At 62.4% G+C, this 461,373-nt stretch carries 390 protein-coding genes, 2 tRNA genes, 1 other RNA gene, 6 pseudogenes and 2 riboswitches (2 of these 401 cut by a window edge); of the genes and pseudogenes, 236 read left to right on the top strand and 163 right to left on the bottom strand.

The genetic code is table 11. The features are described from left to right. A protein-coding gene (locus QCL51_RS24475) for an FAD-binding oxidoreductase (protein WP_101196333.1) crosses the window boundary here: on the top strand, positions 1 to 142 show its 3' portion. It extends 1,145 nt beyond the left edge of the window; the window shows 142 of its 1,287 coding nt (coding positions 1,146-1,287); its start codon lies beyond the left edge, outside the window; it ends in the stop codon at positions 140 to 142. Between the two features lie 298 nt (positions 143 to 440). Here QCL51_RS24475 and QCL51_RS24470 read toward each other — a convergent pair. Next, positions 441 to 642: pseudogene (locus tag QCL51_RS24470) on the bottom strand (mechanosensitive ion channel protein MscS); the annotation flags it as partial. A gap of 148 nt (positions 643 to 790) precedes the next feature. On the opposite strand from QCL51_RS24470, the gene ycaC (QCL51_RS24465) reads away from it, so the two are divergent. The 4 genes from ycaC (QCL51_RS24465) (at position 791) to QCL51_RS24450 (ending at position 4,886) form a co-directional block, all read left to right on the top strand. Continuing rightward, positions 791 to 1,420, top strand: a complete 630-nt coding sequence (ycaC, locus tag QCL51_RS24465) for an isochorismate family cysteine hydrolase YcaC (RefSeq protein WP_323600861.1) — start codon at positions 791 to 793, stop codon at positions 1,418 to 1,420. Between the two features lie 117 nt (positions 1,421 to 1,537). Beyond that, the gene (locus QCL51_RS24460) at positions 1,538 to 1,846 is read left to right on the top strand and encodes a hypothetical protein (protein WP_003253554.1); all 309 of its coding nucleotides are present in this window, start codon (positions 1,538 to 1,540) and stop codon (positions 1,844 to 1,846) included. A gap of 40 nt (positions 1,847 to 1,886) precedes the next feature. Beyond that, positions 1,887 to 2,705, top strand: coding sequence for an alpha/beta hydrolase (locus QCL51_RS24455; protein ID WP_003253555.1), 819 nt, complete (start codon positions 1,887 to 1,889; stop codon positions 2,703 to 2,705). A 198-nt stretch (positions 2,706 to 2,903) separates the two neighbouring features. After that, positions 2,904 to 4,886: an amidohydrolase gene (locus QCL51_RS24450; protein ID WP_021785219.1), complete on the top strand. Its 1,983-nt coding sequence runs from the start codon at positions 2,904 to 2,906 to the stop codon at positions 4,884 to 4,886. 72 nt (positions 4,887 to 4,958) lie between these two features. On the opposite strand, the gene QCL51_RS24445 is transcribed toward QCL51_RS24450, so the two are convergent. The 3 genes from QCL51_RS24445 to QCL51_RS24435 form a co-directional block, all read right to left on the bottom strand. Beyond that, entirely contained in the window at positions 4,959 to 6,557 is a 1,599-nt protein-coding gene (locus QCL51_RS24445) for an MFS transporter (protein ID WP_031322763.1), read from the bottom strand. A gap of 1 nt (position 6,558) precedes the next feature. Next, positions 6,559 to 7,821, bottom strand: coding sequence for an OprD family porin (locus QCL51_RS24440; protein WP_103469575.1), 1,263 nt, complete (start codon positions 7,819 to 7,821; stop codon positions 6,559 to 6,561). 207 nt (positions 7,822 to 8,028) lie between these two features. Continuing rightward, positions 8,029 to 8,940, bottom strand: a complete 912-nt coding sequence (locus QCL51_RS24435) for a LysR substrate-binding domain-containing protein (protein ID WP_021785216.1) — start codon at positions 8,938 to 8,940, stop codon at positions 8,029 to 8,031. Between the two features lie 277 nt (positions 8,941 to 9,217). Here QCL51_RS24435 and ycaC (QCL51_RS24430) point away from each other — a divergent pair, with 277 nt between their 5' ends. Then, positions 9,218 to 9,847, top strand: a complete 630-nt coding sequence (gene ycaC / locus QCL51_RS24430; protein ID WP_021785215.1) for an isochorismate family cysteine hydrolase YcaC — start codon at positions 9,218 to 9,220, stop codon at positions 9,845 to 9,847. Positions 9,848 to 10,021: 174 nt separating this feature from the next. On the opposite strand, the gene QCL51_RS24425 is transcribed toward ycaC (QCL51_RS24430), so the two are convergent. The 3 genes from QCL51_RS24425 to QCL51_RS24415 form a co-directional block, all read right to left on the bottom strand. Then, entirely contained in the window at positions 10,022 to 10,315 is a 294-nt protein-coding gene (locus QCL51_RS24425; RefSeq protein WP_021785214.1) for a DUF3077 domain-containing protein, read from the bottom strand. 999 nt (positions 10,316 to 11,314) lie between these two features. Continuing rightward, positions 11,315 to 13,102, bottom strand: a complete 1,788-nt coding sequence (locus tag QCL51_RS24420) for a monovalent cation:proton antiporter-2 (CPA2) family protein (RefSeq protein WP_021784864.1) — start codon at positions 13,100 to 13,102, stop codon at positions 11,315 to 11,317. A gap of 198 nt (positions 13,103 to 13,300) precedes the next feature. After that, positions 13,301 to 14,287, bottom strand: coding sequence for a GlxA family transcriptional regulator (locus tag QCL51_RS24415; protein WP_338444423.1), 987 nt, complete (start codon positions 14,285 to 14,287; stop codon positions 13,301 to 13,303). Positions 14,288 to 14,467: 180 nt separating this feature from the next. Here QCL51_RS24415 and QCL51_RS24410 point away from each other — a divergent pair, with 180 nt between their 5' ends. Continuing rightward, the gene (locus tag QCL51_RS24410) at positions 14,468 to 14,830 is read left to right on the top strand and encodes an AraC family transcriptional regulator (RefSeq protein ID WP_012054076.1); all 363 of its coding nucleotides are present in this window, start codon (positions 14,468 to 14,470) and stop codon (positions 14,828 to 14,830) included. A gap of 72 nt (positions 14,831 to 14,902) precedes the next feature. Then, positions 14,903 to 15,529: an isochorismate family cysteine hydrolase YcaC gene (gene ycaC, locus QCL51_RS24405; RefSeq protein WP_003253573.1), complete on the top strand. Its 627-nt coding sequence runs from the start codon at positions 14,903 to 14,905 to the stop codon at positions 15,527 to 15,529. Between the two features lie 96 nt (positions 15,530 to 15,625). Here ycaC (QCL51_RS24405) and QCL51_RS24400 read toward each other — a convergent pair whose 3' ends face one another. Next, positions 15,626 to 20,674 (bottom strand): AAA family ATPase, encoded by a 5,049-nt coding sequence (locus QCL51_RS24400; protein ID WP_338444421.1) that lies wholly within the window; start codon positions 20,672 to 20,674, stop codon positions 15,626 to 15,628. Between the two features lie 238 nt (positions 20,675 to 20,912). On the opposite strand from QCL51_RS24400, the gene QCL51_RS24395 reads away from it, so the two are divergent. From QCL51_RS24395 to QCL51_RS24385, 3 genes are all read left to right on the top strand, one after another. Then, a complete protein-coding gene (locus QCL51_RS24395) occupies positions 20,913 to 21,905 on the top strand; it encodes a response regulator (protein ID WP_021784861.1) in 993 nt (330 codons plus the stop codon). Further along, positions 21,902 to 22,270, top strand: coding sequence for a response regulator (locus tag QCL51_RS24390; RefSeq protein WP_031322660.1), 369 nt, complete (start codon positions 21,902 to 21,904; stop codon positions 22,268 to 22,270). The genes QCL51_RS24395 and QCL51_RS24390 overlap by 4 nt, the downstream gene beginning before the upstream one ends. Before the next feature lie 116 nt (positions 22,271 to 22,386). Next, positions 22,387 to 22,815 (top strand): DoxX family protein, encoded by a 429-nt coding sequence (locus QCL51_RS24385; RefSeq protein WP_021784859.1) that lies wholly within the window; start codon positions 22,387 to 22,389, stop codon positions 22,813 to 22,815. 32 nt (positions 22,816 to 22,847) lie between these two features. Here the strand turns inward: QCL51_RS24385 and QCL51_RS24380 are convergent, their stop codons facing one another. Beyond that, a complete protein-coding gene (locus QCL51_RS24380) occupies positions 22,848 to 24,338 on the bottom strand; it encodes a YifB family Mg chelatase-like AAA ATPase (RefSeq protein ID WP_021784858.1) in 1,491 nt (496 codons plus the stop codon). A 1,321-nt stretch (positions 24,339 to 25,659) separates the two neighbouring features. Continuing rightward, the gene (locus QCL51_RS24375) at positions 25,660 to 25,800 is read right to left on the bottom strand and encodes a hypothetical protein (RefSeq protein WP_257645135.1); all 141 of its coding nucleotides are present in this window, start codon (positions 25,798 to 25,800) and stop codon (positions 25,660 to 25,662) included. A gap of 256 nt (positions 25,801 to 26,056) precedes the next feature. Between QCL51_RS24375 and QCL51_RS24370 the strand changes: the two genes are divergently transcribed. After that, positions 26,057 to 28,132, top strand: coding sequence for a DUF4034 domain-containing protein (locus QCL51_RS24370; RefSeq protein ID WP_338444418.1), 2,076 nt, complete (start codon positions 26,057 to 26,059; stop codon positions 28,130 to 28,132). On the opposite strand, the gene QCL51_RS24365 is transcribed toward QCL51_RS24370, so the two are convergent. Next, positions 28,086 to 28,439 carry a gamma-glutamylcyclotransferase family protein gene (locus QCL51_RS24365; RefSeq protein ID WP_021783507.1) on the bottom strand — a complete coding sequence of 118 codons (354 nt, stop codon included), beginning with the start codon at positions 28,437 to 28,439 and terminating at the stop codon, positions 28,086 to 28,088. The two genes, QCL51_RS24370 and QCL51_RS24365, sit on opposite strands and share 47 nt — an antisense overlap. Continuing rightward, a complete protein-coding gene (locus QCL51_RS24360; protein ID WP_003253640.1) occupies positions 28,440 to 28,706 on the bottom strand; it encodes an accessory factor UbiK family protein in 267 nt (88 codons plus the stop codon). Between the two features lie 533 nt (positions 28,707 to 29,239). On the opposite strand from QCL51_RS24360, the gene glnK reads away from it, so the two are divergent. The 3 genes from glnK (at position 29,240) to sutA (ending at position 31,715) form a co-directional block, all read left to right on the top strand. Next, positions 29,240 to 29,578, top strand: coding sequence for a P-II family nitrogen regulator (glnK, locus tag QCL51_RS24355; RefSeq protein WP_002555808.1), 339 nt, complete (start codon positions 29,240 to 29,242; stop codon positions 29,576 to 29,578). A 46-nt stretch (positions 29,579 to 29,624) separates the two neighbouring features. Further along, positions 29,625 to 30,956: an ammonium transporter gene (locus QCL51_RS24350; RefSeq protein WP_021783508.1), complete on the top strand. Its 1,332-nt coding sequence runs from the start codon at positions 29,625 to 29,627 to the stop codon at positions 30,954 to 30,956. 429 nt (positions 30,957 to 31,385) lie between these two features. Next, on the top strand, positions 31,386 to 31,715 hold the full coding sequence (sutA, locus tag QCL51_RS24345; RefSeq protein ID WP_021783509.1) for a transcriptional regulator SutA: 330 nt from the start codon (positions 31,386 to 31,388) through the stop codon (positions 31,713 to 31,715). 180 nt (positions 31,716 to 31,895) lie between these two features. Here the strand turns inward: sutA and QCL51_RS24340 are convergent, their stop codons facing one another. The 6 genes from QCL51_RS24340 to QCL51_RS24315 are packed head-to-tail and all read right to left on the bottom strand — an operon-like array spanning position 31,896 to position 36,515. Continuing rightward, a complete protein-coding gene (locus QCL51_RS24340) occupies positions 31,896 to 32,591 on the bottom strand; it encodes an HAD-IA family hydrolase (RefSeq protein ID WP_021783510.1) in 696 nt (231 codons plus the stop codon). Continuing rightward, positions 32,588 to 33,487 (bottom strand): tyrosine recombinase XerC, encoded by a 900-nt coding sequence (gene xerC / locus QCL51_RS24335; RefSeq protein WP_338444415.1) that lies wholly within the window; start codon positions 33,485 to 33,487, stop codon positions 32,588 to 32,590. Before xerC ends, QCL51_RS24340 begins: the two co-directional genes overlap by 4 nt. After that, positions 33,487 to 34,197, bottom strand: a complete 711-nt coding sequence (locus QCL51_RS24330) for a DUF484 family protein (protein ID WP_021783512.1) — start codon at positions 34,195 to 34,197, stop codon at positions 33,487 to 33,489. The genes xerC and QCL51_RS24330 overlap by 1 nt, the downstream gene beginning before the upstream one ends. Positions 34,198 to 34,210: 13 nt before the next feature. After that, positions 34,211 to 35,041 (bottom strand): diaminopimelate epimerase, encoded by an 831-nt coding sequence (dapF, locus tag QCL51_RS24325; protein ID WP_021783513.1) that lies wholly within the window; start codon positions 35,039 to 35,041, stop codon positions 34,211 to 34,213. Between the two features lie 4 nt (positions 35,042 to 35,045). Next, entirely contained in the window at positions 35,046 to 36,293 is a 1,248-nt protein-coding gene (lysA, locus tag QCL51_RS24320) for a diaminopimelate decarboxylase (RefSeq protein ID WP_010955746.1), read from the bottom strand. A 9-nt stretch (positions 36,294 to 36,302) separates the two neighbouring features. Beyond that, complete coding sequence (locus QCL51_RS24315; RefSeq protein ID WP_021783515.1) at positions 36,303 to 36,515, bottom strand: lipoprotein; 213 nt, start codon at positions 36,513 to 36,515, stop codon at positions 36,303 to 36,305. Positions 36,516 to 36,754: 239 nt separating this feature from the next. Here QCL51_RS24315 and cyaY point away from each other — a divergent pair, with 239 nt between their 5' ends. From cyaY to rnk, 3 genes are all read left to right on the top strand, one after another. Then, positions 36,755 to 37,087 carry an iron donor protein CyaY gene (cyaY, locus tag QCL51_RS24310; RefSeq protein WP_004575827.1) on the top strand — a complete coding sequence of 111 codons (333 nt, stop codon included), beginning with the start codon at positions 36,755 to 36,757 and terminating at the stop codon, positions 37,085 to 37,087. A 1-nt stretch (position 37,088) separates the two neighbouring features. Next, positions 37,089 to 37,313, top strand: a complete 225-nt coding sequence (locus QCL51_RS24305; RefSeq protein WP_021783516.1) for a DUF1289 domain-containing protein — start codon at positions 37,089 to 37,091, stop codon at positions 37,311 to 37,313. A gap of 146 nt (positions 37,314 to 37,459) precedes the next feature. Continuing rightward, positions 37,460 to 37,870, top strand: a complete 411-nt coding sequence (gene rnk, locus QCL51_RS24300; protein WP_016712630.1) for a nucleoside diphosphate kinase regulator — start codon at positions 37,460 to 37,462, stop codon at positions 37,868 to 37,870. Between the two features lie 62 nt (positions 37,871 to 37,932). Here rnk and QCL51_RS24295 read toward each other — a convergent pair whose 3' ends face one another. Beyond that, positions 37,933 to 40,788, bottom strand: coding sequence for a class I adenylate cyclase (locus tag QCL51_RS24295; protein WP_338444412.1), 2,856 nt, complete (start codon positions 40,786 to 40,788; stop codon positions 37,933 to 37,935). A gap of 166 nt (positions 40,789 to 40,954) precedes the next feature. On the opposite strand from QCL51_RS24295, the gene QCL51_RS24290 reads away from it, so the two are divergent. Further along, complete coding sequence (locus tag QCL51_RS24290; RefSeq protein WP_003253654.1) at positions 40,955 to 41,407, top strand: YaiI/YqxD family protein; 453 nt, start codon at positions 40,955 to 40,957, stop codon at positions 41,405 to 41,407. A 201-nt stretch (positions 41,408 to 41,608) separates the two neighbouring features. On the opposite strand, the gene elbB is transcribed toward QCL51_RS24290, so the two are convergent. Continuing rightward, on the bottom strand, positions 41,609 to 42,268 hold the full coding sequence (gene elbB / locus QCL51_RS24285) for an isoprenoid biosynthesis glyoxalase ElbB (protein ID WP_021783518.1): 660 nt from the start codon (positions 42,266 to 42,268) through the stop codon (positions 41,609 to 41,611). Positions 42,269 to 42,380: 112 nt separating this feature from the next. Here elbB and QCL51_RS24280 point away from each other — a divergent pair. Next, positions 42,381 to 43,007 (top strand): annotated as a pseudogene (locus QCL51_RS24280) (sterol desaturase family protein); the annotation flags it as partial. A 501-nt stretch (positions 43,008 to 43,508) separates the two neighbouring features. Here the strand turns inward: QCL51_RS24280 and QCL51_RS24275 are convergent. Beyond that, the gene (locus QCL51_RS24275) at positions 43,509 to 44,153 is read right to left on the bottom strand and encodes a DedA family protein (protein WP_162149597.1); all 645 of its coding nucleotides are present in this window, start codon (positions 44,151 to 44,153) and stop codon (positions 43,509 to 43,511) included. A gap of 213 nt (positions 44,154 to 44,366) precedes the next feature. Here QCL51_RS24275 and ppk1 point away from each other — a divergent pair, with 213 nt between their 5' ends. Then, a complete protein-coding gene (gene ppk1, locus QCL51_RS24270) occupies positions 44,367 to 46,610 on the top strand; it encodes a polyphosphate kinase 1 (RefSeq protein ID WP_274118877.1) in 2,244 nt (747 codons plus the stop codon). Here the strand turns inward: ppk1 and ppx are convergent. Continuing rightward, entirely contained in the window at positions 46,597 to 48,099 is a 1,503-nt protein-coding gene (gene ppx, locus QCL51_RS24265; RefSeq protein ID WP_021783522.1) for an exopolyphosphatase, read from the bottom strand. The genes ppk1 and ppx overlap by 14 nt on opposite strands. A gap of 253 nt (positions 48,100 to 48,352) precedes the next feature. On the opposite strand from ppx, the gene trxA reads away from it, so the two are divergent. The 5 genes from trxA to QCL51_RS24240 all read left to right on the top strand — a co-directional run bounded on the left by trxA (position 48,353) and on the right by QCL51_RS24240 (position 53,718). Continuing rightward, positions 48,353 to 48,682 carry a thioredoxin TrxA gene (gene trxA, locus QCL51_RS24260; RefSeq protein WP_021783523.1) on the top strand — a complete coding sequence of 110 codons (330 nt, stop codon included), beginning with the start codon at positions 48,353 to 48,355 and terminating at the stop codon, positions 48,680 to 48,682. A 227-nt stretch (positions 48,683 to 48,909) separates the two neighbouring features. Beyond that, positions 48,910 to 50,169, top strand: a complete 1,260-nt coding sequence (gene rho / locus QCL51_RS24255; RefSeq protein WP_003253661.1) for a transcription termination factor Rho — start codon at positions 48,910 to 48,912, stop codon at positions 50,167 to 50,169. 203 nt (positions 50,170 to 50,372) lie between these two features. Next, positions 50,373 to 51,839 (top strand): 4-hydroxy-3-polyprenylbenzoate decarboxylase, encoded by a 1,467-nt coding sequence (gene ubiD / locus QCL51_RS24250; RefSeq protein WP_020192776.1) that lies wholly within the window; start codon positions 50,373 to 50,375, stop codon positions 51,837 to 51,839. Further along, positions 51,839 to 52,807, top strand: coding sequence for a CDP-6-deoxy-delta-3,4-glucoseen reductase (locus QCL51_RS24245; protein WP_021783524.1), 969 nt, complete (start codon positions 51,839 to 51,841; stop codon positions 52,805 to 52,807). The genes ubiD and QCL51_RS24245 overlap by 1 nt, the downstream gene beginning before the upstream one ends. A 260-nt stretch (positions 52,808 to 53,067) precedes the next feature. Then, positions 53,068 to 53,718: a gamma-glutamylcyclotransferase gene (locus QCL51_RS24240; protein ID WP_021783525.1), complete on the top strand. Its 651-nt coding sequence runs from the start codon at positions 53,068 to 53,070 to the stop codon at positions 53,716 to 53,718. A 140-nt stretch (positions 53,719 to 53,858) separates the two neighbouring features. Here the strand turns inward: QCL51_RS24240 and QCL51_RS24235 are convergent, their stop codons facing one another. Continuing rightward, positions 53,859 to 54,836 (bottom strand): NADPH:quinone oxidoreductase family protein, encoded by a 978-nt coding sequence (locus QCL51_RS24235; protein WP_021783526.1) that lies wholly within the window; start codon positions 54,834 to 54,836, stop codon positions 53,859 to 53,861. 157 nt (positions 54,837 to 54,993) lie between these two features. Here QCL51_RS24235 and QCL51_RS24230 point away from each other — a divergent pair, with 157 nt between their 5' ends. Both QCL51_RS24230 and QCL51_RS24225 read left to right on the top strand, forming a co-directional pair. Next, positions 54,994 to 55,398, top strand: coding sequence for a flagellar basal body-associated protein FliL (locus QCL51_RS24230; protein WP_021783527.1), 405 nt, complete (start codon positions 54,994 to 54,996; stop codon positions 55,396 to 55,398). Between the two features lie 163 nt (positions 55,399 to 55,561). Continuing rightward, positions 55,562 to 55,996 carry a type II toxin-antitoxin system PemK/MazF family toxin gene (locus tag QCL51_RS24225; protein ID WP_060489058.1) on the top strand — a complete coding sequence of 145 codons (435 nt, stop codon included), beginning with the start codon at positions 55,562 to 55,564 and terminating at the stop codon, positions 55,994 to 55,996. Between the two features lie 180 nt (positions 55,997 to 56,176). Here the strand turns inward: QCL51_RS24225 and QCL51_RS24220 are convergent, their stop codons facing one another. From QCL51_RS24220 to QCL51_RS24205, 4 genes are all read right to left on the bottom strand, one after another. Beyond that, positions 56,177 to 57,289 (bottom strand): ABC transporter permease, encoded by a 1,113-nt coding sequence (locus QCL51_RS24220; protein WP_101196396.1) that lies wholly within the window; start codon positions 57,287 to 57,289, stop codon positions 56,177 to 56,179. A 1-nt stretch (position 57,290) separates the two neighbouring features. Next, positions 57,291 to 60,011 carry a ribosome-associated ATPase/putative transporter RbbA gene (gene rbbA / locus QCL51_RS24215; RefSeq protein WP_101196395.1) on the bottom strand — a complete coding sequence of 907 codons (2,721 nt, stop codon included), beginning with the start codon at positions 60,009 to 60,011 and terminating at the stop codon, positions 57,291 to 57,293. Beyond that, a complete protein-coding gene (locus QCL51_RS24210; protein WP_021783530.1) occupies positions 60,008 to 60,967 on the bottom strand; it encodes an HlyD family efflux transporter periplasmic adaptor subunit in 960 nt (319 codons plus the stop codon). Before QCL51_RS24210 ends, rbbA begins: the two co-directional genes overlap by 4 nt. A 95-nt stretch (positions 60,968 to 61,062) precedes the next feature. Beyond that, the gene (locus QCL51_RS24205) at positions 61,063 to 61,512 is read right to left on the bottom strand and encodes an EVE domain-containing protein (protein ID WP_103469582.1); all 450 of its coding nucleotides are present in this window, start codon (positions 61,510 to 61,512) and stop codon (positions 61,063 to 61,065) included. 178 nt (positions 61,513 to 61,690) lie between these two features. On the opposite strand from QCL51_RS24205, the gene QCL51_RS24200 reads away from it, so the two are divergent. Then, positions 61,691 to 61,843, top strand: coding sequence for a hypothetical protein (locus QCL51_RS24200; RefSeq protein ID WP_021783531.1), 153 nt, complete (start codon positions 61,691 to 61,693; stop codon positions 61,841 to 61,843). Between the two features lie 19 nt (positions 61,844 to 61,862). Here the strand turns inward: QCL51_RS24200 and QCL51_RS24195 are convergent, their stop codons facing one another. From QCL51_RS24195 to QCL51_RS24180, 4 genes are all read right to left on the bottom strand, one after another. Then, positions 61,863 to 62,471 (bottom strand): 5-formyltetrahydrofolate cyclo-ligase, encoded by a 609-nt coding sequence (locus QCL51_RS24195; protein ID WP_021783532.1) that lies wholly within the window; start codon positions 62,469 to 62,471, stop codon positions 61,863 to 61,865. A gap of 124 nt (positions 62,472 to 62,595) precedes the next feature. Further along, a non-coding RNA gene (ssrS, locus tag QCL51_RS24190) (6S RNA) lies at positions 62,596 to 62,775 on the bottom strand. Between the two features lie 17 nt (positions 62,776 to 62,792). Continuing rightward, entirely contained in the window at positions 62,793 to 63,113 is a 321-nt protein-coding gene (locus QCL51_RS24185) for a cell division protein ZapA (RefSeq protein ID WP_003253687.1), read from the bottom strand. Further along, the gene (locus QCL51_RS24180) at positions 63,110 to 63,292 is read right to left on the bottom strand and encodes a TIGR02449 family protein (RefSeq protein ID WP_031322377.1); all 183 of its coding nucleotides are present in this window, start codon (positions 63,290 to 63,292) and stop codon (positions 63,110 to 63,112) included. The genes QCL51_RS24185 and QCL51_RS24180 overlap by 4 nt, the downstream gene beginning before the upstream one ends. 181 nt (positions 63,293 to 63,473) lie before the next feature. Here QCL51_RS24180 and QCL51_RS24175 point away from each other — a divergent pair, with 181 nt between their 5' ends. From QCL51_RS24175 to gcvP, 10 genes are all read left to right on the top strand, one after another. Beyond that, a complete protein-coding gene (locus QCL51_RS24175; RefSeq protein WP_021783534.1) occupies positions 63,474 to 64,028 on the top strand; it encodes a YecA family protein in 555 nt (184 codons plus the stop codon). 21 nt (positions 64,029 to 64,049) lie between these two features. Next, the gene (gene pepP / locus QCL51_RS24170) at positions 64,050 to 65,384 is read left to right on the top strand and encodes a Xaa-Pro aminopeptidase (RefSeq protein ID WP_003253692.1); all 1,335 of its coding nucleotides are present in this window, start codon (positions 64,050 to 64,052) and stop codon (positions 65,382 to 65,384) included. Next, positions 65,381 to 66,580, top strand: a complete 1,200-nt coding sequence (gene ubiH / locus QCL51_RS24165) for a 2-octaprenyl-6-methoxyphenyl hydroxylase (protein ID WP_135192597.1) — start codon at positions 65,381 to 65,383, stop codon at positions 66,578 to 66,580. The genes pepP and ubiH overlap by 4 nt, the downstream gene beginning before the upstream one ends. Beyond that, positions 66,577 to 67,059 carry a DUF4442 domain-containing protein gene (locus QCL51_RS24160; protein WP_021783537.1) on the top strand — a complete coding sequence of 161 codons (483 nt, stop codon included), beginning with the start codon at positions 66,577 to 66,579 and terminating at the stop codon, positions 67,057 to 67,059. The genes ubiH and QCL51_RS24160 overlap by 4 nt, the downstream gene beginning before the upstream one ends. Positions 67,060 to 67,068: 9 nt before the next feature. Beyond that, positions 67,069 to 68,286: a 2-octaprenyl-3-methyl-6-methoxy-1,4-benzoquinol hydroxylase gene (locus QCL51_RS24155; protein WP_338444399.1), complete on the top strand. Its 1,218-nt coding sequence runs from the start codon at positions 67,069 to 67,071 to the stop codon at positions 68,284 to 68,286. A gap of 116 nt (positions 68,287 to 68,402) precedes the next feature. Next, positions 68,403 to 69,404 carry an extracellular solute-binding protein gene (locus QCL51_RS24150; RefSeq protein WP_012054051.1) on the top strand — a complete coding sequence of 334 codons (1,002 nt, stop codon included), beginning with the start codon at positions 68,403 to 68,405 and terminating at the stop codon, positions 69,402 to 69,404. 160 nt (positions 69,405 to 69,564) lie between these two features. Then, positions 69,565 to 71,187, top strand: a complete 1,623-nt coding sequence (locus QCL51_RS24145) for an iron ABC transporter permease (RefSeq protein WP_338444397.1) — start codon at positions 69,565 to 69,567, stop codon at positions 71,185 to 71,187. Between the two features lie 127 nt (positions 71,188 to 71,314). After that, positions 71,315 to 72,397, top strand: a complete 1,083-nt coding sequence (gcvT, locus tag QCL51_RS24140; protein WP_101196391.1) for a glycine cleavage system aminomethyltransferase GcvT — start codon at positions 71,315 to 71,317, stop codon at positions 72,395 to 72,397. 51 nt (positions 72,398 to 72,448) lie between these two features. Then, the gene (gcvH, locus tag QCL51_RS24135; protein WP_003253706.1) at positions 72,449 to 72,832 is read left to right on the top strand and encodes a glycine cleavage system protein GcvH; all 384 of its coding nucleotides are present in this window, start codon (positions 72,449 to 72,451) and stop codon (positions 72,830 to 72,832) included. 196 nt (positions 72,833 to 73,028) lie between these two features. Next, positions 73,029 to 75,902, top strand: coding sequence for an aminomethyl-transferring glycine dehydrogenase (gcvP, locus tag QCL51_RS24130; RefSeq protein ID WP_101196390.1), 2,874 nt, complete (start codon positions 73,029 to 73,031; stop codon positions 75,900 to 75,902). Between the two features lie 49 nt (positions 75,903 to 75,951). Here the strand turns inward: gcvP and QCL51_RS24125 are convergent, their stop codons facing one another. From QCL51_RS24125 to QCL51_RS24115, 3 genes are all read right to left on the bottom strand, one after another. After that, positions 75,952 to 76,266: a DUF2388 domain-containing protein gene (locus tag QCL51_RS24125; protein WP_003253711.1), complete on the bottom strand. Its 315-nt coding sequence runs from the start codon at positions 76,264 to 76,266 to the stop codon at positions 75,952 to 75,954. An 88-nt stretch (positions 76,267 to 76,354) separates the two neighbouring features. Then, positions 76,355 to 78,028 (bottom strand): ATPase, T2SS/T4P/T4SS family, encoded by a 1,674-nt coding sequence (locus QCL51_RS24120; protein WP_338444395.1) that lies wholly within the window; start codon positions 78,026 to 78,028, stop codon positions 76,355 to 76,357. A gap of 183 nt (positions 78,029 to 78,211) precedes the next feature. Further along, positions 78,212 to 78,517, bottom strand: coding sequence for a hypothetical protein (locus tag QCL51_RS24115; protein ID WP_021783545.1), 306 nt, complete (start codon positions 78,515 to 78,517; stop codon positions 78,212 to 78,214). 126 nt (positions 78,518 to 78,643) lie between these two features. On the opposite strand from QCL51_RS24115, the gene QCL51_RS24110 reads away from it, so the two are divergent. Next, positions 78,644 to 79,114, top strand: coding sequence for an Lrp/AsnC family transcriptional regulator (locus QCL51_RS24110; protein ID WP_003253717.1), 471 nt, complete (start codon positions 78,644 to 78,646; stop codon positions 79,112 to 79,114). 95 nt (positions 79,115 to 79,209) lie between these two features. Here QCL51_RS24110 and QCL51_RS24105 read toward each other — a convergent pair whose 3' ends face one another. Next, entirely contained in the window at positions 79,210 to 80,577 is a 1,368-nt protein-coding gene (locus QCL51_RS24105) for a CYTH domain-containing protein (RefSeq protein WP_338444393.1), read from the bottom strand. 227 nt (positions 80,578 to 80,804) lie between these two features. Here QCL51_RS24105 and argE point away from each other — a divergent pair, with 227 nt between their 5' ends. Continuing rightward, positions 80,805 to 81,947: an acetylornithine deacetylase gene (argE, locus tag QCL51_RS24100; RefSeq protein WP_021783547.1), complete on the top strand. Its 1,143-nt coding sequence runs from the start codon at positions 80,805 to 80,807 to the stop codon at positions 81,945 to 81,947. A 124-nt stretch (positions 81,948 to 82,071) separates the two neighbouring features. Continuing rightward, positions 82,072 to 83,370, top strand: coding sequence for an amino-acid N-acetyltransferase (argA, locus tag QCL51_RS24095; RefSeq protein ID WP_003253723.1), 1,299 nt, complete (start codon positions 82,072 to 82,074; stop codon positions 83,368 to 83,370). Positions 83,371 to 83,461: 91 nt separating this feature from the next. On the opposite strand, the gene QCL51_RS24090 is transcribed toward argA, so the two are convergent. Then, positions 83,462 to 84,838 (bottom strand): glutamine synthetase family protein, encoded by a 1,377-nt coding sequence (locus QCL51_RS24090; protein WP_021783548.1) that lies wholly within the window; start codon positions 84,836 to 84,838, stop codon positions 83,462 to 83,464. Positions 84,839 to 85,412: 574 nt separating this feature from the next. Between QCL51_RS24090 and QCL51_RS24085 the strand changes: the two genes are divergently transcribed. From QCL51_RS24085 to QCL51_RS24055, 7 genes are all read left to right on the top strand, one after another. Then, the gene (locus QCL51_RS24085) at positions 85,413 to 86,771 is read left to right on the top strand and encodes a glutamine synthetase family protein (protein ID WP_003253727.1); all 1,359 of its coding nucleotides are present in this window, start codon (positions 85,413 to 85,415) and stop codon (positions 86,769 to 86,771) included. Positions 86,772 to 86,819: 48 nt separating this feature from the next. Further along, the gene (locus tag QCL51_RS24080) at positions 86,820 to 88,181 is read left to right on the top strand and encodes an aspartate aminotransferase family protein (RefSeq protein WP_021783549.1); all 1,362 of its coding nucleotides are present in this window, start codon (positions 86,820 to 86,822) and stop codon (positions 88,179 to 88,181) included. Between the two features lie 168 nt (positions 88,182 to 88,349). Then, a complete protein-coding gene (locus tag QCL51_RS24075) occupies positions 88,350 to 89,447 on the top strand; it encodes a polyamine ABC transporter substrate-binding protein (RefSeq protein WP_021783550.1) in 1,098 nt (365 codons plus the stop codon). A 156-nt stretch (positions 89,448 to 89,603) separates the two neighbouring features. Next, on the top strand, positions 89,604 to 90,698 hold the full coding sequence (locus QCL51_RS24070) for a polyamine ABC transporter substrate-binding protein (RefSeq protein ID WP_021783551.1): 1,095 nt from the start codon (positions 89,604 to 89,606) through the stop codon (positions 90,696 to 90,698). A gap of 72 nt (positions 90,699 to 90,770) precedes the next feature. Beyond that, positions 90,771 to 91,913 (top strand): polyamine ABC transporter ATP-binding protein, encoded by a 1,143-nt coding sequence (potA, locus tag QCL51_RS24065; protein ID WP_021783552.1) that lies wholly within the window; start codon positions 90,771 to 90,773, stop codon positions 91,911 to 91,913. Further along, entirely contained in the window at positions 91,910 to 92,830 is a 921-nt protein-coding gene (locus tag QCL51_RS24060) for an ABC transporter permease subunit (RefSeq protein ID WP_021783553.1), read from the top strand. Before potA ends, QCL51_RS24060 begins: the two co-directional genes overlap by 4 nt. After that, a complete protein-coding gene (locus QCL51_RS24055; protein ID WP_021783554.1) occupies positions 92,827 to 93,720 on the top strand; it encodes an ABC transporter permease subunit in 894 nt (297 codons plus the stop codon). The genes QCL51_RS24060 and QCL51_RS24055 overlap by 4 nt, the downstream gene beginning before the upstream one ends. A 109-nt stretch (positions 93,721 to 93,829) precedes the next feature. Here the strand turns inward: QCL51_RS24055 and QCL51_RS24050 are convergent, their stop codons facing one another. Next, complete coding sequence (locus QCL51_RS24050) at positions 93,830 to 94,285, bottom strand: transposase (RefSeq protein WP_021783555.1); 456 nt, start codon at positions 94,283 to 94,285, stop codon at positions 93,830 to 93,832. A gap of 313 nt (positions 94,286 to 94,598) precedes the next feature. On the opposite strand from QCL51_RS24050, the gene QCL51_RS24045 reads away from it, so the two are divergent. From QCL51_RS24045 to QCL51_RS23995, 11 genes are all read left to right on the top strand, one after another. Further along, complete coding sequence (locus QCL51_RS24045) at positions 94,599 to 95,687, top strand: efflux RND transporter periplasmic adaptor subunit (RefSeq protein WP_021783556.1); 1,089 nt, start codon at positions 94,599 to 94,601, stop codon at positions 95,685 to 95,687. After that, positions 95,684 to 96,751: an efflux RND transporter periplasmic adaptor subunit gene (locus tag QCL51_RS24040; protein ID WP_021783557.1), complete on the top strand. Its 1,068-nt coding sequence runs from the start codon at positions 95,684 to 95,686 to the stop codon at positions 96,749 to 96,751. The genes QCL51_RS24045 and QCL51_RS24040 overlap by 4 nt, the downstream gene beginning before the upstream one ends. After that, entirely contained in the window at positions 96,748 to 99,813 is a 3,066-nt protein-coding gene (locus QCL51_RS24035) for an efflux RND transporter permease subunit (protein ID WP_053870421.1), read from the top strand. The genes QCL51_RS24040 and QCL51_RS24035 overlap by 4 nt, the downstream gene beginning before the upstream one ends. A gap of 238 nt (positions 99,814 to 100,051) precedes the next feature. Further along, positions 100,052 to 100,234, top strand: coding sequence for a sulfur starvation response protein OscA (oscA, locus tag QCL51_RS24030; RefSeq protein WP_021783559.1), 183 nt, complete (start codon positions 100,052 to 100,054; stop codon positions 100,232 to 100,234). A gap of 50 nt (positions 100,235 to 100,284) precedes the next feature. Continuing rightward, positions 100,285 to 101,292 carry a sulfate ABC transporter substrate-binding protein gene (locus QCL51_RS24025; protein ID WP_338444387.1) on the top strand — a complete coding sequence of 336 codons (1,008 nt, stop codon included), beginning with the start codon at positions 100,285 to 100,287 and terminating at the stop codon, positions 101,290 to 101,292. A gap of 72 nt (positions 101,293 to 101,364) precedes the next feature. Continuing rightward, on the top strand, positions 101,365 to 102,183 hold the full coding sequence (gene cysT, locus QCL51_RS24020; protein ID WP_009683704.1) for a sulfate ABC transporter permease subunit CysT: 819 nt from the start codon (positions 101,365 to 101,367) through the stop codon (positions 102,181 to 102,183). A gap of 11 nt (positions 102,184 to 102,194) precedes the next feature. Next, positions 102,195 to 103,067, top strand: a complete 873-nt coding sequence (gene cysW / locus QCL51_RS24015) for a sulfate ABC transporter permease subunit CysW (protein WP_325949446.1) — start codon at positions 102,195 to 102,197, stop codon at positions 103,065 to 103,067. 3 nt (positions 103,068 to 103,070) lie between these two features. Further along, a complete protein-coding gene (locus tag QCL51_RS24010) occupies positions 103,071 to 104,060 on the top strand; it encodes a sulfate ABC transporter ATP-binding protein (protein ID WP_003248965.1) in 990 nt (329 codons plus the stop codon). A 209-nt stretch (positions 104,061 to 104,269) separates the two neighbouring features. After that, on the top strand, positions 104,270 to 104,851 hold the full coding sequence (locus QCL51_RS24005) for an alpha/beta hydrolase (RefSeq protein WP_021783563.1): 582 nt from the start codon (positions 104,270 to 104,272) through the stop codon (positions 104,849 to 104,851). A 64-nt stretch (positions 104,852 to 104,915) separates the two neighbouring features. Next, positions 104,916 to 105,746: a sigma 54-interacting transcriptional regulator gene (locus QCL51_RS24000; protein WP_338444383.1), complete on the top strand. Its 831-nt coding sequence runs from the start codon at positions 104,916 to 104,918 to the stop codon at positions 105,744 to 105,746. Positions 105,747 to 105,921: 175 nt separating this feature from the next. Next, on the top strand, positions 105,922 to 106,707 hold the full coding sequence (locus tag QCL51_RS23995; RefSeq protein WP_021783565.1) for a MetQ/NlpA family ABC transporter substrate-binding protein: 786 nt from the start codon (positions 105,922 to 105,924) through the stop codon (positions 106,705 to 106,707). A 209-nt stretch (positions 106,708 to 106,916) separates the two neighbouring features. On the opposite strand, the gene QCL51_RS23990 is transcribed toward QCL51_RS23995, so the two are convergent. Next, entirely contained in the window at positions 106,917 to 109,280 is a 2,364-nt protein-coding gene (locus tag QCL51_RS23990; protein WP_338444381.1) for a penicillin acylase family protein, read from the bottom strand. A gap of 86 nt (positions 109,281 to 109,366) precedes the next feature. On the opposite strand from QCL51_RS23990, the gene QCL51_RS23985 reads away from it, so the two are divergent. After that, positions 109,367 to 109,933: a sugar O-acetyltransferase gene (locus tag QCL51_RS23985; RefSeq protein ID WP_084850185.1), complete on the top strand. Its 567-nt coding sequence runs from the start codon at positions 109,367 to 109,369 to the stop codon at positions 109,931 to 109,933. Here the strand turns inward: QCL51_RS23985 and QCL51_RS23980 are convergent. Continuing rightward, positions 109,912 to 110,481, bottom strand: coding sequence for a DUF6436 domain-containing protein (locus QCL51_RS23980; protein WP_103469591.1), 570 nt, complete (start codon positions 110,479 to 110,481; stop codon positions 109,912 to 109,914). The genes QCL51_RS23985 and QCL51_RS23980 overlap by 22 nt on opposite strands. Before the next feature lie 142 nt (positions 110,482 to 110,623). Between QCL51_RS23980 and QCL51_RS23975 the strand changes: the two genes are divergently transcribed. Next, complete coding sequence (locus QCL51_RS23975) at positions 110,624 to 111,550, top strand: alpha/beta hydrolase (RefSeq protein ID WP_338444379.1); 927 nt, start codon at positions 110,624 to 110,626, stop codon at positions 111,548 to 111,550. Here the strand turns inward: QCL51_RS23975 and QCL51_RS23970 are convergent, their stop codons facing one another. Next, positions 111,551 to 112,303: a DUF2059 domain-containing protein gene (locus tag QCL51_RS23970; protein ID WP_021783570.1), complete on the bottom strand. Its 753-nt coding sequence runs from the start codon at positions 112,301 to 112,303 to the stop codon at positions 111,551 to 111,553. Between the two features lie 113 nt (positions 112,304 to 112,416). Here QCL51_RS23970 and QCL51_RS23965 point away from each other — a divergent pair, with 113 nt between their 5' ends. After that, entirely contained in the window at positions 112,417 to 113,049 is a 633-nt protein-coding gene (locus tag QCL51_RS23965) for a 2OG-Fe(II) oxygenase (protein ID WP_028697547.1), read from the top strand. Beyond that, a complete protein-coding gene (locus tag QCL51_RS23960) occupies positions 113,036 to 113,539 on the top strand; it encodes a DUF523 domain-containing protein (RefSeq protein ID WP_084850188.1) in 504 nt (167 codons plus the stop codon). The genes QCL51_RS23965 and QCL51_RS23960 overlap by 14 nt, the downstream gene beginning before the upstream one ends. Positions 113,540 to 113,643: 104 nt before the next feature. Here QCL51_RS23960 and QCL51_RS23955 read toward each other — a convergent pair whose 3' ends face one another. Further along, entirely contained in the window at positions 113,644 to 114,132 is a 489-nt protein-coding gene (locus QCL51_RS23955) for a transporter substrate-binding domain-containing protein (protein WP_021783573.1), read from the bottom strand. Positions 114,133 to 114,355: 223 nt separating this feature from the next. Between QCL51_RS23955 and QCL51_RS23950 the strand changes: the two genes are divergently transcribed. Next, positions 114,356 to 114,832, top strand: a complete 477-nt coding sequence (locus QCL51_RS23950; protein WP_103469592.1) for a DUF4399 domain-containing protein — start codon at positions 114,356 to 114,358, stop codon at positions 114,830 to 114,832. Between the two features lie 46 nt (positions 114,833 to 114,878). On the opposite strand, the gene serA is transcribed toward QCL51_RS23950, so the two are convergent. Continuing rightward, a complete protein-coding gene (serA, locus tag QCL51_RS23945; protein WP_014592761.1) occupies positions 114,879 to 116,108 on the bottom strand; it encodes a phosphoglycerate dehydrogenase in 1,230 nt (409 codons plus the stop codon). 171 nt (positions 116,109 to 116,279) lie between these two features. On the opposite strand from serA, the gene QCL51_RS23940 reads away from it, so the two are divergent. The 4 genes from QCL51_RS23940 (at position 116,280) to QCL51_RS23925 (ending at position 120,444) form a co-directional block, all read left to right on the top strand. Beyond that, positions 116,280 to 117,677 (top strand): FAD-binding oxidoreductase, encoded by a 1,398-nt coding sequence (locus QCL51_RS23940; RefSeq protein ID WP_021783574.1) that lies wholly within the window; start codon positions 116,280 to 116,282, stop codon positions 117,675 to 117,677. Between the two features lie 26 nt (positions 117,678 to 117,703). Further along, positions 117,704 to 118,369 carry a fumarylacetoacetate hydrolase family protein gene (locus QCL51_RS23935; RefSeq protein WP_012054022.1) on the top strand — a complete coding sequence of 222 codons (666 nt, stop codon included), beginning with the start codon at positions 117,704 to 117,706 and terminating at the stop codon, positions 118,367 to 118,369. 161 nt (positions 118,370 to 118,530) lie between these two features. Continuing rightward, the gene (locus QCL51_RS23930) at positions 118,531 to 119,451 is read left to right on the top strand and encodes an SdiA-regulated domain-containing protein (protein ID WP_021783575.1); all 921 of its coding nucleotides are present in this window, start codon (positions 118,531 to 118,533) and stop codon (positions 119,449 to 119,451) included. Between the two features lie 90 nt (positions 119,452 to 119,541). Continuing rightward, entirely contained in the window at positions 119,542 to 120,444 is a 903-nt protein-coding gene (locus QCL51_RS23925; RefSeq protein ID WP_103443665.1) for an SdiA-regulated domain-containing protein, read from the top strand. 103 nt (positions 120,445 to 120,547) lie between these two features. Here the strand turns inward: QCL51_RS23925 and rpiA are convergent, their stop codons facing one another. Further along, positions 120,548 to 121,222, bottom strand: coding sequence for a ribose-5-phosphate isomerase RpiA (rpiA, locus tag QCL51_RS23920; protein ID WP_003249004.1), 675 nt, complete (start codon positions 121,220 to 121,222; stop codon positions 120,548 to 120,550). 133 nt (positions 121,223 to 121,355) lie between these two features. Here rpiA and ilvA point away from each other — a divergent pair, with 133 nt between their 5' ends. After that, positions 121,356 to 122,870 (top strand): threonine ammonia-lyase, biosynthetic, encoded by a 1,515-nt coding sequence (gene ilvA, locus QCL51_RS23915; RefSeq protein ID WP_003249006.1) that lies wholly within the window; start codon positions 121,356 to 121,358, stop codon positions 122,868 to 122,870. 147 nt (positions 122,871 to 123,017) lie between these two features. Beyond that, positions 123,018 to 123,443: a DUF2269 domain-containing protein gene (locus QCL51_RS23910; protein WP_021783577.1), complete on the top strand. Its 426-nt coding sequence runs from the start codon at positions 123,018 to 123,020 to the stop codon at positions 123,441 to 123,443. Between the two features lie 129 nt (positions 123,444 to 123,572). On the opposite strand, the gene QCL51_RS23905 is transcribed toward QCL51_RS23910, so the two are convergent. Next, positions 123,573 to 124,229, bottom strand: coding sequence for an HAD family hydrolase (locus QCL51_RS23905; RefSeq protein WP_028697544.1), 657 nt, complete (start codon positions 124,227 to 124,229; stop codon positions 123,573 to 123,575). 141 nt (positions 124,230 to 124,370) lie between these two features. Between QCL51_RS23905 and QCL51_RS23900 the strand changes: the two genes are divergently transcribed. Further along, the gene (locus tag QCL51_RS23900) at positions 124,371 to 124,850 is read left to right on the top strand and encodes an RNA pyrophosphohydrolase (protein WP_003249017.1); all 480 of its coding nucleotides are present in this window, start codon (positions 124,371 to 124,373) and stop codon (positions 124,848 to 124,850) included. 22 nt (positions 124,851 to 124,872) lie between these two features. Beyond that, positions 124,873 to 127,152 (top strand): phosphoenolpyruvate--protein phosphotransferase, encoded by a 2,280-nt coding sequence (gene ptsP, locus QCL51_RS23895; RefSeq protein WP_021783579.1) that lies wholly within the window; start codon positions 124,873 to 124,875, stop codon positions 127,150 to 127,152. A 141-nt stretch (positions 127,153 to 127,293) separates the two neighbouring features. Here ptsP and QCL51_RS23890 read toward each other — a convergent pair whose 3' ends face one another. Beyond that, on the bottom strand, positions 127,294 to 128,040 hold the full coding sequence (locus tag QCL51_RS23890) for an NRDE family protein (protein WP_021783580.1): 747 nt from the start codon (positions 128,038 to 128,040) through the stop codon (positions 127,294 to 127,296). Positions 128,041 to 128,171: 131 nt separating this feature from the next. Here QCL51_RS23890 and QCL51_RS23885 point away from each other — a divergent pair, with 131 nt between their 5' ends. The 3 genes from QCL51_RS23885 to QCL51_RS23875 are packed head-to-tail and all read left to right on the top strand — an operon-like array spanning position 128,172 to position 130,800. After that, positions 128,172 to 128,954, top strand: a complete 783-nt coding sequence (locus tag QCL51_RS23885) for a sulfite exporter TauE/SafE family protein (protein WP_021783581.1) — start codon at positions 128,172 to 128,174, stop codon at positions 128,952 to 128,954. A gap of 16 nt (positions 128,955 to 128,970) precedes the next feature. After that, the gene (lgt, locus tag QCL51_RS23880) at positions 128,971 to 129,777 is read left to right on the top strand and encodes a prolipoprotein diacylglyceryl transferase (RefSeq protein ID WP_010955678.1); all 807 of its coding nucleotides are present in this window, start codon (positions 128,971 to 128,973) and stop codon (positions 129,775 to 129,777) included. Between the two features lie 51 nt (positions 129,778 to 129,828). Beyond that, positions 129,829 to 130,800 carry a thymidylate synthase gene (locus QCL51_RS23875; RefSeq protein ID WP_028697543.1) on the top strand — a complete coding sequence of 324 codons (972 nt, stop codon included), beginning with the start codon at positions 129,829 to 129,831 and terminating at the stop codon, positions 130,798 to 130,800. A gap of 117 nt (positions 130,801 to 130,917) precedes the next feature. Here the strand turns inward: QCL51_RS23875 and cadR are convergent, their stop codons facing one another. Further along, positions 130,918 to 131,361: a cadmium resistance transcriptional regulator CadR gene (gene cadR / locus QCL51_RS23870; RefSeq protein ID WP_021783632.1), complete on the bottom strand. Its 444-nt coding sequence runs from the start codon at positions 131,359 to 131,361 to the stop codon at positions 130,918 to 130,920. A gap of 83 nt (positions 131,362 to 131,444) precedes the next feature. On the opposite strand from cadR, the gene QCL51_RS23865 reads away from it, so the two are divergent. From QCL51_RS23865 to QCL51_RS23845, 5 genes are all read left to right on the top strand, one after another. Next, a complete protein-coding gene (locus tag QCL51_RS23865) occupies positions 131,445 to 133,709 on the top strand; it encodes a heavy metal translocating P-type ATPase (protein WP_021783633.1) in 2,265 nt (754 codons plus the stop codon). 9 nt (positions 133,710 to 133,718) lie between these two features. Further along, positions 133,719 to 134,588 carry a LysR family transcriptional regulator gene (locus tag QCL51_RS23860; protein ID WP_021783634.1) on the top strand — a complete coding sequence of 290 codons (870 nt, stop codon included), beginning with the start codon at positions 133,719 to 133,721 and terminating at the stop codon, positions 134,586 to 134,588. Positions 134,589 to 134,707: 119 nt separating this feature from the next. Next, positions 134,708 to 135,766 carry a putative 2-aminoethylphosphonate ABC transporter ATP-binding protein gene (locus tag QCL51_RS23855; RefSeq protein WP_021783635.1) on the top strand — a complete coding sequence of 353 codons (1,059 nt, stop codon included), beginning with the start codon at positions 134,708 to 134,710 and terminating at the stop codon, positions 135,764 to 135,766. A 1-nt stretch (position 135,767) separates the two neighbouring features. Beyond that, a complete protein-coding gene (locus QCL51_RS23850) occupies positions 135,768 to 137,492 on the top strand; it encodes a putative 2-aminoethylphosphonate ABC transporter permease subunit (protein WP_021783636.1) in 1,725 nt (574 codons plus the stop codon). A gap of 18 nt (positions 137,493 to 137,510) precedes the next feature. After that, a complete protein-coding gene (locus tag QCL51_RS23845) occupies positions 137,511 to 138,536 on the top strand; it encodes a putative 2-aminoethylphosphonate ABC transporter substrate-binding protein (protein WP_021783637.1) in 1,026 nt (341 codons plus the stop codon). Between the two features lie 315 nt (positions 138,537 to 138,851). Here QCL51_RS23845 and QCL51_RS23840 read toward each other — a convergent pair whose 3' ends face one another. Both QCL51_RS23840 and QCL51_RS23835 read right to left on the bottom strand, forming a co-directional pair. Further along, complete coding sequence (locus tag QCL51_RS23840; RefSeq protein ID WP_274101969.1) at positions 138,852 to 140,216, bottom strand: GTPase/DUF3482 domain-containing protein; 1,365 nt, start codon at positions 140,214 to 140,216, stop codon at positions 138,852 to 138,854. After that, positions 140,209 to 141,600: a DUF2868 domain-containing protein gene (locus QCL51_RS23835; RefSeq protein WP_274118885.1), complete on the bottom strand. Its 1,392-nt coding sequence runs from the start codon at positions 141,598 to 141,600 to the stop codon at positions 140,209 to 140,211. Before QCL51_RS23835 ends, QCL51_RS23840 begins: the two co-directional genes overlap by 8 nt. A 54-nt stretch (positions 141,601 to 141,654) precedes the next feature. Between QCL51_RS23835 and QCL51_RS23830 the strand changes: the two genes are divergently transcribed. Further along, complete coding sequence (locus QCL51_RS23830; RefSeq protein ID WP_274101973.1) at positions 141,655 to 142,170, top strand: dihydrofolate reductase; 516 nt, start codon at positions 141,655 to 141,657, stop codon at positions 142,168 to 142,170. Between the two features lie 133 nt (positions 142,171 to 142,303). Here QCL51_RS23830 and QCL51_RS23825 read toward each other — a convergent pair whose 3' ends face one another. Next, positions 142,304 to 143,695 carry an L-cystine transporter gene (locus QCL51_RS23825; RefSeq protein WP_021783641.1) on the bottom strand — a complete coding sequence of 464 codons (1,392 nt, stop codon included), beginning with the start codon at positions 143,693 to 143,695 and terminating at the stop codon, positions 142,304 to 142,306. Positions 143,696 to 143,939: 244 nt separating this feature from the next. Between QCL51_RS23825 and QCL51_RS23820 the strand changes: the two genes are divergently transcribed. Then, positions 143,940 to 144,995, top strand: a complete 1,056-nt coding sequence (locus tag QCL51_RS23820; RefSeq protein WP_135192885.1) for a haloacid dehalogenase-like hydrolase — start codon at positions 143,940 to 143,942, stop codon at positions 144,993 to 144,995. Positions 144,996 to 145,110: 115 nt separating this feature from the next. Here QCL51_RS23820 and ilvD read toward each other — a convergent pair whose 3' ends face one another. Together ilvD and QCL51_RS23810 are read right to left on the bottom strand one after the other, a co-directional pair. After that, on the bottom strand, positions 145,111 to 146,952 hold the full coding sequence (gene ilvD, locus QCL51_RS23815; RefSeq protein WP_003249056.1) for a dihydroxy-acid dehydratase: 1,842 nt from the start codon (positions 146,950 to 146,952) through the stop codon (positions 145,111 to 145,113). Between the two features lie 270 nt (positions 146,953 to 147,222). After that, on the bottom strand, positions 147,223 to 148,419 hold the full coding sequence (locus tag QCL51_RS23810; protein ID WP_004575470.1) for a class I SAM-dependent rRNA methyltransferase: 1,197 nt from the start codon (positions 148,417 to 148,419) through the stop codon (positions 147,223 to 147,225). A 175-nt stretch (positions 148,420 to 148,594) separates the two neighbouring features. On the opposite strand from QCL51_RS23810, the gene QCL51_RS23805 reads away from it, so the two are divergent. Together QCL51_RS23805 and mutM are read left to right on the top strand one after the other, a co-directional pair. Continuing rightward, on the top strand, positions 148,595 to 149,413 hold the full coding sequence (locus QCL51_RS23805) for an HDOD domain-containing protein (protein ID WP_172402782.1): 819 nt from the start codon (positions 148,595 to 148,597) through the stop codon (positions 149,411 to 149,413). Between the two features lie 3 nt (positions 149,414 to 149,416). Next, positions 149,417 to 150,229, top strand: coding sequence for a bifunctional DNA-formamidopyrimidine glycosylase/DNA-(apurinic or apyrimidinic site) lyase (gene mutM, locus QCL51_RS23800; protein ID WP_004575471.1), 813 nt, complete (start codon positions 149,417 to 149,419; stop codon positions 150,227 to 150,229). 161 nt (positions 150,230 to 150,390) lie between these two features. On the opposite strand, the gene QCL51_RS23795 is transcribed toward mutM, so the two are convergent. The 5 genes from QCL51_RS23795 to QCL51_RS23775 all read right to left on the bottom strand — a co-directional run bounded on the left by QCL51_RS23795 (position 150,391) and on the right by QCL51_RS23775 (position 154,887). Beyond that, positions 150,391 to 150,642, bottom strand: coding sequence for a YfhL family 4Fe-4S dicluster ferredoxin (locus tag QCL51_RS23795; protein WP_003249063.1), 252 nt, complete (start codon positions 150,640 to 150,642; stop codon positions 150,391 to 150,393). Between the two features lie 101 nt (positions 150,643 to 150,743). Beyond that, positions 150,744 to 151,229 (bottom strand): pantetheine-phosphate adenylyltransferase, encoded by a 486-nt coding sequence (gene coaD / locus QCL51_RS23790; RefSeq protein ID WP_010955660.1) that lies wholly within the window; start codon positions 151,227 to 151,229, stop codon positions 150,744 to 150,746. Between the two features lie 112 nt (positions 151,230 to 151,341). Beyond that, on the bottom strand, positions 151,342 to 152,940 hold the full coding sequence (locus QCL51_RS23785) for a GMC family oxidoreductase (RefSeq protein ID WP_274102012.1): 1,599 nt from the start codon (positions 152,938 to 152,940) through the stop codon (positions 151,342 to 151,344). 20 nt (positions 152,941 to 152,960) lie between these two features. Then, positions 152,961 to 153,446, bottom strand: coding sequence for a hypothetical protein (locus QCL51_RS23780; RefSeq protein ID WP_021783646.1), 486 nt, complete (start codon positions 153,444 to 153,446; stop codon positions 152,961 to 152,963). Positions 153,447 to 153,456: 10 nt separating this feature from the next. Continuing rightward, complete coding sequence (locus tag QCL51_RS23775; protein WP_028697542.1) at positions 153,457 to 154,887, bottom strand: coniferyl aldehyde dehydrogenase; 1,431 nt, start codon at positions 154,885 to 154,887, stop codon at positions 153,457 to 153,459. 151 nt (positions 154,888 to 155,038) lie between these two features. Here QCL51_RS23775 and QCL51_RS23770 point away from each other — a divergent pair, with 151 nt between their 5' ends. Both QCL51_RS23770 and QCL51_RS23765 read left to right on the top strand, forming a co-directional pair. Beyond that, positions 155,039 to 155,704, top strand: coding sequence for a TetR/AcrR family transcriptional regulator (locus tag QCL51_RS23770; RefSeq protein ID WP_021783648.1), 666 nt, complete (start codon positions 155,039 to 155,041; stop codon positions 155,702 to 155,704). A gap of 35 nt (positions 155,705 to 155,739) precedes the next feature. Then, a complete protein-coding gene (locus tag QCL51_RS23765; protein ID WP_021783649.1) occupies positions 155,740 to 156,594 on the top strand; it encodes a sulfurtransferase in 855 nt (284 codons plus the stop codon). 102 nt (positions 156,595 to 156,696) lie between these two features. On the opposite strand, the gene QCL51_RS23760 is transcribed toward QCL51_RS23765, so the two are convergent. The 6 genes from QCL51_RS23760 to QCL51_RS23735 all read right to left on the bottom strand — a co-directional run bounded on the left by QCL51_RS23760 (position 156,697) and on the right by QCL51_RS23735 (position 163,945). After that, positions 156,697 to 157,689, bottom strand: coding sequence for a hydrolase (locus tag QCL51_RS23760; RefSeq protein WP_021783650.1), 993 nt, complete (start codon positions 157,687 to 157,689; stop codon positions 156,697 to 156,699). A gap of 60 nt (positions 157,690 to 157,749) precedes the next feature. Further along, on the bottom strand, positions 157,750 to 159,120 hold the full coding sequence (locus QCL51_RS23755) for a pitrilysin family protein (protein WP_021783651.1): 1,371 nt from the start codon (positions 159,118 to 159,120) through the stop codon (positions 157,750 to 157,752). Continuing rightward, complete coding sequence (locus QCL51_RS23750) at positions 159,113 to 160,414, bottom strand: pitrilysin family protein (protein ID WP_021783652.1); 1,302 nt, start codon at positions 160,412 to 160,414, stop codon at positions 159,113 to 159,115. Before QCL51_RS23750 ends, QCL51_RS23755 begins: the two co-directional genes overlap by 8 nt. 90 nt (positions 160,415 to 160,504) lie before the next feature. Continuing rightward, on the bottom strand, positions 160,505 to 161,107 hold the full coding sequence (rsmD, locus tag QCL51_RS23745; protein WP_021783653.1) for a 16S rRNA (guanine(966)-N(2))-methyltransferase RsmD: 603 nt from the start codon (positions 161,105 to 161,107) through the stop codon (positions 160,505 to 160,507). After that, positions 161,107 to 162,597, bottom strand: coding sequence for a pitrilysin family protein (locus tag QCL51_RS23740; protein ID WP_028697541.1), 1,491 nt, complete (start codon positions 162,595 to 162,597; stop codon positions 161,107 to 161,109). The genes rsmD and QCL51_RS23740 overlap by 1 nt, the downstream gene beginning before the upstream one ends. Next, on the bottom strand, positions 162,590 to 163,945 hold the full coding sequence (locus QCL51_RS23735; RefSeq protein WP_021783655.1) for a pitrilysin family protein: 1,356 nt from the start codon (positions 163,943 to 163,945) through the stop codon (positions 162,590 to 162,592). The genes QCL51_RS23740 and QCL51_RS23735 overlap by 8 nt, the downstream gene beginning before the upstream one ends. 231 nt (positions 163,946 to 164,176) lie before the next feature. On the opposite strand from QCL51_RS23735, the gene ftsY reads away from it, so the two are divergent. From ftsY to rpoH, 4 genes are all read left to right on the top strand, one after another. Continuing rightward, positions 164,177 to 165,670: a signal recognition particle-docking protein FtsY gene (gene ftsY, locus QCL51_RS23730; RefSeq protein WP_021783656.1), complete on the top strand. Its 1,494-nt coding sequence runs from the start codon at positions 164,177 to 164,179 to the stop codon at positions 165,668 to 165,670. Positions 165,671 to 165,672: 2 nt separating this feature from the next. Then, positions 165,673 to 166,344: a cell division ATP-binding protein FtsE gene (gene ftsE / locus QCL51_RS23725; protein ID WP_003249079.1), complete on the top strand. Its 672-nt coding sequence runs from the start codon at positions 165,673 to 165,675 to the stop codon at positions 166,342 to 166,344. Next, positions 166,341 to 167,366: a permease-like cell division protein FtsX gene (ftsX, locus tag QCL51_RS23720; protein WP_021783657.1), complete on the top strand. Its 1,026-nt coding sequence runs from the start codon at positions 166,341 to 166,343 to the stop codon at positions 167,364 to 167,366. The genes ftsE and ftsX overlap by 4 nt, the downstream gene beginning before the upstream one ends. Before the next feature lie 111 nt (positions 167,367 to 167,477). Further along, a complete protein-coding gene (gene rpoH / locus QCL51_RS23715) occupies positions 167,478 to 168,332 on the top strand; it encodes an RNA polymerase sigma factor RpoH (RefSeq protein ID WP_003249083.1) in 855 nt (284 codons plus the stop codon). Between the two features lie 328 nt (positions 168,333 to 168,660). Here the strand turns inward: rpoH and mtgA are convergent. Further along, positions 168,661 to 169,409: pseudogene (mtgA, locus tag QCL51_RS23710) on the bottom strand (monofunctional biosynthetic peptidoglycan transglycosylase). Positions 169,410 to 169,438: 29 nt separating this feature from the next. Between mtgA and QCL51_RS23705 the strand changes: the two are divergent. From QCL51_RS23705 to trmB, 4 genes are all read left to right on the top strand, one after another. After that, positions 169,439 to 169,810: a DUF423 domain-containing protein gene (locus tag QCL51_RS23705; RefSeq protein WP_021783659.1), complete on the top strand. Its 372-nt coding sequence runs from the start codon at positions 169,439 to 169,441 to the stop codon at positions 169,808 to 169,810. Positions 169,811 to 169,912: 102 nt separating this feature from the next. Next, positions 169,913 to 170,113: a sulfur carrier protein ThiS gene (gene thiS / locus QCL51_RS23700; protein WP_003249090.1), complete on the top strand. Its 201-nt coding sequence runs from the start codon at positions 169,913 to 169,915 to the stop codon at positions 170,111 to 170,113. 54 nt (positions 170,114 to 170,167) lie between these two features. Then, positions 170,168 to 170,980 (top strand): thiazole synthase, encoded by an 813-nt coding sequence (locus QCL51_RS23695; protein WP_003249091.1) that lies wholly within the window; start codon positions 170,168 to 170,170, stop codon positions 170,978 to 170,980. A gap of 9 nt (positions 170,981 to 170,989) precedes the next feature. Continuing rightward, complete coding sequence (gene trmB, locus QCL51_RS23690) at positions 170,990 to 171,712, top strand: tRNA (guanosine(46)-N7)-methyltransferase TrmB (RefSeq protein WP_019097204.1); 723 nt, start codon at positions 170,990 to 170,992, stop codon at positions 171,710 to 171,712. Positions 171,713 to 171,919: 207 nt separating this feature from the next. Here the strand turns inward: trmB and QCL51_RS23685 are convergent, their stop codons facing one another. The 9 genes from QCL51_RS23685 to QCL51_RS23645 all read right to left on the bottom strand — a co-directional run bounded on the left by QCL51_RS23685 (position 171,920) and on the right by QCL51_RS23645 (position 178,489). After that, a complete protein-coding gene (locus QCL51_RS23685; RefSeq protein WP_003249095.1) occupies positions 171,920 to 172,246 on the bottom strand; it encodes a DUF3392 domain-containing protein in 327 nt (108 codons plus the stop codon). 9 nt (positions 172,247 to 172,255) lie between these two features. Continuing rightward, complete coding sequence (gene hemW / locus QCL51_RS23680; protein WP_021783661.1) at positions 172,256 to 173,431, bottom strand: radical SAM family heme chaperone HemW; 1,176 nt, start codon at positions 173,429 to 173,431, stop codon at positions 172,256 to 172,258. Beyond that, positions 173,428 to 174,024 (bottom strand): RdgB/HAM1 family non-canonical purine NTP pyrophosphatase, encoded by a 597-nt coding sequence (gene rdgB, locus QCL51_RS23675; protein WP_021783662.1) that lies wholly within the window; start codon positions 174,022 to 174,024, stop codon positions 173,428 to 173,430. The genes hemW and rdgB overlap by 4 nt, the downstream gene beginning before the upstream one ends. Then, a complete protein-coding gene (locus tag QCL51_RS23670) occupies positions 174,021 to 174,455 on the bottom strand; it encodes a DUF4426 domain-containing protein (protein ID WP_021783663.1) in 435 nt (144 codons plus the stop codon). Before QCL51_RS23670 ends, rdgB begins: the two co-directional genes overlap by 4 nt. Positions 174,456 to 174,477: 22 nt before the next feature. Then, on the bottom strand, positions 174,478 to 175,098 hold the full coding sequence (gene metW, locus QCL51_RS23665; RefSeq protein ID WP_021783664.1) for a methionine biosynthesis protein MetW: 621 nt from the start codon (positions 175,096 to 175,098) through the stop codon (positions 174,478 to 174,480). Between the two features lie 7 nt (positions 175,099 to 175,105). Next, positions 175,106 to 176,245 (bottom strand): homoserine O-acetyltransferase, encoded by a 1,140-nt coding sequence (locus tag QCL51_RS23660; RefSeq protein WP_021783665.1) that lies wholly within the window; start codon positions 176,243 to 176,245, stop codon positions 175,106 to 175,108. A gap of 99 nt (positions 176,246 to 176,344) precedes the next feature. Then, positions 176,345 to 176,935, bottom strand: a complete 591-nt coding sequence (locus tag QCL51_RS23655) for a YggT family protein (protein WP_012053960.1) — start codon at positions 176,933 to 176,935, stop codon at positions 176,345 to 176,347. A 10-nt stretch (positions 176,936 to 176,945) separates the two neighbouring features. Then, positions 176,946 to 177,764, bottom strand: coding sequence for a pyrroline-5-carboxylate reductase (gene proC, locus QCL51_RS23650; protein ID WP_338444360.1), 819 nt, complete (start codon positions 177,762 to 177,764; stop codon positions 176,946 to 176,948). A gap of 38 nt (positions 177,765 to 177,802) precedes the next feature. Continuing rightward, positions 177,803 to 178,489, bottom strand: a complete 687-nt coding sequence (locus tag QCL51_RS23645; RefSeq protein ID WP_021783666.1) for a YggS family pyridoxal phosphate-dependent enzyme — start codon at positions 178,487 to 178,489, stop codon at positions 177,803 to 177,805. Positions 178,490 to 178,554: 65 nt separating this feature from the next. Between QCL51_RS23645 and QCL51_RS23640 the strand changes: the two genes are divergently transcribed. Beyond that, the gene (locus QCL51_RS23640; RefSeq protein ID WP_338444358.1) at positions 178,555 to 179,553 is read left to right on the top strand and encodes a PilT/PilU family type 4a pilus ATPase; all 999 of its coding nucleotides are present in this window, start codon (positions 178,555 to 178,557) and stop codon (positions 179,551 to 179,553) included. A 109-nt stretch (positions 179,554 to 179,662) separates the two neighbouring features. Here the strand turns inward: QCL51_RS23640 and QCL51_RS23635 are convergent, their stop codons facing one another. Continuing rightward, positions 179,663 to 180,289, bottom strand: a complete 627-nt coding sequence (locus QCL51_RS23635) for a C40 family peptidase (protein WP_028697536.1) — start codon at positions 180,287 to 180,289, stop codon at positions 179,663 to 179,665. Between the two features lie 166 nt (positions 180,290 to 180,455). Between QCL51_RS23635 and QCL51_RS23630 the strand changes: the two genes are divergently transcribed. After that, positions 180,456 to 180,875, top strand: coding sequence for a TM2 domain-containing protein (locus tag QCL51_RS23630; protein WP_028697535.1), 420 nt, complete (start codon positions 180,456 to 180,458; stop codon positions 180,873 to 180,875). A gap of 90 nt (positions 180,876 to 180,965) precedes the next feature. Here QCL51_RS23630 and QCL51_RS23625 read toward each other — a convergent pair whose 3' ends face one another. From QCL51_RS23625 to QCL51_RS23615, 3 genes are all read right to left on the bottom strand, one after another. Then, positions 180,966 to 181,664, bottom strand: coding sequence for an SPOR domain-containing protein (locus tag QCL51_RS23625; RefSeq protein WP_053870424.1), 699 nt, complete (start codon positions 181,662 to 181,664; stop codon positions 180,966 to 180,968). 1 nt (position 181,665) lies between these two features. Continuing rightward, positions 181,666 to 183,402: an arginine--tRNA ligase gene (gene argS, locus QCL51_RS23620; RefSeq protein ID WP_021783671.1), complete on the bottom strand. Its 1,737-nt coding sequence runs from the start codon at positions 183,400 to 183,402 to the stop codon at positions 181,666 to 181,668. A 187-nt stretch (positions 183,403 to 183,589) separates the two neighbouring features. After that, positions 183,590 to 185,809 (bottom strand): primosomal protein N', encoded by a 2,220-nt coding sequence (locus QCL51_RS23615; RefSeq protein ID WP_053870425.1) that lies wholly within the window; start codon positions 185,807 to 185,809, stop codon positions 183,590 to 183,592. A 167-nt stretch (positions 185,810 to 185,976) separates the two neighbouring features. Between QCL51_RS23615 and rpmE the strand changes: the two genes are divergently transcribed. The 3 genes from rpmE (at position 185,977) to QCL51_RS23600 (ending at position 188,463) form a co-directional block, all read left to right on the top strand. After that, positions 185,977 to 186,192, top strand: coding sequence for a 50S ribosomal protein L31 (gene rpmE, locus QCL51_RS23610; RefSeq protein ID WP_003249127.1), 216 nt, complete (start codon positions 185,977 to 185,979; stop codon positions 186,190 to 186,192). A 2-nt stretch (positions 186,193 to 186,194) separates the two neighbouring features. After that, on the top strand, positions 186,195 to 187,016 hold the full coding sequence (locus QCL51_RS23605; RefSeq protein ID WP_330508635.1) for a thermonuclease family protein: 822 nt from the start codon (positions 186,195 to 186,197) through the stop codon (positions 187,014 to 187,016). A gap of 178 nt (positions 187,017 to 187,194) precedes the next feature. Next, on the top strand, positions 187,195 to 188,463 hold the full coding sequence (locus QCL51_RS23600; protein ID WP_003249133.1) for a malic enzyme-like NAD(P)-binding protein: 1,269 nt from the start codon (positions 187,195 to 187,197) through the stop codon (positions 188,461 to 188,463). Between the two features lie 182 nt (positions 188,464 to 188,645). Here QCL51_RS23600 and QCL51_RS23595 read toward each other — a convergent pair whose 3' ends face one another. Continuing rightward, positions 188,646 to 191,099 (bottom strand): penicillin-binding protein 1A, encoded by a 2,454-nt coding sequence (locus QCL51_RS23595; protein ID WP_053870426.1) that lies wholly within the window; start codon positions 191,097 to 191,099, stop codon positions 188,646 to 188,648. Between the two features lie 203 nt (positions 191,100 to 191,302). On the opposite strand from QCL51_RS23595, the gene pilM reads away from it, so the two are divergent. From pilM to gspM, 24 genes are all read left to right on the top strand, one after another. Further along, positions 191,303 to 192,184: a pilus assembly protein PilM gene (gene pilM, locus QCL51_RS23590; RefSeq protein WP_101196374.1), complete on the top strand. Its 882-nt coding sequence runs from the start codon at positions 191,303 to 191,305 to the stop codon at positions 192,182 to 192,184. Then, complete coding sequence (locus tag QCL51_RS23585) at positions 192,181 to 192,717, top strand: PilN domain-containing protein (protein ID WP_021783676.1); 537 nt, start codon at positions 192,181 to 192,183, stop codon at positions 192,715 to 192,717. The genes pilM and QCL51_RS23585 overlap by 4 nt, the downstream gene beginning before the upstream one ends. Before the next feature lie 11 nt (positions 192,718 to 192,728). Next, a complete protein-coding gene (locus tag QCL51_RS23580) occupies positions 192,729 to 193,730 on the top strand; it encodes a pilus assembly protein PilP (protein WP_275966802.1) in 1,002 nt (333 codons plus the stop codon). Next, on the top strand, positions 193,654 to 194,916 hold the full coding sequence (locus tag QCL51_RS23575) for a type IV pilus secretin PilQ family protein (RefSeq protein ID WP_135192480.1): 1,263 nt from the start codon (positions 193,654 to 193,656) through the stop codon (positions 194,914 to 194,916). Before QCL51_RS23580 ends, QCL51_RS23575 begins: the two co-directional genes overlap by 77 nt. Positions 194,917 to 194,920: 4 nt before the next feature. Further along, complete coding sequence (gene aroK / locus QCL51_RS23570; RefSeq protein WP_010955625.1) at positions 194,921 to 195,439, top strand: shikimate kinase AroK; 519 nt, start codon at positions 194,921 to 194,923, stop codon at positions 195,437 to 195,439. A gap of 96 nt (positions 195,440 to 195,535) precedes the next feature. Continuing rightward, on the top strand, positions 195,536 to 196,633 hold the full coding sequence (aroB, locus tag QCL51_RS23565) for a 3-dehydroquinate synthase (RefSeq protein ID WP_003249149.1): 1,098 nt from the start codon (positions 195,536 to 195,538) through the stop codon (positions 196,631 to 196,633). Between the two features lie 15 nt (positions 196,634 to 196,648). Further along, positions 196,649 to 198,232, top strand: coding sequence for an AAA family ATPase (locus QCL51_RS23560; protein ID WP_021783679.1), 1,584 nt, complete (start codon positions 196,649 to 196,651; stop codon positions 198,230 to 198,232). A gap of 373 nt (positions 198,233 to 198,605) precedes the next feature. After that, positions 198,606 to 203,051, top strand: coding sequence for a glutamate synthase large subunit (gene gltB / locus QCL51_RS23555; protein WP_021783680.1), 4,446 nt, complete (start codon positions 198,606 to 198,608; stop codon positions 203,049 to 203,051). A 123-nt stretch (positions 203,052 to 203,174) separates the two neighbouring features. Next, positions 203,175 to 204,593, top strand: coding sequence for an FAD-dependent oxidoreductase (locus QCL51_RS23550; protein WP_003249156.1), 1,419 nt, complete (start codon positions 203,175 to 203,177; stop codon positions 204,591 to 204,593). Between the two features lie 194 nt (positions 204,594 to 204,787). Continuing rightward, the gene (hemE, locus tag QCL51_RS23545; protein ID WP_021783681.1) at positions 204,788 to 205,852 is read left to right on the top strand and encodes a uroporphyrinogen decarboxylase; all 1,065 of its coding nucleotides are present in this window, start codon (positions 204,788 to 204,790) and stop codon (positions 205,850 to 205,852) included. A 116-nt stretch (positions 205,853 to 205,968) separates the two neighbouring features. Then, the gene (locus QCL51_RS23540; RefSeq protein ID WP_021783682.1) at positions 205,969 to 206,328 is read left to right on the top strand and encodes a NirD/YgiW/YdeI family stress tolerance protein; all 360 of its coding nucleotides are present in this window, start codon (positions 205,969 to 205,971) and stop codon (positions 206,326 to 206,328) included. A 106-nt stretch (positions 206,329 to 206,434) separates the two neighbouring features. Next, positions 206,435 to 207,904 (top strand): N-acetylglucosamine-binding protein GbpA, encoded by a 1,470-nt coding sequence (gene gbpA / locus QCL51_RS23535; protein ID WP_103443679.1) that lies wholly within the window; start codon positions 206,435 to 206,437, stop codon positions 207,902 to 207,904. A 56-nt stretch (positions 207,905 to 207,960) separates the two neighbouring features. Beyond that, positions 207,961 to 208,473 carry a cytochrome b/b6 domain-containing protein gene (locus tag QCL51_RS23530; protein ID WP_021783684.1) on the top strand — a complete coding sequence of 171 codons (513 nt, stop codon included), beginning with the start codon at positions 207,961 to 207,963 and terminating at the stop codon, positions 208,471 to 208,473. A 46-nt stretch (positions 208,474 to 208,519) separates the two neighbouring features. After that, entirely contained in the window at positions 208,520 to 208,972 is a 453-nt protein-coding gene (locus QCL51_RS23525) for a hypothetical protein (RefSeq protein ID WP_274118722.1), read from the top strand. Continuing rightward, positions 208,969 to 210,807: a type II secretion system secretin GspD gene (gspD, locus tag QCL51_RS23520; protein WP_021783686.1), complete on the top strand. Its 1,839-nt coding sequence runs from the start codon at positions 208,969 to 208,971 to the stop codon at positions 210,805 to 210,807. Before QCL51_RS23525 ends, gspD begins: the two co-directional genes overlap by 4 nt. Then, positions 210,804 to 212,267: a type II secretion system ATPase GspE gene (gspE, locus tag QCL51_RS23515; RefSeq protein ID WP_021783687.1), complete on the top strand. Its 1,464-nt coding sequence runs from the start codon at positions 210,804 to 210,806 to the stop codon at positions 212,265 to 212,267. The genes gspD and gspE overlap by 4 nt, the downstream gene beginning before the upstream one ends. Positions 212,268 to 212,269: 2 nt before the next feature. Continuing rightward, a complete protein-coding gene (gene gspF, locus QCL51_RS23510; protein ID WP_103443681.1) occupies positions 212,270 to 213,475 on the top strand; it encodes a type II secretion system inner membrane protein GspF in 1,206 nt (401 codons plus the stop codon). A gap of 1 nt (position 213,476) precedes the next feature. Next, positions 213,477 to 213,923: a type II secretion system major pseudopilin GspG gene (gspG, locus tag QCL51_RS23505; RefSeq protein ID WP_021783689.1), complete on the top strand. Its 447-nt coding sequence runs from the start codon at positions 213,477 to 213,479 to the stop codon at positions 213,921 to 213,923. Next, positions 213,920 to 214,384 (top strand): type II secretion system minor pseudopilin GspH, encoded by a 465-nt coding sequence (gspH, locus tag QCL51_RS23500; protein ID WP_021783690.1) that lies wholly within the window; start codon positions 213,920 to 213,922, stop codon positions 214,382 to 214,384. Before gspG ends, gspH begins: the two co-directional genes overlap by 4 nt. Next, positions 214,362 to 214,745 (top strand): type II secretion system minor pseudopilin GspI, encoded by a 384-nt coding sequence (gene gspI, locus QCL51_RS23495; protein ID WP_021783691.1) that lies wholly within the window; start codon positions 214,362 to 214,364, stop codon positions 214,743 to 214,745. Before gspH ends, gspI begins: the two co-directional genes overlap by 23 nt. Next, entirely contained in the window at positions 214,732 to 215,325 is a 594-nt protein-coding gene (gene gspJ, locus QCL51_RS23490) for a type II secretion system minor pseudopilin GspJ (protein WP_021783692.1), read from the top strand. The genes gspI and gspJ overlap by 14 nt, the downstream gene beginning before the upstream one ends. 47 nt (positions 215,326 to 215,372) lie before the next feature. Further along, positions 215,373 to 216,179: a type II secretion system protein GspK gene (locus QCL51_RS23485; RefSeq protein ID WP_155249908.1), complete on the top strand. Its 807-nt coding sequence runs from the start codon at positions 215,373 to 215,375 to the stop codon at positions 216,177 to 216,179. Continuing rightward, the gene (gene gspL / locus QCL51_RS23480; RefSeq protein WP_021783694.1) at positions 216,172 to 217,284 is read left to right on the top strand and encodes a type II secretion system protein GspL; all 1,113 of its coding nucleotides are present in this window, start codon (positions 216,172 to 216,174) and stop codon (positions 217,282 to 217,284) included. Before QCL51_RS23485 ends, gspL begins: the two co-directional genes overlap by 8 nt. Then, on the top strand, positions 217,281 to 217,751 hold the full coding sequence (gene gspM, locus QCL51_RS23475; protein WP_021783695.1) for a type II secretion system protein GspM: 471 nt from the start codon (positions 217,281 to 217,283) through the stop codon (positions 217,749 to 217,751). The genes gspL and gspM overlap by 4 nt, the downstream gene beginning before the upstream one ends. A gap of 20 nt (positions 217,752 to 217,771) precedes the next feature. On the opposite strand, the gene QCL51_RS23470 is transcribed toward gspM, so the two are convergent. Continuing rightward, a complete protein-coding gene (locus tag QCL51_RS23470; protein WP_223271109.1) occupies positions 217,772 to 218,959 on the bottom strand; it encodes an MFS transporter in 1,188 nt (395 codons plus the stop codon). Positions 218,960 to 219,124: 165 nt separating this feature from the next. Between QCL51_RS23470 and QCL51_RS23465 the strand changes: the two genes are divergently transcribed. Both QCL51_RS23465 and QCL51_RS23460 read left to right on the top strand, forming a co-directional pair. Beyond that, positions 219,125 to 220,024 carry a LysR family transcriptional regulator gene (locus QCL51_RS23465; protein ID WP_010955618.1) on the top strand — a complete coding sequence of 300 codons (900 nt, stop codon included), beginning with the start codon at positions 219,125 to 219,127 and terminating at the stop codon, positions 220,022 to 220,024. A gap of 76 nt (positions 220,025 to 220,100) precedes the next feature. Further along, positions 220,101 to 220,874, top strand: a complete 774-nt coding sequence (locus QCL51_RS23460; protein WP_021783698.1) for a ParA family protein — start codon at positions 220,101 to 220,103, stop codon at positions 220,872 to 220,874. Between the two features lie 352 nt (positions 220,875 to 221,226). Here QCL51_RS23460 and QCL51_RS23455 read toward each other — a convergent pair whose 3' ends face one another. From QCL51_RS23455 to betI, 6 genes are all read right to left on the bottom strand, one after another. Beyond that, positions 221,227 to 222,687: a YdiU family protein gene (locus QCL51_RS23455; RefSeq protein ID WP_021783699.1), complete on the bottom strand. Its 1,461-nt coding sequence runs from the start codon at positions 222,685 to 222,687 to the stop codon at positions 221,227 to 221,229. A gap of 182 nt (positions 222,688 to 222,869) precedes the next feature. Beyond that, positions 222,870 to 226,178: a mechanosensitive channel MscK gene (gene mscK, locus QCL51_RS23450; protein ID WP_021783700.1), complete on the bottom strand. Its 3,309-nt coding sequence runs from the start codon at positions 226,176 to 226,178 to the stop codon at positions 222,870 to 222,872. 35 nt (positions 226,179 to 226,213) lie between these two features. Then, entirely contained in the window at positions 226,214 to 227,956 is a 1,743-nt protein-coding gene (locus tag QCL51_RS23445) for a potassium/proton antiporter (RefSeq protein ID WP_021783701.1), read from the bottom strand. A 415-nt stretch (positions 227,957 to 228,371) separates the two neighbouring features. Continuing rightward, a complete protein-coding gene (gene betA / locus QCL51_RS23440; RefSeq protein WP_021783703.1) occupies positions 228,372 to 230,069 on the bottom strand; it encodes a choline dehydrogenase in 1,698 nt (565 codons plus the stop codon). Positions 230,070 to 230,146: 77 nt separating this feature from the next. Next, positions 230,147 to 231,619, bottom strand: a complete 1,473-nt coding sequence (gene betB / locus QCL51_RS23435) for a betaine-aldehyde dehydrogenase (protein WP_021783704.1) — start codon at positions 231,617 to 231,619, stop codon at positions 230,147 to 230,149. Positions 231,620 to 231,658: 39 nt separating this feature from the next. After that, on the bottom strand, positions 231,659 to 232,315 hold the full coding sequence (gene betI, locus QCL51_RS23430; protein WP_084850219.1) for a transcriptional regulator BetI: 657 nt from the start codon (positions 232,313 to 232,315) through the stop codon (positions 231,659 to 231,661). 532 nt (positions 232,316 to 232,847) lie between these two features. On the opposite strand from betI, the gene QCL51_RS23425 reads away from it, so the two are divergent. Further along, positions 232,848 to 234,794 (top strand): BCCT family transporter, encoded by a 1,947-nt coding sequence (locus QCL51_RS23425; RefSeq protein WP_232786958.1) that lies wholly within the window; start codon positions 232,848 to 232,850, stop codon positions 234,792 to 234,794. Positions 234,795 to 234,911: 117 nt separating this feature from the next. Then, positions 234,912 to 239,597 carry a DUF6543 domain-containing protein gene (locus QCL51_RS23420; protein WP_319298820.1) on the top strand — a complete coding sequence of 1,562 codons (4,686 nt, stop codon included), beginning with the start codon at positions 234,912 to 234,914 and terminating at the stop codon, positions 239,595 to 239,597. Between the two features lie 43 nt (positions 239,598 to 239,640). On the opposite strand, the gene QCL51_RS23415 is transcribed toward QCL51_RS23420, so the two are convergent. From QCL51_RS23415 to gpmI, 4 genes are all read right to left on the bottom strand, one after another. Further along, the gene (locus QCL51_RS23415; protein ID WP_274118724.1) at positions 239,641 to 240,408 is read right to left on the bottom strand and encodes a divergent polysaccharide deacetylase family protein; all 768 of its coding nucleotides are present in this window, start codon (positions 240,406 to 240,408) and stop codon (positions 239,641 to 239,643) included. Between the two features lie 8 nt (positions 240,409 to 240,416). Next, positions 240,417 to 241,733, bottom strand: coding sequence for a S41 family peptidase (locus QCL51_RS23410; RefSeq protein WP_021783709.1), 1,317 nt, complete (start codon positions 241,731 to 241,733; stop codon positions 240,417 to 240,419). 78 nt (positions 241,734 to 241,811) lie between these two features. Further along, positions 241,812 to 243,119, bottom strand: a complete 1,308-nt coding sequence (locus tag QCL51_RS23405; protein WP_021783710.1) for a peptidoglycan DD-metalloendopeptidase family protein — start codon at positions 243,117 to 243,119, stop codon at positions 241,812 to 241,814. Positions 243,120 to 243,259: 140 nt separating this feature from the next. Continuing rightward, on the bottom strand, positions 243,260 to 244,795 hold the full coding sequence (gene gpmI, locus QCL51_RS23400; RefSeq protein WP_084850222.1) for a 2,3-bisphosphoglycerate-independent phosphoglycerate mutase: 1,536 nt from the start codon (positions 244,793 to 244,795) through the stop codon (positions 243,260 to 243,262). Between the two features lie 207 nt (positions 244,796 to 245,002). On the opposite strand from gpmI, the gene QCL51_RS23395 reads away from it, so the two are divergent. Genes QCL51_RS23395 through secB form a run of 3 tightly spaced genes read left to right on the top strand, consistent with a single transcriptional unit; the run spans position 245,003 to position 246,197 of the window. Then, positions 245,003 to 245,416, top strand: coding sequence for a rhodanese-like domain-containing protein (locus QCL51_RS23395; RefSeq protein WP_010955605.1), 414 nt, complete (start codon positions 245,003 to 245,005; stop codon positions 245,414 to 245,416). A 1-nt stretch (position 245,417) separates the two neighbouring features. Then, entirely contained in the window at positions 245,418 to 245,672 is a 255-nt protein-coding gene (grxC, locus tag QCL51_RS23390) for a glutaredoxin 3 (protein WP_003249204.1), read from the top strand. 39 nt (positions 245,673 to 245,711) lie between these two features. Continuing rightward, a complete protein-coding gene (gene secB, locus QCL51_RS23385; RefSeq protein ID WP_003249206.1) occupies positions 245,712 to 246,197 on the top strand; it encodes a protein-export chaperone SecB in 486 nt (161 codons plus the stop codon). Positions 246,198 to 246,352: 155 nt separating this feature from the next. On the opposite strand, the gene trmL is transcribed toward secB, so the two are convergent. Further along, positions 246,353 to 246,814 carry a tRNA (uridine(34)/cytosine(34)/5-carboxymethylaminomethyluridine(34)-2'-O)-methyltransferase TrmL gene (gene trmL / locus QCL51_RS23380; protein WP_003249209.1) on the bottom strand — a complete coding sequence of 154 codons (462 nt, stop codon included), beginning with the start codon at positions 246,812 to 246,814 and terminating at the stop codon, positions 246,353 to 246,355. On the opposite strand from trmL, the gene QCL51_RS23375 reads away from it, so the two are divergent. After that, the gene (locus QCL51_RS23375) at positions 246,813 to 247,250 is read left to right on the top strand and encodes a hypothetical protein (protein ID WP_021783713.1); all 438 of its coding nucleotides are present in this window, start codon (positions 246,813 to 246,815) and stop codon (positions 247,248 to 247,250) included. The two genes, trmL and QCL51_RS23375, sit on opposite strands and share 2 nt — an antisense overlap. Positions 247,251 to 247,609: 359 nt before the next feature. On the opposite strand, the gene ntrC is transcribed toward QCL51_RS23375, so the two are convergent. The 3 genes from ntrC to glnA all read right to left on the bottom strand — a co-directional run bounded on the left by ntrC (position 247,610) and on the right by glnA (position 251,900). Next, positions 247,610 to 249,046 carry a nitrogen regulation protein NR(I) gene (gene ntrC / locus QCL51_RS23370; RefSeq protein WP_135192483.1) on the bottom strand — a complete coding sequence of 479 codons (1,437 nt, stop codon included), beginning with the start codon at positions 249,044 to 249,046 and terminating at the stop codon, positions 247,610 to 247,612. Further along, complete coding sequence (gene glnL / locus QCL51_RS23365) at positions 249,043 to 250,128, bottom strand: nitrogen regulation protein NR(II) (RefSeq protein WP_003249215.1); 1,086 nt, start codon at positions 250,126 to 250,128, stop codon at positions 249,043 to 249,045. The genes ntrC and glnL overlap by 4 nt, the downstream gene beginning before the upstream one ends. 365 nt (positions 250,129 to 250,493) lie before the next feature. Further along, positions 250,494 to 251,900: a type I glutamate--ammonia ligase gene (glnA, locus tag QCL51_RS23360; protein ID WP_021783715.1), complete on the bottom strand. Its 1,407-nt coding sequence runs from the start codon at positions 251,898 to 251,900 to the stop codon at positions 250,494 to 250,496. Between the two features lie 616 nt (positions 251,901 to 252,516). Between glnA and thiI the strand changes: the two genes are divergently transcribed. Together thiI and typA are read left to right on the top strand one after the other, a co-directional pair. Further along, positions 252,517 to 253,971, top strand: a complete 1,455-nt coding sequence (thiI, locus tag QCL51_RS23355; protein ID WP_003249221.1) for a tRNA uracil 4-sulfurtransferase ThiI — start codon at positions 252,517 to 252,519, stop codon at positions 253,969 to 253,971. Positions 253,972 to 254,099: 128 nt separating this feature from the next. Next, positions 254,100 to 255,920: a translational GTPase TypA gene (gene typA / locus QCL51_RS23350; protein WP_021783717.1), complete on the top strand. Its 1,821-nt coding sequence runs from the start codon at positions 254,100 to 254,102 to the stop codon at positions 255,918 to 255,920. A 120-nt stretch (positions 255,921 to 256,040) separates the two neighbouring features. On the opposite strand, the gene QCL51_RS23345 is transcribed toward typA, so the two are convergent. After that, positions 256,041 to 256,445: a YkgJ family cysteine cluster protein gene (locus tag QCL51_RS23345; protein WP_049870388.1), complete on the bottom strand. Its 405-nt coding sequence runs from the start codon at positions 256,443 to 256,445 to the stop codon at positions 256,041 to 256,043. A gap of 184 nt (positions 256,446 to 256,629) precedes the next feature. On the opposite strand from QCL51_RS23345, the gene QCL51_RS23340 reads away from it, so the two are divergent. The 5 genes from QCL51_RS23340 to QCL51_RS23320 all read left to right on the top strand — a co-directional run bounded on the left by QCL51_RS23340 (position 256,630) and on the right by QCL51_RS23320 (position 261,978). After that, on the top strand, positions 256,630 to 259,080 hold the full coding sequence (locus QCL51_RS23340) for a glycogen/starch/alpha-glucan phosphorylase (RefSeq protein WP_021783719.1): 2,451 nt from the start codon (positions 256,630 to 256,632) through the stop codon (positions 259,078 to 259,080). Positions 259,081 to 259,316: 236 nt separating this feature from the next. Further along, a complete protein-coding gene (locus QCL51_RS23335) occupies positions 259,317 to 260,327 on the top strand; it encodes a class 1 fructose-bisphosphatase (RefSeq protein WP_003249230.1) in 1,011 nt (336 codons plus the stop codon). Positions 260,328 to 260,330: 3 nt separating this feature from the next. After that, a complete protein-coding gene (locus QCL51_RS23330) occupies positions 260,331 to 260,927 on the top strand; it encodes a DUF924 family protein (RefSeq protein WP_021783720.1) in 597 nt (198 codons plus the stop codon). A gap of 227 nt (positions 260,928 to 261,154) precedes the next feature. Beyond that, on the top strand, positions 261,155 to 261,409 hold the full coding sequence (gene bamE / locus QCL51_RS23325) for an outer membrane protein assembly factor BamE (RefSeq protein ID WP_009681214.1): 255 nt from the start codon (positions 261,155 to 261,157) through the stop codon (positions 261,407 to 261,409). Beyond that, complete coding sequence (locus tag QCL51_RS23320; protein WP_021783721.1) at positions 261,406 to 261,978, top strand: lipocalin family protein; 573 nt, start codon at positions 261,406 to 261,408, stop codon at positions 261,976 to 261,978. The genes bamE and QCL51_RS23320 overlap by 4 nt, the downstream gene beginning before the upstream one ends. Positions 261,979 to 262,134: 156 nt before the next feature. Here QCL51_RS23320 and QCL51_RS23315 read toward each other — a convergent pair whose 3' ends face one another. Beyond that, positions 262,135 to 263,499 (bottom strand): formimidoylglutamate deiminase, encoded by a 1,365-nt coding sequence (locus QCL51_RS23315; RefSeq protein ID WP_021783722.1) that lies wholly within the window; start codon positions 263,497 to 263,499, stop codon positions 262,135 to 262,137. Between the two features lie 144 nt (positions 263,500 to 263,643). Here QCL51_RS23315 and hutC point away from each other — a divergent pair, with 144 nt between their 5' ends. From hutC to QCL51_RS23245, 14 genes are all read left to right on the top strand, one after another. Next, complete coding sequence (hutC, locus tag QCL51_RS23310; RefSeq protein WP_172402783.1) at positions 263,644 to 264,354, top strand: histidine utilization repressor; 711 nt, start codon at positions 263,644 to 263,646, stop codon at positions 264,352 to 264,354. Next, positions 264,351 to 264,923 carry a HutD family protein gene (locus QCL51_RS23305; RefSeq protein WP_021783724.1) on the top strand — a complete coding sequence of 191 codons (573 nt, stop codon included), beginning with the start codon at positions 264,351 to 264,353 and terminating at the stop codon, positions 264,921 to 264,923. Before hutC ends, QCL51_RS23305 begins: the two co-directional genes overlap by 4 nt. Positions 264,924 to 265,317: 394 nt before the next feature. Then, a complete protein-coding gene (gene hutU, locus QCL51_RS23300) occupies positions 265,318 to 266,991 on the top strand; it encodes a urocanate hydratase (RefSeq protein ID WP_021783725.1) in 1,674 nt (557 codons plus the stop codon). A gap of 107 nt (positions 266,992 to 267,098) precedes the next feature. Next, complete coding sequence (gene hutH / locus QCL51_RS23295; RefSeq protein WP_010955589.1) at positions 267,099 to 268,631, top strand: histidine ammonia-lyase; 1,533 nt, start codon at positions 267,099 to 267,101, stop codon at positions 268,629 to 268,631. 156 nt (positions 268,632 to 268,787) lie between these two features. Continuing rightward, on the top strand, positions 268,788 to 270,191 hold the full coding sequence (locus QCL51_RS23290) for an amino acid permease (protein ID WP_135192485.1): 1,404 nt from the start codon (positions 268,788 to 268,790) through the stop codon (positions 270,189 to 270,191). 15 nt (positions 270,192 to 270,206) lie between these two features. After that, positions 270,207 to 271,412, top strand: a complete 1,206-nt coding sequence (gene hutI, locus QCL51_RS23285; protein WP_103443685.1) for an imidazolonepropionase — start codon at positions 270,207 to 270,209, stop codon at positions 271,410 to 271,412. Between the two features lie 10 nt (positions 271,413 to 271,422). After that, positions 271,423 to 272,226, top strand: coding sequence for an N-formylglutamate deformylase (gene hutG / locus QCL51_RS23280; RefSeq protein ID WP_021783728.1), 804 nt, complete (start codon positions 271,423 to 271,425; stop codon positions 272,224 to 272,226). 168 nt (positions 272,227 to 272,394) lie between these two features. After that, positions 272,395 to 273,366, top strand: a complete 972-nt coding sequence (gene pip, locus QCL51_RS23275) for a prolyl aminopeptidase (RefSeq protein WP_021783729.1) — start codon at positions 272,395 to 272,397, stop codon at positions 273,364 to 273,366. Beyond that, a complete protein-coding gene (gene dtd, locus QCL51_RS23270; protein WP_021783730.1) occupies positions 273,363 to 273,800 on the top strand; it encodes a D-aminoacyl-tRNA deacylase in 438 nt (145 codons plus the stop codon). Before pip ends, dtd begins: the two co-directional genes overlap by 4 nt. A 263-nt stretch (positions 273,801 to 274,063) precedes the next feature. Then, the gene (locus QCL51_RS23265) at positions 274,064 to 275,803 is read left to right on the top strand and encodes a glucan biosynthesis protein G (protein ID WP_338444347.1); all 1,740 of its coding nucleotides are present in this window, start codon (positions 274,064 to 274,066) and stop codon (positions 275,801 to 275,803) included. Then, entirely contained in the window at positions 275,796 to 278,369 is a 2,574-nt protein-coding gene (gene mdoH / locus QCL51_RS23260; RefSeq protein WP_021783732.1) for a glucans biosynthesis glucosyltransferase MdoH, read from the top strand. Before QCL51_RS23265 ends, mdoH begins: the two co-directional genes overlap by 8 nt. A gap of 295 nt (positions 278,370 to 278,664) precedes the next feature. Continuing rightward, the gene (locus tag QCL51_RS23255; protein ID WP_033730273.1) at positions 278,665 to 279,462 is read left to right on the top strand and encodes a transporter substrate-binding domain-containing protein; all 798 of its coding nucleotides are present in this window, start codon (positions 278,665 to 278,667) and stop codon (positions 279,460 to 279,462) included. Between the two features lie 79 nt (positions 279,463 to 279,541). Continuing rightward, a complete protein-coding gene (locus tag QCL51_RS23250) occupies positions 279,542 to 280,504 on the top strand; it encodes an amino acid ABC transporter permease (protein ID WP_021783734.1) in 963 nt (320 codons plus the stop codon). Then, the gene (locus QCL51_RS23245) at positions 280,497 to 281,231 is read left to right on the top strand and encodes an amino acid ABC transporter ATP-binding protein (RefSeq protein ID WP_003249271.1); all 735 of its coding nucleotides are present in this window, start codon (positions 280,497 to 280,499) and stop codon (positions 281,229 to 281,231) included. The genes QCL51_RS23250 and QCL51_RS23245 overlap by 8 nt, the downstream gene beginning before the upstream one ends. A gap of 109 nt (positions 281,232 to 281,340) precedes the next feature. Here QCL51_RS23245 and QCL51_RS23240 read toward each other — a convergent pair whose 3' ends face one another. The 11 genes from QCL51_RS23240 to ubiE all read right to left on the bottom strand — a co-directional run bounded on the left by QCL51_RS23240 (position 281,341) and on the right by ubiE (position 291,543). Then, positions 281,341 to 283,284 (bottom strand): methyl-accepting chemotaxis protein, encoded by a 1,944-nt coding sequence (locus tag QCL51_RS23240; RefSeq protein WP_021783735.1) that lies wholly within the window; start codon positions 283,282 to 283,284, stop codon positions 281,341 to 281,343. 202 nt (positions 283,285 to 283,486) lie between these two features. Then, positions 283,487 to 285,403, bottom strand: a complete 1,917-nt coding sequence (locus QCL51_RS23235; protein ID WP_084850229.1) for a methyl-accepting chemotaxis protein — start codon at positions 285,401 to 285,403, stop codon at positions 283,487 to 283,489. 101 nt (positions 285,404 to 285,504) lie between these two features. Then, positions 285,505 to 286,212 (bottom strand): 16S rRNA (uracil(1498)-N(3))-methyltransferase, encoded by a 708-nt coding sequence (locus QCL51_RS23230; RefSeq protein ID WP_021783737.1) that lies wholly within the window; start codon positions 286,210 to 286,212, stop codon positions 285,505 to 285,507. Further along, positions 286,209 to 286,997 (bottom strand): twin-arginine translocase subunit TatC, encoded by a 789-nt coding sequence (gene tatC / locus QCL51_RS23225; protein ID WP_103469607.1) that lies wholly within the window; start codon positions 286,995 to 286,997, stop codon positions 286,209 to 286,211. The genes QCL51_RS23230 and tatC overlap by 4 nt, the downstream gene beginning before the upstream one ends. Then, complete coding sequence (gene tatB, locus QCL51_RS23220) at positions 286,994 to 287,371, bottom strand: Sec-independent protein translocase protein TatB (RefSeq protein ID WP_010955576.1); 378 nt, start codon at positions 287,369 to 287,371, stop codon at positions 286,994 to 286,996. The genes tatC and tatB overlap by 4 nt, the downstream gene beginning before the upstream one ends. Before the next feature lie 3 nt (positions 287,372 to 287,374). Further along, entirely contained in the window at positions 287,375 to 287,647 is a 273-nt protein-coding gene (locus QCL51_RS23215; RefSeq protein WP_016489564.1) for a twin-arginine translocase TatA/TatE family subunit, read from the bottom strand. An 81-nt stretch (positions 287,648 to 287,728) separates the two neighbouring features. Further along, positions 287,729 to 288,064: a phosphoribosyl-ATP diphosphatase gene (locus QCL51_RS23210; RefSeq protein ID WP_003249283.1), complete on the bottom strand. Its 336-nt coding sequence runs from the start codon at positions 288,062 to 288,064 to the stop codon at positions 287,729 to 287,731. A gap of 1 nt (position 288,065) precedes the next feature. Next, the gene (hisI, locus tag QCL51_RS23205) at positions 288,066 to 288,458 is read right to left on the bottom strand and encodes a phosphoribosyl-AMP cyclohydrolase (protein WP_021783739.1); all 393 of its coding nucleotides are present in this window, start codon (positions 288,456 to 288,458) and stop codon (positions 288,066 to 288,068) included. A gap of 72 nt (positions 288,459 to 288,530) precedes the next feature. Continuing rightward, positions 288,531 to 290,153 carry a ubiquinone biosynthesis regulatory protein kinase UbiB gene (ubiB, locus tag QCL51_RS23200; RefSeq protein ID WP_021783740.1) on the bottom strand — a complete coding sequence of 541 codons (1,623 nt, stop codon included), beginning with the start codon at positions 290,151 to 290,153 and terminating at the stop codon, positions 288,531 to 288,533. Then, a complete protein-coding gene (locus QCL51_RS23195) occupies positions 290,150 to 290,773 on the bottom strand; it encodes an SCP2 sterol-binding domain-containing protein (RefSeq protein WP_021783741.1) in 624 nt (207 codons plus the stop codon). The genes ubiB and QCL51_RS23195 overlap by 4 nt, the downstream gene beginning before the upstream one ends. Then, complete coding sequence (gene ubiE, locus QCL51_RS23190) at positions 290,773 to 291,543, bottom strand: bifunctional demethylmenaquinone methyltransferase/2-methoxy-6-polyprenyl-1,4-benzoquinol methylase UbiE (protein ID WP_009682367.1); 771 nt, start codon at positions 291,541 to 291,543, stop codon at positions 290,773 to 290,775. Before ubiE ends, QCL51_RS23195 begins: the two co-directional genes overlap by 1 nt. A gap of 124 nt (positions 291,544 to 291,667) precedes the next feature. Between ubiE and QCL51_RS23185 the strand changes: the two genes are divergently transcribed. Then, complete coding sequence (locus tag QCL51_RS23185; protein ID WP_003249289.1) at positions 291,668 to 291,943, top strand: polyhydroxyalkanoic acid system family protein; 276 nt, start codon at positions 291,668 to 291,670, stop codon at positions 291,941 to 291,943. 18 nt (positions 291,944 to 291,961) lie between these two features. Here QCL51_RS23185 and QCL51_RS23180 read toward each other — a convergent pair whose 3' ends face one another. After that, on the bottom strand, positions 291,962 to 296,722 hold the full coding sequence (locus QCL51_RS23180; protein ID WP_274102046.1) for a DUF6543 domain-containing protein: 4,761 nt from the start codon (positions 296,720 to 296,722) through the stop codon (positions 291,962 to 291,964). 179 nt (positions 296,723 to 296,901) lie between these two features. On the opposite strand from QCL51_RS23180, the gene QCL51_RS23175 reads away from it, so the two are divergent. Together QCL51_RS23175 and QCL51_RS23170 are read left to right on the top strand one after the other, a co-directional pair. After that, positions 296,902 to 297,321, top strand: a complete 420-nt coding sequence (locus QCL51_RS23175; protein WP_014592667.1) for a phasin family protein — start codon at positions 296,902 to 296,904, stop codon at positions 297,319 to 297,321. Between the two features lie 10 nt (positions 297,322 to 297,331). Beyond that, the gene (locus QCL51_RS23170; RefSeq protein ID WP_101196370.1) at positions 297,332 to 298,123 is read left to right on the top strand and encodes a phasin family protein; all 792 of its coding nucleotides are present in this window, start codon (positions 297,332 to 297,334) and stop codon (positions 298,121 to 298,123) included. 111 nt (positions 298,124 to 298,234) lie between these two features. Here QCL51_RS23170 and QCL51_RS23165 read toward each other — a convergent pair whose 3' ends face one another. The 14 genes from QCL51_RS23165 to gshB all read right to left on the bottom strand — a co-directional run bounded on the left by QCL51_RS23165 (position 298,235) and on the right by gshB (position 313,044). Then, positions 298,235 to 298,849, bottom strand: a complete 615-nt coding sequence (locus QCL51_RS23165; protein ID WP_021783744.1) for a TetR/AcrR family transcriptional regulator — start codon at positions 298,847 to 298,849, stop codon at positions 298,235 to 298,237. Positions 298,850 to 298,861: 12 nt separating this feature from the next. Beyond that, entirely contained in the window at positions 298,862 to 300,544 is a 1,683-nt protein-coding gene (phaC, locus tag QCL51_RS23160; RefSeq protein WP_031322405.1) for a class II poly(R)-hydroxyalkanoic acid synthase, read from the bottom strand. A 48-nt stretch (positions 300,545 to 300,592) separates the two neighbouring features. Continuing rightward, positions 300,593 to 301,444, bottom strand: a complete 852-nt coding sequence (gene phaZ, locus QCL51_RS23155) for a poly(3-hydroxyalkanoate) depolymerase (protein WP_021783746.1) — start codon at positions 301,442 to 301,444, stop codon at positions 300,593 to 300,595. A 62-nt stretch (positions 301,445 to 301,506) separates the two neighbouring features. After that, on the bottom strand, positions 301,507 to 303,186 hold the full coding sequence (phaC, locus tag QCL51_RS23150) for a class II poly(R)-hydroxyalkanoic acid synthase (RefSeq protein ID WP_084850236.1): 1,680 nt from the start codon (positions 303,184 to 303,186) through the stop codon (positions 301,507 to 301,509). A gap of 268 nt (positions 303,187 to 303,454) precedes the next feature. Beyond that, positions 303,455 to 303,832 (bottom strand): DUF971 domain-containing protein, encoded by a 378-nt coding sequence (locus QCL51_RS23145; RefSeq protein WP_003249306.1) that lies wholly within the window; start codon positions 303,830 to 303,832, stop codon positions 303,455 to 303,457. 166 nt (positions 303,833 to 303,998) lie between these two features. After that, entirely contained in the window at positions 303,999 to 305,342 is a 1,344-nt protein-coding gene (gene hslU / locus QCL51_RS23140; RefSeq protein ID WP_003249308.1) for an ATP-dependent protease ATPase subunit HslU, read from the bottom strand. Between the two features lie 76 nt (positions 305,343 to 305,418). Further along, positions 305,419 to 305,949 carry an ATP-dependent protease subunit HslV gene (gene hslV, locus QCL51_RS23135; RefSeq protein ID WP_003249309.1) on the bottom strand — a complete coding sequence of 177 codons (531 nt, stop codon included), beginning with the start codon at positions 305,947 to 305,949 and terminating at the stop codon, positions 305,419 to 305,421. Positions 305,950 to 306,160: 211 nt separating this feature from the next. After that, positions 306,161 to 307,432 (bottom strand): dihydroorotase, encoded by a 1,272-nt coding sequence (locus tag QCL51_RS23130; RefSeq protein ID WP_274118727.1) that lies wholly within the window; start codon positions 307,430 to 307,432, stop codon positions 306,161 to 306,163. Beyond that, positions 307,429 to 308,433, bottom strand: coding sequence for an aspartate carbamoyltransferase catalytic subunit (locus QCL51_RS23125; protein ID WP_021783749.1), 1,005 nt, complete (start codon positions 308,431 to 308,433; stop codon positions 307,429 to 307,431). The genes QCL51_RS23130 and QCL51_RS23125 overlap by 4 nt, the downstream gene beginning before the upstream one ends. 12 nt (positions 308,434 to 308,445) lie before the next feature. Continuing rightward, the gene (gene pyrR, locus QCL51_RS23120; protein WP_021783750.1) at positions 308,446 to 308,964 is read right to left on the bottom strand and encodes a bifunctional pyr operon transcriptional regulator/uracil phosphoribosyltransferase PyrR; all 519 of its coding nucleotides are present in this window, start codon (positions 308,962 to 308,964) and stop codon (positions 308,446 to 308,448) included. Between the two features lie 49 nt (positions 308,965 to 309,013). After that, positions 309,014 to 309,439 (bottom strand): Holliday junction resolvase RuvX, encoded by a 426-nt coding sequence (ruvX, locus tag QCL51_RS23115; protein ID WP_003249316.1) that lies wholly within the window; start codon positions 309,437 to 309,439, stop codon positions 309,014 to 309,016. Then, positions 309,439 to 310,008: a YqgE/AlgH family protein gene (locus QCL51_RS23110; RefSeq protein WP_021783751.1), complete on the bottom strand. Its 570-nt coding sequence runs from the start codon at positions 310,006 to 310,008 to the stop codon at positions 309,439 to 309,441. Before QCL51_RS23110 ends, ruvX begins: the two co-directional genes overlap by 1 nt. Before the next feature lie 1,085 nt (positions 310,009 to 311,093). Continuing rightward, complete coding sequence (locus tag QCL51_RS23105; RefSeq protein ID WP_021783752.1) at positions 311,094 to 311,999, bottom strand: energy transducer TonB; 906 nt, start codon at positions 311,997 to 311,999, stop codon at positions 311,094 to 311,096. A gap of 91 nt (positions 312,000 to 312,090) precedes the next feature. After that, entirely contained in the window at positions 312,091 to 313,044 is a 954-nt protein-coding gene (gene gshB / locus QCL51_RS23100) for a glutathione synthase (RefSeq protein WP_103443688.1), read from the bottom strand. Positions 313,045 to 313,282: 238 nt separating this feature from the next. Here gshB and QCL51_RS23095 point away from each other — a divergent pair, with 238 nt between their 5' ends. The 7 genes from QCL51_RS23095 (at position 313,283) to QCL51_RS23065 (ending at position 322,895) form a co-directional block, all read left to right on the top strand. Next, entirely contained in the window at positions 313,283 to 313,684 is a 402-nt protein-coding gene (locus QCL51_RS23095) for a response regulator (protein WP_021783754.1), read from the top strand. A 47-nt stretch (positions 313,685 to 313,731) separates the two neighbouring features. Further along, positions 313,732 to 314,097, top strand: a complete 366-nt coding sequence (pilH, locus tag QCL51_RS23090; protein ID WP_014592657.1) for a twitching motility response regulator PilH — start codon at positions 313,732 to 313,734, stop codon at positions 314,095 to 314,097. Beyond that, the gene (locus QCL51_RS23085) at positions 314,094 to 314,648 is read left to right on the top strand and encodes a chemotaxis protein CheW (protein WP_021783755.1); all 555 of its coding nucleotides are present in this window, start codon (positions 314,094 to 314,096) and stop codon (positions 314,646 to 314,648) included. Before pilH ends, QCL51_RS23085 begins: the two co-directional genes overlap by 4 nt. Positions 314,649 to 314,695: 47 nt before the next feature. Next, positions 314,696 to 316,720 carry a methyl-accepting chemotaxis protein gene (locus QCL51_RS23080; RefSeq protein ID WP_223271165.1) on the top strand — a complete coding sequence of 675 codons (2,025 nt, stop codon included), beginning with the start codon at positions 314,696 to 314,698 and terminating at the stop codon, positions 316,718 to 316,720. Between the two features lie 12 nt (positions 316,721 to 316,732). Continuing rightward, a complete protein-coding gene (locus QCL51_RS23075) occupies positions 316,733 to 321,673 on the top strand; it encodes an Hpt domain-containing protein (protein WP_338444337.1) in 4,941 nt (1,646 codons plus the stop codon). After that, positions 321,666 to 322,139, top strand: coding sequence for a chemotaxis protein CheW (locus tag QCL51_RS23070; RefSeq protein ID WP_021783758.1), 474 nt, complete (start codon positions 321,666 to 321,668; stop codon positions 322,137 to 322,139). Before QCL51_RS23075 ends, QCL51_RS23070 begins: the two co-directional genes overlap by 8 nt. Before the next feature lie 138 nt (positions 322,140 to 322,277). Continuing rightward, positions 322,278 to 322,895: a hemolysin III family protein gene (locus QCL51_RS23065; RefSeq protein WP_021783759.1), complete on the top strand. Its 618-nt coding sequence runs from the start codon at positions 322,278 to 322,280 to the stop codon at positions 322,893 to 322,895. On the opposite strand, the gene QCL51_RS23060 is transcribed toward QCL51_RS23065, so the two are convergent. The 3 genes from QCL51_RS23060 to QCL51_RS23050 form a co-directional block, all read right to left on the bottom strand. After that, a complete protein-coding gene (locus tag QCL51_RS23060; RefSeq protein WP_003249340.1) occupies positions 322,896 to 323,615 on the bottom strand; it encodes a 16S rRNA (uracil(1498)-N(3))-methyltransferase in 720 nt (239 codons plus the stop codon). It lies immediately after the preceding gene. Positions 323,616 to 323,762: 147 nt separating this feature from the next. Continuing rightward, positions 323,763 to 325,169 (bottom strand): adenosylmethionine--8-amino-7-oxononanoate transaminase, encoded by a 1,407-nt coding sequence (locus QCL51_RS23055; protein WP_101196366.1) that lies wholly within the window; start codon positions 325,167 to 325,169, stop codon positions 323,763 to 323,765. A 79-nt stretch (positions 325,170 to 325,248) separates the two neighbouring features. Next, complete coding sequence (locus QCL51_RS23050) at positions 325,249 to 325,740, bottom strand: hypothetical protein (RefSeq protein ID WP_021783761.1); 492 nt, start codon at positions 325,738 to 325,740, stop codon at positions 325,249 to 325,251. 209 nt (positions 325,741 to 325,949) lie between these two features. Here QCL51_RS23050 and QCL51_RS23045 point away from each other — a divergent pair. The 3 genes and pseudogenes from QCL51_RS23045 to QCL51_RS23035 all read left to right on the top strand — a co-directional run. Continuing rightward, positions 325,950 to 327,560, top strand: a pseudogene (locus tag QCL51_RS23045) (flavin monoamine oxidase family protein); the annotation flags it as partial. A 229-nt stretch (positions 327,561 to 327,789) separates the two neighbouring features. Then, positions 327,790 to 328,341, top strand: coding sequence for a cytochrome b (locus QCL51_RS23040; protein ID WP_103469610.1), 552 nt, complete (start codon positions 327,790 to 327,792; stop codon positions 328,339 to 328,341). Positions 328,342 to 328,373: 32 nt separating this feature from the next. After that, the gene (locus tag QCL51_RS23035) at positions 328,374 to 328,952 is read left to right on the top strand and encodes a YceI family protein (protein WP_003249350.1); all 579 of its coding nucleotides are present in this window, start codon (positions 328,374 to 328,376) and stop codon (positions 328,950 to 328,952) included. A gap of 140 nt (positions 328,953 to 329,092) precedes the next feature. Here QCL51_RS23035 and QCL51_RS23030 read toward each other — a convergent pair whose 3' ends face one another. The 5 genes from QCL51_RS23030 to ahcY all read right to left on the bottom strand — a co-directional run bounded on the left by QCL51_RS23030 (position 329,093) and on the right by ahcY (position 335,752). Further along, positions 329,093 to 330,985, bottom strand: a complete 1,893-nt coding sequence (locus QCL51_RS23030) for a DEAD/DEAH box helicase (protein WP_101196365.1) — start codon at positions 330,983 to 330,985, stop codon at positions 329,093 to 329,095. 218 nt (positions 330,986 to 331,203) lie between these two features. Beyond that, positions 331,204 to 331,992 carry a transporter substrate-binding domain-containing protein gene (locus QCL51_RS23025; RefSeq protein ID WP_274118730.1) on the bottom strand — a complete coding sequence of 263 codons (789 nt, stop codon included), beginning with the start codon at positions 331,990 to 331,992 and terminating at the stop codon, positions 331,204 to 331,206. A gap of 169 nt (positions 331,993 to 332,161) precedes the next feature. Continuing rightward, a complete protein-coding gene (locus tag QCL51_RS23020) occupies positions 332,162 to 333,238 on the bottom strand; it encodes a hypothetical protein (RefSeq protein ID WP_101196363.1) in 1,077 nt (358 codons plus the stop codon). 93 nt (positions 333,239 to 333,331) lie between these two features. After that, positions 333,332 to 334,177 carry a methylenetetrahydrofolate reductase [NAD(P)H] gene (gene metF / locus QCL51_RS23015; RefSeq protein WP_021783767.1) on the bottom strand — a complete coding sequence of 282 codons (846 nt, stop codon included), beginning with the start codon at positions 334,175 to 334,177 and terminating at the stop codon, positions 333,332 to 333,334. 165 nt (positions 334,178 to 334,342) lie between these two features. Continuing rightward, positions 334,343 to 335,752 (bottom strand): adenosylhomocysteinase, encoded by a 1,410-nt coding sequence (ahcY, locus tag QCL51_RS23010; RefSeq protein WP_021783768.1) that lies wholly within the window; start codon positions 335,750 to 335,752, stop codon positions 334,343 to 334,345. Positions 335,753 to 335,772: 20 nt separating this feature from the next. After that, a riboswitch (S-adenosyl-L-homocysteine riboswitch) is annotated at positions 335,773 to 335,869 on the bottom strand. Positions 335,870 to 336,047: 178 nt separating this feature from the next. Here ahcY and QCL51_RS23005 point away from each other — a divergent pair. Next, the gene (locus QCL51_RS23005; RefSeq protein ID WP_021783769.1) at positions 336,048 to 336,449 is read left to right on the top strand and encodes a hotdog domain-containing protein; all 402 of its coding nucleotides are present in this window, start codon (positions 336,048 to 336,050) and stop codon (positions 336,447 to 336,449) included. A gap of 111 nt (positions 336,450 to 336,560) precedes the next feature. On the opposite strand, the gene QCL51_RS23000 is transcribed toward QCL51_RS23005, so the two are convergent. Next, complete coding sequence (locus QCL51_RS23000; protein WP_135192825.1) at positions 336,561 to 337,796, bottom strand: sodium:proton antiporter; 1,236 nt, start codon at positions 337,794 to 337,796, stop codon at positions 336,561 to 336,563. 192 nt (positions 337,797 to 337,988) lie between these two features. On the opposite strand from QCL51_RS23000, the gene QCL51_RS22995 reads away from it, so the two are divergent. Both QCL51_RS22995 and QCL51_RS22990 read left to right on the top strand, forming a co-directional pair. Further along, positions 337,989 to 338,822, top strand: a complete 834-nt coding sequence (locus QCL51_RS22995; protein WP_084850243.1) for an EamA family transporter — start codon at positions 337,989 to 337,991, stop codon at positions 338,820 to 338,822. 28 nt (positions 338,823 to 338,850) lie between these two features. After that, a complete protein-coding gene (locus QCL51_RS22990; RefSeq protein WP_338444330.1) occupies positions 338,851 to 339,237 on the top strand; it encodes an MAPEG family protein in 387 nt (128 codons plus the stop codon). Positions 339,238 to 339,347: 110 nt separating this feature from the next. On the opposite strand, the gene QCL51_RS22985 is transcribed toward QCL51_RS22990, so the two are convergent. Further along, positions 339,348 to 340,499, bottom strand: a complete 1,152-nt coding sequence (locus QCL51_RS22985; RefSeq protein ID WP_021783773.1) for a murein transglycosylase A — start codon at positions 340,497 to 340,499, stop codon at positions 339,348 to 339,350. Positions 340,500 to 340,618: 119 nt separating this feature from the next. Between QCL51_RS22985 and QCL51_RS22980 the strand changes: the two genes are divergently transcribed. Continuing rightward, a complete protein-coding gene (locus QCL51_RS22980) occupies positions 340,619 to 341,077 on the top strand; it encodes a cytochrome c (RefSeq protein WP_021783774.1) in 459 nt (152 codons plus the stop codon). Positions 341,078 to 341,202: 125 nt separating this feature from the next. Here the strand turns inward: QCL51_RS22980 and QCL51_RS22975 are convergent, their stop codons facing one another. From QCL51_RS22975 to QCL51_RS22960, 4 genes are all read right to left on the bottom strand, one after another. Beyond that, positions 341,203 to 341,595 (bottom strand): DUF1090 domain-containing protein, encoded by a 393-nt coding sequence (locus QCL51_RS22975; RefSeq protein WP_084850245.1) that lies wholly within the window; start codon positions 341,593 to 341,595, stop codon positions 341,203 to 341,205. A 132-nt stretch (positions 341,596 to 341,727) separates the two neighbouring features. After that, positions 341,728 to 343,428, bottom strand: a complete 1,701-nt coding sequence (ligB, locus tag QCL51_RS22970; protein WP_338444327.1) for an NAD-dependent DNA ligase LigB — start codon at positions 343,426 to 343,428, stop codon at positions 341,728 to 341,730. A 238-nt stretch (positions 343,429 to 343,666) separates the two neighbouring features. Next, on the bottom strand, positions 343,667 to 344,857 hold the full coding sequence (metK, locus tag QCL51_RS22965) for a methionine adenosyltransferase (RefSeq protein ID WP_003249375.1): 1,191 nt from the start codon (positions 344,855 to 344,857) through the stop codon (positions 343,667 to 343,669). 18 nt (positions 344,858 to 344,875) lie between these two features. Further along, positions 344,876 to 345,868: a metalloregulator ArsR/SmtB family transcription factor gene (locus QCL51_RS22960; RefSeq protein WP_338444324.1), complete on the bottom strand. Its 993-nt coding sequence runs from the start codon at positions 345,866 to 345,868 to the stop codon at positions 344,876 to 344,878. 252 nt (positions 345,869 to 346,120) lie between these two features. Between QCL51_RS22960 and tkt the strand changes: the two genes are divergently transcribed. The 9 genes from tkt (at position 346,121) to QCL51_RS22915 (ending at position 355,518) form a co-directional block, all read left to right on the top strand. Then, entirely contained in the window at positions 346,121 to 348,118 is a 1,998-nt protein-coding gene (gene tkt, locus QCL51_RS22955; protein WP_338444322.1) for a transketolase, read from the top strand. Between the two features lie 151 nt (positions 348,119 to 348,269). Further along, complete coding sequence (gene epd / locus QCL51_RS22950) at positions 348,270 to 349,331, top strand: erythrose-4-phosphate dehydrogenase (RefSeq protein WP_021783779.1); 1,062 nt, start codon at positions 348,270 to 348,272, stop codon at positions 349,329 to 349,331. 12 nt (positions 349,332 to 349,343) lie between these two features. Next, positions 349,344 to 350,507: a phosphoglycerate kinase gene (locus QCL51_RS22945; protein WP_103443695.1), complete on the top strand. Its 1,164-nt coding sequence runs from the start codon at positions 349,344 to 349,346 to the stop codon at positions 350,505 to 350,507. Next, positions 350,507 to 350,758, top strand: coding sequence for a hypothetical protein (locus tag QCL51_RS22940; protein WP_021783781.1), 252 nt, complete (start codon positions 350,507 to 350,509; stop codon positions 350,756 to 350,758). Before QCL51_RS22945 ends, QCL51_RS22940 begins: the two co-directional genes overlap by 1 nt. A gap of 78 nt (positions 350,759 to 350,836) precedes the next feature. Beyond that, positions 350,837 to 351,166 (top strand): MliC family protein, encoded by a 330-nt coding sequence (locus QCL51_RS22935; RefSeq protein ID WP_021783782.1) that lies wholly within the window; start codon positions 350,837 to 350,839, stop codon positions 351,164 to 351,166. Positions 351,167 to 351,266: 100 nt separating this feature from the next. Further along, on the top strand, positions 351,267 to 352,331 hold the full coding sequence (gene fba / locus QCL51_RS22930) for a class II fructose-bisphosphate aldolase (RefSeq protein ID WP_021783783.1): 1,065 nt from the start codon (positions 351,267 to 351,269) through the stop codon (positions 352,329 to 352,331). Positions 352,332 to 352,542: 211 nt separating this feature from the next. Continuing rightward, on the top strand, positions 352,543 to 354,669 hold the full coding sequence (locus tag QCL51_RS22925; protein ID WP_021783784.1) for an EAL domain-containing protein: 2,127 nt from the start codon (positions 352,543 to 352,545) through the stop codon (positions 354,667 to 354,669). Positions 354,670 to 354,708: 39 nt separating this feature from the next. Beyond that, positions 354,709 to 355,209 (top strand): M48 family metallopeptidase, encoded by a 501-nt coding sequence (locus QCL51_RS22920; protein WP_003249394.1) that lies wholly within the window; start codon positions 354,709 to 354,711, stop codon positions 355,207 to 355,209. Between the two features lie 12 nt (positions 355,210 to 355,221). Next, positions 355,222 to 355,518, top strand: coding sequence for a winged helix-turn-helix domain-containing protein (locus tag QCL51_RS22915; RefSeq protein WP_003249396.1), 297 nt, complete (start codon positions 355,222 to 355,224; stop codon positions 355,516 to 355,518). Positions 355,519 to 355,551: 33 nt separating this feature from the next. Here the strand turns inward: QCL51_RS22915 and QCL51_RS22910 are convergent, their stop codons facing one another. After that, positions 355,552 to 356,004: a GNAT family N-acetyltransferase gene (locus QCL51_RS22910; RefSeq protein WP_338444320.1), complete on the bottom strand. Its 453-nt coding sequence runs from the start codon at positions 356,002 to 356,004 to the stop codon at positions 355,552 to 355,554. 154 nt (positions 356,005 to 356,158) lie between these two features. Between QCL51_RS22910 and QCL51_RS22905 the strand changes: the two genes are divergently transcribed. Beyond that, positions 356,159 to 356,896, top strand: coding sequence for a transporter substrate-binding domain-containing protein (locus QCL51_RS22905; protein WP_338444319.1), 738 nt, complete (start codon positions 356,159 to 356,161; stop codon positions 356,894 to 356,896). 30 nt (positions 356,897 to 356,926) lie between these two features. Here QCL51_RS22905 and yccS read toward each other — a convergent pair whose 3' ends face one another. The 9 genes from yccS to QCL51_RS22860 form a co-directional block, all read right to left on the bottom strand. Continuing rightward, entirely contained in the window at positions 356,927 to 359,110 is a 2,184-nt protein-coding gene (gene yccS / locus QCL51_RS22900) for a YccS family putative transporter (RefSeq protein WP_338444317.1), read from the bottom strand. A gap of 211 nt (positions 359,111 to 359,321) precedes the next feature. Then, positions 359,322 to 360,503 (bottom strand): NAD(P)/FAD-dependent oxidoreductase, encoded by a 1,182-nt coding sequence (locus QCL51_RS22895; protein ID WP_274147872.1) that lies wholly within the window; start codon positions 360,501 to 360,503, stop codon positions 359,322 to 359,324. A gap of 122 nt (positions 360,504 to 360,625) precedes the next feature. Further along, the gene (dbpA, locus tag QCL51_RS22890) at positions 360,626 to 361,963 is read right to left on the bottom strand and encodes an ATP-dependent RNA helicase DbpA (protein WP_235776642.1); all 1,338 of its coding nucleotides are present in this window, start codon (positions 361,961 to 361,963) and stop codon (positions 360,626 to 360,628) included. A 112-nt stretch (positions 361,964 to 362,075) separates the two neighbouring features. Next, entirely contained in the window at positions 362,076 to 363,503 is a 1,428-nt protein-coding gene (gene mdtD, locus QCL51_RS22885) for a multidrug transporter subunit MdtD (RefSeq protein WP_021783790.1), read from the bottom strand. Between the two features lie 107 nt (positions 363,504 to 363,610). After that, positions 363,611 to 364,930 carry a TldD/PmbA family protein gene (locus tag QCL51_RS22880; protein ID WP_103463113.1) on the bottom strand — a complete coding sequence of 440 codons (1,320 nt, stop codon included), beginning with the start codon at positions 364,928 to 364,930 and terminating at the stop codon, positions 363,611 to 363,613. Then, positions 364,930 to 366,372: a TldD/PmbA family protein gene (locus tag QCL51_RS22875; RefSeq protein ID WP_338444314.1), complete on the bottom strand. Its 1,443-nt coding sequence runs from the start codon at positions 366,370 to 366,372 to the stop codon at positions 364,930 to 364,932. The genes QCL51_RS22880 and QCL51_RS22875 overlap by 1 nt, the downstream gene beginning before the upstream one ends. A gap of 31 nt (positions 366,373 to 366,403) precedes the next feature. Beyond that, a complete protein-coding gene (locus QCL51_RS22870) occupies positions 366,404 to 368,206 on the bottom strand; it encodes an acyl-CoA dehydrogenase (RefSeq protein WP_338444313.1) in 1,803 nt (600 codons plus the stop codon). A gap of 820 nt (positions 368,207 to 369,026) precedes the next feature. Further along, positions 369,027 to 372,980: a trifunctional transcriptional regulator/proline dehydrogenase/L-glutamate gamma-semialdehyde dehydrogenase gene (gene putA, locus QCL51_RS22865; RefSeq protein WP_084850252.1), complete on the bottom strand. Its 3,954-nt coding sequence runs from the start codon at positions 372,978 to 372,980 to the stop codon at positions 369,027 to 369,029. A 31-nt stretch (positions 372,981 to 373,011) separates the two neighbouring features. After that, positions 373,012 to 373,308 (bottom strand): hypothetical protein, encoded by a 297-nt coding sequence (locus QCL51_RS22860; protein WP_338444311.1) that lies wholly within the window; start codon positions 373,306 to 373,308, stop codon positions 373,012 to 373,014. Between the two features lie 27 nt (positions 373,309 to 373,335). On the opposite strand from QCL51_RS22860, the gene putP reads away from it, so the two are divergent. The 9 genes from putP (at position 373,336) to QCL51_RS22815 (ending at position 384,085) form a co-directional block, all read left to right on the top strand. Next, positions 373,336 to 374,814, top strand: a complete 1,479-nt coding sequence (putP, locus tag QCL51_RS22855; RefSeq protein ID WP_028697041.1) for a sodium/proline symporter PutP — start codon at positions 373,336 to 373,338, stop codon at positions 374,812 to 374,814. Between the two features lie 106 nt (positions 374,815 to 374,920). Then, entirely contained in the window at positions 374,921 to 375,757 is an 837-nt protein-coding gene (rlmJ, locus tag QCL51_RS22850; RefSeq protein WP_003249430.1) for a 23S rRNA (adenine(2030)-N(6))-methyltransferase RlmJ, read from the top strand. A gap of 187 nt (positions 375,758 to 375,944) precedes the next feature. Further along, positions 375,945 to 377,702 (top strand): carbamoyltransferase, encoded by a 1,758-nt coding sequence (locus QCL51_RS22845; protein WP_003249431.1) that lies wholly within the window; start codon positions 375,945 to 375,947, stop codon positions 377,700 to 377,702. After that, positions 377,686 to 378,816 carry a glycosyltransferase gene (locus QCL51_RS22840; protein ID WP_330508600.1) on the top strand — a complete coding sequence of 377 codons (1,131 nt, stop codon included), beginning with the start codon at positions 377,686 to 377,688 and terminating at the stop codon, positions 378,814 to 378,816. The genes QCL51_RS22845 and QCL51_RS22840 overlap by 17 nt, the downstream gene beginning before the upstream one ends. Continuing rightward, positions 378,816 to 379,712, top strand: coding sequence for an antimicrobial resistance protein Mig-14 (locus QCL51_RS22835; protein ID WP_338444308.1), 897 nt, complete (start codon positions 378,816 to 378,818; stop codon positions 379,710 to 379,712). Before QCL51_RS22840 ends, QCL51_RS22835 begins: the two co-directional genes overlap by 1 nt. Beyond that, positions 379,709 to 381,112, top strand: a complete 1,404-nt coding sequence (locus tag QCL51_RS22830) for a PIG-L family deacetylase (RefSeq protein ID WP_338444307.1) — start codon at positions 379,709 to 379,711, stop codon at positions 381,110 to 381,112. The genes QCL51_RS22835 and QCL51_RS22830 overlap by 4 nt, the downstream gene beginning before the upstream one ends. Positions 381,113 to 381,160: 48 nt before the next feature. Continuing rightward, entirely contained in the window at positions 381,161 to 382,117 is a 957-nt protein-coding gene (locus tag QCL51_RS22825; protein ID WP_103469620.1) for a glycosyltransferase, read from the top strand. A 65-nt stretch (positions 382,118 to 382,182) separates the two neighbouring features. After that, positions 382,183 to 382,956, top strand: coding sequence for a hypothetical protein (locus tag QCL51_RS22820; protein ID WP_028697038.1), 774 nt, complete (start codon positions 382,183 to 382,185; stop codon positions 382,954 to 382,956). A gap of 37 nt (positions 382,957 to 382,993) precedes the next feature. Then, positions 382,994 to 384,085: a glycosyltransferase gene (locus tag QCL51_RS22815; protein ID WP_031322437.1), complete on the top strand. Its 1,092-nt coding sequence runs from the start codon at positions 382,994 to 382,996 to the stop codon at positions 384,083 to 384,085. Between the two features lie 3 nt (positions 384,086 to 384,088). Here the strand turns inward: QCL51_RS22815 and QCL51_RS22810 are convergent, their stop codons facing one another. Further along, positions 384,089 to 384,694, bottom strand: a complete 606-nt coding sequence (locus QCL51_RS22810) for a hypothetical protein (protein WP_021783837.1) — start codon at positions 384,692 to 384,694, stop codon at positions 384,089 to 384,091. A gap of 100 nt (positions 384,695 to 384,794) precedes the next feature. On the opposite strand from QCL51_RS22810, the gene QCL51_RS22805 reads away from it, so the two are divergent. From QCL51_RS22805 to hldE, 3 genes are all read left to right on the top strand, one after another. Next, positions 384,795 to 385,970 (top strand): O-antigen ligase family protein, encoded by a 1,176-nt coding sequence (locus tag QCL51_RS22805; protein ID WP_338444305.1) that lies wholly within the window; start codon positions 384,795 to 384,797, stop codon positions 385,968 to 385,970. 15 nt (positions 385,971 to 385,985) lie between these two features. Beyond that, positions 385,986 to 387,794, top strand: a complete 1,809-nt coding sequence (gene msbA, locus QCL51_RS22800) for a lipid A export permease/ATP-binding protein MsbA (protein ID WP_084850259.1) — start codon at positions 385,986 to 385,988, stop codon at positions 387,792 to 387,794. Positions 387,795 to 387,924: 130 nt separating this feature from the next. After that, entirely contained in the window at positions 387,925 to 389,346 is a 1,422-nt protein-coding gene (gene hldE, locus QCL51_RS22795; RefSeq protein WP_021783834.1) for a bifunctional D-glycero-beta-D-manno-heptose-7-phosphate kinase/D-glycero-beta-D-manno-heptose 1-phosphate adenylyltransferase HldE, read from the top strand. Positions 389,347 to 389,427: 81 nt separating this feature from the next. Here hldE and QCL51_RS22790 read toward each other — a convergent pair whose 3' ends face one another. The 5 genes from QCL51_RS22790 to QCL51_RS22770 all read right to left on the bottom strand — a co-directional run bounded on the left by QCL51_RS22790 (position 389,428) and on the right by QCL51_RS22770 (position 393,865). After that, positions 389,428 to 390,396: a hypothetical protein gene (locus tag QCL51_RS22790; RefSeq protein WP_021783833.1), complete on the bottom strand. Its 969-nt coding sequence runs from the start codon at positions 390,394 to 390,396 to the stop codon at positions 389,428 to 389,430. Positions 390,397 to 390,454: 58 nt separating this feature from the next. Next, positions 390,455 to 391,267, bottom strand: coding sequence for an aldo/keto reductase (locus QCL51_RS22785; protein ID WP_084850260.1), 813 nt, complete (start codon positions 391,265 to 391,267; stop codon positions 390,455 to 390,457). Next, positions 391,264 to 392,439 carry an FAD-dependent oxidoreductase gene (locus tag QCL51_RS22780; RefSeq protein ID WP_021783831.1) on the bottom strand — a complete coding sequence of 392 codons (1,176 nt, stop codon included), beginning with the start codon at positions 392,437 to 392,439 and terminating at the stop codon, positions 391,264 to 391,266. Before QCL51_RS22780 ends, QCL51_RS22785 begins: the two co-directional genes overlap by 4 nt. A 171-nt stretch (positions 392,440 to 392,610) precedes the next feature. Next, positions 392,611 to 392,844, bottom strand: coding sequence for a hypothetical protein (locus tag QCL51_RS22775; RefSeq protein WP_146048235.1), 234 nt, complete (start codon positions 392,842 to 392,844; stop codon positions 392,611 to 392,613). A 688-nt stretch (positions 392,845 to 393,532) separates the two neighbouring features. Beyond that, positions 393,533 to 393,865: a multidrug efflux SMR transporter gene (locus tag QCL51_RS22770; protein ID WP_004577390.1), complete on the bottom strand. Its 333-nt coding sequence runs from the start codon at positions 393,863 to 393,865 to the stop codon at positions 393,533 to 393,535. 86 nt (positions 393,866 to 393,951) lie between these two features. On the opposite strand from QCL51_RS22770, the gene QCL51_RS22765 reads away from it, so the two are divergent. From QCL51_RS22765 to QCL51_RS22740, 6 genes are all read left to right on the top strand, one after another. Beyond that, positions 393,952 to 394,842: a LysR family transcriptional regulator gene (locus tag QCL51_RS22765; protein WP_021783849.1), complete on the top strand. Its 891-nt coding sequence runs from the start codon at positions 393,952 to 393,954 to the stop codon at positions 394,840 to 394,842. A gap of 11 nt (positions 394,843 to 394,853) precedes the next feature. After that, a complete protein-coding gene (gene waaA, locus QCL51_RS22760) occupies positions 394,854 to 396,125 on the top strand; it encodes a lipid IV(A) 3-deoxy-D-manno-octulosonic acid transferase (RefSeq protein ID WP_021783850.1) in 1,272 nt (423 codons plus the stop codon). 238 nt (positions 396,126 to 396,363) lie between these two features. Further along, positions 396,364 to 398,508 (top strand): type I secretion system permease/ATPase, encoded by a 2,145-nt coding sequence (locus tag QCL51_RS22755; RefSeq protein ID WP_021783851.1) that lies wholly within the window; start codon positions 396,364 to 396,366, stop codon positions 398,506 to 398,508. After that, entirely contained in the window at positions 398,505 to 399,923 is a 1,419-nt protein-coding gene (locus QCL51_RS22750; RefSeq protein ID WP_028698119.1) for an HlyD family type I secretion periplasmic adaptor subunit, read from the top strand. Before QCL51_RS22755 ends, QCL51_RS22750 begins: the two co-directional genes overlap by 4 nt. A gap of 26 nt (positions 399,924 to 399,949) precedes the next feature. Then, complete coding sequence (locus QCL51_RS22745) at positions 399,950 to 400,723, top strand: hypothetical protein (RefSeq protein WP_135192559.1); 774 nt, start codon at positions 399,950 to 399,952, stop codon at positions 400,721 to 400,723. A 5-nt stretch (positions 400,724 to 400,728) separates the two neighbouring features. Further along, complete coding sequence (locus tag QCL51_RS22740; RefSeq protein WP_223271116.1) at positions 400,729 to 406,140, top strand: S8 family serine peptidase; 5,412 nt, start codon at positions 400,729 to 400,731, stop codon at positions 406,138 to 406,140. 130 nt (positions 406,141 to 406,270) lie between these two features. Here the strand turns inward: QCL51_RS22740 and QCL51_RS22735 are convergent, their stop codons facing one another. Next, positions 406,271 to 407,704 (bottom strand): TolC family outer membrane protein, encoded by a 1,434-nt coding sequence (locus QCL51_RS22735; RefSeq protein ID WP_021783855.1) that lies wholly within the window; start codon positions 407,702 to 407,704, stop codon positions 406,271 to 406,273. Positions 407,705 to 407,864: 160 nt separating this feature from the next. Then, a riboswitch (TPP riboswitch) is annotated at positions 407,865 to 407,971 on the top strand. Between the two features lie 153 nt (positions 407,972 to 408,124). Between QCL51_RS22735 and thiC the strand changes: the two genes are divergently transcribed. Both thiC and cytX read left to right on the top strand, forming a co-directional pair. After that, positions 408,125 to 410,005 (top strand): phosphomethylpyrimidine synthase ThiC, encoded by a 1,881-nt coding sequence (gene thiC / locus QCL51_RS22730; protein ID WP_003249473.1) that lies wholly within the window; start codon positions 408,125 to 408,127, stop codon positions 410,003 to 410,005. A gap of 165 nt (positions 410,006 to 410,170) precedes the next feature. Continuing rightward, positions 410,171 to 411,454, top strand: a complete 1,284-nt coding sequence (gene cytX / locus QCL51_RS22725) for a putative hydroxymethylpyrimidine transporter CytX (protein WP_021783857.1) — start codon at positions 410,171 to 410,173, stop codon at positions 411,452 to 411,454. Here cytX and QCL51_RS22720 read toward each other — a convergent pair. Next, complete coding sequence (locus QCL51_RS22720; RefSeq protein WP_003249476.1) at positions 411,423 to 412,169, bottom strand: RsiV family protein; 747 nt, start codon at positions 412,167 to 412,169, stop codon at positions 411,423 to 411,425. The genes cytX and QCL51_RS22720 overlap by 32 nt on opposite strands. Positions 412,170 to 412,354: 185 nt before the next feature. Here QCL51_RS22720 and QCL51_RS22715 point away from each other — a divergent pair, with 185 nt between their 5' ends. The 9 genes from QCL51_RS22715 (at position 412,355) to QCL51_RS22675 (ending at position 421,634) form a co-directional block, all read left to right on the top strand. Continuing rightward, on the top strand, positions 412,355 to 412,972 hold the full coding sequence (locus tag QCL51_RS22715) for an NUDIX domain-containing protein (RefSeq protein WP_021783858.1): 618 nt from the start codon (positions 412,355 to 412,357) through the stop codon (positions 412,970 to 412,972). After that, the gene (locus QCL51_RS22710) at positions 412,963 to 413,415 is read left to right on the top strand and encodes a DUF1249 domain-containing protein (protein ID WP_003249480.1); all 453 of its coding nucleotides are present in this window, start codon (positions 412,963 to 412,965) and stop codon (positions 413,413 to 413,415) included. Before QCL51_RS22715 ends, QCL51_RS22710 begins: the two co-directional genes overlap by 10 nt. A gap of 85 nt (positions 413,416 to 413,500) precedes the next feature. Next, entirely contained in the window at positions 413,501 to 414,301 is an 801-nt protein-coding gene (cpdA, locus tag QCL51_RS22705) for a 3',5'-cyclic-AMP phosphodiesterase (RefSeq protein ID WP_275966534.1), read from the top strand. A gap of 131 nt (positions 414,302 to 414,432) precedes the next feature. Beyond that, positions 414,433 to 415,041 carry a YqiA/YcfP family alpha/beta fold hydrolase gene (locus tag QCL51_RS22700; RefSeq protein WP_084851068.1) on the top strand — a complete coding sequence of 203 codons (609 nt, stop codon included), beginning with the start codon at positions 414,433 to 414,435 and terminating at the stop codon, positions 415,039 to 415,041. Positions 415,042 to 415,076: 35 nt separating this feature from the next. Continuing rightward, positions 415,077 to 416,981: a DNA topoisomerase IV subunit B gene (gene parE, locus QCL51_RS22695; protein ID WP_003249486.1), complete on the top strand. Its 1,905-nt coding sequence runs from the start codon at positions 415,077 to 415,079 to the stop codon at positions 416,979 to 416,981. Next, positions 416,978 to 417,964: an esterase-like activity of phytase family protein gene (locus QCL51_RS22690; protein ID WP_101196352.1), complete on the top strand. Its 987-nt coding sequence runs from the start codon at positions 416,978 to 416,980 to the stop codon at positions 417,962 to 417,964. Before parE ends, QCL51_RS22690 begins: the two co-directional genes overlap by 4 nt. Next, the gene (locus QCL51_RS22685; RefSeq protein WP_021783862.1) at positions 417,961 to 418,479 is read left to right on the top strand and encodes a TIGR02281 family clan AA aspartic protease; all 519 of its coding nucleotides are present in this window, start codon (positions 417,961 to 417,963) and stop codon (positions 418,477 to 418,479) included. Before QCL51_RS22690 ends, QCL51_RS22685 begins: the two co-directional genes overlap by 4 nt. A gap of 13 nt (positions 418,480 to 418,492) precedes the next feature. Next, positions 418,493 to 420,751, top strand: a complete 2,259-nt coding sequence (parC, locus tag QCL51_RS22680; RefSeq protein ID WP_014859646.1) for a DNA topoisomerase IV subunit A — start codon at positions 418,493 to 418,495, stop codon at positions 420,749 to 420,751. A 172-nt stretch (positions 420,752 to 420,923) separates the two neighbouring features. After that, entirely contained in the window at positions 420,924 to 421,634 is a 711-nt protein-coding gene (locus QCL51_RS22675) for an ABC-type transport auxiliary lipoprotein family protein (protein WP_021783863.1), read from the top strand. 253 nt (positions 421,635 to 421,887) lie between these two features. Here the strand turns inward: QCL51_RS22675 and QCL51_RS22670 are convergent, their stop codons facing one another. Continuing rightward, positions 421,888 to 423,342 carry a hypothetical protein gene (locus tag QCL51_RS22670; RefSeq protein ID WP_021783864.1) on the bottom strand — a complete coding sequence of 485 codons (1,455 nt, stop codon included), beginning with the start codon at positions 423,340 to 423,342 and terminating at the stop codon, positions 421,888 to 421,890. 134 nt (positions 423,343 to 423,476) lie between these two features. Here QCL51_RS22670 and serB point away from each other — a divergent pair, with 134 nt between their 5' ends. Further along, a complete protein-coding gene (gene serB, locus QCL51_RS22665; protein ID WP_053870517.1) occupies positions 423,477 to 424,691 on the top strand; it encodes a phosphoserine phosphatase SerB in 1,215 nt (404 codons plus the stop codon). A 301-nt stretch (positions 424,692 to 424,992) separates the two neighbouring features. Here serB and asd read toward each other — a convergent pair whose 3' ends face one another. Genes asd through QCL51_RS22650 form a run of 3 tightly spaced genes read right to left on the bottom strand, consistent with a single transcriptional unit; the run spans position 424,993 to position 428,255 of the window. Then, a complete protein-coding gene (asd, locus tag QCL51_RS22660) occupies positions 424,993 to 425,856 on the bottom strand; it encodes an archaetidylserine decarboxylase (RefSeq protein ID WP_101196350.1) in 864 nt (287 codons plus the stop codon). Positions 425,857 to 425,865: 9 nt separating this feature from the next. After that, positions 425,866 to 426,675: a rhodanese-like domain-containing protein gene (locus QCL51_RS22655; protein ID WP_021783867.1), complete on the bottom strand. Its 810-nt coding sequence runs from the start codon at positions 426,673 to 426,675 to the stop codon at positions 425,866 to 425,868. 44 nt (positions 426,676 to 426,719) lie between these two features. Next, on the bottom strand, positions 426,720 to 428,255 hold the full coding sequence (locus QCL51_RS22650) for an HDOD domain-containing protein (protein WP_021783868.1): 1,536 nt from the start codon (positions 428,253 to 428,255) through the stop codon (positions 426,720 to 426,722). A 130-nt stretch (positions 428,256 to 428,385) separates the two neighbouring features. Between QCL51_RS22650 and motA the strand changes: the two genes are divergently transcribed. Further along, positions 428,386 to 429,237: a flagellar motor stator protein MotA gene (gene motA, locus QCL51_RS22645; protein ID WP_003249507.1), complete on the top strand. Its 852-nt coding sequence runs from the start codon at positions 428,386 to 428,388 to the stop codon at positions 429,235 to 429,237. A gap of 3 nt (positions 429,238 to 429,240) precedes the next feature. Next, on the top strand, positions 429,241 to 430,269 hold the full coding sequence (motB, locus tag QCL51_RS22640; RefSeq protein ID WP_021783869.1) for a flagellar motor protein MotB: 1,029 nt from the start codon (positions 429,241 to 429,243) through the stop codon (positions 430,267 to 430,269). A 315-nt stretch (positions 430,270 to 430,584) separates the two neighbouring features. Here the strand turns inward: motB and rsgA are convergent, their stop codons facing one another. Continuing rightward, entirely contained in the window at positions 430,585 to 431,604 is a 1,020-nt protein-coding gene (gene rsgA, locus QCL51_RS22635; protein ID WP_031322455.1) for a small ribosomal subunit biogenesis GTPase RsgA, read from the bottom strand. Positions 431,605 to 431,755: 151 nt separating this feature from the next. Here rsgA and orn point away from each other — a divergent pair, with 151 nt between their 5' ends. After that, positions 431,756 to 432,298 (top strand): oligoribonuclease, encoded by a 543-nt coding sequence (orn, locus tag QCL51_RS22630; RefSeq protein ID WP_021783870.1) that lies wholly within the window; start codon positions 431,756 to 431,758, stop codon positions 432,296 to 432,298. Between the two features lie 91 nt (positions 432,299 to 432,389). Continuing rightward, entirely contained in the window at positions 432,390 to 433,001 is a 612-nt protein-coding gene (locus tag QCL51_RS22625; protein WP_021783871.1) for a trimeric intracellular cation channel family protein, read from the top strand. Positions 433,002 to 433,141: 140 nt separating this feature from the next. Here the strand turns inward: QCL51_RS22625 and queG are convergent, their stop codons facing one another. Beyond that, the gene (gene queG, locus QCL51_RS22620; RefSeq protein ID WP_084851633.1) at positions 433,142 to 434,206 is read right to left on the bottom strand and encodes a tRNA epoxyqueuosine(34) reductase QueG; all 1,065 of its coding nucleotides are present in this window, start codon (positions 434,204 to 434,206) and stop codon (positions 433,142 to 433,144) included. Between the two features lie 65 nt (positions 434,207 to 434,271). On the opposite strand from queG, the gene QCL51_RS22615 reads away from it, so the two are divergent. The 14 genes and pseudogenes from QCL51_RS22615 (at position 434,272) to QCL51_RS22550 (ending at position 450,292) form a co-directional block, all read left to right on the top strand. Then, the gene (locus tag QCL51_RS22615) at positions 434,272 to 435,132 is read left to right on the top strand and encodes an NAD(P)H-hydrate dehydratase (RefSeq protein ID WP_028698113.1); all 861 of its coding nucleotides are present in this window, start codon (positions 434,272 to 434,274) and stop codon (positions 435,130 to 435,132) included. Further along, positions 435,120 to 435,593, top strand: coding sequence for a tRNA (adenosine(37)-N6)-threonylcarbamoyltransferase complex ATPase subunit type 1 TsaE (gene tsaE / locus QCL51_RS22610; RefSeq protein WP_003249523.1), 474 nt, complete (start codon positions 435,120 to 435,122; stop codon positions 435,591 to 435,593). Before QCL51_RS22615 ends, tsaE begins: the two co-directional genes overlap by 13 nt. An 11-nt stretch (positions 435,594 to 435,604) precedes the next feature. Next, positions 435,605 to 437,035 carry an N-acetylmuramoyl-L-alanine amidase gene (locus tag QCL51_RS22605; protein ID WP_021783874.1) on the top strand — a complete coding sequence of 477 codons (1,431 nt, stop codon included), beginning with the start codon at positions 435,605 to 435,607 and terminating at the stop codon, positions 437,033 to 437,035. After that, positions 437,035 to 438,933: a DNA mismatch repair endonuclease MutL gene (mutL, locus tag QCL51_RS22600; protein ID WP_021783875.1), complete on the top strand. Its 1,899-nt coding sequence runs from the start codon at positions 437,035 to 437,037 to the stop codon at positions 438,931 to 438,933. Before QCL51_RS22605 ends, mutL begins: the two co-directional genes overlap by 1 nt. 1 nt (position 438,934) lies before the next feature. Continuing rightward, positions 438,935 to 439,906 (top strand): tRNA (adenosine(37)-N6)-dimethylallyltransferase MiaA, encoded by a 972-nt coding sequence (gene miaA, locus QCL51_RS22595; RefSeq protein WP_021783876.1) that lies wholly within the window; start codon positions 438,935 to 438,937, stop codon positions 439,904 to 439,906. Between the two features lie 94 nt (positions 439,907 to 440,000). After that, complete coding sequence (gene hfq, locus QCL51_RS22590) at positions 440,001 to 440,261, top strand: RNA chaperone Hfq (protein ID WP_003258160.1); 261 nt, start codon at positions 440,001 to 440,003, stop codon at positions 440,259 to 440,261. 12 nt (positions 440,262 to 440,273) lie between these two features. Further along, positions 440,274 to 441,575 carry a ribosome rescue GTPase HflX gene (gene hflX, locus QCL51_RS22585; protein WP_012274456.1) on the top strand — a complete coding sequence of 434 codons (1,302 nt, stop codon included), beginning with the start codon at positions 440,274 to 440,276 and terminating at the stop codon, positions 441,573 to 441,575. A gap of 96 nt (positions 441,576 to 441,671) precedes the next feature. Next, positions 441,672 to 442,853 (top strand): FtsH protease activity modulator HflK, encoded by a 1,182-nt coding sequence (gene hflK, locus QCL51_RS22580; RefSeq protein ID WP_021783877.1) that lies wholly within the window; start codon positions 441,672 to 441,674, stop codon positions 442,851 to 442,853. After that, complete coding sequence (gene hflC / locus QCL51_RS22575; protein WP_014592592.1) at positions 442,853 to 443,722, top strand: protease modulator HflC; 870 nt, start codon at positions 442,853 to 442,855, stop codon at positions 443,720 to 443,722. Before hflK ends, hflC begins: the two co-directional genes overlap by 1 nt. Before the next feature lie 301 nt (positions 443,723 to 444,023). Continuing rightward, positions 444,024 to 445,211, top strand: a complete 1,188-nt coding sequence (locus QCL51_RS22570) for an ATP phosphoribosyltransferase regulatory subunit (protein WP_021783878.1) — start codon at positions 444,024 to 444,026, stop codon at positions 445,209 to 445,211. A 56-nt stretch (positions 445,212 to 445,267) separates the two neighbouring features. Then, positions 445,268 to 446,560, top strand: a complete 1,293-nt coding sequence (locus tag QCL51_RS22565; RefSeq protein ID WP_021783879.1) for an adenylosuccinate synthase — start codon at positions 445,268 to 445,270, stop codon at positions 446,558 to 446,560. A 339-nt stretch (positions 446,561 to 446,899) separates the two neighbouring features. After that, on the top strand, positions 446,900 to 448,834 hold the full coding sequence (locus QCL51_RS22560; protein WP_021783880.1) for a methyl-accepting chemotaxis protein: 1,935 nt from the start codon (positions 446,900 to 446,902) through the stop codon (positions 448,832 to 448,834). A gap of 686 nt (positions 448,835 to 449,520) precedes the next feature. Further along, positions 449,521 to 449,778: pseudogene (locus QCL51_RS22555) on the top strand (type VI secretion system tube protein Hcp); the annotation flags it as partial. 139 nt (positions 449,779 to 449,917) lie between these two features. Further along, positions 449,918 to 450,292, top strand: coding sequence for a hypothetical protein (locus QCL51_RS22550; RefSeq protein WP_028698112.1), 375 nt, complete (start codon positions 449,918 to 449,920; stop codon positions 450,290 to 450,292). A 41-nt stretch (positions 450,293 to 450,333) separates the two neighbouring features. Here QCL51_RS22550 and QCL51_RS22545 read toward each other — a convergent pair. Beyond that, positions 450,334 to 450,488 (bottom strand): annotated as a pseudogene (locus tag QCL51_RS22545) (IS110 family transposase); the annotation flags it as partial. 19 nt (positions 450,489 to 450,507) lie between these two features. Here QCL51_RS22545 and QCL51_RS22540 point away from each other — a divergent pair. Then, positions 450,508 to 450,882, top strand: coding sequence for a hypothetical protein (locus QCL51_RS22540; protein WP_135192562.1), 375 nt, complete (start codon positions 450,508 to 450,510; stop codon positions 450,880 to 450,882). Positions 450,883 to 450,945: 63 nt separating this feature from the next. On the opposite strand, the gene QCL51_RS22535 is transcribed toward QCL51_RS22540, so the two are convergent. The 4 genes from QCL51_RS22535 to QCL51_RS22520 all read right to left on the bottom strand — a co-directional run bounded on the left by QCL51_RS22535 (position 450,946) and on the right by QCL51_RS22520 (position 454,024). After that, positions 450,946 to 452,511 carry an iron ABC transporter permease gene (locus tag QCL51_RS22535; protein WP_003249548.1) on the bottom strand — a complete coding sequence of 522 codons (1,566 nt, stop codon included), beginning with the start codon at positions 452,509 to 452,511 and terminating at the stop codon, positions 450,946 to 450,948. Next, positions 452,511 to 453,524: an extracellular solute-binding protein gene (locus QCL51_RS22530; RefSeq protein ID WP_101196349.1), complete on the bottom strand. Its 1,014-nt coding sequence runs from the start codon at positions 453,522 to 453,524 to the stop codon at positions 452,511 to 452,513. Before QCL51_RS22530 ends, QCL51_RS22535 begins: the two co-directional genes overlap by 1 nt. A 238-nt stretch (positions 453,525 to 453,762) precedes the next feature. Then, positions 453,763 to 453,849 (bottom strand) — tRNA-Leu (locus QCL51_RS22525). Positions 453,850 to 453,937: 88 nt separating this feature from the next. Beyond that, positions 453,938 to 454,024: transfer RNA gene (locus tag QCL51_RS22520), tRNA-Leu, on the bottom strand. 272 nt (positions 454,025 to 454,296) lie between these two features. On the opposite strand from QCL51_RS22520, the gene rnr reads away from it, so the two are divergent. From rnr to dnaB, 7 genes are all read left to right on the top strand, one after another. Beyond that, positions 454,297 to 456,870, top strand: coding sequence for a ribonuclease R (rnr, locus tag QCL51_RS22515; protein WP_021783884.1), 2,574 nt, complete (start codon positions 454,297 to 454,299; stop codon positions 456,868 to 456,870). Then, positions 456,867 to 457,613, top strand: a complete 747-nt coding sequence (gene rlmB / locus QCL51_RS22510; protein ID WP_003249554.1) for a 23S rRNA (guanosine(2251)-2'-O)-methyltransferase RlmB — start codon at positions 456,867 to 456,869, stop codon at positions 457,611 to 457,613. The genes rnr and rlmB overlap by 4 nt, the downstream gene beginning before the upstream one ends. Positions 457,614 to 457,857: 244 nt before the next feature. Continuing rightward, positions 457,858 to 458,283 (top strand): 30S ribosomal protein S6, encoded by a 426-nt coding sequence (gene rpsF / locus QCL51_RS22505; protein ID WP_021783885.1) that lies wholly within the window; start codon positions 457,858 to 457,860, stop codon positions 458,281 to 458,283. 28 nt (positions 458,284 to 458,311) lie between these two features. Continuing rightward, entirely contained in the window at positions 458,312 to 458,542 is a 231-nt protein-coding gene (gene rpsR, locus QCL51_RS22500; protein WP_003249563.1) for a 30S ribosomal protein S18, read from the top strand. A 33-nt stretch (positions 458,543 to 458,575) separates the two neighbouring features. Beyond that, complete coding sequence (locus QCL51_RS22495; protein ID WP_021783886.1) at positions 458,576 to 459,439, top strand: hypothetical protein; 864 nt, start codon at positions 458,576 to 458,578, stop codon at positions 459,437 to 459,439. Between the two features lie 20 nt (positions 459,440 to 459,459). Then, a complete protein-coding gene (rplI, locus tag QCL51_RS22490; protein WP_003249568.1) occupies positions 459,460 to 459,906 on the top strand; it encodes a 50S ribosomal protein L9 in 447 nt (148 codons plus the stop codon). Positions 459,907 to 460,019: 113 nt separating this feature from the next. Then, on the top strand, positions 460,020 to 461,373 hold the 5' portion of the coding sequence (dnaB, locus tag QCL51_RS22485) for a replicative DNA helicase (protein ID WP_021783887.1). 44 nt of this gene lie beyond the right edge of the window; only the first 1,354 of its 1,398 coding nucleotides appear in the window; the start codon lies at positions 460,020 to 460,022; its stop codon lies beyond the right edge, outside the window.

Raw genomic sequence — 461,373 nt, 5'->3', positions numbered from 1 at the left:
CCTGCTCAAGGGCGAGGCGGACAGCCTGCCCATTCCGTTCTCGCCGATGAGCGGTGTGAGCGCGCCTTCGCTGCGCACCGCGTTCTACGAGTCTGGCTTCTCGCTGTACCACGCGGGGCAGTGCCTGAGGGTTGTGTTGTAGCTGCTGGCCTCTTCGCGGGTAAACCCGCTCCTACGCGCGGAGCGGGGGGCACACATCGGTGGCTCGGCGCAGGCCATTGTGTAGGAGCGGGTTCACCCGTGAAAGGGCCGGGCCTGCTGGCCAACTTCCAAAGGCCGATCACCGTTGCCGCCGCTACCGTCTTCGCGGGTAAACCCGCTCCTACAGGCGACTGTGCAGGTTGTTCAAATTTTGAGCAAGACAGTTGCGCCTGTTTACCGCCTGAGAGGTCTGTGGTGAACATGTGAGCGGGGTTACCCGCGAAGAAGCCAGCACAGGCTCACGTGTGCGACCAATCATGGAAGCCGCCCATCTTGATTGAAGCCGGCTTCTGCAGCGACAACGACTCCCGGCTCTGTCGCCGAACCGCTGCAACTTGCTCACGCCGTCGGCAGCTCTTCACGCTGCTGCAAACAACTCTTCATCTGCTCCTTGTCGATCCGTTACAGCACGCAGTTGGTCAGCGTGTGGAATTCGGCCAGTCAACCCATTACGCTCTTCATCGTTCCTAAAACAGAACGCTAAAGCCAAAAACCGCTATCTACCGCTCCAAAGGTGATGGTTTTAATCTTCTCCCATCAACGCGAAACACCCAACTGACTGAACATGAAAACCTTAGGAGCAACGACCATGACCAACTTCAAATACAACCGCCTGAACAAAGACGACGCCGCTGTGCTGTTGGTCGATCACCAGGCTGGCCTGTTGTCGCTGGTGCGCGACATCGAGCCGGATGCGTTCAAGAACAACGTGCTGGCCCTGGCCGACCTGGCCAAGTTCTTCAAGCTGCCGACCATTCTTACCACCAGCTTCGAGCAAGGCCCCAACGGCCCACTGGTACCGGAGCTGAAAGCCCTGTTCCCGGACGCTCCGTACATTGCCCGCCCTGGCCAGATCAACGCCTGGGACAACGAAGACTTCGTCAAGGCCGTGAAAGCCACTGGCAAGAAGCAGCTGATCATTGCCGGTGTGGTGACTGAGGTCTGTGTAGCTTTCCCGGCCCTGTCGGCCCTGGAAGAAGAGTTCGACGTGTTCGTGGTCACTGATGCCTCCGGCACCTTCAACGCCATGACCCGCGACGCTGCCCACGACCGCATGAGCCAGGCGGGTGCCCAGCTGATGACTTGGTTCGGCGTGGCCTGTGAGCTGCACCGCGACTGGCGCAACGACATCGAAGGCCTGGCCGCGCTGTGCTCCAACCACATCCCGGACTACCGCAACCTGATGACCAGCTACAACGCTTTCAACGCCGGCAAGTAAGCCGACCCGCCCCGGGCGCCGTGAGTCGGTGCCCGCGTAGGGCAGCACACCCATCCAATCCTCCGCCCGTTCGCCGTTGCACAGTGAATGCGGGCAAGCTCATCCCAAGGAACGCCGATGAACACCGCACTCCATGACAACCGCGAAGTGGTGACCGTATGCCTGCAACACAAGGTGCTTGATAGCTCGCCGGGCACCCCGGCAGCGCAACCGCCGCGTTGGAAGCAGGCACTGCTGACCTACCTGGTGATCTGCCCGATGACCATGGTCATCCCGCAACTGCTGGCGCCGCTGTTTGCACGCTTCCCGCAGCTGGGCGGCGTCATCACCGGCAACCTGATCGTCAACCTGTTCGTCATCCTGCCCGTGGTGTTCTACATCATGCCTTGGGTAACCCGCCGCTGCGCCAACTGGCTGCGCGGCTGAGCCGACGCCTTCACCTGGAAACTTTCAAGGAGATACCGCTATGAGCACGTTCGTTACCCGCGATGGCACTTCGATCTACTTCAAGGACTGGGGCAGCGGCAAGCCTGTGCTGTTCAGCCACGGCTGGCCGCTGGACGCCGACATGTGGGATTCGCAGATGGAGTTCCTGGCCAGCCGCGGTTACCGCGCCATCGCCTTCGACCGCCGGGGTTTCGGGCGCTCGAGCCAGCCGTGGAACGGTTACGACTACGACACCTTCGCCGATGACATTGCCCAGCTGATCGAGCACCTCGACCTGCGCGACGTCACCCTGGTGGGCTTCTCGATGGGGGGCGGTGATGTCAGCCGCTACATCGCCCGCCACGGCAGCGAGCGGGTGGCCGGGCTGGTGTTGCTGGGCGCGGTGACGCCAGTGTTCGGCAAGCGTGAGGACAACCCTGACGGTGTCGACCTGTCGGTGTTCGAGGGCATCCAGGCCGGCCTGCGTGCCGACCGCGCGCAGTTCATCGCCGATTTCGCTACGCCGTTCTACGGCCTGAACCATGGGCAGCAGGTGTCCCAGGGTGTGCAGACGCAGACCCTGAACATTGCGCTGATGGCGTCAATCAAAGGCACCCTGGACTGTGTGACGGCATTCTCGGAGACCGATTTCCGTCCCGACATGGCCAAGGTCGATGTGCCGACGTTGGTGATCCATGGCGATGACGACCAGATCGTGCCGTTCGAGACCACTGGCAAGCAGGCGGCGGAGCTGATTCGCGGCGCCGAGCTGAAGGTGTATGCCGGGGCGCCGCACGGTTTTGCAGTGACCCATGCGCAGCAGCTGAATGAGGACTTGCTGGCGTTCCTTCAGCGGTAATTGTGGGAAACATTCGCGGGTAAACCCGCTCCTACAGACGTTGTAGGAGCGGGTTTACCCGCGAAGAGGCCGGCCCAGGCAGCAAAAAGCTTGACCAGGACTAACCTTCTTCAACCCACCGCACATCCATCCAAGCACAGGCCTTGCATCAACCGGCATGCTTCGCAGTCCCCCTGCCGGCCCTAGTCGGAGAAGCCTATGTCCCAGGATCGCAACGACAAGACCCGTCGCCAGTTCCTCGCCACCAGCACTGTGCTCGGTGCTGCCGGCGCGCTCTGGTCCGCATTGCCTTTTACCGGCCAAGCCGGTTTCGCTCACGCATCCACGCAAGGAGGTTCCATGACCGCCGACCTGATTCTGTTCAACGGCAAACTGCACACCGTTGACCGCGAAAAGCCCACCGCGACTGCTGTCGCCATCAAGGACGGCCGCTTCATCGCCGTGGGCAGCGACGCCGAGGCCATGGCCCACAAGGGTGCCGCCTCGCAGATCATCGACCTCAAGCAGCGCACGGTGATCCCCGGCCTCAATGACTCGCACCTGCACCTGATCCGGGGCGGTCTGAACTACAACCTCGAGCTGCGCTGGGAAGGGGTGCCGTCGGTGGCCGATGCCCTGCGTATGCTCAAGGACCAGGCGGCGCGCACGCCTACCCCGCAATGGGTGCGCGTGGTCGGCGGCTGGAATGAATTCCAGTTCGCCGAAAAGCGCATGCCCACCCTTGAGGAAATCAACCAGGCCGCCCCTGACACTCCGGTGTTCCTGCTGCACCTGTACGACCGCGCGCTGCTCAACCGCGCTGCGCTCAAGGCTGTCGGATACACCAAGGACACGCCGAACCCGCCGGGTGGCGAGATCCAGCGCGACAAGTTCGGCAACCCGACCGGCATGCTGATCGCCCGCCCGAACGCGATGATTCTCTACGCCACGCTGGCCAAGGGGCCTAAGCTGCCGCTGGAGTATCAGGTCAACTCCACTCGCCAGTTCATGCGTGAGCTCAACCGCCTGGGCCTGACCAGCGCCATCGACGCCGGTGGCGGCTACCAGAACTTCCCCGATGACTACTCGGTTATCCAGGAACTGGCCGACAATAACCAGCTGACCGTGCGCATCGCCTACAACCTGTTCACCCAGAAGCCCAAGGAAGAGCTGGACGACTTCAAGAAGTGGACGGCCAGCGTCAAGCTGCACAGTGGCACCGACTTCCTGCGCCACAACGGCGCCGGTGAGATGCTGGTGTTCTCCGCCGCCGACTTCGAGGACTTCCTCGAGCCGCGCCCGGACCTGCCGCAGACCATGGAAGAAGAGCTGGAGCCGGTGGTGCGCCACCTGGTCGAGCAGCGCTGGCCGTTCCGCCTGCACGCCACCTACAACGAATCGATCACGCGCATGCTCGACGTGTTCGAGAAGGTCAACCGCGACATCCCGTTCAATGGCCTGCCGTGGTTCTTCGATCACGCCGAAACCATCACCCCGCAGAACATCGAGCGCGTGCGTGCGCTGGGCGGTGGTATCGCCATCCAGGACCGCATGGCCTTCCAGGGTGAATACTTCGTCGACCGCTACGGCGCCAAGGCCGCCGAGCAAACCCCGCCGATCAAGCGCATGCTCGAAATGGGCGTGCCGGTGGGCGCGGGTACCGATGCCACTCGGGTGTCTAGCTACAACCCATGGACCTCACTGTACTGGCTGGTCAGCGGCAAGACGGTCGGTGGCATGGAGCTGTACCCGGAAGGCTTGAGCCGTGACACCGCGCTGCAACTGTTCACCCAGGGCAGCGCCTGGTTTTCCAGCGAGCAAGGCAAGAAAGGCCAGATCAAGGTGGGCCAGCTGGCTGACCTGGCAGCATTGTCGCTGGACTTCTTCAGTGTCGATGAAGAAGCGATCAAGGGCATCGAGTCGGTGCTGACCATCGTTGATGGCAAGGTGGTGTATGGTGCTGGCGAGTTCGACAAGCTAGGCCCGCCGCAGGTGCCGGTGCTGCCGGAGTGGTCGCCGGTGACCAAGGTACCTGGGCACTGGCGTGTCGGTACGCCATCGTTGGCAGCGGCTGTGCACCAGTGCAGCGGGCCTTGCGGTGTGCATGCACACAGCCATGAAAAGGCGCGGCATTCGAGCGTACCGGTAAATGACTTCCAAGGTTTCTGGGGAGCGTTAGGCTGTTCGTGCTTCGCGTTCTAAGCTGAGCTGATGTGAAGAACGGGGCCAATATCTGGCCCCTTTCTTGTGCCTCAAGGGCCGCCAAGGCCAGCATCAATGGTGAGCCTTATGCTCCCCGCCAGCCAACAAATGCCGAATTCGCACTTCAATCCCATCGGTCTGCAGCATCCTGACCCGCGCCTCGATCTTCAGCTCACCACGGGTCACCCGGTGGTGATGCCGCAGATGCTCCAGCCACGATTCCTCGAAGAAGAACTCCAGCCACAACGCCGGATCAGCACTGTCCCGCATCAACCCCCACGACAATGCGCCATTGCGCTTGCGCATCGCTTCCAGCTCCCGCGCCGCCTGCTGGAAGGCCTCGGCCTTGGTGGGGGCGATGTGGTACTCGACGGTGACCATCACCGGTCCGACTTCCTTGTCCATGTCATCGCTCAATACCGGCACCGGCCAATGCAGCGACGGCGTCAGCTCTTCTGCCTCGGTTTCCGGCAGCGCCACCTTGCAGGTCAGCAAGGTACCCAGCGCCAGGCCGCCTGCGGCCAGCAGCAGGCTGAAGGTGATCGTTGCATGGCTGGCCAGCGTGCCCCACAGCAGGCCGCCACAGGCCATGGCGCCGAAGAAGATCAGAATGTATACCGACAAAGCCCGCGCCCGTACCCAGGCGGGCACCGAAGTCTGTGCAGCCACCTGCAGGTTGGACAGCACCGCGATCCACGCCGCGCCGCTGAGCAGCATCGCTGGCAGCAGCACATAGAAGTTGCGCACCAGCGCCAGGGCCAGCAGGAACAGGGCATACAGCAGGCTGGCCAGAAACACCAGGCGGTCACGGCTGATGCGTTCACGCAGGCGCGGCAGCAAGGTGGCACCCGCCACTGCGCCAATACCGATGGCCGCCAGCAGCAGGCCGAAGTCCGCTGCGGTGCCGCGCATCTCGCCACGCACGATCAGCGGCAGCAGCGAAGTGCCGGCGCTGGCGCAGAAAAAGAACGCCAACGCGCGTAGCATCACGGCCTGCAAAGGCTTGGCGCTGCGGGCAAAGCGCAACCCGGTGCGCATGGCGCCAACGAAGCGTTCGGCCGGCAGCAGTGGTTCCTTCACCTCGCGCTTCCACAGGAACAGCACCAGGATCACCCCCGCGAACGAGATGGCATTCAGGGCGAAGGTCAGCCACGGGCCGACCATGCTCACCACCACCCCCGCCAGTGCCGGGCCGATGGCCCGTGACACGTTGATGCCAACACTGGAAAGCGCCACCGCGTTGGCCAGGTCCTCCTTGCCCACCAGTTCTGGTGTCAGTGCGCTCCACGCTGGCATCATCAGCGCTGTACCAATGCCCAGTGCCAGGGTCAGCACCAGCAGCAAGGTGACGTTCATCATCCCGAGCAACGTCAGGGCCGCCAGCACAACCGCTACACAAGACATCCACAGTTGCACCAGCAACAGGTAGCGGCGTTTGTCGACGATGTCCGCCGCTGCGCCCGCCGGCAGGGCCAGGAAGAACATCGGCAACGAGCCGGCTACCTGGATCAACGCCACGTGCAGCGGGCTGGCCGACAGCGTGGTCATCAGCCAGCCGGCGCCCACCTCGTGCATCCAGGTGCCGATGTTGGAGGCGATGGTGGCGATCCACAGCATGCGGAAGGTGGTGTTACGCAACGGGCTCCAGGCACCTGAAGGGGATGTACTCATGTCAGAAGCTGCCTTTGAGTGGGTATTCGATAATCAGGTAGATGCGGTCGATATCACCGCCCGCCTGGGCCTGGTTGGCGCGGTGGCTGACGTGGGAGAACGACAGGCTCAGGTCCTTGGCAGCCCCCGACTGCACCACGTATTTCAGGTCGATGTCGCGCTCCCAGTGCTTGCCGCCGTCACCGTACTGGTTCACATAGGCGCCGCCCGCAGGCGCATGGCTGCCGTCGATGCCGCGGCCGCTGACATAGCGGCCCATCAGGCTCAGGCCAGGTACGCCAAGGGTGGCGAAGTCCAGGTCGTAGCGCAGTTGCCACGAGTGCTCGCCCGGGCCGTTGAAGTCGGCGTACTTGATCGCGTTGGCCAGGTAGATGGAGTCGCCGCCGACGAAGTCGAACGGGGTGTCGCCCTCGACCTTCTGGTAGGCCAGGCTCAGCGCCTGGGCGCCGAAGCTGTACCTGGCCAGCAGGCTGTAGGCGAGGGTGTCGATCGCCCCTGCGCTGGCGTTACCGGTGTCGCGGGTTTTGTACAGGTTGCCGTCCAGGCGCCAGTTGCCCTCGGCCAGGTTCAGGTTGAGGTAGGCCTGGCGCCAGGTGTTTTCCAGCTGCCCGGCATACAGTGCGGCGCCGAACGGCCCGTTGGGTGCGAAGGTGGCACCGGCCAGGCTGATGGCCCGGTTGTGGGTGCTGGCGCCGTAGCCGCTGAAGTCGTCGTGGGTGGAACTGTTGTCCTGGTTGTTGAAGGCAGTGAAACGCCCGGCCTGCAGGCGCCAGTCGGGCAGGTCGGTGTTTTCCACCAGCCAGCCGGTGGCGTATTCCGGGTGCAGGCGTTTGTCACCGGTGTCGAACACCGGGGTTTCCACCATCATCTCGCCATAGCGCAGCCGGGTGTTGCCCAGGTGCAGTTTGAGCGCGGCACCGGCGCTGGAGTACTCGGACGCGGCGCGGCCATCGCTGTCGCGTGGCAGCAGGCCGGTGCCGCTATGGCCGCGGCCGCCGTCGAGCTTGAAACCAAGAAAGCCATGGGCATCGATGCCGACGCCGACAGTGCCCTCGGTGAAGCCGGAACGGACCTCGCCGATGAAGCCTTGGGCCCATTCCTGGCGGTAGTTCTGGCCGCTGCCGGAGGGCGAGCGGAAGTCACTGTGCAGGAAATAGTTGCGGCTGAGCAGCGACCAGCCGGGCGCTTCGGCGTGGCTCAGCGCCGGCCAGAGGGCGAGGGTGGCGAGCAGGGCGCGGCCTGGTCCGTGGGTGGCGCGGATCATGAGGGGCTCCGGGGGATGATCCGGGAGTGTGGAAGAAGAGTAGACCCAAGGTCTTGTAAGGGTGTGCTGGGTGGGGATTTGCATTGCCTGTACCGGCCCTTTCGCGGCTAAAGCCGCTCCTACAGGGCCACCACCGGCCCCGAGCCTTGTGCAATACCTGTGGGAGCGGGCATGCCCGCGAAGAGGCCGGCTCAGCCAGTCAGGCACTCAAGCCATGTCGCTGATGGCGAACTCCTCAGCCAGATGATCGATCAGCGCTCGCACCGAAGGCAGCAACCCACGTCGCGATGGGAAGATCGCATGCACGATACCGCAACGCGGGTGCCAGTCCGGAATCAGCTCAACCAGGCGTCCTGCCGCCAGGTCCTCACGCACCGCCACCCGCGGCAAGTGGGCGATCCCCACTCCGGCTACCACGAAGTGGCGCAAGGCAAACAGGTCATCAGTCACCATGCGTGGTGTATGCGGGATGACGATGCTGCGGCTGTTGTCCTCACCCTGGAACAGTTCCCACTGGTACTCGCGCTGGGCACTGCCCCAATGCACGCTGGGTAGTGTGCCCAGCAGCTGCGGGTCAAACCCGTTGGGCAGTTGTGCCAGATATTGAGGTTGGCCAACCAGGCACTGGGTGCTGTTACTCAGCACCTTCATCACCATGTCAGTGTTCTCCAGCGGCGGAAAGCGCACCCGCAGGGCGATGTCGAAGCCCTCATGCAGCAGGTCGACACGGCGGTTGGTACTTTCGATGAACAGCTCCACCTGCGGGTACTTGAGCATGTAGCGGGTCAGCATCGGCCCGACCCAGGAGTTGAGCAGGGTGGTCGGGCAGCTGATGCGCACCAGGCCGCGCGGTTCGCTGCGGTTGCGCTCGATGATTTCCGCCGCGCCCTCGGCCTCCACGCGCATGGCCAGGCAACGGTTGTAGTAGGCCTGGCCGATCTCGGTCAGCGAGCAGTGCCGGCTGGTGCGGTTCAGCAGCCGCACGCCCAGACGGTCTTCAAGGTCGGCGATTCGCCGGCTGAGCTTTGACTTGGGCATGTCCAGCGCCCGGCCGGCCGGGGCGAAGCCGCCATGTTCGACGACCTGGGTGAAGTAGTAGAGGGAGTTGAGGTCTTCCAATGATCGGTCTCCGGGTATTTGGTTGCCTTTGCCGGCCTCTTCGCGGCTAAAGCCGCTCCTACAGGACACCACAGGCCCGAGGCCTGCGCGGTCCCTGTAGGAGCGGCTTTAGCCGCGAAGAGGCCAGCACAGCCCTTACAAATCCATCGTTCCTAAATCAGAACGCTAAAGCCAGATTCTGCTAACTACCGCCGCAAAGGTGATGATTTTAATCTGTGCCCATCAACGCGAAACACCCCGGATTGCTGAAAAATTCATAACCTTAGGAGCACAGACCATGAGCAAATTCACCTACAACCGCCTGAACAAAGACGACGCTGCCGTACTGCTGGTCGACCACCAGGCTGGCCTGCTGTCCCTGGTGCGCGATATCGAGCCGGACAAGTTCAAGAACAACGTGCTGGCGCTGGCTGACCTGGCCAAGTTCTTCAACCTGCCGACCATCCTCACCACCAGCTTCGAGCAAGGCCCCAACGGCCCATTGGTGCCGGAACTGAAAGCCCTATTCCCGGATGCGCCGTACATTGCCCGCCCTGGCCAGATCAACGCCTGGGACAACGAGGATTTCGTCAAGGCGGTGAAGGCGACCGGCAAGAAGCAGCTGATCATTGCAGGTGTTGTGACCGAGGTTTGCGTGGCGTTCCCGGCGCTGTCGGCCTTGGAGGAAGACTTTGACGTGTTCGTGGTGACCGATGCTTCCGGCACCTTCAATGAAATGACCCGTGATGCCGCGCATGACCGCATGAGCCAGGCGGGTGCCCAACTGATGACCTGGTTCGGCGTGGCCTGCGAGCTGCACCGCGACTGGCGCAACGATGTCGAAGGGCTGGCTGCACTATGCTCCAACCACATTCCGGATTATCGCAACCTGATGACCAGCTATAACGCGCTGACTGCGGGTAAGTAATCAACCATCAGCAACGCGCACAAAGGCCGGCTCTCTCTATAGGGAGCCGGCCTTTTTTGTTTGCTGTACCGGCCTTTTCGCGGGCAAGCCCGCTCCCACAGGGATCGCGCAAGATTCAACGCCAGTCCAACCTGTGGGAGCGGGCGTGCCCGCGAAAGGGCCGGTACAGGCGACTCAGTTCATGGGCTGTGACTCAATCCCATCCAGCAACGCCTCAACCAAACCTTCTGCCATTTCGAGTGCGTTCAGGTTGCTCCAGAACAGGCTCTTGCCTGTGTCATCCAGATGTTCCAAGGCTTTGTAGCCACAGTCGTAGGCACCGCGCAGGTATTGGGCGACATGCACCAGGGCATCGTGGGCGGAAACGCCTGGGTTTACGGTGAACAATGGGCGATGGCCGGCATCGCAGCGGCTGAAAGAGCGTTGGGTGGTGTTGGGGAGGGGTGGATCGGGGACGATTCTTTTCATGGCAATTCCTTCTCCAGGATTGAACTGCAACCACCCGTTTCCACGCAGAAGGCGGCAGTTGTGCGCGGGGTGGAAAACCGGGGAGAAGGCAAGCCGGTAGGCCAAACGGCCTCACGCGCACAACTGCCATAACGGCAGCCCTTCATCACATCCGGGTTTCCACACCCGATCGCTGAACCGACAGCGACCCGGTTAGCCTAGAGAGCAGGCCTTCCCTGGACAATCAGACGGGCGTCGACACGGTGTGTAGGATAATTCCTTGGGATTGGCGTGAACGTAGGAAATGGTTCGCGGGGAAGTAGGACCCAGCTGATAATTAGGCGATTTGTGATGGTTTTTGTGAGTTCGCGTAATGGCGGCGAGGTGATCGTCAGGAAATTGCAGGATGGCTTCCAGGTGCCTGGCGATAGTTTTTTGGCGCCCATGAGATCGAGCGCCGCCCGCGCGGCGCATCGCGAGCAAGCTCGCTCCTACATTTGTTTCGGGCCAATTATTCCTGGGGCAGACGCGCGCGTCCCCTTGGCGCTCACCTCGATATCGTGGGGGACAAACAGGGCGGTCGCGCGCGCAGGCACAGGCGATACTGGCCCGAAACAGATGTAGGAGCGAGCTTGCTCGCGATGCGCCGCGCGGGCGGCGCTCGATCTCACAGGCACTACAACCCTCAAGGCATGCTCGCTCCTACATTTGTTTCGGGCCAATTATTCCTGGGGCAGACGCGCGCGTCCCCTTGGCGCTCACCTCGATATCGTGGGGGACAAACAGGGCGGTCGCGCGCGCAGGCACAGGCGATACTGGCCCGAAACAGATGTAGGAGCGAGCTTGCTCGCGATGCGCCGCGCGGGCGGCGCTCGATCTCACAGGCACTACAACCCTCAAGGCATGCTCGCTCCTACATTTGTTTCGGGCCAATTATTCCTGGGGCAGACGCGCACGTCCCCTTAGCGCTCACCTCGATCTCACAGGCACTACAACCCTCAAGGCATGCGCCAAAAGGCCTCAACCCGCATCCGATTCAAACAACCGTTCCAGCTCCACCCGCGCCTCCTTGCCCGTCTGCATCACCTTGGCCCGGTCATCACGTACCTGCCCCTGGGCCTCCAGCACCTCTTCGTCATGCTGGGTAAACCGTGCAATGCGGTCCGCCGCCTGTTCATCGCTCAGGCCCAACCCCACCAGTGCCCGGCGGGCCATTTCCAGGCTGGAGTGGTATGTCTCGCGAATCGGCTCGGCGCCCACATCCGCCAGTTTGTGCACGTGCTGGCGGTTACGCGCGCGGGCCAGCACTTTCAGGTGCGGGTACAGGCGTTTCACCCGTTCAGCGCTACGAATGGCGGCCTCCGGGTCATCGATGGTGATGATGAAGTACTCCGCCTCACCCACCTTGGCCGCATGCAGTACTTCGGGGCGCAGCGGGTTACCGTAGAACACCGGCACCTGTTCGAACATACGGGTCATCTCGATGGCATCCACCGAGGTTTCCAGGGCAACGAACGGTATCTTCTGTGCCCGCAGGATACGCGCGACGATCTGGCCCATGCGGCCCATGCCGGCGATTACCACCCGCGGCGTGCCGGCGTCGATGGCCTTGTAATGGTCGGGCACTTCACGCACTGGCTGCGCGCGTTTGAGGGCACGGGCGCAGCCAATCATGAGCAGTGGGGTGATGGCCATCGACAGGGTAATGGTCATCAGCAGCAGGTCGTAGGTCTGGGTATCGAACAGGCCCTGGTCCTTGCCCAGCTTGAACACCACAAAGGCAAACTCGCCGCCGGCGGCCAGCACCATGCCCAGTTGCAGCGCGCTGGCGCCGCTCAGGCCGCCGGCCAGGCGACCGGTGCCGACCAGCAGCACCAGCTTCACGGCCACCAGCAACAGGGTCAGGCCCAGCACCACCAGCGGCATCTCCAGCAGCAGGTGCAGGTTTGCACCCATCCCGACGCTGATGAAGAACAGCCCCAGCAGCAGGCCCTTGAAGGGTTCGATCTGTGATTCCAGCTCGTGGCGGTATTCCGAGTCTGCCAGCAGCAGGCCGGCGAGGAAGGCGCCCAGGGCCATGGAAATACCGGCTTGTTCCATGAGCCAGGCGGTGCCGATCACCACCAGCAGGGCGGTGGCAGTGGACACTTCCGGCAGGCCGGTGCGAGCCACGGTGCGGAACACCGGGCGCAACAGGTAGCGGCCGCCGATGATGACCACGGCGATGCTGGCGAATACCTTCAGCCCATTCTCCAGGCTGTCGCCACTGCTGGTGTCCGGGCCAGTGGCGGCCAGCAGTGGTACCAGGGCGATCAGCGGGATCGCGGCGATGTCCTGGAACAACAGGATGGCGAACGCCAGACGGCCGTGCGGGGCATTGAGTTGTTTGTTCTCGGCCAGGCTCTGCAGGCCAAGGGCGGTTGACGAAAGCGCCAGGCCCAGACCGAGCACGATGGCCGCGGGCAGCGTCTGGCTGAAGCCGAACAGGGCGATGGCGCCGATAACCGCGCCGGTCAGCAACACTTGGGCAGTGCCGACACCAAACACCGACTTGCGCATCAGCCACAAGCGTTTGGGCGACAGCTCCAGGCCGATGATGAACAGCAGCAAGACCACACCCAGTTCGGAAATGTGCGCCACCCTTTCTGTGTCGTGGACCAGGCCAAGTGCTTGCGGGCCGATGACCACACCGGCGAGCAGGTAGCCGAGCATGGCACCCAGTTGCAAGCGCTTGGCCAGGGGGACGGCGAGGACGGCGGCAAGCAGGAAGATCACCGCAGTTTGCAGAAGGCTGCCTTCGTGTGGCATTGGCTCTTACTCCATGAGCTGCCGGGGCAGCGTTCGAACAGTTTGACGGACAATTCTGAGGGGTAGGTTGGCGTCAGACAATCATCTAATGGGAAGAAAAATTGTCCTGATCAGGGTGACAATCGGTGCCAGCGCTTACCTGGGCTCAAGGCCTGTGCTATCTCTGTGGGAGCGGACGCGCCCGCGAAGAAGGCAGCGCTAATCCGACTGTCCACCGCCACCAAACTGTGCCCGATACTGCGCCGGCGTCATGCCAATTCGCTCAAAGAATACCTTGCGCATGTGTCGGTCACTGCCAAACCCGCACTGCGCCGCCACCACCTTCATCGGCAGGTCACCGCATTCGAGCAGCTTGCGCGCACGATCGATGCGCGCATTCTGCAGGTACTGCAGCGGCGTAATGCCCACCTCACGCAGAAACGTCCGGGCAAAGTTACGCCCGCTCATGGCCACCAGTTCGGCCATTTTCTGCACGGTGAACGCCTGCTCGATGTGGTCGACTATATAGGCCTGCACCCGGGCAATCGGCGAGTCGTCGCGTGGTACCGCAGCCAGCAACGGCCCGTAAGGTGTCTGCCCGCCCTGACGATGACGGGCAACCAGCAGCACCTTGGCCACTTCCAGGGCCAGCGCCTTGCCATGGTCCTCGGCAACCACCGCCAGTGCCAGGTCGATCCCTGCAGTGATACCGCCCGAGGTGATCAGGCAGCGGTCCATCACATAAATCTGCTCGGTCTCCACCTTGGCCTCGGGAAACGCTTCTGCCAGGCGCTCCACGTAATTCCAGTGGGTGGTGCAGCGATAGCCATTGAGTAACCCGGCCCGCCCCAGCAGGAACACCCCGGTGCAGATGGCACCGAAGCGTTTGGCCTGGCGCACGGCCTTGGGTAGCCAGCGCTCGATCCCTGGCAATGCGACGGCATAGGCTCCTGGGCCGCCGGGCACCAGCAACAGGTCGACGGCTTCCGGCAAGTCTTCCAGGCGCCGGTCTGCCAATACCTTCAGGCCGCATGAGCCGCGTACCACCGCTTGTCCCTCGGCCAAGGTCAGCAGCCGATATTGCCGTTCTGCTGGCAAGAATCGGTTGGCGATGGCGAATGCATCCATGGGGCCGGTGACATCCAGCAGTAGCACATCGTTGAACAGCACCATGGCCACGGTGCGGTGGGCGGGTTTTTCCTGCATACCTCTTTCGCCTTGAATGCCGGCCGCTGGTAGCGGCCAAAAGCTGAATACGAAACGCATCTTAAGGTATCGGCAAAACGCTCAGGGCCAGCAGCGCACAATTAACAATAATTCAGGTTTGGCTCAGGACTTCGTCATGTGCCGGGGGCGAGACTTTCTGCATTGAACAGGAGAGTCGCCATGTACCCTGGGACGCCCGAAGCGCCGCTGCAAACCCCCGGCGCACTCACGCCCGCGCGGCTGCGCCGGGCCAAGGAGCTGATGTTGCACAGCCCGTTGTCGATCATTGAGATCGCCGCGGTATGCAACCTTACCCGCAGCCATTTTTCTCGCGCTTTCAAAGTCAACACCGGCCTTTCGCCGCAAGCCTGGCGCCTGCTGGCGCGCATGGAAAAGGCCAAGCGCTTGCTCGCCACTGAGGCACCTATCACCCATGTGAGCCTGGAATGCGGCTTTTGTGACCAGGCCCATTTCACCCGCGCGTTCAGCCGCCTGGTCGGCCAGCCACCCAAGGCCTGGCGGCAGGCGCAGGTACTTTCTTAAGCCGAAGCTATCCACCGGTATAACCCCTGCGGACAGTGCCGGCCCGTTATCCCAACCCAAGGAGTCACCCCCATGAGCCAACCCGATTACAAGCGCCTGAACAAAGACGACGCCGTGGTGCTGCTGGTCGACCACCAGACTGGCCTGATCTCGCTGGTGCAGGATTTTTCGCCCAACGAATTCAAGAACAACGTGCTGGCTTTGGGCGACCTGGCCAAGTTCTTTGGCCTGCCGACCATCCTCACCACCAGCTTCGAGCAAGGCCCGAATGGCCCGTTGGTGCCCGAGCTGAAAGAAATGTTTCCAGATGCGCCGTACATTGCCCGTCCGGGCCAGATCAACGCCTGGGACAACGAAGATTTCGTCAAGGCAATCAAGGCCACGGGCCGCAAGCAACTGATCATCGCTGGTGTGGTGACCGATGTGTGCGTGGCTTTCCCGACTCTGTCGGCTCTGGCGGAAGGCTTTGAAGTGTTCGTGGTGACCGATGCCTCGGGCACCTTCAACGAAACCGTGCAGCAAGCGGCTTGGGTGCGCATGACCCAGGCGGGTGCGCAGATGATGAACTGGTTCTCGGTGGCCTGCGAACTGCACCGCGACTGGCGCAACGATATCGAAGGGCTGGGCAACCTGCTGTCGCAGCGTATTCCCAACTACCGCAACCTGATGAACAGCTACGCAGCGCTCGCCTCGCGATGATGTAAACCTGTATCGGCCTCTTCGCGGGTAAACCCGCCCCTACCATGGCTGCGCCGACTGTAGGAGCGGGTTTACCCGCGAAGAGGCCGGCACAGGTTATGAGTGACTCACAGGCAGAAAGAAGCGAATCCGGCATCCACCCAACTGCGACACCAGCGCCTGCAACTGCCCGCCATGGGCCTGAGCCACCGAACTGCAGATCGCCAAGCCCATCCCCATGCCACCGGTCTTGGTGGTATGAAACGCATCGAATACACGCTCCCGCTCGTCCGCTACGATCCCCGGTCCGTTGTCGTCCACGCAGATTTCCACCCCATCCTTGACCACCGCCGATCCAATCTTCAGCACCCCGTCACTGCGATACCCAGCCAATGCTTCCAGAGCATTGGTAATCAGGTTGAACACCAGCTGCTGCAACTGCACCGGGTCGGCTGTCACGCAGACCCCGGCCTGTAGCTGCGTCTGCACATTCACCTTGCCCTTGGCGGCATCGGCCGAGGTCAGGCGCACCACCTCGCGGATCAATTCGTCCAGCTTCACTGCCTTGAGTTGCATCGGCGACTGCTTGGCCAAGGACCGTAGCGCCCGCACGATGTTGCCGGCCCGTTCGCTGTCGTTGCGGATATCTTCCAGGCCGGCAATCGCTTCTTCCAGGTCGGGTTTGGCGCGTTTCAGCCAGCGCAGGCTGGCCGCGGCATTGGAGGCGATGCCCAGGAGCGGCTGGCTGATCTCGTGAGCGATGGACGCTGACAGCTCATTCATCGCCTGCAAGTGCGCACTGCGCGCCAGTTCCGCACGCGAGCGGCGCAACTCAGCCTCCATCTGTGCGCGGATCTGGTTCTCCTCGGCCAGGCGCGTGTAGAACTTGGCCGTTTGTAGCGACACCGCCGCCTGAGAGGCGAGGATCTCCAGCATGGCCAGGCGCTGACTGCCGAACAGGTTCGGCACAAGACGGTTTTCCAGGTACACCAGGCCGATCAGCACGCCCTGGATCACCAGCGGCAGGCACAGCACCGAGCGGGCGTTGCGTGCCTGCAGTTGTTGGCGGAAGGCCTCAGGGCACTCATCAAGGGCATCGTTGAGCACCAGCGGTTTGCGGGTGCGCATGGTGGCGTTGATGACTGACAGCGGTGCCTGGGTCATGAACTTCTGGCAGTTGTCCATGCTCACGTGCAGCCCGGCGTCGTCGATGTGGGCCAGGGCAGCCATCTGGAATTCGGCGCCGCTTACAATCAGCAACACGCCGCGATCGGCACCGGAGTGCTGGGTCAGATGGCCCATCAGGGTTTCGATCAGGCCTTCGAGCAGCACTTCCTCGGACAGTGCCCGCGCAGCTTCTATGCCGGCTTCGAGGTCCAGCTTGGCCTGGTGGGTGGCGCGATAGGTCTCCTGAATCGGTTGGGTGCGTAGAAACGGATGCAATGTCTCAAGCTGGTGCACCTTGCCGGTCGCGCCCCAGATATGGAAGCAGTCGCGGGCGATGCGCAGGTGCAGGTTGGCGCCGGAGATCAGGCCGTTGGGGATGCACACCTCGGCCAGCTGTTCATGGGCCAGTGCCTGCTCGTGGATGAAACCGGCAGCGGTGGCGGCAATTTGCGCCTGGTCGAAGCAGCGGATCGCGCCCAGGCCGTCGCCTTCGAGCTTGGCGATGACGCCTTCGATCAGCAACTGCTTGCTGCGGAAGGTGGCCGGGTTGAAGCCGGCCCAGCGGCTGAAGCGCTCGCGCAGGGCCTGTAGCTCGCGCAGCTTGTCGGCAAGGCTGCCGTGGGCTTCGGGGCTGCCCAAGGCCAGGCCGCGGAACAGATGATAGTCGGCCAGGTTGATGTGCGCCGGTGCCGCCCAGCTGTTGTCACCGACCAATGCCAGGTCGCGCATGGCCTTCGGGATATTGCCCATGTAAAATGCGCACATGGCGGCGAACAGGTGTTGGAAGAACCGCGTGGTGGGCGACCTGGAGGGGGCGGCCGGGGCCGGGCAGGGCAGGCCACTCAGGTTGGCGACGAACGCTTGCTGGGCCTGCAGGATCTGCTCGACATCGCGGTAGCCGTGGTGACGCACAGTGGCCAGGCCTTGCGCCACTTCCTCGACCACGTCCGGCAGGTAGCGGCCCATGAACAGCGAATCTGATACCAGATGGTTGCAGGCGTAGCAGCTCATCGCCAGGTCGCCGCTCAGGCGCGCCGAGTCGATGGCATCCAACGTGGTACGTCGGGCGAATTCCATGGGTGAGGTCCAGGCGCTGACCTGGTCCAGGGCCAGCAGCGCACTGGTCAAATCAGCTTCGAAACCGTGTCGCTCGATCAGCTTGAGCGCGGCCAGGCAACAGGCATGGCCATCATGGTAAGCGCCGAAACGTTCGGCAATCATCACCCCGTACCAGGCCATGCCGTAGGTGCTACCTGGGGCAACGCCGTGCAGCAGCGACATTTCCATCAGCTTGGCCAGGTGCAGGAAGCAGATGTCATCCTTCACGAAGAACGATGATGACAGGGTGGCCAGCAGGCTGATGGCAACCGTCACTTCCTCCGATTCGGTGCGCGGTAGCGACTCCAGGCAATGCCGACCTTTCTGTTCGACCAACGCCTGTACATGGGCGTGACTGGCCTCGACCTGTTGCCAGTCGACGCCCCGCACCGGGCTTATACCCAGTAAGTCCAGGCCGCTCAGGGCGCTGTCGATGGCTGCCTGATAGTCACCGCGCAAGGTATACAGCAGTGCCTGCAGCCGGCACGCTCGCGCCTGCTCCAACGCCGAGCGGGCACGCTGTCTGCATTCAGTGAGGCGTGCCTCGGCCGCGATCGTTCGTGACAGTTGCATGTCGCACTCCGTCGCCATGCAGGCGATGGCAAAGCCATGCGTGGCGCGGCTTTCAAGCGTGGCGCCGTGGTGCAGCAGCTGCTCGGCGGTGTGCAGGTAGCCTGCGGCCTGCTCGAAGGCGCCGGCGTCGCGTGCGCGTGATGCGGCCTCGCGTAAAAGCTGCAGGAACGCTTCGCAGTCATCCGCTGTAAACCCGCAGGGGGCGGCACGTTGCAGCTGGCTGGCGAGCTCGAACAGCCCCTCCTGCATGTAGTCTGGCCAAGCCTGGCGCATGGCCAGGGCGATGCGTGCATGCAGCGAGGCGCGCTCGTGCTCGGGCGTTAGTGCATAAGCGGCCTCCATCACCCGGTCATGAGTAAAGCCCAAGCCGTTCTGGCCCGGTTGCACGAAACCGGCGCCAATCAAGGTTTTCAACGGTTCGCCTGGCGGCTGGGCGAGCAGCTGGCGAAGCAGGCGCTCATCGCAGTGGCTGCCCGCCGCGCTGACGACCCGCACAAGGTCGCGTTGCGGTGCCGGCAGGCGCCCCAGGCGGTGGACCATCAGGTCGGCCACATTGTCGGAATAGCAGTGCCGGGCCACAGCCTGCAGGCACCACGACCAGCGCATGGCCTGGGTGTCGAAGATGAACAGCTGGTCCTCGACCATGGCCCTGAGGATCTGGTTGATGAAAAACGGGTTGCCCGCCGTTTTGTCGTGCACCAGTTCGGCTAGCTGAAATGCCTCCTCGGGGGCAACGTGGTAGCGCTCGCCAATCAGCTCGGCCACCGCTCCAACGGCCAGCGGCCGCAGGTTCAGCGTGGTGCTGCGCACCGTTGCAGGTATGGCCAGCGGTGCGCTGGTGGTGGGCGTATCGTTGCACCGGGTAAAAATCAGCAGCAGGTTGGCCGGCGCTTCAGCCAGCAGTTGGGCCAACAGTTGTCGGGTGGCGTCGTCGGCCCATTGCAGGTCGTCAAAGAACAGCACCAGCGGTTGGCCAGGCCGGGTGAAAACCTGCAGGAATTCAATGATCGCGTGCAGTTCCTTCTGCAGCGCAAGGCGCGTGGGCTTGGCGGGTAATTGGGGCAGTGGGCCGAGAATCAGTTGCAGGTCCGGGGCCAGCTTGCCGAGCAGGCGGCCATGACCTTTGATGCGGCGCAGGATTTCGCGGCGCAGGGTGTCGAGGTCCTGACTGTTCTTGGCCAGCAACTGGGTGGTCAGGGCGCCGAGTACTTCGATCCAGGGCGTGTAGGGCACAGCTTGGGCTTGGCTGTTGCACTTGCCGACGGCCCAGTAACCTTCAGCGTTGACCTTGAGCGCTGCTTCGACAAGGCTCGACTTGCCCATGCCAGCAGCGCCGTTGATGACCAGGGCTTGTGGTTTGCTGTGGCGATGCAAGGCCCTGAGCAGCAGGGTAATGGCCTTTTGCTCGGCGCCGCGGCCGTACAGGCGTGCGCGGCCAGGCGCTACCGGGTCGGCGCAACCTGGCGTGAAGGGTGCCAGGGTTTTGTGGGCGGCCCACTGCCGCTGGCAGTGAGCCAAGTCCACTGCAAGGGCGCGCGCGCTCTGGTAGCGGGCGTCCGGCTCTTTGGCCAAGGCCTTTGCCAGGATGAGGCTGAGGGGTGGCGGCACGTTGCTGTCCACTTCGCAGGCCGCACGCGGCTGCACACCCGCATGCAGCTGTCGCCAGTGCTGGGTGTCACGCCCGGCCAGTGGCAGCTCGCCCAGCAATAACTGGTAGAGGATCGCGCCCAGGGCATAGATGTCACTGCGTCGGTCGCTGCTGCTACCGTGCGGGCAAACCTGTTCCGGTGCCAGGTAGGCCCAATTGCCGAGCGGGGTGCCCTGTTCGCTGATCCGCTCTGCCGGGTCGGCGCGAAAGAAGCCCAGTCGCACCCGCTGGTGGGCGCCCAGGCACACATGCCCGGGCTGCAGTGTACCGTGCAGCACATTGGCTTCGTGCGCTTGCGCCAACGCGAGGGAGGCGTTCACCGCGATGTCGAGAAACGGCTCCAGCGCCGCAGGGCCTTCCGCGATCAGGTCGGCGACTGAGCGCACGGCCGGGTACACCAGCAATGGGCCTTCAGCCGAGCGCACGAACGCAGAGGGGATCACAGCCCATTGCGGGTCCAGTTGCAGGCGGTAGTCACGTTCCAGGCGCTGACAGGCGGTAGGGGCCTCGAGCGGGGCGCGCACGGCAATCCAAGCCTGATTTGTGGCTGGGTCGCGCAGGCGGAAATAGCTGAGTTCACCTTCCTGGCCCAGCGCGCTGATCTCGCACTGGTTCAGCCAGCCTTCGTCGATTGACTGATCGTAATCGATGGGCCTGTGGGCAAGGCGTTCATCGAGCATAAAGCACCCCCGCTAGCGACATCCTGAGGCGCGAGTATACGCAGCGGGCCCAGCATGAATGCGGGATACAGCCTGCTTGGCAGGAACGGGCACGCTGTTGTCCGTTATCGTCCCCTGAGGGCCGGCGGGCTTTTGTATAGTCCTCAGGCCAACCTATCCCTCGGGATAATTGTCTGAATGCGTATGCTGGCTTAGGCTGCCCATGCAGCGAAAACGCCCGTGCCCGCGCGAGGAAGCCATGATCCGAATAGGCAATGCCCTGGTGTCGCTGGAGCGGCGCGAAGTCTATGTCGACGGCAAGCCGATCCTGTTGGGGGGGCGTGCTTTCGAAGTGCTGGCCACGCTGATCAGGGCCAGGGGCCGCGTGGTCGGCAAGGACGAGCTGTTCAGTCAGGTGTGGGCTGGTACGGTGGTTGAGGACAATAACTTGCAGGTGCAGGTGTCCTTGCTGCGCAAGGCCTTTGGCGACCGCGGCCTGATCCAGACCGTGCCGCGCCGGGGCTACCGTCTGGCCGCGCAGATCAGCCTCGAGGTGCCGGGTCAGGCACTGGGTGGGTCGTTGCTGCACACCATGGCCGAGGCTGTCGAGCCGCTCGATGAGCGCGTGAACGTGCCGGTGCTGGTCGTGGATGACGACCCGTCGGTGCGCACCGCTTTGGGCCGGCTGTTGCGCTCGCAGGACATCCCGCATCACTTGTTTGCCAGCGCCGAGGCCCTGTTCGAGGCCCGCCTGGAAACCCCCTGTGCCTGCCTGCTGCTGGACATGCACTTGCCGGGTACAAGCGGCCTGGAGGTACAGGATGCGCTGTGCCGGCTGGCGCTGCCCTGGCCGATCGTGTTCATGACCGGCTTCGGCACCATCCCGATGACAGTCCAGGCCATGCGCGCCGGAGCGGTGGAGTTCCTGACCAAGCCGTTCGATGAAGACCAGTTGCTGACCTTGTTGCAGACAGTGCGCGCCCGTGCCGTGGCCGAAGGCCGCAAGTGGCTCCATGCGCGGCAGGTCGAGGAAAAGTACCAGCGCCTGACTCAGCGTGAGCGCCAGGTCTTCTCGCTGGTGGTAGGCGGCTTGTCGCACAAGCAGATTGCCAGGCAGATCGGCACCAGTGAGGTGACGACCAAGGTGCACAAGAAGAACATCATGAACAAGATGCAGTCCCGCTCGTTGCTGGAGCTTGCGGCCATGCACAACCTTCTCGGCGCGCGGTCTGAGAGCCTGGGCAGCGCATGAGCAGAGTGGTGTGCATCGTCGACGACGATGCCTCGGTGCGCAAAAGCCTGGCCAACCTGCTGCGCTCGGCGGGGTTCGAGACCTTGTCGTTTTCCGCCGCGGACGCCTTCCTGGCCTCGCCACTGGCGGGCGAGGCGGGCTGTGTGTTGCTTGACCTGAAGATGCCGGGGATGAGCGGGCTAGAGGTACAGCGTGAGCTGGCACAGCGGGGGTGGCGCTTGCCGGTGATCTGCATGTCGGCACATTGGGACGATGGCTCGGTACGGGCAGCGATGGGCCTTGGGGCACTGGCCTGCCTGGGCAAGCCGTTTTCTGAAGAGGTGCTGCTGAAGGTGGTTGAAGAGGCTTTGGCCGGCGGTCAGTGAGGTTAAGCCCGCGAAGAGGCCTTACGCTTTAAGACCCCTCACAGCACACCTGCGCAATCAATCTCTGGATAAATGCGCAATGCTCCGCAGGTTGATCGATTAGCGAGCCCCTTGCCATGCCACGCTTGAAACCCTTTCTCGACCCCCATCCCCCAACCCTGACCGCCATCGGCCTGCTGTTCATGCGGGTAACGGCTGCCTTGCTGTTGCTGTTCATTCACGGCCTGCCCAAGCTGTTGGACTGGAGCGAGGAATTGCAGCGCATCGAAGACCCCTTCGGCCTGGGCGCGACACTGACCTTGGCCTTGGCTGTGTTTGCCGAGGTGGTTTGCCCACTGCTGCTGCTACTGGGGATCGCTGCACGTCTGGCTTGCCTGCCCGTGCTGGCGGTGTTGCTGGTGGCGCTGGTGGTGGTGCACCCGGACTGGACACTGGAGCAGGGCCAGTTTGCCTGGTTACTGGTGGCGCTTTATGGCGGCCTGGCCTTGACAGGGCCTGGGGTTTACTCAGTTGCCGGATGCATCTGGCGGAACAGGGTTACCTGACCGGTTTCGGGAGTGCAAAGCAGCCCGGCAATCTAACTGCTCCCTGGCCGGTACTGCAGGGCCTCGGCCAGGTGCGTCCGGCCAATCGTCTCGCATCCCTCCAGGTCCGCCAACGTCCGCGCCACCTTCAACAACCGGTGCGCCGCCCGTAGCGACAAGGTCAGCCGCTCGCAGGCCCCTTCCAGCCAGACTTGGTCCGCCGCTACCAACCCACAGTGGTGCCTTAAACCTTCAAGGTCTAGAAATGCATTTGCACACCCTTGTCGGCTGTGCTGCAGCTCCCGCGCTTCAGCCACCCTGACGGCGACATCGGCACTGGTTTCACCGCAGGGCTGGTTGTTCAATGTAGTGCTCTCGCGAGCTACGGTCAGGTGCAGGTCGATGCGGTCCAGCAGTGGCCCGGACAGCTTGTTGCGATAGCGCGCGATCTGCTCGGTGCTGCAACGGCAGCGGCCAGTGGGGTCGCCCAGGTAGCCGCAAGGGCAGGGGTTCATCGCCGCCACCAGCTGGAAGCGCGCGGGGAAACGCACTTTGTCGCGGGCACGGGCAATCACGATTTCACCTGACTCCAGTGGCTCGCGAAGCACTTCCAGTACGCGCCGCTCAAACTCCGGAAGTTCGTCGAGAAACAACACGCCGTGATGGGCGAGCGTGATTTCACCTGGTTGCGGTCGGCTACCGCCACCGACCAGCGCCGGGCCGGACGCAGAGTGATGGGGATGGCGAAAGGGGCGCTGTGGCCAGCTGTTCAGCGGCGCTTTCCCGCTGACCGACTGGATTGCCGCCACTTCCAGCGCTTCGTGCTCGTCCAGCGGTGGCAGCAGCCCGGGCAGGCGGCTGGCGAGCAAGGTCTTGCCGGTGCCGGGCGGCCCGGTGAACAACAGGTTGTGCGCCCCGGCCGCAGCCAGCAGCAAGGCACGCTTGGCTGCCAGTTGGCCCTGCACTTCGCTCAGGTCCGGGTAGGGGCGTTGCTGCAGGATCAGGCCGTTGGCTGCGTAGGGCGGCAGCGGCACCTGGCCGTTCAGGTGGGCGACCAACTCCAGCAGGTGGCCCACCGCATACACCACCAACCCGCCGGCCAGGCTGGCTTCCTCGGCATTTTCCCGTGGTACCACCAGCGCCCGGCCTGCCTCGCGTGCCGCCAGTGCCGCAGGCAGCACGCCCTGCACCGGCCGCAATTTCCCCGACAGCGCCAGTTCGCCCAGGCATTCCATATCGGCCAGGGTGGCAATCGGCACCTGGCCGTCGGCGGCAAGGATGCCCAGGGCAATGGCCAGGTCATATCGGCCGCCATCCTTGGGCAGGTCGGCGGGGGCGAGGTTCTGGGTAATGCGCCGCTGCGGGTACTTCAGCCCGGAGTTGACGATGGCGCTGCGCACCCGGTCCTTGCTTTCCTTGACTGTGGTTTCCGGCAGGCCGACCAGGGTGAGATGAGGCAGGCCGTTGGTCAGGTGGGTTTCGACGCTGACCGCCGGTGCCTGCACGCCTACCTGGGCGCGGCTGTGGACGAGGGCTAGGGACATGAACACTCCGTTGTTGCTGGTAATGCCGCTTCCTGCGGCTGGGCAAAGAATAGCCAGTGCTGCCACGGCAGGCGCAACAAGTGTGCATCGTGGTTTTTCAGGGCAGGGGTTTTCCCTGCGTTTTCATGGGCTTCGGCAAAAATTGATCCAATAGGTTTCGCGCAGGTACCAGCTATGGCTTAGTTTTATGGGCAAATTGCCTTGCGCCGGAGCTTGCGGTGTTCGGCACACCTGTAGCGGTTGAGAAAGGAAATCTGGAACATGATCTGCTTGATGATATACGCCGTTGTGCCCCGGCCATTTCATCGTGTTAGCGCCGGAGGTTGACGAACGAATGAGCTCATTACGGCTTGGCCGCACCGAACACCGCGCTTATCTGGTTAATGCGTTTCGGTACCGGAGCACAGTTCCATCAGTCGCAAGCTAGCTTCTGCTATGGAACTCGTGCGTGAGTCTGATGATTAAAACTCGGCCATTTTCTGTATAGAGCCACACCGAGACACTTAACTGCAAACTATCTTATAGATGTTTTGCAAGTCTTCGTATGGCCCCTTAGCCGAAAGGGGGTATGGTGAAATGACGCAAATAAACCGTGAAAAGGCATAGTTTCGTTTCCAGCATGTTCGCTGCGTCCCACGGATACTGTTCTATAGGTTCCAAATAAAATGTCGCAGTTTAGATTCCCTCATAGCCGCCCTGTTTCTAATTTTGCGCACTGTCGACCCGACCAGTGAACCTAACTTTCGCAGCTACCTAATTATTATCCACGCATGCAGACAAAGATTAAAAACGAGGCTAGCATAAGATTCCACAACACAACCAATAGACACCGCATCGCCATCGGGAACCTATCTACCTCCCTTGAATCAACCAGCCCTCTATACACGAATACCTTTGGCATAGTCAGCAATATCGACACCGTGCAGATCCGCATGACACGCCCAATCAAGCCCGCCCGCGAATACAGGTTTTTATTGCCCGTCACAAAGCTGGAGTTGGAAAGCATGGTTTCTATAAGCTCTAGATAACGATACGATAAATACACTAACACCAAGAGCGATAGTGTCGCCAAAACAAAGCAGCTCAATACAACTAGTTCTACAGTAGTGATTGTCATAGATTTACACTGCGATAAAGTATGTCACCAAAACATTCCCCGCCTTGTCCACCCTTGTCCCCACCAATCTTGCCACCTAAAGTCCCACCCAATACAGCACAAGCTAACGCACCACTGCCATTTTTAAAATGGTCAGGGTGGTATTCAGCTTGATGTGGATGTCGCAGCGTTCTAACGAGTCGTATCTAGTCCGAATCCTCGCAGCTATTTCGAAAACCTGCTGCCGCCGCCGCTTTGCACCGGGCGCAATTTCCCCGACAGGCCGTTGGCCAGGTGGGTTTCGACGCTGACCGCCGGTGCCTGCACGCCTACCTGGGCGCGGCTGTGGACGAGGGCTAGGGACATGAACACTCCGTTGTTGCTGGAAAATGCCGCTTCCTGCGGCTGGGCAAAGAATAGCCAGTGCTGCCACGGCAGGCGCAACAAGTGTGCGTCGTGGTTTTTCAGGGCAGGGGTTCTCCCTGCGTTTTCATGGGTTTCGGCAAAAATGGATCCAATTGGCTTTGCGCAGTCGTCAGGTATGACTTAGTGTTGTTGGGCAACCGCAGTTGCCATGGGATGGCACTGCTTCTTCTTTCAAATGGATTTGAGGTATTGCTCCGTGCAAACGCTCACCCGCACGCACAAGGTAATTCGCGAACTGGTGCAGGCCAGTGCATTCATTGAGCTCAACCGCTTTTTCGACAGGCTTGAGGCTCAGTGGCGCCAAGCCCCGCCCGGCGAGTTCCCGGCCTACCTGGCGGCCATTGAAGGGCACATGCTGCTCGATCAGGAAAACAAGAGTGACAGGGCGCTGAGCCAAGTGCTCAGAGCCTGGATTGACGCCTGCCCCAGGGCTTACCACCCACAAGTGGTAATGGGCATGCACTGCTTCCACCGCGCCTGCCAGGTGCAGGTTGATGGCCCACGCAACGCTGCACGCTTGCTGGCTGTTGCGCAAATTTGTGAATCCGCCACCGCGCACCTGTTGCGTGCAATGGACCGTGCTGCGCGCCCCGTGGCAGCGGCCATTGGCATGCTGCGCATCAGTGCGCAGTTCCATGAGCCTGGTTGGTTGCTGCAACTGTTTCATGGGGAGCCTGCACGCTTCAGGCCCAGTGCCCATGCCGATGTAGAGGTGCAGGAAGCTGCAGCGCCGTTGCTGGTGAGGCATGGGCTGTTGGCCTTGGCCGAGCTGCCACAGGCGCTGCCGCTCTACCTGGGCAAGCGGATCGTTCATGAAAACGAAGACCCTCGCTATTACTGGCTGCGCCATGCGCTGATCGCCCGCCCCGGTTGCTTCGAAGCGATCCAGGCCCTTGCTGTGTACCTGCTGCCCCACTGGGGCGGCAGCCTCGATGCGTTCGAGCTGTTGATCAGTGGCCCCTTATGCGCAACCTGGGACGAGCGCTTGCGTAATGCGCTGCGCTGGATGGCCGTCGAAGGCCGCCTGATGCTGCCACACGCTGCCCCGTTGCAGACCGTCACCGACTGGCAGCAGGTGGTCGAAGACTGGTCAGAGCGCCCGTTAAGGCCCAGAGAGCGTACCGTCGTTTTGGCATGGCGGGGGGCGCTGCGCAGCAGGGTATCGGGAGACCATGCTGGCGCTATGCGCGACTTTGCCGCGAGCTTGGCGTGCAATGCCGATCTCGGCGCCATCCGCGCCATGGGCGTGCCTTTTCGCTGTTTGGTCGAGCTGATACTGCGTGATGGTATGGCAGATGAGAAGCAACTGTTACACGGCGCCATTGAGCGCCTGTGTGACGGCCGTTCACATGCTGCTGCCTGTGCATTGCGCGCGGCCGGGCACCGTTTCGGGCTGTGGGCGCTGCCACGCTCGGCCGAGCAGGCAAGGCTATGGTTGCAACGGGCGGTGAATCGCCAGTGCGCGGGTCAGGCACCGGGGTTCGAAGTGCTTGAAGTGGCACGGTTGCTGTGGGCAGCCAACCGCCATGAAGTGGCCTGCTACCTGTATGAACGCTGCGCCGAACTGAACCTGCCGGGTGCTGCCTTAGCCTTGTATGAACTGCACCGTGGCGGCCTGGCCAACACCCCGGCGCATTACCTGGATGACGAGGCAGCCGGGTATTGGCTGCAGCGTGCGGTGGAGGCGGGCAGCAGGCAGGCCAAGTACAACCTCGCCTGCCTGCGCATGGATGGCGATGAGGATTTGAACGAGCGCAGTGCCATGCTGGCGGTCAGGCGACTGCTTGTCGACGCGCTGGGCAACCCGCAGATCAACGCGCGTGCGCGTTTGCATCTGGGGATTCTGTTACGCCGGTTTGGTGAAGTGCAGGAGCGGACCGAGGCGGTTGCTTACCTGCTGAGCCTGGTCGAGCACCCGGACCCGTGGCTTGCCGGGCGTGCCTGCGCCGAACTGGGGCTGGCCTGGATGCAGGGGCGTGGCACCCGCAAGCAAAGCCGCTTTGCCGCCATCGAATGGGTCAACCGAGCGGTCAGCTTGCAGCCACGGGATACGGCCATTGGTGATATCCAGGCCGAGATCCTCAATTCGCACAACCGGGTGAAGACGCTGTTTACTCAGTGCGGGGCGGCGTTGTTCCGCGGCACACTGCATGCAAGTGAGCTACCACCGAAACAGGCCTTCCCCCACACCGGGTCGTTGCGGGTTCAGCCTGCATCGAACCGTCTCAGGCACGTACATAGACCCAGGCTGTCAGGCCCGATGCAAGGGTGACGGCAACGCGCTTGTAGTCGGCAACTTCATAGCGGTCCGCCGCTGCCAGTTCGTCTTCGCTGATCTGGAAGACCATGCCGGCCACGCTGTCGTTGGCCTGGCCGCTGGGGGAAACGATGGGATGATGGGACTTGCCGCTGGTCGCCAGTACGCCAGGGTCGGTGATCTCGACCCAGTCCAGGCGGTAGCCCGGCATACGGTCGGCCTGGCCGTTCAGCTCACGGCCAAAGTTGGCCAGTTGCACGGCTTTATCCTGCAAGGTTCCGTAGGAAAACAACAGTACCGGGTATGCGCTTGAGGGCTGCATTCACTCATCCTGTGAGGTTGGGTTCAGCCGGGCTTCCAGTTCGGCTACCTGTTTTTCCAAGGCCTCGAGGCGTGCGCGGGTACGCGCCAGTACGACCATCTGGCTGTCGAATTCGTCACGGCTGACCAGGTCCAGCTTGCTGAAGGCGCCTTGCATCAACACTTTGAACTGGCTTTCCAGTTCCGCACGGGGCTGGGCGGCATCGCTGCTGAACAGGCGCGAGGCCTGGTCGCTCAGGGCATCGAGAAGGGCTTTGGGCGCGAGCATGGGGCTGTCCACTGAAACGGAGAAATGGCCGCCAGTGTAGCACGCACAAACCTGGCGCCTGAGTGCACATTGGCCTTCGTAGGAGCGGGTTTACCCGCGAAGAAGACACCGCGGTGGATGGCACGGGCTTCGCCCGTGTTCGCGGGCAAGCCCGCTCCCACAGGAATCGCGCCAACTTTTAGAAATTGAGCAAGACAGTTGCTCCCAAAGAATGATCTGCGGTTTCTAATCCGTTGCACATTTTTCGCGCAACTTGCCCCGTTGCTGCGCACCGAAATTGTGCATGTTTCCCATGCTGGCGACTGGCCAATCCCGACCAAATCACATAACGCTCTGTTTTTCGGCGCTTTGTCGGAACTGGCAAGGTTTCTGCAATGACCTGTACGAGCCATGCACTGAAGCAGTTCCTTGTGACCAGGCAGTGCGCACGCGGAGCCGGATGCCGACGACGCGTTACAAAGCCAACCGCTGCGCTTAGACTTGAGACGGGTTTGTTTTCCTGGGGCAAGTCCACCAAATCGGGAGAGAGTTTCATGAAGCTAGTCACAGCCATCATCAAGCCGTTCAAGCTGGACGACGTGCGCGAGTCGCTGTCGGAAATCGGCGTGCAGGGCATCACCGTCACTGAAGTCAAAGGCTTCGGTCGGCAGAAGGGCCACACCGAGCTGTATCGCGGTGCTGAATATGTGGTCGATTTCCTGCCCAAGGTGAAGATCGATGTCGCCATCGATGACAAGGACCTTGATCGGGTAATCGAAGCCATCACCAAGGCAGCCAACACCGGCAAGATCGGTGACGGCAAGATTTTCGTGGTGAATCTGGAGCAGGCAATCCGCATCCGTACCGGCGAAACCGATACCGACGCGATTTAAGCAGCAACAAAGCCTCACCAAACCCAACGCCCCAGGAGAAAACAACATGACTCTGCGTAAGATCGCAGGGCTAGGAGCCCTATTGTCCCTCGTAATGCCCGGGCTTGCCCTGGCAGAGGAAGCTGCCCCAGCGCTGAACTCCGGCGACACCGCCTGGATGCTGACCGCAACGGCGCTGGTGCTGTTCATGACCATTCCGGGCCTGGCCCTGTTCTATGGCGGCATGGTGCGTTCCAAGAACGTGCTGTCGGTGATGATGCAGTGCTTTGCAATTACCGGCCTGATGAGCATTCTCTGGGTCATTTACGGCTACAGCATGGCCTTCGATACCGCCGGTATGGAAAAGGGCGTGCTCAACTTCAACTCCTTCGTTGGCGGCTTCTCCAAGGCCTTCCTCAGCGGCGTCACGCCTGACAGCCTGACCTCGGCCACCGCGCTGTTCCCTGAAGCGGTGTTCATCACCTTCCAGATGACGTTCGCCATCATCACCCCGGCATTGATCGTCGGCGCCTTTGCCGAGCGCATGAAGTTCTCGGCGATGCTGGTATTCATGGGTATCTGGTTCACCCTGGTGTATGCGCCGATCGCCCACATGGTATGGAGCGGTGACGGTGCCCTGATGTGGGACTGGGGCGTACTGGACTTCGCTGGCGGCACCGTGGTGCACATCAACGCCGGTATCGCAGGCTTGGTCTGCTGCCTGGTACTGGGCAAGCGCAAAGGCTACCCGACCACCCCGATGGCCCCGCACAACCTCGGCTATACCCTGATGGGCGCGGCGATGCTGTGGATCGGCTGGTTCGGCTTCAACGCAGGCTCTGCTGCTGCCGCCAACGGCACAGCCGGCATGGCCATGCTGGTCACCCAGATCGCTACCGCCGCCGCCGCACTGGGCTGGATGTTCGCCGAGTGGATCGGTCACGGTAAGCCAAGTGCGCTGGGCATCGCGTCGGGCGTGGTGGCTGGCCTGGTCGCCATCACCCCGGCTGCGGGCACTGTCGGGCCGATTGGCGCGCTGGTGATCGGCCTGGTTTCGGGTGTGATCTGCTACTTCTGCGCTACCACCCTCAAGCGCAAACTCGGCTATGACGATTCGCTGGATGCCTTCGGCGTGCACGGTGTTGGCGGCATCATCGGTGCCATCCTCACGGGTGTGTTTGCAGCCCCGGCACTGGGTGGCTTCGGTACCGTCACCGACATCGGCATGCAAGTCTGGATCCAGGCCAAGGGTGTGATTTTCACTGTGGTCTACACCGCCATCGTCACCTACGTGATCCTCAAGGTGCTGGATGTGGTGATGGGCCTGCGGGTCAACGAAGAAGAAGAGTCGGTCGGCCTCGACCTGGCTCAGCACAACGAACGCGGCTACAACCTGTAACTGCGACGCGGTAAAAACTTGCCCGGCTTGCCGGGCATTTTTTTGCCAGTTTTTCAGCATTTCCCGCACGGCAAACGGTTTATTCGACACGTTCGTGACGTAGGTAAAAAACTTACAAGTCACAGGGCGTTTATGGTGCTTTGCTTTTTCCACGGGCGCGCTAGAATGCGCGCCGAAGGGTGTTTGACGAGTAGTCCACACACTTCGCCAGCCTTTGCTAGGCTTGCCAATAGCGTGTGGCCAGCAGGGGCTAATGGATTTGTCAGGTCCTGCCAGGAGCAGGGCCTGCTGGGTACCGCCTCCCATCAGGAGTGCCGACCCAAGGGCAGTGGCCTAACCCACGGCCAGTTGAATTTTCACTGGTGGCTGCCGGTCTACGGCTGCACTGGTCTATAACCAACCTGCTTTTCGCAAGTCATGAGGTAGAACATGAGCGACGACGATCTGGAAAATGATGACCTCGAAGTAGGCGACGAAGACGAGGGTGATGAGGGCCTCGAGGCGGCGGCTGATGACGGCGTGGAAGACGCTGGCGATGACGACAGCAGCCCGGCACCCGTTGCCAAGGGCAAATCCAAGGCAGCAGTCTCGGTAGACGAGATGCCGAGCATGGAAGCCAAGCAGAAAGAGCGTGATGCACTGGCCAAGGCGATGGAAGAATTCCTTTCTCGCGGTGGCAAGGTGCAGGAAGTCGAGGCCAACGTGGTCGCCGACCCGCCCAAGAAGCCAGACAACAAGTACGGCAGCCGCCCTATCTGAGTGGCTGATCGCAAAAAAGCCCGCCGTCGCTGCGGGCTTTTTTATGCCTGTGGGTTTTGTGTTGCCTGTGCCGGCCTCTTCGCGGGCATGCCCGCTCCCACAGGTTCACCACAGGGTTCAGGACCTGCGCGGTCCCTGTGGGAGCGGGCGTGCCCGCGAAGAGGCCGCAAAGCGGCCCCGTCAGCGCCAGCGCGCGAGCACGTCAGGCAGCTGCGACAGGCGCTGGATCTCGGCATCCGGCGCCTGTTCGCCAGCCCAGGCCTTGCCCTGCGGGTTGAACCACACCGCGCGCAAACCGGCGCGCTGGGCACCGGCAATGTCATCGCCAGGGTGATCGCCGATGTGCACCGCCGCACCCGCGTCCACCTCACCACGGCGTAGCGCTTCGAGGAACGGCGCCGGGTCTGGCTTGCCAATGCCCAGGTCCTCGGCGCACAGGGCAAAGCGGAAGTAATCGGCCAGCCCCAGCCGGCTGACGTCGGCATTGCCGTTGGTGACCACGCCCAGGATGTATTGATGGCGCAAGATCTCAAGCACCGGTTGCACCTCTGGGAAGATCTCCACCTGGTGGCGGGCATGCAGGAACACTTCGAAGCCTTCGTTGGCCAACGCCTGCGCGTGCTGCTCGCTGTAGCCGACCTCTTCCAGGGCATGGAACAGCACACGCCTGCGCAGGGCGCTGATGCGGTGCTTGAGGCCGGGCTCTGCTTGCACCAGGCGCTCGCGGATGGCGAACAGGTGTTCCACCGGCACGCTGCCGAGGGTTGGTGCGTTGGCCTCGAGCCAGTCGCGCAGCACGACTTCCGCGGTGGCAATCACCGGTGCGGTGTCCCACAGGGTGTCGTCGAGGTCGAAGGTGATCAGCTTGATGCTCATGAGTCTGTGCCTTTGCTGCGTTTGGCCCGAGGGTGGGCGCTGTCGTACACCGCGGCCAGGTGCTGGAAGTCCAGGTGGGTGTAGATTTGCGTCGTGCTGATGTCGGCATGGCCGAGCATCTCTTGCACCGCGCGCAGGTCCTGAGACGATTCCAGCACATGGCTGGCGAAAGAATGGCGAAGCATGTGCGGGTGCAGGTGTTGGCCCAGCTCACGCTCACCGGCGGCCTTTACTCGCAGCCGAACGGCCCGGGGGCTGATGCGATTGCCCTGGCGGGTAATGAACACTGCACGGTCGCGCGGGTTGCCGATGCCGCGCAAACGGTACCAGGCCTGCAACGCCTCGCGAGCCTTGCGACCCACCGGCAGCACGCGGGCCTTTCCACCCTTGCCCAGTACCTGCACCAGGCCGGCGGCGAGGTCGAGGTGATCAAGATCGAGGTTGGTCAGCTCGGATAGGCGCAGGCCCGAGGAATAGAACAGCTCGAGGATCGCCTGGTCACGCCGGGCGATGAAGTCGTCGTCCACACCCCCATCGAGCAACTGCAGTGCGCGGTCGGTATCCAGTACTTTGGGCAGCCGACGCTCACCTTTGGGCGCGCTCAGGCCGGTGGCCGGGTCGTGCTGGCACAGGCCTTCGCGGTTGAGATAGCGGTATAGGCCGCGTACTGCCGACAATAGGCGTGCCAGGCTGCGCGGGGACTGGCCATGGTGGTGCAAGCGAGCGACCAGCTGGCGCAGCTGCTGGATTTGCAGCGCCTGCCAGTCGGCAATGCCGTGCTCTTCGCAGTAGGCGATGACTTTTTCCAGGTCGCGACGGTAGCCCTGCGAGGTGTGCTCCGACACCTGGCGCTCGTTGCGCAGGTGTACGCAATAAGCCTCCAGCTGGCGTTTCATCAGCGTACCGGGCGCAGGGTCTGGGTAACGCGTGGCACAACGCGGCCGAGCACCTCGGCGATATAGCCGAGGAAAAGGGTGCCGACGCTGCTCTTGTAGTGTTGCGGGTCGCGGCTGCCGATGGCCAGCACCCCGTGCAGTCCTTGGTACTCAAGAGCTGCCACGGCGCTGGAGCCCACTTCCTGGCGCTGCTCTTCACCGAACAGGAAAGCCAGCTCGTGCTCGCGCAGGTTGCCACTGACGGTCTTGCCACCGCCCAGCAGGGCACCGATGGCTTGCTGCGCCTCGGCATTGCTGACCCAGCGCCCGACCGGCGCGACGTTATCGCCGAACAGGATCAGGCTGACGAAGGGCACCTGGAATTCCTGGCGCAGGCTGTCTTCGACCGCCATTACCACTTCTTCCAGGCTGCCGGCATCGAGCAGGTCAAGGATCAGCCGGCGGGTCTTGTCGAACAGCCGGTCGTTGTCGCGGGCCACGTCCATCAGTTGCGACAGGCGATGGCGCATTTCGATGTTGCGGTCACGTAGCAGCTTGAGCTGGCGCTCCACCAGCGACACGCTGTCACCTCGCTGGTGCGGGATGTGCTGTTCGATCAGCAGCTCGTCGTGCTCGGCGAAGAAGGTAGGGTGGGCGCGCAGGTAGGCGACCACCGCTTCGGCATCGAGCTCGGCGGACTGCTTGGGTACAATCTTAGGCTGATCGGTCATGGCGGTTACTCGTTTAGAGACGAACCTGTCCTTCGTAGACGCGTACGGCCGGGCCGGTCATCATCACGGGCTTGCCGGGGCCGGCCCATTCGATGTGCAGGCGGCCACCGGGCAGGTCGAGGGACACCGGGGAGTCCATCCAGCCCTGGCTGATCGCCGCCACGGCCGCGGCGCAGGCGCCGGTGCCGCAAGCCTGGGTTTCGCCGGCGCCGCGTTCCCACACGCGCAGGTTGGCGCGGTGGCGGTCGATGACTTGAATGAAGCCGGCATTCACCCGCTGAGGGAAACGTGGGTGGTTTTCGATCTTCGGGCCCAGCTCGTGCACGGGGGCAGTCTGCACGTCGTCGACACGCAGCACGGCGTGCGGGTTACCCATGGATACGGCGGCTATCGAGTACAACTGGCCGTCAACTTCCAGCGGGTAGCTTGGCGCTTGTGCGTCGGCGACAAAGGGAATTTCGGCAGGGATGAAGCGCGGCGGGCCCATGTCGACACTCACCTGGCCGTCGTTCTGCACGTCCAGCACGATGATGCCGCTCTTGGTTTCCACGCGGATGCGCTTTTTCGCGGTCAGGCGCTTGTCCAGCACGAAGCGGGCAAAGCAGCGAGCACCGTTGCCGCATTGCTCGACCTCGGAGCCGTCGGCGTTGAAGATGCGGTAGCGGAAGTCCACTTCCGGGTTGTTCGGCGCCTCGACGATCAGCAACTGGTCGAAGCCGACACCGGTATGGCGGTCACCCCATTGCTTGGCGTGCTTGGGCTGGATGTGCGCGTGCTGGCTGACCAGGTCCAGGACCATGAAGTCGTTGCCCAGCCCATGCATCTTGGTAAAACGCAGCAGCATGGGCTTACTCCGGTAGCAGGCTTTCGCCAGCATACAGTTCGGCGACGGTCTCGCGGCGGCGTACTTCGAACGCCTGGTCGCCGTCGACCAGGATTTCAGCGCAACGGCCGCGGGTGTTGTAGTTGGAACTCATGACAAAACCATAGGCGCCCGCGGACTCTACGGCCAGCAGGTCACCTTCGGCCAGGTTGAGTACGCGGTCCTTGCCGAGGAAGTCGCCAGTCTCGCAGATAGGGCCGACCAGGTCGTAGGCACGGCCTTCGCCTGCACGTGGCTTGACCGCACTGACACCCATCCAGGCCTGGTAAAGGGCCGGGCGGATCAGGTCGTTCATCGCTGCATCGATGATGGCGAAGTCCTTGTGTTCGGTGTGCTTGAGGTATTCCACGCGGGTCAGCAGCACGCCAGCGTTGGCGACGATGTAGCGGCCTGGCTCGAACACCAGGGCCAGGTCGCGTTCACCCACGCGCTCGCGGATGGCCTTGATGTAGTCGGCCACCCGTGGCGGCTGTTCGTCGCGGTAGCGCACGCCGACACCGCCACCCAGGTCCAGGTGGCGCAGGTGTATGCCGCACTCGGCCAGGCGGTCGACCAGCACCAGCAGGCGGTCGAGGGCGTCGAGGAATGGCTCGACGGTGGTCAGCTGCGAGCCGATGTGGCAGTCGACACCGACCACTTCCAGGTTCGGTAGCTGAGCGGCGCGCACGTAGATGGCCTCGGCATCGGCAATGGCGATGCCGAACTTGTTTTCTTTAAGGCCGGTGGAGATGTACGGGTGAGTACCGGCATCGACGTCCGGGTTGACCCGCAGCGACACCGGGGCAACCTTGCCCATTTCGGCGGCGACTACTTGCAGGCGCTCCAGCTCGTCAGTGGATTCGACGTTGAAGCAGTGCACGCCAACTTCCAGGGCGCGGCGCATGTCTTCACGGGTTTTGCCAACGCCGGAGAACACCACGCGGTCGGCACGCCCGCCAGCGGCCAGCACACGCTCCAGTTCACCACCGGAGACGATGTCGAAGCCTGCGCCCAGGCGCGCCAGCACGTTCAGCACGCCAAGGTTGGAGTTGGCCTTGACCGCGAAGCACACCAGGTGCTCGGTGCCTTGCAGGGCGTCTGCGTAGCTACGGTACTGGGCCTCGATGTGGGCGCGCGAGTACACGTAGGTGGGGGTGCCGTAACGTTCAGCAATGGCCGACAGGGCCACGCCTTCCGCGAACAGCTCACCGTCGCGGTAGTTGAAAGCGTTCATCTGGTTTCCTTACTGCGCTGGCGACTGCTCGGGCTCGGACTGCAGCTCGGGCTGCTGTTCTTGTTCCGGGGCCGGCTTGGCTTTTGGCTGGTGCTGGTGCGACTTGTGCGCTTTGCCGTTATCGCCATCTTCAGGCAGATACAGCGGGCCTTTCTGGCCACAGGCCGAAACGAGGCAGGCAACAGCGACCAGCGCCGCGAAGGAGGAAATCAGGCGCTTCATGGGTGAAATCCTTAGAAAAATGCAGTATTGCGCCCGAGTATACCGAGCGACCGGCGGCTTGCCTATGCAAGGACCGGTCCGCCGGGCGGGCTATGCTTAGCCTCTGCGCAGCCCCCTGTAGGAGCGGGCTTGCCCGCGAAGAGGCCGGTGAAGGCAACGGCTAAACCTTTGCATTCGGCGGCGAGCGCCCGTATCTTGCCCGGCTTGCCTGTAACGCAGCCAATTTCGAGGTTCCTGCAATGAGTTTGAGTGAAGCGCGTTTCCATGACCTGGTCGACGCGACCCAACAGGCCCTGGAAGATCTGTTCGACGAGAGCGGTCTGGACCTGGACATGGAGAACTCCGCTGGTGTCCTGACCGTCAAGTTCGAGGGCGGCGCCCAGCTGATCTTCAGCCGTCAGGAGCCACTGCGCCAGTTGTGGCTTGCCGACCGCTCCGGTGGTTTCCACTTCGATTACGACGAAGACAGCGGCAAGTGGGTGTGCGAAAAGAGCGAAGAGTTACTGGGTGAAATGCTTGAGCGTATCGTCTGGGAGCGGGCCGGCGAGAAGCTGGACTTCGACGAAATCTGACATGAGTAACGCCCAGGTCCGGCCGCCCAAGCCGCTTTACAGCAACGTCAGCCCGGCAGTGCCGTCACCGTGCATCAGCGTATGCCGGCTGGACGAACAGCGGGTGTGCACCGGTTGCCATCGGCATGTCGAGCACATCCGCGAATGGCGCTCGGCCGATGACGAACGGCGCCGGCAGATCTGCCGCGAGGCCCAGGTCTTGCGCGAGCAGGCTAAGGCACACTGAACGCAGGGGCTTGAGTATTTGCCCGGCTGTGGTAGTGTCGGGTTCTGCGTCGGTGACGCCAAAGCCTTCTCAAACCCCGCCCTTGGGCGGGGTTTTGCTTTATTTGCGCATTGAAAACTGCCTGTTCAAAGGAGTCTGACTGGATCATGAGCACCAAGCCTTCCCTAATCCTCACCCGATTGGACGTACAACGTCTGGAGCGTCTGATCGACAGCCTCGACGAGAGTACGCCGGGTGTGCTCGCCCTGCAGGACGAGCTGGACCGCGCCGAGCAGGTGGTTGGTCACGAGGAAGTGCCGGCGGGCGTGGTGACCATGAACTCGCGGGTGCACTGCCGTGAGGAAGCCAGCGGCAAGGACTACCACCTGACACTGGTGTATCCCAAGGATGCCGGGCCGGAAGGCAAGGTCTCGATCCTGGCGCCGATTGGCTGCGCCTTGCTGGGGCTGTCGGTAGGCGAACAGATCGACTGGCCGGCACCGGGGGGCAAGACCCTCAAGCTGAAGTTGCTGGAAGTGGAGTACCAGCCGGAAGCGGCGGGTGATTTCGACCTGTAAGGGCCAGAGGGCCGCTTCGCGGCCCATTTGCGGCAGAGGGCTAGCCGCCTTGGGCTGCGAATTCACACGGCCTGCGCCAAAACCTGCTGCAGCCCCTCATTCAAAGCCTGCTCCAGTACCCGCTTGTAGCTCAGGTATACCTGCGTTGCCCCCAGCCGGTCATCCAGCAGCTCGGACAAATCCAGGTCGGTGATATAGCACCGGTACTGCTCTGCGCCGCGCCGCTGCCCGATGATCTGTCGGGCCACTACCGCATACAGCTGCTCACCATGTTCCAGCTCGGAAAACTCCTGCTGGTCGCAGTACAGCGTCACATGCGCCACGCCCGCTACACCCGCCTGGATAATCGCCTGTACCTCATAGTAAGGCTGGTCGCTGCCCTCGGCCGGGGCCAGGCGCGGCTCGATGTTGCGTGCCTTGCCTGGGCCGGTGGGCAACAGCTGCGCGTAGTGGATATCCAGCGAGGCGGGTCGCAGGCTATCGAGGGGCAGGCGGGCATCGCGGCGCATCACCACCGAGCGCAGAAAACGTTGCAGTGGCAACAGCAGATGCGCTTCGTCATGCAGCGGCAGGCGTTGTTGCCACAATGCGTTGTATTCATCCAGCACATACACGTCGGCCCAGCCGGCCTGCAGGCGGTAGAACACCTGAATGCAGGCTGGCCGGCCTTGCTCCAGCACCAGGCGCAGGTCGTGGTCCTGCAGCGCATTGGCATCCAGGTACAGCGGGCTGTAGGTGCCGCGCTCTTCGCCCAGGTAGGCCAGTAGCGCTTCATGCTCGGCCAGGGTCGTCAGGCTGACATGCTCGGGCAACAGCTCCAGCACATGGGTGTGGTGGGCCACTTGCAGCAGGTAGCGGTGGTGTAGCCCTTGATCCCGCAGCAGCTGCGCAGTGTCGAAAATTTCTTCTACGCGTTGGCCGATAGGCTGGGCGCGGCTTTGGCAGAAGCAGCGTACTCGCACCCGTGGCCGGTGGCCGCGCTGCGCCGGGCTGTTGAGGAAGTCGCGCAGGCAGCGCACCAGCGCGTGTTCGCCGTCATAGCGCTGGACCAGCACCTCGTTCCAGCTGTTGACGGTGACCTGGTCCAGGGTCAGCACCAGGTTTTCGCGCACGCCAGCGTAGCTCAACGCGTCGGTGCGCTCTGTGGTCATCAAAACGTTCAGGTCGCGGTGGTGACGCAGCGGGTCGACGCCGACGTTGACCAGCAACAACACCTCATCGGCAACGCTGGGCTGCAACAGGCGCACTTCGCTGACGGTCGGCAAGGGCAGGTGAATACTTTGCCGCAGACAGCCCAGCAGGTTGAACAGCTCGAATTCCCCGAGGTCGCTGGCCCCTGGATGCAGCGCCATGCGGGTGCTGCTGTCGATCACGCCGTTGCGATGGGCCCAGGTCAGCAGTTCGAGTAGCTCGCGGCAGCGTTTGATCGGGCTGAAGTGCTGCACCTCATGGGTGCTCAGGTTGCCGCTGTACAGCTCCCAGTGGTAGCTGCCCGGCTCCTTGCGGTTGGGGGCCTGAACCAGCGTAAGGGTGCCTTCGGCGAGGTCAGGGGCGATGCCGGGGTTGATCACTTCGACCTTGCCGGCGCGGCGCTCGAAGGCGGCGTACAGGCGCCGGCCCAGCACATTGAGGTCGCGCTGGTCGGCGCGGCTGCTGGCGTTCTGGGTGCGGGCGAACTGGCTGAGGAAGCGATAACTGAGGTTAAGCTCGGCCACCAGTTCGCGGCGCTCGACGGCAACCTGCTGCACTTTCCATTGGCTGCGGCTGTCCAGCAGGGCCAGCTGGCGCTGGTCCCAGCCCCACTCGTCGGCCAGGCGCTGCAGCAGCCGGCGTTGCCAGCCTTGGCTGCGGCCTTGGTCGCTGAGCTTCTTGTTCACCTTCAGGTACAGGCTGCGCCTTACCAGCTCCAGGCGCGCGGGTTCGCCGCGTTGCAGCAGGTAACGTTCGATGCGCCGGTAGACCATCACGTAGGGGTCCAGCTCGTCGAGGTCGAGCTGGTTGGCAAACACTGCCTGCTTGTAGTCCAGGCTCAGGCAGCGCACCGCAGGGTGTTCGCCGGCGTAGGCTTCGGTCAACAGCAGTTTGAGCAGCGATTTGTAGGGCGAGTCGATGCCTTTGAACAATTGCCACAGGCCAGCGCCGACGAACTCGCCGGGCGGAATGTGCGCCAGGTTGCCGAGGTCAAGGGCGTCCTGGCTGCGGATGAAGCGCTTGGACAGCAAAGTCTGGGTGTAGCTGTAATAGTTGTGCTCCTCGTACACCGGTACCAGCCACCACAGCGGCGTGCGCCCGGCCAGCCACAGGGTGGTGCGGTAGAACTCATCCAGCAGCAGGTAGTGCTGGGTGGTGCCACAGTCGTCGGAGCCGAGCTGGCCATCGCGCTGACCCTGGGCGAAGCCCTGTGTATCGATCAGGAAAAAGTGTGCTTCGGCCCCCAGGCTTGCCGCCCAGACCTCCAGCAGCTGGCACTTACGGCGCAGCTCACCCAGCAGCTGCTCGGGCAAGCCGGGTGCATGGCACACCCACAGGTCCATGTCGCTTTGCTCAGCCTGCGCCAGCGAACCCAGGCTGCCCATCAGGAACAGGCCGTGGATCGGGCGTGGCGGGTTGCCATGCTGGGCCTTGTAGGTGAACGAGCGGGCAAGCCGTTGGGCATCTGCCACCAGCTCGGCGCTTGGCTCGTAAGCCGATACGCCCGCGGGGGTGCTGCCGGAGACGTAACCCGGCAATAGCGGGTGGTTCACATGAAACAGCAGCGGCAGCAGCGACAGTACCTGTTGCTGGCGTGTTGACAGGCCCTCCTTTGCCCGCTGCAGTCGGCCCTGGTTGAGATGCAGGAAGCGTGCACGCAATGTCGCCAGGACCTTGCGGTCGATGCCTTCGTCCAGGTCAGGGCGTATTTCGTGAGGGTGGTTCATTGCGCGCTCGGGCAGGCCATTGAAACTGTGGCGAGTTTAGCCTGAGTGGCGGGGTCGGATAAGCGGCAATTGAAATTCTGGCGCCATTTTTCCAGCGCCTGCCTGCTCCAGCTTTCGCTGCGCTTCAGGCATGATGGGCGCATTGAGTTCATGTAGAGAGTGTCCAATGCGTGTATGGATCGATGCCGACGCCTGCCCCAAGGCGGCCAAGGATCTGATCGTCAAGTTCGCCCTCAAGCGCAAGTTCGAGGTGGTGATGGTGGCGGGGCAGGCTGTGGCCAAGCCGGCGTTCGCGATCGTGCGCCTGATCGTGGTGCCCAGCGGCATGGATGCGGCCGACGATTACATTGTGGAGCACGCCGTGCCTGGCGAGCTGGTGATATGCAGTGACGTGCCGCTGGCCGACCGCCTGGTGAAAAAGGGCGTAGCCGCACTGGACCCGCGTGGGCGTGAGTTCGACGAGCGCAACATGGGCGACCGCCTGGCGGCGCGCAACCTGTTCACCGAGCTGCGTGAGCAGGGCCAGGTGGGGGGCGGGCAGGCGGCCTATGGCGAACGCGAGAAACAGGCGTTTGCCAATGCACTGGACCGGATCATTGCCCGGCTCTCGAAAAGCTGAGCGCTGACACGGTTCCTGTCGGCGACAGCCCAGCGTGGGGCGGTGGGTGGCACCGGCTTTGCCGGTGTTCGCGGGTAAACCCGCTCCTACAGGCGATCGCGCAGGCTTTTCATAAGTTGCCCCCACAGGTACCGAGTGATCTTGAAGCCTGCGCTGGACCTGTGGGAGCGGGCATGCCCGCGAAGAAGCGAACGCAGTCACTTACTCGTGCGTCAGCTCCAGCACTCTGTCCACCAGCTTGTAGATCCCGCCCGCCGCCTCGCTGATCGACTTGGCCTCCATGTACGCCGGGGTAGTCACGAGCTTGCGCTGGGTGTCTTCGACAATGTCGTGTACATCGCATTCTTCATGGGTGCCGCCCATCTTTTCGACAGCCGCCGCAGTGCCGGCATCGCTCCCGATGGTGCAGACCACGCCCGGCCCGTAGATCTTCGCCGCCAGCGCCGGCGAGATGCAGATCAGGCCTACGGGTTTGCAGGCGTCGGCAAAGGCTTCGGCCAAGGCCAGCACGTCTGGGTTCACGCTGCAGTTGGCGCCTTCCACGGCAAAGTCGGACAGGTTTTTCGCTGCCCCGAAACCGCCCGGCACGATCAGCGCATCGAAGTCTTCGGCCTTGGCCTCACGGATATCCTTGACCTCGCCGCGGGCGATGCGCGCCGACTCCACCAGCACATTGCGCGATTCGGGCATTTCTTCGCCGGTCAGATGGTTGATTACATGCATTTGTGCGATGTTCGGCGCGAAGCACTGCACCTGCGCACCGCGCTGGTCGAGGCGCAGCAGCGTGATCACGCTTTCGTGGATTTCGGCGCCGTCATACACGCCACAGCCGGAAAGAATCACCGCTACTTTTTTTGTCATGCTCATTACTCCAGTGTCGAGGCGCTAAATGTCCTCTAGTTTGGCAGATGTCGCCATAGGGATTCCTGCGGGTGCGGCCTAATCTTGGTGGATAACGCCTGAGGTCGCGCCCATGGACCTGATACTGCTGGCCGTACCGTTCTTTTTTGTGCTGATAGCCGTCGAGCTGGTCGCCGATCGCGTGCGTGGCCAGCGCAATTTCACCCTGGCCGACTCGATCAACAGCCTGAGTACCGGCGCACTGTCGACCAGTACCGGGCTGCTGACCAAAGGCGTAGGGCTGGTCACCTATGCCCTGGCCTTCGAGCACCTGGCGCTGCTGCGATTGCCGGCAGAGGCAGGGTGGGTCTGGTTGCTGGCCTTTGTCCTGTACGACTTCTGTTACTACTGGCTGCACCGCCTGGGGCATGAGCGCAACGTGCTGTGGGCTGCGCACTCGGTGCATCACCAGAGCGAGGAGTACAACCTCACCACGGCGCTGCGCCAGACCAGTAGCGGGTTCATTTTCTCGTGGCTGTTCTATCTGCCGCTGGCGCTGCTGGGCGTGCCGCCACTGGTATTCATCACCGTGGCCTCGCTCAACCTGCTGTATCAGTTCTGGGTGCATACCCGGCATATCCCCAAACTTGGCTGGCTGGAGTGGGTGTTGATCACGCCATCCAATCATCGCGTCCACCATGCGCAAAACCCTGCTTACTTGGATCGCAATTACGGCGGTGTGTTCATTCTCTGGGACCGTCTGTTCGGCACTTTCAAGGAGGAGGACCCGGCCGAGCCGGTGGTGTTCGGGGTGACCACGCCGCTGGCCAGCTGGAACCCGCTATGGGCAAACCTGCAGTTCTATGCCCAGCTCTGGCACGACGCCCGGCGCACCACCAGCCTGTGGGACAAGCTGCGCATCTGGTTCATGCCTACCGGCTGGCGTCCGGCCGATGTGGCCGCACGCTACCCACAGGCCAAGCAGGACCTGGCGCTGTTTCGCAAGTTCGAGATTGCCCTGGGGCGCGCGCAGCAAGCCTACGTGGGCGCGCAGTTCGTGGTCTACGTGGCCTTGGGCAGCTACTTGATGGCCGTGGCCGAGCACGTGCCGGTCGCCGCGCTGGTGCTCGGTTGGTCACTGATGGCGTTTGGTTTGTTCGTGCTGGGCGCGTTGCTGGAGAACCGGCCCTGGTCTGCACGCCTGGAGGTGGTGCGGCTGTTTCTGAATGCGCCGGCATTGTACCTGGCCGGCGCCTTGGGCTTAGCGGTGGTCGTGCCGCTGGCCTGGCTTCTGCTCGTGGTTTACAGCCTGCTCAGCCTCTGGGGGTTGGGGCTGGCTCGCCGCCCTGCGCTCCGCGCGCAACGCGCGGAAGCGCCGGCGCAGCCAAAGCAGGCCGCCCAGCGCCACCAAACCGCCAAGCACCCATAGCTCGTAACGCTTGACGTTGCCCAGCAAGCCTTCGAGGATGGCGCCGAAGTGGTAGGCAGCGGCGCCCAGGGCCACTGCCCAGATGCCCGCGCCAATCCCGTTCAGCAGCAGGTAGCGGCGTGGCGGGTAACCCGACAGGCCTATGGCCACCGGCATGACCGTGCGCAAACCATAGACAAAGCGGAAGCTCAGCACCCATATATCAGGATGGCGGCGGATGTGGTCCAGCGCGCGGTCACCCATTGCCTGCCAGCGCGGCTTGCGCGCCAGGATCCTGCGCCCGTGGCGTCGGCCCATGAAGTACCACAACTGGTCGCCCGCGTAGCTGCCGAAGAAGGCCACCAGGCACACCAGATTGATATCCATGTAACCGCGGAACGCAAGGAAACCCGCAAGCACCAGAATGGTCTCGCCTTCAAAGAAGGTGCCTAGAAAAAGGGCGAAGTAGCCGAAATCCTGCAGGAATTGTTGAAGCATTTTCTGAGGTGCTGGCGAAATGAACGCGCAGCCTACCCCTTCGCGCGCGTTCGTGAAAGTGTCCAAATGTGTCTCGACGTGAACAATTTCAGCGCAGACAATGCCAGAGGCCACTTGCCACGGCTTGCCCATGTGTGTAACACGGGCGTCATAATGGGCGCTTATCTTGCCGCTCAATAGATGATAGGGCGTTAACGTCCTCAGGAACGCCAGATGAATAATGAAGTGCTAAGCCCTGTCGCGATCAAGGATGCTCAGGAGCTCCCAGAAGAGATGGTGCAAACCCCGCCAGACCTGCCTCCGGCGGCCGAGCCTGAAGCGGAACAGGTGGCCGAGCCTGTGGCTCCGGTGCCTGCGCCGGCCCCGGCAATCGCCGTCCCTGGCCTGGACGACAGCAGCCTGTACATTCATCGCGAACTCTCGCAACTGCAGTTCAATATTCGGGTGCTGGAGCAGGCACTGGACGAGAGCTACCCGCTGCTGGAACGCCTCAAGTTCCTGTTGATCTTCTCCAGTAACCTCGACGAGTTCTTCGAGATTCGCGTCGCCGGTCTGAAGAAACAGATCAACTTCGCCCGTGAACAGGCCGGAGCCGATGGCCTGCAGCCCCACCAGGCGCTGGCGCGCATCAGCGAACTGGTGCACATCGAGGTAGAGCGTCAGTACGCGATCCTCAACGACGTGCTGCTGCCTGAGCTGGAAAAGCATCAGATTCGCTTTATCCGCCGCCGTTACTGGACACCCAAGCTCAAAACCTGGGTGCGCCGGTACTTCCGCGACGAAATTGCCCCGATCATTACCCCGATTGGCCTCGACCCGACTCACCCGTTCCCGCTGCTGGTGAACAAAAGCCTCAACTTCATAGTCGAGCTCGAGGGGGTGGACGCGTTTGGTCGCGACTCGGGTCTGGCGATCATTCCGGCACCACGCTTGCTGCCGCGGGTTATTCGCGTGCCGGAAGAGGTGGGCGGCCCGGGCGCGAACTACGTGTTCCTGTCGTCGATGATCCACGCGCACGCCGACGATCTGTTCCAGGGCATGAAGGTGAAGGGCTGCTACCAGTTCCGTCTGACGCGTAACGCCGACCTGGCGCTGGACTCTGAAGAGGTTGACGACCTGGCTCGCGCGCTGCGCGGTGAGCTGTTCTCGCGCCGCTATGGTGACGCCGTGCGCCTGGAAGTGGCCGATACCTGCCCGAAACACCTGTCGGACTACCTGTTGAAGCAGTTCAGCCTCAGCGAAAGCGAGCTGTACCAGGTCAACGGCCCGGTCAACCTCACCCGCCTGTTCAGCATCACCGGCCTGGACAGCCACCCGGAGCTGCAATACACACCGTTCACCCCAGCGATCCCCAAGCTGCTGGCGAACGCCGACAACATATTCAGTGTGATCAGCAAGCAGGACATCCTGCTGATGCACCCGTTCGAGTCCTTCACACCAGTGGTCGACCTGCTGCGCCAGGCCGCCAAGGACCCGCATGTGCTCGCCGTGCGCCAGACCCTGTACCGCTCGGGGGCTAACTCGGAAATCGTCGACGCCCTGGTGGACGCAGCCCGTAACGGCAAGGAGGTCACTGCGGTGATCGAGTTGCGCGCCCGCTTTGACGAAGAGTCCAACCTGCAGATGGCCAGCCGCCTGCAAGCGGCCGGTGCGGTAGTGATCTACGGTGTGGTCGGGTTCAAGACCCACGCCAAGATGATGCTGATTCTGCGCCGCGAGCAGGGCGAGATCGTGCGTTATGCGCATCTGGGTACCGGTAACTATCACGCCGGCAACGCCCGCCTGTACACCGACTACAGCCTGCTGACCTCTGACGATGCGCTCACCGAGGACGTCGGCAAGTTGTTCAGCCAGTTGATCGGCATGGGCAAGACCTTGCGCATGAAGAAGCTGCTGCATGCGCCGTTCACCCTGAAAAAGGGCATGCTCGACATGATCGCGCGGGAAACCCAGTTTGCCCTCGAAGGCAAGCCGGCGCACATCATCGCCAAGTTCAACTCGCTGACCGACGCCAAAGTCATCAAGGCGCTGTACAAGGCCAGCCAGTCGGGCGTGAAAATCGACTTGGTGGTGCGTGGCATGTGTTGCCTACGCCCGGGCATTCCGGGGGTTTCGCACAACATCCAGGTGCGCTCGATCATTGGCCGCTTCCTCGAGCACACGCGGGTGTTCTACTTCCTCAATGGCGGCGAAGAGCAGATCTACCTGTCCAGCGCCGACTGGATGGAGCGCAACCTCGACAAGCGTGTCGAGACCTGCTTCCCGGTGGAAGGCAAGAAACTGTTGCTGCGGGTGAAGAAGGAGCTGGAAGGCTACCTGACCGACAATACCCACGCCTGGACCTTGCAGCCAGACGGGCGCTACGTGCGCAGTACCCCGACCGGCAACCAGAACCCGCGCAGCGTTCAGGCGACCCTGCTGGAGCGCCTGAGCAACCCGGTCCTCAACGTACGCTGAGGACGAAGCCGACCCGGGCCAGCCACTCCGCCTCGTTGGCGAAGTCGGCCTGGGTCAGCTGATTCTGCTCCAGCCAACCTTCAGGGAAAGCTACATCCAGGCTGTTGTCCCCGCCGTGCAGTTCTACCTTTGGCATTTGCTGGGTGCCGCGGATGTGGTGGAACAGGATGGCAAAGCGCAGTAGCACGCACAGGCGCAGCAGCTTGACCCCTTCATCGCCCAGTTCGGCGTAACGGTCCTTGGGGATGTTGCGGCGGTGGCCGCGCACCAGCAGGGCCATCATCTGCTGATCTTCCCGGGAAAAGCCCGACAGGTCCGAGTGCTCGATCAGATAGGCACCGTGCTTGTGGTAGTGATAATGGGCGATGTCCAGCCCGATTTCGTGCACTTTCGCGGCCCAGCCCAGTAGATCCCGCCAGTTTCCTTCTTTCAGATCCCAGGCGTCGGCCACCTGGTCGAATGCGTGCAACGCCTTGCGCTCGACGCGCGCAGCCTGGCCCTGGTCCACGTGATAGCGCTCCATCAGCGAGTTCAGGGTGCGTTCGCGCACGTCTTCGTGATGGTGGCGGCCGAGCAGATCGAACAGCACGCCTTCGCGCAGGGCGCCGTCGCAATGGTCCATGCGGTTCAGTTCAAGGGCATCGAAGATCGCTTCGAGAATTGCCAGGCCAGCCGGGAAGATGGTGCGGCGGTCTGGCTTGACGCCGTCGAAGTCGATCTTGTCGACCTCGCCCAGCTTGAACAGCTTGCGTTTGACCCAGGCCAGGCCTTCGGCGTTGACCTCGCCATTGCCCAGGCCGCCGGCCTTGATGGCGGCGCCGATGGCGCGAATGGTGCCGGATGAGCCGATCGCCTCATCCCAGGTCAGGCGGTGCAGGGCATTTTCGATGCTCATCAGTTCCAGGCGCGCGGCGGTGTAGGCCTGGGCATAGCGGGCCGGGGTGATCTTGCCGTCGCGGAAGTAGCGCTGGGTAAAGCTGACGCAACCCATCTGCAGGCTTTCGCGCAGCAGCGGCTCGAAGCGCTGGCCAATGATGAACTCGGTGCTGCCGCCGCCGATGTCGGCGACCAGGCGCTTGCCGGGGGTGTCGGCCAGGGTGTGCGACACGCCCAGGTAGATCAGGCGCGCCTCTTCACGGCCGGAGATGACCTCCACCGGGTGGCCGAGGATGGCTTCGGCGCGCTGGATGAATTCGTTACGGTTGCGCGCTTCGCGCAAGGCGTTGGTACCGACGATACGCACGGAGCCTGCCGGCATGCCGTTGATCAGCTGGGAAAAGCGCTTGAGGCAATCCAGGCCTCTTTCCATTGCTTCTTCACTGAGCATGCGTTCTTCGTTGATGCCGGCGGCCAGCTGAACCTTCTCGCCGAGCCGCTCAAGGATGCGGATTTCGGTATGGTGGGCCTTGGCCACGACCATGTGAAAACTGTTGGAGCCAAGGTCGATGGCGGCGATCAGGGACAGGTTCTTCGCGATGGTATGCGGCATGATCTGGTTGTTCTCGGTCGTTAACCTGGCAATCGTGCCACGATAGCAGGCTATCGCCAACGCGTGGCACTCCGCCGTTGTGCTGGCCTTGATGCAAGGCAATGTGCCATTCGATTCTATGACGGTCATATGACAGTTTCGATTCGCGGCGTCTTGCGCAACTATAGTTACACTCAATCGTCCGTGGCTTCCTGTCCGGCGTGGGTGCGGCTATCATGGGCCACGTTTTTTGCTTACGACCCTGGAGATATCCATGAGCAGCGATCTGATCAAACATGTCACCGACGCCTCCTTCGAAGCCGATGTCCTGAAGGCCGAAGGCGCGGTACTGGTCGACTACTGGGCTGAATGGTGCGGTCCATGCAAGATGATCGCTCCGGTTCTGGACGACATCGCTTCCACCTACGCGGGCAAACTGACCGTCGCCAAGCTGAACATCGACGAGAACCAGGAAACCCCGGCCAAGCACGGTGTGCGTGGTATCCCGACGCTGATGCTGTTCAAGAACGGCAACGTCGAAGCCACCAAGGTTGGTGCGCTGTCCAAATCGCAGCTGGCCGCATTCCTCGACGCCCACCTGTGATGTCAGAAGGCCCCGCAAATGCGGGGCTTTTCTTTTCCTGAGCACTAGACGCAGAAAAAAGCAAGTGTTACATTCGGCCTCGCACTGCTTTTCCAGTGCCCTCTACATGCCGTCGCCGAAGCATCCCTAATTCGAATCAGTACGCGATCCTGTCGCCATCCAGCGGCGCGGCCTCATTAAGCCAGAAGCTTAATTCTCCCTTCTTACATGATTACGTCATTCCCCTTATGAACCTGACTGAACTCAAGCAAAAGCCGATTACCGATCTTTTGGAAATGGCCGAACAGATGGGCATCGAAAACATGGCCCGTTCGCGCAAACAGGACGTGATTTTCGCCCTGCTGAAGAAGCATGCGAAAAGCGGCGAAGAGATCTCGGGTGACGGCGTGCTGGAGATTCTCCAGGATGGTTTCGGTTTCCTGCGTTCGGCTGATGCGTCCTACCTGGCCGGCCCAGACGATATCTATGTATCGCCCAGCCAGATCCGCCGTTTCAACCTGCGTACCGGCGACACCATCGTCGGCAAGATCCGCCCACCGAAGGAAGGGGAGCGTTACTTCGCCCTGCTGAAGGTCGATACCATCAACTTCGACCGCCCGGAAAACGCGAAGAACAAGATCCTGTTCGAAAACCTGACGCCGCTGTTCCCGAACAAGCGCCTGAAGATGGAGGCCGGTAACGGCTCCACCGAGGACTTGACCGGTCGCGTCATCGACCTGTGCGCCCCGATCGGCAAAGGCCAGCGCGGCCTGATCGTTGCCCCGCCGAAAGCCGGTAAGACGATCATGCTGCAGAACATTGCGGCCAACATCACCCGCAACAACCCCGAGTGCCACCTGATCGTCCTGCTGATCGACGAGCGCCCGGAAGAAGTGACCGAAATGCAGCGCACCGTGCGTGGCGAAGTGGTCGCTTCCACCTTCGACGAGCCACCAACCCGCCACGTGCAGGTTGCCGAAATGGTGATCGAGAAGGCCAAGCGCCTGGTCGAGCACAAGAAAGACGTGGTTATCTTGCTGGACTCGATCACTCGACTGGCACGTGCCTACAACACCGTGATCCCGAGCTCCGGCAAGGTGCTGACCGGTGGTGTCGACGCTCACGCCCTCGAGAAGCCCAAGCGCTTCTTCGGTGCTGCGCGGAACATCGAGGAGGGCGGCTCGCTGACCATTATCGCCACTGCGCTGGTTGAAACCGGCTCGAAGATGGACGAAGTGATCTACGAAGAGTTCAAGGGCACCGGCAACATGGAGCTGCCGCTGGACCGCCGCATCGCCGAGAAACGTGTGTTCCCGGCCATCAACATCAACCGTTCCGGCACCCGCCGCGAAGAGTTGCTGACCGCTGACGACGAACTGCAGCGTATGTGGATTCTGCGCAAGCTGCTGCACCCGATGGACGAAATCGCCGCCATCGAGTTCCTGGTCGACAAGCTCAAGCAGACCAAGACCAACGATGAGTTCTTCCTGTCGATGAAGCGCAAGTAAGCTTCCCGATCAGGCAGTAATTGGGGCCGCCTTGCGGCTCTTCGCGGGCACGCCCGCTCCCACAGGTTAAATACAATCCTTGTGGGGGCGGGCGTGCCCGCGAAGGGGCGCAAGGCGGCCCCAGTGCATTTTTGCCCCCAAACAGGCCTCGAACGGCGCTACACTCTGCACCCCGACCGATACGGCCAACACGAGGCTTCTGCATGCAGTATCGCGACTTGCGCGACTTCATCCGTGGCCTGGAACAGCGCGGCGAACTCAAGCGCATCCAGGTACCGATCTCCCCCGTCCTGGAAATGACCGAGGTCTGCGACCGCACCCTGCGCGCCAAGGGCCCGGCATTGCTGTTCGAAAAACCCACCGGCTTCGACATTCCCGTGCTGGGCAACCTGTTCGGTACCCCGGAGCGGGTGGCCATGGGCATGGGCGCCGAGTCGGTCAGCGAATTGCGGGAAATCGGCAAGCTGCTGGCCTTCCTCAAAGAGCCCGAGCCGCCCAAGGGCCTGAAGGACGCCTGGTCGAAGCTGCCGATCTTCAAGAAGGTCGTGTCGATGGCGCCAAAAGTGGTCAAGGACGCGGTGTGCCAGGAAGTGGTGGTCGAGGGGGATGATGTCGACCTCGGCGCCCTGCCGATTCAGCACTGTTGGCCTGGCGACGTGGCGCCGCTGATTACCTGGGGCCTCACCGTTACCCGTGGCCCGAACAAGGACCGCCAGAACCTGGGCATCTACCGCCAGCAGGTGATCGGCCGCAACAAGGTGATCATGCGCTGGCTCAGCCACCGTGGCGGCGCCCTCGACTACCGAGAGTGGTGCGAGAAGAACCCCGGCCAGCCGTTTCCGGTCGCCGTGGCGCTGGGCGCTGACCCTGCGACCATTCTCGGCGCCGTGACCCCGGTACCGGACACCCTCTCCGAGTACGCCTTCGCCGGCCTGCTACGAGGCAATCGCACCGAGCTGGTCAAGTGCCGCGGCAGCAACCTGCAGGTACCGGCAACCGCCGAGATCATTCTGGAAGGGGTGATCCACCCGGGCGAAATGGCCCCGGAAGGCCCGTACGGCGATCACACGGGCTACTACAACGAAGTGGACAGTTTCCCGGTGTTCACCGTCGAGCGCATCACCCACCGGCAAAAACCGATCTACCACAGCACCTACACCGGCAGGCCGCCAGATGAGCCGGCCATTCTCGGCGTGGCGCTGAACGAAGTGTTCGTGCCGATCCTGCAGAAGCAGTTCCCGGAAATCACCGACTTCTACCTGCCGCCGGAAGGCTGCTCGTACCGCATGGCGGTGGTGACCATGAAGAAGCAGTACCCAGGCCACGCCAAGCGCGTAATGCTGGGTGTGTGGTCGTTCCTGCGACAGTTCATGTACACCAAGTTCGTTATTGTCACCGATGACGATATCAACGCTCGTGACTGGAACGATGTGATCTGGGCCATTACCACGCGTATGGACCCCAAGCGTGATACGGTAATGATTGACAACACCCCGATCGACTACCTGGACTTTGCGTCTCCGGTGTCGGGGCTGGGTTCGAAGATGGGCCTGGACGCTACTCACAAGTGGCCGGGCGAGACTACACGCGAATGGGGCCGGGTCATCGTCAAGGATGAGGCCGTCACCCGCCGTATCGATGAGCTGTGGGATCAGTTGGGAATAGATTGATGCAGGTAACGTTGCAGCCGTCCGGGGCGGTGCTGGCGCTTGAACCCGGGGAACGGATCCTGGATGGAGCACGGCGGCTGGGCTATGACTGCCCAAACAGCTGCCGCAATGGCAATTGCCATGTTTGCGCCGCGTTGTTGGTTGAAGGACGGGTTCGCCAGGATGGCGAAGTCCGCGACCATGGCGAGTTGTTCACCTGCATTGCCGAACCGCTGGAGGACTGCGTGTTGCTCTGGGACGGTGTGCTTGCCTTGGGCGAGCTGCCAGTGCGCAAGCTGGCGTGCAGCGTCAGTGAGTGCGTCGACGTCGGTGGCGACGTCTGGCGGGTGCGCCTGCGTGCGCCTGCCGGCAAGCCACTGCGCTACCACGCAGGGCAATACCTGATGATCGAACGTGAGGGCGGCAAGCAGGCGGCCTTCTCGCTGGCGTCCGCGCCACATGCCGGGCGCGAGCTGGAGCTGCATGTGCTGGCGCGTGAACCCAGTGCGGTGCAACTGATCGACCAGCTCAGGCGAGATGGCCTGGCGCGCATCGAAATGCCGTTTGGCGACACCCACCTGGCCGAGCTGCCAGACGGGCCGCTGGTGCTGATTGCCGCCGGCACCGGCATGGGCCAGATGCACAGCCTGGTTGAGCACTGCCGGGCCCAGGGCTTCAAGCACCCGGTGCACCTGTACTGGGGAGTGCGCCGGCCTGAGGACTTCTACCAGATCGAGCACTGGGACGAATGGCTGCGCCTGCCCAACCTGTTCCTGCATCAAGTGGTCAGCGACCTGTGCGGCTGGGAAGGCCGCTGCGGCATGCTGCATGAAGCGGTATGCGAAGACATTGCCGACCTCAATAGCGTGCATGTGTATGCCAGTGGCTCACCGAACATGATCTACGCCACACTCGACGCCCTGGTCGAAGCTGGTATGGATGCGCACCGCATGCGTGCCGATGTGTTCGCCTACGCGCCGCGCGGTTAATAACCGAAGTTTGAAAGTATGGGTATAAGGCGGTAATTATTACCGCCTTGGCCAATAACTTTCACCGTTGCTGAAACAGTACTTTCCAGTCGTCGGAGCCGTGCATGAAACGCGTGCTCAAGGGCTTGAGTATTCCTGTAATTCTGGCCTATGGTTACTGCAAGCGCCCTTGGTAAAGCGCCCTTGGTAAAGCGGCCTCGGGCCGCAGCGTAATCGAATCTCGCTACCTCCGTAGTTCACAGGAATAATGGCGGCAGCTTATGTCGGCTCTTGAAAGTATGTCTTGGGAAGTTTCATACCCTCCAGCACTCGATTTCGGTCAGCAACATACTCGCGAACAGTTGTTCAGCTCCATGAAGACAACCATGTCCAGGCATCAGGGCGGGCCGGTGTGGCTGTTTGCCTATGGCTCGTTGATCTGGCGCCCGGAATGCAATTCGGTGGAGCGTCAGCGCGCGCGGGTACATGGTTATCACCGTGGCTTGTACCTGTGGTCGCATGAACATCGCGGCACCCCGGAAACCCCCGGCCTGGTGTTTGGCCTGGACCGAGGTGGTTCCTGCAGCGGTTTTGCCTACCGGCTGGATGAGCGCAATCTAGACGACTCACTGATGGCCCTGTGGCAGCGCGAGATGCCGTATCCGGCCTACCGGCCGCACTGGCTCCACTGTCGCCTGGGCGATGGTAGCAAGGTGCAGGCCTTGGGCTTTGTGCTGGAGCGGCATTTGCCGTGCTATGCCGGCAACTTGCCGGATACTTTGCTCAGCCAGATCCTGGCCAGTGCCAAGGGGCGTTATGGCACCACGCGCGACTATGTCGAGCAGACCTTGAATGCACTGCGCAGTCACCAGATGCCCGATCGCAATCTGGAAGCGCGATTCAGGCGTTGCCATAATCTGCGCGAAGTGTGAACAACCAGCTCCGGCCTCTTCGCGGGTAAACCCTGCGCGGTCGCCTGTAGGAGCGGGTTTACCCGCGAAGGGGCCGGGCCTGCCGGCCAATTCCACCCGCCGTTAACCGTTGCCGTCACCACCGTATTCGCGGTACTGCCTTACCTGGCCAGCACCACCAACTTACCCACAGCCTGCCGTTGCCCCAGCTTCTCTATAGCAGCCCCGGCTTGTTCCAGTGGATAAGTCTGCGACACCAGCGGCTTCAACTTGCCCTCGGCATGCCAGGCAAACAGCTGGCGGAAGTTGGCGGCATTGTCCTCCGGCTGGCGCTGGGCAAATGCCCCCCAGAACACGCCCAGTACCGCCGCGCCCTTGAGCAGCACCAGGTTGGCCGTCAGCTGTGGAATGCTGCCGCTGGCAAAACCCACCACCAGCAGCCTGCCATTCCAGGCCAACCCGCGCACCGCTTGTTCGAACAGCTCGCCTCCGACCGGGTCGTAGATCACGTCCACGCCTTGGCCGCCGGTCAGACGTTTGATTTCTTCGCGCAGGTTGGCCTGGCTGTAATCGATCAGTTCATCCGCCCCGGCAGCCTTGGCCACGGCCAGTTTCTCGGCGCTGCTGGCCGCCGCGATCACCCGCGCGCCCATGGCCTTGCCGATCTCCACCGCCGCCAGGCCGACCCCACCGGAAGCGCCCAGTACCAGCAGCGTCTCGCCTGCCTGCAACTGGCCACGCTGGCGCAGGGCGTGCATCGAGGTGCCGTAGGTCATGCCGAAGGCCGCAGCGGTGGTGAAGTCCATGCTCGCCGGGATCGGCAGAACGTTATAGAACGGCACCGCCACTTGCTCGGCGAACGCACCCCAGCCGGTGAGCGCCATGACCCGGTCGCCTACCTTGAACGCACCGGCCTTTTCACCGATGGCGGCCACCACGCCCGCTGCCTCTCCACCGGGAGAGAACGGCAGCGGTGGCTGGAACTGGTACTTGCCTTCGATGATCAGGGTGTCGGGGAAGTTGACCCCGGCAGCGTGCACGTCCAACAGGATCTCGTTTTTCTTCGGCAGTGGGCTGGCCACCTCTTCCAGCACCAGGTTGCGCGCTGGACCCAGGGTTTTGCACAACACAGCTTTCATCGGGGCTATTCCTTTGCGGGTAGTGGCCGATAAGTGTAGGAGGGCCGCTTGGTGGGTCAACGAGCATGGCCCGCCCTGATGGGGCGGCATAAGCCCGGGCTTGGGTTTGAGCGGTGTGCTGGGTAAGCTGGCGCCAATTGTATTGAGGAGCGAATTCGTGAAAGCGTGGATCTTGATGGTGCTGGCGCTGCTGCTGCCGGCTGCGGCCATGGCCGAAGAAGCCAAGGAAGGGGCGCCCAAGGTCGCCTACATCAGTCTGAGCCCGCCCTTTGTTGGCAACTATGCGCTCGACGGCAGCCCGCGGCTGCGCGTGTACAAGGCTGACGTGGCCCTGCGCGTGACGGGTGACGAAGCGGCCAAGACGGTGAAACACCACGAACCGCTGATCCGTAACCAGCTGGTGGCATTGTTCACCCAGCAGACGGTGGACAGCATGAGCAACGTCGAGGCCAAGGAGCATCTTCGCCAAGAGGCGCTGAAACAGGTGCAGCAGGTGCTGGAGGCGGAAGAGGGCAAGCCGATCGTTGAGGACCTGCTGTTCAACAACCTGATTGTGCAGTGACCTGAAACAGTGTGAGGTCCATCACTGATAAGTCGGATTGAATTCAGGCTTACCCCGTGTGTAGGACCCTTCTGTCTTTCCTGTAAGCCCGCCAGTTTTCAGTTTTTGGGGCCATGGCCAAGCTAGATTGTGCCCTGTCTTCAGTTGCTCGAGAGTGTTGGCAATGGCTTTGAAGTACCAGCCGAAAGAGGCGACTGTACTGATGTGCGACTTTTCAGGCTTTCAAGTGCCTGAAATGATCAAGGTGCGTCCCGTGGTCGTTCTTCGCAAGCACAGTCAAAATCGCCAGTTAGTGACGATAGTCCCTTTGAGTACCACTGCACCGGATCACATGGCAGGGCATCACGTTGTGCTGCCGAGTTATCTGCCTGGTTCGGCCCTGACATGCTGGGCCAAGTGCGACATGATCTACACGGTGGCTACCTCCAGATTGGACAGATGTCGGGTCAAATCGCGGCAAGGAAGTGGTCGGGAATACATGACCTTTACAATGCGGCCAGAGCATTTCGCCGCCGTGAGGGCTGCAGTTGGCTTTACGCTGGGTTTCACACATCCAGCAACAGAGCGGTCTGTTGTCAATGTTACGCTCGATGCGTGATAATCAGCCTGTTCCCGCAAGGGGCTTGTAAGACTCTGAGGATCCTGGTTCAACCAGCAATTACAGAGCCGGGCAGGTATATGGCGATGACAAGTCGACCTGTCTGTGAGTAGGGCGCCGAAAGGCGCCCTTTGTCTTTGTGCCAGTTTTCCAACTTTCGGCGGACGCTCGCGCATGCCTTCAAGACGCCAGGGTACGGCGGAACCGCGCGAGGGCCACGCTGAAGAACACCAGGCCGATCAGCGTCAGCGCCAGGATATCCGGCCATACCACCGCCCACCCGGCATCCCGGAACAGGATTGCGGCACTCAGGCTGACAAAGTGCGTTGAGGGTGACCCCTGCATCACCCACTGCAGCCACTGCGGCATGCTGTCCAGTGGTGTGCTGCCACCGGACAGCAACAGCATCGGGATGATCACCGGGATCGCCAGCAAGCCGAACTGCGGCGTCGAGCGCGCCAGGGTGGCGAGGAAAATACCCAGCGCAGTGCTGGCGAACAGGTACAGCGCGGTCACGGCCAGGAACAGCCCCATCGAGCCAGAAAGCGGCACGCCCAGTGCACCTTTGACGACTACCACCAACGAAATCCAGGTGCAGATCACCACCACCAGCGCGTTGCTGCCGATCTTGGCCAGCATGATCTCCAGCGCGGTCAGCGGCAGCACCAGCAGGTGGTCGAGGGTGCCGTGCTCACGCTCGCGCAGCAGCGCGGTGCCGGTGAGGATGATCGCCAGGATGGTGATGTTGTTGACGATCTGGATCACTGCCAGAAACCAGCCCCCCTCCAGGTTGGGGTTGAACAGCGCCTTGGGATTGATCAGCACAGGGCTTTGCACGTTGCCACGCTGGCTGTAGTCGAGCAGCTCACGCTCGAAGATGCGGCCGATGTAGCCGGCGCCCATGAATGCTTGGCTCATGGCCGTGGCGTCGACGTTGATCTGCAGCTCCGGCGAGCGCCCGGCCAGCAGGTCGCTCTGAAAGTTCACCGGTACGTTGATGACGAAGGTGTACTGGCCGCTGTCCATGGCCTGGTCCAGGCGCTGCGGAGGCAGCGGCACGGCTGGCTGGAACTCGGGCGGTTGCAGGGCTTCGCTGAGCTTGCGCGAGAGCAGGCTATGGTCTTCATCCACCACCGCCACGCTGGCGTTGTGTACGCCGATCACCGAGCCGGCTGCCGGCATATAGATCGCCACGCTGAAGGCATATAGCAGGAACAGCAGCAGGACGCTGTCATGGCGCAGGCTGGTCAGTTCTTTCAGGCCCAGGCGCAGGGTGTGGTTCAGGCGCGACATGTCAGGCCTCCTGTTTCTTCAGCATTGCCAGGCTCAGGCCAGTGAATGCGGCAAAGAAACTGAGCAGGATCAGGCACTGCGGCCACAACTCACGCAGGCCTAACGCTTTGGTGAAGGTGCCGACTGCGATGTCGAGGAAGTAGCCTGCCGGGAACAACTGGCCCATCACCGCTGCCGCGCCGTCTAGCGACGAACGTGGCACGATCAGCCCGGAAAACTGGATGGTCGGCAGGCTGGTAATGATCATGGTGCCGAGAATGGCGGCGATCTGGGTGCGGGTGAATGCCGAGATCAGCAGGCCCAGGCTGGTGGTTGCCAGCAGGTAGGCCATGCCGCCACACGCCAGGGCCAGTACGCTGCCCTTGAGCGGTACGGCGAACAGCCAGCGGTTCATCGCCACCAACAGCGCCAGGTTGACCAGGCTCACAGCCAGGTAGGGCATCTGCTTGCCAAGCAGGAACTCCAGGCGGGTGAGGGGTGTGGCGTAGAAGTTGGTGATGGAGCCGAGCTCCTTCTCGCGCACGATGCCCAGCGCAGTGAGCATGGCCGGAATGAAGGCCAATATCAGCGCCATTACGCCAGGGCCGATGGCGTTCACGCTGACCACATCCTGGTTGTAGCGGAAACGCGTTTCCAGGCGCACCGGGTCCTGGCGTGGCTGCGGTTGTGGGCTGGCCTGTGCCAGTTGCTCCAGGTTGGCCTGGTGCACGGCTTCCACGTAGTTGCGGCTGGTTTCTGCGCGGAACGGCATGCCACCGTCGAGCCAGGCGGCCACCACCGGCTGGCGCCCTGCATACAGGTCGCGGCCAAAGCCGGGCGGAATCTCCAGTGCCAGTTTGATTTCCGAGCGTTGCAGGCGTTGGTGCAGCTCTCTGCTGTCGCGGATTGGCGCTTGTTCAGCGAAGTAGCGTGAGCCACGGAAGGCTTCGAGGTAGGCGCGACTTTGCGGGCTCTGGTCCTGATCGTGCACGGCGAAGGCGAGGTTTTCCACATCCAGTGAAATGCCGTAGCCGAAGATCACCATCATGAACAGTGCACCCAGTAAGGCGAAGGCCAGGCGCACCTTGTCGCGCAGCAGCTCCTTGCCCTCACGGCCGGCCACTGCCAGCAGGCGGCGCAGGCTGAAACCCTGGCGTAGCGGCAGGGTGGGGGTGGACGCCTGTTCCAGCACGCTGCTGTCGGTGGCGGCTGGCGCCAGCTCCTGGGCCTGCTCCAGGCAGCGAACGAACGCGTCCTCCAGCGTGGCGCCCTGGTACTGATGCTGCAGGGCATCGGGTGTGTCGCAGGCCAGCACCCGCCCAGCGTGCATCAGCGAAATACGATCGCAGCGCTGGGCTTCGTTCATGAAGTGGGTGGAGAGGAAAATGGTCACGCCCTGCTCGCGCGACAGTTCTACCAGCAGGCGCCAGAAGTCGTCGCGGGCGGCCGGGTCGACGCCAGAGGTCGGTTCGTCGAGGATCAAGACTTCCGGGCGATGCAGAACCGCCACTGCCAGCGACAGACGCTGGCGCAAACCGAGGGGCAGGGCGCCAGACGGTTGGTCTGCGATAGCGGCGAGGTCGAAGCGCTCGATCAGCTCATCGATGCGCTGGGCGCTCTCGGCTTTGGGCAAGTCGAACAGGCGGGCATGCAGGGCCAGGTTCTGCCGGGTGCTGAGCTCGCCATACAGAGAGAAACTCTGCGACATGAAGCCGACCCGCTTGCGTGTGGCCAGGTCGCTGGCGTCCACCGGGCGACCCAGCAGGCTAGCGCTGCCCTCACTGGCCGGCATCAGGCCGGTGAGCACCTTCATGGTGGTGGTCTTGCCGCAACCGTTGGAACCCAGGAAGCCAAAGATCTCCCCTCGGCCAATGGCGAAACTGACCTTGTTCACCGCCGTGAAGTCGCCAAAGCGCAGAGTCAGGTCGTGTGCCTCGATGGCGACCGGGCCGTCCGTGGCTTGGCGCGGCGGGATTGCCAGTGGTTGATGCTGCGCCTTGCCCGCGCCCTGGTAGTGGGTAAAGGCGTCATCCAGCTTGCCGCTGGGGGTTACTGCAGCCAGTTCGTGGCTAGGGCCGGCGGCCAGTAAGTGGCCGCCATCGAGCATCAGGCAATGCTCGAACTGTTCGGCTTCTTCCATGTAGGCGGTAGCCACCAGCAGGGTCAGTTGCGGGCGTTGTGCGCGAACCTGCTCAACCAGCTCCCAGAAGCGCCGCCGCGACAGTGGGTCGACGCCGGTGGTCGGCTCGTCCAGGATCAGCAGGTCTGGCTCGTGGATCAGCGCGCAGCAAAGGCCCAGCTTCTGCTTCATGCCACCCGACAGCTTGCCGGCCGGGCGCTGAGCAAAGCGCTGCAGGTCGGTGGCCTGCAACAGATTGGCCATGCGCTGCTCACACTCGCGGCGGCCCAGCCCGAACAGGGTGGCGAAAAAGCGGATGTTCTCGCTGATCGACAGTTCCGGGTACAGGTTGTTGCCCAGCCCCTGCGGCATGAACGCTACTTTGGGGTATAGCGCGGTGCGATGGCGGCGTTGGCGGATCGAGCCGCCCAGCACCTGCAGCTCTCCCTGCTGCAGGCGTTTTACGCCGGCGATCAACCCCAGCAGGGTCGATTTACCGGCCCCATCGGGGCCGATCAGCGCGCAGCGGGTGCCCACAGGCAGGCTGAAACCTAGCGGGTTCAGGGCTATGAGGTCGCCGTAACGGTGGCTGATGCCTTCGGCCAGCAGCGCCGGGGCGTTCATTGCAGGTTGGCCGGCCAGTCCACCTCAGCCGTGCGTACATAGCCGGCGCCTGGCATGCCTGGCTTGGCTTGCGGCACGGCGCCCGGGTCGCTCAGGCGCAGTTTGACCCGGAACACCAGCTTTTGCCGTTCGTCGCGGGTTTCCACCTGTTTGGGGGTGAACTGGGCCTTGGCTGCGACAAAGGCCACCTTGGCCGGCAGCGCGCGCTCGGGCAGGGCGTCGAGCACGATGCGCGCCTGATCGCCTACGGTCAGTCGGCCGCTGGTGGACGCAGGCAGGTACAGGTTCATGTACTGGTCGCTGGGGTCGATCAGCATCAAGACCCGGCCGCCGGCACCCAGCACTTCACCGGGTTCGGCCAGGCGCAGCTGGATGATGCCGTTGATGGGCGCACGCAGGCTGCTGTCATCGATTTCGCTGGTGAGTTGGGCGACTTGCGCCTCGGCGGCACCGATTGCAGCCTTGATCGCTGCCAGTTGGGCGCGGGCGGCGACTACTGCTGCGTTGGCCGTGTCAAAGCGCGCCTGCTGTTGGTCGAGCAACTGCTGGCTGGCGTACTTGCGCTGGAAAATTTCGCGCACGCGCTTGAGCTCCTGGCTGGCCAGCAGCAGTTCGCTCTGGCGCAGTTGCACGCTGGCCTGGGCGGCGGCGTAGTTTTCCCGGGCGCGCAGCACTTCGGCTTCGGCTTGGCTGCGCTGGGCTTCCATCGTGCGGGTGTCGATGCGTGCCAGTAGCTGACCACGGGTAACGTTGTCGCCTTCATCGACCAGTACTTCGGCCAGGCGACCTGGGATCTTGCTGGCGATCTGCACTTCGGTGGCTTCAAGGCGGCCGTTGCCCATGCTCAGGCCTTCGGGCAACTGGTCGTGGAGCGACTTCCAGTACCCCAGCCCGCCGGCTGCAACGAGCAGTGCGATCAGTGCAGTGGCGAAGATTCTAGGGGCGTATCGGTTCATCGATCTGCATCCTTGCGGTCATGCACAGTCCATCATGCCTGACGGCCATGTATGGCGTGTTGATATTGGTCAAGCCCTTGACCTTAGCTGCGCATTCAGCGCAACGCGACAATCACCGCCCATTGCTCGGGCGTTACCGGCATGACCGACAGGCGGCTGCCTTTTTGCACCAGCGGCAACTCGACCAGCCCGGCCTGCTGTTTCAGCCACCCCAGTTCCAGCACCCTTGGGAAGGTTTGTACGTGGGCCACATCCACTGCGCTCCAGGGGTTCTTGTCGGTCGTGGCCTTGGCATCGTGATAATGGCTTTCCGGGTCCAGCGCGGTAGGGTCCGGGTAGGCCGCGCGGGTGATTCTGGCAATGCCGGCGATGCCGGGTTGCGGGCAGCTGGAGTGGTAGAAGAAAAATTCGTCACCCACGCTCATTGCCCGCAGAAAATTACGCGCCTGATAGTTGCGCACGCCGTCCCAGCGCGCTTCACCCAAGCGTGCGAGGGCTTCGATGGAGAGCTCGTCGGGCTCGGATTTCATCAGCCAGTAGGCCATGAATGCTGCTCCTGAAAAGGTTTGAAATAACCTGTTGCACGAAACCGACAGCCGGTTGGCGTCAAGGTTTGCGTGCGGACGCATGTTGTCGGAAAATGCGCACCGTTTAAAGCGCGTGCACCGGCGGTACCCAGAATATCGCCGAGTACAGAACAGTTTGCCTGGGGGGCAATCTTCGATGAATCAACGTAAAAAGCCGGATCTACTGTGGATCCTGGTGTTCATTTTTGGCCTGGGTGTGGTCACTACCGGTTATGCGCAGGGGTTCTGGGAGCGCAAGCTGGACAGCGCCTATCAGATGCCGGTTGACGCCAGCCAGCCACAACGTTGATATCCCCCGCTGGCGCCGCTCAACGTGGCGCCAGGTACCAGCCACGGTCCGAGACCGTGCCTTGCAGTGGTACGTCCCAACTGGCCTGCGCCAGCCGCTCGACCTTCTGGCATTCATGCGCCAGCCCCAGCAGCAACGGTTTTTTCCAGGTTTGCCGACGCGCCTGGTAGGCCAGGCTGCGATCATAGAAGCCACCGCCCATTCCCAGGCGTCCGCCCACTTCGTCAAAACCGACCAGCGGTAGCAGAATCAGATCCAGCGCCCAGATTGGCCGTTGGCGTTTGCGATCGATTATCGGCTCTGGAATACGGAAGCGATTGGGCTTGAGCTTCTCACCCTGCTCAAAACGCTGGAACACCATGCGCGTGCGCGGCCAGGCGTGCAGCACCGGCAGATAGGTGCGCTTGCCGCGACGCTGTGCTTCGCGTAGCAGTAGGCGAGGGTCGATTTCACCGTCGTTGGGCAGGTACAGGGCGATGTGGCGGGCGCGGCGGAACAAGGGGTGTTGCGCCAACTGGCGGTACAGGCCGAGCGTAGCCTGGCGTTGCTGGGCAGGGGTCAGGGCGCGGCGGGCATTGCGAAGCAGGCGACGTAGCTGGGGGCGGGTGAGCGGCACTGTTTCGGTCATGGCACAGGCGGTCCCAGATGTGCTGCCTTATACGAAAAGTGCCTGCGCGGTGACTATTCGTACAAAGCTTGAATAAAGTCGGCCAAAACGAATTGCCCGCCGGGGAGGGCGGGCAAGAGAATTCAGGCTCCCCGATAAGACCGCTATCGGTGTAGCCCTTGAACCCGAAAGTTCAAGGTGGAGATTGCAGGGGGCGTTAAGGCTTTCCGTCGGGCGGACATGCACACCGGCCCCAGCGTGCAACCCCCGTGGTTGTGCGTATCGGCTCAGGGACATAACCGACTGGCGCATCCCCCAGGGAGTGGCGCCAGTATACCAATCTCAGCCGATTTTGGTATCCGTGTCGTCGGACAAAGCCTTATCTACCCGATCCAGCAGGTCGCGCACCTGTTCGCGGTTTGTGCCGCTGACCGGCGCATCATTGCGGTCTTCCTGGCGGTGCAGCATTTCGTGGGTAATGTTCAACGCTGCCATGACCGCGATGCGGTCGGCACCGATCACCTTGCCGCTGCTGCGGATTTCGCGCATTTTGCCGTCCAGGTAGCGCGCAGCGCTGACCAGGTTGTTGCGCTCTTCCGGCGGGCAGATGATCGAGTATTCCTTGTCGAGGATCTGCACAGTGACGCTATTGCTTGAACTCATGAGTCTTGCTCCAGAGCCTTGAGGCGTAAAATCATCGACTCGACTTTGCGCTTGGCGATCTCGTTCTTTTCGATGAGGTGGGCGCGCTCTTCGCGCCAGGATTTTTCCTGAGCTACTAGGAGTGCATTTTGCCGTTTTAGTTGCTCGATGCGTTCGATCAGCAACTCGAATCGGCTCATCAGTGCCTGCAGGTCGTTCTCTTGCGTGGGTTGCACTCGATTCGCTCCGTCGTTGAGTCCCCTGGCGATGATGCCTCTCCCTGGGCGGCAACGGCCAGTGCCGATAGTCTTGGCGCGCCTGCCGATGCTAGGATACAAGGTCTTCATTCTAGACATTGCGCCGTCTGGCGCCTAGCTGCCCATGCCCAATACTCAATCGCCCTACAACGCCTTCGCCATGCTGCTCTCGAGCAATGGTCATCCCGTCACCCCGGCCGAACTGCACGGCCTGCTGATTGGCCGCAGCTGCGCCGGGGCCGGCTTCGATGCCGATGCCTGGTTGGCCGATGCCGCCCAACTGCTGGAAACCGAGCCTGGTGACAGGGTCCGCAACGCCTTGGTCGGCTTGCAGGAAATGGTCAAGGGCGAGCTGACCAGCGACGACATGGCGATCGTCCTGCTGCTGCCTACCGATGATGCTGCACTGAGCGACCGCGCCACCGCGCTGGGCCAGTGGTGCCAAGGCTTCGTGACCGGTTTCGGCCTGAACGCTGGCGGTAAGGACTTGTCCGACGAGGCCAAGGAAGTGCTGCAGGACCTGGTAGCCATTTCGCAGGTCCAGGAAGCGCTCGAAGAGTCCGAAGACGGCGAGAGCGACTACATGGAAGTCATGGAATACCTGCGCGTGGCGCCCCTGCTGCTGTTCTCCGAACTGGCCAAGCCGGCCGCACCCGCGCCCAAGCCCTCGCTGCACTGATCAACCAGGGGTAGTCTGCCCATGAGCCACATTCCCAAGGCCGAGTATGCCCGTCGGCGCAAGGCGCTGATGGCGCAGATGGTCCCCAACAGCATCGCCATTCTGCCCGCCGCCGCAGTTGCCATCCGCAACCGCGACGTCGAGCACGTGTACCGCCAGGACAGCGACTTCCAGTACCTCAGCGGCTTCCCGGAGCCCGAGGCGGTGATTGCTTTGATTCCGGGGCGCGAGCATGGCGAGTACGTGCTGTTCTGCCGTGAACGCAACCCCGAGCGCGAGCTGTGGGACGGCCTGCGGGCGGGCCAGGAAGGGGCAGTGCGCGATTTCGGCGCTGACGATGCCTTCCCCATCACGGATATCGACGAGATCCTGCCTGGCCTGATCGAAGGCCGCGAGCGGGTCTACAGCGCCATGGGCAGCAACCCGGAGTTCGACCGCCGGCTGATGGACTGGATCAACGTGATCCGCTCCAAGGCACGCCTGGGCGCCCAGCCACCGAACGAGTTCGTTGCGCTGGATCATCTGCTGCACGATATGCGCCTGTATAAATCGGCGGCGGAAGTGAAGGTGATGCGTGCTGCCGCGGACATTTCTGCGCGGGCCCATGTGCGGGCCATGCAGGCCTGCCGCGCCGGGCTGCACGAGTACAGCCTGGAAGCCGAGCTGGACTACGAATTCCGCAAGGGCGGGGCGAAGATGCCGGCCTACGGCTCGATCGTTGCGGCCGGGCGCAATGGCTGCATCCTGCACTATCAACAAAACGATGCGCCGCTCAAGGATGGCGACCTGGTGCTGATCGACGCCGGCTGCGAAATCGACTGCTATGCCAGCGACATCACCCGCACCTTCCCGGTCAGTGGGCGGTTTTCGCCCGAGCAGAAGGCCATCTACGAGCTGGTGCTCAAGGCACAGGCGGCGGCGTTTGCCGAAATAGCCCCCGGCAAGCACTGGAACCACGCCCATGAGGCGACCGTGCGGGTCATCACTGCAGGCCTGGTGGAGCTGGGCTTGCTCGAAGGTGATGTGCAGGCGCTGATCGACAGCGAAGCCTATCGCGCCTTCTACATGCACCGCGCCGGGCACTGGCTGGGCATGGATGTGCACGACGTGGGCGAGTACAAGGTGGGCGGCGAGTGGCGGGTACTGGAACCCGGCATGGCGCTGACCGTGGAACCGGGGATCTACATTGGCGCCGACAATCAGGCCGTGGCCAAAAAGTGGCGCGGTATTGGGGTAAGGATCGAGGACGACGTGGTAGTGACCAGGCAAGGTTGTGAAATCCTGACTTCGGGCGTGCCGCGTACGGTCGCCGAGATCGAGGCGCTGATGCAGGCTGCCCGCAAGGCCGTGGCATGAGCCGGGTGAACCTGGCGATCATTGGCGGCGGCCTGGTTGGCGCAAGCCTGGCTTTGGCCCTGCAGGCCGGCGCCAAGGCGCGCGGCTGGAAGATCCTGCTGATCGAGCCGTTCGCCCCCGGCGACAGCTACCAGCCCAGTTACGATGCACGCTCGTCGGCGTTGTCATTCGGTACCCAGCAGATTTATCAACAACTGGGCCTGTGGCAGGCCATCGGCCGCCGCGCCGAGCCTATCCGGCAGATTCACGTTTCCGACCGTGGTCGCTTTGGCGCCACCCGCCTGGATGCCATGGAAGAGGGCGTACCGGCGCTGGGTTACGTGGTGGAAAACGCCTGGCTCGGGCAGTGCCTGTGGCAAGGGCTGGACAGCGAGGTGGTCAGCTGGCGCTGCCCGGCGGAAGTCACCTCGATGCAGGCCACCGAACGCGGTTACCGCCTGCGGCTGAACGACGATACCCAACTGGAATGTGACCTGGCGGTACTGGCCGATGGAGGCCGCTCCGGCTTGCGCGAGCAGTTGGGTATCCATGTGCGCCACACGCCGTACCAGCAGAGCGCGTTGATCGCCAACATTACCCCGGGTGAGGCCCATGGCGGCCAGGCTTTCGAGCGCTTCACCGAAGAGGGCCCCATGGCCTTGCTGCCGTTGCCGGAAAACCGCTGCGCACTGGTATGGACCCGTCAGGGCATGGATGCGCGGCGCCTGGCCGACATCGACGAGCGCAGCTTCCTGCGCGAACTGCAGGGTGTGTTCGGCTACCGCCTGGGCGCGCTGCGCCAGGTGGGCGCACGGCACCTCTACCCGCTGTCCTTGATCGAGGCCCAGGAGCAGGTGCGGCCGCACCTGGTGGTGCTGGGCAACGCAGCACACAGCCTGCACCCCATCGCGGGTCAGGGTTTCAATCTGTCGCTGCGTGACGTGCAATCCCTGGCCGAAGCGCTGCTGGCAGGTCCACAGCAGCCTGGCGACCTGACCACGCTGCAGGCCTATCACCAGCGCCAGCGCCTGGACCAGGCGATGACCATCGGCTTCTCCGACCAGGTCACCCGCCTGTTCGGCAGCAATCAGCCGTTGCTGACTGCCGGGCGCAACCTGGGCCTGCTCGGGCTCGACCTGTTGCCACCGGCAAAAAGCTGGTTCGCCCGCCAGGCCATGGGCCTGGGCACCCGTCCTGATCCGCGGGGCCAGGCATGAGCAACCCGCGTAAACTGGCGCGCCGGGCGCGCATGCTGCGCTGGCTGCTGAACCTCTACCCACCGTACCTGGGTGCCGGTATCCGTGTGCAGCACATCAGCCCGGACCTGCGTAGCGTCAAGGTGGCGATGAAGCTGACCCGCTGGAACCGCAATTACGTCGGCACCCAGTTCGGTGGCAGCCTGTATGCCATGGTCGACCCGTTCTACATGCTGCTGCTGATCGAGCAGCTGGGGCGTGACTACATCGTCTGGGACAAGGCCGCCAGCATCGACTTCATCTCGCCGGGCAAAGGCCCGGTCTATGCCGAGCTTCACGTCGGTGACGCACTGCTGGACGAAATCCGCCAGCAGGCAGCCACCGGCAAGAAATGCCTGCCGCGTTTGCAGGTCGATATCCGCGATGGCGCCGGCGAGTTGGTGGCGCGGGTCGATAAAACCCTATATGTACGGCTCAAGCCGCAAGCGAGGCTGGCGTAAGGCATGGAAATGCGCGCAGATCTGTTGATTGTCGGTGCCGGTATGGTCGGCAGCGCCCTGGCCCTGGCGTTGCGCCACAGTGGCCTGCAAATCCTGTTGCTCGATGGTGGCCCGCTGACGGTCGTACCCTTCGATGCCCAGGCCCCGTTCGAGCCGCGTGTCAGCGCGCTGTCGGCGGCCAGCCAGCGCATCCTCGAGCGCCTTGGCGCTTGGGACGGCATTGCCCAGCGGCGCGCCACGCCGTACTCCGACATGCATGTGTGGGATGGCAGCGGCACCGGGCAGATTCACTTCTCGGCGGCCAGTGTGCATGCCCAGGTGCTCGGCCATATCGTCGAGAACCGCGTGGTGCAGGACAGCCTGCTGGAGCGCCTGCATGACAGCGACATCGGCCTGCTGGCCAATGCGCGGCTGGAGCAGTTGCGCCGCTCTGGCGATGAGTGGCTACTGACCCTGGCGGATGGCCGGCAACTGCGTGCGCCATTGGTGATTGCTGCCGACGGTGCCAATTCGGCGGTGCGGCGTCTGGCCGGCTACGAAACCCGCGAATGGGACTACCTGCATCATGCCATTGTCACCAGCGTGCGTTGCAGCGCCGGGCACCAGGCCACGGCTTGGCAGCGCTTCACTGACGAAGGTCCGCTGGCTTTCCTGCCGTTGACCCGTGATGGCCAGCAGGACTGGTGCTCGATCGTCTGGTCGACCACCCCGGAGCAAGCCGAGCAACTGATGGCGCTGGATGAAGCTGCCTTCCGGCAGGCTTTGGAACGTGCCTTCGAGGGCCGTCTGGGCCAAGTGTTGCAGGCCGACCCAAGGGTATGCGTGCCGCTGCGCCAACGCCACGCCAAGCGCTATGTGGGTGAAGGCCTGGCGTTGATCGGCGATGCCGCGCACACCATCCACCCGCTGGCTGGGCAGGGTGTGAACCTCGGCTTCCTCGACGCTGCGGTGCTGGCCGAGGTACTGGTCAATGCTTGCGAGCGTGGCGAGCGGTTGGCGGATGTGAAGGTGCTGAGCCGTTACGAGCGACGGCGTATGCCGCACAACCTGGCGTTGATGGCGGCGATGGAGGGCTTCGAGAGGTTGTTCCAGGCCGATCCGCTGCCGTTGCGCTGGTTGCGCAACAGCGGGTTGAAGCTGGTGGAGCAGATGCCGGAGGCCAAGGCGCTGTTTGTGCGCCAGGCGATGGGTTTGAGTGGTGACCTGCCGGATCTGGCCAAGGCTTGAGAGTGCCGGGGTTGCGTAGCAGCCTTTTGCAACATCCGGTAACGGATAGGTAGATGAGCCGGAAAATGGGATTCACTACCATTCGCACCTCTCATACGATCCGAGGAGTGCTTTTCATGTTGCCACGCAAGCCCCTACTGGCCGCCTTGGCCCTGACCCTGTTCGGCGGCACTGCCCAGGCAGCGGACGAAGTTGTGGTGTACTCCTCGCGCATCGACGAGCTGATCAAGCCGGTGTTCGATGCCTATACCGCCAAGACCGGCGTCAAGATCAAGTTCATTACCGACAAGGAAGCCCCGCTGATGCAGCGCATCAAGGCCGAGGGCGACAACGGCGTGGCCGACCTGCTGCTGACCGTCGATGCAGGCAACCTGTGGCAGGCCGAGCAGATGGGCATCCTGCAGCCGATTGAGTCCGACGTCATCGACCAGAACATCCCGTCGCAGTACCGCGCCTCGTCGCACGACTGGACCGGCCTGAGCCTGCGCGCCCGCACCATCATCTACTCCACAGAGCGGGTCAAACCCGAAGAATTGAGCACCTACGAAGCCCTGGCTGACAAACAGTGGGAAGGCCGTCTGTGCCTGCGCACGGCAAAGAAGGTGTACAACCAGTCGCTGACTGCCACCCTGATTGAAACCCACGGTGAGGCCAAGACCGAGCAAATCGTCAAGGGTTGGGTCAACAACCTGTCCACCGATGTGTTCTCCGACGACAATGCGGTGATCCAGGCCATCGAGGCCGGGCAGTGTGATGTGGGCGTGGTCAACACCTACTACTACGGCCGTCTGCACAAGCAGAACCCGAACCTGCCGGTGAAGATCTTCTGGCCCAACCAGGGTGACCGTGGCGTTCACGTGAACCTCTCGGGTATCGGCCTGACCAAGCACGCGCCACACCCGGAAGCCGCGAAGAAACTGGTTGAATGGATGACCGGCGAAGAAGCTCAGAAGCTGTTTGCTGACATCAACCAGGAATTCCCGGCCAACCCGAAGGTGAAACCATCGGAGGAAGTGGCGGCGTGGGGCAGCTTCAAGGCCGACAGCATTCCGGTGGAAATTGCCGGCAAGCGCCAGGCTGAAGCCATCCGCTTGATGGATCGTGCTGGCTACAACTAAGCGCCAGGCCTTATCCTTCCGGGGCCTGTAAGGGCCTCTTCGCGGGCAAGCCCGCTCCTACAGGATCTGCACTGCCTTTGAAGGTTGCGCAGTCCCTGTAGGAGCGGGTTTACCCGCGAACGACCGCGCAGCGGTCGCAATCGCACTCGAGATTTCAGCCTTGCCCCACACCCCTCAACGCCGCTGGTACCTCCCGGTCTCCCTGATTGCCGCCTTGGTGCTGCTGCCCCTGAGTGTGCTGCTGTTGTCCTGGCAATCCATCGACCTGCAGATCTGGTCCCACCTGCTCGACACCCAGATGGGCCGCCTGCTTGGCAATACCCTGACCCTGGTGGTGGGTGTGGGCATTGGTGTCACCGTGCTGGGCGTCAGCCTGGCCTGGCTCACCAGCCTTTGCGACTTCCCTGGTCGACGCTGGCTGGACTGGGCGCTGATGTTACCGTTCGCCATCCCGGCCTACGTGCTGGCGTTTGTCTTCGTCGGCCTGCTGGACTTTGCCGGTCCGGTGCAAAGCGCCCTGCGTGAGGTGTTCGGGCCAATGCGCCTGCCCCGGGTGCGTTCTACCGCAGGGGTAATCACCGTTCTGGTGCTGGTGTTCTATCCCTATGTCTACTTGTTGGCACGCACGGCCTTCCTGGCTCAGGGCAAGGGGCTGATGGAGGCGGCGCGGGTCCTTGGGTTGTCACCCCTGCAGGCGTTCTGGCGGGTGGCCCTGCCCATGGCGCGGCCGGCGATCGGTGCCGGTATCGCCCTGGCGCTGATGGAAACCCTGGCCGACTTCGGTGCAGTGGCCGTATTCAACTTCGACACCTTCACCACGGCTATCTACAAGACCTGGTACGGCTTCTTCAGCTTGTCCAGTGCGGCCCAGTTGGCCAGCTTGCTGTTGCTGGCGGTGATGCTGGTGCTGTACGGCGAGCGCCGCGCCCGTGGTGCCAGCCGCAGCGGCAACGAGCGACCACGCGTGCAGGCGCTTTATCAACTGCGTGGTCTCAAGGCGCTGCTGGCCAGTGGCTGGTGCCTGCTGGTGTTCGCCTGCGCTTTCGTCATCCCGCTGCTGCAGTTGCTGGCGTGGTTCTGGCAACGCGGCCTGCATGACCTGGATGAGCGTTATGTCGGCCTGGTGCTGCACACCCTGTACCTGGGCAGCATGGCGGCGCTGGTCACGGTAGGCGTGGCGTTGCTGCTGGCCTTTGCCCGGCGCCAGGCACCGACGGGCGGTATCCGCGCCGGGGTTGGCCTGGCCAATCTGGGGTATGCCCTGCCCGGTTCGGTGTTGGCGGTGTCGATCATGCTGGCTTTCAGTTACCTCGACAACCACTTGGTCATTCCGCTGTCCAGCTGGATGGGCGGCGCCGGCAAGCCGCTGCTGCTAGGCAGCCTCTCGGCGTTGCTGCTGGCCTACCTGGTGCGCTTCATCGCGGTGGCCTACGGGCCGCTGGAGAGCAGCCTGGAGCGTATCCGCCCGTCACTCCCCGAAGCCTCGCGCAGCCTGGGTGTAGGCGGCGCTAGATTGTTTTTCAAGGTGTATCTGCCGCTGCTGGTACCCGGTGCCCTTAGTGCCGCGCTGCTGGTGTTCGTCGATGTGCTCAAGGAAATGCCCGCCACCTTGCTGATGCGACCGTTCGGCTGGGACACCCTCGCCGTGCGGGTGTTCGAGATGACCAGCGAGGGCGAGTGGGCCCGAGCCTCGCTGCCGGCACTGACCTTGGTCTTGGTGGGGCTGCTGCCGGTCATCGGCCTGATTCGCCGTTCGGCACGTCGACCCGGTCACAGTCACTGAGGATGTCAGCTTGCGACCTTGCGGCTACAATGCGCGGCATTCGCGCGGCGGGTGTGAGTAACAAGAAAAGCTGACGACCCAACGTCATCGACCGCCGCCGCTTCGCCACGCCCGGAAGGAGAAACCCATGGGACAGCGCACGCTTTTGTATGACCTGCACCTGGCGCTAGGCGCCAAGACGGTCGATTTCGGTGGCTGGGACATGCCCCTGCACTATGGCTCGCAGGTCGAGGAGCACCACCAGGTGCGCAGCGATTGCGGCGTCTTTGATGTCTCCCATATGACCGTGATCGATGTCGACGGCATTGATGCCACCGTTTGGCTGCAGCGCTTGCTGGCCAACGATGTGGCCCGCCTCGACGATACCGGCAAGGCGTTGTATAGCCCACTGCTGCACGAACAGGGCGGGGTGATCGATGATCTGATCGTCTACCGCACGGAAACTGGCTATCGCCTGGTCACCAATGCCGCCACCCGTGCCAAGGTGCTCGATTGGCTGCAATTGCAGCGTGCCGGTTTTTCCGTGGGCTTTCAGGCCCGGCCTGATCTGGCCATCCTTGCCATCCAGGGGCCGCATGCCCGCGAAAAGGTCGCGGCCCTGCTCAGCGCCGGGCGCGCAGCTCTCATTCGCGAACTGCGCCCGTTTGAAGGCGTTGCCGACGGCGACTGGTTCATTGCCCGCACCGGCTATACCGGTGAGGACGGCCTGGAGATCATCTTCCCGGGCGAGCAGGCAGTGGCCTTCTTCAACGACCTGGTCGGCGCCGGTATCGCCCCAAGCGGCCTGGGCGCCCGCGATACCCTGCGCCTGGAAGCTGGCATGAACCTGTACGGCCAGGACATCGACGAAAACCACACCCCGCTCACCTCCAACCTGGGCTGGAGTATCGCCTGGGAACCGGCCGAGCGCGACTTCATCGGCCGTGCCGGCCTGCTTGCGGAAATCGAGCACGGCGTGCAAGAAAAACTGGTGGGTCTGGTGCTGGAAGAGCGCGGTGTACTGCGCGCCCATCAGGTAGTACGTGTAGCCGGTATTGGCGAAGGGGAGATCACCAGTGGTAGTTTCTCGCCTACGCTGAGCAAGTCCATTGCGTTGGCGCGCGTGCCAATGGCTACCGGTGATCGGGCCGAGGTGGAAATTCGCGGCAAGTGGTACCCGGTGCGGGTGGTCAAACCGACCTTCGTGCGCCACGGCAAGATCCTGATCTGAACAATTTATAACCGGCGGGCCTACCGCTGAGCCAATCGAGGAATTCAAGACATGAGCAATATCCCCGCCGACCTGCGTTTTGCCGAAAGCCATGAGTGGGCTCGCCTGGAAGCCGACGGTAGCGTGACCGTGGGTATCAGCGATCACGCCCAGCAAGCCTTGGGTGATGTGGTGTTCGTCGAGCTGGCTGAAGTCGGCAAAGTGTTTGGCGCTGGCGACGCTGCGGGTGTGGTGGAGTCGGTCAAGGCCGCTTCGGACATCTACGCCCCGGTCGGTGGCGAAGTGATTGCGGTCAACGAAGAGCTGGCCGATAGCCCGGAACTGCTCAACGAAGAGCCTTACGGTTCGTGGATCTTCAAATTGAAGCCAAGCAACCCGGCCGAGCTGGACAAGTTGCTGGATGCGGCTGGCTACCAGGCGCTGATTGGCGAGTAAGACCGCGTCGCTTGCTTCGCGGCTAAAGCCGCTCCTACACAGGTACAGCGCTGCATTCGAGACGGGTACAGCCCCTGTGGGAGCGGCTTTAGCCGCGAAGAGGCCGGGCCTGCAAACAAGTTTCCCCGCACAATCGGCAATCCCTTCCTAGACTTGTAAGTCTCCATGAGGCCTGGTCTAGGAAGAGAGCGTCGTCATGTCCCAGTCGCCATCCCTGCATCAACTGCAAGAGCTCAACCCATTTTTGCGCCGCCACCTGGGCCCCGATGCCACAGAGCAGCAGGCCATGCTCAACGCGCTGGGTATCAACAGCCGCAACGAACTGATCGAGCAAACCGTTCCGCCAGACATCCGCCTCAATCGCCCCCTCGACCTGCCTGCGGCACTGGACGAGCAAGCCGCCCTGGCCAAGCTCGCCGGCTACGCCGAACAGAACCAGGTCTGGACCAGCCTCATCGGCATGGGCTACCACGGCACCATCACCCCCACAGTCATCCTGCGCAACGTGCTGGAGAACCCTGGCTGGTACACCGCCTACACGCCCTACCAACCCGAAATTGCCCAAGGCCGGCTGGAGGCGCTGCTGAACTTCCAGCAAATGGTCATCGACCTTACTGGCCTGGCTCTGGCCAATGCCTCGCTGCTCGATGAAGCCACCGCTGCCGCCGAAGCCATGGCCCTGGCCAAGCGGGTGGCACGCAACAAGAGCAACGCCTTCTTCGCCGACGAGCACTGCCATCCGCAGACCCTTTCGGTACTCAAGACCCGCGCCGAGGGCTTCGGCTTCGAGCTGATCGTCGACTCTGTGGATAACCTTGCCAAACACTCGGTGTTCGGTGCTTTGCTGCAGTACCCCGACACCCACGGTGAAGTGCGCGACTTGCGCCCGCTGATCGACCAGGTGCACAGCCAGCAGGCCTTGGCCTGCGTGGCCGCGGACTTGCTCAGCCTGGTAGTGTTGGCGCCGCCCGGAGAACTGGGCGCCGATGTAGTGCTGGGCTCGACCCAGCGCTTTGGTGTGCCGATGGGTTACGGCGGGCCTCACGCGGCCTACTTCGCCTGTCGCGATGACTACAAGCGGGCTATGCCGGGACGCATCATCGGCGTGTCACGCGATGCCCGTGGCAACACCGCACTACGTATGGCCCTGCAGACCCGCGAGCAGCATATTCGCCGCGAAAAGGCCAACTCCAACATCTGCACGGCCCAGGTGCTGCTGGCCAACATTGCTGGCTTCTACGCGGTTTACCATGGCCCGGAAGGCCTGCAGCGTATCGCTCAGCGTGTGCACCGGCTGACCTTCATCCTGGCTGCCGGCCTCGAGGCCAAAGGCATCAAACGCCTCAATCAACACTTCTTCGACACCCTTACCCTGGATGTTGGCGGTGCCCAGGCGGCCATCATTGAAAGCGCCGAGGCCGCGCACATCAATTTGCGTATTCTCGGTCGCGGGCACCTGGGGGTGAGCCTGGATGAAACCTGCAACGAACAGACGGTGCTGCGCCTGCTCGACATCTTCCTGGGGGTGGATCATGGCCTGGAAATCACCGCCCTCGACCAGCTGGCCCTGCCTGAAGGTATCCCTGCCAGCCTGGTGCGACGCACGCCATTCCTCGCCCACCCCGTGTTCAACCTGCATCACAGCGAAACAGAGATGCTGCGCTATCTCAAGCAGCTAGAGAACAAGGACCTGGCGCTTAACCAGTCGATGATCCCGTTGGGCTCGTGCACCATGAAACTCAACGCCACCAGTGAGATGATCCCCATCACCTGGCCCGGTTTTGCCCAGCTGCACCCGTTCGCCCCGGCGGCCCAGGCAGCAGGCTACAAGGCGATGATCGACGAACTGGAAAGCTGGCTGTGCGCGATCACCGGCTTCGATGCGATCTGCATGCAGCCTAACTCCGGTGCTCAGGGTGAATACGCCGGCCTGATGGCCATCACGCGCTATCACCGCAGCCGCCATCAGCCGATGCGCACGTTGTGCCTGATCCCGTCGTCGGCCCACGGCACCAACCCGGCGTCGGCACAGATGGCCGGCATGGAAGTGGTGATCGTCGATTGCGACAACGATGGCAACGTCGACCTGGCTGACCTCAAGGCCAAGGCACACGCGGCCGGTGAGCGTCTGTCGTGCCTGATGATCACCTACCCCTCGACCCACGGTGTGTACGAAGAGGGGATACGCGAAATCTGCGAGGTGGTGCACCATCACGGCGGCCAGGTTTACATGGACGGTGCCAACCTCAATGCCCAGGTGGGCCTGGCGCGCCCCGCAGACATTGGGGCCGATGTTTCACACATGAACCTGCACAAGACGTTCTGCATTCCCCACGGTGGCGGCGGTCCAGGCATGGGGCCGATCGGTATCCGCGCGCACCTCAAGCCGTTCGTCGCCAGCCACCCGGTAGTGCCGGTGCCTGGGTTGGACCCGAACAATAGCGCGGTCAGCGCCGCCCCTTGGGGCAGTGCAAGCATCTTGCCGATAAGCTGGATGTACATCGCCATGATGGGCCCGCAGCTGGCCGACGCCAGCGAGGTGGCTATCCTCTCGGCCAACTATCTCGCCAGCCAGTTGGGCGCGGCGTTCCCGGTGCTCTACCGCGGACGCAACCAGCGTGTGGCGCATGAGTGCATCCTTGACCTACGGCCGTTGAAGGCACTGACAGGCATCAGCGAAGAGGACGTGGCCAAGCGCCTGATGGACTATGGCTTCCACGCACCGACCATGTCCTTCCCAGTGCCGGGCACGCTGATGGTGGAGCCGACCGAGAGTGAATCGAAGGCTGAGCTGGATCGGTTTGTCGAAGCGATGTTGGCGATTCGCGCGGAAATTGACGAAGTACAGCAGGGCAACTGGCCAGCGGAGAACAACCCGCTGAAGCATGCACCGCATACCTTGGCTGATGTGCTGGGGGTATGGGACAGGCCGTATAGCCTGGAGCAGGCGGTGGCCCCCAGTGCTCACGTGCGCCAGCACAAGTACTGGCCGGCGGTGAACCGGGTAGACAACGTATATGGGGACAGGAACCTGTTCTGTGCGTGTGTGCCGGTGGAGGCTTATCGCTGAGGGTGGTGTTGGATGCTTCGCGGGTTTACCCGCGAAGCAGGCGACGCGGTTACTCGGCTACCGCATTCTTGGCCAGGATGGCATTGGCCAGTTCCATGTCGGATGCCTGCATCCCTGGGTTCTCTGCCCGTGCCTCGCGCATGGCCGCTTCCAGGAACGGCCCGCGGATCGCGCCTTCGCTGGCGACGAAGCTGCTGGCGTCATCCTGCGCGGCCACTACCAGCTTGTGATCCCGCGAGGTCAGGTAGCTCGACGCCGTGGTAGCACCGGACGTCATCACGTTACGCCAGAAGGTATCGGCCATGGCCGAGCCAAGAGGCAGCGAAAGCAAGGTAGCCGCGGCAATGGCGGTTTTGAGACGCATGTTGAAACACCTCGAAGGGTGATGGTTGAAGATGCGCGCTTGGATCTTTTCGGGCAAGGCAAGTTCCTTGAATACAAAGGACTTTTCGTCAGTTGCAGACGCGCAGCACTTCCTCGGCACGGGTCTGCCCAGCGGCTACTTTGGTCTCGCCGCAACGGCGCAGGTCAACCAGTCCATCGGCCAGCGCCTGGCGCCGCAAACGGGTCAGGTCGGCATGCGGGCCGATCAATGCGCGCAAGGCATCGCTGGGCTCGAGCAGTTCGAATAATCCCGTGCGCCCCTGAAAGCCGGTACCGCGGCAAGCTCGGCAGGCGGGTGATGAACCTGCCTGGCAGTCGGTGCAGACGGTTCGCACCAGGCGCTGGGCCATCACCCCGATAAGCGTCGCCTTGATCAGGTAGTCGGCCACACCCAGCTCTTGCAAGCGGGTGATGGCTGCGCAGGCATCGTTGGTATGCAGGGTCGACAGCACCAGGTGCCCGGTCAGCGCTGCCTGCACCGCTACCAGGGCGGTTTCGCGGTCGCGGATTTCGCCGATCATGATGATGTCGGGGTCTTGGCGCAGCATGGCCCTGACCGCGTTGGCAAACCCCAGGTCCAGCGCGGGCTGCACCTGCAGCTGGTTGAAGGCTGGTTCCAGACGCTCGATCGGGTCTTCGATGGTGCACAGGTTGACCTGTGGTGTGGCCAGCAGTTTGAGGCTGGTGTACAGCGTGCTGGTCTTGCCGGAGCCGGTGGGGCCGGTGACCAGGATGATGCCTTGGCGTTGACGTAGCAGGCTCTGCCATTGGGCCAGTTGCTGGCCGTGCAAGCCAAGGCGTTCGAAGCCTTCTTGCAACTGTTGCGGGTCGAACAGGCGCAGCACCAGTTTCTCGCCAAACGGGGTGGGCAGGGTCGAAAGCCGCAGCTCCACCTCGCCACCACCGGGCAGGCGGCTTTGCAGCCGGCCGTCCTGCGGCCGGCGCTTCTCTGCAACGTCCATGCGGCCCAGGTGTTTAAGGCGGCTGACGAGGGCCAGGGTGACCCCGGCGGGGAAGGCATAGACGGTGTGCAGCAGGCCGTCGATGCGGTAGCGCAATTGGCCCTGTTCGCGGCGTGGTTCCAGGTGGATATCGCTGGCGCGTTGCTCAATGGCGTACTGCAACAGCCAGTCGACGATATGCACGATATGTGCGTCGTCTGCGCTGGCCTCGGCCTGGCGTTTGCCCAGCTCCAGCAATTGCTCAAGTTCCCCCAGGCTGGCCGACTGCTGGTATTGCGCGCCTTTTACCGACTGGGCCAGGCGGTGGAACGACTGCGCCGACTGACGGATCTGCTGCGGGCTGGCCAGTACGCGACGGATCGACCGGTCGAGGCTGCGGGCCAGGTCGGCTTGCCAGTCATCCTGGAAAGGCTGGGCGCTGGCGACGGTGACGCTGGAGGCATCGGCCGCGACGATGAGGATGCCGTGGCGCTGGGCGAAGGCAGGGGAGATCAGGCCGGTGACCTGGGGCAGGTCGAGTTGCATGGGGTCGATGCGCAGGTAGGGTTGTCCGACCTTGTCGGCCAGCCACTGGCAAAGGTGCTCCAGGTCCAGGGGCTGGCCGGGGCGCTGGCGGCTTTCCAGGCTGCAGGCGGCGATGTGTTCCAGCGGGTGGCTAGCGGGGTGGGTGGCGGCGTGTTCGAGTACTTGCAGGGTATCGCTGGCGTGCAGGTGCTGATCAGCGAGCAGGGCCTGAAGCACGCGCTTGAGGTCGAGTGCCGGGTTGTCGGGGGTGTGCATGGTTGGCGTCCGTGCCTGATCGTGTAGTGCTGATCAAGGCTAGCCCGGCGGCGGGAGACTATTGGAGGTGAAAGGTTTCGGGATTTTGCTGCGTCTGTACCGGAGGGCTTCGCGGGTGAACCCGCTGCTACAGGGATCGCGCGGGCCTTGAGTGCTATGCGGTACAGGTCCAGCAGAGAGGGTTCAGACCACTGCCAACGCCACCCGCTGGACATTGGTCAGGCTCACCTCACCTACACACACCAAGTTACGCAGTTTTTGTGCAATTACCTCGGCCCGGTGCCAGCTCAACCCGCCGATACCGACCTCGATATCCAGCCAGTCATCCTGCTGGCTGACCTGCACGCTATGCGGGGTCAGGAACTGCAAGGCAAACAGGTTGAGCACCCGGCACAGGCTATCGGGCTCGGCCTCGGCCTGCAGGCGATAGTGCACGGTGCTGTGGGCGTTGGTGGCGGCCCAGGCGTCGGTACGGGGCTGTGCGTTCATGCTGGTCTCCGCAAATGAGGGAGAAATTCTTGCACGTTGGTGGCGGTATTTTTTCGCTATGATTGGGTGGTTTCGTCTTATTAGTGAATTCTTTTATTCAAAAAAATCTGATTTGGAGAATAAACAATGCACAGCGAGCTGGACGCCTACGACCGTCGCATCCTCGAACTGCTGCAGGAGGACGCTTCGCTGTCCAGTGCACAGATCGCCGAGCGCGTCGGGCTGTCGCAATCGCCGTGCTGGCGGCGCATTCAGCGCTTGAAGGAAGAGGGGGTGATTCGTGGGCAGGTGACCTTGCTGGACCGCAAGAAGGTCGGCCTGAACACGCAGATTTTCGCCGAAGTGAAACTGAACGCCCACGGGCGCTCCAACTTCACCGAGTTCACCGAGGCGATCCGCGGGTTCCCTGAGGTGCTGGAGTGTTATGTGCTGATGGGGGCTGTGGACTTTCTGCTGCGTATCGTCACGTCGGACATCGAGGCCTACGAGCGGTTCTTCTTCGAAAAACTGTCGAACGTGCCGGGGATTCAGGAGGTGAATTCGATTGTGGCGCTTTCCGAGATCAAATCCACCACTAGCCTGCCGCTATCGCGTTGAGGCCATTCGTGGGTAAACCCGCTCCTATACTGGCCCCACGCCTGGCGCGGATCGTATGTAGGAGCGGGTTTACCCGCGAAGCAGGCGGCGCGGTATCACGCCTTGAGCAGGTGCTTCCAGCCGCGGCTCTGGTCCACAGCCCGAGCCTGTTCGATACGCGCTTCCAGCACTTCATCGCTGATGGGCTGCTCGGCCAGTTCGTGCAGCTTTTTCAGGTCGCCGTACAGGCGGTCCATCTGCGGCGCTTCCAGCACCTGGCGGGCGTGGTGCAGCCAGGCCAGAAGCTGCTCGATACGTGGCAACTGCTCGGCCAGGTCTTCCGGGCGCTGGGTGTACAGCGGCAGCTTCAACGCGCGGCCTTCCTCGCCCAGCAGATGCCCCAGCCAGCTGGCCAGTTGCGCTTTGCCCTGGCGTTCGCCGCGGCCCTTGCGCTCTGCGGTCCAGGTACGGGCCGTCAGCCAGCGTGAGGTTTCCAGCGAGAACTGGCCCCAGCGTACGTCTTCCAGTTCTTCGGCAAACTGCTCGGGTGCGGCGCGACGGATGTCTTCGTCATCGTTGCCGGCCTGCACCAGCGGGCGCCAGTCTTCAAGCAAGGCATCAAGGCTGGCGCGCAGGTCGCGGGTGGTAGCGCGCGGTGCTGCCTGGCCCAGGCTGGCGGTGAGTGCGCGCAGCTCGCTCAGGCACTCGACCCAGTCCTGCAACAGGCGCCAGTGGCCGTTGTGGCGGTACTGCTCGGCCAGGCGCTGGCTGCTGGCCAGCAGCTGCCAGGCGAGGGCGGCATAGGCGTCGTCCAAGGCCATTTCGGCTTCCAGTGCGGTGTGCGGCAGGTCCAGCTCGTAGCTGTCCGGTTCCAGCAGGCGGTAACCGCGCTCAGCCTTGCTGATGTCGCACGGCATCAGTGGCAGGCTGGCGGCCAGTTCTGCGGCCAGTTCCAGCAGGGCTTGCGGCTCACCTTCGCGCAGTTCCAGCTCCAGCTCGCAGATCTCTTCCTTGCGCTTGCCGGCGATCACGAAGCCTTGGTCCAGCGCAGCCTCGATCACCACCTTGCTTTTGCCACGACCCCAGGCGATTTCAGCGTATTCACGGCTGAAATCGGTGGTGAACAGTGGCTTGATGGTTTTCTTGTCCAGGTTGGCCAGTTGCTCGGGCCAGCAGGTGGCGTCCAGCTTCTTCAGGTCGAGCTTGACCTTGTCCAGGTTCCATTCGTACTCGTTGCGCTCGGACAGGCCGGCCACGCTCTGGCCGCGGCACTTGAGGGTTTGAATGATCGCGTCGCCATCGCGGCGCAGGCGCAGGGCGACACGGGCGGCGGACAGCTCACGCTCGGGGGTGTCGAAGTACTGGTTGAGCAGTTCACGGGTCTGCCAGCCGGACTTGTTGCGCTTTTTCAGCAGAGGGTGCTCGCGCAGGGCGGCAAGGGTCTCGCGGCTGGCGCGGAGCTTCAGTTCGGTTTCTTTGTGCATCACAGACTCGAAAGAGGGGGCGTGGTTGGCAAGGAGTTTACAGCAGTCGGCTGTCGACTGTTGGATCGTGGTGGCTTCTTCGCGGGCTTGCCCGCTCCCACAGATAACGCGTAGCCCTTGAGGGCAGCGAAACCCTGTAGGAGGGCGAGCCCGCGAAGAAGCCCATGGGGTTGCCCTGCGAACGATAGGCATTGTTATGATGGGCAACGTTTCCGAGGAGTACGCGCATGCCGTTGCCGACGCTGAAAGACCAGTTTGCCGCCTTGATCGCCGCGCCTTCGGTCAGCTGTACCCAACCTGCGCTGGACCAGTCCAACCGCCAGGTTATCGACCTGCTGGCCGGTTGGCTCGGCGACCTGGGTTTCAAGTGCGATATCCAGCAGGTCAGCCCCGGCAAGTTCAACCTGCTGGCCAGCCGTGGCACCGGCCCGGGAGGGCTGGTGCTGGCCGGGCACAGCGATACCGTGCCCTATGACGAACAGCTGTGGGCCAGCGACCCGTTGAAGCTTACCGAGACCGATGGCCGCTGGGTCGGCCTGGGCAGTTGCGACATGAAGGGCTTCTTCGCCCTGGTCATCGAAGCGGTCATCCCGCTGCTGGAGCACGACTTCAAGGAGCCGCTGCTGATCCTTGCCACCTGCGACGAAGAAAGCTCCATGTCCGGCGCCCGTGCCCTGGCCGAGGCCGGCCAGCCACTGGGCCGTGCAGCGATCATCGGTGAGCCTACCGGGCTGCGGCCGATCCGCATGCACAAGGGCATCCTCATGGACCGCATCGACATCCTCGGTCGCAGCGGCCATTCGTCGGACCCAAGCCTGGGGCGCAGCGCCATGGAGGCCATGCATGCGGTCATGGGTGAGCTGATGGGCCTGCGCCAGCAGTGGCAACAAACCTATAGCAACCCGCAATTCACCGTGCCGACCCCGACCATGAACTTCGGCTGCATCCACGGCGGCGACAACCCCAACCGTATCTGCGGCCAGTGCGCCCTGGAGTTCGACCTGCGGCCACTGCCTGGCATGGACGTGGAGCAACTGCGCGCGGCCATTCGCGAAAAATTGCTGCCGGTTGCAGAGCGCCATGAGGTGCGCATCGACTATGCGCCGCTGTTCCCGGAGGTGCCGCCGTTCGAGCAGGCTGCCGATGTCGAACTGGTACAGGTCGCGGAGCGCCTGACCGGCCATCGCGCTGAAGCGGTGGCGTTCGGCACCGAAGCACCTTATCTTCAGCAACTGGGCTGCCAGACCATTGTGCTGGGCCCTGGCGACATTGCCTGTGCCCACCAGCCCGGCGAATACCTTGAAATGTCACGAATCGAGCCTACCGTGCGTCTATTGCGTGACCTGATCCGGCACTATTGCCTGCACTAAACGTCAATCGAACTGATTCGTTCCTGCCTAGAGGAGACCGCGCGTGACCGCAAGCCTGTTCCGACGATGATCCTGAACGCCCCCTGCATCGCCGTTCTCCGTCCACTTATCCACAGGCTCTGTCATGCCCGATTACGTCAACTGGCTGCGTCATGCATCCCCCTATATCAATGCCCATCGCGACTGCACCTTCGTGGTCATGCTCCCTGGCGATGGGGTGGAACACCCTAATTTCGGCAACATCGTCCACGACCTGGTGCTGCTGCACAGCCTGGGCGTGCGCCTGGTGCTGGTGCATGGCTCGCGCCCGCAGATCGAAAGCCGGCTGGCTGATCGCGGGCTGACCCCGCACTACCACCGGGGCATGCGTATTACTGATGCGGCCACCCTGGACTGCGTGATCGATGCCGTCGGCGCCCTGCGCCTGGCCATTGAAGCGCGGCTGTCGATGGACATTGCCGCTTCGCCCATGCAGGGCTCGCGCCTGCGCGTGGCCTCCGGCAACCTGGTCACTGCGCGGCCGATCGGCGTGCTCGAAGGCGTGGACTACCACCACACTGGCGAAGTGCGCCGGGTCGACCGCAAGGGCATCAGCCGCCTGCTCGACGAGCGCTCCATCGTGCTGTTGTCGCCCTTGGGCTACTCGCCTACCGGGGAAATCTTCAACCTGGCCTGCGAAGACGTGGCTACCCGCGCGGCCATCGAACTGGGTGCCGACAAATTGTTGCTGTTCGGCGCCGAGCCGGGCTTGTTGGACGCTGACGGTAGGCTGGTGCGCGAACTGCGCCCGCAGCAGGTTGCCCCGCATCTGCAGCGTCTTGGCAGCGACTACCAGGGCGAACTGCTGGATGCTGCGGCCGAGGCCTGCAAAGGCGGCGTGGCGCGCAGCCATATCGTCAGCTATGCCGAGGACGGCGCGCTGCTCACCGAGCTGTTCACCCGTGGCGGTGGCGGTACGCTGGTGTCGCAGGAACAGTTCGAAGTGGTGCGCGAGGCAACTATCGAGGATGTGGGTGGCTTGCTGGAGTTGATCAGCCCGCTGGAAGAGCAGGGCATCCTGGTGCGCCGTTCGCGCGAAGTGCTGGAGCGAGAGATCGAGCAGTTCAGCGTGGTCGAGCGCGAGGGCATGATCATCGCCTGTGCGGCGCTGTACCCGATTGCCGATTCCGAGGCCGGCGAGCTGGCTTGCCTGGCGGTGAACCCGGAGTACCGCCATGGCGGGCGTGGGGACGAGCTGCTGGAACGGATCGAGAGCCGGGCACGGCAGATGGGCTTGAGTACTTTGTTCGTGCTGACTACGCGCACGGCGCACTGGTTCCGCGAGCGCGGCTTTGCGCCGAGTGGCGTGGAGCGGCTGCCGGCGGCGCGGGCTTCGCTGTACAACTACCAGCGCAATTCGAAGATTTTCGAGAAGCCCCTGTAAGCGTGGACCGCCCTCTTCGCGGGCTCGCCCGCGAAGCAGGCGACACCGGTCTCAAACAAAAAACGCCGCCCTTGAGGGGCGGCGTTTTTGTTTACACGGTATGCAGGTACCAGTTGTACTCGAGGTCGGAGATCGAGTGCTCGAACTCTTCCAGCTCGCTTTCCTTGCACGCGACAAAGATGTCGATGTACTTCGGATCGATGTACTTGTTCAGGATCTCGCTGTCGTCCAGCTCGCGCAGGGCATCGCGCAGGTTGTTCGGCAGGCTTTGCTCCAGCTGCTCGTACGAGTTGCCTTCGATCGGCTCGCCCGGCTCGACCTTGTTGGTCAGGCCATGGTGTACGCCCGCCAGCACCGCAGCCATCATCAGGTACGGGTTGGCGTCGGCACCGGCTACGCGGTGCTCGATGCGCACGGCGTCCGCAGAACCCGTTGGCACGCGCAGCGCCACGGTGCGGTTGTCCAGGCCCCAGCTTGGCGCGTTCGGCACGTAGAACTGCGCGCCAAAGCGGCGGTACGAGTTGACGTTCGGGCAAAGGAATGCCATGGACGCGGGCAGGGTCTCGAGCACACCGCCGACAGCGTGACGTAGCGCGGCGTTCTGCTCGGGATCCTCGCTGGTGAAGATGTTGTTGCCATCTTTGTCCAGCACGGAAATGTGCACGTGCAGGCCGTTGCCTGCCTGGCCCGGGTAGGGCTTGGCCATGAAGGTGGTGTCCATTTCATGGTCGTAGGCGATGTTCTTGATCAACCGCTTGAGCAGTACCGCGTAGTCGCAGGCCTTGAGCGGGTCGGCCACGTGGTGCAGGTTGACTTCGAACTGCGCCGGGGCGCTTTCCTTGACGATGGCATCGGCCGGGATGCCTTGTTCTTTCGCGCCTTCAAGGATGTCCTGCAGGCAGTCGGCATATTCGTCGAGGTCGTCGATCAGGTACACCTGGGTCGACTGCGGGCGCTTGCCCGAAATTGGCGAGCGTGGTGGCTGCGGGCGGCCGTTCACGTTCTCCTGGTCGATCAGGTAGAACTCCAGTTCGAATGCGGCGCAGATAGTCAGGCCCAGTTCGTCGAACTTGGTCACCACCTGACGCAGCACTTCGCGCGGGTCGGCGAAGAACGGCTCGCCTTCCAGTTCGTGCATGGTCATCAGCAGCTGGGCGGTGGGGCGCTTTTGCCACGGCTCGTTACAGAGCGTGTCGGGGATTGGATAGCAGATGCGGTCAGCATCGCCGATGTCCAGGCCCAGCCCGGTGCTTTCGACGGTGGAACCGTTGATGTCCAGGGCGAAGAGGGAGGCCGGCAGGTTGATGCCTTTCTCGTAAACCTTGTGGAGGCTGGTGCGCTCAATGCGCTTGCCACGCACCACACCATTCATATCTGCAATCAGAAGGTCAACGTAGAGAACCTCAGGATGTTCCTTAAGGAACGCGTTCGCTTCGTTAAGCTGAACGGCACGCGGGGGTACCGACATGATGCAACACCTTTGTTGTTAAAAATATCAATCAAGGGGGGCTTGCAAGACCAGTCAATCGAAAAGCCATACTGATGTCAAGCCAACCCCATGATGCCCTGAAATGGCACATCTACGGCAGATTTGCTGCATATCGGGGCAAACCATTATCCGCTATTTCCTGCGTAAAGGGCTATCTCCGGTGCGCCGTGTTTTATTTTTTACGGAGGTGTTGTGTAAAAAAATGAACAAGGCTAAGCTCGGTCTCAACCCAGAACACAATAATACGAGGGTCACATGGTCCGCTTGCCGCGACCTGAAAGCACTGCCTGCGCAGTGCCAACAGGCACTTCCGTCATTTTTGCAAGCTTCGTCAATGGCGTGGTCGCCCTGGCCGCAATAATTGACGTTTCGCGTTCCCGGACCGGTCCTCGCAGCGGCTTGCCGCCCTTCGCTTCGTCTTCCTGCCTTTTGAACTCATTACGGACACAGCTGATTTCAGTGTATCCACTGTGGCTCTGCGCGTGGGTTTTTGCTTTAGCAATCTACTCCATCCAGAATCAAGTCGTGGACCACCTTACCTCCTGAGGTATTTATGAGTAACAACCTCGACCAGCTCACCGATTGGTTGAAAGAGCACAAGATTACCGAAGTCGAATGCATGATCAGCGACCTGACCGGCATCACGCGCGGCAAGATTTCGCCAACCAACAAATTCATCGCCGAAAAAGGCATGCGGCTGCCCGAGAGCGTGCTGCTGCAGACCGTGACCGGTGACTACGTCGACGACGACATCTATTACGAACTGCTCGACCCGGCAGACATCGACATGATCTGCCGCCCTGACGAGAACGCCGTGTTCCTCGTGCCGTGGGCTATCGAACCGACCGCACAGGTCATCCACGACACCTACGACAAGAAGGGCAACCCGGTCGAACTGTCGCCGCGCAACGTGCTGAAAAAAGTGCTCAAGCTCTACGCCGACAAGGGCTGGCAGCCGATCGTCGCCCCCGAGATGGAGTTCTACCTGACCAAGCGCAGCGAGGACCCGGACTTTCCGTTGCAGCCCCCGGTCGGCCGTTCAGGTCGCCCGGAAACCGGCCGTCAGTCGTTCTCGATCGAAGCTGCCAACGAATTCGACCCGCTGTTCGAAGATGTCTACGACTGGTGCGAGCTGCAGCAACTGGACCTCGACACGCTGATCCACGAAGACGGCACGGCGCAGATGGAAATCAACTTCCGTCACGGCGACGCCCTGCACCTGGCCGACCAGATCCTGGTGTTCAAGCGCACCATGCGCGAGGCGGCGCTCAAGCACAACGTGGCCGCCACCTTCATGGCCAAACCGATGACCGGCGAGCCGGGCAGTGCCATGCATCTTCACCAGAGCGTGGTCGACGTGGCGACCGGCAAGAACATCTTCAGCAATGAAGACGGCAGCATGAGCGAGCTGTTCCTCAACCACATCGGCGGCCTGCAGAAGTTCATCCCCGAGGCGCTGCCGCTGTTCGCGCCCAACGTCAACTCGTTCCGCCGCTTCCTGCCCGACACCTCGGCGCCGGTGAACGTGGAGTGGGGCGAAGAAAACCGCACCGTCGGCCTGCGCGTACCGGATGCCGGCCCGCAAAGCCGGCGCGTCGAAAACCGCCTGCCGGGCGCCGACGCCAACCCTTACCTGGCCATCGCCGCCAGCCTGCTGTGTGGCTACATCGGCATGGTCGAAGGTATCGAGGCCAGCGCGCCAGTGCAGGGCCGTGGTTACGAACGCCGCAACCTGCGCCTGCCCCTGACCATCGAAGACGCCCTGGAACGCATGGAAAACAGCCGTGCGCTGGTGCAGTACCTGGGCAAGAAATTCATTACCGGATATGTCGCCACCAAGCGCGCCGAGCACGAAAACTTCAAGCGCGTCATCAGTTCCTGGGAGCGTGAGTTCCTGCTGTTCGCTGTCTGATCAACCCTGGTGCCGCAGGAGCGCGGCGGTCCAATAACGGAGAAGCACATGAGCGTCAACAACCCGCAAACCCGTGAATGGCAAACCCTGAGCGGGGAGCATCACCTCGCACCCTTCAGTGACTACAAGCAACTGAAGGAGAAGGGGCCGCGCATCATCACCAAGGCCCAGGGTGTGCATTTGTGGGATAGCGAGGGGCACAAGATCCTCGACGGCATGGCCGGTCTATGGTGCGTGGCGGTCGGCTACGGCCGTGAAGAGCTGGTGCAGGCGGCAGAAAAACAGATGCGCGAGCTGCCGTACTACAACCTGTTCTTCCAGACCGCTCACCCGCCGGCGCTCGAGCTGGCCAAAGCGATCACCGAAGTGGCGCCGAAAGGTATGACCCATGTGTTCTTCACCGGCTCCGGCTCCGAAGGCAACGACACTGTGCTGCGCATGGTGCGTCACTACTGGGCGCTTAAGGGCAAACCGCACAAGCAGACCATCATCGGCCGTATCAACGGTTACCACGGTTCCACCTTCGCCGGTGCTTGCCTGGGTGGCATGAGCGGCATGCACGAGCAGGGTGGCTTGCCGATCCCGGGTATCGTTCACATCCCTCAGCCTTACTGGTTCGGCGAGGGCGGCGACATGACCCCTGACGAATTCGGTGTCTGGGCTGCCGAGCAGCTGGAGAAGAAGATCCTCGAAGTCGGCGAAGACAACGTCGCTGCCTTCATCGCCGAGCCGATCCAGGGCGCAGGTGGCGTGATCATCCCGCCGGAAACCTACTGGCCCAAGGTGAAGGAGATCCTTGCCAAGTACGACATCCTGTTCGTCGCCGACGAGGTGATCTGCGGCTTCGGCCGTACCGGCGAGTGGTTCGGCTCTGACTACTACGACCTCAAGCCCGACCTGATGACCATCGCGAAAGGCCTGACCTCTGGTTACATCCCCATGGGCGGTGTGATCGTGCGTGACACCGTGGCCAAGGTGATCAGCGAAGGCGGCGACTTCAATCACGGTTTCACCTACTCCGGCCACCCGGTGGCGGCCGCGGTGGGCCTGGAAAACCTGCGCATCCTGCGTGACGAGAAAATTGTCGAGAAGGCGCGCACGGATACGGCACCGTATTTGCAAAAGCGTTTGCGCGAGCTGCAGGACCATCCTCTGGTGGGTGAAGTGCGCGGCCTGGGCATGCTGGGTGCGATCGAGCTGGTCAAGGACAAGGCCACCCGCAGCCGTTACGAAGGCAAAGGCGTGGGCATGATCTGTCGCACCTTCTGCTTTGAGAACGGCCTGATCATGCGTGCGGTGGGTGACACCATGATCATCGCGCCGCCGCTGGTAATCAGCCATGCGGAGATCGACGAACTGGTGGAAAAGGCACGCAAGTGCCTGGATCTTACCCTTGAGGCGATTCGATAAGCGTTTGCTAGGCTAGCGTTGTGACATTAAGCCGTTACATGGCCCTGCTTTCCTTGATACAGGGCCTTGTAACTTGCCAGACTAGCGGCTGTTTCAGTCGCCGCGCGCTCTGCACCGTGGGTTCTGGCTGCTGGACAGTTGCTAAATAAAAATTCTGGAGCATTACGCATGAATAAAATGGGCAAAACGTTGCTGGCCGCCGCCCTGATGGGCGCCATGGCCTCCGCTGTTCAGGCTGAAGACAAAGTGTTGAACGTCTATAACTGGTCGGACTACATCGCTCCGGACACCATCGCCAAGTTCGAGAAGCAGACGGGTATCAAGGTCAAGTACGACGTCTTCGACAGCAACGAAACCCTGGAAGCCAAGCTGCTGGCAGGCAAGTCGGGCTATGACATCGTCGTGCCGTCGAACAACTTCCTGGCCAAGCAGATCAAGGCGGGTGTGTACGAGGAGCTGGACCGTTCGAAACTACCGAACTGGAAGAACCTTGACCCCGACCTGCTCAAGGCCGTTGGCGATGCCAGCGACAAGGGCAACAAGCATGCCTTCCCTTATATGTGGGGCTCGATCGGCATCGGCTACAACCCGGAGAAGGTCAAGGCTGCGCTGGGTGTGGACAAGATCGATTCGTGGGACGTGGTGTTCAAGCCTGAGAACATCGCCAAGCTCAAGAGCTGCGGCGTGAGTTTCCTCGACGCCCCGACCGAAATGCTCCCGGCTGCGCTGCACTACCTCGGCAAACCGACCGACAGCACCAAGAAAGAAGACCTGAAAGCCGCCGAAGACCTGTTCCTCAAGATCCGTCCTTCGATCACCTACTTCCACTCGTCCAAGTACATTGGCGACATGGCCAACGGCAACATCTGTGTAGCCGTCGGTTACTCGGGTGACCTGGAGCAGTCCAAGGCCCGTGCCCATGAAGCGGGCGACAAGGTAAAAGTGGACTACGTCATTCCGAAGGAAGGTGCCGGTACCTTCTACGACATGGTCGCCATCCCGAAAGATGCCGAGCATAAAGACGCTGCCTACCAGTTCATGAATTTCCTGATGCAGCCGGAAATCATGGCTGAAATCACCAATGCCGTGCGCTTCCCGAACGGGAACGCTGCTGCCACCCAGTTCGTGGACAAAGACATCACCAGCGACCCGAGCATCTACCCGCCTGCCGAAGTGAAGAAGAAGTTGTACGCGATCGCTGCGCCTGACGCTTCTGTGCAGCGAGTGATCACCCGCAGTTGGACGAAGATCAAGTCGGGCAAGTAAGCCTGATGCGACAGCTCTGGGCCGGGTTTCCTGGCCCAGAGCCATTGAAAGGTAATTGATGATTGCGGCATCGAAGCTGCGAAGTTAAGTTGCGCGCCGGTTTTGCGTGTGCGGCAGCATTGTCGCTACCCAGGCACTGATTGTGAGGACCCCCACTTGTCTATTTCTGTATTCCGCAAGGCCTTGATGGCTGGCGCGGGCCTGACGCTGGCATGCAGCGTCCAAGCGGCGCCGACGGTGCACTTCTATAACTGGTCCGACTACATCGGCCCTAACACACTCGCGGACTTCGAGAGCGCCACGGGCATCAAGCCTGTGCAAGACGTGTTCGACTCCAATGAAACCCTGGAAGGCAAGCTGCTGGCCGGTAACACCGGTTATGACGTGGTGGTGCCGTCCAACCATTTCCTCGGCAAGCAGATCAAGGCGGGCGCGTTCCAGAAGCTCGACAAGAACCTGCTGCCCAATTATTCCAACCTCGACCCGGCGCTGATGAAGCGCCTGGAAAAGAACGACCCGGGTAACCAGTACGCGGTGCCTTATCTGTGGGGCACCAACGGCATCGGTTACAACGTCGACAAGGTCAAGGCTGCGCTGGGCGTGGATACCATCGACTCCTGGGCCGTGCTGTTCGAGCCCGAAAACATGAAGAAGCTCTCCAAGTGCGGTGTGGCCTTCCTCGACTCGGCGGACGAAATGCTGCCAGCGGTGCTCAACTACATGGGCCTCAACCCGAACAGCACCGACCCCAAGGATTACGCCAAGGCCGAGCAGAAGCTGCTGGCGGTGCGCCCGTACGTGACCTACTTCCACTCGTCCAAGTACATCAGCGACCTGGCCAACGGCGATATCTGCGTCGCGGCAGGTTTCTCGGGTGATGTGTTCCAGGCCAAGGCTCGCGCTGAAGAAGCGAAGAAGGGCGTGAACCTGGCCTACGCCATTCCCAAGGAAGGCGGCAACCTCTGGTTCGACGTGCTGGCGATCCCCAAGGACGCCAAGAACGTCAAAGAGGCGCATGCCTTCATCAACTATTTGCTGAAACCTGAGGTTATCGCCCAGGTCAGTGATTACGTCGGTTACGCCAACCCGAACCCCAAGGCTGGCGACCTGATGGACCAGGCCGTGAGGACTGACGCTGCGGTTTACCCACCGCAGGAAGTGCTGAACAAGATGTTCGTGAACTCAGAGTTGCCACCCAAGGTGCAACGGCTGATGACCCGTAGCTGGACCAAGGTCAAGTCGGGCAAGTAAAAAATCCAGACCCGCGGCGGCCTTTGCAGGTCTGGCCGCGCGGGCACAAAAATCTTGTTGGGAGTTTCACTCATGGCAGTTGCCTCCGGTGCCTATAAAAAAGCCCTCGAGGGTGACCAGCAACCCAAGCAGGTGCTGGTCAAGATCGACCGGGTCACGAAAAAGTTCGACGAAACGGTAGCCGTGGACGATGTGTCCCTGGAAATTCGCAAGGGTGAGATCTTCGCCTTGCTGGGTGGCTCCGGTTCCGGCAAGTCTACCTTGCTGCGCATGCTGGCCGGCTTCGAGCGCCCTAGCGAAGGGCGGATCTTCCTCGATGGCGTCGACATCACCGATATGCCGCCCTACGAGCGGCCGATCAACATGATGTTCCAGTCCTACGCGTTGTTCCCGCACATGACCGTGGCGCAGAACATCGCCTTCGGCCTGCAGCAGGACAAGCTGCCCAAGGCCGAGATTGATGCGCGCGTGGCCGAGATGCTCAAGCTGGTGCACATGACCCAGTACGCCAAGCGCAAGCCGCACCAGTTGTCGGGCGGCCAGCGTCAGCGTGTGGCGTTGGCCCGCTCGCTGGCCAAGCGCCCCAAGCTGCTGCTGCTCGACGAGCCGATGGGTGCACTGGACAAGAAACTGCGTTCGCAGATGCAGCTGGAGCTGGTCGAGATCATCGAGCGCGTGGGTGTGACCTGCGTGATGGTGACCCACGACCAGGAAGAGGCCATGACCATGGCCCAGCGCATCGCCATCATGCACCTGGGCTGGATCGCCCAGATCGGCTCGCCAGTGGACATCTACGAGACACCTACCAGCCGCCTGGTGTGCGAGTTCATCGGTAACGTCAACCTGTTCGAAGGTGACGTGGTCGATGACGCCGAAGGCTACGCGATCATTGCCAGCCCGGAGCTGGAGCGCAAGATCTACGTGGGCCACGGCATCACCACTTCGGTTGAAGACAAGCACATCACCTACGCCCTGCGCCCGGAGAAACTGCTGGTAACCACCAAGCAGCCCGAGTTCGAGCACAACTGGTCGCGCGGCAAGGTGCACGATATCGCCTACCTGGGTGGCCACTCGGTGTTCTATGTGGAGCTGCCGAGCGGCAAGGTCGTCCAGTCGTTCGTCGCCAACGCCGAGCGCCAGGGTGCTCGTCCTACCTGGGGCGATGAAGTGTACGTGTGGTGGGAAGACGACAGCGGCGTGGTACTGCGGTCATGAAACTGCGCAAGCTCAAGCGAGCCTTCCAGCGTCTGGTCCCGGAGGGGCGGCATCTGGTGATCGGCGTGCCGTTCATCTGGCTGTTCCTGTTCTTCATGCTGCCGTTCTTCATCGTCCTGAAGATCAGTTTTGCCGAAGCTGATGTGGCAATTCCGCCTTATACCGAGATCTACACCTACGTCGAAGACAAGATCCAGCTGGTCCTCAACCTGGCCAACTACGGGCTGTTGACCGAGGATGATCTGTATCTCGCGGCCTATCTGGGTTCGTTGAAGATGGCGTTCTTCAGCACCCTGCTGTGCCTGCTGATCGGCTTCCCGATGGCCTACGCCATCGCCAACGCCAAGAAGGAGACCCAGACGGTCCTGCTGTTGCTGATCATGATGCCAACCTGGACCGCGATCCTGATCCGCGTCTATGCCTGGATGGGTATCCTCAGCAACAATGGCCTGCTCAACGGTTTCCTGCTGTGGACCGGGTTGATCGACCAGCCGTTGCAGATCCTCAACACCAACCTGGCGGTGTACATCGGCGTGGTCTATTCGTACCTGCCGTTCATGATCCTGCCGCTGTTCGCCAACCTTGTGAAGCATGATCCGAGCCTGCTCGAAGCTGCATCCGACCTGGGTTCGAGCACCTTCAACAGCTTCTGGAAGATCACGGTACCGCTGTCGAAAAACGGCATCATCGCCGGCTGCATGCTGGTGTTCATTCCGGTGGTGGGCGAGTTCGTGATCCCGGAACTGCTGGGCGGCCCGGAAACCCTGATGATCGGTAAAGTGCTGTGGCAGGAGTTCTTCAACAACCGTGACTGGCCGGTAGCATCCGCCCTGGCGGTGGTAATGCTGGCGATCCTGATCGTGCCGATCCTGCTGTTCAACCGTAGTCAGGCCAAAGAGATGGAGGGCCGCGCATGAAACGCTTCAGTTTCTCCAAGCTGATGCTGGTGCTCGGCTTGCTGTTCATCTACCTGCCGATGCTGATCCTGGTGATCTACTCGTTCAACGCCTCCAAGCTGGTGACGGTGTGGGGGGGCTGGTCGATCAAGTGGTACGTCGGCCTGCTCGACAACACCCAGCTGATGGGTTCGGTGATGCGCTCGCTGGAAATCGCCTGCTACACGGCGGTGGCAGCGGTGGCGCTGGGTACCCTGGCAGCCTTCGTGCTGACCCGCGTCACCCGCTTCAAGGGCCGCACGCTGTTCGGTGGCCTGGTCACTGCGCCGCTGGTAATGCCCGAAGTGATCACCGGTCTGTCGCTGTTGCTGCTGTTCGTGGCCATGGCGCAGTCGATCGGCTGGCCCCAGGAACGTGGTGTCGTCACCATCTGGATTGCCCACACTACGTTCTGTGCGGCGTACGTCGCGGTGGTGGTGTCGGCTCGCCTGCGTGAGCTGGACCTGTCGATCGAGGAAGCGGCGATGGACCTGGGTGCCAAGCCGTGGAAGGTGTTCTTCCTGATCACCATCCCGATGATCGCACCGTCGCTGGCGGCGGGCGGCATGATGTCGTTCGCCCTGTCGCTGGACGATCTGGTACTGGCCAGCTTCGTCTCCGGGCCTGGCTCGACCACCTTGCCGATGGAAGTGTTCTCGGCGGTGCGCCTGGGCGTGAAACCGGAGATCAACGCCGTGGCCAGCCTGATATTGCTGTCGGTATCGCTGGTGACCTTCTTCGTCTGGTACTTCAGCCGCCAGGCCGAAGAGCGTCGTCGCAAGGCGATTCAGCAGGCGATCGAAGAGGGTGCTGCGGCCAACGCTTCGCAGCCGCAGGTCAAGCGCTCGGCGCAGGTGGCTGCATCGGCCTGAGCCGGCCCTTTCGCGGGCACGCCCGCTCCCACAGTCGTAGTGCACAACCTTTAAAATGTGCGCGGTCGCTGTGGGAGCGGGTTTACCCGCGAATTCCCCCAGCACACATTCAGAGCCAGACTGCATCCCAGTGTGGATAGTCCCTGACACTTCTTGCCAAGCCGGCCCGCAACGGGTTGGCAACTATGTATCTGGCGACATGCACTATGCTTTCCTCCCTTCTCAGTGCCCGGTCCTGATATCCAGGCTGCCATACCGGATGATGCTCAACCCCTGCCTGATGTAACGCGAGACTGGACCTGGACTTGAACCTGCGCATCAAGGTATCCAGCGTTGCTCCTTTCAATTCGATCAGCCAATGCAGATGGTCGGGCATCAACACCCAGGCCAGTGAACGGCAGGCTTGGTCGTGATCGGATTGCCGCAATTGATGAATGACCAAGCGGGCATGGTGGAATTCATCGAATAGCGGCTTGCGCTGATGGGTAATGGTGGTCAGCAGATAGAGTCTGCCGAGCTCTGAATAGCGACCACGACGAAGCAGGTGGGATTGAGCTCTGGGCATCAGGTTCTTCCTTGCAAACAGATGACCTCCCAAAGGTAGTAACTGTGATGCCGGCGCAATGAAGTGGATGGTTTCTGGATATGGCAGAGGTTATATGTACCTGTACCGGCCCATTCGCGGGTGAACCCGCTCCCACAGGTACTGTACAGAATTCAGCATAGGCACGATCTCTGTGGGAGCGGGTTCACCCGCGAAGAGGCCCGCACCGGCTGTGAAAATGCCGGAATGATCCCCGCCAGTGATGTTTATCGAACCCTGAACTACGCTCACAGTCGCATCCCACAAATCATTTGTGCGCAAGCAAGGAGCCAGCATGGCGTTGATGCGTCCGCTGTCGGTCGTCTGTCTGGGGTTGTTGTACATGCTCACCGGCTGTAGCAAGGAAGAGGTTCCCGAGACACTGCCTCGGGTGGGTGTGCAGCAGGTCCAACCCACCGATTTCGCTGCCAGGGTCACCCTGACCGGCGACGTACAGGCGCGGGTGCAGACAGATTTGTCATTCCGCGTTGGCGGCAAGATCATTTCGCGTAGCGTCGACGTGGGCGATCACGTCAAGGCCAACCAGGTGCTGGCACGGCTGGACCCGAAAGACCTGCAGAACAATGTCGACTCGGCCAAGGCCGAAGTGTTCGCCGCGCAGGCGCGGGTCACCCAGACCAGCGCGGCCTTCGTGCGCCAGCAGAAACTGCTGCCCAAGGGCTACACCAGCCAGAGCGAATACGATGCTGCTGAAGCCGCGCTGCGCAGCAACCAGAGCGCACTCAAGGCCGCCCAGGCGCAACTGGCCAATGCCAACGAGCAACTCAGCTACACCGCACTGGTCTCCGAGGCCGCCGGGGTAATCACCGAGCGCCAGGCCGAGGTTGGCCAAGTGGTGCAGGCGACCATGCCGATCTTCAGCCTGGCCGTCGATGGCGACCGCGATGCGGTGTTCAACGTCTACGAGTCGCTGCTGGTGGCGCCGCCCAGTGATGCCGGGGTAGTCGTGAGCCTGCTGGACGATCCCAAGGTCCAGGCCCGTGGCTTCGTGCGCGAAATCACCCCCACCGTGTCCGCGCAAAGCGGCACCGTGCAGGTCAAGGTGGGGCTCAAGGACGTGCCGCCCGAGATGCAGTTGGGGGCACCGGTTACTGCCACTACCAATGCCCAGGGCCGGCCCAGCGTCGAGTTGCCATGGTCGGCGCTGACCAAGGCCCTGCATGAGCCTGCCGTGTGGGTGGTGGGCGAGGGCGACAAGGTGGAACTGCGCAAAGTCGAAATCCGCCGCTACCTCACCGGCAAGATTGTGGTCGCCAGCGGCCTGAAAGGCGGCGAGACCGTAGTGGTCAACGGCGGCCAGTTGCTGCACCCCGGCATGCAGGTACAGAAGGTCGACGCCAAGAGCCCAGGGGGTGAGCTATGAAGCGTCTGTTGCTGATGCTCTCGGCCGGTGTGCTGCTGGCGGGTTGTAGTAGTGAAGAAGAGGCACCAGAGCCGATTCGGCCAGTGCTGTCGGTCAAGGTCGAACCTCAGGTGCAGTCGCAGCTGGGCCGTTTCGCCGGCAGTATCCAGGCGCGCTTCGAAAGCACCTTGGGCTTCCGGGTTTCCGGGCGCATTGCCCGGCGCTGGCTGGACGTCGGGGCGCGGGTGAAACCGGGCGACACCTTGGCCACCCTGGACCCGACCGACCAGCAGAACCAGTTGCGCGCTGCCGAAGGCGATCTGGCCAAGGTGCAGGCACAGTGGATCAACGCCCAGGCCGATGCCCGTCGCCAGCAGCAGTTGTATGACCGTGGGGTTGGTGCCCAGGCACAGCTGGATATCGCCCAGACCAACCTGAAAACCACCAGCGCAGCGTTGGAACAGGCCCGCTCCGCCGTCAGCCAGGCCCGTGATCAGCTCGACTACAGCACCCTGCGTTCCGATCACGCTGCCGTGATTACCGCGTGGCAGGCCGAAGCCGGGCAAACTGTAACCGCTGGTCAAGCCGTGGTGACCCTGGCCCGGCCGGACGTGAAGGAAGCGGTCATCGACCTGCCGATCGATCTGGCCGAGCAGTTGAGCAAAGACCTGACCTTCACTGTTGCCTCGCAACTGGACCCGACCATCAACACCACAGCGAGCCTGCGCGAACTGGAGCCTCAGGCTGATGCCACCACCCGTACCCGCCGTGCTCGCCTGACCCTGGCCAGCACACCGGCGGCCTTCCACCTCGGCACCTCCATCAGTGTGACCCTTAGCTCGGAAGTGTCCCCGCGCAGCGAACTGCCCCTGAGTGCCTTGCTTGAGCGTGACGGCAAGACCCAGGTGTGGGTGATCGATACGCAGCACAAGACCGTGGCCACCCGTGACGTAGCGCTGATCGACCGCACCGCTGACAGCATCGTACTGAGCTCCGGCGTGCAGCCCGGTGAACGCGTGGTCACAGCCGGCGTCAACAGCCTCAAGCCTGGCCAGAAGGTCACCTTCGACGAGGATGCGCAATGAAAGGAAGCTTCAACCTGTCCGACTGGGCACTCAAGCATCAATCGTTCGTCTGGTACCTGATGTTCGTTAGCCTGTTGATGGGGATTTTTTCCTACTTCAACCTGGGCCGCGAGGAAGACCCGTCGTTCACCATCAAGACCATGGTCATCCAGACCCGCTGGCCCGGTGCGACCCAGGACGAAACCCTGTACCAGGTTACTGACCGCATCGAGAAGAAGCTCGAGGAACTCGACTCGCTCGACTACACCAAAAGCTACACCCGCCCCGGCGAGTCCACGGTCTACGTGTACCTTCGCGACACCACCAAGGCCAAGGACATTCCGGATATCTGGTATCAGGTGCGCAAGAAGATCCAGGATATTCGTGGCGAATTTCCCGCTGGTATTCAGGGGCCGGGCTTCAACGACGAATTCGGTGATGTATTCGGCTCGATCTATGCCTTTACCGCTGACGGCCTGACCCTGCGCCAACTGCGGGACTACGTGGAACAGGCGCGGGCCGAGGTCCGCGATGTACCCAACATCGGCAAGATCGAGCTGGTCGGCACCCAGGACGAAGTGCTGTACCTGAACTTCTCCACCCGCAAGCTGGCAGCCCTGGGCATTGATCAGCGCCAGGTGATGCAGGCACTTCAAGCACAGAATGCGGTGACGCCGGCCGGCATGATCGAGGCCGGCCCGGAGCGCATCTCGGTGCGTACGTCCGGGCAGTTTGCCTCGGAAAAAGACCTGCAATCCGTCAACTTGAGGATCAACGACCGCTTCTTCCGCCTGGCTGATATCGCCGACATCGAGCGCGGCTACGTCGACCCGCCTTCGCCAATGTTCCGTTACAACGGCCAGACAGCCATTGGCCTCGCCATCGGCATGAAGGCCGGCGGCAACATCCAGGTGTTCGGTGCAGCGTTGAAAAAGCGCATGGACCAGGTGGTCCAGGACCTGCCGGTGGGTGTCGGGGTACACACCGTTTCTGACCAGGCCGTGGTGGTCAAGCAGGCGGTCGGCGGTTTCACCAGCGCGCTGTTCGAGGCGGTGGTGATCGTGCTGGCTGTGAGCTTTGTCAGTCTTGGCGTGCGCGCCGGGCTGGTGGTGGCCTGCTCGATCCCGCTGGTGCTGGCCATGGTGTTCGTGTTCATGGAGTACAGCGGCATCACCATGCAGCGGATTTCGCTGGGGGCGCTGATCATTGCGCTTGGCCTGCTGGTGGACGATGCGATGATTACTGTGGAGGTGATGGTCACGCGGCTGGAAATGGGCGAAAGCAAGGAGCAGGCGGCGACGTTCGCCTACACCTCCACAGCCTTCCCCATGCTTACCGGCACCTTGGTGACCGTGGCCGGGTTCGTGCCTATCGGCCTCAACGCCAGCTCTGCGGGTGAATACACGTTCACCCTGTTCGCGGTGATCGCCGTGGCCCTGATCGTGTCGTGGGTGGTGGCGGTTTTCTTCGCGCCGGTGCTTGGGGTGCATATTCTCAAAAGCGACAAGATCAAGGCCCACGAAGCTGAGCCTGGCCGGGTCGGGCGGGCATTTGAAGGCGGGTTGCTGTGGTGCATGCGCAACCGCTGGTTGACCATCATCGGCACCGTGGTGCTGTTCGCCCTGTCGATCTTCTGCATGCGTTTTGTGCAGAACCAGTTCTTCCCGTCCTCGGACCGCCCGGAAATTCTCGTCGACCTCAACCTGCCGCAGAACGCTTCGATCGAGGAGACGCGCAAGGTAGTCGACCGCTTCGAGGCGCGGATCAAGGACGACCCGGACCTGGTGCACTGGAGCACCTACATTGGCCAAGGCGCGATCCGCTTCTACCTGCCCCTCGACCAGCAGTTGCAGAACCCGTACTACGCGCAGCTGGTGATTGTCAGCAAGGGCTTCGAAGAGCGTCAGGCCATGATGGACCGCCTGCAGAAGATCCTGCATGAAGAATTCGTCGGCGTCGGCACCAACGTGCAATCGCTGGAGATGGGCCCGCCAGTGGGCCGGCCGATCCAGTACCGGGTCAGCGGTGCCGACATTGACCAGGTACGCAAACACGCCATCGAGCTGGCCACCTTGCTCGACCAGAACGAGCACATCGGCGAGATGATCTACGACTGGAACGAGCCGGGTAAGGTGCTGCGCGTGGAAATTGCCCAGGACAAGGCACGCCAGCTGGGCCTGTCGTCCGAAGATGTTGCCAATGTGATGAACAGCATCGTCAGTGGCGTGCAGATCACCCAGGTCAACGACAACATCTACCTGGTCGATGTGGTCGCCCGCGCCGAAGACAGCGAGCGTGGCTCGCCTGATACCCTGCAGAACCTGCAAATTCTTACCCCTAACGGCACGTCGATCCCGCTGCTTTCGTTCGCCACCGTGCGCTACGAACTGGAACAGCCGCTGGTATGGCGCCGCGACCGCAAGCCGACCATTACCATCAAGGCCTCGGTCAATGGCGACATTCAGCCCACTGACCTGGTGGCCCAGCTGAAGCCAAAAATTGACGAGTTCGCCAGCAAGCTGCCGGTCGGTTACGAAGTGGCCACGGGTGGTACGGTTGAAGAAAGCAGCAAGGCCCAGGGGCCGATCGCCAAGGTCATCCCACTGATGCTGTTCCTCATGGCGACCTTCCTGATGATCCAGTTGCACAGCGTGCAGAAGCTGTTTCTGGTGGTCAGCGTGGCGCCGCTGGGCCTGATTGGTGTAGTGCTGGCGTTGGTGCCCACGGGGACGCCGATGGGCTTCGTGGCGATCCTCGGCATCCTTGCGCTGGCTGGCATCATTATTCGTAACTCAGTGATTCTGGTGACCCAGATAGACGAGTTCGAAGCCCATGGCCTGTCGCCGTGGGATGCGGTTGTAGAGGCCACCAACCACCGGCGCCGGCCGATCCTGCTGACGGCGGCGGCGGCGAGCCTGGGCATGATCCCGATTGCCCGCGAGGTGTTCTGGGGCCCCATGGCCTACGCCATGATTGGCGGGATCATCGTGGCCACCTTGCTGACGCTGCTGTTCCTGCCGGCGCTGTACGTGGCCTGGTACAAGATTCGCGAGCCTGAAAACAGTACCAAAACCCAGCGCTGAACCCTGTGGGAGCGGGCGTGCCCGCGAATGCGATGGTGGATTCACTGCCGCATTCGCGGGCACGCCCGCTTCCACAGAGGTATTTTGTCGCCTGCAAAATCGTGATCTGATTTTGGTTATATAAAAATGCTTAAACAGTATTTTTAAGAATAACCGCGCCTCACTACTATTGCCCTCAAGCCAGGCGCAAATCCCCTTCAAACCTCTGCCCGGCGCCCTCACTCCAAGGAGAACGAGCATGAGTGCATCTCTGCGTAGCATCGACGGCCAGGACGAAGCCACCCTCTTGCGTGAAATCCAGAGCGCCTTGCGCGACCTGCGTTTCGGTGCGGTGGAGATCACCGTGCACAACGCTCAGGTCGTACAGATCGAGCGCAAGGAGAAGTTCCGCCTGCAACAGCCCGGCAACAAGCCCGGCTGATCGGCGCCACAACATCCAAAACTAGAAAAATGCCAATCGGGAGCTTCACCATGTCCATCCGCCGTTATGCGCTCGCCGCCCTGGCCAGTGCTGTTTTTGCCGGTTCCGCCATCGCCAAGGACTACGAACTGCTCAACGTGTCCTACGACCCGACCCGTGAGCTTTACCAGCAGTACAACGCCGAGTTCATCAAGCACTGGCAACAGGCACACCCGGGCGACAAGGTGAAAATCCAGCAATCCCATGGGGGGTCGGGCAAGCAGGCCCGTGCGGTGATCGACGGTCTGCGCGCTGACGTGGTGACCCTGGCCCTGGCCGGTGACATCGACGAAGTGGCCAAGCTTGGCAAGACCCTGCCCGAGGACTGGCAGACCCGCCTGCCTGACGCCAGCACCCCGTACACCTCGACCATCGTGTTCCTGGTGCGCAAGGGCAACCCGAAAGGCATCAAGGACTGGGGCGACCTGATCAAGAAGGATGTGTCGGTCATCACCCCGAACCCGAAAACCTCTGGCGGTGCCCGCTGGAACTTCCTCGCGGCGTGGGCCTACGGCCTGAAGGCCGGCGGTAGCGAAGAGAAGGCCAAGGCGTATGTGCAGGAGCTGTTCAAGCACGTCCCGGTGCTGGATACCGGCGCCCGTGGTTCGACCATCACCTTCGTCAACAACGGCCAGGGCGACGTGTTGCTGGCCTGGGAAAACGAGGCCTTCCTGGCCCTGAAGGAAGACGGTGGTGCCGACAAGTTCGACATTGTCGTGCCGTCGCTGTCGATCCTGGCCGAGCCGCCAGTGGCCGTGGTCGACAAGAACGCCGAGCGGAAGGGCAATACCGAGATTGCCACCGAATACCTCAAGCACCTGTACAGCCCGGCCGGGCAGAAGATTGCCGCCGAGAACTTCTACCGCCCGCGTGACGAGAAAGTCGCTGCGGAGTTCGGCAAGCAGTTCCCGAAACTGGACCTGGTGACCATCGACAAGGACTTTGGTGGGTGGAAGGCTGCACAACCGAAATTCTTCAATGACGGCGGTGTGTTCGACCAGATCTATCAGGCACAGTAAGGGCCCCAAGATTCAGAAGCCTGCACTTGCCCGGAAACTCTCCGGGCCAAGTGCGTTCAACCAGGGATATTTATGTCACGTCGCATCTCCCCCGTCATACCCGGCTTCGGGCTGACGCTGGGCTACACCTTGGTGTACCTCAGCCTGATCGTGCTGATACCGCTGGCGGCCATGTTCATCCATGCCTCGCAGCTGACCTTCGAGCAGTTCTGGAACATCATCAGTGCGCCGCGGGTGATCGCCGCGCTCAAGCTGAGTTTCGGCACCGCCCTGTTCGCCGCCATCATCAACGGTGTGATCGGTACCCTGCTGGCCTGGGTGCTGGTGCGCTACACCTTCCCCGGGCGCAAGGTCATCGATGCCATGATCGACCTGCCGTTCGCCTTGCCCACCGCCGTTGCCGGTATCGCCCTGACTGCCCTGTACGCGCCGCAGGGCTGGGTCGGCCAGTTCGCCACCGACCTGGGCTTCAAGATCGCCTACACCCCGCTGGGCATCACTCTGGCACTGACCTTCGTGACCCTGCCGTTCGTGGTGCGCACGGTGCAGCCGGTACTGGCCGACATCCCGCGTGAAGTGGAAGAGGCTGCAGCCTGCCTGGGGGCCAAGCCATTGCAGGTGTTCCGCCACATCCTGGCGCCGGCCCTGCTGCCGGCATGGCTCACCGGCTTCGCCCTGGCCTTCGCCCGTGGCGTAGGCGAGTATGGTTCGGTGATCTTCATTGCCGGCAACATGCCGATGAAGACCGAGATCCTGCCGCTGTTGATCATGGTCAAACTCGACCAGTACGACTATACCGGCGCGACCGCCATCGGCGTGCTGATGCTGGTGGTTTCCTTCATCCTGCTGCTGCTGATCAACCTGCTGCAGCGCCGCATCGAAACCCCTTGAAGGAGGCCGGCATGTCCAGTCCATCCCTGAGTGCAAGTGCCGCAGCCAACGCCGCCCGCCGTGGCAGTGCCACAGCGCGGCGTACCCTGATCGGCCTTGGCTGGCTGGTGTTCACCCTGTTCCTGCTGCTGCCGCTGGTGATCGTGGTATCCCAGGCGCTGAAGAACGGTTTTGGCACCTTCTTCGAGGCGATTTTCGAACCCGATGCGTTGTCGGCGCTGAAGTTGACCCTGCTCGCCGTGGCTATCTCGGTGCCGCTGAACCTGGTATTTGGCGTAAGCGCTGCATGGTGCGTGAGCAAGTACACCTTCCGTGGCAAGAGCATCCTGGTCACCCTGATCGACCTGCCGTTCTCGGTGTCGCCCGTGATCGCCGGCTTGGTCTACGTGCTGATGTTTGGCGCGCAAGGCCTGTTCGGTCCGTGGCTGCAGGACCACGATATCCAGATCGTGTTCGCCCTGCCTGGCATTGTCCTGGCGACCATTTTCGTTACCGTACCGTTCGTGGCCCGTGAGCTGATCCCGCTGATGCAGGAGCAGGGCACGCAAGAGGAGGAGGCTGCACGGCTGCTCGGTGCCAACGGCTGGCAGATGTTCTGGCACGTCACACTGCCGAACATCAAATGGGGCCTGATTTACGGCGTGGTGCTGTGTACCGCGAGGGCCATGGGCGAGTTCGGCGCGGTGTCGGTGGTGTCGGGCCACATCCGTGGCGTGACCAACACCTTGCCGCTGCATGTGGAGATTCTCTACAACGAGTACAACCACGTCGCGGCCTTCAGCGTGGCCAGCCTGTTGCTGATCCTGGCGCTCTTCATCCTGCTGCTCAAGCAGTGGAGCGAGAACCGTATTAACCGCCTGCGCCACAGCGCCGCGGAGGAATGATTCATGTCGATCGAAGTTCGTAACGTCAGCAAGCGCTTCAACAGCTTCCAGGCCCTGAACGCTATCAACCTGGACATCAACAGCGGCGAGCTGGTGGCCTTGCTCGGCCCGTCCGGCTGTGGCAAGACCACCCTGCTGCGCATCATTGCCGGCCTGGAAACCCCGGACCAGGGCAACATCGTGTTCCATGGCGAGGACGTTTCCGGCCATGACGTGCGTGACCGTAACGTCGGGTTCGTGTTCCAGCACTACGCGCTGTTCCGCCACATGAGCGTGTTCGACAACGTTGCCTTCGGCCTGCGCATGAAGCCCAAGGGCGAGCGCCCGAGCGAGAGCAAGATTGCCGAGAAGGTGCATGAGTTGCTGAACATGGTGCAACTGGACTGGCTGTCCGATCGCTACCCTGAGCAGCTTTCCGGTGGCCAGCGTCAGCGTATCGCCCTGGCCCGGGCCCTGGCGGTGGAGCCGAAGGTGCTGCTGCTGGACGAGCCATTCGGTGCGCTGGATGCCAAGGTGCGCAAGGAGTTGCGTCGCTGGCTGGCGCGGCTGCACGAGGATATAAACCTGACGTCGGTTTTCGTGACCCACGACCAGGAAGAAGCCATGGAAGTAGCCGACCGCATCGTGGTGATGAACAAGGGCGTGATCGAGCAGATCGGCTCGCCGGGCGAGGTGTACGATCAGCCGGCCAACGATTTCGTCTACCACTTCCTGGGGGACTCCAACCGCCTTGCCCTGAGCGAGGGCCACCACGTGTTGTTCCGCCCGCACGAGGTATCGCTGTCGCGGCATGAGACCGAAGGGCACCACGCGGCCGAGGTGCGCGACATTCGGCCGTTGGGCGCGACCACGCGGGTGACCTTGAAGGTGGAAGGGCAGAGCGAGCTGATCGAGGCCGAGGTGGTGAAAGACCATGACAGCCTGACCGGGCTGGCGCGGGGGGAAACGTTGTTCTTCCGGCCGAAGGTCTGGCAGAAGGTAGCGGATATCTGAGTCGCACAAGGTTAAGAGAACCCGGGCATGGTCCCGGGTTTTTCTTACGTGAAAGGTGGACGGGGCGGGTATGCAGCCCTTACGAGAGAGCGACCGCTGCCCGTTGTTTATGCCATTAAAGAATTAATAAATATCTTCTTATTCCTTTACGAATATATCGCCCACCCTATACTTGTCTCCAAGCACGCAAACTTACTGGAGGCGTCCCCATGCGCAATGACTCGATTCGCTACCTGATTGTGCCGGGCTGGCAAGGGTCGCCAGACAACCATTGGCAAAGTCACTGGCAGCGCACCCTGCCCAACAGTGCCCGGGTCGAACAGGACGACTGGCTCACCCCGCAGCGGCAGGACTGGGTGCACGCGCTGGAGCAGGCGATTGCCGCCGAGCGCTCGCCGGTGATCCTGATTGCCCACAGCCTTGGTTGCATCACTGTCGCCCATTGGGCAGCGCAGGCAAGCCCGGCCTTGCTGCGGCAGGTGCGTGGTGCACTGCTGGTGGCGCCGGCAGATGTCGAACGGCCCACTTGCGCGTCAGTGCTGCGCAACTTTGCGCCGATCCCTACCGAGGTGCTGCCGTTCCCCAGCCAGGTCGTCAGCTCGGACAACGACCCGGCCGTGAGCGTGCCGAGGGCGCTGTACCTGGCCCAGGCATGGAACGCCGAAGCAGGTTTGCTGAGCAACGCGGGGCACATCAACGTCAAGTCCGGTCATGAGCGCTGGGAACAAGGCTTCGCCTACCTGTATCGCTTGCAGAGCCGGATCGAGCAGCACGCACTGCGCCGCGCCTGATCGACCTTACTGTTCACCCTTTGCCTGACGCCTGGCCATCACGGGCCTGGGGCGGGAGTTCGTCATGACGTTTCACAACCCCTTCGGCCAGCCGCTTCTGACCTTCCCCGAGCTGGACAAGAGCCCGCTCAGCATTCGTGCCAAGGCGCTGGTGTTCATCGACCCGCGCTCGCAGCAGTTGCGCGAGGACCTTGAGCGCCTGGCGCCACAACCTTTGCCGGTGCTGATCCGAGGCGAGACCGGCACCGGCAAGGAGCTGCTGGCTCGGCAGATCCACCGTGCCAGCGACCGTGGAGGGTTGTTCGTGTCGGTCAACTGCGCGGCCATCAGCCCCACCTATGCCGATGCCGAGCTGTTTGGCTATAGCGCTGGCACCCATGGCGGTACAGCCAGCAGCCGCGCCGGCTGGTTCGGTTCGGCCAGCGGCGGCACCTTGTACCTGGACGAGATTGCCGACTTGCCGCTGGCCATCCAGGACAAGCTGCTGGCGGCCCTGGAAAACCGCGAGGTCACTCGGGCGGGTGCGCAGCAGCCACAGCCGGTTGACGTGCGTCTGGTCGCCGCCACCAGCATCGACCTGGCCCGTGTGGTACGTGCAGGGCGCTTCAACGAACGCCTGTACCAGTATCTGCGCGAGGGCGCGCTGGAACTGCCGCCGCTGCGCGAGCGGCCGGGCGATATCCTGCCGCTGGCCGAGTACTTCGTGGGCATCTACAGCGTGCGCCTGCAACGGCCACTGCCCTTGGTGAGCGAGGCGGCGCAGCGGGTGCTGGAGGCGCATTTCTGGCCGGGCAATACCCGCGAACTGGAGAACGTTATCCACTTTGCCTTGCTGGTCAATGACGGCGAAGAGATCCTGCCAGAGGATCTCGAACTGCCTGACCCCGCGCGTTAGACATCGCTCATGGGTAAAGAGGCTGATGGAATTGTGTTTTTGGAATAAGCAGCTAAGTAAAAGATATTGTTGCGGAATAAAAAATTTGGGTATCGTCCGCCTCAAGCCCACTGGTGAACCGGTTGGGCACCCGATTTGCCATCGTCGATGGCCCAGATTCAGAACAAGGACCACCATGAAGAAGACCCTGCTGACCACTGCCCTGGCTGCTGCCCTGTCGTTCTCCGGCCTGGCCGCTGCTGCCGAGAAACTGGTGGTTGCCGCTACCCCGGTACCGCACGCCGAAATTCTTGAACTGATCAAGCCGACCCTGGCAAAAGAAGGCGTGGACCTTCAGATCAAGGTCTTCACCGATTACGTACAGCCGAACGTGCAGGTGGACCAGAAGCGTCTGGATGCCAACTACTTCCAGACTCTGCCGTACCTGCAGAACTTCAACGAAGGCAAGGGCACCCACCTGGAAACCGTGGTGGGTGTACACGTAGAGCCCTTCGGTGGTTACTCGAAGAAGGTCAAGGCCCTGAGCGAGCTGAAAGAAGGCGCAACCGTTGCCATCCCTAACGAGGGCAGCAACAGCGGCCGCGCCTTGCTGCTGCTGCAGAAGGCCGGCCTGATTACCCTGAAAGACCCGAAGAATGCCCTGGCCACCCCCAAGGACATCGCCGAGAACCCGAAGAAGCTGAAGTTCCGCGAGCTTGAGTCGGCGATGCTGCCCCGTGTGCTGGACCAGGTCGACCTGGACATGATCAACACCAACTACGCCCTGGAAGCTGGCCTGAACCCGGCTAAAGATGCACTGGTGATCGAAGGCTCCGATTCGCCCTACGTGAACTTCCTGGTGGCCCGCCCGGACAACAAGGACAGTGAGGCCATCCAGAAACTGGCCAAGGCCCTGACCAGCCCGGAAGTCAAGGCATTCATTGCCAAGAAGTACCAAGGTGCGGTGCTGCCGGCGTTCTGATGCGCTTGCTTCACCTTGCATGACCCGACGCCGACACCTTTGTGTCGGCGTTTTCATTGCTGGGATCTCTGAAAGCTGGCGCGATCCCTGTGGGAGCGGGTTTACCCGCGAAGAATCCAACGCGGTGCATGGCACCGGCTGCGCCGGTGTTCGCGGCTAAATCCCCACAGTGCTCGCGCAAACTTTTGGGTTTTGAGCAAGGCAGCCCCTTACGGCCCTGGCACCAATCGCAAGGTACTCTGCGCCGGAATCACCCCCATCTGCGCCCGCTGATACTGCCCCTGCACATACTCCTCAGCCTGGTCCGCGTAATGTCGGTCGAACGGCACGCCACTCTGCCCGACCGGGTTGATGGTCAGCGCCTGCCCGGCATCGGCAAAGTCGACCAGCCGCCGCGTCGACGGCCCATAGGTCACCGGCCATGGCGCAGAGCTGATCTTCGCCGAGAGGTTGTTCGGCACTTCATGGGTACCGGGTGCGGCGAATGGCCCAACGTTGAACAGCAGGTTCAGCGGTTTTTTCACCCCAAGCGGATGGTTGTGGGTCAGGGTATGGGCCTTGCCCCATTGCCAGCTGGCCGGATCGCGGCCCAGTGTGTCACGCAGATGCTTCAGGCTTTTCTGCCAGGCCATGCGCACGACGGCGGTACGGTCGGTACGCTGGCTGCCGCCACGGGTGTTCCACCAGGGTGAATCGGCTTGCGCTGCCAGGCGTGGCAAGGCGGCGTCGATCACGCGGGTGCTGATCAGCACCGGGAACCAGGTATCGCCCAGCTCGTTATGCAGGGCCGCGAATGCCAGTTCATAGAGGAACTGGTTGAACAGCGTGGCGCTGGTCGAATCGAGCGGGTAGTCCCCAGCCCAAGCTGCCAGTTGCTCGACCAGCTCTTTCTCTTCGTCACCTTCGGCCACTGCACGCAGGGTTGCCAGAAGCGGGGCAAGGGTGCGCGGGCCATAGTCACTGGCGGTGTCCAGCTGCAATGCCTGGCTGTTTTGGATATCCCATTTCACCTCTGGGTTGGCCAGGTGACGATCAAGCTGGCGGCCACGGTCGGGCAGGTTGTAGTAACCCGGTATCGGCACCGCCGCCGGTGGCTGGTAGTTGGCCGAAACGATATAGCCACGGGCCGGGTTCTCCTGCTGCGGGTTGATGCTGAAGGGGTAGAAACCGAGCTTGTTGGCCTGCGCGCTGGCCCCGTCGAGGATGAACGCCGGGTCGACGCCGTCGGGGCGGATTGGCAGCTTTGCCGCTGCCCACCAACCGATATCGCCACGGGCATTGGCCCAGACAAAATTGAGCCCGGGCGCGTGAACCTTGGCGGCGGCCTCGCGCATCTTGCCCAGGGTGTCGGCGCGGTTGAGCTGGTAGAAGCCGTCGAGGATCGGGTTTTCAGTTTCCAGAAATGCCCACCACATGGCGATTGGCGTGGTGCCGGAGGTATTACCCAGCACGTTGTTGACGATCGGACCGTGGGGCGAGCGGCGCAGGCTGATGGTGACCGGCTGCTCGCCTTTGACGGCAATCTTCTGTTCGGTCGTTTCCAGTGTGTGCCACTGGCCATCGACCATCACCTGATCGGCGTTGGCGGGGTTGGTCTTTTCGGCGACCAGGTCAACGTCATCGTTCTGGAACATGGTCAGGCTCCAGCCAAAGTCACGGTTGTGGCCGAGCAGGGCGAACGGGTTGAGTGCCTGGAAATAGCCGTAGAGGTTGAAGCCGGGCGCTGACAGCTCGGCCTCGTACCACACTGCAGGTACGGCAAAGCTGATGTGCGGGTCGCCAGCCAGCAACGGCTTGCCACTGCGGGTGCGGCTACCCGCGACCGCCCAGGCGTTGCTGCCTTCGAACTGCGGGATGCCGGCGTCGCCCAGCGCCTCATGGCTTAAGCGCGCAAGTGCTTCCAGGCTTTGCCAGTCGGCGGCGGCCAGTGGCGTGCCCAGCGCGCCCTCGGGTTGCCAGCCAAGATCGAATATTTTCAGGTAGTCAGGCCCAAGCTGGTCGCGGATGTAGGTCAGAGCAGGCTCGGTGCGGAACGCGGCGGCAAAACTGTAGGCCAGGTAGCCGGCGATGCTCAGCGTGTCCTCGGCGGTGAACGGGCGCGGGGGGATGCCGAGCAGGTCGAATTCCGTGGGTTTGGGGTGGCTGGCCTGCCAACTGTTGACCCCATCGAGGTAGGCTTGCAGGGCCTGCCATGCCGGCGCCTGCGGATCCTGCCGCTTGGCCATCAGCGCGGCTTGCTCGCGTATGCGCAGGCTGCGGAACAGGGTATCGGTGGGCAGCAGCTTGTCGCCGAGCACTTCAGCCAGTTCGCCCCGGGCCAGGCGGCGCAGGATCTCCATCTGGAACAGCCGGTCCTGGGCATGCACGTAGCCCAGTGCACGGTAAAGGTCCGGCTCGCTCTGTGCCTGCAGGTGTGGCACGCCGCGGGCGTCGTAGCGCACGCTGACCGGGGCTTGCAGGCCAGCAACGGCGACCTCGCCCTCGCGCTGCGGCAGCTTGCCCTGCACGTACCAGTAACCGGCGCCCGCGGCCACGGTGAGTACTACCCCCAGCAGGGTCAGGCTGCGCTTCATTCAGGCTCCTTGTGCGTTCAAACGGAAAATGTGGTCCGATCATCGGCGGATTCGCGAACAGAGCATAGCCCCAGGAAGGAGTTTCCATGTCCCTCAGCGAAAAACACAAAATGCTCACCGGTCAGCTCTACCACGCTGGCTGCCCTGAACTGCAGGCCGAGCAGATCGCCAACAAGCACTGGATGCATCGCTACAATAACAGTGTCGAACTGCTCAACGACGCACGCCACGGGCTGCTTGTGGAACACTTTGGCCAGGTTGGCGAAGGCGCGGTGATTCGCCCGCCGTTCTATTGCGACTATGGCTACAACATCAGCGTTGGCCGCAATACCTTCATGAACTTCAACTGCGTGATCCTCGACGTGGTGCCGGTGCGTATCGGCGACGACTGCCAGATCGGCCCCAACGTGCAGATCTACACCGCCGACCATCCGCTCGATCCTGAAGTGCGGCGCAGCGGGCTGGAGAGTGGGCGGCCGGTGACCATCGGCGACAACGTGTGGATCGGCGGTGCGGCGATCATCCTGCCAGGGGTGAGCATCGGTGATAACGCCATCGTCGGCGCCGGCAGTGTGGTGACCCGGGATGTGCCTGCGGGCGCGACGGTGGTGGGTAACCCGGCGAGGGTCCGTCAGCCCGACCAAGGGCAGTAGCAGCCCACCGCCAGGGTATTGGAGGCGCTGACCTGACGGCCGTCGAGCAAAGCCTTGAGGATTGGCTCGATGAAGCTGTTGCTGGCGTTGCACACGGCGCCTTCGCTGTACGGGCCAAAGTAAGCCAGGCGGCCTTGCCGGTCCCAGATGGCCACGGCAGGAGAGGCAGGCAGCTGCTCGCTGCCGGGCAGGTGGGTGATGGGGTGCAAGCTGCCGATATTGGCCGGTAGCTGGCCGTGGCTGCCGGGCTTTTGCAGCACATGGAAGGTAACGTCGTGGCCTGCGAACTGGCTGACAAGGTCGCCCAGGTGCTGCTGGTTGCCGACGTTGCATGGGCAGGCCGGGTCCCAGAAATGCACCACGCGGATAGGGCCAACACCGGCCAGCTCGGCAGGTAGCTGTAATTGGCTGCCGTCGAACAGCGTGGCCTGGTTGCCGAACGGGCGCAGGTAGCGAGCCTGAAAGGCGCTGTAGGCCTGCCAGAGGATTACGGCGCCGAGCAACAAGGCGGTTGCCGTGCACAGCGGTTTGATGATTCGGCTATTCATGAAGAGTCGGTGGCCCTTTCGCGACACAAGGCCGCTCCCGCAATTGGATCGATGCTGGTTGTTCGAGGTGAGCAAGCTTGCCATGGCGCCGGCCAGAGCTGAAGATTCCAGATCAATACTTGCTCGATGTGGATGTACCCCGATGCCCCCTGCCTTTCACCCTGACCGCCTGCGCTCCAGTCTGGCGCCGTTGACTGCTCGCCAGCCGCTGTCGGCACAAGCGCAGGACTACCAGCGCTTCTATGGCCTGGACCTGCCGGCACACAGCTGGCTGGGCGGCTTCCAGGCGGCGGGGTTCGACCTGGTCGGGCAGGCCTGGCTACCCGAGCAGCCAAGCGCGACGCTGTTCCTGCTGCACGGCTATTACGACCACATGGGCCTGTACCAGCATGTGATTGCGTGGGCACTCAAGCAAGGTTTTGCGGTGATCAGTTGTGACCTGCCCGGCCACGGCCTGTCCAGCGGCGAGCGGGCCAGCATCAATGACTTCGCGGTGTACCAGCAAGTGCTGGAGGCCTTGTTCGAACAGGCGCACACGCTGCAACTGCCGCACCCGTGGCACCTTTGTGGGCAGAGTACGGGAGGGGCGATTGCCGTGGACCATCTGCTGCACCAGGGCGCGCGCAGCCCCGTCGATGGCCAGATCATCCTGCTGGCCCCGCTGGTGCGGCCATGTTCATGGCGCTGGTCGAAGTTCAGTTATTGCGTGCTGCGCCACTTCGTCAATGGCATCGAACGGCGCTTCAGTGAGAACACCAACGACCCGGCCTTCCTGCCGTTCCTGGAGGCCGACCCGCTGCAACCGCGTCGCCTGCCAACGGCCTGGGTAGGCGCACTGATCGCCTGGGTCAAACGCATCGAGGCTGCGCCGCGCAGTGCGCGGCGGCCATTGATCGTGCAGGGGGAGGCGGATGGTACGGTGGACTGGCCCCATAACCTCGAAGTGCTCAAGGCCAAGTTTGCCGAGCCGCAGATACTGATGCTGCCTGAGGCCCGTCACCACCTGGCCAACGAGTTGCCGGGCATCCGTCAGCGCTACTTCGACTTCATCAACCAGCGCCTGGGCTGATCACTTGAGGTCGTTGGCGCTCTGGCCAACCGCCAGGCCGGCGCGCACAGCGGCCAGGGCCGCCTGGTAGTAAGCCTTGCCCTCGGGCGACTCGGCAAAGGTGGCGAACGCTTCCAGCTCGGCATCGGACAGGTCGCGGTAGACGTACAGCAGGGTGTTGTTCAGGTCTTCGCCAATTTGCCCCATCAGCCGCTGGCGCTGGCCATCCAGCAGGCTCTGGGCCTGGCCGCCGCCGAACAGGCCGGGGATCATCGAGCTGAGGCTGTCGGCTGCGACACCGGCGATGGCAAGGCTGACTTCAGCGCCTGCTTCACGCGCAGGCAGGGCTTGGGCCAAGTGGCCGATGACCAGCAGACGATCGTCGCTTGCCTGGATCTTGGGCAGGCCTTTGGCGTTCTTGGCCAGTTCGTCCTTGCGTGTGGCCTTGAGCTCGGCCGCCACCACTTTGCGCCCCAACGGCGACTGGAAGAAGGCCAGGGCCGGTGCCGGGTTGGCCAGGGTGGCACGCAGCTTGGCCTGGGCGCGACGGTCCACTGCCTGGGCCTGGAAGCGCTGGTTGCTGTTGTTGACCAGCGCCTGGTACACGGCAGGAGGCAAACTGTTGCGGTAGCGCTCCTGGGCGGCGGTCAGGGCATCGTTGAAGTGGGCGCGCTGGTCGGGCCAGCCGGCAGCCTTGTACAGTTGATCCAGGTTGTCTGCCCAGACAGGCATGGTACAGATCATCAGCAGAATCAGGGAAAACAGACGGCGCATTCAGGACTCCTGTCGGCAGGGGCCTATTGTCCTTGGCCCGGCGCCGGTTTGTCGAGATATCCGCGTGTTTCTCGGCCAAGTGGCGCTGTGCGGCGACAGGGCGAATGGATATGATGCGCGCCATGCACATCTCCCCTGAATACCCGATGCTTGCGGCCGTCGTCGACGATCTGGCCACCCATGGCTGGTCCCAGCAGGCGCACTTTCTGCCTGCCGACCTGGTACGCGCGCTGGCAGCCGAGTGCCGGCGCCGTGATGCCGAAGGCGAACTCAACCCCGCAGGGGTTGGGCGCGGTGCTACCCAGGAGGTGCGCGAAGCCATTCGCGGTGACCAGATCCAGTGGATCGACCCGGGGCAGGCCGAGGCCTGCGACCAGTACCTGGCGGCCATGGACCAGCTGCGCCTGGCGATCAACCAAGGCCTGTTCCTGGGCCTGGAAGACTTCGAATGCCACTTTGCCCTGTACCCACCGGGGGCGTTCTATCGCCGGCACCTGGACCGCTTCCGCGACGATGACCGGCGCATGGTCTCGGCGGTGCTTTACCTCAATGAAGGCTGGCAGCCGCATGACGGTGGCCAGTTGCGCATGTTCCTGGCCAACGGTGTCGAGCACGATGTCGAGCCAGTGGCCGCTTGCCTGGTGGTATTCCTGTCGGGCGAAGTGCCTCACGAAGTATTGCCGGCCGGGCGCGAGCGGCTGTCGTTGACCGGCTGGTTCAGGCGGCGTGGCAATGACCCGTTCTGATATGCCCAAGGTGCTGGTGAGCGCCTGCCTGTTGGGGCAGCCAGTACGCTATGACGGCCGGGCAAGCGGTCATCCCGATTTGTTGCAGCAGTGGCAGGCCGAAGGGCGCGTGGTGCCGTTGTGCCCAGAGGTAGCCGGCGGCTTGCCGACACCGCGGCCGCCAGCGGAGATACCGGGAGGGCAGGGCAGCGCAGTGCTGGATGGCAACACGCAGGTGCTGACGGTGACGGGGGAAGATGTCAGTGCCGAGTTTCTGGCCGGTGCGCAGTTGGCGCTGGAACTGGTGAACCGGCATGGCATTCGCGTAGCGGTGCTGAAGTCTGGCAGTCCTTCGTGTGGCAACCGGTTGACCTATGATGGCACCTTCAGTGGTGTGAAGGTGGCCGGAGAAGGGGTAACCACGGCGTTGCTGCGGCGGGCGGGGGTGCAGGTGTTCAGCGAGCTGGAACTGGACCAGGCGCAGCGTGCTTTGGGTGATATATCTGTTTGAACCTGTGCTGGCCCTTTCGCGGGTGAACCCGCTCCTACAGGGATCGCACTGTATCCAAGGCGGGCTTACCCGCGAAGAGACCGGTACAGGTTGCAAAGAAGACCTTACTGCCCGGCTGCAGTCTCCTGCACACCCTTGAACCACTTCTGCTCAAGTTCGGCAGTCCGGCCACTGTCTTTCAAGCGCTGCAACGCATTGTTTACGGCGCTTTCAAAAGCTGGGTTGTCCTTCTGGAACGGGATCACCAGTTTCTTCTCGCCAATCGGCCGGCTCACATCGAGTGGGCCGCCGCCTGTGAGCGACTCACTCGACGGGGTGAGTGCGATGTCGTACTTGCCACTCTCGACACCCGCCAGCACTTCGGCAGCTGGAGCTTCGACGAACTCGGCGCGCAAGTCCAGTTCCTTGGCCAGGGCCTGGCCAAATTCGATGTCGAAACCTGTCAGGTGGTCATCTTGTTTAAAAGCGTACGGCGAGTTGTCGGCCTGTACGGCAATGCGCAGTTCGCCCCGGTCGGCGATTTCGTCGATCAGCTCCGCCTGAGCCAATGGACTGATCAGTACTGCCAGCAGTACCCCTATGGTCGAACGCATGTATGCCCCTTTTCTTTTAGCAGATTGAAAACGATCGCCACGGCTTTCTTCCTCGCCGTGATCGAGCGCAGCCTATGACCTTCAAGCCTTGGCATTGTTTAACCCTGACGGAAATATTTCTGTCAGGCAATGTGAACACCTTGGCGATTATTTCAACTAAGGTGAACTACCGCCGCTTTTGGATTACAGGCTGCGGTCAATAAGTGAATCACAGGAGAAGTGAATGAACAGCCTATTTTCGCGTGCTGCCGTTGCCGGTCTGCTGATGGGAGCGTCGGTGTTCGCCAGTGCCGCAGACGCCCTGAAGAGCCAGGAGCCGCCCAAGGAGGCAAAGGTCTTCATCGTTTCCCCCGCCGATGGTGCCACGGTCGACAAGACCTTCACCGTCAAGTTCGGTATCGAGGGTATGGGCCTCAAGCCTGCGGGTGACCAAACGCCGCACACCGGGCACCACCATTTGCTGGTGGATGTCGACAAAGAGCCGGTGGCTGACATGCCACTGCCAACCAGCCTGATGCCAGAGGCCGGCGTCGCACTGCCGGCGGGGGCGCAAGTGCTGCACTTTGGCAAGGCACAGACCGAAACCAGCATTACCCTGACCCCGGGCAAGCACACCCTGCAACTGATTCTGGGTGACCAGTATCATGTGCCGTTCAAGCCTAGCGTCGAGTCGAAGAAGATCACGGTTGAAGTGAAATAAAAAAGGGAGGCCTTCAGGGCCTCCCTTTTTCATGCTGCACCGAGACTTAGAACAGGACGCGGGAACGGATGGTGCCCTTGACCTGTTGCAGTTTCTCTTGCGCAAGGTCCGAGTATTCGGCGTCAACGTCGATTACCACGTAACCGACTTTCTCGTTGGTCTGCAGGAACTGACCGGAGATGTTGATACCGTTCTCGGCGAAGACCTTGTTGATCTCGCTGAGCACGCCGGGGATGTTTTCGTGAATGTGCAGCAGACGGTGTTTGCCTGGATGCGCTGGCAGGGCCACTTCCGGGAAGTTGACCGAAGACACCGAAGTACCGTTGTCGCTGTACTTGACCAGTTTCTCTGCCACTTCCAGGCCGATGTTGGCCTGGGCTTCGGCGGTGGAACCACCAATGTGCGGCGTCAGGATCACGTTGTCGAGGCCGCGCAGCGGGCTCTCGAACTCTTCGTCGTTGGAGCGTGGCTCGACCGGGAACACGTCGATGGCGGCGCCGATCAGGTGCTTGTCCTTGATGGCCGCGGCCAGGTGGTCCAGTTCGACAACGGTTCCACGGGCGGCGTTGATCAGGATCGCACCCTTCTTCATCGAGCGGATTTCCTTCTCGCCGATCATCCACTGGGTGGATGGCAACTCAGGCACGTGCAGCGAGACGATGTCGGCCAGGCCCAGCAGCTCGTTCAGGCTGGTGACCTGCACGGCGTTGCCCAGTGGCAGCTTGGTCAGCGGGTCGAAGAAGTACACCTGCATGCCCATGTTCTCAGCCAGTACCGAAAGCTGGGTACCAATCGAGCCGTAGCCGACGATGCCCAGTTTCTTGCCGCGGATTTCGAACGAGTTGGCAGCGCTCTTGATCCAGCCGCCACGGTGGCAGGAGGCGTTTTTCTCAGGGATGCCGCGCAGCAGCAGGATGGCTTCGGCCAGAACCAGCTCGGCGACCGAGCGGGTGTTGGAGTATGGCGCGTTGAACACGGCGATACCGCGCTCGCGGGCAGCTTCCAGGTCAACCTGGTTGGTACCGATGCAGAAGCAGCCGACAGCGACCAGTTTCTTGGCGCAGTCGAAGATCTCTTCGGTGAGCTGGGTGCGCGAACGGATGCCGATGAAGTGGGCATCGGCGATCTTTTCCTTCAGCTCGGCTTCCGGCAACGAACCAGTGAGGTATTCGATGTTGGTGTAGCCGGCGGCCTTGAGGGTATCGACCGCGTTCTGGTGCACACCTTCAAGAAGAAGGAACCGGATCTTGCTCTTGTCGAGAGAAGTCTTGCTCATCTGCGTAAACCTGTATCCCGGAGATAAAATGGCGAGGGGTGATGCCAGGCGCGAGGGCAGCCTTAGCATGAACAGCGGGAGGGCTATGCTAGCATACGCGACACAATCTGAGCTTATCCCGACAGTTGAAGAGTGCTCAGGGTGACCATGAATAAGTCGAGAGTTCCAGCGATGACCCGCCCCGCTGTTATTGAAGAACTGATGACCCTTGTCGACCCGGGCAAGGTCCTGACTGACCCGGTTTCCCTCGAAGCGTATGGCAAGGACTGGACCAAGCATTACCCGCCCGCGCCCAGCGCCATCGTCTTTCCCAAAACGGTAGAACAGGTGCAAGCCATTGTGCACTGGGCCAATGCGCACCAGGTGGCGCTGGTGCCCTCTGGCGGGCGTACCGGGCTTTCTGCTGGTGCGGTGGCAGCCAATGGCGAGGTTGTGGTCGCCTTCGACTACATGAACCAGATCCTTGGCTTCAATGCCTTCGACCGCACTGTGGTTTGCCAGCCAGGGGTCATCACCCGCCAGTTGCAAACCTTCGCCGAAGAGCAAGGCCTGTATTACCCGGTGGACTTCGCTTCCAGCGGCTCCAGCCAGATTGGCGGCAATATCGGCACCAATGCCGGCGGAATCAAGGTGATTCGCTACGGCATGACCCGCAACTGGGTGGCCGGGCTGAAAGTGGTCACCGGCAAGGGCGAGTTGCTGGAACTGAACAGGGACCTGATCAAGAACGCCACCGGTTACGACCTGCGGCAGCTGTTCATTGGTGCCGAGGGTACGCTGGGCTTCGTGGTCGAGGCCACCATGCGCCTGGACCGCGCACCGCGCAATCTCACCGCCATGGTGCTGGGCACACCGGACTTCGACTCGATCATGCCGGTGCTGCACGCTTTCCAGGGCAAGCTGGACCTGACCGCTTTCGAGTTTTTCTCCGACAAGGGGCTGGCCAAGATCCTTGCGCGCGGCGATGTACCTGCGCCGTTCGCGACTGATTGCCCGTTCTATGCGCTGCTGGAGTTCGAGGCCAGCACTGAAGACGTTGCCAACGAAGCATTGGCTACCTTCGAGCATTGCGTCGAGCAGGGTTGGGTGCTGGATGGGGTGATGAGCCAGAGCGAAACCCAGCTGAAAAACCTGTGGAAGCTGCGCGAGTACCTGTCGGAAACCATCTCGCACTGGACACCGTACAAGAACGACATTTCTGTCACTGTCTCGAAAGTGCCTGCGTTCCTGCGCGATATCGACGCCATCGTCTCAGAACATTATCCGGACTATGAGGTGGTGTGGTACGGCCATATTGGTGACGGCAACCTGCACCTGAACATCCTCAAGCCTGAACATATGAGCAAGGACGACTTCTTCGCTTCGTGTGCCAAGGTCAACAAGTGGGTGTTCGAGATTGTCGAGCGTTACAACGGGTCGATTTCTGCGGAGCATGGCGTAGGCATGACCAAGCGTGACTACCTGGGCTACAGCCGCTCCCCCCAAGAAATCGCCTGCATGAAGGCAATAAAGGCCGTGTTCGACCCTAACGGCATCATGAATCCGGGTAAGATCTTCGCACCTGAATAAAAAGCAGTATCCAGAAGGAGTCGGCCATGAGTTACCAGCACCAGTACGTAGACGGCACGCGCATTCACTTCCCCCTGGGCAAGGTGGTGTGCATCGGCCGTAACTATGCCGAGCATGCCAAGGAACTGGACAACCCGATCCCCACCGAGCCGCTGCTGTTCATCAAGCCAGGCAGCTGCGTGGTGCCGGCCGAAGGTGGCTTCAAGATCCCGGCCGAGCGTGGGTCGGTGCACTATGAGGTTGAAATCGCCGTATTGCTGGGCAAGCCGCTGTCGACCCATCCGAGCGAGGAAGAGGTGCTGGACGCCATTTCCGGTTACGCGCCGGCGCTGGACCTGACCCTGCGCGACGTGCAGGCCAAGCTGAAGGAAAAGGGCCTGCCTTGGGAGCTGGCCAAGTGCTTTGACGGCGCTTGCGTGCTGCCACCGTTCGTCTCGGCCGCCAGCTTCGAGGACGTGACAGACATCCCGGTGCGCCTGACCGTGAATGGCGAAGTGCGCCAGGAGGGTAACAGCGCGATGATGCTTAACCCGATCGTGCCGATGATTCAGTACATGGCAGCGCATTTCTCACTACAAGCGGGGGATGTAATCCTCACCGGTACCCCGGCGGGTGTTGGGCCGTTCAATGTCGGTGACGAGCTGGTGCTGGAACTGCCGGGTGTGAGCCGCTTCGAAAGCCGGGTGCTTTAACTCGAAACCGCGTCGCCTTTTTCGCGGGTAAACCCGCTCCTACAGGGATTGCAGCACCTTGGGAGCGGGCATGCCCGCGAATGGGCCGGCACTGTTTACCGATTTTTCACACCCAATCTGGATAATGCGCGCACCTACGCCCATTTTCCCAGGATCACTGCATGCCATCCTCCTCCAGCGCCCCGGTAACCCCCAAGCGTCGCTTCTACCTGCGCTGGCCCTTCGGCCTGGCCGTGGCGGCGGTGATCGGCTATGGCGTGGCGGTGGCCATGCACTGGGATGACCGCGGTGCACTGTGGGTAAAAGAAAGCTTCGAAAGCACCGCCGAGCGTAGCGAGAGCGTTTGGTTGCCGGATTACCAGGTGGACATCGACGCCAAACCGCTGCCGGGCATGGACGATGATGAAGCCTCGGATGTGGCCTTCAACCCGCAAACCCGCACCCTGTTTGCGGTCATGGGCAAGAACCCGATCCTGGTCGAGCTGAGCCTGGAGGGCGATGTACTGCGCAAGATCCCGCTCAACGGCTGGAACAACCCCGAAGGCGTCGCGGTGCTGGAAGACGGCAACCTGGCCATCACTGACGAGCGCCTGCACGATCTGACCGTGGTCAAGGTGGACGCGCAGACCACGGCACTGAATCACGACGACTTCCCGAGCTACGACCTGGGCCCGTCGGTCAAAAGCAACAAGGGCTTTGAGGCCGTCGCCTGGGACCCGCTGCGCCAGCGCCTGATCATTGGCGAGGAGCGCCCGCCCAAGCTGTACACCTGGAGTACCGATGGCCGCAGCCCGCTCCAGGGTGACAAACAGTCGTTGCCGAGCGATGAACTCGACTTGCGCAACCTGTCTGCGCTGGGTGTCGACCCGCGTACTGGCCACTTGCTGGTGCTTTCGGCCGACTCCAACATGCTGCTGGAGCTGGACGAGCAGGGCCAGCAAGTCAGCTTCATGACGCTGCTGGGCGGCTTCAACGGGCTTGAAGACACCATTCCGCGGGCTGAAGGGGTGGCCATGGACGACAAGGGCAACCTTTACATGGTCAGCGAGCCGGCGCTTTTCTATCGTTTCAAGAAGAACTGACAACATCATCAGATTTGCCTGACGCTGGCATTAAGCTTTGCTTCAGCCATTCATGATTAGATTCGCCATCCTTGTGTCGAGTCTGTCCCTATGCGTCGTTTTGTTCGCCTGCTCCTTGTTCTGGCTGCCGTTGGTCTGCTCCTGCTTGGCTGGGCTGGGCAGGAGTTTCGCCTGTTCGAGCGTGGCTGGTTCAATCTGAAGACATGGTGGCAGCCTGTGGAGCGCAGCATTGGCCTGGATCGCTACCGGGTGGTGCTGGAGGCGCAACCGATCGAAGGGCTGGATGATGACATTTCGGCGCTGACCTACGACCCTGACCGCAAAACCCTCTTCACAGTCACCAATGCACGTTCGGAGCTGATCGAGCTGTCGCTGGACGGCCGTATCCTGCGACGTGTGCCGCTGACTGGCTTCGGCGACCCGGAGGCGGTGGAGTACGTTGGGCCAAACAGCTATGTGATTACCGACGAGCGTCAGCAGCGGCTGATTCGCGTACGGCTGGACGACGACACGCTGTTTCTCGATGCCGGTGATGCCGAGCAACTGACCTTGGGCATTGGTCTCAATGGCAACAAGGGCTTCGAGGGCCTGGCCTACGACTCGGCGGGCAAGCGCCTGTTCGTGGCGAAGGAGCGTGACCCGATGCTGATCTATGAGGTGCATGGCTTCCCGCATGACAACCCGGAAAAGCCCTACGCCGTGCATGTGGTGCAGGACCGCAAGCGCGATTCACGGCTATTTGTGAGGGACCTTTCGAGTTTGCAGTTCGATGAGCGCAGTGGGCATCTGCTGGCGCTGTCGGACGAGTCGCGGCTGGTGCTGGAGCTGGATGTACAAGGCCAGCCGCTGAGTACCTTGTCGTTGCGCAAGGGCTTCCAGGGGTTGCAGGCGACGGTGCCGCAGGCGGAGGGCATTGCGATGGATGAAGCGGGGACCATTTACCTGGTCAGTGAGCCGAACCTGTTCTATGTGTTCAAGCAGCCGGCTGACTAATCGCCTGTCAGGGCCTATTCGCGGGTAAACCCGCTCCTACAGGGATCGCCACGGTTCCAGGCTTGTGGGGTACCTGTGGGAGCGGGCTTGCCCGCGAAGAACGTTACTCGGCCTTCAGGCTCTTCACGCCCTCAGCGGTGCCCAGCAACAGCAGATCCGCTGGTCGCGCCGCGAACAGACCGTTGGTCACCACGCCGACGATGGCGTTGATCTGCGCTTCCAGCTCCACCGGGTTGGTGATCTGCAGGTTGTACACATCCAGGATCACGTTGCCGTTGTCGGTGACCACGCCTTCACGGTACACCGGGTCGCCACCCAACTTCACCAGCTGACGTGCCACGTGGCTGCGGGCCATGGGGATCACTTCGACCGGCAGGGGGAAGGCCCCCAGTACCGGCACCAGCTTGCTGCCGTCGGCGATGCAGATGAAGGTCTTGGCCACGGCTGCGACGATCTTTTCGCGGGTAAGGGCTGCGCCGCCGCCCTTGATCAGGTGCAGGTGTGCGTCGCTCTCATCGGCGCCGTCCACGTAGAACTCAAGCTCGCTGACGCTGTTCAGTTCGTAGACCGGGATGCCATGGCCTTTCAGGCGCTGGGCAGTGGCTTCGGAGCTGGCGACTGCACCGTCGAAAGCGGTCTTGTGCTGAGCCAGGGCATCGATGAAGAAGTTGGCGGTCGAACCGGTACCGACGCCTACGACGCTCTTTTCATCCAGCTTGGGCAGAATGAAGTCGACAGCGGCCTGGGCGACGGCCTGTTTGAGTTGGTCCTGGGTCATGCGGGCTCCGGAAGGGGCAGGGCGGTTTCAAAGTCACCTAGTATAACGGCTCGCACGGCTTTGCTGTGGTCGCCCGACGTAGCGCTAGGGTAGACTCCCAGCCCTCGTCCCGCGGCCCAGTGATGCTTTCCCGATGCTCGAACAGTACGTCAAGAAGATCCTCACCTCGCGCGTCTATGACGTTGCCGTCGAAACCCCGTTGCAGAGCGCCGGGCAGCTGAGCAAGCGCCTGGGCAACCAGATTTTGCTCAAGCGCGAAGACCTGCAGCCAGTGTTCTCGTTCAAGATCCGCGGCGCGTATAACAAGCTGGCCCAGCTGAGCCCGGAAGAACTGGCCCGTGGCGTGGTGACCGCCTCTGCCGGCAACCACGCCCAAGGCCTGGCCCTGGCCGCGCGCGAAATGGGCATCAAGGCCACCATCGTGATGCCCAAGACCACCCCGGAAATCAAGGTCGAAGGCGTGCGCTCGCGCGGTGGCAAGGTTGTGTTGCATGGCGACTCGTTCCCTGAGGCGCTGGCCTATTCGCTGAAACTGGTCGATGAAAAGGGCTTCGTCTACGTTCACCCTTACGACGATCCGCACACCATCGCCGGGCAGGGCACCGTCGCCATGGAAATCCTGCGCCAGCACCCTGGCCAGCTAGACGCGATCTTCGTCCCGGTGGGCGGTGGCGGCCTGATCGCCGGCATTGCCGCCTATGTGAAGTACCTGCGCCCGGAAATCAAGGTAATCGGCGTCGAGCCGGACGATTCCAACTGCCTGCAGGCAGCCATGGCCGCCGGTGAGCGCGTGGTGTTGCCGCAGGTTGGGCTATTCGCCGACGGCGTGGCGGTGGCGCAGATTGGCCAGCACACCTTCGATATCTGCCGCCACCATGTGGACGAAGTCGTTACCGTCAGTACCGATGAAATATGCGCGGCAATCAAGGATATCTACGACGATACCCGCTCGATCACCGAGCCTGCCGGCGCGCTGGGTGTGGCGGGCATCAAGAAGTACGTCGAGCTTTACGGCGTCAGCGGCCAGACCCTGGTGGCCATCGACTCCGGTGCCAACGTTAACTTCGATCGCCTGCGCCATGTGGCCGAGCGTGCCGAGCTGGGTGAGAAGCGCGAGGCGATCATCGCCGTGACCATCCCTGAGCGCCCGGGTAGCTTCAAGGCCTTCTGCGAGGCTATCGGCAAGCGTCAGATCACTGAGTTCAACTACCGCAAGCACACCTCTGACGAAGCGCATATCTTCGTTGGGGTGCAGACCCACCCGGAAAACGACCCCCGCGCGGCGCTGGTGCAGCAACTGACCGAACAGGGTTTCCCGGTTACCGATCTGACCGACAACGAACTGGCCAAGCTGCATATTCGTCATATGGTCGGCGGCCACTCGGCCGGTGCCAGTGACGAAATGGTGCTGCGCTTCGAATTCCCCGAACGGCCAGGGGCGCTGTTCAACTTCCTCAACAAGCTGGGCGGGCGCTGGAACATCTCGATGTTCCACTACCGCAACCATGGCGCGGCTGACGGGCGCGTGGTGGCTGGGCTGCAGGTGCCGGAGGACGAACGTCACCTGGTGCCGGCAGCGCTGGCCAAGATCGGTTACCCGTACTGGGACGAGACCGAAAACCCGGCCTACAAACTGTTCCTGGGCTGAGCGGCTAAGCTAGGGCTGATGGCCCTTTCGCGGGCTTGCCCGCTCCCACAGGTACTGCGCAGGCCTCAAGGCCTGAGATACCTTGGCAGGAGCGGGTAAGCCCGCGAAGAAGCTACCGCAAAATGCCAGTTTAAGGACGACCGAGACATGGAACACCTGACCACGCTCAAGACCTTGCACATCGTTGCCACCGCGCTGCTGTTTCTGGGCGCCCTGGGCCTGGCGATCTGGACCTGGCGCGCCCGCCGCCAGGGCGATGCCGAAGCCTACGCCAAGCTGCTGCGCCGGCCGTTGGTGTTCGTCTGGCTGGTGATGGGCCTGTGCCTGGTGAGCATGCCGTTCACCGGCTGGTGGCTGGTACACCTGGTGGGCTGGCCACTGGGGCAGACCTGGGTGTTGGCATCCAGTGTCATCTATACATTCGGCGCGTTTGCCGTGTGGTGGCTGCTGGTGCGGCTGAACCGGCTGCGCAAGGCCGAGGTGGTGGGGTTGCGGTTTACTCTGGCGCTGGCTGTATTCAGTGGGGTTTGCTTTCTGTCCATTGCCGGGCTGATGGGGGCCAAGCCGGTCTGACAGGCCTGGATTGCCTGTGCCGGCCTCTTCGCGGGCGCGCCCGCTCCCACAGGTACAGCGCAGCCCTCAAGGCCCGTGGTGATTCCTGTGGGAGCGGGCATGCCCGCGAAAAGGCCGGCACGCGAAACCTCAATCCCGCAGCGAGATCACCGGCCACCCGCGCTTATCCGCCTCGACCCGCAGGTCCGGGGCCGGGTCCACTGCCACTGCATGCGTCACCCGCTGCAACAACGGCAGGTCATTCATCGAGTCGCTATAGAAGTAGCTGTCCTCAAGATCAAAGCCGTTCTCCAGCATCCAGCGCTCCAGCCGCGTCACTTTGCCTTCACGGAAACACGGTATATCGGTACTACGCCCGGTATAGCGGCCGTCGCGCACCTCGCATTCGGTTGCCAGCAACACCCGCACCCCCAGGCGCCGGGCGATCGGTGCGGTAACGAAGCGGTTGGTAGCGGTGATGATCACCAGTTGGTCGCCCGCCTCGCGGTGCTGCTGCAGCAAGGCCAGGGCCCTGGGCAGGATGATGGGCTCGATGCAGTCGCGCATGAAGTCGCGGTGCCATTCGTCGAGCTGGGGCATGGGTGTTGCCGCCAGGATTTCCATGGAAAAGGCCAGGTAGGCCTGCAGGTCCAGGGTGCCATTGAGGTAGTCCTGGTAGAAGCTGTCGTTGCGTTGCTTGTAGGCGACCGGGTCGAGAATGCCGCGCTCGCAAAGATAGTCACCCCAGGCATGGTCGCTGTCGCCACCGAGGAGGGTATTGTCCAGGTCGAATAAAGCCAGGCGCATCGCGGTCACTCGCATCAGCCACAGGGTAGGCCCGCAGAATACGGAGTTTTCACGCAGCTGCACATAAGCTTGGCGGGCGCGTTGCTGCGCTCGCAAGCTTTGTGGAACAATGCGTTGACATGCGTTTGCGAGGTTGCTGCCGTGATCGACCCGGATGGTTTTCGCCCCAATGTCGGGATCATTCTCACGAATGATGCCGGGCAGGTGCTATGGGCTCGACGGATCAACCAGGATGCCTGGCAATTCCCCCAGGGTGGTATCAACCCTGACGAGACGCCGGAAGATGCCCTGTACCGCGAGCTGAACGAAGAAGTTGGCCTTGAACGCGATGATGTAGAAATTCTTGCCTGCACCCGTGGCTGGTTGCGTTATCGTTTACCACAGCGGTTGGTACGTACTCACAGCCAGCCGCTGTGCATCGGCCAGAAGCAGAAATGGTTCCTGCTGCGCCTGGTCAGCAATGAACAACGGGTGCGAATGGACCTGACCGGCAAGCCGGAATTCGACGGCTGGCGCTGGGTGAGCTATTGGTATCCGCTGGGCCAGGTTGTGACATTCAAGCGCGAGGTGTACCGACGCGCCCTGAAAGAGCTAGCACCGCGTCTGTTGACGCGCGACTGACGACGGAGTTCGACCCCGAGCCATGCTCAATACGCTGCGCAAGATCGTCCAGGAAGTAAACTCCGCCAAAGATCTCAAGTCGGCGTTGGGGATCATTGTCTTGCGCGTCAAGGAAGCCATGGGCAGCCAGGTCTGCTCGGTCTACCTGCTCGACCCGGAAACCAACCGCTTCGTGCTGATGGCTACCGAAGGCCTGAACAAGCGCTCCATCGGCAAGGTCAGCATGGCCCCCAACGAAGGCCTGGTTGGCCTGGTCGGTACCCGGGAAGAGCCGCTGAACCTGGAAAACGCTGCCGACCACCCGCGTTACCGCTACTTTGCCGAAACCGGCGAAGAGAAATTCGCCTCCTTCCTGGGTGCGCCAATCATCCACCACCGCCGTGTGGTCGGTGTACTGGTCATCCAGCAAAAGGAGCGCCGCCAGTTCGACGAGGGCGAAGAAGCCTTCCTGGTCACCATGAGCGCCCAGCTTGCCGGGGTTATCGCCCACGCCGAGGCTACCGGCTCGATCCGTGGCCTGGGCCGTCAGGGCAAAGGTATCCAGGAGGCGCGCTTCGTGGGTGTGCCGGGGTCGCCTGGCGCCGCCGTGGGGCGTGCGGTGGTAATGTTGCCGCCGGCCGATCTGGAAGTGGTCCCGGACAAGACCGTCGATGATATCGACGCCGAACTCAGGCTGTTCCAGAACGCTCTGGAAGGTGTGCGCGACGACATGCGCAAGCTGTCGGCCAAGCTCGCCACCCAGCTGCGCCCGGAAGAGCGCGCGCTGTTCGATGTGTATCTGATGATGCTTGAAGACGCAGCCTTGGGCGGAGAGGTGACCGAGGTCATCAAGACCGGCCAATGGGCCCAGGGCGCCCTGCGCCAGGTGGTTGGTGAGCACGTCAACCGCTTCGAACTGATGGACGATGACTACCTGCGTGAGCGTGCCTCCGACGTCAAGGACCTGGGGCGGCGCCTGCTGGCGTATCTGCAGGAAGCACGTTCGCAGTCGCTGGTGTATGCCGACAACACCATCCTGGTCAGTGAGGAACTGACACCGGCCATGCTCGGTGAAGTGCCGGAAGGCAAGCTGGTCGGCCTGGTCTCGGTACTCGGCTCGGGCAACTCCCACGTCGCCATCCTCGCGCGGGCCATGGGCATCCCCACGGTGATGGGCCTGGTCGACCTGCCGTACTCCAAAGTCGACGGTATTGAACTGATCGTCGACGGCTACAAGGGCGAAGTGTTCACCAACCCCAGCGAAGTGCTGCGCAAGCAGTACAGCGAAGTGGTCGAGGAGGAGCGCCAGCTTGCCCAAGGGCTGGATGCACTGCGCGAACTTCCGTGCATCACCCCCGACGGCCACCGCATGCCCCTGTGGGTCAACACCGGGCTGCTCGCTGACGTGGCTCGTGCCCAGCAGCGCGGCGCCGAAGGGGTAGGCCTGTACCGCACTGAAGTGCCGTTCATGATCAACCAGCGCTTCCCCAGTGAGAAAGAGCAGCTGGCCATCTACCGTGAGCAGCTGGCGGCCTTTCACCCGCTGCCGGTGACCATGCGAACCCTCGACATCGGTGGTGACAAGGCGCTGTCGTACTTCCCGATCAAGGAAGAAAACCCGTTCCTCGGCTGGCGCGGCATCCGCGTCACCCTCGACCACCCGGAAATCTTCCTGGTACAGACCCGCGCCATGCTCAAGGCCAGCGAGGGCCTGAACAACCTGCGTATCCTGCTGCCGATGATTTCCGGCATTCACGAGCTGGAAGAGGCGCTGCACCTGATCCACCGCGCCTGGGGTGAAGTGCGTGATGAAGGTACCGATGTACCGATGCCGCCCGTGGGTGTAATGGTGGAAATTCCAGCGGCGGTGTACCAGACCAAGGAGCTGGCGCGGCAGGTGGACTTCCTGTCGGTCGGCTCCAACGACCTGACCCAGTACCTGCTGGCGGTGGACCGCAACAACCCGCGGGTTGCCGACCTGTACGACTACCTGCACCCGGCGGTGCTGCAGGCGCTGAACACGGTGGTGCGTGACGCCCATGGCGAAGGCAAGCCGGTGAGCATCTGCGGTGAGATGGCCGGTGACCCGGCAGCGTCAGTCCTGTTGATGGCCATGGGCTTTGACAGCCTGTCGATGAACGCCACCAACCTGCCGAAGGTCAAGTGGATGCTTCGCCAGATCAATATGGGCAAGGCCAAGGAACTGCTGGCCGAGGCCTTGAGCCATGACAACCCGCAGGTTATCCACAGCTCGCTGCAACTGGCCTTGAAGAACCTTGGGTTGGCGCGGATGATTGGGCCTGAAGCCAACAAGACCCTCTGACTGAGCGTTTGCCTGTTCGGGCTCTTCGCGGTTAAACCCGCTCCTACGCGCGGAGCGGGGGGCACACATCGGTGGCCCGGCACAGGCCGTTGTAGGAGCGGGTTTACCCGCGAAGAGGCCCGAACAGACAACATCAAATGCTCAGGCCAGCAACTCTATTTCCCCCAAATGCCCGCCAAAAGGCCCGAAACTGCGCTCAACCAGCCGCCTTTGCCCCTTTTTATCCACAATCAGCACTGTACTTGCACGGGTCCCGTAATTTTGGCTGGCGATGAACACGCTCGACAGCAATTTCTCGGTTGCCAACCCCACGCCTGTCTCGGGTAGATCACCATCAGCCGCGGGCTCGTTATCCGCAAGTAATGCCAGCAGCCTGTGCGGCTCCGGTGTGTCCAGCAGGCGCTGCAGCCCGTCACGTGCCTTCACCAGTTTCGGCCACGGTGTATCCAGCCCGGCGTTCGAAAGCCCGTAAACCCCAGCCTTCAGCAGGCGCGGCGTGGCCTCACGGGCATGCAGATAACCCAGTTGCTGCCCGTCACCCACCAGCAGGTTGAACCCCGAGTACTGCCCACTACGGCTGGTTACCTGGTCCAGGTAAGCCTCGACCCCCAGCTCCCCTTGCAGAAACGCCGCCACCAGCTCACCCCGCGAGCGAGGCCCCGGCGCCTGGCCCGGGTCGCGGATGTTGGTCAGCGCGGCAAAGCGCTGCTGTGGGCCTACGCCCAGCCAGGTACCGCCTGCCTCCAGGTCGCGCCCGGCATGCACCCCAGGTGCATCCTCCCAGGCCGCCAAGGGCTGAGTGGGGCGGGCATAGAATTCGTCGCGGTTGGCCGCCACGATCAGCGGCAGGGCGTGCCCCGGCCGCCAGGCAAATACGATCAGGCACATGGGGTGGGCCTCCGTGTTTTTTTGTCACTGTACCCACAGGAGCAGTGCGGATCCATCCTGACACAGAGTTCACTAGAGCCCCGAGCCCGGCTTCCGTTACCATGCCGGATTGATTTTCTAGGGGAAGCCGAATGGAATTCGTGCTCTATCTGTTGTTGGGCGCCTGTGCCGGTGTGCTGGCCGGGCTGTTCGGCGTGGGCGGCGGCATCATCATCGTGCCGGTGCTGGTGTTCAGCTTTACCCTGCAGGGTTTCGACGCTTCGGTGCTGACCCACCTGGCAGTCGGCACGTCGCTGGCCACCATCGTCTTCACTTCTATCAACGCCGTGCTGGAGCACCACCGCAAGGGTGCCGTGCAATGGTCAATCTTCGCCTGGATGACCCTTGGCATCCTGCTCGGGGCGGGTGTCGGCGCCAAGACCGCCTCGCTTATCCAGGGCCCGCTGCTGCAAAAGATCATTGGCGTGTTCGCCCTGGTCATCGCCGCGCAGATGGCGCTGGACCTCAAACCCAAGGCCAGCCGTGGCGTCCCCGGCAAGCCCGCATTGATCGGCGCAGGCGGCGTAATCGGCTGGGCTTCGGCCATATTCGGCATTGGCGGTGGTTCGCTGACGGTGCCGTTCCTCACCTGGCGCAGCCTGCCCATGCAGCAGGCAGTGGCCACGTCCTCGGCCTGTGGCCTACCGATTGCTGTGGCTAGTGCCCTGAGCTTCATGCTGCTGGGGTGGCACGAGGAGCATCTGCCGCCTAACAGCCTGGGTTACGTGTACCTGCCGGCGCTTGTCGGCATTGCCGTGACCAGCATGTTTTTTGCCCGCTTCGGCGCGCGCCTGGCGCACAAGCTGTCGCCCCGTTTGTTGAAACGCCTGTTCGCAGCCCTGCTGTTCTGTGTCGGCCTCAGCTTTTTGATTTGAATCGAGAGGAAGTTCCATGCTGCCTTACCCGCAGATAGACCCCGTGGCCTTGGCCATCGGGCCGCTGAAAATCCATTGGTACGGCCTGATGTACCTGATCGGCATCGGCGGTGCCTGGCTGCTGGCCTCACGCCGGCTGAACCGCTTCGACCCCACCTGGAACCGCGAGAAGCTGTCCGACCTGGTGTTCTGGCTGTCGATGGGGGTGATTGTCGGCGGGCGCCTGGGCTATGTGCTGTTCTACGACCTGCACGCCTACCTGGCCAACCCGACGCTGATCTTCGAAGTGTGGAAGGGCGGTATGTCGTTCCACGGCGGCTTCATCGGTGTGATGCTGGCGGCCTTGTGGTTCGGCAAGCGCAACAACAAGTCGTTCTTCGAGCTGATGGACTTCGTCGCCCCGCTGGTGCCGATTGGCCTGGGCGCCGGGCGTATCGGCAACTTCATCAACGCCGAGCTGTGGGGCAAACCCACCGACGTGCCATGGGCGATGATCTTCCCGCCGTTCAGCGACCCGGCCCAGTTGCCACGCCACCCGTCGCAGCTCTACCAGTTCGCCCTTGAGGGCGTGGCGCTGTTCGTCATCCTGTGGCTGTTCTCGCGCAAGCCACGGCCGACCATGGCGGTGTCGGGAATGTTCTCGCTGTGCTACGGCATCTTCCGCTTTGCCGTGGAGTTTGTCCGGGTGCCGGATGCACAACTCGGTTACATCGCGTTCGGTTGGCTCACTCAAGGCCAGTTGCTGTGCATTCCGATGATAGTCGGTGGCCTCGTCTTGATCTGGTGGGCTTATAATCGCAAGCCCACGGCGAAACCCGCCTGATTAATCCCACGGCAGGGGCGATCCCCCTGCCGTTTTTGCTACAGGTAAGCCATGAAACAGTATCTGGACCTGGTCCGCGACGTCATCGACAACGGCACGTTGCAAGGAAACCGCACCGGCATCCGCACCATCAGCCTGCCGGGCGCGATGCTGCGTTTCGACCTGCAGAAGGGCTTTCCGGCCATTACCACGCGCAAGCTGGCGTTCAAGTCGGCGATTGGTGAAATGGTCGGTTTCCTGCGTGGCGTGAAGAACGCCGGTGAGTTCCGCGAGCTGGGCTGCAAGGTCTGGGACCAGAATGCCAACGAAAACGCCCAGTGGCTGGCCAACCCGTTCCGCCAAGGCCATGACGACCTGGGCGAGATCTATGGTGTGCAATGGCGCCAGTGGCCGGGCTACAAGCGCATCCCGCTGAGCAACCCGGCGGCCATCGAAATGGCCGAGCAAGCCGGTTTCCGCCGCATTGCCCAGGACGAAGAGGACGGCGTCGCGTTCGTCATCCTGTACAAGGCGATCGATCAGGTGCGCCAGTGCCTGGACACCATCGCCAACGACCCGGGTAGCCGCCGCATCCTGTTCCATGGCTGGAACTGCGCGCAACTGGACGAAATGGCACTGCCACCGTGTCACCTGCTGTACCAGTTCCACCCGAATGTCGAGACCAGGGAAATTTCCCTGACCCTCTACATCCGCTCCAACGACCTGGGGCTGGGCACACCGTTCAACCTCACCGAAGGTGCGGCGCTGCTGTCGTTGTTCGGCCGCCTGACCGGCTATACACCGCGCTGGTTCACCTACTTCATCGGCGATGCCCATGTGTATGAAAACCATCTGGACATGCTCAACGAGCAGCTCCAGCGCGAGCCGCTGGAGGCGCCGAAGCTGGTCATCAGCGACCGTGTGCCGGCATTTGCCGAAACTGGCAAGTATGAGCCGGAGTGGCTGGAGAAGATCGAGCCGAGTGATTTCTGGCTGGAAGGTTATGAACACCACGCGCCGATGACAGCGCCGATGGCGGTCTGATAGATCTCCATTGTTTGAACTGGCTTCTTCGCGGTTGAACCCGCTCCACAGGGTACTGCACAGGCCTAAGTCGTGCGCGGTCCCTGTGGGAGCGGGTTCACCCGCGAAGAGTTTGGCTCAATGCCCGTGACTGCGCCCCACATGCGAATGTTCGGTATCCGGCACCGATACCGCCCCGTTCGTCTCCAGTTGCTGCAAGATCGCGCACTCACTCCCCTGCGCATTGCAGCGCCGCCGCAGCTCCACCAGCTGCTCTTGCAATGCCACCAAGCCATCGATCCGCGCCTGAACATGCTCGATATGCTCGTCGATCAGCGCATTGACGCTGCCGCACGCGTCGTCGGGGCTGTCGCGCAGGCGTAGCAGGCTGCGAATTTCGTCCAGGGTCATGTCCAGCGTGCGGCAGTTGCGGATAAAGGTCAGCCGCTCCACATGGGCCTGGGTGTACAGCCGGTAGTTGCCGTCGCTGCGCGCTGGCTCCGGCAGCAGGTTTTCACGCTCGTAGTAGCGGATGGTTTCCACCGCGCAGTCGGTGGCTTTGGCCAGTTCTCCGATCTTCATCACGAAATCTCCAGCAAGTGGCTTGACCCTATAGTGGCTACAGGGTGTTCACTTGGCAACAGGCTCAATTTAAGGATGACCCCATGAACCAGCCTGTCAGCCACGAACACAAGCATCCGCACGATCACGATCACGATCACGCTCATGGCGATGACGACCATGGCCATGCTGCCCACGGCCACAGCTGCTGCGGCGCCAAAGCCGCACCGCCGCTGGTGCAACTGAGCGAAACGGCCAGCGCCCAGGCGCAACTCAGCCGTTTCCGCATTGATGCGATGGACTGCCCCACCGAGCAGACCCTGATCCAGGACAAGCTGAGCAAGCTGGCCGGTATCGAACAGCTGGAATTCAACCTGATCAACCGCGTGCTTGGCGTGCGCCACACCCTGGATGGCACCGCCGATATCGAGCGGGCTATCGACAGCCTGGGCATGAAGGCCGAGCCGATTGCCGCCCAAGACGATGGCAGCGCCAGCGTGCCACAACCGGCCAAGGCCCGCTGGTGGCCACTGGCATTGTCGGGCGTTGCCGCAATCGCCGCCGAAATCGTGCACTTTGCTGCACTCGCCCCGGAATGGGTGGTGGCGGGCCTGGCACTGGCAGCGATCCTCGGTTGCGGCCTGGGTACTTACAAGAAGGGCTGGATTGCCCTGAAAAACCGTAACCTCAACATCAATGCACTGATGAGTATCGCCGTGACGGGGGCCGTATTGATTGGCCAGTGGCCGGAAGCGGCTATGGTGATGGTGCTGTTCACCGTTGCCGAACTGATCGAAGCGCGCTCGCTGGACCGTGCGCGTAATGCCATCGGCGGCTTGATGCAACTGACCCCGGACATGGCTACGGTGCAGCAGGCCGATGGCCAGTGGCGCGAGCTGGAAGTGCGTGAGGTAGACATCGGCGCACTGGTGCGGGTGCGCCCGGGTGAGCGCATCGGCCTGGACGGTGAAGTGACCAGTGGGCAATCCAGCGTCGATCAGGCACCGATTACCGGCGAAAGCCTGCCTGTGGAGAAGGGGGTGGGCGACAAACTGTTCGCGGGCACCATCAACCAGGTGGGGGCGCTGGAGTTTCGCGTCACCGCCGCTGCCGGGCAGTCGACCCTGGCGCGGATCATCAAGGCGGTGGAGGAAGCACAAGGCGCGCGGGCGCCTACCCAGCGCTTTGTCGACCGTTTTTCGCGCATCTACACCCCGGTGGTGTTCGCCATCGCCTTGGCCGTGGCGCTGATACCACCGCTGTTCATGGCTGGCGCCTGGTTCGACTGGGTTTACCGCGCCTTGGTGCTGCTGGTGGTGGCCTGCCCGTGCGCGCTGGTGATCTCGACCCCGGTGACCATCGTCAGTGGCCTGGCCGCCGCTGCGCGCAAAGGCATCCTGATCAAGGGTGGCGTGTACCTGGAGGGTGGCCGCCACCTTGATTTCCTGGCCCTGGACAAGACCGGCACCATTACCCATGGCAAGCCGGTGCAGACCGACGCCAAGGTGCTGGTGCCGCTGTTCGAAGACCGTGCACAGGCCTTGGCGGCCAGCCTGGGCGAGCGTTCGGACCACCCGGTGTCCCGCGCCATTGCCGAGTTCGGCAAGCAGCAAGGCCTGGCCTTGAGCGAGGTCAGTGACTTCGCCGCCCTGGCCGGGCGTGGCGTGCGTGGCGTGATCGCCGGTGAGGTCTACCACCTGGGCAATCATCGTCTGGTCGAGGAACTGGGGCTGTGTTCGCCAGCGCTGGAGGCCCAACTGGATGCGCTGGAGCGCCAGGGCAAGACAGTGGTCCTGCTGCTCGACCGCTCCGGGCCACTGGCACTGTTCGCCGTGGCCGACACGGTCAAGGACAGCAGCCGTCAGGCGATCGCCGAATTGCATCAACTGGGTATCAAGACTGTCATGCTGACCGGTGACAATCCCCATACTGCGCAGGCCATTGCCGCCGTGGTGGGGATCGACCGCGCCGAGGGCAACCTGTTGCCGGCCGACAAGCTGAAAACCATTGAGGCCTTGTACGACCAAGGCCATCGGGTGGGCATGGTCGGTGACGGCATCAACGACGCCCCGGCGCTGGCTCGCGCCGAAATAGGCTTTGCCATGGCTGCTGCCGGCACCGACACGGCGATCGAGACTGCCGATGTGGCGCTTATGGACGATGACTTGCGGAAAATCCCGGCCTTCGTCAGGCTGTCGCGCCAAAGTGCGGCGATCCTTATGCAGAACATCGTTCTGGCATTGGGCATCAAGGCGATATTTTTGGCGATTACCTTTGCCGGCATGGCCACGATGTGGATGGCGGTGTTCGCTGATATGGGCGTGAGCTTGCTGGTGGTGTTCAACGGCTTGCGCCTTTTGCGTAAATAGAGGACGTGCATGCTGAGTGCCGAGCTGAAGGCCTTCTACATGGTGGCCCGTCTGGGCAGCATCACCCAGGCGGCGAAGAAGCTTGGCCTCAGCCAGCCCACGGTGACCACCCAGATCCGCAGCCTGGAAGGCCAGTACGCTGTGGAGCTGTTCTACCGCGGCGGGCGGCGCCTGGTATTGAGCGAGGAAGGCCTACGCCTGCTGCCGATGGTCAAGGCGCTGCTGCAGCAGGAAGCCGACATCGAGTTCGAGCTGCGCAACAGTGGCCAGGCCCAGGGCAGCTTGCGCATCGCTGCCACTGCGCCTTACTACATTCTCGACCTGGTCAAGGTCTATCGCGAACGCCTGCCGCAGGTTGAGGTAGCGGTGGAGATCGGCAATTCGCAGCAGGTACTGGAAATGCTTGAGGATTACCGGGTGGATATTGCCGCGTCGTCGCAATGGGTGGAGGACGCACGGTTGGTGCGGCGGATATTGGGCACTGACCCTTTGGTGGTGGCGGTGCACCGTAACCACCCGCTGGCCCATCGCCAGACGGTGTCGATCGAGGTGGTGTCGGGGCATTGCCTGCTGATGCGCGAGAAGGGCTCGACCACACGCAAGCTGACCGAGCAGATGATGCAGGAGGCTGGGGTCAAGGCCAGCGCCATGATGGAAATCGGCAGCCGCGAGTCGATCCGCGAAGCGGTGCTACGCAATATCGGCATCAGCGTGATTGCCCGCCATGAGGTGCCGCACAACCCTGAACTCCGGGTGCTGGCGCTGGAGAATGCGCCGGTGATGCATGAGTACCTGTATTGCCTGAAGGAACGGCGCCAGGCGAGGTTGCCGGCGGCATTCCTGGGGGTGGCGCAGGAAGTGGCCGGTTCGCAGTTCTAGATTCTTCGCGGTCCACTACTAAATCTGCCTATACCACTATCACCGGCTTTTGCCTTAAAGCCACAGAACCTTCGCACAGCCTGCCTAGCATGGCCCCATCTCTTCGATGAGGCCCTGCCATGAACCACACCACCCCCGGCGCACAGATAAAAGTGTGCAATATCCACAAGCGCTTCGGAGCCTTCACGGCGCTCAACGATGTCTCGCTGGACATCGCCGCGGGCGAGCTGGTGTGCCTGCTCGGCCCATCCGGCTGTGGCAAGACCACGCTGCTGCGTTGCATTGCCGGCCTGGAACGCCAGGACCGCGGTACGCTGTACATCGGCGAACGCGATATCTCCGATCTGTCTCCCCAGGCGCGGGACTACGGCATCCTGTTCCAGTCCTACGCGCTGTTTCCCAACCTTACCGTCGAAGCCAATATCGCCTATGGCCTGTCGGGCAGTGCTCGGGAGCAGGCCCGCCAGCGGGTGGCCGAAATGCTCGAACTGGTAGGCCTGTCGGGCAGCGAGAAGAAGTACCCAGGCCAGCTCTCCGGTGGCCAACAGCAACGTGTGGCCCTGGCCCGCGCGCTGGCACCGTCGCCATCGCTGCTGCTGCTCGATGAGCCGATGTCGGCGCTGGACGCCCGGGTGCGTGAGCACTTGTGCACCGAACTGCGTCAGTTGCAGCGCCAACTGGGCATCACCACGTTGATGGTTACCCACAACCAGGACGAGGCCATGTTGATGGCCGACCGCATTGCGGTGATGAACAACGGTCAGGTCGAGCAGTACGCCACCCCGCAGGAAATCTACGACCATCCGGCCACGCCGTTCGTTGCCGAGTTCGTCGGCCAGGGCAACTGGCTGCCGTTCCAGCGCAGCAGCGACAACCATGCTCAGGTCGGCGACATGAACATGCGCCTGGCGCCGGGATCATCCCAGGCCAGCAGTGGCCGGCTGTTCTGCCGCCCGGAAGCGATCACGGTCAACCCGGTGGTGCACGAAGAAAACCTGTTCCCGGCCATGGTCCGTGAAATCACCTTCCTCGGTAACCGCTGCCGCATGAGCTTTGAACTCAAGGCTCTGCCAGGCCATGCCCTGCTGGCCGAGCTGGCCCCCGAGGCCATGCCGCGCCTGGGCTCGCAGGACATCTGGGTGGCGTTGCCGCCGCAGAGCCTACAGGTGTTTGCCTGAGATGGCCGCGCCAATGTCCCTGCCGTTGAGCCAGGCCAAAGCCACGCCGCGTGCTGGCATCGCCCTGGGTGACCGGTTGTTCGTCATCGGCGGCAAGAGCCTGCTGCTGATTCTGTTGGTGCTGGCCGTGCTGATGCCTTTGCTGGCGATCTTCTGGCGTGGCTTCAGCGGGGAAGCGGGCCAGGGTGGTGGCTTGCTGGCGGCCCGTGAACTGTTCGCCAGCCCCAGCTTCCACTGGCTACTTGGCAACAGTCTGTCGGTGGCCTTCACCGTCGCGGCCATTGTGGTACCGCTGGCCTATTTGTTCGCCTTTGCCCTCCAACGCACGTTAATCCCGGCCAAGGGCCTGTGGCGGGGGATTTCGCTGCTGCCATTGCTGGCACCGTCGATGCTGCCGGCCATTGCCCTGGTCTACCTGTTTGGCAATCAGGGCCTGCTGCGCGGGTTGCTCAGCGACAATATCTACGGCTTCTGGGGTATCGTGCTGGGCGAGGCTATCTACACCTTCCCGCATGCGCTGATGATTCTGCTGTCGGCACTGTCACTGGCTGATGCTCGCCTGTTCGATGCGGCCTCCAGCATGGGGGCAGGCTCGTGGCGGGCGTTCACCAGCATTACCTGGCCGGCCTCGCGCCAGGCGGTATTCGCGGCGTTTTGCCTGGTATTCACGCTAACTATCACAGACTTCGGTGTACCGGTCGTGGTGGGGGGCGACTATCAAGTGCTGGCGCTGGAAGCCTACAAGGCGGTGGTGGGCCAGCAACAGTTCGGTCGTGGAGCGCTGATCGGCATGGTGCTGCTGTTGCCGGCCCTGTTCAGTTTTACCGTCGACGCCTGGCTGCGTAGGCGCCAGGGCGAGGCCATGGGCGGCCGAGCGCAGGTATTCGAACCCAAGCCATCACGCAGCCGCGATGCCTGCTTCCTGACCATTGTGCTGCTGGTGTGCGCGGCGTTGCTGGTGGTGATCGGTATGGCGGTGTACTCCTCGCTGGTCACTTTCTGGCCCTACAATCTGTCGTTGTCGCTGCGCCACTACATGTTCGAAGACACTGCCGGTGGCGGCTGGCTGGCCTACCGCAATAGCGTGACCATGGCCATTGGCACCGCGCTGATTGGCAGCATCGTGATCTTCACCGGTGCCTACCTGATGGAGAAGACCCAGGGCCAACGCCTGCTCAACCATGCGCTGCGCCTGCTCAGCTTCATCCCCATGGCCGTGCCGGGCCTGGTACTGGGCCTGGGCTATGTATTCTTCTTCAACCTGAACGGCAACCCGCTGCATGTGTTGTACGGCGGCATGGGGTTGCTGGTGGTGTGCACCATTGCCCATTACCTGACCACCGCACAGATGACCGCGACCACCGCCCTGCGCCAGCTCGACGGCGAGTTCGAGGCCGCCGCGCTGTCGCTGAAAGCGCCGCTGTACAGGCACTTCCTGCGTGTGACCGTGCCGATCTGCCTGCCGGCGCTGCTGGATATCATCCGCTACCTGTTCGTATCGGCGATGACCACCGTGTCGGCAGCGATTTTCCTGTACAGCCCCGACACCCTCCTGGCTGCAGTTGCCGTGCTGAACATGGACGACGCCGGCAACGTTGGCGGTGCCGCCGCCATGTCCACTCTCATCCTGCTGACCAGTGCCGGCGCTTCACTGTTGCTGGCTGCAGCCTCGCGCGGCCTGCTGCGCCGCTCCCAAGCCTGGCGCCAACGCGCCGCGACCGTCTGACTTCCAAGGAACCTACCCATGCACAAGCACCTTGCCCTTGCCGCTGCCGTTTCCGCCGTGTTCAGCCTGCAGGCGTCGGCCGCCGATACCCAGCTGACGGTCTACACCGCGTTGGAAGCCGAACAGCTGAAAACCTACAAGCAGGCCTTCGAAAAGGCCAACCCGGATATCGAGATCAAGTGGGTGCGTGATTCCACCGGTATCATCACCGCCAAGCTGCTGGCCGAGAAAGACCGCCCGCAAGCCGACGCTGTGTGGGGTCTGGCGGCGTCGAGCCTGGCCATCCTCGACCAGAGCGGCATGCTTGAAGCCTATGCGCCCAAGGACCTGGGCAAGATCTCCGGTAATTATCGCGACGCCGCCAACCCGCCAGCCTGGGTTGGCATGGACGTGTGGGCCGCCACCATTTGCTTCAATACCATCGAGGCCGAAAAACAGGGCCTGAGCAAACCGGTGAGCTGGCAGGACCTGACCAAGCCTGAGTACAAAGGCAAGATTGTCATGCCCAACCCGGCCTCGTCCGGCACCGGCTTCCTGGATGTCAGTGCCTGGTTGCAAACCTTTGGCGAGCCGCAGGGCTGGGCCTATATGGACGCGCTGCACCAGAACATCGGCCAGTACGTCCATTCCGGCTCCAAACCATGCAAGTTGGCGGCGGCGGGCGAGTTCCCGATCGGTATTTCGTTCGAATACCCGGCCGTGCAGCTCAAGCGCCAAGGTGCGCCGTTGGACATCGTGCTGCCGAAGGAGGGTTTGGGCTGGGAGATCGAGGCAACCGCGGTGATCAAAGGCTCGCCCAAGGCGGATGCGGCCAAGCGCCTGGCCGACTTCTCGGCCAGCCCGGCGGCCATGGAACTGTACAAGGAAAACTTCGCCGTACTGGCCGCGCCGGGCATTGCCAAGCCGCAGACCGAACTGCCGGCAGATTATGAGCAGCGGTTGATCAAGAACGACTTTGTCTGGGCTTCGAAAAACCGTGACCAGATTCTGGCCGAATGGCGCAAGCGCTATGACGGTAAGTCGGAGAAGGTGGCAGCGCAGTGATTGGGTGAGGGCTGGTGGGTGTCCGGCTTGAGGTTTTTGTCGCCTGTGAGATCGAGCGCCGCCCGCGCGGCGCATCGCGAGCTGCGCTCGCTCCTACGTTTGTTTCGGGCCAATCATTCCTGCGGGATTTGCGCGCGTCCCCCCTTGGCGCATGCCGCGATATCGCGTCGTACAAACAAGGCGGTCGCGCGCGCCTGTCACAGGCATAACTGGCCCGAAACAAACGTAGGAGCGAGCGCAGCTCGCGATGCGCCGCGCGGGCGGCGCTCGATCTCACAGGCACCACATCCTTCAAGGCATACCCCTCGCAGCCCCTCAAATCTGCGAAACCAGCGCTTCGAGCTGCTCCTGCCGCTCAGCCTGGTTCAGCTTTGCCCCTGAATTGAGGGTGGACCACTGCGGGTGCGCCCGCGCTTTGACCAACGCCTCCGGCAACTTGCCCTCACGCCAGGCCTTTTCATCCAGCTCCACCAGACGAATGCTGTCCTGTGCCGCATGCCCGCGGTTATCCAGCGCCACCATCAACTGCTGCTGACGCAAGGCCAGCAAACGCAATACTGTATCGTCCACGGTCAGCTCGCGCTTGCCCTTGAGCTTGCCCATCAACCGTGACCCATAGTTGCGCGCCGTCTGCAGCGCGCCGCCGGCAATCGCCCCGGCCAGCGCCGCTGCGCCGAGGGTAAGGCCACCAACCAGCAAATCGACCCCGGCACCGGCCGCAGCCCCCGCCGCCACACCGCTTCCCAAGCGCACGCCCAGCAGTTTCAACGTCTCTGGATTGAACAAATCATCGCCCCAGCGGCCATCCAGCAACGGCAGGTCGCTGGCATGGGCATCCTCGCGGCGGAAGGCATACAGCTTGAGCAAGGCCTCGACGCAACGCTGTTCACGTTGGCGTATGTCCTGGCGCAGCGCCTCGATGGCCCGGGCTTCTGCCGCCGGTTCGGCCTCGACACTGCGCCGGCATGCAGCGCAGTCGAGCAGCAGTTCGGCGATCAGGCGCTTGCCGCTGTGCCGGCGTGCCAGGCGCTGCGCCTGCTGGTCGTCGATCAGCCGTTGCAGTGCCGGGCGGGCGCTTTCCAGCAGCAGCGCCAGGCTTTCGTACAAACGGCGTTCGCCATCCTCTGGCGGGGCCACGCTGTCGAACCGCACCAATGCGTGAAGCCCAAGCCGGGCAAGGGCTTCACGCCATTCCGGTTCGCGGTGCTGGCTGCTGGCGACGAAGTTGAGCACCGGCAGCAACGGCTTGCCGCAGTTGGCCAGTACTTCCAGTTCGTCTCGGTACTTGGCCAGCACCGGCTCGCGCGCATCGATCACATACAGGCCGGCATTACTGGCCAGCAGTTGGCGCAATACCTTGGCCTCCTGCTCGAAACGTTGGCGCGCTTCGCTGCCCTGCAGAAAACGCTCCAGGCGGGCCGGGCCGTCCAGGCGCTCGCCCGGGCGTTCCAGACGTTCAAGGTAGTCGAGCAGCGCGATGGCATCTTCCAGGCCGGGCGTGTCGTACAGCTCCAGCAAGGGTTCACCGTCCACAGACAGTCGCGCACCTTCCACATGGCGGGTGGTGCTGGGGCGGTGGGACACTTCGCCAAAACCGACGTCGCGGGTCAGGGTGCGCAGTAGCGAGGTTTTGCCAACATTGGTATGGCCGACCACGGCCAGTTTCAGTGGCTCAGTCATGGCCATGCTCCAGCCAGGTCAGCGGTGAGGTGTCGGCATGTTGCAGGCCAAGGCGGTCAAGGGCCTCGTGCCAATCGCCCAGGCGCTCGGCATCGAGGGGCTGGCCCGGTGCGGCCTGCAGCAGCCAGATACGGGTGGCGCCGGCATTGCGCGCCAGTTCGGCGAGCAGCGCCAAACTGCCTCGGTCGGGCGAGCGGCGTGGGTCGCAGGCGATGGCCAGGCGTGCCGGTGGGAAGCGGCTGAGCTGTTCCAGCAGCCGGTTGCGTGATTCGCGGCTGTCGAGCACGCCGGCATCGGTCACGCTTTTGGGCAGGGCGGGTGGCCAGGGGCGCTGGTCATCCAGCTCCAGGCCCACCAGCAGGGCACCGCTGCTGCCGCTTTCCAGCTGCCCGGCGGCAAATTGTGGCAAGGCTTCCGGTGCGGCGTCCTGCACGCCGATGCGCTCGCTGCGCGGCATCAGTGCCTCGCGCAGTTGCGCGTAGCCAGGCAGGCCCAGGTCCAGCGTCAGGCGTTCACGGCCCTGGCGCCAGCGCCACAGGCATAGCCCGGCCAGCAGCAGGCGGGGCAGCAGGCCGTATACCAGCACCACGCCGAGCAGCCAGCTGGCCCAGGCCTGGCGTGCCATGTCCAGGGCCGGCAGGCTGTCGCCGCTGGCGCGGATCATGGCTTCGTCGGGCACGGCGAAGCCCAGCAATGAGGGCAGGGTGCCCAGCGCTTGGGTCAGGTGAATGAACGGGTCGGCGGCGAGCAAGGTGGTTTCCCAGACAAAGCCATAGCGCCGAGTCGCCAGCAAGGCCAGCAGCATGCCCAGTGCGGTAAGCATCGCCAACAGCCAAAGGCCATGTACCAACAGGCCGAGCAGCCACCGGTTGAGGCGTTGACGTTGCAGCAGCACCAGCAGCGCTGGCGCCAGGTGCGCGGCCTGGGCATCGCGGGCAAAGCGTTCGCTTAGCCACAGCCACAAGCGGCCCAGCCCTGCGCCATGCTCGCCGCTCAGGGCAAAACCCATGGCCCAGCCCAGCAGCATCAGCAGGTTCAGCCCGAGCAGGCTGCCCAGCGCCCAGAACACATTCACCGGGCGCTGCCCGTCACCGAGGGCGGCCAGCCCCAGGCCTGCGCCGCTGAGCACGGCCATCAGCAGCAAGGCCAGCAGCGCCAGGCGCGCGCCCTGCTTCCAATGGCGCAGGGCGCCGGTCATGCCATCGCGCTCGGCGAGGAACAGCGCACGTGTTTCGATGCGCGTGGCCAGGTCGCCACCTAGCTGGCGGGCGTGGCGGTTGGCTTCCTGGTCTTCCAGCGGGCCGGCATGTTCTTCGCGCAGGCGTACCGCTTCGGTGAGCCAGCGCTTGTCCAGTGGCGTGGGTGCAGTCACAAGGTCTTCCATTGCACAGGTCAAGGCAGAAGCATAACCCACACGCCCGGTGCTATCCTCGCTGGCATGAATACATCACTCCCCCTCAGCCTGATCGCGGCGTATGCCGAGAACCGCGTGATCGGCATCGACAACTCCATGCCCTGGCATTTGCCGGGGGACTTCAAGTACTTCAAGGCCACCACCCTGGGCAAGCCGATCATCATGGGGCGCAAGACCTGGGATTCGCTGGGGCGGCCGTTGCCTGGGCGGCTGAACATCGTGGTCAGCCGCCAGCCGGAGCTTCAACTGGCGGGTGCCGAGGTGTTCGCCTCGCTTGAAGAGGCGTTGGTGCGGGCCGAGCAGTGGGCGCGCGAGCAGGGCGTCGGAGAGCTGATGCTGATAGGTGGGGCGCAGCTGTATGGGCAGGCGCTGGAGAAGGGGCTGGTAAACCGCATGTACCTGACGCGGGTTGAGTTGGCGCCAGAGGGGGATGCGTGGTTCCCGGCGTTTGATGAAGGGCAGTGGAGGCTGACTTCTAGCGAGGCACAGGGTGAGGAAGGCAAGCCGGCGTATCACTTCGAGGTTTGGGACAAGGTCTGAGGTTGTCGGGGGGCTGCTTTGCAGCCCTTCGCGGGTGAACCCGCTCCTACGGGGGACCACAGGGTGTTCAGATTTTGAGCAAGACTCAAGCGGTCTTGCCGCGAAAGGGGCGCAAAGCGCCCCGGGCGATCTGTCAGGTGTGGCTCAGCTCGGCATGTTCATCTCCGGCCAGCACTTCCTTGTCTGTCTCTTTCAGCAGCTGGCTGGTGACAACGCCCGCCGTCATCGAACCGTTCACGTTCAACGCCGTACGGCCCATGTCGATCAGCGGCTCCACCGAAATCAGCAGCGCCACCAACTCCACCGGCAAGCCCATGGCTGGCAGCACGATCAGCGCGGCGAAGGTAGCACCGCCGCCCACGCCGGCAACCCCTGCCGAACTCAGCGTGACGATGGCCACCAGGGTGGCAATCCACAGTGGGTCGAAGGTGTCGATGCCTACCGCTGGCGCAACCATCACCGCCAGCATGGCCGGGTAGAGCCCGGCACAGCCGTTCTGGCCAATGGTGGTGCCGAACGATGCGCTGAAGCTGGCGATCGATTGCGGCACGCCCAGACGGCGGGTTTGTGCTTCGATGTTCAGTGGAATGCTGGCGGCGCTGGAGCGGCTGGTGAAGGCAAAGGTCAGCACCGGCCACACCTTGCGGAAGAAGCGCAGCGGGCTTACGCCGGTGGCGGCGAGGATGATGCCATGCACCACGAACATCAACCCCAGGCCCAGGTACGACACCACCACGAAGCTGCCCAGCTTGAGGATGTCCTCCGTGTTGGAGCTGGCCACGACTTTGGTCATCAGCGCCAGCACGCCATAGGGGGTCAGCTTCATCACTACCCGCACCAGGCGCATCACCCAGGCCTGCAGGGTGTCGATGGCCGACAGGGCGCGCTCGCCCTTCTCTGCGTCGTCCTTGATCAACTGCAGCGCGGCCAGGCCGAGGAACACGGCAAAGATCACCACGCTGATGATCGAGGTCGGCTTGGCCCGAGCCAGGTCGCCTACCGGGTTGCTGGGGATGAACGACAGCAACAGTTGCGGGATGTTGAGGTCGGCGACCTTGCCCGCGTAGTCACTGTGGATAACCTGCATGCGTGCGCTTTCCTGGGCACCGGCCACCAGGCCCTCGGCGCTGAGGCCGAACAGGTTGGTCAACACAATGCCGATCAGAGCGGCAATGGCGGTGGTCGCCAACAGGGTGCCGATGCTCAGCACGCTGATGCGGCCCAGTGAAGAGGCATTGTGCAAGCGCGCCACGGCACTGAGGATCGAGGCGAAGATCAGCGGCATGACGATCATCTGCAACAGGCCGACATAGCCGTTGCCGACCAGGTCGAGCCAGGCAATGGTTGCCTTGAGCACGGGGTGGCCAGCGCCGTAGATCGTGTGCAGCACAAGGCCGAAGACCACGCCCAGCACCAGGCCAAGCAGTACCTTCTTGGCCAGGCTCCAGTCTGTGCGGCGGGTTTGTGCCAGGCCCAGCAACAGGGCCAGGAACGCCAGCAGGTTGAGTGACAGCGGCAGGTTCATTGAAGCTCCAGCAGAAAAAGGCAGAAATGGCATCGCCTCTGTGAGCGATTGCGAACGGAAATGCTAACAGCCTGAAAACAAACGAATTTATACCCAAATGGAATTTGCATAGTCGTTTATGGAATAACGAGGTGTCGCAAATTGCAATGAACAAGGCGTTTACAGTTGCCTGGGGGTCGTTATCGAGGGTTTGCAGTGGGGATTGTTGCACTAGCGTTTCTGGGTCATTTCAGGAGATTCGTACATGAAAGTCGCTGTGAAAGCCGCCGCCATCGGCCTGTCCCTGCTGTTCAGTATCGAAACCTTCGCCACCGAGCTCAAACACTGGCCTGCCGACGCAGCCAAGCAGCTCGACAGCATGATCGCCGCCAATGCCAACAAGGGTAACTATGCGGTGTTCGACATGGACAACACCAGTTATCGCCATGACCTGGAAGAAGCCTTGCTTCCGTTCATGGAAAACAAGGGCCTGCTAAGCCGCGACAAGCTCGACCCATCGCTGAAGCTGATGCCGTTCAAGGACACTGCCGAGCACAAGGAAAGCCTGTTCAGTTACTACTACCGGCTGTGTGAAATTGATGACATGGTCTGCTACCCGTGGGTAGCCCAGGTGTTCTCTGGCTTTACCCTCAAGCAGCTGAAGGCGCAGGTGGATGAGCTGATGGCTTCGACCAAGCCGATCCCCAGCACCTATTACGAAGGCGACCAGGTCAAGGCCATCGAGGTTCAGCCGCCCAAGGTCTTCAAGGGCCAGGCCGAGCTGTACAACAAGCTGATGGAGAATGGCATCGAGGTCTATGTGGTTTCGGCGGCCTCCGAAGAGCTGGTGCGCATGGTCGCCTCGGACCCCAAGTATGGATACAACGTGAAGCCCCAGAACGTGATTGGCGTGAGCCTGTTGCTCAAGGACCGCGCCAGCGGCCAGCTGACCACTGCGCGCAAGCAGATCAGCGCCGGGCACTACGATGCCAAGGCTAACGAGGGCCTGGAGCTGACCCCCTACCTGTGGACCCCAGCCACCTGGATGGCGGGCAAGCAGGCGGCGATCCTTACCTACATCGATGAATGGAAGAAACCGGTGCTAGTGGGCGGCGACACGCCGACCAGCGATGGCTACATGCAGTTCCACGGTGTGGATGTGGGCAAAGGCGGTATCCACCTGTGGATAAACCGCAAGGCCAAGTACATGGACCAGCTCAACGGGATGATCGCCAAAAATGCGGCGGCGCAGGCCAAGGAAGGGTTGCCGGTGACGGCGGACAAGAACTGGGTGATCGTCACGCCGGAGCAGATCCAGTAAATCTTGCCCTACCTGTGCGGCCCCTGTGGGAGCGGGCGTGCCCGCGAAGGGGCCGGTGCAGGCATAAAAAAACCGGCGCCCAGGGCGCCGGTTCTTATTTCACGCTAAAAACACCTCAGAGCCCTTCCAGCATCGCTTTGTTACGCACAGCGCCCTTGTCGGCACTGGTGGCCAGCAGGGCATAGGCCTTGAGCGCGGTGGTCACCTTGCGTGGACGGACCTCGGCTGGCTTCCAGCCCTTCTTGTCCTGCTCGACGCGGCGTTCCGCCAGCTCTTCATCGCTGACCAGCAGGTTGATCGAACGGTTAGGGATGTCGATCAGTACCTTGTCGCCGTCGCGCACCAGGCCGATGGCGCCACCTGCCGCTGCCTCTGGCGAAGCGTGGCCGATCGACAGACCCGAAGTACCGCCTGAGAAGCGGCCGTCGGTAAGCAGGGCGCAGGCCTTGCCCAGGCCTTTGGATTTGAGGTACGAGGTCGGGTACAGCATCTCTTGCATGCCCGGGCCGCCTTTCGGGCCTTCGTAGCGGATGATCACGATGTCGCCCGCTTTCACCTCGTCGGCGAGGATGCCGCGCACGGCGCTGTCCTGGCTTTCGAAGATCTTCGCGGTGCCCTCGAACACGTGGATCGATTCGTCGACACCAGCGGTTTTGACCACGCAGCCATCCAGTGCGATGTTGCCGTACAGCACGGCCAGGCCGCCCTCTTGCGAGTAGGCGTGTTCGAAGCTGCGGATACAGCCGTTTTCACGGTCGTCGTCGAGGGTTTCCCAACGGGTCGACTGGCTGAATGCGGTCTGGGTCGGGATACCGGCAGGGCCGGCCTTGAAGAAGGTGTGCACAGCTTCGTCATCGGTCTGGGTGATGTCCCATTTGGCGATGGCTTCTTCCATGCTGCGGCTGTGCACGGTCGGCAGGTCGGTGTGCAGCAGGCCGCCACGGGCCAGCGAACCGAGGATACTGAAGATGCCGCCGGCGCGGTGGACGTCTTCCATGTGGTACTTCTGGATGTTCGGCGCCACTTTGCACAGCTGCGGCACTTTGCGTGACAGGCGGTCGATGTCGCGCAGGTCGAACGCCACTTCGCCTTCCTGTGCTGCTGCCAGCAGGTGCAGGATGGTGTTGGTCGAACCGCCCATGGCGATGTCCAGCATCATGGCGTTTTCGAACGCTTTGAAGTTGGCGATGCTGCGTGGCAGGACCGACTCGTCATTCTCGCCGTAGTAGCGTTTGCACAGTTCGACGATGGTGCGGCCGGCCGTGAGGAACAGCTGCTCGCGGTCGGAGTGGGTGGCCAGGGTCGAACCGTTGCCCGGCAGGGCCAGGCCCAGGGCTTCGGTCAGGCAGTTCATCGAGTTGGCGGTGAACATGCCGGAGCACGAACCGCAGGTCGGGCAGGCGCTGCGCTCGTATTCGGCGACTTTCTCGTCGGAAGCCGTGGAGTCGGCCGCGATGACCATGGCATCGACCAGGTCCAGGCCGTGGCTGGCCAGCTTGGTCTTGCCGGCTTCCATCGGGCCGCCGGAAACGAAGATCACCGGGATGTTCAGGCGCAGGGCGGCCATCAGCATGCCGGGGGTGATCTTGTCGCAGTTGGAGATGCAGACGATGGCGTCAGCGCAGTGCGCATTGACCATGTATTCCACGGCGTCGGCAATGATTTCGCGGCTTGGCAGCGAGTACAGCATGCCGTCGTGGCCCATGGCGATGCCGTCATCGACCGCGATGGTGTTGAATTCCTTGGCCACGCCACCGGCGCGTTCGATTTCGCGGGCCACCAGCTGGCCCAGGTCCTTCAGGTGCACATGGCCCGGGACGAACTGGGTGAACGAGTTGGCGATGGCAATGATCGGTTTCTTGAAGTCTTCGTCCTTCATCCCGGTGGCGCGCCACAGGGCGCGGGCGCCGGCCATGTTGCGGCCTTGGGTGGAAGTCTTGGAACGATAATCAGGCATGAAACACTCCTGGCGGCTTAATCAGGTCACAAATAGGGGAGTGAGCTTCTCTTGTCCTTTGCGCCGCAGGCCGGTTGCCACTGGCACGGATGGGGCCAAGACGGCGCGGGATCGCCGCGTGCTTGACCAGAGCTCATAAACCCGCCGGGGATGACTGGCGATGAATAGGCCGATTCTACACCGCTGGCGCGGTGAGGGAATGCAGATGTGGATGGTTGGCGGGGGGATTGCGGCAGGAAAGGGCCGCTGGGCGGCCCTTTTTGGCAGATTTCAGCTGTTCGGCAGTAACCGGCAGGTGATGCTTTTGATGTAGCGGGTTTCGGCAATGGCCGGGTGTACCGGGTGATCCGGGCCCTGGCCGCCACGCTCGAGCAACTGCATGTTGCGGTCCAGGTGACGGGCGCTGGTCAGGAGGATGTTGTTCAGGTCGTCCTCGGGCAGGTGCATCGAGCACGAGGCGCTGACGAGGATGCCGTCTTTGTTCAACATGCGCATGGCCTGTTCGTTCAGGCGGCGGTAGGCCGCTTCGCCGTTTTTCAGGTCTTTTTTGCGCTTGATGAAGGCGGGTGGGTCGGCAATGATCACGTCGAAGCGTTCTTCGGCTGCCTTGAGCTCGCGCAGGGCTTCGAACACGTCGCCTTCGATGCAGGTCAGCTTCTCGCTGATGCCGTTCAGTGCAGCGTTACGCTCCACGCCGTCCAGGGCAAAGCCCGAGGCATCGACACAGAACACTTCGCTGGCGCCAAAGGCACCGGCCTGCACGCCCCAGCCGCCGATGTAGCTGAACAGGTCGAGTACACGCTTGCCCTTCACGTACGGCGCCAGGCGGGCGCGGTTCATGCGGTGGTCGTAGAACCAGCCCGTCTTCTGGCCTTCGCGCACCGGGGCCTCGAACTTGACGCCGTTCTCTTCCAGCGGCACCCAGTCCGGCACTTCGCCGTAGACGGTTTCGACATAGCGCTGCAGGCCTTCGGCGTCGCGCGCGGCGGAATCGTTCTTGAACAGGATGCCGCTGGGCTTGAGCACCTGCACCAGCGCGGCGATCACGTCATCCTTGTGCGCTTCCATGGTGGCCGAGGCCAGCTGCACCACGAGGATATCGAAGAAGCGGTCGACCACCAGGCCTGGGAGCAGGTCGGAGTCACCGTAGACCAGGCGGTAGCACGGCTGGTCGAACAGGCGCTCGCGCAGCGACAGGGCGACGTTCAGGCGGTGTACCAGCAGCGACTTGTCCAGCGGCAGCTTGATGTCGCGTGACAGCAGGCGGGCGCAGATCAGGTTGTTCGGGCTCAGTGCGACGATGCCCAGCGGCTTGCCGTTGGCTGCCTCGAGAATGGCCTGCTGACCCGCCTGGAAGCCTTGCAAAGGGGTCGCGCTGACATCGACTTCGTTGCTGTAGACCCACAGGTGGCCGGCGCGCAGGCGGCGGTCGGCATTGGCTTTGAGGCGAAGGCTGGGCAGGGACATGACGTCGCTCCGGGAAAAAGAGCGGGATTATAGCGTGTCTGCGGTGCTTTCGCCTTTAGAGGAGTGGTAACCGGGGGCGCTTAGAGGGTTAAAATGCCGCGTCCTAAACGAGTGTGCACGTATGTCCCAAGAACTCAGCGCCGAACAGATCCAGCAAGCCTTGCAAGGCATCACCATCCCGCCTCAACCGCAGATCATGGTCGATCTGCAGTTCGAGCAGTACATGCCTGACCCGGACCTGGAAACCATCGCCAAGCTGATTTCCCAGGACCCGGGCCTCTCTGGCGCCTTGCTCAAGCTGGTCAACTCTCCGCACTTTGGCTTGTCCAACAAGATCGGTTCGATCCAGCGTGCGGTGAACCTGCTGGGTAGCCGTTCGATCATCAACCTGATCAACGCCCAGTCGATCAAGGGTGAGATGAGCGACGAGACCATCGTTACCCTCAACCGCTTCTGGGATACCGCCCAGGACGTGGCGATGACCTGCCTGACGCTGGCCAAGCGTACCGGCATTCAGGCGGCGGACGAGGCCTATACCCTTGGCCTCTTCCATGACTGCGGCGTGCCGTTGATGCTCAAGCGCTTCCCCACTTACATGGAAGTGCTGGAAGAGGCATACGCCAAGGCCGACGAAGAAACACGCGTGGTCGATACCGAAAACCGCACGTTCAACACCAACCATTCAGTGGTCGGCTACTTCACAGCCAAATCCTGGCGCTTGCCTGAGCACCTCAGTGCGGCCATCGCCAACCACCACAACGCCTTGGGCGTGTTCCGCGACGATACTTCGCGCAATACCCAGAGCCAGCTGAAAAACCTGCTGGCGGTGCTGAAGATGGCCGAGCACATCTGCGCGTCCTACCGGGTGCTGGGCAACCAGTCGGTGGACCACGAATGGAATGCGGTCGGCCCTTTGGTGCTCGATTACATTGGCTTGTCGGAATACGATTTCGAAAACCTCAAGCAGAACATTCGCGAGTTGGGCGGACACTGACACATGCCGGAATTGCCAGAAGTAGAGACCACCCGGCGCGGTATTGCGCCACACCTGGAAGGCCAGCGCGTCAGCCGTGTGGTGGTACGCGACCGGCGCCTGCGCTGGCCGATTCCGGAAGACCTCGATGTGCGTCTGTCAGGGCAGCGCATCGTCAGCGTGGAGCGACGCGCCAAGTACCTGTTGATCAATGCCGAAGTGGGGACGCTGATCAGCCACTTGGGCATGTCGGGCAACCTGCGGCTGGTCGAGCTGGGCTTGCCGGCGGCCAAGCATGAGCATGTCGACATCGAACTGGAGTCCGGGCTGATGCTGCGCTACACCGACCCACGCCGCTTTGGTGCCATGCTGTGGAGCCTGGACCCTCTGAACCATGAGCTACTGCTGCGCCTGGGGCCTGAGCCGCTGACGGACCTGTTCGATGGTGAACGGCTGTTCCAGCTGTCCCGCGGGCGGTCGATGGCGGTCAAGCCGTTCATCATGGACAACGCGGTGGTGGTGGGAGTGGGCAACATTTACGCCACCGAGGCGCTGTTTGCTGCCGGTATCGACCCACGCCGGGAGGCGGGCGGGATTTCCCGGGCGCGCTACCTGAAGCTGGCGACCGAGATCAAGCGGGTGCTGGCGGCGGCGATCGAGCAGGGTGGTACCACCCTGCGTGACTTCATCGGTGGCGACGGGCAGCCGGGGTACTTCCAGCAGGAACTGTTTGTGTACGGGCGTGGCGGGCAGCCGTGCAAGGTATGCGGCACTGAGTTGCGCGAAGTGAAGCTGGGGCAGAGGGCGAGCGTGTACTGCCCGCGCTGCCAGCGATGAAACGTTCGCTGCAAACCTGTTGAAGCAAAACCTGAACGTTGGCGCGGTCCCTGTGGGAGCGGGCAAGCCCGCGAAGCAGGCGACGCGATGAATGGCACCGGCTGCGCCGGTGTTCGCGGGCATGCCCGTGCCCACAGGGAGCGTGCAGCGAAGGGCAGTGATCAGCCCTTGCCAGTGATCCGGCGATACTTGGCCATCAGCTGTTCTTCGGTTTCCGGGTGCGCTTCATCCAGCGGGATGCAGTCGACCGGGCAGACCTGTTGGCACTGCGGCTCGTCGTAATGGCCTACGCACTGGGTGCACAGGTTAGGGTCGATCACGTAGATCTCTTCGCCTTGGGAGATAGCCTCGTTCGGGCACTCGGGTTCGCAGACGTCGCAATTGATGCAATCGTCGGTGATGATCAGGGACATGGGGGCTCCGGCCGGGGCTCATAGCCCGGGCATGTTCAACGCAATGGGCACAATTGTGCCGCATTCGCGCCCGCAGTGCACGCGGGCGCGACAATCAGGCGTCAGGCTTGCTTCTTGAAGCGTTCAGTCAGCGCGTCGGCCACCACCGGGTGGACGAACTTGCTGATATCACCGCCCAGCGCCGCAATCTCCCGGACCAAGGTCGAGGAAATGAACGAATAACGCTCCGACGGCGTCAGGAACAGGCTCTCGACATCAGGGGCCAGTTGCCGGTTCATGTTCGCCAGCTGGAACTCGTACTCGAAGTCGGACACTGCACGCAGGCCACGCAGGAAGACGTTGGCGCCCTGTTCCTTGGCGAAATGCGCCAACAGGGAAGAGAAGCCGATGACTTCGACATTGGGCAGGTGCTTGGTGACCTCACGGGCGAGCTCAACCCGTTGTTCCAGCGGGAACAAGGGGTTTTTCTTGGGGCTGGCCGCCACCGCGATGATCACGTGGTCGAATAGCCGCGAAGCGCGCTCGACCAGATCGCCATGGCCTTTGGTAATGGGGTCGAAAGTACCCGGGTACAACACTCGGTTCATCGCGTCATCCTGGCTGGAGTGCGTTGGGGAGTCGGATGGTAGCGCAGCGACGGCGCCCCGGCCAAGTCATGCGGCCGACTGATGGCACTATAGACAGGGGCCATATTCGTTGTCATGCGCTGTGTGCCAGGCGGGTGGCCAGTGCTTCACTGAGCCTGGCGCTGATGGCATACACCGACAGTTGCGGGTTGGCGCCGATGCTGGTGGGGAACAGCGAACCGTCGTGAATCGACAGGTTTTCCAGCTGGTGATGGCGTCCCAGGCTGTCGCACACCGCCTGGCGCGGGTCTTCGCCGAGTGCGCAGCCGCCCATCACATGGGCGCTGCCCAAGCGTGTGCGGAAGGGCTCCAGGCGCAGTTTGTCGATCATGGTCAGGGTCTGTTCCAGGCCTGATGCGGCGCTGGCGTCGCTGTGCACTGGGGTCACCTGGGTGGCGCCAGCGGCGAACTGTACTTGCGCCATGCTGCGGTAGGCTCGTCGCAAGCCGTCACGCAGGTAGTCGGTGACCGGGTAATCGAGCACGGGTGAACCATCGCCGCGCAGTTCCACGGTCCCACCCTGGCTTTCGGGGTGAAAACCATCGCGTAGCAGCGCCAGCATCACATGGGTATGGGGCAGCTCGGCCATGCGCTGGGCATTCTCGTGGCCGTGCCCACCCAGCAGGGTGCTGGCCAGGGCCGGGTGCAGCGGCGGTACTTCCAGCTTGTAGCCAACCGGACCGTCTGCGCCGCCTTGCCACTGGAAGTGGTCGCTGTAGATCGACTGCGGGGCGCCATAGTAAGGGTCGATACGCTCGCTGAAGCGTGCCGCACTGAAGTTGACCAGGTGCAGGAAGGTCCGCTTGCCGAGGCGGCCATGCGGGTCGGGCGCGGCAGAGCGCAGCAGCAGGGCCGGGCTGTTGATACCGCCACCGGCCAGGAGGTAATGGCGTGCCCGCACGCTGATCTGCCTGCCGGTTGGGTGTATGCCTCGGGCGTCCAGGGCCCGGCATGTCAGGCTCTGAATGCGTTCGCCGTTGTGGGTGAAGCGCTCGGCCCGCGCCAGGTACAGCAGCTCGCCGCCTTGCTCGAGGGTGGCAGGTATACGGGTCACCAGCATCGATTGTTTGGCATTCACCGGGCAACCCATGCCGCAGTAGCCCAGGTTCCAGCAGCCGCGCACGTTGCGCGGGATCACCCCCCAGCGGTAGCCCAACTGTTCGCAGCCCCGGCGCAGCACATCGTTGTTGGCATTCGGCGGCAAGGCCCAGGGGCTGATGCCCAGCTCCTGCTCCATGCGTTCGAACCAGGGGCGCAGTTCATCCTCGCCCAAACCGTTCACGTCGTGGACCGAGGCCCAGTGCGCCAGGGTTTGCGGCGGGGTACGAAAGCTCGAGGTCCAGTTCACCAGCGTAGTGCCACCCACGGCACGGCCCTGCAGGATGGTAATGGCGCCATCCTTGCTCATGCGCCCCAGGCCTTCCTGGTAAAGGCTGGCGTAAGCTTCATTCTCCAGCAGGTGAAAGTCGCTGCTGGTCTTCAGTGGGCCTTCTTCAATCAGCAGTACCTTGAAACCGGCAGCGCCGAGCATCTGGGCACTGGTGGCGCCGCCGGCACCACTGCCGATCACGACAATGTCGGCCTCCAGAGACAGGTCGTGCTCCAGGCGCGAGGCGTCGTAGGTGATCCAGCCGCGTTCGAGGCCTTGGCGAAACGGGTCGGGGACAGGCATTGGCGATGCTCTTGTTGTTTTCAGATTTTCGGTGGGCCCGGGTAACCGCAGTCTGCCCAGGATTCGGGGCATTCGTACCAGGCCATTTGCAGTAGTTGCAGCAACGAGGCGTGCCCCATGCGTAGCAGGTTCAGCGAGCTTTCCTGCCAACGCTGCAGGAACGCCGTGACCTGCGTGGCGCCAGCCTGGCCCCAGCTGACCCAGACGCCGGTCAGCGGGCCGCGAGTCAGTGGCAGGCTGAGCACGTCGAACAATTTCCGGGTGAGCTTGAGCATTTCCGGCGACAACGCCGCCAGCTTGTTGTCGAGGCTGCGCATTACCGGCGTCTCGGTGGCCTGCGTGCCGGCCAGCACCACCGGGATCAGCGCTCGCAGCAGTGGCAGGTCGTCGTCGCGGAGTACCTGATAGCCGGTCGCGGCTGTTTGCGCGCTGCACCCCACCAGGCTGGCGCCCGCCAGAAAAGCACTGGCGCCGAGGCTGAAACGCAGCAGTTCGCGGCGGTGCATGGTGCGATCCTCAGCGGATGAACAGTTTGTAGACCAGGCGCTGCAAGGCTTTGCCATAAGGCGGGTAAATCAGCCGTGCGGCGTTGAAGCGTTGCTTGGCAAGTACCGCCTTGGCCTTGCTGAAAGTGAGGAAGCCGTCATGACCATGGTAGTGACCCATGCCTGAAGGACCGATGCCGCCGAAGGGTAGATCGTCCTGGGCGACATGCAGCAAGGTGTCGTTCAGGCACACACCACCGGAGTGGGTGTGACGCAGCACATGCTCCTGGGTGCGGCGGTCATAGCCAAAGAAGTACAGCGCCAGTGGGCGTGGGCGCTGGTTGATGTAGGCCAAGGCCTGGTCGATGCCGTCATAAGGCACTAGCGGCAATAGCGGGCCGAAGATTTCGTCCTGCATCACCTGCATGCTGTCGTTCACATCCAGCAGCAAGTGTGGCGGCAGGCGCCGGCCTTGAGGAGCCTCGCCTGGGTACAAGTCGAGTACTTGCGCGCCTTTGGCCCGGGCATCGTCCAGCAGGTGCTGCAAGCGCTGCAACTGGCGCGGGTTGATGATGGCGGTGTAGTCGGGGTTGTCGGCTATGCGCGGGTACAGTCGGTGCACGGCGCGCTGGTAGGCGTCGCTGAAGGCGGGCAGCCGTTCGCGCGGCACCAGTACATAGTCGGGGGCAACGCAGGTCTGGCCGGCGTTGAGGGTCTTGCCGAAGGCGATGCGCTCGGCAGCGCTGTCCAGCGGCACATCGTCAGAAACAATAGCGGGAGACTTGCCACCCAACTCCAGGGTGACCGGGGTCAGGTTGTGCGCGGCAGCCTGCATCACCTGACGGCCCACGCTGGTGGCACCGGTGAACAGCAGGTGGTCGAAGGGCAGGCGGGCAAAGGCCTGGCCCACCTCGACTTCACCGAGCACAACGCTGACCAGGTCTGTGGGGAACACACGCTCGAGCAGTTGCTGTAGGGCCAGGCCAGTCGCGGGCGTGGCCTCGCTAAGCTTGAGCATGACCCGGTTGCCGGCGGCCAGGGCGCAGGTCAACGGGCCGATGGCGAGGAACAGCGGGTAGTTCCACGGCACGATGATGCCGACCACGCCCAGGGGTTGATAGCGCACCTGTGCGCTTGCCGGCTGGAACGCCAGGCCGACGCGGCGTCGGCTGCTGCGCATCCAGCGTTGCAAGTGCTTTTCGGCGTGGCGCAGGCCCTGCACCGACGGTAGCAGTTCGGCCAGCAAGGTCTCGTCGGCGCTGCGCCCGGCAAAATCCTGGCTGATGGCATTGATCAGTTCTGCCTGGTTGCCCAGCAAGGCTTCACGCAGGCTTTTCAACCACTTGCGCCGCTGTGCCGCTGGTGGCAGCGGGTTACCGGCAAAGGCCAAACGCTGGGCCGCGAACGTCGTCGCGAGGTCGAGGTCGAATTGCACAGAGGGCAAGGCACTGGGCGAGTTCATGGCGGTGTCGAGTCCGGGCAGGGGTTGCCTAGAGCCTATACTCTAATTTGTACCATGGTGCGAATTTTTACATGCTGTTCCACGGTGCATTCCACCTGTAATACGCCGTAAGATAAACCTTTGATGAAGGCCCGCAGACTGGGAGCTGAGCATGGCCCCGCGCATGAAGACCCGAGAGCGCATCGTGCAGAACAGCCTGGAGCTGTTCAACCAGCAGGGCGAACGCAGCGTCAGTACCAACCACATTGCCGCGCACATGGAAATCTCGCCTGGCAACCTGTATTACCACTTCCCCAACAAGCAGGCGATCATTGCCTTGTTGTTCAGCCAGTACGAAGAACTGGTGGACAGTTTTCTGCGCCCGCCGCAGGGCCGTGCGGCAACCGTGGAAGACAAGCGCTTCTACCTCAAGGCCTTGCTGGCGGCGATGTGGAACTACCGCTTCCTGCACCGTGACCTGGAACATCTGCTGGACAGCGATGCCGAACTGGCCGCCCGTTACCGGCGTTTTTCCGAGCGCTGCCTGCGCCAGGGCCAGGCGATCTACCGCGGCTTCGTCGAGGCGGGCATTCTGGCCATGGCGCCTGCGCAGATCGAGTCGCTGACCATCAACGCCTGGATCGTGCTGACGTCATGGGTACGTTTTCTCAGCACCACGCGTGAACATTCCGCGCACTTGGGTGAAGAAGCCTTCAAGCGCGGCGTCTATCAGGTGTTGGTGCTGGAGCTCGGCTTCGTCACCGACAATGCCCGCACTGCCGTGGACGCGCTGTGCGAAGAATTCCATGTACCGTTCAACCAGGCCCTGGAGCGCTAGCCCAGGGCCCTCGTGCCATTGATCAGGAGATTGTCATGCCCCTTGCGCAATTGATCACCCCGCAGCAGTTGGCCGAGCGACTGGACTCGCCCGGGTTGGTGATTCTCGACTGCCGTTTTGCCCTCGAGGATGTGGACTATGGCCAGCGCAGCTATGCCCAGGGGCATATTGCCGGGGCGCATTTTGCCGACCTGGACCGCGACCTCAGCGGGCCTGTGAGCAAGGGGCGCACCGGGCGCCACCCATTGCCCGATCCGCAGCGGCTGGTCGAGCGCCTGCGAGAGTGGGGCCTGAGCAACGACAGCGAGGTGGTGCTGTACGACGACGGCCCCGGCGCCTTTGCCGCCCGGGCCTGGTGGCTGCTGGTCTGGCTGGGCAAGCGCAGCGGTGTGGCGATTCTCGACGGTGGCCTGAAGGCCTGGCACGCGGCGCACCTGCCGTTGAGCCTGGACCCGCCGCCCAAACGTGAGGGCACTTTCAGTGGTGAGCCGGACGCGAAGCTGCTGATTGATGCCGACCATCTGGGCAAGCGCCTTGGTAGTGCAGACCTGACCTTGATCGATGCGCGTGCCTTGCCGCGTTTTCGCGGTGAAGTAGAGCCGATCGACCCGGTGGCGGGGCATATTCCCGGTGCCCAGTGTGCGGCGTTTACCGACAACCTAGGGGCTGACGGGTGTTTTCTGCCGGCGGATCAGCTAAAGCAGCGTTTTGCCGAAAAACTGGGTGGACGGGCGCCGGAGCAGTTGGTGTCTTATTGCGGGTCTGGGGTAACCGCTTGCCATAACCTGTTTGCGCTGGCGCTGGCGGGATACCCGCTGGGCAAGCTGTATGCGGGGTCGTGGAGCGAGTGGATCAACAACCCGCAGCATGCTGTGGCCACCGACGAGTAAGCAGACCGGGTTGAACCCCCGCGGTGGGTGGCACCGGCAATGCCGGTGTTCGCGTGCATGCCCGCTCCCACAGGGGGCGCGCAGCCTTTACCAATTCGCGGGCTAGCTACCGTCCACCAGCCACTGCGGAATCCGTCGCTCCAGGTAGTACCCCGGATTTCGCAGGCTGCCATCGACAAAGCCCACATGCCCACCGCGGCCATGCAGTTCGAAGCGGGTCTGTGGTGACAGTTCACGGGCCGTCGGCAGGCTGTGACTGGACACGAACGGGTCATCGCTGGAATGGATGATCAGCGTTGGCGTGCGGTTCTGGCCAAGGAAGAAGTGGCTGGATGAGCGGCGATAGTAGTCGTGTGCATCGCGAAAGCCATTGAGCGGTGCAGTGACTTTTCCGTCGAAGTCCCAGAATGTGCGCAAGTTGGTGAGTTGGCCCAGACGTTCCAGTGTCGCCAGCTGCTCGTGCTGGCCCCGGGCGTGGAAGTGCCGCTGTTTGAGCTGAACATATGCCAGCATCTCGCGCATGAAATGCGCTTGATACACCTTGGAGAAGCCCTGGCCGATGCGGTCGGCACAGTGGTCCAGGCGAAAGGGTACCGATACTGCAACTGCTGCCTCCAGTTGGCTGGCGACGCCGCTCTCACCCAGGTACTTCAACAGTACATTGCCACCCAGCGAATAACCCACTGCGTACAGCGGTGCCAGCGGGCGCTGGGCGCGAAGATGGCTGACAATTTCCGCCAGGTCTTCGCTGGCGCCGGAGTGGTAGCTGCGCGGCAACAGGTTGGGCTCGCCTGAGCAACCACGCCAGTTCACTGCCACGCTGGCCCAGCCGCGGCTTTGCAGCGCCTGCTGCAAGCCTTTCACGTAAGGCGAGTGAGACGAGCCGGTCAGCCCATGCAGCACCAGTACCAGTGGTGCATGGGGTTGGTGCGGACCGTGCCAGTCCAGGTCGATGAAGTCGCCGTCGGCCAGCCACAGCCGCTCTCGGTCACGCTGCAGCTCAGGCAGCTTGCGCCAGAGTGGCCCCCACAGGGTCTGCAGGTGGGGATTGGATAGGCCGATGGCTGGACGGAATGTGGCGTTGTGGCTGGGCATGCTGGGTGGCTCATGATGTGCCTTGCTAGCTTGCCATGAAACAGCGCCACAGTACCTGCGCTATTGGTCGGGGGCTGGCAGCGGCTGTTGCTGAACGCCTGGTCCGACACTGACAAGCACCTTGCGGCTCAGGGCCAGCCGGCGCTGCATGACGGCTCGGACATCTGCCGGGGTAAGCTCGGCAATACGGGCGCTGTACGTGTCGAGATGATCGGCAGGTTGTCGCTGATGGGTTACTTCCGTCAGCAGTGTTGCGAGTTGCCTGTTCTGCGCGATCCCTCGCAGCAACTGCCCTTCCAGCTGTTTGCGTGCCAGTTGCAGCTCCCGCTGGGTGGGCCCCTCGTCGATGAACGCCTGCAGCAGGGTTTCTACCAGTGCCTGCGTGCCCTGCACATGCTGGGGCGCAACCTCCCATTCCACGGTGAACAGGCCGCCTGCACTCAATGGCAATACATGCGTGTACACGCCGTAGGTCAGGCCGCGTCGTTGGCGCAACTCCACCATCAAGCGCGACTCGAGGCCCTCTCCCAGAACAGCACTTGCCAAGGTCAGGGCCAGAAACTCCGGATCGTTGGCGGGTACGTTCATGGGCAGTGCCAGCAGGACCGCACTGCTGGCACCAGCCTGTTCGACGGCTATCGTCGCGCTGGGGGCCGCCGGGGCCGCCGGTAGTTCAGTGGCCGACCAGCCTTGCGGCAGGGCCTGGCTGATCTGTTGTGAGATGGCTTGGGCTTGTGCAAGGGAAAGGTCGCCTACCACGACCATCTCAAGGTTGCTGGCGCTGTAGGCGCGTTGGTGGAATGCCCGCAAGTCCTCAGGGGTAATGGCCTCGATACCTTGAGCGGTGCTGCCCAGAGGGTTGCCGTAAGGATGCCCGTTGAACAGGTGGCGGAAGACTTCGCTACGTGCTCTGAGGATGGGTAGCCGCTCGCGCGATGCGTGGTTTTGCAGCAACTGGCGCTTGATCTTGGTCAGGGCCATTGGGTGGAAGACAGGGTGGGCCACGAGGTCGGTGAGCAGCGCCAAGGCCGGGTCGAGCAAAGAAGGAGGGCTAAGGCTGCGCAGGCGCAGCGTCGCATGTTCCAGACGTACTTGTTTTTCCATGACCGCGCCCAGGCGCTCCAGGTGTTCAGCCTGCTGGGCAGCCGTGTAGGCCTGGCTACCCTCATCGAGCATGGAGAGCGTCAAGGCTGCCAGGCCAGGGTACAGAGTGTCCTGCGTGCTGCCGGCCTTGAACCGTAGTATCACGTCAACGATTGGCAGTTCCCGTGCTTCAACGAATTTGACGTCCGTGCCCGCAGTCGTCTTCCACGCTTGAACCTGTGTATGGATGGTTTCGAACTGGTCCAGGTCAAGTCCCTGGGCAGAGAGCAGCCCGCCGTAGAGGTTGTTGGCCCCGGCAGGCTGTTGCAGGGTCGTTGAGTCAGTCATGAGCGCTTTCCTTGTGGTGCGTGAACGTGAAGGCTGTACGGGAATCGGTGAGGAATTCATAGGCAGCCAGGCCTACCTGCTCGGCTGTCACGGTCTCGATGGCCTGTTGTTCTTCCTCGAGCGAAATAACCGGCAAGCCACAGGCGGCCTGTTTACCCATGGTTTGGGCCTGCTCGGCAATGTCGTCCCGTTCGAAAATCAGCCTGGCCAGCAGACGAGCCTTGGCACGTTGCAGGTGTTCCTTGGCTGGCGCTGACTGGCGAAACGCTTCGATCTCCTGCATCAGCCGCTCGGCCGCGGTCTCCGGGGTTACGTGTGGGCTGCAGAACGCGTAAAGGGTCAGCAGGCTGTCACCGCGCTGCCAGGGTTCATAGGTCGCTTTCATGTATTGCAGGATTGGTTCGTCCAGCAGCAGCCTGCGCTGGAGGATGCTGCTGTAGCCGTTGGCAAGCAGATCGGGAAGCAGACGTAGCGCGTAGGCCTGCCTGGCAGACTGCGCGGTACGCTGGCTGGGTAGTTTGAAGCTTATGATCGCGCCGTTGTGCAAGCCTGGCAGGCGCAGCGTCTGAAAGCGCCGGCCCTGGGAGGAGGGCCCTGTGGGTAAGGGCTGCATCGGCAAGCGATGGGCGGGAATCGCCGCAAAGTGGCGCGTCACCAAGGTCTGCAGTTGTAGCAGGCTGATGTCGCCGGCCACAGCGAGGGTGGCATTGTTGGGGTGATACCAGGTCTTGTACCAGGTACGCGCTGCGGCTGGAGTGAGGCTCTCCAGATCTGACATGTGGCCAATGACAGGCGTGCCATGGCCACTATTGCCGTAAGCCAGCAGGTCGTGATGCTCCAGCGCCAATGCCCAAGGATTGTTGTCCACTGCCTCGCGCCGCTCAGCCATGACCACTGCCAGTTCCCGAGCAAAGGGCGTATCGCCGAGGGTGGCACTGGCCATGACATCAGCCATGGCCTCCAGGGCAATTTCCAGGTGGCGGGTTGGCAGGGTGAGCGGAAATACCGTGGCATCCGAATAGGTGAATGCATTCGGGTCGCCGCCCAAGCGGGTCATGAGCGTTGAGTACTGGCCAGGCGCCAGTTTGCTGCTGCCCTCGAACAGTAGATGCTCCAAGGCATGGGACAGGCCGGTGTGGCCTTCAGGTTCGTAGCTGGAGCCTACGTGGTACCACAGCTGCACGCTGACCAGTGGCGCACGGTGGTCTTCACGCAGGCAGACGTGCAGGCCGTTGGCGAGGGTAAAAGAACCTTTCGAGCTCGCCATTAGCGGCGGGGAGGGGTGTTCGGCCATGGTTGAACTGCTCCTTCAGGAAATGAAGGTGCAGCTTCAACCATGGCGCAGGTGGGATGCGGTAACTAAGTACATCCAACCCGCGGGTAATCAGCCCCGCTGCCAGAGTGCGTAGTGCACCTGGCCGGTCTTCTTCTCGCGGTGCAGGCGCCAGTTGCCTGGCAACTGCAAGGTCGAGGGTGCCGCTTCGCTTTCGGTGTAGACCCATGCCTGCTCGCCCAGCCACTGATTCTGCTCCAGCAAGTTGCAGGTGTTGGCCAGCAGGTCCTGGTGGAACGGCGGGTCGAGGAACACGACATCGAACTGCTGCTTGGCCGGGCCGTGCAGGTAGCGCAGGGCGTCGGTCTGCAGAATTTGCCCGCGGGGACAGCGCAGGATTTCGAGGTTGTTCTTCAGGTTGGCGATGGCCGCAGGGTTGCTATCCAGCGCCACGGCGTCCTCGGCCCCACGGGACAGGGCTTCGAGCACCAGAGCGCCACTGCCGGTAAAGGCGTCCAGCACGCGGGCACCCTCGATGTAGGGGGCCAGCCAGTTGAATACGGTTTCCCGCACGCGATCAGGCGTTGGCCGCAGGCCTTCGCCTTCCGGCACCGCCAGGCGGCGGCTGCGCCACTCGCCGGCGATGATGCGCAGGTGGCCCTGGCCCTTGCTTTTGCCCGCTTGCGGGCGGGCGGGAGGGGTGGATCTTGGCATTAGTGCTCCGGTACCCCGAGCGGTTGCTCGGAGGGCTTGTCAGTGGGTGCTGGCAGCGGTTTTTGTGGCACTTTCGGGCCAACGGTGACGATCACCAGTTTATCGGCTGACAGGTGTTTGTTCATGGCTGCCTTGACCTGTTCGACGGTGAGGGCCTGGGACTGTTGCATGAAGTCCTCCAGCCAGGTCAGCGGCAAGTTGTAGAAGCCGATCGCGCCCAGTTGGCCGACGATGCTGGCATTACTGGCATTGGACAGCGGGAAGCTGCCGGCCAGCTCACGCTTGGCATCGTCCAGCTCCTGTTGGGTCGGGCCCGTCTTCAGGTAGTCGGCGAGAATGTCTTGCACCAGTTTGAGCGTGCCCTCGCTGAGCTCGGCACGGGTTTGCAGGTTGATCATGAATGGGCCGCGCACCTGCATCGGGCTGAATGCCGAGTAAACGCCGTAGGTCAGCCCGCGCTTCTCCCGCACCTCGCTCATCAGCCGGGTACCGAAGGAACCACCGCCAAGGATCTGGTTGCCCAGCGACAGGGCTGGCCAGTCCGGATCCTGGCGGTCGATCCCCAGTTCGGCCAGCATCAGGTGGGTCTGTTTGGACGGGAAGTCGATGTGGGTCAAGCCAGCCTTGGCGTCTTTTGGTTGGGCCGGTGCGGCCAGCGCCGGGCCCCTGGGCAGGCCGGCAGATACCTGGGCGGCGATGGCTTCGGCTTCTGCACGGCTGAGGTCGCCGACCAGGGCGATTACCGCATTGCCGCCGGTATAGGCCTTTGCGTGGAACGCGCGCAGTTGTGCCAGGCTTATGCCCGCGATGCTCTCTGCGGTGCCGTCGCTTGGGTGGGCGTAGGGGTGGTCGCCATAGAGGTTGCCGAAAAGGGCCTTGCCGGCGATCTTGCCCGGGTTCTGCTTCTCATATTCGAAGCCTGCCAGCATCTGGTTCTTGATGCGCTTGAGGGCATCTTCGGGGAATGTCGGCTTGCCCGCTACCTCTGTAAACAGCTTGAGGGCCGGTTCGCGCTTGTCCTTGGCACTGAGGCTGCGCAGTGATGCCACGGCCATATCGCGGTAGGAACCGTTGCCAAAGTCTGCACCCAGGCCTTCGAAGCCCTCGGCGATGGCGGTGACGTCCTTGCCGGCCACGCCCTCGTTGAGCATGGCGTTGGTCAGAGCGGCCAGGCCTGGCGTGCCGCCATCCTGGCTGCTGCCGGCGGCGAAGGTGACACGCAGGTCGAACATGGGCAGTTCGCGGGCCTCGACGAACAGCACCCGGGCACCCTCGGCGGTGTTCCAGTGCTGGATGTTCAACTGACGCCGGCTGGGTGCCTTGCCATTCAGTTCGGCCAGCGATTGCAAGGTGTTGGCCGGGCGGGCTGCGCTGCTGTCGGCCTTGGCAGCGTTATCGGCCATGGCCGGAGCGGCCAGCACAGCCGCCAGCGCCAGGGCACGAATGCCCGTGGCCAGCAGGGTTGGGCGTGGTGCGCGGCGATCACTCATGAGCGGACTCCTCAGGCAGTACATGGGCAACGCTCAGGCGTTCGCGGGTGAAGTAGGTGCGCGCGGCGTTCTGGATGTCCTGCGGGGTGACGCGCTTGAGCTCGTCCAGTTCGCTGTCGATCAGCTTCCAGGACAGGCCGACGGTCTCCAGCTGGCCGATGGTGGTGGCCTGGCTGCTGATGGAGTCGCGGTCGTAGACGAGGCCGGCGATGACCTGGGCGCGTACGCGCTCCAGCTCTTCGGCGCTGGGTGGCGTGCTCTTGAGTTCGTCAAGCAACTGCCAGATGCCTTTCTCGACGTCGGCGAGGGTTTTCTGCTTCTGCACATTCGGCGTCGCCGAGATCAGGAACAGGCTGTCGCCGCGGGTGAAAGCGTTGTAGCTGGACGAAGCGCCGGCGACCAGTTCCTGGCCACGCTCCAGGCGTGCCGGCATGCGGGCGCTGTAGCCGCCGTCGAGCAGTGCCGAGATCAGGCGCAGTGCATGCACCGTACGTGGGTCCTTGGCGGTGGGCAGGCCGGGCACGTTGAAACCGTAGATCAGGCTTGGCAGCTGGGTTCGTACGTGCAGGGTCAACTGGCGCCAACCTGGTTCGGCCAGCTCCAAGGGCAGCTTGGCTGGGGGTACGGCGCGTTTGGGAATATTGCCGAAATACTTCTGCGCCAGGCCCTTGACCTCGTCGGCGGTGACATCACCGACCACCACCAGGGTGGCGTTGTTGGGGGCGTACCAGGACTCGTACCAATGGCGAAGCTCCTCGACCTTCATGCGCTCCAGGTCTGCCATCCAGCCAATGGTCGGCGTGTGGTAGCCGCTGGCCGGGTAGGCCATGGCGCGGAACAGCTCGAATGCCTTGGCATTGGGCTGGTCGTCGGTGCGCAGGCGGCGTTCTTCCTTGATGACCTCGATTTCGCGGCTGAACTCGTCGGCAGGCAGGCGCAGGCTGGCAAGGCGGTCGGCCTCCAGTTCCAGGGCTACCGGCAGGCGGTCGCGGGCCAGCACTTGGTAATAGGCGGTGTAGTCGTCGCTGGTGAAGGCGTTTTCATCGGCGCCGAGGTCACGCAGAATGCGCGAAGCCTCGCCGGGGCCGACCTTGGCGCTGCCCTTGAACATCATGTGTTCCAGTGCATGGGACAATCCGGTCTGGCCCGGGGTCTCGTAGCTCGAGCCGACCTTGTACCAGATCTGCGAGACCACCACCGGGGCGCGATGGTCTTCGCGGACCACAACCTTCAGGCCATTGTCGAGGATGAATTCGTGGGTGGGTTGCACATCGGCGGCAAATGCCGCGAGCGGCAGGCAGAGCGTGCCGAGCAACAGGCCAGCGGCGCGGCGGGCTAGAGCATTCATACGGTGTTTAACCTGTTCGGCGGCCCGCTGGGTTTAGCGTCGGCGGGCCAGGAGGTGCTAGGATACTGATCCGGTTGCCTGGCGACCATGCCTGTCGCCGTTCTGGCCCACAGGACACTAAGACAAAACGTTGCGCATGAACCAGCCGGCTTCAAGATAGTCTGTTCTGCGTAGAGAGAATTCCTGATTGGCCCTCGCTGGCCCATCGCTACCCTGAGATAGCCGTCTTCCATGTTTGGTTCCAACGACGACAAAAAAGCGCCGGCCGAGGCTGGTGAGAAGAAAGGCCTGTTCAGCTGGTTTCGCAAGAAGCCGCAGCCACCTGCGGGAGCGGGCGTGCCCGCGAATGAACCCCCCGCTGCCGAGCAGTCTGCAGCCGCGCCGGTCGAGGGCTCAACCGCCGAAGTGCCACAGGCCCCCGAACCCGTTCAGGCCCCTGCGGCTCCACAGCTGGCTGAGCCGCAGCCGGTCGCCGCACCCGCCCGGCCCCCGGTAGTCGAGGCCCCCGTCCCTGAACCGGTTGCGTCCCAGCCGTTGCAGGCCCCTGAGCCCGAGCCGGTCGCGTCCCGGCCGCTGGTGGCGCCTGCACCGCAGCCGGTCGCGTCCATGCCCTTGCAGGCGGCCCCTGTCGAGTCTGCCCCTGTCGAGGCCGCAGCGCCGGTCAGCAACCTGGTGCTGCCGGTTGCCGAAGAGCCCGTCGCCCTGGTGCCGGACCTGGAGCCGAAAGCGCCGCCCGCCATCCCGGAACGCGCGGTACCAGTTCCCGCGGCCCCTGTTGCGGCTCCCGCCGAACAGGCCAAGCCCGGCTTCTTTGCGCGCCTCAAGCAAGGCCTGTCCAAGACCAGTGCCAGCATCGGCGAGGGCATGGCCAGCCTGTTCCTCGGCAAGAAGGTCATCGATGACGACCTGCTCGACGAAATCGAAACGCGCCTGCTGACAGCCGACGTGGGTGTGGAGGCTACCTCGGCCATTGTCCAGAACCTGACCCAGAAGGTCGCGCGCAAGCAGTTGGCCGATGCCGATGCCCTGTACAAATCGTTGCAGGAAGAACTGGCTGCGCTGCTGCGCCCGGTCGAGCAGCCGCTGAACGTACAAGCCCAGAACAAACCCTATGTGATCCTTGTGGTTGGCGTGAACGGCGCCGGCAAGACCACCACCATCGGCAAGCTGGCGAAGAAGCTGCAACTGGAAGGCAAGAAGGTAATGCTGGCTGCCGGTGATACCTTCCGTGCAGCGGCGGTCGAGCAGTTGCAGGTGTGGGGCGAGCGTAACCAGATTCCGGTGATCGCCCAGCACACGGGCGCCGACTCTGCCTCGGTAATCTTCGATGCCGTGCAGGCCGCCAAGGCCCGTGGCGTTGACGTGCTGATCGCCGACACTGCCGGTCGCCTGCACACCAAAGATAACCTGATGGAAGAGCTGAAGAAGGTTCGCCGGGTTATCGGCAAGCTCGACGTTGAGGCACCGCACGAGGTGCTGCTGGTGCTTGATGCCGGCACCGGCCAGAACGCCATCAGTCAGGCCAAGTACTTCAACCAGAGCGTCGAGCTGACCGGCCTGGCCCTGACCAAGCTGGACGGCACTGCCAAGGGCGGGGTGATCTTCGCCCTGGCCAAGCAGTTCAACATCCCGATCCGTTTCATCGGCGTCGGTGAAGGCATCGACGACCTGCGTACCTTCGAAGCCGAGCCGTTCGTCAAGGCTCTGTTCGCCGAGCGAGATTGACCATGATCCGATTCGAGCAGGTTGCCAAGCGCTATCCCAATGGTCATGTGGGTTTGCATGAGCTGAGTTTCCGGGCGCGCCGGGGCGAATTCCTGTTCGTCACCGGCCACTCGGGCGCTGGCAAGAGCACCCTGCTGCGCCTGTTGCTGGCCATGGAGCGCCCGACCAGCGGCAAGCTGATGCTGGCAGGGCAGGACCTGGGCCAGATCAGCAATGCGCAAATCCCGTTCCTGCGCCGGCAAATCGGCGTGGTGTTCCAGAACCACCAGCTGTTGTTCGACCGCACCGTGTTCAACAACATTGCCTTGCCGCTGCAGATTCTCGGCCTGTCCAAGGTCGAGATCGCCAAGCGCGTGGACTCGGCCCTGGAGCGTGTGTCGCTGTCCGACAAAGGCGAGCTGTTCCCGGCCGACCTGTCCACCGGGCAGCAGCAGCGGGTCGGTATCGCCCGAGCCATCGTTCACCAGCCGGCTCTGCTGCTGGCCGACGAGCCCACCGGTAACCTCGACCCGCGTCTGGCTGCAGAGATCATGGGCGTGTTCGAGGACATCAACCGCCTGGGCACGACGGTATTGATCGCCAGCCACGACCTGGCACTGATCGCGCGCATGCGCCACCGCATGCTGACGTTGCAACGCGGCCGCTTGATCGGCGATGGGGAGGCCGGGCAATGAACACTACACGTACTCCGAAGGTTTCCGAGCGGGTCGCACCGAAACCGGCCGATCCGCAACCTGCGAAGAAAAAACGCGGGGAAGACGATGATGGCCCGGACTTCCGCACCCTGCTGCATGCCTGGCTGGAAAGCCACCGTGCCAGCCTGGCCGACAGCCTGCGCCGCCTGGGCAAGCAACCGATTGGCAGTTTCTTCACCTGCCTGGTGATGGCAGTGGCGCTGAGCATGCCGATGGGCCTGTCCCTGTTGCTGAAGAACGTCGAGCAGCTTGGCGGTTCGTGGCAGCGCGCTGCGCAGATTTCGCTGTACCTCAAGCTTGATGCTGGCAGCCGTGATGGCGAAGCGCTGCGCGACGAGATCAAGGGCATGCCTGGCGTGGCGGACGCCCAGTATGTCAGCCGCGAGCAGGCGCTGGAGGAGTTCCAGCAGCAGTCCGGGCTGGGCGAGGCCCTGCGCGAACTGCCAGACAACCCACTGCCGGGTGTGGTGGTTGTAACTCCGACCGAGGTCGACAAGCCAGCCCTGGAAGCCTTGCGTCAGCGCCTGTCGGAGCTGCCGCGGGTGGACGTGGCGCAACTGGACCTGGTTTGGGTCGAGCGGCTGGCAGCCATCCTCAAGTTGGGTGACCGCTTCGTCTTCGGTCTGGCCGTGATGCTGATTTCTGCCCTGCTGTTAGTAATCGGTAACACAATTCGTCTACACATTGAAAACCGTCGTATCGAGATCGAAGTGATCAAGCTGGTCGGCGGCACCGACGCCTACGTGCGCCGGCCTTTCCTGTACATGGGCGCCCTGTATGGCCTGGGCGCAGGCCTGCTGGCGTGGGGCATCCTGGCGTTTGGCCTGAACTGGCTGAACGAGGCGGTGGTAGGGCTTTCCGGACTGTATGGCAGTGACTTCGCTCTGGGCGGCGTTCCGGCTTCCGATGGTCTGTCGCTCTTGATCGGAGCAGTGTTGTTGGGGTATATCGGTGCATGGATTGCAGTCGCCCGCCACTTGAACGAGCTGGCGCCGCGATAGTTTTTACGTGTCAGCATTGACATTTTCTTCACTGCGGAACTTGTACCGTCGTTCCAGGTCAATGTTGGCAGCGCCCACAAGGTGCGAGTTTTGTAAGTCGGAGGTTCTTGAATGACCACATCGTTGCAACCTGCCTATGCCCTGGTACCCGGTGCAAACCTGGAAGCCTATGTGCACACGGTCAACAGCATTCCGCTGCTGACGGTCGAGCAGGAGCGTGATCTGGGCGAGCGTCTCTATTATGAGCAGGATGTCGAGGCCGCTCGTCAGATGGTGATGGCCCACCTGCGTTTCGTTGTACATATCGCCCGTAGCTATGCCGGCTACGGGTTGGCTCAGGCTGACCTGATCCAGGAAGGCAACGTCGGCCTGATGAAAGCCGTCAAACGCTTCAACCCGGAAATGGGCGTGCGCCTGGTGTCGTTCGCGGTGCACTGGATCAAGGCTGAGATCCACGAGTTCATTCTGCGCAACTGGCGTATCGTGAAGGTGGCTACCACCAAGGCTCAGCGCAAACTGTTCTTCAACCTGCGTAGCCAGAAGAAACGCCTGGCGTGGCTGAACAACGACGAAGTGCATCGCGTGGCGGAAAGCCTTGGCGTCGAGCCGCGCGAAGTGCGCGAGATGGAAAGCCGCCTCAGCGGCCAGGACATGGCCTTCGACCCGGCAGCGGAAGCGGACGACGACAGCGCATTCCAGTCGCCTGCGCATTACCTGGAAGACCACCGTTACGATCCGGCGGTGCAGCTGGAGGATGCCGACTGGAGTGACAACTCCACCAGCAACCTGCACGAAGCGCTGCAAGGTTTGGACGAGCGTAGCCGCGATATTCTCTATCAGCGTTGGCTGGCGGAAGAGAAGGCCACGTTGCACGAACTGGCAGACAAGTACAGCGTATCGGCTGAGCGTATTCGCCAGCTGGAGAAGAATGCGATGAACAAGGTCAAGGCGTTGATCGCTGCCTGATCGAGTCTTGGTTGTAAAGAAAAGCCGCTGGCCCTGATGGGGTGAGCGGCTTTTTTTGTGCTCGGCGTGAGGGGTGTGGCGCCTGTGAGGTCGAGCGCCGCCCGCGCGGCGCATCGCGAGCTGCGCTCGCTCCTACGTTTGTTTCAGGCCGGTAACGCCTGTGACAGGCGCGCGCGACCGCCTTGTTTGTTCAACGCGAATGGGGGCATGCGCCAAGGCGACCGCGCGCAGATCCCATAGGAATGATTGGCCCGAAACAAACGTAGGAGCGAGCGCAGCTCGCGATGCGCCGCGCGGGCGGCGCTCGATTTGCGCATCACCGCAAAACTCAAAGCTTGTTGCGCGACGTGTCGAGCTGCATCAGGTAGCTGGGCCCGCCCAACTGGCTCATCTGCCGGCGAATCCAGCTGGCCCGGCTGGCCACATACGCACTCGGCCGGCTGGCGCTCCACTTGATCGGACTAGGCAGCACCGCAGCCAGCTGCGCCGCCTGCTGGCGGCTGAGCCGGCTGGCGTCGACACCGAAGTGATAACGCGCCGCCGCCTGGGCGCCAAACACGCCCTTGCCCCACTCGGCGCTGTTCAAATAGACCTCGAGAATCCGTTCCTTCGACCAGAACAACTCAATCAGCGCGGTGAACCAGGCCTCCAACCCCTTGCGAAACCAGCTGCGGCCTGACCACAGAAACAGGTTCTTGGCCACTTGTTGGGTCAGGGTGCTGGCGCCGCGAATGTTGCCGCCGCGCTCGTTGTGGGCCAGCGCCGCCTGAATGGCCGGGATGTCGAAGCCCCAGTGGCTGGCGAACTTCTGGTCCTCGCCAGCAATGACTGCGACCTTGAGCTGATCGGAGATGTTCTCCCATGGCTCCCAGTCGCGCTGCAGGTCGATCGGTTCACCACTCACCCAAGACTGTACCTTGCGCTCGACCATCAGCGCCGTGCCGGGCGGTGGGACCCAGCGGAACACCAGCACCAGTACGATGCTGCAGGCAACGAACCAGAGCAGGGCACGGGAAAGGCGACGGATAAGCGTTGACAGCATGTCGATGGCTTGGCCCTAAGGGTGGAAGGGGCCATTATACAGACCCGATACAAGGAGTCGTCCCATGCTTCGCAGCTTCCTGATGCTTGCCGCCTTTTTTGGCTTTACCGGGGTCGCCCTGGGCGCCTTTGCCGCTCATGGCCTGAAAAACCGGCTGACGGCTGACTACCTGGCGATCTTCCATACCGGCGTGACTTACCAACTGGTCCATGCCTTGGCGATCTTCGGCGTTGCGGTGCTCTCGGCGCACCTGCCCGGGCGCCTGGTGGGGTGGGCCGGCGGCCTGTTTGCGTTGGGCATCGTGCTGTTCTCCGGCAGCCTGTACCTGCTGACCCTCAGCGGCATCGGCAAGCTTGGCATCATCACCCCGATTGGTGGCTTGTGCTTCCTCGGCGGCTGGTTGTGCCTGGGCCTGGCAGCCTGGCGGCTGGGCTGACCGAGTGGTCCACAATCACGACTAATGGCGCGCACCGCCCTTGGGTTGCAGGGCGGTTCGGCGCTAGAATGCTGGCCCCAAAGAACAATGGTGGCCGTGCGCATGCGCATTAAATTGAACGGTGAACCTTACGAACTGCCTGCCGGCGAAAGCGTTGCAGCCCTGCTGGCGCGCCTGGAACTGACCGGGCGCCGTGTTGCAGTGGAACTGAATCTGGATATCGTGCCGCGCAGCCAGCACGACAGCACGCTGCTGAATGACGGCGACCAGGTCGAAGTGGTCCACGCCATCGGTGGCGGCTGACAGCAGCCCGGCGGTTCACAAGCAAGCCCTGCAACCTTTTCCCGAGGAACAACGATGAGCAACGTTCGTAGCGACAAGCCCTTCACCCTGGCCGGGCGTACTTTCCAGTCGCGCCTGCTGGTCGGTACCGGCAAGTACCGTGACATGGAAGAAACCCGCCTGGCCACCGAGGCCTCGGGTGCCGAAATCGTCACTGTCGCTGTGCGCCGCACCAACCTTGGCCAGAACGCGGGCGAGCCGAACCTGCTCGATGTACTGTCGCCCGACAAGTACACCATCCTGCCGAACACTGCAGGCTGCTTTGATGCGGTGGAAGCGGTACGCACTTGCCGTCTGGCCCGCGAACTGCTCGATGGGCGTAAATCGCACGAGTCCCGCACGCTGGTGAAGCTGGAAGTGCTGGCCGACCAGAAAACCCTGTTCCCTAACGTGATCGAAACCCTCAAGGCTGCCGAAGTGCTGGTCAAGGAAGGTTTCGATGTAATGGTCTACACCAGCGACGACCCGATCATCGCCCGTCAGCTGGCCGAAGTCGGCTGCATCGCGGTCATGCCGCTGGCAGGCCTGATTGGCACCGGCCTGGGTATTTGCAACCCCTACAACCTGCAGATCATCCTGGAAGAATCCAAGGTGCCGGTGCTGGTCGATGCTGGCGTGGGTACCGCATCCGACGCCACCATCGCCATGGAAATGGGCTGTGAGGCAGTGCTGATGAACTCGGCCATTGCCCATGCCCAGCAGCCGGTGCTGATGGCCGAGGCCATGAAACACGCCATTGTTGCGGGTCGCATGGCCTATCTGGCCGGTCGTATGCCGAAGAAACTCTATGCCAGCGCCTCTTCGCCGCTGGATGGTCTGATCAAGTAAGAGCAACTGATGACTGAATCGCACGATACGCCGATCACCCCCGACGGCGACGCCCGCCCACACCGCCGCATCAAGAGCTTCGTGATGCGTGCCGGGCGCATGACCGAAGGCCAGCAACGCGGCCTGGACCAAGGCGGCCCGCTGTACATCCTGCCACTGGCTGACAGCCCGGTTGACTACGACCAGGTGTTCGGCCGTTCGGCCCCGCGCACCTTGGAGATTGGCTTCGGCATGGGCCATTCCCTGCTGGAAATGGCGGCTGCCGCACCTGAGCAGGACTTCATCGGTGTGGAAGTGCACCGCCCGGGTGTTGGCGCGCTGCTCAATGGCGTGCTGACCCAGGGGCTGAAAAACCTGCGGGTGTATGACTGCGATGCCATCGAGGTGCTGAACCGTTGCGTGGCGGATAACAGCCTCGATCGGTTGATGCTGTTCTTCCCAGACCCTTGGCACAAGGCGCGTCACCACAAGCGCCGCATCGTCCAGCTGGAGTTCGCCGAGCTGGTACGTCGCAAGCTCAAGCCTGGTGGTGTGTTCCACATGGCCACCGATTGGGAGCCGTATGCCGAGTACATGCTGGAAGTGATGAGCGCAGCTCCTGGCTATCGCAACCGTGCGGCAGACGGCACTTATGTGCCGCGCCCCGAAGAGCGCCCGATCACCAAGTTCGAACGCCGCGGTGAGCGGCTGGGCCATGGGGTGTGGGACTTGAAGTTCGAGAAGGTGGATTGAGCGGCTGATACGGCTTCTCGATGTGCCGATGCTTGCAGGAATGCAGGCGAAAAAACCGCCTTGAGAAGGGCGGTTTTTTCTTTGTAGGAGCGGGTTTACCCGCGAATACGGTAGTGGCGGCAACGGTGAACGGTGGGTGGAGATTGGCCAGCACGGCCGGCCCTTTCGCGGGTGAACCCGCTCCTACAAGGGCCCGGGGCCATTGGCTCAGCCTCGGCGATCCGCCACCACGCCAATCAATACCAGCACCACCAGCAACACAGGCGCCAACGCATAGTTGTTGAACTGGCTCAGCCCCTTCACCACCCACGGCGTGGCATAGATCAGCGCGGCACCGCTGCCGATCATTACCATCAGCGCCATGAACGGCACGCGCAGGGCGCCGGCCAAGCCCCCCAGGCGTTGCTCTGCCCAGGCTTTGACATCGGTGCCGAACAGCACCAGCAGGCAGCCTACCAAGGCTAGTGAAATCTCCGACAGGTTGCTGCGGCTCCAGCGGGAAACCGTCGCGAGCAGATCAAGTACCAGATCCATGGGTCATCCTTAGGTCAAGAAATACTGCAGCAGGTCATTGAGGAACAACTGGCCCCTCGGCGTGGCTACCAGTCGATCCGGTTCGACCTGCAAAAGGCCCTTTTGTTCGGCGGCACGGCGTGCCTCATGCAGCTGCGCCAGTGGCAAGCCGGTGCGTTGGGTGAACAGTTCGGCTTCCACGCCATCGGTCAGGCGCAGGGCGTTCATCAGGAACTCGAACGGCAGTTCATCGACTGGCAGCAGCTTCTCGCCGGCCTTGAACGGCTTGGCCAGGTTCAGGTAATCCTTGGGCAGGCGGGTCTTCCAGGTACGCAGGATGCGCCCGTCGGCAAAGGTGAGCTTGCCGTGGGCGCCGGCGCCGATACCGATGAAGTCGCCGAAGCGCCAGTAGTTGAGGTTGTGCCGGGCGGCGCGGTCTGCCTGGGCGTAGGCTGATACCTCGTACTGGCGGTAGCCGTGCGCGGCCATCAGCGCTTGGCCGGCTTCCTGAATATCCCAGAGGATATCGTCTTCGGGTAGCTCTGGCGGCTGGTTCCAGAACACCGTGTTCGGTTCCACGGTCAGCTGATACCACGACAGGTGTGTCGGGCCCAGGTCGATGGCCTGGCGTAGGTCAGCCAGCGCGTCGTCCTGCGACTGGTCGGGCAGGCCGTGCATCAGGTCCATGTTGAAATTGTCGAAACCGGCCGCGCGCGCCATGCCAGCGGCCCGAACCGCTTCGTCGCCATTGTGGATGCGCCCTAGTGCTTCCAGCTTGGCTGGCTGGAAGCTCTGCACACCGATCGACAGGCGGTTGATGCCGGTCTGCCGGTAGGCCTTGAACTTGTCCTGCTCGAAGGTGCCCGGATTGGCTTCCAGGGTAATCTCGATGTCTGGCGCGAACGTAATACGTTGCTCTACGCCGCGCAGCAGCCGGCCGAGGGCGTTGGCACTGAACAGGCTTGGCGTACCGCCACCGAAGAAGATCGAGCTGAGCGGGCGGCCTTGTACGGCAGCCAGTTCCTGGTCGAGGTCGTCGAGCAGGGCTGTGACATAGGCATCTTCCGGTAGCTCAGGCCCGGCAGCGTGGGAGTTGAAGTCGCAATAAGGGCATTTGCGTACGCACCACGGGATGTGGATGTACAGCGCCAGCGGCGGCAGGCTGGTAAAGCCCGCCGCGCCGGATGGCGACAGCATTTCGATCATGCCAGGCCCAGACGTTGGCGCAGCAGGACCATGGCACGGGCGCGGTGGCTGAGCTGGTTCTTGTCTGCCGGGGCCAGGTCGGCGCTGGAGCAGTTGCGCTCCGGTACCCAGAACAGCGGGTCGTAGCCAAAGCCCTGCTCACCGCTGGCCTCGAACAGGATGCGCCCTTGCCACAGGCCTTCGCACAGGATCGGCAATGGGTCGTCGGCGTGACGCACCAGTGCCAGAACGCAGACGAACTGTGCACTGCGCTCACCTTCAGGCACGTCTTTCAAGGCTTCGAGCAGCTTGGCGTTGTTTGCCGCGTCACCCTGGCCATCGGCATAACGTGCCGAGTAGATGCCCGGCGCGCCGCCGAGGAAATCCACCGCCAGACCGGAGTCATCGGCCAGAGCCGGCAGGCCGGAAATGCGGGCGGCGTTGCGCGCCTTGAGGATGGCGTTCTCGACGAACGACAGGCCGGTTTCTTCCGGCTCTACCTGGCTGAACTCACCAATCGAGCGCAGTTGCACGGATTGGCCGAGCATGGCCTGGAGTTCCTTGAGTTTGCCGGCGTTGTGGCTGGCCAATACGAGTTGCTGGAAATTCATCATTCGCCTGGGAACACTTCCTGGTTGAAGCGGAGAGAGTTGCTGATGCCGCCGGTTTCGATGTTCAGGTCGAAGGTGACGGTTTCTGGCTGGTCGATCTTGAACTGGGCGATGTAGTACACCGCACCCTGTTCGGTAATCTGCTTGAACGACAGCGGACTGCTGCGCCCGGTCAGGTCCTTGATCGTGCCGCTGACCACCGCTGTGGCCGGTTTGCTGGCCTTGAGTACGGTAATGTTGAGCACGCCCTGGTTCTTGCTGCGAACCAGGCCGGTGGCCGCTGCCACCTCGGGAGTGAGCATGCTCGACGTGAATGCGCTGTAGTGCACCGTCACGTCGCCAAATACCTCCTTGCGCTCGGGGCGTGCGGCATCGGCAGCCAATACTGGCAGGGCCAGGCACAGGCTGATCAGGAACAGGGCTAGGCGGCGCATGGGGCGATTCCTCCGGTGGGCGTCAGACCGCGAGCGGCTGCTCTTGCAGGCCCGGGCTGCTGACGCGGTAGATGCCGATCTCACCTAGAAGATTAGGCCATAGCCGCCCACCCCACCCATTGCGGTGCAAGTGGTCGACCGCCAGGCGGTCGAGTACCTTGGCTCGGCGTTCGTGCACAAGTTCTTCGAAGTCGGCGAAGGTGCAGAAGTGGATGTTCGGCGTGTTGTACCAGGTATACGGCATGAAGTCCGATACCGGCATGCGGCCTTTGGTCGCCAGGTACCAGCGGCAGCGCCAGTGGCCGAAGTTGGGGAAGGTGATGATGCACTGACGGCCCACGCGCAGCATTTCGTCGAGGATGCGGTCGGGGTACTCCACGGCCTGCAGGGCCTGGGTCATGATCACCACGTCGAAACTGTTGCTGGCGAAGTTGCCCAGGCCTTTGTCCAGGTCTTGTTCGATGACGTTGACGCCCTTGGCCACGCAGGCGGCGATGTTGTCGGCGTCGATTTCCAGGCCATAGCCGGTGACCTGTTTGCGGTCACGCAGCGAGGCCAGCAGTTCGCCGCTACCGCAGCCCAGGTCGAGTACCCGGCTGCCGGCGGGGATCCAGTCGTGGATGATTTCCAGATCGGCTCTCATGCTGTCCTCAGATGGCAATGCGGTTCATGTAGTTCGAGAAACCCTGCATGTAGCGAGGTGTGGGGATCAGGAAGGCATCGTGCCCGTAGGGCGAATCGATCTCCAGGTAACAGACGTTCTTGCGCGCAGCCATCAGTGCGTCGACGATCTCGCGCGAACGGGCCGGAGAGAAGCGCCAGTCGGTGGTGAACGACATGATGCAGTAGTCCGCCGTGACGTGGGCCAGGGTGGCTGCCAGGTCACCCCCCTGCTTGGCGGCCGGGTCGAAATAGTCCAGTGCCTTGGTCATCAGCAGGTAGGTGTTGGCGTCGAAACGGCCGGAAAACTCTTCGCCCTGATAGCGCAGGTAGCTTTCGACCTGAAACTCGACGCTGTGGAAATCGTAGTTGAGCTTGTCGCTTTTCAGCTCACGGCCGAATTTTTCACCCATCGAGTCGTCGGACAGGTAGGTAATGTGCCCGACCATGCGTGCCAGCATCAGGCCGCGCTTGGGGATCACGCCCTGGTCCTGGAACGAACCGCCATGGAACTCAGGGTCAGTGAGAATGGCTTGGCGCGCCACCTCGTTGAAGGCGATGTTCTGCGCCGACAGCTTGGGCGCCGAGGCAATGTCGACGCAATGGCGCACACGCTCGGGGTAGCTGATGGTCCATTGCAGTGCCTGCATGCCGCCAAGGCTGCCGCCCACGACAGCGGCCCACTGCTGGATGCCCAAGCGCTCGCCCAGGCGCACCTGGCTGTGTACCCAGTCCTCTACGGTCAGTACAGGGAAATCGGCGCCATACGGTTTGCCGGTGGCAGGGTTGACGCTGCTGGGGCCAGTGCTGCCGTTGCAGCCACCGAGGTTGTTCAGGCTGACTACGAAGAAGCGGTTGGTATCGATTGGCTTGCCGGGGCCGATGCAGCTATCCCACCAGCCCGGCTTGCGGTCGGTGGCGGCATGGTAACCAGCGGCATGGTGATGGCCGGACAGGGCATGGCAGATCAGCACGGCATTGCTCGCGCTGGCGTTCAGGGTGCCATAGGTCTCGTAGACCAGTTCGTAACTGGCCAGTGAACGGCCACAGGCCAGTGCCAGCGGTTCATCGAACCGGGCTGTTTGCGGTACTACCAGACCGACGGAATCTTCGGGAAAGACAGTTGACATCGACCCTGCTCACGCTTGACGGAGGCGTAAGTCTAAAGAGCGCTACCCCCAGCGGCAAGCAAAGGCTTGCGACTGGGGGCAAGCTGGGGCTGGCGAGCCTCAGATCATTCGCCACAGCTCTTGAGGCATGCCGGCGTAGGCGGCCAGAGGGGGCATGACAAACGACTGGATCACCTGGATCGCCAGGAAGGCGAAGATCGGCGAAATGTCCATGCCGCCCAGATTTGGCACCAGCCGGCGGAACGGCGCCAGCACTGGCTCGCTGATCTGGTAGGCCAGTTCGGCCGCCGGGTTGTGACTGTTGGGTGCAACCCAGGAAACGATCACCATGACGATCATCGCCACCCAGAAAATCTTCAGGAACAGCGAGGTGATGCCGATGATTGCCCACATCAGCAGGTGCAGGACGTCGCCGAAAGTACCGTAGGTGACCATCAGCACGAAGCCCATCAGCAGAGCCTGGATGACCACCGCCAGCAGTAGCGACGAGGTATCCAGCCCGCCAACGCTAGGGATGATCCGGCGGATCGGCTTGAGCAGCGGTTGGGTGGCACGAACTGCGAACTGGCACAGCGGGTTGTAGAAGTTGGCCTTGACCAACTGCAGTACGAAGCGCAGCAGGACGATTACCAGGTAAAGGCTTACCAGGGTTTGCACCACGAAAATCGCGGCGCCTGACAGTGCATTCATCTAAAGCTCCTTATTTGCCCAGTTGTTCGGCCAGCTCGGCGGAGCGCGTGGCTGCAGCCTGCAGCGCCTGCTCGACGATGGCTTCGAAGCCGCTAGCCTGGAACGACTTGATCGCCGCTTCCGTGGTGCCGGCGGGCGAGGTGACGCGGCGGCGCAGTTCGGCGGCATCGACATCGCTAGCAACCGCCATGCGCGCGGCGCCCAGGGCCGTCTGCAAGGTCAGTTGGGAGGCGGTTTCGCGTGGCAGGCCGAGTTTTTCGCCGGCCGCGGTCATGGCCTCGATCAGCAGGAAGAAGTACGCCGGGCCACTACCAGACACAGCAGTCACGGCGTCCAGTTGCTGTTCCTGCTCCAGCCACAGGGCGGTGCCCACGGCCGACAGCAGTTGTTCGGCCTGCTGACGCTGTTCGCCGGACACTTCAGCGGTGGCGTACAGGCCGCTCACGCCTTGGCGCAGCAAAGCCGGGGTGTTGGGCATGCAGCGCACTACCGGGCGAGCGCCCACCCAGCTTTGCAGGCTGGCGCATGTGATGCCGGCGGCGATGGAAACGATCAGCTGGCCATCCTGCAGGTTGGGTTGCAGTGCCTGACAGACGGTTTTCATGACTTGTGGCTTGACCGCCAGCACGATGACGTCAGCGCCATCGATGGCCTGGGCGTTGTCCTCGAAGGCTTCAATGCCGTGCTCGGCCTGGATGCGACTGCGGGTCTCGGCGCCCGGGTCGCTGGCGCGGATCTGCGAGGCGTCCAGGCCCTGGGCACCCAGACCACCGATCAGGCTGGCGGCCATGTTGCCGGCGCCGATAAAGGCAATACGTGTCTTGCTCATGTCAGGTCCTTGTGGAAAAGAGTGAGTGAAGCATGGAATCAGGTGTTGCCGTAGTCGCGGGCTCCGAACAGGGCCGTGCCAATCCGTACCCACGTCGCGCCCTGGGCGATGGCCGCTTCCAGGTCGTGGCTCATGCCCATCGACAGGGTGTCCAGGCCAAGCCCCAGGTCTTCCTGCAACTTGCGCAGGCTGGCGAAGGCGGCCTCCTGGGTGTCGCGGTCTTCGGTGGGTTCCGGGATTGCCATCAGCCCGCGCAGGCGCAGGTTGGGCAGTGCGGCTACGGCTTTGGCCAACGCGGGTAGGTCGGCCGGGGTGCAGCCGGATTTACTGTCTTCGCCGCTGACGTTTACCTGCAGGCAGATGTTCAGCGGCGCCAACCCGGCAGGGCGCTGTTCCGACAGGCGTTGGGCAATTTTCAGGCGGTCCACGGAATGTACCCAGTCGAAGTGCTCGGCGATCGCTTTGGTCTTGTTCGACTGAATGGGGCCGATGAAGTGCCAGATCAAGGGCAAGTCGCTGAGGGCCTGCTGCTTTGTCAGTGCTTCCTGTAGGTAATTTTCCCCGAAGTCGCGCACACCGGCGGCATGGATCTCGCGGATAGCGCTGGCGGGCTTGGTCTTGCTCACGGCCAGCAACTGGACGCTGGCCGGATCACGCCCGACTGCCTGGGCAGCACTGGCGATACGGGCGGAAATCGCGGAAAGGTTGTCTGCTAGGGTGGACATGGATCAATGCCGGCAGCTGTAGGGTCTGCGGCATTCTACCTGCTTGAAGGCCTTTGGGGAGTCTCATGGATGTGACCGACCTGTTGGCCCGAGCTGTGGATGCGGGGGCTTCGGACCTGCACCTGGCGACGGGCCAGATTCCAATGCTGCGCCTGGATGGCGAGTTGCAGCGTATGGGCTTGCCGCCCTTGAGCGCGGATGCCTTGATCGAGGGCATGGCGAGCGTGCTGGATGACCACCAGTGCCAGCAGTGGGCCCAAGGCGATGAACTGGACCTTGCGCTGGAGTTGCCGGCGCTTGGGCGCTTTCGGTTGAACCTGTTTCGCCAGTTGAATGGCCCGGCGGTGACCTTTCGGCTGATTCCAGGGCGCATTGCCACGGTGAGCGAGCTGGACCTTGCGGATGTGTTTCAAGCTGTTGCGCAATGCAGTGATGGCTTGATCCTCGTCGGCGGGCCGACCGGCAGCGGCAAGTCCAGCACCCTGGCAACGCTGCTCGACCAGTTGAACCGCGAGCGGGCACTGCACATCATTACCCTGGAGGACCCTGTCGAGGTCATCCATGACAGCCAGCGCAGCCTGGTCAACCAGCGTGAGATGGGGCGCCATAGTCGCGGCTTTGCTCAGGGGCTACGCAGTGCACTGCGCCAGGACCCGGACGTGATCATGATCGGCGAGTTGCGCGACCTGGAAACCATTCGCCTGGCCCTGCGCGCGGCCGAAACCGGGCACCTGGTGCTGGCAACCGTGCATGCGCGTTCGGCGACCAGCTGCATCGACAGGTTGGTGGAGGTTTTTACTGCCGAGGAAAAGCCGTTGGTGCGGGCGATGCTGGCCGAGTCGCTGCGCCTGGTGGTCGCGCAGTTGCTGGTCAAGCGTGTGGAAGGTGGGCGGGTGGCTGCGCGGGAAGTGCTGGTGGCGACGCCGGCGGTGCGTAACCTGGTTCGGGAGGGGCGGTTGGCGCAGTTGTCTTCGGTGATGCAGGGCGGGGCGGCTGAGGGGATGCGGACGATGGAGGGGGCGTTGCGGAGGCTGAGGGCGAAGGGGGTGATCGGTGATCTCTAGTGCCTGTCAGGGCCTTTTCGCGGGTAAACCCGCTCCCACAGGTACGGCACAGGTTTTAAAGGCTGTGCTGGGTGTGGGAGCGGGCTTGCCCGCGAAGAGGCCGGACCTGTTAGCGCTTGGCCAGGTTCAGCTGTTGCTGCTCCTTTGGCAGTACCCGCTTTGCCACCACGTAGTGCTTCTGCCAGTAAGGCTTGCTCAAGGTGTCGATACTCACCCGCTTGCCACGGCGTGGCGCGTGGATGAAGCGGTCGTTACCCAGGTAGATGGCTACGTGATTGACCCGACGGCTCTTGATGTTGAAGAAGATCAGGTCGCCGGGCTTCAGATCACCCTTGGCCACCTTCACCCCGTGGCCCTGGGCCATGGCATTGGAGGTGCGCGGCAGGTTGACGTCAGCGACGTCGTTGAAGGCGTATTTGACCAGCCCGCTGCAGTCAAAGCCTTTTTTCGGGCTGCTGCCGCCCCAAACATAAGGGGTACCGAGCACATTTACCGCACGGCTGAGCACGTCGCTGCTTTGCTTCGGCGACATGGCGGCGACATTGGCACCGCGGCTGCTGACGGCGTTGCTTGGGCGGGCGCGCAGCGCGGTCTGCTTGGCGGGTGCGTGTTTCACCGACGCGTTGGTCGTGTAGCCGGTAAAACCATTGGGAAGACGTTGCTCACGATTGGTGGCGTGGGCGGCCAGGGGCAATAATAGGCAGAGGGTCAGCCATGTCTTGATCAAAGGCGGCATAGATGAAGCTCTTATGAATAGTTATGTGTTGGGCGCGCAACTTTATAACAGCTTTTTGATCAATCATTGATCCGTTGGTCGATTGTCCAGGTGCCGTATGTCGGCTTGCGACGAGAAAGTCACATTTTTTCTTAGAAAATTTTCGGATAACCCACGGGGGCTATGAATGAACAGTTATCAACAGGGGGTGCCCTTTCACGACACCCACAGCAAAACCATTGGCTACCTGCTGTGGATTTTCGGCTTCACCGGGTCCCATCGCTTCTATTACGGCAAGCCGATTACCGGGACCATCTGGTTCTTCACCTTGGGCTTGCTGGGCATTGGTTGGTTGATCGACCTGTTCCTGATCCCGTCCATGGACCGTGAAGCCGACCTGAGGTTTCAGTCCGGGCGTATCGACTACAACATCGCCTGGATTCTGCTGACCTTCCTCGGGGTGTTTGGCCTGCACCGGCTGTATCAGGGCAAGTGGATCACCGCGATCATCTACTTCTTTACCGGTGGGTTGTTCCTGGTGGGGGTGCTGTATGACTTCTGGACGTTGAACACCCAGGTGTCCGAGAGGAATGCGGGGCGGGGCTGACGGTGCCGTGGCTGTTTTACAGCCCACTCACGGGTAATGCTGCCTATATAAAAAAGGCCTTGTCGCACCGCTGCGGCAAGGCCTTCTTTGTTACTGGCGGGTCTGCCGCTGTTGCAGCAACAGGTTGCTGAAACCGGCCCCAGCCAGCTGCTTCTGTGCCCCGGTCAATTGCTCGCGGTTGCTGAACGGCCCGACCAGCACGCGGTACCAGGTTTCCTCCTTGACCGTACCCGACTCCACCTTCACCGACTGGCCCAGCAGGATGATCTGTGCCCGTACCTTGTCGGCATCGGCCTGCTTGCGGAACGAGCCTGCCTGAAGGAAGTACTGCGTGGTCGCAGCCGGCTTGATCACAGGTGGTGGCGGTGGCGGGGTTTGGCCGAGCAGTGCTGCCTGGGCCCTCGCCGTGTCGATTTTCGCCGCTTCTGCTGGTGTTACCGGAGCTACCGGCTGGGCCGGCACTGGTGGCGTTTTCTCCGGTACGGCTTCCGGCGGCACGATCACCTCAGACTCCGGCAGCAGCGTGTAGAAGTCGTACTTCGGCTTCACCGGCTGTTGCGGGGTAGCTTGCGCTGGCTTGCCGGCTTCGGCCGTTTTCGCCGGCTTCTGCTGCTCGGGTTTGGTGCGTTTGATGTCGTCGCCACCGGGTTCGAGCTTCATCAGGAACACGATGAACGCGCCTACGGTCAGGCCGACCGCCAGCCATACCCAGCCGGGGATCGGCTGTTTGGCCGGTGCCGTCTGGCGGCTGGCGCCGCGTTTCGGGGCAGGTTTTTTCTTGGCAGCCAACTTACATGCGCTCCAGGGTTTCCAGGCCGAGCAGTTCCAGACCTTGTTTGAGGGTGCGGCCGGTCAGGGCGGCCAGGCGCAGCCGGCTCTGCTGCTGCGAAGGGGTTTCGGCAGCGAGGATCGGGCAGTTCTCGTAGAAGCTGGAGAACAGGCCGGCCAAGTCGTACAGGTAGCTGCACAGCACATGCGGCGTGCCTTTTTCGGCGACGTTGTTGAGAATTTCGCCAAACTGCGCCAGGCGCGCGGCCAAATCTTGCTCGTGGGCAGCTTGCAGCACGATTTTGCCGTCGACTTCGTCAAACCCTTTGCCCAGCTTGCGGAACACGCCGGCTACGCGGGTGTAAGCGTACAGCAGGTAAGGCGCGGTGTTGCCTTCGAAGTTGAGCATCAGCTCGAAGTTGAAGCTGTAGTCGCTGGTGCGGTGCTTGGACAGGTCTGCGTATTTCACCGCGCCAATGCCCACCACCTCGCCGATGTGGCGCAGTTCGTCGTCGGCCAGGCTCGGGTTCTTTTCCTTGACCAGCGCGTAGGCGCGCTCCTTGGCCTCGGTGAGCAGGTCGATCAGCTTCACGGTGCCGCCGTCACGAGTCTTGAACGGGCGGCCGTCGGCGCCGTTCATGGTGCCGAAGCCCATGTGCTCCATTTGCATCGGGTGGCTGACGAAGCCAGCGCGGCGGGCCACTTCGAACACCTGGTTGAAGTGCAGGGCCTGGCGCTGGTCGACGAAGTACAGTGCGCGGTCAGCTTTCAATACGTTGCTGCGGTAACGCACGGCAGCCAGGTCGGTGGTCGCGTACAGGTAGCCTCCGTCGGCCTTCTGCACGATCACCGGCAGGGGGTCGCCTTCGCTGTTCTTGAACTCGTCGAGGAACACACACTGGGCGCCTTGGTCTTCGACCAGCAGGCCCTTGGCCTTGAGGTCGGCCACCACGTTGGCCAAGTCGTCGTTGTAGGCGCTTTCGCCCATCACGTCGGCCATGGTCAGTTTGACGTTGAGCAGCTCGTAGGTCTTCTGGCAGTGCGACAGCGAGATGTCCTTGAAGCGAGTCCACAAAGCCAGGCACTCGGGGTCACCAGCTTGCAGCTTGACCACCAGGCCGCGGGCGCGAGTGGCGAACTCTTCCGATTCATCGAAGCGTTTCTTCGCCGCACGGTAGAAGTTTTCCAGGTCCGACAGCTCGTCGCTGGTGATCGGGTTTTCCTGCAGGTAGGCCATCAGCATGCCGAACTGGGTACCCCAGTCGCCGACGTGGTTCTGGCGGATGACGTTGTCGCCCAGGAACTCCAGCACGCGCGCAACGCTGTCGCCGATGATGGTCGAGCGCAGGTGGCCGACGTGCATTTCCTTGGCCAGGTTAGGTGCCGACATGTCGATCACCACCTTTTGCGCCGGGCCGGCTTTGCGTGCACCCAGGTGGGCGTCGGCCAGGGCGGCATCCAGGCGGCTGGCCAGGGCGTCGGTGTTCTGGAAGAAGTTGAGGAAGCCAGGGCCTGCAATCTCGACCTTGCTGATGTCGGCGCTGGCCGGCAGGGCGTTGATCAGTTTTTCGGCGAGGTCGCGCGGCTTCATGCCGGCCGGCTTGGCCAGCATCATGGCGATGTTGCTGGCGAAGTCGCCGTGGGTCTTGTCCCGGGCGTTTTCCACCTGGATCGCCGGCGACAGCCCTTCAGGCAGCACACCGTCGGTGACGAGTTGGGTGAGGGCTTGCTGGATCAGCTGGCGAATGGTGTCTTTCATGGGGATCTCTTTTCGACCGCAAGCGCGGTGAGCGCCTGGATGCGCAGGTGGAAAAACTGGGCATTATCCGTTGCCGGGAGCAGGTTGCCAACCTTTGGGCGGCAAGCGGGGGGCCACCAGCCGCAAGAAAAAGCGGCATCGCCCCCGCCCGGCGCTTGCTTGTCGCTGGTCACTCGCAGCTTGCAGCTCAATACAGGTCTACCGGGTCGACATCCAGCGACCAGCGCACCTGGCGCCCGCTTGGCATCTGTTCCAACACTAGCAACCAGGCGCTGATCAGTCGATGCAACGGCGCCCGGGTATTGGCCTGTATCAACAGTTGCGCGCGGAATCGTCCGGCGCGACGCTCCATGGGTGCCGGTACCGGGCCCAGCAGTTCGATGCCCGGCAGGCGTTGTTCGGCCACCAGGCGCTCGGCGGCGGCACAGGCTTCGTCGAGGAAACCTTCGGCCTGCCCCGGCTTGTGTGCTTCGGCACGCAGCAAGACCAGGTGCGAGTAGGGCGGCAGCCCGGCGGCCCGGCGTTCGTCCAGGGCCTGTTCGGCGAAAGCGAAGTAGCCTTGCTCGGTTAGCTGTACCAGCAGTGGGTGGTCGGCCAGGTGGGTCTGGATGATGACCTTGCCGGGTTCTTCGGCCCGCCCGGCCCGCCCGGCCACCTGGACGATAAGTTGTGCCATGCGCTCGCTGGCGCGGAAGTCGCCGGAAAACAGCCCGCCATCGGCATCGAGGATGGCCACCAGCGTCACCCGCGGGAAGTGGTGGCCCTTGGCGAGCATCTGGGTGCCGACGAGGATGCTCGGCTGGCCGCGCTGGATGGTGCTGAACAGGTTGTGCATGGCGTCCTTGCGCGCCGTGCTGTCACGGTCCACGCGCAGGATCGGGTAATCCGGGAACAGCACCTTCAGGCGCTCTTCGGCGCGCTCGGTACCGGCACCGACCGGGCGCAGGTCGACGTGGTTGCATTGCGGGCATTGGTGCGGCAGGCGTTCGTCATAGCCACAGTGGTGGCAGCGCAGCACGCCGGAGCGCTGGTGCACGGTCATGCGCGCATCGCAGCGTGGGCATTCGGACAGCCAGCCGCAATCGTGGCACAGCAAGGTTGGAGCAAAGCCCCGGCGGTTGAGGAACACCAGCACTTGTTGGCCGGCTTCCAGCGTCTGCCGAATAGCCTGCTGCAGCGGGCCGCTGATACCGCTGTCCAGCGGCAGGCTCTTCACATCCAGGCGCAGCATGCGCGGCGGGCGTGCCCCCCCGGCGCGCTGGTTCATGCGCAGCAGGCGGTAGCGGCCGGTCAAGGCGTTATGCAGGGTTTCCAGCGACGGTGTGGCGGAGCCGAGCAGGATCGGGACGTTCTCCTGGTGAGCGCGTACCAGCGCCAGGTCGCGGGCGTGGTAACGCAGGCCTTCCTGCTGTTTATAGGAGCCGTCGTGCTCTTCGTCGATGATGATCAGGCCGGGGTTTTTCATCGGCGTGAACAATGCCGAGCGGGTGCCGATGATTATATCGGCCTCGCCGTCCCGTGCCGCCAGCCAGGCATCCAGACGTTCGCGGTCGTTCACTGCCGAGTGCAGCAGGGCAATACGCGCGTTGAAGCGTTGCTCGAAGCGCGCCAGGGTTTGCGGGCCGAGGTTGATCTCCGGGATCAGCACCAGCGCCTGCTTGCCGGCTTCCAGGGTTTCGCGGATCAGTTGCAGGTAGACCTCGGTCTTGCCACTGCCGGTGACGCCGGCCAGCAAGAACGCGCCGAAGCCGCCAAAGCCCTCGCACACGGCGTCGAAGGCATCGCGTTGTTCTTCGTTGAGTGGCAGTTCCGGCTGTGCCAGCCAGTGCTCATGGCGTTGTGCCGGCAAGTGGCGGCGCGTCTCGACCTGCACCAGATCCTTGGCCAGCAGCAGGTCGAGGCTGTCCTTGTTCAGGTTGAGTTTGGCCAGCAGGCTGTGGGCCACGCCGTGCGGGTGCTGGGCCAGGGTCTTGAGGGCGTCGCGCTGGCGCGGCGCGCGGGCAATGCGCGGGTCTTCCAGGCGGGCGCCAGGGGCTATATGCCAGAAGCGTTCCTGGCGCATTTCGGCGGCTTCGCCCTGGCGCAGTAGCGTGGGCAGCGCCCAGCTCAGGGTATCGCCCAGGCTGTGCTGGTAGTACTGGGCGGTCCACAGGCACAACTTGAACAGCGACGCGGGGATGGGGGACACCGGGTCGAGCAGGGCGCTGGCCGGCTTCAGTTTGTCGGCGGGCACTTCGCTCTGCGTGCACACCTCTATCAGCACGCCGATCATTTCGCGGCGGCCAAAGGGCACGCGGATGCGCATGCCAGGGGTCAAGGTCTGGCGCGCCATGCTCGCCGGCGCCTTGTAGTCGAACAGGCGCCGCAGCGGAGAGGGCAGGGCAAGGCGCAGGATGACGTCGGACACGCGGAAAGTCTCGGAGGGCGTTACAAGGACTGGCGAGCCTAGCAGACGACGGTCGGTGCAAGCGACATCTTGCGCTGACGGTGTGCTCTGGTATTATTCGCCGCCTAATTACGTGCGGTATTCAACAATTGGTGTTGGGTGGCGGCACGCAGCTCGAGGAAGTGACCATGAAAGAAGGTATCCACCCGAACTACGAAGTAGTTGCAGTCACCTGCAGCTGCGGTAACAAGTTCGAAACTCGTTCGACCCTGGGCAATGTCCTGTCGATCGACGTTTGCAACCTGTGCCACCCGTTCTACACCGGTAAGCAGAAAGTTCTGGACACCGGTGGTCGCGTACAGAAGTTCGCCGATCGCTTCGGCATGTTCGGTGCCAAGAAGTAATCATGCGCATGGCGAATCCTTCGGGTTTCGCATTGTTGCTGAAGAAGGCGCCCCTTGTGGGCGCCTTTTTTGTGGGCGTTATCTGGCATTTCCCGGTCCTGGCGTTCTGCCCACTGCCGGACAAGCCCCAATGGGTAGCGGTACGACAGGTGGTCGATGGCGACACCTTGCGTCTGGTCGATGGCCGCAGTGTGCGGCTGATCGGTATCAATGCCCCGGAAATAGGCCGCAAGGGGCGTACCAGTGAGCCCTATGCCGAAGCTGCCAGGCGGCGATTGCAGGCCTTGATAAAGGCCAGTGACCATCGCGTCGGGCTGGTGCCTGGTGTTGAAGGCAAAGACAAGTACGGTCGCACACTGGCGCACATCTACAGCCGCAATGGCGACAATCTGGAAGCACAATTGCTTAGCGAGGGCTTGGGCTATCGCGTGGCAATTGCCCCTAATGTGCGCTTCAGCGGCTGCCAGCAGCTTGCCGAACAAGCGGCGCGCCAGGCTGGTGTTGGCCTGTGGCGGCGTTCACCCGTGGTGCCTGCAGGCGATGTCAGGCGGTCAGGTTTCGCTGTTGTACGTGGTCGTATCGGAGGCATTGAGCATAATCGTGGCGGGGTCTGGCTGACCCTGGGCAATACCATGGTGCTGCAGGTTCCCGCTCGTCTGCAGCGCAACTTCCCTGCCAGCTTCTTCGATAATCTCAAGGGACGCCAGGTCGAAGCGCGCGGCTGGGTGCTGGATCGTTCCCGCAGGGGAGGCCTCAAGCCCGGGCAGCGACGCTGGGTGTTGCCATTGACCGATCCGAGCATGCTGGCGCGCATTTCAGGCTAAAAGATGTAGACATTTCGATAGTGGATTGTACACACTGTAGGTCGTATGCCCCCGTGGGTTGTAGCGTAAAGTCGTAGGCTAAAGGCCTTGACACAAGTGACCGGCCAGTCTTGTGGCTCCCCGGCTCTTTGCGTATCCTCGGCGGTCCGTCAGAACAGTAAATAGCGGAATGCCCACCATGTCAGACCTGAAAACCGCCGCTCTCGAATATCACGCTCAACCTCGTCCGGGGAAACTGAGCGTTGAACTCTCCAAGCCCACTGCCACCGCCCGTGACCTCGCCCTGGCCTACAGCCCAGGTGTTGCAGAGCCGGTGCGCGAAATTGGCCGTGATCCAGAGCTGGCTTACAAATACACCGGCAAAGGCAACCTGGTTGCGGTGATTTCCGATGGCACTGCCATCCTCGGTCTGGGTGACCTCGGCCCACTGGCTTCCAAGCCGGTCATGGAAGGCAAGGGTGTTCTGTTCAAGCGTTTCGCCGGTATCGATGTGTTCGACATCGAAGTCGAGTCGGAAAGCCCACAAGCGTTCATCGACACCGTTCGCCGCATTTCGATCACCTTCGGCGGTATCAACCTTGAAGACATCAAGGCACCTGAGTGCTTTGAAATCGAACGTACCCTGATCGAACAGTGCGATATTCCAGTGTTCCACGATGACCAGCACGGTACTGCCATCGTGACTGCCGCTGGCATGATCAACGCCTTGGAAATCGCCGGCAAGAAACTGGAAGACGCCAAGATCGTCTGCCTGGGCGCCGGCGCTGCTGCCATCTCCTGCATGAAGCTGCTGGTAAGCATGGGTGCGAAGGTCGAGAACATCTTCATGATCGACCGTAGTGGCGTGATCCACGCTGGCCGTGACGACCTGAACCAGTACAAGGCGCAGTTCGCCCACGCGACCGACAAGCGCACCCTGGCCGACGCCCTTGACGGTGCCGACGTGTTCGTAGGCCTGTCCGGCCCGAACCTGCTGAGCCCGGAAGGCCTGAAGTCGATGGCTGCCAACCCGATCGTGTTCGCCTGCTCGAACCCGGACCCGGAAATCTCCCCAGAGCTGGCGCATGCCACTCGCAACGACGTGATCATGGCGACCGGTCGTTCCGACTACCCGAACCAGGTCAACAACGTGCTGGGCTTCCCGTTCATCTTCCGTGGTGCTCTGGACGTTCGCGCCAAGCGTATCAACGAAGAGATGAAGATCGCTGCCGCTATCGCCCTGAAAGACCTGGCCAAGCTGCCAGTGCCGAAGGAAGTTTGCGAAGCCTATGGCGTTGAAGGCCTGGAGTTCGGCCGTGAGTACATCATTCCGAAGCCGCTGGATGCACGCTTGATCACCGTCGTTTCCGATGCTGTGGCCAAGGCTGCCATCGAATCTGGCGTGGCTACCCTGCCTTATCCGAAGCACTACCCGCTGACCAGCGTGGATGAAGTGTTCAACGGCTGATTGCCGCAAGCGACATTAAAAAAGCCCCGGCTCGCATGAGCCGGGGCTTTTTGTTGGGGCTTGGGAATGTGTCAGGGCTGCAGGGTGTTCGTCAGGGCACTTGTGGCGCCTATCAAATCGAGCGCCGCCCGCGCGGCGCTCGATTCACGCGCCCACGCAAAACCTGAGTCAGGCGCCCTGCCTTAGAACAGATCCATCGGCGTCGCTTCATCGGCTGGCAGCGGGCTGCCCGGTGCCACGCCATTGCCCAGTTCATCCACCGACGGCGGCGAGTCTTCGGCTTTGAACAGCTCGAAGTAGGCATTCGGTGTGCTCGGCGATGCTGCGCGACCGCTGATCGGGTCGACGCGCAAGCTGAGAATGCCTTCCGGCTCTGCCGGGGCGTGCGCAGGCTTGTCCTTGAGCGCCGCGCCCATGAAGTTCATCCAGATCGGCAGGGCCGCAGTCCCGCCATATTCGCGGCGGCCGAGGGTTTCCGGCTGGTCGAAGCCGACCCAAACGGTAGTCACGTAATCGGCGTTGTAACCGGAGAACCAGGCGTCCTTGGATTCGTTTGTGGTCCCCGTCTTGCCCGCCAGGTCGGTACGGCCCAAGGCCAGGGCCCGGCGGCCGGTGCCGCGCTTGATCACATCCTGCAGCATGCTGGTGAGGATGTAGGTGGTACGCCCGTCGATGATCCGTTCGGCCACTGCTGGCGTTTGCGGTGCTGCGGCCACCTGGTTGACAGCAGAAGGTGCCTCGCCTGGCATGGCGGCAGTGCTGATTGGCTGCTCGGGGGCGGCCAGGCCCGCCTGGTCCTCGGCACCTTGTGGTACGCGGGGCGGGTTGGCGGTGAACAGTGTCTCGCCGCTGCGGCTTTCGATGCGGTCGATCAGGTACGGGGTGATCTTGTAGCCACCGTTGGCAAAGGTGCTCCAGCCGGTGGCGATCTCCATCGGGGTCAGGGTGGCGGTGCCCAAGGCCAGCGACAGGTTGCGCGGCAGGTCCTGTTTGTTGAAGCCGAACTTGGTGATGTAGTCGATGGTGCGATCCACGCCCATGGCTTGCAGCAGGCGGATCGACACCAGGTTGCGCGACTTGTACAGCGCCTCACGCATGCGGATAGGGCCGAGGAAGGTATTGTTGTCGTTCTTCGGTCGCCACACTTTATCCACCGACTCGTCAACGAACACGATCGGCGCATCGTTGACGAGGCTGGAAGCGGTGTAGCCGCTGTCCAGCGCGGCGCTGTAGACGAATGGCTTGAAGCTTGAGCCCGGTTGGCGCTTGGCCTGCACGGCGCGGTTGTAGTTGCTCTGCTCGAACGAGAAACCGCCAACCAGGGCGCGGATGGCACCGTTGTTCGGGTCGAGGGTGACCAGGGCGCTTTGCGCAGCGGGCACCTGGCTGAACTTCAACGTGCCATCTTCAAGGCGTTGCAGGCGTACCAGGTCACCGACCTGGGCCACATCGGCCGGCGATTGCGGTGTGCGGCCCTGGGCGTTGTTGTTGATGAACGGACGCGCCCATTTCATGGTGTCCCAGGCAACCTGCGCCTCTTGGCCGTCGCGGGTCAGCACCTTGAGGCCGGTTTGTTCCACCTGGGTGACAATGGCTGGCTCCAGGCCGCCAAGGGTGCGTTGCTTGCCCAGCTCCTTCAGCCAGGCTGCCTGGGTGCGGCCCGGGAAACGTGCTTCAGGGCCACGGTAGCCGTGGCGCTCATCGTAGTCGGAGAGCCCTTTGAGGACGGCCTTGTTGGCCATTTCCTGCATGTCACTAGGCACGGTGGTCGTGACGCGGAAGCCTTCGGTGTAGGCGTCGCTGCCGTAGCGGCCGACCATTTCCGCGCGGGCCATTTCGGCGATGTACGGGGCATTCACCTCAGGCGTCGGCACGTGGTAGCTGGCATTGAGCGGCTCGGCCAGGGCGGCCTGGTAGCTGGCCTCGTCGATCTTGCCCAGCTTGTACATGCGTCCGAGGATCCAGTCGCGACGCTCTTTGGCGCGCACCGGGTTGGCCAGCGGGTTGAAGCGTGACGGTGCCTTGGGCAGGCCGGCGATCATCGCCATCTGCGCCAGGCTCACGTCACGAATGGACTTGCCGTAGTACACCTGTGCAGCTGCATCGATACCGTAGGCGCGGTTGCCCAGGTAGATCTTGTTCACGTACAGCTCAAGGATTTCGTCCTTGGTCAGCTCACGCTCGATCTGCAGGGCCAGCAGGATTTCGTTGGTCTTGCGTGAGAAGCTGCGCTCGCTGGTGAGGAAGAAGTTCTTCGCCACCTGCATGGTGATGGTGCTGCCGCCGGTCTGGATATGGCCGGTTTTCACCAGCTGGGTCGCGGCGCGCATCAGGCTGCTGGGGTCGACACCGTAATGGTTGAGGAAATTGTCGTCCTCGGCTGACAGCAGCGCCTGAATGAATTGTGGGGGAATATCCGCGAAGCGGATCGGCGAGCGGCGCATTTCGCCGAATTCGGCAATCAGCTTGCCATCGCTGCTGTACACCCTGAGGGGGATCTGCAACTGGATGCTTCTGAGGGACTCGACCGAGGGCAGGCTGGGGCTAAGATACAGAAACGCACCGCTCACACCGAGTACGAGCGCGCAGATGACTGCGACGGAAGACCACCAGAAGAACTTCAGCAGACGTATCAAGGCTTTTCGGTGTCCAGGTTGGGAGTGGATTGCACGCAGGTCCGGTGGACCAAAAAACGCTGGGCATTATAAGCATTTTTCGCCTCTCCGGGTGACCGGCCAGGCTACCCGTCGACTTGATGAGTAGCCCCGGCCCAGTGTTGCCGCGGGGTTGCGACAGGCAGTTGCGTTTGGCAGCTGCACCAAACAGCAAAGGAGTCGCGATGCTTGGACGCTTCGGCAAGGATGCCGGTTCACTCGTGGGGGTGGAAATTACGCCCGACGCCGTTCGGATAATGCAACTGCAACAGCGCAATCGGCGCTGCCGTGTGATGGGGTCGGCACAAGAGCTGTTTCAGGCGCCGCTGGCCGATGACTGGGCTGCGGAACCTGACGTGGTGGCGGCTGCGCTGCAGCGAGCATACCGGCGCAGCGGCCTCAGGCAACGTCGGGTAGCACTGGCGCTGCCGGCCAGTCAGGTTATTTGCAAGTTGTGCCATCTGCCTGTGCAGCAGGGCGGGGCACAGTTGGAGGCGCAGTTGCTTGCCGATGCAGAGCGGCTGTTTCCGTTCCCGCTGGAAGATCTGGCCCTGGATTTTCAGGTCATGGGCGCTTCCCATGCCCAGCCAGGTTGCTCCGAGGTGATGGTTGCCGCCTGTCGGCAGAGTGCGCTGGCGTCACTCGAAGCCGTCGTCGAGGAGGCGGGCTTGCAGTTGGAAGCCGTCGAGGTCGACAACATTGCCTTGTGCCGCATGTTGCCACAGGGCGGCCTTGAGGGAGCAGCACTGCTGCGTGTCGAAGCCCGCAGCGTAACCCTTCATGACTGGCAGCCCGGCAGGGCCTACCAGCGCTGTGAGCTGCAAACGGCTGGCCCGGACATGCACGGGCAATGGCCAGAGCGCCTGCAGGCTTGGCTTGCCGGGCAGGGCCTGCCTGCGCGGTTGTGGGTTGTCAGCAGCTCATCGGTCAGTCCGGACTGGCTGCAGGGCCTTGGCAGCCGGCTGAATGTGCCGTGCACGTACCTGCCTGGTCTGGCAGGGCTTGAACATGTTGATGGGTCGATGCTCCTGGCCTGCGCCTTGGCCTTGGGAGGGTTGCGTCCATGATGCGGCTGAACCTTCTGCCCTGGCGCGAAAGGCAGCGTCAGGCGGCGCTGCGGCGCTTTCGAGGCCAGCTGGTTGCTGGCGCACTGTTGGCTTTGTGCGCCGTGATGCTGGTTGATCAGCTGGCCCGCCAGCGCGGGCAGCAGCAGGTGTTGGCCAATACCCAGCGCCAAGCGACCCTTGATGTACTGGGTGAGCAGGTGCAACCGCTGGCCGAGGTACGTGCACAGCATGAAGCGTTACTTGCCCGTGCGGTGGCTTTGGAAGGCCTGCGCGCCCATCAGGATGTATTGGCCGGTGTGTTCGCCGACCTTGAAGGGGCGCTGCCTGAAGGTGTGCAGCTACTAGACCTGAGCCTTGATAGTGACCGCTTGCAGATGACAGGGGTGGCTGCGTCTGGTGCTGTGGTTGCGCAGTTCATGCGCGACTTGAACCGCTCGAACGCTTTGCTCGATCTGGAACTCAAGCACATCAAGAGCCTGCCGGACGGCGATGAGTTTTTGCTGACCGCTCGCGTTGCGGCGTTTTGGTCGTGAGTACAGCACAAATGGTCGCTTGGCTGGCGGTGGTCGAGCGCTCAGGCCGCTTCCGACGGCTGGCGCCAGTGCTCGTAGCTATTGTGCTGTTCGGCCTCGGCTGCGCGATACGCCTGCCCCCACTGTTACAGCAGCAGGCGCGGGAGGAGGCCAGGCATGTCGAGCTGAGCCAGCTGCAGGCAGCCAGTGCATCGCAGTTGGCAGAACTGGAGCGGCTGAAGGCTTTAGTGGTGCTTGCCGAGCAACGGTTGCAAGAAGCGCACTGGTATCTGGCAGCCGGGGAAAGCATGAGCGACCTGCTTGAGCGCCTGGCAGTGTCGGGGCATGCGCATGGGTTGCTTGTCGAGCGCCTGGATGTAAGTGAGGGCGAGCAACAGGCCGGATTCAGCAAGGTACCCCTGGAGGTACAAGTGGTAGGGCGTTACCCGGCCTTGCGGCTGTGGCTGGACGAATGGTTAGGGCAGGCGCGGATTCTGCGCAGCGGTGACATGAGCCTGGCAACCGTTGATCGCCAGCCTGGGCTGTTGCGCCTGCGGTTGCGGGTTGATGCCTATCATGCGGCTACGCCCATGAAGGCACCCGCAATGCTGGCGCACCTGCCGGCAAGAGCCGCAATGGCTGCGCCTGAGGTGGACCCGTTTGCCCCTGCTATGGCGCGAGTGGCCAGTGCCGGCTTGGTCGGCGTGCCGTTGGCGCAGCTGGAAATGGTCGGCAGCCTAGCGCGCGGGACGGCACGCGAGGCGCTGCTGATGACGGCAGGCAAGCTCTATCGTGTGCGCCCGGGGGACCGGGTAGGGCGCGATCAGGGGGTAGTGAAGCATATAGACCAACGTCAGGTCGAAGTGCGTGAGCGGCTTTTCATGGCGGGGGTATGGCACGAGCGCACGGCGTTCATCACCCTCGCCAAGCGCCTGGGCAAGGAGGCCTCGGACCCGAATGAAAACGTGGATGAAATACCTGCTGGCAACCCTGCTGTCGATCCCGCTGGCTTCGGCGACGCCTTACCAGGGTGAACCCCTGTCGCTGAACTTTCAGGATGTAGAGGTGCGTGCGGTGCTGCAGGTGCTGGCTGACTACGCCGGCGTCAACCTGGTCGCCAGCGATGCAGTACAAGGCAGTGTCACTTTGCGTTTGCAGGACGTGCCGTGGGATCAGGCGCTTGACCTGGTGCTGCGCAGCAAGGGCCTGTCCCGGCGCCAGGAGGGTAATGTGCTGTTGGTGGCGCCTGCAGCCGAGTTTGCCGCGCAATCAGCAGATGCCCGGGTGAGTCAGTTGCTGGATGCGCACCTGCAGCCATTGCGTCGGGAGCTGCTGCCCATTCACCACGCCAAGGCCGCCGATTTGGCGCAGTTGCTGCAGGCAAGTCTGGAGGGTGACGGCATCCCCACGGGTAGCCTGAGTGTCGATGAGCGCACCAATACGCTGGTGGTGTATCTGCCCGCTGAACGCCTGGCCGAGTTGCGCCAGCTGGTGGCGCAGCTGGATGTGCCGGTGCGCCAGGTAGCGATCGAGGCGCGTATCGTCGAGGCCAACGTCGATTATGAGAAAAGCCTGGGGGTGCGCTGGGGCGGGCCGCTGTACGGCGAGAAGTTGCGGCCCGGCAAGGAACTGTTCGTCGACCTCGGCTTGGAGCGTGCCGGCAGCAGTATCGGCCTTGGTTTGTTGCGCGGTGACGTATTGCTGGACCTGGAGCTCAGTGCCATGGAGAAAAGCGGCAACGGCGAGATCATTTCGCAGCCCAAGGTGGTCACGGCTGACAAGGAAACGGCGAGGATCCTCAAGGGTACCGAGGTGCCTTACCAGGAAACGAGCCAAAGCGGCGCTACCTCGGTATCGTTTCGCGAAGCCTCGCTGTCGCTGGAAGTAACGCCACAGATCACCCCGGACAACAAGGTGATCATGACCGTCAGGGTGACCAAGGACGAGCCGGATTACGTCAATGCCTTGAACAACGTACCGCCGATACGCAAGAACGAGGTCAATGCCAAGGTGCGAGTGGCGGACGGCGAAACGATCGTGATCGGTGGCGTCTACTCGACTTCGCAAAACAATGTGGTCGACAAGGTGCCATTTTTCGGCGATCTGCCGTATGTTGGGCGGCTGTTTCGACGCGATGCATTACAAGAGAAAAAATCCGAGCTGCTGGTCTTCCTGACTCCGCGTATCATGAGTGACCAGGCGATTGCTGTGAGTCGTTGATTCTGTGCGAAATTTGATACTTGTGGGGCCCATGGGCGCTGGTAAAAGCACCATCGGACGCCTGTTGGCCAAAGAGCTGCGCCTGCTGTTCAAGGATTCCGACAAGGAAATCGAACTGCGATGCGGCGCAAACATCCCGTGGATATTCGACAAGGAAGGCGAGCCGGGTTTCCGTGATCGCGAGCAAGCGATGATCGCCGAGCTGTGCGCGCTCGACGGTGTGGTCCTGGCCACCGGCGGTGGCGCGGTAATGCGCGAAGCCAACCGCCAGGCGCTGCATCAGGGTGGCCGGGTGATCTACCTGCATGCTTCGGTCGAACAGCAAGTCGGCCGCACCGCGCGCGACCGCAACCGCCCGCTGCTGCGCACGGCCAACCCCGAGGCGACCTTGCGCACCTTGCTGGAAACCCGCGACCCGCTCTACCGCGAGATCGCCGACCTGGTGGTTGAAACCGACGAGCGGCCACCACGCATGGTGGTGATCGATATTCTCGAGCGCTTGCAGCAGTTGCCGCCCCGTTAACCCGGGACTATTCTCGGCCACCAGCGCCGAGGCGAGGCTCAACGTTACCGCGCAGGTCGCCGGATGGCGCCGCGCCCAAGTACATTGTGGGGATACATGCAGACACTAAAGGTCGACCTGGGCGAGCGTAGCTACCCGATCTACATTGGCGAAGGCCTGCTGGACCAGCCCGAGCTGCTGGCACCGCACATCGCGGGTCGGCAGGTTGCCATCGTTTCCAACGAGACCGTCGCGCCGCTGTATCTCGAACGCCTGAGCAAGGCCCTCGGTGCCTATTCGGTACTGCCAGTGGTGTTGCCCGATGGTGAAGCCCACAAGAACTGGGAAACATTGCAGCTGATCTTCGATGGCCTACTGACAGCCCGCCATGATCGTCGTACTACGGTGGTCGCTCTGGGCGGTGGCGTGATTGGTGACATGGCTGGCTTCGCTGCCGCTTGCTACCAGCGCGGCGTCGACTTTATCCAGGTGCCAACGACCCTGTTGTCCCAGGTCGACTCTTCCGTGGGGGGCAAGACCGGCATCAATCATCCGCTGGGCAAGAACATGGTCGGTGCCTTCTATCAGCCCAATGCGGTGCTGATCGATACCACCAGCCTCAAGACCCTGCCAGCGCGCGAGTTGTCTGCAGGCCTGGCCGAAGTGATCAAGTACGGCCTGATTTGCGACAAGCCGTTCCTCGCCTGGCTCGAAGACAATATGCAGGCACTGCGTGCCCTCGATTCGGCAGCCCTGACCGAGGCCATCCGCCGCTCTTGCGCGGCCAAGGCCGCGGTGGTGGGCGCCGACGAGCGCGAGTCTGGCGTACGGGCCACGCTGAACCTGGGGCATACCTTCGGGCATGCTATCGAAACCCACATGGGCTATGGCGTGTGGCTGCACGGCGAAGCCGTGGCGGCGGGCACCGTGATGGCCCTGGAAATGTCCATGCGCCTTGGCTGGATCGACCAGGCTGAGCGCGATCGTGGGATCCGCCTGTTGCAGGACGCAGGTTTGCCGGTGGTGCCACCACAGGAAATGACCCCGGCGCATTTCATGGAGCACATGGCGGTCGACAAGAAGGTGCTCGACGGTCGTTTGCGTCTGGTGCTGCTGCGCCAGATGGGCGAGGCCGTGGTGACCGACGACTATTCGAAAGAGATTCTTCAGGCCACGCTGTCGGCGGATTACCGCGCGATCGTGGCCCAGCTTTGAGGTTGTGACAGCGCAATGACAAGTTTGCATGCCGATGAGGCCTTTCTCGACCATTACCAGTTGAGCCATGATCCATTCGCGCCCCGCGTACCTGGCTTCAAGTTCTTCCCGGCCCAGCGCAAGCCTGTGCTTGGCCAACTGCACCACCTGGCGCGCTATAGCCAGTTGATGCTGGTGGTCAGTGGCCCATTGGGCAGCGGCAAGTCGCTGTTGCGCCAGGCCCTGGTGGCCAGCACCAACAAGCAGGCTGTGCAAAGTGTGGTGGTGTCGGCCCGCAGCGCCAGCGATGCCTCCAGTATGCTCGCGCAGGTCGCGCAGGAGCTGGGTGTGGCCCAGCCCGAGGTACAGGCGATCCTGTCGAAGGTGGTGCAGCTGGCACTGACCGGGCAGGAAGTGTATTTGCTGGTGGACGATGCGGAACAACTCGACGAGTCGGCACTCCAAGCGTTGCTGGAATTGGCGGCGGGGGTACCTGAGGGGCGTCCGCACGTGTTTCTGTTCGGTGAGCCATCGCTGATTGCCGGGCTGGACGAGCTCAATGTCGAGGAAGAGCGTTTCCACATCATCGAGCTTGCGCCCTACAGTGAAGAAGAAACCCGCGAGTACCTGGAGCAGCGCCTGGAAGGGGCTGGCCGGGGCATCGAGGTGTTCAGCCGTGAACAGATCGCCGATATCCATGAAAACTCCGACGGCTGGCCTGGCAACATCAACCAGGTCGCCCGTGACACTTTGATCGAAGCGATGATCGCCAGCCGCTCGACGGCCAAGCGACCAACCATGGGGTTCAAGATGCCTAAAAAACATGTGCTCGCGCTGTCCGCTGTGGTCGTGGTTGCCGTTGCGGCCGCGGTATTGATGCCCAAGAAAGGCGACAAGGCCCCCGCCGAAGCGCCGGCCGCCCAAGCCCAGTTGCCGCTGGGTGACGGTAAGCAGGGCGCTGCCATCGAGTTTTCCGGCTCCTCCCAGCCAATGCCGCTGCCACTGGTTGGCCAGTCGCAGCCGGTGATGCGCGAACCGCTGGCCCAAGCCGCAGGCATGGGCGACGGTGAAGAGGGAAGCCCGGCTGGCGACACCGCGCTGCAGCCTGGCAACCCGCCACCGACCGTAACCACCATCGCCCCGCCACAAGGTGTGCCGGCTGGCCCGGCGCCTGCGCCTGCCCAGCCAGTACAGTCGGTTGCGCCTGCGTCGAAGCCTGTTGCAACCCAGCCCGCCAAGCCGGTTGCGCCTGCCAAGCCAGCGCCGACCCAGGTCGCCGTGGCCAAACCGGCCGCCAAAGCTGCCGAAAAGCCTGCCGCCGCCAGCGCTGGCAACGGTGGCTGGTATGCTGGACAGAAGCCGGGCAATTATGTGGTGCAGATCCTCGGAACCAGCTCCGAAGCGTCGGCCCAGGCTTACGTCAAGGCCCAGGGTGGCGACTATCGCTACTTCAAGAAAAACCTGCAGGGCAAACCCCTGTACGTCGTGACTTACGGCAGTTTCGCCAACCGCGACGCAGCGGTTGCAGCAATCAAGAACTTGCCAGCGAAGGTCCAGGCTGGTAAACCTTGGCCACGTACCGTCGCCAGCGTCCAACAAGAGCTGGCTGCGGCCCGCTGATACCTTCCGGGCGGCATCACCCCGCCGCCCAGTAGCTAAGCGAATTCTAGCTTTCGACTAGCCTGCTGCGCCCGAGCGCGGCAGGCTTTTCTGTCCCGGACTGCCGGCCACAAGCCCCTAGTTGCAGTCATGGCTGAAACGCTTCAGACTCGAGTCAAGCCGCTATCACGGCGCATGGCGCAAAAACATTCAAAATTGCGACATAAATTTTCAATGCCGAGACATGAAAATTTGTGGGCATCGCTGTCGCTGTGCAACAATGGTTTTCCATGACCACCGCAAAAAAGCTGGCGTTTGATCGGCGTGGATGGTAAGTGGTTGTTAAAAAAGAGATTTACCTCCGTTGAGAGGTGAACCTGGTGAGAATGTGTCTATGAAAACAGGTCTGTACCATCCCGAAGAATTCAAGGACAACTGTGGTTTTGGCCTGATCGCCCATATGACGGGCGTGCCGAGCCACCACCTTCTGCAAACTGCCATGCAGGCGTTGACGTGCATGACCCACCGCGGCGGCATCAATGCCGACGGCAAGACCGGTGACGGTTGCGGTCTGCTCATGCAGAAGCCTGATCAATTCCTGCGAGCCGTGGCCCAGGAGCACTTCGCTGTCGAGCTGCCCAAGCAGTACGCCGTCGGCATGGTGTTCTTCAACCAGGACCCGGTCAAAGCCGAAGCTGCCCGCGCCAACATGGACCGCGAGATCCTCGCCGCCGGCCTGAAACTGGTCGGCTGGCGCAAGGTGCCGATCGACACCAGCGTCCTCGGCCGCCTGGCCCTGGAGCGCCTGCCGCAGATCGAGCAGGTGTTCATTGGCGGTGAAGGCCTGAGCGACCAGGAGTTCGCCATCAAGCTGTTCAGCGCCCGTCGTCGTTCGTCGGTGGCCAACGCCCACGACGCCGACCACTACATCTGCAGCTTCTCGCACAAGACCATCATCTACAAAGGCCTGATGATGCCGCGCGATCTCGCGGCGTTTTACCCAGACCTGGGTGACGAGCGCCTGCAAACCGCGATCTGTGTGTTCCACCAGCGCTTCTCCACCAACACCCTGCCGAAATGGCCGCTGGCGCAGCCGTTCCGCTTCCTCGCCCACAACGGCGAGATCAACACCATCACCGGCAACCGCAACTGGGCCGTGGCTCGTCGCACCAAGTTCGCCAACGACCAGATCCCCGACCTCGAAGAGCTCGGCCCGCTGGTCAACCGCGTCGGTTCCGACTCGTCGAGCATGGACAACATGCTGGAACTGATGGTCACCGGTGGCATCGACCTGTTCCGCGGCGTGCGCATGCTGGTACCGCCGGCATGGCAGAACGTCGAGACCATGGACGCCGACCTGCGCGCCTTCTACGAATACAACTCCATGCACATGGAGCCGTGGGATGGCCCGGCCGGTATCGTCATGACCGAAGGCCGCCACGCGGTGTGCCTGCTCGACCGTAACGGTCTGCGCCCGGCGCGCTGGGTGACCACCACCAATGGCTACATCACCATCGCCTCGGAAATCGGCGTATGGGGCTATCAGCCTGAGGAAGTGCTGGCCAAGGGCCGTGTCGGCCCGGGCCAGATCCTTGCCGTGGACACCGAAACCGGCCAGATTCTCGACACCGACGCCATCGACAACCGCCTGAAGTCGCGGCACCCATACAAGCGCTGGTTGCGTCAGCACGCTACGCGTATCCAGGCGACACTGACCGACGACCAGGGCGTGGCCAGCTACGACGCTGACCAGCTCAAGCAATACATGAAGATGTTCCAGGTTACCTTCGAAGAGCGTGACCAGGTGCTGCGCCCGTTGGGTGAGCAGGGCCAGGAAGCCGTTGGTTCGATGGGTGACGACACGCCGATGGCCGTGCTGTCGCAGCGCGTGCGTTCGCCATACGACTTCTTCCGCCAGCAGTTCGCTCAGGTGACCAACCCGCCGATCGACCCGCTGCGCGAAGCGATCGTGATGTCGCTGGAAATCTGCCTGGGTGCCGAGCGCAACATCTTCCAGGAGTCCCCGGAGCACGCTTCGCGGGTAATCCTAAGCTCGCCGGTCATCTCGCCTGCCAAGTGGCGTTCGCTGATGAACCTGGAGCGCGAAGGCTTCGACCGCCAGCTGATCGACCTCAACTATGAGCAAAGCGTCGGCCTGGAAGCAGCCATCCGCAACATTGCTGACCAGGCCGAAGAAGCTGTGCGTGGGGGCAAGACCCAGCTGGTGCTGAGCGACCGTTATATCGCCCCGGGCAAGCTGCCGGTGCACGCTTCGCTGGCCGTGGGTGCCGTGCACCACCGCCTGACCGAAAAGGGCCTGCGTTGCGACAGCAACATCCTGGTGGAAACCGCTACCGCCCGTGATCCGCATCACTTCGCCGTGCTGCTGGGCTTCGGTGCCTCGGCCGTTTACCCGTACCTGGCGTATGAAGTACTGGCTGACCTGATTCGTACCGGCGAAGTGCTGGGCGACCTGGATGAAGTGTTCAAGTACTACCGCAAGGGTATCTCCAAGGGCCTGCTGAAGATCCTGTCGAAGATGGGGATCTCCACCATCGCTTCGTACCGCGGTGCACAGCTGTTCGAGGCCATCGGCCTGGCCGAGGAAGTGGTAGGCCTGAGCTTCAAGGGCGTGTCCAGCCGCATCAAGGGTGCGCGCTTCGAAGACCTGGAAAACGACCAGAAGCTGCTGGCGGCCGAAGCCTGGAGCGCGCGCAAGCCGATCCAGCAAGGCGGCCTGCTGAAGTTCGTCCACGGTGGCGAATACCACGCCTACAACCCGGACGTGGTCAACACCCTGCAAGCCGCCGTGCAGCAGGGCGACTACGCCAAGTTCAAGGAATACACCACGCTGGTGGACCAGCGCCCGGTGTCGATGATCCGTGACTTGCTCAAAGTGAAGGTGGCCGACCAGCCGCTGGCGCTTGAGCAGATCGAGCCGCTGGAGGCGATTCTCAAGCGCTTCGACTCGGCGGGTATCTCGCTGGGTGCACTGTCGCCGGAAGCTCACGAAGCGCTGGCTGAGGCCATGAACCGCCTGGGCGCGCGCTCCAACTCTGGTGAAGGCGGCGAAGACCCGTCGCGCTATGGCACCATCAAGAGCTCGAAGATCAAGCAGGTGGCCACCGGCCGTTTTGGTGTGACTCCGGAGTACCTGGTCAACGCCGAAGTGTTGCAGATCAAGGTTGCCCAGGGCGCCAAGCCCGGTGAGGGCGGCCAGTTGCCGGGCGGAAAGGTCAACGGCCTGATCGCCAAGCTGCGTTATGCGGTGCCGGGCGTGACCCTGATCTCGCCACCTCCACACCACGACATCTACTCGATCGAAGATCTGGCGCAGCTGATCTACGACCTCAAACAGGTCAACCCGCAGGCGCTGGTATCGGTCAAGCTGGTAGCCGAAGCGGGCGTGGGCACCATCGCCGCTGGTGTGGCCAAGGCCTATGCCGACCTGATCACCATCTCCGGTTACGACGGTGGTACCGGTGCTTCGCCGCTGACCTCGATCAAATACGCCGGCGCCCCTTGGGAGCTGGGCCTGGCGGAAACTCACCAGACCCTGCGCGGCAACGACCTGCGCGGCAAGGTGCGGGTGCAGACCGACGGCGGCCTGAAAACCGGCCTGGACGTGATCAAGGCGGCCATCCTCGGTGCCGAAAGCTTCGGCTTTGGTACCGCGCCAATGATTGCCCTGGGCTGCAAGTACCTGCGCATCTGCCACCTGAACAACTGCGCCACCGGCGTGGCCACCCAGAACGACAAGCTGCGCAAGGACCACTACATCGGCACCGTCGACATGGTGATCAACTTCTTCACCTTCGTCGCCGAAGAAACCCGCGAGTGGTTGGCCAAGCTGGGCGTGCGCAGCCTTGGTGAACTTATCGGCCGTACCGACCTGCTCGATGTGCTGCCAGGTGACACCGAGCGCCAGCAGTACCTGGACCTGTCGCCGCTGCTGGGCAGCTCGCACATTCCGGCGGACAAACCGCAGTTCTGCGAAGTCGACAAGAACCCGCCGTTCGACCTGGGCGAGCTGGCCGAGAAGATGGTTGATATGGCCATGCCGGCCATCCGCGACCAGGCGGGTGGCGAGTTCAGCCTCGACATCTGCAACTGCGACCGCTCCATCGGTGCGCGTGTGTCGGGCGAAATCGCCCGCCTGCACGGCAACCAAGGCATGGCTGCGGCGCCGATCACCTTCCGCTTCAAGGGGACTGCGGGCCAGAGCTTTGGCGTGTGGAACGCTGGTGGCCTGAACCTGCACCTGGAAGGCGACGCCAACGATTACGTCGGCAAAGGCATGACCGGTGGCAAGGTCACCATCGTGCCGCCAGCCGGCAGCCCGTTCGAAACCCAGCACAGCGCCATCGTTGGCAACACCTGCCTGTACGGTGCCACTGGCGGCAAGCTGTTTGCCGCAGGTACTGCGGGCGAGCGCTTCGCTGTACGTAACTCCGGCGCCCATGCTGTTGTCGAGGGCACTGGCGATCACTGCTGTGAATACATGACCGGCGGCTTTGTCTGCGTTCTGGGCAAGACCGGTTACAACTTCGGTTCTGGCATGACTGGCGGCTTTGCCTACGTGCTCGACATGGACAATAGCTTCGTCGACAAGCTCAACCACGAGCTGGTGGAAATCCAGCGTATCAGTGGCGAAGCGATGGAGGCCTACCGTAGCCACCTGGCGCGTGTCCTTGCCGAGTATGTGGATGAGACCGGCAGTGAGTGGGGGCGTGAGCTCTCGGAGAACCTGGACGACTACGTGCGGCGCTTCTGGCTGGTCAAGCCGAAGGCAGCGAACCTGAAGCAGCTGTTGTCCAGCACCCGTGCCAACCCGCAGTAAAAACAGCTGCAAGTGGCAAGCCTCAAGCTGCAAGTAATGGCAGTACGAGGTTTGCCCGGCTTAAGTGATCGTCTTGCGGCTTGCAGCTTGTAGCTTGCAGCTGCTGTAAAGAGGTTTTGAAAAATGGCTGAACGTCTGAACAATGACTTCCAGTTCATCGAAGTGGGCCGAAAGGACCCGAAAAAAAAGCTGCTGCGCCAGCGCAAGAAGGAGTTCGTGGAAATCTACGAACCGTTCAAGCCGCAGCAGTCCGTAGAGCAGGCGCACCGCTGCCTGGGCTGCGGTAACCCGTATTGCGAGTGGAAGTGCCCGGTACACAACTTCATCCCCAACTGGTTGAAGCTGGTCTCCGAAGGCAACATCCTGGCCGCGGCGGAACTGTCGCACCAGACCAACACCCTGCCCGAAGTATGCGGCCGTGTTTGCCCGCAAGACCGCCTGTGCGAGGGTGCCTGCACCTTGAACGACGGCTTTGGCGCGGTGACCATCGGCTCGGTGGAGAAGTACATCACCGACACCGCCTTCGCCATGGGCTGGCGCCCGGACATGTCCAAGGTCAAGCCAACCGGTAAACGCGTCGCCATCATCGGCGCCGGCCCGGCGGGCCTGGGCTGCGCCGACGTCCTGGTGCGCGCTGGGGTAACCCCGGTGGTGTTCGACAAGAACCCGGAAATCGGCGGCCTGCTGACCTTTGGCATCCCCGAGTTCAAGCTGGAAAAGACCGTGCTCAGCAACCGCCGCGAAGTCTTCACCGGCATGGGTATCGAGTTCCGCCTGAACACCGAGGTGGGCAAGGACGTGACCATGGAACAGCTGCTCGCCGAGTACGATGCAGTGTTCATGGGCATGGGTACCTACACCTACATGAAGGGCGGCTTCCCGGGCGAGGACCTGCCGGGCGTGCATGACGCACTGGACTTCCTGATCGCCAACGTCAACCGCAACCTGGGCTTCGAGAAGTCGCCGGAAGACTTCGTCGACATGCAGGGTAAGAAAGTGGTGGTGCTGGGCGGTGGTGACACCGCGATGGACTGCAACCGTACCTCGATCCGTCAGGGTGCCAAGGCGGTGACCTGTGCTTATCGTCGTGACGAAGCCAACATGCCGGGTTCGCGCAAAGAGGTGAAGAACGCCAAGGAAGAGGGCGTGAAGTTCCTCTACAACCGCCAGCCCATTGCCATTGTGGGTGAGGACAAGGTCGAAGGCGTCAAAGTGGTCGAGACCCGCCTGGGCGAGCCTGATGCCCGTGGCCGCCGCAGCCCTGAGCCCATCCCGGGCTCCGAAGAGATCCTGCCGGCAGATGCCGTGGTGATCGCCTTCGGCTTCCGCCCGAGCCCGGCGCCGTGGTTTGAGCAGCATGGCATTCAGCTGGACAGCCAGGGCCGTGTGGTTGCCCCGGAGAAGGGCAAGTTCAAGCACCAGACCAGCAACCCGAAAGTGTTTGCCGGTGGCGACATGGTGCGCGGTTCGGACCTGGTGGTGACTGCGATCTTCGAAGGGCGTACGGCTGCCGAGGGTATCCTGGACTACCTCGAAGTCTGAGGTTCGACCTGTTCGCGGGCATGCCCGCTCCCGCAGGGTTAAGCGCAGAACCCGTGGGGGCAGGCATGCCCGCGAAGCTTTTGTATACAAAAACGCTTGATCTGTGGCATCCAATAGACAAAACACATGGCCATGGCCGTGCCTTTTGCGCTGGTGTCTGAGAAAATGCCCGCACTATTTTTCCGGATGCCGACATGACTGCCCTGAAGAACGATCGTTTCCTGCGTGCACTGCTCAAGCAACCCGTAGACGTCACCCCGGTGTGGATGATGCGCCAGGCCGGCCGCTACCTGCCGGAGTACCGCGCCAGCCGCGCCAAGGCCGGTGACTTCATGAGCCTGTGCATGAACCCGCAGTTCGCCTGCGAGGTCACCCTGCAGCCGCTGGACCGCTACCCGCTGGACGCGGCGATCCTGTTCTCGGACATCCTCACCATTCCCGATGCCATGGGCCTGGGCCTGTACTTCGAAACCGGCGAAGGCCCGCGTTTCAAGAAGGTCATCAGCACTCCGGCCGACATCGAAGCGCTGCCAGTCCCGGACCCACAGAAAGACCTTGGCTACGTGATGGACGCGGTCAGCACCATTCGCCGTGAGCTCAATGGTCGTGTGCCGCTGATCGGCTTCTCCGGCAGCCCGTGGACCCTGGCCACCTACATGGTCGAAGGCGGCTCGTCGAAAGACTTCCGCAAGACCAAGGCCATGGCCTACGACAACCCGCAAGCCCTGCACATGCTGCTGGACAAGCTGGCCCAGTCGGTCACCAGCTACCTTAACGGCCAGATCCTGGCCGGCGCCCAGGCCGTGCAGATCTTCGACACCTGGGGCGGCAACCTGTCGGCGGCGGCCTACCAGGAGTTCTCACTGGCCTACATGCGCAAGATCGTCAGCGGCCTGATCCGCGAGCACGAAGGGCGTAAGGTGCCGGTGATCCTGTTCACCAAGAACGGCGGCTTGTGGCTGGAAAGCATTGCCGAAGCCGGCGCCGACGCGCTGGGCCTGGACTGGACCTGCGAGATCGGCGACGCCCGTCGCCGTGTGGGTGACAAGGTGGCGCTGCAAGGCAACATGGACCCGACCGTGCTGTACGCCAAGCCTGAAGCCATTCGCAAGGAAGTGGCGCGCATCCTGGCCAGTTATGGCCACGGCACTGGCCATGTGTTCAACCTTGGTCATGGTATTACCCCGGAAGTCGATCCGGAGCATGCCGGTGTGTTCATCAATGCTGTGCACGAGCTGTCGGCGCAGTACCACCAGTGACTTGATGCACTGCTCAGTAAACCCGGCTTCGATGCCGGGTTTTTTGTGCATTAAGTTTTAATTCAGCGATCGTCGTTAATCTGGTCCCATCGAAACCGAAACAGGACCCGATCCTCATGAAAACCCATTATCTCGCACTGATCCTCGTCCCGCTGTTCAGTACCGCTGCCCTTGCTGGCAGCTATACGGGCCCTGGTGCCCAGCCAGTTTCCACCGTGGCTGCTGCCAATGATGCCGCCGATGATACTCCGGTGGTGCTGCAGGGGTTCGTGACCAAAAAGATCAATAACGACGACAAGTACGAGTTCAAGGATGACACGGGCACCATAACCGTCGAAATTGACGATGAAGATCTCCCGCAGACACCGTTCAACGAAAAAACCAAGGTCAAACTGACTGGTGAGGTGGAGAAGCACCTGATGAGCAGGGAGGTCGATGTAGATGTTGTCGAACTCCTCACCCCGGTTGGGCGATAGCAGCGCGTGTAACGAGCTAATTCCTACATATTGATCCCTGGCGCGTAAATAGACTGGGCCACTCAGTCGGGCTTGCTGGTGCAAGTCCATTACGCCGGGGGGCATCATGAGTACAACAAAGAATGTGCGAAGGCTGTTGGCTACCAGTGTGTGGGTAGCAATGGCCGGTGCGGGTATACAGGGACAATTGGCCTATGCCCATGGTTATACCAGCGAGCCGCCTTCGCGCGCCTACGCCTGTCGCTTGGGGCAAAATACCGAGTGCGGGGCAGCGACGTACGAGCCCCAGTCAGTCGGAGAAACCGTTAAAGGATTCCCTGCACGTGGCCCTGTCGACGGCAAACTCGCCAGTGGTGGAGAGCGAGGTGACTTTGCTCCGCTTGACGAACAGTCTGCCAATCGTTGGCACCTGACCACTATCAAGCAGCGCGACATTACCTTCGAGTGGCATTACACCGAAGGGCACAAGACAACCGGTTGGGAATACTTCATCACCAAGGCCGGTTGGAATCCCAATTCACCCTTGGCGCGCGATGCGTTCGAGTTGACGCCTTTCTGCAAGGTAGATGGCCACGGCAAGCCGGCGCGCGGCGAAGGTCAACCCACCGTCGGGCCATCGCCGGTCAAGCATCAGTGCACCTTGCCGGCAGACAGGTCGGGGCACCATGTCATCATGGGTGTCTGGACTGTCGATGATACGGCCGCCGCGTTTTACAACGTGATGGATGTGGATATCCAAACTGATGGCGGCCCTGTTCCGCAATGGCCACAAGTAGGCGCCATCAATCCACATCGGGACTTGCAGATTGGCGACAAGGTGAAGGCCCGTGCGTTCGTGGCGGGTTCAGAGAGCGCGCCTTACAGCGTGAGTATTACCATCGAGAACGCTGAAGAAGGCCTTGCACCCAACTGGTCGTACAAGCTCGCCACGCGTATCAATGAAAGCCAGTCGCTGGTACAGGCAGGTCAACCCGATCAAGAAGGCAATATCACGCCGGTACAGGGCGCCAACAATATCTATGCAAAGCCTGAGACAGGTATCAGCAGCTATCAGTTGGACTTCGAAGGCGTGCCTTCGGATGACAGCTATCTGCACCTGCATGATCTCAAGTCGGAATATACCCTGACTGATGGAAAGGCGGCGCTGGACTTCACGGTGATGACCAACCGTAACTTGCAGGTGAGTGCGCGGCTGTACGATTCAGCCAACCAGCAGGTCGGCTTCGTCCGTCAGCAAGTGGATGCCACCACCAGCCCGATTTCTCTGCCGGTAGCCAGTGTCGAAGGCGAGCACCTGCTCAAGGTTGTCGGTGTCAATAAAACCGGGCGCATATTGCTTCAGGAGGAGCGCAAGGTTCAGTTGAAGACGGCCGGGGGTGAAGGCTACGACTTCGAATTCCCGCAATCGCTTGCCAGTTACAAGGCAGGAACTCGCGTCCTGCAACCGAAAACTGGCGAGGTGTTCGAGTGCAAGCCATTCCCGTATGAAGGCTGGTGCAAGATCTATTCGGAAAGTGCCAGTCAGTATGAGCCAGGTGTGGGCAGCAACTGGCAAGACGCCTGGATCAAACGCTAAGGAGATCTGGCCTGGCAGCCTGAGTTGGGCTGCCGGGTCAGGCTCGGGACTTTTCGATGTCGCAAGATAAATATGCTTGGCAACAGGTTGTGTTGCACTGGATCTCTGCCCTGATTATCGGTTGGGCGCTGGCGAGTGGTTTCTATGTTTCCCTGGTTGAGGTCCAACCCTCCAGCGCTGACTTCATCGGCTTCGTGAATGTTGGGCTGACTACGCTTTTTATCCCGGTTTTTCTCATGCGTTGGCTGCTTCGCGTGTGCATGGCCAGGCCAGGCGCGGTACACCAGAGTGTCGCCGGGCGCCGGGTAGCTCATTTCGTCCATGAAGGGCTGTACTGGCTCACGGCATTGGTTCTGCTGTCCGGTGTGCTGATGATGGACCGACCGATCGAGGTGTTCGGCTGGTTTGCCATAGCGCCCTTGCTTGTTGACCCTTCATGGCTGGATGCCTGGCGCAAGTTGCACGTTGCAGCAAGTACGTTGCTTGCTGGCGCCATGTTGCTGCATGTCGTAGCGGTGGTAATGCACGAACTTTCGGGTCGACGCATCATTCGGCGGATGTTGCCTTGAGTCGATGAAACGGTTGGGGCATTGGGCCTGGGCGGCGATACCTGTGATGACGATGGTGGCGCTGGGCATCCGCGAAACGGTACGGCCATGGTCATTTGAACCTGAAGTGCCCGAAGGTTTCGCCCACAGCGCACCTTTGGAAAAGCCGCTCTCCACGGCATCACTGGTCCTGGCCTTCGGTCTCAGCTCGCCTGACGGGCAACCTGCTGGCCGAGCTGATCTGGTGCTCAAAGCATGCTTCATTCCCAGCCGTGGCGAAGCGCGTGCGCTTGTGGGCAGCCGGGACGGTGACGCCCTCTATCGGGTCGGCGACCGGTTGCCGGACGGGAGCGTTGTGCGCCGTATCGAGGTGCGCAGCATCACGCTCTGGGACGGCAGCGTCGAACAAAGCGTGGCGATGTCCGGCAGCCGCCCCAGTGTCTTCCTTACCTCTGGCAGCGCGGCTGTGGCTGGCCCTGCTCCAGCAGATCCACCCCGCTTGTTGCGGGAGGTGCAATGACTTTACAACGCTATTTGCAGGTTGCCTTGGTCGGCACTTGCCTGTCTGTGGCCGGCACGTTGGCATTGGCAGATACTGCAACCTGGCAGTTGGCGATGAGCGATGCCGATGTGCGCGATGTCGTACGGGAAGTCGGGGCAATTCTGGATCAGACGATCGTGCTCGACCCTCGCGTGCAGGGGCGTATCACCGTGCTATCGAATGAGCCGCATGATCGCGAGGGCGTTCGCCGGCTGTTTTATTCGGTATTGAATGCGCAGGGTTTTGCAGCGGTGAACGATGGCGACCGCTTGCTGGTGCTTCCAGCCAGCGAAGCCAAGGTCTGGGCGAACCAGCAAGCCGACGCGATCCCTGCTGCCTTCACCACGCGGGTGTTCAGCCTGTCGGGCAGCATTGCCGCCGATCTGGCGGGCTTGCTGCGGCCGCTGGTATCGAGCAATGGCTACATTGGCCCGTCCAGTTCTGCCAATGCCTTGGTGGTTACCGACTCGGCTGCGAACCTGGACCGCTTGCAAGCCTTGGTGGCACAACTGGACAGCGGTCAGCGACATGACTATGAGCTGGTGACATTGCGTACGGCACAGGCTGCTGAAGTATTGCCTGTCGTCGAAGCATCGGCCGGTGGCCCCGATAGCGGTGTACGGGTACTTGCAGATGTGCGCGGTAATCGCCTGCTTGTTCTCGGCCCGGAAAAGTCCCGGCAACGTATGGCGCAGCTGGCCCGTGACCTGGATGTGGCGGCACCGGCCTCTTCGCAAAACTGGCGGGTGGTGCGCCTTCAGCATGGCAATGCCGAGCAGTTGGCCGAGGTACTGAACGATGTAGGCAAGCAACTGGATGGCAAGGCCTATAGCGAGAGCCCGGCCCCGGCGTTGGCGGCTGGGGTAATGGTCAAGGCCGATGCCAGTCAGAATGCGCTGCTGCTGTTGGGGGAGCCACGCATGCTCGACAATGTGGCGCAAATGATCGAGCAGTTGGACCAGCCCCGCGCGCAGGTGCTGATACATGCAGCCATTGTCGAAGTCAGCGGGGATATCAACGAAGCTCTGGGCCTGCAGTGGGGCGTCGATACCGGCAGCCTGAAAGGCGGCGTGACCTTCCCCGACAGCGGGGCTGCTTTCGCTGATCTGTTCGACGCGGACAAACTGTTGCCCAGCGGCGCAGCGCTGGCCATTGGGTCGGACAGGTTTGGCCTGCTGGTGTCGGCTCTGGCCAGCAACAGCCGAAGCAACCTGCTTTCCACGCCCAGCCTGCTTACGCTGGACAACCAGGAAGCGCAGATTCTGGTGGGCCAGAATGTACCGTTCAAGACCGGCTCCTATACCACTTCCGGCAGCGGCGCGGACAACCCGTTTACAACCGTGGAACGCAAGGATATCGGTATCAGCCTCAAGGTTCGCCCGCATATCAATGAGGGCCGGAGCCTACGCCTGGAGGTCGAGCAGGAAAGCTCCGAACTCGCCCCCAGCACCGTCGAAGGCGACCTGATCACCAGCAAGCGAACGCTCAAAAGCACCATCCTTGCCGCCGATGGCGAGATCATCGTGATCGGAGGGTTGATCAAGGACAGCGTGCGTACCGAGCAGCGAGGGGTGCCTCTGTTGAGCCGCATACCGCTGATAGGCGGGCTTTTCCGCTGGAGTCGGGACATTCAGGAGAAGACCAACCTGATGGTCTTCCTGCGGCCTACCCTTTTACGTACCCAGGCTGAACTGATCGATTCGGGGCGCCGCGCTTACCGTGATGTGCACTCAGCCGATCCGCAGCGTATGCCTCGGGAGGCCCGCGAGTTGTTCGAAACCCGGCCTGTCCCTACCCGGGAGCCTGGCTCTTGAACCCTGAACTCTCATTCGGCTTTGCCCGGCGCCACGGCATTCTGCTGGACCGGCAGGCGGCAGAACCGGCCGTTTTGATGCGCGACAGCGCCTCGCTGCAGGTGCTTTCTGAGGTGTTGCGCGTGACAGGCAGTCACTGGCCGCTGCGTCTGGTCGATGAAGGGCATTTTGCCGAGCGCCTTGCCGCTTGCTATGGCGGTACTCAGGACGCTGCCCATACCGTCATCCAGGGGCTGGATGAGCAGATTGACTTACCACGCCTGGCGCAAGCCTTGCCGCAGTCATGCGACCTGCTCGACCAGCAAGGGGACGCGCCGATTATCCGCTTGCTCAATGCCTTGCTCAGCGAAGCAGTCAGGTCGCGCGCCTCGGATATCCACTTGGAAACCTTCGAACAACAGTTGCGGGTACGCATGCGTATCGATGGCGTCATGCGTGAGGTCCTGTCGCCGCCACGGGCGCTGGCGGCGCTGCTGGTGTCGCGTATCAAGGTCATGGCGCGTCTGGATATCGCCGAGAAGCGTGTGCCCCAGGATGGCCGCATCAGCTTGCGCCTGGCAGGCCATGAGGTGGATGTGCGGGTGTCGACGTTGCCCGCTGCTCACGGCGAGCGCGTTGTGCTGCGGTTGCTGGACAAGCAGGCAGTGCGCCTGGATATCCAGCACATGCAAATGGAGGCTTCGGTGAGCAAGGCCTTCCTCGCCATGCTGGACAGGCCAAATGGCATCTTCCTGGTTACAGGACCAACCGGGTCCGGCAAGACCACAACGCTTTATACGGCGCTTTCGGTGCTTAATCGGGAGTCCCGCAACATTCTTACTGTCGAGGATCCGATCGAATATCACCTGCCCGGCATAGGCCAGACCCAGGTCAACACCAAGGTGGACATGACCTTCGCCCGAGGTCTTCGGGCGATACTTCGCCAAGATCCGGACGTTGTGATGGTGGGCGAAATTCGTGACCGTGAAACTGCCGATATTGCCGTGCAGGCATCCCTGACCGGGCATCTGGTGCTCTCGACCTTGCATACCAACAGCGCTTTGGGGGCCATCACGCGGCTGGCGGACATGGGCGTTGATACCTGCCTGCTTGCTACTTCCCTTGCCGGCGTCATGGCTCAGCGGCTGGTGCGGGTGCTGTGCCCGCACTGCAAGGCTGCCTGTGTGGTCGATGATGCCATGGCCAGTGCCCTGGGCTACCCCAAGGAGCTGCCGACGCATGTCTATCAGGCGGTGGGGTGTGAACAGTGTCAGCAGGGCTACAGCGGCCGCCTGGCGTTACACGAAATGGTTGTCGTCGATGAACAGTTGGCCCAGGCGATTCACGCCCGGGCGTCACAAGCGACCATGCGCGAAATAGTCCGTGGCGACTCAGCCAGCCTGTTTCAGCATGGCGTGCAAAGGGTCTGTATGGGACAGACCAGCGCCGCAGAACTTTTGCGCGTGACTGGCCAGGACTGAGCATGGCGGTTTTCAGCTTCATCGCACGGAACAATAGCGGCGTTCGTCAGCGCGGCTGCGTAGAGGCCAGTAGTGCGCAACAGGCCCGGCAGCAGCTGCGTGATCAGGGCCTGTTCGTGCTCAAGGTCAAAGCGGCCAGGCAGTCTTCATTTTCCATCGTGCCCGTGCGCAGGCGATTGACGCTTGCCCGGCGGTGCCTGTTGACGCGTCAACTGTCGACCCTTTTGCAGGCGGGCGTGCCGCTGACCGAGGCGCTACAGGCGGTGGCTGCCCAGAACGGTCAACGGCAGGTCCGGCAGGTGTTGCTCGGGGTCGCTGAGCGGGTAGTGGAAGGCAATACGTTTGCAGATGCACTGGCGCACTACCCATTGGCATTCCCGGTTGTCTACCGCGCAACCATAGCTGCTGCAGAGCGCTCCGGGTACCTGGCTGCCGTGCTTGAACGGTTGGCCGAGCATGGCGAACATCAGCAGGCGTTACGCCAGAGGGTACAGCTGGCGATGGCCTATCCCGCGATCCTGATGGTGGTATCGCTGTTGGTGGTGGGTTTTCTGCTCGGTTATGTAGTACCGGACGTTGTTCAGGCATTCAGTCGTGACCACGCCCAACTTCCGCTGGCGACACGGGTATTGATCGCGCTCAGTGACGCGGCCGGGCGCTATGGGGTGATCGCAGTGCTGGCGCTGGCTGCGTTGATCGCATCGATTGCCCTGGCACTTCACCACCCCGCACGCAAACGGCAATGGCATGCCCTGGCGTTGCAGTTGCCCGGCTATGCCGAATTCGTTCGCACACGTGAAGCCGCCCGCTTCGTCAGTACCCTGGCAATTCTTGGCCGTAGTGGTGTCGTGCTGGTGGAAGCAATGAGCATTGGCGCCGGGGTAGTCGGCAATCTGGTGCTACGGGAACGCTTGCTGACTGCCGTGCGCGAAGTAGCCGAAGGTGCAACGCTGGCCAGCAGTCTGGCGCGCAGTAAAACCCTGCCTGCGCTCATGCTGCACATGATTGCCAGTGGTGAGCGAGCAGGGGAGCTGGACAGCATGCTCGAGCGCGCTGCCGACCTTCAGGAAAAGCACCTGGCAGGTCGTATCTCGTTACTGGTCAGCCTGTGCGAGCCCCTGATGCTGCTGGTGATGGGGGGCATCGTGCTGTTCATCGTCCTGGCCATTCTGCTGCCTATTCTCAACCTCAACCAACTGGTCAACTGACATGCTCAATGGCTCTGCACGTCACTCGCAACGTGGCTTCACCCTTATCGAAATCATGGTCGTAGTCATCATCCTTGGTGTACTCGGAGCATTGGTGCTGCCCAATGTCATGAGCCGCCCGGACCATGCCAAGGTCACGGCGGCGCGCACCGATATTCAGTCCATTTCCACTGCACTGGAGATCTACCGGCTGGATAACGGGCGTTATCCGACCACGGCTCAAGGCCTCGAAGCGCTGGTTCGGCGCCCAAGCGTGGCGCCTCTGCCGCGTCAGTGGAACGCCCAGGGCTACCTCAAGCGCGCTGCGTCAGACCCTTGGGGGGCGCCTTACCGGTACGCAAGCCCCGGAGTGCGCTCGGGCCAGGGCTATGACCTGTACTCGTTAGGTGCCGATGGCCAAGCGGGTGGTGAAGGCTTGGATACAGACATCGGTAACTGGGACGAATGATCCGGCGCCGCTCCCAGGGTTTTACCCTCCTTGAATTGCTGTTGGTACTGGTACTGGCAGGTATCGTCATGGGCATGAGCGGTTTGATGGTCGGGCACGATCCGCAACGGACCGCACGCCAGGAGGCCGGGCTGTTCCTGCAGGTGGTTCAACAGGCCAGGCAGCGAGCAGTGCTCGAGGGGCAGACCCTGGGTATTCGCATCGACACTGACGGCTACCAGTTGATGTTGCGTACGGGGCAAACCTGGATGCCGACGGGGCAGCGCCGTAGTTTGAGCCTGAGCCTGCGGCTGGAGATCGACGGGTTGCCGGCAGGGCTTTCGAGGCACGGCGAAACAGCACAACTCACGTTTGCCAGCAACGATGAGTACACCCCGTTCCTGTTGTATTTCCTTGAGGCAGGTGTGCGGCTTGCCCATGTATCGAGCGATGGCCTGAATGACCCCCACCTTCACCTCTGAACGCGGATTCACGTTGCTGGAAGTGCTGGTGGCGTTGGCGATCTTTGCCGTATTGGCCGCGGCCGTGACTGCCGCCAGCCAGCACGTGTTGGTGCAAACGCAGGGTGCCCATGACCGGTTGTTCGCAAGTTGGATCGCTGATAACCGTTTGACCGAGCTTGGCCTTAACCCACTGCCCGTTGCAGGGCAGCGCGCCGAGACAGTCGTTTTTGGCCAGCGCACCTGGTTCGTGCGGGAGTCGATGCATCACCTGGTCGATGTGGGATTGATCGAAGTATCCATCACTGTAGGGCTGGCTGCAGATCGCACAGTGCTCCACCAGGCCACGGGCTGGCTGGAGGGTGGCAATGCTCTGCCATGAAAGCAAAACAGCGGGCCGCCAGCGGGGCTTCACCCTGCTGGAGCTGTTGCTGGCCATTGCCGTATTTGCCCTGCTGGCTCAAGGGACGAGCCAGTTGGTGGCAGCAGTGTTACAGACGGATACGGTACGTCAGCCCCAGGCCGCTGAACTGCGAGCCCTTGGCCGGGCGATGAGCGTAATGCAGCGAGATGCCTTGCAGGGTTATTGGCATGCGGGCAAGGCAAAGGGCAGCGGTCATGGCGTGACGCTGGAAAAGCATCGGGTGAGCTGGGTACTGGGAGCGGAGCGTGACAGCCAGCCGTTACCACGCAGCGATCTGAGAGTCGTGGAGTATTGGTTGGCGGAAGGTGTGCTGTGGCGCCAACGCCGCGGGCTGGAAAATGGCCAGGGCCAGCCTCAGCGCCTGTTGGAGGGGGTTGTCGAGTTGCGTTGGCGCATGCATGCAGCCGGTGTGGGCTGGCAACCCGAGTGGCCATCGGCCCACACCCGGCAACCACCGCAGGCACTTGAGGTGATGTTGTCGACCAAACGATTGCAGGCGATACGCCGCGTGCTGCCGCTGGCCGGGGGCACTCTGTGAAAAGCGCGCAGCAGCGTGGCCTGGCGCTGGTTACCGTGCTACTGGCCATGGCGCTGTTGTCGTTCCTGGTGGCCGGGATGTTGCGCAGCCATCAGGGAATGCTGGGCAGTGTGGGCCAGCAGATTGACGCATCGCAGTTGCTGAAACTGGCGCTGGCCGGGGAGCGTCATGCGCTGGGGCATTTGAAGCAGCAGGTTGCCACTGTGCTTCAGGTGACCCATCTCGGCCAGCCCTGGGCGCGCAGCCGTCAGCTGAGTCTTGGTGAAGGCCAGCTCCGCTATCGCCTGGAAGACCTTTCAGGCCGGTTCAACCTCGCTGCCCTGACGGTGAACGGGACACCCAATCCAGTCTTGCTCAAGCGCTGGAAACGCCTTTGCCGGTCATTGAAGATCGAACCTCCAGCGCTCGATCCGCTGCTGGGGCAGCCCATGCTCGACCCTTCCCAGCTGCGTGCGCTACCAGGCATGGATGCTCAAGCCGTGGCGCGGTTGCAGCCTTGGGTGACAGCCCTGCCGCGCACAGCAGGGCTGAACATCAATACGGCTTCGGCACGGTTGCTGGCGGCCCTTGAAGGTGTGGAGCTGTCTGTTGCGCGGCAGTTGGTAGGCGAGCGCCCCGAGCATGGCATTCCCACCGTGCAACGTTTTCTGGCACTCCCCTCGTTGGACGGCCTGGGCGTCGACAGTCATGGTTTATCCGTGACGAGCCGATGGTACCGCCTGGAGGTTCAGGCAGAACTGGCAGGCAGGCGGATGTACCTCTACAGCGACCTGGAAATCGATTTGGACACGCACCAAGTGCGCGTCATGCGACGTTCATATTCTGCACAACCGGAGCAAAGGCCAGATGAGTAGGCATTACCTGTTTTTACTGGCCCAAGGCATGCCTGCCGCGGGGCTGCAGTGGCCGGCGCTGCTGTACACGGCGCAAGGCGAACAATGCCGAACCACCCTCGGGGCGCTACCTACTTGGTTGGCGGGTGCTGCCGTGGTACTGGTGTTGCCGATGGAGATGGCCGGATGCTGCAAGCTGGACCCGGTGCCGGGCAGGCGGCCGACGCGCGAGTCGCTGGCTTACGCTGCCGAGGAGCAGCTTGCTGAGGCACTGGAAACCTTGCATTTGGCATTCGGTCCCCCAGACGCAGGTGGTTACCGGCAAGTTGTGACAGTCGCGCTGGAGGAGTATCGACACCTCATGTCGATGTTGCAGGCACAGGGCATCGACCCGGTTGCGGTGCATGTAGACGCCGACCTGTTGGGCACTGAGGAGGCTTGCGCGCTATGGTTCGAGGGTCGCTGGCTGTTGGGTGGGGCGGACGGTACGCGCCTGGCTGTCAGTGAACGGCAGGCTCATGTGTTGTCGCGCCGCTTGGCTCCCCGGCTCTGGCTGGCCGAGCCGGGTTCGCCTGGCGAGGCTTTGAGCGACAAGCATGTCGCCAGTGCTGTTGGCAGGCTGGTGGACGGGGGCGGCACTGCGGTGGACCTGCGCCAGGGCACGATGCGTCGACAGCGTAGCAGCCCGCCCTGGCAAGCCTTGGGCGGTGGCATGCTGGCAGCGCTGCTGCTGGTATGTCTGGCTGGTTACCTGCGTGCCGACTGGCTGCAGCAGCAAGCTTTACTGCAGCATGCCGAAAACGTGCAGATGTTCGCGCGCTGGGCTCCCGGGCAGGTGCCCGGCGCTGACCTGGCCGCTCAGGTCCAGGCTCTGGAGCAACGGCCTGGACCACCGACGGCTGTCGAGCGGTTGGCGATGCTTGCAGACCCGTTGGCGGGTGTTGGCAACGTTACGATCGAGCACGCCGAGGCCAAGACCTCAGAGGGTTGGACCATCGACGTCGTCGCCCAAGGTTTCGATGATCTGGAACGCCTTCGCCAGCGTGCCCCAGGGGTGAGGATGGGGCACGCACGGCAGGTCGGCGAAGGTGTACGGGCAACCATCTCCTGGCTGGAGGCTGAATGAAACGCTTGAACAAAAAGGCGCTGGCGCAGCAGTGGCAGCAGATACCGGCTGCCAGGCGAACGATTTTGACGCTGGCACTTTGGGCTGTGGGCCTGTTGATTGTCTGGCAGCTGGCCTGGTTACCGAGCCAGATCCGTTTGCGTAATGCTGAGGCTCACCTTGTGCAAGAACAAGCGTTGGCTGCGCTGTTGAAGCGTGTTACCCAACGCCAACCTCAGTCGGCTGGCACTTCCGAGCCGCTCACGCCTGCCAGTTTGAGCGAGCGTGCACGGCTTGCCGGCCTGCATGTTGCGGGCCTGGAGGCCAGGGAGGGGCAGCTGGAGGTCAGCCTGCAAGGCCCGCCAGCTGCTGTGCTGAGTTGGTTGCATGCCCTGGAACGGGACGGTGGACAGGTTCAGCGCCTGCAGTTGCAGGCTGTGGATGAACAGTTGCAGGTGCAGTTGGCTATGGCGCTGGCTGAAGGCTGAAGTCCGTATTGCTTGTGCGTTCAGGTTGCTTTGGCCGGCAGGCGGCTCAGGTGCAACGCCACCAGCAATGCCACCGCCAGCAAGCTGCCAATGAACAGCCCTATCCCGTTCCAGCCCCACTGGTGCCAGAACACCCCGCCCGCCGTACCGGCCACGCTGGAGCCGGCGTAGTAGCAGAACAGGTACAGTGACGACGCCTGCCCCTTTGCCTTCAGTGCCCGGCGGCCGATCCAGCTGCTGGCCACCGAGTGCGCACCAAAGAAGCCGAAGGTGAACACCAGCATGCCCACGATCACCATCACCAGGGGACTGGCCAGTGTCATCAGCAAGCCAACCGCCATTACCACGATGCTGGCCCAGAATACCTTGCGCCGGCCCAGCTTGTCCGCCAGGGCGCCGACCTGTGCCGAACTGTAGATGCCCGACAGGTAAACCACCGACAGCAAGCCGACCAGCGCCTGGTTCATGTGATAGGGCTCGGCCAGCAGGCGGTAGCCGATGTAGTTGAACAGGGTGACGAAGGCGCCCATCAGCAGGAAGGCTTCAAGGAACAGCCAGGGCAGGCCGGCGTCCTTGAAGTGCACGACAAAACCGTCCAGCAGGCTGCGTGGGTTCATCGTCTGTGCGCGGAAATTGCGTGACTCCGGCAGCACCTTCCAGAACACCAGTGCGGCCACCAGGGCCAGGCCGCCAATGGTCAGCATCGCCGTGTGCCAGCTGACGAAGTCGATCAGTACGCCAGTGATGAGCCGCCCGCTCATGCCGCCAATCGCGTTGCCGCCGATGTACAGGCCCATGGCCAGGCCAATGTGTTGCGGGTGGATCTCTTCGCTCAGGTAGGTCATCGCCACTGCCGCCAGGCCGCTCAGCGACAGGCCGACCAAGGCGCGGGTGGCCAGTACCAGCTCCCAGCTGGGCATCACTGCGCTGGCCAAGGTGGACAGGGCGGCGCAGACCAGCGCGAACACCATCACGGGCTTGCGTCCGATGCGGTCAGAAATGGGGCCGGTGATCAGCAGGCCGAACGCCAGCATGGCGGTGGACACCGACAGCACCAGGCTGCTCTGCGCCGCGTTGATGGCAAACTCCCTGGATAGCAGAGGCATCATCGGCTGTACGCAGTACAGCAAGGCGAAGGTGGCGAAACCGCCGCTGAACAAGGCCAGCACGGTTTTCATGAAGGCGGGTGTGCCTTTTTCGATCCACATTTCGGTCAGGATGGCAGGCTTTGGCTCAAGGAGGAGGGGGGCTACTGCAGTTTTCACGGACGGGTACCTCTGGCGCAATGAAAAAAGCATATAGCTGGCTAACGATTAGATCCAATATATTGTTCGACCTATTTGAGATGTTTGGCGACTTGTTTGGAGCGGATCATGGAACTGCGTCATCTGCGTTACTTCATTGCTGTGGCCGAAGAGCTGCACTTTGGCCGCGCCGCCCAGCAGCTGGGTATTTCCCAGCCGCCCTTGAGTCAGCAGATCCAGGCCCTTGAGCAGGAGTTGGGGGCCCGGTTGTTCGACCGGACCAATCGTCGTGTCGAACTGAGCGAGGCCGGTCGATTGTTCCTCGAGGAAGCGCGCCAGGTATTGGCGCAGGTGGAGAAGGCTGCGGATGTAGCCCGGCGTGCGCAGTTGGGCGAGCTGGGTGAGATGAAAATCGGCTTCACCTCCTCGGCCCCGTTCACCTCGAAAATCCCCAAGGCTATTCATGCCTTCCGTCAGCGCTTTCCGGCGGTGCACCTGAACCTCAAGGAAATGAGCAGCCGTGACGTGGCCGAAGGGGTATTCGACGAGTCCATCGAGGTGGGGTTGATGCGGCCGATGCCGCTGCCGGAGGGGTTGGTGGCCACCGAGTTGTTCCGAGAACCGTTGGTGGCAGTGATCAATGCCTCGCATCCACTGGCTGAGGGCACCGAACAAGGCGTCTACATGGCGGCGTTGGCCCCTGAGCCCTTCGTGTTCTTCCCGCGTAGTTATGGCAGCGGCTTGCATGCACAATTGCTGAGCCTGGCGCGGCATGCAGGTTTCAGCCCCCATTTTGCACAAGAGGCAGGTGAAGCGATGACCATCATCGGCCTGGTCTCGGCGGGGCTAGGGGTGTCGGTGCTGCCGGCGTCGTTCCAGCGCATGCGCATAGAAGGGGTGGTGTACCGTACCTTGCTCGATGAAGAGGCGATGACGGCGGTGTGGCTGGTGCAGCGCGAGCGCGGTCATTCGGTGATGGCCAAGGCATTCGCCGAGTTGTTGACGGGGCAGGTGGTCGGTCAGGCGTGATGCCGGCCAAATGGCGCTGGTCATTGCCCCACAGCCGCCACATACTCGGGCATTCGTTGATACACGGAGGTCAATCATGCGGCGCGTGGTGTTCAATCAGAAAGGTGGCGTGGGCAAGTCGAGCATTGCCTGCAACTTGGCGGCGGTAAGTGCCAATGAAGGTTACCGGACCTTGTTGATCGACCTGGATGCCCAGGCGAACTCGACCCAATACCTCACCGGCCTGACCGGCGAGGACATCCCCATGGGTATTGCCGACTTCTTCAAGCAAAGCCTCTCCAGTGGGCCGTTCAGCAAGAAGAACAAGGTCGATATCTATGAAACCCCGTTCGACAACCTGCATGTGGTCACCGCCACTGCCGAGCTGGCCGACCTGCAACCAAAGCTGGAGGCAAAACACAAGATCAACAAGCTGCGCAAGTTGCTCGACGAGTTGGACGAGGATTACGAGCGTATCTACATCGATACCCCGCCGGCGCTGAACTTCTATGCGGTTTCTGCGCTGATCGCTGCCGATCGCGTGCTGATCCCCTTCGACTGCGACAGCTTCTCGCGACAGGCCTTGTATGGCCTGTTGGCCGAGATTGAAGACCTCAAGGAAGACCACAACGAAGACCTGATGGTTGAAGGCATCGTGGTCAACCAGTTCCAGTCACGTGCCAGCCTGCCACAGCAGATGCTCGACGAGCTGCTGGCCGAAGGGTTGCCGGTGCTGCCGGTGTACTTGGGCAGTTCGGTGAAAATGCGCGAATCGCACCACGCCAGCCTGCCGCTGATTCACCTGGAACCGCGGCACAAGCTGACTCTGCAGTTTGTCGAGTTGCATTCGCTGCTTGAAGAGAACGGTTGAATAGGCCGGAGCGGTTGGCGGGGGATTTTCATCGCTTATGAGATCGAGCGCCGCCCGCGCGGCGCATCGCGAGCTGTGCTCGCTCCTACGTTTGTTTCGGGCCAGTCATGCCTGTGACAGACGCGCGCGACCGCCTTGTTCGCGCAACACGATATCGCGTCGTGCGCCATAACGTTCGCGCGCAAATCCCTCAGGACTGATTGGCCCGAAACAAACGTAGGAGCGAGCACAGCTCGCGATGCGCCGCGCGGGCGGCGCTCGATCTCACAGGCGCCCCCCCCCTCAAGGCCTACGCTTGGCCACCCCAACCCAATCACGCGTACTCCCTAATTCCTTGTAGAAGAGGCGTTACTCAGGAAGAGCAACTGATTTCCAGGTGCTTGCCCCACTCCGGCGGTCGCTCGGCGTAGGCTTGCATCCCGGGCTGTTCCTCGAAAGGCCTGGTCAGTGCTTGGTGCAGCCGTCGAACTTCACTGTAGTCCCCCGCCTCGGCCGCTTCGATGGCGTTCTGCGCCAGGTAGTTGCGCAGCACGTACAGCGGATTCACCGCATGCATCCGCTCACGGCGGCCTTCGGCATTACCGGGTTCACGCCCACAACGGGCCAGGTAGTCTGCGCCCCAGGCATCGAAACCGGCCAGGTCGATAAAGTCATCGCGCACTACCTTCAGTGCCTCGGCCACCGGCTGCTCACCCAATTTGCGGAAGAACAGGCTGTAGTCCACGCCACCGCGTTGCATACACTGCAGCAGGCGCTCGACCAGCGCCATGTCGTCATCTTCGGCCGTGGTCAGCCCCAGGCGCCGGCGCATCAGGTCCAGGTAATGGGCCTGGTACAGCGGCAGGAACAGGCCCAACGCTTCCTTCAGTGGCTCAACTTCGATCACGGTGGTCAGTGCCTGGGCCAGCGCGCTGAGGTTCCAGTGGGCGATGGGCACCTGGTTGGCGTAGCTGTAGCGGCCACGGTCGTCGGAGTGGTTGCAGATGAAGTTGGCATCGAAGTCGTCCAGAAACGCGTACGGGCCGAAGTCGAAGGTGATGCCCAGGATCGACATGTTGTCGGTGTTCATCACGCCGTGGCAGAAGCCATACGCTTGCCAGCGGGCGATCAGTTCGGCATTGCGCTCGACGATGGTGCGGAACATGGCCAGGTAGGGCTGCTCGGCGTCACGGCATTCGGGATAGTGCTGTTCCAGCACGTGGTCGATCAACACGCGCTGCTGCTCGGGCTGCTTGGTGTAGTAGAAGTACTCGAAATGGCCGAAACGCACATGGCTCTGCGCCAGACGCGTCAGCATGGCCGCACTTTCACGGGTTTCACGCCACACCGGGGTGCTGGAACCGATTACGCAAAGTGCCCGGCTGGTAGCGATGCCCAAGGCGTGCAGGGCTTCGGAGGCGAGAAACTCGCGAATCGACGAGCGCAGCACGGCGCGGCCGTCACCCATGCGGGAGTAGGGTGTCTGGCCGGCGCCCTTGAGGTGCAGGTCCCAGTGTTCGCCAGCGTCGTTGAGCACTTCGGCCAGCAGCAGGCCACGGCCGTCGCCCAGTCGTGGGTTGTACGAGCCGAACTGGTGGCCGGAATAAACCATCGCCCGAGGGTCGGCCTCTTCCCACAGTTTGTGGCCGCTGAACAGCTCGGCGAACACCGGCAGTTCGGCCTGGGCGGGGTCGAGGTCAAGCAAAGCCATGGCCGACTCGCTCGCTACCACCAGGCGCGGGTCTGCAATGGGCTCGGGCAGCACCTGGGTGGAGAACGCATCGCCCAGGCGGGCGAAGCGGTTGTCGAAGGTGAGTTGGTCGAGGGCTTTCACGGGACTGCTCCTTGGGTTCGGTGCCAATCGGGCCGCTTGGCGGCCCTTCGCGGGTGAACCCGCTCCTACAAAGAATATGCAGAGCTGAAAGCAGTGCTATCGCTGTGTAGGAGCGGGTTCACCCGCGAACGAGGGCGAAGCCCTCGCAGCCATTTTGCACACAATAAAGTATTCGAGCCCATTCAGGCCGAAGCAGTGCCATCCGATTTCGGCTGTTCCATCGGAATCAATTGCTGCTTGCTACCCTTCGCGTCCATCAAGAATACCTCTACCTGGCGCACCGAGATCTTGATGTTGTGGGCTTTGAACTCGCGGTTGATGTACCGGTTGATCTCGTCCAGCGTCGGGTTGCGGTCGCCCAGGTCACGGACGTGCATGCGCAGTTCGTGGTCCAGCGAGCTTTCGCCGAAGTTGAGGAAGTACACGATCGGTTCCGGATCCTTGAGCACGCGGGGGTTCTCATGCGCGCCCTTGAGCAGCAGGTCGCGCACCAGGTCGAGGTCTGAGCCATAGTCGATGCCCAGCTTCAGCGTCACCCGGGTGACCGTATCGGTCAGCGACCAGTTGATCAGTTGGCCAGTGATGAAGGTCTTGTTGGGGACGATGATGTCCTTGCGGTCGAAGTCGGTAATGGTGGTGGCACGGATGCGGATCTTGCTTACTGTACCCGACAGGTTGCCGATGGTGATGGTGTCGCCAATCCGTACCGGGCGCTCGAACAGGATCATGATGCCGGAGATGAAGTTGGCGAAGATTTCCTGCATGCCGAAGCCCAGCCCTACTGACAGCGCGGCCACCAGCCATTGCAGCTTGTCCCAGCTCACCCCCAGGGTCGACAGGGTACTGACGATGCCGATACCGACGATGGTGTACGACAGCAACGTAGTAGTGGCGTAGGCACTGCCCTGGGCGAGGTTCAGGCGTGACAGCACCAGTACTTCCAGCAGGCCTGGCAAGTTGCCGGCCAGGGCGAAGGTGATGCCGACGATCACCAGTGCGCCGAGCAGGTCGCCGAGGCTGATCGGTACCATGCTGGCGGCGGCGCCGGTGCCGCTGGTGTATTCGTAGAGGACGAAATTGTTGAGGTAGGCGAACACCGAAATCAGGTCGGCCCATACCCAGTACAGGCCGGCGATGAAGCCGCCGAGCAGGGCCAGGCGGATCAGGCGCAGCGACTGCTGGTTGACCTGTTCGATATCCAGCGTTGGCTCTTCGGTGATGACTTCGCCATCCAGCCCTTCCTTGGCCGCCGCACGCTTGCTCAACGCACGCTGGTAGGCCAGGCGTCGTGCAGCTACCGACAGGCCGCGCACGAAGGCGGCTTCGATCACCAGCCAGAACAGCAGCAGGTACAGGGTATAGATCAGACGGTCGGTGAGCTTCAGTGCTGTGTAGTAGTAGCCGAAGCACACGGCGACAAACAGGGCGACGGGCAGGGCGGTGAATGCTACGCCCACGGCCCTGCGAAACAGCGAGGTGTCACGGTGTGCCGGGCTGCTGAGCAGCAGACGGCTGAGCAGCCAGGCCATCAGCGCGTAGCAGGTCAGCACCACGCCGATGCCCAATACGTCGTCTGCCAGTGCCGAAGGCTGGTGCTCGGCCACCGCAACGACGCCGACCAGTGCCAGCACCACGGTGCCCAGGCGGCGAACCCAGCCGCGCAGGAACTCGACCTGCGGTTTGTGCCAGCGGAAGTGGACTTCCGCCACGCCACCGGGTGCGAGGATACGATAGGCGGTGTAGAACACCAGCCAGGCCTGGGCCAGCTGCCAGAGTGCGGCACCCAGGTTGGCATTCTGCCCGCGGGCGTCGATCTGCAGGGCGTAGCTGCACAGCGCCAGGCCAAGGCTGACCGGCATCGCCAGCAGAATGTTGATGAGAATTGCCTGGGGCGTGTGCCATTGGCTGTCACGGCGGAAGTGGCCGATATCCTGGTGCACTTTGCCTAACCGTTGGTAAAGGTATTTGCGCCGCCACAACAGCGCGCCGATCACCAGTAGCAGCGGCAGGAACAGCAACGGGCGCTGGCTCAGGCCATCGGCCAGCTCTTTCAGGCTGGAGCCCCACGGCAGGTTGGCGACCTGGTCGGCCAGGCGCGCTGGCACGTATTGCAGCCAGTCCCAGTCCAGCGGCTTGTTGCTGGGGATCCAGAACATTTGCTCGTCGAGGGTGGTACGCAGGCTCTGCGCGGTGCCCAGCAGTTGCTTCTGGTTGAGTTGCAGGGTGATCGATTCGTTGAGCAGCGCCGACAGCTCGCGGTTCAGCCGCTCCAACAGGTCGCTGCGGGTGATGGCTACATCCAGCAGGGCTTTGCGCAGCTGCGGGGTCACATCTTCCTGGGGTTGCGCCGCCAGCAGCTTGTCGACATAGGTGACCGGGCTGCTCATCTGCTCGCGTTGCTGGTTGACTTCGAACTGGTACAGGCGGGTGTCCGCGATCTGGTCGGCCAGGTCGCGGTCGACCTTCAGGTGCGGCAAGGTCTGTTTCTGCTTATAGAGGATCTTCGACAGCAGCAGGCTTCCCTTGAGCACGTTGATCTGCTCGTCGAGCGCCTGGTCGGCCTGGGTCAGGCTGTCGAGCTGCTGCTTGGTGCGCAGGTTCTGCTGGGTCAATTCGTTAAGGCGATCGGTGCTCTTGAGCAGGTAGTCGGAAAGCTTGAGGTTGACCGCGCTTTCAGTGGCCAGCAGGCTGCTGCCGCCGGCCTTCTGAGCCTCGATCGACTGCTGAGTGACGGCTTCCTGGGACTGGGCCAGGCGTTTGTCGTTGATCAGCGTCTGCAGGTCCTGGATTTCCTGCTCCAGGCGCGCAGCACGCTCGACCAGCAAGTCGTGACGCGCATTGCCGAGGTCTTGCAGCACGCTGTTGCCGGCCAGTTCCTGGCGGCGCAGCAGGGTCAACGCGTTGAGCGAGGCCAGCTCGGCGTTGAGCTGGTTGCGTTGGTCGGCATTGATGGATTTGCCGCCGTCCTTGCCGGTTTTGAGGATGTTGTTGATCTGCTGGGTGCGAGTCTGGCTGCTACTGATCTCGGCCTGGGCGCGTTCGGGGCGAGTTTGCGAGTTGATGATCAGGCTGTTGGCTTCAGACAGCGCCTTTTGCAGTTCGCCCTGCTGCGTGTTGCGTTCGCTGAGCATCTGTTCAAGCTGTGGCACGGTGAGGTTGGCGTAGCGCTGGGCCACCGGTTGTGCCTTGGTTTCCTTGAGCCTGGCCAACTCCTTCTGGCTGTCACTGGTCTCTTTGGGGGCACTGCTCAACTGCTGCTTCAGTGCAGCAAGCTTCTTCTCGCTATCTTCCTTGGCAGCAAGCAGGCTCAACGTTTGTTCGAGCACCTGCTGCAGCGCCTTCTGGTCCGCCTCGGGCAGCTTGCGCTCGGCGATCTTGTCGAGGCTGTTCTGGATGCTGGCGGTGGTCGGGGCTTCTGCCGCAGTAGCCGCAAAAGAAAGGGACAGGCACAACCCGAGCAGGGCTGTGCGAAGGTACACGCGCAGGGACATAGGCAGGCTACTTGTGGATCCGGCTGAAACGAAGTTTAGAGGAACAATCCTGGTCCGGGTCGCGTTCCTTCGGGGAATCTGACGCCTACTTTCTGGATCTTGTTCCCGTCCATGGTTGCCACGGTCCAGATCGTGCCATGCCATTCGACCTGGTCCCCTACTACTGGAGCGCCTCCGACCTTCTGTCGGATGAACTGCGCCAGCGGCATTTTCGCGTCGAGGCCATCGAGTTTCAGGCCGTACAGCGCCGCCACGGCACCCAGTTCGGCATCGCCTTCGAGCACGAAGTCACCGAAGAAACGCAGGTCCAGGCCACGTTGCGGCGCCTGGCTGAACAGTTTGCCCAAGGCAGGCAGGTTGTGCTCGTGGCCGATCACGCAGAGCATGTCGCCAACCTCCAGCACGGTGCTGCCCGACGGGTGCAGCAGTTGCTCGCCACGGAACAGCGCGGCAATCCGCGTGCCTTCGGGCATTTTCAGTTCGCGCAGGGCAGCACCGATGCACCATTTTTCTGCGCCCAGACGGTAGACGAACATTTCCCACTCGCTGGTGATGTGCACCTCAAGGGCGGAACGGGAGATCGGCGCCGGGTCTGGCGGTACCGTCACTTTCAACAGCTTGGCCATCCACGGCAGGCTGGTGCCTTGCACCAGCAGCGATACCAGCACGATGAAGAAGGCCAGGTTGAAGAACAGTTGGGCGTCTGGCAGGCCCGCCATCAGCGGGAACACCGCCAGAATGATCGGTACCGCACCGCGCAGGCCGACCCACGAAATGAAGCCCTTTTCACGGCCGTGGAAAGCCTTGAACGGCAGCAGGGCAGCAACCACCGACAGTGGCCGTGCCACCAGGATCATCCACAGCGCCAGGCCCAGTGCTGGCAGGGCGATGGGCAGCAGGTCGTGCGGCGTGACCAGCAACCCCAGCACCAGGAACATGCCGATCTGGGCCAGCCAGGCCATGCCGTCGAGCATATGCAGGATGCCATGGCGGCTACGGATCGGCCTGTTGCCCAGCACCAGGCCGCACAGGTATACGGCGAGGAAGCCGCTACCATGCAGGGCGTTGGTCAGCGAAAACACCACGAGGCCGCCGGCCACTACCAGAATGGGGTACAGGCCGCCGGCCAGATTGATGCGATTGACCAGTTGCAGCATCAGCCAGCCGCCGCCCAGGCCCACCAGCGCGCCGATACCGAACTCACGCAGCACGTGGCCCAGCAGGCTCCAATGCAGGCCGGTCTCGCCGCTGGCGATCATGTCGATCAAGGTGACCGTGAGAAACACCGCCATTGGGTCGTTGCTGCCCGACTCGATCTCGAGGGTAGCAGAAACCCGCTCGTTCAGGCCTTTGCCGCCGAGCAGCGAGAACACTGCAGCGGCGTCGGTGGAGCCGACGATGGCGCCGATCAGCAGGCCCTGGATCAGGCTGAGCTGGAACAGCCAGGCGGCGACCAGGCCGGTGAGGGCGGTGGTGATCATTACCCCGACCGTGGCCAGCGACAGCGCCGGCCAAAGCGCTACGCGAAAGCTTGCTACCCGCGTGCGCAGGCCACCATCAAGCAGGATGACGGCCAGTGCCAGGTTGCCCACCAGGTAAGCAGTTGGGTAATTGTTGAAGATGATACCGCCACCATCGACACCGGCGAGCATGCCGACGGCGAGGATGATGACCAGAATAGGGATACCCAGGCGCGACGACAGCGAGCTGACCAGGATACTTGCACCCACCAGTAATGCGCCGATCAGGAACAGGCTATTGATGGTGCTTGCATCCAAAGGCAGGTACTCCGAGACAGCGAGGGGGAGGGACTTGGTAGCGCATTTTTCAGCAAAAGCTAGCAGGTCGCGTGCCAATCGATTCTAACCTGAGGCCGACGCAGGCTGTAAAGCGATACCGCATCGTCGTTGCAGCTTGTGGCTGCAATGGTTCGTCCACTGTCAGGCAGCCGAGTAACATGAATGGCAGGAAAACCATTTACCGCGCCTAGATGGCTCAGTGCCTGCTCGGGAAATTTCCTGATTTGCACTATTTGTTGGCGCACCAGGCGGCGGGCCATGTGCTTCGCTACCAGGCCACCGCGACAGCGGGGCGAGAGCGGCTGGTCAGGCAGATCAGTGGCAGGAATGCTTTCTCACGCTGCCCGCCTGAGCAAACGTGAAAGGGGCCGCTGTGCGGCCCCTGATCAAGGTCTCAGCCCTGCTTCACTTCACGCATCGGCTTGCCTTTCACTGGTGCATCCCCTGCCACGTAGTACTTGGCGGTGCTGCGCGGCAGTGGCTTGCGACCACGGATCTTGTCCGAAATCTTCTCGGCAATCATGATCGTGGTGGCATTGAGGTTACCGGTGATGATCAGCGGCATGATCGACGCATCGACCACGCGCAGGCCCTGCATGCCATGCACGCGGCCTTCACCATCGACCACGGCCATGTCGTCGGTGCCCATCTTGCACGAGCAGGATGGGTGGAAGGCGGTTTCGGCGTGCTCGCGGATGAACTTGTCCAGCTGCTCGTCGGTTTGCACGTCGGCGCCCGGGCTGATTTCGCGGCCACGGTACGGGTCCAGGGCCGGCTGGGCCATGATTTCACGGGTCAGGCGGATGCCGTCACGGAATTCCTGCCAGTCCTGCTCGGTGGACATGTAGTTGAACAGGATGCTCGGGTGTTGGCGTGGGTCTTTCGACTTGGCCTGGATGCGGCCGCGAGCAGGCGAGCGCATGGAACCCATGTGCGCCTGGAAGCCATGTTCCTTCACGCCATTGGAGCCGTTGTAGTTAATCGCAACCGGCAGGAAGTGGTACTGGATGTTCGGCCACTTGAATTCAGGGCGGGTACGAATGAAACCACCGGCCTCGAACTGGTTGCTGGCGCCGATGCCGGTGCCATTGAACAGCCACTCGGCACCGATGGCCGGCTGGTTCCACCACAGCAGCGATGGGTACAGCGATACTGGCTGGGTGCAGGCGTACTGCAGGTACAGCTCCAGGTGGTCCTGCAGGTTTTCACCAACGCCCGGCAGGTCGTGCACAACCGGGATGTCGAGGCTTTCCAGCAGGGCGCGCGGGCCGACGCCGGAGCGCTGCAGCAGCTGCGGCGAAGCGATGGCGCCAGAGCTGACGATCACTTCCTTGCGGGCGCGGGCTTCAACGCGTTCTTCGCTGTCGCCGACCAGGTAGGTCACGCCTACGGCGCGCTTGCCGTCGAACAGCACGCGGTCGGTCAGGGCGTGGGTGACGATGGTCAGGTTCGGGCGTTTTTTGGCCTGGTCCAGGTAACCACGGGCGGTGCTGGAGCGGCGGCCGTTCTTGGTCACCGAACGGTCCATTGGGCCGAAGCCTTCCTGCTGGTAGCCGTTGAGGTCTTCTGTGCGCGGGTAACCGGCTTGCACGCCAGCTTCAACCATGGCGTGGAACAGCGGGTTGTTGCCAGCCTTTGGCGTGGCGACACTGACCGGGCCGTCACCACCGTGGTAGTCGTTAGGGCCGATGTCACGGGTTTCAGCTTTGCGGAAGTACGGCAGGCAGTCGAGGTAGGTCCAGTCTTCCAGGCCTGGCAGTTCTGCCCAGCCGTCGAAGTCCATGGCGTTGCCGCGGATGTAGCACATGCCGTTGATCAGCGACGAGCCACCCAGGCCCTTGCCACGGCCACATTCCATGCGGCGGCCGTCCATGTGCGGCTCTGGGTCGGTCTCGTAAGCCCAGTTATAGCGGCGGCCTTGCAGCGGGAAGGCCAGGGCCGCTGGCATCTGGGTGCGGAAGTCGAAGCGGTAGTCGGGGCCACCGGCTTCCAGCAGCAAGACGGTGACGCCGGCGTCTTCGGTCAGGCGGGTCGCCAGGGTGTTACCGGCCGAGCCGGCACCGACGATGATGTAATCGAATTCTTGGGACATGAAAGTACCCTCGTGTTGGCGGTGATCGGGGAGCGGGTACGCCCGTGCGCGGTGGCACGGGCGTGGCTAGACAGGGTTCAGAAAACCGAGTTGTAGCCGCCCAGCTCGACCTGGACCGACTTGATGCGAGTGTATTGAGCCAGCGAGCTGACGCCGTTTTCACGGCCGACGCCCGACTGCTTGTAGCCACCTACCGGCATTTCGGCCGGCGATTCACCCCAGGCGTTGATCCAGCAGATACCGGCTTCGAGCTTGTGGATGATGCGGTGGGCGCGGGTGATGTCGTTGGTGCAGACGCCAGCGGCCAGGCCGTAGTCGGTGTCGTTGGCACGGCGGATCACTTCTTCTTCGGTTTCGTAGGTGAGGATGCTCATCACCGGGCCGAAGATCTCTTCCTTGACGATGGTCATGTCGTCGGTGCAGTCGGTGAACACGGTTGGGGCAACGAAGGCACCTTTGGCGAAGTCACCGGCAGTCAGACGCTCGCCGCCGCACAGGACGCGGGCACCCTCTTCCTTGCCTTTGGCGATGTAGCCCAGCACGCTTTCCATGTGCTGGAAGCTGACCAGCGGGCCGAAGTTGGTGTTTTCGTCTTCCGGGTTGCCAACGCGGATGCGGGCAACGCGCTCGGCGATCTTGGCTTCGAAGGCCGCCTTCATTTCAGCCGGGATGAACACACGGGTGCCATTGGTGCACACCTGGCCCGAGCTGTAGAAGTTGGCCATCATGGCGATGTCAGCAGCCTTGTCCAGATCGGCGTCGGCACAGATGATCAGTGGCGACTTGCCGCCCAGCTCCATGGTCACTTCCTTCAGCGAAGAGCTGGAGGCGCTGGCCATGACTTTCTTGCCGGTGGTGGTGCCGCCGGTGAAGGACACTTTTTCGATGCGCGGGTGCTCGGTCAGCCAGGTGCCGACTTCGCGGCCGCTACCGGTCAGAACGTTGAACACGCCGTTTGGCAGGCCGGCTTCGGTGTAGATCTCAGCCAGTTTCAGGGTGGTCAGCGAGGTGACTTCCGACGGTTTGAAGATCATCGCGTTGCCAGCGGCCAGGGCCGGGGCAGATTTCCACAGGGCGATCTGGATCGGGTAGTTCCAGGCACCGATACCCACGGTCACGCCCAGCGGCTCGCGGCGGGTGTAGACGAAGGACGATTCACGCAGCGGGATCTGCTCGCCCTCGATGGCCGGCACCAGGCCTGCGTAGTATTCCAGCACGTCGGCGCCGGTGACGATGTCGACGTAGCGGGTTTCGGAGTACGACTTGCCGGTGTCCAGGGTTTCCAGCATGGCCAGCTCATCGTTGCGCTCGCGCAGGATGTCGACGGCGCGGCGCAGGATGCGCGAACGCTGCATGGCGGTCATCGCGGCCCAGATCTTCTGGCCACGCTCGGCGCTTTCAACGGCCTTCTCGACGTCTGCCTCGGTAGCACGCTGTACGTGGGCGAGGACTTCGCCAGTGGCCGGGTTGATGGCTTCGAAAGTGGCATCGCTGCCAGCGTCGACGTAAGCGCCATCAATGTAGAGTTTTTGCGTTCCGAAACGGGCCATAGTGTCCTCGCAAGTGCAGTGTGTGGTTTGGCTCGCGCGTCATGCTCCTGCCGGGTTGGCAAGGGCCCTGCGCGCATGGTCAGCAGCCTGGTCGTTTGTGCCCAGGGTGTGCTGCTTGGCCAGTTGTAGTTCCATGTATTCGTAAGCAATCCGTACCGCCTGGTCGGTGTCGAATGCATCACCCGACAGGGCGCCACGCAGCCACAAACCGTCGATCAGGGCTGCCAGGCCGCGGGCTGCCTTGCGCGCATGGTAGAGCGGCAGGGCGCGGCGGAACTGGCAGCACAGGTTGGAATACAAGCGGTGGTCGTTGATCCGCTGCAACCTGTGCAAATCGGGCTGGTGCATGCTGGAAGCCCAGAAGGCCAACCAGGTTTTCATTGCCGGGCCGTTTACCTGGCTGGCATCGAAGTTGCCCTCGATGATCACTTTCAGGTGAGCGCGCGGGCTGTCGTCTTTCAGGGCCTGGCGACGTGCTCTGACGCCTTCGTTGAGCATGCTCATGATGTAACCCATCGTCGCTGCGATCAGGCCGTTCTTGTCCCGAAAGTAGTGACTGATGATGCCGTTCGACACACCGGCCAAACGGGCAATCAGCGCAATGCTGGCGTCCCCCAGTCCGACCTGATCGACTGCCTGCAATGTGGCTTCGATCAACTGCTGGCGCCGGATGGGTTGCATACCGACCTTGGGCATCTTGCTATCTCCTCAGGCCTGCGAGCAGACGACAGGCGGCTGACTCGGCGAAGGCCAGTCTATTTTGTTTTGATTGAACGTTCAATCAATAAAGAATAAGCTCTGCGACAATTTGTGCCATTGACAGTTTTTCAGGCGGTCGAGAAGGCACGGATTGACACCCCAGGAAATCGTGTAACCCCCGGAAAACAAGGCGTTGACGGGCGTGAGCGATGCGAAATGCAGATTCTGCCGTACGGCCATTGGTCCTGCGACAGGCCCTTGGAGCGGGCGGGGTGACCTGTGACGAATGCGCGCACCTGCGTTGAGGCGTGGCATTTTCAGCGGGCCACCTGTCTGTTTTTGGCAACGTATCGATTCGGGATCACGGTTTCCAGGGTTCATTTATAACACCTGATGCAGTGGGGATATTCCACCAATTGCTCGGGAAAGACTGATTAGCCTCCACAGCCGCACTGCCCGGAGCATTCGTGCAATGAGTTCTGCCTCACTTATCAAGCCCCCCGCCGAGAGGGTACGGGTCAACCGCGTGGTGTTCTTCACCTCTGCGCTGATGATCCTTGTTCTGACTGCCTTGCTGATCGCTGCACCCGAAACCGCCGGCCAGGTGCTGGGCGTGGCCCAGAAGTGGCTGACGCGCACCTTCGGCTGGTACTACATGCTGGTCATTTGCGGATACCTGCTGTTCGTCGTCTACCTGGCTTTCTCCGACTACGGCAGCCTCAAGCTGGGTGGCAAGGACGACCAGCCGGACTTCAGCTATGGCGCCTGGGCCGGCATGCTGTTCTCGTCCGGTATCGGTATTTCGCTGCTGTACTTCGGCGCCTCCGAGCCGTTGGACCACTATTTCAACCCACCGGAAGGCACACCGGCCAGCCTTGAGGCCGCGCGCCAGGGCTTGCAGCTGACCTTCCTGCACTGGGGCCTGCACGGCTGGGCGATCTATGCCCTGGTCGGCCTGGCCGTGGGTTACTTCGCTTACCGCCACAACCAGCCGCTGGCACTGCGCTCGGCGCTGTACCCGCTGGTGGGCGAGCGTTGGGTCAAGGGTGCTGCCGGCAATGCCGTCGACATCTTCGGCATGTTCGTCACCCTGCTTGGCCTGGTGACCAACCTGGGTATCGGCTCGATGCAGGTATCCTCGGGCCTGGAATACCTGTTCGGCATGGACCACAGCAAGACCAACCTGCTGGTGGTGATTCTGGTCATGGCCGGTGTGGCCACCGTGGCTGCGGTCTCGGGTGTGGAGAACGGCATTCGTCGCCTGTCCAACCTGAACATCGTGCTGTTCAGCGGGCTGCTGATTTTCGTATTGCTGGGCGGCGAAACCCTGCACCTGCTCAATGGTCTCGTGCAGAACGTCGGCGACTACCTCAACGGCATCGTGCTGAAAACCTTCGACCTGTATGTGTATGAAGGCGAAGCCGGCAAGTCCGAGCGCTGGTTGGGCCTGTGGACCGTGTTCTACTGGGCCTGGTGGATCTCCTGGGGCCCGTTCGTCGGCATGTTCATTGCGCGTATCTCCAAGGGTCGTACCGTGCGCCAGTTGGTAATGGGCGTGCTGCTGATTCCGCTGGGCTTCACCCTGGCCTGGCTGTCGATCTTCGGCAATACCGCATTGGACCTGGTGATCAACCAGGGCGCTGTGGAGCTAGGCAAGACTGCGCTGGAACAGCCGTCGATGTCGATCTACCAGCTGCTGGAATACTTCCCGGCAGCCAAGATCGTCATTGGTGTGGCAGTGTTCGTCGGTTTCGTGCTGTTCCTCACCCCGGCCGACTCCGGCGCGGTGATGATGGCCAACCTGTCGTGCAAAGGCGGCAAGGTCGACGAAGACGCCCCGCACTGGATGGTGGTGTTCTGGTCCGTGGTTATCACTCTGGTGACCATCGGCCTGCTGTTCGCCGGTAACTTCGAGGCCATGCAGACCATGGTCGTGCTGGCGGGCCTGCCGTTCTCGGTGGTGCTGGTGCTGTTCATGTTCGGCCTGTACAAGGCCATGAAGCAGGACGTGGTGATCGAGCAGGAGCGCGCTGAACTGGCCGCCCGTGGCCGTCGCGGCTTTAGCGAGCGCCTGACCCAGCTGGAACTGCAGCCCACCCAGGCCGTGGTGCAGCGCTTCATGGACAAGCAGGTCAGCCCGGCGTTGAAAGAAGCCGCAGCGCAGCTGCAGACGTTGGGCTTCGAGGTGGAAACCCGTGTCGGCCAGTCGCGCAACCTGATGGGCTTGCGGGTGATGATGGAAGAAGGCAACCCGTTCGTCTACGAAGTGAGCCTTGATGGCTATATGGCCGCGCCGAGCGAGGCGCCGGTCGAGGGTGAGCCTGAACTGCGCCAGCGCTTCTACCGCGCCGAGGTCTACCTGCATGACGGCAGTCAGGAATACGACCTGATGGGCTTTGTCCCAGACCAGATCGTGCGTGATGTGCTCGATCAGTTCGAGAGCCATCGCCAGGTGCTTGGCCGCGTTTATAGCTGAATGCCCGGCAGGCCGCCGCACTGCCAGGTGCCGCGGCCTGCCAGCAGCAATATGTAGCACCTCGTTCGATAACATCTCCAGGACGCTTTGTGGTTCATTCCATAACGAGTCCTGGTCATGCCCGCCACTCACGCGCACAACCTCAAACACGCAGTCGCCACCCAGTTCGCCAGCCGTCCCACGCTCCGCCAGGTTGTAGGCGAACAGGTCATGAAGGTGATCCTGGAGCACTATCCTCTGGTTGGCGTGCATCGCCCTGAAATGGCCTCGGCTGCACCGCTGTACCTGATGTCCCTGCAGCCGGATGGTGTCTGGCACCCTCAGCCGCTGGTGGATGTGGTGCTGCAGGCCCTGCTTGAAGCTAAACCACTGGACCTCACCCCAGCGGGTGACTACCGCCTTAGCCTGAACCCGCCCCGGCGCTTTTTCGCCATCGAGTCGAGCCTTGAAACTGCCGAGGGCGATTTGATCGAGCCCGCGCGCCTGACCGATGGCCTCAACGCGTTGCTGCCGGTGCTGCTTTGGCACTTCCAGCGAGCGCAGATCGACTATTGGAACGGCGACGCCACGATCGACCGCGACCTGTGGTTGCAGCAGTTGTTGCGCGCCAACCTGCTCGATGGCCTGAAAGACGAAGCGCTGGACGACGAACAACGCAAGCTGCTGCGTGACCTGATGATGGGTAACCGTACCGGGCTCGATGTGCAGCTGGTGCGGGTTGCGTTACGTGAGGGCGAAGACACTTTCCATGAGCTGTTGCCCGGTTTGCTGATTACCGCCTCCAGTGAAGTTCGCGAACTGACACTCTGGTGTTCTCCCGAAGGTCTGGTCCGCAGTTACGACCCCCAGGCCGCGTTCGTCACGGCGTTGCAAATGCAGATGGCTGGACGTTACCGGTTTGATGAGTTGAGCTGGCAAGGCCTGACTGTGGAGGGCGACGCTTTCGCCCTGTACAGCGCCTTGTTGCTGGAAATCTTGCTCGAGCGCGTTGCCCGCCTGCGCTGGAGCGCGATCGACAGCGTCGACCAACTGGAGCATTACTGCCATGTGGCCTGCGACCCCGCGTCCTTTTTTGCCGAGTTCAGTGACTATGGCGCCGGTGGGCTGGGCCTGGCGCTCCCCAAGGGCCTGTCGCGAGCCGATACGGATAGCCAGACCGCCTATCTGCAAGCCATGCTCGACTTGTCGCTACTGCAACAGCACAGCCCAGCCCAGGGCATTCAGGACGGTCTGCCGGACTTGCACACCTATGCGGCGACGCGCCTGCGCGAGGAGATGCTGCATGACCACCCGGTAGACGCCAATTACTTCCCTGACGACCTTATCCTCACTGTCGAGACCTTTGTCAGTGACGGTCACGGGCTGGGCTTCGGCCAGAAGACCGGTGAAAAGAAGCTGACCTTGACGCAACTGGCGATCGGCCGCCTGGATGCCACCGCAGGAGGGGTGGTGACACATATCGCGCACCGGGAAAACCAGCTGATCATGAAGTGGATGACTATTGATTACGTCCGTGAGCTGGTGCAGCGAGTCGACATCGGCGGCAGTTATCCACGTCATGTACAGTCGATGCTCGATCGCTCGGCGAGCCGGGCCGAACACATCTCGGCATTTGCCATACGCTGGCGTATCACCCTGATGTTCGATGCTGCGCGGGCGCGGGCAGTCAAGCGGCTCGACAAGTTCGCCTACGGCGCCCTGGCAGAATTCTGCCGTAGTGGCCAGGAAGGTGCAGCGGCTGTGCGGATTGCACCGCTTGCGTTCAAACGCTCGCCGACATCAGAGAGGGTCGACGTGGCGCATGGTTTCTACGTGATCGAACTCATCGAGCTGGGGGCTCATCTGTTGTATTGCCCGCTGTACACCGACAAGGCGCTGATTCAGTTCGACAGCGCTCAGGCGCTGTTGGATGCGATCAGCCGCCCGGGGGCGTTGCAGGACAGCGTGCTGCTGTGGATCGAGCAAGCTCAGCGCGCGGTCTACGACAATGGCGGCTTCCGGGAGCCGCACCTGCCCCAATGGCTGCTCGACCCTTACACCCTCCCGGCGAAACCGCAGCCTGTTCAGTTGGCGCTGCAGTTCTGGGCGCAGGACGTGGATCGGCAGATGTTCGAAGCCAAGGGCCGGATGTTGCTGGAGCTGGCGGATCGCAGCGCCATGAGCAACAGCGAGGTGCGCTGGCGGCTGGTCACGGCATTTTCCTGGGAGCTGCTGAATGTTGTGTTTCCGGTGTTACCGGGGCCGCTCACCTCGGTTGCCTGGCTTTACATCGGCATGCGCAGCCTGATCAACGATGTGCAGGGGCTGGCCAGCCCGCATCTCGACGAGCGAATCCAGGCGATGGTCGATGTGCTGAACAACACCTTGCTGGCGCTGATACACCTGCAGACGCCGAAACTGGCAGCGCCGGCCGTTTCTGGTGACCTGCCGCCATCGCTGCTCCAGGGGCCACCTCCAGGCAACGGGATCGAGTTGGCGAGCCTTTCCACAGCAACGCGGGAGCCCAGTACCTCGGTCGACAGGCTGCAGGCGATGGCCAACACCCACCTCGACTTTTCCTGGCGTGGGGCTGGGGGGCTCAACGGCCTGTCGAGTGCCCAGCGCGGTCAAATGCGGGCGTTGGCGACCAGCGTTTCGCTGGAGGGGCGTGAACCGCAGACGCAGGGCGTGGCTGCTGGCCTGGTGCGGATTGGGGATGATTTCTATGTGTCTCTGGACGGTGATGTCTACCGAGTCAGTCTTGATAACGCAGCGTTTCGCATCATCGGTCCGGACGGCACGGTTGGGCCATACCTGATGCGCGACGGCAATGTCTGGCACCTCAATAATTCGCGATTGTACGGTGGCAATGATCGCTCCGGCGAGTTGGCCCGCGAGCGACTGCGCAAGAAGCTTAGCGGACCGATCGCCAAGGCTCAGTCCGAGATAGAGCGGCTTCTCTTGGCCGCGGAGGCTGCCACGAAGGATTTCAACGCGTTGAGCGAGCAGGTTGTCGGTTTGCGTGATCCGGTAAAGAAAGTCGAGGATCGGTTGCAAAAGGCGCCACCAACCGACCCGGGCGAACGTGCGCAATTCGAGCAGGCTACCGAGTTGTTCAAGCGCAAACTCCAGCAGTTGCACGAGCAGACGAATGCGCTGCGCACCCGGCGCCTGGCGTTGAACGACAGTCTATTCCAGGGGTATCTCGAGGCTGAACGCAACATTATCTACGTGCTCGACAAGGCGAGCACTTCGACGCAGGGCGGCAGCGTGAGAGATCAACGGATACTCTTGGGCCAGGTCCGCAAGAACCTGATCAGCTTTGGCATGTTCTTCACTGATGAGCTCCTGGCCTTGGGTGGGTTCAGGGAATACGACCAACTCACCAATGCGCTCAATGAGGCACCGCCAGAGAAACAGGCCGAGTTGTATGCCAGGTTCCGGACGATGTTGGAGAAGTTGCTTGAAGAGCAGCCCAGGATCATCAATGTCTCCAGCCAGCTGGATCGCCTGTTGGCCATCACCGATATCGACATGCAAGTGCCTTACGTCAATACCACGCTGACCGTTTCGAGCATTATCGCGAGCCGCAAGACGACCACGATCAACATCCGGTTTTTCCAGGCCATGGGCCTGGTCGAGCTGGCCCTGCAGTGGCATAAAGGCACGCCTACCCAGCACTACATGATCTTCCGCCATGCGCTCGCCAGTCAGCGTCTGCGGGTGGCCGCACAAACGCATCATCTGCTGATGTTCTGTGATTTGCCTGTCGCCGAACGAATCGAGGTACTGCAAAGTGCGTGGGACGAATACCTCGCGGCGATTCTCAACGCCGAACGGATCAAGACACTCGGTAGCAAGCTCATCGATGTCCAGCGCCTTGAGGCCTACAAGCAACAGATGGTGGAGCTGAAAAGCATAGCCGGTGAGGCGTTGGTCGAGGCCATGCGCGAGCAGGCGGACGGGCAGGTCCGAGGCACACGTCGTGCGGTCTATTCACGAAAGAGCCTGCAGGTGGCCCACACACGGGCTGGTCAGATAGTCATTGGCAGCGAATCGGTAGTCGACGGGCAGGCTGTGCTGCAAGTTGTAGCGGCTTTCAACAAGAGCGCGCTGCATCGCTTCCAGAAGCAGGGAAACACCTGGGTTGAAGAGGTCGCCGCGGGCGAACCGGAACCGCAGTCGCGGAATTCTACGCCGGACTCCGAAAGGAACAACCGGGAACTGGCCGAGGCCATGCTGGCACAGAACGAAAATGTCATCGCTCAAGCCAGAGCCCTGGTTGCCAAGGATGCTGACGACATGGGCCTGATGTCGATGCTGGACGGCCAGATCAACGAAGTGGCCGAGCTGCGGGAACAGCTCAGCGATGCCGACGCAGAGCACGCGCTGCTGGCAGGCATGGACGATGCGTTGATTCAGTTGCGCCAGGCCCGCCGCGACTGTTTGGTAGCGCTTTACAGCAAGACGCGCTACCCAGGTTCCAGAGGGCTGAATTTTCTCCATCAGCAGGGGTTGCTCGCCGTGGAATATGTCGGGCCTCGGCAGGTGGTCTCCGATGGCTATCTGGACGAGTACCGGATCAGCCTGTTGCGGGCTCCCGGCGAGGCCAAGGGTAGACCCTTGTGGGCCGCGCATTTCCACTTTGCCGACTCGCAGGCGGCGCCCACGGCGTTTGGCAAAGGCCATCTGAAGCTGTGGAGCCAGCGCAAGATGGGGTATCGCGAACAAATGATGGCCGCGAGCGAGGGGCAGGTACTGAGCATCTATCGAGGTAACCTGACCTATGCGCAGGCCAAGGATGTGATCCCGTTCAACCTCTGAACAGTTGCACTTTCAGCCCAGTGGTAACCCGTGATCGGCAACGCTAGCGATTGCTGTAACGGCCATGCTTACCGTGTGCAGGCATGGCCTGGTTGCCCCGTGTGGCGATCATCTGTTGCAGCGTGATCAGTTCGATACCCAATTGCTTGAGCCGTGGAATCTGCCTTTCCAGCACCGCTAGCGTTTGCGGGTAGGGGTGGCCGATCAACACGGCCGAGCCTTGCTTGCGGGCCAGCGCAATACCCTGTTGCAGCTGAGCGTCGATGGCTTCCGGTGTGCGCACGTCATCCAGAAATACATCCCGCGACACATGCGCCACATCGTGTGCTTGAGCCTCGGCCGCGGCGACCGTGGCGGCGCTGGTGCGGCTGTCGACGAAGAACAGTTGGCGCCGCTGCAGCTCGCCCATCAACCACGCCATGGGTTCACGCTGTGCGGTCATGCGGCTGCCCATGTGGTTGTTGATGCCGGCGGCGTAGGGCACCTTGACCAATGCTGCGTCCAGGCGCCGCGCCAGTTCTTCGATGGCGATGCCCGGGTGCCAGGCATAGGGCCCGCTGGCCGGGTCCATGGGCATGTGCAGGATTACCGTCTTGCCGGCCTTGTGCGCCTGGCGTGCGAAGTCGGTGGCATGGGGGGTGTCGGGCATGATCGCCATGGTCACCGGCCCGGGCAGCGCCAGGGTACGGCTGTCACGCTCGGGGCTCTGGCCCAGGTCGTCGATGATGATGCTCATGTAGGCGGTGTTGGCCGGCGCCGCTTGCGCGATTCCGGCCATCAGGCAAAACAACAGACACAGCAGATAACGCATAGGGTAGATCAGTCGCCCTTGGTGATGTTCAGGCCTTTGAGCAGGCTCAGAGCCTGGCTCAACTGGAAGTCGTCATCCTGCGGGCGTTCCTTGCGCTTGCTGCTGCCGGTCGGGCGGTCGGCGCCGCCGTTGCCGTTGCCCAGGTGGCCCTGCAGGTCGGCCTCCTTGAAGCTTTCGGTGTCGGCCTCGGCGGTGAGCTTGGCCTGGCGCACTTCGATGTCCGGGACGATGCCCTGGGCCTGGATCGAACGGCCGTTGGGGGTGTAGTACAGCGCAGTGGTGAGCTTCAGGGCGCGGTCGTTGGCCAGTGGCAGCACGGTCTGCACCGAGCCTTTGCCGAAACTGTCGGTGCCCATCAGCACGGCGCGCTTCTGGTCCTGCAGGGCGCCGGCGACAATCTCCGATGCCGATGCACTGCCACCGTTGATCAGTACCACCAGCGGCACGCCTTCGCTGGCATCGGCCGGGTCGGCCGAGAATCGCAGCTCGGAGTTGGCGATGCGGCCCTTGGTGTAGACGATCAGGCCTTTGGTCAGGAAGTGGTCGGCTACTTCCACTGCCGACTGCAGCACGCCGCCCGGGTTGTTGCGCAGGTCCAGCACTACCCCGCGCAGCTTCTTGCCGTTGTCCTTGCGCAGCTTGGCCAGGGCCTTGCCCACTTCGTCACCGGTCTTGACCTGGAACTGGGTGATACGGATGTAGCCGTAATCGTTCTCCAGTAGCTGGCTCTTCACGCTCTTGACCTGAATGACTGCGCGGCTCAAGGTCACGTCAAACGGGGTGCCGCCGTCGCGCACCAAGGTCAGGGTGATTTTCTCGCCGACCTTGCCGCGCATCTTGTCGACCGCCTCGGTCATGGTCTGGCCGCGGGTCGGGGCGCCATTGATCTTGACGATCAGGTCACCAGCTTGCACGCCGGCCCGCGAGGCAGGGGTGTCGTCGATTGGCGAGACCACCTTGATGAAGCCGTCTTCCTGGCCTACTTCAATGCCCAGCCCGCCGAACTCGCCGCTGGTGCTTTCCTGCAGCTCCTGGAAGTCCTCGGGGCCAAGGTAGGCCGAGTGCGGGTCAAGATTGCTTAGCATGCCCTTGATGGCGTTCTCCAGCAGGGTCTTGTCGTCTACCGGTTCGACGTAGGCGGCCTTGATACGGTCCAGAACCTCGGCGAAGGTGCGCAGTTCTTCCAGCGGCAGTGGCGCCTTGGCGGTCACCTCGGTGGCTGGCACTGCGGCGACCTTGGCCGGCTCTGCGGCGGTGGCCAGGGGCGCGCCGACCGCCAGGGCGATGGACAGGGCCAGCTGGGTGAGACGAGGCGAGTGCAGCATGTCGAACGAACTCCTGATCCTGTAGGTGCTCCTTGGGGAGCATCGGTGCAGCACTCAAGCTGCGCCGTAGAAATTTGACTAGCCTCGGCACCACTGCGAAGGGTCGGTAGGGCGGCCCTGCTGGCGGATAGCGAAGTACAAGCCTGCCGCTTCCTGGCCACCGCTGTTGCCAACGGTGGAAATGGCCTCACCGGCCTTGACGATATCACCGGCATTCTTGAGCAGGCTCTGGTTGTGGCCGTACAGGCTCAGGTAACCGTTGCCATGGTCGAGAATGACCAGAAGCCCGGCGCCGCGCAACCAGTCCGCGAATACCACACGCCCGCCGTGCACGGCACGTACCTGAGTGCCCGGTGTGGCGCTGATCATCACCCCGTCCCACTTGGCGCGGGCGTCGCTGCCGCGGGCATCACCGAAGCGTGCCAGCAGTCGACCATTGACTGGCCATGGAAGTTTGCCTCGCGCAGCAGAAAATGCGCCGCCGTAGTTCGCGCCATCGCTGGAAACCATCGGCCCGAGGGTGGTGCGGGCCTTTTTCGGCGGCTCCGCTGGCTCACGGGCCTGGTCGCGGGCAGCCGCAGCGGCCAGCGCTTCCTGCTTGCGGCGCTTTTCCGCTTCCTGCTGCGCCAGCAGGGCCTTCTTGCGCGCTTCTTCAGCTTCACGGGCCTGGCGGGCGAGTGTTTCCTCGATGGTTTTCAGGACCTTGGCCAGGTCGGCCTGGTCCTGTTCGCGCGCTTGCAACTTTTGACCGCGGTCCTTTACATCGCTGTTGAGCTTGGCCAGTACCTGCTGGCGCTTGGCGCGCTCGGTTTCCAGCTCTTGACGGCGGCTGTCGAGGTCGGCGCGCTGGGCCAGCAGCTGTTGTTGCTGGCTGGAAATTTCCTGTTCGACGTTGGCCAGTTGGCGCAAGGTCTCGTTGAAGGTGCGCAATTGCTCCAGGCGCGCCTTGCTCAGGTAGTCGTAATAGGTGAGGGTGCGGGCGAACTTCTCGGGGTTCTGCTGGTTGAGCAGCAGCTTGAGGTATTCCTCGCGACCGTTGTTCTGGTAGGCCGAGCGGGCCTGAATGGCGATCAGTCGTTGTTGTTCAACGCGGGCGCTCTGGAGTTTTTTTTTCTCGGTATCAAGGCGCTCCAGCTCGCCTTCAGTCTTTTTTAGTTCTTGCTGCAGGGCCTCCACCTGCTTTTCGAGGTTACCGATGTCGGTTTCGGTGGTTTTGAGGTCCTTTTGCACACCGGCCTTTTCTTCCTGGAGCTTGCTCAGCGTCTTCTTGAGCTCGGCAATGTCCTGGCGGGTGGCATCCAGTTGCTGCTGGGTCTGCGCGCGCTCATCGGCGAAGGCCGGGCTGAGCAGGCAAGACAGGGCTAGGAGGATCAGGGCGCGAAGCATGGGGTTTGGCGTACCAAGGATGGAGACTGGCCTAGTATGCCCGCGTGGGCAGGCAAAAAAAACGCCTCGCTGCGGATGCAGGGGGGCGTTTGTCTGGAATTCATGTGCAATTGGGGCTGCAACGCAGCCCCTTTCGACATTCAGGCGTCGACCAGAATCGAGGTGCCGGTCATTTCCACCGGCTTTTCCAGCCCCAGCAGCTTCAGCATGGTTGGCGCCACGTCGGCCAGCACGCCGCCCTCACGCACTTTCACGTTGCGCTTGCCCACATAGATGAATGGTACCGGCTCGGTAGTGTGTGCGGTGTGCGCCTGGCCGGTGCACTCGTCTTCCATTTGTTCGACGTTGCCGTGGTCAGCGGTGATCAGTGCTTCGCCGCCCACCTTGTCCAGCGCGTCGACAATGCGCCCTACACAGGTATCCAGTGCTTCGACGGCCTTCACCGCAGCTTCGAACACGCCGGTGTGGCCGACCATGTCGCCGTTGGCGTAGTTGACCACGATGACGTCGAAGCGCTGCTGTTCGATGGCTTCGACGATGCGATCGGTCACTTCCGGTGCGCTCATTTCCGGTTGCAGGTCATAGGTGGCGACCTTCGGCGACGGGATCAGGATGCGCTCTTCGCCTTCGAACGGCTCTTCGCGGCCACCAGAGAAGAAGAAGGTGACGTGGGCATATTTCTCGGTTTCGGCGATGCGCAGTTGGGTCTTGCCGTTTTTCGCCAGGTATTCGCCCAGCACGTTGTTCAGGCTGGACGGCGCAAAGGCCGCCGGTGCCGGAATCTTCGCCGAATACTGGGTCAGGCCGATGTACGCTGCCATCTTCGGCAGGCGCGCACGGGCGAATTCCGTGAAGTCTGGCTCTACAAATGCACGCGACAGTTCGCGAGCACGGTCGGCGCGGAAGTTCATGAAGATCACGGCATCGCCATCTTCGACCTTGACTGCTTCGCCAATGCGCGTGGCTTTTACGAATTCGTCGCTCTCGTCACGGGCATAAGCGGCTTCCAGGCCTGCCAGAGCCGTGTCAGCGGTGTACTCGGCAGCGCTGTCGACGATCAGGTTGTAGGCGGCGCTGACGCGGTCCCAGCGGTTGTCGCGGTCCATGGCGTAGTAGCGGCCGATCAGGCTGGCGATGCGGCCCTTGCCCAGTTTGGCGAAGGTGGCGTCGAGCAGTTCGATGGACGACTGCGCGCTGCGTGGCGGGGTGTCGCGGCCGTCGAGGAAGGCGTGCAGGTAGATCTTTTCGGCACCACGCTGCGCGGCCAGTTCGGCCATGGCCACCAAGTGGTCCTGGTGGCTGTGTACGCCACCATCGGACAGCAGGCCGAGGATGTGTACGGCCTTGCCAGCACTGGCTGCCTTGTCTACAGCACCGGTCAGCACCGGGTTTTCAAAGAACTCGCCGTCGCGGATGGCCTTGGTCACCCGGGTGAAGTCCTGATAGACGACGCGACCTGCGCCGAGGTTCATATGACCGACTTCGGAGTTGCCCATCTGCCCGTCCGGCAGGCCGACATCCATGCCCGAGCCGGAAATGAGGCCATGCGGCTGGGTGGCGCACAGGCGGTCATAGACCGGTTTATTGGCGGCAAAGATGGCGTTGTGTTCGGGGATATCGCTATGGCCGAAGCCATCCAGGATAATCAGGACCAGAGGTTTGGGCGTGCTCGTCATCAATCAAACTCACGGTTGTTCAAAGATGATAAAGACACGCATTTTAGGGCAAATACGCCACCCGCGGCGAATATTCGTCCCATTCCACCGACCGGCGCACCTGTGCTAGCAACATGAAGGTGGTTTTGTGGCCGGCCCGCCGGGCTTTGGTGGCACCAAGGGGCTGTGTATACTGGCCGGCATTTTCAATCGCCTGGAACACCGCTGATGGTTGCTCACCTGATTCAATTCGCGACAGATCACTACATCCTGGTTGCGATCTTCCTCATTCTGCTGGTCCTGTTGCTCATCAATGAAATCCGTCGTGGTGGCCAGAGCCTGACTAATGGCCAACTGACAGCCCTGGTCAATGCCGAGAAGGCCCTGGTGATCGACATTCGCCCGGCCAAGGAATACTCCGCTGGCCATATCGTCGGCGCGGTGAACATCCCGCAGGACAAACTGGCCAACCGCATGACCGAGTTGGGCAAACATAAAGAGAAGACCCTGATTGTCGTCGACGCGATGGGCCAGCAGTCCGGCACTATTTGCCGCGAGCTGCTCAAAGCTGGTTACAACGCCGCCAAACTGAGCGGTGGCGTTTCCAGTTGGAAAGCCGATAACCTGCCCCTGGTGAAGTGATATGAAGCCTGTCATCGTCTATTCCAGCGACTACTGCCCCTACTGCATGCGCGCCAAGTACCTGCTCGAGAGCAAGGGCGTGGCCTTCGAGGAAATCAAGGTCGACGGCAAGCCGCAGGTTCGCGCCGAGATGAGTCAGAAAGCCGGCCGTACGTCTGTGCCGCAGATCTGGATCGGCAGCACCCATGTCGGTGGATGCGATGACCTCTATGCCCTGGAGCGCGCCGGCAAGCTCGACGCGCTGCTGGCGGCCTGATTTGCACTGCATTCAAAAACATTAGGATAAGGATCTGACATGACTGACCAACAGACCAACGGCGCTGCTGCAGAAGACAACAGCCCGCAGTTCTCCCTGCAACGCATCTATGTGCGCGACCTGTCGTTCGAGGCCCCGAAAAGCCCGCAGATCTTCCGTCAGACCTGGGAGCCAAGCGTTGCCCTGGACCTGAACACCAAGCAGAAATCCCTGGAAGGCGACTTCCATGAGGTCGTGCTGACCCTGTCGGTTACCGTCAAGAACGGTGACGAAGTGGCTTTCATTGCTGAAGTGCAGCAGGCCGGTATCTTCCTGATCGCCAACCTCGATGCGCCTTCGATGAGCCACACCCTGGGTGCGTTCTGCCCGAACATCCTGTTCCCTTATGCCCGTGAGGCCCTGGATAGCCTGGTGACCCGCGGTTCGTTCCCGGCGCTGATGCTGTCGCCGGTCAACTTCGACGCCCTGTACGCGCAAGAAATGCAGCGTATGCAGGAAGCGGGTGAAGCGCCGACTGTGCAGTAATAACTGCCGGTATCCAGAAAGCGCCTCTCGGGGCGCTTTTTTGTTGCCTGTGCGGGCCTCTTCGCGGGTAAACCCGCTCCTACAGGGGATTGCGCCGTTCCCTCGGCTTGTGTAGGAGCGGGTTTACCCGCGAAGAGGCCCGTACGGGCAAAACATCAGCTCCCGGCAAACCCGTTCTGCCGCCACGCCTCATACACCGTCACCGCCACGGTATTGGACAGGTTCAGGCTACGGCACCCCGGCCGCATCGGCAGGCGCAGGCGATGCTCGGCCGGCAGGCTGTCCAGCACCTCGGCCGGCAACCCGCGGCTCTCTGGCCCGAACAGGAAGGCGTCGCCCGGCTGGAAGGCCACTTCGTGGAACGGGTGCGAGCCCTTGGTGGTAAAGGCGAACAGCCTTGGGTTGCCAAGGCTTTCCAGGCATCCGGCCAGGCTCTCGTGGCGCTTGAGCGTGGCATACTCGTGGTAGTCCAGCCCTGCGCGGCGCAGGCGCTTGTCATCCAGTTCGAAGCTGATGGGTTCGATCAGGTGCAGGGCGCAGCCACTGTTGGCGCATAGACGAATGATGTTGCCGGTATTCGGCGGAATTTCTGGTTGAAAAAGGATGACGTGAAACATGCACGGCTCCAAGCGTGAAGATGACGGGCATTCTACCCCTGAACCGGACGTGCGTTCGAAGGCCTTCCCACGGGTGATGCTGTCGTTGGCGATCGTCGGCTTGATGGTGGGGCTGATGATCGGTCGCCTGACTACGCCTGACGAGCGCGAGCTGCAGCAGGTGCAGGTGATGCAGGATGGCCTGGAGCTTTGGTTCAACGAAGAGCCCAAGCTGCATGGCGAGAACGTGGAAGGGACGGTGGCGTTGCTGTTCCAGGCCCAGGGCAAGGCTCAGCAAGGGCAGCTTAGCCTGCTGGGCAAGCCGGTGAGCTGGCGGATACAGCACAGCAAGGAAGGTTTGTTGCTGACGGTGGTGGCCGCGCGCCCCCTGCACGGCGAATGGGCCGGTGCAGAGGACGCTGGGCGCTGGCGGGTGCAAGTGAAACTGCACGAATAAAAGAGGGGATATCCCGGCCTGCCTGTACCAGGGTCCCCGAAAGGGGTACTGCGTATAAAGGGGGGATGTCCCGGCCTGCCTGTACCGAGGTCCCCAAAACGGGCGGTGCTGCGTATAAAAGAGGGGTTCACCCGGCCTGCCTGTACCAGGGCCCCCGAAATTGGAGATGTATTGCTTATTGCAGGGGGCGTGCCAGTTTTGCAAAGCCCGTGAATACTGGGCTTTGAGGACGAATTGGCCGGCTTTTGAGGGGATTTGTGCCTTCGTGAGGTGCATCGGGCACAGGATCGGTGCATCGGGGGGGCTGAAATGACTGGGGCCGCAAAGCGGCCCCAGAGGTCTACGGATTAACCCGGAACTCAGTGGTCATCACCGTCCTCATCATCCCCTCCCGCCACATTCATCCCCAACTCCTTGATCTTGCGCGTCAGGGTGTTACGCCCCCAGCCCAGCAACAGCGCGGCATCCCGCCGGCGTCCGGCGGTGTGCTTGAGTGCCGTCTCGATCATGATGCGTTCAAAACTCGGCACTGCGCTGTCCAGCAGGTTGGTCTGGCCGCGCGTTAACGCCTGGTCGGCCCACTGGCGCAGGGCCTGCTCCCAGTTGGTTACCGGCGCGGCGTCTTGTGGCAGGTTCAGCAGTTCTGGCGGCAGGTCGCCGATCAGCACTTCACGGCTGGAGGCCATCACGGTAATCCAGCGGCAAGTGTTCTCCATCTGCCGCACGTTGCCCGGCCATGGCAGGTTGCGGATGAACTCTTCAGTCTCCGGCTTGAGGATCTTCGGCTCGACTGCCAGCTCCTGGGCGGCCCGGGCAAGGAAGTGGCGGGCGAGGGCGGGGATATCTTCGCGGCGGTCGGCCAGGCGCGGAATATGGATACGGATCACGTTCAGCCGGTGGAACAAGTCCTCACGGAACTTGCCGGCCTGCACCAGTGACTCCAGGTTCTGGTGGGTGGCGGCGATGATGCGCACGTCGACCTTGACCGGCACGTGGCCGCCCACGCGGTAGAACTCGCCATCGGCCAGTACACGCAGCAGGCGGGTCTGGGTGTCGGCAGGCATGTCCCCGATTTCATCGAGGAACAGCGTGCCGCCATCGGCCTGCTCGAAACGGCCGCGACGCAAGTTGGCAGCACCTGTGAAGGCACCTTTCTCATGGCCGAACAGCTCCGACTCCATCAAATCCTTGGGGATGGCGGCCATGTTCAGGGCAATGAACGGCGATGCTGCGCGCGGGCTGTGCCGGTGCAGGGCGTGGGCCACCAGTTCTTTGCCGGTGCCGGACTCGCCGTTGATCAGCACGGTGATGTTGGAGTGGCTGAGGCGTCCGATGGCGCGGAACACCTCCTGCATCGCCGGGGCTTCACCAATGATTTCCGGGGTGCGCGCCAGGTTCTGTGGCACATCCAGGCCTTGCTGCTCCTGGGCGTGCTGGTTGGCGCGCTTGACCAGCGATACCGCTTCGTCGACGTCGAATGGCTTGGGCAGGTACTCGAAGGCACCGCCCTGGTAGGAAGCCACGGCGCTGTCCAGGTCGGAGTGGGCGGTCATGATGATGACCGGCAGGCGTGGGTGCTGCTCGCGGATCTGCGCCAGCAGGTCGAGGCCGCTGGTGCCAGGCATGCGAATATCGGAAATGATCACGTCGGGTTGCTGGCGTGCCAGGCGCCCCATGACACCGTCTGCGCTGTCGAAGCTCTGGGTGGTCATGCCTTCCTGTTGCAGGGCTTTTTCCAGGACCCAGCGGATGGAGCGATCATCGTCGACGATCCATACGGTTTCACTTCGGCTCATGAGGCGGTGGCTCCTTGTTCCAGAGGCAGGTAAATCGAGAAGGCGGTATGGCCTGCGTGGCTTTCACACTCGATCAGGCCCTGGTGCTGGCTGATGATGTTCTGGGTAATGGCCAGGCCAAGCCCGGTACCGTCCGGGCGGCCACTGACCATGGGATAGAAGAGGGTGTCCTGCAGTTCTGGCGGGATGCCCGGGCCGTTGTCGATGATCTCTACCCGCGCTACCAGGCGGTGACGAACGTGGCCGATGGTGAACTGGCGCAGGGCGCGGCTGCGCAAGGTGATGCGACCCAGGCGCAGTTCATTCTGCGAGCTGATCGCCTGCATGGCGTTGCGCACGATGTTGAGTACGGCCTGAATCATCTGTTCTCGGTCGATCAACACGTCCGGAAGGCTTGGGTCGTAATCGCGCACCAAAGTGATGCACCCCTGGCTTTCGGCATCGACCAGGCTGCACACCCGCTCCAGCACTTCGTGAATATTGGTCATGGCCAGCGACGGCAGCTTGTTCGAGCCGAGCATGCGGTCGACCAGGTTACGCAAGCGGTCGGCCTCTTCGATGATCACATTGGTGTAGTCGCGCAGCCCTTCCTCGGGCAGTTCGCGGGCCAGTAGCTGGGCCGCTCCGCGGATGCCGCCAAGGGGGTTCTTGATTTCGTGGGCCAGGCCGCGCACCAGCATCTTGGTGGTTTCCTGCTTGCTCAGTTGGGCCTCTTCCTTGGTGATGCGCAGCAGCCGGTCCCGCGGATGCACTTCGAGCAACAGCAGGGTCTGGCCTTGATGCAGTATCGGCGTTACCGCGTAGTCGACGGTGATGGTCTGCCCGGTCAGCGATGTGAGCTGCGCTTCACGCTTGGTGAACGGGTGCGCCTGCTCGACCGCCTGGCGCAGCGAGCTGAGCGCTTCGGTCGATTCGGTGAACAGCTCGCTGATGAATTGCCCATGGCTGCGCTGGCCACTGACGGCCAGCAGCATTTCTGCGGCCGGGTTCATGTACTCCAGGCGCAGCTCGGCGTTGAGCAGCAACGTGGCGGTGGTCAGGTTGTCCAGAAGCAGACGGTGCTGTGCATCGCTGATGGTCATAAGGCGTCGTTGACCTCTTTTGGCGCTTGCCTGGCACTGCTTTGGCCAGGGCCGGACGCGGGGTGGATCCACTGATGCGAGACTCTGGAAAAGAAAATGCAAGAAACAAACCAAAGCTCCGAAAAGAAGCGGGATTTGCCGATAAAGGCCTGAATCTGCGCAAATTCGGACCATAAAGTCTTGATGAAACGTTTAAGTTGAACCAGATTGGGGAGCAAATGAGGGCATGGTATGAATTGGTGCACCAAGATAGAGCATAGCGTGACAGGCGGGGTTGCAGTGCTTCTGCTTGGTGCGCAGAAACGAAAACGGCCTCCCGGAGGAGGCCGTTGTGATCATGTCATCGGCGCGAGGCGCCAATCAGATCAGCAGCTGTAGTACAGCTCGTATTCCAGCGGGTGTACGAAGGTGCGGACCTTGATTTCTTCTTCGCTCTTCAGCTCGATGAAGGCATCGATGAAGTCGTCGGAGAACACGCCGCCCTTGGTCAGGAACGCACGGCCTTTATCCAGCTCTTCCAGAGCTTCTTTCAGGCTGCCGCACACTTGCGGGATGTTCTTGGCTTCTTCTGGCGGCAGGTCGTACAGGTTCTTGTCGGCCGCGTCGCCTGGGTGGATCTTGTTCTGGATGCCGTCCAGGCCAGCCATCAGCAGGGCCGCGAAGGCCAGGTACGGGTTGGCCGATGGGTCCGGGAAGCGTGCTTCGATACGGCGGGCTTTCGGGCTGCCAACGTAAGGAATACGGATCGAGGCGGAACGGTTGCGAGCCGAGTAGGCCAGCATTACCGGGGCTTCGAAGCCTGGAACCAGACGCTTGTAGGAGTTGGTCGACGGGTTGGTGAAGCCGTTCAGGGCCTTACCGTGCTTGATGATACCGCCGATGAAGTACAGGGCGGTGTCGGACAGGCCGGCATAGCCTTCACCCGAGAAGGTGTTCTTGCCGTCTTTCCAGATCGACATGTGCACGTGCATGCCCGAGCCGTTGTCGCCGTACAGTGGCTTCGGCATGAAGGTGGCGGTACGGCCGTAAGCGTCGGCAACGTTGTGCACGACGTATTTCAGCGCCTGTACTTCGTCAGCCTTCTTCACCAGGGTGTTGAACTTGACGCCGATCTCGTTCTGGCCGGCAGTCGCCACTTCGTGGTGGTGAACTTCAACGGTCTGGCCCATTTCTTCCAGAGCGTTGCACATGGCAGTACGGATTTCGTGGTCGTGGTCGAACGGCGGCACCGGGAAGTAGCCGCCTTTCACGCCTGGACGGTGGCCTTTGTTGCCGCCTTCCACGTCAGCGCCGGTCATCCACGAGCCCTGCTCGGAGAAGATCTTGAACATCGAGCCGGAGATGTCCGACTGGAACTTCACTTCGTCGAAGATGAAGAACTCAGGCTCTGGGCCGGCGAATACGGTGTCACCGATGCCGGTGCTCTTCAGGTACTCTTCGGCGCGCTTGGCGATTGCACGTGGGTCGCGATCGTAGCCCTGCATGCTCGACGGGTCGACGATGTCGCAGGTAATGATCAGGGTTGGCTCTTCGGTGAACGGATCCAGAACGGCGGTTTCGTCAACCGGCATCAGGATCATGTCGGAGGCTTCGATGCCTTTCCAGCCAGCGATGGAGGAACCGTCGAACATCTTGCCGACTTCGAAGAAGTCTTCGTCCAGCGCATCACGCGACGGCATGGTCACGTGGTGCTGAGTGCCTTTGGTGTCCGTGAAACGCAGATCAATCCACTTGACGTCATGATCTTTGATGAGTTGAACCGACTTCGACATGTTGTCCTCCGGATGGTCTAGAGCGCGGTGGGCCGCTGCCCTGGAAAAAGGGTGTTGCCGGGCGCGGATAGTCGGCCAAGCTTACCTGCCTCACAAGGGAGCAAATTGCATGCCAGTGCCCGAAAATGGCGAGGTTGGGATAAAAGGGGGCGTTTGCGGGCATTTGGCGTTGGGGTAGGCTGAGAAAGTGCACTCTTAAGATGCGAATTTTGGAGGTGGCGCACCATTAGGGTGCACGCCTTGGTTTTTGTGGTGCCCGTGAGACCGAGCGCCGCCCGCGCGGCGCATCGCGAGCAAGCTCGCTCCTACATCTGTTTCGGGCCAATTATTTCTGGGGGATTTGCGCGCGAACGCCTTGGCGCATGGCGCGATATCGCGTCGTACAAACAAGGCGGTCGCGCGCGCCTGTCGCAGGCGTAACTGGCCCGAAACAGACGTAGGAGCGAGCGCAGCTCGCGATGCGCCGCGCGGGCGGCGCTCGGTCTCACGGGCACCAAAAAATCCGGCTCCGACATTTATCTCAAAGCTTCTGATCAAAAGTTGGTCAAATCCTGAGCAATTTCCGATATAATTCGCGCCCCTCATTTTCGGCAGGCCCTGCGCGCGCTGTTAACCAATGAAACTTATCGTCAAAGTCTTCCCAGAAATCACCATCAAAAGCCGGCCGGTGCGCAAGCGCTTCATCCGCCAGCTTGGCAAGAACATCCGCAACGTGCTCAAGGATCTCGACCCTGAGCTCGCGGTCGATGGTGTCTGGGACAATCTCGAGGTGGTCACCCGCGTCGAAGACGAAAAAGTCCAGCGCGAGATGATCGAACGCCTCACCTGCACCCCGGGTATCACCCACTTCCTGCAGGTAGAGGAATACCCGCTGGGTGACTTCGACGACATCGTCGCCAAGTGCAAGCACCACTTCGGCCACCTGCTGGCCGGCAAGCACTTCGCCGTGCGCTGCAAGCGCGGTGGCCACCATGACTTCACCTCGATGGACGTCGATCGTTACGTCGGCAGCCAGCTGCGCCAGCAGTGTGGCGCCGCCGGGATCGAGCTGAAAAAGCCTGAAGTGCTGGTGCGCATCGAAATCCGCGACCAGCGCCTGTACGTGATCCACAACCAGCACAACGGCATCGGCGGTTATCCGCTGGGCGCTCTGGAGCAGACCCTGGTGCTGATGTCCGGTGGTTTCGACTCCACCGTTGCGGCGTACCAGATGATGCGCCGCGGCCTGATGACTCACTTCTGCTTCTTCAACCTCGGCGGCCGTGCTCACGAGCTGGGCGTAATGGAAGTGGCCCATTACCTGTGGAAAAAGTACGGCAGCAGCCAGCGCGTACTGTTCATCAGCGTGCCGTTCGAAGAAGTGGTTGGCGAGATCCTCAACAAGGTCGACAACAGCTACATGGGCGTGACCCTCAAGCGCATGATGCTGCGCGGCGCCGCCCATATGGCCGACCGCCTGCAGATCGACGCGCTGGTGACTGGCGAAGCGATTTCCCAGGTGTCCAGCCAGACCCTGCCGAACCTGTCGATCATCGACTCGGCCACCGACAAGCTGGTGCTGCGCCCGCTGCTGGCCAGCCACAAGCAGGACATCATCGACCAGGCCACCGAAATCGGTACCGCGGACTTTGCCAAGCACATGCCGGAATACTGCGGCGTGATCTCGGTAAACCCGACCACCCATGCCAAGCGTCACCGCATGGAGCACGAAGAAAAACAGTTCGACATGGCCGTACTGGAGCGCGCTCTTGAGCGCGCCAAGTTCATTTCCATCGATCATGTGATCGATGAGCTGGGCAAGGACATTGAAATCGAGGAAGTGGCCGAGGCGCTGCCTGGCCAGATCGTCATCGACATTCGCCACCCCGATGCCCAGGAAGACGAACCTCTGGTGCTGGAAGGTATCGAGGTCCAGGCCATGCCGTTCTACGCCATCAACAGCAAGTTCAAGCATCTGGACCCTACGCGCCAGTACTTGCTGTATTGCGACAAGGGTGTGATGAGCCGTTTGCACGCACACCACCTGCTCAGTGAGGGACATGCCAATGTGCGTGTTTATCGTCCGACATAAGATGCCGGGGCTGTATGGCGGCAGTATTCGCCATCGCCCTCCCGACCGCCGGGCCCGCTGAGCCTTAAACAGTACATATTGGCCGCCTACACTGGGCGGCAACCGAATCCTCTGATCGAGATACACTTGTGATCGAAAATCTGCGTAACATCGCCATCATCGCCCACGTTGACCATGGTAAAACCACTTTGGTCGACAAACTCCTGCGTCAGTCCGGCACTCTGGAGCGTAACGAGCTCAACGACGAGCGCGTCATGGACTCCAACGACCAGGAAAAAGAGCGCGGTATTACCATTCTGGCGAAAAACACCGCCATCAACTGGAACGGCTACCACATCAACATCGTCGACACCCCCGGCCACGCCGACTTCGGTGGCGAGGTTGAGCGTGTAATGTCGATGGTCGACTCCGTGCTGCTGCTGGTCGACGCCCAGGACGGCCCGATGCCGCAAACCCGCTTCGTGACCAAGAAGGCCTTCGAAGCCGGCCTGAAGCCAATCGTCGTGATCAACAAGGTTGACCGCCCAGGCGCGCGTCCTGACTGGGTTCTGGACCAGATCTTCGATCTGTTCGACAACCTCGGTGCCACCGACGAACAGCTGGACTTCAAAGTGGTCTACGCCTCGGCCCTGAACGGCATTGCCGGCCTGGACCACACCGCCATGGGCGAAGACATGACCGCGCTGTACCAGTCGATCATCGACAACGTACCAGCACCGTCTGTTGACCGCGAAGGCCCGTTCCAGATGCAGATCTCCGCACTGGACTACAACAGCTTCCTCGGCGTTATCGGTGTTGGCCGCATCGCCCGTGGTCGCGTCAAGCCGAACACCCCGGTTGTCGCCATCGACACCAACGGCAAGAAGCGTAACGGCCGTATCCTGAAGCTGATGGGTCACCACGGTCTGCACCGCGTTGACGTCGAAGAAGCCCAGGCTGGCGATATCGTCTGCATCAGCGGTTTCGATGAGCTGTTCATCTCCGACACCCTGTGCGCCCCGGATGCGGTAGAAGCGATGAAGCCGCTGACCGTTGACGAGCCGACCGTTTCGATGACCTTCCAGGTCAACGACTCGCCGTTCTGCGGTAAAGAAGGCAAGTTCGTCACCAGCCGTAACATCAAGGACCGTCTGGACAAGGAGCTGCTGTACAACGTTGCCCTGCGCGTTCAGGAAACCGATTCCCCTGACAAGTTCAAGGTTTCGGGCCGTGGTGAGCTGCACCTGTCGGTGCTGATCGAAACCATGCGTCGTGAAGGCTTCGAAATGGCCGTGGGCCGTCCTGAAGTGATCATCCGCGAAGTCGACGGCGTGAAGCAGGAGCCGTTCGAGAACGTCACCATCGACATCCCTGAAGAATCCCAGGGCAAGGTCATGGAAGAGATGGGTCTGCGTAAAGGCGACCTGACCAACATGGTTCCGGATGGCAAGGGCCGCGTTCGTCTGGAGTACAACATTCCAGCCCGTGGTCTGATCGGTTTCCGTAACCAGTTCCTGACCCTGACCAACGGTGCAGGCATCCTGACCTCGATCTTCGATCGCTACGACACCATGAAGTCGGGCCAGATGTCCGGCCGCCTCAACGGCGTACTGGTTTCGGTCGAGACCGGCAAGGCACTGACCTACTCGCTGGAAACCCTGCAGGCTCGCGGCAAGCTGTTCGTTGAACACGGCCAGGAGATCTACAACGGTCAGATCATCGGCCTGAACAGCCGTGACAACGACCTGGGCGTGAACCCGACCAAAGGCAAGAAGCTCGACAACATGCGTGCTTCGGGCAAAGACGAAGTCATCGCCCTGGTACCGCCAGTTCGCCACACCCTCGAGCAGGCCCTGGAATTCATCCAGGACGACGAGCTGTGCGAAGTGACGCCTAAGTCGATCCGTCTGCGCAAGAAGATCCTGGACGAAGGCGAGCGTACCCGCGCAGCCAAGAAAGCCAAGAACTGAGTTAGCTCAGGCTGAATAAAAACGCCCCCGGTCGAAAGGCCGGGGGCGTTTTTTTGTCTGCAGGATTTGTGTTGGTCCTTTCGCGGGCAAGCCCGCGAAGAGGCCAGAACCGGCTGACGGTCAGCGCCCAACCACCTTGGGCTTGTAGGCGCAATACCCCGGCCGCGGCCCGACCTTGGGATGGTTGCGGCAGGTATCCGGACGCTTGTCATAAATGGTGCACAGGCGGCTTTTACGATCCAGGTACATGCAGTCGTCGTTGCTCATCCGGGTCAGGGTGAAGATCCCCGACTTCTGGTTGAAGCGCTCGATGATGCCTTCTTTTTGCAGACGTTTGGCCACGTTCTTGGGTGGTTCGTCTTTTTCGAACTCGTCGACCACGCCGATACGGATCAGATCCTTGATCTTCACCTCTACCGGCAGGGTGCAGCAGGTCGAATGGCAGCCGTGGCACATGTGGCTGGCGTAGCGCTGCCAAGTCTCCAGGCGGTCGACTTCGGCGGCGGCGATCAGGGTCGTTTTCATCTTTATAGGGTGGATCACGGTCTTGGGGCGCGCGATGATACCGGAATTGTTCAATTTATGAACAACCTTTTGCCGGAATCGCAGAGTGGGCATGAAAACTGCGAACCGTAACTGTCGCTCCCTGTCGAAGGGTCTAGTCTCATCACTCTCCCTCCGCTTTCGTCAACTTGCCCGAGGATGCCGCATGTCCCAGGAACCCAAAGCACGTGACGCCGAAGTCGCGGATTTTCGTGCCGCTGTACTGAACAAGCTGACCTACGCGGTCGGCAAGGACCCCGAGCATGCCTTCGACCATGACTGGTTCGAAGCGATTGCCCTGGCTGCACGCGATCACATGGTCGATCACTGGATGGATCACACCCGGCAGGCTTATCGACGCAGCCAGAAGCGGGTCTACTACCTTTCCCTGGAGTTTCTCATCGGCCGCTTGCTGTACGACAGCCTGAGCAACCTGGGCCTGCTGGACATCGCGCGCGATGCTCTGGAGGGGCTGGATGTGGACCTTGAGCGCATTCGCCTGCTCGAGCCGGACGCCGCGCTGGGCAATGGCGGCCTTGGCCGTCTGGCAGCGTGCTTCATGGAGAGCATGTCTACCCTGGGTATCGCTGCCCATGGTTACGGCATCCGCTATGAGCACGGGCTGTTCCGTCAGGCCGTGGTCGATGGCTGGCAGCAGGAACAGACCGAAAACTGGCTGGATTTCGGCAACCCCTGGGAATTCGAGCGCGCCGAGGTGATCTACCCGATCAGCTTTGGCGGCAGCGTCGAAACGGTCCACGATGCAAGCGGTGCCCAGCGCCAGGTATGGTGGCCTGGCGAGACGGTGCGGGCGGTGGCCTACGACACGCCGGTAGTCGGCTGGCGCGGATCCAGCGTCAACACCCTGCGTCTGTGGCGTGCGCGTGCGCTGGAAGAGTTGCACCTGGAGCGCTTCAACGCCGGTGACCACTTGGGGGCGGTGGCTGAAGTGGCGCGTGCCGAGAGCATTTCGCGTGTGCTTTACCCAGCCGACAGTACCGAGGCCGGTCAGGAACTGCGCCTTCGCCAGGAGTACTTTTTCGTCTCGGCTTCGCTGCAGGACTTGCTGCGGCGTCACCTGAACATGCACAAGGACCTGCTCAACCTGCCTGATGCAGCGGCCATCCAGCTAAACGACACCCACCCTTCGATTGCGGTGGCGGAGCTGATGCGGTTGCTGGTGGACCAGCACGAAGTGCCTTGGGAAAAGGCCTGGGAGCTGACCGTCGGTACGCTCGCCTACACCAACCACACCCTGTTGCCAGAAGCCCTGGAAACCTGGCCGGTAGCGCTGATGGAGCGCATGTTGCCGCGGCACATGCAGATCATCTACCTGATCAACGCCTACCACATTGACAGCCTGCGCGCCAAAGGCCTGCACGACTTCGACGTGCTGCGCGCGGTTTCGCTGATCGAGGAAGACAACGGCCGACGGGTGCGCATGGGCAACCTGGCGTTTCTTGGCTCGCACAGCGTCAACGGCGTGTCGGCGCTGCACAGCAAATTGATGAAGAGCACGGTATTCTCCGAGCTGCACAAGCTCTACCCGCAACGCATCAACAACAAGACCAATGGCATTACCTTCCGCCGCTGGTTATACCAGTCCAACCCGCAGCTGACCGAGATGCTGGTCGAGGCGCTTGGGCCGGAACTCAAGGACGACCCGCAGGCGCGGCTGGCGGGCCTGGTGCCGTTCGCCGACAAAGCCGGTTTTCGCAAGCAGTTCGCTGCCCAGCGGCTGCACAGCAAGCGTGCCCTGGCCAGCATCATTCAGGATCGCATCGGCGTCACGGTCAACCCCGAGGCGCTATTCGACGTTCAGGTCAAACGCATTCACGAATACAAGCGCCAGTTGCTCAACCTGCTGCACACCGTTGCACTGTACCAGGCCATACGCAATGACCCTGGCACCAACTGGGTGCCACGGGTGAAGATCTTCGCTGGCAAGGCTGCGGCCAGTTACCACCAGGCCAAACTGATCATCAAGCTGGCCAACGACATCGCCCGGGTGGTGAACAACGACCCGACGGTGCGCGGCCTGCTGAAGGTGGTGTTCCTGCCCAACTACAACGTCAGCCTGGCCGAGAGCATCATCCCGGCGGCGGACCTTTCCGAGCAGATATCCACCGCGGGTTACGAAGCGTCCGGTACCAGCAACATGAAGTTCGGCCTCAATGGTGCGCTGACCATTGGCACCCTGGATGGCGCCAATGTGGAGATGTGCGAACAGGTGGGGGCCGACAACATGTTCATCTTTGGCCTGACCGCGCAGCAGGTTGAAACGCGCAAGCGTGCCGGTGACTTTGGTGCCAGCGCTGCCATAGCCGCTTCCAACCGCTTGAGCGATGTGTTGCAGGCTATTCGCAGTGGTGTGTTCTCGCCAGATGACCCCTCTCGTTACACCGGGTTGATCGACGGCCTGATCGCCTACGACCGCTTCCTGGTGTGCGCCGATTTCGATGCCTACTGGGATGCCCAGCGGCAGGTCGAGGAACTGTGGCATACGCCGCAGGAGTGGTGGCGCAAGGCGGTGCTCAATACTGCGCGGATGGGCTGGTTCTCGTCGGATCGGACTATCCGTGAGTATGCGACCGAGATCTGGAAGGCGCTGGATTGATGCAGCGCCCATGCTGGCTTGTTCGCGGGTAAACCCGCTCCTGCAGGGGCCTCATCAACCTGTGGGGGTGGGCGCGCCCGCGAATGGCCCCACAACCAGACCACCGGCCTGGCGCGCGCTGAACTACCGACCTATTGTGCCGTCTGAGAGCCGTGGCGAGTCTCATCACTCGCTAGCCCGCCACTCTCCCTGTAAACTGCGGGGGTTTTCATCCCCCAATCCGTTCGGAGCCATACATGTCCCGCGTTACCCTGAGTCGCTATCTGATTGAGCAGACCCGCAGCAACAATACCCCTGCCGATCTGCGCTTCCTGATCGAAGTGGTAGCGCGTGCGTGCAAGGAAATCAGCCATCACGTATCCAAAGGCGCCCTCGGTGGTGTGCTGGGCAGCATGGGCACTGAAAACGTGCAGGGCGAGGTCCAGAAGAAACTTGACGTGATTTCCAACGATATCCTGCTGGAAGCCAACGAGTGGGGCGGTCACCTGGCTGGCATGGCTTCCGAAGAAATGGACAACGCATACCAGATCCCGGGCAAGTACCCGAAAGGCGCCTACCTGCTGGTCTTCGACCCGCTGGACGGTTCGTCGAATATCGACGTCAACGTCTCGGTCGGTACCATCTTCTCGGTTCTGCGTTGCCCTAACCAGTACCTGAGCCAGAACGAAAGCCTCAACGAAGAAGCGTTCCTGCAGCCAGGTACCGAGCAGGTTGCTGCCGGCTATGCCATCTACGGCCCACAGACCATGCTGATCCTGACCTTGGGCAACGGCGTCAAGGGCTTCACTCTGGACCGTGAACTGGGCAGCTTCGTGCTGACTCACGAAAACATCCGCGTACCGGAAACTACCGCCGAGTTCGCCATCAACATGTCCAACCAGCGCCACTGGGAAGCACCGGTACAGCGGTACGTGGGCGAACTGCTGGCAGGTGAGACCGGCCCGCTGAAGAAGAACTACAACATGCGCTGGATCGCCTCGATGGTGGCCGACGTGCACCGCATCCTGACCCGTGGCGGTCTGTTCATGTACCCACGTGACGCCCGCGAACCAAGCAAGCCGGGCAAGCTGCGCCTGATGTACGAAGCCAACCCGATGTCGTTCATCATCGAACAGGCCGGCGGCGCTTCCACCAACGGTTACGATCGCATCCTCGACATCAAGCCAGAAAGCCTGCACCAGCGCGTGTCGGTGATCCTCGGCTCGAAGGAAGAGGTCGAGCGCGTCACCGCCTACCACAAGGAGTAAGTCATGCTCGCACCTTGGCAGCCGTTGCTGGAGTGGTGGTTCGGTTGGGGCACCAGTGCCCAGGCCGTGGCTGACGAGAAGAGCACGCTGTGGTTCGGCAAGCATTACGATGCCGACGCCCATGCGCTGTTTGGCGACCTGGTCGAGCACGCCCTGGCGGGTGGGCTCGACGAGTGGCAGCAAAGCCCGCAGGGCTGGCTGGGTCTGCTGATTTTGCTCGACCAGCTGCCACGCATGATCTACCGCGACACGCCGCGCGCCTTCGAGGGCGATCGGCGTGCCCAGGTAGTGGCCATGCAGGGCCTGCAGAAGGGCTGGGACTACCAGCTGCTGCCGATCCAGCGGGTGTTTGTGCTGCTGGTGCTGGAGCATGCCGAGGTGCTGGACTGGCAGAACCTGTGCGTGGAACGCTATCAAATGCTGCTGGATGAACAGCCTGAGGCCAACCGCCGGCTGTTCGAAGGTTTCCTCGACTATGCCGAGCAGCACCAGCGGGTAATCGCCCGGTTCGGGCGTTTCCCGCACCGCAACCTGGTGCTGGAGCGGCCGAGCACCAGCGAAGAGATGGACTTTTTGCTGGAGCCTGGGTCTCGCTTCTGACGCCCAAGGGGCCTGCTGTGCAGGCCATCGCGACGCAAGGCCGCTCCAACAGGGGCGGCCTTTTTTATTGTGCGCATGACTAATGCTTTGTGATTAATCGCACAGTAGTGGCCATCCGACCAATGGTGTAGGGGCAAAGGGGGTGGGGCAGGGAACCTGGGAGGGATTTTCACGTCGAAGGTCACTGCAGGCCACTCGCCTGTATCATCTTTCAGGAGTGTCCCTTCATGTCGTTGCGTTCCCTCGCCCTGTTGTCGCTGTGCGTCGTGCTGACTGCCTGCAGCAAGATCAACCAGGAAAACTATTCCAAGATCAAGGCCGGTATGAGCAAGGCCGAGGTCGAGCAGTTGCTCGGCACGCCGACCGAGTGCTCTGGCGCGTTGGGCATGAGCAGCTGCACCTGGGGGGACGAGAAGAGCTTCATCAGCGTGCAGTACGCAGCTGACAAGGTGCTGATGTATTCCGGGCAGGGTCTCAAATGAGGCGTGCGTACCTGCTGATGGGGGTATGCCTGGCGTTGCTGCTGGGCGGTTGTGCAGGTTCCTCGCACGACCCGCTGGCACCGAAAACCGCCGGCCATGTCGACCTCAAGCGCTACCAGGGCAAATGGTACGAGCTGGCGCGCCTGCCCATGCGCTATCAGGAAGGCTGCGAGCAGTCCGAGGCCCACTACAACCTCAAGCCTGATGGCAGTTATGGCGTGCTCAACCGCTGCCGCACCATGGGTGATGAATGGCTACGCGCCGAAGGGCATGCGAATATCCAGGAGCCAGGGCACACCGACAAGCTGTGGATCGAGTTCGATAACTGGTTCACCAAGCTGGTGCCAGGCGTGGCGCGGGGTGAGTACTGGATTCTTTATGTGGACGAGCACTACCGTACGGCCATCGTCGGCAGCCCGGACCGCAAATACCTGTGGATATTGTCGCGTACGCCGACGCTGCCTGCCTGGGAGCGCGAGAACCTGCTGTCCAGGGCGCGGCAGCAGGGGTATGACACCAGCCGCTTGATCTGGCGGGCGTCCGATCAGCAAATAGTAAAAATGCACTGAGTTTTTCGGGGTTGCGTTGCAACCCTTCGCGGGCAAGCCCGCTCTCACAGGTTCTGCGCTGAGCCCTGGACTGCCCACAAGACGTTTTTTGGGGGGGCAGTCCAACCTGTGGGAGCGGGCTTGCCCGCGAAGGGCTGCAACGCAGCCCCGGTACACTCAGCCCAAAAGCTCGCGCAACACTTCGGTAAACGCCCGCCCGCTTTCTTCTTCTTGCGCATGCCGCCCCTGGCGTACCACCCACTGCCCATTCACCATCACATCGCGCACCTGGCGATCGCCACCGGCAAACAGCCAGCGGTTGAGAATGGCGTCACCCTCCGCCATGGCGATGTACGGGTCCTGTCCATCGAGCACCAGCCAGTCCGCGCGCTTGCCCACCGCCAGCTCACCGACCGCCTGCCCCAGCGCTTGCGCACCACCGCCCAGCGCCGCGTCATACAGCGTGCGCCCGACCATCGGCTGATCGCCGCGATACAGGCGGTTGCGCCGTTGATCCCGCAGGCGCTGACCATATTCCAGCCAACGCAGTTCCTCCACCACGCTTAACGACACATGGCTGTCCGAGCCAATACCCATGCGCCCGCCCTGTGCCAGGAAATCCACTGCCGGGAAAATCCCGTCGCCCAGGTTGGCTTCGGTGGTCAGGCACAACCCGGCCACCGCGCCGCTGCGGGCCATGGCAGTTACTTCGTCCGGTTCGGCATGGGTAGCGTGTACCAGGCACCAGCGGCGGTCCACGTCCACGTGCTTGTACAGCCACTGCAGCGGGCGCAGGCCGCTCCAGGCCAGGCAGTCGTCAACTTCCTTCTGTTGTTCGGCGATGTGGATATGCACCGGGCACTGCCTGTCGCTGGCCGCCAGCACTTCGGCGATCTGCCCAGGTGTTACCGCCCTTAGCGAGTGGAAGCACAGGCCCAGGTGCTGCGCGGGTTGCGCGGCCAGCAGCGGGGCGAGTTGCGCTTGCAACTGCAGGTACTGTTCAGTGGAGTTTATGAAGCGCCGCTGCCCGTCGTTCGGCGCCTGGCCGCCAAAGCCTGCATGGCTGTACAGCACCGGCAGCAAGGTCAGGCCAATGCCGCTATCGGCCGCAGCCGCGCTGATGCGGAGCGACAGTTCGACCGGGTCGGCGTAGGGCTTGCCGGCCTGGTCGTGGTGTACGTAATGGAATTCGGCCACAGAGGTGTAGCCGGCCTTGAGCATCTCGATGTACAACTGGCGAGCGATGACCTGAAGCTGCTGGGGGCTGATCTGCCCGACCAGGCGATACATCAGCTCGCGCCAGGTCCAGAAACTGTCGTTGGGGTTGCCGGCAACTTCCGCCAGGCCTGCCATGGCGCGCTGGAAGGCATGTGAGTGCAGGTTGGGCATGCCGGGCAGCACAGGGCCGGCAAGGCGCTCGGCGCCTTCGGCCGAAGCGCCTGGCTCGATGCTGGCCACATGGCCATCGCTGGCGACCTCGATACGCACATGGCTGGCCCAGCCCGTAGGTAGCAGGGCGCGTTCGGCGAAGTAGGCAGACATCGGTGGAATCCTGTTATTGTTAACTTGTATATACATATACAGGCGTTTGCCTGCCGGGTAAACTGCGGCAAGCTACCGCTCATTTCATTTGCACAAGGATCCATCGCCGTGCCGACACCTCCTGTCTCCGCGCTGGTTGCCCAGATGGGCGAGGGCCCGGCGCCGCTCTACGCCCGGGTCAAACAGATGATCATCCAGCAGATCGACAACGGCAGCTGGCCGCCGCATCATCGGGTACCCTCCGAGAGCGAGCTGGTCAACGAGTTGGGCTTCAGCCGCATGACCATCAACCGCGCCCTGCGTGAACTCACCGCCGAAGGCCTGCTGGTGCGCATGCAGGGGGTCGGCACCTTCGTGGCCGAGCCCAAGGGCCGTTCGGCGCTGTTCGAGGTCAACAACATCGCTGACGAAATTGCCGCCCGTGGCCACCAGCACAGCTGCCAGGTGATCACACTTGCCGAGGAAGCGGCTGGCTCCGAACGGGCGTTGGCCCTGGACATGCGCGAAGGCCAGCGGGTGTTCCACTCGCTGATCGTGCATTTCGAGAACGGCGTACCGGTGCAGATCGAGGACCGCTACGTTAACGCGGCCATCGCCCCCGACTACCTCAAGCAGGATTTCACCCGGCAGACGCCTTACGCCTACCTGTCCCAGGTGGCGCCGTTGACCGAAGGCGAGCACGTGGTCGAGGCGATCCTGGCCGAGCCGGAAGAATGCCGCCTGTTGCAGATCGAGCCGGGCGAGCCTTGCCTGCTGATTCGTCGTCGCACCTGGTCCGGTCGCCAGCCGGTGACCGCTGCACGGCTGATCCACCCCGGTTCCCGTCATCGCCTGGAAGGACGTTTCAGTAAATGAGTCAGCTGCTGTTGATGCGTGCGCACGATTACCCGCGCATGCCGTGGAAGAACGGTGGCGGTTTCACCGAAGAGATCACCCGCGACAGCGGCGAGGGCCTGGACGGTTTTGGCTGGCGTCTGTCGATTGCCGATATCGAGGAGTCGGGCGGCTTTTCAACCTTCGTCGGTTACCAACGGATCATCACCGTGCTGCAGGGCGACGGCATGCGGCTGCTGGTCGACGGCCAGGCCAGCCGGCCATTGTTGGCGTTCGATGCGTTTGCCTTCAGCGGCGAGAACCAGGTCAGCTGCAAGTTGCTGGGCGGGCCGATCCGCGATTTCAACCTGATCTATTCGCCGCAGCGATATCGGGCGCGGTTGCAGTGGCTGGATGGCACCAGCCGGGTGTACAGCTCGGCGTCGACGGTGTTGTTGTTTGCTGCCAGCAGCCTGGTCGAAGTAACTATCGTCGGACACGAGACACAGCGGTTGGGGTTGTATGACTGCTTGCGGCTGGAAGGCAATGACCAGTTGCTGGGGCTGGATGTTCAAGGGCGGTTCTGCCTGATTGAGCTGGTGGGGCGCTGAGGGGTTCGCCTGTAGGTTTTTGTCGCCTGTGAGATCGAGCGCCGCCCGCGCGGCGCATCGCGAGCTGCGCTCGCTCCTACGTTTGTTTCTGGCCAGTAACGCCTGTGCCAACGCGCGCGATCGCCTTGTTTGCAAGACGCGACATCAAGCCATGCGCTAAAGCGTTCGCGCGCAAATCCCACAGGACGAATTGGCCAGAAACAAACGTAGGAGCGAGCGCAGCTCGCGATGCGCCGCGCGAGCGGCGCTCGTTCTAGACACCGCCACAAAAATCAAGCCAGGAGCGCACAGGTCCGATTATTTTGGTTGTCCATGCTTGTACATACAAGTAAAGGTGTGTTTGTATATTGACCACGACATACCCGCCCGCGGACGACCGCAGAGGACCTTTCCCGTGACCGACAACAACAAATACCGTGACGTTGAAATCCGTGCCCCACGCGGCAACAAGCTGACCGCCAAAAGCTGGCTGACCGAAGCGCCACTGCGCATGCTGATGAACAACCTCGATCCACAGGTCGCGGAAAACCCGAAAGAGCTGGTGGTATATGGCGGTATCGGCCGCGCTGCGCGCAACTGGGCCTGCTACGACAAGATCGTCGAAACCCTGACCCGCCTGGAAGACGACGAAACCCTGCTGGTGCAGTCGGGCAAGCCGGTCGGTGTGTTCAAGACCCACAGCAATGCACCGCGCGTGCTGATCGCCAACTCCAACCTGGTGCCACACTGGGCCAACTGGGAACACTTCAACGAACTGGACGCCAAGGGCCTGGCCATGTATGGCCAGATGACCGCCGGCAGCTGGATCTACATCGGCAGCCAGGGCATCGTCCAGGGCACCTATGAAACCTTCGTCGAAGCCGGGCGCCAGCACTACGGCGGCAGCCTGAAAGGCAAGTGGGTGCTCACCGCTGGCTTGGGCGGCATGGGCGGCGCGCAGCCACTGGCCGCGACCCTGGCCGGGGCTTGCTCGCTGAACATCGAATGCCAGCAGAGCCGCATCGACTTCCGCCTGGAAACCCGCTACGTCGACGAGCAGGCCACTGACCTCGACGACGCCCTGGCACGCATCGCCAGGTACACCGCCGAAGGCAAGGCCATCTCCATCGCCCTGCACGGCAACGCCGCCGAAATCCTCCCAGAACTGGTCAAACGTGGCGTGCGCCCGGACATGGTCACCGACCAGACCAGCGCCCACGACCCACTCAACGGCTACCTGCCTGCCGGCTGGACCTGGGAGCAGTACCGCGACCGTGCGCAGACCGAACCGGCAGCAGTGGTCAAGGCCGCCAAACAGTCGATGGCCGTGCACGTGCAGGCCATGCTGGACTTCCAGAAGCAGGGTATCCCGACCTTCGACTACGGCAACAACATCCGCCAGATGGCCAAGGAAGAGGGCGTTGCCAATGCCTTCGACTTCCCAGGCTTCGTCCCGGCCTATATCCGCCCACTGTTCTGCCGCGGGGTTGGCCCGTTCCGCTGGGCGGCGCTGTCCGGTGACGCCGAGGACATCTACAAGACCGACGCCAAGGTCAAGGAACTGATCCCTGACGACGCCCACCTGCACCGCTGGCTGGACATGGCCCGCGAGCGCATCAGCTTCCAGGGCCTGCCGGCACGTATCTGCTGGGTGGGTCTGGGCCTTCGCGCCAAGCTGGGCCTGGCCTTCAATGAAATGGTCCGCAGCGGCGAGCTGTCGGCACCGGTGGTGATCGGCCGTGACCACCTCGATTCCGGCTCGGTATCCAGCCCGAACCGCGAAACCGAGGCCATGCGTGATGGTTCGGATGCTGTTTCCGACTGGCCGCTGCTCAACGCCCTGCTGAACACCGCAGGCGGCGCCACCTGGGTGTCGCTGCACCATGGCGGTGGCGTGGGCATGGGCTTCTCGCAGCACTCGGGCATGGTCATCGTCTGCGACGGTACCGATGAGGCCGCCGAGCGCATCGCCCGAGTACTGACCAATGACCCAGGGACAGGCGTCATGCGCCACGCCGATGCCGGTTACGACATCGCCATCGACTGCGCCAAGGAGCAGGGCCTGGACCTGCCGATGATCACTGGCTGATCGCCTCGCTTTGGACCGCACCCCACAAGGGGTGATACTGAACAACAAGAAGGAGTGCGCAGGCACCTGGATACGGGCCTGCGGCTCTACGCGATTGGAGTAGCAAAGTGACCGAACTCACCCTCAAGCCTGGCACCCTGACCCTGGCCCAGCTGCGTGCGATTCACGCCGCGCCCGTGCGCCTGCAACTGGATGCCAGCGCCGCGCCGGCCATCGACGCCAGCGTCGCCTGCGTCGAACAGATCATTGCCGAAGACCGCACTGCCTATGGCATCAACACCGGTTTCGGCCTGCTGGCCTCGACCCGCATCGCCAGCCATGACCTGGAAAACCTGCAGCGTTCGCTGGTGCTGTCCCACGCCGCCGGTATCGGCGCGCCGCTGGATGACGACCTGGTGCGGTTGATCATGGTGCTGAAGATCAACAGCCTCAGCCGTGGCTTCTCCGGCATCCGCCGCAAAGTCATCGACGCGCTGATTGCCTTGGTCAACGCCGAAGTCTACCCGCACATCCCGCTGAAAGGTTCGGTAGGTGCCTCCGGTGACCTTGCGCCGCTGGCGCATATGTCGCTGGTGCTGCTGGGCGAAGGCAAGGCTCGCTACAAGGGCCAGTGGCTGCCGGCCACCGAAGCCCTGGCGATTGCCGGCCTCGAACCGCTGACCCTGGCCGCCAAAGAAGGCCTGGCCCTGCTCAATGGGACTCAGGCTTCCACCGCCTATGCCTTGCGTGGCCTGTTCCAGGCCGAAGACCTGTATGCCGCTGCCATCGCCTGCGGCGGCCTGAGCGTCGAAGCTGCGCTGGGTTCGCGTTCGCCGTTCGATGCGCGTGTCCACGAAGTGCGTGGCCAGCGTGGCCAGATTGACACCGCGGCCTGCTTCCGCGACCTGCTGGGCGACTCCAGTGAAGTGTCGCTGTCGCACAAGAACTGCGACAAGGTCCAGGACCCGTACTCGCTGCGCTGCCAGCCGCAGGTCATGGGTGCCTGCCTGACCCAGCTGCGCCAGGCCGCCGAGGTACTGGGCATCGAAGCCAACGCCGTGTCGGACAACCCGCTGGTGTTCGCTGCCGAAGGTGATGTGATCTCCGGCGGCAATTTCCACGCCGAGCCGGTGGCCATGGCCGCCGACAACCTGGCCCTGGCCATCGCTGAAATCGGCTCGCTCAGCGAGCGCCGCATCTCGCTGATGATGGACAAACACATGTCCCAGCTGCCGCCGTTCCTGGTGGAAAACGGCGGGGTCAACTCCGGCTTCATGATCGCCCAGGTCACCGCTGCCGCCCTTGCCAGCGAAAACAAAGCCCTGTCGCACCCGCACAGCGTCGACAGCCTGCCAACTTCGGCCAACCAGGAAGACCACGTGTCGATGGCCCCGGCGGCCGGCAAGCGCCTGTGGGAAATGGCCGAAAACACCCGTGGCGTGCTGGCCATCGAATGGCTGGGCGCTTGCCAGGGCCTGGACCTGCGCAAAGGCCTTAAGACTTCGGCCAAGCTGGAGCAGGCGCGCCAGGCGCTGCGCAGCGAGGTGCCGCACTACGACCGTGACCGTTTCTTCGCGCCGGATATCGAAAAGGCCGTGGACCTGTTGGCCAAGGGTAGTCTGACCGGCTTGCTGCCGGCGGGTGTACTGCCAAGCCTGTAACGCCCCTGGGGCCGCTGGGCGGCCCTTCGCGGGCGCGCCCGCTCCCACAGAAGTAGGTGCAAAACACCATCCCCTGTGGGAGCGGGCGTGCCCGCGAAGGGGCTGCGCAGCAGCCCCCTGAATCTCACGACCACAAAAACAATTCAAGGACGTGACATGCAACAAGCTCAAGGTCTCAAGCGCGGGCTAAGTGCCCGCCACATCCGTTTCATGGCCCTCGGCTCCGCCATCGGCACCGGCCTGTTCTACGGCTCTGCCTCGGCCATCCAGATGGCAGGCCCGGCCGTGCTGCTGGCCTACCTGATCGGCGGCGCTGCCGTATTCATGGTCATGCGCGCCCTTGGCGAAATGGCCGTGCACAATCCGGTGGCCGGCTCCTTCGGCCACTACGCCACGACCTACCTTGGCCCAATGGCCGGCTTCATCCTCGGCTGGACCTACGCTTTCGAGATGGTCATCGTCGCCATCGCCGACGTCACCGCGTTCGGTATCTACATGGGCTTCTGGTTCCCGGAGGTAGCCCGCTGGATCTGGGTGCTGGGCATCGTCTTCCTGATCGGCGGCCTCAACCTGTGCAACGTCAAGGTATTCGGCGAAATGGAATTCTGGCTGTCGCTGCTCAAGGTCGGCGCCATCGTGGCGATGATCCTGGCCGGTCTCGGCATCATGGCTTTCGGTTTCAGCCAGGTGGGTACCGGGCATGCCGTGGGCATGAGCAACCTGTTCGACCATGGCGGCTTCATGCCTAACGGCGTGGGTGGCTTGATTGCGTCGTTTGCCGTGGTGATGTTCGCCTTCGGCGGTATCGAGATCATCGGCGTCACCGCCGGTGAGGCAAAAGACCCGCAGCGCGTCATCCCCAAAGCGATCAACGCGGTGCCGCTGCGCATCCTGCTGTTCTACGTGCTCACCCTGTTCGTGCTGATGTGCCTGTACCCATGGCCGCAGATCGGCAGCCAGGGCAGCCCGTTCGTGCAGATCTTCAGCAACCTGGGCATTGGCTCTGCCGCTGCCGTGCTGAACGTCGTGGTGATTTCCGCTGCCATCTCTGCCATCAACAGCGACATCTTTGGCGCTGGCCGCATGATGTATGGCCTGGCCCAGCAAGGCCACGCCCCACGCGGTTTCAGCAAGTTGTCGAAACATGGCGTACCGTGGATGACTGTCGTGGTGATGGGGGCTGCGCTGCTGATCGGCGTATTGCTCAACTACCTGATCCCGGAAAATGTGTTCCTGCTGATTGCCTCGATCGCCACCTTCGCCACGGTGTGGGTGTGGCTGATGATCCTGCTCACCCAGGTAGCCATGCGCCGCAGCATGAGCCGCGAGCAAATGGCCCAGCTCAAGTTTCCGGTTCCGTTCTGGCCATACGGCCCGGCCATGGCCATTGCGTTCATGGTGTTCATCTTTGGCGTGCTCGGCTACTTCCCGGACACCCAGGCGGCATTGATCGTCGGCGTGATCTGGGTGGTGTTCCTGGTGGCGTCCTACCTGCTGTGGTGCAAGCCGCGCGCAGGGCAGGGCCAGCCGGTCGCGGAGCCGGCCGAGCTGCACCGCTAGCATAGGAGATTGTGCATGAGAACCCTCTGGCAGCATTGCCATGTTGCAACCATGGCCGACGGCCGCTACTCGGCCATCGAGGATGCGGCGATCGTCACCAGCGCCGGGCTGATCGAGTGGATAGGCCCGCGCGCCGAGCTGGCGCCCGTCGAAGCTGACCGCACGGTTGACCTGGGTGGCGCCTGGGTCACCCCCGGGCTGATCGACTGCCACACCCATGCGGTGTTCGGCGGCAACCGCAGCGGCGAGTTCGAGCAGCGCCTGCAGGGCGTGAGCTATGCCGAAATCGCCGCACAGGGTGGCGGTATCGCCAGCACTGTGCGGGCTACCCGTGCGGCCAGCGAAGACGAGTTGTTCGCCAGTGCTCGCCAGCGCGTCCGGGCACTGATGCGCGATGGCGTGACCACCATCGAGGTCAAGTCCGGCTACGGCCTGGACCTGGCCAACGAGCGCAAGATGCTGCGAGTGGCCCGGCGCCTGGCTGACGAGCTGCCGCTGACGGTGCGTGCCACGTGCCTGGCAGCGCACGCTTTGCCCCCAGAGTACGCAGGCCGGGCCGATGACTACATCGCGCATATCTGCGATGAAATGTTGCCGGCCCTGGCGGCCGAAGGCCTGGTAGATGCGGTGGACGCCTTCTGCGAACACCTCGCGTTCTCGCCGGCCCAGGTCGAACGACTGTTCATCAAGGCACGCGAACTGGGCCTTCCGGTCAAGCTGCATGCCGAACAGCTGTCATCGTTGCACGGCTCAAGCCTGGCCGCGCGTTACCAGGCTCTGTCGGCTGACCACCTGGAGTTCATGACAGAGGAAGACGCCATGGCCATGGCAAACGCCGGCACAGTCGCCGTGCTGCTGCCGGGTGCCTTCTACTTCCTGCGTGAAACCCAGCTGCCGCCAATGGATGCATTGCGCCGGCACGGGGTGAAGATTGCCCTGGCCAGCGACCTCAACCCCGGCACCTCGCCAGGGTTGTCGCTACGGTTGATGCTGAACATGGGCTGCACCTGCTTCCGCATGACGCCGGAAGAAGCCCTGGCCGGCGTTACGGTCCACGCTGCCACGGCGCTGGGCCTGGGTGACAGCCACGGCTCGCTGCAAGTGGGCAAGGTGGCCGACTTCGTCGCCTGGCAGATCGAACGCCCCGCCGACCTGGCCTACTGGCTGGGTGGCGACCTGCCCAAGCGCGTAGTGCGCATGGGCCATGAAATCTCCAACTGAGCGAGGCCCGATGGACAAGGTACTGAGTTTTCACCAAGGTCGCCTGCCGCTGCTGATCAGCATGCCGCACGCTGGCCTGCGCCTGAGCGACGCCGTGCGCGACGGCCTGGTCGACCAGGCGCAAAGCTTGCCGGACACCGACTGGCACATCCCGCAGTTGTACGACTTTGCCCGTGACATGGGCGCCAGCGTGGTGGCTGCAGAGTATTCACGCTTCGTCATCGACCTGAACCGGCCGGACGACGACAAGCCACTGTACGCCGGCGCCACCACGGGCTTGTACCCGGCGACGCTGTTCGGTGGCGAACCCCTGTTCAAGGATGGGCTGGCACCGTCTGGCGAAGAACGTAAACGCTATCTGGAGCAGATCTGGCGCCCCTATCACGCTACCATTCGTCGCGAGCTGGACCGCTTGCGAGAGCAGTTCGGTTATGCGCTGCTGTGGGATGCCCATTCGATCCGTTCGCTGATCCCGCACCTGTTCGACGGCAGGTTACCGGACTTCAACCTGGGTACTTTCAACGGCGCCAGTTGCGATCCGGCACTGGCTGAGCGGCTGCAGGGTGTGTGCGCCGGGATGCAAGGTTACAGCCATGTGCTCAACGGTCGGTTCAAAGGCGGGTACATCACCCGGCATTATGGCGACCCGGCCAACCATATCCATGCTGTGCAACTGGAGCTGGCGCAAAGCACCTATATGGAGGAAATCGAGCCGTTTGCCTACCGGGATGATCTGGCGCAACCGACACAAGCGGTATTGAGGCAGCTGCTGCAAGCGCTGCTGGCGTGGGGCGACGAGCGTTACAAGCGTTGAGTGGAGGCGGCGACGCTATCGGCGTCGCCAGGCGCCGTGGGAGGCCATTGTCGGAAATCTGCGCAATGGCCATTCGCGCCGTTCGAACGCGTCAGCAAGGACGGTGCTGAAAGCGCAATTCAGGTTTATGATGGCCCACGGCCGAATAATCCTCACACGGAGTGCGCAATGCAGACCCTCTACCCGCAGATCAAACCCTACGCCAGGCACGATCTGGCCGTGGAAGCGCCGCATGTGCTTTATGTCGACGAAAGCGGCTCGCCGGAAGGTCTGCCCGTGGTGTTTATCCACGGAGGCCCTGGCGCTGGCTGCGACGCCCAGAGCCGCTGCTACTTTGACCCCAACCTGTACCGCATCATCACCTTCGACCAGCGCGGCTGTGGCCGCTCCACGCCCCATGCGAGCCTGGAGAACAACACCACGTGGCACCTGGTCGAAGACCTGGAGCGCATTCGCGAACACCTTGGCATAGACAAGTGGGTGCTGTTTGGTGGCTCTTGGGGCTCGACCCTGGCCCTGGCCTACGCTCAGGCTCACCCAGAACGCGTGCACGGCCTGATCCTGCGCGGCATCTTCCTGTGCCGGCCGCAGGAAATCGAGTGGTTCTACCAGGAAGGCGCCAGCCGCCTGTTCCCCGACTACTGGCAGGACTACATCGCACCGATACCACCGGAGGAACGCGGCGATCTGGTCAAGGCCTTCCACAAGCGCCTGACCGGTAATGACCAGATCGCCCAGATGCACGCCGCCAAGGCGTGGTCCACCTGGGAAGGCCGTACCGCCACCCTGCGCCCCAATCCGCTGGTGGTCGACCGCTTTTCCGAACCGCAGCGGGCGCTGTCGATCGCTCGCATCGAATGCCACTACTTCATGAACAACGCCTTCCTCGAACCGGACCAGCTGATCCGTGATCTGCCCAAGATCGCCCACCTGCCGGCGGTGATCGTGCATGGGCGCTACGATGTGATCTGCCCACTGGACAACGCCTGGGCGTTGCACCAGGCCTGGCCGAACAGTGAGCTGAAAGTGATCCGTGACGCCGGTCACGCGGCTTCCGAGCCTGGCATCACCGATGCCCTGGTGCGTGCCGCCGACCAGATGGCCCGACGCCTGCTCGACCTGCCCCTGGAAGAAGCATGAAGGGCCTGTTGCAGCGCGTGCGCGGTGCGCGGGTTGAAGTGGCGGGGGAGGTGGTCGGTGCCATCGACCAGGGGTTGCTGGTGCTGGTGGCGGTCGAGCCTGACGATTCCCGCGAACAGGCCGATAAGCTGTTGCACAAGCTGCTGAACTACCGTGTGTTCAGCGACGATCAGGGCAAGATGAACCTGTCGCTCAAGGATGTCGGGGGTGGCCTGTTGCTGGTGTCACAGTTCACCTTGGCCGCCGATACTCGCAACGGCATGCGTCCGAGCTTCTCGACAGCGGCGCCACCGGCCCTCGGCGCCGAGTTGTTCGACTATCTTTTGCAGCAGGCAAAGGCTCAGCACGCCGACGTGGCCAGCGGCCGCTTCGGGGCGGATATGCAGGTGCACCTGGTCAATGATGGCCCCGTAACATTTATGTTACAAATATGAGGTCAAAAACCCCTTTGTTCACAGGAAAACAAGGGGTTTTATACGATAAATAGTTGCTCCAGCCTGATGCGTTGTCACGCAACCTGCTGGATAATCGCGCGCTGCATGGACCTGCGTTCGCAGGTCCGTTTCACTCTGACTCGAGCATTGTCTGGATCCGTTTGGGGAATCATTACGCCCTCACGGGGTCCGAACAGTGCTCGCCAACCCGGCATTTGTCGCTGGCCGTTGGTTTCATGATCTGTTTTCGGCGAGGGTTGCTCGTGATTGTTAGTCCCCAAAAAGCATCAAGAATCCCCGGCGTTCGGCTACGCAAGGCGCTGATGGCCAGTGTGGCTCTGGTTGGCCTGATGAGCGCGGGCCAGCTGTGGGCATTCAATCTTGACGATGTTGCAGCCAAGGCAAAGGATCTGGCCGGCCAGAAGTACGACGCACCCAAAAGCAACCTGCCGGCCGTGTTCCGCGACATGAAGTTTGCGGACTACCAGAAAATCCGTTTCCTGCAGGAAAAGGCCGAGTGGGCCAAGGACAAGACCCCGTTCAAACTGTCGTTCTATCATCAGGGCATGCACTTCGACACCCCGGTGAAAATCAACGAGGTCACTGCCACCAAGGTCCAGGAAATCAAGTACGACCCGGACCGCTTCGAGTTCGGTGACGTGCCGCACGACCCGGAAACCACCAAAAACCTCGGTTACGCCGGTTTCCGCGTGCTGTACCCGATCAACAAGGCTGACAAGCAGGACGAGATCATGACCCTGCTTGGCGCCAGCTATTTCCGCGTAGTCGGCAAGGGCCATGTGTACGGCCTGTCTGCCCGTGGCCTGGCCATCGACACCGCACTGCCCTCGGGCGAAGAGTTCCCGCGCTTCACGGAGTTCTGGGTTGAAAAACCCAAGCCAGCCGACAAGCACCTGGTGATCTATGCGCTGCTGGATTCGCCGCGCTCCACCGGCGCCTACAAGCTGATCCTGCGTCCGGGCAACGACACCGTGGTCGACGTGCAGTCCCGCGTGTTCCTGCGTGAGCATGTCAGCCGCTTGGGCATTGCTCCGCTGACCAGCATGTACCTGTTCGGCCCCAATCAGCCGTCCAAGGTGCTCAACTACCGCCCGGCCCTGCATGACTCCGAAGGCCTGTCGATTCACGCCGGCAATGGCGAGTGGCTGTGGCGCCCGCTGAACAACCCGAAGCACCTGGCCGTGAGTAACTTCAGCGTCGAGAACCCGCGTGGTTTCGGCCTGATGCAGCGCCAGCGCGCCTTCAGTGACTACGAAGACCTCGACGACAACTACCAGAAGCGCCCAAGCGCCTGGATCGAGCCGAAGGGTGACTGGGGCAAGGGTAGCGTCGACCTGGTCGAAATCCCGACCGCCGACGAGACCAACGACAACATCGTGGCCTTCTGGAGCCCGGAGAAGCTGCCGGAGCCCGGCAAGCCGATCGAGTACGCCTACCGCCTGCACTGGACCATTGACGAGCCGAAGTTCCAGGCCCCTGATCTAGGCTGGGTCAAGCAGACCCTGCGTTCCACCGGTGACGTCAAGCAGTCCAACCTGATCCGCCAGCCAGACGGCAGTGTGGCGTTCCTGGTCGACTTCGCCGGCCCGGCCCTGGCCGCCCTGCCGGAAGACACCGCCGTGCGCAGCCAGATCAGCGTGGGCGACAACGCCGAGGTGGTCGAGAACAATCTGCGCTATAACCCTGAGACCAAGGGCTGGCGCCTGACCCTGCGCCTGAAGGTCAAGGAAGCCAACAAATCGACCGAAATGCGCGCCGCACTGGTGCGTGACGTGCCGGTCGAAGCCGCCAAGCCTGCCCAGGACGCCAAGCAGGACAAGGCCGCAGCCAAGCCTGCCAAGGCCGAGAAAGCCGTCAAGGCTGAGCCATCTGCCAAGGCCGAACAACCTGCCGCCGATGCGGCGCCCACCAACGGGGCCCCGGCCACCACCGAGAAGGTGCTGACCGAGACCTGGAGCTATCAGTTGCCTGCCGATGAGTAACTCAAGCGCAAGGCCGGAATCGCTTGGCGAGTACCTGGCCCACCTACCACTGAGCGACCAGCAGCGGGCTGAACTTGCCAGCTGCACCTCGTTCAGTGAGCTGCACCAACGCTTGGCGGCCAACCCGGCCGCCAGCTCTGCCGAGGCCGTGCAGGCCTCGGTGGGCCCGCGCCTGACCGTGGGCAGCGCCGCCGAGCTGGAAGACGCCGAAATGCTCGGCGTCGATGGCAGCGGCCGCCTGTGCCTGAAGATCGCCCCGCCGATCAAGCGCACCAAGGTTGTGCCCGAACCGTGGCGCACCAACGTGCTGATCCGCATGTGGCGGCGCATGACCGGCCGTACCAATGCCCCGCAGCCGCCCAAGCGCGAACTGCCACCGGCACGCTGGCGCACGGTCGGTTCGATCCGCCGCTATATCCTGCTGACCCTGATGATTGGCCAGACCATCGTTGCTGGCTGGTACATGAAGGGCATCCTGCCGTACCAGGGCTGGTCGTTCGTCGACCTCGACGAAATCCTCAGCCAGTCGCTGTGGGACACGGTGGTGCAGGTGTGGCCGTATGCCCTGCAGACTTCTATCCTGATCCTCTTCGGCATCCTGTTCTGCTGGGTGTCGGCGGGCTTCTGGACCGCGCTGATGGGCTTCCTCGAGCTGCTCACCGGGCGCGACAAATACAAGATTTCGGGCAGCAGCGCAGGCAACGAGCCAATCGCGCCCGAGGCGCGCACCGCGCTGGTGATGCCGATCTGCAACGAAGACGTGCCGCGGGTGTTCGCCGGCCTGCGCGCAACGTTCGAGTCGGTGGCCGCCAGCGGCAACCTCGACCGTTTCGACTTCTTTGTGCTCAGCGACACCAACGACACCGACATTGCCGTGGCCGAGCAACAGGCCTGGCTGGATGTGTGCCGCGAAACCAAAGGCTTTGGCCGCATCTTCTACCGCCGCCGTCGCCGCCGGGTGAAGCGCAAGAGCGGCAACCTCGACGACTTCTGCCGTCGCTGGGGTGGCGAGTACAAGTACATGGTTGTACTCGACGCCGACAGTGTCATGAGCGGCGAGTGCCTGAGCAGCCTGGTGCGCCTGATGGAAGCCAACCCGGACGCCGGCATCATCCAGACCGGGCCGAGAGCCTCGGGCATGGACACCCTGTACGCACGCATGCAGCAGTTCGCTACCCGCGTGTACGGCCCACTGTTCACTGCCGGTCTGCACTTCTGGCAGTTGGGTGAGTCGCACTACTGGGGCCACAACGCGATCATCCGCATGAAGCCGTTCATCGAGCACTGCGCCCTGGCGCCGTTGCCGGGCAAGGGCGCATTCGCCGGTGCCATCCTTTCCCACGACTTCGTCGAAGCTGCGCTGATGCGCCGTGCCGGCTGGGGCGTGTGGATTGCCTACGACTTGCCGGGCAGCTACGAAGAACTGCCGCCAAACCTGCTCGACGAGCTCAAGCGCGACCGCCGCTGGTGTCACGGCAACCTGATGAACTTCCGCCTGTTCCTGGTCAAAGGCATGCACCCGGTTCACCGTGCGGTGTTCCTCACCGGGGTGATGTCTTACCTGTCGGCGCCGCTGTGGTTCCTGTTCCTGGTGCTGTCGACCGCGTTGCTGGCGACCAACACGCTGATGGAGCCGCAGTATTTCATCGAGCCATACCAGCTTTACCCGCTGTGGCCGCAATGGCACCCGGAGAAGGCCGTAGCGCTGTTCTCCACCACCATCGTGCTGTTGTTCCTGCCCAAGCTGCTTAGCGTCATCCTGATCTGGGCCAAGGGCGCCGTCGAGTTTGGTGGGCGAGTCAAGGTTACTTTGTCGATGCTGATGGAGATGCTGTTCTCCATGTTGCTGGCACCGGTACGCATGATCTTCCACACCCGCTTCGTGCTGGCCGCGTTCCTCGGCTGGGCTGCGACCTGGAACTCGCCGCAGCGCGACGACGACTCCACGCCGTGGGGCGAAGCCGTGCGCCGGCATGGCCCGCAGACGCTGCTGGGCATTGCCTGGGCCGCACTGGTGGCGTGGTTGAACCCGAGCTTCCTGTGGTGGCTGGCGCCTATCGTCGGTTCGCTGGTGCTGTCGATCCCGGTATCGGTCATTTCCAGCCGCACCCGCCTGGGCCTGGCGGCCAAGGACGAGAAGCTGTTCCTCATCCCCGAGGAATACGCCACCCCACAAGAGCTGCTGGCGACCGACCAGTACACTCACGAAAACCGCTGGCATGCCTTGCATGATGGCTTCGTGCGGGCCGTGGTCGACCCGCGGCAGAATGCCCTGGCCTGCGCCATGGCCACTGCCCGCCATGGCCAGGCGGCACCGATTGAAGCGTTGCGTGCAGAGCGCGTTGCCAAGGCGATTGAAGTCGGGCCGAAAGGCCTGGACCTCAATACGCGCCTGGCCCTGCTCAGCGATCCGGTGGCACTGAGCCGCCTGCACGAGCAGGTGTGGGCCGAGCACAACGCGGCATGGATCGATGTGTGGCGTGCGTCGATCAACAATGACCCGCATTCTCCGCTGTTGCCGTTGCACCCGGAAAACGCAGGCCAACCGACACTCGTCGGCGCCTGATCGGGCCTGTTCGCGGCGGTTCGGCGCCCCGATGGACCCGATCCTACAGGGTAACTGACAGGTCCTCTTCGCGGGTGAACCCGCTTCTACCAGGGATACACATTCCCTTGTAGGAGCAGGTTCACCCGCGAAGCTTTTTGCCCTAGCCCCCATTTTGGCCAACAAAGTCCCCCCGCGGCTCTAGGTCCTCGGGCCGCCATGCGTTAGCATCCCTCTCCGATACGACGCTTCGGCCAGCACGGCCGTGCCAACACAATAAGATTCGCTACTTTTATTGCTAGGGGACTTGGTGATGATCAAGAAATACCTTTCGCGACTGCTGGTCGGTGTGACCGCCCTGGTCGCCGTGACTGCGGCCCAGGCGGGCGCCATCGATGACGCGGTCAAGCGCGGCACCCTGCGGGTGGGCATGGACCCGACTTACATGCCGTTCCAGATGACCAACAAACGTGGCGAAATCATCGGCTTCGAAGTCGATATCCTCAAGGCCATGGCCAAGTCCATGGGCGTCAAGTTCGAGGCTGTGTCCACCGCCTATGACGGCATCATCCCGGCCCTGCTGACCGACAAGTTCGACATGATCGGCAGCGGCATGACCCTGACCCAGGAGCGCAACCTGCGTCTGAACTTCAGCGAACCCTTCATCGTGGTTGGTCAGACCCTGCTGATCCGCAAGGAACTGGCTGGCGAGATCAAGTCGTACAAAGACCTGAACAACGAGAAGTACCGCCTCACTTCCAAGTTGGGCACCACGGGTGAAATGGTCGCCAGGAAGCTGATCAGCAAAGCCAAGTACCACGGCTACGACAACGAACAGGAAGCGGTCATGGACGTGGTCAACGGCAAGGCTGACGCCTTTGTCTATGACGCGCCGTACAACGTGGTGGCGGTAGATAAAGCCGGCGCCGGCAAGCTGCTGTTCCTCGACGAGCCCTTCACCTACGAGCCGCTGGCCTTCGGCCTGAAGAAAGGCGACTACGACAGCATCAACTTCATCAACAACTTCCTGCACCAGATCAAGCACGACGGGACCTACGATCGTATTCACGACAAGTGGTTCAAGAACAAGGACTGGCTGAAGGAAATGGAATAAGGCCCAGGCCACAAGCCCGGCTTTATGACCCCGACGCGCAGGCAAACCCTGCGCGTTCGCATTTACGGAAGTACCCCACGTGATCAAACACAAGAAAGCCCAGTGGCCATGGCATGGGTTGACCGCCCTGGTCCTGGTGGGCCTGGCGCTCAGCCTTTACATGGCCACCTCGATGATTTCCTACGAGTGGCGCTGGAACCGCGTACCGCAGTACTTCGCCTACAAGGCCGAGGACGTACAACGCGCTGCCGGCTACGGCACTGTGCAGGAAATCGTCATCTCCGGTGACAACGCCCGCGTCACGCTGAAGGACGAAAGTGGTGCCGAGCAAGTGCTCGATGTGGCCAAGGACAGCCTACAACTGAGCCGCGGCGACGATGTTGCCGAAGGCGACCAGATTGGCGTAACCCGTCACTGGGCCGCTGGCCCGCTGGCGTGGGGCCTGTGGACCACTTTGTGGATCTCGGTGGTGTCCGGGGCCTTGGGCCTGGTGATCGGGCTGTTCGCCGGATTGTGCCGGTTGTCCAACAACCCGACCCTGCGCGACCTGTCGACCGTCTATGTCGAACTGGTGCGCGGTACGCCGCTGCTGGTACAGATCTTCATCTTCTACTTCTTCATCGGCACCGTGCTCAACCTGTCCCGCGAGTTTGCCGGGGTGGCGGCACTGGCATTGTTCACCGGTGCTTACGTGGCTGAAATCGTCCGTGCTGGCGTGCAGTCGATCGCCAAGGGCCAGAACGAGGCTGCCCGGTCGCTGGGCCTGAACGCTGGCCAGTCGATGCGCCATGTGATTCTGCCGCAAGCGTTCAAGCGCGTGCTGCCGCCCTTGGCCGGCCAGTTCATCAGCCTGGTCAAGGACACCTCGCTGGTGTCGGTGATCGCCATCACCGAACTGACCAAGAGTGGCCGTGAGGCCATCACCACCTCGTTCTCAACCTTCGAGATCTGGTTCTGCGTGGCAGGCCTGTACCTGCTGATCAACCTGCCGCTGTCGCACATTGCCAGCCGGCTCGAGCGGAGGCTTGCGCAAAGTGATTGAAGTCCGTGACCTGCTGAAAGTCTTCGACACCCGTGGTCAGGTGGTAAGGGCTGTGGATAACGTCACCACTCAGGTCGCCAAGGGCGAAGTGGTGGTGGTGCTCGGGCCATCGGGGTCGGGCAAGTCGACGTTCCTGCGCTGCCTCAACGGCCTGGAGCATTTCGACCAAGGCCATGTGGCCATCGATGGCCTGCAACTGGCCGACCCTAAGACCGACATCAATGCCTATCGCCGCGAAGTCGGCATGGTGTTTCAGCATTTCAACCTGTTTCCGCACATGACCGTGCTGGAAAACCTGTGCCTGGCGCAGAAGGTGGTGCGCAAGCGCAACAAGGCTGACCGCGAGGCCAAGGCCCGGGCGTTGCTGGAAAAGGTCGGTATTGCGCAGAAGGCCAACGAATTCCCGTCCCGGCTTTCCGGCGGTCAGCAGCAGCGGGTAGCGATTGCCCGGGCCCTGGCCATGGACCCGAAAGTGATGCTGTTCGACGAGCCGACCTCAGCGCTCGACCCGGAAATGGTCGGTGAGGTGCTGGACGTGATGAAGACCCTGGCCCAGGAAGGCATGACCATGGTTTGCGTCACCCACGAAATGGGCTTTGCCCGTGAAGTGGCCGACCGCGTGCTGTTCTTCGATCACGGCAAACTGCTGGAAGATTCGGCCCCAGCGGCGTTCTTCGCTGCGCCGAAAGACCCGCGTGCGCAGGCATTCCTGCGCCAGGTGCTGTAACCGCGCCGGGTTCTTCGCGGGCAAGCTCGGCCCTGCATGTCCACCACTGCCTTGAAGGGGGTGCTGTACCTGTGGGCGCGGGCTTGCCCGCGAAGAGGGCGACGTGATGTCAGATGCTGAACCTCCCCACCATCCCCCGCAATTGCTGCCCCAGATGCTCCAGCTCTCCACTCGAGGCTGCCGTCTGCTCACTGGCGGCACTGGTCTGATCCGAAACATCCCGCACATTGATTACGCTTCGGTTGATCTGCTCGGCCACCACGCTCTGCTCTTCACTGGCGGTGGCGATCTGCTGGTTCATGCCCTGAATGCTCGACACCGTGTCGGTGATCTGGCTCAGCGCGTGCCCGGCCCTGCGGCTCAGCTCTACGCTCTGTTCGGTCAGGCTCTTGCTGCTGTCCAGCAAACGGGTCACTTCGTCGGTACCGTTGTGCAGGCTGTCGATCAGTTGGCCGATCTCCTCGGTCGCCGTCGACGTGCGCTGGGCCAGGCCGCGCACCTCATCGGCCACCACGGCAAAGCCACGCCCGGCTTCACCGGCCCGTGCCGCTTCGATCGCCGCGTTCAGCGCCAGCAGGTTGGTCTGTTCGGAGACCGACTTGATCACATCCAGGATGCTGCCAATCCGCTGGCTCTCGCCTGCCAGGTGCTGCATGGCCGCCAGGCAATGGTCCATCTGCCCGGCCAGTTGTTCGATACGGCCGATGGCTTCGGCGACTACCTGATCACCCACCTGTGCCTGCTGGTCAGCGTTGGTCGCGGCCAGTGAGGCTTGCTCGGCGTTCTGTGCCACTTCCTGCACGGTGGCGCTCATCTGGTTCATGGCAGTGGCCACCTGGTCGGTTTCCTCGCGCTGCTGATTGATGCGCAACTTGGTGTCTTCGCTACTGGCCGCCAACTGCGTGGCGGCCTGTGAAAGCTGGCCGACACCCTGATCAATGCCACCGATCAGCTCGCGCAGGCTCAAGGTCATCTCGCGCATGCTGGTTTGCAACTGGCCCATTTCGTCGCGACGTTGCACGGTGTCGACCTGGCTCAGGTCACCCTTGGCGATGCGGGCGGCCACGGCCAACGTCTGGCGCAGTGGCTGGGTGATCTGCAAGGTGATCAGCCAGGCGGCCAGCGCCCCTACCACCATTGCCAGCAGTGCCACACTGGTCAGCAGCGACCGAGCGGCCAGGGCCTCACTGTCGCGTTGTTCGACCTTGCGTTTGCCCAGTTCGAGGCTAACCGTTCGCAGCTCGTTGCCCATGTTTTCCATGTTGTTCTGCAACTGCTCGACACGTACGGCGGCGCGGCGGTACTGATCCAGGCTGGTGCGGTACTTGCTCAGCTCGACACCGGGTTGCTCACTGATGGCACGTGGCAAGCCCAACGGTGCAAGGCCTTCAAGCAGTTGCGCAAGGCTACTGTCGGCGGCGTCCAGGGCGTTATCACCGACTTTGGCAAAATCCTCGACCGGGACGAAGGTGTAGGCTGGAACCAGGCTTTGCTGGTTGGCACCTTCGACATGCCGGCTGAGGGTGTCCATCAGGCCCAGCACACCACTTTGCTGACTGTCGTCAGGCATTTTCAGCAAGGCCTGGGTCTGCAGTTCGTCAATCGCCACGCTGAGTGCTTGCTCCTGCGACTGCAGGGCTTCGCGCAGGGCTACACGGCTGGCGACGCTGCGCTGCAGTTCGCTGAAGTTGTCGCGCAGGCTCTGTAACAATGCCATTTTTTCTGTCAGCAACTGCCGTGACTCATCGACGTTGCTGCGTTGCTGCAGGGTGGTCAGCATGCTATTGAGCTGGTCGAGGATGTTGCTGATGCGCGCTCTGCTGGCATCGTCGTTGAGCACGCGGTAGGTGATGCGTTCCGCGCGCAGGTCTTTTGTCAGGTCGTTGATCAGGCCTATTTCACTGAGTTGCTGTGAGCGCACGATGGCACCATCCAGGGCACGCCAGCCGCTGATGGTGGTGGCCAGGGTGAGCAGCAGGACCACGGCGAAGCCGAGGGCCAGCTTGGCGGCGACACTGATGTTGCCGAGCTTGCGGTTGAGGGAGCCAAGCATGGGGAATCTCCGAGCGAGTGAGAGAAAGGATGCAGGCGCATGGCTGGCATCACATCTCTGCCCATCGGCAGCGGAGTTGTAGGACTTGACCTGATAATCAGGTAGGAAATTTCGCCGCTAGAAGTAGGAAACAGTTCGTCCGGTGCCGCCTCCTCGCGGGTAAAACCGCGAAGAGGCCCGACCGGGCGACCGCTAGTTCAGATCAGAGCCTGAACCGCCCAACCAACCCTTGCAAGTGGGTACCCAACCGCGCCAGTTCCACGCTGGAGCTGGCGGTCTCCTCACTCGCCGCCGAGGTCTGGTCGGAAATATCACGCACATTCATCACGCTGCGGTTGATCTCCTCGGCCACCGCCGTCTGCTCCTCGGCCGCCGTGGCAATCTGCTGGTTCATCGCCTGAATCGACGACACCGTGCGGGTGATGGTTTCCAACGAGCTGCCGGCGCGGCGGGTCAGCTCGACGCTGCTGTCGGTCAGTTGGCGGCTGTTGTCCATCACGCTGGCCACCCGTTGGGTGCCGCTTTGCAGGCCGGCAATCAACTCTTCGATCTCTTCGGTCGACTGCTGTGTGCGTTGGGCCAAGCTACGCACTTCGTCGGCAACCACGGCAAAGCCACGCCCGGCCTCACCGGCGCGGGCCGCTTCGATTGCCGCGTTGAGGGCTAACAGGTTGGTTTGCTGGGCCACCGATTTGATCACGTCGAGTACGCTGCCGATCTTGTCGCTTTCGGTCTTGAGCAGGTTCATCGCTTCGCTGGAGTTGACCACTTCGCTTGCCAGGCGCTCGATCTGTGCCACCGCCTCGCCCACCACGCGATCGCCCTCGCGGGCCTGCTGGTCGGCCATCAGGGCGGCTTCCGAAGCCTGTTCGGCATTGCGTGCCACATCGTGCACGGTGGCTGTCATCTGGTTCATGGCCGTCGCCACCTGGTCGGTTTCGACCTTCTGGTTGTTGACCCCGGCGCTGGTCTGTTCTGTCACCGCCGACAGCTCCTCGGCAGCGCTGGCAATCTGCGTGACGCCGTCGCCAATGCCGCCGATCAGTTCACGCAAGCCTTGGGTCATGCGATGCATGCTGGCTTGCAATTGGCCCAGTTCGTCGCGGCGTTGCACCTGCAGGCTTTGGGTCAGGTCTCCGCTGGCCACGCGTTCTGCGGCGTGCAGGGTCTGGCGCAGAGGGATGATGATCTGCCGGGTAATGGTCCAGGCGGCCAGCAGGCCAAGGGCCAGTGCCAGCACGGTGGCGACTGTGAGCAGTGTTTTGGCCTGCGCGGCAGCAGCATTGCGCACCTCGGTTTGCGAGGTGGTCATCGTCTGGCTGGCCTGCAGCAGTACCGTGCCTTGTTCAGCCATGCTTTGCAGCGCTTGTTCACTGGCACGCAGGGCATCACCGAACTGGGTCACGGCATCGCGGTAGCCGCCCATGGCCGTGGCGGCATCATCCAGGTTGGCAGCATGTTCGGCTGGCACTTTGGCCGGCAGTGCGCGCAGCTCGGCCAAGGCCTGGTCGATGGCCTTCAGTGCCGTTTGCTGGAAATCGGCATTGCCGCTGTAGGTGTAGCCACGCACCTGGAAACGCGCTTGTTGCAGCAATGCGCTGACGTCCACCGCGTGCTGGTACTGATTGATGTCTGCACCTTGCAGCAGGCTACGTTGTACTCGGCCAATCAATTCAACGACTTTATCGGCGCTGCTACCCAGTACATCACGGCTTGCTTCGCGGCGTTGTTCGGCCTGCTTCAGCTCGTTGAATGCCTGCTGGTAGATGCGCACTGCCTCGCGCTGCTGTTCAAGGCGCTGGCGGTCGGCAGGCTGTTCGATCTGGCCAAGCATCAGTTGCACTTGGCGGTCGAGGTTGCCCAGGGCTTTTTCCAGCTCTGCCAGCGAAGCGTCGTCGCGGCGGCGATCGTAGAGCTGGCGGGCGATGCGCAGCTCCTGGGTGTATTGCTGGACGACAGAAATGTTTCCCAGTTTGTCGCCACGGTCGATGATGCTGTCCATGCCGTGCCAGCCGACCAGGGTAATAGCCAAGGTCAATAGTAGCACCAGGCCGAAACCCAGCCCCAGTTTGCGATTGACGCTCACATTGCCCAGCGATTGGGCTAACCATTGATACATGTTCGACTCCCCGGCGGCTTGGCAGCACAAATAACTGTTTTGTTGCCAAGGCCATCGGCCCGGGAGAGGGAAACTTTATGGGCAAAAAAGGGGGGGTTGTGTCAGAAAATGCGCGAAAGTAGCGCGGTGACGGCGGTCTCCACCCGCAAGATGCGATCACCCAGCTGCACCGGCGCCAGGCCTGCCTTGCCCAGCAGGTCGATTTCGTAGGGGATCCAGCCGCCCTCGGGGCCGATGGCCAGGGTAACGGCTTGTTCTACGGCGCGCGGACAGGCTGGGTAAGGGCCGGGGTGGCCGACCAGGCCCAGGGTGCCGGCGGCGATGGTGGGCAGGCGGTCTTCGACAAAAGGCTTGAAGCGCTTTTCGATGATGACCTCGGGCAGCACTGTGTCGCGCGCTTGTTCCAGGCCCAGGATCAGGTTCTCGCGAATGGTGTCGGGCTGCAGGAAGGGCGTTTGCCAGAAGCTTTTCTCGACCTTGTAGCTGTTCAGCAGGATCAGCCGCGGTACACCCAGTGTGGCCACGGTCTGAAACAGCCGTCGCAGCATTTTGGGCCGAGGCACCGCCAGCACCAGGGTCAGCGGCAGCTTGGCCGGTGGCTGCTGGTCGAAGGCCACTGCAAGCTCGGCTTCGTGTTTTTCCAGGCGCAGCACCGTGGCCTTGCCCATCAGGCCATTGATACGGCCCACGCGCAGGTTGTCACCCACCGCCACGCGGTGGATTTCCTGCATATGGGTGAAGCGCCGATCAGCAAGAACGACGCGGTTGGCCGAAACGAAGTCGGCCTCTTCAAGAAGCAACAGGTTCACGGTTGGGTCGCAGGTGGCTGGTCGTTATGGTCGTCGGCGGTTTCGTCGTGGGCGCTGCGCTTGCGGATCAGGCTGCCGCACAGCACACCGATCTCGAACAGCAGCCACATGGGCACGGCCAGCAGGGTCTGGGAGAAGATGTCCGGTGGGGTGAGGACCATGCCGACCACGAAGCAGCCGATGATCACATAGGGGCGGGCCTTTTTCAGGTACTTCACGTCGACCACGCCGATCCACACCAGCAGCACCACTGCCACCGGGATTTCGAAGGCCACGCCAAAGGCGAAGAACAGCGTCATCACGAAGTCGAGGTAGCTTGCGATGTCGGTCATCATCGCTACGCCTGCCGGGGTGGCAGCGGCGAAGAACTTGAACATCAGCGGGAACACAAGGAAATAGGCAAAGGCCATGCCGGCGTAGAACAGCAGGATGCTCGATACGAGCAGCGGAATGGCAATGCGCTTCTCGTGACGGTACAGCCCGGGGGCGATAAAGCCCCAGATCTGCTGGAGGATGAACGGGATGGCCAGGAACAGCGCCACTATCATGGTCAGCTTGAACGGCGTGAGGAACGGCGAGGCCACATCGGTGGCGATCATCGTTGCATTGGCCGGCAAGTGCTCGCGCAGTGGCGCGGAAACCAGTGTGTAGATCTGCTGGGCGAAGGAGAACAGCCCGGCAAAGATCAGGAAAATGACGGCAACGCAGCGCAGCAGGCGGGTGCGCAGTTCGGTCAGGTGTGAAACCAGCGGCATTGGCTGGTCGTGTTCCGGATTCTCGCTCATGGGGCTCGCGGCGGTTGAGGCGGTTCAGACGGTGCGGCCGGGGCAGCGGGTGCTTCGACCGGCTTGGCTTCGAGCCCGGCAGGTGGCTGCACGCTGGCCGTGGTGACCGGCGGCTGCGCGGGTGGCGTCATGGGGTTGAGGATGCGCTTGGCTTCCTCTTCCATCTGCAGGATGTGCTCGTTATGCAGCTGGCGGCGGATATCGTCGGCGCCAATTTCGCGCTCCACTTCCATCTTGATGCTGTTGAAGCTGCGCTTGAGCCGCCCGATCCACAGGCCTGCCGTGCGCGCGGCACCCGGCAGGCGCTCGGGGCCGAGCACCAGCAGGGCGACCAGGCCGACGAGCAGCAGCTCGCTGAAACTCATGCCGAACATGGATCAGTCTTTCCGCTGCGGCTCTTGGACCGGTTGGGCCTGGCCCTCGATGGTGTGGCCTTGTTGCGGCTGCGCGGTGTTTTGCACCGGTGGCACCGGTTGGGCAGGCGGCGGAGTCTGCTCGGCCGGTTTGGTCTCTTCTTCGTTCATGGCCTTGCGGAAGCCCTTGATCGATTCGCCCAGGTCGCTGCCGAAGTTCTTCAGTTTCTTGGTGCCGAACACCAGAACCACGACCACCAGCAGGACGATCCAGTGTTTCCAGTCAAAGATACCCATTTCGTACTCCTGAAAATTGTGTGTACAGCATATCGATCCGGCAACCCGGTGCCTGTGGGAGCGGGCGCCCCCAATAAAACGTCAGGCAGATGGCTGGCGTGCGGCCTTCTCATCATGCCCGGACAAGCCGAAGCGGCGTTCCAGTTCATCCAGCACGGCTTGTGGATGCTGGCCCAGCGCACTGAGCATCACCAGGCTATGAAACCACAGGTCGGCGGTTTCGTAGATGACATCGCTGTAATCCTTGCTGATCTGGGCATCCTTGGCAGCAATGATCGTTTCGACCGACTCTTCGCCGAGCTTTTCAAGGATCTTGTTCAGGCCCTTGTGGTACAGGCTGGCCACGTAGGAGCTGTCAGGCGCCGCTTGCTTGCGTTCTTCAAGCACTTCGGCCAGGCGGTTGAGGGTGTCGCTCATGTCAGTGTCCTGCGTTGTAGATGGCATCCGGGTCCTTCAGGACCGGGTCGACGATTTTCCACTGGCCGTCTTCATAGACGCGGTAGAAGCAGCTTTCACGACCGGTATGGCAGGCGATATGGCCCAGTTGCTCGACCATCAGGATGATCACGTCGGCGTCGCAGTCCAGGCGCAGCTCATGCAGTTTTTGCACGTGCCCGGACTCCTCGCCTTTACGCCACAGCTTGCCACGCGAACGCGACCAGTAGATGGCACGCTGCTCGGCGGCGGTCAGGGCCAGCGATTCACGGTTCATCCAGGCCATCATCAGCACACGTCCGGTCTTGTGGTCCTGAGCGATTGCCGGTACCAGGCCATCGCTGTTCCACTTGATCTCGTCCAGCCAGTCTTTCATCGTCGACTCCAAAGCGGGCCCGCTCCTGTGCCGGGCCCTTTGCGCTAGTGTGCCAGCCACAGGCGCGGCTGGCTATTGGCGCACGATCAGGTAAAGGCCTGCAGCCAGCATCAGCCAGGCGGGCCAGGCGGCCGGGGCGGCCAGGCTGGCGGTTTCGGCAGCGCCTGCGGCCAAGACTGCGCCACCGCCAAGCAGGCCGGCGCCCAGCAGGCGCAGCGCCCAGCGGTCGCCCTGGCGGCGCCGCTCCGGTAATTGTGGATCGTGCAGGTGAGGCTGCGACAGGCGTTCGAGCAGGTCGCGGGTCATGCCGGCCAGGTGCGGCAATTGCTCTACCTGGCTGTGCAGGTTGCCGAATACGGCCTTGGGGCTATAGCGGTCGCGCATCCAGCGTTCGAGGTACGGCTTGGCGGTGCTCCACAGGTCCAGGTCGGGGTACAGCTGACGGCCCAGGCCTTCGATGTTGAGCAGGGTTTTCTGCAGCAATACCAGCTGTGGCTGCACTTCCATGTTGAAGCGCCGTGCGGTCTGGAACAGGCGCATCAGCACCTGGCCGAAGGAAATATCTTTTAACGGTTTTTCGAAGATCGGCTCGCACACGGTGCGAATCGCTGCTTCGAACTCGTTCACCTTGGTGTTTGCCGGCACCCAGCCCGAGTCGATGTGCAACTGGGCGACGCGGCGGTAGTCACGCTTGAAGAAGGCAAACAGGTTGCGCGCCAGGTAGTCCTGGTCCTCGGCGGTGAGGCTGCCGACGATGCCGCAGTCGATGGCAATGTACTGCGGGCTCCACGGCTTGACCGTGCTGACGAAGATGTTGCCGGGGTGCATGTCGGCATGGAAGAAGCTGTCGCGGAACACCTGGGTGAAGAACACTTCCACGCCACGCTCGGCCAGCAGCTTCATGTCGGTGCGCTGGTCGGCCAAGGTGGCCATATCGGTCACCGGTACGCCGTAGATGCGTTCCATCACCAACACTTTGGGGCGGCACAGGTCCCAGTACACCTGGGGCACGTACATCAGCTCGGAGCCTTCGAAGTTGCGCCGCAGCTGGCTGGCGTTGGCAGCCTCGCGCAGCAGGTCGAGCTCGTCGTAGATGGTTTTTTCGTAGTCGCCGACGATTTCCACCGGGTGCAGGCGACGGGCATCCGCCGAGGCGCGTTCGGCGGCCTTGGCGATCAGGAACAGCCAGGCCAGGTCTTGGGCGATGACCGGTTTCAGGCCCGGACGCACCACCTTGACCACCACCTCTTCACCGGTTTTCAGGCGTGCGGCGTGCACCTGGGCCACCGAGGCCGATGCCAGTGGCTCGACGTCGAAGCGGCTGAACACCTCGCCGACCTTGGCACCGAGCTGTTCCTCGATCAAGGCCACGGCTTTTTTCGGGTCGAAGGGGGGCACACGGTCCTGCAACCGCATCAGTTCGTCGGCGATGTCCGGGGGCAGCAGGTCGCGGCGGGTGGACAGCAGCTGGCCGAACTTGATGAAGATCGGCCCCAGGTCCTGCAGCGCCAGGCGCAGGCGCGCGCCACGGCTGAGTTCGGTGGGCTTGCGTGGCAGCCAGCGCCACGGCATCAACAGGCGCAGGCTGGCCAGCCACCAGGGCAGCAAGGGTTGGTCGAACAGCAGGTCATCGAGGCGGTAGCGGATCACCACACGCTGGATGCGAAAAAGACGTCGGACGGCGAGCAGCTTCATGCGTTATCGCTGGTATCAAGGGATCGGGACAGGCGCCTGAGGCGCGCTTCGAGGCGTTCTGTATCAAGTTTCAAGGCATCGAGTTCGCTGAAGGCGGCTTCGGCCTCGCGCTTGCCGACCAGGGTGCGGGATTCCTCGGCCAGGTATTCGGACAGGTTCTGGCTGAAACGTGCCAGGCCTTGGCGAGTCCAGCGAGCGCGCAGGCGGATATGGCCGGCCAGCATTGCTGTGGCGACCGGGCCAAGCCAGCGTTGCAGCTCGTGCTCCCAGTCCAGTTCCAGGTCCTGCAGCACGCCAAACAGGTCAAGCAGTACGGCGCTGTCGCCGTGCAGCTCGACTTGCGGGCTGTGCAGCACGGCGGTCTTGTCCTTGGCCAGGGCCAGTTGCGCCAGGCTACCGGCGGGCGCGCGCAGGCTGCAGTCGACCTCACCCTGCCAGTGGGCGGCGAGCATCAGGCCTTCTTCGTCGGGCAAGATGAACAGCTGCAGGGCCGGTTGGCGGCAGTCGATTTCGATGACCTTGCCTTCCAGCGCGGCCAGCCGCGGCAGGGCCGTGCTGTCCATGCGCAGGACGCGATTCAGGCCATGTTCGACGCTGGCGAGCAGCCCGGCCAGCAACATCAGGGTTTGATTCCCCGGTGCACGGCAACGATGCCGCTGGTCATGTTGTGATAGGTGACGCGGTCGAAACCGGCCTCGACCATCATGCTCTTCAGGGTTTCCTGGTCAGGGTGCATGCGGATCGACTCGGCGAGGTAACGGTAGCTCTCGGAGTCATTGGTGATCAGCTTGCCAGCCAGCGGCATGAAAGCGAACGAGTAGGCGTCGTAGGCCTTGGACATCAGCTTGTTGGTCGGCTTGGAGAACTCCAGGATCAACAGACGGCCACCGGGCTTGAGCACGCGCAGCATCGAACGGATGGCGGCGTCCTTGTGGGTGACGTTGCGCAGGCCGAAAGCGATGGTCACGCAGTCGAAGTGGTTGTCCGGGAACGGCAGCTTTTCAGCATCGGCCTGGACGAACTCGATATTGCCGGCCACGCCGCGGTCAAGCAGGCGGTCACGGCCTACCTTGAGCATCGAATCGTTGATGTCGGCCAGCACCACCTGCCCGGTCGGCCCGACAAGACGCGAGAACTTGGCCGCCAGGTCACCGGTACCGCCGGCGATGTCCAGCACGCGGTTGCCGCTGCGCACGCCTGACAGCTCGATGGTAAAGCGCTTCCACAGGCGGTGCATGCCGCCGGAAAGCACGTCGTTCATCAGGTCGTACTTGGCTGCCACCGAGTGGAACACTTCGGCGACTTTCTTCGCCTTCTGGCTTTCAGGCACGTCCTGATAGCCGAAATGGGTGGTGGGTTCGGCGTGGTCGCCTTTGCGCTGGTCGTTCATATCGCTTCACCGGAAAAAATTACCGCCATTCTAGGGCGAACGGGCGGATTTGTCTTGGCGGGGTGTGCCAGCGGGCAGGGGCGGGCATAATGCGCATTATGTCTACATCTTCAGGAACGTCCACATGACCCAGATCAGCGTCGAACGCAAACACTCCCTCGGCCGTGATGCCGCCCGCGCCAAGGCTGAGGCGCTGGTCGACAAGCTCAGCCGCGAGTACGACCTCAAGGCCACCTGGAACGGTGACCGCGTGGACGTTGCGCGCAGTGGCGCCAATGGCAGTGTGCACATTGGCGACGACAGCATCCGCGTCGAATTGAAGCTGGGCATGATGCTGTCGATGATGAGCGGCACCATCAAAGGTGAAATCGAGCGGGCGCTGGACAAGGCCCTGGCCTGAGCCGGCGCCGCCCTGTGGCTACTGTGGCGCGTCCGCCGGGAAAGGAATGATACCAATCACCTGCTCCAGGCGCAGATCGCCGCGGTAGATCGCGATGCGCTCGCGTGCGTCTGCGGCCCGCTCAAGCATGGCCTTTCGGCCCCTTACGCCTGCATCCCAGAATTTGAGGTGGCCCTTCACGAAGTCATGCCCCCTCGCTTCGAGGCTGGGATAATGAAAATGCGCCTCCCACAGTAACCGCTGTGGCGCTTGTACATCGCGAACCTCGTAGACGTCGAGGTAATCATTGGCGTGACGTAACTGTCGGCGAATCACGGTTTGCCTGATTCGAATCCGGTTCTGCTCAGCCAGGAAGCGAAGGGCCTTGCCGTCGGGATGTCGGGTGTTCAGATACGCGTCGGTGAGTAGCCGAAGTTTTTCGTGATGGACGCGGTCTACCGCTGCCCGAAGGAGTTCGACCAAGCCGTAATCCAGTGGATTGTTAAGCTCGGTCAGTTGCTGCTGCACTTCGCGCATGTCACCTGCCGGCCATTCCAGAAAGTCGCTCAGGCTGTTGGGCTCATCGGCATAGTGAGCGGCGAAGGCGATTTTTCCATCCACCTCTGCCAGCAGGCGGTTTGCTCGCTGGCGCAGCTGTGCGCGGTCATGCTGGGCCGGCCGCGCTTGCTCAGGCACGGCATGCCACACCCCGTCGCGTTGCGTGAAGCTGCCCGCAGGCTCCTGGTTGAATGCACTGCGCTGGATAGCACGGTTGCCCATTTGGTCTATTTCCACCAGTAGCGGTCGACCTCGGTCAACACGGATGACCCGGCGTTTGATCGTCGCGGGCCGATGATATGGCGTTGGCGAGGGGGGGCTGATGCCGCTGTCGAGGTTGGTCAAGGTCGCGCTCAGTTGCTGCTCTGTGATCTGGGCAATCGTGGACAGTTCGCGTATGTATTCGTCCAGTACGTCAGCGACCAGCGCAGGCGAGTCCAGCGTTTTCATGTATTGGGCGCGGTCCAGCACGGTACGGTATTTCTGAAGGATATCCTCAAGCAGTTCGGCTTTGACCTGGGCCGTCTCTTCGGTGGCTGCCAGCCCGTCGTGGCTCCATACCGTGCTGCTGAATTCGATGCCGCTGAGCGGCGCGCGCATCGCAAGCAAATCCTCGGCCGTGTCCGCAGAGAGGCGGCTCTTGTCCACGGCGAGGTAGGCCAGGTCACTGAGCAGCTGGGCCCGAATGACCAATGTCGAATACGTTCTGCGTCGGATGGTCTGAGCGAGTTTCGTGGCTTTATTGGCAAAATCGATCTTGGGGTCCTGCAGTGTTTCCGCCAGGATCCGGTCCAGCCGCTGGCTGACGACAAGCAGGCGGCGGCTGGCTTGGCAGGAATCGCGTACCCGCTCGCGATAGTCGAGGTATTGCTGTATCTGCTCGGCAGTCTCTGGAACGCGGGGCAGCCCGGTGGCCTGTGCGCTCAGTGCCTGGTGGTCGACCTGCTCCAGCAAGCGTCGGCACAGCAGCATGTCGTTTTCGATGGCTGCGCCGTACCAATTGCCGTATCGGCGTCGGCTCGGGGCTCGGGTGTCGAATTTGCTGAACCGTGGTTCGGCCATCTCCTTGAACACTTCGATGTTCCCATGCAACAGCGTGCTCTGCCGTTCCAGGTAGAGCGCGGATGCCCTGATCTCTGGCAAGTGGCGCAGGCGCTGGGCTTTGAGTGCCTGCCTCTGAAGTTGCAATGCTGGCGGCGGTGAAGCGCGCTCCTGTGCAGGCAGAGCATCGACAGCCAGGCTGTACTCCAGCGCGAGGTCGTCATAAGCCTGCAGTTGCACTTGGCTGCGTTCCATAAGTGGCGCCATCTGGTTCAGCGCTTGTTGGTTCGCCGTGGCGGTTGTACTCAAGGTGTCGAACCGCTGGCGGTTTTCAGCGTTGATGGATTGCCTGTTCCTTGGCATGCCGCCAGAGAGGTTCAGATTCACGGTCCATTGGCCATTCCAGCGCGTCAGCCAGGGGCCTTTTTGGCGTTCACGGCCAACGATATGGTAGCCGTCCGGGGCGCCATTCCATTGGGACACCCACTCGCTGCTGCTCGGCTCGGGGCCGATGATCTGCATGCCGTTCCACGTCTCGATGACCTCATAGGCGCCATCGCCCAACTTGGCGTAGTAACGGCCGGCAATATTGTACAACCCACGCAAACGGCCCCTTGTCAGTGGCGCGTGCCCTTCGAGTGGCTGCGAGGCTTGCAGTTGGGCCAGTGACTGGCGCTCCTGTACCGACAGGTTGCTCAGGCGCTGCCCGTCATGCCAGCCATCTACACGCACGAGCGTGGGCCGTGGCGCCTCGACGGGGGGCTGCCACGGTTTCTCCTGTGGCTGCTCGAGCGCTGGGGGCGGGGTCTCTTCCTTCGGCGCAGGGCCTGAAAAACGTAGCCTGGCGGGCTCTTCGCTGTTGGCAGGTGGCGTTGCAGGGCGGTGGGCAAGGAGCAAGGCCAGGTTGGTGACCAGGTCTATGGCTGCGACGATCTTGTCGTCACCGCTGCGCTTGATCAGCGCCTCGACGTCTTCCTTGACTGCCGACAGCGCCACCACCAGCCACACCAGGGTGGTCATCGGGCCATGCCAAAGTTGGGTGACGGTATTGAAGATCGCCCACGCAGCCTCCTTCACCAAAGCCCGCACTTCCTGGGCATTGGAGACGCTGTTGCTGGCTGAGGCCAATAACATGGTCTCGATACGGGCGTTGAACAGATGAGTGTCCAGATCTTCCGTCCAGGCCTGGAACGAGGCCTGGACCGGGCGTCTGAGGCGTTGCAAAAGGTGGTCCAGCAGCTCGACCGGCACATTGAGCAGGTGCGTCAGCTTGGTCATGTTCGGGTGCAGGTGCGGGTGCTTGAACCCGTCGTTCTGGTAAGTCGGACGCGCGTCATCCTCAAGCCAGGCCAGTACGCTCTCTTGCAGTTCGCCCCTGCTGCGGATTGCGTCCATCAGCAATTCGAGGTTCGGAAATTCCTGCAACGCCCTGTCGGCATAGAATGGGCGGTACAAGACCCAGCTGCCGCTTGCCGGTATTTCGATGATGAACATCCCGTGCGCCACATCGCTTGCCGAAGCGCCAGGCGCGCAAAGGAACGCCAGGGGGGCGATGCGCAGAAGGTCCACGCCATTGTCCATGCCCTGGCAGAACCTGAGCATTGCCTGGCTTGCCGCTTCGCCAAGCTGTCGCTCGATCTTGGCCTTCAGCGTGCTGAACCGAAGGGCGTAACGCCATTCCCTGGCATGCTGGCGGATTCGCTCGGCCCTGCGCGGCTGGGTGTTGACTTGGTCCTTCAGGTAGGAGGGGTAGTGACCGCCGATGTCGACCTGATGAATCAGGCCCCTGATCTGGTCGATGCTCAGCCAGTCGGTCACAGGCGAGCCGTCCTCGAAGTTCATCCCGCTCATCACCTCGCCAGCCTCCAGCCGCAGGCGTGAAACTGCCAAGTCGGTCAGGGGCACCGAGTACAAGAACAGTGACTGCCCTTGTGTAGCGGCGCCGATGATGGCCTGGGAAATGCGGATGTGCACCTTGTTCGGGTCGTGTACCGCCTTGTCTGGGTAGCTGGTCTGCAGGGTCTCACGCAAGCGGCGAGCGGCGTAATCACGGATATCCTCGACATCGCCCAGGGATGTGCAGCCCTTCGACCGACCTTGGCTCGCCGCCAGATCGAGCAGTGCAGTGTGGTAGGCGTAGCGGTCCTCAGCGCTGGCATTGAGCAGCCATCGCGGCGGGCTGACGGAGGGTGCAGCTTGCTCCTGCGATGGCAGGTTGAGGAAGTAAGCTGACGGGTCGCTCACCTGGCGCAGTTGTCGCTCCAGTTCGTCGACGGTTGTCAGGCCGCCAATACGCAGGCGGCCGATGTCGTCCAGGATATCGTTCAGCAGTTGCCTGACCTGGAAGGCGAAAGGGCGTCCGATTACTGGCGTGTGTGCCCAGGACAACGTTTCGAAGCGATAACGTTGCGCTAGCTGCCGTTGCAGCGCGGTGGCAAAGCTGGGCAGGTCGACATGGCGATGAACCGAACCGCAGGGCTTGCATTGCAGAACCAGGCTGCGGGTGCCGCTTGTGGTGATGAGCAACAGATCCGGTAGGGTAACGGTGTGTGCCCCGCCATCCGTTCCGAGCGTGACTTGTATCGCCTCGACAGCCAGGCTGTCGTATACCCCGTCGAGCAGGGCGTACATTGCTGCTTTTTCATCATCTTCAAGGCCTTGGCGAGGGAGGTTCTCGAGCAATGCAGCCTTGATGGTGTGCTCAAGCCAGAGCATGCGCGAGACTTGGCTGTCTTCGTCGAGCCCGTTCCAGAAGCCGATCTGGGCTTGCTGGAAGGCCGGTATCAACGCACCAAGCACGGTATCGAAGTCATCGCTGAGCTTCGTCAGGTCCGGCATGATTTCGGGTTGGCGAATGTTGTCCTGGCCTTGCTCCTGAATTTTAAACACATGGGGAGGGCTGATGCTCAGCTTGTCTGAGGCGCCCAGTTGCACACGTTCCTTGGTCAGGAAATGCCGGAGAAGCTCGTCCAGCAGCCCGCTCTGACGTGGCAGATCATCTGTGCTGGCCGGTGCATGCAGGATGACGAAAGGGTCGAGCGATGTGATATGAGGATGGTTGCGGTGCAACCATGGATACCGGTCGCTGAAAGTCTGGAATGCGTCCTTTGATAAAACGTCCCGCAGGCTGGGTCGTTTGGAGAAACAGGCTGCCACGCTTTGCTTGAACGTCAGCCTGGGTGGGTTTGCTACAACAGTCATGGCGTCGATGTCCGTGAGGTGAAGCTTGCGACGCTAGCGCTATGGGCGAAGGGGCTTGCGGTATATAGATGCGACAACGAAGACCTTAGGGTGAGGTTTCTAATTTTCTTCCCTACCTTATGTTCAAGCCCAACCTCCGTGGGCGGTTTTCCACCACTCATGAGCATGAGGTACACAGCATGGCCAAAGTGATTGTGAAGAAAAAAGACGAAGCCCTGGGTACGCTTGGCGAGGTGCGCGGCTATGCGCGCAAGATCTGGCTGGCCGGTATCGGCGCCTACGCCCGCGTTGGTCAGGAAGGCTCTGACTACTTCAAGGAGCTGGTCAGGGCGGGTGAAGGTGTCGAGACTCGCGGCAAGAAGCGCATCGACAAAGAACTCGATGCCGCCAACCACCAGCTTGACGAAGTCGGTGAAGAAGTGAGCCGCGTACGCGGCAAGGTAGAAATTCAACTCGACAAGATCGAAAAAGCTTTCGACGCACGGGTCGGTCGCGCCTTGAATCGCCTGGGTATTCCGTCTAAACATGACGTTGAGGCGTTGTCGATCAAGCTTGAACAGTTGCATGAGCTGCTTGAGCGTGTCGCGCACAAACCATAAGGAGAGCAGGATGGCTGGCAAGAAGAACACCGAAAAAGAAGGCAGCTCCTGGGTCGGCGGGATCGAGAAATACTCCCGCAAGATCTGGCTGGCTGGGCTGGGTATCTATTCGAAGATCGACCAGGACGGCCCGAAGCTGTTCGACTCGCTGGTAAAGGATGGCGAGAAGGCCGAGAAACAGGCGAAAAAGACGGCTGAAGATGTTGCCGAGACTGCCAAGTCTTCGACCACTTCGCGGGTGTCGGGCGTGAAGGACCGTGCGCTGGGCAAGTGGAGCGAACTTGAAGAAGCCTTCGACAAGCGCCTTAACAGCGCCATCTCGCGTCTTGGCGTGCCGAGCCGCAACGAGATCAAGGCACTGCACCAGCAGGTGGATAGCCTGACCAAGCAGATCGAGAAGTTGACTGGTGCTTCGGTTACGCCGATTTCCTCGCGCACTGCGGCGACCAAGCCGGCTGCGAGCAAGGCCGCGGCCAAGCCAATGGCCAAGGCAGCAGCCAAGCCTGCGGCGAAAACGACGGCGGCCAAACCTGCTGGCAAAACCGCAGCGGCCAAACCTGCAGCCAAAACCGCAGCGGAAAAACCTGCAGCCAAGCCCGCAGCAGCCAAGCCTGCGGCGAAGCCGGCAGCGGCCAAGAAACCTGCGGTGAAGAAGGCGCCGGCTAAACCGGCAGCCGCCAAGCCAGCCGCCCCAGCGGCGAGCGCTGCTCCTGCCGCAACCGCTGCACCGGCACCGGCACCTGCCGCCACCCCGGCCAGCAGCACGCCATCGGCACCTACCGGCACCGGTACCCTGATCTAATACCGCGTCGCCTTCTTCGCGGGTAAACCCGCTCCCACAAGATGCGCCAAACCTTGTAGGAGCGGGTTTACCCGCGAATGCGTCGGCTGCAACACTCCATCTCCAGTAGGCCTACCCCTCCAGGTACTTCACTGCCAGTTGCTCCGCCGCCGCCCGTGCCTGGGCCTGCAGATGCGGCGCCACCAGCATCATCACCTGGTAAACCACGATCCCCACATCCCCCTCGCGCCCCAGCACACGCTGATAATCCAGCGAGAACATCAGCGTCAGGGTGATCTGCTCCACCAGTTGCCCCAGCGCCTGGGTATCACTCTCTACCAGCCCCTGGCTCTTGAGGCTGGCCAACAGTGCCGCCAGCGTGCGTTTGATCGCATTGATCAGGCTGCGCATGCCTCGGGCTAGCTTGGGCAAGCGCCCGGTCAGGTTGGACAAGTCCTGGAACAGGAAGCGGTACTGAGCCATGCGCTCGACGATCAAGTGCAGAAACAGCCAGTAATCCTCTGCGTCCAGACGCACCTCCAGCGGCGGGTCCAGCAGCGGCATCAACGCTTCTTCAAAACGCTCGAACAAGCCCAGTACCACCGGCTCCTTGCCATGGAAGTGGTAGTACAGGTTGCCTGGGCTGATGCCGAGTTCGTTGGCAATTTCCAGGGTGGATACGTTGGGTTCGCCCTGCTGGTTGAACAGCTGCAGGGCGCATTCAAGGATACGGTCGCGGGTTTTCATCCAGTCAGCAGCTCATCGGGTCAGCACGTAGGTGCCTGGCGCGGGGCCTAGCGGTGGGTAAGTGGCGTTGCCCAGTTCAGTGCGCGGCGCCTTGAGCAGGCCGGAGCGGGCGGTGATCCACTCCAGCCACAACGGCCACCAGCTGCCTTCGCTGCGCTTGGCATCGTGGAACCAGGCGCGCGGGTCGTTGCTCAGCTTGGGGTTGGCCAGGTAGTAGGCTTTGGGGTTGCCTGGCGGGTTGATGATGCTCTGGATATGCCCGCTGTTGGCCAGCACGAAGCGCCGCTCGCCACCCAGCAGCAACGCCGAGCGGTACACCGCATCCCATGGCGTGATGTGGTCGTTGCTGCCGGCCACGGTAAAGCTGTCGATATTGACCTGCTGCAGGTCGATCGGCGTACCGCACACCTCCAGCCCTGACGCGTAGGTCAAGGGATTGAGCTTGAAAAACTCCAGCAGGTCGCCATGTAGCGCGGCGGGTAGGCGCGTGCTGTCGGCATTCCAGTACAGGATGTCGAACGCCGGCGGTGTCTTGCCGAGCAGGTAGTTGTTGACCCAGTAGTTCCAGATCAGGTCGTTGGGCCGCATCCAGGCAAAGATCCGCGCCACTTCGCCACCGTCCAGCACGCCACGCTGATAAGAGCGTCGCTTGGCCGCTTCGATGGTTTGCTCATCGGCGAACAGGCTAGCCGGGCTTTCGAACTTGCTGTCCAGCAAGCTGACCAGATACGTGGCACTGCGCACCCGGCGCAACTGCTTCTTGGCTTGCAGGTGGCCTTGCAGTGCGGCCATGGTCAGGCCGCCGGCACAGGCGCCCATCAGGTTGGGGTCGCGGTTGCCGCTGATACTGCGGCAGGCGTTGAGCGCTTCCTCCAGGGCTTGCACGTAGCTGGAAAGGCCCCATTCACGGTGGCGTGGGTCGGGGTTGCGCCAACTGACCATGAACACCTGCAAGCCGCTTTTGAGCATGTACTGGACAAAGCTGTTGGTAGCGCTGAGGTCGAAGATGTAGAACTTGTTGATCTGAGGCGGCACGACCAGCAGTGGGCGTGCGTGCTGCTTTTCGCTCATCGGCGAGTACTGGATCAGCTCCAGCAGCTCATTGCGAAATACCACTGCGCCAGGGGTTGCGGCCAGGTTAACGCCCACTTCAAAGGCGCGCTCGTCCACCTGACGCGGCAGCCCATCGTTGTGACGCAGGTCGTCGAGCAGGTGGGCCACGCCGCGCACCAGGCTCTGGCCGCCGGTGTTGAACAGCTCCTTGACCGCCAGCGGATTGAGCAGTGAGTTGCTGGGCGCCAGCGCATCGTTGATCAGGTTGAACAGAAAATGGGCGCGGGCTCGATCATCGTCGTTCAAGTGGCTTTCATCGATCCACTGGCGTGTCTGCTTCTGCCAGGCCAGATAGGCCTGCAGGCCGCGGCGGTAGAACGGGTTCTGGCTCCAGGTCGGGTCACTGAAGCGTGCGTCACGCGGGTTCGGCTGGTAGGGCGTGTCCCCCAGCATTACCCGCCCCAACTGCCCGCCAAGCGCCAGCAGATGGTGCGCGGCATGCAGCGGGTGGCGCAGGCCGTGGCGGCCGACGTTGCGTAGCGTGGAAAGCAGGTCGCGGCCGCGAAGGCCGAGGATGGCGTTCTGCACGTTCATGCGGGTGGCGGGGAGCGTTGTCGATCCTTTGGCCGGTTTGTCTTTCATGGCAACACTCCCTCGTCTAATCCATTTCCCTGTCAGGCCGCAGCTGTTTCACCCCCCCGAGGCCGGACGGGGATGCATGACCGCACGCTGACGTTCTTCCTGCAGGAACTTCATGATGATCGGGGCGACGGCTTCTGCCCGGGTGATCAGGAACAGATGGCCGTCGTCGATAATGTGTAGCTGGGCATTGGGAATCCGCCAGGCTAGCAGGCGCATGTTGATCAGCGGGATCAGCGGGTCGTCGTCGCCGGCCAGTACCAGGGTGGGCTGCTGGATCTTGTGCAGCCAGTGGATGCTGGTCCAGCCGAGCCCGGCGAACAGCTGCCAGTAGTAGCCCAGTTTGCCGCCGGAGCGCACTTTGGCGGCATGGTGCATGGCCAGGTCTGGGTCACGTCGGAAGCCGCCGCCATAGATCATCGGTGCAATGCGGATGACATGCGACGGCTGCACGTAACGCCGGGGGCTGGCCATCATCCACAGCACCTTGGGCTTGCCTGGCACCATGACCGCGCCGGCAGCGGTTGCGGCCAGCACCAGCTTCTTGCAGCGCTCGGGGTAATCGTGAGCGAACTGCTGGGCCAGGGCGCCGCCCCAGGACACGCCGATTACGTTGACCTGGCCGTAGTCGAGGTAGTCGAGCATCCGCGCGGTCAGCTTGGCCAGCCCAGGGAAGCGATACGGGTGGCGCGGTGTGGACGAGCCGCCGACCCCGGGCACATCGAAGGCGATGACTTCCAGGTCCGGATCAAGTGCTTCGATGAACGGAAACACCAGCTCGAGGTTGGCGCCGATGCCGTTGAAGATCAGCAACGGCGTCAGGTGCGGCTTGCCGGGGCGAACAGCGGTACGGATGGACTGGTTGTCCAGCTCGACGGTCCTGAAAATATAGGGTTGCGGCATGCACGTGACTCTTGGGTGAAGTAAACACCGTGGCGCCTTGCAGGCCGCCACGGCGCTGTAACTCAACGCTCGTGAACGTAGGTGCCTGGGGAGGCTTCACCGGCGGCATACGCACGGTTGCCCAGGCGGGTCGGTGCCTTTTTCAGCGCGCCGGCACGCTCGCCCAGCCAACTCTGCCAGTGCAACCACCAGGAGTCTGCATGCTTGATGGCGTTTTCCTGCCAGGCCACCGGGTCGCCCGGGCGGTCGGCACCGGTCATGAAGCGTGCCTTCGGGTTACCCGGCGGGTTGAGGATGCTCTGGATATGCCCGCTGTTGGACAGTACGAATTCGATCTTGCCGCCGAACAGATGTGCCGAGCGGTAGCATGACGGCCATGGGGTGATGTGGTCGTTGGTGCCGGCGAGGCTGTAGATGTCACATTTGACCTGTTTCAGGTCGATCGCGGTGCCGCACACTTCCAGGGCGTCGGGGCGGGTCAGCGGGTTGGTCTTGAACATTTCGATCAGGTCGCCGTGGAAGGCGGCCGGCAGGCGCGTGGTGTCGTTGTTCCAGAACAGGATGTCGAATACGGGGGGCTCATTGCCGAGCAGGTAGTTGTTTACCCAGTAATTCCAGATCAGGTCGTTGGGGCGCATCCAGGCGAACACCTTGGCCATTTCGCTGCCTTCCAGCACGCCCGCCTGATAGGAGTGGCGCTTGGCTGCCTCCAAGGTCTGCTCGTCGACAAACAATGCGACCTGGTTGTCCATGGTGGTGTCCAGCACGCTGACCAGCAGGGTCAGGGCGTTGACCTTGTTCTCACCAATGGCGGCATAGTGGCCCACCAGTGCGGTACAGGTGATGCCGCCGGAGCAGGCGCCAAGCATGTTCAAGTCTTTGCTGCCGGTAATCGCCAGCACCGCGTCGACGGCTTCTTTCAGCGCATCGATGTAGGTGGACAGGCCCCACTCGCGCTGGGCCTTGGTCGGGTTGCGCCAGCTGATGATGAAGGTCTGCTGCTGCGAGCGCAGGCAGAAGCGCGCCAGGCTCTTTTCCGGGCTGAGGTCGAACACATAGAACTTGTTGATCTGCGGTGGCACCACCAGCAGCGGGCGGGCGTGCACCTGCTCGGTGATGGGGCTGTACTGGATCAGCTCCAGCACATCGTTGCGGTACACCACCGCGCCTTCGCTGGTGCCCAGGTTCTTGCCCACTTCGAAGGCATCCATGTTCACCTGGCTAGGCATGCCGCCGTTATTGACCATGTCCTTGGCCAGGTTGGACAGGCCATCGAGCAGGCTCTTGCCGCCGGTTTCGAAGAAGCGTTTGACCGCAGCCGGGTTGGACAGGGTATTGGTCGGCGCCATGGCCTCGGTCATCAGGTTGATGACGAACTGGCCGCGGCTGATGTCCTGGGGGGACAGGTCGCTGCTGCTGACCCAGTCCTGCAGCTCCTTGCGCCAGGCCAGATAGGTTTGCAGGTAGCGGCGGTACAGCGGGTTGTTGCTCCAGGCCGGGTCATTGAAGCGACGGTCGTCGCTTTCCGGGGCCAGGCTGGATTTGCCCAGCAGCACGTTCTTCAGCTCCAGGCCAAAGTGAGCCACATGTTTGGCGCTGTGCAGCGGTTGGCGCACGGCCTGGCGCAGCACGGTGCGTGCCGAGCTCAACAGGTCCTTGCGGCGGATGCCGATGACCGGGTTCAGCCCCAGGGTGTTTTCCGAGGCCTGCCGCTGCAGCTCATCGTTGTTCTTGTTACTCATCTACGACGCTCCGTTGTCCTGAGACGAGTACCGGTTGCTGTGGTGGGTGCACAGCCCTGAGCCCGGTACTGCTACTCGGGTGACCAGTGATAAGGAACAGCGGTGCTGCGTGGGTGCTGACGACCTGCAAAGTGATGCAGGGAACTTGCCACACCCATTGGTTACCCGACTTTCGTGTAATGCGCAAGACAGCCCTTCACTGGGCTGTCTGCAACCCATTCAAACAGATGAATTTAGAAAATGCGCTCTAAACCCCGCAGGCCTTGCGCTAGAGCATGAGCTTGACCACAGATTCGGCTGGGTCGCGGGATTTGCCGGCCTTGTGCAACTCGTCGAGGTATTCCGCCCACAGTTGTTCCTGGCGCAGGCACAGTTGCTCAAGGTATTCCCAGGTGAACAAGCCGCTGTCATGACCGTCGTCGAAGGTCAGTTTCAGTGCATATTGGCCGGCAGGTTCCAGGCCACTGAGGCCGACATTGATCTTGCCGAACTGCAGGATGGGGTTGCCGTGGCCCTGGACCTCGGCGGAGGGAGAGTGCACGCGCAGGAATTCGGCGGGCAGGTGGTAGACCTCGCCGGGCGCGTAGGTGAGGCTGAGGGTTTTGGAGGCTTTGTGCAGGTTGATGGCGGTAGGCAGGCGGGCCATGGGCAGAATCTCTCGGGAGCTGATGAAGCACAGCTTCCAGCTTATGGGAAAGGGATTCAAGGGCCTCTTCGCAGGCAAGCCCGCTCCTGCACGGATCACCACAGGCCCAAGGGATGTGGTGACATGTGCAGGAGCGGGCTTGCCCGCGAAGCTGTCGAAACTGGTCTTACAGGATGTAACGCGACAGGTCTTCGTTCTGCGCCAGCTCACCGAGGTGGCTGTTCACATACGCCGCATCGATCTGGATCGGCGCTTCGTCATGGGTGCTGGCCAGGTCGCCCGCACTGAACGACACCTCTTCGAGCAAGCGCTCGAGCAGGGTGTGCAGGCGGCGGGCACCGATGTTTTCGGTTTTCTCGTTGACCTGGTAGGCAATCTCGGCCAGGCGCTTGATGCCGTCGGCGAGGAACTCGATGTTCAGGCCTTCGGTCTTCAGCAATGCCTGGTACTGCTCGGTCAGCGACGCGTGCGGCTCTTGCAGGATGCGCTCGAAGTCTTCCGGGGTCAGTGCCTTCAGTTCAACACGGATCGGCAGGCGGCCTTGCAGCTCGGGCACCAGGTCGCTCGGCTTGCTCAGGTGGAATGCACCCGAGGCAATGAACAGAATGTGGTCGGTCTTGACCATGCCCAGCTTGGTGTTGACGGTGCAGCCTTCGATCAGCGGCAGCAGGTCGCGCTGCACGCCTTCGCGGGACACGTCGGCGCCGCCAACGTTGCCACGCTTGGCAACCTTGTCGATTTCGTCGATAAACACGATGCCGTGCTGTTCGACCGCTTCCAGGGCCTTGGCCTTGAGCTCTTCCTCGTTGACCAGGCGGCTCGCTTCTTCATCGCGAACCATCTTCAGCGCTTCTTTTACCTTCAGCTTGCGCGCTTTGCGCTTGCCCTTGCCCATATTGGCAAACAGGCTCTGCAGCTGGTTGGTCATTTCTTCCATGCCGGGCGGCGCAGCAATTTCGACACCGACGGCATCGGCCACTTCGATCTCGATTTCCTTGTCGTCCAGCTGGCCTTCGCGCAGGCGCTTGCGGAACAGCTGGCGGGTGTTGGAGTCGCTGCTGGTCTGTGCGGCTTCTTCGCTGAAGCTGGTGACGCGCGCCTGGGGCAGCAGGGCGTCGAGGATGCGGTCTTCGGCGGCGTCTTCGGCGCGGTGGCGCACGCGGATGATTTCCTGCTCGCGCAGCATCTTCAGCGCGGCATCGGCCAGGTCACGGATGATCGACTCGACGTCGCGGCCCACGTAGCCCACTTCGGTGAACTTGGTGGCTTCGACCTTGAGGAACGGCGCGTTGGCCAGCTTGGCCAGACGGCGGGCGATTTCGGTCTTGCCGACGCCGGTAGGGCCGATCATCAGGATGTTCTTGGGGGTTACTTCGGCACGCAGCTCGGCAGGGAGCTGCATGCGCCGCCAGCGGTTGCGCAGGGCAATGGCCACGGCGCGCTTGGCGTCGTCCTGGCCGATGATGTGGCGGTTGAGTTCGTGGACGATCTCGCGGGGGGTCATGGACATGATCAATACGGTCCTTGGGCAGATGAGTCAGCGTGGAAAAGCCCCTTCGCCGGGAAGGGGCGCCAGAACAGCTGAATCAGTCGGCCAGGTCCTGCTCCTCGATGGTCAGGTTGTGGTTGGTGAACACGCAGATGTCGCCGGCGATGTTCAGGGCGGTCTCGGCGATTTCGCGGGCCGAGAGGTCGGTCTTGTTCAGCAGGGCACGGGCTGCGGCCTGGGCATAGGCGCCGCCGGAACCCATGGCGATCAGGCCGTCTTCGGGTTCGACCACGTCACCGTTGCCGGTGATGATCAGGGATGCATCCTTGTTGGCCACGGCGAGCATGGCTTCCAGGCGGCTCAGGGAGCGGTCGGTACGCCATTCCTTGGCCAGCTCGACGGCGGCGCGTACCAGGTGGCCCTGGTGTTTTTCCAGCTGACCTTCAAAGCGCTCGAACAGGGTGAAAGCGTCGGCGGTAGCGCCGGCGAAGCCCGCGATGACCTGGCCGTGGTACAGGCGGCGCACCTTCTTGGCGTTGCCTTTCATCACGGTGTTGCCAAGGGATACCTGGCCGTCGCCGCCCATGACGACTTTGCCGTTACGGCGGACAGAAACGATTGTGGTCAAGGGGAGAGTCTCCACGCAGCGGGGCGAAAGTGCCTGATGCAGACTCATATGGGGGTGGGGGGAAGGATTTCAACCGGGGGGGATGAATGGTCGCGCTTGGCGGGGGGACTATGTGAAGGCATTCGCGGGCATGCCCGCTCCCACAGGGTTACCACATGCCTTGGAATTGTGGTGATCCTGTGGGAGCGGGCGTGCCCGCGAAGCATGTTACTCAGGCCTCGTGGCAGACGTGCCCGTCGACCAAGGTATAACGCACCGCCCCCGGCAGGCAGTGGCCGATGAACGGGCAGTTCTCGCCACGGGAGAACCATTGTTCGCCGGCAACGGTGGAGGCTTGCGGGTCGAACAGCACCAGGTCGGCCGGGCCGCCTACTTTCAGCTCCCCGGCCGGCAGGCGCAGGGCGGCAGCCGGGCCGCTGCTCAGACGGGCCAGCAAGGTCGGCAGGTCGAGCAGGCCGTCTTGCACCAGGGTCATGGCCAGTGGCAGCAGCAACTCGACGCTGCTGATACCTGGCTCGGTGGCGCCGAACGGGGCCAGCTTGGCGTCGCGCTCGTGCGGCTGGTGGTGGCTGGAGATGGCCTGGATCACCCCCGACTTCACCGCCTCGCGCAACCCGTCACGGTCGGCAGCGGTGCGCAGCGGCGGCTGCACGTGGTACAGGCTGGAGAAATCGCGCAGCGACTCGTCCGTGAGGATCAGCTGGTACAGCGCTACATCGGCGGTCACAGGCAGGCCCAAGGCCTGGGCCTGGGCAATCAGCCGCGCGCCACGGGCGCTGGTGATCTGGCTGAAGTGCGCACGCACGCCGCTCTGTTCCACCAGCAGCAGGTTGCGCGCCAGGGCCACGGTTTCGGCGCTTTCCGGGATGCCCGGCAGGCCGAGGAAGCTGGCCATGGCACCCTCGTGGGCCAGGCCGCCCTGGGCCAGATCGCGGTCCTGGGAGTGGAACACCACCGTCAGGTCGAAGGTGGCGGCATACTCCAGGGCGCGGGCCAGGGTACGGTTGTTGGGGATTTCCTTCAGGCCGTTGCCAAATGCTACGCAACCGGTGTCACGCAGGGCCACCAGTTCGGCCAGTTGCTCGCCTTCCAGGCCCTTGGTCAGGGCGCCGACCGGGTAGACCTTGCTGTTGGCGGCTTCGCGGGCACGGTCAAGGATAAGTTCGGCTACCGCCGAGGTGTCCAGCACCGGCTTGGTCTGCGGCGGGCAGCACAGGCTGGTGACGCCCCCAGCCACGGCAGCGCGGGTTTCACTGGCGATGTTGCCTTTGCGGCTATAACCCGGCTCGCGCAGGGACACGCCCAGGTCGACCAGGCCGGGTGCTGCGACCAGGCCATCAGCCTGGATCGTGCGGCTGGCTCTGAAACCGGCCGGTGCGGCACCGATGGCGGCAATGCGGCCGCCGTCCAGGTGCAGGTCGGTGACCTGGTCCAGGCCGCTGTTGGGGTCGATGACCCGGGCGCCGAGAATACTGATGGTCACTGGGCGTTCTCCTGGTCGAATTGACGTTGCGCGTTCTGCCCGCTCATGGCCATGGACAGCACGGCCATGCGCACGGCGATGCCGTAGGTGACCTGGTTGAGGATCACCGAATGCTTGCCATCGGCAACCGCCGACTCGATTTCCACGCCACGGTTGATCGGGCCCGGGTGCATGACGATTGCATCGGGCTTGGCTGCGGCCAGGCGTGCAGTCGTCAGGCCGAACAGGCGGTAGAACTCGCCTTCGCTGGGCAGCAGGCCACCGGCCATGCGCTCACGCTGCAGGCGCAGCATGATCACCACGTCGACGTCTTTCAGGCCTTCGGCGAGGTCGGTGTAGACCTTCACGCCGTACTGCTCGATACCAATGGGGATCAGGGTTTTCGGCCCGATCACGCGGATGTCCGGGCAACCCAGCGCTTTCAGCGCGAGCATGTCGGAACGGGCCACACGCGAGTGCAGGATGTCGCCGACGATGGCCACGGACAGGTTCTCGAAGCTGCCTTTGTGGCGGCGGATGGTGAGCATGTCGAGCATGCCCTGGGTCGGGTGCGCGTGGCGGCCGTCGCCGCCGTTGATCACGGCAACCTCCGGGCACACGTGCTCGGCGATGAAGTGCGCGGCGCCGGAGTCGGAATGGCGCACGACGAACATGTCAGCCGCCATGGCTTCGAGGTTGCGCAGGGTATCGAACAGGGTCTCGCCCTTGCTGGTCGAGGAGGTCGACACATTCAGGCTGATCACGTCGGCCGACAGGCGCTGGGCTGCCAGTTCGAAGGTGGTACGGGTACGGGTCGAGTTCTCGAAGAACACGTTGCACACAGTCTTGCCGCGCAGCAACGGGACTTTTTTCACAGCCCGGGCGCCGACTTCCAGGAAGGAGTCGGCGGTGTCGAGGATCTCGGTGAGCAGTTCGCGGGGCAAACCGTCAAGCGAGAGGAAGTGGCGCAGCTGGCCCTGATCATTGAGCTGCAGCGGGCGCTTGGCGTCGATTGGCGTCATCGCGGGGGACTCTTAAAGGGCGGAAGCGGAGGCGAGGTCCTGGCGCTCGAGGGCGAGCGGTGCGGGTCCGGTCAATTTTACCCGTTCATGGGCGCCCAGCGACAGGGTGGCGCCGAGCACGTTCGGGCGAATCGGCAGTTCGCCGGCATCCAGGTCCAGCAGGCAGACCAGGGTAACGCTGGCCGGGCGGCCGTAATCGAACAGTTCGTTGAGCGCCGCGCGGATGGTACGACCGCTCATCAGCACGTCATCCACCAGCACCAGGTGCTGGCCTTCGACCTCGAACGGCAACTCGGACGGGCGCACTTGCGGGTGCAGGCCGTTCTGGCTGAAGTCGTCGCGGTAGAACGACACGTCCAGGGTGCCCATGGGGCTGGTGTCGCCCATCGCTTCCTGCAGGGCCTGGGCAACCCAGACTCCGCCGGTGCGGATACCGATGTAACGGGGCTCGGTGATTGCCCGGCGCGCCAGGTGGGCACGAAGGTCGACAGCCATCTGCCGGATCAGCTCGGCGGGATTGGGTAGGCTCATTGCGGGCTCCTCGGAAGGGTGCGCCGGGTGGGCCCGGCGGCAAAGATGATCAGGTATTGGCCTCCAGCCAGCCTTGCAGCAACAAGGCAGCGGCAATGGCATCGACCGGGTTGTCGCGGTAGCTGCCACGCTGGCCGCCACGGGCCATGCGCTCGCCTTTGGCCTCGAAGGTGGTCAGGCGCTCGTCGTGCGTGTGCACGGGCAGGTTGAAGCGGCCGTTCAGGCGGCGGGCGAACTTTTCGGCACGGGCGCTCATTTCGCTGGGAGTGCCGTCCATGTTCAGCGGTAGGCCGACGACAATGGCATCTGGCTTCCATTCGGCAATCAGCTTTTCCACCTGGGCCCAGTCCGGTACGCCGTTCTGCGCCTTCAGGGTGCACAGTTCGCGGGCCTGGCCGGTAATCACCTGGCCAACGGCCACGCCGATCTGTTTGCTGCCATAGTCGAAGCCCAGCAGCAGGCGTAGCTCAGCCATCAGGCGTGGCCCGCCTGGCTGGTCAGCAGGTGCAGGTTGATCCCCAGGCTGGCGGCCGCAGCCTCCAGGCGCAGGTCGCTGGCCATGCCGAAGACAATATCCGGGTCGAACGGGCAGTTCAGCCAGGCGTTGTCTGCCAGCTCCGCTTCCAGTTGGCCCGCTTCCCAACCGGCATAGCCCAAGGTGATCAGGCTCTGCTTCGGGCCCACCCCGGCGGCGATAGCCAGCAATATGTCCTGTGACGTGGTCAGCGACAGCCCCTCCAGCGCCACGCTGGCCTGGAAACTGCACTCGCTGCTGTGCAACACGAAGCCGCGGTCGGTTTGTACCGGGCCACCCTGGTAGATCGGCACCTGCAAGGTGCTGGCCGGCGGCGTTTCGTCCGGGCGCAGTTGCTCGAGGATGTCGGCCAGGCTCAGTTCCTGTGGTCGGTTGACCACCAGGCCCATGGCGCCATGCTCATTGTGCTCGACGATGTACGTGAGGGTCTGGGCGAAGTTCGGATCGGCCATGTGTGGCATGGCGATCAGGAACTGGTGCTTGAGGTAGCTGGGTGCGAGGGTTTTCATGGGGATAGTGTGGCGCCAGGTGGCGAGACTGACAAGGTGCGGATTTGTGTCGTCTGGTTGGCGGTTGTCGTGAGGTTTTTGGTGTCTTCGAGATTGAGCGCCGCCCGCGCGGCGCATCGCGAGCTATGCTCGCTCCTACGTTTGTTTCGGGCCAGTAACGCCAGTGACGGGCGCGCGCGGCCGCCTGGTCCGTACCACACGATATCGCGTCATGCGCCAAGGCGTTCGCGCGCAAATCCCACAGGAATGACTGGCCCGAAACAAACGTAGGAGCGAGCGCAGCTCGCGATGCGCCGCGCGGGCGGCGCTCGGTCTCCCAGGCGACGCACCTCTACCGCCATGCGCGGGCGGCGCTCGATCTCCCAGGCGACGCATCTCTACCGCCATACCCTCAAGGCCACACCGCCTGGCATGACGTTGCGCAATGGCCGGGTGTGTTTGCCGTGGGTTTCAGGGGGTGGCAGAAATCGAGCGCCGCCCGCGCGGCGCATCGCGAGCTGCGCTCGCTCCTACGTTTGTTTCTGGCCAGTAACGCCTGTGACAGGCGCGCGCGACCGCCTTGTTTGTACGACGCAATATCGCGCCATGCGCCAAGGCGTACGCGCGCAAATCCCCCAGAAATAATTGGCCCGAAACAAACGTAGGAGCGAGCGTAGCTCGCGATGCGCCGCGCGGGCGGCGCTCGATCTTCCAGGCGACGCACCTCTACCGCCATACAGGCGGCGCTCGATCTTCCAGGCGACGCACCTCTACCGCCATACAGGCGGCGCTCGATCTTCCAGGCGACGCATCTCTACCGCCATACCCTCAAGGCCACACCGCCTGGCATGACGTTGCGCAATGGCCGGGTGTGTTTGCCGCGGGTTTTATGGTGTTGCAGAAATCGAGCGCCGCCCGCGCGGCGCATCGCGAGCTGCGCTCGCTCCTACGTTTGTTTCTGGCCAGTAACGCCTGCGACAGGCGCGCGCGACCGCCTTGTTTGTACGACGCAATATCGCGCCAAGCGCCAAGGCGCCCGCGCGCAAATCCCCCCCAGAAATAATTGGCCCGAAACAAACGTAGGAGCGAGCATAGCTCGCGATGCCTCAGTTACTGGACAAACGGTCCCCACGGGCGAAGCGCCAGGTGCGGATGATCTCCAGCCGGTCAAACTCGGCCAGATCCCCGGTAAACGGTGCAAATGGCGCCGCCAGCCGCACGATGCGCTGCGCAGCCTGGTCCAGCACTGGCTGCCCGGATGATTCCAGCACCAGCACCTCGTACAGCGAGCCATCGCGGTTGATCGACACCATCATGCGCAAGTTGCCGTAGATCTGCTGCCGGCGCGCTTCGTCGGGATAGTTCAGGTTGCCCACGCGCTCGACCTTCTTGCGCCACTCTTCCTTGTACCAGGCGCCCTTGTCGCGCATGGTCGACGCGGCGTTCAGGCGATGAATGCGCGGGCGCTTGGCGTACATCTGCTGCTCGTTGGACAGCTCCGCCTCCAGGCTGGCGATCTGGCTGGACAGCTGCGAGCTGTCGAAGTCCGGTGCCGGTGCGGCTGGCTTGGGCTGTGCTTTGCTTTCCTTGGGTTTGGGTTCGACCTTGTGCGGCTTGGGCGCCGTAGTCACCACCGCCGACTTTTTCGGGGTAGGGGGTGGAACCACCTCGGGCCTGGCCGCAGGCGGTGGGGTGATCTTGTTGATCTTGCTGTCCTGGAAAGGCGCCAGTTCGGTGGTCTTGGGCACCGCTTTCTTGTCCAGGGTGCCGCTGCCTTGCTGGTTGTCCTGGGCCTGGAAGTCAGCCTTCTCGGGCGGCTTCTCGCTCTTGAAGGTGGCCAGGGTGATGTCCATGGTGTGGCGGATTTCGGCAGGCTTGACCACGGTGAAACCCACGCCGAGGATCAGCGCCAGGTGCACCAGCGCAGCCAGGAACAGGGTGAAGCCGAGCCGGTCCGCAGGGCGAACACGGGGAGGCAGCAGGTCGGCAGGGACGTCAGCGGGCAGCGTCATCAGGTATCCAGCAACCGCAGGGCGGGGCAGCAGCTCAGTCGAATAGGACCGGCATCATACCCCACTCTACGGCTTTACTTCGCGTTGGCTGTCAGCGTGCCTTGAGCTTGCGATCAATGGCATCCATCAGCTTGCCACCGATATCGGTGTTGTAGGCGGCATCGATTTCGCGAATACAGGTGGGGCTGGTGACGTTGATTTCGGTGAGGTAGTCGCCGATCACGTCCAGGCCAACGAACAGCAGGCCCTTCTCGCGCAGCGTCGGGCCGACCTGGGCGGCGATCCAGCGGTCGCGCTCGGTCAGTGGGCGGGCTTCGCCACGCCCGCCAGCGGCCAGGTTGCCACGGGTTTCGCCGCTGGCCGGAATACGTGCCAGGCAATAGTCCACTGGCTCGCCGTCGATCATCAGGATGCGCTTGTCGCCGTCCTTGATTGCCGGCAGGTAGGCCTGGGCCATGATTTGCTGGGTGCCCAGTGCGGTCAGGGTTTCCAGGATCACCGACAGGTTGGGGTCGCCCGCCCGGTGACGGAAGATCGACGTACCGCCCATGCCATCCAGCGGCTTGAGGATCACGTCGGCATGCGTGGCAGCGAATTCGCGAATGATGTCCGGGCGGCGGCTGACCAGGGTTGGGCTGGTGCATTGCGGGAACAGCGTGGCGAACATTTTTTCGTTGCAGTCGCGCAGGCTTTGCGGGCGGTTTACCACCAGTACGCCTTCGGCCTCGGCTTGCTCCAGCAGGTAAGTGCTATAGACAAACTCCATGTCGAAGGGCGGGTCCTTGCGCATCAGGATCACGTCCAGTTCGGCCAGCGGGCTGTCCTGCTCCTCGCCCAGTTCGAACCAGCGCGCCGGGTCGGCAAACACCTTCAGCGGGCGCATGCGGGCGCGGGCCTTGCCTTCACCCTGATACAGGTCTTGCTGTTCCATGTAGAACAGGCTCCAGCCGCGTGCCTGGGCGGCCAGCAGCATGGCCAGCGAGCTGTCCTTCTTGTAGGAGATGGACGCGATGGGGTCCATCACAATGCCGAGGCGAACGCTCATGGGGGGTCCTCTTGGCGGCAGGTGGCCGCGGTGGATCGAAAGAAAAGTGGCTCAGGGTGGCGCCGCGAACGCCGACGGTCAAGGGGCGCGGCAGATGGAATGGCCACCCGGAGTATGCTAAAAATGCAGCTGCAAGCCTTGAGCTACAAGCCTCAAGAAAAGAGCATCCATGCGCCGAGCTGCTTTCTTGCAGCTTGCCGCTTGCAACTTGCGGCTTCAATCCTACTGGTAGGCATCTATGGAACAACCCCTGAAGGTGATGGTGATCGACGATTCCCGCACGATCCGCCGCACCGCGCAGATGCTGCTCGGTGAAGCGGGTTGCGAGGTGATCACTGCCAGCGATGGCTTCGATGCCCTGGCCAAGATCGTCGACCATCAGCCCAGCATCATTTTCGTCGATGTGCTGATGCCACGCCTGGACGGCTACCAGACCTGCGCGGTAATCAAGCACAACAGTGCCTTCAAGGATACCCCGGTTATCCTGCTGTCGTCGCGCGATGGCCTGTTCGACAAGGCCCGCGGCCGGGTGGTCGGTTCCGATCAGTTCCTGACCAAGCCGTTCAGCAAGGAAGAACTGCTCGACGCGATCCGCGCCCATGTGCCCGGGTTTGCCGCACCTCAACAACACGTACCCTGACCGAGCCCCGCCATGGCGCGGTCCTACTTTCCTGATGGGGAAACAGCATGGCCCGAGTTCTGATTGTCGACGACTCGCCGACAGAGATGTACAGATTGACCGAATGGCTGGAAAAGCACGGCTACCAGGTGCTCAAGGCCAGCAACGGTGCCGACGGCGTGGCTCTGGCCCGGCAGGACAAGCCCGACGCGGTGCTGATGGACATCGTCATGCCTGGCATGAACGGCTTCCAGGCCACCCGCCAGCTCAGCAAGGACCCGGAAACCAGCGCTATTCCAGTGATCGTGGTAACCACCAAGGACCAGGAAACCGACCGTATCTGGGCCACGCGCCAGGGTGCCCGTGACTTCCTGACCAAACCGGTGGAAGAGGAAGCGCTGATCGCCAAGCTCAAAGAAGTGCTGGGGGCTTGACCACCCGCCCGCAAGGCGCGTCGCTGACCGCCTTTGAGTTGTTGCTGGACATCGACCGGCGCTGCCGCCTGCTGGTCGCCGATCAGCCGCTGCAGGACAACCGCGTGCAGCAGTGGAGCGGCATTGGCTTTAGCATTGCCGGGCAGTGGTTCGTCGCGCCCATGGGCGAAGTGGCCGAGGTGCTGCGCGAACCACGTAGTAGCCGTGTCCCCGGTGTGCAGCCATGGGTATGTGGGGTAGCCAACCTGCGTGGCCGGCTGTTGCCGGTAATGGACTTGAGCTGCTTCTTCGGCCTGGGCCACGCCGCACCGGGCAAGCAGCGGCGAGTGCTGGTGCTGGATCACGACGACCTGTTCGTCGGCTTGCTGGTCGACGAGGTGCTGGGCCTTCAGCACTTTGCCCTCGACAGCCTGCAGCTGTCGCCGCCGCAGCCTCTGATCGCTGCCGCTGCACGCTTTGTGCAGGGGTATTTTCCGCGTGAACGTAACTGGGCGATCTTCAGCCCCTTTGCCCTGGCCCAGGCGCCGGGCTTTCTCGATGTGGCGTTATAGGACCTGCGAACGTGAACAAGCCTGCCACCCCCGTCACTGCCACCACCGTGAGCCCACGTACCCGCAGCATCGCGCAGATCACCGTGCTGTTCCTGATACTGATCCTCTCGATCATCTTGCTATTCGCAAACTTTGCTTACCTCAATACCCAATCCAACTACGACAAGCAGTACATCGGCCATGCCGGCGAGCTGCGCGTGCTGTCGCAGCGTATCGCCAAGAACGCCACCGAGGCGGCCACCGGCAAGGCCTTGGCCTTCAAGCTGCTGTCGGATGCGCGCAATGATTTCGAGCAGCGCTGGGGCTACCTGCGCCAAGGGGACAAGTCCACTGGCCTGCCGCCTGCGCCGCCTTCGGTGCGTGACGAGATGGAATCGGTACGCCGCGACTGGGAAAACCTGCGCAAGAACACCGACATCATCCTGGCCAGCGAGCAGACCGTGCTGTCGCTGCATCAGGTGGCAGCGACCCTGGCCGAGACCGTGCCGCAGTTGCAGGTGGAATATGAAAAAGTGGTCGAGATCCTGCTGCAGAGCGGTGCCCCGGCCAGTCAGGTTGCAGTGGCTCAGCGCCAACTGTTGCTGGCCGAACGTATTCTTGGCTCGGTCAACACCGTCCTGGCCGGTGACGACAGCGCCGCCCAGGCGGCCGATGCCTTCGGCCGTGACGCCGGGCGCTTTGGCCAGGTGCTGGAGGGCATGCTCAATGGCAATGCGACGATCCAGGTAACCCGTGTAGAAGACGCCGACGCCCGCGCACGGCTGGCCGAAATCGCCGAGTTGTTCCAGTTCGTTGCCGGTTCGGTGGACGAAATCCTCGAAACCTCGCCCGAACTGTTCCGTGTGCGTGAGGCTGCGGGCAACATCTTCAGCCTGTCGCAAACCTTGCTCGACGAAGCTTCACACCTGGCGAACGGTTTCGAGAACCTGGCCGGCGGTCGCACCCTCGACACCGTTGGCGGCTATGTCTTGGGCCTGCTGGCGCTGGCCTCGATCATCCTTATCGGCCTGGTCATGGTGCGTACCACCAACCGCCAACTGCGCGAGACCGCAGAAAAGAACGAACGTAACCAGCAGGCCATCATGCGCCTGCTCGACGAAATCGAAGAGCTGGCAGATGGCGACCTGACGGTGACCGTATCGGTGACTGAAGACTTCACCGGCGCCATTGCCGACTCGATCAACTATTCCGTGGACCAGTTGCGCGATCTGGTCGCCACCATCAACCACAGTGCAGTGCAGGTCGCGGCCGCCGTGCAGGACACGCAGAACACCGCGCGGCAACTGGCCAAGGCCTCCGAGCACCAGGCCGCACAGATCAGCGAGGCGTCCGAGGCGGTGGGTGACATGGTCGAGTCGATTGACCGGGTTTCGGCGCATGCTTACGAATCGGCCAAAGTGGCCGAGCGTTCGGTGGCTATCGCCAACAAAGGCAATGAGGTGGTGCACAACACCATCAACGGCATGGACAACATTCGCGAGCAGATCCAGGACACCGCCAAACGGATCAAGCGCCTTGGCGAATCCTCTCAGGAAATCGGCGACATCGTCAGCCTGATCGACGACATTGCCGATCAGACCAACATTCTTGCCCTGAACGCTGCCATCCAGGCTTCGTTGGCCGGGGAAGCCGGCCGTGGGTTTGCCGTGGTTGCCGACGAGGTGCAGCGCCTGGCTGAGCGCTCATCGTCTGCCACCCGCCAGATCGAGGCGCTGGTGCGTACCATTCAGGCCGATACCAACGAAGCGGTGATCTCCATGGAGCAAACCACCGCCGAAGTGGTGCGTGGCGCACGCCTGGCCCAGGATGCCGGGGTGGCGCTGGCCGAGATCGAAGGGGTGTCGCAGAACCTCGCCGACCTTATCCACAGCATCTCCGACGCTGCCCAGTTGCAGACCTCGTCCGCCGGGCAGATCTCCCACACCATGGCAGTGATTCAGCAGATCACCGCGCAAACCTCCGCCGGCTCCGGCGCCACCGCCGACAGCATCCGCCACTTGGCCCGCATGGCGAGCGAGATGCGCCGTTCGGTGTCCGGATTCACCCTGCCGCCACCTACCGAGCCGCGTTGAGGAATAGTGACCATGGCGTCTGCAGTAAGCCCCGAGCGTCACGAAACAGTGGCGCTGGCCTGGACCAAGGCCGCCATTCTCGATTGCCTGGGTCAGGCACGGCAGGCGCTGGAGCGCTTTGCTGGCGAGACGGACGACCTTTCGATGATGGCTTTCGTGGTCGACAACCTGCATCAGGTGCACGGCTGCCTGCGCATGCTCGAACTGCGCGGCGCCACGCGCCTGGCCGAGGAGCTGGAGCTGTTCGCCAAGGCGTTGGCCGACGGCCAGGTCAGCCCCCGGGGTGATTGCCTGGGGGCGTTGTTCCGCGGCCTGGAGCAGTTGCCCTCGTATCTTGAGCGGTTACGCGGTGCCCGCCACGACCTGCCGCTGGTGATGCTGCCGTTGCTCAACCAGCTGCGTGCCTGCCGTGGCGAGGAACCGCTGGCCCAGGCCAGCCTGATGACCGGTGCCGCCCAACGCTTTGCAGGTGACGATGACCTTGCCAACCTCGACCTGTCGCTGGGCAACTGGCGTGACCAGTTGCAGGCCGGGTCGGGGCGCGATGCGCTGCGTTCGGTGGTAACTGCACTGTGCGATGACTTGATGCGCATCAAGGAGCGCCTGGACCAGTACGGGCGCGGTGACCGTCAGCATCACGAGCAGCTCGATGCGCTACTGGCACCGTTGCGCCACGTGGCTGACACCCTGGCGGTACTGGGCTTTCAGCAACCGCGGCGCGTTATCATCGACCAGGTGCTGGCATTGCAGGCATTGGCTCAGGGCGAGCGGGCGGTGGACGACGCGGTGTTGATGGATGTGGCGGGGGCTTTGCTGTACGTGGAGGCCTCCCTGAACGGCATGGTCGGCCCTTTGGAGGAAAACGGCCAAGGCAGCCTGCCGGGCTCGGACCTGGCCGAGATACGCCAGCTGGTGCTGAATGAATCGCTGAACGTGCTGCAGCAGGCCAAGGATCTGATCGGCGATTACCTGGAGTCCGACTGGCCCCGGCAACGCCTGCAGCCCTTGCCGGGGCTGTTGCAGCAGATCCGCGGGGCACTGGCCATGTTGATGCTGCCGGCCGTGGCCGAGCTGTTTGTCGGCTGCGCAAGCTATGTGCAGCGTTGGCTGCAGCACCTGGAAGAAGAGCCGCCGATTGATGAGCTGACGCACTTGGCCGAGGCACTGAGCGCTGCCGAATGCTACCTGCAATGGCGGGCGGCCGACCCGCTGGCCGATGGCCAGCCCTTTATCGAGATGGCACGGGCCAGCCTGGCGGCGCTGGGTGTGCAGTGCGCGGTGGTCGGGGCCAGCCCAGACCAAGACGGCAGTGGCGATGGTATCGATGACGAGCTTCGCGAAGTGTTCCTTGAAGAAGCGGGCGAGCTGCTGCCGGAAATCGAGCGCCATTGGCTGCGCTGGCGTGCCGACAACCAGCAGCGCGAGGCGCTGGGCGAAGTGCGTCGCGCGCTGCACACGCTCAAAGGCAGCGGCCGCATGGTGCATGCAGAGGCGGTGGCTGAACTGGCCTGGGGGGCCGAGCACCTGCTGAACCGGGTGCTCGAGGGCCGCAGCGTACTCAGCCCGGAAGGGGTTGTAGCGCTGCAGCAGGTGTTCGTTCACTTGCCTGACCTGATGGCCGACTTTGCTGCCGGCCAGCTGCCGCAACTGACTGAAATCGAGCAATTGGCCGGGCACTTGCACAGCTTGGCCGAAAACGATGCCCCGGCGGCTGCCGGTGTCGATGGCCTCGATCCGCAGTTGCTGGGCATTTTTCGCACCGAGGCGCAGGGTCATCTGGCCAATCTTGAGGTTTATCTGCAAAGCGCCGGCGGCCACGACACCCCGGTCAGCGATGACTTGCAGCGTGCCTTGCACACGCTCAAAGGCAGTGCCGCCATGGCCGGGGTGATGCCGGTCGCAGAACTGGCCACTGCCTTCGACCGCCTGGCCCGTGAGTACAAGGGGCATCAACTGCCACTGCAAATGGCCGAGATGGAGTGGCTGGAAGCTGCGCGCTCGTTGTTCCATCTGGGTTTGGCGCAACTCGATAGCACACCGCTGGCCGCCATCCCCGGCGCTGCGGAACTGATCGAACAGGTCGGCCAGGCAGTGGACGGCCGCCTGGCCAGCCTGCATGAAGACCCGCACCATGCCGGCCGGCGCAAGCATGATCCGCAGTTGGTCGCCAGCTTCCTGGCGCAGGCCATGGACATTCTGCTCGATGCAGAGACGTTGTTGTCGCGTTGGCAGCAACAGCCTGCCCAGCGTGACGCACTGGATAATCTGCTCGACCAGATGACCACCCTGGGGCACGCCGCGCATCTGGCCGACCTGTGGCAGATGGATGAGGTGTGCGAGGCGTTGCTGGACCTGTATGGCGCTGTGGAGGAGGGCAGCCTGCCTGCCGATGCCCGCTTCTTCAGCCAGGCGCAGCGGGCCCAGGAGACCCTGCTGGACATGCTCGACGAAGTGGCCGCCGGGCAGGATATTCCGCAGCGCCCGGAGCTGGTCGACAGCCTGCGCAACTTGCTGGACCAGGCCCTGGCGCCGGATGCCACCGGCCTGGTGGGCATCGATACGGTCACACCACTGCACCCGGACATGGACCTGTCCGACACCTTGGGGTTGCCGCACCCGCCGTTGCAACCGGAGGTGGCCGAGCCGCTTGCCGAGAAACCGGAAAGCCCCGGCGAAGAGCTGCTGGAAGTGTTTCTGGAAGAAAGCTCGGACATCGTCGAAAGCGCCGCGGCGGCCTTGGCACGTTGGCAGGCCGACCCGCGCAGCAGCGTAGAGGTGGACAACCTGATGCGCGACCTGCATACCCTCAAGGGTGTGGCGCGTATGGTCGAAATTACCCCAATCGGTGACCTGGCCCACGAACTGGAGTTTCTCTACGAGCTGTTGGCTGCCGGCAGATTGCCGCCAAGCGCGCCACTGTTCGCCCTGCTGCAGAACTGCCACGACCGTCTGGCGCATATGCTTGACGCTGTGCGCCTGGGGCAGCCGCTGCATGCCGCTACAGCACTGATCGACTACATTCGCAACTTCAGCAGTGCGGCACTGACCGACAGTGCCGCGGGCCAGGGGCCGCCAGAAGCTGCAACCGCCGAAGCACCGGCAGCAGCGCCAGAGCGGGCACCAGGTGACATGGTCAAGGTCGACGCCGAGCTGCTCGACGACCTGGGTAACCTAGCCGGCGAGCACTCGATCATTCGTGGGCGCATCGAGCAGCAGGTCAACGACGCGCAGTTCGCCCTCAACGAGATGGAAACCACACTTGAGCGCATGCGTGATCAGTTGCTGCGTCTGGATGTGGAGACCCAGGGGCGAATCTCCAGCCGGCAGCAGTTCGAAGGCGATGCCTATGACGACTTCGACCCTCTGGAAATGGACCGCCACTCCCAGCTGCAGCAGCTGTCACGGGCCCTCTTCGAGTCTGCCTCGGACCTGCTCGATCTGAAGGAAACCCTGGCTCAGCGTGCTCAGGAGGCGTACAGCCTGCTGCAACAGCAGGCGCGGGTGAACAGCCAGTTGCAGGAGGGCCTGACCGCCACCCTGATGGTGCCGTTCGAACGCCTGGTGCCGCGCTTGCAGCGCGTGGTGCGTCAGGTGGCCAGCGAGCTGGGCAAGCAGGTGGAGTTGGTGGTTGGCAATGCCGAGGGTGAACTGGACCGCAGCGTACTGGAACGTATGGTGGCGCCGCTGGAGCATATGCTGCGCAACGCCGTTGACCACGGGCTGGAAAGCCGCGCAATGCGCCTGGCCGCCGGCAAGCCGGAGCAGGGCACCATTCACCTGAATTTGCTGCATGAGGGCGCCGATATCGTCATCGAAATGACGGATGATGGTGCCGGCGTGCCACTGGAAGCGGTGCGGCACAAGGCCATCAAGCGCGGCCTGCTGGACCCGCAGGCACAGTTGAGTGACCACGAGATCCTGCAGTTCATCCTGCGGCCAGGCTTTTCCACCGCCGAAAAGATCACCCAGATTTCCGGGCGCGGGCTGGGCATGGATGTGGTGCACGAGGAGGTCAAGCAACTGGGTGGCTCGATGAGTATCGAGTCGGCGCAGGGCAAGGGGGCGCGCTTCCTGATCCGCCTGCCGTTCACCGTGTCGATCAACCGTGCGCTGATGGTGCACCTGGGCGAAGAGCAATACGCCATTCCGCTCAATACCATTGAGGGCATCGTCCGCGTGCCACCTGCCGAGCTTGCGGCGTGCTACCAGCTGGACTCGCCCCGCTATGTGTATGCCGGTCACGAATACGAGCTGCGCTACCTGGGCGAGTTGCTGCAAGGCCTGCCGCGCCCGGCGCTGCTGGGGCAGAGCGTACCGTTGCCGGTGCTGCTGGTGCATTCCAAGGAGCAGTCGTTCGCCATTCAGGCCGACAGCCTGTCGCCCAGCCGCGAGATCGTGGTGAAAAGCCTGGGGCCGCAGTTTGCTGCGGTTGCCGGGCTATCGGGGGCGACATTGCTAGGCGATGGCCGGGTGGTACTGATTCTTGACCTGCTGGGCCAACTGCGCGGCCAGCAGCGACGGCTGGCCCGCCTGCCCGGTGGCGGCAGCCAACGCCAGTTGCTTGGCCCGGCACCGCGCCGTCCCTTGCTGGTGATGGTGGTGGACGATTCGGTAACCGTACGCAAAGTCACCAGCCGCCTGCTGGAGCGCCACGGCATGAGCGTGCTCACGGCCAAGGATGGCGTCGATGCCATGGCCCTGCTGGAAGAGCACCGACCCGACGTGTTGTTGCTGGATATCGAGATGCCGCGCATGGACGGCTTCGAGGTGGCCACACGTATCCGCCGTGACGCGCGGCTCAAAGACTTGCCGATCATCATGATCACCTCGCGCACCGGGCAGAAGCACCGGGACCGCGCCATGGCCATCGGCGTCAACGAATACCTGGGCAAGCCGTACCAGGAATCGCTGCTGTTGCAGAGCATCGCACATTGGAGCCAGGCCCATGCTTGAACTGATTTCCGGCCAGCGCAGCAGCCTGACCGGGCTGTTGCTGCCGTTGGGGGACCGCACGCTGGTGTTGCCCAACGTGGCGGTGGCCGAGCTGAGCGGGCAACGTAACCTGGTGTGCCAGCATGGCGACCCCGCCTGGCACCTGGGGTGGATCGATTGGCGTCAGCAACGCCTGCCGCTGATCGGTTTCGAGGCCGCGTGCGGTGGTGAGACGCCGTGCGGGGAGCGGGCTCGCGTGGTGGTGCTCAATGCCTTGGGCGATACCGGTTTGCGGTACCTGGCGCTGTTGCTGCAGGGCATTCCGCGCTCGTGCAAGCTCGACAGCCAGCTGAACTATGTGGATGTGGCGCTGGGCAGGCTGGAGCTAGCGGCGGTGCAGGTGGGTGAGCAGGTGGCGCGGGTGCCGGACCTGGTCGCATTGGAAAGGCTGGTGCGTGACGCGGATCTGCAACCTGATCTTGAGTAGGATGTGAGGCACAGGGCCTCTTCGCGGGTAAACCCGCTCCTACAATGGCTGCGCTCCGTTGTAGGAGCGGGTTTACCCGCGAAGGGATCATCAGCATCACTTCAGGAACCCAGCCCACCTCAGGAGGTCTGTGTTTGCATGTATTACGGTGAACGCTTCAACGCCTGGACCCACTTGGTCGGTGCCGTCCTCGCTGCTATTGGTGCCATCTGGCTGATCGTGGTCGCGGGCATGCAAGGCGACCCGTGGAAGATCGTCAGTTTCTCCATCTACGGCGGCACGCTGCTGTTGCTGTACAGCATTTCCACCCTGTACCACAGCACCCGTGGGCGGGCGAAAGTGATCATGCGCAAGCTCGACCATCTGTCGATCTATCTGCTGATTGCCGGCAGCTACACGCCGTTTTGCCTGGTCAGCCTGCGCGGCCCTTGGGGATGGAGCCTGTTCGGCGTGGTCTGGGGGCTGGCGATCATCGGCATGTTGCAAGAGATCAAGCCGCGCTCCGAGGCGCGGATCCTGTCGATCATCATCTATGCGGTAATGGGCTGGATCGTGCTGGTGGCCGTCAAACCACTGCTGAATTCGCTGGGCACTGCCGGCTTCGCCTGGCTGGCTGCCGGCGGCGTGTTCTACACCGTCGGCATCATCTTCTTCGCCTTCGACAGCCGCTTCCGCCACTGGCATGGCATCTGGCACCTGTTCGTGATCGCTGGCAGCCTGATGCACTTCGTGGCGGTGTCGCTCTACGTACGCTAATTAAAAATCGCCCCACAACTGCTGTGCCACCGACAGCGCCACCACTGGCGCGGTCTCGGTGCGCAGCACGCGTGGGCCAAGGCGGGCTGCGTGGAAGCCGGCGGCTTTGGCCTGCTCCACTTCGGCCTCGCTAAGGCCGCCTTCGGGGCCGATCACGAAGGCCAGGGTTGCGGGCTTTTCATGGCTGGTGAGCGGCTCGGCCACCGGGTGCAGGACCAGCTTCAGGTCAGCCTTGGTGCTGCTCAACCATTCGGCCAGGGGCACGGGTGGGTGGATGACGGGCAAGGTAGAACGCCCGCATTGTTCACAGGCGCTGATCGCCACTTGGCGCCAGTGGGCCAGGCGCTTGTCGGCGCGTTCGTCTTTCAGGCGCACTTCACAGCGTTCGCTGACGATCGGCGTGATTTCATTGGCGCCAAGCTCGGTGGCCTTCTGGATCGCCCAGTCCATGCGCTCGCCACGGGAAAGGCCCTGGCCCAGGTGCACATGCAGCGGTGAATCGGCCTGGCCGGCAAAGGCCTGGTCAAGGCTGACGCGGACAGTTTTCTTGCCCACCTCAAGCAACTGACCACGGAATTCCTGGCCGCTGCCATCGAACAGCTGCACGGCGTCGCCGGGAGCCATGCGCAGCACGCGGCCAATGTAGTGGGCCTGGGCCTCGGGCAGGTCGTGCTCGCCAAGGCTCAGGGGGGCGTCGATGAAGAAGCGGGACAGTCTCATGGGTTTGCTCGGTAAATAGAGAGACACAGATCCCTGTGGGAGCGGGCGTGCCCGCGAATCAGGCGCCGCGGTGCCTGGCAAGGGCTTCGCCTTTGTTCGCGGGCTCGCCCGCTCCCACAGGAAAAGTGATGTGGCGAATTGCCAGGCCTAGCCCGGGTCGCGGAAGTCGGGGTGGAAGTTGGCCGGCACTGCGACACTGATGCTGTCGCGGGTGGCGATGTCGATGCCTTCGCTGGCGACCTCAGCGAGGAAGTCGATCTGCTCGGGGGTGATCACATACGGCGGCAGGAAGTACACCACGCTGCCCAGCGGTCGCAGCAGGGCGCCGCGGGTCAGGGCGTGCTCGAACACCTTCAGGCCACGCCGCTGCTGCCAGGGATAGGCAACCTTGCCTGCCTTGTCCTGAACCATTTCGATGGCCAGGGCCATGCCGGTCTGGCGAATTTCGGCAACATGAGCATGGTCGGCCAAATGTGCAGTGGCTGTGGCCATGCGCGTGGCCAGGGCCTTGTTGGCCTCGATCACATTGTCCTGTTCGAAGATATCCAGGGTCGCCAGCGCCGCAGCGCAAGCCAGCGGGTTGCCGGTGTAGCTGTGCGAGTGCAGGAATGCGCGCAGTGTCGGGTAATCGTCGTAGAACGCCTGGTACACCTTGTCGGTGGTCAGGCAGGCGGCCAGCGGCAGGTAGCCACCGGTCAGGGCCTTGGACAGGCACAGGAAATCTGGGCGGATGCCGGCTTGCTCGCAGGCGAACATCGTGCCGGTGCGGCCAAAACCCACGGCGATCTCGTCGTGGATCAGGTGCACGTCGTAGCGGTCGCAGGCCTCGCGCAACAGCTTGAGGTACACCGGGTGGTACATGCGCATGCCACCGGCACCCTGTATCAGCGGCTCGACGATCACGGCGCTGATCGAGGTGTGGTGTTCGGCCAGGGTCTGCTCCATGGCCTGGAACATGTTGCGCGAGTGCTCCTCCCAGCTCATGCCCTCGGGGCGCAGGTAGCAGTCAGGGCTGGGCACCTTGAGAGTGTCGAGCAGCAACGCCTTGTAGGTTTCGGTGAACAGCGGCACATCACCCACCGACATGGCGGCAATGGTTTCGCCGTGGTAGCTGTTGGTCAGGGTGACGAAGCGCTTCTTGTCCGGTTTGCCGATGTTCTGCCAGTAGTGGAAGCTCATCTTCAGCGCTACTTCGATGCATGACGAGCCATTGTCGGCATAGAACACCCGGTCGAGACCGGCCGGGGTCATGGCGACCAGGCGCTCGGACAGCTCGATCACGGGCTGATGACTGAAGCCGGCCAGGATCACGTGTTCGAGCTGGTCGACCTGATCCTTGATGCGTTGGTTGATGTGCGGGTTGGCATGGCCGAACACGTTGACCCACCAGCTGCTCACCGCATCCAGGTAGCGTTTGCCCTCGAAGTCTTCCAGCCACACGCCTTCGCCGCGCTTGATAGGAATCAGCGGCAGCTGCTCGTGGTCTTTCATCTGGGTACAGGGGTGCCACAGGACCTTGAGGTCGCGTTGCATCCACTGATCATTGAGGCCCATGGGCACTTCTCCTGGCTTTGCGGCGTGATTCGACCGCGTAAGCCTAAGCAATGCCGCAGGGCAGGACAACCGCTGCCGTTCAATGGCGGTGGGTGCCGGTCCATTCCAGCTTGCGGATATGCACGGTGCCCGCGTGCGAGGTGGAGATGGTCAGGCGCCGAAAGGGGCCGTCAATCACCTGGTAGTAGGGGTGTGTAGCTATCGGGCCCGGGCGAGAGTCCCGGAAGCCGCTACCTTCGAGGGTGAGCCAGTAGAAAATGCGAGGGGATGGCGCAACCAGGTCATAGTCGATGTTCTCGGCATCGAACAACATGTGCAGGTCTTCGCCTAGAAAGTCGCTGACTACGTAGTATTCCAGCCGCAGGGAGTCGACCTCTTGAGCGAACGCAATCGAAATTTCGCTGTGTTCACCAATCACCAGCTCGGTACCGTCCTCGCCCTTGAAGGCTTCGTGAAAGCCGATCCAGGACGTGCTGCTGGAGTGGAAGCTCAGGCCTGAGGCTGTGCGAAGTGTCTGCCTGTGTAACAGAAGCTGCCGCTCCACTTGGTTGAAACGCTCCTCGAAGATCATGCGCACCCCCCCCTGGCGGGCGTTTGGCCATCTTCGCCAGCTTCGCCTACCACCCTGTGACATGGCTACTGGCAAAAATGTCAGTTGCCAAAAGGACTTGATGTCACTGCGCTGGCAGGGTGGTCGGACCTGACGTATTCTTAACGCATCTTCTTGGGGCATTCCTGCCTCTCCCCGTTTCTGTAACCCCTGACTCGGAGTCCGCCGACATGGCTGCTGCTTGGGTGCGTCTGTGCGCGTTGGTATTGATTGGTGTGTCCAGCGGCGCTGCGCTGGCAAAAGACAAGACGCCCACGGCAATTGTCGTGGGGGGGGGCCTGGCAGGCCTGACTGCAGCCTACGAGCTGCAGAACAAAGGTTGGCAGGTGACCCTGCTGGAGGCCAAGGCGGGCATGGGTGGGCGTTCGGGCCTGGCCACCAGCGAGTGGATCGGCAACGCCAAGGCACAGCCGGTGCTTAACCAGTACCTCAACCGTTTCAAGCTTGAAACACTGCCGGCGCCGGAGTTTGTGCGTACCCCCGGTTACCTGATCGACGGTGAGTACTTCAGTGCCAGCGACCTGGCCACCAAGCAACCGGCCACTGCCGAGGCGCTCAAGCGTTACGAGAAAACCCTCGATGACCTGGCCCGCTCGATTGATGACCCGCTGAACCCGCAGGCAACCAGCACGCTGTTCGCCCTGGACCAGATCAACGTCTCTACCTGGCTGAACAAGCTGCAACTGCCGGCCACCGCACGTCAGTTGATCAATCAGCAGATCCGCACCCGTTACGATGAGCCGTCGCGCCTGTCGCTGCTGTACTTCGCCCAGCAGAACCGCGTGTACCGCGGCGTCAGCGACCGCGACCTGCGCGCCGCGCGGCTGCCCGGTGGCAGCCCGGTGCTGGCCCAGGCTTTCGTCAAGCAGCTGAAAACCATCAAGACCAGATCGCCGGTTACCGCCATTGTCCAGGACAAGGATGGGGTCACGGTAAAAGTCGGCAGCGTCGGTTACAAGGCAGATTATCTGGTCATGGCCGTGCCTTTGCGCGCGCTGGCCAGGATCCAGATGACCCCTGGCCTGGACAGCCAACATCTGGCGGCGCTCAAGGGCACCAACTACGGTTGGCGCGACCAGATCATGCTCAAGTTCAAGAAACCCGTATGGGAAAGCCGTGCACGCATGTCGGGCGAAATCTTCAGTAACGCCGGCCTCGGCATGCTGTGGGTCGAGCCGGCGCTCAAGGGTGGTGCCAACGTGGTGATCAACCTGTCCGGCGACAACGCTCGCCTGCTGCAGGCCTTTGGTGACAAGCAGATGGTCGACCAGGTGCTGATCCGTCTGCATGCGTTCTACCCACAGGCCCGTGGTGCTTTCACCGGTTACGAGGTCAAGCGATACAGTGCTGATGTGGGCACTGGTGGTGCCTACCTGGCCTACGGCCCGGGGCAGATCAGCAAATACTGGCGCCTTTGGGAGCGCCCAGTGCAACGCATTACCTTTGCCGGTGAGCACACTGATGCCCTGTACCCCGGCACCTTGGAAGGGGCCTTGCGCAGTGGCCAGCGTGCGGCCAGCCAGGTTCAGGACCTGTTGGCCGGCAAGTCGTTCGACCCGGCCAAGGTGGCGCCGGTTGCTGCGACGGCAGGTGCGGCGGCCGCCAAGGAGAGCAAAGGAGGGTTCTTCTCCAATATGTTCGGCGGTTCGTCCGACAAGGGCGACAAGGCTGACAAGGCGCCGGTCAAAGCTGAGCCGAAGCCGTCCGAGGAAGCCAAGCAGGACAAGCCTGGCTTCTTCAAGCGCTTGTTTGGTGGAGCGGACACGCCCGAGGTGAAGGCTGCATCCAATACCCAGGCCAAGGCTGGCTGATTGATCGACAGTGCCGGCCTGTTGGCAGCCTGAGGGCCGGCACTGTAACTCTCACTCTCCGACTATCGTTAATGTTTTCTTAATGGTGAGCCAACAGAATAAATATCGGATTCCTCGATAATCCGAAGCAATTTTTTCCGCTTTTCTTCGATACGTTTCGCGTTAGTCTGTGCACAGCTTTCACGGGGAAACACGCAACATGCAACTGCGCAATTCACCTTCTCGCTACGGCGTGGTCAGCATCATCCTGCACTGGGGCGTGGCGCTGGCAGTCTTCGGCCTGTTCGGCCTGGGCCTATGGATGGTCGGCCTCGACTATTACAGCCCTTGGCGCAAGGCCGGCCCGGACCTGCACAAGAGCATCGGCCTGGTGCTGCTGGCGGTGATGCTGCTGCGGATGCTATGGCGTTTCATCAGCCCGCCACCACCGGCTCCGGCCAATCATGGTGCGCTCACGCGCCTGGCGGCCAAGATGGGCCATCTTGTCCTGTACTTTGGGCTGTTTGCAGTGATGGTTGCCGGTTACCTGATTTCCACTGCCGACGGCGTCGGCATTCCGGTGTTTGGCCTGTTCGAAGTGCCGGCATTGATCAGCGACCTGCCCGACCAGGCAGATGTGGCGGGTGTGGTTCATTTGTGGCTGGCTTGGGGGCTGGTGATTTTTGCCGTGCTGCATGCCCTTGCCGCGCTCAAGCACCATTTCATCGACCGTGACGCGACCCTGACTCGCATGCTGGGCCGCAAAGCTTGACTCTCAACCTCAATTACACAGGAAGGAACAGGATGTTGAAAAAGACTTTTGCCGCTCTGGCGCTCGGTACCGCTCTGCTCTCTGCTGGCCAGGCCATGGCTGCCGAGTACAAGATCGACAAGGAAGGCCAGCACGCGTTCGTTGACTGGAAAATCAGCCACCTGGGCTACAGCTTCATCCACGGTACCTTCAAGGATTTCGACGGCAACTTCAGCTGGGACAGCGCCAAGCCTGAAGCCAGCAAGATTAGCGTCGACTTGAAAACCGCCAGCCTGTGGTCGAACCACGCCGAGCGTGACAAGCACATCGCCAGCGCCGACTTCCTCGATGTGAAGAAGTACCCGGACGCCAAGTTCGTCTCCACCAGCGTCAAGTCGACTGGCGACAAGACTGCTGACGTGACTGGCGACCTGACCATGCACGGTGTCACCAAACCGGTGACATTCAAGGCTACCTTCAACGGTGAAGGCAAGGACCCATGGGGTGGTGAGCGCGCTGGCTTCAATGCCACCACCACGCTGAACCTGAACGATTTTGGCATCAAAGGCCCGGGTGCTACGTCGCAGACCCTGGACCTGGATATCAGTGTTGAAGGTGTGAAGCAGAAGTAATTTCTGCCAGCTGAAGACCGAGGGGGCCGCTTTGCGGCCCTATCACGACATAAGGCCGCTCCTGCAGAGATCAAGAAATCCTCTACAGGAGCGGCCTTATGTCGTGATAGGGCCGCGAAGCAGCCCCCTCGGTATTTCTATCAGCCCTTGCGGGTCAGCAGCGCCGGGCGCTCGCCGCGTGGGCGGCTTGGCAGGTCATCCAGTTGTTCAGGCGTCGGGAAGCGGTCCAGCTTGGACTCCTTGCGAATGATCACAGGCTGTTTTTCCGGCTGACGCGGGTTGCGCACGGCCGGCTCTTGCCGGGCAGCATCGTCACGCGCAGGGCGACCACGGCCACCGCCGCCATCACGACGGCTACCGCCACCGTTGTTGGCGCGGGGCGGGCGTTTTTCTCCGCCGGCACCGCCACCACTGCGTGGCTGGCCGCCATTGCGGGCTTGGCCCTGGCCGCCAGCGTTGCTGCGCTGGCCATTGCCTTGCCCCTGACCTTGGCCAGCACCACCTGGGCGACGGTTGCGGCTCTGGTTCTTGCCCTGGTACGGGCTGACATAGTCGGCGCGGTTACCGAAGTTGTCGAGTTCGTCGTCCAGGAATTCTTCCGGGTCGCGGTCTGCCGGCGGCTTCGGCACGCTGCTATTGCTGGCCTGCTGCTGGCGTGGCTTCTTGTCACGCGGCTTGCGCGGTTGCTGCTGCTTGTCGCCGCTCCTTTCCTTGTCTTCCGGCTTGGCCGCAGCTTGCTGCCTGGCTTTGCCTTTATCCTTGCCTTTGTCCTTGCGGCCGCCGTTGGTGTCTTTACCACCTTCGCCACGGGCTTGCTGGTTGCGGCCACCGCGACCGTTGTTCTGCGGGCGCTCGCGTGCTTCGGGCTTCTCGGCTTCTACCTGGCTGGCGTCGAAGCCCATCAGGTCGCCATCCGCGATGCGCTGCTTGGTCACCCGTTCGATGCTCTTGAGCAGCTTCTCTTCATCTGGCGCGACCAGGGAAATTGCTTCGCCCGAACGACCGGCACGGCCGGTACGGCCAATGCGGTGGACGTAGTCTTCCTCGACATTCGGCAGCTCGAAGTTGACAACGTGGGGTAACTGGTCGATGTCCAGGCCACGGGCAGCAATGTCGGTGGCGACCAGTACGCGCACGCTGTTGGCCTTGAAGTCGGCCAAAGCCTTGGTGCGGGCGTTCTGGCTTTTGTTGCCGTGGATCGCGGCGGCGGTCAGGCCTTGCTTTTCCAGGTATTCGGCCAGGCGGTTGGCGCCATGCTTGGTTCGGGTGAACACCAGCACCTGTTCCCAGGCGCCCAGGGTGATCAAGTGCGCCAGCAGGGCACGCTTGTGGCTGGCTGGCAGGCGATACACCCGCTGCTCGATACGCTCGACGGTGGTGTTCGGCGGGGTGACCTCGATACGCTCCGGGTTGTGCAGGAGCTTGTCGGCGAGGTCGGTGATGTCCTTGGAGAAGGTGGCCGAGAAGAGCAGGTTCTGGCGCTTGGCCGGCAGGCGGGCGAGGACCTTCTTGACGTCGTGGATGAAGCCCATGTCGAGCATGCGATCGGCTTCATCCAGTACCAGGATTTCCACGTGGGCCAGGTCGACCTTGCCTTGGCCGGCGAGGTCGAGCAGGCGGCCTGGGCAGGCGACCAGCACATCAACGCCTTTGGCAATGGCCTGAATCTGCGGGTTCATGCCAACGCCGCCAAAGATGCAGGCGCTGACCAGTGGCAGGTCACGGGCATAGACCTTGAAACTGTCATGCACCTGGGCTGCCAGTTCGCGGGTCGGTGTCAGGACCAGAACGCGAGGCTGGCGCGGGCCGTGGCGTTGCGATTTGTCGGGATGGCCGGCCGGGAACAGGCGCTCGAGAATCGGCAGGGCGAAGCCGCCGGTTTTACCCGTCCCTGTCTGTGCGGCAACCATCAGGTCGCGGCCTTGCAACACGGCGGGAATTGCCCGCTGTTGCACGGGGGTCGGCTGGGTGTAGCCCGCAGCCTCGATAGCGCGGACAAGAGCCTCGGAGAGACCGAGGGAAGCAAAGGACATGGGCGATCCTGTTCTCGTGTGGGCTGGGCCCGTTGGGATGTTCTGCCTGGCGCGACGGGCATCGGTGAGATGCGATCGCGTCCGGTCCAGCTGGGCTTTCACTGCACATCCGGGAAACGGAGGCTGGACGCGAAGAGGCGTCGGTGCCGATCGGGATGCCTGTTGCGAGGCCGAGCGTCCGGGCGTGAGCCGGGCGGGAAGGCCCGAGTATAACAGAGCTATCGCGCTGTGCTGCTTTCCTGCTGCTCAACGGCGTTGAGAATGTTTCCGGTGTCGCTTGTGTAGCGGTTGCTGATCGCTGCATAGGCCGGCTCCTGCTTGAACCGCTGCAGCTCTTCGGCAAAGGCCAGTGCCAGTGCTTCCCGGCCAGGTTTGCGCACTAACCCCAGGTACTGTGTTTGATGGCTTATTACCAGCGGCAACTCCTCGACTTGCCGCTGCAGGCCAAGTTGGTGAAGCAGGTGGTGCCCAACCCTGCGGTCGGTGATCGCCAGGTCGATACGGCCCAGCATCAGCTTGCCAAAGTTGGCTTCGAGGGTAGGTGCGGCTTCGCGCTTGAAGTAAGAGGCCTCGCTGAACGCGGCGCCATAGGTATAGCCTGGCGATGTGCCGACGGTAAGGCCGGAAAGGTCTTTCAGCTGGGTGACGGCATGGCGGCGTGCTTGAGCCTGGAACAGGACGAATTCGACGTCCGACAAGGGCTCGGGCGCATAGACCAGGTAAGGCTGGCGCGATTCGATCTGGAAGATGTCGAGGATGCCGTCGGCCAAGCCTTGCTTGATCATTGCCAGACAGCGTTTCCACGGCAGGAACTGCAACTCGACCTCGACCCCCAGGCGCTTGAACACCTGAGTTGTGACCTCGTAGTCGATACCGCGTGGCTGGCCTTCATGCTGATACACGTAGGGCGCCCAGTCATCAGTCACCAGGCGCAGTCGCTCGCCCAGAGCCAACGGGCTCAGGCTGGCGAGCAGCAGGATCCAGAACAGACGGGCGATATGTGGCATGGCCGGAGATTACGCGCTCGGCCGGTGTACGGTAAAGGCATGTACGATCGATGTGGGAGCGGGCGTGCCCGTGAACACCGGCAAAGCCGGTGCCAACTATCGGATCGCTCCCTTCGCGGGCACGCCCGCTCCCACAAAACCGCGCAAGACAATGAATTTTGCGGGCACATCAGGCTTGAGTGGTTCGCAGCAGATGCGCCTCGATATCCTTGCGCCGCTCGCCCAGCGATAACCGCAACCCCGGATGGCGCAGGCACTGACGCAGCCGCTCGGGCTCCATGTGGCCATGGCGGTCGTTGAGGTTTTCCAGGGCCTTGTCCCACCAGGCGGACGCGCAGGCGCGGTCGAACTCATTGGGGTAGGGATAGCAGCCATACAACAACTCGCGGGCGAACTGGCGCTCGTGGCTGGGCAGGGTCAGGCTCAGCGCCTTGTAACCCAGGCGGTGCAGGGTTGGTGGCCGCGGCAGTTGGTCGTTGACCTGCGCAACATCGGCCAAGGCCGAGGGGCTGAGTGGGTCATGATCGTGCTTGCGCAGCCAGGCCTGGATCTTGGCGCGGAACTGCGCCTTGCGGCTCCAGTAGTGATGGATGACATCGGTACACTCGGCCAGCTCCAGGTTGCGGTAGGCCGCCACGGCCAGGCAGAACTCCTCAAGGGTATAGGCCTCGCGAGCCAAGGGGTAGAACTCATCCATCATGGCGATGGAGCGGTCGAGGGTGCCGCAGTCCTCGGCAGTGAGGCCTATAACGCCGGAATTGACGAGCGGCATCTGACAGTCTGCCAGCCCCCTGGACTCGAGAATGGCCAGCAGGTTCTTGTACAAGAGGCACTTCTGGTCAGCGCCGTAGCGCGCACCGATGGCGTTGCACAGCAGGCGATTGGGCGCCACACGGGCGAACAGATTCAGCGGCGAAGTGCGGAAAAAGGTGTCTGTATCGATCAGCACTGCCAGTGGGTGTTCCTGCAGTACCTGGCGCAACAGCACATGCTTGCTGCGAAAGTGATAACCGTGCGGGGCGTTCCATGCCTGGCGCGTGGCCTCGTCCAGCAGGTGTACGGTAACGGGCAGCTTGGCGTAGGGCTTTGCAGTGTCCGTGTAGACCTGAATGTCCATCGCCTCGCCGGCTGCGCTGCCCAACTGGGCGAGGGCGCTGACGATGCTGAAGCAGGCTTCCTGATGGTAGGTTGCCGGGCCAAAAGCCAGGTATACAAGCTGTGGGCGCGAAGGTTGGTGGTGCTGCATGGCAGGCGAGACCTGTTTAACCCGAAAATGAATAAGGCTTTAGTCTATGACTAAAGCCTTATTCATTTCTTCAACAGACTTTGCCAAAAGATTTCAGCGCGGCAGCTTAAGGTTGTTCCAGATCGCCAGGCTCGGTTCAGCCTGGTTCAAGGTATAGAAGTGCAGGCCCGGCGCGCCGCCTTGCAACAGCTGTTCGCACATGCGGGTAATCACTTCTTCGCCGAAGGCCTGGATGCTGGCGGTGTCGTCGGCATAGGCTTCCAGCTGCTTGCGGATCCAGCGCGGGATCTCGGCGCCACAGGCATCGGAGAAGCGGGCCAGCTTGCTGTAGTTGGTGATTGGCATGATGCCCGGCACCACCGGAATGTCCACACCCAGCTTCTGTGCCCGCTCGACGAAGTAGAAGTAGCTGTCGGCGTTGAAGAAGTACTGGGTAATGGCGCTGTCGGCACCGGCCTTGACCTTGTGCACAAAGTTGGCCAGATCGGCCTCGAAGTTGCGCGCCTGCGGGTGCATTTCCGGGTAGGCAGCCACTTCCAGATAGAAGTGATCAGCGGTTTCCTGGCGGATGAACTCGACCAGGTCACTGGCATAGCGCAGTTCCCCACTGGCCATGCCCATGCCCGACGGCAGGTCGCCACGCAGAGCGACGATGCGTTTGATACCGGCGGCCTTGTACTCGGCCAGCAGGGCGCGCAATTCTGCCTTGGTGTCGCCCACGCACGACAGGTGCGGCGCGGCAGGGATTTTCACTTCGCTTTCCAGCTGCAGCACGGTATTGAGCGTGCGGTCGCGGGTCGAACCACCGGCACCGTAGGTGCAGGAGAAGAAGTCCGGGTTATAGGTGGCCAGCTGGCGGGCGACGCCCATCAGCTTTTCGTGACCGGCGTCGGTCTTGGTCGGGAAGAACTCGAAACTGTAACGGCGTTCTTGTGACATCAGGCGTTCCTCAAGCAGCAAGCTTCAAGCGGCAAACTGCAAGTAAAAGCCAGATCGGTGATGGCCGACCTGGCTTGGCATCGTTCAACATCGTTGGTGCTTGAGCTGCAAGCGGCAATGGCACTGTCTGCCTCATCTTGCAGCGTGCAGCTCAAGGCTTGCCGCTTAGTAGCGGTAGGCGTGCGGCTTGAACGGGCCTTCGACGGTCACGCCGATGTAGTCGGCTTGCTGCTTGGTCAGCTGGGTGACCACGCCGCCGAAGCCGCGGACCATTTCCAGGGCCACTTCTTCGTCGAGTTTCTTCGGCAGCACTTCAACGGTCAGGCGCTCGGCTTTCTTTTCTGCCGGCAGGTCAGCGAACTTCTGCTCGAACAGGAAGATCTGTGCCAGAACCTGGTTGGCGAACGAACCGTCCATGATGCGGCTTGGGTGGCCAGTGGCGTTGCCCAGGTTGACCAGGCGGCCTTCGGCCAGCAGGATCAGGTAGTCGTCGTTCTGCGGGTCGAAGCTGCCAGCGCCGGTACGGTGGATCTTGTGAACCTGCGGCTTGACCTCTTCCCAGGCCCAGTTCTTACGCATGAAGGCGGTGTCGATCTCGTTGTCGAAGTGGCCGATGTTGCAGACCACGGCACGCTTTTTCAGGGCCTTGAGCATGTTGGCGTCGCAGACGTTGACGTTACCGGTGGTGGTCACGATCAGGTCGATCTTGCCCAGCAGAGCCTTGTCGATGCTGGCTTCGGTGCCGTCGTTGATACCGTCGATGAACGGCGAGACCAGCTCGAAGCCGTCCATGCAGGCCTGCATGGCGCAGATCGGGTCAATTTCGGAGACCTTGACGATCATGCCTTCCTGACGCAGGGACTGGGCCGAGCCCTTGCCCACGTCACCGTAGCCGATCACCAGGGCCTGCTTGCCCGACAGCAGGTGGTCGGTACCACGCTTGATGGCGTCGTTCAGGCTGTGACGGCAGCCGTACTTGTTGTCGTTCTTGCTCTTGGTGACCGAGTCGTTGACGTTGATCGCCGGGACTTTCAGCTCGCCCTTGGCCAGCATGTCCAGCAGGCGGTGGACGCCGGTGGTGGTCTCTTCGGTTACGCCGTGCACACGGTCCAGTACCTGCGGGTACTTCTTGTGCAGCAGTTCGGTCAGGTCACCACCGTCGTCGAGGATCATGTTGGCGTCCCATGGCTGGCCATCTTTCAGGATGGTCTGCTCCAGGCACCACTCGTACTCTTCTTCGGTTTCGCCTTTCCAGGCGAACACCGGGATACCGGCGGCGGCGATCGAGGCAGCGGCCTGGTCTTGAGTCGAGAAGATGTTGCAGGATGACCAGCGCACTTCGGCACCCAGGGCAACCAGGGTTTCGATCAGCACGGCGGTCTGGATGGTCATGTGGATGCAGCCCAGGATCTTCGCACCCTTGAGCGGTTGCTCGGCCAGGTACTTGCGACGCAGGCCCATCAGCGCAGGCATTTCCGATTCGGCAATGATGGTTTCGCGACGGCCCCAGGCGGCCAGGGAGATGTCGGCGACTTTGTAATCGGTAAAACCAGCAGGCATGTTTGCAGCGCTCATGAGAGCCTCCATTCGTAATGTGCGAATGGGCGCCGTTGTGCGTTAAGCGCTCGCGGGAGCGAGCAACGCCCCATCCGAGCCTGACAGGCCTAGCCTGCTGCAGCGCCCCTCGGACAGGTGGCGGGCATGGCACCGCTGTGGGCAACCATGTAAAACGGCGCAGATTATAGCTGCCCCCGCCGGCTTGCCCAAGGTTTTCCGTCGATTAATCGCGACGATAGTCGATGTTCAATGGAGCGAAGGCAGCCGCTCTGCCATCATTGCTACACGTTAGCCAAGCAGGTCAGGAGTACAGATGAACTTTCACACCCGCAAGTGGGTTAAACCCGAAGACCTCAACCCCAATGGCACCCTGTTCGGTGGCAGCCTGCTGCGCTGGATCGATGAAGAGGCGGCGATCTACGCCATCGTCCAGCTGGGCAACCAGCGTGTGGTGACCAAGTACATGTCGGAAATCAACTTCGTCAGTGCTTCGCGTCAGGGCGATATCATCGAGCTGGGCATCACCGCTACCGCGTTCGGCCGCACCTCGATCACCCTCAAGTGCGAAGTGCGTAACAAGATCACCCGCAAGAGCATTCTGACTGTCGACAAGATGGTGTTCGTCAACCTGGGTGAAGACGGCCAGCCGGCGGCCCATGGGCGCACCGAGATCAAGTATGTGCAGGACCAGTTCCCGGATTCGGCAGTCGAATAGACCCTGGTTGCCATTGCCGGCCCTTCGCGGGTAAACCCGCTCCTACAGGGGTACGCGATCCTGTAGGAGCGGGTTTACCCGCGAATGGGCCGCAAAGCGGCCCCGGCATTCTCAAGGCTGGGCGCTGACCTTGCGCACCACCCGGCCAATGCTCAACCCCTGCACCAGAATCGACGACAACACCACGATGTAGGTGATCGACAGCAGCAGGTCCCGTTCCTCGCCCAGCGGTAGCGACAGCGCAAGTGCCACCGACACCCCGCCACGCAGGCCTCCCCAGGTCAGTACCCGCACCGTGCCTTTGGGCACCGGACGCCAGCGCCGCAGCAGCACGATCGCCGGGGCCACCGTCAGCAGGCGCGACAGCAGCACTGCCAGCGCCAGCACGCCGCCGGCCGCCAGGTGCATCCAGTTGAACGGCAGCAGCAACAGCTCCAGACCGATCAATGCGAACAGCAGGGCATTGAGCATGTCATCGATCAGCTCCCAAAAACCGTCCATGTAACGGCGTGTCATGTCATTCATCGCCAGGTTGCGCCCCAGGTTGCCGATGATCAGGCCGGCCACCACCATGGCGATCGGCGCCGACACATGCAGCTCGTAGCACATCGCCGAGCCACCGATTACCAGTGCCAGGGTCAGCATGACTTCCACCTGGTACTGCTCGACGCTCTTGATCATGCGGTAGGTGGCATAGCCGATCAGGCCACCGAACACCACACCGCCAATGGCCTCGCGGGCGAACAGGATTGCCGTGTCGGTCATGCTCGGTGTTTCACCCAGCCGGATGATGCCCAGCAACACGGTGAATACCACGACTGCCGTGCCGTCGTTGAATAGTGACTCGCCAACGATGGTGGTTTTAAGCGGTTTTGGCGCATTGGCAGTCCGCAGCGCACCGAGCACGGCAATCGGGTCGGTCGGTGAGATCAATGCACCGAACAACAGGCAGTAGATCAGTGGCACCTGCCAGCCGAACAGGGCAAACACCCAATGCGACAGGTAGCCGATGACCACGGTGGCGATCAGCACGCCCAAGGTAGCCAGCAGGCCAATGGGCCAGCGATAGCTGCGCAGATCACTGAGGTTGACGTGCAGGGCGCCGGCAAACAGCAGGAACGCCAGCATCCAGTGCATGAGCAGGTCGTTGAAATCGATCTGGTTCATCAGCCCTTCGACGCGTTCTTCCAGGCCAGGGAAGCCGACAAGGCTCAGACCCTGCAGCAACAAGGAAAACAGCAGCGCCGTGACCATCACGCCGATAGCGGGGGGCAAGCCGATGAAACGGTAATTGACATAGGTAAGAAGGGTGGTGAGGCAAATAAACGCGGCAACGAGTTCAAGCATCCTGAATCCTGTAACAGTGGCTTCCAAGTCTTATCCCGAATGGCTCGGGCAGTTCTTTGATGACCTGGCTCGGGGTTCGGGGCACAGGGTTTGACCAAATTCCTTTGAGACGTTCCCGAACAAGAGGCGCGCAGCGGCGCCTGGGAACGCTATATATTCAACCTCCAAAAAACCTCACAAGGATTACAAGGCGTGTTGGCAACATCTCTGGTGCTGGTTGCCGCCCTGCTGCATGCAACCTGGAATACCTTGATCAAATTCAGCGGCGAGCGCTTGCTGGTAATTGCCAGCATGGACACGGTAGCGCTGGCCTTCGCGGTGCTGGCGGTGCCCTTCGTCGATGTTCCGCCTGCTGAAGTCTGGCCCTGGCTGGTAGCCTCGGCACTGGCTGAGCAGTTGTACCGCTATCTGCTGATCCAGGCCTACCGCGTAGGCGACCTGGGGCTGGTCTATCCTCTGATGCGCGGGCTGTCACCGCTGGTGGTGCTGGGGCTGACCCTGGCCTTTGCCGGGGAATCGCTGAGCCAGCAGCAGATCATCGGTATCCTGTTGATCCCCTGTGGCATGGCCTGCCTGTTGTGGCAGGGCGGGGGTGGTGACCGGCTGCCTTGGTCGATGTTGCCGGTGGTTGCCTTGATTGGCCTGTGCATTGGTTGCTACACCTGGTTCGACGGCCAGGCCGTGCGCCTGTGGGGCAAGCCGTGGGATTACCTGGTGTGGCTGACCCTGCTCAGCGCCTGGCAATTTCCGTTGTTGGCGGGCGTAGCGCGGCGGGCGCCATTCGTTCTGTTCTGGCGAACCCAGTGGCGCCTTGGGTTGGCGGTAGGGTTCTGCGTATTGTTCAGCTATGCCCTGGTGCTGTGGGCCATGCACCTGGGGTCAGTGGCCGAGGCGGCGGCACTGCGGGAGTTGAGCGTGATCCTGGTGGTGCTGCTGGGTATGCGCTACCTCAAAGAACCTTTTGGCGGGCCGAGACTCCTAGCTTGCGGGCTGGTGTTGGCCGGCATGCTGGTAATGAAGCTTTGACCTGAAGACTGAACAAGGAGTCCTGTCCATGACTGTTGCCCTGTGGTGCATCCTGATTGCGTTGCTGTTGAACCCGCTTTGTGCCTTGATCGCCAAGGCGAGCAGTGGCCGCTTCGGCCTCAAGGACAATCACGATCCGCGAGCCTTCCTCGATACCTTGTCGGGCCTGCCACGGCGTGCCCATGCTGCGCAGCAGAATGGCTACGAAGCGTTTCCGGCATTTGCTGCGGCGGTGCTTGTGGCGGATATCGTCGGCAATGCAGAGCAGGTGACCCAGGACGTACTGGGGGTGATGTATATCACCAGCCGCTTGCTTTACATCATCTGCTACCTGGCCGACTGGGCTGCCTTGCGATCGCTGATGTGGCTTGCCAGCTTGGCACTGATCGTGTCGTTCTTCGTGGTTTCCATCTGAACCGAGTGGCCTTCTTCGCGGGCTTGCCCGCTCCCACAGGTACACCACAGTATTCAAGGGCTGTGGTGTACCTGTGGGAGCGGGCAAGCCCGCGAAGAATCCACCGCCGATCAAGGTACCTTAGGTACCTCAGGTAGCGGCTGGCCTTTAGGCCAGAGCATCCAGATCTGCCCCTGCTGCTTCATGTTCCCCGCCAGCTCGCCGGCTTCCGGCCCGGTGCCCCAGAACAGGTCGGCACGCACTTCGCCGGTAATCGCCCCGCCAGTGTCCTGCGCGCCAACCGGTCGTACCACCGGAGAGCCGTCCGGGCGTGTGGTAGACAGCCACAACAAGCTGCCCAATGGAATCACCTTGCGGTCGATGGCCACGCTGTAGCCGGCGGTAAGCGGCACGTTCAGCGAGCCGCGCGGGCCTTCGTTGCTGTCCGGGCGGGTGCTGAAGAATACGTAGCTGGGGTTGCTCGCCAGCAGTTCTGGTACGCGCTGCGGGTTGGCCTGGGCCCAGGCATGAATGGCGCCCATGCTCACGTCTTCTTTTTTCAGTTGGCCCTGTTCCACCAGCCAGCGGCCGATCGGCCGGTAGGGGTGGCCGTTCTGGTCGGCGTAGCCCAGGCGCAGTTGACGGCCGTCTTCCAGTTGCACCCGGCCAGAACCCTGGATCTGCAGGAATTGCAGGTCCATCGGATCGGTCAGCCAGGCCAGCACCGGTGCCTTGACGCCGTTACGGTTGATGACTTCGGCCGTGTCGTAGGGCTTGAGCACCCGACCATCAAGACGGCCGCGCAGGCGTTTGCCCTTCAGTTCGGGGTACACACTGGCCAGGTCGACCACGATCATGTCATCAGGGATGCCGTAAACCGCCACATGGTTGGTTGCCGAGGGGCTCAGGCTGCCCGGGTAGACCGGCTCGTAGTAGCCGGTAATCAGGCCGTTGGCATTGTTCTCTGCAGAGCGCAGGCCGTACACCTGCAGGTTCTGCTCAAGGAAGGTACGCACTTGGGCGGCGCTGGCTGTGGCGCTGCCGGCCGCTTCGCAGGTGGCTGCCCACACCGGGTCGCGCTTGAGCTTTTCGCAGCCGTTGCGCCAGGCATAAAAGCCGGCCAGCAGGTCTTCATCGCTGACGGCCGGCAAGTCTTTCCAAGTGGCCGGGGCATAGGTGGCGACAGCGTGCGGCTCGGGCTTGGCGCTCTCGCCGCCGTTGCAGCCGGCCAGCAAGGCTAGTACCGGCAGTGTCCAGGCCAGGTGGCGCAGGGCAGATTTCATGTGTGCATTCCTGTCATGAGCGAACATGAAGGTTCGCCCCTGTCTTTTATGTGGCTATTGGTGTTTGGCCCAGGGGCAGCGATACTGGCCGCCCATTTGCGTAGGCCGAAGTGAGCGTGATGTTGAAGCGATTGACCGTTGTTCTGCTGGCAGCACTTGCCCTGGGAGGGGCTTTGACTGGTTGTGACCGGGTTGACCCGAACTCGCCGCTGGGCAAACGCAAGGTGATCTTCAAGGACATGCTCAAGACCAGCGAAGACCTGGGCGGCATGCTGCGTGGCCGGTTGCCGTTTGACGGGGTTAAGTTTGCTGACGGTGCGCTGAAGTTGGACAGCCTGTCGCATCAGCCGTGGCAGCATTTTCCACAGGTGCGCGATGGTGGTGACAGTGCCGCCCGCGCCGAAGTGTGGGAGCGCCAGGCGCGGTTCCATGACCTGGCCCGGCAGCTTGAAGGCGTCACCGGCGAACTGGTTGATGTCACCCGCAATCAGCCACTGGATGCTGCGCAACTGAAGGCACCGATGGACAAGGTCGAGGCTGCGTGCAAGGCCTGTCATAGCGAATTTCGTAATCATTGAATGGCTGTGCAGGCCACATTGGGCCTTGTAGGAGTGGGCTTGCCCGCGAACATTGGCGAAGCCGGTGCCATGCCCCGCGTCGCACTCTTCGCGGGCAAGCCCGCTCCTACAATCACCGCGTCTGTTTAGCGGTCGAGGTCGTCGACTGCTTCCTGCAGCTCTTTACGCGACTCGGCCAGCTTGTCCTTGCGCTTGTTGATCTTCTCGGCGTCGCCTTTTTTCTCGGCCTTCTTCAAGTCCTTTTCCCGCTGCGCCACTTCATGACGCGCATCGAGCACCTTCTGCTCACGCTCTTTGCGCAGGCTGGCGTCGGTGCAGTTGTCCACACCGCGCAGGGCTTCTTCCAGCCCTGCAACCTGGTCGCTGTTGCCGTGGTCACGGGCAATTTTCAGCTGGTTCTCGATAGCGCTACGCTTGGCAGCGCAACCGGTCAGGCCCGGGTCCGGCTGGGCAGCTTGCACGCTGCCCGCAGCCAGACCCAGTGTTGCGAGCAGGAAAAGAGTCGAAATACGTTTCATGAAAAGCCTCTTGAACGGGGCGGGGCAGCAAAAGTTGGTGGAAATCCTGCCTTGGTTTTGCCCATTTAGAAACCCTTGGTGAGGTTTTCTGCCTGAGTCTCAGGTTTTTCCTACGCATTATTTGGTAAAAAATCATTGCTCAATGCGCTGGGGTGGGGGCAGGAACCCTTCTATGCCGGTTTCTGCCAGCTGTGCGGCAATGGCTTGCACCTCAGCGGCGGTGAAGAACTCCACAAGTTGGCGCGAGCGTTTTGCGCCGATGCCGGGCACGGTTTGCCATTGCCCGGCACTGCGTGAAGCCAGCTCTTGCCAGTTGCCAGTCAGTGGCAAATGCTTGCCAATGGGCACGCCAAGGGCGCGCAACCACTGATCGAACGGGCGTGAGCGGGCTTGGTCGAAACTGCCCAGCAACTGTGTTGCAGTGAGTCTGCTGATTCCGGGTGCCTGCTGCAGGCGCTCGGCATCGAGCTGCAGCCAATCGGTCATGGACGTTACCAGGCCTGCTTCGACCAGCCGACGCCATGTGCCGGGCCCGGTGCGCGGCAAGGCGAGGCCCTGTTTGCCGCCAAGCCAGGTGAGGCGGGCAATGAACTGCTCATCACAGCCCTCGCTGGCTTGCCAGCAGCTGTGGGCGTGATGCTGGTCGGGTGCTGGCGCGGTTATCGGTTGGCGCTCTACAGTGCGGTGCACGACGTGATCGAGCCGCGGAATGGTCAGCCCGGCGAGGCTGATGGCGACCTGATCGCCGGGCCGAATATCCAAGCTTTGCCAGCGCGCCAGTGACCCAAGGCTGACTTGGGTAATGCGCCGGTCATCGAGGGTAACGGGTTGCACTTGCAGAACGGGCGTGACCCTGCCAGTGCGGCCGACCCGAAAGCGCACGTCGCGTACTTCAGCCAAGGCTTGTGCATAAGGGTACTTCCAGGCCGCGATCCAGTAAGGTGCCTTGGCCTGCCAGCGCTCGGCCGGCGGCCGGTGGCCCTGGCGCAGGATCACCCCGTCGGTGGCGAAGGGCAGAGCAGAGCGGTACCAGTGTTCACGCCAGTGTGCTGCGTCCTCCAGCGTGTCGATGGCGATGCTGTAGCGCTGGCTGTCCGGGAACCCCAGTTGTGCCAGCTGGGTGAGGCGATCGGCCTGTTGCTCGGGGCCGTGCGGCCAGCCCCACACGAACAGGCCGATAGCGTTGCCTTGCGTACCGGTCAGTTGCTTGCGTGCGAGCAGCCCTGCCACGGTACCCCGGGCGTTGGCGCTGCCTGTCTTGGCTTGCACATGTTCGTCCAGGCGCAGATACAGTTCACCTTGCAAGTGCAGGTCGACCGCCTCAGGCAACTGCCGAGTGACAGCGCCGAGTTGTGCAATGTGTCGGCTCCAGTCATGGCCATGTACACCGTCCCCCCGGCTGGTCAGCTGTACCAATCGGCCCTGCTGGTAAGTGAGGGAAACTGCAACACCGTCGACCTTGGGCTGTACCCACACGCCGGTCTTGCCGGCCATCCATCGCGCCACGGCCTGGCGGTCTGCCAGCTTGTCGACGCCGGTATGCGGCACGGGGTGGGGGACCGGGCCGCGAGCACTGGCCAGGGGCGAGGGGCTGGTGCCAACTGCGAAGCACTGCTGCAGGTGATTCAGGCGCTCGCGGCTCTGGTCGTACAGTTCGTCGGCCACCAGGGCTATGCCTTGGCGATGATAGTGCTCGTCCCATCGGGCAAGCGTGGCGCGCAGTTGCGCAACTTCGGCCTTGGCCTGTTGCGGGGTCCAGTGTGGGCATGAGGCAGCCCTGGTCGGTGGGGCGTTCAGCGCAAATAGCAGTGCGAATAACAGCAGATACTGCATGGCCTGGCATCCTTGCATGGCGTGGAAGCGCTTAGCGTAGGCGGGTAACGGGGCGGTTGGTGTGTGCAGTTGTCAGGTGATATTTCGCAGGTGCTCGTCTTCAACCCCGGGCTAGGGCGAGAAATCAGCGCCGCGTGGGCGGCGGTCGATCTCACAGGCGATGAAAATGCCGTGACAGGTACAAAAAAGCCCCTGCCGGTCACTCGGCAGGGGCTTTCGTCCAGCGCTGCAGGAAAATTTACAGGCCGGCAGCGTCACGCAGCGACTGGGCGCGGTCGGTGCGCTCCCAGGTGAAGGTGGTGAAGGTGTCGTCGCCGACAGTCTTCTGCTGCGGGGTGCGGCCGAAGTGGCCGTAGGCAGCGGTTTCCTGATACATCGGGTGCAGCAGGTCGAGCATGGTGGTGATGGCGTACGGACGCAGGTCGAAGCACTCGCGCACCAGCTGGATGATCTTGTCGTCGGAGACCTTGCCGGTGCCGAAGGTGTTGATCGAGATGGACGTTGGCTGGGCCACGCCAATGGCGTACGACACCTGGATCTCGCAACGCTCGGCCAGGCCGGCGGCGACGATGTTCTTGGCCACGTAGCGGCCGGCGTAGGCGGCGGAACGGTCGACCTTGGACGGGTCCTTGCCGGAGAACGCGCCACCACCGTGGCGGGCCATGCCGCCGTAGGAGTCGACGATGATCTTGCGGCCGGTCAGGCCGCAGTCACCCACCGGGCCACCGATGATGAAGTTGCCGGTCGGGTTGATGTGGTACTGGGTGCCCTTGTGCAGCAGTTCGGCAGGCAGGGTGTGCTTGACGATCAGCTCCATCACGGCTTCCTGCAGGTCTTTCTGCGAAACCTCCGGGTTGTGCTGGGTCGACAGCACCACGGCGTCGATACCGACCACTTTGCCGTTCTCGTAGCGGCAGGTGACCTGCGACTTGGCATCCGGGCGCAGCCATGGCAGTAGGCCGGACTTGCGCGCCTCGGCCTGGCGTTCTACCAGACGGTGCGAGAAGCAGATCGGTGCAGGCATCAGGACTTCGGTTTCGTTGCTGGCATAGCCGAACATCAGGCCCTGGTCACCGGCGCCCTGGTCTTCCGGCTTGGAGCGGTCCACGCCCTGGGCGATGTCTACCGACTGTTTGCCGATGATGTTCATCACGGCGCAGGTGGCGCCGTCGAAGCCAACGTCGGAACTGTTGTAGCCGATGTCGATGATGACTTTGCGCACCAGGTCTTCCAGGTCGACCCAGGCCGACGTAGTGACTTCGCCGGCGATGATGGCGACACCGGTCTTGACCAGGGTTTCGCAGGCTACGCGGGCGTATTTGTCCTGGGCGATGATGGCATCAAGGACAGCGTCCGAAATCTGGTCGGCGATCTTGTCCGGATGCCCTTCGGACACGGACTCGGAGGTGAAAAGGGAGTATTCGCTCATCTCGAAGGTTCCTGAAATTTACCGATGGTGTATGTCGCCAGCCGTCCGCTGGAAATGGCGGACCTGGATCTGGAAACCGTTACGCAGGCCCACGTACAGGCTGTCCGCATGGGCCAGCCCGGCATCGTTGGCCCAGCGCGCCAGGTCGTCCTGTTCGAAGCCCAGCCAGAGGTCGCCGCAGGCTTCGCGCGCCCACCCCTGGTCATGGCTGCACAGTTCGGTGACCAGCAGGCTGCCGCCTGCCTTCACCCGTTTGGCCAGCTGGCGCAAGGCCAGGGCCGGGTCGCTGAAATGGTGCAGCACCATGTTCAGCACAACGCAGTCGGCGGCCACATCCGTTGCACCCAGTGCATCGGCCAACTGCAGGTTCACGTTGTCGAGCCCTTCGCGTTGGCACACCTGGCGCGCAAGCTCGAGCATGGTAGGGCTGTTGTCCAGGGCGGTGACCTGGGCGAAGCGCCGGGCCAGGTCGGGCAGGAAGCCGCCGTCGCCGGGGCCGACTTCCAGCGCGCTGGCGGCCGGGTCGAAATGCAGTTTGTCGAGCAGCGCCAGCAGGCTGTCGCGGTACTGCGGAAGGCCGGCGATCAGGTCCTGCTGGGCACGGAACTTCTCTTCCACGCGCAGGAAGAAGTCCTGGCTGGTGGCCGCCCGGCGCTGCTGGACATGGGCTATGCGGGCCTGCACATCGGGCGGCAGGGCCAGATCGTCGACTTCTTCGAGCAGCGCCGCGTGCAGCCGGCCACCCAGGCGCAGGCCATCGGGCAGGGCACGGCGGTAGAAGATGGCGTTGCCTTCGCGGCGGGTTGCCACGAGGTCGGCCTGCGCCAGCACCTTAAGGTGGTGGCTCATGCCCGACTGGCCGATGTCGAAGATCTGCGCCAGTTCCAGCACGCCGAACGAGTCGTTGGCCAGGGCGCGCAATACGTTCAGGCGCAACGCATCGCCACTGGCTTTGCACAGGGCGGCCAATGTTTCGCGTTGCTCGGGGATCGATTGCGCACGCAGATTCATGGGGCGGCAGTCTAGACAGGCATTGATGCCCGAGCAAGGCCAATATCAAAAAGTTTTGATATTGGCGATGAGCTGCAGGCCGAAAGCTTCAAGCAACAGGCTTTGGAGCGGTCCGAACCGTGCTCTGCCTCTTCACTTGCAGCTTAAAGCTTGCGCTTGGCGCTTAAATGTTTGCCCCAAGCCCCCCCAGTGGGCGAAAATGGCCGCCTTTTTTCGTGATACCACCTCTTCAAGCCCCCTAGGAGATCAGCGATGCCCAGCCGTCGTGAACGTGCCAACGCCATTCGTGCCCTCAGCATGGATGCCGTGCAAAAGGCCAACAGCGGCCACCCAGGTGCCCCGATGGGCATGGCGGATATCGCCGAAGTGCTTTGGCGCGACTACCTGAAGCACAACCCGAGCAACCCGAATTTCGCCGACCGTGACCGCTTCGTACTGTCCAACGGCCACGGTTCGATGCTGATCTACTCGCTGCTGCACCTGACCGGCTACGACGTCACCATCGATGACATCAAAGGCTTCCGCCAGCTGCACAGCCGCACCCCTGGCCATCCGGAATACGGCTACACCCCAGGCGTGGAAACCACCACCGGCCCGCTCGGCCAAGGGATCGCCAACGCCGTGGGCTTCGCCCTGGCCGAAAAAGTGCTGGCTGCCCAGTTCAACCGTGACGGCCACAACATCGTCGACCACAACACCTATGTGTTCCTCGGCGATGGCTGCATGATGGAAGGCATCTCCCATGAAGTCGCCTCGCTGGCAGGCACTCTGGGCCTGAACAAGCTGATCGCCTTCTACGATGACAATGGCATCTCCATCGACGGCGAAGTGCACGGCTGGTTCACCGACAACACCCCGGCGCGCTTCGAAGCCTACAACTGGCAGGTGATCCGCAACGTCGACGGCCACGATGCCGAAGAAATCAAGATGGCCATCGAGACCGCCCGCAAGAGCGATCGCCCGACCCTGATCTGCTGCAAGACCATCATTGGTTTCGGCTCGCCGAACAAGCAGGGCAAGGAAGATTGCCACGGTGCACCGCTGGGCAACGACGAAATCGCCTTGGCCCGTAAAGAACTGAACTGGAACTACGGCCCGTTCGAAATCCCTGCCGACATTTATGCCGAGTGGGATGCCAAGGCCGCTGGCGCCAAGGCCGAAGCCGAGTGGAACCAGCGTTTCGACGCCTACGCCAAGGCCTACCCGGAGCTGGCTGCCGAGTTCAAGCGCCGTGACAGCGGCGAGCTGCCGGCCGACTTCAGCGAGAAGGCCCAGGCCTACATCAACGAAGTGGCTGCCAAAGGCGAAACCATCGCCAGCCGCAAGGCCAGCCAGAACGCCCTGAACGCCTTTGGCCCGCTGCTGCCGGAGTTCCTCGGTGGTTCGGCGGACCTGGCCGGCTCCAACCTGACCCTGTGGAAAGGTTGCAAGGGCGTCGAAGCCAATGATGCCAGCGGCAACTACGTGTTCTACGGCGTGCGCGAGTTCGGCATGACCGCCATCATGAACGGCGTTGCCCTGCACGGTGGCCTGGTGCCTTACGGCGCGACCTTCCTGATGTTCATGGAATACGCCCGCAACGCCGTGCGCATGTCGGCCCTGATGAAGCAGCGCGTGATTCACGTGTACACCCACGACTCCATCGGTCTGGGCGAAGACGGCCCGACTCACCAGCCAATCGAGCAGCTGACCAGCCTGCGCAGCACGCCGAACCTGGACACCTGGCGCCCGGCCGACGCAGTGGAATCCGCCGTGTCCTGGAAAAACGCCCTGGAGCGCAAGGATGGCCCTTCGGCGCTTATCTTCTCGCGTCAGAACCTGCAGCACCAGGCGCGCGATGCCCAGCAGATCGCCGACATCAGCCGTGGTGGCTATGTGCTCAAGGACTGCACCGGCGAGCCGGAGCTGATCCTGATCGCCACCGGTTCCGAAGTGGGCCTGGCTGTTCAGGCCTTCGACAAGCTGACCGAGCAAGGCCGCAAGGTGCGTGTGGTTTCCATGCCGTGCACCAGCGTGTTCGATGCCCAGGACGCAGCCTACAAGCAGTCCGTGCTGCCGCTGGAAGTCGGTGCGCGCATCGCCATCGAAGCTGCCCACGCCGACTTCTGGTACAAGTACGTTGGCCTGGAAGGTCGTATCATCGGCATGACCACTTACGGTGAGTCGGCGCCGGCTTCGGCACTGTTCGAAGAGTTCGGTTTCACCCTGGAGAACATCCTCGGTACAGCCGAAGAGCTGCTGGAAGACTGATTTAAAGATCTGCGGGCGGTGTCGCCCTCATTCGCGGGCAAGCCCGCTCCCACAGAGGTTGCATGAAACCCTGTGGGAGCGGGCTTGCCCGCGAATGCCACACCGCAAATTCCGCAGGCTGACGACAAACGAACTGTCTCGTGAGCCCCGAATGCCCCACCTGCGTCCCTACAAAGTTGCACTCAACGGTTATGGCCGTATCGGCCGCTGTGTCCTGCGCGCGCTGTTCGAGCGGGGGGCAAAGGCCGGTTTCGAGATCGTCGCGCTGAACGATCTGGCCGATCAGGCCAGCCTGGAATACCTGACACGCTTCGACTCCACCCACGGGCGTTTTCCCGGCGAGGTCAAGGTCGACGGCGACTGTCTGCATATCAATGGCGACTGCGTGAAGGTTATGCGCAGTGCCACCCCCGAAGGCATCGACTGGGCTGCGCTGGGCATCGACCTGGTGCTGGAGTGTTCCGGTGCCTATAACACCCGTGCCGATGGCCAGCGTTTTCTCGACGCCGGTGCGCCAAGGGTGCTGTTCTCGCAGCCCATGGCCAGTGAGGCCGACGTTGACGCCACGGTGGTCTACGGCATCAACCAGGCCTGCCTTACCGGCAGCGAGCGCCTGGTGTCCAACGCTTCGTGCACCACCAATTGCGGTGTGCCGCTGCTGCGTGTGCTGGATCAGGCGTTCGGCATCGAATATGTGCAGATCACCACCATCCACTCGGCGATGAACGACCAGCCGGTGATCGATGCCTATCACCACGAAGACCTGCGCCGCACGCGTTCGGCCTTCCAGTCGGTGATTCCCGTGTCCACTGGCCTGGCGCGTGGCATCGAGCGCCTGCTTCCGGAACTTGCCGGGCGAATCCAGGCCAAAGCGGTACGTGTACCGACCGTCAACGTCTCGTGCCTGGACATCACTCTGCAGACCGCCCGCGACACCACTGCGGCCGAAGTCAACCGAGTGCTGCGCGAGGCCGCGCTGGACGGCCCGCTTAAAGGCTTGCTGGCCTACACCGAGTTGCCGCACGCCAGCTGTGATTTCAACCACGACCCGCATTCTGCGATCGTCGATGCCAGCCAGACTCGTGTTTCCGGCCCCCGCCTGGTAAACCTGCTGGCCTGGTTCGACAACGAATGGGGTTTTGCCAACCGTATGCTCGACGTTGCCGAACACTTTTTGCACGTCGTTCACCCAACCCGCAACAAACAGCCCTGAAGGACTGCATTCATGACCGTGTTGAAGATGACCGACCTCGATCTGCAAGGTAAGCGCGTACTGATCCGCGAAGACCTCAACGTGCCTGTGAAGGACGGTGTGGTAGCCAGCGACGCACGTATCCTGGCAGCGCTGCCGACCATCAAGCTGGCCCTGGAGAAGGGCGCAGCGGTAATGGTCTGCTCACACCTGGGCCGCCCGACCGAAGGCGAATTTTCTGCCGAGAACAGCCTCAAGCCGGTCGCCGATTACCTGAGCAAGGCCCTGGGTCGTGACGTGCCGCTGGTTGCCGACTACCTGGACGGTGTCGCGGTACAGGCCGGTGATCTGGTGCTGTTCGAGAACGTGCGCTTCAACAAGGGCGAGAAAAAGAACGCCGACGAGCTGGCGCAGAAATACGCTGCGCTGTGCGACGTATTCGTCATGGACGCTTTCGGCACCGCACACCGCGCCGAAGGTTCGACCCATGGCGTCGCCAAGTTCGCCAAGGTTGCCGCTGCCGGCCCGCTGCTGGCAGCCGAACTGGATGCCCTGGGCAAGGCCCTGAAGGCCCCGGCCAAGCCAATGGCGGCCATCGTTGCCGGCTCCAAGGTATCCACCAAGCTGGACGTGCTGAACAGCCTGAGCAGTGTTTGCGACCAGTTGATCGTTGGCGGCGGTATTGCCAACACCTTCCTGGCCGCTGCTGGCCACCCGGTCGGCAAGTCGCTGTACGAGCCTGACCTGGTCGACACCGCCAAGGCCATTGCCGCCAAGGTCAGCGTGCCGCTGCCAGTCGACGTGGTGGTTGCCAAAGAGTTCGCCGAGAGCGCCGAAGCTACCGTCAAAGCCATTGCCGACGTAGCTGCCGACGACATGATCCTGGATATCGGTCCGCAAACCGCGGCCAACTTCGCCGAGCTGCTGAAGTCGTCGAAAACCATTCTGTGGAACGGTCCGGTGGGCGTGTTCGAATTCGATCAGTTCGGCAACGGCACCAAGGTACTGGCCAAGGCCATCGCTGACAGCGCCGCGTTCTCTATCGCCGGTGGCGGTGACACCCTGGCAGCCATCGACAAATATGGCGTCAGCAAGGAAATCTCCTACATTTCTACCGGTGGTGGCGCCTTCCTCGAGTTCGTCGAGGGCAAGGTCCTGCCAGCTGTCGCAATCCTGGAAGAGCGGGCCAAAGCCTGATGACGTCGGCGCTTGGCAAAGGGAGTGGCCTGGTGGTCAAGCAATTGCCTGTGATGATGCTGGCCGGTCTGCTGAGCGCTTGTGCTGGCAGCCCGGCCTCGGATGCCGACCCGGCGCGATCGCACAAGGGCGGTTGCTACCAGTCCGAATGGCAGGCCGAGACTGTGCCGGTCATCAGCAAGCGCGTGGGCCCGGAAGGCCTGGAAAAGTACGACGAAGACCACCAGCGCAAGGCGCCGGGTTGCCCTTGATCGGGTAATAGGCAACCTGAAGGTTGATTTGTGGTCTTGAAGAAGGGCTGCACAGCAGCCTCAAATCGAGGAAACTGAATGAAAGCGCTTTTGGCCGTGTCGGCCTTGGCGACACTGGCAGGATGCTCACTGCTGCAGCCGGCGCAACCCGCCCCGGCAGACAACTGGACCCGTTGGGTCTGCGACACTCAGGTTGAGGTGCTTTGGCGCTTTGCCGATGCCCAACGCGACCAGGTTGATGTACGCCTTGGCGGCGGTGATCAGGTCTATCGGCTCAAGGCTGAACCGGGTGCTTCGGGTGCGCTTTACAGCGATGGCATGCTGGCCTTCCACACCAAGGGCGAAGAAGGCCTGGTGTACTGGGTGGCAACCAACGATCTGATTGGGCGGGGTTGCAAGGCACCGTGACTGGCCGGGCCGCGAGGGTGGCCCACACTACTTGAACAGCAACCGCCCCTGCGGCAGGCTTGCACGAAACAAACGACGCTTGTCGGGAGAGAGATACACAATGGCACTCATTAGCATGCGCCAGATGCTGGACCACGCCGCCGAGTTCGGCTACGGCGTTCCAGCTTTCAACGTCAACAACCTCGAGCAGATGCGCGCCATCATGGAAGCGGCCGACAAGACCGACTCTCCGGTGATCGTCCAGGCTTCGGCCGGTGCCCGCAAATACGCCGGTGCCCCGTTTCTGCGCCACCTGATCCTGGCTGCCATCGAAGAGTTCCCGCACATTCCGGTGTGCATGCACCAGGACCACGGTACCAGCCCTGACGTCTGCCAGCGCTCGATCCAGCTGGGCTTCAGCTCGGTGATGATGGACGGCTCGCTGGGTGAAGACGGCAAGACCCCGACCGACTACGAATACAACGTCCGCGTTACCCAGCAGACCGTTGCCATGGCTCACGCCTGTGGCGTTTCGGTTGAAGGCGAGCTGGGCTGCCTGGGTTCGCTGGAAACCGGCATGGCCGGTGAAGAGGACGGGATCGGCGCCGAAGGCGTGCTGGATCACAGCCAGATGCTGACCGACCCGGAAGAAGCCGCCGACTTCGTCAAGAAGACCCAGGTCGACGCCCTGGCGATCGCCATCGGTACCAGCCACGGTGCCTACAAGTTCACCAAGCCACCAACCGGTGACGTGCTGGCCATCGATCGCATCAAGGAAATCCACAAGCGCATTCCCAACACCCACCTGGTGATGCACGGTTCGTCCTCGGTACCGCAAGAGTGGCTGGCGATCATCAACCAGTACGGCGGCGACATCAAAGAAACCTACGGTGTACCGGTCGAAGAAATCGTTGAAGGCATCAAGCATGGTGTGCGCAAGGTCAACATCGATACCGACCTGCGTCTGGCGTCTACCGGTGCCATGCGCCGTCTGATGGCGCAGAACCCGAGCGAGTTCGACCCGCGCAAGTTCTTCGGTGAAACCATCAAGGCCATGCGCGACGTGTGCATCGCCCGTTACGAAGCTTTCGGCACCGCTGGCAATGCCTCGAAGATCAAGCCGGTCTCTCTGGAAGGTATGTACCAGCGTTATCTGAAAGGTGAGCTGGCCGCCAAGGTCAACTGATCGACAGATAACACTGAAAAACCCGCAGCGATGCGGGTTTTTTATGGGCGATGAAAGCCTGCACGTAATGTCGGCGGATCGACCGTTAGTCGGCTAACGTACAGTTTAGCCACTGATAGCGTTCTGATTGCATTGCGTGTTGCAGCCTCAGGTCTAGAGTACTAATGGATCCAACCGTATTTTGAAGTCGGTCACATAACAGAGAAGCAGCATGGATGGCGCTTACCTTCAACAACAGCCACTGGATGGCAGCTCAGTTCTTCTGGTAGTAGACGACTACCCCGAGAACCTCATCAGCATGCGGGCCTTGTTGGCCCGGCAGGATTGGCAAGTATTGACGGCTAGCTCTGGGATTGAAGCCTTGAGCGCGTTGCTTGAGTACGAAGTCGACCTGGTGTTGATGGATGTACAGATGCCGGAAATGGACGGCTTTGAAGTCGCCCGGCTGATGCGCGGCAATCAGCGTACCCGACTGACCCCGATCATTTTCCTCACCGCCAACGAACAGTCCGAAGCGGCCGTGCTCAAAGGCTACGCCAGCGGCGCTGTGGATTACATGTTCAAACCGTTCGACCCGCAAATCCTCAAGCCCAAGGTCCAGGCTTTGCTCGACCAGCAGCGCAACCGGCGCATGCTGCAGCAGCTGAGTCGCGAGCTGGAGGCGGCCAGGGCATTCAATGCGTCCATCCTGGAAAATGCCGCCGAAGGCATTCTGGTGGTTGATGCCCATGGCATCATCAGTTTTGCCAATCCGGCCATTTCCCGTTTGCTGGCGGCACCGGTGCAACAACTGCAGGGCACCCAGTTGCTCGACGTTGTGCAGCTGGGCAGTGCCAGCCTGTGGCGCGATTCGGACTTCTACAAGGCCTACCAAGGGCGACGGATCTTCCGCGTACACGATGCCCAACTGCGTATCCATGGAGGGGAAGCTGTGCCGGTGGCGCTGTCCTGTGCGCCGTTGCCGGCCGACCAGCAGGCCATGGTGGTGACCGTGCTGGACATGTCGGTGGTGCATGACTTGCACCAGCAACTGGAATATCAGGCCATTACTGACCCGCTCACCGGCCTGCTCAACCGCCGTGGTTTCTACCAGGCTGCTGAAGGTGCTCTGTTGCGCAACGAGCGCTCGGGCAAGGCGCAGGCGCTGATGTACATGGACCTGGATGGCTTCAAGCGCATCAACGACTCCCTCGGCCACGACGCTGGCGACCGGGTGTTACGCTGGGTGGCCGAGCAGCTCAAGGACTGCCTGGGCAGTGAGGCCTTGCTGGCGCGCATGGGCGGCGACGAATTCACTGCACTGTTCGACAGCTTGCCCTACCCGGAGCAGGCCGGGCGTTATGCCGAACGGTTGCTCGAGCGTGTTTCCATCAGCCATGAGGTAGACGGGCTCGATGTGTGCCTTGGGGTCAGCATCGGTATTGCCACCTACCCTGACTGCGGCGCCAATGTCGAAGGCCTGCTACGTTCGGCCGATACAGCGATGTACGCAGCCAAGCAGGCTGGGCGTCAGCAATACCGCTTCTACGACCAGGAACTCAATGGACGGGCGCGCTCGCGGCTGATGCTCGAGGACAGCGTGCGTATGGCCATCGAGCAGCAGGACTTTACCTTGGTGTACCAGCCACAGGTAGCTTTCCACGATGGTCGCCTGCGTGGTTTCGAGGCCTTGCTGCGCTGGCAGCACCCCAGCGTTGGCGATGTACCGCCGGGGCTGTTCATCCCATTGCTGGAAGAAGCGCGCCTGATCAACCGCCTGGCCAGCTGGATCTACCGCCAGGGGGCCGCACAGCGGCAAGCCTGGTATGACCGCTTTCCGGCGGACCTTGTGCTCGGCATCAGCCTGAGCCGCGCGCAGTTCGTCATGCCTGGGTTGGTCGAAGAGCTGCAACGGGTCATCCAGCTTTACCAGCTTGTCCCGACGCAGTTGGAAGTGGAAGTGGCGGAAACCTCGCTTATGTATAACATCGATGCGGCTGTCAAGCAGATACACCGCTTGCGTGACCTGGGCGTGAGGGTGGCTCTGGATGACTTCGGTGCGGGGGACTGTTCGTTGCGCATGCTGCGCGACCTGCCTATCGATACCCTCAAACTCGACCGTCATCTGGTGGCACGGCTGCCCGATTCGGCGGTAGATGCTGCTTTGGTTCGCAGCGTGATCGGCCTGTGTGCCGACTACCGTATCACGGTGATCGCCGAGGGCGTGGAGACCCCGGCACAGGCAGCCTGGCTCAAGGCCAATGGCTGCGAATACGTTCAGGGCTTCCTGGTGGCTTATCCGATGACTGCTGCTGACGCTAGCGGCTTCCCGGCAATTTTCTCCTGGCCAGGGCCGTGATTGGCTAGAATCGGCATTCGTTACGCCGAATACAGCGCCATGACCGTACTACGTTACTTGCAAGCCTACCCCCCGCACCTGCAGGCGCAGGTGCGGCAGATGATCGACAGCGACCGCCTGGGTGAATACCTGCAGCGCCGTTACCCTGACCGCCATGACGTGCAAAGCGACAAGGCGCTGTATGGCTATGCCCAGGATCTACGCCAACAGTACCTGCGAAGTGCGCCAAACCTGGACAAGGTGCTGTTCGACAGCCGCCTCGACCTGACGCATCGGGCCCTGGGCTTGAATACGGCGGTATCGCGGGTGCAGGGCGGCAAGCTCAAGGCGAAGAAGGAAATCCGCATTGCCTCGCTGTTCAAGGAGGCCGCGCCACAGTTCTTGCGCATGATCGTTGTGCACGAGTTGGCGCATCTGCGCGAGCGAGATCACAACAAGGCGTTCTACCAGCTCTGCCAGCACATGGAGCCGGACTATCACCAACTGGAATTCGACCTGCGCGTCTACCTGACCTACCGGGAGCTGCCGGGCAACCTCTAAGGAACATGCAGCATGGAAGTAAGCAAGACCAAGAGCAGCTTCTACCGCCGCCTGTACGTGGCCTGGCTGATCGACAGCCAGACCGCGACCAGCGTGCCCGCCCTGATGGAGGCCACCGGCATGCCCCGTCGCACAGCCCAGGACACTATCGCCGCGCTGGCCGACCTGGACATCGTCTGCGAGTTCGAACAGCAGGAAGGCGCACGCAACCACGCCGGGCATTACCGCATCCATGACTGGGGGGCGATCGACAAGCAGTGGATCATCCGACACTTGCGGCAGATCCGCGAAGTGCTGGGCTACCCCTGATTTGAAAAGCTGGCGCGGTCCGTGGGGGCGGCCTCAACCCTTTCGCATTCCGATAGTCGCGATGCCGTCCACCAGAGACTCCCCGCTCACCACCGCAAACCCATGGCGGGCATAAAAATCCTGCAAATGCGCCTGAGCCGACAGATACACCGGCACCCCCGGCCAACCGTGCTCCGCCGCCTCCAGCCCTTTGAGCAGCAAGCTTTCCTCGAGCTTCAAACCTCGCGCTTGCGGTGATGTCACCAAGCGTCCGATCACCACATCCCCTCCTTGTGACTGCGGATCCAGTAGGCGCAGGTAGGCCACCAGCTTGTCTTCCTGCCAGGCCATAAGGTGCAAGGTATCGCCAGTCAGGTCCTGACCATCGACTTCCTGATAGGCGTGGCGCTGCTCCACCACGAATACCTCAGTGCGTAATTGCAAAATGGCATAGAGCTGCTCCTTGCCGAGGGCGGTGTGGTGCTTGCAGAGCCAGTCGATTGACATTGGCACGAACTCCTTGGATGGGGCTGGATCATCGCATGCTGCATGTGCTTCGGCCAAAATAGAGGCTAAATGACACTATTGGCCGCTGCCCTCGGTAACAGCTTTGTGTAATCTCACTGCCAGTGTTGCCCTCCATATGCGAAAGGACGTGAGCATGCGGCCACTGCTTTGTGTTCTGGGATTGCTGGCAACGATGCTGGCAACACCCGCCCTGGGTCGCGACAAGCTACGGCTGGTGGCTGACAACTGGCCACCGTTCACCGATGCCAAGATGCCGGGCGGCGGCCTTGCGACCTCCATCGTTACCACGGCGCTAGCCCGTGCCGGCTACGCCAGCGGCTATGAAGAGGTGCCGTGGGCGCGTGCGTTGCTGGGGGTAGGTGAAGGGCGCTACGACGTGCTGATCAATGCCTGGTACAACGATTCGCGCGCCAATATCGGGCAGTTCTCCAACGCCTACCTCAGTAATCGAATTCGGCTGCTGCAACGTAAGGGCGAGACGTTTAGCTACAAGCAGCAGTCTGACCTTTATCCCTACAGCATTGCTGTAGTGCGCGATTACGCCTATTCACCGGAATTCGACGGGGATCCCCGTCTGCACAAGGTGGCGGTGCGCAACTTTTCTTCTGCGGTACGCATGTTGGCGGCGGGGCGGGTAAGCCTGGCGGTGGAAGACGAGTACGTGGCCCGCTATAACCTGCAACGTGAGCCGCAGGAAGTACGTGATGGAGTGATGCTGGTGGAGCCGCCGCTATGGGAGAACACCCTGCATATTCTGGTCAGCCTGAAGCACCCGGAGCATAAGCGGATCGTAGAGCGCTTTGAGCAGGCGATTGCGGCGATGAAGGCGGATGGAAGCTATGCCCGGCTGCTGCGTCAGTATGGTTTTTGAGCGCAGCGGCCAGCACAGGCAATAAAACTATCAGGCCGGGGCACCTTCTTTGATCAGGTGTGCCGCCAGGGTCCGCAATGGCCCCAGCTGGCGGCATATCAACGCCAACTGCGTCTGCACCAACCGCTGATGCTCATCCAGATCTTCCGGCATCTGCTCCAGGGCATTGGCCAGCGCCTCTTCGCTATCACTGTGAATCGCCACCGGCAGCCGTGCGGCCAGGCCGTTGGCAATCTCGTCCAGGCTGTTGGCCAGGCTTTGCCCGGCGCCTTCGATCAACTGCTCCTGTACCTCCGCCGGCAACGCCGTGTCGCGGTGCGCGCCTAACCCCGAGAGGTAGCTGAGCAGGGTGTGCGACAGCACCAGGAAGCGAAAGCCAACGTCGGCTTCCTTACGGAAATGCCCCGGCTCCATCAGCATGTTGGCCAAGGTGGTGGACAGCGCCGCATCAGCGTTGTGGGCATTGCGCCGGGCCAGGCGGTAGGCCAGGTCGTCGCGCTTGCCGTGGGCATACTGCTGCATGATCTGGCGCAGGTAGACGCTGGCGCAGGCCAGGGTATTGGCCAGCGCCTTGTTCAGCCGTCGGCCCTGCCAGTCAGGCAGGAACAGGAATACCGCGAGGATGGCAATCAGGCTGCCCACCAGGGTATCGAACAGGCGTGGCAGGAACAGGCCGTAGCCATCGCCGATCTGGTTGAAGCAGAACAGCACCATCAGGGTGATCGCGGCAGTGGCCAGGGTGTAGCGGGTCGTGCGGTTGACGAAGAACACCACCCCGGCAACCACGGCGAACAATGACTGGATGACCGGGTTTGGGAAAAGGTCGAACAAGGCCCAGCCCACTGTCAGGCCAACGGCAGTGCCGAAGATTCGCTGCACCAGCTTGCGCCGGGTGGCCCCGTAGTTGGGCTGGCACACGAACAGCGTGGTGAGGATGATCCAGTAGCCCTGGGTCGGGTGAATCAGGTGCACCATGCCATAGCCGATCGACAGCGCCAGCGGCAGGCGCAAGGCATGGCGGAACAACAGCGAGGTCGGTGTGAGCTGGGTGCGCAGGCGCGTCCATACGTCCTTCAGCGAGCGTGGCGAGCGGTCGAGCAGGCTGCTGTCGCTGGCATCGGCCAGGCTGTCCGGGTTGCTGGCGGCACTGAGCAGGCGGTCCAGCGTTGCCAGGTTGGCAGCCAGCGCCCGCAGCGAGCGCAGCAGGCCGCGCCAGGCCGGGTTGCTTTGAATGCGCAGGTGTTCGAGCGAAGCGTTGAGGTCCTCGAGGGCTTCTGGATAACCGCTGGCCAGCACGAACGGTTGGCGCAGGCGGATCGAGCGGGCCAGCTCCTGGCAAGATGAGCCCTGCTTACGCAGCAGGCGCTGGCAGCGGAACATGACGTCACTGTGGAAAAACGCCTCGGTCAGAGCGTTGTAGGGGTAGTGCGAGGCACTGACACGCTCGTGGATGTCCTGGGCCAGGAAGTACAGCTTGAGGTAGCGGCTTACCTTCGAGTTTGGTTGGCTGTTGCCCACCCGGTGCAGGATGATTTCCTTGGCGGCGTTCAGCGCTGCCACCACCTTGCCGTTCTGCTGGGCCAGTTCCAGGCGCCGGGCCTCGACGTCGAGCATGCGGACCGGTTCGAACAGGCTGGCCTTGAGCTTGAGGTAGCTGCCCAGCTCGAAGAACAGTTTGGCCAGGCTCTGTTGTACCGGCTGGTTGGAAAACAGCGCCTGCCACAGCACCGACAACAGCCCGTACCAGGCCGCACCTGCCACCAGCAGCAGCGGTTCGTGCCAGAAGTCGGTGACCTGGCCGCCGCGCTGGTCCACGCCGATCATGGTGTAGACCGCAGTGATCAAGGTGGCCGAAGCGATGGCGCCGTAGCGCTCGCCCAGCGCTCCGAGCATGGTCAGGCCAAAGGCGGCCAGGGCCAGGGCAATGACGAAGATCCAGGGGTAAGGGAACAGCAACTCGACCGCCAGTGCAGCGATGGCGAAACACACCAGGGTAACGGCCAGGGCGCTGAGGCGGCCCTGCCAGCTGTCGTCGGTTTCGGCCAGGGCGCTGGCGATGATGCCGAGGAACAGTGGAATCAGCAGGGCCATCTCGTTCTGGTACCAGCACAGGGCCAGACTGCCGGTGAGGGCAATGGTGACCCGGATGCTGTAGCTGAACTTGTCTTGGCCCCACAGGCGACGCAGTGACTGACGGAACGAGCTCGATGACATGATGGCCTGCCAGGCGGTGATCAGAAGAATACCTTTCAGGGCCGGTTATTGGGGCCGCTTCGCGTCCCTTCGCGGGCACGCCCGCTCCCACAGGGTTCTTTGTAGAACGTGTGGGAGCGGGCGTGCCCGCGAAGGGACGCGAAGCGGCCCCAATAACGGCTCCAAACACGGGCCAGCAAGAAGCGTTCCGTGCTGCTGAAAGGATTCTACCCTACACGAACTGCGCTGCGGCGTTCGCTGATGCCCAGGCCCACTGGAAGTTGAAACCGCCCAGGTGGCCGGTGACATCCAGCACTTCACCGATGAAGTACAAACCGGGGCTTTTCAGCGATTCCATGGTCTTGGACGACACCTCGCGGGTATCCACGCCGCCCAGGGTCACTTCGGCGGTGCGGTAGCCTTCGGTGCCGGCCGGCACAACTTGCCAGTTCGCCAGCTTTTCGGCGATTTGCGCCAGTTCCGCCGGGGTGTACTGCTTCATCGGTTTCGACTCGAACCACTGCTCGGCCAGCAAGTTAGCCAGCTTGCGAGTGAAGACCTCGCCCAGCACGGTCTTCAGTTCGGCGTTGGCGCGCTCGGCCTGCATCTGTTGCAGCCAGGTCAGCGCATCGCGGTCGGGCAACAGGTTGATCTCGACCGTGTCACCGGCTTCCCAGAATGACGAGATCTGCAAGATCGCCGGACCGCTCAGGCCGCGGTGCGTGAACAGCAGGTTTTCGCGGAAACTGGTGCCATTGCAACTGGCGGTGCAGTCCAGCGAGGTGCCGGACAATTCGGTGCACATCGCCTTGAGTTGGGGCTCGGTGATGGTGAATGGCACCAGCCCGGCGCGGGTTGGCAGCAGGGTGTGGCCGAACTGGCGGGCCACCTGGTAGCCGAAACCGGTGGCGCCCAGGGTCGGGATCGACAGGCCGCCGGTGGCGATGACCAGCGACTGGCAGGCGAACTGGCCGCTGCTGGTCTGCAACAGATAGCCGCTTTCGGTCTTCTCGATCTGTTCGATGCTGGTGTGCATGCGGATCTCGGCACCGGCCTCGTCACACTCGGCCAGCAGCATGTCGAGGATGTCACTGGCCTTGTTGTCGCAGAACAGTTGCCCGAGTTTCTTCTCGTGGTAGGCCACGCCGTGCTTGCAGACCAGCTCGATGAAGTCCCATTGGGTGTAGCGAGCCAGCGCCGACTTGCAGAAGTGTGCGTTGTGCGAAAGGAAGTTGGCCGGCTCGGTGTACATGTTGGTGAAGTTGCAGCGCCCGCCGCCGGACATGAGGATCTTCTTGCCTGGCTTGTTGGCGTGGTCGAGCAGCAGCACCCGGCGGCCGCGACGGGCACTGAGCTGGGCGCACATCAGGCCGGCGGCGCCGGCGCCAAGGATGATCACGTCGGTGGAGTGCACTGTATGAACCTTCAGAGTTGAAATGCTGAACCCTGTGGGAGCGGGTTCACCCGCGAATGCGATGGTGCATTCACTGCCGCATTCGTGGGTAAAACCGCTTCTACAGGGGATTTGCCTGGCATTTAGATAATGCGGACTTTCAGGGCGCGGCCCTTGATCTTGCCGCTGTTCAGCCGCTGCATGGCCTGCTTGGCCAGCGCCCGCTCCACGGCCACAAACGCCTGAAAGTCGAAGATGGCAATCTTGCCCACCTGCTTGCCCGGGATGCCGGCATCACCGGTCAAGGCCCCCAGGATGTCGCCAGGGCGCAGCTTGTCCTTGCGGCCAGCGGCAATGCACAGCGTGGTCATCACTGGCAGCAGGGGCTCGCCGCCCTTGTTTTTCAGGCTGTCCAGCTGGTCCCAGCGCAGCGGGCTCTTCTGCAGCGCTTCGATGGCCTGGGCGCGGTGGCCTTCGGCCGGTGCCACCAGGCTGACCGCAATGCCTTTCTCGCCGGCGCGGCCGGTGCGGCCCACGCGGTGCACGTGGATTTCCGCATCACGTGCCAGTTCCACGTTGATGACCATGTCCAGGCCATCGATGTCCAGACCGCGGGCGGCCACGTCGGTAGCCACCAGCACCGAGCTGCTGCGGTTGGCGAACATGGTCAGCACCTGGTCACGGTCGCGCTGCTCCAGGTCGCCGTGCAGGGCCTGGGCGACGATGCCCTTGGCGGTCAGGTGGGCAACCACGTCCTCGCATTGCTGCTTGGTGAAGCAGAACGCTACGCACGACTGCGGGCGGTAGTGGCCGAGCACGCGGGTGACTGCTTCCAGACGTTGTTGCGGGTCAATCTCGATGAAACGCTGCTCGATCTGGTTGTCGGCGTGCAGGCTCTCGACCTTGACCTGCTGCGGGTTGCGCATGAAGTCGGCGGCCAGTTGCTTGATGCCGGCCGGGTAGGTGGCAGAGAACAGCAGGGTCTGACGGCGCGACGGGGTCTTGCCGATGATGCTGGCGATGGCGTCGAAGAAGCCCATGTCGAGCATGCGGTCGGCTTCGTCCAGTACCAGGGTGTTCAACCCGTCCAGTACAAGGGTGCCTTTGTCCAGGTGCTGCTGGATGCGCCCTGGGGTGCCGACGATGATGTGTGCGCCGTGCTCCAGCGACGCGATCTGTGGGCCAAGCGAAACACCGCCGCATAGGGTCAGGATCTTGATGTTGTCCTCGGCGCGGGCCAGGCGGCGCAGTTCCTTGGCCACCTGGTCGGCGAGCTCGCGGGTAGGGCAGAGCACCAACGCCTGGCAGCCGAAGTAGCGCGGGTTGATCGGGTTGAGCAGGCCGATGCCGAAGGCGGCGGTCTTGCCGCTACCGGTCTTGGCCTGGGCGATCAGGTCCTGGCCTTTGAGGATGACAGGCAGGCTCTGGGCCTGGATAGGCGTCATCGAGGCATAGCCGAGGGCGTCCAGGTTGGCCAGCATGGCAGTGGACAGCGGCAAGGTAGCAAAGGCGGTGGATTCGGTGGTCACGAGGCGGGCCTGCGTTGCGAAGCGAAAAATGCCGCACAGTCTACCAGCCTCGTGGCCATTCGCCCTACGACTCCATGTGTTGTTCCGGACGACGGGCACGCCTTCCGTCCGTCGGCGCCAGTTGCAGGAAAATCGCCGCCGCCAGCATGGCCATTACACCGATGGTGACGAAGGTCAGCTGGAACGCGCCCAGGGTGGTTTCCACGCCCTCGGCGCTGCCTGCCGCAGTAAAACCGCCCAACAGTGCGCCGGCGCAGGCCACGCCCAGGCTCAGCGAAAGTTGCGCGACTACCGACAGCAGGCTGTTACCGCTGCTGGCGCTGGCGTCGTCGAGATCGATGAGCGTCACTGTGTTCATCGCCGTGAACTGCATGGAGTTCACGGCACCCAGAAGGCCAAGTTGCACCAACAGCAGCCAATAGGGCGTCTGCTCGTCCACCAGGCCGAGGCTTGCCAGCAGGATGCCCAGCAGCAAGGTATTACCGGTCAGAATGATGCGATATCCGAACCGTTCGATCAGCGGTCGGGCAATGGACTTGGCCAGCATGGCCGCCACCGCCAGCGGGATCATGCTCATGCCTGCCTGGGCGGGTGAGTAGCCCAGCGCGACCTGCAGCAGCAACGGCACCAGGAAGGGCAGAGCGCCGCTGCCCAGGCGGGCGAACAGGTTGCCGAGGATGCCGATGGCGAAGGTGCGCACGCGGAACAGGCTGGGCGAGAACAGCGGCTCCGGGTCGCGCCCGGCTCGCAGCCAGTACGCGGCCAGGCAGGCCATGCCGGCGAACAGCAGCAACATTACCCGCAAGTGCGGCAGGTGCAGCTCGCCCAGGCCTTCCATTGCAATGGTGATCAGTACCATCGCTGCGCCAAACAGCAGGAAACCAGGGCCGTCGAAGGTGGTGCGCTCGGCGCCGCGCAAGTCCGGGATGAACTTCCACACGGCAATGCAGCCAAGCAGGCCGACTGGCAGGTTGAGCAGGAAGATCCAGTGCCAGCTGAGGATTTCCACCAGCCAGCCACCGACCGTTGGACCCAGCAATGGCCCGAGCAGGCCGGGGATGGTGATGAAGCTCATGATCCGCACCAGCTCGCTGCGGGGGTAGGCGCGCAGCACCACCAGCCGCCCGACCGGCAGCATCAGTGCACCGCCCAGGCCCTGCACTACGCGGGCGAAGATCAGGAAACCAAGGCTGTTGGCTACGGCGCACAGCAGCGAACCAAAGCTGAACAGCAAGATGGCACTGAAGAAGATGCGCTTGGTGCCGAAACGGTCGGCGATCCAGCCGGAGGCAGGGATCAGCAGGGCCACGGTGAGCATGTAGGCAATGATCACACCCTGCATGCGCAATGGGTCTTCGGCCAACGAGCGGGCCATGGCTGGCAGCGCAGTGTTGAGGATGGTGCCGTCCAGGGACTGCATGAAAAAAGCGATGGCCACCACCCAAGGGATCCAGCGGGCGGTGACGGGGTCCAGCGGGGTGCGTTCGGGCATGACTTCCTCGTTTGTCAGTGCCAGCCTCTTCGCGGGTACCCGCTTCTGCAAGGGTTTGGCGCCCCCTGTAGGAGCGGGCTTGCCCGCGATAGGGCCATCAATGCCTATTACAATGTCAGGGTCAGGCCTTTGACCAGCGCCCCGGGCAAATGACTCGACCCAGTACTGCGCTGCCCATAAGTACTTGTGGACAGGATCATCTCGCGCTCCTGGGTCAGGTCCTCAAGCTGGCTGCCCAGCAAGCTGTACAGGCTGTCATCGAAGCGCATGGTACTCACCGGCCCCTGGATCTGCCCGTCTTCTACCCAGAAGGTGGCGAAGCGGGTCAGCCCGGTCATGCGCGCCGCTGGCAGGTCCGAGTAGTTCAGGTACCACAGGTTGCTGATGTACAGGCCGGTGCCCAGCCGCTCAAGGATCTGCGCACTGGCCAGATTGCCCGGCGCCAGGCTGAGCGCACAGGGCGACTCATAGCCGTCGGCGCCATTGGCCTGCAGTTCGAACTCGGCCGCACTGCGCGCACTGATCAACCGCTGCCGGGCTTCGCCTTGCTGGATCAGCGGCACATCCAGACGCGGCGCACCTTCATCGGAAAATGCCGGGCTAAGTGAGCCACTTACCTGCTCGGTAAAACTCACCAGCGGGCTAAGCCGTGCATCGCCGTTGTACAGGCGCTGCAGAGCGCTGTTGCCAGTGGCCAGGGCTTGCGCGGAAAAACCGCCCCAGCACAGCATGCCGGCGACTTCGTCCATGGCCGCAGGTGCAAGGTAGGCGCGGTAGGTGCCGGGCTTGAGGGTAACTGCCGGGCGACCGAGGAAACCCAACTGCTCTCGTGCTTGGCGCAGGCGCGCGGTGAAGTCGTCGGCACTCCAGGCCTGGCCGGCATAGTTGGCCTTCACCGCCTGGCCATTAGCGTGGAACAGGCTCCAGTCGACGTTGAAACTGTTGGCCTGGTGCCAGCCGAAGGCGCCGAACGAGCTGGCGAAACCCCGGCAGACCGGGCCGGCGGCATGGATGCCGACCAGGTCCAGGTCGCCTGCTTCACGCTCGAGCAGATCCAGTACTTCGCTCAGTGCGGGCAGGGGGTGTTCCTGCAGGCTATGGCTGTGCCAGGCATTTTCGTCCAGGCGCAGATAAGGGTCGAGGGCCAGCAGCGGCAAGGTCTGACGCAACTGCTCGAGCGCAACATTCAGGCGCTGGCGATCCAGTTGTGCGTCGCCACTCAAGGTTACCTGCTGTTCCGCCTGGCGCCCATCGCGCACCAGCCGCAGCTGCGCGCTGGCCTGGCTGACTTCGCCGGCCTGGCGCACCTTGGCATGGTTGAAACGCACGAACTGCGATTGCTCGGCACTGTAACCGAGGGTGAACTGCTCGCCTGCCTGAAGGGCGGCGTGCACATCCCCGACCAGGTTTTCGAAAGCGTACTTCATCAGGCGTCTCCTCCGAATACATCGATCTGGCGGAACACACAGGCCGGCGAGGCGTGGCCGACCCGCACCACCTGATTGGGTTCGCCCTTGCCACAGTTGGGCGTGCCCAGCACCTGGAAGGTACTGTGGTCGCCAACCGCTGACAGGTTTCGCCAGAACTGCGCGGAGATGCCGCGGTAGTTGGGGTTCTTGACGATACCCTTGAGCTCGCCATTTTCAATCAACTGGCCCCATTCGCAGCCGAACTGGAACTTGTTGCGCGCATCGTCGATGGACCAGGAACGGTTGGTACGCATCAGGATGCCGTGCTCGATGCCCTGGATCAGTTGCGGCAGGCTTTGCTCACCAGGCTCGATGTTGAGGTTGGCCATGCGGTCGATCGGCGCGCGGTTCCAGCCGCAGGCACGGCTGTTGGCCACGCCGTCCAGGCCGGAGCGGAACTGCGACAGCGCGCCACCCAGCGGGCGCAGCAGCATGCCGGCGCGTATCAGGAACGCTTTGCTTGCCGGAGTACCGTCGTCGTCATGACTGTAACTGGCCAGCTCTTCGCCAATGGTCGGGTCGAAGGTCACGTTCAGCAGGCTGGAGCCGTACTGCAGGTGGCCGAAGTCGCTGGCTTTGACGAAGCTGGTGCCGGCGTAGTTGCGCTCGTCGCCGAGAATGCGGTCCATCTCCAGCGGGTGGCCGATGGATTCGTGAATCTGCAGCATCATCTGGTCCGGCATCAACAGCAGGTCACGCGGGCCATTGGGGGTGTTCGGTGCCAGCAGCAGTTGCAGTGCTTCGTCGGCCACCCGACTGGCCGCGCCGACCAGTCCGCAGCGCTCGATGATCTCGAAACCACCCTGTTGGCCGAAGTTGTCGCGGCCCAGGCTGCGGCTTTGGCTGTCCTGGCCGTCGCTGGCGGTCACCCCCAGGCCCGGAAACAGGAAGCGCTGGGCTTGGCGCAGTTCGGCGCCGGCCGAGTTGAGGTAGGTTTGCTCGACCAGGCTCAGCCCCAGGCTGGCCTGCCAATCCACCAAACGGCTGTCCCTGGGCACGCTGGCCGATTCATCGGCGAGCAGGCCAAGGCAGTCGGCGAGGCTGGGTACGGGTTGGTCGAAGTTGGGCGAAACATGGTCGTGGCGTGCGCTGGTCACCGCTTGTTCGCGCAGGTCCAGCAGGCTGTGCCGGGCGATCTGCCGCGCCAGCGCCTCGGCTTGCTCAAGGGCGCGCTGCAGGCCTGTCTGGGACAGGTCGGCGGTGGCAGCGTAGGCCTCCACGCCATTGATCCGCACGGTGAGCATGGCGCCCTCATCCAGGCTGAAGAAGGGTGGTTCGGCGACGTTGCGGCGAACTGAAAGCGCCTGGTGCGACTGTTTTACATGGCGCAGGGAAAACAACTCGGCCGTACTGCGCAGCGCGGCAAAGCGCTGGCGCAGCAGGGCGCTGGAATCGAACATGCGGATGCCTCCGTGTACACGGTGGCTCCCCCTAGAACCACCCGTCTTGCATGGCGAGGCAGGTATCGTCGTGTGCCTCGAGCAATGCCAGCTCATTATGGCAGCCCGGTACTTCCCAGGTCAGGAAATAACGTGCGGCTTGCAGCTTGCCGAGGTAGAAGTCGCGATCAGCAGCGCTTGCCTTGAGCAGGCCAAGCTCGGCGTGAACCGCCTGCTCAAGCCAGCGCCAGCCGATCACGCAGTGGCCGAAGGCCTTGAGGTACAAGGCAGAGTTGGCCAAGGCACCAGCGACTTTGCCTTGGGCCAGATCGCCAAGCAGGGCCAGGGTTACGCCTTGCAGGCGGTTGACCAACTGCTCCAGCGGCTGGCGCAGCAGGTCCAGGTTGGGGTGATGGCTGGCGCGCTCGCCGGTGGCGGCGATCAGGCGGATCAGTTGCTTGAGGCCGGCACCATTGTTCTGCGCCAGCTTGCGGCCGAGCAAATCGAGCGACTGAATACCTTCGGTACCTTCATGGATCGGATTCAGGCGGTTGTCGCGGTAGTACTGCTCAACCGGGTATTCGCGGGTGTAGCCGTGGCCGCCGAGAACCTGGATCGCCAGTTCATTGGCCTTGAGGCAGAACGTCGAAGGCCAGGATTTGACGATCGGGGTCAGCAGGTCGAGCAGCGCCTGCGCTTGGTTGCGCGACGTTTCGTCGTCGGCGGTCTGGGTATCGTCGAACAGGCGCGCTGCGTACAGGCCCAGGTCGAAGGCGCCTTCTACATAAGCCTTTTGTGCCAGCAGCATTCGTTTCACATCGGTGTGCGCAATGATCGGTACTGCCGGGCTGAGCGGGTCTTTGCTGTCCGGCAGCCGGCCTTGCGGTCGCTGGCGGGCGTACTCCAGCGAATACAGGTAGCCGGCGTAACCGAGCATGACCGCCCCCATGCCAACGCCGATACGTGCTTCGTTCATCATCTGGAACATGCAGGCCAGGCCTTGGTGCGGCTGGCCGACCAGGTACCCGACGCACTGGCCATTGTCGCCGAAGTTCAGGGCTGTGGAGGTGGTGCCGCGCCAGCCCATTTTGTGGAACAGCCCGGCCAGCAGCACATCGTTGCGCGGGCCACGGCTGCCGTCCGGGTTTACGTGGTACTTGGGCACGATGAACAGCGAGATGCCCTTAACCCCGGGCGGGGCGTCCGGAAGCTTGGCCAGCACCATGTGCACGATGTTTTCCGACAGTTCGTGGTCGCCGCCGGAAATGAAGATCTTGTTGCCTTTGAGTCGGTAGCTGCCGTCGTCTGCTGGTTCAGCACGGGTGCGGATGTCGGCCAGCGAAGAGCCGGCGTGGGGTTCGGTCAGCGCCATGGTGCCGAAGTAGCGGCCCTCGATCATCGGTTGCAGGAACAGGCGCTTCTGTTCATCGGAGCCGAAGCTCTCGATCAGGTTGGCCGCGCCCATGGTCAGGAATGGGTAGGCTGTGGTGCCCGCGTTGGCGGCCTGGAAGTGGGCGAAGCAGGCTTGCGAGACCAGGCTGGGCAGCTGCATGCCACCAACCTCGAAGTCCCGGTTGGCGTTGAGGAAGCCGGCTTCGAGGAAGGCGTCGACGGCGGGTTTTACTTCGGGAATCAGTTCGGCGCGGCCATCCACATAGCGTGGTTCGTTTTCGTCGGCCTTGCGGTTGTGCGGGGCGAAATACTTTTCGGCGATGGTGCGCGCGGTGGTCAGTGCCGCATCGAAGGTTTCACGGCTGTGCTCGGCGAAGCGCGGGCGCTGGGTCAGGGCTTCGGCGTCGAGGACTTCGTAGAGCTCGAAGGCGAGGTTGCGGGGGCTGAGCAAGGTCTCGGGCATGGTGGCGGTCCTGAGGCGGGATGCTGCGAGTGTAGGGGCCTGGTGCGGGAGGGGACAGGTTAATAGGTGTGAGTGATATTGTTTTAGAAAGGGCGAGCGCCATGGCTTTAAGGGTATGGCGTTAGAGGTGCGTCGTCTGGGAGACCGAGCGCCGCCCGCGCGGCGCATCGCGAGCTGTGCTCGCTTCTACGTTTGTTTCGGGCCAGTAACGCCCGTGACAGGCGCGCGCGACCGTTTTGTTTGTTCGGCGCAATATCGCGACAAGCCCCAAAGCGCCCGCGCGCAAATCCCCCAGAAATAACTGGCCCGAAACAAACGTAGGAGCGAGCACAGCTCGCGATGCGCCGCGCGGGCGGCGCTCGGTCTCCCAGACGACGCACCTTTACCGCCATACCCTCAAAGCCACACCGCATGGCACGCCACGCCGCATGGCATGAGGTTGCGGAATGGCCAGGCATGTTTGCCGTGGGTTTTATGCCGTTGCTGAAATCGAGCGCCGCCCGCGCGGCGCATCGCGAGCTGCGCTCGCTCCTACGTTTGTTTCGGGCCAGTAACGCCCGTGACAGGCGCGCGCGACCGTTTTGTTTGTTCGGCGCAATATCGCGACATGCCCCAAAGCGCCCGCGCGCAAATCCCCCAGAAATAACTGGCCGGAAACAAACGTAGGAGCGAGCGCAGCTCGCGATGCGCCGCGCGGGCGGCGCTCGGTCTTGCAGGCGCAGAAAATGTTGTGGCGAGCCCCAGCCCCCCAAACCCAATCTCAAGACAAACGCCCATAAAAAAGGAGAGCCTAAGCTCCCCTTTTCAGCAACCCTCAGCTTCAGCCAATGGTCATCAGGCTGGCGTTACCACCCGCCGCCGCAGTGTTCACGCTCACCGCCCGCTCAATCACCAAACGCTCCAGCGCAATCTGGTGATCACCGCTGGACAGCCCGTGCACCCCAACGATCGCCCCGGCACGTTTGGCCACCTGCTGGCATACGCCGCGCAACTGGTCCGAGTCGCCATGGTGGATCACGGCGTCGAACGCCACTTCATCCTTGTTCCAGTCCGCGACCAGCTTCACCTTGGCCTGCAGCTCACGCGGCAGGCGGGCGCGCAGGGCTTTGCCCGGTTCACCGTCAACCCATACCGCCGAGCTGCCAACGGCCAGTACTGCGGCCAGCTGCGCCAGCAGGTCGGTTTCGTTGTCGGCCAGGCACAGTACGTGCTCACGCGGCAAGATGGTGTAGCTGTTGCGCTCGCCGGTCGGGCCAGGCAGCAGGCGGGCGATGCCGCTCTGCGACTGGCTGGCGAACTGGCTGCACAGCGCGACCAGGTCGGCCAGCTGGTTGCTCTCGGCCCAAGCCTTCAGGCCGTGCAGTGGCTTGACCAGCTGTTCGTGCAGGGTGCGGTCCGGCTTGCCTTCGCCGTCCTGCTGCTGGAAGTGGCGGCCAATGGCGTCGGCCGGACGGGTCGACAGCAGGCGGTACAGGTACAGCGGGCCGCCGGCTTTCGGGCCGGTGCCAGACAGGCCTTCACCACCGAACGGCTGCACGCCCACCACGGCACCCACAATGTTGCGGTTGACGTACATGTTGCCGGCATTGGCGGTTTCCACCACTTTGGCAATGGTCTCGTCGATGCGGGTGTGCACGCCCAGGGTCAGGCCGTAGCCGGAGTTGTTGATCTGCTCGATCAATTGGTCCAGGTTGCGGCGGTTGTAGCGCACCACGTGCAGTACGGGACCGAAGATTTCACGCTTCAGTTCGTCGAAGCTTTCCAGTTCGATCAGGGTCGGCATGACGAAGGTGCCACGCTTGATCTCGGCAGCATCGGCAATGGCCACTTGGTAGACCGAGCGGCCTTTCTCGCGCATGCCCTGAATGTGCTTCTCGATGCCGGCCTTGGCTTCGGCGTCGATCACCGGGCCGATGTCCACGGCCAGGCGGTCCGGGCAGCCCAGGCGGCTTTCAGCCATGGCGCCCTTGAGCATTTCGATTACGCGGTCGGCGGAGTCTTCCTGCAAGCACAGCACACGCAGGGCCGAGCAACGCTGGCCGGCACTGTCGAAGGCCGAGGACACCACGTCGATCACGACCTGTTCGGTCAGTGCCGAGGAGTCGACGATCATCGCGTTCTGGCCGCCGGTTTCGGCGATCAGCGGGATCGGGCGGCCCTGGTTGTCCAGGCGGCCAGCGACGTTGCGCTGCAGCAGGCGGGCCACTTCGGTGGAACCGGTGAACATCACGCCTTTGACGCGTTCGTCTCCTACCAGGCCGGCACCGACGGTTTCACCGCGGCCTGGCAGCAGTTGCAGCACGCCTTCGGGGATGCCAGCTTCCAACATCAGGCGCACGGCCTGGGCGGCGATCAGCGGGGTTTGCTCGGCAGGCTTGGCCAGTACCGGGTTGCCGGCAGCCAGGGCTGCGGCCACCTGGCCGGTGAAGATCGCCAGCGGGAAGTTCCAGGGGCTGATGCACACCACCGGGCCCAGCGGGCGGTGGGCGTCGTTGCTGAAGTCGTTGCGTGCCTGCACCGCGTAGTAGCGCAGGAAGTCCACGGCTTCACGCACTTCGGCGATGGCGTTGGCGAAGGTCTTGCCGGCCTCGCGGATGAGCAGGCCCATCAGCGGCTGGATTTCGGCCTCCATCAGGTCGGCGGTGCGTTCCAGAATGGCAGCACGCTCGGCTGGCGGGGTGGCCTGCCAGATCGGCGCGGCGTTCAGTGCGCACTGGATGGCGTTGTCCACGTCGGCAACGGTGGCTTCTTGCACGTGGCCGACCACGTCGCGGTGGTCCGCCGGGTTCAGTACCGGTGCGGCAGCGCTCTCGCTGGCGGCGCAGGCCAGCAGTGGGGCAGCCTTCCAGTCGTTGTGGGCGGTGGCCAGCATGGCGCAGGACAGCGATGCCAGACGGTGTTCGTTGGCCATGTCGATGCCGGCCGAGTTGGCCCGTTCAGTGCCATACAGATCGCGCGGCAGCGGGATACGCGGGTGCGGCAGACCGATACTGCCTTCCTGGGTACCCATGCGCTCGATGCTGGCCACCGGGTCGGCGACCAGTTCCTGGATGGAAATCGAGTGGTCGGCGATGCGGTTGACGAACGAGGTGTTGGCGCCGTTTTCCAGCAGGCGGCGCACCAGGTAGGCCAGCAGCGTTTCATGGGTGCCGACCGGCGCGTACACGCGGCACGGGCGGTTCAGCTTGCCATCGGCAATCTTGCCAACCACTTGCTCGTACAGCGGTTCGCCCATGCCGTGCAGGCACTGGAACTCGTACTGGCCCGGGTAATAGTTCTGCCCGGCAATGTGGTAGATGGCCGACAGGGTGTGGGCGTTGTGGGTGGCGAACTGCGGGTAGATGGCTTCTGGCACGGCCAGCAGCTTGCGGGCGCAGGCCACGTAGGACACGTCGGTGTACACCTTGCGGGTATAGACCGGGTAGCCTTCCAGGCCTTCGACCTGAGCACGCTTGATCTCGCTGTCCCAGTAGGCGCCTTTTACCAGGCGGATCATCAGGCGGTGGCGGCTGCGCTTGGCCAGATCGATGACGTAGTCGATCACGTACGGGCAGCGCTTCTGGTAGGCCTGGATAACGAAACCGATGCCGTTCCAGCCAGCCAGGGATGGCTCGAAGCACAGGCGCTCGAGCAGATCGAGCGAAAGCTCCAGGCGGTCGGCTTCTTCGGCGTCGATGTTCAGGCCGATGTCGTACTGCTTGGCCAGCAGCGTCAGCGACAGCAGTCGCGGGTACAGCTCTTCCATCACGCGCTCGTACTGGGCACGGCTGTAGCGCGGGTGCAGGGCCGACAGCTTGATCGAGATGCCTGGGCCTTCGTAGATGCCGCGGCCATGCGAGGCCTTGCCGATCGAGTGGATGGCCTGCTCGTAGGACGCCAGGTATTTCTGCGCGTCGTGCTCGGTCAGTGCTGCTTCGCCGAGCATGTCGTAGGAGTAGCGGAAGCCTTTGGACTCGAAGCGGCTGGCGTTGGCCAGTGCTTCGGCAATGGTCTCGCCGGTGACGAACTGCTCACCCATCAGGCGCATGGCCATGTCGACGCCCTTGCGGATCATCGGCTCGCCGCTCTTGCCGATAATGCGAGTGAGCGAGGAGGTGAGGCCGGTTTCGTTGTGGGTGCTGACCAGCTTGCCGGTCAGCAGCAGCCCCCAGGTGGCGGCGTTGACGAACAGCGACGGGCTGTTGCCCAGGTGTGGCTGCCAGTTGCCGGTACTGATCTTGTCGCGGATCAGCGCATCGCGGGTGCCTTTGTCGGGGATACGCAGCAGGGCTTCGGCCAGGCACATCAGCGCCACGCCTTCCTGAGACGACAGCGAGAACTCCTGCAGCAGGCCCTGGACGACACCGGCACGGCCGCCGGCGCTTTTCTGATTGCGCAGTTTTTCGGCAATGCTTGCGGCCAGCTTGTTGGTGGCTTCGGCCAGCGGCGCGCTCAGGCGCGCCTGCTCCAGCAGCATTGGCACCACTTCCTGCTCGGGGCGGCGGTAGGCAGCGGTGATTGCCGAGCGCAGTACCGACTGCGGCAAGATGCTCTCGGCAAATTCGAGGAAGCACTGGTGGCTGTGGTCGGCCTGGATTTCACCGGCATCGTCGGCCGGGTTGCTGGCATGACCGTTGAGTTCGGTCAGGGTTGCGCCACCCTCGAGCTTCTCCAGGTAATTGAAGATCGCTTGCTTGATCAACCAGTGAGGTGTGCGGTCAATGGACTGTGCAGCTGCTTTGAGTCGCTCACGGGTCGGGTCGTCGAGTTTGACCCCAAGGGTGGTAGTCGCCATTTCTTATCCTCGTTATTGCCACGGTTGTGGCCTAAGCTGGCATCAAGAGTAGCTGTAGGACAATTCGGGTGCAACTAGGTGCAACCTGAATTTTTTGTGTAGAAGGTGCAACTCGTCCGATAGCCATTCCCGTCCCCTGAAAAGGGGCGTTTTTGGTGTGATTTATTCTGAAAAACCGGTTTTTTACTCCCGAAAGGAGCAAAAAATGGGCTTTGTCGGAAAATGCACTGGCAGGTGCAACTTGCAAAAGAAAAATGGTTGCACCTTCTTTGCGTTGTTGCATAGCATTCGCCGCCTGGGTGCAACCGCCATCGCTGCGGTTGTGCATGATAAAAACAAACGCCAGGGCACACGCATGGGCAATCCACTAACGATCACCTTCGTGATCTACATCGCAGCAATGGTGCTGATCGGCTTCGCCGCCTATCGCGCCACCAAAAACCTTTCCGATTACATTCTGGGCGGTCGCAGCCTGGGTAGCGTGGTTACCGCGCTGTCTGCCGGTGCCTCCGACATGAGTGGCTGGCTGCTGATGGGCCTGCCCGGTGCCATCTACTTCGCGGGCCTGTCCGAGGTCTGGATCGCCATCGGCCTGACGGTTGGTGCCTACCTGAACTGGCTGTTCGTGGCTGGCCGGCTGCGCGTGCAGACCGAGCACAACGGTGACGCGCTGACCCTGCCGGACTATTTCTCCAGCCGTTTCGAAGACAATAGCGGCCTGCTGCGTATCATCTCCGCCATCGTCATCCTGGTCTTCTTCACCATCTACTGCGCTTCCGGCATCGTTGCCGGTGCCCGTCTGTTCGAGAGCACCTTCGGCATGTCGTATGAAACCGCGCTGTGGGCTGGTGCAGCGGCGACCATCGCCTACACATTCATCGGTGGTTTCCTGGCTGTGAGCTGGACCGACACCGTGCAGGCCACGCTGATGATCTTCGCGCTCATCCTCACCCCGGTGTTCGTGCTGATCGCCACCGGTGGCTTCGACCAGACCTTCGCCGCTATCGAGGCGGTGAACCCGGCGAACTTCGACATGCTCAAGGGTGCCACCTTCATCGGTATCATCTCGCTGATGGGCTGGGGCCTGGGTTACTTCGGCCAGCCGCATATCCTGGCGCGCTTCATGGCCGCTGATTCGGTGAAGTCGATCGCCAAGGCGCGCCGCATTTCCATGACCTGGATGATCCTGTGCCTGGCGGGTACCTGCGCCGTAGGCTTCTTCGGTATCGCCTACTTCTCGGCCCATCCTGAACTGGCAGGCCCGGTAAGCGAGAACCACGAACGTGTGTTCATCGAACTGGCCAAGATCCTGTTCAACCCATGGATCGCAGGTGTCCTGCTGTCGGCCATCCTGGCCGCGGTCATGAGTACCCTGAGCTGCCAGCTGCTGGTGTGCTCCAGTGCCTTGACCGAAGACTTCTACAAAGCCTTCCTGCGCAAGAATGCTTCGCAGATCGAGCTGGTGTGGGTCGGCCGTCTGATGGTGCTGGCCGTGGCCCTGATTGCCATCACCATGGCCGCCAATCCGGAAAACCGCGTGCTGGGCCTGGTGGCCTATGCCTGGGCCGGCTTCGGTGCTGCCTTCGGCCCGGTGGTGCTGATTTCGGTGCTGTGGAAAGGCATGACCCGTAACGGCGCGCTGGCCGGTATCGTGGTGGGTGCGCTGACGGTGATCCTGTGGAAGAACTTCGACACCCTCGGGTTGTACGAAATCATCCCGGGCTTCCTGTTCGCCAGCATCGCCATTGTTCTGGTGAGCAAGCTGGGTAGCCCTTCGCAGGCGATGGTCAAACGCTTCGAAGCGGCTGACGCGGCGTATCACGCCGACAAGTAACACCCGTTGAATTGGCGGCGCCTGCTTTGCGGGTGCCGCCAATCAGCAGCCAGGCCTGACTCCGCCTGCAAGGCAAGGTAAACTTGCCGCCTTCGCAGGAGTTGCCATGAACTATCGTCACGCCTTCCACGCCGGCAACCACGCCGACGTCCTCAAACACATCGTGCTGACCCGCCTCATCGCCCTGATGTCGCGCAAGGAGCAGCCTTTCGCCTATATCGATACCCACGCAGGGCTCGGCCTGTACGACCTGCAGGGTGACCAGGCAAGCCGCACCGGCGAGTACCTGGAAGGCGTAGCCCGCCTGTGGAATCGCGATGACCTGCCGGCCATGGCCGACGACTACCTGCGCATCATCAAGCGCCTGAATGCCGATGGCGAGCTGCGCTACTACCCAGGTTCGCCGGAACTGGCACGTCGTCTGATGCGCCAGCAGGACCGCGCCCTGCTCAACGAGAAACACCCCGAAGACGGGCCGCTCCTCAAAGAAAACATGAAAAAAGACCCGCGCGTGACCGTGCATCTGGGTGAAGGCTGGCATGTGCCGCGGGCCTTGCTGCCGGTGCAGGAAAAGCGCGCGATCATGCTGATCGACCCGCCGTTCGAGCAGGCCGATGAGCTCAAGCGCTGCACCACTGCCATGAAAGAGGCGATTGGCCGCATGCGCCAGACGGTTGTGGCCATCTGGTACCCGATCAAGGACCAGCGTTCGCTGACCCGCTATTACCAGGACCTGACCAGCACTGGTGCGCCGAAACTGTTGCGGGTTGAGCTGTATGTGCATCACCAGGACAGCCCTCAGGGGCTGAACGGCTCTGGCCTGGCCATCGCCAACCCGCCGTGGGGGTTGGAGGATGAGCTTAAGGAGCTGCTGCCATGGCTGGCCAAAGAGCTGGCACAAACCGCCGGTAGTTACCGCATGGACTGGCTGATCGCCGAGTAAACCTGAGCGGGTTTGCCCGCGAACACCGGCAACGCCGGTGCCATCCACCGCGTGACGGCTTCGCGGGTGAACCCGCTCCCACAAGGGGGCGGTGTGCCTCCAATGTTTGCGTTATAATCCCGCCCTTTAGCCGCCATCCGCCCAAGAGGCCGTTGGCGCATTTCTACCGAATGAAGAGGCTAATCCCTTGGCATTGACGATTCTTGGCCTGTCCGGCGCCCTTAGCCATGACCCTTCCGCGGCCCTGTACATTGACGGCAAGCTGATTGCCGCCGCCGAAGAAGAGCGCTTCGTGCGTGACAAGCATGCGAAGAACCGCATGCCCTACGAGTCGGCGAAGTTCTGCCTGGAACAGGCAGGCATCAAGCCGTCCGACGTCGACGTGGTAGCCATCCCGTTCGCCCCGATCAGCCTGTTCGGCAAGGCGCGGTGGCACTATGCCAAGCGCTATTGGTACGCCCCGGATCGTGCACTCGATGCCATCCTGATGGGCAACCGTCGCTACAAGCGTTATCGCAAGAAGATCGTCTGGTGCCTGGAGCAACTGGGCTTTGACCCGAAAAAGGTCAAGATCGAGCCCGTCGAGCACCACCTGGCCCACGCTTCCAGTGCTTATCACTGCTCGGGCTTCAAGGAAAAAACCGCAATCCTGGGCATCGACGGCAAGGGCGAGTACGCCACTACCTTCTTTGGCTACGGTGAAAACGGCAAGATCCACAAGATCAAGGAATTCTTCGACCCTGACTCGCTGGGTGGCCTGTACGGTGCCATCACCGAGTTCCTGGGCTTCGAAATGCTCGATGGCGAGTTCAAGGTCATGGGCATGGCGCCGTATGGCGACGCAAGCAAGTATGACTTCTCGCGTCTGGCCAGCTTCGAGAACGGCGAGCTGGTCATCAACACCGAGTACGCCAACGTTATCGGCCTGCGCCGCTATAAAGAGAAGGGCAAAGGCTTCTACTTCTCGCCGAAGCTGATCGAATGGCTGGGCCCCAAGCGCGAAGGCGACATCGCCGACGAGCCGTACATCCATTACGCCGCCAGCATGCAGGCGCTGTTCGAGAAACTGGCGCTGCAGATGATCGACCATTACCTGGGCGACACCCTGCGTGAAACCGGCAAGCTGGCCTTCGCTGGCGGCTGTGCGCTGAACGTCAAGCTCAACCAGAAAATCATCGCCCGTCCGGACGTGAAAGAGTTGTTCGTCCAGCCAGCCTCCGGCGACGCCGGGACTGCCGTTGGCGCCGCAGCCTATGTTTCGCACGCCCGTGGCGTTCCGGTCGAGAAGATGGAGCACGTCTACCTCGGCCCGTCGTACTCCAACGAAGACGTGATCGCTGCCTGCGCCCGTCACCCGAACCAGCCAAAGTGGCGCAAACTCGAGAACATGCCGCAGCAGATCGCCCAGATCATGGTCGACGGCAACCCGGTAGCCTGGTTCCAGGGCCGCATGGAGTTCGGGCCGCGTGCCCTCGGTGGCCGATCGATCATCGGCTGCCCGAGCGTGGAAGGCGTGGCTGACCGCATCAACCACCAGATCAAGTTCCGCGAACGCTGGAGACCTTTCTGCCCGTCGATGCTCGACACTGTCGCCCCGCAGATGATCAAGGTCGACCATCCCGCGCCGTTCATGACCTTCACCTTCGAAGTCGCTGAAGAGTGGAAGACCCGCGTGCCGGAAGTGGTGCATGAGGACGGCACTTCGCGTGCCCAGGTGCTCAAGCGCGAGTACAACCCGCGCTACTACGACATGATGAAGGCGCTGGAAGACCTGACTGGCAACGGCGTGTCGCTGAACACCTCGCTGAACCGTCGTGGTGAACCGATGATCTGCTCACCGACCGATGCGTTGAACATGTTCTTCGGCTCGGACTTGCAGTACCTGATCATGGAAGACATTTTGGTTGTGAAGGACGGCGCGGCCCCGTATGACCAGCCGCTCTGAACCGCGCATCCTGCAGTTCTGCCATGGCTATGACGGGCCGTTCCTGGACTGTGCCCGTCAGTACGCCAGCCTGTTTCAGGGGCGTGGGTACCAGGTGACTACGGTGTTCCTCACCGGCGCCGCCGACGCGCAGGTAGCGGCTGGCTGTGCGTCGGAGGAGGTGCTGTTCCTTGAGTTCAGTTCCAAGGACGTGCGTGGTCTGAAACTCGGCGCCATCCGCGCATTGCGGCGCATTGCGGCCGAACGCAATTTCGCTTTCTGCATCGCCCATCGCTTCAAGCCGATCTACGTTGCCCTGCTGGGCACCGGCCTGCCAGTGATTGGTGTGCACCATGCCTTTGGCGACTACCAGCGCAAAGGCCGCCGCCTGTTCGCGAACCTGTTCAGCAAGCGTCTGAGCCTGCTGGGTGTTTCGGACGCGGTACGTGACGATATGCGGCGTTGCTTGCCTCAGTGGCCGGCCGAGCGCATTCAGACCCTGTACAACCGCATCGACATCGACGCCCTGCAAGCAGCCCTGGTGCCGCGCGCTGACGCACGCCAGGCCTTGGGCCTGGATGCTCAGGCGTGGATCGTCGGCAATGTTGGGCGCCTGCACCCGGACAAGGACCAGGCCACCCTGTTGCGCGGTTTTGCCCAGGCACTGCCGGGGCTGCCGGCTGGTGCCCGCCTGGCAATCCTCGGCAAGGGGCGTCTGGAGGCCAAGCTCATGGCGTTGGCCGCCGAGCTTGGCATTGCCGGGCAAGTCGACTTTCTTGGCCAGGTACCGGATGCGCGCCGTTACTTTCAGGCGTTCGACGTGTTCGCTTTGAGTTCGGATCACGAGCCGTTCGGCATGGTCCTGCTTGAAGCGATGGTTGCCGGTGTGCCGGTGCTGGCCACGGCCTGTGGCGGTGCTCGCGAAGTGGTCGAGGGCGTTGGCGTTCTGTTCCCGCTGGGCGACGCCGCGCAGCTGGCCCAGGGCCTGAAGCACATGGCCGTACTGGATGCTGAACAGCGCCAGGTCTGCGCCAGGCACATGCTGCAGCGCCTGCGTGAGCGTTTCTCTGACCAGGCGGTGCGCGAGGCCTTCTGGCAACTCCCGCAGGTGCGCGCGTTGGTGGGGCAGGCCTGATGCTCAATCGTATCCAGGCCTTCCGCGAGCGCGGTTGGCAAGCTATCGATGCCAACGCGTATGCCCAGGCGTGGGGGCGCTTTGGCGGCAGTGTCGCCACCCATCCGCTGGTGGTCGAGCAACTGGCGGACCTGGCACAAATCCCGGTGCGTTACCTGGGCTGGCACCAGGCTGGCGAGCTGAAAGCCGCGATCCCGGTCTGGGGGCGTCACCTGGCGCTGTCCAAGGACGTGCTGAAGCGTGCTGGCAAGAAAGCCCTGTTCGACCTCGGCAACGCCGAGATCATCCTGCCGGCGGCGCCTGATGCCGCTGCGCCGTTGCGCCATACCGTGCGTTACCTGTCCGAACTGAACCTGGGCCGCTTCAACGGCCTCAAGGCGCAGAAGGAGCAGTTGGCCATGGCCCGGGCGCCTGAAGACCTGTCGAAGAAGTTCCGCTACAACCAGCGCCGTGAACTTCGCCTGCTGGAAGAGGCGGGTGGTGTGGTACGCCCGATCAGCGACTTCAGTGCTCAGGAAATCGCCAGCATGTACTGCGACCTGTTCCTGCGCCGCTGGGGCTTCCCTGCCACCGGTGCCGAGCGTATGGCCGATGTGCTGGAGCGCCTGCGTGAGCTGCTGATCGGCTCGGTGTTGCTGCTGGACGGTAAGCCGATTGCCATCCAGCTGGTGTACCGCGTCGAAGCGCCGGAGTGGATCAGCGTCGAGTACATCAATGGCGGTGTCGACCCTGAAACCAAGGCCTTCAGCCCAGGCAGCGTGCTGAGCTTCCTCAATACCCAGGCCGCCTGGGAAGATGCCCGGGCGCGCAACAAGCCGCTGCGGTTCTCGTTCGGCCGTGCTGACCGTGAGTACAAGGACCGATGGTGCAACCCTGTGCCGGTGTATCAAGCGTGAGCCGCAAGCAGCAGTTGCTCAAGCGCCACCGGCGCAACAAACGCCTGGGGCTGCTGGCGGGCCTGGTTGCGCTGGTCGCCCTCGGTGTTTTCAGCTGGTGGTGGCTGCCACTGCTGTTGTTGCCGCTGCTCTGGGCTGCCCATGAGGCCTGGTTTGCCGACCACCTGTTCTATGCACCGGGTGAGGACTATGCCTACGACTTCGGCGATCAGGTGCAGCAGGTTCCAGCCAGCCTGCACGATGGCTGGCTCAAGGCTGATTGCACGTTGCAAGGCGACGAAACCCTGGTGCTTGAACTGCGGCTAAAAAGCAGCTGGTTGGGGCGCTTTCTCGACCCTCGGGTCGAGCTGCTGGCTGGCGAACAGGCCGATCGGCAAGCGTTCGAGCGTGGCGTCGATGGCGTGCGCTTCCTTAACCTGACGGGTCTTGCTGCGCCACTGCAGGCCGGTACGTTGCGACTGCGCGGCCGGCATTGCCGGCTGCAGGGTCAGTTGCGCCTGTGGATAACCCCCTCGGTCGAGCTGCAGCGGCGCCGGGTGATGGTGATCGCGCCACATGCCGATGACGCCGAGTTGGCCGCGTATGGTTTGTACAGCCAGGCCGACGAAAGCTGGGTGGTGACCCTGACTGCCGGTGAGATAGAGGCCGAGCACTACCAGCAGATGGGCCTGGCAAAGGCCGAGGCCGCGCGCCTGAAAGGTCGCCTGCGTGCCTGGGACAGCATCGCCGTGCCGCGTTGGGCCGGTGTGCCGGAGTCGCGTTGCATACAGCTAGGTTACTTCTGCCTGCAGCTGCCTGCCATGCAGGCCGCACCCGATCAGCCGGCTGCCTCACGTGAGGCAGACCTGGCCGATATCCGCGTGTTCCGCCAGTTCAACCCGTTCCCGTTACCGGGCGACCGTGATGGCGCGCCCACCTGGCACAACCTGCTGGCCGATTTGCGAGCCTTGCTGGAACTGGCCAAGCCAGAGGTGCTGGTGATGCCGCACCCGCAGTTAGACCCCCACCCGGACCATATCTGCGCTCAGGCGGCGGTGCTGGAAGCCTTGCAAGGTATGGCCTGGCAGCCACAAACCTTGCTGTGCTACGCCAACCACCTGCACGATAACGACCGCTGGCCGATGGGCAACAGTGGTGATGGCGTAGCCTTGCCGCCGCAATTGAGCGCCGCCCAGGCCTGGGCGCCCTGCAGCCTGGTGCTGGACTGCGCGACCCAGCGCGACAAGGCCATGGCCCTGGGCATGATGCACGACCTGCAGCCGCCGGCACCGTTCAAGCGCCGCCTGCGCCGCGTGCTGCAACGCTGGCTTGCCGGGAGACAGCCATCGCCTTATGGGGAGAACGAATTCTTCCGCAAGGCCGTGCGCCGACACGAACTGTTCTGGCGGCGTGAGCTGTAAGCACGCCCCATGGTTGACCGCGAAGGCGCAGAGCGCCCAAGGAAAGCAATGAAAGTCCTATTTCTGGTACAGAAGGAACAGCGGGCCATTCTTGACCGCCTGTACGATGGCGTCGCGGCCAACTGCGAGTGCGACCTGCGCTGGCTGACCAGCCAGGATCAGCGCAACCTGCGCCGTTACTTCAAGCGTGAGGTGCAGGTCGAGCGCTATGACCGCATCGTGTTCTTCCTGCGTTTCAAGCAGGAGATCCGTCAGGTGGCCTTTATCCGCACGGTGCCGAACCTGGTGATTCTCGAGCACGACGCCTACCAGAACTACATCCCGTGCAAGTACACCGGCAAGTTCAGCGCTCATTACCGCCAGTTGCCATGGGCGCGGGTGATCAGCTCCGGCTATATGGTCAGCGAGCGCCTGCGCCAGGAAGGTTTTGACGCGGTGTTCGTGCCCAAGGGCTATGACGAGCAGTTGCTGGCCGACCAAGGGCGTGAGCGTGACATCGAGCTGGCCTTTGTCGGCAGCGTCAACAGCGTGGCCTATAGCGGCCGCAAGGCACTGCTGGACGAGTTGGGGCAGGTCGAGAACCTGCTGGTAACCCGTACCAAGTCGGGCGAGGACTACTGCAACACGCTCAACCGTATTCGTTTCTTCGTCAGTGCCGATGTCGGCATGGGCGAATACATGATAAAGAACTTCGAAGCCATGGCCTGTGGCTGTGTGTTGCTGGCGTACGACCAGGGCGAGGAAGAGAACCGTGCGCTGGGTCTGCAAGACATGCACAACGTGGTGTTCTATGACAACATCCCGACCCTTCAGGAAAAGCTTCGTCACTTGCGCGAGAACCCCGAGCTGGCACGGCAGATTGCAGAAAATGGCCGCCAACTTGCGGTTTCCCGTTTTAGTTTCGGCGCAGTTGGACGTAGCATCGTCGACCATATGCGCCCGGCGCTCAGGCCCCACCCGCCATTGTCTGCATGGCAGCGGCTGCGCCTGAAGCTGGGCATCTAAACAAGAGCTTTCGCGCCCAGGAGCGGGTCGTTGAAGGCCGATAGTCGTAATGCGGAGGGAGTCCGGTGCGCTTTTCAAATGAGAGTGACGTCACGCTCGTCGTGACCAGTTGTGGGCGGTTCGATCTGCTCAAAGACACCCTTGAGAGTTTCGATCGCTACAACACCGCGCCCATTCGCGAGGTATTCATCACCGAAGACTCTGGCGACGATGCTGTGCATGCCGCTGTGCCGGAGCACTGGAAGCCGCACTGCAAGGTGTTCGTCAACCGGCCAAAACTTGGTCAGTTGCCGTCTATCGACCTGGCCTACAGCCACGTGAAGACGCCTTACATTTTTCACTGCGAAGACGACTGGCAATTCTACCGCCAAGGCTTTGTCGAAGACTCGCGGGCCATCCTGGATGTCAGTCCCCACCTGTTGCAGGTGTGGTTGCGCAGCCATGCCCACGATCTGGCCATCCACAGCCCGTACATCCACTTGGGCGATCGTCAGGTGATCGCCGGGGTGCCGTGTTATCCGCTGCTGTCCGACAAGGCCGAGTGGCAGGCGTTCTCGCTCAACCCTGGGCTGCGCCGATTGAGCGATTACCAGCGCTGTGCGCCGTTTGCCGCCTATGCTGGAGAAAAGGCGCTTTCCCGTCGCTACGCTGAGTTAAATCTGACGGCGGTCACCTTGGAGGGTGATGCAGTATTGCACACTGGATTCGGCAATCACGTGACCTTGCCCATTGAAGTGGAGCGTAAGGCCAAGCGCCGTCAGCGTGATCGGATGAAGCTGGCGTTGGCGCTGGTTGCGGGGACCTTGATCGGCATGGGAATCACCTTTTTTGTTCAATGAAGTCACTGTCCCACCTGACTTGAGCGGGAGAGGACCCATGAACATCGTCAATATGATGTGGGCGGGTGGAACGCCCTACATGTCGATTCACAGGGTGCATCGGCAGGTCTTGTCGAACGCGGGTGCCGACGCCCGGATCAGTAATTGGCTGCTGCTGGGGAGCGGGCTCTGCTGTGGGCTCGGTTCGACCCGGGAATGGCATATGCCCTCACGTGCGCTCAAAGGGCGGCACTTGTGGCGCTTGCTGCGCCCATGGCTGCGCATGCGGTTGCGCAAGGCACTGGCCGAGGCGGGGGCAGAAATCGTGCTGCTCGATGGTATTGGCGTCGCTCGGTTGGTGCTGCCGTTGTTGCAGCGTATTCCCCACGTACGTGCCAAGGTACTGTTCCATGGCACGACGCGTCTGAATGCCAGCGATATCCGCTTGTTGCAGATGTTTCCGTCCGAGCGGCTGAGTGTTGCGGCGGTATCACGGACGTTGGCCGAGTCGCTGGAGTGTGATCTGGGTAGGCCGGTGCAGACACTGCGCATGGCGCTTGACCCGCGTGCATTCGTCGAGCCTTTGCTGAGCCGTGATCAGGCCAGGCAGGCGCTGCGGTTGCCCCACGGCGCCGGAGTGATGCTGGGTGCGGTAGGGCGGTTGGTAGAGAGTAAAGGTTTCGAGATGCTGATCGAAGCATTCGCCAGGGCCAGTGCACGGCAGCCGGACCTGCAACTGGCGATCATTGGCGAGGGGCCGCAGCATGCCATGTTGCAGCAGCGTATCAACGCGCTGGGCCTGGCTGGGCGCGTTCATCTGCGCGGTCACCGCGAAGACCTGCAGCAGCTGTATCGGGCATTCGACTGGCTATTGGTGCCTTCGCGTTCCGAAGGCCTGGGGCTGGTGGTGCAAGAAGCGGTGATGGCCGATGTACCGGTGGTGTGCAGCGACCTGCAGGTGTTCCGCGAGCAGTTGCACGATACGGGTGGCTACCTGCCGGTTGCCGACGAAAGCGCCTGGGCTGAGGCGATCGAGCGCTGTGCGGTGCTCAGTGCATCGACGATCGCCGCGAAGCAGCGCCAGGCACTGGCGCCGGAGCAGGCCTGGCAGGCATTCTGCAGCGGCTCGCAGAGCCTGTTGCGCAGTTGACGCTCAGCGTGTCAGCAAGGCTGCCTCGAAGGCGGCAAGGGGGAACCGGTCGCCCAGGTTCTCCCGCTCGATATAGCGCACCATGTGCTGCACATTGCGTCGAATCATGCGAGCCGACAGCGGCGGGCGTAGAAAACGCATGTCGGCCACGTCGATCAAGCCCAGACGCTGGTCGGGGGTGACCACCACATTGCCCAGGTGCAGCGAACGGAAGTAAACGCCGCTGCGGTGCAACTGGCGGATCAGTTCGATCAGGCGTGGCAGGTAAATGTCCCAGCTGAATCCGTCGTCGCGCGACATCTGCAGCAGTGTCCGCCCAGGTAGCGGGCGATACAGCACCGCAGTGCGGCCCGGCAGGTCGAGTTTGTGCTGGCTGATCACTTCGAGGGTGGGGATGCCCAGTTGCGTCAGGCGCGCGGCGTTATCGACGAAGCGCTGCGAGTAAGGGCGTAGCAGTGCAGATGAAATCAGCCGCTTCCTACGAAAAACCTTGAGGAAATTTCCATCTGTGAGCAGGTAGACTTTGGCGCCATGGCTGTCTGCCTCAAGCACCTGTGCGCCAAGTGTCAGCTGATCGAAGTCGACCTGGGTGAGCCGGGAGCATTGCATGAATAGGGCCTTGTCGTCTGGCGAGCAAAATGACCGGCAATAATGCCGAAAATAATGTTGTAGCACCATGGATGGTGTTTTTGATTCATCGGGGGAAAGGATGTTGTATCAAAAAAACTGGGCACGAGCCTGGTTAGGATTGGGTCTGGTCTGGTTCCTGGCGGCGATTGCCCTGGCACCCAGCAACAAGGTTTATCAGCAAGGTCTGGTGTTGTTCTTGTGGCTGCCAACGCTGGTATTGGCCTGGTCGGCCCGAGGTGTGCTGGTGCAAGCCTGGGGGCGGCAACCGGCGCTGTGGGGGAGTGTGCTGCTGCTGCTGGCCTGGAGCGGTCTGAGCCTGGCCTGGTCGCCCGCCGAGGAGCCCGGGCGCGAGCTCAAGCGTTTGCTCTACATCCTGGTGTTCCTGCTGGCGTTTCCGCTGTTGGCCCAGCTTGGCCAGGCCCGCATTCGTCAGCTATTGCTGCTTGGCAGCGCGTTGCTGGCCCTCGCTGCGTTGGTCTCCATCCTCAAGTTCTATGGGGTGCAGCATAAGCCTTTGCTGGTCAGGCTGGAGGGTATTGGCGAGATATCCCACCCCATCCTGGGGGCTTATGTCATTGGTTCGGCCTTGCTCTTGATGCTCTACGAGCCACCTCGGCACCGTGGCTTGCAGTTGTTGTGGCTGGCGGCACTGGCTTGCCTGGGTGCCTTCGCCATTTTCAGCCAGAGCCGTGGCGCGATTCTGGCACTGGTGATTACCGTGGTAATGGCGCCGCTGTGGTTCCGTGACCGCCACAGCCGGGTGTTTTCTGTTCTGGCATTGCTTGCCACCGGCCTGGCCTTTTTGGCCGTGTACGACCTTATCGCCCACCGGGGTTCATCCTATCGGCCGGAAATTTTCCATGCTGTGGTCGAGATGATTGCCGCGCACCCTTGGACTGGTCTTGGCCTGGGGGCTCATTACGAAGTGAGCGCCGTCGGCAGGCACTTTGATCATTCCCACAACATGTTCACCCATGTTGCCGTTGAAGTGGGCTTGCCCGGCATGTTGCTGTGGGTAATGGTATGGCTGCTTACGCTGGGCGAAATCGTGCGCGCCCGCGGCACCCTGTTCGGCAAGGTCCTGCTGGGGTTCTGGGTATACTCGACCCTGGCCATGCAGTTCGATGCCGCCAGCCTCACCGGTACGCCACGTGCCGAATGGTTCATCAGCTGGCTGCCGGTGGGCCTTGCCATGTTGCTGCCATGGGGGCGTGCCGAAAATGACGCCTGTGGTAAAATTGCCGGTTCAACCTGAACAGCGAGCTCGATAATGGCCGAAACACCGCGACCAGCGGAGCACACCTCCAGCCTGAAGATCTACTTCCGGCTGTTGAGCTATGTGAAACCCTATGTCGGCATTTTCCTGCTGAGCATTGTCGGTTTCGTGATCTTTGCCTCGACCCAGCCAATGCTGGCCGGCATTCTCAAGTACTTCGTCGATGGGCTGAGCAACCCCGAAGCGGTATTGTTCCCCAACGTACCCTACCTGCGTGACCTGCAATTGCTGCAGGCGGTGCCGCTGCTGATCATCCTGATCGCTGCGTGGCAGGGCCTTGGCTCGTTCCTCGGCAACTACTTCCTGGCGAAGGTCTCTCTGAGCCTGGTGCATGACCTGCGGGTGGCTTTGTTCAACAAGCTGCTGGTGTTGCCCAACCGCTACTTCGACAACCACAACTCCGGGCACCTGATTTCGCGCATTACCTTCAATGTGACCATGGTCACCGGCGCTGCTACCGACGCCATCAAGGTAGTGATCCGCGAAGGCCTGACCGTGGTGTTCCTGTTTGCCTATCTGCTCTGGATGAACTGGCACCTGACCTTGGTGATGGTCGCCATCTTGCCGGTGATCGCGGTTATGGTCAGCATCGCCAGCAAGAAATTCCGCAAGCAGAGCAAGAAGATCCAGGTAGCCATGGGCGACGTCACTCACGTTGCCTCGGAAACCATCCAGGGATACCGCGTGGTCCGTAGCTTCGGTGGCGAGGCCTATGAGGAGCGGCGATTCGACCAGGCCAGCCAGAGCAACACCGACAAGCAACTGCGCATGACCAAGACCGGCGCGCTGTACACACCGATGCTTCAGTTGGTGATCTACAGCGCCATGGCTGCGCTGATGTTCCTGGTACTGTTCCTGCGCGGGGATTCTACTGCCGGTGACCTGGTGGCCTATATCACCGCTGCCGGCCTGCTGCCCAAGCCTATTCGCCAGTTGTCGGAAGTCAGCTCGACCATCCAGAAGGGCCTGGCAGGTGCCGAGAGCATCTTCGAGCAACTGGACGAAGCACCCGAAGTGGACACCGGTACTGTCGAGAAGGAACGTGTGGAAGGGCGCCTGGAAGTGCGTAACCTGAGCTTCACTTACCCGGGTACCGAGCGTGAAGTGCTGAGCGACATCAGTTTTGTCGCCGAGCCCGGGCAGATGATCGCCCTGGTCGGCCGCTCCGGCAGTGGCAAGTCTACCCTGGCGGCCCTGATCCCGCGTTTCTATCACCACGACAAGGGGCAGATCCTGCTCGATGGCGTGGAGATCGAGAACTATCGCCTGCGCAACCTGCGCCGCCATGTTTCGCAAGTCACCCAGCATGTCACCCTGTTCAACGACACCGTGGCCAACAACATCGCCTATGGTGATCTGGCTGGCGCGCCGCGCGCAGACATTGAGGCCGCCGCGGCCGATGCCTATGCCAAGGAATTCGTCGACCGGCTGCCAAAGGGCTTCGATACTGAAGTGGGTGAGAACGGTGTACTGCTTTCTGGTGGCCAGCGCCAGCGCCTGGCTATTGCCCGTGCGCTGCTTAAAAACGCGCCGTTGCTGATCCTCGACGAAGCCACTTCGGCGTTGGATACCGAGTCCGAGCGGCATATCCAGGCCGCTCTGGACCACGTGATGCAGGGCCGTACCACGCTGGTGATTGCTCATCGCCTGTCGACCATCGAGAAGGCCGACCAGATCCTGGTCATGGACCAGGGCCGCCTGGTCGAGCGCGGTACTCACGCCGAGCTGCTTGCGGCTAATGGCCATTATGCCCGCCTGCATGCCATGGGGCTGGATGAGCCGGCCAAGGCCGATATCACCTGAACCCTCCTTGATCGGGGCCGTCATGGCCCCGATTGTCACGGGAATTTTCCAGGGATGATCTGGCCATAAAGCCATTGCCTACCCTGTGCTAATATCCTGCCCCTGTTCATTATTTCCATATGGGTTGCCCATGAAGTTGTCCATGCCGCGTTTCGATCAAGCCCCGGTACTGGTGGTCGGCGATGTCATGCTCGACCGCTACTGGCATGGCGGTACTTCGCGTATTTCGCCCGAAGCGCCAGTCCCGGTGGTCAAGGTCGATCAGATCGAGGATCGCCCCGGCGGTGCGGCCAACGTTGCCTTGAACATTGCTGCGCTGGGCGCGCCGGCTTCGCTGATCGGTGTTACCGGCCAAGATGAAGCTGCCGACAGCCTGGCCAACAGTCTGCAGGCTGCCGGTGTCCGTTCGGTATTCCAGCGCATCGCGCATCAGCCGACTATCGTCAAGCTGCGGGTCATGAGCCGTCACCAGCAGCTGCTGCGTATCGATTTCGAAGAGCCGTTCGCCACCGACCCGCTGTCGCTGGGCGCGGAGGTCGATGGCCTGCTCGAAGGCGTCAAGGTGCTGGTGCTGTCCGACTACGGCAAAGGTGCATTGAAGAATCACCAAGACCTGATCCAGGCGGCGCGCGCCAAGCGTATTCCGGTGCTGGCCGACCCCAAGGGCAAGGACTTTTCCATCTACCGTGGCGCCAGCCTGATTACCCCGAACCTCAGCGAATTCGAGACCATTGTCGGCCGTTGCGTCGATGAAGCCGAACTGGTCGCCAAGGGCTTGCAGCTGCTGCAGGACCTGGACCTGGGTGCCTTGCTGGTCACCCGCGGTGAGCATGGCATGACCCTGCTGCGCGTTGGTCAGCCGGCGTTGCACCTGCCAGCACGGGCACGCGAAGTGTTCGATGTGACCGGTGCCGGCGATACCGTCATCTCCACCCTTGCCGCGGCCATTGCCGCAGGTGAGGACCTGCCCCATGCGGTGGCCCTGGCCAATCTGGCGGCGGGCATCGTGGTCGGCAAGCTGGGTACGGCTGCCATCAGCGCCCCTGAACTGCGCCGGGCCATCCAGCGTGAGGAAGGCTCCGAGCGCGGCGTGCTGGGCCTGGAGCAATTGCTGCTGGCCATCGATGACGCGCGGGCGCACAACGAGAAGATTGTCTTTACCAATGGCTGCTTCGACATCCTGCATGCCGGGCATGTCACCTACCTGGAGCAGGCGCGGGCTCAGGGTGATCGCCTGATCGTTGCGGTAAATGACGATGCCTCGGTAAGCCGCCTGAAGGGGCCGGGCCGGCCGATCAACAGTGTTGACCGGCGTATGGCCGTACTGGCCGGTCTGGGCGCAGTGGACTGGGTGATCAGTTTCCCGGAAGGCACCCCGGAAAACCTGCTGAGCCAGGTCAAGCCGGATGTGCTGGTGAAGGGTGGCGACTATGGCATCGACCAGGTGGTGGGCGCTGATATCGTCAAGGGCTATGGCGGCACCGTGAAGGTGCTGGGGCTGGTCGAGAACAGCTCGACCACGGCGATTGTCGAGAAAATTCGCAAGAACTGATCTGGCCTTGGGGTCGCTGTGGCGGCCCTCTGCAGGGGCGGGTTTACCCGCGCCTGCAAGAAGGTGAAAGCTCCCGGGATGTCACTTGTGCAGCGAAGTTCGCGCCCGCTCCAGCAGCGCTCGCGCCTTGTCGCCAAACCGTTGCAAGTGCGACGCCCGTTCAGGCGTGCGTTCCACCAAACCCTGCTGCTTCACCCAATCCTTCCAGCGTATCCGTTCATCTGCCACCACCCAGCCTTCCTGCCGGGCAAAACTCTCTGCCAGGTACAACCCACGCGTACTCGCTGGCACCAGTTCATCCTTTTTCAGCGTATACAGCTCTGCCAGTGGCTGGCCGTCCTTCAATGGCATCAGGTACAGGTCGGGCCGTTTGCGGTTGAGCCGCGCCACCAACTGGTCGCCCTCCAGCCGTTCGTCAACGTGGAACAAGCTGAGTTTCTTGGCGTCCCGGGGCACTTGCAGGCGCATGTCATAGATCAGCTGTAGCGAAGCGGTGGGCAGGTGCACATAGGCCCGTGGGCGCTCCAGTAGCATCAGTTTGCCGCAATGCACCGGGCGTGCGGCACCGGACTGGGGCGCCAGCACGAAGTGGGGTGTTTCGCGGTAGTGCAGGGCGGCGGCGTAGGGTACGGGCAGCCAGGTGTCGTTGAAGCGCCCGCCCAGCCAACCTTCCGGGGTTTCCAGCAGGCACTCCTCGGCCACTTCCTGTACAGCGGTGTGCAGCGGCAGGTTCAGCTCCTGCGCCGGCACATAACCGGAAATCAGTTTCAGCACCACATCGCCACGGTCTTGTCGGCGCTGACGCACCAGTACCCAGTAATCGCGGTTCTGCCAATGCAGCGTGAGGCGCACTGACACGCCCAGGTTGGCCAGTTCGACCACGAAATGTTGCGCGTCGGGTAACTGGATGGCCTTGCGCCGTTGCTGGGTCTGGGCAAAGTTCAGCGGCATGCCGATGCTTTGGTAGATCAAGCCTTCGGGCGTGGCCTCGACATGCAGTGGCAGTGTCTTGAAGTTGCTCGGGTTCTTGCGGATCAACGTTCGCGCCACGAGGCTCCTCCTTGCGTCGGGTCAGTCTCCAGGCCCTGAGTCGTAGGCCTGAGGTAACTCAATGCTGGCCCAGGATGCGGGCGACGGTGGCCACATTGTGGGCCAGGTGCAACGGGTTGATGGTGCCGACAATAGCACTGCTGACGCCCGGGTGGGCGAACAGCAGCTCGAAGCTGGCCTGCACCGGGTCGACACCCGGGGCCAGGCAGATGTGCCCGCTCGCCAAGGCCTTCTTTACCAGGATGGCCTTGCCGTGTTCGGCAGCGTAGTCCAGCACCGGGCGTTCTGCCTGTTCGTTGAGGTTGTAGGTGACCATGGCGCAGTCGCCTTGCTCCAGCGCTTTCAGACCGCCGGCGACGGTCTTGCCGGACAGCCCGAAACCGAGGATCTTGCCCTCCTGCTTGAGTTCGGCCAAGGTCTGGTAGACCTCCTGCTGTTCTAGAATGGCCAGGTCGTTGCCATCGGAATGCACCAGCACCAGTTCGATGCGGTCGGTTTCGAGCCGGCGCAGGCTGCGCTCCACCGAGCGGCGAGTGTGGGCGGCGCTGAAATCGAAATGCGACAGGCCTTCCTCGAACTCTTCACCGACCTTGCTGACGATTACCCATTCATCACGTTGGCCGCGCAGCAGCGGGCCCAGGCGTTCTTCGCTGTGGCCATAGGCCGGGGCGGTGTCGATCAGGTTGATGCCAAGCTCGCGGGCCTGAGCCAGTAACAGGCGGGCGTCTTCATCGCCGGGGATAGTGAAGCCCGTGGGGTACTTCACGCCCTGATCGCGGCCCAGCTTGACCGTGCCGAGGCCCAGTGGAGAGACCTTGAGGCCGGTGCTGCCCAGCGGGCGATGGAATTCGTGCAGGGTTGGCAGGCTCATGGCAGCAGTTGCTCCCAGGCCGGCACGCCCAGCGGAGGGCGTGGCAGGTCGGTCAGGTCGGCCTGTGCTTGTGGACGAATGCCGTCGCGCTCCAGGTGGCTGATCACCCGGTCGCTGAAGTCCGGTGCCAGTGCCAGCTTGGTCGGCCAGCCGACCAGCAGGCGCTGCTGGTCGGCAAGGAAGGCGTTGTCCGGGCGTACCAGGCCGGATTGTGCCGGCTCAGCGCGGTCGACGCGCAGTGTGGCCCAGCGCACCAGGCTCTGGTCGACCCATGGCAGCAGGCTGGCGATTTCCTTCTGCGCTGCAGCAATCTGCGCTGCAGGCTCGCGCGCCACGCCATCGGCTTCGGCCAGGTCCCCACCGAGGTACCAGACCCACTGGCCATCGGCTGCCGGATGGGTGGTCACCGTCACCCGAGGCTTGGGCCCGCCGCCGAGGCAGTGGGCGTACAAAGGTTTGAGGTTCGGGCCCTTGGCCATGACCATGTGCAGCGGGCGGGTTTGCATGGCCGGCTGATCCAGGCCCAGCGCCTGCAGCAAGCCTTCGGTGCCGGCTCCGGCGCTCAATACGATGCGCTGGGCACGGATTTCCCGGTCGTCCACGCGCAGGCCAACCAACGCATCACCTTCACGCATGGGTTCGATGCGTTCACCTGCCAGCAAGGACTCGCCGGCCAGCTCGGCCAGATTGGCCAGCAGGCTCGGGACATCGATCACCAGTTCCGCCAGGCGATACACCTTGCCCTTGAACGCGCGGTCCTGCAGTGCCGGTGGCAACTGGTCACCCTTGACCTGGTCGACCCGGCCGCGCACGGCCTTGCTGGCGAAGAAGCTTGTGAGGTTGCCGGCCAAGGTGCCCGGCGACCACAGGTAGTGGGCATCGGAGAGCAGGCGGGTACGCCCGAGGTCGAGTTCGCCGTTGCCGGCCAAGGCCTCGCGCCAGCGGCGCGGCATGTCGGCGATGGCTTCCGAGGCGCCGGTCAGGGCGCCGTGCAGGGCGTATTTGGTGCCGCCGTGGATGATGCCCTGCGACTTGATGGTCTGCTCGCCGCCAAGGCTGGCGCGCTCCACCAGCACTGTCGAGTAGCCCAGGCGGCGCAGGCGGGCATTGAGCCAAAGGCCTGCGACCCCGGCGCCGACGATCAGCACGTCAGTGGAAATGGCAGATGGCATGGCGATACCTCGAAGACTGGGACAGCTGGCAAGTATACAGGGTCAGGCACACGGGGGATCGTGTGAGGGCTAACAGAGGCTCGCCTTGAGGTTTTTCGCGCTTGTTAGATCGAGCGCCGCCCGCGCGGCGCATCGCGAGCTGCGCTCGCTCCTACGTTTGTTTCGGGCCAATTATTCCTGTGGGATTTGCGCGCGGACGCTTTGGGGCATGTCGCGATATTGCGCCGAACAAACAAAACGGTCGCGCGCGCCTGTCACGGGCGTTACTGGCCCGAAACAGACGAGGAGCGAGCGCAGCTCGCGATGCGCCGCGCGGGCGGCGCTCGATTTCAGCAACGGCATAACATCCACGGCAAACATGCCCGGCCATTGCGCAACCTCATGCCATGCGGTGTGGCGTGCCATGCGCCATGGCTTTAAGGGTATGGCGTTAGAGGTGCGTCGTCTTGGAGACCGAGCGCCGCCCGCGCGGCGCATCGCGAGCTGCGCTCGCTCCTACGTTTGTTTCGGGCCAATTATTTCTGGGGGATTTGCGCGCGGGCGCTTTGGGGCATGTCGCGATATTGCGCCGAACAAACAAAACGGCCGCGCGCGCCTGTCACGGGCGTTACTGGCCCGAAACAGACGTAGGAGCGAGCGCAGCTCGCGATGCGCCGCGCGGGCGGCGCTCGATTTCAGCAACGGCATAACATCCACGGCAAACATGCCCGGCCATTGCGCAACCTCATGCCATGCGGTGTGGCGTGCCATGCGCCATGGCTTTAAGGGTATGGCGTTAGAGGTGCGTCGTCTTGGAGACCGCGCGCCGCCCGCGCGGCGCATCGCGAGCTGCGCTCGCTCCTACGTTTGTTTCGGGCCAATTATTTCTGTGGAATTTGCGCGCGGACGCTTTGGCGCATGGCTCGATATCGTGTCGTACGAACCAGGCGGCCGCGCGCGCCTTTTGCAGGCGTTACTGGCCCGAAACAAACGTAGGAGCGAGCGCAGCTCGCGATGCGCCGCGCGGGCGGCGCTCGATCTACCCGACACCCCAAAAATCAAGTCAAGCACCAGGCAGCCCTGGCACGACCTCCAGCCAGACGCAGGGCAAACATCAATGCCCAGCCGTCTTCGAAAACAGCTGAATCACCACCACGCCACCCACGATCATGGCCATGCCAAGCATCGCCGGCATATCCAGCTTCTGCCCATAGATCACCAGCGCCGCCACACTGATCAGCACAATCCCCAGGCCCGACCAGATGGCGTAGGCAATCCCCACCGGAATGCTGCGTACCACCAGCGTCAGCATCCAGAACGCAATGCCATAGCCAACCACCATCAGCAGCAGTGGCAACGGCGTGCTCAGGCCTTTCACCGCCTTCATCGAGGCGGTGGCGATGACTTCGGCGCAGATGGCAATGGCGAGGTAGGTATAGGCATTCATGGCGGGATCCTCCGTTACTGAGCGGGCATTCTAGACGTTGCCTGGATGGGGTAAAGTCATTACCTATCAATTTGGGAGATAGGTTGATGGCCGAGCAGTGGAACCTTGAACAATTGCGTACCTTTCTGCGCGTTGCAGAACTGCGCTCGTTCTCCGCGGTGGCACGTGAGCAGCACAAAGCCCAGTCGGCGATCAGCAGCGCCATCGCGCTGCTCGAAACAGACCTAGGGGTCACCCTGTTCGAGCGCAGCAGCGGCCGGCAACCGAAACTGACTGAAAATGGCAGCGCCTTGCTGGAAGACGCCCGCGAATTGTTACGCCAGTGCGAACGCCTGGATGGCCGCGCCCTGGCCCTGATGCGCGGGCAGGAGGCCTTGCTGCGGGTCGCGCAGGACGAAGCCATGCCATATCAGCCGGTGATCGACAGCCTTGACGAACTGGCTAGCCGCTACCCGTTCCTGGAGGTGCAATTGGCCAGTGGAGCCCAGGGCGATGTGGCGCGCAAGCTGGTGGAGCGGCGCGCCGATCTGGGCCTGTTCTTCCTCCACGAAAGCATCCCGGCTTCCTTGGAACGCCGTGCCTTGGGCAGCGTGGAGATGGTCACGGTGTGCGCGGCCGGCCACCCGCTGGCAGGCGAAGGCCGGGTCACCCGCCAACAATTGGCCCGCCACCGGCAGTTGCTGATCACGCCACAACAAAGCGGTTACCCTGGCGGCGAGGCGATCAGCCCGCAGGTATGGCGTGCCGACAGCTTCTACGCCATGGCCGAACTACTGATGCGCGGCCTGGGCTGGGCCTGGTTACCCCGGCATGTGGTGCAGTACCCGACCTACCAGGCGCACATGGTCGAACTGGACAGCGATTGGCGGCCGCCGGCTTTGGTGGCGGAGCTGGCCTGGCGCCGTGATGAGCCTCTGGGCCCGGCCGCGCAGTGGCTGGCCGAGCGCTTTGCAGTGCACCTTCGCGCGATCGGGTAGAATTCGCCGCCATGAACAGAACTCTCTATACCTTGTTGTTTCACCTGGGCCTGCCGCTGGTTGCGCTGCGCCTGTACCTGCGCGCGCGCAAGGCGCCGGCCTATGGCCAGCGTATCGGCGAGCGTTTTGCTTTCAAGCTGCCGGCCATGCGCCAGGGTGGCATCTGGGTGCATGCGGTATCGGTGGGCGAGAGCATTGCGGCCGCACCCATGGTGCGTGCCTTGCTCAAGGCTTATCCGGAGCTGCCGATCACACTGACCTGCATGACCCCTACCGGCTCTGAACGCATCCGCGCCATGTTCGCCGACGAACCGCGCGTGCAGCATTGCTACCTGCCCTACGACCTGCCTTGGGCGGCGGGGCGTTTTCTCGATCATGTGCAGCCTAAGCTGGGCATCATCATGGAAACCGAGCTTTGGCCCAACCACATTCACCAGTGTGCCAGGCGCGGCATTCCGGTGGCGCTGGCCAATGCGCGCTTGTCCGAGCGCTCGGCCCGTGGCTATGGGCGCTTTGCCAGGCTTACCCGGCCGATGCTGGCCGAGATGAGCCTGATTGCCGTGCAAACCGAAACCGAGGCCCAGCGCTTCCGTGACCTGGGTGCACGCCCTGAGCGCGTGCAAGTCACCGGTTCGATCAAGTTCGACCTGAAGATCGACGAACAGCTGCTGCCGCGCGCCAAGGCATTGCGTGAACAGTGGGGGGGCGGCCAGCGTCCTGTGTGGATCGCCGCCAGCACCCACGAAGGTGAAGATGCCTTGATCCTGCAGGCGCATCGGCAGTTGTTGCAGGTGCATGGCGATGCCTTGCTGATCCTGGTGCCGCGCCATCCCGAGCGCTTCAATGCAGTGCATGCGCTGTGCAGCGAGCAGTTCCCCACCGTGCGCCGCTCTGCCGGCACGCTGGTCGATGCGCAAACGCGGGTATTGCTGGGCGACACCATGGGCGAACTGCTGTTCCTGTATGCCCTGGCCGACATTGCCTTCGTCGGTGGCAGCCTGGTGCCGACCGGTGGGCACAATCCGTTGGAGCCTGCGGCGCTGGCCTTGCCGGTGCTCATGGGGCCGCATGTGTTCAACTTCCTCGAAATCAGCGCGATGCTGCGCGAGGCGGGTGCGTTGCAGCAGGTGGATGATGCTGACGGGCTGGCCGGCGCGGTGCGCCGTCTGGTGGAACTGCCGCAGGATGCCCAGCGCATGGGCGAGGCGGGCAGGGCGGTGATGCGGGCCAATCAGGGGGCTTTGCAGCGATTGCTCGAGGGTCTGGGGGCCTTGATCCGCTGATAATCGACATATCCACTCAAAGACCCGGTCTAGAGTGGGTATGTCTGATTCTGGTTATTTATTCCTACGGCGTAAGTTATAACTTCCTACACTGGATTTCTCGCCGTTAGGAAACTTCCTACGAATAGACTTTAAAAGTCAGAAGTGTCACACGCTTGTGTCGGAAGCTTGTAGGACGTTTGTCCTATTGCTTCGGGCTAGTATCGCCTCATGTCCGGTTTTCATAAGAGGTGGCGTGATGGCTGATTTATCTGATGGCAATGCCAACACTATTGAAAGTGGGCTGGTGTGTCTTATCACGCTGGCGCGTTACCATGGTGTTGCCGTCTCTGCCGAGCAGTTGCAGCACGATCATGCAGCAGCGGGTGAGCGTTTCTCTACCTGCACACTACTTCGGGCATTTCAGCAACTTGGCCTCAAGGCCAGACACCGCAGCGTCGATCCGGCCCGGCTGCAGCAGACGCCCTTGCCCGCTATTGCAGTGGATACGCGTGGTGAATACTTCATCATCGCGCGCGTGGAGGGCGAGAAGGTTCTGGTGCAGGACCCCCATTCCCGCGCGCCGCAAGCGCTGACCTTCGCGGAACTGGTGGTGCGCTGGTCGGGAGAACTCATTCTGGTTCGCTCCGATGCCCAGTTGCCCCTCGGGCTGTCACGCTTCGACTTTACCTGGTTCATTCCTGCCCTGGTGAAGTACAGGCGGCTATTTGGCGAAGTGCTCGTGGTTTCCCTGGTCATTCAGATACTGGCTTTGCTGACGCCTTTGTTCTTTCAGGTGGTAATGGACAAAGTCCTGGTGCATCGCGGTTTGACCACGCTGGATGTTATCGCCTTGGGTTTATTGGTCGTCGTTCTGTTTGAAACATTGCTGAGTGGGTTGCGTACCTATGTGGCAGCTCATACAGCGTCAAGAATCGATGTCGAACTGGGTGCAAAACTGTTCAGGCATTTGATCGATCTTCCCACCGCCTATTTTCACGCCAGGCGAGTCGGTGACTCGGTTGCCCGAGTGCGAGAACTGGAGAACATCAGAAGTTTCCTGACCAACAACAGCATCACGCTAGTGCTGGATGTGCTGTTCTCGGTGGTCTTCATCGCTGTCATGTTCCTCTATAGCGGATGGTTGACGCTGGTCGTCGTTGGCTCGCTGCCTTTCTATTTTCTCGTATCCTTGGTCGTTACTCCGCTACTGCGGGCGTTGATTGATCAAAGCTTCCAGCGCGGCGCCGAGAACCAGGCCTTTCTGGTCGAGGCGGTCAACGGCATCGACACACTGAAGTCGATGGCCGTGGAACCTCAGGTGACCCGGCGCTGGAATGATCAGTTGGCCGCTTATGTATCTGCCAGTTTCAAGACCCAGAACCTTTCCAGTATCGCCAATGAAAGCGTCGGCCTGATCGGCAAGCTGGTCACGGTAGCCACCTTGTGGCTGGGGGCCCGGCTGGTCATCGAAGGCGCACTCACGGTGGGCGAGCTGATCGCCTTCAACATGCTCGCAGGGCGCGTGTCGCAGCCCATCATCCGCCTGGCCCAACTCTGGACCAGCTTCCAGCAGACAGGGGTATCGATTCAACGCCTGGGTGACATTCTCAACACCCGTACCGAGGTCAACCAAGGCAAGGGCACGGTGCTGCCCACACTTGTCGGGCAGATCGAGCTCGATCGTGTGTGTTTTCGCTATCGGCCGGACGGGGGCGAAGTCGTGCGCGACGTCAGCCTGAAGATCGCCGCCGGAGAAGTGATAGGCATTGTAGGTCGCTCGGGGTCAGGCAAGAGCACGCTGACACGCTTGATTCAGCGGCTGTACTCACCCGAGCGGGGGCGGGTACTGCTCGACGGTGCTGACCTGGCGGTAGCCGATGTGGCGTCACTGCGTCGGCAGATCGGTGTGGTGTTGCAGGACAACGTGCTTTTCCGGCGCACCGTGCGCGAGAACATTGCCCTCGGCAACCCAGCGGCACCGCTTGAAGAAGTGATCGCCGCAGCGACGCTGGCGGGTGCTCACGAGTTCATCCTCGAATTACCGGATGGCTACGAAACCCTGATTGGTGAGCACGGCGCCAGCCTGTCGGGTGGGCAGCGACAGCGCATAGCCATCGCCCGAGCGCTGTTCGGCAACCCACGCATCCTCATTTTCGACGAAGCCACCAGTGCGCTGGACTATGAGTCCGAACGGATCATCCAGCAGAACATGGCGCGGATTTGCGCGCAGCGCACGGTCATCATCATTGCCCATCGGCTCTCGGCAGTACGCCATGCCGACCGCATCGTGGTCATGGAGCGTGGGCAGATCATCGAGCAAGGGACTCATGATGAGCTGCTGGGTTATCCACAGGGCACCTATGCCTACCTGCATCAACTGCAGCTCGGGGCCGCCGTATGAGTGTGGCGTTCAAGGACCTTGCCGAGCGCTACCGGGATGCGTGGATAACGGCATGGCGAAAGCGCCGGAGCATGGACGGCCCCGTACGTGAGCCCGACGAACTGGCCTTTTTACCTGCGGCACTGTCCTTGCAGGAAACGCCAGTGCATCCCTTGCCGCGCTACCTGCAGTGGAGCCTGCTGATGTTCATCGGGCTGGCGCTCGCCTGGGCTTGCATCGGTGAGATCGATGTCATCGCCAGTGCCGAAGGCAAGATCGTGCCCAGTGGCAGGAGCAAGTTGATACAGGCCAGCGAGGTCGCGGTGGTGCAGTCGATCCACGTCGTCGATGGCCAGCCGGTGCGCAAAGGCGATGTGCTGGTCGAGCTGGAAGGGCAGTTGACCGAGGCTGACATCAAGCGCCTGGGCAGCGAACTGCTGGCTGCACAGATCGACCAGGCCCGCGCCAGCACACTGCTGAGTGCGCTGGACGGCGATGTGGCACCTGCCTCCCTGGCACCATTGATACCGCAGGCCACGGCCGCGCAGCAGGCAGGCGCGCAGCGCTGGCTGGAGGGGCAATACCTGGAGTTGCAGGCCACGCTGGAACAGGCCGATGCCGAAATCGGTCAACGCGCTGCCGAAATCCGTTCCGCCCAGGGCCGGGCTGACGCGCTCCGGCAACTGTTGGTGATCACCCGCCAACTGACGGCGGATTACAAGCTGTTGTTCAGCGAATCGGCCGTGGCCAAGCACACCTACCTGGAAAAGGAGCAGGCCCGCCTGGAGCAGGAACGCGAACTGGCACTCCAGCGCTCGCGCATCGACGAACTGAACGCTGCACGGCTTGCTGCTCAGCACCGCCGCAGCGGTGCCATTGCCCAACTGCGCAGAGCCATGCTCGATCTTCACGGTGAGGCGCAACGGCGCATTGCAACCCTTGAGCAGGAGTTGAACAAGGCCGAGCAGCGGCATCGCCTCAAGGTACTGACATCCCCCGTTGACGGCACCGTCCAGCAGTTGGCGATCCATACACAGGGCGGGGTGGTTACACCCGCGCAGACACTGATGGTCATTGTGCCGACGGGCGAGCCGGTGGAAGTGGAAGTGAAAGTCGAGAACAAAGATATCGGCTTTGTATATCCCGGGCAGCCAGTGGAAGTGAAAGTTGAGACGTTCACGTTTACCCAGTACGGGGTTGTCCCGGGGGTGGTGGAGAGTATTTCTGACGATGCCATTGAAGATGAGAAGCGAGGGTTGGTTTATAGCGCTCGAGTCCGCCTGGGTAAGGAAATAATGCGTGTAGGAAAACAGGATGTTCCGTTGACGGCGGGTATGTCAGTGCGTGCGGAGGTTATTACGGATAAGCGCAAGGTTATAAGTTATTTTCTAAGACCTTTGCGGCGACATGTGCAGGAAAGTTTAACGGAGCGCTAAGTGATTACTTGTGAGGGCGATAACAGATGGGCGCGAATCAGCTACGAGAAAAAAACGGCTGGAGAATGCTGTACGAAATTATATGGAATGCACTGAGGGTTAGCGCCGCCGTCGCGTTGTGTCTTCCCGCGAGCTGTGTTGCTTTAGTAGTGGCGACTGTTGCTTTAAGCGAGAAATCGAAGCCGGTAGCACCCCCTGCACCAAAAGTATGTGGTGTGGTGTCCGGTGTTATGTATGAGTTTTCAAGCGAATATGTTCCTTTCTGGCCGGAATATGAGGATGAAGGAAGTTATAAGAGAGGGGCTGGCGGCGTTGATAGAGGGTGTGAATCAAATTTATATTCTTTAAGTCTGGCCATGAACTGGCCTGAGTTAACGCCGGGAAACTATTTCTCAGAGACGTTTAGTGGAATCGTAGTGACGATTGAACCATGGCCCGCCGGTGAGAGGGGACTGCGCGAAACCTTTGATTTTTTCATTTCCGAGGCAACTCATAAGCAGCGAGAGGCCAAGGTGTTTGATAGACAATTAGGTTTGAATCGAGTGGAAGGTGTTGATAGCGTTTTCCCCAATTCACCACGGATGATTTTCTGGTCTGAAAGAAATGGGTACATGGAGCAAATTGGAAGGTGTAGTTGGAGTAAGTATAGGTCTAAATACCATCGCTGTCATTTTAGATATTTGCTGGAGGACAGTAAAGCTATTGTAAAGATTGATTTTGGATGGGACGAATTGAGCGAGTGGGGTGAGATAGCATCGCGTGTAAAAATCTTCTTGGCTTCTAATGGTATACAAGGATAATTTTTATGATGAAATTAAGCCATTCTGATATCGAGCTTGCAAGCGAGTTGTTAACAAAAGAAGGTCCGTCGGCGATGTATGATAAATTAGCCGAAAAAGGTGATAAATATGCGGTGCTCGCAAATGGTGTGGCTCGGGGGAACAGCATTGCAGGTGTGGCGGCGATAAACTACATGAAAGGCGTAGCCGCAGAAGCGGGTATGCCAATGCGCGATGAAGATGTTGAAGCCATCCGTTTTAATATGGCTAAGGAATATCTGAATGCGTTAAAGGCGCATGCGGTGGATGGTTTTGTTTCAGGGCCAATACCTCAAGCTGCTATAGCGAATTTCCATAAGCAAGTATTTGAAGGTTCCGGATATCCTGAAAGCGCTTGGACCCTTTATCCCATATTTTTAGGATTGCCAGAAGAAAGTAAACAGATATATTGGGGACTGGTTTTGTCCTCTGCGGGGGATCCCGCGAAGGAGCTAGAGCTGGCAGGGCGTACCCATGCTTTTATGAGCCAAAAAAGTGTGTTGGGTTCAAAAGAGGTAATTGGAGCTGCTAGAAAGTGGTTTCATCATATCGAAGCACCCACGGGATGGTTCGATCTTGCGTCAACTACTTTCGACAAACTGGTTGATTTTTTCATACATCAAGATACTGGTTTAGGTGGAGGTGCATCAGACGCCTCAATCAAAATCGAAATCACCCCCACAACCGAATCCCGCCGCGACCTCCAAGGCCAGGACGATATCCGCAATGACGTCTCCAACGGCTACGTCGATCGTCGCCTGACCCACAGTATCGCATTCACCGACAGCACCCTCGACAACACCGACTTCACCTCCGCTCAGTTGGGCAGTTTGGCCACCGGTGGTGTTCGCCCTGGCGAGCTGCAGATCGACCCCAACGTGCGACCCAATCAGCATCTGGCTCAGTTCTATCGTGATGGCAATGAACAACCGGATTTCAGCCTGCGCAATGCCGTGGTACTCAACGGGTTGGCAGCAATGACCACGGTGAACACGTTTGTCGACCCGCTCTTGCTCGACCTCAGCGGCAAGGGCGTTGGTCTGACGGGTATCGAGGAAGGCGTACTGTTCGATATCGATAACAGTGGTTCACTGCGCCGCACCGGCTGGGCAGACCGGCTGACCGGCATGCTGGTGCATGACAACGGTACCGGCCAGGTGAGCAACGTCAGCCAGCTGTTCTCCGAATACTACGGCGGCAAGGCAGGCAGCGACGGCAGCTCTGGTGAAACACCGTTCAAGGATGGCTTCGCCGCCCTGGCAAGTGTCGACGCCAACGCCGATGGCGTCATCAACGTTGAAGACGCCATCTGGGCGCAATTGAAGGTGTGGGTCGATGGCAACCATGACGGGCGTGCCGATGCCGGTGAGCTGAGGGCATTGCAGGAGCATGGCATTAGCCAGATCAGGCTCGGCCAGGTCGAGCCGGTAGGAGAGGTGCGTCAGGGTAACGAGGTCATTTCCCGAGGCGCTTTCACTGTTAATGGTGAGGACCGGGAAGTACTGGCGGTGAGGTTTCTCGCCGATACCGTCGGTAATCGGATCGAGGCCCAGGAGGGTGGCACTCTACTGACTTCGTCAAGCGGGCCCACTTCCCGAAGGGCCTACATCAGCCAGAGTGCTCAAGGCAGCACGCTGGACGCCGCAGCGCTCGGCGTACAGACGCTGTACGGCAGCGCGGGCGATGATGTCTTGACCGCGGCCCCAGGGGGCAGTTGGCTGGTTGGTGGCGGTGGCAGCAACACCTATCACGGCGGGGCGGGCGACGATGTATTCGTGATCAGTGCCAGCGACGATTGGGCGAACATGCAGGGCAATGGTGGGCGCGACACGGCACTGATCGTGGGGGAGCATGGCGTTGGGCTGAACATGGCCAAGGCCGGGCTGACAATTGCGCAAGGCGGGCGGGGTAAGGACATCATCGCCAGCGGCGGTCAACGCGGAGTTTTCATAAAGGGCGGCTCGGGCGACAGCTTGCTGATTGGCGGTGGCGGCAACGATGTGCTGGTTGGCGGTACGGGCCGTAACGACATCATTGGCGGTACCGGCAAGTCGGTGATCTATGCGGGCCCCAAGGGGGATCGCATTCAGGCCTCGGCGGGCGGAAGTATCATTTACGCCGGTGGTGGCGCTGATCGGATTACGGGCGGTGCTGCCGATGACGTGATCGAGGCCGGACGCGGCGATGCCACGATTGACGGAGGCGCGGGCACCAACCTGGTCAGTTTGCATGGTGCTCACGACGAGTACCTGATCACACGTACCGAATCGGGCCACCTGATCACCGACACCGTGGCGGGACGAGATGGCCGTCTGAGCTTGAGCAACATCCAGAAACTCAGCTTCGCCGACATTGCTGCCATCGATCTTCTCGGCGGGGGCGCCATGCCAATCGGCGACAGGCTCTCGCCTGAGCAACTGGCTACATTCGCCACCACTGACACGGCGCTGATAGTCCCTGCAACGGCGCTGCTGGGCAATGACCAGCCACTTGGCAGCAGCGGGCCATTGCGCATCGCCTCAGTCAGCGCTGGCAAGGGTGCAACAGTGCGGCTGAATGAGCAGGGTGATGTGGAGGTCACGCCGTTGCCAGGCCATGACGGTGATGTCAGTTTCCGCTACGACTTGGTCGATGCTGCCGGCAATGCGTCCATGAGTGTGACCGAAGTGGGCAGTGCTGCATCAGCACCCTTGCGGGCAACGGTAACGTTGCGCCATGAACAATCCCCCGCTGACCCGCTGTCGGGGCGGCAGTGGTACCTGGACGAGATCAATGTCGCGCCGGTATGGCGTGACTTCACGGGCAAGGGGGTGAGGATAGGGCAGTTCGAGCCGGGTGGGGAGTTTGCCGTGGCACCGGAAATCTTCGACATCGGGCACCCCGATCTCAAGCCGAATATCGATCCTATCTGGCTACAAACTCAACGCACTAATGGCACGCTGCCCGCTCTGGCGTCCAATCACGCCACTCAAGTGGCTGGGGTCATGGTTGGCGCGCGCAATGATCAAGGAGGGATCGGCATCGCATATGAGGCGAAGATCGGCGGGCACTACCTGGCCAACAAAGGCGATGACCTGACCAATCTGGGGCAAATGGTCAACTACGACATAGCCAACAACAGTTGGGGTTTCAAAACGGACTTCGGACTCACAAATGTTCCAGAAGGAAAAGTCGATACTGCTCTGGCGCTGGCATTCAGCACTACGCTTGCCGCCACCAACGGCCGTGGCGGGCTAGGCACCATCGTCGTCGCCTCTGGTGGCAACCAGCGCCATAAAGGCGGTAATGCACAGGGCTCGCTGACCAACAACAACCGCCACGCCATTGAAGTGGCGGCCATCAACGCAAAGGCAGACCTCTCGGTACTGCAAGCTGCCACGGCACCCTTTTCCAATCCAGGCTCCAGCTTGCTGGTCGCTGCACCGGGGAGCCATGTTTTATCCAGTGGCGTCAGCCTTGAAGCGGAGCGCGGTGCGTCGGTCGGCAGCGCCTACAGCACGACTCAGGGCACCAGTTTCGCCGCGCCGATCGTCTCAGGCGTGGTGGCGTTGATGTTGCAGGCCAACCCGGGGTTGGGTTACCGGGATGTTCAGCAGATCCTCGCACTGTCTGCGCGCAAAGTGGATGACGCATCAACCCAATGGGCTTACAACGCAGGGCGCAATTGGAATGGCGGTGGCATGCACGCCAGCCACGACTATGGCTTTGGCATGATCGACGCCCGCGCCGCGGTGCGCCTTGCCGAGTCCTGGGGGAGCCGGGCGACCAAGGCCAATGAACGGCTGCTGACAGCCAGCAGTGAACCAGTGGCTCAACAGGTTGCGGCGGGACAGGTTGCGACTTTGTCTTTGACCCTGCCGGCTGATTTGCTGGTGGAGCATGTGGAGGTCGATGTCCACTCGATGGTCGGCCGCCTTGGCGACATGACGCTCACGCTGGTGTCGCCTGGCGGCACGCGCAGCGTACTGCTCGATCGCACAGGCAAGGCGCCGGGCTCGGGTGATGACGATCTGGGCGATTCGCGTTCAGGGGCGTTCAAATATGGGTTCATGTCGACCCATCATCGCGCAGAGCGCTCGGCTGGGGAGTGGAAACTCGAGGTGCGTAATGCTGTTGCTGGCTTACCGTTAACGCTTGATCGCTGGACGCTGCGCCTCGTCGGCAGCCCCGGCACCACCGATGATGTCTATTACTTCACCGACGACTACGCGAACCTGGTGGCAGAAAACCCAGGGCGCGCGAAGCTTGACGATGCCATCAGCGGCACCGCTGGCGGGCGCAATACGTTGAACGCGGCTGCAGTAAGTCGCAGTATCTCGGTGGATCTGGCCAGCGGCAGCGCCAGTATTGCCGGTGCGGCGCTCACCATAACCTCTGGCTCGGTGCAAAACCTTATCAGTGGTGATGGCGACGATACCTTGATCGCCGGGCCCGCCGGGGCATTACTGGATGGTGGCCGTGGGTACAATCTCCTCAAGGGGGGTGAGGGTACCGACCGCTTTGTCATCCACAGGCGTGCAGGCGGTAACGATGTACTCAAGCAGTTCGAGACTTCGCGTGAGGTGATCGACCTGGTCGGCTTTGGTGGTTCAGGGTTTGCTGACTTGCAGATGCAACAGGACGGCAATTCGACTGTGCTCGACCTTGGCAGTGGGCAGAAGCTGACGATTGCGGACACTACGATTGCTGAACTGCGGTCAGCGAACTTCCGTTTCCTTGACGCTTTCACCGCTGCACCAGGTTATTTCGAGGGCAGCCCTGAAGAGCAGACGACCCCGCCTGTCAACGCAAATGTTCTGCTTACCGGTGGTGCAGGTGGCGTGTCGCTTGCCAGTGACGCATCCGGGCAGTTGGTGGCTTCGTTGGCAGGCACGATATATTCCCCGCCGACGGTTGCGCCCAGCGTGTTTCTGGTGACAAAACAAGAAGGTGTGAGCGATTACAAGAACACCCTTCGGGGGTTCCGACACGGTATCGACAAGATTGACCTGACCCAGGTAGGCATCAGTCGCTTCGAGGATCTGCACGTCAGCAAAGTCCAGCGCTTCAAACTCAATGACTTTGCGCAGATCCACGGTGTAGCCGTTGATACTCAGGCAGTGCCGGGGCAGGAAGGTATTGTGAAGATGCTGTACCTGGATGCGCTCGAAGTTGCGCAGGTGACAGCGGAGGACTTTATCTTTGCGCAGCCGGCAATGGTCACATCTGAAGCGGTTGCCGTGCCAGAAATTTCCGCCCTTTCAGCAGGGTCATCGCTGTTTGCTGTCGAGCACTCGCTACCGAGCCTGGGGAATCTTGTTGACGCAATGGCTGCGTTCGCCCCTGAACCTGCGGGGCCTGCGCTAATTGGTGATATGTCGGTTCAACGCATCGACTCGACGATTGCCGTAGCCGCCTAGGCGTTGTCGTTCAGGGCTGGAGTGATTTTGGAGGCCTATCGCCAGCGAGCCAGCTCCCACAGGTGCATCATGCCTTCAGGCCTGGCACCGTGTGGGAGCGGGCAAGCCCGCGAAGAGTCCAGCCCCTATCTCAAGGCCTGCGCTCGAAGTTCTTGGCCGCTGCTGCCGCCAGGTCCGGTGGCAGGAAGTCCTTGTCCGGGTTGTAGTCAGGTTTCAGGTAGCGCTTCAGGTCCTGCAGGTCTTGCGGGCTCAGGGTGCCGGCTGCCTGCTTCAGGCTCAGGTTGTCGAGAATGTAGTCGTAACGGCTATTGTTGTAGTCGCGCACCGAGGTGTACAGCTGGCGCTGGGCATCAAGCACGTCGACGATGTTGCGGGTACCGACCTGGTAGCCGATTTCGGTGGCTTCCAGCGCGCTCTGGTTGGAAATGATCGACTGCTTGCGCGCCTGTACCTGTTCCACATCGGTGTTCACTGCGCGGTGCAGGTTGCGGGTGTTTTCCACGACCTGGCGGCGCAGGCTTTCACGCTGTTGCTCGCTCTGGCTCAGGCGCTGGTAAGCCTCGCGTACCTGCGAGCTGGTCAGGCCGCCGCTGTAGATCGGGATATTCAGTTGCAGGCCAACGCTGGTCTGCTCGACGTCGCCGCTGTAGCGCACCCCCAGTTGCGATGGGTTGGTAAAGCCGAGGCTGTCGTTATCACCCTTCTGGTACTTGGCCACGGCGTCCAGGGTCGGGGCATGCCCGGCCTTGCGCTGACGCAGGGTCTCTTCTGCGGCAGAAACCGCGTAGTTGGTGGCCAGCAGGTTGAGGTTCTGGCGCCCGGCGGTTTCGACCCAGGCTTTGGCATCGTTGGGCGTTGGCACTTGTACCGGCAGGCTATGCACTACGCCCTGGATAGAGGTGTACTCACGGTTGGTCAGGGTCACCAGGGCCTCGAAGGCATCCTGCACCTGGCGTTCGGCGATGATCCGGTTAGCGCGTGCAGTGTCATAACTGGCTTGGGATTGCAGCACGTCGGTCTTGTCCGAAAGGCCCACGTCGAAACGCTCGTTGGACTGATCCAGCTGGCGCTTGAAGGCCGCTTCCTCTGCCTTGGTGGCGGCCAGGTTGTCCTGGGCGCGGAGGACGGCGAAGTAGTTTTGCGCGGTTTGCAGGATCAGGTTTTGCTCGGTCGCCGACAGCTCCAGTGCTGCCTGTTCGTTGACGGCTTCGGCGGCTTGCAACTGGAACCAGCGATCAGCGCGGAAGATCGGCTGAGCCAAGGTCGCGCTCCAGGAGTTGCCGCTGCGATTGGACGTCATGGACGGCTCGTCCAGCTTGGTGCGGGTGTTCATCATCTCGGCACCGGCCGACAGGTTTGGCAGCAACCCGGCGCGGGCCTGCGGCACCACTTCGCGGCGCGCCCCGTAATCGGCGCGTGCGGCAGCCAGGTCGGCGTTGTTGTCCACTGCCTCCTGGTAGACGCTGACCAGATCGGTCTTGACTGTCGAGGGCACGTCCGCTGCCCAGACCACTCCGTTGGACGCACAAGACACGGCTATCGCCAGTGAGAGTTTGCGCAGCATAGAGGCAATCCTTGTACGAAATTTAATTACTGAACTGTTGAGTATCGAGCGATGGGCCAGTGTAGTGCCATGCGCACCCGGCAACAATCGCTCGGTGTGCCTTTCATCATCCGCGCATTTACCTGCTTGGCTTTGCTGACCACTCCAGTCTAGACTGCGCATGTTCTTGTCGGGGTGCCTTGAAGCAAAGGCTGAGATCGCAGAGGTGCGGATCCCGTTGAACCTGATCAGGTTAGCGCCTGCGTAGGGAACAAGATTGCTCGCCTTCCCGGGGAGCCTCTTGTGCCAGGTCCGGGATTGTCACAGCTGCTACAGCTTCAGGCACCCCCATGTCCGGCACTGCACCCAAAGAGGGTGCGTCCGCGCGTTTCAGGTTCACCCCGACATTCCACTGCTAGGAAGCCGTCAGGAGAGCCTGTGATGACCAAACAAGAAAAAGCGATCAACCTCAGCGAATCGGCACAAGTCGATCAGCAGTCCGTGCAACCCTTCCCGCGTTCGCGCAAGGTGTATGTCGAAGGCTCGCGCCCGGACATCCGCGTCCCCATGCGTGAAATCAGCCTGGATGACACCCCGACCGATTTCGGCGGCGAGTCCAACGCCCCGGTGCTGGTGTATGACACGTCTGGCCCGTACACCGACCCCGACGTGATCATCGACGTGCGCAAAGGCCTGGCCGATGTGCGTTCGGCGTGGATCGAAGCCCGCGGTGACACCGAGCGCCTGGAAGGCCTGAGCTCCGACTTCGGTCAGCAGCGCCTGAACGATGCAGAGCTGGCCAAGCTGCGTTTCGCCCATGTGCGCAACCCGCGCCGGGCCAAGGCCGGCGCCAACGTCTCGCAGATGCACTATGCCCGTCAGGGCATCATCACCGCCGAGATGGAATACGTGGCCATCCGCGAAAACATGAAGTTACAGGAGGCCCGCGCCGCCGGCCTGCTGAATGAGCAACATGCCGGCCACAGCTTCGGTGCCAACATCCCGAAAGAAATCACCCCTGAATTCGTCCGCCAGGAAATCGCCCGTGGCCGCGCGATCATTCCGGCCAACATCAACCACCCGGAAGTAGAGCCGATGATCATCGGCCGTAACTTCCTGGTGAAGATCAACGGCAACATCGGCAACAGCGCCCTGGGTTCCTCGATCGAGGAAGAGGTGGCCAAGCTGACCTGGGGCATCCGCTGGGGCTCGGACACGGTCATGGACTTGTCCACCGGCAAGCACATCCACGAAACCCGCGAGTGGATCATTCGCAACTCGCCGGTACCGATCGGTACCGTGCCGATCTACCAGGCCCTGGAAAAGGTCAACGGTGTGGCAGAGGACCTGACCTGGGAACTGTTCCGCGACACCCTGATCGAGCAGGCCGAACAGGGCGTGGACTACTTCACCATTCACGCCGGTGTGCTGCTGCGCTATGTACCCCTGACCGCCAAGCGCGTCACCGGCATCGTCAGCCGTGGTGGCTCGATCATGGCCAAGTGGTGCCTGGCGCACCACAAGGAAAACTTCCTGTACACCCACTTCGACGAAATCTGCGAAATCATGAAGGCCTACGACGTCAGCTTCTCGCTGGGCGACGGCCTGCGCCCTGGCTCGATTGCCGACGCCAACGACGCGGCGCAATTCGGTGAGCTGGAAACCCTCGGCGAGCTGACCAAGATTGCCTGGAAGCACGACGTGCAATGCATGATCGAAGGCCCCGGCCACGTGCCGATGCAATTGATCAAAGAGAACATGGACAAGCAGCTGGAGTGCTGCGACGAGGCGCCGTTCTACACCCTCGGCCCACTGACCACCGATATCGCGCCGGGTTACGACCACATCACCTCGGGCATTGGTGCGGCGATGATCGGCTGGTTCGGTTGCGCCATGCTCTGCTACGTAACGCCGAAGGAGCACCTGGGCCTGCCGAACAAGGACGACGTCAAGACCGGCATCATCACCTACAAGATCGCCGCGCATGCCGCCGACCTTGCCAAGGGCCACCCGGGTGCACAGATCCGCGACAACGCCTTGTCCAAGGCGCGTTTCGAGTTCCGTTGGGAAGACCAGTTCAACCTGGGCCTCGACCCGGACACCGCCCGTGCTTTCCATGACGAGACTCTGCCGAAGGAATCGGCCAAGGTCGCGCACTTCTGCTCGATGTGCGGGCCGAAGTTCTGCTCGATGAAGATCACCCAGGAAGTGCGTGAGTACGCTGCCAAGATCGAGGCCGTGGATGTGACGGTCGAGCAAGGCATGCGTGAGCAGGCCGAGCGGTTCCGCCAGGAAGGCAGCCAGCTGTACCACAAAGTGTAAGCACGCTGGGGCCGCTTTGCGGCCCTTTCGCGACGCAAGGCCGCTCCCACAAGGACCGCGCAAGCCTCGAAGCCTGCGTGGCTTTTGTGGGAGCGGCCTTGCGTCGCGATACGAGGACGAAGTCCTCGCCAGGAACACCAACAATATTGCCGGCGAGCGCCAACCATGACATCACCCAGCCAGTTCTCTCCCGACCATCCAATCCCCATCCAGCAGCGCATTTTCGGTGCTCGCGACCTGTTTTCACTGTGGTTTTCCCTCGGCATCGGCCTGATGGTGCTGCAGGTCGGCGCCATGCTGGCGCCAGGCCTGGGCCTTGCTGGCGCCGTGCTGGCCATCGCCCTGGGCACCGGTGTCGGTGTGCTGTTGCTGGGTGCGGCGGGGGTTATCGGCAGCGACACCGGCCTGTCCGCCATGGGCACCCTGAAACTCAGCCTGGGCAGCCATGGCGCGCGCTTGCCGGCGCTGCTCAACTTGCTGCAACTGGTGGGTTGGGGCGCTTTCGAGATTATCGTCATGCGCGATGCTGCCAGCTTGCTGGGTGCGCGAGCGTTCGGTGAGGAAAGTGCCTGGAACAGCCCCATGCTCTGGACGCTGTGCTTCGGTGCCCTGGCCACCCTGCTGGCTGTCAGCGGGCCACTGGCCTTCGTGCGCAAGGTGCTGCGCGCCTGGGGCATCTGGTTGTTGCTGGGCGCTTGCCTGTGGCTGACCTGGAACCTGTTCGCCAAGGCCGACCTGGCCGAACTGTGGAACCGTGCCGGGGATGGTTCGATGTCGCTGGCGGTTGGCTTCGATATCGTCATCGCCATGCCGCTGTCCTGGCTGCCGCTGATCGCTGACTACTCGCGCTTTGCCCGCAATGGCAAGCATGTGTTCGGCGGCACGGTCGTTGGCTACTTCATTGGCAACACCTGGCTGATGAGCCTGGGCGTGGCCTACACGCTGGCGTTCGCCGCCAGTGGCGAAGTCAATGCGCTGTTGCTGGCCCTGGCGGGCGCCGGTATGGGGATCCCGCTGCTGCTAATTCTGCTGGACGAGTCGGAAAAGGCCTTCGCCGACATCCACTCGGCGGCGGTTTCCACCGGTGTGCTTATACCGCTGAAGGTCGAGCACCTGGCGTTGGCCATCGGCGTGTTGTGCACCCTGATCGCCCTGTTGGCGCCACTGGCACAGTACGAAAACTTCCTGTTGCTGATCGGTTCGGTGTTCGCGCCGCTGTTCGGCGTGGTGCTGATGGACCACTACGTGGTCCGTCGACGCCGTCTGCCAGCGCAGGTCAATGGCTTGCACTGGCAGGCGTTGGTGGCCTGGTTTGCCGGGGCGGTGGCCTATCACCTGATTGCCGCCAAGGCGCCGGAACTGGGCGCGACCCTGCCAGCATTGCTGCTGGCAGGTGTGCTGCATGGGTTACTGAGCCTCAGCCGCGGCCGGGAAACAGTTCAGGCTTGAGTACGCCATTCAGGCGCGGGTAGGGGATCTTCAGTTCCACGTGGCCCATGGAGTAGGGCGCGATGGCATAGACCTCGTACTTGACCACTACCGCGCCGTACGTCAGAGCGACGTGCGGCGATTTCTTGAATGGCCAGGTCTTGACGAACTCGGCATCCTTGTCCATGCCCACGCTCATCAGCCAGGCGCGGTGCGATTCTTCGACGGTTTTCCAGAAGGTGTCTTCCTGGCCGGGCACCAGCATGTCCTGCAGGGTCAGCACCTTGTCCAGCTTGCGTGAATAGTTGATGAAGCCGCGGCCGGGCATGCCGTGGGCGCCACCGCTGTCCAGGTAGCTGGACAACTCGATGATCACCAACCCGTCATGCTGTTCGCGTACCTTGGCTTGCAAGTAGCTGCTGTTACGTTTGTCGGCACTGGCCAGATATTGCTGTTCGTAGGCCTGCAGGGTGGCTGGTGCGGTGCCATGCTGATTGTCTTCGGTCAGTTGCAGCAGGCGTTTTTCGACGATGCCGTCGAGCTTGGGCAGGGCTGGGAAGTGGATCATGTCGATGTTCACCAGCGGGCAGTCGCTCTCGCTGCAGCCGGGTTTGACATGCTCCCAGGCGTCGCGCTTGACCTCGAGCGGGGCCCGGTAGTTGGGCGTGAACAGGCTCTGGCAGGCGCCCAGAGCGAGTGCCAGCACGGCCACGGAAGTCAGTTTGACAAGTGTCATGATGATCCTTGCAGAACAGGGAAAAGTCGGCCTTTGACCGTCTGCGCGGCCTTCAGTTCGCCACTAAGCTAACAGAGTGAAGGGCTGCTGTCCCGAGTGCGCCAGCGGTTGCTGGAAAGGGATGAAACCAACAGGCGTGCGGAGTAGGATGGCGCGAAGCAGTATTCGAGGTAATGAGGATTTCCATGTCAGACGCGTTGAACGCTGTGCCCAAGGGCTTCGAAATCATCGAGCGGGCCAATTGCTTCCAGGGCTTTTACAAGCTCGACAAGTTACGCCTGCGTCACGAGCTATTTGCCGGTGGCATGGGGCGCGAGATCAGTCGCGAGCTGTTTGTGCGCCACGATGCGGTATGCGTGCTGCCTTACGACCCTGCGCGCGATGAAGTGGTGCTGATCGAACAGTTCCGCGTGGGCGCACTGGACAAGGTCGCCAACCCTTGGCTGATCGAGATGGTTGCCGGGCTGATCGACAAAGACGAGCAGCCCGAGGAAGTCGCCCATCGCGAGGCCGAAGAAGAAGCAGGCCTGACGTTCAGCGCCCTGTGGCCGATGACCCGCTACTTCCCGTCGCCAGGTGGCAGTGACGAATACGTTCACCTGTTCCTCGGCCGTTGCAGCAGCGAGGGCGCGGGAGGGCTGCATGGCCTTGAAGAGGAGGGCGAAGACATTCGCGTACGCGTGTGGTCGTTCGAGGATGCCCTGCAGGCGGTGCGCGACGGGCGCATCTGCAACGCGGCAACCATTATTGGCCTGCAATGGCTTGCGCTGAACCGTGACGAAGTAAGAGGTATGTGGAAGTGAACCTGCTGCGCGAGCGCTATCGAGTCGACCTGGTCGGGCTGCAGGCAGCCTGCGAGGCCAACTACGCCCGGCTGATGCGCTTGCTGCCCGACATGCGCACCACCCAAAGCTCGCGCCGCATCGGCATGACCCAGGGTGATCAGATGCTCGGCGTGCTGGTGCTCGACGTGGTGCTGGCCTGTCCGTACACCACCACCCTGCATGTGCGCCAGGAACACAGCCTGCCGTGGTTGCCAGTCCCGCACCTGGAAGTGCAGGTGTATCACGATGCGCGCATGGCCGAAGTGGTCAGTGCCGAACACACCCGGCGCCTGCGCAGCATCTATCCGTATCCAAACGACGCCATGCACCAGCCGGACGAAAAGGCCCAGCTCAACCTGTTCCTGGGTGAGTGGCTCAGTCACTGCCTGGCCTGCGGCCACGAATTGGCAAGTGTTCGCTGAATTGTGACGTGAGTCGGTTGCGGGTGTTTGCTCGTCACCGTCGCCCAGCCATAATTCCCGCTGAATCCATTCGAGGAGATGGCCGTTGTTGCCGCCAGACCAATCCCGCCCTGTGCACGTGGTGCAACTGACCGATGCCCACCTGTTCGCCGACCCGGCTGGCAGCATGCTGGGCCTCAATACCCGTGACAGCCTGCGCCACGTGGTGGCCCAGGTGCGACGCGAGCAGCCGCTTGTCGACTTGCTGCTGTGCACGGGCGACCTGTCCCAGGATGCCAGCGTGGCATCCTATGAAGCGTTTCGTGAGCTGACCGCACCGTTTGCCGTACCCACCCGCTGGCTGCCGGGCAACCATGACGAGGCTCAGGTGATGGCGCAGGTGGCGCCGGAACTGGTGCAGGCGGTGACCGATATTGGCGCATGGCGGGTGGTCATGCTCAACACCGCCGTGCACGGTGCTACCCACGGGTTTCTGCAAGATGACCAGTTGGCCGTGCTGGAAGCCGCCTTGAAAGAGGCTGGTGAGCGGCATTGCCTGGTGTGCTTCCACCATCAGCCGGTGGACATCGGCTGCGCCTGGATCGCGCCGATCGGCTTGCGCAATGCCCAGGCGCTGTTCGATATCGTTGAAGGATATCCACAGGTACGGGCTTTGTTATGGGGGCATGTGCATCAGGAATGGGATGAGGTCCGAGAGGGGCGGCGCCTGCTGGCCACACCGTCGACCTGTATTCAGTTCGCGGCGCGCAGCGAGGGCTTCCAGGTGAGCGAAGAGCATCCGGGGTACCGCTGGTTGCGCCTGCATGCCGATGGGCGGCTGGAGACCGGGGTGGAGCGGGCGCTGGATTTCGAGGTGCAGCTCGACTTCGACAGCCCAGGGTATTGAGCAGGCCACGTCAGCCTGCCGGAAAATTATTGCGAAATCCGTGGCACTGCGTCAAAACCCGGCGAACGCGCTACACTGCGCGTCCCTGCGCCCGCATTATCAGGCGCGAAGCCACAGATTCCGGGGGCAGCATGTCGGGTTCCATCCTCTATATCCATGGCTTCAACAGCTCACCGCTTTCGACCAAGGCGCGTCAGCTGGAGGCAGTCATGCAGCAGCTCGGCCTGGCCGACCAGTTGCGAGTGCCGGCCCTGCACCACCACCCACGGCAAGCCATGGCCCAGCTCGAAGCGGCCATCGCCGAACTGGGTGCGCCACTGCTGGTGGGCAGTTCGCTCGGCGGCTACTATGCCACCCATCTGGCCGAGCGCCATGGCCTCAAGGCCCTTCTGGTCAACCCGGCGGTAACCCCACACAAGCATTTCGACGGTTACCTGGGCACCCAGCGCAATCATTACAGTGGTGAAACCTGGGAGCTGACCCACGATCATGTGCAGGCCCTGGCCGAACTGGAAGTCGCGGCCCCGGCCGATGCCGACCGCTATCAAGTGTGGCTGCAGACCGCCGATGAAACCCTGGACTACCGACACGCCGAGCGCTATTACCGTGCTTGTGCACTGCGTATCCAGGCCGGTGGCGACCACAGCTTCCAGGGCTTCGCCGAGCGCCTGCCGGCACTGCTGGCCTTCGCCGGCATTGCCCGTGGGCAGTATGCGGCGCTCGATTTTTCTGTATTTTGACTTTTTTGCATTCACCAGACTGACGACGAGACCCTATGGCCAATCCCAGCGCTAGCGCCTATAACGCAGACGCCATCGAAGTCCTCTCGGGCCTTGATCCGGTCCGCAAGCGGCCGGGCATGTACACCGACACCAGCCGCCCCAACCACCTGGCCCAGGAAGTCATCGACAACAGTGTCGACGAAGCACTGGCCGGCCACGCGCGTTCGGTGCAGGTAATCCTGCATGCCGATCATTCGCTGGAAGTCAGCGACGACGGCCGCGGCATGCCGGTGGACATTCATCCGGAAGAGGGCGTGTCCGGGGTCGAGCTGATCCTCACCAAGCTGCACGCCGGCGGCAAGTTCTCCAACAAGAACTATCAGTTTTCCGGTGGCCTGCACGGGGTGGGCATCTCGGTGGTCAACGCCCTGTCGACCCAGGTGCGCGTGCGCGTCAAACGTGACGGCAACGAATACCAGATGACCTTTGCCGATGGCTTCAAGGCCAGCGAGCTGGAAGTGGTCGGCTCGGTCGGCAAGCGCAACACCGGCACCAGCGTGTACTTCAGCCCCGACCCGAAGTACTTCGACTCGCCCAAGTTCTCCATCAGCCGCCTCAAGCACGTGCTCAAGGCCAAGGCGGTACTGTGCCCAGGTCTGCTGGTCAGCTTCGAGGACAAGGCCAGCGGCGAAAAGGTCGAATGGCACTACGAAGATGGTCTGCGCTCTTATCTGGTCGACTCGGTCAACGAATTCCAGCGCCTGCCCGACGAGCCGTTCTGTGGCAGCCTGGCGGGCAACAAGGAAGCGGTTGACTGGGCTTTGCTGTGGCTGCCCGAAGGCGGCGACAGCATTCAGGAAAGCTACGTCAACCTGATCCCCACCGCCCAGGGCGGCACCCACGTCAACGGCTTGCGCCAAGGCTTGCTGGATGCCATGCGTGAGTTCTGCGAGTTCCGCAACTTGCTGCCACGCGGAGTAAAGCTGGCGCCGGAAGACGTTTGGGAGCGCATCACCTTCGTACTGTCGATGAAGATGCAGGACCCGCAGTTCTCCGGGCAGACCAAAGAGCGCCTGTCATCACGCGAGGCGGCCGCATTTGTCTCCGGTGTGGTCAAGGACGCTTTCAGCCTGTGGCTCAACGCCCACCCCGAGCTGGGCATGCAACTGGCAGAACTGGCCATCAGCAACGCCGGGCGCCGCCTCAAAGCCAGCAAGAAGGTCGAGCGCAAGCGCATCACCCAAGGCCCGGCATTGCCCGGCAAACTGGCCGATTGTGCGGGCCAGGACCCGATGCGTGCCGAGTTGTTCCTGGTCGAGGGTGACTCGGCCGGTGGTTCGGCCAAGCAGGCGCGGGACAAGGAATTCCAGGCCATCCTGCCGCTGCGCGGCAAGATCCTCAACACCTGGGAAGTGGACGGTGGCGAAGTCCTGGCCAGCCAGGAAGTGCACAACATTGCCGTGGCCATCGGCGTCGATCCGGGTGCAACCGACCTTGCGCAACTGCGCTATGGCAAGATCTGCATCCTCGCCGACGCTGACTCCGACGGCCTGCACATCGCCACACTGCTGTGTGCGCTGTTTGTTCAACACTTCCGGGCACTGGTCGAGGCTGGGCATGTTTACGTGGCCATGCCGCCCCTGTACCGCATCGACCTGGGCAAGGAAATCTACTACGCCCTCGACGAAGCCGAGCGTGACGGCATCCTCGACCGCCTGGTGGCCGAGAAGAAGCGCGGCAAGCCGCAGGTAACACGCTTCAAGGGCCTGGGCGAGATGAACCCGCCGCAGTTGCGCGAAACCACCATGGACCCGAACACCCGACGGCTGGTGCAGTTGACCCTGGACGACGTAGAGGCCACCTGCGAGCTGATGGACAAGCTGCTGGCCAAGAAGCGCGCCGGCGACCGCAAGAGCTGGCTGGAAACCAAGGGCAACCTGGCCGAGGTCATGGTTTGATTCGGCAAGTATTTGCCGTTTGCCTGGCGCTGGTTGCCCTGCCTTGCCTGGCGGGCAACTGGCCAGAGCTGAAGATGCAAGCCGAGCACCCGATCGACGGTATGCGCGGTGGCAACCTGTCTGGTCTGGTGGAATGCCGGGGCGGGCTGTGGGGTGTGTCCGACCGTGACGACGACCGCATCTACCGCTTCGATCAGCAGAACCCCACCTGGCGCGCGCAGCCGCTCACCTTCACCCCGCCAACTGTCCCGGAAAGCGGCCTGCCATGGGGGTTGAAGTCACGCAACTGGGCGGCATCGTTCATTCGCGGTGGCGAGCTGGATTTCGAAGGCATCACCTGTGATCAGGCGGGTAACCTCTATCTGGTCAGCGAGGCGCATGCCGCGGTACTGCAATTGCCGCTGGAAGGTGAGCCGGACTGGTTGAGGATAGACTCGGCCATGGTGCGCCAGGCCCGGGCAAGCGGCATGCTGCTGAACTTCAATGCCCTGTTCGAAGGCGTGGCGATCAACCCGGCGGGTGACCGCCTGTGGCTGGCCGCCGAGCGTGAGCGCCGTGGCCTGGTGGCCATTGAGCGCCGGCAATCGGTATGGACCTGCGGGCGCAGTTGCGTGCTGCTGAGCGAGGCCGGGGTCGAGATGCAACCGGAGCAAATGCCCAATGCCAGTGCGCTGTCGCGCGACTTCGCTGACCTGGCCTGGTTCGAGGGCAAGCTGTTTACCCTTGAACGTAACGCTTACCGGGTGTGCCGGCGTGATGCCGACAGTGGCAAGGTCGAGCGTTGCTGGTCGTTCGCTGCTGATGCGCTGGTCGAGTCACGGCGCTACGCGCAGCCGTTTGGCCTTGCCGAAGCACTGGTGATCGATGCCAAGGGTGCCTGGATTGGCCTGGACAACAACAACAGCGCCCGCGCCGATGGCGAAACCCGCCCGGTCGTCTGGCGCTTCGACGCCCCGCAAGGCGGCTGGAGCGCCAAACCATGAGCCAGGCGCCGGGCAAGCGCGCGGGCAGGGTGCTGATGATCGTCGCCTGGGCGGCGGCGCTGTTTCTTGCCACGCGCTTTTTCGGCCAGTGGGAAGACAGCCAGCGTAACCCCAATAGCCAGGTGCAATCCGAGCATGGTGCAGGCTTTATCGAAGTGCGCCTGCTGAGTAATGGCCAGGGCCACTTCGTGGTGGATGGTGCCATCAACGGCCAGGTGGTGCATTTCATGCTCGACACCGGCGCCACCGACGTGGCGATCCCCGAGGCGTTGGCTCATGAACTGAGCCTGGAGCGCGGTAGCCCGGTGCTACTGAGCACCGCCAACGGCCGCACCGAAGGCTACCGCACGCGCCTGGCCAGCCTGCAACTGGGCGATATCCGCCTGCAGAACGTACGCGCCATCGTGGTGCCGGGCCTGGACGGGCCCACCGTACTGCTGGGCATGAGTGCCCTGCAACAACTTGAATTTACCCAGCGCGGTGGCACCATGCTGCTGCGCCAGAACCTGAAATAATGACGAGGCCCGCATGAGCGACTCACTGGAACTCAGCCTGGACGGCGTCGAACGCCGCTCGCTGGCTGACTTCACCGAACAGGCCTACCTCAACTATTCCATGTACGTGATCATGGACCGCGCACTGCCGCACATCGGCGACGGCCTGAAGCCGGTGCAGCGACGCATCGTCTACGCCATGAGCGAGTTGGGGCTCGACGCCGATGCCAAGCACAAGAAGTCGGCGCGTACCGTCGGTGACGTGCTCGGCAAGTTCCATCCCCATGGCGACTCGGCCTGCTACGAGGCCATGGTGCTGATGGCGCAGCCGTTCAGCTACCGCTACACCTTGGTCGATGGCCAGGGTAACTGGGGTGCGCCGGATGATCCGAAGTCGTTCGCCGCCATGCGCTATACCGAGGCGCGGCTGTCGCGCTACGCTGAAGTGCTGCTCAGCGAAGTCGGCCAGGGCACCGTGGACTGGGTACCGAACTTCGACGGCACGTTGCAGGAGCCGGCCGTGCTGCCTGCGCGCCTGCCCAATATCCTGCTCAACGGTACCACCGGTATCGCGGTGGGCATGGCCACCGATGTGCCGCCGCACAACCTGCGAGAGGTGGCCAGTGCCTGTGTGCGACTGCTCGATGAGCCCAAGGCAACCATCGAGCAGTTGTGCGAGCATATCCAGGGGCCGGATTACCCGACCGAGGCAGAGATCGTCACGCCGCGGGCAGAAATTCTCAAGATGTACGAAAGCGGCCGCGGCTCGATCCGCATGCGCGCCGTGTACCGTGTCGAAGATGGCGACATCGTCGTCACTGCGCTGCCGCACCAGGTCTCCGGGGCCAAAGTGCTGGAGCAGATTGCCGCGCAGATGCAGGCCAAGAAGCTGCCGATGGTCGCCGACCTGCGCGACGAGTCGGACCACGAAAACCCGTGCCGTATCGTCATCATCCCGCGTTCCAACCGCGTGGATGTCGACGAGCTGATGCAGCACCTGTTCGCTACCACTGACCTGGAAAGCACATACCGGGTCAACGTGAACATCATCGGCCTGGACGGCCGTCCGCAGTTGAAAAACCTGCGAACCATATTGGTAGAGTGGCTGGAATTCCGCACCAATACCGTTCGTCGCCGCCTGCAGCACCGTCTGGACAAGGTCGAAAAGCGTCTGCACCTGCTGGACGGTTTACTCACCGCGTTCCTCAACCTGGATGAAGTGATCCACATCATCCGTACCGAGGAATACCCCAAGCAGGCCCTGATCGAGCGTTTCGAGCTGACCGAGATTCAGGCCGACTACATCCTCGAGACCCGCCTGCGGCAGTTGGCGCGCCTGGAAGAGATGAAGATCCGCGGTGAGCAGGATGAGTTGCTGAAGGAGCAAGCCAAGCTGCAGGCCCTGCTGGGGAGCGAGGCCAAGCTGCGCAAGTTGGTGCGCAGCGAGCTGATCAAGGATGCCGAAACCTATGGCGATGATCGTCGCTCGCCGATCGTAGCGCGTGCCGAAGCCAAAGCGCTGTCGGAAAACGAGCTGATGCCGACCGAGCCCGTCACCGTGGTGCTTTCGGAGAAAGGCTGGGTGCGCTGCGCCAAGGGCCACGATATCGACGCCACTGGCCTTTCCTACAAGGCCGGCGACGGCTTCAAGGCTGCCGCGGCCGGGCGTTCCAACCAGTTTGCCGTGCTTATCGATTCCACCGGGCGCAGCTACTCGCTGGCCGCCCACAGCCTGCCATCGGCGCGTGGCCAGGGTGAGCCGCTGACTGGCCGTCTGACGCCGCCACCGGGGGCGACTTTCGAATGTGTGTTGTTGCCTGACGACGATGCGCTGTACGTGGTGGCTTCGGATGCCGGTTACGGCTTTGTGGTCAAGGGTGAAGACCTGCAGGCCAAGAACAAGGCCGGCAAAGGCTTGCTCAGCTTGCCCAACGGGGCCAAGGTCATGACCCCGCGCCCAGTGGCCGATCGCGAGCAGGACTGGTTGGCGGCGGTGACCACCGAAGGCCGCCTGCTGGTGTTCAAGGTCAGCGACCTGCCGCAGTTGGGTAAAGGCAAAGGCAACAAGATCATTGGCGTGCCGGGTGACCGGGTGGCCAGTCGTGAAGAATTTGTTACCGATCTAGCCGTGATTCCCGAAGGCGCGACGCTTGTGTTGCAGGCCGGCAAGCGTACCCTGTCTTTGAAGGCGGACGACCTGGAGCACTACAAGGGCGAGCGCGGACGGCGCGGCAGCAAGCTGCCACGCGGGTTCCAGCGTGTCGATGGGTTGCAGGTGGAAGTGCCGACTTAACCGGTTGCAATGTCTGGAACGGCAATTTCAAAGCCGTTTCGGGCAGAAATGCTGGAGTCGGACGGTTATTTCGCGGATGATATGCCCCTTGCGGAGCCGGCGTGGCCGTGTGCCCGTTTGAATATACATGTATCACTGCGGTGTGCCTTGTGGCAGCCGCCTGGATGGGATGATGAAATTTCTGCGCCTTCCATTTGCGCTGTTGATGACTGGCCTGCTGGGCCTTGGCGGGTGCACCATGCATCAGCCGGTTGCCCTGTATCAGCTCGACAGTGGTGATCCTGGCCAGCCGTCGCAGAGTGCGGGCATGGCCGTGGTACTCGGCCCTGTATCGGTGGCCGATTACCTTCAGCGTGAGACATTCCTGCAGCGTCAAGCTGATGGCAGCCTGAGCGCGGCGACCGACGGTCGCTGGGCTGGCAGCCTTTCATCGGATATCGACCAGTTGCTGGTGCGTCAACTGGCCTGGCGTCTGGACAGCCAGCGCGTAGTGCTGGCCCCGGCGACTGCAGGCTTCAGCCCGGACGTGCAAGTGCTGTTGTCGATCACACGCCTGGACTCGGGCAGGAACCAGCCGGCCATTCTGGATGCCCAGTGGCGTCTGCTGGACCGCCGTGGCCATGTGCGTGACAACCGTATCATTCACCTCGAGCAGCAGCACGAGGGCAGTGAGTCGTCGCAGGTGCAGGCTCAGGGCCAACTGCTGCAAAAGCTGGCCGAACAGCTGAGCACAGCGGTGAAGCCGCTGGCCAACCAGCCGGCGATTGCCGAAGAAGCACCGAAAAAACCCGCTGCACCGACGCAGGTGAAGAAGGGGCCAGAGAAACCCAAAATCCCGATGGCCTCGCCGATTCGCACCGATATGGAAGTTTATCGGTTCTGATCAAACTGGCAGATACAAAAAAGCCCGCATTCGCTGCGGGCTTTTTTGTATCTGCTGTTCCGTCTGAAGCTCGGCGCGGTCTTTGTGGGAGCGGGTTTACCCGCGAAGCAGGCGACGCGTTGCATGGCACCGGTTGCGCCGGTGTTCGAGGGTGAACCCGCTCCTACGGGGGGAGCGCTAACGGTTGGATTTTGCGCCAGTCAAAGCAACCAGCCTGACTTAAGACATACGCTGTAGATGTCGCGTATACCTGTCAGGCACGGTGCTCATGCATGCGCGCCAGTTGCCTTTCCAGCATTGACGGGTAGGGCTCCATGAGCCGCTCCACACAGCACGCGCCTTCGGGGCTGGCGATCGGGCGAATACGCGCACGCTGGCGAATCAGGGCGTCATCGTTGATCTGTCGTTCTACCAGCAACAGGTTGCGGCTGTGCTGCGACAGCGCCAGGGCATCCTGGACTTTCTCGGCAATCAGCAGGTCAACCAGCTCCAGCCCATGCAGGTCGTTGCCCAATACCAGGCCTAGCTGCAGTTGCAGGGTGATGCCGCTATCAGCCACCTCGATCTGCAGGGCGTGGCCCAGGGCACGCAATAGTTCGCCACAGCAAATGGCGTTGGTCAGGTAGTCCTCGCCACACTCGCGGCTGTGGAACAGCACCAGGGTGCTGCCGTCGTTCAGCGTGTGGGTTTCACCGTCGTAGAGCGAGGCCGCGTGCTCCAGGCAATCGCGGTAGCGCTTGGTCAGCTCGTCCAGGCGTGTACGTGGCAGGCGGCGCAGTTGCTCCTGCGAGCCCAGCTGCACGGCAAGTACGGCGCTGTACTGGGGCTCGTCGGACTCGACCTCTGCGTGGGCTTTGGCTGTAGTGTCATCGTCCAGCAGGCCGGCGAAGGCTGCGTCGTCATCTTCGTCTTCCAGGGCAACCTTGGCGCGCGGTACGGCTTTGGGTGCCGGGGCAGCTGCGTGCAGGTCGTCGAACGGCTCGTCATCTTCCTCGGGCTCCGGCTCTGGTGGCGGAGGCGGGGCCAGGCGTGCATGCAGCTGGCGGGCGATGTCGCCGATCTCGTCCTGGCGGTCGGTCGCCGGGGTATACGGCTGCGGGTCGCGCAGCCATACCCGCAACTGCAGCAGTGGCAGGGTGATAAAGCGGCCCTGACGCAAGCTGAGGGCCAAGGCCAGGGCCAGCAGGATGGCGGCCAGAATGCCCATGCTCTGCAGGCTGATCAGCATCGGCTGCTGGAACTGGCTCATGTCCAGGCTGATGCGCAGTTGCCCGGCCGTCACGTCCTGGAACGTGATCTTGGTCTGGTACAGGCCTTCGGCCTCACCCAGCAGGCTGTTGCGCGGGCGCTGGCCGGCTTCGGCGAGGATGCGGTTATCGACGCTGAAGATTGCCGCATGGGCCACCAGCGGGTTTTTCACCAGGTTGCCCAGTAGCACGTTGAGGCTGAGGATGTCGTTGGACACCAGCAGCTCGGTTGCCGATGTGGCGGTCTGGGTGGTCAGGCTTTGGCCCAGGGCATCGGCCTGCTCATGCATGGCCTGCTTGAACTGCAGGCCCATCACGCAGGCGTAGATCACCAGCGCCAGCGCCACCAGGAAAATGTTGGTGCAGGCGATGCGCAGTGCCAGCGGCACGCGACGTTGACTCAAGGCGCGATAGATCATCAGGAAGAAATTGTCTGGTTTGACTGGCGTGGGCCGGTTCACAGAGCTCGGCTCTTAATGGCATGAAAGTGGGGGGAGTATAGCGAGCCGGGTTTTGTCGGCAAAGTATCGTTGGCGCCCGATGGTCATGGAAAATCGGTAGAATGCGCATTTTTCATCGAAGTCGGAGCCAGGTTGTGCGCGAAATCGTCCTGATCAACATCACCGGTGAGGACCGTCCCGGTCTCACTGCGGCTATCACCGGCGTCCTGCTGCAGGGCGGTGTGAGTATCCTCGACATCGGCCTGGCGGTCATGCACGGCACCTTGTCGTTTGGCATCCTGGTCGACATCCCGGACAACGAAGTGGCTACCGCACTGCTGCAAGGCGTGCAGGCAAAAGCCCACGAACTGAACCTGCAGGCCCGTTACACGCCGATTTCCGAGGCGGACTACCAGCACTGGGCCGATGGGCATGGCGAAGCGCGCCACATCGTTACCCTGCTCAGCCGCAAGATCACTCCCGAGCAGCTGCAGCGGGTGAGTGCGGTGATCAGCCAGTACGGCCTGACCATCGAGCGCATGGAGCGCCTCTCGGCCCGGGTGGCACTGGATGCCGAATTCGACAAGGGCAAGGCAGCCGTCGAGATCTCCGTGCGCGGCGTGCCGAGCGATGCCCAGGCCCTGCGTGCGGACTTCTTTGCCCTGGCTGAAGAACTGAGCGTCGACATCGCCTTCCAGAAGGACGATCTGTTCCGCCGCAACCGCCGGCTGGCGGTGTTCGACATGGACTCCACGCTGATCGAGGCCGAAGTCATCGACGAGCTGGCCAAGGCGGCGGGGGTAGGGGAGCAGGTCGCGGCGATCACCGAGCGCGCCATGCGCGGTGAGCTGGACTTCCGCGCCAGCTTCAAAGAGCGCATGGCTTTGCTCAAGGGCCTGGACGTGGGGGTGCTGGACGAGATCGGGGCATCGCTACGCCTGACCGAGGGTGCCGAGAACCTGTTTGCTGAGCTCAAGCGCCTGGGATACAAGACCGCGATTCTGTCCGGTGGCTTTACCTACTTTGCCCGTCAGGTGCAGGCGCGCCTGGGTATCGACTATGTGTTCGCCAATGAGCTTGAAGTGGTCGATGGCAAGGTGACCGGCGTGGCTGTTGAGCCGATTGTCGATGCCCAGCGCAAGGCTGAATTGTTGAAGAAGCTGGCCAGTGAAGAAGGCTTGCAACTGGAGCAGACCATCGCCGTAGGTGATGGCGCCAATGACCTGCCGATGCTGTCGCTGGCCGGGCTGGGCGTGGCGTTCCGTGCCAAGCCACTGGTGCGCCAGTCGGCCAAGCAGGCGATTTCCACCTTGGGGCTGGATGGGGTGCTGTATCTGCTGGGCCTGCGTGACCGCGACGCCCGTGGCTAGGTTGTCGTCGAATCTTCTGTGCCTGTGAAATCGAGCGCCGCCCGCGCGGCGCATCGCGAGCTACGCTCGCTCCTACGTTTGTTTCGGGCCAGTGACGCCTGTGACAGGCGCGCGCGACCGCCTGGTTCGCGCAACACGATATCGCGTCGTGCGCCATAACGTTCGCGCGCAAATCTCTCAGGACTGATTGGCCCGAAACAAACGTAGGAGCGAGCGTAGCTCGCGATGCGCCGCGCGGGCGGCGCTCGATCTTACAGGCGCAAAATAAACCCCGACATGCACCCCAATGCAAAAACCGTAATCAAGCCTGCACAGGCGCCGCCAACTGTTGCCCCATGCGCACTGCGGAGCCAGCACCCAGGCTCTCAGCCCATTTCACCTGCTCCGGCCCGAACAGCACGATGGCGGTCGAACCCAGCTTGAAGCGGCCCAGTTCGGCACCTTTTTCCAGGTGGATCGGGCCGCGGCTGGCTTCGTCGTAACGGAAGGTCTTCAGCTCACGCTTGGGCGGCGTGACCAGCCCAGCCCATACCGTTTCGATCGAGGCGACGATCATAGCGCCGACCAGTACCACGGCCATTGGTCCACGCTCTGTATCGAACAGGCAGACCACGCGCTCGTTGCGGGCGAACAGCTCGGGGACATTTTCTGCGGTGGTCTGGTTGACCGAGAACAGACGGCCCGGCACGTAGACCATTTCGCGCAGGGTGCCGGCCAGCGGCATGTGCACGCGGTGGTAGTCCTTGGGCGACAGGTAGATGGTGGCAAACTCGCCGCCCATGAACGGCGCGGCCATGGCCGGGTCACCGCCCAGCAGCTCTTGCGCACTGAATCCGTGCCCTTTGGCCTGGAAGATACGGCCGTGCTCGATCGGGCCGAGCTGGCTGACCGCGCCGTCGGCCGGGCACAGGATGGCGCCTGGGGTTTCGTCCAGTGGGCGGGCGCCTGGCTTCAGGGCGCGGGTGAAGAACGCATTGAAGTGCTCGTAAGCGCTCAGGTCTTCGACCAGAGCCTCGCTCATGTTCACCTGGTAGCGCTTGGCGAACCATGCGGTGAAGGCGTTCTTGAACCAGCGCACGCGGCACTCGGCGATGCAGCCGGCCAGCCGCGACAGCAGGTGGTGCGGCAGCAGGTACTGGCTGATGATGAACAGACGGGATTTCATGGGGGTTCCTTAGACTTCTACAGGCGTGTCCGGGTGGTTGCCCCATTCGCCCCACGAGCCGGCGTAGGCCTTGACGCGTGGGTAGCCGAGGGACTTGGCCACCAGGTAAGTGAAACCGGAGCGGCGGTGGGTCTGGCAGTGGGTGATCACTTCCTTGTCGGGGGTGATGCCCAGCTTCTCCAGGACTTCAGCGATGTCCTGACGGATGCGCAGGTGGTCGTTGAAATCCATGCCGGCGGTCCACTCGAAGTTGATCGCGCCGGGGATGTGGCCGCCTTTGGCTGCCAGCACTTTTTCGCCGCTGAATTCCTGCGGGCCGCGCGCATCCCAGATGACCAGGTCATCGGCGCCCAGACGGCTTTGCAGGTACTCGCGGGTGGCGGTGGGTGCGCTGTCGATGTGCAGACGGACCGGGGCGTTGCCACTGGCAGGCACGTCGGTGGACAGCTTGTCTGCCGGCCAGGCCTGGATACCGCCATTGAGGTAGTGGTAGCGCTTGTGGCCGATGACATCGAGCAGCCAGATGAAGCGCCCGGCCCAGCCACCGCCTTCATCGTCGTACACCACATACACGGCATCGGCGCGGTGGCCGAGTTCGCTGAACAGTTTCTCCAGCTCGCCCAGGGCCGGTAGCAGGCCGGGCGCCGGGGGCTGGCCGAGCTGGGTGCGCTTGCCTTCGACAAAGTGCGCGCCGGGAATATGCCCGCTGACATAGCGGTTGGCGCTGCTCAGGTCGACCAGGATCAGTTGCGGCGAATCCAGGCGTGGCAGCAGGTCTGCAGCTTCGATCACCAAGGGCAGGCCGGAAAAGTCGGTCATCCACGGTCTCCAGTGTGGAAAGAGAGGCGATTGTAGCGCAAGGCTCAACCCTTGCGGTTGGTAAACACCGACAAGGCCCGCTCGATGCATTGCGCGGTCTTGCCGAAGGCTTGCACGCTGATATCGGCCATCGGCCGGCAGCCCTGGTCGGCCACCAGCAGCATCAGCACCTGGTCGTTTGCAGCCAGCGAGCGAAGTAGAACATGCTCGCTGCGAAACAAAGCGCGCAGCGGGGCGGGCAGCAGCGCCGAGAACTGGCTGTGGTTTTCCGGTGTGATGCGCAGTTGTCCGGCCTGACTCAGCAGCTTTTGCAGCAGCTTGTTCTGCGATACCTGCAGGGCCAAAGCCCCGGCCTCCTTGGGCAGGCCGGCAATTTGCTGCACGCGCAGGCAGTCACTGGCCTTGTCCAGGCTAAGCAGCATGATGCGTTGCATGCCGCAGGCCAGCAGGGCCTCTTGTGCCTGGGTGGCCAGGTGCACGGCGTTGGTGAACGGGCTGGGTTGGGCCAGCAGGTGCTGGCACAGCGTGCGCCAGCGTGCCAGATCGTCGTTGCTGGGCGGGGGTGGGGCCAGCATATCCGGGTGAGGCCGGCGTTGGTGCCATGGCCAGATCAAAGCCTCGGCCGGGTGGAACAGGGCATGTCGGGCATGGCGGCGGGCACTGGCGGCCGCCTGCTGGTGCACTTGCTGCTGCACGTCTTCCAGCGAGGTTTGCAGGTACAGCGCGGTCAGCAGTTGCCAGCGCAGCAGGTGCGGGTTATCCCAGCCGACCTGTGCCGCCAGGGCCAGGTTGTTGGCCAGCAGCACGGTATTGGCCGGCTGGTTGAACCAGCGTCGCAAGCCGGGCTCGGCGTCCAGGCGGTGCTGTTGGCTGAGCAGGTCTTCGTCGCGGGCAATGTTCAGCACCTTGGCCAGTTGCTCGCGCTCTTCCAGCAGCAGGCGATAACCCTGGGTGACCCACTGGGGCAGGCGCCAATACTCGGCTATGGTCTGGCACAGCGCCATGATGCGCACGCCAAACAGTTCTTCCTCGACGTGGGCGGCGTCTTCACCTTTGTGGATAACCCGCAGTTCCCAGGCGTCGAGCAGCTTGGGGTAGGCCAGTGCCAGTGGCCAGAGTGGCGACAGGAACAGCAGGCTGCCCCAGTGAATCTCTTGCCACAGCCGTGCCAGGCGGCTGGCGAACAGGCCGCTGGCCTGCTGTGCCGCATGCTGGCTGATCATCTGGAACTGGCACAGTACCGGCGGAATCTCCTCCACGGGCAGTGTCGGCAAGCGTTTGAGAAGCTGCTCGCTGCGCTCCAGGCCCAGGCGGTTGAGGGCGACTTCCAGGCTCTCGGCGGGCTCGGCGAGGCTGGCATTGGTGGGGTGATTGGCTTCGCGCATCACTGACAGCACCAGCGCCGGGCTATCTTGCATCAGTTCGGCGATATCGCGCAGCGAGCGGCGGCTATCGTGGATGGCAGCCATGACCCGGTCGTAACTGTGCTTCGGCACGGGGATGCGAACACTCTCGAGCAGCTTTACCCAGGCCTCTAGCGTACGCGGGGCCTGAGTGGGCACCTTGGTTTCAATTGGCATTTTGACATCAGTCCGAACTGGCTTTTCGCATTGAGTGGCTATAGTCTGGCGCAGTTCTGCCGATAAGTAGAAGAAGAGTTTTAAAGCTCCCGTCTCTTCCCCTGACCACGACAGCAAGTGCTTTGAACCTATGGCTAAAATTATCGGCATCATCGTCGTATTCGCGAGCGTGCTCGGCGGCTACGTACTCTCCCACGGCAAGATCGCAGCCCTTATCCAGCCGTTCGAAGTACTGATCATCGGCGGTGCGGCCTTTGGTGCATTCCTGCAGGCCAACCCTGGCCACATGACCATGCATGTCATCAAGAAGTCGATGAAGATGTTCGGCTCGCGCTTCAGCCATGCCTTCTACCTGGAGGTGTTGGGCCTTGTTTACGAAATCCTCAACAAGAGCCGTCGCGAAGGCATGATGGCCATCGAGGCCGACATCGAGGACGCCGCTGCCAGCCCGATCTTCGCCAAGTACCCGACGGTACTGGCCGATGAGCGCATGACTGCGTTCGTCTGTGACTACCTGCGCATCATGTCCACCGGCAACATGGCCCCGCACGAGCTCGAGGGCCTGTTCGACATGGAACTGCTGAGCATGAAAGAAGAGCTGGAGCACCCGTCCCATGCGGTGACCGGCATTGCCGACGGTATGCCCGGCTTCGGTATCGTTGCGGCGGTACTGGGTATCGTGGTGACCATGGCCTCGCTGGGCGATGGCGACCAGGCCGCCATCGGCATGCACGTAGGTGCGGCGCTGGTGGGTACCTTCTTCGGTATTCTGGCGGCTTACGGTTTCTTCGGTCCTTTGGCCAAGTGCCTGGAACACGATGCCAAGGAAGAGCTGAACCTCTACGAATCAATCAAGGCCTCGCTGGTCGCCTCCGCCTCGGGCATGCCACCTTCGCTTGCAGTCGAGTTCGGGCGCAAGGTGCTGTATCCCAAGCATCGCCCAAGCTTCGCCGAACTGGAACAAGCGGTTCGCGGTCGCTGAGTCATGGAGAACAATCAGCCCATCATCGTCAAGCGCGTAAAGCGCTTTGGCGGCGGCCACCATGGTGGCGCCTGGAAAATCGCCTTTGCCGACTTCGCCACGGCGATGATGGCGTTCTTCCTGGTGCTGTGGCTGTTGTCCACGGCCACGCCAGAGCAGAAGATCGCCATTGCCGGCTACTTCAAGGACCCGATCGGTTTCTCGGAAAGCGGCACGCCCTACGTCATCGACCTGGGCGGTTCGCCTGAGCTGGCGCCGGAGAAGACCATCAACCCGGAAGTGAAGGCCGAACCGACGCAGGAGTCCACCACACAGCTAAGCAAGGACCAGGTCGAGACCATGGCCGAGCAGGTGGAGCGTGAGCGTCTGGAGCTGTTGCTGCAGGAACTGCAGAACAAGGTGGAAGAGAATCCACAGTTGCAGAAGTTCAAGGACCAGATCCTGTTCGAGATCACCCAGGACGGCCTGCGCATCCAGATCATGGATGCCGAGAACCGGCCGATGTTCGATATTGGTAGCGCGCGCCTGCAGCCATACTTCGAAGATATCCTGCTGGCCATGGCCGATACCATCAAGGCGGTGCCTAACAAGATCAGCATCAGCGGCCACACCGATGCCAAGCCGTATGCTGGCACCGGTGAGTACGGTAACTGGGAGCTGTCGGCCAACCGCGCCAACGCCGCACGTCGTGCTCTGGTGGCGGGTGGTTACCCGGACAGCCAGGTGGCGCGGGTGGTGGGTTACGCCTCGTCATCGCTGTTCGACCGCAAGGACCCGTTCAACCCGGTCAATCGGCGCATCGACATCATCGTGCTGACCAAGAAAGCCCAGCGCAATATCGAGGGTGAGCAGGGTACGCCACAAGCTCCGGCCGCCGAGCCCGCTGCACCGCCAGCCGGTGACGCGGCGCCAGGGGCTTCGGCACCGGCTGCGCAGAGCGAACAGGCGCCGATGCAGCCGCGTGAACTGCGCCAGAAGCTGAACATCTTCGAAGAGGGTACGCTTAAGATGGATGACGCCAAGGAGCAGTAGGTCCTGGCGGCATCAGGGCTGACAGGGGGTTGGCGGAAAGGTTGAAGCGCCGGTGAGATCGAGCGCCGCCCGCGCGGCGCATCGCGAGCTGCGCTCGCTCCTACGTTTGTTTCGGGCCAGTAACGCCAGTGCAGGCGCGCGCGACCGCCTGTTCGTGCCACGCGATATCGAGACATGCGCCAAGGCATTCGCGCACAAATCCCACAGGAATGATTGGCCCGAAACAAACGTAGGAGCGAGCGCAGCTCGCGATGCGCCGCGCGGGCGGCGCTCGATCTCACCGGCAGCGCAAATGCCACGGCGAGAGTAGCTGTTTCAAGTCAGGCTGGCGATGATCGAGCGATAGCTGTTCATGCGCTGCGGCTTGATGCGCCCCTCTTCCAGTGCCTTGAGCAGCGCGCAGCCCGGTTCGCGGTCATGCTTGCAGTCGCGGAAGCGGCAGGTGCCGAACAAGTCGCGAAACTCGATGAAGCCATCTTCCACGTCGTCGCGGCTGACATGGCCAAGGCCGAACTCGCGAATGCCCGGCGAGTCGATCAGGTCGCCGCCGTTGGGGAAGTGGTACAGCCGCGCCGTGGTGGTGGTGTGAGTACCCTGGCCAGACCATTCCGACAGGTCTCCGACACGGGTGCCGGCGTCCGGCAGCAGGCTGTTGACCAGCGACGACTTGCCTACCCCTGACTGGCCGACGAACACACTGATGTGGCCGTCAAGGAGCTGCTGCAGGCGCTGCATGCCGTCGCCCTGATGTGCCGATACTTCCAGCAGCGGGTAACCCAGCTCGCGGTAGACCTCCAGCAGCGCATGCAGGCCGGGGCCGTTCTCGTCGTTGATCAGGTCGGCCTTGTTCAGCAGCAGCAGCGGACGCAGGCCGGCGTGCTCGGCCGCTACCAGATAGCGGTCGATCAGGTTCGGGTGTGGTTCCGGCGCCGGGGCGAACACGATCACGATCAGGTCGACGTTGGCAGCCACGGGCTTGAGCTGGCCATGGTTGTTCGGCCGGCACAATTCGGTGCTGCGTGGCATCTGTGCCACGATCACGCCAATGCCCTGGTTGCCCGCACGCCATACCACGCGGTCGCCGGTGACCAGTGCTGGCAGGTTGGCACGCAAGTGACAGCGGAACACCTGGCCCGCGGTGTCGCCGTCCTGGGCTTCCACTTCTACCTGTACGCCGAAGTGTGCGATCACCAGGCCAAGTTGCTCCGGCCCCAGGTCGCCACCCTCCAGTTCCTGCAGTGCATGCTGCTCGCGTTTGGCCGCGCGAGCGGCGCGCTCACCCTGGATTTTTTCGATCCGCCAGTTTTGGCGGCGATTGAGCTGGCGTTTGGCCATGAAGGTACCGTAAGAGAGGCCCGGCGTGGGCATTGAAAACGGCACGCAGTTTAGCACGCCAGCCGCTGGACTATTCCGCCCAGCTTTATGCCGTGAATGGGCGTGCCTTGGCCACTAGGCTAATATGATCGCCTATATGAGGAGCCCCTGCATGCAAAACCCACAGAACCTGATCTGGATCGACCTGGAAATGACCGGCCTGGATCCGGACAGCGATGTCATCATCGAAATGGCCACCATCGTCACTGACAGCGAGCTGAACACCTTGGCCGAAGGGCCGGTGATCGCCATCCACCACAGTGACGAAGTGCTGGCGCGCATGGACGAGTGGAATACCCGTACCCATGGTGCTTCGGGGCTGACCCAGCGCGTGCGCGAGAGCAAGATCAGCATGGCCGAAGCCGAGGCACAGACCATCGCCTTCCTTGAGCAGTGGGTGCCTAAAGGCAAGTCGCCGATCTGCGGCAACAGCATTTGCCAGGATCGTCGATTCCTCTACCGTCACATGCGCAATCTGGAAAACTACTTCCACTACCGCAACCTGGATGTCTCTACGCTGAAGGAACTGGCCGCGCGCTGGGCGCCGAACGTGCGTGACAGCTTCAAGAAGGGCAATACCCACCTGGCGCTTGACGATATCCGCGAATCGATCGCCGAATTGCGTCACTATCGCGAGCACTTCATCAAGTTGTGATTCAAAACGGCGCAGATATTGTATCTGCGCCCCCTTTTGGTGCCTTGGGCAACTGGTTAGACTGCGCGCCTTTCCTGCACGGACCCGCACCATGTTGCTGATGCTCTACCTTATCGCCATTACCGCCGAAGCCATGACTGGCGCGCTGTCTGCCGGGCGTCGCGGCATGGACTGGTTTGGCGTGGTGCTGATCGCCTGCGTTACTGCGCTTGGGGGCGGCTCGGTGCGTGATGTGCTGCTCGGGCACTACCCGCTGACCTGGGTGAAGCACCCTGAGTACCTGGTGCTGACCAGCCTTGCGGCGCTGCTGACCATTTTCATTGCGCCAATGATGCGCCGCCTTCGCTCGCTGTTCCTGGTACTCGATGCCCTGGGGCTGGTGGCATTTACCCTGATTGGCTGCATGACGGCGCTGGAGATGGGGCAGGGCATGCTGGTGGCGTCGATCAGCGGGGTGATCACCGGTGTGTTTGGCGGGATCCTGCGGGATATCTTCTGCAACGACATCCCGCTGGTGTTCCGCCGAGAGCTGTATGCCAGCGTGTCGTTTGCGGCAGCCTGGTTTTATCTGGGTTGCGTGTATTTCAAGGTGCCGGCAGAACAGGCGATGTTGCTCACACTGTTTGGCGGCTTCCTGGTGCGCCTGTTGGCAATCCGCTTCCACTGGGAAATGCCCAAGTTCCACTACAACGACCAGCAGTGACGCAATTTACAAGCGCAACATGGCCCTTGTGGGAGCGGGCGTGCCCGCGAACACCGGCGAAGCCGGTGCCATTACCTGTGTTGCCTGCTTCGCGGGCGCGCCCGCTCCCACAAGGATGGCGCATGCTCTGAGGCTGGTCGCTATTGAGCTCCGTGTCGGGCCAGCGCCCACTCCACATGCTCGCGCACCAATTCCGATTCATCGTCACGCCTGGCCTTCAGCGCCTCGATCACCGGAATCGTCGACGGCGCATTGCCCAACCCTACCGCCAGGTTGCGCAAAAAACGCTCGTACCCCGCCCGCCGCAAAGGCCCGCCCTCGGTCTTGCGCAGGAAGGTGCGTTCGTCCCACAGGAACATCGCCGCCAGGTCCGTATTTTCCAGCCCATGCCGTGGCTGGAAATCCTGCTCCTGGCTGTGCTTGGCAAAGCGGTTCCACGGGCAGACGATCTGACAGTCGTCGCAACCGAACACCCGGTTGCCCATCTTTGCGCGTAACTCGACAGGGATCGCGCCCCTCAGCTCGATGGTCAGGTACGAGATGCAGCGTCGCGCATCCAGCACGTAAGGCCCGACAAACGCCTGTGTCGGGCAGATGTCCAGACAGGCCTGGCAACGCCCGCAGTGTTCGCTGGTGGTGGCTTCGTCCACCGGTAGCGGCAGGTCGACGAACAGTTCGGCAAGAAAGAAATAGCTACCCGCCTTGCGGTTGAGCAACAGCGTGTTCTTGCCGATCCAGCCCAGCCCGGCCTGTTCGGCCAGGGCTTTTTCCAGTACCGGGGCGCTGTCTACAAACGCGCGGTAGCCGAACGGGCCGACAGCTTCCTGGATGCGGTCGGCGAGGAACTGCACGCGCTTACGCACCAGCTTGTGGTAGTCCCGGCCAAGCGCGTAGCGCGACACGTAGGCCTTTTCCGGCTGGGCCAGACGCTGCGCCATCTGCGTGTCGCCGGGCAGGTAGTCCATACGTAGCGAGACCACGCGTACGGTGCCGGGGATCAGTTGGTCGGGGTGTGACCTTTTGCTGCCGTGGGCGCCCAGGTATTCCATCTCACCCTGATAGCCGGCGTCGAGCCAACGCTGCAGGTGGTGTTCGTGTTCGCCAAGGTCAACCCCGGCGATGCCAACATGGGCAAAACCGAGTTCCTGGCCCCACATCTTGATCGATTGGGCCAATTGGGCGAGGTCAGGTGTGGAGGCGGACATGGATGGGCAAGGCAATACGGGCTCAGGTGCGTATAATTCTGCCAGACATTGGAGCCTTTGACCCCATGCCACAGACCAAACACCCCAGTAATGCCCCTCAATTGCTCAGCAGCGTGACGGTTGCCCGCCTGCCGGCACGGCATGCGCATGCCCACAAAGGCGACTTTGGCCATGTACTGGTGGTCGGTGGCGACCTTGGTACCGGTGGCGCTGTATTGCTCAGCGCCGAAGCCGCCCTGCGTTGCGGCGCCGGGCTGGTCAGCGTGGCAACCCGGCCCGAGCACGTGTCGGCCAGCCTGGCGCGCCTGCCCGAAGTCATGTGCCTGGGTGTCCGTTCGGCCAACCAGCTGATGGGCGTGCTGGAGCGCGCCTCGGTACTGGTGGTCGGGCCCGGCCTGGGGCAGGCGGCGTGGGGCTGCAGCCTGTTGTCGGCGGTGGCCAACGCCCAGCGGCCGCAAGTGTGGGATGCCGATGCCTTGAATTTGCTGGCGCGCACCCCGCTGGCCCTGCCCAGTGGCAGCATCCTTACCCCGCACCCGGGGGAGGCGGCGCGGCTGCTGGGTATTTCCACCGAGGCGGTGCAGGCCGACCGCCCTGGCGCCGCGCGCAAGCTGGCGCGCCGTTATAACAGCGTCTGTGTACTCAAAGGTGCCGGCACACTGGTGGCAGCCCCAAGCGGCCAACTGGCTGTGTGCGAGCGCGGGCACCCGGCGATGGCCGGCGCCGGTCTGGGCGATGTGCTGACTGGCGTGTTGGCGGCACTGGTGGCCCAAGGCCTGGATGCCTGGGGCGCGGGTTGTCTGGGGGTGTGGTTGCACGCCTGTGCCGGCGAGCGCCTTGGGATAAAAGGTAGAGGCCTGGCGGCCAGTGATCTGGCGCCGGTCATTCGTGAGTTGTTGGAGGAGCATTCTGCGTGTCTGGCTTAAATCTGTTTCTGGCCGATGAAGAGGCCACGGTCAAATTCGGTGCAGCACTGGCCGAGGTGACCGGTGGTCGCGGCGTGATTTTCCTTGAAGGCGACCTGGGTGCGGGTAAAACTACCCTGTCGCGTGGCCTGATCCGCGGTCTGGGCCATACTGGTGCTGTGAAAAGCCCGACATTCACCGTGGTCGAACCCTATGAAATCGGCGAGGTCCGAGCCTTTCACTTCGACCTGTATCGCCTGGTCGACCCGGAGGAGCTTGAGTTCATGGGCATTCGTGACTATTTCGAAGGCGACCCGCTGTGCCTGTTCGAATGGCCACAAAAGGGTGCGGGCGTTTTGCCAAAGCCTGACCTGACCATTACCATAAGCCCCCAAGCGAGTGGACGCTCGCTGAACCTTTCGCCGCAGGGGGCTCGCGGCGAGGCCTGGTGCGTGGCACTGGCCGAACACTATAAACAGTAAGTGGGGTAGGTATGCGCATACGCGCACTGGTCGCCATCGTTGGGCTGCTGCTGACAACGGTGACCGTTGACGCTCTGGCCGTCACTCAAGTCAAGAGCATGCGCCTGTGGCGCGCACCGGACAACACGCGGCTGGTTTTCGACCTGTCTGGCCCCGTGCAGCACAGTGTCTTCACCCTGAGCGCACCCGATCGTCTGGTCATCGACATCAATGGCGCAACACTGGCCGCGCCACTGAATGTGGCTACCTCCAACACGCCGATAAGCAATGTGCGTTCGGCCCAGCGTACGCCAACCGACCTTCGGGTTGTGATCGACCTGAAAAAGTCGGTAACCCCGAAAAGCTTCACCTTGGCGCCCAATGCACAGTACGGCAACCGCTTGGTGGTCGATCTGTATGACCAGGAAGCTGACGCTATCGCGGCCAGCGCGCCACCGCCTGCACGGGCACCTGTGCAAACGCCTGCGACCACGCCGGCGGTGCCAGTGACGCCGGCCCAGCCGGCGATCAAGCTGCCCCCGGTACCCAGTGGCAAGCGTGACATCGTGGTTGCTATCGATGCCGGGCATGGCGGCGAAGACCCTGGCGCTTCCGGCTCGCGTGGCCAACACGAGAAAGACATCGTGTTGCAAATCGCCAAAGAACTGCAGCGTCAGATCAACAGCGAAAAAGGTTTCCGTGCTGAGCTGACCCGCACCGGCGATTACTTCATCCCGCTGCGCAAGCGTACGGAAATCGCCCGCAAGAAAGGCGCCGACCTGTTCATTTCGATTCACGCCGATGCGGCCCCGTCGCGCGCAGCCTTTGGCGCCTCGGTGTTCGCCCTGTCCGATCGTGGCGCCACCTCCGAGACTGCGCGCTGGCTGGCCGACACGGAAAACCGCTCCGACTTGATCGGTGGTGCGGGTAATGTCAGCCTCGACGACAAGGACCGCATGCTCGCTGGTGTGCTGCTTGATCTGTCGATGACAGCTACGCTCAGTTCCAGCCTCAACGTGGGGCAAAAGGTATTGGGCAACATGGGGCGCGTCACCTCGTTGCACAAGCAGCGCGTTGAACAGGCCGGTTTCATGGTGCTTAAGTCGCCAGACATCCCGTCGATCCTCGTTGAAACCGGGTTCATCTCGAACAACAACGAAGCCGCCAAGCTGGCCTCATCCAGCCACCAGCAGGCTCTGGCCAGGTCGATCCGCACCGGGGTGCACCAGTACTTCCAGCAGAACCCGCCACCTGGCACCTATATCGCCTGGCTGCGTGACACCGGCAAGATTGCCGCCGGTCCGCGTGAACACACCGTGCGCCCTGGCGAAACCCTGGCGATGCTCGCCGTGCGTTACCAGGTCAGTGTGGCCAGCCTGCGCAGCACCAACAAGCTGAAGACCGATGAGCTGAAGGTTGGTCAGCGCCTCGACGTGCCCGCCACAACCTTGGCCGCGCAATAATGAGTGGCGGTTCGCGAATTCAGCTGCTCAGCCCGCGGCTGGCCAACCAGATTGCTGCCGGCGAGGTTGTGGAGCGCCCGGCATCTGTAGCCAAGGAGCTGCTGGAAAACAGCCTGGACTCCGGTGCCCGGCGCATCGATGTGGAAGTAGAGCAGGGCGGCGTCAAACTGCTGAAGGTGCGGGACGATGGCAGCGGCATTTCTGCCGACGACCTGCCGCTGGCCCTGGCCCGCCACGCCACCAGCAAGATCCGCGAGCTGGAAGACCTTGAAGGGGTATTGAGCCTGGGTTTCCGTGGCGAGGCTTTGGCCTCGATCAGTTCGGTGGCGCGCCTGACCCTGACCTCGCGTACCGCCAGTGCCAGCGAGGCCTGGCAAGTAGAAACCGAAGGTCGCGACATGACGCCGCGGGTGCAGCCGGCGGCGCACCCGGTCGGTACTTCGGTGGAAGTGCGCGATTTGTTCTTCAATACCCCGGCCCGACGCAAGTTCCTCAAGGCCGAGAAAACCGAATTCGATCACTTGCAGGAAGTGATCCGCCGGCTGGCGCTGGCCCGTTTCGATGTCGCCTTCCACCTGCGCCACAACGGCAAGAGCATCCTTAGCCTGCACGAGGCCCACGACGAAGTCGCCCGTGCGCGGAGGGTGGGTGCCATCTGTGGCCCTGGCTTCATGGAGCAGGCGCTGCCGATCGACGTGGAGCGCAACGGCCTGCGCCTTTGGGGCTGGGTCGGTTTGCCGACGTTCTCGCGCAGCCAGGCTGACCTGCAGTACTTCTTCGTCAATGGCCGGGCAGTGCGCGACAAACTGGTCGCCCATGCTGTGCGTCAGGCTTACCGGGACGTGCTGTTCAACGGCCGCCACCCCACGTTCGTGCTGTTCCTGGAGCTGGAGCCCAACGGCGTCGATGTGAACGTGCATCCTACCAAGCATGAAGTGCGATTCCGTGAAGGGCGCTCGGTGCACGACTTCCTGTATGGCACCTTGCACCGTGCCTTGGCCGACGTGCGCCCGGAAGACCAGCTGGCCGCACCTGCGGCGGTGCCTGAGCTGGTTCGCCCCACTGGCCAGCAGGCCGGTGAGTTCGGGCCCCAGGGTGAAATGCGCCTGGCCTCGCCGGTGCTTGAACAGCCTCGAGCCCCACAGCAGTCGTTTTCCAATGGCGGCAGTGGCGCCGGTTACCAGTATCAATACACCCCACGTCCCTCGCAGCCGCTGCCGGCCGCAGAGGCACAGGCGGTGTATCGCGAGTTCTACAAGCCACTGGAAACCGGTGCAGCGCCTGCGACGGCCCTGCCCGAAAGCCAGGGCGACATTCCCCCGCTAGGCTACGCACTGGCGCAGCTCAAGGGCATCTACATCCTGGCCGAAAATGCTGTTGGCCTGGTGCTGGTGGACATGCACGCCGCCCACGAGCGGATAATGTACGAGCGCCTCAAGGTAGCCATGGCCAGCGAGGGTCTGAGCGGCCAGCCGTTACTGGTGCCGGAAACCCTTGCCCTTAGCCAGCGTGAAGCCGACTGTGCCGAAGAGCATGCCCAGTGGTTCCAGCGCCTGGGCTTCGAATTGCAGCGCCTGGGCCCCGAGACCTTGGCGATTCGCCAGATCCCGGCCTTGCTCAAGCAAGCCGAAGCCAATCGCCTGGTGCAGGACGTGCTTGCCGACCTTATGGAGTACGGCACCAGTGATCGCATTCAGGCGCACCTCAACGAACTGCTCGGTACCATGGCCTGTCACGGTGCCGTGCGCGCCAACCGGCGCCTGGCAATTCCCGAGATGAACGCCCTGCTGCGCGATATGGAAAACACCGAGCGCAGCGGCCAGTGCAACCATGGTCGTCCTACCTGGACCCAGATGGGCCTGGACGATCTGGACAAACTTTTCCTGCGCGGTCGATGAAATGAGCGGCAAGCCCCCTGCAATATTCCTGATGGGCCCGACGGCGGCCGGCAAGACCGACCTTGCCATCGAACTGACCACAGTGCTGCCGTGTGAACTGATCAGCGTCGATTCGGCACTTGTCTACCGTGGCATGGATATCGGTTCGGCCAAACCGTCGAAAGAAATCCTCGCCGCCCACCCGCACCGGCTGATCGACATTCGCGACCCGGCCGAGAGCTATTCGGCCGCGCAGTTCCGTACCGACGCCCTGGAGGCCATGGCCGAGATCACCGCGCGCGGCAAGATCCCGCTGCTGGTCGGTGGCACCATGCTCTATTACAAGGCGTTGATCGATGGCTTGGCCGACATGCCAGCGGCCGATGCGGCGGTGCGCGCCGAGCTGGAGGCACAGGCTGAAGCCCTGGGCCTGGCCGAGCTGCACCGCCAGTTGGCCGAGGTTGACCCAGAGTCAGCGGCACGTATTCACCCCAATGACCCGCAGCGGCTGATCCGGGCGTTGGAGGTGTACCGGGTGAGCGGTGAGAGCATGACAGTTCATCGCCGGCGTCAATTCGCGGAAAGTCGCGGCGCAGACGCAGGCGCTGGCGGACAATTGCCCTATACTGTCGCCAGTTTGGCGATTGCTCCTACAGATCGTCACATTTTGCATCAGCGAATTGCGTTACGATTTTCGCAGATGCTGGAACAGGGCTTCGTTGACGAGGTCCGATCGCTGCGAGCCAGAAGTGACTTGCACGCCGGGCTGCCGTCTATACGGGCAGTGGGTTATCGGCAAGTCTGGGATTACCTGGATGGCAAGCTGACTGAGAATGAGATGCGTGAACGCGGTATCATTGCTACCCGGCAGCTGGCCAAGCGGCAGTTCACCTGGTTGCGTGGCTGGCCTGAAGTGCACTGGCTTGACAGCCTGGCCTGCGACAATCTGTCCCGCACCTTGAAATACCTTGGGGCCATCTCCATATTGAGCTGAGTCCCTGCTGATTGCCGTCTATTCTTGCGAAGGGGCGGCCTAATTTATCGATTTTATTGAATTTCTATTATTTATCCTTACAGGAGTGCGGCATATGTCAAAAGGGCATTCGCTACAAGACCCTTACTTGAACACCTTGAGAAAAGAAAAGGTCCCGGTATCCATTTACCTGGTCAACGGTATCAAACTGCAGGGCTCGATCGAATCGTTCGACCAGTTCGTGGTATTGCTGAAGAACACCGTCAGCCAGATGGTCTACAAGCACGCCATCTCGACCGTAGTTCCGGCCCGTCCGGTCCGCCTGCCAAGCCCGTCCGACAGCGAGCACGGCGACAGCGAGCCAGGCAACGCCTGATAGGAGCCTGCATTGTTCTTTGAGCGCCACGGCGGTGGTGAGCGGGCATTGCTCGTTCACTTGGAAGGTCAGAACCCTGAGGCGCGAGAAGACCCGCAGGAGTTTCAGGAGTTGGCATTGTCGGCCGGGGCCGACATCGTCTCGCTGGTCACGGTGACAAGGCATCAGCCTTCCGCCAAATACCTGATTGGCAGTGGCAAGGTCGAAGAGTTACACGACCTGGTCCATGCCGAACAGGTAGATCTGGTGATTTTCAATCACACCCTCACGCCCAGTCAGGAGCGCAACCTCGAACGTGTGTTCGAGTGTCGTGTGCTGGACCGAACCGGGCTGATCCTCGATATCTTCGCCCAACGGGCGCGTACCCATGAAGGCAAGCTGCAGGTCGAACTGGCCCAGCTGGAGCATATGAGCACGCGGCTGGTGCGCGGCTGGACTCACCTTGAGCGACAAAAAGGTGGTATCGGCCTGCGCGGTCCGGGTGAAACCCAGCTGGAAACCGACCGCCGCCTGTTGCGGGTGCGTATACGCCAGATCAAGTCACGCCTGGAGAAAGTGCGCAGTCAGCGCGAGCAGGCGCGGCGCGGGCGCAAGCGCGCGGATATCCCATCGGTGTCGCTGGTGGGTTATACCAATGCCGGCAAGTCCACGCTGTTCAACGCCCTGACCGAGTCCGAGGTGTATGCCGCGGACCAGCTGTTCGCCACACTCGACCCGACCCTGCGCCGGCTCGAGCTCAACGACCTGGGGCCGATTGTGCTGGCCGACACCGTAGGCTTCATTCGTCACCTGCCGCACAAGCTGGTCGAGGCATTTCGGGCTACGCTCGAAGAGTCGAGCAACTCCGACCTGTTGCTGCATGTGATCGACGCCCATGAGCCAGAGCGCATGGAGCAGATCGAGCAGGTGCTGGCGGTGTTGGGCGAGATTGGTGCCGAGGGGTTGCCGATCCTCGAGGTGTACAACAAACTCGACTTGCTCGAAGATGTCGAGCCACAGATCCAGCGCAATGCCGATGGCAAGCCGGAACGGGTCTGGGTATCGGCACGCGATGGGCGTGGTCTGGAGCTGGTTGGCCAGGCGGTTGCCGAGTTGCTGGGGGATGATCTGTTTGTCGGTACCCTGTGTCTGGAGCAGCGTTTTGCCCGCTTGCGCGCGCAATTCTTTGCCCTGGGTGCCGTGCAGAGTGAAGAGCATGATGAAGAGGGGCGCAGCCTGCTGAGCGTGCGACTGCCCATGGTCGAACTGAATCGCCTGGTCAGCCGCGAAGGCATGGAGCCGCAAGTGTTTGTCGAGCAACACACTTTGCAATAAATGCTCGTCGAGGTCGCCGGGCAGCAGTGACAGGCATTCTGTAGCATTGGACGGCGCGCCGTGGGCGCGTCTTTGCTTTATCAGATGGAGAGCGCTATGGCTTGGAACGAGCCGGGTGGCAACTCGAACAATCAGGATCCCTGGGGCGGCCGCCGTGGTGGCGGTGGCGGCGGTGGTGACAAGAAAGGTCCACCGGATCTGGACGAGGCCTTCCGCAAACTGCAGGACAGCCTGAATGGCATGTTCGGCGGCAGCAAGAAACGTGGCGGCGGTGACCGCAATGTCGGCAAGGGCGGTGGCCTGGGCCTGCTGGGCATCGGCCTGGCGGTGCTGGCTGCAATCTGGCTGTACAACGCCGTGTATGTGGTCGACGAGCAGGAGCAGGCGGTTGTGCTGCGCTTCGGCAAGTACTATGAGACGGTCGGTCCCGGCCTGAACATCTACTTCCCGCCGATTGATCGCAAGTACATGGAAAACGTCACGCGTGAGCGTGCCTACACCAAGCAGGGCCAGATGCTGACCGAAGACGAGAACATCGTCGAGGTGCCGCTGACCGTCCAGTACAAGATCAGCAACCTGCAGGACTTCGTGCTCAATGTCGACCAGCCTGAGGTGAGCTTGCAGCACGCGACCGAGAGTGCTCTGCGCCACGTGGTTGGCTCCACTTCGATGGACCAGGTGTTGACCGAGGGTCGTGAGCAGATGGCCGTGGATATCCGCGAACGCCTGCAGCGCTTCCTCGACAACTACCGTACCGGTATCACCGTTACCCAGGTCAACGTACAAAGCGCGGCAGCTCCGCGTGAAGTGCAGGAAGCCTTCGACGACGTGATCCGAGCCCGCGAAGACGAGCAGCGTGCCCGCAACCAGGCCGAGTCCTATGCCAATGGCGTGGTGCCGGAAGCCCGTGGTCAGGCCCAGCGCATCATCGAGGACGCCAATGGTTACCGCGACGAAGTCATCGCTCGCGCCAAGGGTGAGGCAGACCGCTTCACCAAGCTGCTTGTCGAGTACCGCAAGGCACCTGACGTAACCCGTGAGCGTCTGTATCTGGAGACCATGCAAGAGGTCTACAGCAACTCGAGCAAGGTCATGGTGGCAACCAAGGACGGGCAGAGCAACCTGCTCTACCTGCCGCTGGACAAGATGGTCGAAGGCAGCCGCAGGCCGTCCGTGCCAACCACCAGCGTGTCGCCATCGACCAACGATGCGGCCGCCCGTGCCGCGCAGGACATGCAACAGCAACAGCAGCCGCTGCGTACTAGGGAGAGCCGCTGATGAGCAATAGATCGCTGATCGCCCTGATCGCCGCTGTGGTCCTGGCTATCGTGGCCTGGAACAGCTTCTACATCGTGTCCCAGACCGAGCGAGCGGTACTGCTGCGCTTCGGTAAGGTGGTCGAGGCGGATGTTCAGCCAGGCCTGCACGTGAAGATTCCGTACGTGAACCAGGTGCGCAGGTTCGACGCCCGACTGATGACCCTCGATGCTCCTACCCAGCGGTTCCTGACCCTGGAAAAGAAAGCGGTGATGGTCGACGCCTACGCCAAGTGGCGCGTCAAGGACGCTGAACGCTTCTACACCGCCACGTCCGGCATGAAGCAGATCGCCGACGAGCGTCTGTCGCGCCGTCTGGAAAGTGGCCTGCGCGACCAGTTCGGTAAACGTACCCTGCACGAAGTGGTTTCCGGTGAACGTGACGCGCTGATGGCTGACATCACTGCATCGCTGAACCGCATGGCGAGCAAGGAGCTGGGCATTGAGGTGGTCGACGTGCGCGTCAAGGCCATCGACCTGCCGAAGGAAGTCAACCGCAGCGTGTTCGACCGTATGAGCACCGAGCGTGAGCGTGAAGCCCGCGAGCACCGTGCCAAGGGTAACGAGCTGGCTGAAGGTATCCGTGCCGATGCCGACCGTCAGCGCCGTGTGCTGCTGGCCGAGGCTTATCGCGAAGCAGAAGAAACCCGTGGTGATGGCGACGCCCAGGCGGCCGCTATCTATGCCAAGGCCTACAGCCAGGACGCTGATTTCTATGCGTTCCACCGTAGCCTGCAGGCATACCGCGAGAGCTTCTCGAGCAAGAGCGACGTGATGGTCCTGGACCCGAAGAACGAGTTCTTCCGTTACCTGGACAAGAGCAGGCCTTGATGCTCAGGCCCTGATTTTCATGCAGCGGCGTCCCGCCTGGCAGCTAATGCACCAGGCGGGGTGCATCCTGAATGAAAAGGGGTGTATGATGAGGCAGCCGGGAAATTTCCCGGCTTTTTTGCGTCTGCAAGGTTGATTGGCACAGCGCCAGTCGACAGTTTGGTCAGCTCGCAAGGCAATTTGAGGGTGTCGGGTACGGTGGCTGCGCTGGGATCAGTGCTGCCCGCTGCTGTGCGCGATACCGGCTTTTCTGACGGCTTGCCTGCTGGCAAGCCGCCCGGACCAGAGGGGAAATGGCGTAATGGCAACGGTAGACCGCTGGCTGCTGCCAGATGGCATCGAGGAAGTACTGCCACCTGAGGCTGCGCGCATCGAGATCGCGCGCCGCCAGGTGTTGGACCTGTTCCAGAGTTGGGGCTACGAACTGGTCGTCACCCCGCATATCGAGTACCTGGAGTCGCTGCTTACCGGCGCCGGCCAGGACCTGGATCAGCGCACCTTCAAGGTAGTGGACCCGCAGTCCGGCCGCCTGATGGGCTTCCGCGCCGACTTCACCCCGCAGGTGGCGCGTATCGATGCGCACACACTGCGCCGTGAAGGCCCGAGCCGCCTGTGCTATGCCGGTAGCGTGCTGCACGCCCAGCCGCGTGCCCTGTCCACCTCGCGCAGCCCGATCCAGCTGGGTGCCGAGCTGTACGGTGATGCCAGCCCTACCAGTGATGTCGAGGTCATCAGCCTGATGCTCGCCACGCTGCAGCTGACCGATGTGCCGGATGTGCACATGGACCTGGGCCATGTCGGTATTTACCGCGGCCTGGCCCGTGCCGCCGGCCTGTCTGGCGCGGTCGAACAGCAGCTGTTCGACGCCATGCAGCGCAAGGCTGTCGATGAAGTGCAGGCACTGACCGCCGACCTGCCGAAAGACCTGGGCAGCATGCTGCGCGCCCTGGTCGAGCTGTGCGGTGGTCGTGAAGTACTGACTGAAGCCCGCGTGCGCCTGGGTCGCGCCCCGGCCAGCGTACTGGCGGCGCTGGACGACCTGCTGGCGATCGCTGATCGCCTGGCGTCGCGCTACCCGGACCTGCCGCTGTACTTCGACCTCGGTGAGCTGCGTGGCTACCACTATCACACCGGCGTGGTGTTCGCCGTGTTCGTGCCGGGCGAAGGCCAATCGATCGCCCAAGGCGGGCGCTACGACGATATTGGCGCTGATTTTGGCCGGGCGCGCCCGGCCACTGGTTTCTCCACGGATTTGAAGACCCTGGTCACACTGGGGCGAGCGGAGGTCGTATTGCCAACTGGCGGCATCTGGATGCCGGACAGTGGCGACGCGGCCCTCTGGCAGCAAGTCTGCCAGTTGCGCAGCGAGGGCCAGCGTGTGGTTCAGGCTCTGCCTGGCCAGCCGTTGAGTGCTGCTCTCGAGGCGGATTGTGATCGTCAATTGATTCAGCAAGACGGGCGCTGGCAGGTTCTGCCGCTGGCCCAGTGAGTTTCTGCGTCGGCAACAGGCCGGCAACCAAGTTTGCGTGAATGAGGACCAATGTAATGGGTAAGAATGTCGTCGTCCTGGGCACCCAGTGGGGTGATGAGGGCAAAGGCAAGATCGTCGATCTGCTGACCGAACATGCTGCCGCCGTAGTGCGCTACCAAGGTGGCCACAATGCGGGTCACACCCTGGTGATCAACGGTGAAAAAACCGTTCTGCACCTGATTCCGTCCGGCATCCTGCGTGAAGGCGTACAGTGCCTGATCGGTAACGGCGTGGTCGTTGCCCCGGACGCACTGATGCGCGAAATCACCAAGCTGGAAGAGAAAGGCGTGCCGGTGCGTGAGCGTCTGCGCATTTCCCCGGCTGCGCCGCTGATCCTGTCGTACCATGTGGCCCTGGACCAGGCCCGCGAAAAAGCCCGTGGCGAAGCCAAGATCGGCACCACTGGCCGTGGTATTGGCCCAGCCTACGAAGACAAGGTGGCACGTCGCGGCCTGCGCGTGGGCGACCTGTTCCACCGCGAGCGTTTCGCTGCCAAGCTGGGTGAGCTGCTGGATTACCACAACTTCCAGCTGGTGAACTACTACAAAGAGCCGGCGATCGACTTCCAGCAGACGCTGGACGAGTGCATGGCTTACGCCGATCAGCTCAAGCCGATGATGCTCGACGTCACCGCCGAGCTGCACAACCTGCGTCGCGCCGGCAAGGACATCATGTTCGAAGGCGCCCAGGGCTCGCTGCTGGACATCGACCACGGCACCTACCCGTACGTCACCAGCTCCAACACCACTGCTGGCGGTATTTCCACCGGTTCCGGCGTTGGCCCGATGTACCTGGACTACATCCTGGGTATCACCAAGGCCTACACCACTCGCGTGGGTTCCGGTCCGTTCCCGACCGAACTGTTCGACGAGACCGGCGCTACCCTGGCCAAGCGTGGTCACGAGTTCGGTTCCACCACCGGCCGTGCCCGTCGTTGCGGCTGGTTCGACGCCGTCATCCTGCGTCGCGCCATCGACGTCAACAGCATCTCGGGCATCTGCCTGACCAAGCTGGACGTACTGGACGGCCTGGAAACCATCAACATCTGTGTTGGCTACAAGAACGAGAACGGTGCCGTCATCGACGCGCCTTCCGATGCCGACAGCTACATCGGCCTGGAGCCGGTGTACGAAGAGATGCCAGGCTGGAGCGAGTCCACTCTGGGTGTGAAAACCCTGGAAGAGCTGCCGCAAGCTGCGCGTGACTACATCAAGCGTATCGAAGAGCTGGTTGGCGCGCCGATCGACATCATTTCGACCGGCCCGGACCGCAACGAGACCATCGTGCTGCGTCATCCGTTCGCCTGATCTGCCCTCCAGGCTGATCTGACGCCGTGGCCCTGAAAAGGGCTGCGGCGTTTTCATTTGTGGGTATGCCGGGGCTGGCCAATCCATCGGCAATCCACCGTTGCCGCCGCTACCGTATTCGCGGGTAAACCCGCTCCTACACTGATTGGGTGTGGGCACGCAACGGAGGTTGGGCGCAGGCCGTTGTAGGAGCGGGTTTACCCGCGAAAGGGCCGGCACACGAAACCCCATTGCTAGACCTTGGCGCATTTCCCTGCTGCCTACGGCACAACCCTTGCTGTAAGAAGTTTCTGTAGATGCCATCAAAATAGTGGCGCCAGAAAACACGAGGGTTACACCGTGTCTGCCATCCTCTCACTGTTACGAAGCCGCCTCTTGCGGCCTGTGTTTGTTGCCCTTGGTATCGCTCTTTTGGTGCAGGTGCTGGTTGCCGTTGCGCTTACCCGAAGCACAGTCACCGCTTTGGAGGCTGACCTTGGCGAGCGACTGGGTAATGACAGCCGCCAACTCGCAAGCGAACTGGAGCAAGCCGGGCAAGATGTGCGCTCTGGGCTCGACGGCCTGTCCAGCAGCACCCGCCAGCGCCTGAGCGCAGGGTTGTCGGAGCGCCTGCAAAGCGAACAGCAGCAACTTCGCAGTACCCTGGAAAAGAACCTCAAGGATTCCGCCAACGACATGGCCGAGCTGCTGGCTTCGGTTGCGCCGCGGGCGATCTGGGACAACGACGTGCCTGTACTTTCGGACTTTGCCCGACGCGCGCAGCGCAATCCGAACGTGTTGTTCGTGGTGTACGACGACGCACAGGGTCAGCACCTGACTCGCTACCTCAACCGGCAAAACCCGATCAACCAGGCCTTGATGGAAAAAGGCCAGGGCGAGCGTGCGCTGGACAAGGTGATTGATGCTGCCCGGCGTGACCCGGCGGTGTACTTCGTCGAAGCCTCGATCAGCCCCAATGGCACGGAAATCGGTAAGGTGGTAATGGGGGTTTCCACTGCCGGCATCGACCATGAGCTAAAGGCGCTGGACCAGCGCTTCGCGGCGCTGATCGCTAGCGGAGAGCAGTTGGTTGGCGACAGCCTGGTCGGTGCTGCTGCCGATAGCGGCAAGACCCTGCGTGAGCGCCTTGAGAAGGCGCAGGGCAGTGCTGCCGCCATGCAGGCCAATACCGCGCAAACCGTGCGCGATGCCGCTGCAGAGCTGCGCTGGCGTATCGGTCTGGGCCTGGTGCTGGTCGGCCTCGGGGTGTTGGTAGTGGTGGCTCTGGTGTTAGGCCGCCGGGTACTGAGCAAGCTGCGCCTGTTGATTGCCGCTCTTGATGACCTGGCGGCCGGCGAAGGTGACTTGACCAAGCGCGTGCCGCTCGACAGCCGCGATGAAATCGGCGACATGGCCTCGGCAGTGAACCGCTTTGTCGACAAGTTGCAGCCGATTGTGCGCGAAGCCGGCGAGGTGGCGCAGCGCACGGGTGTGGAGATTGGTGCGATGGCCCAGCGCAACGCCGGCGCAGATGCTGCCGCCGCGTTGCAGCGCGACGAAGTAGCGGCGAGCCTGCGCGACCTGTCGAGCATGGCTGATGAAGCACAAGCCGAAAGTCATGCGATGCAGGCGGCGTTGCAGCAAGTGGTGGATATCCGCCAGGCGACCGATGAAAACAGCCGCACCTCGACCCAGCTTGCCGGGTTGATCGAGAACCTGGCTGGGCAGGTGGATGCCGGCTCCCAGGTGATCGAGCGCCTGGCCAAGCAGAGCGAGCAGATTGAAGTGGTGCTGACGGTGATCCACGGCATCGCCGAGCAGACCAACCTGTTGGCCTTGAATGCCGCCATCGAGGCGGCCCGTGCTGGCGAAACCGGGCGCGGCTTTGCCGTGGTGGCCGACGAGGTGCGCGCGCTGGCGAGCAAGACGCAAAGCTCTACGGGCGATATCCAGGCGCACATCGCAGCGCTGCAGAAGGGCGCCAAGGAAGCTGTGGCCACCATCAGCCAGGCTGGGCTCAAGGCTAGCGAAGGCTTGCTGGTGCTGCGTGACAACGAGCGTCGGCAGCAGTCAGTGCAGGCGGCGGTGGAGCAGGTGCATGCGGCCATTGGCCTGGCGACCCGAGCGGCCGAGCAGCAGGCGAATGGCGCGCAGGCGGTGCGTGGGCGAGTGGAGACTATCCATGCTCAGGCTGAGCGTTCGGCTGAGGTGGTGATGCAGACTACGGCCAGCAGCAAGGTGCTGGATGAGTTGGCCGCGCAACTGCGGGCGAGCCTGGGTCAATTCAGGGCTTGATTGCCTGGGCTGGCCCTGTCGCCGGCGAGCCGGTTCCCACAGGTATTGCGCAGGTTTTGGAGCGGCGCGGTGGCCGTCAGGGTTGGCAGGTGTTCGTCACAGCATCTTCATCGCGTGTGAGATCGAGCGCCGCCTGCGCGGCGCGCATCGCGAGCTGGCGCTCGCTCCTACGTTTGTTTCGGGCCAGTGAGGCCTGTGACAGGCGCGCGCGACCGCCTTGTTCGTACGACGCGATATCGAGCCATGCACCAGGGCGTTCGCGCGCAAATCCCATAGGAATAATTGGCCCGAAACAAACGTAGGAGCGAGCGCCAGCTCGCGATGCGCGCCGCGCGGGCGGCGCTCGATCCCACACGCGCTGCATATCTTGTGGCAAACACCTGTCAACCCTGATGCGATCCCTGTCTGAACTGGCTATCGGCCGATTGTGTGCCGGATGTTGGCCAATCTCGACTTGAAACATTTTTGACGTGATCACCCGGCATTCATCATCAAATTTGTAGGCAATTTCTCAAATTGGCCCTGGCCGGACGCGTATGATTCCGGCATCGGGCCTAGGGCGCTAGGGTCAGTCGCATCTGAAGGCACGCAGCGCCAATCCGCCATTCGCCTTCGGGAACAACCTCACGGCAGCGATGTCCGGACACCGTCGTTATCAGTCCAATCATTACCAAGGAGAGGTAAGCTTGGCCTTCGATGCTTATATTCAAATCGCAGAGATCACTGGCGAAGCACTGGACGAGCAGTACGCCAACTGGGTCGAAATCATCGGCTACAAGTTCGGTGCCAACCAGAGCACCTCTGCCACCGCAAGCTCCGCGGGCGGCGCATCATCAGGCCGCACCACACTCACCAACGTCACCTTCACTAGGTATCTGGACAGTGCCAGCTACAAGCTGCTGGAGGCGCGCTGTGCCGGGCAGCACCTGAAGGAAGTGAAGCTGTCGCTGTAGGTATTCCCACCGGTGGAACGGCAACTTTCGCATGTGCGGTATTGGGGGGAGCGGCTGGAGGTATTGCTGGCGGTGAGTTTGGTGAGGTATTGGGAGAAAGCGTAGGGGAGATTTTGTATGAGGCAGTGCGATGAGTAACTTGCACCTGGCAGTGCTTGGTGTGTTTGTAATTATCTCGCCGTTTTTGATGTTTGGTGTGTGGGTATTCGTTGCGTATCGATATCTGGATCGTATCGAATCAATCTTGTCAAATAGCCGAATGGTGGCTGTGAACAGAGAAATATATTCTCATGCTGGGCTACTTGGGAAAGTCATGCGGCTAGGATCAATTTCTGCAATGCTGTCTATGAAATATTTTAGCGTTCGAAAGGGCCTATTAGATCGCAATGATATTGCTAAGGTTTCCGCCGACCTGCAAAGGCTGTTAGTGCGCTTGTGGACTGTACAAATTTTGCTGATTGCATTGATTGTTCTTTTTTTTGTTTGGATAGAGTACTTGAGGTAAGCTCTGGTCAAACAGAATGCAACCCATTGTTTTCTAAGCACTCAAGCAGTCACCAACTGATACCCCAGTTTTCGGGCTTTGCGAAGCAAAGCCCTGACCTGCCGGTCTCGGTTCCGAACTCTTCAAGACCTTGTTCAACATAAGCCTGCTTCTTGGTTAACAGGCTGTACACCAGACGTACCAACTGATGCGCAGTGATTTATGAGAGTGCGGAAATGAGTACCGAAGCAATGACGATAATCGCATCTATCCTGCTCGCTTGTATGTCAATCAGCGTGTGTGTGATGATTTACTTTGCTTGTCGATCTATAGAAGCTATCGAAAAAGCTTTAGCGAAATGCAAGTATATTCAGGATAATAGGGGGAACTTTTCAGCGGCTGGCCTTGCTGGAAAATTAATGCGTACTTGCCTGGCGGCAAATATGCTCATGATTCCAGGGTTGTTTGTTCGAAAAGGTGTGGCAGATATTTCAGATCTCGAGAGTTTCCCAAGGTCTATGGAAAGAGTTTTGTTGCCCTCTTGGGTGGGGCTTGTAGTATCTACGACCTTGTTCTTTGCTTTCAACTGGCTAGTGGGAGTTTTAAAGTGAACTTGTGATGAAGTCTAGGCACTCAGGCTTGTGCCCAGGCCACATGGCGGCCTGGGCAAGCTTTCAAGCCTTGTTCAAATACATCCGCGTAGTCAGCAAGTAAACCGGCAACCCCGACACCACGATCAGCAGCGCCGCATACGGCGCCGCCGCCGCGAACTCGACATTGGCCGTATGCGCCCACACTTCGGTGGCCAGGGTGGTCATGCCGGTCGGGCTGAGCAGCAGGGTAGCCGTCAGCTCCTTCATGGCATCCAGGAACACCAGTGCAAAGGCCGCTGCCATGGCCGGGAAGATGATCGGCAAGGTCACCCGGCAGAACGCGGCAAAGCTGCTGGCGCCCAGGGTGCGTGCGGCTTCTTCCAGCGTCGGCGAAGCCTTGTTAAGCGCGGTGCGCACCGGCGACTGGGCCAGCGGCAGGAACAGCAGCGCGTAGGCCAGCAGCAGCAGCGCCGTGGTCTGGTACAGCGCCGGCACGTAGTGCAGGGCGAAAAACACCAGGGTCAGGGCAATCACCAAGCCGGGCAGGGCGTGCAGCAGATAGGGCAGGCGCTCGGCCCAGATCGCCAGGCGGCCTTTGTAGCGCACCACTAAAAAGCTGATAGGCAGAGCCAGCAGCACACAGAAGCCAGCACCGCCCAGCGACACCGACAGCGAGGTGAACAACGCCTTCGAGATGGCCGCCACCGGAAATGCCGCCGACGAACCTACGCTCAGCCAGTAACCGAGCATCGCCAGCGGAATGCCGCTGCCCAGCACCGCCAGGCCCACGCAGAACAGTTGCGCCAGCACCGCCCAGCCGCGCAGCCGCACCGGTTGCGCACGCCGCGCTACGCCCTGGCCAATACGTACATGGCGGGCTTTGCCGCGCACCCGCAGTTCCAGCCACAGCATTGCCAGGCACATCGCCAACAGCACGGCAGACAGCATGGCCGCGTTGGCATTGCTGAACTCCAGTTCGAACTGCTGGTAGATCGCCGTGGTAAAGGTTTGCAGGCCGAGGATCGACAGCGCGCCAAACTCCACCAGCATATGCAGGGCAATCAGTAGCGCACCGCCGAGCATCGACGGCCACAGCAGCGGCAGGGTGACTTTGCTGAACACGCCCCAGCGGCTGCAACCCAAGGTGCGTGCCGACTCCTCCAGCGAGGTGTCAAGGTTGCGCAGGGTTGCGGCAACGGGCAGGAACACCAGCGGGTACTTGGACAGGGCCATGACCATGATCGCGCCGCCCAGGCCTTCAAAGTCCGAACTTAGCGACACCCAGGTGAAGCTGCTGACGAACGACGGCACGGCGAATGGCAGGCACAGCACCACGCCCCACAACCGGCGGCCGGCCAGGTTGCTGCGCTCCAGCAGCCAGGCCAGTGCCAGGCCGACCACCATGCAGGTCAGCGTCACCCCGACCATCAGCATCAGGGTGTTGCGCATCAGCCCCCAGACAAAGGGCCGCCACAGCAGGTGCAAAGCTTCGCGCCAGCCGGCTTCCCAGGCTTTGATGGCGACATAAGCCAGTGGCAGCAAGCTCATTGCCACTAGGAACAGCACAGGCAGCACTACCCAGATGGAAGGGCGCTTGCGGCGCGGTACGAAGCGTACCGGCACCGGTTCGGACAGGGCGGCAGTCATCAGAGCAGGCCGACCTCACGCTCAAGTTCGATGGCTTCCTCGGCATTGCCCAGGTCAGCTGGCGAGATCTTCGGCGGGCGCAGTTCGTCGAACGGCTTCAGGCCGCGGTCAGAAACCATGCCCTTGTGCAGCGGGTACTCGGCGGTGGTCTGGGTAATCACGCGCTGGCCTTCCTCGCTGGCCATCCAGTTGAGCAGGGCCTGGGCTTCTTTCGGGTGTTTGCTGGCCTTGACCACGCCTGCGCCGGAGATAGTAACCAGGTTGCCAGCATCGCCGTCGGCCAGGTAATAGAGCTTGGTGTCCAGCTTGCCGCGTTCGCGTTCAAGCGCGTACCAGTAGTAGTTGTTCACCAGTACCGCAGCCACTTCACCCTTTTCTACGGCTTTGAGGGCAACCATGTTGTTGGTGTAGGTCTTGCCGAAGGCTTTCAGGCCGGTCAACCATTCTTCGGTGGCTTCACGCCCGTGCATCTTCAGAATGGCCACGGCCTGCTCCTGGAACGCACCGCTGGTGGGGACGTAGCCGACGCGGCCTTCCCACTCAGGGTTGGCGAAGTCCATCACTGTGGTCGGCAGGTCTTTCTCGTCGACTTTCTTCGGGTTGTACACCACGATGCGCGTACGGGCGGTGATACCCATCCAGGTGCCGTTGGCGCCAACGTACTCCTTGGGCATCATGTTCAACGTGGCGTCGTCAATCTTGGCCAGCAGGCCCAGCTCACCCAGGTTGTTCAGGGGCGGGGACTCTTCTGTGTAGATGATGTCGGCCGGCGAGCGGTCGCCTTCCTCGATGATCTGGCTGGCAAGCTGATTGCTGCTGCCTTTGCGGATGTCGATGTGGATGCCGGTCTTGGCCTCATAGGCCTTGGCAATGGCTTCGCCGATTTCCTTGTGCTGACCGTTGTACATGGTCAGCGTGACCGGTGCGTCTGCCATGGCGGCCGGAGCGCCGATGACCAGGCTCAGCAGTGCGGCGGCCAAGGTACGCATCAGCGGTTGCGGGCGGATCGTCATGCGGGTACTTCCTCGCTTACGGCTACATATTTGGAAACAATGGTAAACGAAATTCTTTCTCAAGTGGCCGGGTGACGAGAAATTCATGGTCAGACCATGGTGCAAGGGGTTGGGGTGTGTTGCCTGTAGGGGGGGATTCGCGGGTGAGCCCGCTCTTACAACGTGCGCGTATCGAGGAGGGGGGCACAAAAAATCGCAGGCAAGAAAAAACCCACTAGCAAGCTAGTGGGTTTTTGTATGGTGCCCAGGAGAAGACTCGAACTTCCACGACCTTGCGGTCACTGATACCTGAAACCAGCGCGTCTACCAATTCCGCCACCTGGGCAAAGCTTTACATCACCTGCAGAAGGCGACTATCGTTCGCTTTCACACAGTAGTAACAGATCCTTGGTCATCTGTTACTTGAAAATATTTGGTGCCCAGGAGAAGACTCGAACTTCCACGACCTTGCGGTCACTGATACCTGAAACCAGCGCGTCTACCAATTCCGCCACCTGGGCACACATTCGAGGTTACTTGATGCTTTACAGCGTCGTTCATCTCTACTACAACTTCGGGGTTGTCCGTCGTTGTGGTGCGCACTATACGGACGCTCCCCAAGGCTGTAAAGCCCCCAGCCGAAAAAAAAATCAAAAAATTCAACCCGTTGATTCCACAAGCCTATTTCTGCTGTTTATGCACTGCAGCGGGGGCTGTCCAAGGCAGACATTTCCGGTTTCAATACGCCTATGCCAGAATTCATATCTATATACCCCAAGGTGAACCCCTTCTGATGGCCGATTGGCAATCCCTCGATCCCGAGGCCGCTCGCGAAGCGGAAAAATACGACAACCCCATTCCCAGCCGTGAGCTGATCCTGCAGCGTCTCGCCGACCGAGGCGAACCTGCTGCCCGCGAGGAGCTGGCAAAAGAGTTCGGTCTGTATGAAGAAGACCAGATCGAAGCCCTGCGCCGCCGCCTGCGTGCCATGGAGCGCGATGGCCAGCTTATCTATACCCGGCGCGGCACTTATGCCCCGGTAGACAAGCTGGACCTGATCTGTGGTCGCGTCTCCGGCCACCGCGATGGCTTCGGCTTCCTTATTCCCGATGACGGCAGCGAAGACCTGTTCCTCAGCCCGTCGCAGATGCGACTGGTGTTTGATGGTGACCGCGGCCTGGCCCGCGTCTCCGGTGTCGACCGTCGTGGCCGCCGTGAAGGCGTGCTGGTCGAAGTCATCTCCCGTGCCCACGAGAGCGTGGTCGGCCGCTATTTCGAAGAAGGCGGCATCGGTTACGTAACCCCGGACAACCCGAAGATCCAGCAGGAAGTGCTGGTGACCGCCGGGCGTAACGGCGGTGCCAAGATCGGCCAGTTCGTCGAGATCAAAATCACCCACTGGCCAACGCCGCGCTTCCAGCCGCAAGGCGATGTGGTCGAGGTCATCGGCAACTACATGGCGCCGGGCATGGAAATCGACGTTGCCCTGCGCAGCTACGACATTCCGCACGTGTGGCCCAATGATGTGGTCAAGGAAGCACGCAAGTTCCGCTCCGAAGTCGAGGAGAAGGACAAAGAGAAGCGTGTCGACCTGCGCCATCTGCCGTTCGTCACCATCGACGGTGAAGACGCCCGCGACTTCGACGATGCCGTTTATTGCGAACCGCTGGGCAAGCTGCGTCTGTTCTCCGGTGGCTGGCGCCTGTACGTGGCCATCGCTGACGTATCCAGCTACGTGCGTCTGGGCTCTGCCCTGGATGTCGAGGCCCAGCAGCGCGGCAACTCGGTGTACTTCCCCGAGCGCGTGGTGCCGATGCTCCCCGAAGAGCTGTCCAACGGCCTGTGCTCGCTGAACCCGCACGTCGACCGGTTGGCCATGGTCTGTGAAATGACCATGAACAAAGCCGGCCAGATGGTCGACTATCAGTTCTACGAAGGCGTGATCCACTCCCACGCCCGCCTGACCTACAACAAGGTCAGCAGCATGCTCGAGCATGCCCGTACCCGTGAGGGCAAGGCGCTGCGCGAGGAGTACAAGGAGGTCGTGCCCGACCTGAAAAACCTGTACAACCTGTACAAGGTGCTGGTGGAAGCGCGTCACACGCGTGGTGCCATCGACTTCGAAACCCAGGAAACCCGCATCATTTTCGGTGATCAGCGCAAGATCGCTGAAATTCGCCCGACAGTGCGTAACGATGCCCACAAGCTGATCGAGGAATGCATGCTGGCGGCCAACGTGGCCACTGCCGAGTTCCTGCAGAAGCACGGTGTACCGGCGTTGTACCGCGTGCACGACGGCCCTCCACCGGAGCGCCTGGAAAAACTGCGTGCCTTCCTGGGTGAGTTGGGCCTGAGCCTGCACAAGGGCAAGGACCCGTCGCCGAAGGATTACCAGGCCCTGCTGGCGAGCATCGCCGGCCGCCCGGACTTCCACCTGATCCAGACGGTGATGCTGCGCTCGCTGAGCCAGGCCGTGTACAGCACCGAGAACAACGGCCACTTCGGCCTGAACTACGAGGCGTACACCCACTTCACCTCGCCGATCCGCCGGTACCCGGACCTGCTGGTCCACCGCGCCATCCGCAGCATCATCCGCTCCAAGGTCGATACCCCGCACGTCAAGCGTGCCGGCGCCATGAGCATCCCCAAGGCGCGTATCTACCCGTACGACGAAAACACCCTGGAGCAACTTGGCGAGCAGTGCTCGATGACCGAGCGCCGGGCCGACGAGGCCACCCGTGACGTGGTCAACTGGCTCAAGTGCGAGTTCATGAAAGATCGCGTGGGCGAGACCTTCCCGGGTGTGATCACCGCGGTGACCGGTTTCGGCCTGTTCGTCGAGCTGACCGATATCTATGTAGAGGGCCTGGTGCACGTCAGTGCGTTGCCGGGTGACTACTACCACTTCGACCCGGTACACCATCGCCTGGCCGGCGAGCGTACCGGTCGCAGCTTCCGCTTGGGCGACACCATCGAAGTGAAGGTCATGCGTGTTGACCTGGATGAGCGCAAGATCGACTTCGAAGTGTCGGAAAAGACCCTTGCCGCACCGATCGGCCGCAAGCAGCGGGGTGCCGCGCCGGCTGCCGAAAAAACCGAGCAACAGCCGGCAACCGAAGCGAAAGCCACGCCCAAGCCGCGCAGCCGCAAAAGCGAAGCGTCCGAAGCGTACTTCCCCAAGGATGCTGTGCAGCGTAACGCTGAAGTGCGTAAAAGCCGCGAGATGAAGAAAGCGCTGATGACCGACGCGCGCAGCAGTGCCGGCAGCAAATCCGAGAAAGGTGGCAAGCCGTCCGGCAAGCCGACCAAGCACCGTAAAGGCCCGTCGAAGTCCGGCGCGCCACGCAAAAGCAAGAGCAATTCATGAGTCAGCTGGAAAAGATCTACGGTGTACACGCCGTGCAGGCATTGCTGCAGCACCATCCAAAGCGGGTCAAGCAGATCTGGCTGTCGGAAGGGCGCAGCGAGCCACGCCTCGAGACCTTGCTGGCGCTGGCCGCGGAAAACCGCGTGCCGGTCGGCCAGGCCGAGCGCCGTGAGATGGATGCCTGGGTCGAAGGTGTGCACCAGGGCGTTGTAGCCGAGGTCAGCCCGAGCCAGGTGTGGGGCGAGCTGATGCTCGAAGAGCTGCTTGAGCGCACAGAGACGCCGCCGCTGATCCTGGTGCTCGACGGCGTGACCGACCCGCACAACCTCGGCGCCTGCCTGCGTACCGCGGATGCGGCCGGTGCCACGGCAGTGATCGTGCCCAAGGACAAGTCGGCAACGCTGACGCCGGTTGTTCGAAAGGTGGCTTGTGGCGCGGCAGAAGTCATTCCGCTGGTGGCTGTGACCAACCTGGCGCGTACGCTTGAGAAGTTGCAGCAGCGTGGCCTGTGGGTCGTGGGTACCGCTGGCGAGGCCGAGCAGGAGATCTACCAGCAGGACCTCACCGGGCCACTGGTGATGATCATGGGCGCGGAAGGCAAGGGCATGCGCCGGCTCACCCGCGAGCATTGCGACTTTCTGGTGAAGTTGCCGATGGCGGGTAGCGTCAGCAGCCTTAACGTGTCGGTAGCGACCGGGGTTTGCCTGTTCGAAGCCGTCCGTCAGCGTCAGGCCAAGCGCTGATCTTCAGCCTGTATCGGCCTATTCGCGGGCGTGCCCGCGAATAGGGGCTGACACATTCTGAATATCTCAGGCTGTTCAAATATTCGCCAATTGCCTTGCGTGTGCGGCACGCCTTCTCTACAATTGCGCCCCTTGCCGAGCTGGCAGGCGCTCATGTGCCTCCCCTCCGTGCAAGACATACAGTGTCATTCACTCCTTGTCTGACCAGATTCGCTGGCAGACTACTAACCCGTAAGGAGCATTCATGCGTCATTACGAAATCATCTTCCTGGTTCACCCGGACCAGAGCGAGCAAGTCGGCGGCATGGTTGAGCGTTACACCAAGCTGATCGAAGAAGATGGTGGCAAGATCCACCGCCTGGAAGACTGGGGCCGTCGTCAACTGGCCTACGCAATCAACAATGTTCACAAGGCTCACTACGTGATGCTGAACGTTGAGTGCACCGGCAAGGCCCTGGCCGAGCTGGAAGACAACTTCCGCTACAACGATGCCGTTATCCGTAACCTGGTCATCCGTCGCGACGAAGCCGTTACCGGCCAGTCCGAGATGCTGAAGGCTGAAGAAAACCGCAGCGAGCGCCGTGAGCGTCGTGAGCGTCCTGAGCATGCTGAATCCGCCGAAGGCGATGACAGCAATGACAGCGACTCCAGCGATAACGCTGACGAGTAATCCACGGACCTTTAGAGGAGCCTATTAAATGGCACGTTTCTTCCGTCGTCGTAAATTCTGCCGCTTCACTGCTGAAGACGTGAAAGAGATCGACTTCAAAGATCTCAACACCCTGAAAGCTTACGTATCCGAAACCGGCAAGATCGTTCCAAGCCGTATCACCGGTACCAAAGCTCGTTATCAGCGTCAGCTGGCTACCGCTATCAAGCGTGCCCGCTTCCTGGCCCTGCTGCCCTACACCGACAGCCACGGCCGCTGAGACCGGGTCGTCGACAAGCAGTAAGGGGTTAGCATGCGAGCGTTAGCAAGTTTCATCATGCGCGGTCGTGTGCAGGCCACCCTCGTGGTGGTCATCAGCGCGGTACTGCCGCTGCTGTTCTGGTTGAGTGCCGCTGCCTGCAGCCTTGTGCTGCTGCGGCGTGGGTTCAAGGATGCTACAACGGTCATCGCCGGCGGCCTGCTGGCCGGGCTGGCCGTGTGGGTCATGGGCGATCCCATCACCTTTCTGGTGATTGCGGGTGCCATTGCCCTGGCCGCCATGTTGCGTGCCGAGTATCCCTGGAGCCGGGTGTTGCTCGCCAGTGCCGTGTTCGCCGTGGCTTTCAGCCTCGTGCTCGATCTGGCGCTGGCGCAAACCTTCGATGTGCTGGCCAAGGCGTTTGCCGAAGCCATGCCGAAAATCGAGGGGCAACCGGTACTCTCCGACGAGCTGATCCGCCCTGTGCTGGTCGCTTCTACAGCAGTGACGGTGCAATTGTTCAGTGTGCTGGCCTTGGTGCTGGCGCGCTATTGGCAGGCAGCGTTGTACAACCCTGGAGGCTTCGGTCGCGAGTTTCGCGAACTGAAGTTGCCGAAACAGGCCACGGCGGCCTTGGTGGCAGTGATGGTGGTGGCTCCGTTTATCGGGCCGCAGTTCATCATCCTGGCATCTGCCTCGAGCCTGGTATTGGTGCTGGCCGGCATCGCCTTGATGCACGGGCTGGTGGCACAGGGCCGACTGGCCGGTTTCTGGCTGGTGGGGATGTACGTGACGCTGCCGCTGATCATGCAGCTGATTTATCCGTTGCTGATGGTTTTGGCCATTGTCGACAGCCTGATTGATTTTCGCGGTCGCAAGTCCCCTCCGGGGAAAGACTCCGCGAACGGTGAAGGTTAAAAGTTAAGAGGTTTTACCAAATGGAACTGATCCTGCTGGAAAAAGTCGCTAACCTGGGCAACCTGGGCGACAAAGTAAAAGTTAAGGCTGGTTACGGCCGTAACTTCCTGCTGCCATTCGGCAAGGCCACCGTTGCCAACGCCGCCAACCTGGCTGCGTTCGAAGAGCGTCGTGCCGAGCTGGAAAAAGCAGCCGCTGACAAGAAAGCTTCGGCTGAAAGCCGCGCTGCCCAACTGGCCGAGCTGGAAGTGACCATCACTGCCACCGCTGGCGACGAAGGCAAGCTGTTCGGTTCGATCGGCACCCACGACATCGCTGACGCCCTGACCGCCTCCGGCGTTGAAGTGGCCAAAGCTGAAGTTCGTCTGCCGAACGGCACCATCCGTCAGGTTGGCGAATACGACGTAGCCGTGCACCTGCACAGCGACGTTGAAGCCACCGTACGCGTGGTCGTCGTAGCTGCCTAAGCTGCGCTAACTGGCTGGCTCCTTGCGAGTCAGGCGGTTAACATCGGGCACGGTCCTGTTTTCGACAGGCCGTGCCCTTTGTCTTTTTCGTCCTCCAGAATTCTTTCGTGGCCATGAACGAGATCACCACTTCCGAACAGCTAGACCTGCAAACCGCAGCCCTGAAGGTGCCGCCGCATTCCATCGAGGCCGAACAGGCCGTACTCGGTGGCCTGATGCTGGACAACAACGCCTGGGAGCGGGTGCTGGACCAAGTGTCGGATGGCGATTTCTACCGGCATGACCACCGCCTGATTTTCCGTGCCGTGCACAAGTTGGCCGATGCCAACCAGCCATTTGACGTGGTTACCCTGCACGAGCAACTGGACAAGGAAGGCCTGTCCTCGCAAGTCGGCGGCTTGGCCTACCTGGCCGAGCTGGCCAAGAACACTCCCTCGGTAGCCAACATCAAGGCATACGCCGCGATCATTCGCGAGCGGGCCACGTTGCGCCAACTGATCAGCATCAGTACCGACATCGCCGACAACGCCTTTAATCCGCAAGGGCGCAACGCCGAAGAAATCCTCGACGACGCCGAGCGGCAGATCTTCCAGATCGCCGAGGCCCGGCCAAAAACCGGCGGCCCGGTGGGTGTCAACGAACTGTTGACCATGGCCATCGACCGCATCGATACGCTGTTCAACTCCGACAGCGACATCACCGGTATCTCCACCGGTTACACTGACCTGGACGAGAAGACCAGCGGCCTGCAGGCAGCCGACCTGATCATCGTCGCGGGTCGTCCGTCGATGGGTAAGACCACCTTCGCCATGAACCTTGTGGAAAACGCCGTACTGCGTACCGACAAGGCGGTGCTGGTGTTCTCCCTGGAGATGCCAGGTGAGTCGCTGATCATGCGTATGCTCTCGTCCCTGGGGCGTATCGACCAGACCAAGGTCCGTTCCGGCCAGCTGGACGACGACGACTGGCCGCGCCTGACCTCGGCAGTGAACCTGCTCAACGACCGCAAATTGTTCATCGACGATACGGCGGGAATCAGCCCCTCGGAAATGCGCGCTCGCACCCGTCGCCTGGCCCGTGAGCATGGCGAGATCGCCATGATCATGGTCGACTACCTGCAGCTGATGCAGATTCCGGGGTCGGCCGGTGACAACCGTACCAACGAAATTTCCGAGATTTCCCGCTCGCTGAAGGCCCTGGCCAAGGAATTCAACTGCCCGGTTATTGCCCTTTCGCAGCTGAACCGCTCGCTGGAGCAGCGCCCGAACAAACGCCCGGTGAACTCCGACTTGCGTGAATCCGGTGCAATCGAGCAGGACGCCGACGTGATCATGTTCGTATACCGCGACGAGGTGTACCACCCCGAGACCGAGCACAAGGGCGTGGCGGAAATCATCATCGGCAAGCAGCGTAACGGCCCCATCGGCTTCGTGCGTTTGGCGTTTATCGGCAAGTACACCCGGTTCG

Source organism: Pseudomonas sp. LTR0 (assembly GCF_036630035.1).
Classification (GTDB): Bacteria; Pseudomonadota; Gammaproteobacteria; order Pseudomonadales; family Pseudomonadaceae; genus Aquipseudomonas; species Aquipseudomonas putida_Y.
The sequence above is the reverse complement of the archived record's forward strand: the minus strand, read 5'-3'. Positions and strand labels throughout refer to the sequence as shown.

Bases quoted from the DNA above. Each gene is read 5' to 3' on its own strand.
- ycaC (WP_323600861.1), top strand. From the start codon at position 791: ATGACCAACTTCAAATACAACCGCCTGAACAAAGACGACGCCGCTGTG.
- QCL51_RS24460 (WP_003253554.1), top strand. From the start codon at position 1,538: ATGAACACCGCACTCCATGACAACCGCGAAGTGGTGACCGTATGCCTG.
- QCL51_RS24455 (WP_003253555.1), top strand. From the start codon at position 1,887: ATGAGCACGTTCGTTACCCGCGATGGCACTTCGATCTACTTCAAGGAC.
- QCL51_RS24450 (WP_021785219.1), top strand. From the start codon at position 2,904: ATGTCCCAGGATCGCAACGACAAGACCCGTCGCCAGTTCCTCGCCACC.
- QCL51_RS24445 (WP_031322763.1), bottom strand. From the start codon at position 6,557: ATGAGTACATCCCCTTCAGGTGCCTGGAGCCCGTTGCGTAACACCACC.
- QCL51_RS24440 (WP_103469575.1), bottom strand. From the start codon at position 7,821: ATGATCCGCGCCACCCACGGACCAGGCCGCGCCCTGCTCGCCACCCTC.
- ycaC (WP_021785215.1), top strand. From the start codon at position 9,218: ATGAGCAAATTCACCTACAACCGCCTGAACAAAGACGACGCTGCCGTA.
- QCL51_RS24425 (WP_021785214.1), bottom strand. From the start codon at position 10,315: ATGAAAAGAATCGTCCCCGATCCACCCCTCCCCAACACCACCCAACGC.
- QCL51_RS24420 (WP_021784864.1), bottom strand. From the start codon at position 13,102: ATGCCACACGAAGGCAGCCTTCTGCAAACTGCGGTGATCTTCCTGCTT.
- QCL51_RS24415 (WP_338444423.1), bottom strand. From the start codon at position 14,287: ATGCAGGAAAAACCCGCCCACCGCACCGTGGCCATGGTGCTGTTCAAC.
- QCL51_RS24410 (WP_012054076.1), top strand. From the start codon at position 14,468: ATGTACCCTGGGACGCCCGAAGCGCCGCTGCAAACCCCCGGCGCACTC.
- ycaC (WP_003253573.1), top strand. From the start codon at position 14,903: ATGAGCCAACCCGATTACAAGCGCCTGAACAAAGACGACGCCGTGGTG.
- QCL51_RS24400 (WP_338444421.1), bottom strand. From the start codon at position 20,674: ATGCTCGATGAACGCCTTGCCCACAGGCCCATCGATTACGATCAGTCA.
- QCL51_RS24395 (WP_021784861.1), top strand. From the start codon at position 20,913: ATGATCCGAATAGGCAATGCCCTGGTGTCGCTGGAGCGGCGCGAAGTC.
- QCL51_RS24390 (WP_031322660.1), top strand. From the start codon at position 21,902: ATGAGCAGAGTGGTGTGCATCGTCGACGACGATGCCTCGGTGCGCAAA.
- QCL51_RS24385 (WP_021784859.1), top strand. From the start codon at position 22,387: ATGCCACGCTTGAAACCCTTTCTCGACCCCCATCCCCCAACCCTGACC.
- QCL51_RS24380 (WP_021784858.1), bottom strand. From the start codon at position 24,338: ATGTCCCTAGCCCTCGTCCACAGCCGCGCCCAGGTAGGCGTGCAGGCA.
- QCL51_RS24375 (WP_257645135.1), bottom strand. From the start codon at position 25,800: ATGTCCCTAGCCCTCGTCCACAGCCGCGCCCAGGTAGGCGTGCAGGCA.
- QCL51_RS24365 (WP_021783507.1), bottom strand. From the start codon at position 28,439: ATGCAGCCCTCAAGCGCATACCCGGTACTGTTGTTTTCCTACGGAACC.
- QCL51_RS24360 (WP_003253640.1), bottom strand. From the start codon at position 28,706: ATGCTCGCGCCCAAAGCCCTTCTCGATGCCCTGAGCGACCAGGCCTCG.
- glnK (WP_002555808.1), top strand. From the start codon at position 29,240: ATGAAGCTAGTCACAGCCATCATCAAGCCGTTCAAGCTGGACGACGTG.
- QCL51_RS24350 (WP_021783508.1), top strand. From the start codon at position 29,625: ATGACTCTGCGTAAGATCGCAGGGCTAGGAGCCCTATTGTCCCTCGTA.
- sutA (WP_021783509.1), top strand. From the start codon at position 31,386: ATGAGCGACGACGATCTGGAAAATGATGACCTCGAAGTAGGCGACGAA.
- QCL51_RS24340 (WP_021783510.1), bottom strand. From the start codon at position 32,591: ATGAGCATCAAGCTGATCACCTTCGACCTCGACGACACCCTGTGGGAC.
- xerC (WP_338444415.1), bottom strand. From the start codon at position 33,487: ATGAAACGCCAGCTGGAGGCTTATTGCGTACACCTGCGCAACGAGCGC.
- QCL51_RS24330 (WP_021783512.1), bottom strand. From the start codon at position 34,197: ATGACCGATCAGCCTAAGATTGTACCCAAGCAGTCCGCCGAGCTCGAT.
- dapF (WP_021783513.1), bottom strand. From the start codon at position 35,041: ATGCTGCTGCGTTTTACCAAGATGCATGGGCTGGGCAACGACTTCATG.
- lysA (WP_010955746.1), bottom strand. From the start codon at position 36,293: ATGAACGCTTTCAACTACCGCGACGGTGAGCTGTTCGCGGAAGGCGTG.
- QCL51_RS24315 (WP_021783515.1), bottom strand. From the start codon at position 36,515: ATGAAGCGCCTGATTTCCTCCTTCGCGGCGCTGGTCGCTGTTGCCTGC.
- cyaY (WP_004575827.1), top strand. From the start codon at position 36,755: ATGAGTTTGAGTGAAGCGCGTTTCCATGACCTGGTCGACGCGACCCAA.
- QCL51_RS24305 (WP_021783516.1), top strand. From the start codon at position 37,089: ATGAGTAACGCCCAGGTCCGGCCGCCCAAGCCGCTTTACAGCAACGTC.
- rnk (WP_016712630.1), top strand. From the start codon at position 37,460: ATGAGCACCAAGCCTTCCCTAATCCTCACCCGATTGGACGTACAACGT.
- QCL51_RS24295 (WP_338444412.1), bottom strand. From the start codon at position 40,788: ATGAACCACCCTCACGAAATACGCCCTGACCTGGACGAAGGCATCGAC.
- QCL51_RS24290 (WP_003253654.1), top strand. From the start codon at position 40,955: ATGCGTGTATGGATCGATGCCGACGCCTGCCCCAAGGCGGCCAAGGAT.
- elbB (WP_021783518.1), bottom strand. From the start codon at position 42,268: ATGACAAAAAAAGTAGCGGTGATTCTTTCCGGCTGTGGCGTGTATGAC.
- QCL51_RS24275 (WP_162149597.1), bottom strand. From the start codon at position 44,153: ATGCTTCAACAATTCCTGCAGGATTTCGGCTACTTCGCCCTTTTTCTA.
- ppk1 (WP_274118877.1), top strand. From the start codon at position 44,367: ATGAATAATGAAGTGCTAAGCCCTGTCGCGATCAAGGATGCTCAGGAG.
- ppx (WP_021783522.1), bottom strand. From the start codon at position 48,099: ATGCCGCATACCATCGCGAAGAACCTGTCCCTGATCGCCGCCATCGAC.
- trxA (WP_021783523.1), top strand. From the start codon at position 48,353: ATGAGCAGCGATCTGATCAAACATGTCACCGACGCCTCCTTCGAAGCC.
- rho (WP_003253661.1), top strand. From the start codon at position 48,910: ATGAACCTGACTGAACTCAAGCAAAAGCCGATTACCGATCTTTTGGAA.
- ubiD (WP_020192776.1), top strand. From the start codon at position 50,373: ATGCAGTATCGCGACTTGCGCGACTTCATCCGTGGCCTGGAACAGCGC.
- QCL51_RS24245 (WP_021783524.1), top strand. From the start codon at position 51,839: ATGCAGGTAACGTTGCAGCCGTCCGGGGCGGTGCTGGCGCTTGAACCC.
- QCL51_RS24240 (WP_021783525.1), top strand. From the start codon at position 53,068: ATGTCGGCTCTTGAAAGTATGTCTTGGGAAGTTTCATACCCTCCAGCA.
- QCL51_RS24235 (WP_021783526.1), bottom strand. From the start codon at position 54,836: ATGAAAGCTGTGTTGTGCAAAACCCTGGGTCCAGCGCGCAACCTGGTG.
- QCL51_RS24225 (WP_060489058.1), top strand. From the start codon at position 55,562: ATGGCTTTGAAGTACCAGCCGAAAGAGGCGACTGTACTGATGTGCGAC.
- QCL51_RS24220 (WP_101196396.1), bottom strand. From the start codon at position 57,289: ATGTCGCGCCTGAACCACACCCTGCGCCTGGGCCTGAAAGAACTGACC.
- rbbA (WP_101196395.1), bottom strand. From the start codon at position 60,011: ATGAACGCCCCGGCGCTGCTGGCCGAAGGCATCAGCCACCGTTACGGC.
- QCL51_RS24210 (WP_021783530.1), bottom strand. From the start codon at position 60,967: ATGAACCGATACGCCCCTAGAATCTTCGCCACTGCACTGATCGCACTG.
- QCL51_RS24205 (WP_103469582.1), bottom strand. From the start codon at position 61,512: ATGGCCTACTGGCTGATGAAATCCGAGCCCGACGAGCTCTCCATCGAA.
- QCL51_RS24200 (WP_021783531.1), top strand. From the start codon at position 61,691: ATGAATCAACGTAAAAAGCCGGATCTACTGTGGATCCTGGTGTTCATT.
- QCL51_RS24195 (WP_021783532.1), bottom strand. From the start codon at position 62,471: ATGACCGAAACAGTGCCGCTCACCCGCCCCCAGCTACGTCGCCTGCTT.
- QCL51_RS24185 (WP_003253687.1), bottom strand. From the start codon at position 63,113: ATGAGTTCAAGCAATAGCGTCACTGTGCAGATCCTCGACAAGGAATAC.
- QCL51_RS24180 (WP_031322377.1), bottom strand. From the start codon at position 63,292: ATGAGCCGATTCGAGTTGCTGATCGAACGCATCGAGCAACTAAAACGG.
- QCL51_RS24175 (WP_021783534.1), top strand. From the start codon at position 63,474: ATGCCCAATACTCAATCGCCCTACAACGCCTTCGCCATGCTGCTCTCG.
- pepP (WP_003253692.1), top strand. From the start codon at position 64,050: ATGAGCCACATTCCCAAGGCCGAGTATGCCCGTCGGCGCAAGGCGCTG.
- ubiH (WP_135192597.1), top strand. From the start codon at position 65,381: ATGAGCCGGGTGAACCTGGCGATCATTGGCGGCGGCCTGGTTGGCGCA.
- QCL51_RS24160 (WP_021783537.1), top strand. From the start codon at position 66,577: ATGAGCAACCCGCGTAAACTGGCGCGCCGGGCGCGCATGCTGCGCTGG.
- QCL51_RS24155 (WP_338444399.1), top strand. From the start codon at position 67,069: ATGCGCGCAGATCTGTTGATTGTCGGTGCCGGTATGGTCGGCAGCGCC.
- QCL51_RS24150 (WP_012054051.1), top strand. From the start codon at position 68,403: ATGTTGCCACGCAAGCCCCTACTGGCCGCCTTGGCCCTGACCCTGTTC.
- gcvT (WP_101196391.1), top strand. From the start codon at position 71,315: ATGGGACAGCGCACGCTTTTGTATGACCTGCACCTGGCGCTAGGCGCC.
- gcvH (WP_003253706.1), top strand. From the start codon at position 72,449: ATGAGCAATATCCCCGCCGACCTGCGTTTTGCCGAAAGCCATGAGTGG.
- gcvP (WP_101196390.1), top strand. From the start codon at position 73,029: ATGTCCCAGTCGCCATCCCTGCATCAACTGCAAGAGCTCAACCCATTT.
- QCL51_RS24125 (WP_003253711.1), bottom strand. From the start codon at position 76,266: ATGCGTCTCAAAACCGCCATTGCCGCGGCTACCTTGCTTTCGCTGCCT.
- QCL51_RS24120 (WP_338444395.1), bottom strand. From the start codon at position 78,028: ATGCACACCCCCGACAACCCGGCACTCGACCTCAAGCGCGTGCTTCAG.
- QCL51_RS24115 (WP_021783545.1), bottom strand. From the start codon at position 78,517: ATGAACGCACAGCCCCGTACCGACGCCTGGGCCGCCACCAACGCCCAC.
- QCL51_RS24110 (WP_003253717.1), top strand. From the start codon at position 78,644: ATGCACAGCGAGCTGGACGCCTACGACCGTCGCATCCTCGAACTGCTG.
- QCL51_RS24105 (WP_338444393.1), bottom strand. From the start codon at position 80,577: ATGCACAAAGAAACCGAACTGAAGCTCCGCGCCAGCCGCGAGACCCTT.
- argE (WP_021783547.1), top strand. From the start codon at position 80,805: ATGCCGTTGCCGACGCTGAAAGACCAGTTTGCCGCCTTGATCGCCGCG.
- argA (WP_003253723.1), top strand. From the start codon at position 82,072: ATGCCCGATTACGTCAACTGGCTGCGTCATGCATCCCCCTATATCAAT.
- QCL51_RS24090 (WP_021783548.1), bottom strand. From the start codon at position 84,838: ATGTCGGTACCCCCGCGTGCCGTTCAGCTTAACGAAGCGAACGCGTTC.
- QCL51_RS24085 (WP_003253727.1), top strand. From the start codon at position 85,413: ATGAGTAACAACCTCGACCAGCTCACCGATTGGTTGAAAGAGCACAAG.
- QCL51_RS24080 (WP_021783549.1), top strand. From the start codon at position 86,820: ATGAGCGTCAACAACCCGCAAACCCGTGAATGGCAAACCCTGAGCGGG.
- QCL51_RS24075 (WP_021783550.1), top strand. From the start codon at position 88,350: ATGAATAAAATGGGCAAAACGTTGCTGGCCGCCGCCCTGATGGGCGCC.
- potA (WP_021783552.1), top strand. From the start codon at position 90,771: ATGGCAGTTGCCTCCGGTGCCTATAAAAAAGCCCTCGAGGGTGACCAG.
- QCL51_RS24060 (WP_021783553.1), top strand. From the start codon at position 91,910: ATGAAACTGCGCAAGCTCAAGCGAGCCTTCCAGCGTCTGGTCCCGGAG.
- QCL51_RS24055 (WP_021783554.1), top strand. From the start codon at position 92,827: ATGAAACGCTTCAGTTTCTCCAAGCTGATGCTGGTGCTCGGCTTGCTG.
- QCL51_RS24050 (WP_021783555.1), bottom strand. From the start codon at position 94,285: ATGCCCAGAGCTCAATCCCACCTGCTTCGTCGTGGTCGCTATTCAGAG.
- QCL51_RS24045 (WP_021783556.1), top strand. From the start codon at position 94,599: ATGGCGTTGATGCGTCCGCTGTCGGTCGTCTGTCTGGGGTTGTTGTAC.
- QCL51_RS24040 (WP_021783557.1), top strand. From the start codon at position 95,684: ATGAAGCGTCTGTTGCTGATGCTCTCGGCCGGTGTGCTGCTGGCGGGT.
- QCL51_RS24035 (WP_053870421.1), top strand. From the start codon at position 96,748: ATGAAAGGAAGCTTCAACCTGTCCGACTGGGCACTCAAGCATCAATCG.
- oscA (WP_021783559.1), top strand. From the start codon at position 100,052: ATGAGTGCATCTCTGCGTAGCATCGACGGCCAGGACGAAGCCACCCTC.
- QCL51_RS24025 (WP_338444387.1), top strand. From the start codon at position 100,285: ATGTCCATCCGCCGTTATGCGCTCGCCGCCCTGGCCAGTGCTGTTTTT.
- cysT (WP_009683704.1), top strand. From the start codon at position 101,365: ATGTCACGTCGCATCTCCCCCGTCATACCCGGCTTCGGGCTGACGCTG.
- cysW (WP_325949446.1), top strand. From the start codon at position 102,195: ATGTCCAGTCCATCCCTGAGTGCAAGTGCCGCAGCCAACGCCGCCCGC.
- QCL51_RS24010 (WP_003248965.1), top strand. From the start codon at position 103,071: ATGTCGATCGAAGTTCGTAACGTCAGCAAGCGCTTCAACAGCTTCCAG.
- QCL51_RS24005 (WP_021783563.1), top strand. From the start codon at position 104,270: ATGCGCAATGACTCGATTCGCTACCTGATTGTGCCGGGCTGGCAAGGG.
- QCL51_RS24000 (WP_338444383.1), top strand. From the start codon at position 104,916: ATGACGTTTCACAACCCCTTCGGCCAGCCGCTTCTGACCTTCCCCGAG.
- QCL51_RS23995 (WP_021783565.1), top strand. From the start codon at position 105,922: ATGAAGAAGACCCTGCTGACCACTGCCCTGGCTGCTGCCCTGTCGTTC.
- QCL51_RS23990 (WP_338444381.1), bottom strand. From the start codon at position 109,280: ATGAAGCGCAGCCTGACCCTGCTGGGGGTAGTACTCACCGTGGCCGCG.
- QCL51_RS23985 (WP_084850185.1), top strand. From the start codon at position 109,367: ATGTCCCTCAGCGAAAAACACAAAATGCTCACCGGTCAGCTCTACCAC.
- QCL51_RS23980 (WP_103469591.1), bottom strand. From the start codon at position 110,481: ATGAATAGCCGAATCATCAAACCGCTGTGCACGGCAACCGCCTTGTTG.
- QCL51_RS23975 (WP_338444379.1), top strand. From the start codon at position 110,624: ATGCCCCCTGCCTTTCACCCTGACCGCCTGCGCTCCAGTCTGGCGCCG.
- QCL51_RS23970 (WP_021783570.1), bottom strand. From the start codon at position 112,303: ATGCGCCGTCTGTTTTCCCTGATTCTGCTGATGATCTGTACCATGCCT.
- QCL51_RS23965 (WP_028697547.1), top strand. From the start codon at position 112,417: ATGCGCGCCATGCACATCTCCCCTGAATACCCGATGCTTGCGGCCGTC.
- QCL51_RS23960 (WP_084850188.1), top strand. From the start codon at position 113,036: ATGACCCGTTCTGATATGCCCAAGGTGCTGGTGAGCGCCTGCCTGTTG.
- QCL51_RS23955 (WP_021783573.1), bottom strand. From the start codon at position 114,132: ATGCGTTCGACCATAGGGGTACTGCTGGCAGTACTGATCAGTCCATTG.
- QCL51_RS23950 (WP_103469592.1), top strand. From the start codon at position 114,356: ATGAACAGCCTATTTTCGCGTGCTGCCGTTGCCGGTCTGCTGATGGGA.
- serA (WP_014592761.1), bottom strand. From the start codon at position 116,108: ATGAGCAAGACTTCTCTCGACAAGAGCAAGATCCGGTTCCTTCTTCTT.
- QCL51_RS23940 (WP_021783574.1), top strand. From the start codon at position 116,280: ATGACCCGCCCCGCTGTTATTGAAGAACTGATGACCCTTGTCGACCCG.
- QCL51_RS23935 (WP_012054022.1), top strand. From the start codon at position 117,704: ATGAGTTACCAGCACCAGTACGTAGACGGCACGCGCATTCACTTCCCC.
- QCL51_RS23930 (WP_021783575.1), top strand. From the start codon at position 118,531: ATGCCATCCTCCTCCAGCGCCCCGGTAACCCCCAAGCGTCGCTTCTAC.
- QCL51_RS23925 (WP_103443665.1), top strand. From the start codon at position 119,542: ATGCGTCGTTTTGTTCGCCTGCTCCTTGTTCTGGCTGCCGTTGGTCTG.
- rpiA (WP_003249004.1), bottom strand. From the start codon at position 121,222: ATGACCCAGGACCAACTCAAACAGGCCGTCGCCCAGGCCGCTGTCGAC.
- ilvA (WP_003249006.1), top strand. From the start codon at position 121,356: ATGCTCGAACAGTACGTCAAGAAGATCCTCACCTCGCGCGTCTATGAC.
- QCL51_RS23910 (WP_021783577.1), top strand. From the start codon at position 123,018: ATGGAACACCTGACCACGCTCAAGACCTTGCACATCGTTGCCACCGCG.
- QCL51_RS23905 (WP_028697544.1), bottom strand. From the start codon at position 124,229: ATGCGCCTGGCTTTATTCGACCTGGACAATACCCTCCTCGGTGGCGAC.
- ptsP (WP_021783579.1), top strand. From the start codon at position 124,873: ATGCTCAATACGCTGCGCAAGATCGTCCAGGAAGTAAACTCCGCCAAA.
- QCL51_RS23890 (WP_021783580.1), bottom strand. From the start codon at position 128,040: ATGTGCCTGATCGTATTTGCCTGGCGGCCGGGGCACGCCCTGCCGCTG.
- QCL51_RS23885 (WP_021783581.1), top strand. From the start codon at position 128,172: ATGGAATTCGTGCTCTATCTGTTGTTGGGCGCCTGTGCCGGTGTGCTG.
- lgt (WP_010955678.1), top strand. From the start codon at position 128,971: ATGCTGCCTTACCCGCAGATAGACCCCGTGGCCTTGGCCATCGGGCCG.
- QCL51_RS23875 (WP_028697543.1), top strand. From the start codon at position 129,829: ATGAAACAGTATCTGGACCTGGTCCGCGACGTCATCGACAACGGCACG.
- cadR (WP_021783632.1), bottom strand. From the start codon at position 131,361: ATGAAGATCGGAGAACTGGCCAAAGCCACCGACTGCGCGGTGGAAACC.
- QCL51_RS23865 (WP_021783633.1), top strand. From the start codon at position 131,445: ATGAACCAGCCTGTCAGCCACGAACACAAGCATCCGCACGATCACGAT.
- QCL51_RS23860 (WP_021783634.1), top strand. From the start codon at position 133,719: ATGCTGAGTGCCGAGCTGAAGGCCTTCTACATGGTGGCCCGTCTGGGC.
- QCL51_RS23855 (WP_021783635.1), top strand. From the start codon at position 134,708: ATGAACCACACCACCCCCGGCGCACAGATAAAAGTGTGCAATATCCAC.
- QCL51_RS23850 (WP_021783636.1), top strand. From the start codon at position 135,768: ATGGCCGCGCCAATGTCCCTGCCGTTGAGCCAGGCCAAAGCCACGCCG.
- QCL51_RS23845 (WP_021783637.1), top strand. From the start codon at position 137,511: ATGCACAAGCACCTTGCCCTTGCCGCTGCCGTTTCCGCCGTGTTCAGC.
- QCL51_RS23840 (WP_274101969.1), bottom strand. From the start codon at position 140,216: ATGACTGAGCCACTGAAACTGGCCGTGGTCGGCCATACCAATGTTGGC.
- QCL51_RS23835 (WP_274118885.1), bottom strand. From the start codon at position 141,600: ATGGAAGACCTTGTGACTGCACCCACGCCACTGGACAAGCGCTGGCTC.
- QCL51_RS23830 (WP_274101973.1), top strand. From the start codon at position 141,655: ATGAATACATCACTCCCCCTCAGCCTGATCGCGGCGTATGCCGAGAAC.
- QCL51_RS23825 (WP_021783641.1), bottom strand. From the start codon at position 143,695: ATGAACCTGCCGCTGTCACTCAACCTGCTGGCGTTCCTGGCCCTGTTG.
- QCL51_RS23820 (WP_135192885.1), top strand. From the start codon at position 143,940: ATGAAAGTCGCTGTGAAAGCCGCCGCCATCGGCCTGTCCCTGCTGTTC.
- ilvD (WP_003249056.1), bottom strand. From the start codon at position 146,952: ATGCCTGATTATCGTTCCAAGACTTCCACCCAAGGCCGCAACATGGCC.
- QCL51_RS23810 (WP_004575470.1), bottom strand. From the start codon at position 148,419: ATGTCCCTGCCCAGCCTTCGCCTCAAAGCCAATGCCGACCGCCGCCTG.
- mutM (WP_004575471.1), top strand. From the start codon at position 149,417: ATGCCGGAATTGCCAGAAGTAGAGACCACCCGGCGCGGTATTGCGCCA.
- QCL51_RS23795 (WP_003249063.1), bottom strand. From the start codon at position 150,642: ATGTCCCTGATCATCACCGACGATTGCATCAATTGCGACGTCTGCGAA.
- coaD (WP_010955660.1), bottom strand. From the start codon at position 151,229: ATGAACCGAGTGTTGTACCCGGGTACTTTCGACCCCATTACCAAAGGC.
- QCL51_RS23785 (WP_274102012.1), bottom strand. From the start codon at position 152,940: ATGCCTGTCCCCGACCCGTTTCGCCAAGGCCTCGAACGCGGCTGGATC.
- QCL51_RS23780 (WP_021783646.1), bottom strand. From the start codon at position 153,446: ATGCACCGCCGCGAACTGCTGCGTTTCAGCCTCGGCGCCAGTGCTTTT.
- QCL51_RS23775 (WP_028697542.1), bottom strand. From the start codon at position 154,887: ATGAACTCGCCCAGTGCCTTGCCCTCTGTGCAATTCGACCTCGACCTC.
- QCL51_RS23770 (WP_021783648.1), top strand. From the start codon at position 155,039: ATGGCCCCGCGCATGAAGACCCGAGAGCGCATCGTGCAGAACAGCCTG.
- QCL51_RS23765 (WP_021783649.1), top strand. From the start codon at position 155,740: ATGCCCCTTGCGCAATTGATCACCCCGCAGCAGTTGGCCGAGCGACTG.
- QCL51_RS23760 (WP_021783650.1), bottom strand. From the start codon at position 157,689: ATGCCCAGCCACAACGCCACATTCCGTCCAGCCATCGGCCTATCCAAT.
- QCL51_RS23755 (WP_021783651.1), bottom strand. From the start codon at position 159,120: ATGACTGACTCAACGACCCTGCAACAGCCTGCCGGGGCCAACAACCTC.
- QCL51_RS23750 (WP_021783652.1), bottom strand. From the start codon at position 160,414: ATGGCCGAACACCCCTCCCCGCCGCTAATGGCGAGCTCGAAAGGTTCT.
- rsmD (WP_021783653.1), bottom strand. From the start codon at position 161,107: ATGCCAAGATCCACCCCTCCCGCCCGCCCGCAAGCGGGCAAAAGCAAG.
- QCL51_RS23740 (WP_028697541.1), bottom strand. From the start codon at position 162,597: ATGAGTGATCGCCGCGCACCACGCCCAACCCTGCTGGCCACGGGCATT.
- QCL51_RS23735 (WP_021783655.1), bottom strand. From the start codon at position 163,945: ATGAATGCTCTAGCCCGCCGCGCCGCTGGCCTGTTGCTCGGCACGCTC.
- ftsY (WP_021783656.1), top strand. From the start codon at position 164,177: ATGTTTGGTTCCAACGACGACAAAAAAGCGCCGGCCGAGGCTGGTGAG.
- ftsE (WP_003249079.1), top strand. From the start codon at position 165,673: ATGATCCGATTCGAGCAGGTTGCCAAGCGCTATCCCAATGGTCATGTG.
- ftsX (WP_021783657.1), top strand. From the start codon at position 166,341: ATGAACACTACACGTACTCCGAAGGTTTCCGAGCGGGTCGCACCGAAA.
- rpoH (WP_003249083.1), top strand. From the start codon at position 167,478: ATGACCACATCGTTGCAACCTGCCTATGCCCTGGTACCCGGTGCAAAC.
- QCL51_RS23705 (WP_021783659.1), top strand. From the start codon at position 169,439: ATGCTTCGCAGCTTCCTGATGCTTGCCGCCTTTTTTGGCTTTACCGGG.
- thiS (WP_003249090.1), top strand. From the start codon at position 169,913: ATGCGCATTAAATTGAACGGTGAACCTTACGAACTGCCTGCCGGCGAA.
- QCL51_RS23695 (WP_003249091.1), top strand. From the start codon at position 170,168: ATGAGCAACGTTCGTAGCGACAAGCCCTTCACCCTGGCCGGGCGTACT.
- trmB (WP_019097204.1), top strand. From the start codon at position 170,990: ATGACTGAATCGCACGATACGCCGATCACCCCCGACGGCGACGCCCGC.
- QCL51_RS23685 (WP_003249095.1), bottom strand. From the start codon at position 172,246: ATGGATCTGGTACTTGATCTGCTCGCGACGGTTTCCCGCTGGAGCCGC.
- hemW (WP_021783661.1), bottom strand. From the start codon at position 173,431: ATGATCGAAATGCTGTCGCCATCCGGCGCGGCGGGCTTTACCAGCCTG.
- rdgB (WP_021783662.1), bottom strand. From the start codon at position 174,024: ATGATGAATTTCCAGCAACTCGTATTGGCCAGCCACAACGCCGGCAAA.
- QCL51_RS23670 (WP_021783663.1), bottom strand. From the start codon at position 174,455: ATGCGCCGCCTAGCCCTGTTCCTGATCAGCCTGTGCCTGGCCCTGCCA.
- metW (WP_021783664.1), bottom strand. From the start codon at position 175,098: ATGAGAGCCGATCTGGAAATCATCCACGACTGGATCCCCGCCGGCAGC.
- QCL51_RS23660 (WP_021783665.1), bottom strand. From the start codon at position 176,245: ATGTCAACTGTCTTTCCCGAAGATTCCGTCGGTCTGGTAGTACCGCAA.
- QCL51_RS23655 (WP_012053960.1), bottom strand. From the start codon at position 176,935: ATGAATGCACTGTCAGGCGCCGCGATTTTCGTGGTGCAAACCCTGGTA.
- proC (WP_338444360.1), bottom strand. From the start codon at position 177,764: ATGAGCAAGACACGTATTGCCTTTATCGGCGCCGGCAACATGGCCGCC.
- QCL51_RS23645 (WP_021783666.1), bottom strand. From the start codon at position 178,489: ATGTCCACCCTAGCAGACAACCTTTCCGCGATTTCCGCCCGTATCGCC.
- QCL51_RS23640 (WP_338444358.1), top strand. From the start codon at position 178,555: ATGGATGTGACCGACCTGTTGGCCCGAGCTGTGGATGCGGGGGCTTCG.
- QCL51_RS23635 (WP_028697536.1), bottom strand. From the start codon at position 180,289: ATGCCGCCTTTGATCAAGACATGGCTGACCCTCTGCCTATTATTGCCC.
- QCL51_RS23630 (WP_028697535.1), top strand. From the start codon at position 180,456: ATGAACAGTTATCAACAGGGGGTGCCCTTTCACGACACCCACAGCAAA.
- argS (WP_021783671.1), bottom strand. From the start codon at position 183,402: ATGAAAGACACCATTCGCCAGCTGATCCAGCAAGCCCTCACCCAACTC.
- rpmE (WP_003249127.1), top strand. From the start codon at position 185,977: ATGAAAGAAGGTATCCACCCGAACTACGAAGTAGTTGCAGTCACCTGC.
- QCL51_RS23605 (WP_330508635.1), top strand. From the start codon at position 186,195: ATGCGCATGGCGAATCCTTCGGGTTTCGCATTGTTGCTGAAGAAGGCG.
- QCL51_RS23600 (WP_003249133.1), top strand. From the start codon at position 187,195: ATGTCAGACCTGAAAACCGCCGCTCTCGAATATCACGCTCAACCTCGT.
- pilM (WP_101196374.1), top strand. From the start codon at position 191,303: ATGCTTGGACGCTTCGGCAAGGATGCCGGTTCACTCGTGGGGGTGGAA.
- QCL51_RS23585 (WP_021783676.1), top strand. From the start codon at position 192,181: ATGATGCGGCTGAACCTTCTGCCCTGGCGCGAAAGGCAGCGTCAGGCG.
- QCL51_RS23580 (WP_275966802.1), top strand. From the start codon at position 192,729: ATGGTCGCTTGGCTGGCGGTGGTCGAGCGCTCAGGCCGCTTCCGACGG.
- QCL51_RS23575 (WP_135192480.1), top strand. From the start codon at position 193,654: ATGAAAACGTGGATGAAATACCTGCTGGCAACCCTGCTGTCGATCCCG.
- aroB (WP_003249149.1), top strand. From the start codon at position 195,536: ATGCAGACACTAAAGGTCGACCTGGGCGAGCGTAGCTACCCGATCTAC.
- QCL51_RS23560 (WP_021783679.1), top strand. From the start codon at position 196,649: ATGACAAGTTTGCATGCCGATGAGGCCTTTCTCGACCATTACCAGTTG.
- gltB (WP_021783680.1), top strand. From the start codon at position 198,606: ATGAAAACAGGTCTGTACCATCCCGAAGAATTCAAGGACAACTGTGGT.
- QCL51_RS23550 (WP_003249156.1), top strand. From the start codon at position 203,175: ATGGCTGAACGTCTGAACAATGACTTCCAGTTCATCGAAGTGGGCCGA.
- hemE (WP_021783681.1), top strand. From the start codon at position 204,788: ATGACTGCCCTGAAGAACGATCGTTTCCTGCGTGCACTGCTCAAGCAA.
- QCL51_RS23540 (WP_021783682.1), top strand. From the start codon at position 205,969: ATGAAAACCCATTATCTCGCACTGATCCTCGTCCCGCTGTTCAGTACC.
- gbpA (WP_103443679.1), top strand. From the start codon at position 206,435: ATGAGTACAACAAAGAATGTGCGAAGGCTGTTGGCTACCAGTGTGTGG.
- QCL51_RS23530 (WP_021783684.1), top strand. From the start codon at position 207,961: ATGTCGCAAGATAAATATGCTTGGCAACAGGTTGTGTTGCACTGGATC.
- QCL51_RS23525 (WP_274118722.1), top strand. From the start codon at position 208,520: ATGACGATGGTGGCGCTGGGCATCCGCGAAACGGTACGGCCATGGTCA.
- gspD (WP_021783686.1), top strand. From the start codon at position 208,969: ATGACTTTACAACGCTATTTGCAGGTTGCCTTGGTCGGCACTTGCCTG.
- gspF (WP_103443681.1), top strand. From the start codon at position 212,270: ATGGCGGTTTTCAGCTTCATCGCACGGAACAATAGCGGCGTTCGTCAG.
- gspG (WP_021783689.1), top strand. From the start codon at position 213,477: ATGCTCAATGGCTCTGCACGTCACTCGCAACGTGGCTTCACCCTTATC.
- gspH (WP_021783690.1), top strand. From the start codon at position 213,920: ATGATCCGGCGCCGCTCCCAGGGTTTTACCCTCCTTGAATTGCTGTTG.
- gspI (WP_021783691.1), top strand. From the start codon at position 214,362: ATGACCCCCACCTTCACCTCTGAACGCGGATTCACGTTGCTGGAAGTG.
- gspJ (WP_021783692.1), top strand. From the start codon at position 214,732: ATGCTCTGCCATGAAAGCAAAACAGCGGGCCGCCAGCGGGGCTTCACC.
- QCL51_RS23485 (WP_155249908.1), top strand. From the start codon at position 215,373: ATGGCGCTGTTGTCGTTCCTGGTGGCCGGGATGTTGCGCAGCCATCAG.
- gspL (WP_021783694.1), top strand. From the start codon at position 216,172: ATGAGTAGGCATTACCTGTTTTTACTGGCCCAAGGCATGCCTGCCGCG.
- gspM (WP_021783695.1), top strand. From the start codon at position 217,281: ATGAAACGCTTGAACAAAAAGGCGCTGGCGCAGCAGTGGCAGCAGATA.
- QCL51_RS23470 (WP_223271109.1), bottom strand. From the start codon at position 218,959: ATGTGGATCGAAAAAGGCACACCCGCCTTCATGAAAACCGTGCTGGCC.
- QCL51_RS23465 (WP_010955618.1), top strand. From the start codon at position 219,125: ATGGAACTGCGTCATCTGCGTTACTTCATTGCTGTGGCCGAAGAGCTG.
- QCL51_RS23460 (WP_021783698.1), top strand. From the start codon at position 220,101: ATGCGGCGCGTGGTGTTCAATCAGAAAGGTGGCGTGGGCAAGTCGAGC.
- mscK (WP_021783700.1), bottom strand. From the start codon at position 226,178: ATGTCCCTGCGCGTGTACCTTCGCACAGCCCTGCTCGGGTTGTGCCTG.
- betA (WP_021783703.1), bottom strand. From the start codon at position 230,069: ATGTCCCAAGAATTCGATTACATCATCGTCGGTGCCGGCTCGGCCGGT.
- betB (WP_021783704.1), bottom strand. From the start codon at position 231,619: ATGGCCCGTTTCGGAACGCAAAAACTCTACATTGATGGCGCTTACGTC.
- betI (WP_084850219.1), bottom strand. From the start codon at position 232,315: ATGCCCAAGGTCGGTATGCAACCCATCCGGCGCCAGCAGTTGATCGAA.
- QCL51_RS23420 (WP_319298820.1), top strand. From the start codon at position 234,912: ATGCCCGCCACTCACGCGCACAACCTCAAACACGCAGTCGCCACCCAG.
- QCL51_RS23415 (WP_274118724.1), bottom strand. From the start codon at position 240,408: ATGCGTTATCTGCTGTGTCTGTTGTTTTGCCTGATGGCCGGAATCGCG.
- QCL51_RS23410 (WP_021783709.1), bottom strand. From the start codon at position 241,733: ATGCTGCACTCGCCTCGTCTCACCCAGCTGGCCCTGTCCATCGCCCTG.
- QCL51_RS23405 (WP_021783710.1), bottom strand. From the start codon at position 243,119: ATGCTTCGCGCCCTGATCCTCCTAGCCCTGTCTTGCCTGCTCAGCCCG.
- gpmI (WP_084850222.1), bottom strand. From the start codon at position 244,795: ATGACGAGCACGCCCAAACCTCTGGTCCTGATTATCCTGGATGGCTTC.
- QCL51_RS23395 (WP_010955605.1), top strand. From the start codon at position 245,003: ATGGTTGCTCACCTGATTCAATTCGCGACAGATCACTACATCCTGGTT.
- grxC (WP_003249204.1), top strand. From the start codon at position 245,418: ATGAAGCCTGTCATCGTCTATTCCAGCGACTACTGCCCCTACTGCATG.
- secB (WP_003249206.1), top strand. From the start codon at position 245,712: ATGACTGACCAACAGACCAACGGCGCTGCTGCAGAAGACAACAGCCCG.
- QCL51_RS23375 (WP_021783713.1), top strand. From the start codon at position 246,813: ATGCACGGCTCCAAGCGTGAAGATGACGGGCATTCTACCCCTGAACCG.
- trmL (WP_003249209.1), bottom strand. From the start codon at position 246,814: ATGTTTCACGTCATCCTTTTTCAACCAGAAATTCCGCCGAATACCGGC.
- ntrC (WP_135192483.1), bottom strand. From the start codon at position 249,046: ATGAGCCGAAGTGAAACCGTATGGATCGTCGACGATGATCGCTCCATC.
- glnL (WP_003249215.1), bottom strand. From the start codon at position 250,128: ATGACCATCAGCGATGCACAGCACCGTCTGCTTCTGGACAACCTGACC.
- glnA (WP_021783715.1), bottom strand. From the start codon at position 251,900: ATGTCGAAGTCGGTTCAACTCATCAAAGATCATGACGTCAAGTGGATT.
- thiI (WP_003249221.1), top strand. From the start codon at position 252,517: ATGAAACTTATCGTCAAAGTCTTCCCAGAAATCACCATCAAAAGCCGG.
- QCL51_RS23345 (WP_049870388.1), bottom strand. From the start codon at position 256,445: ATGAAAACGACCCTGATCGCCGCCGCCGAAGTCGACCGCCTGGAGACT.
- QCL51_RS23340 (WP_021783719.1), top strand. From the start codon at position 256,630: ATGTCCCAGGAACCCAAAGCACGTGACGCCGAAGTCGCGGATTTTCGT.
- QCL51_RS23335 (WP_003249230.1), top strand. From the start codon at position 259,317: ATGTCCCGCGTTACCCTGAGTCGCTATCTGATTGAGCAGACCCGCAGC.
- QCL51_RS23330 (WP_021783720.1), top strand. From the start codon at position 260,331: ATGCTCGCACCTTGGCAGCCGTTGCTGGAGTGGTGGTTCGGTTGGGGC.
- bamE (WP_009681214.1), top strand. From the start codon at position 261,155: ATGTCGTTGCGTTCCCTCGCCCTGTTGTCGCTGTGCGTCGTGCTGACT.
- QCL51_RS23320 (WP_021783721.1), top strand. From the start codon at position 261,406: ATGAGGCGTGCGTACCTGCTGATGGGGGTATGCCTGGCGTTGCTGCTG.
- QCL51_RS23315 (WP_021783722.1), bottom strand. From the start codon at position 263,499: ATGTCTGCCTACTTCGCCGAACGCGCCCTGCTACCTACGGGCTGGGCC.
- hutC (WP_172402783.1), top strand. From the start codon at position 263,644: ATGGGCGAGGGCCCGGCGCCGCTCTACGCCCGGGTCAAACAGATGATC.
- QCL51_RS23305 (WP_021783724.1), top strand. From the start codon at position 264,351: ATGAGTCAGCTGCTGTTGATGCGTGCGCACGATTACCCGCGCATGCCG.
- QCL51_RS23290 (WP_135192485.1), top strand. From the start codon at position 268,788: ATGCAACAAGCTCAAGGTCTCAAGCGCGGGCTAAGTGCCCGCCACATC.
- hutI (WP_103443685.1), top strand. From the start codon at position 270,207: ATGAGAACCCTCTGGCAGCATTGCCATGTTGCAACCATGGCCGACGGC.
- hutG (WP_021783728.1), top strand. From the start codon at position 271,423: ATGGACAAGGTACTGAGTTTTCACCAAGGTCGCCTGCCGCTGCTGATC.
- pip (WP_021783729.1), top strand. From the start codon at position 272,395: ATGCAGACCCTCTACCCGCAGATCAAACCCTACGCCAGGCACGATCTG.
- dtd (WP_021783730.1), top strand. From the start codon at position 273,363: ATGAAGGGCCTGTTGCAGCGCGTGCGCGGTGCGCGGGTTGAAGTGGCG.
- mdoH (WP_021783732.1), top strand. From the start codon at position 275,796: ATGAGTAACTCAAGCGCAAGGCCGGAATCGCTTGGCGAGTACCTGGCC.
- QCL51_RS23240 (WP_021783735.1), bottom strand. From the start codon at position 283,284: ATGCTTGGCTCCCTCAACCGCAAGCTCGGCAACATCAGTGTCGCCGCC.
- QCL51_RS23235 (WP_084850229.1), bottom strand. From the start codon at position 285,403: ATGTATCAATGGTTAGCCCAATCGCTGGGCAATGTGAGCGTCAATCGC.
- tatC (WP_103469607.1), bottom strand. From the start codon at position 286,997: ATGAGCGAGAATCCGGAACACGACCAGCCAATGCCGCTGGTTTCACAC.
- tatB (WP_010955576.1), bottom strand. From the start codon at position 287,371: ATGTTCGGCATGAGTTTCAGCGAGCTGCTGCTCGTCGGCCTGGTCGCC.
- QCL51_RS23215 (WP_016489564.1), bottom strand. From the start codon at position 287,647: ATGGGTATCTTTGACTGGAAACACTGGATCGTCCTGCTGGTGGTCGTG.
- QCL51_RS23210 (WP_003249283.1), bottom strand. From the start codon at position 288,064: ATGAGCGACACCCTCAACCGCCTGGCCGAAGTGCTTGAAGAACGCAAG.
- hisI (WP_021783739.1), bottom strand. From the start codon at position 288,458: ATGAAAGACTGGCTGGACGAGATCAAGTGGAACAGCGATGGCCTGGTA.
- ubiB (WP_021783740.1), bottom strand. From the start codon at position 290,153: ATGAAGCTGCTCGCCGTCCGACGTCTTTTTCGCATCCAGCGTGTGGTG.
- QCL51_RS23195 (WP_021783741.1), bottom strand. From the start codon at position 290,773: ATGTTGCTGGCCGGGCTGCTCGCCAGCGTCGAACATGGCCTGAATCGC.
- ubiE (WP_009682367.1), bottom strand. From the start codon at position 291,543: ATGAACGACCAGCGCAAAGGCGACCACGCCGAACCCACCACCCATTTC.
- QCL51_RS23185 (WP_003249289.1), top strand. From the start codon at position 291,668: ATGACCCAGATCAGCGTCGAACGCAAACACTCCCTCGGCCGTGATGCC.
- QCL51_RS23180 (WP_274102046.1), bottom strand. From the start codon at position 296,722: ATGACTGTTGTAGCAAACCCACCCAGGCTGACGTTCAAGCAAAGCGTG.
- QCL51_RS23175 (WP_014592667.1), top strand. From the start codon at position 296,902: ATGGCCAAAGTGATTGTGAAGAAAAAAGACGAAGCCCTGGGTACGCTT.
- QCL51_RS23170 (WP_101196370.1), top strand. From the start codon at position 297,332: ATGGCTGGCAAGAAGAACACCGAAAAAGAAGGCAGCTCCTGGGTCGGC.
- QCL51_RS23165 (WP_021783744.1), bottom strand. From the start codon at position 298,849: ATGAAAACCCGCGACCGTATCCTTGAATGCGCCCTGCAGCTGTTCAAC.
- phaC (WP_031322405.1), bottom strand. From the start codon at position 300,544: ATGAAAGACAAACCGGCCAAAGGATCGACAACGCTCCCCGCCACCCGC.
- phaZ (WP_021783746.1), bottom strand. From the start codon at position 301,444: ATGCCGCAACCCTATATTTTCAGGACCGTCGAGCTGGACAACCAGTCC.
- phaC (WP_084850236.1), bottom strand. From the start codon at position 303,186: ATGAGTAACAAGAACAACGATGAGCTGCAGCGGCAGGCCTCGGAAAAC.
- QCL51_RS23145 (WP_003249306.1), bottom strand. From the start codon at position 303,832: ATGGCCCGCCTGCCTACCGCCATCAACCTGCACAAAGCCTCCAAAACC.
- hslU (WP_003249308.1), bottom strand. From the start codon at position 305,342: ATGTCCATGACCCCCCGCGAGATCGTCCACGAACTCAACCGCCACATC.
- QCL51_RS23125 (WP_021783749.1), bottom strand. From the start codon at position 308,433: ATGACGCCAATCGACGCCAAGCGCCCGCTGCAGCTCAATGATCAGGGC.
- pyrR (WP_021783750.1), bottom strand. From the start codon at position 308,964: ATGAGCCTACCCAATCCCGCCGAGCTGATCCGGCAGATGGCTGTCGAC.
- ruvX (WP_003249316.1), bottom strand. From the start codon at position 309,439: ATGGCTGAGCTACGCCTGCTGCTGGGCTTCGACTATGGCAGCAAACAG.
- QCL51_RS23110 (WP_021783751.1), bottom strand. From the start codon at position 310,008: ATGAAAACCCTCGCACCCAGCTACCTCAAGCACCAGTTCCTGATCGCC.
- QCL51_RS23105 (WP_021783752.1), bottom strand. From the start codon at position 311,999: ATGACGCTGCCCGCTGACGTCCCTGCCGACCTGCTGCCTCCCCGTGTT.
- gshB (WP_103443688.1), bottom strand. From the start codon at position 313,044: ATGAGCGTTCGCCTCGGCATTGTGATGGACCCCATCGCGTCCATCTCC.
- QCL51_RS23095 (WP_021783754.1), top strand. From the start codon at position 313,283: ATGGAACAACCCCTGAAGGTGATGGTGATCGACGATTCCCGCACGATC.
- pilH (WP_014592657.1), top strand. From the start codon at position 313,732: ATGGCCCGAGTTCTGATTGTCGACGACTCGCCGACAGAGATGTACAGA.
- QCL51_RS23075 (WP_338444337.1), top strand. From the start codon at position 316,733: ATGGCGTCTGCAGTAAGCCCCGAGCGTCACGAAACAGTGGCGCTGGCC.
- QCL51_RS23070 (WP_021783758.1), top strand. From the start codon at position 321,666: ATGCTTGAACTGATTTCCGGCCAGCGCAGCAGCCTGACCGGGCTGTTG.
- QCL51_RS23065 (WP_021783759.1), top strand. From the start codon at position 322,278: ATGTATTACGGTGAACGCTTCAACGCCTGGACCCACTTGGTCGGTGCC.
- QCL51_RS23060 (WP_003249340.1), bottom strand. From the start codon at position 323,615: ATGAGACTGTCCCGCTTCTTCATCGACGCCCCCCTGAGCCTTGGCGAG.
- QCL51_RS23055 (WP_101196366.1), bottom strand. From the start codon at position 325,169: ATGGGCCTCAATGATCAGTGGATGCAACGCGACCTCAAGGTCCTGTGG.
- QCL51_RS23050 (WP_021783761.1), bottom strand. From the start codon at position 325,740: ATGATCTTCGAGGAGCGTTTCAACCAAGTGGAGCGGCAGCTTCTGTTA.
- QCL51_RS23040 (WP_103469610.1), top strand. From the start codon at position 327,790: ATGCAACTGCGCAATTCACCTTCTCGCTACGGCGTGGTCAGCATCATC.
- QCL51_RS23035 (WP_003249350.1), top strand. From the start codon at position 328,374: ATGTTGAAAAAGACTTTTGCCGCTCTGGCGCTCGGTACCGCTCTGCTC.
- QCL51_RS23030 (WP_101196365.1), bottom strand. From the start codon at position 330,985: ATGTCCTTTGCTTCCCTCGGTCTCTCCGAGGCTCTTGTCCGCGCTATC.
- QCL51_RS23025 (WP_274118730.1), bottom strand. From the start codon at position 331,992: ATGCCACATATCGCCCGTCTGTTCTGGATCCTGCTGCTCGCCAGCCTG.
- QCL51_RS23020 (WP_101196363.1), bottom strand. From the start codon at position 333,238: ATGCAGCACCACCAACCTTCGCGCCCACAGCTTGTATACCTGGCTTTT.
- metF (WP_021783767.1), bottom strand. From the start codon at position 334,177: ATGTCACAAGAACGCCGTTACAGTTTCGAGTTCTTCCCGACCAAGACC.
- ahcY (WP_021783768.1), bottom strand. From the start codon at position 335,752: ATGAGCGCTGCAAACATGCCTGCTGGTTTTACCGATTACAAAGTCGCC.
- QCL51_RS23005 (WP_021783769.1), top strand. From the start codon at position 336,048: ATGAACTTTCACACCCGCAAGTGGGTTAAACCCGAAGACCTCAACCCC.
- QCL51_RS23000 (WP_135192825.1), bottom strand. From the start codon at position 337,796: ATGCTTGAACTCGTTGCCGCGTTTATTTGCCTCACCACCCTTCTTACC.
- QCL51_RS22990 (WP_338444330.1), top strand. From the start codon at position 338,851: ATGACTGTTGCCCTGTGGTGCATCCTGATTGCGTTGCTGTTGAACCCG.
- QCL51_RS22985 (WP_021783773.1), bottom strand. From the start codon at position 340,499: ATGAAATCTGCCCTGCGCCACCTGGCCTGGACACTGCCGGTACTAGCC.
- QCL51_RS22980 (WP_021783774.1), top strand. From the start codon at position 340,619: ATGTTGAAGCGATTGACCGTTGTTCTGCTGGCAGCACTTGCCCTGGGA.
- QCL51_RS22975 (WP_084850245.1), bottom strand. From the start codon at position 341,595: ATGAAACGTATTTCGACTCTTTTCCTGCTCGCAACACTGGGTCTGGCT.
- ligB (WP_338444327.1), bottom strand. From the start codon at position 343,428: ATGCAGTATCTGCTGTTATTCGCACTGCTATTTGCGCTGAACGCCCCA.
- metK (WP_003249375.1), bottom strand. From the start codon at position 344,857: ATGAGCGAATACTCCCTTTTCACCTCCGAGTCCGTGTCCGAAGGGCAT.
- QCL51_RS22960 (WP_338444324.1), bottom strand. From the start codon at position 345,868: ATGAATCTGCGTGCGCAATCGATCCCCGAGCAACGCGAAACATTGGCC.
- tkt (WP_338444322.1), top strand. From the start codon at position 346,121: ATGCCCAGCCGTCGTGAACGTGCCAACGCCATTCGTGCCCTCAGCATG.
- epd (WP_021783779.1), top strand. From the start codon at position 348,270: ATGCCCCACCTGCGTCCCTACAAAGTTGCACTCAACGGTTATGGCCGT.
- QCL51_RS22945 (WP_103443695.1), top strand. From the start codon at position 349,344: ATGACCGTGTTGAAGATGACCGACCTCGATCTGCAAGGTAAGCGCGTA.
- QCL51_RS22940 (WP_021783781.1), top strand. From the start codon at position 350,507: ATGACGTCGGCGCTTGGCAAAGGGAGTGGCCTGGTGGTCAAGCAATTG.
- QCL51_RS22935 (WP_021783782.1), top strand. From the start codon at position 350,837: ATGAAAGCGCTTTTGGCCGTGTCGGCCTTGGCGACACTGGCAGGATGC.
- fba (WP_021783783.1), top strand. From the start codon at position 351,267: ATGGCACTCATTAGCATGCGCCAGATGCTGGACCACGCCGCCGAGTTC.
- QCL51_RS22925 (WP_021783784.1), top strand. From the start codon at position 352,543: ATGGATGGCGCTTACCTTCAACAACAGCCACTGGATGGCAGCTCAGTT.
- QCL51_RS22920 (WP_003249394.1), top strand. From the start codon at position 354,709: ATGACCGTACTACGTTACTTGCAAGCCTACCCCCCGCACCTGCAGGCG.
- QCL51_RS22915 (WP_003249396.1), top strand. From the start codon at position 355,222: ATGGAAGTAAGCAAGACCAAGAGCAGCTTCTACCGCCGCCTGTACGTG.
- QCL51_RS22910 (WP_338444320.1), bottom strand. From the start codon at position 356,004: ATGTCAATCGACTGGCTCTGCAAGCACCACACCGCCCTCGGCAAGGAG.
- QCL51_RS22905 (WP_338444319.1), top strand. From the start codon at position 356,159: ATGCGGCCACTGCTTTGTGTTCTGGGATTGCTGGCAACGATGCTGGCA.
- yccS (WP_338444317.1), bottom strand. From the start codon at position 359,110: ATGTCATCGAGCTCGTTCCGTCAGTCACTGCGTCGCCTGTGGGGCCAA.
- dbpA (WP_235776642.1), bottom strand. From the start codon at position 361,963: ATGCTGGCCAACCTGGACGCCCTCGGCTATGCCTCGATGACGCCTATC.
- mdtD (WP_021783790.1), bottom strand. From the start codon at position 363,503: ATGCCCGAACGCACCCCGCTGGACCCCGTCACCGCCCGCTGGATCCCT.
- QCL51_RS22880 (WP_103463113.1), bottom strand. From the start codon at position 364,930: ATGAAGTACGCTTTCGAAAACCTGGTCGGGGATGTGCACGCCGCCCTT.
- QCL51_RS22875 (WP_338444314.1), bottom strand. From the start codon at position 366,372: ATGTTCGATTCCAGCGCCCTGCTGCGCCAGCGCTTTGCCGCGCTGCGC.
- QCL51_RS22870 (WP_338444313.1), bottom strand. From the start codon at position 368,206: ATGCCCGAGACCTTGCTCAGCCCCCGCAACCTCGCCTTCGAGCTCTAC.
- putA (WP_084850252.1), bottom strand. From the start codon at position 372,980: ATGGCGACTACCACCCTTGGGGTCAAACTCGACGACCCGACCCGTGAG.
- QCL51_RS22860 (WP_338444311.1), bottom strand. From the start codon at position 373,308: ATGCACAACCGCAGCGATGGCGGTTGCACCCAGGCGGCGAATGCTATG.
- putP (WP_028697041.1), top strand. From the start codon at position 373,336: ATGGGCAATCCACTAACGATCACCTTCGTGATCTACATCGCAGCAATG.
- rlmJ (WP_003249430.1), top strand. From the start codon at position 374,921: ATGAACTATCGTCACGCCTTCCACGCCGGCAACCACGCCGACGTCCTC.
- QCL51_RS22840 (WP_330508600.1), top strand. From the start codon at position 377,686: ATGACCAGCCGCTCTGAACCGCGCATCCTGCAGTTCTGCCATGGCTAT.
- QCL51_RS22835 (WP_338444308.1), top strand. From the start codon at position 378,816: ATGCTCAATCGTATCCAGGCCTTCCGCGAGCGCGGTTGGCAAGCTATC.
- QCL51_RS22825 (WP_103469620.1), top strand. From the start codon at position 381,161: ATGAAAGTCCTATTTCTGGTACAGAAGGAACAGCGGGCCATTCTTGAC.
- QCL51_RS22815 (WP_031322437.1), top strand. From the start codon at position 382,994: ATGAACATCGTCAATATGATGTGGGCGGGTGGAACGCCCTACATGTCG.
- QCL51_RS22810 (WP_021783837.1), bottom strand. From the start codon at position 384,694: ATGCAATGCTCCCGGCTCACCCAGGTCGACTTCGATCAGCTGACACTT.
- QCL51_RS22805 (WP_338444305.1), top strand. From the start codon at position 384,795: ATGTTGTATCAAAAAAACTGGGCACGAGCCTGGTTAGGATTGGGTCTG.
- msbA (WP_084850259.1), top strand. From the start codon at position 385,986: ATGGCCGAAACACCGCGACCAGCGGAGCACACCTCCAGCCTGAAGATC.
- hldE (WP_021783834.1), top strand. From the start codon at position 387,925: ATGAAGTTGTCCATGCCGCGTTTCGATCAAGCCCCGGTACTGGTGGTC.
- QCL51_RS22785 (WP_084850260.1), bottom strand. From the start codon at position 391,267: ATGAGCCTGCCAACCCTGCACGAATTCCATCGCCCGCTGGGCAGCACC.
- QCL51_RS22780 (WP_021783831.1), bottom strand. From the start codon at position 392,439: ATGCCATCTGCCATTTCCACTGACGTGCTGATCGTCGGCGCCGGGGTC.
- QCL51_RS22775 (WP_146048235.1), bottom strand. From the start codon at position 392,844: ATGGCACGCCACACCGCATGGCATGAGGTTGCGCAATGGCCGGGCATG.
- QCL51_RS22770 (WP_004577390.1), bottom strand. From the start codon at position 393,865: ATGAATGCCTATACCTACCTCGCCATTGCCATCTGCGCCGAAGTCATC.
- QCL51_RS22765 (WP_021783849.1), top strand. From the start codon at position 393,952: ATGGCCGAGCAGTGGAACCTTGAACAATTGCGTACCTTTCTGCGCGTT.
- waaA (WP_021783850.1), top strand. From the start codon at position 394,854: ATGAACAGAACTCTCTATACCTTGTTGTTTCACCTGGGCCTGCCGCTG.
- QCL51_RS22755 (WP_021783851.1), top strand. From the start codon at position 396,364: ATGGCTGATTTATCTGATGGCAATGCCAACACTATTGAAAGTGGGCTG.
- QCL51_RS22750 (WP_028698119.1), top strand. From the start codon at position 398,505: ATGAGTGTGGCGTTCAAGGACCTTGCCGAGCGCTACCGGGATGCGTGG.
- QCL51_RS22745 (WP_135192559.1), top strand. From the start codon at position 399,950: ATGGGCGCGAATCAGCTACGAGAAAAAAACGGCTGGAGAATGCTGTAC.
- QCL51_RS22740 (WP_223271116.1), top strand. From the start codon at position 400,729: ATGATGAAATTAAGCCATTCTGATATCGAGCTTGCAAGCGAGTTGTTA.
- QCL51_RS22735 (WP_021783855.1), bottom strand. From the start codon at position 407,704: ATGCTGCGCAAACTCTCACTGGCGATAGCCGTGTCTTGTGCGTCCAAC.
- thiC (WP_003249473.1), top strand. From the start codon at position 408,125: ATGACCAAACAAGAAAAAGCGATCAACCTCAGCGAATCGGCACAAGTC.
- cytX (WP_021783857.1), top strand. From the start codon at position 410,171: ATGACATCACCCAGCCAGTTCTCTCCCGACCATCCAATCCCCATCCAG.
- QCL51_RS22720 (WP_003249476.1), bottom strand. From the start codon at position 412,169: ATGACACTTGTCAAACTGACTTCCGTGGCCGTGCTGGCACTCGCTCTG.
- QCL51_RS22715 (WP_021783858.1), top strand. From the start codon at position 412,355: ATGTCAGACGCGTTGAACGCTGTGCCCAAGGGCTTCGAAATCATCGAG.
- QCL51_RS22700 (WP_084851068.1), top strand. From the start codon at position 414,433: ATGTCGGGTTCCATCCTCTATATCCATGGCTTCAACAGCTCACCGCTT.
- parE (WP_003249486.1), top strand. From the start codon at position 415,077: ATGGCCAATCCCAGCGCTAGCGCCTATAACGCAGACGCCATCGAAGTC.
- QCL51_RS22685 (WP_021783862.1), top strand. From the start codon at position 417,961: ATGAGCCAGGCGCCGGGCAAGCGCGCGGGCAGGGTGCTGATGATCGTC.
- parC (WP_014859646.1), top strand. From the start codon at position 418,493: ATGAGCGACTCACTGGAACTCAGCCTGGACGGCGTCGAACGCCGCTCG.
- QCL51_RS22675 (WP_021783863.1), top strand. From the start codon at position 420,924: ATGAAATTTCTGCGCCTTCCATTTGCGCTGTTGATGACTGGCCTGCTG.
- asd (WP_101196350.1), bottom strand. From the start codon at position 425,856: ATGAAATCCCGTCTGTTCATCATCAGCCAGTACCTGCTGCCGCACCAC.
- QCL51_RS22655 (WP_021783867.1), bottom strand. From the start codon at position 426,675: ATGACCGACTTTTCCGGCCTGCCCTTGGTGATCGAAGCTGCAGACCTG.
- QCL51_RS22650 (WP_021783868.1), bottom strand. From the start codon at position 428,255: ATGCCAATTGAAACCAAGGTGCCCACTCAGGCCCCGCGTACGCTAGAG.
- motA (WP_003249507.1), top strand. From the start codon at position 428,386: ATGGCTAAAATTATCGGCATCATCGTCGTATTCGCGAGCGTGCTCGGC.
- motB (WP_021783869.1), top strand. From the start codon at position 429,241: ATGGAGAACAATCAGCCCATCATCGTCAAGCGCGTAAAGCGCTTTGGC.
- rsgA (WP_031322455.1), bottom strand. From the start codon at position 431,604: ATGGCCAAACGCCAGCTCAATCGCCGCCAAAACTGGCGGATCGAAAAA.
- orn (WP_021783870.1), top strand. From the start codon at position 431,756: ATGCAAAACCCACAGAACCTGATCTGGATCGACCTGGAAATGACCGGC.
- QCL51_RS22625 (WP_021783871.1), top strand. From the start codon at position 432,390: ATGTTGCTGATGCTCTACCTTATCGCCATTACCGCCGAAGCCATGACT.
- queG (WP_084851633.1), bottom strand. From the start codon at position 434,206: ATGTCCGCCTCCACACCTGACCTCGCCCAATTGGCCCAATCGATCAAG.
- QCL51_RS22615 (WP_028698113.1), top strand. From the start codon at position 434,272: ATGCCACAGACCAAACACCCCAGTAATGCCCCTCAATTGCTCAGCAGC.
- QCL51_RS22605 (WP_021783874.1), top strand. From the start codon at position 435,605: ATGCGCATACGCGCACTGGTCGCCATCGTTGGGCTGCTGCTGACAACG.
- mutL (WP_021783875.1), top strand. From the start codon at position 437,035: ATGAGTGGCGGTTCGCGAATTCAGCTGCTCAGCCCGCGGCTGGCCAAC.
- miaA (WP_021783876.1), top strand. From the start codon at position 438,935: ATGAGCGGCAAGCCCCCTGCAATATTCCTGATGGGCCCGACGGCGGCC.
- hfq (WP_003258160.1), top strand. From the start codon at position 440,001: ATGTCAAAAGGGCATTCGCTACAAGACCCTTACTTGAACACCTTGAGA.
- hflK (WP_021783877.1), top strand. From the start codon at position 441,672: ATGGCTTGGAACGAGCCGGGTGGCAACTCGAACAATCAGGATCCCTGG.
- hflC (WP_014592592.1), top strand. From the start codon at position 442,853: ATGAGCAATAGATCGCTGATCGCCCTGATCGCCGCTGTGGTCCTGGCT.
- QCL51_RS22570 (WP_021783878.1), top strand. From the start codon at position 444,024: ATGGCAACGGTAGACCGCTGGCTGCTGCCAGATGGCATCGAGGAAGTA.
- QCL51_RS22565 (WP_021783879.1), top strand. From the start codon at position 445,268: ATGGGTAAGAATGTCGTCGTCCTGGGCACCCAGTGGGGTGATGAGGGC.
- QCL51_RS22550 (WP_028698112.1), top strand. From the start codon at position 449,918: ATGAGTAACTTGCACCTGGCAGTGCTTGGTGTGTTTGTAATTATCTCG.
- QCL51_RS22540 (WP_135192562.1), top strand. From the start codon at position 450,508: ATGAGTACCGAAGCAATGACGATAATCGCATCTATCCTGCTCGCTTGT.
- QCL51_RS22535 (WP_003249548.1), bottom strand. From the start codon at position 452,511: ATGACTGCCGCCCTGTCCGAACCGGTGCCGGTACGCTTCGTACCGCGC.
- QCL51_RS22530 (WP_101196349.1), bottom strand. From the start codon at position 453,524: ATGACGATCCGCCCGCAACCGCTGATGCGTACCTTGGCCGCCGCACTG.
- rnr (WP_021783884.1), top strand. From the start codon at position 454,297: ATGGCCGATTGGCAATCCCTCGATCCCGAGGCCGCTCGCGAAGCGGAA.
- rlmB (WP_003249554.1), top strand. From the start codon at position 456,867: ATGAGTCAGCTGGAAAAGATCTACGGTGTACACGCCGTGCAGGCATTG.
- rpsF (WP_021783885.1), top strand. From the start codon at position 457,858: ATGCGTCATTACGAAATCATCTTCCTGGTTCACCCGGACCAGAGCGAG.
- rpsR (WP_003249563.1), top strand. From the start codon at position 458,312: ATGGCACGTTTCTTCCGTCGTCGTAAATTCTGCCGCTTCACTGCTGAA.
- QCL51_RS22495 (WP_021783886.1), top strand. From the start codon at position 458,576: ATGCGAGCGTTAGCAAGTTTCATCATGCGCGGTCGTGTGCAGGCCACC.
- rplI (WP_003249568.1), top strand. From the start codon at position 459,460: ATGGAACTGATCCTGCTGGAAAAAGTCGCTAACCTGGGCAACCTGGGC.